Source organism: Geodermatophilus sp. URMC 65 (genome assembly GCF_053502545.1).
In genome coordinates, this window is the sequence record NZ_CP199954.1 from 1 (window position 1) to 460,187 (window position 460,187).

General features: G+C 74.5%; 419 protein-coding genes, 5 tRNA genes, 3 rRNA genes, 3 pseudogenes and 2 riboswitches (1 of these 432 running past the window's edge). Of the genes and pseudogenes, 151 read left to right on the forward strand and 279 right to left on the reverse strand.

All coding sequences use genetic code 11. From position 1 onward, the window contains the following. Positions 1-11: 11 nt before the first annotated feature. The 12 genes from rrf to argC form a co-directional block, all read right to left on the reverse strand. Positions 12-128, reverse strand: a 5S ribosomal RNA gene (gene rrf, locus ACWIX7_RS00005). A gap of 134 nt (positions 129-262) precedes the next feature. After that, positions 263-3,394: ribosomal RNA gene (locus tag ACWIX7_RS00010) — 23S ribosomal RNA — on the reverse strand. A 505-nt stretch (positions 3,395-3,899) separates the two neighbouring features. After that, a 16S ribosomal RNA gene (locus tag ACWIX7_RS00015) occupies positions 3,900-5,424 on the reverse strand. The 16S, 23S and 5S rRNA genes sit together here, the layout of an rRNA operon. A 470-nt stretch (positions 5,425-5,894) precedes the next feature. Then, positions 5,895-7,169 (reverse strand): tyrosine--tRNA ligase, encoded by a 1,275-nt coding sequence (gene tyrS / locus ACWIX7_RS00020; RefSeq protein ID WP_448619580.1) that lies wholly within the window; start codon positions 7,167-7,169, stop codon positions 5,895-5,897. A gap of 18 nt (positions 7,170-7,187) precedes the next feature. Beyond that, positions 7,188-7,865 carry a DNA-3-methyladenine glycosylase gene (locus ACWIX7_RS00025; RefSeq protein ID WP_448622116.1) on the reverse strand — a complete coding sequence of 226 codons (678 nt, stop codon included), beginning with the start codon at positions 7,863-7,865 and terminating at the stop codon, positions 7,188-7,190. Further along, on the reverse strand, positions 7,829-9,283 hold the full coding sequence (gene argH / locus ACWIX7_RS00030; RefSeq protein WP_448619581.1) for an argininosuccinate lyase: 1,455 nt from the start codon (positions 9,281-9,283) through the stop codon (positions 7,829-7,831). The genes ACWIX7_RS00025 and argH overlap by 37 nt, the downstream gene beginning before the upstream one ends. Next, positions 9,280-9,816, reverse strand: a complete 537-nt coding sequence (locus ACWIX7_RS00035) for an arginine repressor (RefSeq protein WP_448619582.1) — start codon at positions 9,814-9,816, stop codon at positions 9,280-9,282. Before ACWIX7_RS00035 ends, argH begins: the two co-directional genes overlap by 4 nt. Continuing rightward, complete coding sequence (argF, locus tag ACWIX7_RS00040; protein WP_448619583.1) at positions 9,813-10,760, reverse strand: ornithine carbamoyltransferase; 948 nt, start codon at positions 10,758-10,760, stop codon at positions 9,813-9,815. The genes ACWIX7_RS00035 and argF overlap by 4 nt, the downstream gene beginning before the upstream one ends. After that, positions 10,757-11,938 (reverse strand): acetylornithine transaminase, encoded by a 1,182-nt coding sequence (locus ACWIX7_RS00045; RefSeq protein ID WP_448619584.1) that lies wholly within the window; start codon positions 11,936-11,938, stop codon positions 10,757-10,759. The genes argF and ACWIX7_RS00045 overlap by 4 nt, the downstream gene beginning before the upstream one ends. After that, positions 11,935-12,996 carry an acetylglutamate kinase gene (gene argB, locus ACWIX7_RS00050; RefSeq protein ID WP_448619585.1) on the reverse strand — a complete coding sequence of 354 codons (1,062 nt, stop codon included), beginning with the start codon at positions 12,994-12,996 and terminating at the stop codon, positions 11,935-11,937. The genes ACWIX7_RS00045 and argB overlap by 4 nt, the downstream gene beginning before the upstream one ends. Next, positions 12,993-14,144, reverse strand: coding sequence for a bifunctional glutamate N-acetyltransferase/amino-acid acetyltransferase ArgJ (argJ, locus tag ACWIX7_RS00055; protein ID WP_448619586.1), 1,152 nt, complete (start codon positions 14,142-14,144; stop codon positions 12,993-12,995). The genes argB and argJ overlap by 4 nt, the downstream gene beginning before the upstream one ends. A 55-nt stretch (positions 14,145-14,199) precedes the next feature. After that, positions 14,200-15,240: an N-acetyl-gamma-glutamyl-phosphate reductase gene (gene argC / locus ACWIX7_RS00060; protein ID WP_448619587.1), complete on the reverse strand. Its 1,041-nt coding sequence runs from the start codon at positions 15,238-15,240 to the stop codon at positions 14,200-14,202. A 208-nt stretch (positions 15,241-15,448) separates the two neighbouring features. On the opposite strand from argC, the gene ACWIX7_RS00065 reads away from it, so the two are divergent. Beyond that, complete coding sequence (locus tag ACWIX7_RS00065; protein WP_448619588.1) at positions 15,449-16,330, forward strand: diacylglycerol/lipid kinase family protein; 882 nt, start codon at positions 15,449-15,451, stop codon at positions 16,328-16,330. A 13-nt stretch (positions 16,331-16,343) separates the two neighbouring features. Here ACWIX7_RS00065 and ACWIX7_RS00070 read toward each other — a convergent pair whose 3' ends face one another. The 3 genes from ACWIX7_RS00070 to ACWIX7_RS00080 are packed head-to-tail and all read right to left on the reverse strand — an operon-like array spanning position 16,344 to position 20,783. After that, complete coding sequence (locus ACWIX7_RS00070) at positions 16,344-17,267, reverse strand: SDR family NAD(P)-dependent oxidoreductase (protein ID WP_448619589.1); 924 nt, start codon at positions 17,265-17,267, stop codon at positions 16,344-16,346. Further along, positions 17,260-19,719 carry a phenylalanine--tRNA ligase subunit beta gene (gene pheT / locus ACWIX7_RS00075; RefSeq protein ID WP_448619590.1) on the reverse strand — a complete coding sequence of 820 codons (2,460 nt, stop codon included), beginning with the start codon at positions 19,717-19,719 and terminating at the stop codon, positions 17,260-17,262. Before pheT ends, ACWIX7_RS00070 begins: the two co-directional genes overlap by 8 nt. Continuing rightward, positions 19,716-20,783 carry a phenylalanine--tRNA ligase subunit alpha gene (locus ACWIX7_RS00080; RefSeq protein WP_448619591.1) on the reverse strand — a complete coding sequence of 356 codons (1,068 nt, stop codon included), beginning with the start codon at positions 20,781-20,783 and terminating at the stop codon, positions 19,716-19,718. The genes pheT and ACWIX7_RS00080 overlap by 4 nt, the downstream gene beginning before the upstream one ends. Positions 20,784-21,020: 237 nt before the next feature. Between ACWIX7_RS00080 and ACWIX7_RS00085 the strand changes: the two genes are divergently transcribed. Further along, positions 21,021-21,860, forward strand: a complete 840-nt coding sequence (locus ACWIX7_RS00085) for an EamA family transporter (protein WP_448619592.1) — start codon at positions 21,021-21,023, stop codon at positions 21,858-21,860. Between the two features lie 70 nt (positions 21,861-21,930). Continuing rightward, positions 21,931-24,195 (forward strand): diguanylate cyclase domain-containing protein, encoded by a 2,265-nt coding sequence (locus ACWIX7_RS00090; RefSeq protein WP_448619593.1) that lies wholly within the window; start codon positions 21,931-21,933, stop codon positions 24,193-24,195. Positions 24,196-24,283: 88 nt separating this feature from the next. Here ACWIX7_RS00090 and ACWIX7_RS00095 read toward each other — a convergent pair whose 3' ends face one another. From ACWIX7_RS00095 to ACWIX7_RS00115, 5 genes are all read right to left on the reverse strand, one after another. After that, positions 24,284-25,069 carry a TrmH family RNA methyltransferase gene (locus tag ACWIX7_RS00095; protein ID WP_448619594.1) on the reverse strand — a complete coding sequence of 262 codons (786 nt, stop codon included), beginning with the start codon at positions 25,067-25,069 and terminating at the stop codon, positions 24,284-24,286. A 176-nt stretch (positions 25,070-25,245) separates the two neighbouring features. After that, a complete protein-coding gene (gene rplT / locus ACWIX7_RS00100) occupies positions 25,246-25,629 on the reverse strand; it encodes a 50S ribosomal protein L20 (RefSeq protein WP_448619595.1) in 384 nt (127 codons plus the stop codon). Positions 25,630-25,658: 29 nt separating this feature from the next. Beyond that, positions 25,659-25,853, reverse strand: a complete 195-nt coding sequence (gene rpmI, locus ACWIX7_RS00105; RefSeq protein WP_012949078.1) for a 50S ribosomal protein L35 — start codon at positions 25,851-25,853, stop codon at positions 25,659-25,661. A gap of 175 nt (positions 25,854-26,028) precedes the next feature. Further along, positions 26,029-26,667 carry a translation initiation factor IF-3 gene (infC, locus tag ACWIX7_RS00110; RefSeq protein WP_448619596.1) on the reverse strand — a complete coding sequence of 213 codons (639 nt, stop codon included), beginning with the start codon at positions 26,665-26,667 and terminating at the stop codon, positions 26,029-26,031. Positions 26,668-27,004: 337 nt separating this feature from the next. Then, positions 27,005-27,487 (reverse strand): PH domain-containing protein, encoded by a 483-nt coding sequence (locus tag ACWIX7_RS00115; protein ID WP_448619597.1) that lies wholly within the window; start codon positions 27,485-27,487, stop codon positions 27,005-27,007. 113 nt (positions 27,488-27,600) lie between these two features. Here ACWIX7_RS00115 and ACWIX7_RS00120 point away from each other — a divergent pair, with 113 nt between their 5' ends. After that, positions 27,601-28,731, forward strand: a complete 1,131-nt coding sequence (locus ACWIX7_RS00120) for a uroporphyrinogen-III synthase (RefSeq protein ID WP_448619598.1) — start codon at positions 27,601-27,603, stop codon at positions 28,729-28,731. Positions 28,732-28,802: 71 nt separating this feature from the next. On the opposite strand, the gene ACWIX7_RS00125 is transcribed toward ACWIX7_RS00120, so the two are convergent. Next, positions 28,803-30,188 (reverse strand): nitrate/nitrite transporter, encoded by a 1,386-nt coding sequence (locus tag ACWIX7_RS00125; protein WP_448619599.1) that lies wholly within the window; start codon positions 30,186-30,188, stop codon positions 28,803-28,805. A 149-nt stretch (positions 30,189-30,337) separates the two neighbouring features. Between ACWIX7_RS00125 and ACWIX7_RS00130 the strand changes: the two genes are divergently transcribed. Next, positions 30,338-31,135, forward strand: coding sequence for a hypothetical protein (locus tag ACWIX7_RS00130; RefSeq protein WP_448619600.1), 798 nt, complete (start codon positions 30,338-30,340; stop codon positions 31,133-31,135). A gap of 7 nt (positions 31,136-31,142) precedes the next feature. Here the strand turns inward: ACWIX7_RS00130 and ACWIX7_RS00135 are convergent, their stop codons facing one another. Then, positions 31,143-31,808, reverse strand: a complete 666-nt coding sequence (locus ACWIX7_RS00135; RefSeq protein ID WP_448619601.1) for a cyclase family protein — start codon at positions 31,806-31,808, stop codon at positions 31,143-31,145. Positions 31,809-31,901: 93 nt separating this feature from the next. On the opposite strand from ACWIX7_RS00135, the gene ACWIX7_RS00140 reads away from it, so the two are divergent. Together ACWIX7_RS00140 and ACWIX7_RS00145 are read left to right on the forward strand one after the other, a co-directional pair. Further along, complete coding sequence (locus tag ACWIX7_RS00140) at positions 31,902-32,402, forward strand: SigE family RNA polymerase sigma factor (protein ID WP_448619602.1); 501 nt, start codon at positions 31,902-31,904, stop codon at positions 32,400-32,402. Beyond that, positions 32,399-33,208 carry a hypothetical protein gene (locus ACWIX7_RS00145; protein ID WP_448619603.1) on the forward strand — a complete coding sequence of 270 codons (810 nt, stop codon included), beginning with the start codon at positions 32,399-32,401 and terminating at the stop codon, positions 33,206-33,208. Before ACWIX7_RS00140 ends, ACWIX7_RS00145 begins: the two co-directional genes overlap by 4 nt. Before the next feature lie 115 nt (positions 33,209-33,323). On the opposite strand, the gene ACWIX7_RS00150 is transcribed toward ACWIX7_RS00145, so the two are convergent. Then, complete coding sequence (locus tag ACWIX7_RS00150; protein ID WP_448619604.1) at positions 33,324-33,956, reverse strand: class I SAM-dependent methyltransferase; 633 nt, start codon at positions 33,954-33,956, stop codon at positions 33,324-33,326. A gap of 67 nt (positions 33,957-34,023) precedes the next feature. On the opposite strand from ACWIX7_RS00150, the gene ACWIX7_RS00155 reads away from it, so the two are divergent. Further along, entirely contained in the window at positions 34,024-34,614 is a 591-nt protein-coding gene (locus tag ACWIX7_RS00155; protein WP_448619605.1) for a helix-turn-helix domain-containing protein, read from the forward strand. Between the two features lie 41 nt (positions 34,615-34,655). After that, positions 34,656-35,630 (forward strand): methyltransferase, encoded by a 975-nt coding sequence (locus tag ACWIX7_RS00160; protein ID WP_448619606.1) that lies wholly within the window; start codon positions 34,656-34,658, stop codon positions 35,628-35,630. Positions 35,631-35,841: 211 nt separating this feature from the next. On the opposite strand, the gene ACWIX7_RS00165 is transcribed toward ACWIX7_RS00160, so the two are convergent. Genes ACWIX7_RS00165 through ACWIX7_RS00175 form a run of 3 tightly spaced genes read right to left on the reverse strand, consistent with a single transcriptional unit; the run spans position 35,842 to position 41,365 of the window. Then, positions 35,842-36,249 carry a Rieske (2Fe-2S) protein gene (locus tag ACWIX7_RS00165; RefSeq protein WP_448619607.1) on the reverse strand — a complete coding sequence of 136 codons (408 nt, stop codon included), beginning with the start codon at positions 36,247-36,249 and terminating at the stop codon, positions 35,842-35,844. Further along, entirely contained in the window at positions 36,246-38,771 is a 2,526-nt protein-coding gene (nirB, locus tag ACWIX7_RS00170) for a nitrite reductase large subunit NirB (protein ID WP_448619608.1), read from the reverse strand. Before nirB ends, ACWIX7_RS00165 begins: the two co-directional genes overlap by 4 nt. Further along, the gene (locus ACWIX7_RS00175; RefSeq protein ID WP_448619609.1) at positions 38,771-41,365 is read right to left on the reverse strand and encodes a molybdopterin oxidoreductase family protein; all 2,595 of its coding nucleotides are present in this window, start codon (positions 41,363-41,365) and stop codon (positions 38,771-38,773) included. The genes nirB and ACWIX7_RS00175 overlap by 1 nt, the downstream gene beginning before the upstream one ends. Positions 41,366-41,480: 115 nt before the next feature. Between ACWIX7_RS00175 and ACWIX7_RS00180 the strand changes: the two genes are divergently transcribed. From ACWIX7_RS00180 to ACWIX7_RS00210, 7 genes are all read left to right on the forward strand, one after another. Then, the gene (locus tag ACWIX7_RS00180; RefSeq protein ID WP_448619610.1) at positions 41,481-42,119 is read left to right on the forward strand and encodes a GNAT family N-acetyltransferase; all 639 of its coding nucleotides are present in this window, start codon (positions 41,481-41,483) and stop codon (positions 42,117-42,119) included. A 134-nt stretch (positions 42,120-42,253) separates the two neighbouring features. Further along, positions 42,254-42,664 (forward strand): cupin domain-containing protein, encoded by a 411-nt coding sequence (locus tag ACWIX7_RS00185; RefSeq protein WP_448619611.1) that lies wholly within the window; start codon positions 42,254-42,256, stop codon positions 42,662-42,664. A gap of 70 nt (positions 42,665-42,734) precedes the next feature. Then, the gene (locus ACWIX7_RS00190; RefSeq protein ID WP_448619612.1) at positions 42,735-43,292 is read left to right on the forward strand and encodes a putative immunity protein; all 558 of its coding nucleotides are present in this window, start codon (positions 42,735-42,737) and stop codon (positions 43,290-43,292) included. A gap of 88 nt (positions 43,293-43,380) precedes the next feature. Further along, complete coding sequence (locus tag ACWIX7_RS00195) at positions 43,381-43,530, forward strand: mycothiol transferase (RefSeq protein ID WP_448619613.1); 150 nt, start codon at positions 43,381-43,383, stop codon at positions 43,528-43,530. A gap of 206 nt (positions 43,531-43,736) precedes the next feature. After that, positions 43,737-44,174, forward strand: coding sequence for a hypothetical protein (locus tag ACWIX7_RS00200; protein WP_448619614.1), 438 nt, complete (start codon positions 43,737-43,739; stop codon positions 44,172-44,174). A gap of 281 nt (positions 44,175-44,455) precedes the next feature. Next, positions 44,456-44,806 (forward strand): YciI family protein, encoded by a 351-nt coding sequence (locus ACWIX7_RS00205; RefSeq protein WP_448619615.1) that lies wholly within the window; start codon positions 44,456-44,458, stop codon positions 44,804-44,806. Positions 44,807-44,810: 4 nt separating this feature from the next. Beyond that, positions 44,811-46,037, forward strand: a complete 1,227-nt coding sequence (locus tag ACWIX7_RS00210) for an RNA polymerase sigma factor (protein WP_448619616.1) — start codon at positions 44,811-44,813, stop codon at positions 46,035-46,037. A 173-nt stretch (positions 46,038-46,210) separates the two neighbouring features. Here ACWIX7_RS00210 and arfB read toward each other — a convergent pair whose 3' ends face one another. Together arfB and yidD are read right to left on the reverse strand one after the other, a co-directional pair. After that, positions 46,211-46,651 carry an alternative ribosome rescue aminoacyl-tRNA hydrolase ArfB gene (gene arfB, locus ACWIX7_RS00215; protein ID WP_448619617.1) on the reverse strand — a complete coding sequence of 147 codons (441 nt, stop codon included), beginning with the start codon at positions 46,649-46,651 and terminating at the stop codon, positions 46,211-46,213. 23 nt (positions 46,652-46,674) lie between these two features. Continuing rightward, positions 46,675-47,166, reverse strand: a complete 492-nt coding sequence (yidD, locus tag ACWIX7_RS00220) for a membrane protein insertion efficiency factor YidD (RefSeq protein WP_448619618.1) — start codon at positions 47,164-47,166, stop codon at positions 46,675-46,677. 62 nt (positions 47,167-47,228) lie between these two features. Here yidD and mmuM point away from each other — a divergent pair, with 62 nt between their 5' ends. From mmuM to ACWIX7_RS00235, 3 genes are all read left to right on the forward strand, one after another. Then, positions 47,229-48,173 (forward strand): homocysteine S-methyltransferase, encoded by a 945-nt coding sequence (gene mmuM / locus ACWIX7_RS00225; protein WP_448619619.1) that lies wholly within the window; start codon positions 47,229-47,231, stop codon positions 48,171-48,173. A gap of 74 nt (positions 48,174-48,247) precedes the next feature. After that, positions 48,248-49,513: a hypothetical protein gene (locus ACWIX7_RS00230; RefSeq protein ID WP_448619620.1), complete on the forward strand. Its 1,266-nt coding sequence runs from the start codon at positions 48,248-48,250 to the stop codon at positions 49,511-49,513. Beyond that, on the forward strand, positions 49,510-50,004 hold the full coding sequence (locus tag ACWIX7_RS00235; protein WP_448619621.1) for a hypothetical protein: 495 nt from the start codon (positions 49,510-49,512) through the stop codon (positions 50,002-50,004). The genes ACWIX7_RS00230 and ACWIX7_RS00235 overlap by 4 nt, the downstream gene beginning before the upstream one ends. A 40-nt stretch (positions 50,005-50,044) precedes the next feature. Here ACWIX7_RS00235 and ACWIX7_RS00240 read toward each other — a convergent pair whose 3' ends face one another. After that, positions 50,045-50,902 (reverse strand): glucose 1-dehydrogenase, encoded by an 858-nt coding sequence (locus ACWIX7_RS00240; protein ID WP_448619622.1) that lies wholly within the window; start codon positions 50,900-50,902, stop codon positions 50,045-50,047. Positions 50,903-51,107: 205 nt separating this feature from the next. Here ACWIX7_RS00240 and ACWIX7_RS00245 point away from each other — a divergent pair, with 205 nt between their 5' ends. After that, on the forward strand, positions 51,108-53,654 hold the full coding sequence (locus ACWIX7_RS00245) for a DEAD/DEAH box helicase (RefSeq protein WP_448619623.1): 2,547 nt from the start codon (positions 51,108-51,110) through the stop codon (positions 53,652-53,654). Positions 53,655-53,853: 199 nt separating this feature from the next. Here the strand turns inward: ACWIX7_RS00245 and ACWIX7_RS00250 are convergent, their stop codons facing one another. Beyond that, entirely contained in the window at positions 53,854-54,333 is a 480-nt protein-coding gene (locus ACWIX7_RS00250) for a hypothetical protein (RefSeq protein ID WP_448619624.1), read from the reverse strand. Positions 54,334-54,538: 205 nt separating this feature from the next. Between ACWIX7_RS00250 and ACWIX7_RS00255 the strand changes: the two genes are divergently transcribed. Genes ACWIX7_RS00255 through ACWIX7_RS00265 form a run of 3 tightly spaced genes read left to right on the forward strand, consistent with a single transcriptional unit; the run spans position 54,539 to position 56,884 of the window. After that, positions 54,539-55,318 (forward strand): sulfite exporter TauE/SafE family protein, encoded by a 780-nt coding sequence (locus ACWIX7_RS00255; protein WP_448619625.1) that lies wholly within the window; start codon positions 54,539-54,541, stop codon positions 55,316-55,318. A gap of 55 nt (positions 55,319-55,373) precedes the next feature. Continuing rightward, positions 55,374-56,120, forward strand: a complete 747-nt coding sequence (locus tag ACWIX7_RS00260) for a hypothetical protein (RefSeq protein WP_448619626.1) — start codon at positions 55,374-55,376, stop codon at positions 56,118-56,120. Beyond that, the gene (locus ACWIX7_RS00265) at positions 56,117-56,884 is read left to right on the forward strand and encodes a sulfite exporter TauE/SafE family protein (protein WP_448619627.1); all 768 of its coding nucleotides are present in this window, start codon (positions 56,117-56,119) and stop codon (positions 56,882-56,884) included. The genes ACWIX7_RS00260 and ACWIX7_RS00265 overlap by 4 nt, the downstream gene beginning before the upstream one ends. 48 nt (positions 56,885-56,932) lie before the next feature. On the opposite strand, the gene ACWIX7_RS00270 is transcribed toward ACWIX7_RS00265, so the two are convergent. Continuing rightward, positions 56,933-58,288, reverse strand: coding sequence for a sensor histidine kinase (locus tag ACWIX7_RS00270; RefSeq protein WP_448619628.1), 1,356 nt, complete (start codon positions 58,286-58,288; stop codon positions 56,933-56,935). 313 nt (positions 58,289-58,601) lie between these two features. Further along, positions 58,602-59,102: a hypothetical protein gene (locus tag ACWIX7_RS00275; RefSeq protein WP_448619629.1), complete on the reverse strand. Its 501-nt coding sequence runs from the start codon at positions 59,100-59,102 to the stop codon at positions 58,602-58,604. Between the two features lie 303 nt (positions 59,103-59,405). On the opposite strand from ACWIX7_RS00275, the gene ACWIX7_RS00280 reads away from it, so the two are divergent. Then, on the forward strand, positions 59,406-59,588 hold the full coding sequence (locus ACWIX7_RS00280) for a helix-turn-helix domain-containing protein (protein ID WP_448619630.1): 183 nt from the start codon (positions 59,406-59,408) through the stop codon (positions 59,586-59,588). 127 nt (positions 59,589-59,715) lie between these two features. Here the strand turns inward: ACWIX7_RS00280 and ACWIX7_RS00285 are convergent, their stop codons facing one another. After that, positions 59,716-60,384, reverse strand: a complete 669-nt coding sequence (locus ACWIX7_RS00285) for a hypothetical protein (protein ID WP_448619631.1) — start codon at positions 60,382-60,384, stop codon at positions 59,716-59,718. Between the two features lie 444 nt (positions 60,385-60,828). Between ACWIX7_RS00285 and sbnA the strand changes: the two genes are divergently transcribed. Genes sbnA through ACWIX7_RS00315 form a run of 6 tightly spaced genes read left to right on the forward strand, consistent with a single transcriptional unit; the run spans position 60,829 to position 70,517 of the window. Beyond that, entirely contained in the window at positions 60,829-61,923 is a 1,095-nt protein-coding gene (gene sbnA, locus ACWIX7_RS00290; RefSeq protein WP_448619632.1) for a 2,3-diaminopropionate biosynthesis protein SbnA, read from the forward strand. A gap of 16 nt (positions 61,924-61,939) precedes the next feature. Further along, positions 61,940-65,101, forward strand: a complete 3,162-nt coding sequence (locus tag ACWIX7_RS00295) for a Pls/PosA family non-ribosomal peptide synthetase (protein ID WP_448619633.1) — start codon at positions 61,940-61,942, stop codon at positions 65,099-65,101. Beyond that, positions 65,098-67,632 (forward strand): non-ribosomal peptide synthetase, encoded by a 2,535-nt coding sequence (locus ACWIX7_RS00300; RefSeq protein WP_448619634.1) that lies wholly within the window; start codon positions 65,098-65,100, stop codon positions 67,630-67,632. The genes ACWIX7_RS00295 and ACWIX7_RS00300 overlap by 4 nt, the downstream gene beginning before the upstream one ends. Next, positions 67,629-68,633 carry a TauD/TfdA family dioxygenase gene (locus tag ACWIX7_RS00305; RefSeq protein ID WP_448619635.1) on the forward strand — a complete coding sequence of 335 codons (1,005 nt, stop codon included), beginning with the start codon at positions 67,629-67,631 and terminating at the stop codon, positions 68,631-68,633. Before ACWIX7_RS00300 ends, ACWIX7_RS00305 begins: the two co-directional genes overlap by 4 nt. After that, complete coding sequence (gene sbnB, locus ACWIX7_RS00310) at positions 68,630-69,664, forward strand: 2,3-diaminopropionate biosynthesis protein SbnB (protein ID WP_448619636.1); 1,035 nt, start codon at positions 68,630-68,632, stop codon at positions 69,662-69,664. The genes ACWIX7_RS00305 and sbnB overlap by 4 nt, the downstream gene beginning before the upstream one ends. 49 nt (positions 69,665-69,713) lie before the next feature. Then, positions 69,714-70,517: a 4'-phosphopantetheinyl transferase family protein gene (locus ACWIX7_RS00315; protein WP_448619637.1), complete on the forward strand. Its 804-nt coding sequence runs from the start codon at positions 69,714-69,716 to the stop codon at positions 70,515-70,517. Here ACWIX7_RS00315 and ACWIX7_RS00320 read toward each other — a convergent pair. The 13 genes from ACWIX7_RS00320 to ACWIX7_RS00380 all read right to left on the reverse strand — a co-directional run bounded on the left by ACWIX7_RS00320 (position 70,469) and on the right by ACWIX7_RS00380 (position 84,236). Then, positions 70,469-72,139, reverse strand: coding sequence for an alpha-amylase family protein (locus ACWIX7_RS00320; RefSeq protein WP_448619638.1), 1,671 nt, complete (start codon positions 72,137-72,139; stop codon positions 70,469-70,471). The genes ACWIX7_RS00315 and ACWIX7_RS00320 overlap by 49 nt on opposite strands. Positions 72,140-72,265: 126 nt before the next feature. Next, entirely contained in the window at positions 72,266-73,315 is a 1,050-nt protein-coding gene (locus tag ACWIX7_RS00325; RefSeq protein ID WP_448619639.1) for a TIGR03885 family FMN-dependent LLM class oxidoreductase, read from the reverse strand. Positions 73,316-73,810: 495 nt separating this feature from the next. Further along, a complete protein-coding gene (locus ACWIX7_RS00330; RefSeq protein WP_448619640.1) occupies positions 73,811-75,361 on the reverse strand; it encodes a putative bifunctional diguanylate cyclase/phosphodiesterase in 1,551 nt (516 codons plus the stop codon). Between the two features lie 99 nt (positions 75,362-75,460). After that, positions 75,461-75,694 carry a hypothetical protein gene (locus tag ACWIX7_RS00335; RefSeq protein WP_448619641.1) on the reverse strand — a complete coding sequence of 78 codons (234 nt, stop codon included), beginning with the start codon at positions 75,692-75,694 and terminating at the stop codon, positions 75,461-75,463. A 4-nt stretch (positions 75,695-75,698) separates the two neighbouring features. Next, positions 75,699-76,172, reverse strand: coding sequence for a hypothetical protein (locus tag ACWIX7_RS00340; protein WP_448619642.1), 474 nt, complete (start codon positions 76,170-76,172; stop codon positions 75,699-75,701). A 31-nt stretch (positions 76,173-76,203) separates the two neighbouring features. Next, positions 76,204-76,602, reverse strand: coding sequence for a helix-turn-helix domain-containing protein (locus ACWIX7_RS00345; protein WP_448619643.1), 399 nt, complete (start codon positions 76,600-76,602; stop codon positions 76,204-76,206). 386 nt (positions 76,603-76,988) lie between these two features. Next, positions 76,989-77,966: a tripartite tricarboxylate transporter substrate binding protein gene (locus ACWIX7_RS00350; RefSeq protein ID WP_448619644.1), complete on the reverse strand. Its 978-nt coding sequence runs from the start codon at positions 77,964-77,966 to the stop codon at positions 76,989-76,991. A 27-nt stretch (positions 77,967-77,993) separates the two neighbouring features. Further along, the gene (locus ACWIX7_RS00355) at positions 77,994-78,662 is read right to left on the reverse strand and encodes a 3-oxoacid CoA-transferase subunit B (protein WP_448619645.1); all 669 of its coding nucleotides are present in this window, start codon (positions 78,660-78,662) and stop codon (positions 77,994-77,996) included. A gap of 111 nt (positions 78,663-78,773) precedes the next feature. Beyond that, positions 78,774-79,439: a 3-oxoacid CoA-transferase subunit A gene (locus ACWIX7_RS00360; protein ID WP_448619646.1), complete on the reverse strand. Its 666-nt coding sequence runs from the start codon at positions 79,437-79,439 to the stop codon at positions 78,774-78,776. Next, complete coding sequence (locus ACWIX7_RS00365) at positions 79,436-81,130, reverse strand: thiamine pyrophosphate-binding protein (RefSeq protein WP_448619647.1); 1,695 nt, start codon at positions 81,128-81,130, stop codon at positions 79,436-79,438. The genes ACWIX7_RS00360 and ACWIX7_RS00365 overlap by 4 nt, the downstream gene beginning before the upstream one ends. Beyond that, entirely contained in the window at positions 81,114-82,082 is a 969-nt protein-coding gene (locus tag ACWIX7_RS00370; RefSeq protein ID WP_448619648.1) for a Bug family tripartite tricarboxylate transporter substrate binding protein, read from the reverse strand. Before ACWIX7_RS00370 ends, ACWIX7_RS00365 begins: the two co-directional genes overlap by 17 nt. Continuing rightward, positions 82,079-83,728, reverse strand: a complete 1,650-nt coding sequence (locus ACWIX7_RS00375) for a tripartite tricarboxylate transporter permease (RefSeq protein ID WP_448619649.1) — start codon at positions 83,726-83,728, stop codon at positions 82,079-82,081. The genes ACWIX7_RS00370 and ACWIX7_RS00375 overlap by 4 nt, the downstream gene beginning before the upstream one ends. Before the next feature lies 1 nt (position 83,729). Further along, positions 83,730-84,236 carry a tripartite tricarboxylate transporter TctB family protein gene (locus tag ACWIX7_RS00380; RefSeq protein WP_448619650.1) on the reverse strand — a complete coding sequence of 169 codons (507 nt, stop codon included), beginning with the start codon at positions 84,234-84,236 and terminating at the stop codon, positions 83,730-83,732. Between the two features lie 116 nt (positions 84,237-84,352). On the opposite strand from ACWIX7_RS00380, the gene ACWIX7_RS00385 reads away from it, so the two are divergent. After that, a complete protein-coding gene (locus tag ACWIX7_RS00385) occupies positions 84,353-85,267 on the forward strand; it encodes a LysR substrate-binding domain-containing protein (protein WP_448619651.1) in 915 nt (304 codons plus the stop codon). A 23-nt stretch (positions 85,268-85,290) separates the two neighbouring features. Here the strand turns inward: ACWIX7_RS00385 and ACWIX7_RS00390 are convergent, their stop codons facing one another. Continuing rightward, positions 85,291-86,280, reverse strand: a complete 990-nt coding sequence (locus ACWIX7_RS00390; RefSeq protein WP_448619652.1) for a Bug family tripartite tricarboxylate transporter substrate binding protein — start codon at positions 86,278-86,280, stop codon at positions 85,291-85,293. 208 nt (positions 86,281-86,488) lie between these two features. On the opposite strand from ACWIX7_RS00390, the gene malQ reads away from it, so the two are divergent. Next, on the forward strand, positions 86,489-88,321 hold the full coding sequence (gene malQ, locus ACWIX7_RS00395) for a 4-alpha-glucanotransferase (protein ID WP_448619653.1): 1,833 nt from the start codon (positions 86,489-86,491) through the stop codon (positions 88,319-88,321). Between the two features lie 82 nt (positions 88,322-88,403). Here the strand turns inward: malQ and ACWIX7_RS00400 are convergent, their stop codons facing one another. Beyond that, positions 88,404-90,359: an ExeM/NucH family extracellular endonuclease gene (locus ACWIX7_RS00400; RefSeq protein ID WP_448619654.1), complete on the reverse strand. Its 1,956-nt coding sequence runs from the start codon at positions 90,357-90,359 to the stop codon at positions 88,404-88,406. 234 nt (positions 90,360-90,593) lie between these two features. Between ACWIX7_RS00400 and ACWIX7_RS00405 the strand changes: the two genes are divergently transcribed. From ACWIX7_RS00405 to ACWIX7_RS00420, 4 genes are all read left to right on the forward strand, one after another. Further along, positions 90,594-90,908, forward strand: a complete 315-nt coding sequence (locus ACWIX7_RS00405) for a hypothetical protein (protein WP_448619655.1) — start codon at positions 90,594-90,596, stop codon at positions 90,906-90,908. Positions 90,909-90,981: 73 nt separating this feature from the next. Further along, positions 90,982-91,182, forward strand: coding sequence for a hypothetical protein (locus ACWIX7_RS00410; protein ID WP_448619656.1), 201 nt, complete (start codon positions 90,982-90,984; stop codon positions 91,180-91,182). Between the two features lie 44 nt (positions 91,183-91,226). Next, complete coding sequence (locus tag ACWIX7_RS00415) at positions 91,227-91,640, forward strand: hypothetical protein (RefSeq protein WP_448619657.1); 414 nt, start codon at positions 91,227-91,229, stop codon at positions 91,638-91,640. Then, positions 91,628-92,425, forward strand: coding sequence for a DUF998 domain-containing protein (locus tag ACWIX7_RS00420; RefSeq protein WP_448619658.1), 798 nt, complete (start codon positions 91,628-91,630; stop codon positions 92,423-92,425). Before ACWIX7_RS00415 ends, ACWIX7_RS00420 begins: the two co-directional genes overlap by 13 nt. Positions 92,426-92,537: 112 nt before the next feature. Here ACWIX7_RS00420 and ACWIX7_RS00425 read toward each other — a convergent pair whose 3' ends face one another. Continuing rightward, on the reverse strand, positions 92,538-93,545 hold the full coding sequence (locus ACWIX7_RS00425) for an Acg family FMN-binding oxidoreductase (protein ID WP_448619659.1): 1,008 nt from the start codon (positions 93,543-93,545) through the stop codon (positions 92,538-92,540). A gap of 123 nt (positions 93,546-93,668) precedes the next feature. Between ACWIX7_RS00425 and ACWIX7_RS00430 the strand changes: the two genes are divergently transcribed. Continuing rightward, the gene (locus ACWIX7_RS00430; protein ID WP_448619660.1) at positions 93,669-94,547 is read left to right on the forward strand and encodes a universal stress protein; all 879 of its coding nucleotides are present in this window, start codon (positions 93,669-93,671) and stop codon (positions 94,545-94,547) included. A gap of 170 nt (positions 94,548-94,717) precedes the next feature. On the opposite strand, the gene ACWIX7_RS00435 is transcribed toward ACWIX7_RS00430, so the two are convergent. After that, positions 94,718-95,467: an SDR family oxidoreductase gene (locus tag ACWIX7_RS00435; protein ID WP_448619661.1), complete on the reverse strand. Its 750-nt coding sequence runs from the start codon at positions 95,465-95,467 to the stop codon at positions 94,718-94,720. A gap of 78 nt (positions 95,468-95,545) precedes the next feature. Here ACWIX7_RS00435 and ACWIX7_RS00440 point away from each other — a divergent pair, with 78 nt between their 5' ends. Both ACWIX7_RS00440 and ACWIX7_RS00445 read left to right on the forward strand, forming a co-directional pair. Next, positions 95,546-97,171, forward strand: a complete 1,626-nt coding sequence (locus ACWIX7_RS00440; RefSeq protein ID WP_448619662.1) for a helix-turn-helix domain-containing protein — start codon at positions 95,546-95,548, stop codon at positions 97,169-97,171. Positions 97,172-97,180: 9 nt separating this feature from the next. Then, entirely contained in the window at positions 97,181-97,909 is a 729-nt protein-coding gene (locus ACWIX7_RS00445; RefSeq protein WP_448619663.1) for a GNAT family N-acetyltransferase, read from the forward strand. Positions 97,910-97,973: 64 nt separating this feature from the next. On the opposite strand, the gene ACWIX7_RS00450 is transcribed toward ACWIX7_RS00445, so the two are convergent. The 3 genes from ACWIX7_RS00450 to ACWIX7_RS00460 all read right to left on the reverse strand — a co-directional run bounded on the left by ACWIX7_RS00450 (position 97,974) and on the right by ACWIX7_RS00460 (position 101,565). Beyond that, complete coding sequence (locus tag ACWIX7_RS00450; RefSeq protein ID WP_448619664.1) at positions 97,974-98,732, reverse strand: SDR family NAD(P)-dependent oxidoreductase; 759 nt, start codon at positions 98,730-98,732, stop codon at positions 97,974-97,976. A gap of 231 nt (positions 98,733-98,963) precedes the next feature. Then, positions 98,964-99,701 carry a DUF5995 family protein gene (locus tag ACWIX7_RS00455; RefSeq protein WP_448619665.1) on the reverse strand — a complete coding sequence of 246 codons (738 nt, stop codon included), beginning with the start codon at positions 99,699-99,701 and terminating at the stop codon, positions 98,964-98,966. A gap of 7 nt (positions 99,702-99,708) precedes the next feature. Continuing rightward, entirely contained in the window at positions 99,709-101,565 is a 1,857-nt protein-coding gene (locus tag ACWIX7_RS00460) for a PucR family transcriptional regulator (RefSeq protein ID WP_448619666.1), read from the reverse strand. Between the two features lie 337 nt (positions 101,566-101,902). On the opposite strand from ACWIX7_RS00460, the gene ACWIX7_RS00465 reads away from it, so the two are divergent. Beyond that, positions 101,903-102,940 carry a DUF2877 domain-containing protein gene (locus ACWIX7_RS00465; RefSeq protein WP_448619667.1) on the forward strand — a complete coding sequence of 346 codons (1,038 nt, stop codon included), beginning with the start codon at positions 101,903-101,905 and terminating at the stop codon, positions 102,938-102,940. A gap of 205 nt (positions 102,941-103,145) precedes the next feature. Here the strand turns inward: ACWIX7_RS00465 and hisG are convergent, their stop codons facing one another. The 8 genes from hisG to ACWIX7_RS00505 form a co-directional block, all read right to left on the reverse strand. Next, entirely contained in the window at positions 103,146-104,012 is an 867-nt protein-coding gene (gene hisG, locus ACWIX7_RS00470; protein WP_448619668.1) for an ATP phosphoribosyltransferase, read from the reverse strand. An 86-nt stretch (positions 104,013-104,098) separates the two neighbouring features. Next, a complete protein-coding gene (locus ACWIX7_RS00475; RefSeq protein WP_091155911.1) occupies positions 104,099-104,362 on the reverse strand; it encodes a phosphoribosyl-ATP diphosphatase in 264 nt (87 codons plus the stop codon). Beyond that, positions 104,359-104,883 (reverse strand): 6,7-dimethyl-8-ribityllumazine synthase, encoded by a 525-nt coding sequence (gene ribH / locus ACWIX7_RS00480; RefSeq protein ID WP_448619669.1) that lies wholly within the window; start codon positions 104,881-104,883, stop codon positions 104,359-104,361. The genes ACWIX7_RS00475 and ribH overlap by 4 nt, the downstream gene beginning before the upstream one ends. 76 nt (positions 104,884-104,959) lie before the next feature. Next, positions 104,960-106,264 (reverse strand): bifunctional 3,4-dihydroxy-2-butanone-4-phosphate synthase/GTP cyclohydrolase II, encoded by a 1,305-nt coding sequence (locus ACWIX7_RS00485; RefSeq protein WP_448619670.1) that lies wholly within the window; start codon positions 106,262-106,264, stop codon positions 104,960-104,962. 73 nt (positions 106,265-106,337) lie between these two features. Continuing rightward, on the reverse strand, positions 106,338-106,991 hold the full coding sequence (locus ACWIX7_RS00490; RefSeq protein WP_448619671.1) for a riboflavin synthase: 654 nt from the start codon (positions 106,989-106,991) through the stop codon (positions 106,338-106,340). Positions 106,992-106,993: 2 nt separating this feature from the next. After that, entirely contained in the window at positions 106,994-108,082 is a 1,089-nt protein-coding gene (gene ribD / locus ACWIX7_RS00495; RefSeq protein WP_448619672.1) for a bifunctional diaminohydroxyphosphoribosylaminopyrimidine deaminase/5-amino-6-(5-phosphoribosylamino)uracil reductase RibD, read from the reverse strand. Beyond that, positions 108,079-108,753 carry a ribulose-phosphate 3-epimerase gene (gene rpe / locus ACWIX7_RS00500; RefSeq protein ID WP_448619673.1) on the reverse strand — a complete coding sequence of 225 codons (675 nt, stop codon included), beginning with the start codon at positions 108,751-108,753 and terminating at the stop codon, positions 108,079-108,081. The genes ribD and rpe overlap by 4 nt, the downstream gene beginning before the upstream one ends. Positions 108,754-108,778: 25 nt before the next feature. Next, positions 108,779-109,477 (reverse strand): DUF1775 domain-containing protein, encoded by a 699-nt coding sequence (locus ACWIX7_RS00505; protein WP_448619674.1) that lies wholly within the window; start codon positions 109,475-109,477, stop codon positions 108,779-108,781. A gap of 224 nt (positions 109,478-109,701) precedes the next feature. Between ACWIX7_RS00505 and ACWIX7_RS00510 the strand changes: the two genes are divergently transcribed. The 3 genes from ACWIX7_RS00510 to ACWIX7_RS00520 are packed head-to-tail and all read left to right on the forward strand — an operon-like array spanning position 109,702 to position 112,567. After that, positions 109,702-111,015, forward strand: a complete 1,314-nt coding sequence (locus ACWIX7_RS00510) for a sensor histidine kinase (RefSeq protein ID WP_448619675.1) — start codon at positions 109,702-109,704, stop codon at positions 111,013-111,015. After that, complete coding sequence (locus tag ACWIX7_RS00515) at positions 111,012-111,656, forward strand: response regulator (RefSeq protein WP_448619676.1); 645 nt, start codon at positions 111,012-111,014, stop codon at positions 111,654-111,656. Before ACWIX7_RS00510 ends, ACWIX7_RS00515 begins: the two co-directional genes overlap by 4 nt. Further along, positions 111,653-112,567, forward strand: coding sequence for a hypothetical protein (locus ACWIX7_RS00520; protein ID WP_448619677.1), 915 nt, complete (start codon positions 111,653-111,655; stop codon positions 112,565-112,567). Before ACWIX7_RS00515 ends, ACWIX7_RS00520 begins: the two co-directional genes overlap by 4 nt. 9 nt (positions 112,568-112,576) lie before the next feature. On the opposite strand, the gene ACWIX7_RS00525 is transcribed toward ACWIX7_RS00520, so the two are convergent. From ACWIX7_RS00525 to pyrR, 16 genes are all read right to left on the reverse strand, one after another. Then, a complete protein-coding gene (locus ACWIX7_RS00525) occupies positions 112,577-113,959 on the reverse strand; it encodes an RsmB/NOP family class I SAM-dependent RNA methyltransferase (RefSeq protein WP_448619678.1) in 1,383 nt (460 codons plus the stop codon). Next, positions 113,956-114,921, reverse strand: a complete 966-nt coding sequence (gene fmt, locus ACWIX7_RS00530; protein ID WP_448619679.1) for a methionyl-tRNA formyltransferase — start codon at positions 114,919-114,921, stop codon at positions 113,956-113,958. Before fmt ends, ACWIX7_RS00525 begins: the two co-directional genes overlap by 4 nt. Further along, positions 114,888-115,421, reverse strand: coding sequence for a peptide deformylase (gene def, locus ACWIX7_RS00535; protein ID WP_448619680.1), 534 nt, complete (start codon positions 115,419-115,421; stop codon positions 114,888-114,890). The genes fmt and def overlap by 34 nt, the downstream gene beginning before the upstream one ends. Positions 115,422-115,533: 112 nt before the next feature. Then, positions 115,534-117,489, reverse strand: coding sequence for a primosomal protein N' (locus ACWIX7_RS00540; RefSeq protein ID WP_448619681.1), 1,956 nt, complete (start codon positions 117,487-117,489; stop codon positions 115,534-115,536). 289 nt (positions 117,490-117,778) lie between these two features. After that, complete coding sequence (gene metK / locus ACWIX7_RS00545; protein WP_448619682.1) at positions 117,779-118,975, reverse strand: methionine adenosyltransferase; 1,197 nt, start codon at positions 118,973-118,975, stop codon at positions 117,779-117,781. A 98-nt stretch (positions 118,976-119,073) separates the two neighbouring features. Further along, positions 119,074-120,285 carry a bifunctional phosphopantothenoylcysteine decarboxylase/phosphopantothenate--cysteine ligase CoaBC gene (coaBC, locus tag ACWIX7_RS00550; RefSeq protein WP_448619683.1) on the reverse strand — a complete coding sequence of 404 codons (1,212 nt, stop codon included), beginning with the start codon at positions 120,283-120,285 and terminating at the stop codon, positions 119,074-119,076. Between the two features lie 131 nt (positions 120,286-120,416). Further along, positions 120,417-120,680, reverse strand: coding sequence for a DNA-directed RNA polymerase subunit omega (rpoZ, locus tag ACWIX7_RS00555; protein ID WP_012949163.1), 264 nt, complete (start codon positions 120,678-120,680; stop codon positions 120,417-120,419). A 59-nt stretch (positions 120,681-120,739) separates the two neighbouring features. Next, on the reverse strand, positions 120,740-121,351 hold the full coding sequence (gene gmk / locus ACWIX7_RS00560) for a guanylate kinase (RefSeq protein WP_448619684.1): 612 nt from the start codon (positions 121,349-121,351) through the stop codon (positions 120,740-120,742). A 39-nt stretch (positions 121,352-121,390) separates the two neighbouring features. Beyond that, on the reverse strand, positions 121,391-121,741 hold the full coding sequence (mihF, locus tag ACWIX7_RS00565) for an integration host factor, actinobacterial type (protein WP_091217915.1): 351 nt from the start codon (positions 121,739-121,741) through the stop codon (positions 121,391-121,393). Between the two features lie 381 nt (positions 121,742-122,122). Next, positions 122,123-122,935, reverse strand: coding sequence for an orotidine-5'-phosphate decarboxylase (gene pyrF, locus ACWIX7_RS00570; protein WP_448619685.1), 813 nt, complete (start codon positions 122,933-122,935; stop codon positions 122,123-122,125). 73 nt (positions 122,936-123,008) lie between these two features. Continuing rightward, on the reverse strand, positions 123,009-124,379 hold the full coding sequence (locus ACWIX7_RS00575) for a dihydroorotate oxidase (RefSeq protein WP_448619686.1): 1,371 nt from the start codon (positions 124,377-124,379) through the stop codon (positions 123,009-123,011). Then, the gene (gene carB, locus ACWIX7_RS00580) at positions 124,376-127,705 is read right to left on the reverse strand and encodes a carbamoyl-phosphate synthase large subunit (protein ID WP_448619687.1); all 3,330 of its coding nucleotides are present in this window, start codon (positions 127,703-127,705) and stop codon (positions 124,376-124,378) included. The genes ACWIX7_RS00575 and carB overlap by 4 nt, the downstream gene beginning before the upstream one ends. Then, the gene (gene carA, locus ACWIX7_RS00585; RefSeq protein ID WP_448619688.1) at positions 127,705-128,877 is read right to left on the reverse strand and encodes a glutamine-hydrolyzing carbamoyl-phosphate synthase small subunit; all 1,173 of its coding nucleotides are present in this window, start codon (positions 128,875-128,877) and stop codon (positions 127,705-127,707) included. The genes carB and carA overlap by 1 nt, the downstream gene beginning before the upstream one ends. Then, a complete protein-coding gene (locus ACWIX7_RS00590) occupies positions 128,874-130,160 on the reverse strand; it encodes a dihydroorotase (protein ID WP_448619689.1) in 1,287 nt (428 codons plus the stop codon). The genes carA and ACWIX7_RS00590 overlap by 4 nt, the downstream gene beginning before the upstream one ends. After that, the gene (locus ACWIX7_RS00595) at positions 130,157-131,077 is read right to left on the reverse strand and encodes an aspartate carbamoyltransferase catalytic subunit (protein WP_448619690.1); all 921 of its coding nucleotides are present in this window, start codon (positions 131,075-131,077) and stop codon (positions 130,157-130,159) included. The genes ACWIX7_RS00590 and ACWIX7_RS00595 overlap by 4 nt, the downstream gene beginning before the upstream one ends. Continuing rightward, complete coding sequence (pyrR, locus tag ACWIX7_RS00600) at positions 131,074-131,661, reverse strand: bifunctional pyr operon transcriptional regulator/uracil phosphoribosyltransferase PyrR (RefSeq protein WP_448619691.1); 588 nt, start codon at positions 131,659-131,661, stop codon at positions 131,074-131,076. The genes ACWIX7_RS00595 and pyrR overlap by 4 nt, the downstream gene beginning before the upstream one ends. A gap of 218 nt (positions 131,662-131,879) precedes the next feature. Here pyrR and bldD point away from each other — a divergent pair, with 218 nt between their 5' ends. Then, positions 131,880-132,431 (forward strand): transcriptional regulator BldD, encoded by a 552-nt coding sequence (gene bldD, locus ACWIX7_RS00605; RefSeq protein ID WP_091217936.1) that lies wholly within the window; start codon positions 131,880-131,882, stop codon positions 132,429-132,431. A gap of 231 nt (positions 132,432-132,662) precedes the next feature. Here bldD and ACWIX7_RS00610 read toward each other — a convergent pair whose 3' ends face one another. From ACWIX7_RS00610 to ACWIX7_RS00640, 7 genes and pseudogenes are all read right to left on the reverse strand, one after another. Continuing rightward, positions 132,663-135,338: a LuxR C-terminal-related transcriptional regulator gene (locus tag ACWIX7_RS00610; protein ID WP_448619692.1), complete on the reverse strand. Its 2,676-nt coding sequence runs from the start codon at positions 135,336-135,338 to the stop codon at positions 132,663-132,665. Positions 135,339-135,808: 470 nt separating this feature from the next. Further along, positions 135,809-136,466 (reverse strand): annotated as a pseudogene (locus ACWIX7_RS00615) (integrase core domain-containing protein); the annotation flags it as partial. Positions 136,467-137,121: 655 nt separating this feature from the next. Further along, a complete protein-coding gene (locus ACWIX7_RS00620) occupies positions 137,122-137,895 on the reverse strand; it encodes a hypothetical protein (protein ID WP_448619693.1) in 774 nt (257 codons plus the stop codon). 282 nt (positions 137,896-138,177) lie between these two features. Then, entirely contained in the window at positions 138,178-140,562 is a 2,385-nt protein-coding gene (locus ACWIX7_RS00625) for a hypothetical protein (RefSeq protein ID WP_448619694.1), read from the reverse strand. A gap of 111 nt (positions 140,563-140,673) precedes the next feature. Next, positions 140,674-140,904, reverse strand: a complete 231-nt coding sequence (locus tag ACWIX7_RS00630; RefSeq protein ID WP_448619695.1) for a hypothetical protein — start codon at positions 140,902-140,904, stop codon at positions 140,674-140,676. Positions 140,905-141,052: 148 nt separating this feature from the next. Then, positions 141,053-141,343: a hypothetical protein gene (locus tag ACWIX7_RS00635; RefSeq protein ID WP_448619696.1), complete on the reverse strand. Its 291-nt coding sequence runs from the start codon at positions 141,341-141,343 to the stop codon at positions 141,053-141,055. A gap of 45 nt (positions 141,344-141,388) precedes the next feature. Continuing rightward, positions 141,389-141,619 (reverse strand): hypothetical protein, encoded by a 231-nt coding sequence (locus ACWIX7_RS00640; RefSeq protein ID WP_448619697.1) that lies wholly within the window; start codon positions 141,617-141,619, stop codon positions 141,389-141,391. 641 nt (positions 141,620-142,260) lie between these two features. On the opposite strand from ACWIX7_RS00640, the gene ACWIX7_RS00645 reads away from it, so the two are divergent. Together ACWIX7_RS00645 and ACWIX7_RS00650 are read left to right on the forward strand one after the other, a co-directional pair. Beyond that, positions 142,261-142,446, forward strand: coding sequence for a hypothetical protein (locus tag ACWIX7_RS00645; RefSeq protein ID WP_448619698.1), 186 nt, complete (start codon positions 142,261-142,263; stop codon positions 142,444-142,446). A gap of 80 nt (positions 142,447-142,526) precedes the next feature. Next, positions 142,527-142,679 carry a hypothetical protein gene (locus ACWIX7_RS00650; protein ID WP_448619699.1) on the forward strand — a complete coding sequence of 51 codons (153 nt, stop codon included), beginning with the start codon at positions 142,527-142,529 and terminating at the stop codon, positions 142,677-142,679. A 57-nt stretch (positions 142,680-142,736) separates the two neighbouring features. Here ACWIX7_RS00650 and nusB read toward each other — a convergent pair whose 3' ends face one another. The 15 genes from nusB to ACWIX7_RS00725 form a co-directional block, all read right to left on the reverse strand. Beyond that, the gene (gene nusB / locus ACWIX7_RS00655; RefSeq protein ID WP_448619700.1) at positions 142,737-143,144 is read right to left on the reverse strand and encodes a transcription antitermination factor NusB; all 408 of its coding nucleotides are present in this window, start codon (positions 143,142-143,144) and stop codon (positions 142,737-142,739) included. A gap of 10 nt (positions 143,145-143,154) precedes the next feature. After that, positions 143,155-143,715, reverse strand: a complete 561-nt coding sequence (gene efp, locus ACWIX7_RS00660) for an elongation factor P (RefSeq protein WP_448619701.1) — start codon at positions 143,713-143,715, stop codon at positions 143,155-143,157. Beyond that, a complete protein-coding gene (locus ACWIX7_RS00665; protein WP_448619702.1) occupies positions 143,716-144,816 on the reverse strand; it encodes a M24 family metallopeptidase in 1,101 nt (366 codons plus the stop codon). A 112-nt stretch (positions 144,817-144,928) separates the two neighbouring features. Beyond that, on the reverse strand, positions 144,929-145,363 hold the full coding sequence (gene aroQ, locus ACWIX7_RS00670) for a type II 3-dehydroquinate dehydratase (protein WP_448619703.1): 435 nt from the start codon (positions 145,361-145,363) through the stop codon (positions 144,929-144,931). Between the two features lie 73 nt (positions 145,364-145,436). After that, complete coding sequence (gene aroB / locus ACWIX7_RS00675) at positions 145,437-146,489, reverse strand: 3-dehydroquinate synthase (protein WP_448619704.1); 1,053 nt, start codon at positions 146,487-146,489, stop codon at positions 145,437-145,439. Between the two features lie 11 nt (positions 146,490-146,500). After that, positions 146,501-147,043, reverse strand: coding sequence for a shikimate kinase (locus ACWIX7_RS00680; RefSeq protein ID WP_448619705.1), 543 nt, complete (start codon positions 147,041-147,043; stop codon positions 146,501-146,503). Then, positions 147,040-148,233 (reverse strand): chorismate synthase, encoded by a 1,194-nt coding sequence (gene aroC / locus ACWIX7_RS00685; protein WP_448619706.1) that lies wholly within the window; start codon positions 148,231-148,233, stop codon positions 147,040-147,042. Before aroC ends, ACWIX7_RS00680 begins: the two co-directional genes overlap by 4 nt. Positions 148,234-148,366: 133 nt before the next feature. Further along, entirely contained in the window at positions 148,367-149,038 is a 672-nt protein-coding gene (locus ACWIX7_RS00690) for a prepilin peptidase (protein ID WP_448619707.1), read from the reverse strand. A 5-nt stretch (positions 149,039-149,043) separates the two neighbouring features. Beyond that, entirely contained in the window at positions 149,044-149,874 is an 831-nt protein-coding gene (locus ACWIX7_RS00695; protein ID WP_448619708.1) for a shikimate dehydrogenase, read from the reverse strand. After that, positions 149,867-151,489, reverse strand: coding sequence for an endolytic transglycosylase MltG (mltG, locus tag ACWIX7_RS00700; protein WP_448619709.1), 1,623 nt, complete (start codon positions 151,487-151,489; stop codon positions 149,867-149,869). Before mltG ends, ACWIX7_RS00695 begins: the two co-directional genes overlap by 8 nt. Next, positions 151,486-152,154 (reverse strand): Holliday junction resolvase RuvX, encoded by a 669-nt coding sequence (gene ruvX / locus ACWIX7_RS00705; protein WP_448619710.1) that lies wholly within the window; start codon positions 152,152-152,154, stop codon positions 151,486-151,488. Before ruvX ends, mltG begins: the two co-directional genes overlap by 4 nt. A 5-nt stretch (positions 152,155-152,159) precedes the next feature. Continuing rightward, positions 152,160-154,856: an alanine--tRNA ligase gene (gene alaS / locus ACWIX7_RS00710; RefSeq protein WP_448619711.1), complete on the reverse strand. Its 2,697-nt coding sequence runs from the start codon at positions 154,854-154,856 to the stop codon at positions 152,160-152,162. Between the two features lie 59 nt (positions 154,857-154,915). Next, positions 154,916-155,194: a hypothetical protein gene (locus ACWIX7_RS00715; protein ID WP_448619712.1), complete on the reverse strand. Its 279-nt coding sequence runs from the start codon at positions 155,192-155,194 to the stop codon at positions 154,916-154,918. Next, positions 155,194-155,619 (reverse strand): DUF948 domain-containing protein, encoded by a 426-nt coding sequence (locus ACWIX7_RS00720; protein ID WP_448619713.1) that lies wholly within the window; start codon positions 155,617-155,619, stop codon positions 155,194-155,196. The genes ACWIX7_RS00715 and ACWIX7_RS00720 overlap by 1 nt, the downstream gene beginning before the upstream one ends. Positions 155,620-155,792: 173 nt before the next feature. Continuing rightward, positions 155,793-157,175 carry a replication-associated recombination protein A gene (locus tag ACWIX7_RS00725; RefSeq protein WP_448619714.1) on the reverse strand — a complete coding sequence of 461 codons (1,383 nt, stop codon included), beginning with the start codon at positions 157,173-157,175 and terminating at the stop codon, positions 155,793-155,795. Positions 157,176-157,211: 36 nt separating this feature from the next. Here ACWIX7_RS00725 and ACWIX7_RS00730 point away from each other — a divergent pair, with 36 nt between their 5' ends. The 3 genes from ACWIX7_RS00730 to ACWIX7_RS00740 all read left to right on the forward strand — a co-directional run bounded on the left by ACWIX7_RS00730 (position 157,212) and on the right by ACWIX7_RS00740 (position 159,121). Next, the gene (locus ACWIX7_RS00730; protein WP_448619715.1) at positions 157,212-158,072 is read left to right on the forward strand and encodes an aldo/keto reductase; all 861 of its coding nucleotides are present in this window, start codon (positions 157,212-157,214) and stop codon (positions 158,070-158,072) included. Between the two features lie 180 nt (positions 158,073-158,252). Then, positions 158,253-158,492, forward strand: a complete 240-nt coding sequence (locus ACWIX7_RS00735; protein WP_448619716.1) for a hypothetical protein — start codon at positions 158,253-158,255, stop codon at positions 158,490-158,492. A 374-nt stretch (positions 158,493-158,866) separates the two neighbouring features. Continuing rightward, positions 158,867-159,121: a hypothetical protein gene (locus ACWIX7_RS00740; RefSeq protein WP_448619717.1), complete on the forward strand. Its 255-nt coding sequence runs from the start codon at positions 158,867-158,869 to the stop codon at positions 159,119-159,121. Positions 159,122-159,209: 88 nt separating this feature from the next. Here the strand turns inward: ACWIX7_RS00740 and aspS are convergent, their stop codons facing one another. The 4 genes from aspS to ACWIX7_RS00760 all read right to left on the reverse strand — a co-directional run bounded on the left by aspS (position 159,210) and on the right by ACWIX7_RS00760 (position 164,153). Next, on the reverse strand, positions 159,210-160,985 hold the full coding sequence (gene aspS / locus ACWIX7_RS00745) for an aspartate--tRNA ligase (protein ID WP_448619718.1): 1,776 nt from the start codon (positions 160,983-160,985) through the stop codon (positions 159,210-159,212). Between the two features lie 52 nt (positions 160,986-161,037). After that, the gene (locus ACWIX7_RS00750) at positions 161,038-162,024 is read right to left on the reverse strand and encodes an aldo/keto reductase (protein WP_448619719.1); all 987 of its coding nucleotides are present in this window, start codon (positions 162,022-162,024) and stop codon (positions 161,038-161,040) included. Between the two features lie 103 nt (positions 162,025-162,127). Beyond that, positions 162,128-163,393, reverse strand: a complete 1,266-nt coding sequence (gene hisS / locus ACWIX7_RS00755) for a histidine--tRNA ligase (protein ID WP_448619720.1) — start codon at positions 163,391-163,393, stop codon at positions 162,128-162,130. A gap of 76 nt (positions 163,394-163,469) precedes the next feature. After that, positions 163,470-164,153, reverse strand: coding sequence for an MBL fold metallo-hydrolase (locus tag ACWIX7_RS00760; protein ID WP_448619721.1), 684 nt, complete (start codon positions 164,151-164,153; stop codon positions 163,470-163,472). Between the two features lie 153 nt (positions 164,154-164,306). Here ACWIX7_RS00760 and ACWIX7_RS00765 point away from each other — a divergent pair, with 153 nt between their 5' ends. The 3 genes from ACWIX7_RS00765 to ACWIX7_RS00775 are packed head-to-tail and all read left to right on the forward strand — an operon-like array spanning position 164,307 to position 166,503. After that, positions 164,307-165,134 (forward strand): peptidylprolyl isomerase, encoded by an 828-nt coding sequence (locus ACWIX7_RS00765; protein ID WP_448619722.1) that lies wholly within the window; start codon positions 164,307-164,309, stop codon positions 165,132-165,134. Continuing rightward, positions 165,131-165,844: a peptidylprolyl isomerase gene (locus ACWIX7_RS00770; protein ID WP_448619723.1), complete on the forward strand. Its 714-nt coding sequence runs from the start codon at positions 165,131-165,133 to the stop codon at positions 165,842-165,844. The genes ACWIX7_RS00765 and ACWIX7_RS00770 overlap by 4 nt, the downstream gene beginning before the upstream one ends. Next, positions 165,844-166,503, forward strand: coding sequence for a methyltransferase domain-containing protein (locus ACWIX7_RS00775; protein WP_448619724.1), 660 nt, complete (start codon positions 165,844-165,846; stop codon positions 166,501-166,503). The genes ACWIX7_RS00770 and ACWIX7_RS00775 overlap by 1 nt, the downstream gene beginning before the upstream one ends. A gap of 6 nt (positions 166,504-166,509) precedes the next feature. Here the strand turns inward: ACWIX7_RS00775 and ACWIX7_RS00780 are convergent, their stop codons facing one another. The 21 genes from ACWIX7_RS00780 to ACWIX7_RS00880 all read right to left on the reverse strand — a co-directional run bounded on the left by ACWIX7_RS00780 (position 166,510) and on the right by ACWIX7_RS00880 (position 187,742). Then, positions 166,510-167,493 carry an acyl-CoA dehydrogenase family protein gene (locus ACWIX7_RS00780; protein ID WP_448619725.1) on the reverse strand — a complete coding sequence of 328 codons (984 nt, stop codon included), beginning with the start codon at positions 167,491-167,493 and terminating at the stop codon, positions 166,510-166,512. Between the two features lie 89 nt (positions 167,494-167,582). Beyond that, positions 167,583-170,087, reverse strand: a complete 2,505-nt coding sequence (locus ACWIX7_RS00785) for a RelA/SpoT family protein (RefSeq protein ID WP_448619726.1) — start codon at positions 170,085-170,087, stop codon at positions 167,583-167,585. 92 nt (positions 170,088-170,179) lie between these two features. Then, the gene (locus ACWIX7_RS00790; RefSeq protein WP_448619727.1) at positions 170,180-170,773 is read right to left on the reverse strand and encodes an adenine phosphoribosyltransferase; all 594 of its coding nucleotides are present in this window, start codon (positions 170,771-170,773) and stop codon (positions 170,180-170,182) included. Further along, positions 170,770-172,179 (reverse strand): protein translocase subunit SecF, encoded by a 1,410-nt coding sequence (gene secF / locus ACWIX7_RS00795; protein WP_448619728.1) that lies wholly within the window; start codon positions 172,177-172,179, stop codon positions 170,770-170,772. The genes ACWIX7_RS00790 and secF overlap by 4 nt, the downstream gene beginning before the upstream one ends. Continuing rightward, entirely contained in the window at positions 172,176-173,903 is a 1,728-nt protein-coding gene (secD, locus tag ACWIX7_RS00800) for a protein translocase subunit SecD (protein WP_448619729.1), read from the reverse strand. Before secD ends, secF begins: the two co-directional genes overlap by 4 nt. Before the next feature lie 14 nt (positions 173,904-173,917). Next, positions 173,918-174,253, reverse strand: coding sequence for a preprotein translocase subunit YajC (yajC, locus tag ACWIX7_RS00805; RefSeq protein ID WP_448619730.1), 336 nt, complete (start codon positions 174,251-174,253; stop codon positions 173,918-173,920). Positions 174,254-174,408: 155 nt separating this feature from the next. Further along, positions 174,409-175,533 carry a Holliday junction branch migration DNA helicase RuvB gene (gene ruvB / locus ACWIX7_RS00810; RefSeq protein WP_448619731.1) on the reverse strand — a complete coding sequence of 375 codons (1,125 nt, stop codon included), beginning with the start codon at positions 175,531-175,533 and terminating at the stop codon, positions 174,409-174,411. Beyond that, on the reverse strand, positions 175,530-176,171 hold the full coding sequence (gene ruvA / locus ACWIX7_RS00815) for a Holliday junction branch migration protein RuvA (protein ID WP_448619732.1): 642 nt from the start codon (positions 176,169-176,171) through the stop codon (positions 175,530-175,532). The genes ruvB and ruvA overlap by 4 nt, the downstream gene beginning before the upstream one ends. Before the next feature lie 61 nt (positions 176,172-176,232). Beyond that, entirely contained in the window at positions 176,233-176,799 is a 567-nt protein-coding gene (gene ruvC, locus ACWIX7_RS00820; protein ID WP_448619733.1) for a crossover junction endodeoxyribonuclease RuvC, read from the reverse strand. Positions 176,800-176,988: 189 nt separating this feature from the next. Continuing rightward, the gene (locus ACWIX7_RS00825) at positions 176,989-177,738 is read right to left on the reverse strand and encodes a YebC/PmpR family DNA-binding transcriptional regulator (protein ID WP_448619734.1); all 750 of its coding nucleotides are present in this window, start codon (positions 177,736-177,738) and stop codon (positions 176,989-176,991) included. Continuing rightward, positions 177,735-178,385 carry a pyridoxal 5'-phosphate synthase glutaminase subunit PdxT gene (gene pdxT / locus ACWIX7_RS00830; protein WP_448619735.1) on the reverse strand — a complete coding sequence of 217 codons (651 nt, stop codon included), beginning with the start codon at positions 178,383-178,385 and terminating at the stop codon, positions 177,735-177,737. The genes ACWIX7_RS00825 and pdxT overlap by 4 nt, the downstream gene beginning before the upstream one ends. Positions 178,386-178,410: 25 nt before the next feature. Beyond that, on the reverse strand, positions 178,411-179,532 hold the full coding sequence (locus ACWIX7_RS00835; protein WP_448619736.1) for a heparan-alpha-glucosaminide N-acetyltransferase domain-containing protein: 1,122 nt from the start codon (positions 179,530-179,532) through the stop codon (positions 178,411-178,413). A gap of 81 nt (positions 179,533-179,613) precedes the next feature. Next, entirely contained in the window at positions 179,614-180,522 is a 909-nt protein-coding gene (gene pdxS / locus ACWIX7_RS00840) for a pyridoxal 5'-phosphate synthase lyase subunit PdxS (protein ID WP_448619737.1), read from the reverse strand. Between the two features lie 41 nt (positions 180,523-180,563). Next, the gene (locus tag ACWIX7_RS00845) at positions 180,564-181,112 is read right to left on the reverse strand and encodes a hypothetical protein (RefSeq protein ID WP_448619738.1); all 549 of its coding nucleotides are present in this window, start codon (positions 181,110-181,112) and stop codon (positions 180,564-180,566) included. Between the two features lie 11 nt (positions 181,113-181,123). Next, a complete protein-coding gene (locus tag ACWIX7_RS00850; protein WP_448619739.1) occupies positions 181,124-182,341 on the reverse strand; it encodes a glycosyltransferase family 4 protein in 1,218 nt (405 codons plus the stop codon). Beyond that, a complete protein-coding gene (locus tag ACWIX7_RS00855) occupies positions 182,341-183,369 on the reverse strand; it encodes a phosphatidylinositol mannoside acyltransferase (RefSeq protein ID WP_448619740.1) in 1,029 nt (342 codons plus the stop codon). Before ACWIX7_RS00855 ends, ACWIX7_RS00850 begins: the two co-directional genes overlap by 1 nt. Beyond that, positions 183,366-184,028: a phosphatidylinositol phosphate synthase gene (pgsA, locus tag ACWIX7_RS00860; RefSeq protein WP_448619741.1), complete on the reverse strand. Its 663-nt coding sequence runs from the start codon at positions 184,026-184,028 to the stop codon at positions 183,366-183,368. The genes ACWIX7_RS00855 and pgsA overlap by 4 nt, the downstream gene beginning before the upstream one ends. Position 184,029: 1 nt before the next feature. After that, the gene (locus tag ACWIX7_RS00865; protein WP_448619742.1) at positions 184,030-184,608 is read right to left on the reverse strand and encodes an HIT family protein; all 579 of its coding nucleotides are present in this window, start codon (positions 184,606-184,608) and stop codon (positions 184,030-184,032) included. Further along, positions 184,605-186,653 (reverse strand): threonine--tRNA ligase, encoded by a 2,049-nt coding sequence (gene thrS / locus ACWIX7_RS00870; RefSeq protein WP_448619743.1) that lies wholly within the window; start codon positions 186,651-186,653, stop codon positions 184,605-184,607. Before thrS ends, ACWIX7_RS00865 begins: the two co-directional genes overlap by 4 nt. An 82-nt stretch (positions 186,654-186,735) precedes the next feature. Then, entirely contained in the window at positions 186,736-187,290 is a 555-nt protein-coding gene (locus ACWIX7_RS00875) for an MOSC N-terminal beta barrel domain-containing protein (protein WP_448619744.1), read from the reverse strand. Further along, positions 187,287-187,742: an HNH endonuclease gene (locus ACWIX7_RS00880; RefSeq protein ID WP_448619745.1), complete on the reverse strand. Its 456-nt coding sequence runs from the start codon at positions 187,740-187,742 to the stop codon at positions 187,287-187,289. The genes ACWIX7_RS00875 and ACWIX7_RS00880 overlap by 4 nt, the downstream gene beginning before the upstream one ends. A gap of 370 nt (positions 187,743-188,112) precedes the next feature. Between ACWIX7_RS00880 and ACWIX7_RS00885 the strand changes: the two genes are divergently transcribed. Continuing rightward, entirely contained in the window at positions 188,113-188,667 is a 555-nt protein-coding gene (locus ACWIX7_RS00885; RefSeq protein WP_448619746.1) for a dihydrofolate reductase family protein, read from the forward strand. A 54-nt stretch (positions 188,668-188,721) separates the two neighbouring features. Here ACWIX7_RS00885 and ACWIX7_RS00890 read toward each other — a convergent pair. The 4 genes from ACWIX7_RS00890 to ACWIX7_RS00905 form a co-directional block, all read right to left on the reverse strand. Then, a tRNA-Val gene (locus tag ACWIX7_RS00890) sits at positions 188,722-188,793 on the reverse strand. A 25-nt stretch (positions 188,794-188,818) separates the two neighbouring features. Next, positions 188,819-189,292 (reverse strand): TIGR02611 family protein, encoded by a 474-nt coding sequence (locus ACWIX7_RS00895; protein ID WP_448619747.1) that lies wholly within the window; start codon positions 189,290-189,292, stop codon positions 188,819-188,821. A gap of 14 nt (positions 189,293-189,306) precedes the next feature. After that, complete coding sequence (locus tag ACWIX7_RS00900; RefSeq protein ID WP_448619748.1) at positions 189,307-190,191, reverse strand: anti-sigma factor; 885 nt, start codon at positions 190,189-190,191, stop codon at positions 189,307-189,309. Continuing rightward, entirely contained in the window at positions 190,188-190,835 is a 648-nt protein-coding gene (locus ACWIX7_RS00905; protein WP_448619749.1) for a sigma-70 family RNA polymerase sigma factor, read from the reverse strand. The genes ACWIX7_RS00900 and ACWIX7_RS00905 overlap by 4 nt, the downstream gene beginning before the upstream one ends. Positions 190,836-191,048: 213 nt before the next feature. Between ACWIX7_RS00905 and ACWIX7_RS00910 the strand changes: the two genes are divergently transcribed. From ACWIX7_RS00910 to ACWIX7_RS00925, 4 genes are all read left to right on the forward strand, one after another. Then, a complete protein-coding gene (locus tag ACWIX7_RS00910; RefSeq protein WP_448619750.1) occupies positions 191,049-191,408 on the forward strand; it encodes an SsgA family sporulation/cell division regulator in 360 nt (119 codons plus the stop codon). A gap of 69 nt (positions 191,409-191,477) precedes the next feature. Then, positions 191,478-191,550 (forward strand) — tRNA-Gly (locus tag ACWIX7_RS00915). A 41-nt stretch (positions 191,551-191,591) separates the two neighbouring features. Continuing rightward, positions 191,592-191,662 (forward strand) — tRNA-Cys (locus ACWIX7_RS00920). A 46-nt stretch (positions 191,663-191,708) separates the two neighbouring features. Then, positions 191,709-191,780 (forward strand) — tRNA-Val (locus ACWIX7_RS00925). A 161-nt stretch (positions 191,781-191,941) separates the two neighbouring features. Here the strand turns inward: ACWIX7_RS00925 and coaE are convergent. After that, positions 191,942-192,538, reverse strand: a complete 597-nt coding sequence (gene coaE, locus ACWIX7_RS00930; RefSeq protein ID WP_448619751.1) for a dephospho-CoA kinase — start codon at positions 192,536-192,538, stop codon at positions 191,942-191,944. A 145-nt stretch (positions 192,539-192,683) separates the two neighbouring features. Here coaE and ACWIX7_RS00935 point away from each other — a divergent pair, with 145 nt between their 5' ends. Beyond that, complete coding sequence (locus ACWIX7_RS00935; protein ID WP_448619752.1) at positions 192,684-192,956, forward strand: hypothetical protein; 273 nt, start codon at positions 192,684-192,686, stop codon at positions 192,954-192,956. A 251-nt stretch (positions 192,957-193,207) separates the two neighbouring features. On the opposite strand, the gene rpsA is transcribed toward ACWIX7_RS00935, so the two are convergent. Beyond that, on the reverse strand, positions 193,208-194,668 hold the full coding sequence (gene rpsA / locus ACWIX7_RS00940) for a 30S ribosomal protein S1 (protein ID WP_448619753.1): 1,461 nt from the start codon (positions 194,666-194,668) through the stop codon (positions 193,208-193,210). A gap of 217 nt (positions 194,669-194,885) precedes the next feature. Here rpsA and ACWIX7_RS00945 point away from each other — a divergent pair, with 217 nt between their 5' ends. Continuing rightward, positions 194,886-195,740, forward strand: a complete 855-nt coding sequence (locus tag ACWIX7_RS00945) for a class I SAM-dependent methyltransferase (protein WP_448619754.1) — start codon at positions 194,886-194,888, stop codon at positions 195,738-195,740. On the opposite strand, the gene ACWIX7_RS00950 is transcribed toward ACWIX7_RS00945, so the two are convergent. Genes ACWIX7_RS00950 through ACWIX7_RS00970 form a run of 5 tightly spaced genes read right to left on the reverse strand, consistent with a single transcriptional unit; the run spans position 195,741 to position 200,055 of the window. Further along, positions 195,741-196,775 (reverse strand): zinc-binding dehydrogenase, encoded by a 1,035-nt coding sequence (locus tag ACWIX7_RS00950; protein WP_448619755.1) that lies wholly within the window; start codon positions 196,773-196,775, stop codon positions 195,741-195,743. It abuts the gene before it with no gap. Then, positions 196,775-197,134 (reverse strand): hypothetical protein, encoded by a 360-nt coding sequence (locus ACWIX7_RS00955; RefSeq protein ID WP_448619756.1) that lies wholly within the window; start codon positions 197,132-197,134, stop codon positions 196,775-196,777. Before ACWIX7_RS00955 ends, ACWIX7_RS00950 begins: the two co-directional genes overlap by 1 nt. After that, entirely contained in the window at positions 197,131-198,024 is an 894-nt protein-coding gene (locus tag ACWIX7_RS00960; protein ID WP_448619757.1) for a DODA-type extradiol aromatic ring-opening family dioxygenase, read from the reverse strand. Before ACWIX7_RS00960 ends, ACWIX7_RS00955 begins: the two co-directional genes overlap by 4 nt. Continuing rightward, a complete protein-coding gene (locus ACWIX7_RS00965; RefSeq protein WP_448619758.1) occupies positions 198,017-198,865 on the reverse strand; it encodes a citryl-CoA lyase in 849 nt (282 codons plus the stop codon). Before ACWIX7_RS00965 ends, ACWIX7_RS00960 begins: the two co-directional genes overlap by 8 nt. Next, positions 198,862-200,055: a CaiB/BaiF CoA transferase family protein gene (locus ACWIX7_RS00970; RefSeq protein ID WP_448619759.1), complete on the reverse strand. Its 1,194-nt coding sequence runs from the start codon at positions 200,053-200,055 to the stop codon at positions 198,862-198,864. Before ACWIX7_RS00970 ends, ACWIX7_RS00965 begins: the two co-directional genes overlap by 4 nt. Before the next feature lie 222 nt (positions 200,056-200,277). Between ACWIX7_RS00970 and ACWIX7_RS00975 the strand changes: the two genes are divergently transcribed. Together ACWIX7_RS00975 and ACWIX7_RS00980 are read left to right on the forward strand one after the other, a co-directional pair. After that, entirely contained in the window at positions 200,278-201,771 is a 1,494-nt protein-coding gene (locus ACWIX7_RS00975; RefSeq protein WP_448619760.1) for an amidohydrolase family protein, read from the forward strand. 74 nt (positions 201,772-201,845) lie between these two features. After that, complete coding sequence (locus tag ACWIX7_RS00980) at positions 201,846-202,667, forward strand: IclR family transcriptional regulator domain-containing protein (RefSeq protein ID WP_448619761.1); 822 nt, start codon at positions 201,846-201,848, stop codon at positions 202,665-202,667. Between the two features lie 61 nt (positions 202,668-202,728). On the opposite strand, the gene polA is transcribed toward ACWIX7_RS00980, so the two are convergent. After that, positions 202,729-205,473, reverse strand: coding sequence for a DNA polymerase I (polA, locus tag ACWIX7_RS00985; RefSeq protein WP_448619762.1), 2,745 nt, complete (start codon positions 205,471-205,473; stop codon positions 202,729-202,731). A 159-nt stretch (positions 205,474-205,632) separates the two neighbouring features. Here polA and ACWIX7_RS00990 point away from each other — a divergent pair, with 159 nt between their 5' ends. The 6 genes from ACWIX7_RS00990 (at position 205,633) to ACWIX7_RS01015 (ending at position 211,263) form a co-directional block, all read left to right on the forward strand. Further along, positions 205,633-206,037 carry a PaaI family thioesterase gene (locus tag ACWIX7_RS00990; RefSeq protein ID WP_448619763.1) on the forward strand — a complete coding sequence of 135 codons (405 nt, stop codon included), beginning with the start codon at positions 205,633-205,635 and terminating at the stop codon, positions 206,035-206,037. Positions 206,038-206,497: 460 nt separating this feature from the next. Further along, the gene (locus tag ACWIX7_RS00995) at positions 206,498-207,769 is read left to right on the forward strand and encodes an ABC transporter permease subunit (RefSeq protein ID WP_448619764.1); all 1,272 of its coding nucleotides are present in this window, start codon (positions 206,498-206,500) and stop codon (positions 207,767-207,769) included. A gap of 3 nt (positions 207,770-207,772) precedes the next feature. Continuing rightward, a complete protein-coding gene (locus ACWIX7_RS01000) occupies positions 207,773-208,771 on the forward strand; it encodes a branched-chain amino acid ABC transporter permease (RefSeq protein ID WP_448619765.1) in 999 nt (332 codons plus the stop codon). Further along, positions 208,761-209,843, forward strand: coding sequence for an ABC transporter ATP-binding protein (locus ACWIX7_RS01005; RefSeq protein ID WP_448619766.1), 1,083 nt, complete (start codon positions 208,761-208,763; stop codon positions 209,841-209,843). Before ACWIX7_RS01000 ends, ACWIX7_RS01005 begins: the two co-directional genes overlap by 11 nt. Beyond that, the gene (locus ACWIX7_RS01010) at positions 209,840-210,712 is read left to right on the forward strand and encodes an ABC transporter ATP-binding protein (RefSeq protein ID WP_448619767.1); all 873 of its coding nucleotides are present in this window, start codon (positions 209,840-209,842) and stop codon (positions 210,710-210,712) included. The genes ACWIX7_RS01005 and ACWIX7_RS01010 overlap by 4 nt, the downstream gene beginning before the upstream one ends. Positions 210,713-210,843: 131 nt before the next feature. Continuing rightward, complete coding sequence (locus ACWIX7_RS01015; RefSeq protein WP_448619768.1) at positions 210,844-211,263, forward strand: DUF7712 family protein; 420 nt, start codon at positions 210,844-210,846, stop codon at positions 211,261-211,263. Positions 211,264-211,356: 93 nt separating this feature from the next. Here ACWIX7_RS01015 and ACWIX7_RS01020 read toward each other — a convergent pair whose 3' ends face one another. After that, positions 211,357-212,700 (reverse strand): ABC transporter substrate-binding protein, encoded by a 1,344-nt coding sequence (locus ACWIX7_RS01020; RefSeq protein WP_448619769.1) that lies wholly within the window; start codon positions 212,698-212,700, stop codon positions 211,357-211,359. Positions 212,701-212,891: 191 nt separating this feature from the next. Beyond that, positions 212,892-213,494 (reverse strand): ANTAR domain-containing response regulator, encoded by a 603-nt coding sequence (locus tag ACWIX7_RS01025; protein ID WP_448619770.1) that lies wholly within the window; start codon positions 213,492-213,494, stop codon positions 212,892-212,894. A 71-nt stretch (positions 213,495-213,565) separates the two neighbouring features. On the opposite strand from ACWIX7_RS01025, the gene ACWIX7_RS01030 reads away from it, so the two are divergent. Both ACWIX7_RS01030 and ACWIX7_RS01035 read left to right on the forward strand, forming a co-directional pair. Then, positions 213,566-213,639 (forward strand) — tRNA-Leu (locus tag ACWIX7_RS01030). Positions 213,640-213,750: 111 nt separating this feature from the next. Then, positions 213,751-215,448, forward strand: a complete 1,698-nt coding sequence (locus ACWIX7_RS01035) for a pyridoxal-dependent decarboxylase (RefSeq protein ID WP_448619771.1) — start codon at positions 213,751-213,753, stop codon at positions 215,446-215,448. A 93-nt stretch (positions 215,449-215,541) separates the two neighbouring features. On the opposite strand, the gene ACWIX7_RS01040 is transcribed toward ACWIX7_RS01035, so the two are convergent. The 15 genes from ACWIX7_RS01040 to ACWIX7_RS01110 all read right to left on the reverse strand — a co-directional run bounded on the left by ACWIX7_RS01040 (position 215,542) and on the right by ACWIX7_RS01110 (position 234,825). Further along, on the reverse strand, positions 215,542-216,423 hold the full coding sequence (locus ACWIX7_RS01040; RefSeq protein WP_448619772.1) for an acyl-CoA thioesterase: 882 nt from the start codon (positions 216,421-216,423) through the stop codon (positions 215,542-215,544). After that, positions 216,420-217,835: a pyruvate kinase gene (gene pyk / locus ACWIX7_RS01045; RefSeq protein ID WP_448619773.1), complete on the reverse strand. Its 1,416-nt coding sequence runs from the start codon at positions 217,833-217,835 to the stop codon at positions 216,420-216,422. The genes ACWIX7_RS01040 and pyk overlap by 4 nt, the downstream gene beginning before the upstream one ends. 167 nt (positions 217,836-218,002) lie before the next feature. Next, entirely contained in the window at positions 218,003-219,490 is a 1,488-nt protein-coding gene (locus ACWIX7_RS01050; protein WP_448619774.1) for a glutamate synthase subunit beta, read from the reverse strand. After that, the gene (gene gltB / locus ACWIX7_RS01055) at positions 219,483-224,174 is read right to left on the reverse strand and encodes a glutamate synthase large subunit (RefSeq protein WP_448619775.1); all 4,692 of its coding nucleotides are present in this window, start codon (positions 224,172-224,174) and stop codon (positions 219,483-219,485) included. Before gltB ends, ACWIX7_RS01050 begins: the two co-directional genes overlap by 8 nt. Before the next feature lie 322 nt (positions 224,175-224,496). After that, a complete protein-coding gene (gene lgt, locus ACWIX7_RS01060; RefSeq protein ID WP_448619776.1) occupies positions 224,497-225,480 on the reverse strand; it encodes a prolipoprotein diacylglyceryl transferase in 984 nt (327 codons plus the stop codon). Continuing rightward, positions 225,477-226,277, reverse strand: a complete 801-nt coding sequence (gene trpA, locus ACWIX7_RS01065) for a tryptophan synthase subunit alpha (RefSeq protein ID WP_448619777.1) — start codon at positions 226,275-226,277, stop codon at positions 225,477-225,479. Before trpA ends, lgt begins: the two co-directional genes overlap by 4 nt. Further along, a complete protein-coding gene (gene trpB / locus ACWIX7_RS01070; protein ID WP_448619778.1) occupies positions 226,274-227,650 on the reverse strand; it encodes a tryptophan synthase subunit beta in 1,377 nt (458 codons plus the stop codon). The genes trpA and trpB overlap by 4 nt, the downstream gene beginning before the upstream one ends. Before the next feature lie 175 nt (positions 227,651-227,825). Further along, positions 227,826-228,635 carry an indole-3-glycerol phosphate synthase TrpC gene (trpC, locus tag ACWIX7_RS01075; RefSeq protein ID WP_448619779.1) on the reverse strand — a complete coding sequence of 270 codons (810 nt, stop codon included), beginning with the start codon at positions 228,633-228,635 and terminating at the stop codon, positions 227,826-227,828. A 178-nt stretch (positions 228,636-228,813) separates the two neighbouring features. After that, entirely contained in the window at positions 228,814-229,458 is a 645-nt protein-coding gene (locus ACWIX7_RS01080; protein WP_448619780.1) for a Trp biosynthesis-associated membrane protein, read from the reverse strand. After that, the gene (locus ACWIX7_RS01085) at positions 229,455-230,981 is read right to left on the reverse strand and encodes an anthranilate synthase component I (RefSeq protein WP_448619781.1); all 1,527 of its coding nucleotides are present in this window, start codon (positions 230,979-230,981) and stop codon (positions 229,455-229,457) included. Before ACWIX7_RS01085 ends, ACWIX7_RS01080 begins: the two co-directional genes overlap by 4 nt. Next, the gene (gene hisI / locus ACWIX7_RS01090) at positions 230,968-231,342 is read right to left on the reverse strand and encodes a phosphoribosyl-AMP cyclohydrolase (protein ID WP_448619782.1); all 375 of its coding nucleotides are present in this window, start codon (positions 231,340-231,342) and stop codon (positions 230,968-230,970) included. The genes ACWIX7_RS01085 and hisI overlap by 14 nt, the downstream gene beginning before the upstream one ends. 36 nt (positions 231,343-231,378) lie before the next feature. Beyond that, positions 231,379-232,014: a hypothetical protein gene (locus ACWIX7_RS01095; protein WP_448619783.1), complete on the reverse strand. Its 636-nt coding sequence runs from the start codon at positions 232,012-232,014 to the stop codon at positions 231,379-231,381. 70 nt (positions 232,015-232,084) lie between these two features. Continuing rightward, a complete protein-coding gene (locus tag ACWIX7_RS01100; RefSeq protein ID WP_448619784.1) occupies positions 232,085-233,737 on the reverse strand; it encodes an FAD-binding dehydrogenase in 1,653 nt (550 codons plus the stop codon). 86 nt (positions 233,738-233,823) lie between these two features. Then, the gene (locus ACWIX7_RS01105) at positions 233,824-234,330 is read right to left on the reverse strand and encodes a hypothetical protein (protein ID WP_448619785.1); all 507 of its coding nucleotides are present in this window, start codon (positions 234,328-234,330) and stop codon (positions 233,824-233,826) included. Positions 234,331-234,375: 45 nt separating this feature from the next. Then, on the reverse strand, positions 234,376-234,825 hold the full coding sequence (locus tag ACWIX7_RS01110) for a hypothetical protein (protein ID WP_448619786.1): 450 nt from the start codon (positions 234,823-234,825) through the stop codon (positions 234,376-234,378). 499 nt (positions 234,826-235,324) lie between these two features. On the opposite strand from ACWIX7_RS01110, the gene ACWIX7_RS01115 reads away from it, so the two are divergent. From ACWIX7_RS01115 to ACWIX7_RS01125, 3 genes are all read left to right on the forward strand, one after another. Then, positions 235,325-236,857, forward strand: coding sequence for an aspartate aminotransferase family protein (locus ACWIX7_RS01115; RefSeq protein WP_448619787.1), 1,533 nt, complete (start codon positions 235,325-235,327; stop codon positions 236,855-236,857). A 92-nt stretch (positions 236,858-236,949) separates the two neighbouring features. Further along, on the forward strand, positions 236,950-241,152 hold the full coding sequence (locus ACWIX7_RS01120) for a Pls/PosA family non-ribosomal peptide synthetase (protein WP_448619788.1): 4,203 nt from the start codon (positions 236,950-236,952) through the stop codon (positions 241,150-241,152). 243 nt (positions 241,153-241,395) lie between these two features. Further along, complete coding sequence (locus ACWIX7_RS01125) at positions 241,396-242,385, forward strand: M28 family peptidase (protein ID WP_448619789.1); 990 nt, start codon at positions 241,396-241,398, stop codon at positions 242,383-242,385. 52 nt (positions 242,386-242,437) lie between these two features. On the opposite strand, the gene ACWIX7_RS01130 is transcribed toward ACWIX7_RS01125, so the two are convergent. Then, positions 242,438-244,264: an ABC transporter ATP-binding protein gene (locus ACWIX7_RS01130; protein ID WP_448619790.1), complete on the reverse strand. Its 1,827-nt coding sequence runs from the start codon at positions 244,262-244,264 to the stop codon at positions 242,438-242,440. Between the two features lie 73 nt (positions 244,265-244,337). Further along, positions 244,338-246,113, reverse strand: coding sequence for an ABC transporter ATP-binding protein (locus tag ACWIX7_RS01135; RefSeq protein WP_448619791.1), 1,776 nt, complete (start codon positions 246,111-246,113; stop codon positions 244,338-244,340). A 104-nt stretch (positions 246,114-246,217) separates the two neighbouring features. Here ACWIX7_RS01135 and ACWIX7_RS01140 point away from each other — a divergent pair, with 104 nt between their 5' ends. Next, on the forward strand, positions 246,218-246,841 hold the full coding sequence (locus ACWIX7_RS01140; RefSeq protein WP_448619792.1) for a TIGR03085 family metal-binding protein: 624 nt from the start codon (positions 246,218-246,220) through the stop codon (positions 246,839-246,841). A gap of 238 nt (positions 246,842-247,079) precedes the next feature. Here the strand turns inward: ACWIX7_RS01140 and hisF are convergent, their stop codons facing one another. The 3 genes from hisF to priA are packed head-to-tail and all read right to left on the reverse strand — an operon-like array spanning position 247,080 to position 248,991. After that, complete coding sequence (gene hisF / locus ACWIX7_RS01145; RefSeq protein WP_448619793.1) at positions 247,080-247,874, reverse strand: imidazole glycerol phosphate synthase subunit HisF; 795 nt, start codon at positions 247,872-247,874, stop codon at positions 247,080-247,082. Then, the gene (locus ACWIX7_RS01150) at positions 247,871-248,263 is read right to left on the reverse strand and encodes a RidA family protein (protein WP_448619794.1); all 393 of its coding nucleotides are present in this window, start codon (positions 248,261-248,263) and stop codon (positions 247,871-247,873) included. The genes hisF and ACWIX7_RS01150 overlap by 4 nt, the downstream gene beginning before the upstream one ends. Then, positions 248,260-248,991: a bifunctional 1-(5-phosphoribosyl)-5-((5-phosphoribosylamino)methylideneamino)imidazole-4-carboxamide isomerase/phosphoribosylanthranilate isomerase PriA gene (priA, locus tag ACWIX7_RS01155; RefSeq protein ID WP_448619795.1), complete on the reverse strand. Its 732-nt coding sequence runs from the start codon at positions 248,989-248,991 to the stop codon at positions 248,260-248,262. Before priA ends, ACWIX7_RS01150 begins: the two co-directional genes overlap by 4 nt. 135 nt (positions 248,992-249,126) lie before the next feature. Here priA and ACWIX7_RS01160 point away from each other — a divergent pair, with 135 nt between their 5' ends. Genes ACWIX7_RS01160 through ACWIX7_RS01170 form a run of 3 tightly spaced genes read left to right on the forward strand, consistent with a single transcriptional unit; the run spans position 249,127 to position 251,562 of the window. Continuing rightward, the gene (locus tag ACWIX7_RS01160) at positions 249,127-249,726 is read left to right on the forward strand and encodes a nitroreductase family protein (RefSeq protein ID WP_448619796.1); all 600 of its coding nucleotides are present in this window, start codon (positions 249,127-249,129) and stop codon (positions 249,724-249,726) included. A 25-nt stretch (positions 249,727-249,751) separates the two neighbouring features. Beyond that, complete coding sequence (locus ACWIX7_RS01165) at positions 249,752-250,507, forward strand: SDR family NAD(P)-dependent oxidoreductase (protein WP_448619797.1); 756 nt, start codon at positions 249,752-249,754, stop codon at positions 250,505-250,507. 14 nt (positions 250,508-250,521) lie between these two features. Then, on the forward strand, positions 250,522-251,562 hold the full coding sequence (locus ACWIX7_RS01170; protein ID WP_448619798.1) for a molybdopterin-dependent oxidoreductase: 1,041 nt from the start codon (positions 250,522-250,524) through the stop codon (positions 251,560-251,562). A 1-nt stretch (position 251,563) separates the two neighbouring features. On the opposite strand, the gene hisH is transcribed toward ACWIX7_RS01170, so the two are convergent. Continuing rightward, a complete protein-coding gene (gene hisH / locus ACWIX7_RS01175) occupies positions 251,564-252,202 on the reverse strand; it encodes an imidazole glycerol phosphate synthase subunit HisH (protein ID WP_448619799.1) in 639 nt (212 codons plus the stop codon). A gap of 296 nt (positions 252,203-252,498) precedes the next feature. On the opposite strand from hisH, the gene ACWIX7_RS01180 reads away from it, so the two are divergent. Continuing rightward, entirely contained in the window at positions 252,499-253,725 is a 1,227-nt protein-coding gene (locus tag ACWIX7_RS01180) for a DUF222 domain-containing protein (protein WP_448619800.1), read from the forward strand. Between the two features lie 300 nt (positions 253,726-254,025). Here ACWIX7_RS01180 and ACWIX7_RS01185 read toward each other — a convergent pair whose 3' ends face one another. From ACWIX7_RS01185 to hisD, 4 genes are all read right to left on the reverse strand, one after another. After that, complete coding sequence (locus ACWIX7_RS01185; RefSeq protein WP_448619801.1) at positions 254,026-254,202, reverse strand: hypothetical protein; 177 nt, start codon at positions 254,200-254,202, stop codon at positions 254,026-254,028. Between the two features lie 5 nt (positions 254,203-254,207). Next, a complete protein-coding gene (gene hisB, locus ACWIX7_RS01190) occupies positions 254,208-254,804 on the reverse strand; it encodes an imidazoleglycerol-phosphate dehydratase HisB (protein ID WP_448619802.1) in 597 nt (198 codons plus the stop codon). A 73-nt stretch (positions 254,805-254,877) separates the two neighbouring features. Beyond that, a complete protein-coding gene (locus ACWIX7_RS01195) occupies positions 254,878-256,011 on the reverse strand; it encodes a histidinol-phosphate transaminase (RefSeq protein ID WP_448619803.1) in 1,134 nt (377 codons plus the stop codon). Then, the gene (gene hisD / locus ACWIX7_RS01200; RefSeq protein ID WP_448619804.1) at positions 256,008-257,312 is read right to left on the reverse strand and encodes a histidinol dehydrogenase; all 1,305 of its coding nucleotides are present in this window, start codon (positions 257,310-257,312) and stop codon (positions 256,008-256,010) included. Before hisD ends, ACWIX7_RS01195 begins: the two co-directional genes overlap by 4 nt. A gap of 109 nt (positions 257,313-257,421) precedes the next feature. Between hisD and ACWIX7_RS01205 the strand changes: the two genes are divergently transcribed. Continuing rightward, positions 257,422-258,219, forward strand: coding sequence for an LON peptidase substrate-binding domain-containing protein (locus ACWIX7_RS01205; RefSeq protein WP_448619805.1), 798 nt, complete (start codon positions 257,422-257,424; stop codon positions 258,217-258,219). Positions 258,220-258,380: 161 nt separating this feature from the next. Here the strand turns inward: ACWIX7_RS01205 and ACWIX7_RS01210 are convergent, their stop codons facing one another. The 6 genes from ACWIX7_RS01210 to lspA all read right to left on the reverse strand — a co-directional run bounded on the left by ACWIX7_RS01210 (position 258,381) and on the right by lspA (position 266,261). Next, positions 258,381-259,040 (reverse strand): hypothetical protein, encoded by a 660-nt coding sequence (locus ACWIX7_RS01210; protein WP_448619806.1) that lies wholly within the window; start codon positions 259,038-259,040, stop codon positions 258,381-258,383. 217 nt (positions 259,041-259,257) lie between these two features. Next, positions 259,258-262,836 carry a DNA polymerase III subunit alpha gene (gene dnaE / locus ACWIX7_RS01215; RefSeq protein WP_448619807.1) on the reverse strand — a complete coding sequence of 1,193 codons (3,579 nt, stop codon included), beginning with the start codon at positions 262,834-262,836 and terminating at the stop codon, positions 259,258-259,260. A gap of 285 nt (positions 262,837-263,121) precedes the next feature. Further along, positions 263,122-263,556, reverse strand: coding sequence for a GNAT family N-acetyltransferase (locus ACWIX7_RS01220; RefSeq protein WP_448619808.1), 435 nt, complete (start codon positions 263,554-263,556; stop codon positions 263,122-263,124). Continuing rightward, a complete protein-coding gene (locus ACWIX7_RS01225; protein WP_448619809.1) occupies positions 263,553-264,347 on the reverse strand; it encodes a CPBP family intramembrane glutamic endopeptidase in 795 nt (264 codons plus the stop codon). Before ACWIX7_RS01225 ends, ACWIX7_RS01220 begins: the two co-directional genes overlap by 4 nt. An 18-nt stretch (positions 264,348-264,365) precedes the next feature. Then, on the reverse strand, positions 264,366-265,313 hold the full coding sequence (locus ACWIX7_RS01230; protein ID WP_448619810.1) for an RluA family pseudouridine synthase: 948 nt from the start codon (positions 265,311-265,313) through the stop codon (positions 264,366-264,368). Positions 265,314-265,598: 285 nt separating this feature from the next. Next, positions 265,599-266,261, reverse strand: a complete 663-nt coding sequence (lspA, locus tag ACWIX7_RS01235) for a signal peptidase II (protein WP_448619811.1) — start codon at positions 266,259-266,261, stop codon at positions 265,599-265,601. Between the two features lie 172 nt (positions 266,262-266,433). Here lspA and mqo point away from each other — a divergent pair, with 172 nt between their 5' ends. Further along, positions 266,434-267,927, forward strand: a complete 1,494-nt coding sequence (gene mqo / locus ACWIX7_RS01240) for a malate dehydrogenase (quinone) (protein WP_448619812.1) — start codon at positions 266,434-266,436, stop codon at positions 267,925-267,927. Positions 267,928-268,004: 77 nt separating this feature from the next. Here the strand turns inward: mqo and ACWIX7_RS01245 are convergent, their stop codons facing one another. Then, positions 268,005-269,516 carry a potassium/proton antiporter gene (locus tag ACWIX7_RS01245; RefSeq protein WP_448619813.1) on the reverse strand — a complete coding sequence of 504 codons (1,512 nt, stop codon included), beginning with the start codon at positions 269,514-269,516 and terminating at the stop codon, positions 268,005-268,007. Positions 269,517-269,633: 117 nt separating this feature from the next. Between ACWIX7_RS01245 and ileS the strand changes: the two genes are divergently transcribed. Beyond that, on the forward strand, positions 269,634-272,834 hold the full coding sequence (gene ileS / locus ACWIX7_RS01250) for an isoleucine--tRNA ligase (RefSeq protein ID WP_448619814.1): 3,201 nt from the start codon (positions 269,634-269,636) through the stop codon (positions 272,832-272,834). A gap of 126 nt (positions 272,835-272,960) precedes the next feature. Here the strand turns inward: ileS and ACWIX7_RS01255 are convergent, their stop codons facing one another. From ACWIX7_RS01255 to mraZ, 19 genes are all read right to left on the reverse strand, one after another. After that, positions 272,961-273,764 carry a hypothetical protein gene (locus ACWIX7_RS01255; protein ID WP_448619815.1) on the reverse strand — a complete coding sequence of 268 codons (804 nt, stop codon included), beginning with the start codon at positions 273,762-273,764 and terminating at the stop codon, positions 272,961-272,963. A gap of 161 nt (positions 273,765-273,925) precedes the next feature. Beyond that, entirely contained in the window at positions 273,926-274,654 is a 729-nt protein-coding gene (gene wag31 / locus ACWIX7_RS01260) for a DivIVA-like cell division protein Wag31 (RefSeq protein WP_448619816.1), read from the reverse strand. Positions 274,655-274,757: 103 nt separating this feature from the next. Then, positions 274,758-275,057: a YggT family protein gene (locus ACWIX7_RS01265; RefSeq protein ID WP_091382909.1), complete on the reverse strand. Its 300-nt coding sequence runs from the start codon at positions 275,055-275,057 to the stop codon at positions 274,758-274,760. A 55-nt stretch (positions 275,058-275,112) separates the two neighbouring features. Continuing rightward, positions 275,113-275,922, reverse strand: coding sequence for a cell division protein SepF (locus ACWIX7_RS01270; RefSeq protein ID WP_448619817.1), 810 nt, complete (start codon positions 275,920-275,922; stop codon positions 275,113-275,115). Positions 275,923-275,989: 67 nt separating this feature from the next. After that, positions 275,990-276,694 carry a YggS family pyridoxal phosphate-dependent enzyme gene (locus ACWIX7_RS01275; RefSeq protein ID WP_448619818.1) on the reverse strand — a complete coding sequence of 235 codons (705 nt, stop codon included), beginning with the start codon at positions 276,692-276,694 and terminating at the stop codon, positions 275,990-275,992. A gap of 76 nt (positions 276,695-276,770) precedes the next feature. Then, on the reverse strand, positions 276,771-277,502 hold the full coding sequence (pgeF, locus tag ACWIX7_RS01280; RefSeq protein WP_448619819.1) for a peptidoglycan editing factor PgeF: 732 nt from the start codon (positions 277,500-277,502) through the stop codon (positions 276,771-276,773). A 78-nt stretch (positions 277,503-277,580) separates the two neighbouring features. Then, complete coding sequence (gene ftsZ / locus ACWIX7_RS01285; protein ID WP_448619820.1) at positions 277,581-278,864, reverse strand: cell division protein FtsZ; 1,284 nt, start codon at positions 278,862-278,864, stop codon at positions 277,581-277,583. A gap of 357 nt (positions 278,865-279,221) precedes the next feature. After that, positions 279,222-279,806 carry a peroxidase-related enzyme gene (locus ACWIX7_RS01290; RefSeq protein ID WP_448619821.1) on the reverse strand — a complete coding sequence of 195 codons (585 nt, stop codon included), beginning with the start codon at positions 279,804-279,806 and terminating at the stop codon, positions 279,222-279,224. 131 nt (positions 279,807-279,937) lie between these two features. Continuing rightward, positions 279,938-280,759, reverse strand: a complete 822-nt coding sequence (locus ACWIX7_RS01295; protein WP_448619822.1) for a cell division protein FtsQ/DivIB — start codon at positions 280,757-280,759, stop codon at positions 279,938-279,940. Continuing rightward, a complete protein-coding gene (murC, locus tag ACWIX7_RS01300; RefSeq protein ID WP_448619823.1) occupies positions 280,756-282,213 on the reverse strand; it encodes a UDP-N-acetylmuramate--L-alanine ligase in 1,458 nt (485 codons plus the stop codon). The genes ACWIX7_RS01295 and murC overlap by 4 nt, the downstream gene beginning before the upstream one ends. Further along, positions 282,210-283,310 (reverse strand): undecaprenyldiphospho-muramoylpentapeptide beta-N-acetylglucosaminyltransferase, encoded by a 1,101-nt coding sequence (gene murG / locus ACWIX7_RS01305; RefSeq protein ID WP_448619824.1) that lies wholly within the window; start codon positions 283,308-283,310, stop codon positions 282,210-282,212. Before murG ends, murC begins: the two co-directional genes overlap by 4 nt. Before the next feature lie 77 nt (positions 283,311-283,387). Then, complete coding sequence (gene ftsW, locus ACWIX7_RS01310; RefSeq protein ID WP_448619825.1) at positions 283,388-284,920, reverse strand: putative lipid II flippase FtsW; 1,533 nt, start codon at positions 284,918-284,920, stop codon at positions 283,388-283,390. Between the two features lie 134 nt (positions 284,921-285,054). Then, the gene (mraY, locus tag ACWIX7_RS01315) at positions 285,055-286,134 is read right to left on the reverse strand and encodes a phospho-N-acetylmuramoyl-pentapeptide-transferase (RefSeq protein WP_448619826.1); all 1,080 of its coding nucleotides are present in this window, start codon (positions 286,132-286,134) and stop codon (positions 285,055-285,057) included. Then, entirely contained in the window at positions 286,131-287,546 is a 1,416-nt protein-coding gene (locus ACWIX7_RS01320; protein ID WP_448619827.1) for a UDP-N-acetylmuramoyl-tripeptide--D-alanyl-D-alanine ligase, read from the reverse strand. Before ACWIX7_RS01320 ends, mraY begins: the two co-directional genes overlap by 4 nt. 88 nt (positions 287,547-287,634) lie before the next feature. Further along, a complete protein-coding gene (locus tag ACWIX7_RS01325) occupies positions 287,635-289,203 on the reverse strand; it encodes a UDP-N-acetylmuramoyl-L-alanyl-D-glutamate--2,6-diaminopimelate ligase (RefSeq protein ID WP_448619828.1) in 1,569 nt (522 codons plus the stop codon). A 141-nt stretch (positions 289,204-289,344) separates the two neighbouring features. Further along, positions 289,345-291,177 carry a peptidoglycan D,D-transpeptidase FtsI family protein gene (locus tag ACWIX7_RS01330; RefSeq protein ID WP_448619829.1) on the reverse strand — a complete coding sequence of 611 codons (1,833 nt, stop codon included), beginning with the start codon at positions 291,175-291,177 and terminating at the stop codon, positions 289,345-289,347. A 2-nt stretch (positions 291,178-291,179) separates the two neighbouring features. Continuing rightward, positions 291,180-291,659, reverse strand: a complete 480-nt coding sequence (locus ACWIX7_RS01335) for a hypothetical protein (protein ID WP_448619830.1) — start codon at positions 291,657-291,659, stop codon at positions 291,180-291,182. Positions 291,660-292,065: 406 nt separating this feature from the next. Beyond that, positions 292,066-293,058, reverse strand: coding sequence for a 16S rRNA (cytosine(1402)-N(4))-methyltransferase RsmH (rsmH, locus tag ACWIX7_RS01340; RefSeq protein ID WP_448619831.1), 993 nt, complete (start codon positions 293,056-293,058; stop codon positions 292,066-292,068). Between the two features lie 446 nt (positions 293,059-293,504). Further along, the gene (gene mraZ / locus ACWIX7_RS01345) at positions 293,505-293,939 is read right to left on the reverse strand and encodes a division/cell wall cluster transcriptional repressor MraZ (protein ID WP_448619832.1); all 435 of its coding nucleotides are present in this window, start codon (positions 293,937-293,939) and stop codon (positions 293,505-293,507) included. Positions 293,940-294,442: 503 nt separating this feature from the next. Between mraZ and ACWIX7_RS01350 the strand changes: the two genes are divergently transcribed. Genes ACWIX7_RS01350 through ACWIX7_RS01360 form a run of 3 tightly spaced genes read left to right on the forward strand, consistent with a single transcriptional unit; the run spans position 294,443 to position 299,194 of the window. Further along, the gene (locus ACWIX7_RS01350; protein WP_448619833.1) at positions 294,443-295,423 is read left to right on the forward strand and encodes an AAA family ATPase; all 981 of its coding nucleotides are present in this window, start codon (positions 294,443-294,445) and stop codon (positions 295,421-295,423) included. Between the two features lies 1 nt (position 295,424). Continuing rightward, positions 295,425-296,786 (forward strand): DUF58 domain-containing protein, encoded by a 1,362-nt coding sequence (locus ACWIX7_RS01355; protein WP_448619834.1) that lies wholly within the window; start codon positions 295,425-295,427, stop codon positions 296,784-296,786. Continuing rightward, complete coding sequence (locus tag ACWIX7_RS01360) at positions 296,783-299,194, forward strand: transglutaminase-like domain-containing protein (protein ID WP_448619835.1); 2,412 nt, start codon at positions 296,783-296,785, stop codon at positions 299,192-299,194. The genes ACWIX7_RS01355 and ACWIX7_RS01360 overlap by 4 nt, the downstream gene beginning before the upstream one ends. A 169-nt stretch (positions 299,195-299,363) precedes the next feature. Here ACWIX7_RS01360 and ACWIX7_RS01365 read toward each other — a convergent pair whose 3' ends face one another. The 3 genes from ACWIX7_RS01365 to dinB all read right to left on the reverse strand — a co-directional run bounded on the left by ACWIX7_RS01365 (position 299,364) and on the right by dinB (position 301,598). Beyond that, on the reverse strand, positions 299,364-299,702 hold the full coding sequence (locus tag ACWIX7_RS01365; RefSeq protein ID WP_448619836.1) for a hypothetical protein: 339 nt from the start codon (positions 299,700-299,702) through the stop codon (positions 299,364-299,366). A gap of 83 nt (positions 299,703-299,785) precedes the next feature. Beyond that, positions 299,786-300,196, reverse strand: a complete 411-nt coding sequence (locus ACWIX7_RS01370; protein WP_448619837.1) for a DUF3040 domain-containing protein — start codon at positions 300,194-300,196, stop codon at positions 299,786-299,788. Between the two features lie 232 nt (positions 300,197-300,428). Then, the gene (gene dinB, locus ACWIX7_RS01375; RefSeq protein WP_448619838.1) at positions 300,429-301,598 is read right to left on the reverse strand and encodes a DNA polymerase IV; all 1,170 of its coding nucleotides are present in this window, start codon (positions 301,596-301,598) and stop codon (positions 300,429-300,431) included. A 255-nt stretch (positions 301,599-301,853) separates the two neighbouring features. On the opposite strand from dinB, the gene ACWIX7_RS01380 reads away from it, so the two are divergent. The 3 genes from ACWIX7_RS01380 to ACWIX7_RS01390 all read left to right on the forward strand — a co-directional run bounded on the left by ACWIX7_RS01380 (position 301,854) and on the right by ACWIX7_RS01390 (position 304,542). Beyond that, complete coding sequence (locus ACWIX7_RS01380) at positions 301,854-302,120, forward strand: BatC protein (protein WP_448619839.1); 267 nt, start codon at positions 301,854-301,856, stop codon at positions 302,118-302,120. A gap of 308 nt (positions 302,121-302,428) precedes the next feature. Then, positions 302,429-303,427 carry a cupin domain-containing protein gene (locus ACWIX7_RS01385; protein WP_448619840.1) on the forward strand — a complete coding sequence of 333 codons (999 nt, stop codon included), beginning with the start codon at positions 302,429-302,431 and terminating at the stop codon, positions 303,425-303,427. Between the two features lie 173 nt (positions 303,428-303,600). Then, complete coding sequence (locus tag ACWIX7_RS01390) at positions 303,601-304,542, forward strand: sucrase ferredoxin (protein WP_448619841.1); 942 nt, start codon at positions 303,601-303,603, stop codon at positions 304,540-304,542. A gap of 8 nt (positions 304,543-304,550) precedes the next feature. Here ACWIX7_RS01390 and ACWIX7_RS01395 read toward each other — a convergent pair whose 3' ends face one another. From ACWIX7_RS01395 to ACWIX7_RS01425, 7 genes are all read right to left on the reverse strand, one after another. Next, positions 304,551-305,792: a serine hydrolase domain-containing protein gene (locus ACWIX7_RS01395; protein ID WP_448619842.1), complete on the reverse strand. Its 1,242-nt coding sequence runs from the start codon at positions 305,790-305,792 to the stop codon at positions 304,551-304,553. Between the two features lie 102 nt (positions 305,793-305,894). Beyond that, a complete protein-coding gene (locus ACWIX7_RS01400) occupies positions 305,895-307,133 on the reverse strand; it encodes an alkaline phosphatase family protein (RefSeq protein WP_448619843.1) in 1,239 nt (412 codons plus the stop codon). Further along, entirely contained in the window at positions 307,133-307,885 is a 753-nt protein-coding gene (locus ACWIX7_RS01405) for a class I SAM-dependent methyltransferase (protein ID WP_448619844.1), read from the reverse strand. The genes ACWIX7_RS01400 and ACWIX7_RS01405 overlap by 1 nt, the downstream gene beginning before the upstream one ends. A 149-nt stretch (positions 307,886-308,034) precedes the next feature. After that, positions 308,035-308,514: a VOC family protein gene (locus ACWIX7_RS01410; protein ID WP_448619845.1), complete on the reverse strand. Its 480-nt coding sequence runs from the start codon at positions 308,512-308,514 to the stop codon at positions 308,035-308,037. A 200-nt stretch (positions 308,515-308,714) separates the two neighbouring features. Then, complete coding sequence (locus ACWIX7_RS01415) at positions 308,715-312,506, reverse strand: DNA polymerase III subunit alpha (RefSeq protein WP_448619846.1); 3,792 nt, start codon at positions 312,504-312,506, stop codon at positions 308,715-308,717. 70 nt (positions 312,507-312,576) lie between these two features. Continuing rightward, positions 312,577-313,062, reverse strand: a complete 486-nt coding sequence (locus ACWIX7_RS01420; protein ID WP_448619847.1) for an SAV_6107 family HEPN domain-containing protein — start codon at positions 313,060-313,062, stop codon at positions 312,577-312,579. After that, positions 313,062-313,388 (reverse strand): DUF6504 family protein, encoded by a 327-nt coding sequence (locus tag ACWIX7_RS01425; RefSeq protein WP_448619848.1) that lies wholly within the window; start codon positions 313,386-313,388, stop codon positions 313,062-313,064. Before ACWIX7_RS01425 ends, ACWIX7_RS01420 begins: the two co-directional genes overlap by 1 nt. 231 nt (positions 313,389-313,619) lie before the next feature. On the opposite strand from ACWIX7_RS01425, the gene ACWIX7_RS01430 reads away from it, so the two are divergent. The 7 genes from ACWIX7_RS01430 (at position 313,620) to ACWIX7_RS01460 (ending at position 319,355) form a co-directional block, all read left to right on the forward strand. Beyond that, on the forward strand, positions 313,620-314,138 hold the full coding sequence (locus ACWIX7_RS01430) for a YbaK/EbsC family protein (protein ID WP_448619849.1): 519 nt from the start codon (positions 313,620-313,622) through the stop codon (positions 314,136-314,138). Further along, positions 314,135-314,722, forward strand: a complete 588-nt coding sequence (locus ACWIX7_RS01435; protein ID WP_448619850.1) for a GNAT family N-acetyltransferase — start codon at positions 314,135-314,137, stop codon at positions 314,720-314,722. The genes ACWIX7_RS01430 and ACWIX7_RS01435 overlap by 4 nt, the downstream gene beginning before the upstream one ends. Then, positions 314,719-316,356 carry a phytoene desaturase family protein gene (locus tag ACWIX7_RS01440; protein ID WP_448619851.1) on the forward strand — a complete coding sequence of 546 codons (1,638 nt, stop codon included), beginning with the start codon at positions 314,719-314,721 and terminating at the stop codon, positions 316,354-316,356. Before ACWIX7_RS01435 ends, ACWIX7_RS01440 begins: the two co-directional genes overlap by 4 nt. After that, the gene (locus ACWIX7_RS01445; protein ID WP_448619852.1) at positions 316,353-317,165 is read left to right on the forward strand and encodes a carotenoid biosynthesis protein; all 813 of its coding nucleotides are present in this window, start codon (positions 316,353-316,355) and stop codon (positions 317,163-317,165) included. Before ACWIX7_RS01440 ends, ACWIX7_RS01445 begins: the two co-directional genes overlap by 4 nt. 65 nt (positions 317,166-317,230) lie before the next feature. Next, entirely contained in the window at positions 317,231-318,334 is a 1,104-nt protein-coding gene (locus tag ACWIX7_RS01450) for a glycosyltransferase (protein WP_448619853.1), read from the forward strand. Between the two features lie 131 nt (positions 318,335-318,465). Then, entirely contained in the window at positions 318,466-318,708 is a 243-nt protein-coding gene (locus tag ACWIX7_RS01455; protein WP_448619854.1) for a hypothetical protein, read from the forward strand. Next, positions 318,705-319,355, forward strand: a complete 651-nt coding sequence (locus tag ACWIX7_RS01460) for a flavin reductase family protein (RefSeq protein WP_448619855.1) — start codon at positions 318,705-318,707, stop codon at positions 319,353-319,355. Before ACWIX7_RS01455 ends, ACWIX7_RS01460 begins: the two co-directional genes overlap by 4 nt. A 191-nt stretch (positions 319,356-319,546) precedes the next feature. On the opposite strand, the gene ACWIX7_RS01465 is transcribed toward ACWIX7_RS01460, so the two are convergent. Both ACWIX7_RS01465 and ACWIX7_RS01470 read right to left on the reverse strand, forming a co-directional pair. Beyond that, complete coding sequence (locus ACWIX7_RS01465; protein WP_448619856.1) at positions 319,547-320,521, reverse strand: carbohydrate kinase family protein; 975 nt, start codon at positions 320,519-320,521, stop codon at positions 319,547-319,549. Positions 320,522-320,773: 252 nt separating this feature from the next. Continuing rightward, positions 320,774-321,430 carry a CDP-alcohol phosphatidyltransferase family protein gene (locus ACWIX7_RS01470; protein ID WP_448619857.1) on the reverse strand — a complete coding sequence of 219 codons (657 nt, stop codon included), beginning with the start codon at positions 321,428-321,430 and terminating at the stop codon, positions 320,774-320,776. Between the two features lie 57 nt (positions 321,431-321,487). On the opposite strand from ACWIX7_RS01470, the gene ACWIX7_RS01475 reads away from it, so the two are divergent. Genes ACWIX7_RS01475 through ACWIX7_RS01485 form a run of 3 tightly spaced genes read left to right on the forward strand, consistent with a single transcriptional unit; the run spans position 321,488 to position 323,747 of the window. Continuing rightward, entirely contained in the window at positions 321,488-322,297 is an 810-nt protein-coding gene (locus ACWIX7_RS01475) for a lipase family alpha/beta hydrolase (RefSeq protein ID WP_448619858.1), read from the forward strand. A gap of 59 nt (positions 322,298-322,356) precedes the next feature. Further along, entirely contained in the window at positions 322,357-323,172 is an 816-nt protein-coding gene (locus tag ACWIX7_RS01480) for an ArsR/SmtB family transcription factor (RefSeq protein ID WP_448622117.1), read from the forward strand. Next, entirely contained in the window at positions 323,169-323,747 is a 579-nt protein-coding gene (locus ACWIX7_RS01485; RefSeq protein WP_448619859.1) for a TIGR03086 family metal-binding protein, read from the forward strand. Before ACWIX7_RS01480 ends, ACWIX7_RS01485 begins: the two co-directional genes overlap by 4 nt. Here the strand turns inward: ACWIX7_RS01485 and ACWIX7_RS01490 are convergent. The 4 genes from ACWIX7_RS01490 to ACWIX7_RS01505 all read right to left on the reverse strand — a co-directional run bounded on the left by ACWIX7_RS01490 (position 323,737) and on the right by ACWIX7_RS01505 (position 327,696). Continuing rightward, the gene (locus ACWIX7_RS01490; protein ID WP_448619860.1) at positions 323,737-324,549 is read right to left on the reverse strand and encodes an ABC transporter permease; all 813 of its coding nucleotides are present in this window, start codon (positions 324,547-324,549) and stop codon (positions 323,737-323,739) included. The two genes, ACWIX7_RS01485 and ACWIX7_RS01490, sit on opposite strands and share 11 nt — an antisense overlap. Beyond that, the gene (locus ACWIX7_RS01495; RefSeq protein ID WP_448619861.1) at positions 324,546-325,466 is read right to left on the reverse strand and encodes an ABC transporter ATP-binding protein; all 921 of its coding nucleotides are present in this window, start codon (positions 325,464-325,466) and stop codon (positions 324,546-324,548) included. Before ACWIX7_RS01495 ends, ACWIX7_RS01490 begins: the two co-directional genes overlap by 4 nt. Continuing rightward, positions 325,463-326,569, reverse strand: coding sequence for a transcriptional regulator (locus tag ACWIX7_RS01500; RefSeq protein WP_448619862.1), 1,107 nt, complete (start codon positions 326,567-326,569; stop codon positions 325,463-325,465). Before ACWIX7_RS01500 ends, ACWIX7_RS01495 begins: the two co-directional genes overlap by 4 nt. 182 nt (positions 326,570-326,751) lie before the next feature. Beyond that, positions 326,752-327,696, reverse strand: coding sequence for a DUF808 domain-containing protein (locus ACWIX7_RS01505; protein WP_448619863.1), 945 nt, complete (start codon positions 327,694-327,696; stop codon positions 326,752-326,754). Between the two features lie 213 nt (positions 327,697-327,909). Between ACWIX7_RS01505 and ACWIX7_RS01510 the strand changes: the two genes are divergently transcribed. Next, on the forward strand, positions 327,910-328,650 hold the full coding sequence (locus ACWIX7_RS01510; protein WP_448619864.1) for a hypothetical protein: 741 nt from the start codon (positions 327,910-327,912) through the stop codon (positions 328,648-328,650). Between the two features lie 247 nt (positions 328,651-328,897). Next, a complete protein-coding gene (locus ACWIX7_RS01515) occupies positions 328,898-329,545 on the forward strand; it encodes a hypothetical protein (RefSeq protein ID WP_448619865.1) in 648 nt (215 codons plus the stop codon). On the opposite strand, the gene metF is transcribed toward ACWIX7_RS01515, so the two are convergent. Further along, complete coding sequence (metF, locus tag ACWIX7_RS01520; protein WP_448619866.1) at positions 329,539-330,441, reverse strand: methylenetetrahydrofolate reductase [NAD(P)H]; 903 nt, start codon at positions 330,439-330,441, stop codon at positions 329,539-329,541. The two genes, ACWIX7_RS01515 and metF, sit on opposite strands and share 7 nt — an antisense overlap. Positions 330,442-330,554: 113 nt before the next feature. Here metF and ACWIX7_RS01525 point away from each other — a divergent pair, with 113 nt between their 5' ends. Genes ACWIX7_RS01525 through ACWIX7_RS01535 form a run of 3 tightly spaced genes read left to right on the forward strand, consistent with a single transcriptional unit; the run spans position 330,555 to position 334,194 of the window. Beyond that, positions 330,555-331,748: a polyprenyl synthetase family protein gene (locus ACWIX7_RS01525; protein WP_448619867.1), complete on the forward strand. Its 1,194-nt coding sequence runs from the start codon at positions 330,555-330,557 to the stop codon at positions 331,746-331,748. Then, positions 331,748-333,244: a phytoene desaturase family protein gene (gene crtI / locus ACWIX7_RS01530; protein WP_448619868.1), complete on the forward strand. Its 1,497-nt coding sequence runs from the start codon at positions 331,748-331,750 to the stop codon at positions 333,242-333,244. Before ACWIX7_RS01525 ends, crtI begins: the two co-directional genes overlap by 1 nt. Beyond that, positions 333,241-334,194 carry a phytoene/squalene synthase family protein gene (locus tag ACWIX7_RS01535; protein ID WP_448619869.1) on the forward strand — a complete coding sequence of 318 codons (954 nt, stop codon included), beginning with the start codon at positions 333,241-333,243 and terminating at the stop codon, positions 334,192-334,194. Before crtI ends, ACWIX7_RS01535 begins: the two co-directional genes overlap by 4 nt. Here the strand turns inward: ACWIX7_RS01535 and ACWIX7_RS01540 are convergent. The 3 genes and pseudogenes from ACWIX7_RS01540 to ACWIX7_RS01550 all read right to left on the reverse strand — a co-directional run. Continuing rightward, a pseudogene (locus tag ACWIX7_RS01540) lies at positions 334,191-334,400 on the reverse strand (lycopene cyclase domain-containing protein); the annotation flags it as partial. The gene ACWIX7_RS01535 and the pseudogene ACWIX7_RS01540 overlap by 4 nt on opposite strands. Positions 334,401-334,428: 28 nt before the next feature. After that, a complete protein-coding gene (locus ACWIX7_RS01545) occupies positions 334,429-334,827 on the reverse strand; it encodes a lycopene cyclase domain-containing protein (protein ID WP_448619870.1) in 399 nt (132 codons plus the stop codon). Positions 334,828-334,837: 10 nt separating this feature from the next. Then, positions 334,838-335,161 carry an Rv2175c family DNA-binding protein gene (locus tag ACWIX7_RS01550; protein ID WP_448619871.1) on the reverse strand — a complete coding sequence of 108 codons (324 nt, stop codon included), beginning with the start codon at positions 335,159-335,161 and terminating at the stop codon, positions 334,838-334,840. Between the two features lie 78 nt (positions 335,162-335,239). Beyond that, positions 335,240-335,324: riboswitch (ZMP/ZTP riboswitch) on the forward strand. A gap of 27 nt (positions 335,325-335,351) precedes the next feature. Between ACWIX7_RS01550 and ACWIX7_RS01555 the strand changes: the two genes are divergently transcribed. The 3 genes from ACWIX7_RS01555 to ACWIX7_RS01565 all read left to right on the forward strand — a co-directional run bounded on the left by ACWIX7_RS01555 (position 335,352) and on the right by ACWIX7_RS01565 (position 339,942). Further along, positions 335,352-336,830, forward strand: coding sequence for a glycine hydroxymethyltransferase (locus ACWIX7_RS01555; protein ID WP_448619872.1), 1,479 nt, complete (start codon positions 335,352-335,354; stop codon positions 336,828-336,830). A 191-nt stretch (positions 336,831-337,021) separates the two neighbouring features. Next, positions 337,022-339,016, forward strand: a complete 1,995-nt coding sequence (gene pknB / locus ACWIX7_RS01560) for a Stk1 family PASTA domain-containing Ser/Thr kinase (RefSeq protein ID WP_448619873.1) — start codon at positions 337,022-337,024, stop codon at positions 339,014-339,016. 23 nt (positions 339,017-339,039) lie between these two features. Then, positions 339,040-339,942: a deoxyribonuclease IV gene (locus ACWIX7_RS01565; protein ID WP_448619874.1), complete on the forward strand. Its 903-nt coding sequence runs from the start codon at positions 339,040-339,042 to the stop codon at positions 339,940-339,942. A gap of 136 nt (positions 339,943-340,078) precedes the next feature. Here the strand turns inward: ACWIX7_RS01565 and ACWIX7_RS01570 are convergent, their stop codons facing one another. The 3 genes from ACWIX7_RS01570 to ACWIX7_RS01580 form a co-directional block, all read right to left on the reverse strand. Further along, positions 340,079-341,089, reverse strand: a complete 1,011-nt coding sequence (locus tag ACWIX7_RS01570) for a threonine aldolase family protein (protein ID WP_448619875.1) — start codon at positions 341,087-341,089, stop codon at positions 340,079-340,081. Next, on the reverse strand, positions 341,082-342,419 hold the full coding sequence (locus ACWIX7_RS01575) for a class II 3-deoxy-7-phosphoheptulonate synthase (protein ID WP_448619876.1): 1,338 nt from the start codon (positions 342,417-342,419) through the stop codon (positions 341,082-341,084). The genes ACWIX7_RS01570 and ACWIX7_RS01575 overlap by 8 nt, the downstream gene beginning before the upstream one ends. Positions 342,420-342,546: 127 nt before the next feature. Beyond that, a complete protein-coding gene (locus ACWIX7_RS01580; RefSeq protein ID WP_448619877.1) occupies positions 342,547-343,569 on the reverse strand; it encodes a 6-phosphofructokinase in 1,023 nt (340 codons plus the stop codon). A 74-nt stretch (positions 343,570-343,643) separates the two neighbouring features. Here ACWIX7_RS01580 and ACWIX7_RS01585 point away from each other — a divergent pair, with 74 nt between their 5' ends. The 3 genes from ACWIX7_RS01585 to ACWIX7_RS01595 all read left to right on the forward strand — a co-directional run bounded on the left by ACWIX7_RS01585 (position 343,644) and on the right by ACWIX7_RS01595 (position 348,274). Next, the gene (locus ACWIX7_RS01585) at positions 343,644-344,531 is read left to right on the forward strand and encodes an SDR family oxidoreductase (RefSeq protein WP_448619878.1); all 888 of its coding nucleotides are present in this window, start codon (positions 343,644-343,646) and stop codon (positions 344,529-344,531) included. A gap of 165 nt (positions 344,532-344,696) precedes the next feature. Continuing rightward, entirely contained in the window at positions 344,697-346,778 is a 2,082-nt protein-coding gene (locus ACWIX7_RS01590; protein ID WP_448619879.1) for a methyl-accepting chemotaxis protein, read from the forward strand. Positions 346,779-347,056: 278 nt separating this feature from the next. Further along, on the forward strand, positions 347,057-348,274 hold the full coding sequence (locus ACWIX7_RS01595) for a cytochrome P450 family protein (RefSeq protein WP_448619880.1): 1,218 nt from the start codon (positions 347,057-347,059) through the stop codon (positions 348,272-348,274). 18 nt (positions 348,275-348,292) lie between these two features. Here the strand turns inward: ACWIX7_RS01595 and ACWIX7_RS01600 are convergent, their stop codons facing one another. Together ACWIX7_RS01600 and ACWIX7_RS01605 are read right to left on the reverse strand one after the other, a co-directional pair. Further along, positions 348,293-348,778: a polyadenylate-specific 3'-exoribonuclease AS gene (locus ACWIX7_RS01600; protein ID WP_448619881.1), complete on the reverse strand. Its 486-nt coding sequence runs from the start codon at positions 348,776-348,778 to the stop codon at positions 348,293-348,295. Positions 348,779-348,888: 110 nt separating this feature from the next. Then, positions 348,889-349,653: a lysophospholipid acyltransferase family protein gene (locus ACWIX7_RS01605; RefSeq protein WP_448619882.1), complete on the reverse strand. Its 765-nt coding sequence runs from the start codon at positions 349,651-349,653 to the stop codon at positions 348,889-348,891. A 169-nt stretch (positions 349,654-349,822) separates the two neighbouring features. Between ACWIX7_RS01605 and ACWIX7_RS01610 the strand changes: the two genes are divergently transcribed. Beyond that, positions 349,823-350,503, forward strand: a complete 681-nt coding sequence (locus ACWIX7_RS01610; RefSeq protein WP_448619883.1) for a hypothetical protein — start codon at positions 349,823-349,825, stop codon at positions 350,501-350,503. Between the two features lie 127 nt (positions 350,504-350,630). Here ACWIX7_RS01610 and ACWIX7_RS01615 read toward each other — a convergent pair whose 3' ends face one another. The 4 genes from ACWIX7_RS01615 to ACWIX7_RS01630 are packed head-to-tail and all read right to left on the reverse strand — an operon-like array spanning position 350,631 to position 353,576. After that, positions 350,631-351,638, reverse strand: a complete 1,008-nt coding sequence (locus ACWIX7_RS01615) for an ROK family glucokinase (RefSeq protein ID WP_448619884.1) — start codon at positions 351,636-351,638, stop codon at positions 350,631-350,633. A gap of 6 nt (positions 351,639-351,644) precedes the next feature. Further along, a complete protein-coding gene (locus tag ACWIX7_RS01620) occupies positions 351,645-351,980 on the reverse strand; it encodes a hypothetical protein (protein ID WP_448619885.1) in 336 nt (111 codons plus the stop codon). Then, the gene (locus tag ACWIX7_RS01625) at positions 351,977-353,134 is read right to left on the reverse strand and encodes an ArsA-related P-loop ATPase (protein WP_448619886.1); all 1,158 of its coding nucleotides are present in this window, start codon (positions 353,132-353,134) and stop codon (positions 351,977-351,979) included. The genes ACWIX7_RS01620 and ACWIX7_RS01625 overlap by 4 nt, the downstream gene beginning before the upstream one ends. Before the next feature lie 7 nt (positions 353,135-353,141). Beyond that, positions 353,142-353,576 (reverse strand): SRPBCC family protein, encoded by a 435-nt coding sequence (locus ACWIX7_RS01630; protein WP_448619887.1) that lies wholly within the window; start codon positions 353,574-353,576, stop codon positions 353,142-353,144. 156 nt (positions 353,577-353,732) lie between these two features. Between ACWIX7_RS01630 and ACWIX7_RS01635 the strand changes: the two genes are divergently transcribed. Further along, complete coding sequence (locus ACWIX7_RS01635) at positions 353,733-355,553, forward strand: AMP-dependent synthetase/ligase (protein ID WP_448619888.1); 1,821 nt, start codon at positions 353,733-353,735, stop codon at positions 355,551-355,553. A gap of 10 nt (positions 355,554-355,563) precedes the next feature. On the opposite strand, the gene ACWIX7_RS01640 is transcribed toward ACWIX7_RS01635, so the two are convergent. The 6 genes and pseudogenes from ACWIX7_RS01640 to ACWIX7_RS01665 all read right to left on the reverse strand — a co-directional run bounded on the left by ACWIX7_RS01640 (position 355,564) and on the right by ACWIX7_RS01665 (position 361,746). Next, positions 355,564-356,691, reverse strand: a complete 1,128-nt coding sequence (locus ACWIX7_RS01640) for a glycosyltransferase family 4 protein (protein WP_448619889.1) — start codon at positions 356,689-356,691, stop codon at positions 355,564-355,566. Then, on the reverse strand, positions 356,688-357,971 hold the full coding sequence (locus tag ACWIX7_RS01645; RefSeq protein WP_448619890.1) for a M48 family metallopeptidase: 1,284 nt from the start codon (positions 357,969-357,971) through the stop codon (positions 356,688-356,690). Before ACWIX7_RS01645 ends, ACWIX7_RS01640 begins: the two co-directional genes overlap by 4 nt. Positions 357,972-358,118: 147 nt before the next feature. Continuing rightward, positions 358,119-358,372, reverse strand: a pseudogene (locus ACWIX7_RS01650) (C40 family peptidase). After that, the gene (locus ACWIX7_RS01655; RefSeq protein ID WP_448619891.1) at positions 358,369-358,806 is read right to left on the reverse strand and encodes a hypothetical protein; all 438 of its coding nucleotides are present in this window, start codon (positions 358,804-358,806) and stop codon (positions 358,369-358,371) included. The pseudogene ACWIX7_RS01650 and the gene ACWIX7_RS01655 overlap by 4 nt, the downstream one beginning before the upstream one ends. A gap of 409 nt (positions 358,807-359,215) precedes the next feature. After that, positions 359,216-359,375, reverse strand: a riboswitch (cyclic di-AMP (ydaO/yuaA leader). 186 nt (positions 359,376-359,561) lie between these two features. Next, complete coding sequence (locus ACWIX7_RS01660; protein WP_448619892.1) at positions 359,562-359,906, reverse strand: hypothetical protein; 345 nt, start codon at positions 359,904-359,906, stop codon at positions 359,562-359,564. A gap of 97 nt (positions 359,907-360,003) precedes the next feature. Further along, on the reverse strand, positions 360,004-361,746 hold the full coding sequence (locus tag ACWIX7_RS01665) for a D-alanyl-D-alanine carboxypeptidase family protein (protein ID WP_448619893.1): 1,743 nt from the start codon (positions 361,744-361,746) through the stop codon (positions 360,004-360,006). Positions 361,747-361,925: 179 nt separating this feature from the next. Between ACWIX7_RS01665 and ACWIX7_RS01670 the strand changes: the two genes are divergently transcribed. Next, positions 361,926-363,779 (forward strand): DEDD exonuclease domain-containing protein, encoded by a 1,854-nt coding sequence (locus ACWIX7_RS01670; protein WP_448619894.1) that lies wholly within the window; start codon positions 361,926-361,928, stop codon positions 363,777-363,779. A gap of 129 nt (positions 363,780-363,908) precedes the next feature. Next, positions 363,909-364,196, forward strand: coding sequence for an Lrp/AsnC family transcriptional regulator (locus ACWIX7_RS01675; RefSeq protein ID WP_448619895.1), 288 nt, complete (start codon positions 363,909-363,911; stop codon positions 364,194-364,196). Between the two features lie 63 nt (positions 364,197-364,259). Here ACWIX7_RS01675 and trpD read toward each other — a convergent pair whose 3' ends face one another. After that, positions 364,260-365,303 carry an anthranilate phosphoribosyltransferase gene (trpD, locus tag ACWIX7_RS01680; RefSeq protein WP_448619896.1) on the reverse strand — a complete coding sequence of 348 codons (1,044 nt, stop codon included), beginning with the start codon at positions 365,301-365,303 and terminating at the stop codon, positions 364,260-364,262. Beyond that, positions 365,300-365,716 (reverse strand): hypothetical protein, encoded by a 417-nt coding sequence (locus tag ACWIX7_RS01685; protein ID WP_448619897.1) that lies wholly within the window; start codon positions 365,714-365,716, stop codon positions 365,300-365,302. The genes trpD and ACWIX7_RS01685 overlap by 4 nt, the downstream gene beginning before the upstream one ends. A gap of 123 nt (positions 365,717-365,839) precedes the next feature. Between ACWIX7_RS01685 and ctaE the strand changes: the two genes are divergently transcribed. The 4 genes from ctaE (at position 365,840) to qcrB (ending at position 370,223) form a co-directional block, all read left to right on the forward strand. Next, entirely contained in the window at positions 365,840-366,463 is a 624-nt protein-coding gene (gene ctaE / locus ACWIX7_RS01690) for an aa3-type cytochrome oxidase subunit III (RefSeq protein ID WP_448622118.1), read from the forward strand. A gap of 7 nt (positions 366,464-366,470) precedes the next feature. Beyond that, positions 366,471-367,358 (forward strand): cytochrome bc1 complex diheme cytochrome c subunit, encoded by an 888-nt coding sequence (gene qcrC / locus ACWIX7_RS01695; protein WP_448619898.1) that lies wholly within the window; start codon positions 366,471-366,473, stop codon positions 367,356-367,358. 88 nt (positions 367,359-367,446) lie between these two features. Next, complete coding sequence (qcrA, locus tag ACWIX7_RS01700; protein WP_448619899.1) at positions 367,447-368,559, forward strand: cytochrome bc1 complex Rieske iron-sulfur subunit; 1,113 nt, start codon at positions 367,447-367,449, stop codon at positions 368,557-368,559. Beyond that, positions 368,559-370,223 carry a cytochrome bc1 complex cytochrome b subunit gene (qcrB, locus tag ACWIX7_RS01705; protein WP_448619900.1) on the forward strand — a complete coding sequence of 555 codons (1,665 nt, stop codon included), beginning with the start codon at positions 368,559-368,561 and terminating at the stop codon, positions 370,221-370,223. The genes qcrA and qcrB overlap by 1 nt, the downstream gene beginning before the upstream one ends. A gap of 677 nt (positions 370,224-370,900) precedes the next feature. Here qcrB and ACWIX7_RS01710 read toward each other — a convergent pair. Together ACWIX7_RS01710 and ctaC are read right to left on the reverse strand one after the other, a co-directional pair. Further along, entirely contained in the window at positions 370,901-371,302 is a 402-nt protein-coding gene (locus ACWIX7_RS01710) for a cytochrome c oxidase subunit 4 (RefSeq protein ID WP_448619901.1), read from the reverse strand. Positions 371,303-371,347: 45 nt separating this feature from the next. Then, entirely contained in the window at positions 371,348-372,217 is an 870-nt protein-coding gene (gene ctaC, locus ACWIX7_RS01715; protein ID WP_448619902.1) for an aa3-type cytochrome oxidase subunit II, read from the reverse strand. Positions 372,218-372,504: 287 nt separating this feature from the next. Between ctaC and ACWIX7_RS01720 the strand changes: the two genes are divergently transcribed. The 3 genes from ACWIX7_RS01720 to asnB are packed head-to-tail and all read left to right on the forward strand — an operon-like array spanning position 372,505 to position 375,215. Then, positions 372,505-372,870: a metalloprotease gene (locus ACWIX7_RS01720; RefSeq protein WP_448619903.1), complete on the forward strand. Its 366-nt coding sequence runs from the start codon at positions 372,505-372,507 to the stop codon at positions 372,868-372,870. After that, complete coding sequence (locus tag ACWIX7_RS01725; protein ID WP_448619904.1) at positions 372,860-373,231, forward strand: DUF3817 domain-containing protein; 372 nt, start codon at positions 372,860-372,862, stop codon at positions 373,229-373,231. Before ACWIX7_RS01720 ends, ACWIX7_RS01725 begins: the two co-directional genes overlap by 11 nt. A 52-nt stretch (positions 373,232-373,283) precedes the next feature. After that, positions 373,284-375,215 carry an asparagine synthase (glutamine-hydrolyzing) gene (gene asnB, locus ACWIX7_RS01730; RefSeq protein ID WP_448619905.1) on the forward strand — a complete coding sequence of 644 codons (1,932 nt, stop codon included), beginning with the start codon at positions 373,284-373,286 and terminating at the stop codon, positions 375,213-375,215. A 92-nt stretch (positions 375,216-375,307) separates the two neighbouring features. Here the strand turns inward: asnB and ACWIX7_RS01735 are convergent, their stop codons facing one another. After that, positions 375,308-375,655 carry a HesB/IscA family protein gene (locus ACWIX7_RS01735; protein ID WP_072915689.1) on the reverse strand — a complete coding sequence of 116 codons (348 nt, stop codon included), beginning with the start codon at positions 375,653-375,655 and terminating at the stop codon, positions 375,308-375,310. 146 nt (positions 375,656-375,801) lie between these two features. On the opposite strand from ACWIX7_RS01735, the gene ACWIX7_RS01740 reads away from it, so the two are divergent. Together ACWIX7_RS01740 and ACWIX7_RS01745 are read left to right on the forward strand one after the other, a co-directional pair. Continuing rightward, a complete protein-coding gene (locus ACWIX7_RS01740; protein ID WP_448619906.1) occupies positions 375,802-376,410 on the forward strand; it encodes a DUF3043 domain-containing protein in 609 nt (202 codons plus the stop codon). Between the two features lie 120 nt (positions 376,411-376,530). Then, positions 376,531-377,514 (forward strand): aldo/keto reductase family protein, encoded by a 984-nt coding sequence (locus ACWIX7_RS01745; protein WP_448619907.1) that lies wholly within the window; start codon positions 376,531-376,533, stop codon positions 377,512-377,514. 152 nt (positions 377,515-377,666) lie between these two features. On the opposite strand, the gene ACWIX7_RS01750 is transcribed toward ACWIX7_RS01745, so the two are convergent. Next, on the reverse strand, positions 377,667-377,879 hold the full coding sequence (locus ACWIX7_RS01750; protein ID WP_448619908.1) for a hypothetical protein: 213 nt from the start codon (positions 377,877-377,879) through the stop codon (positions 377,667-377,669). Between the two features lie 119 nt (positions 377,880-377,998). On the opposite strand from ACWIX7_RS01750, the gene ACWIX7_RS01755 reads away from it, so the two are divergent. The 4 genes from ACWIX7_RS01755 to ACWIX7_RS01770 are packed head-to-tail and all read left to right on the forward strand — an operon-like array spanning position 377,999 to position 380,283. Then, complete coding sequence (locus ACWIX7_RS01755; RefSeq protein ID WP_448619909.1) at positions 377,999-378,436, forward strand: phage holin family protein; 438 nt, start codon at positions 377,999-378,001, stop codon at positions 378,434-378,436. Beyond that, the gene (locus ACWIX7_RS01760; RefSeq protein WP_448619910.1) at positions 378,433-378,882 is read left to right on the forward strand and encodes a DUF3618 domain-containing protein; all 450 of its coding nucleotides are present in this window, start codon (positions 378,433-378,435) and stop codon (positions 378,880-378,882) included. Before ACWIX7_RS01755 ends, ACWIX7_RS01760 begins: the two co-directional genes overlap by 4 nt. Beyond that, on the forward strand, positions 378,879-379,157 hold the full coding sequence (locus ACWIX7_RS01765; protein WP_448619911.1) for a DUF4235 domain-containing protein: 279 nt from the start codon (positions 378,879-378,881) through the stop codon (positions 379,155-379,157). The genes ACWIX7_RS01760 and ACWIX7_RS01765 overlap by 4 nt, the downstream gene beginning before the upstream one ends. A 1-nt stretch (position 379,158) precedes the next feature. After that, positions 379,159-380,283 (forward strand): YihY/virulence factor BrkB family protein, encoded by a 1,125-nt coding sequence (locus tag ACWIX7_RS01770; RefSeq protein WP_448619912.1) that lies wholly within the window; start codon positions 379,159-379,161, stop codon positions 380,281-380,283. 95 nt (positions 380,284-380,378) lie between these two features. On the opposite strand, the gene gcvT is transcribed toward ACWIX7_RS01770, so the two are convergent. Further along, positions 380,379-381,497: a glycine cleavage system aminomethyltransferase GcvT gene (gene gcvT / locus ACWIX7_RS01775; RefSeq protein ID WP_448619913.1), complete on the reverse strand. Its 1,119-nt coding sequence runs from the start codon at positions 381,495-381,497 to the stop codon at positions 380,379-380,381. A 202-nt stretch (positions 381,498-381,699) separates the two neighbouring features. On the opposite strand from gcvT, the gene ACWIX7_RS01780 reads away from it, so the two are divergent. Beyond that, positions 381,700-383,211, forward strand: a complete 1,512-nt coding sequence (locus ACWIX7_RS01780) for a leucyl aminopeptidase (RefSeq protein ID WP_448619914.1) — start codon at positions 381,700-381,702, stop codon at positions 383,209-383,211. 66 nt (positions 383,212-383,277) lie between these two features. Here the strand turns inward: ACWIX7_RS01780 and ACWIX7_RS01785 are convergent, their stop codons facing one another. Further along, the gene (locus tag ACWIX7_RS01785) at positions 383,278-383,595 is read right to left on the reverse strand and encodes an oxidoreductase (RefSeq protein ID WP_448619915.1); all 318 of its coding nucleotides are present in this window, start codon (positions 383,593-383,595) and stop codon (positions 383,278-383,280) included. Between the two features lie 153 nt (positions 383,596-383,748). Here ACWIX7_RS01785 and lpdA point away from each other — a divergent pair, with 153 nt between their 5' ends. The 3 genes from lpdA (at position 383,749) to ACWIX7_RS01800 (ending at position 388,063) form a co-directional block, all read left to right on the forward strand. Next, the gene (gene lpdA, locus ACWIX7_RS01790) at positions 383,749-385,128 is read left to right on the forward strand and encodes a dihydrolipoyl dehydrogenase (protein ID WP_448619916.1); all 1,380 of its coding nucleotides are present in this window, start codon (positions 383,749-383,751) and stop codon (positions 385,126-385,128) included. A gap of 49 nt (positions 385,129-385,177) precedes the next feature. After that, positions 385,178-387,082 (forward strand): 2-oxoglutarate dehydrogenase, E2 component, dihydrolipoamide succinyltransferase, encoded by a 1,905-nt coding sequence (gene sucB / locus ACWIX7_RS01795; RefSeq protein WP_448619917.1) that lies wholly within the window; start codon positions 385,178-385,180, stop codon positions 387,080-387,082. Positions 387,083-387,154: 72 nt separating this feature from the next. Next, positions 387,155-388,063 (forward strand): TIGR01777 family oxidoreductase, encoded by a 909-nt coding sequence (locus ACWIX7_RS01800; protein ID WP_448619918.1) that lies wholly within the window; start codon positions 387,155-387,157, stop codon positions 388,061-388,063. Between the two features lie 6 nt (positions 388,064-388,069). On the opposite strand, the gene ACWIX7_RS01805 is transcribed toward ACWIX7_RS01800, so the two are convergent. After that, positions 388,070-389,734, reverse strand: a complete 1,665-nt coding sequence (locus tag ACWIX7_RS01805; RefSeq protein ID WP_448619919.1) for a protein kinase domain-containing protein — start codon at positions 389,732-389,734, stop codon at positions 388,070-388,072. Between the two features lie 118 nt (positions 389,735-389,852). Here ACWIX7_RS01805 and ACWIX7_RS01810 point away from each other — a divergent pair, with 118 nt between their 5' ends. The 3 genes from ACWIX7_RS01810 to lipB all read left to right on the forward strand — a co-directional run bounded on the left by ACWIX7_RS01810 (position 389,853) and on the right by lipB (position 392,587). Beyond that, positions 389,853-391,097: a protoporphyrinogen/coproporphyrinogen oxidase gene (locus tag ACWIX7_RS01810; RefSeq protein ID WP_448619920.1), complete on the forward strand. Its 1,245-nt coding sequence runs from the start codon at positions 389,853-389,855 to the stop codon at positions 391,095-391,097. Positions 391,098-391,099: 2 nt separating this feature from the next. Next, positions 391,100-391,834 carry a Type 1 glutamine amidotransferase-like domain-containing protein gene (locus ACWIX7_RS01815; protein ID WP_448619921.1) on the forward strand — a complete coding sequence of 245 codons (735 nt, stop codon included), beginning with the start codon at positions 391,100-391,102 and terminating at the stop codon, positions 391,832-391,834. Positions 391,835-391,930: 96 nt separating this feature from the next. Further along, a complete protein-coding gene (gene lipB / locus ACWIX7_RS01820) occupies positions 391,931-392,587 on the forward strand; it encodes a lipoyl(octanoyl) transferase LipB (RefSeq protein ID WP_448619922.1) in 657 nt (218 codons plus the stop codon). Between the two features lie 109 nt (positions 392,588-392,696). Here the strand turns inward: lipB and leuS are convergent, their stop codons facing one another. After that, positions 392,697-395,585, reverse strand: coding sequence for a leucine--tRNA ligase (gene leuS, locus ACWIX7_RS01825; RefSeq protein ID WP_448619923.1), 2,889 nt, complete (start codon positions 395,583-395,585; stop codon positions 392,697-392,699). Positions 395,586-395,906: 321 nt separating this feature from the next. Between leuS and ACWIX7_RS01830 the strand changes: the two genes are divergently transcribed. Together ACWIX7_RS01830 and ACWIX7_RS01835 are read left to right on the forward strand one after the other, a co-directional pair. Next, entirely contained in the window at positions 395,907-396,158 is a 252-nt protein-coding gene (locus ACWIX7_RS01830) for a hypothetical protein (protein ID WP_448619924.1), read from the forward strand. Then, complete coding sequence (locus ACWIX7_RS01835) at positions 396,131-396,406, forward strand: EAL domain-containing protein (RefSeq protein ID WP_448619925.1); 276 nt, start codon at positions 396,131-396,133, stop codon at positions 396,404-396,406. Before ACWIX7_RS01830 ends, ACWIX7_RS01835 begins: the two co-directional genes overlap by 28 nt. Here ACWIX7_RS01835 and ACWIX7_RS01840 read toward each other — a convergent pair. Beyond that, entirely contained in the window at positions 396,328-397,257 is a 930-nt protein-coding gene (locus tag ACWIX7_RS01840; protein ID WP_448619926.1) for an LLM class F420-dependent oxidoreductase, read from the reverse strand. The genes ACWIX7_RS01835 and ACWIX7_RS01840 overlap by 79 nt on opposite strands. 117 nt (positions 397,258-397,374) lie before the next feature. On the opposite strand from ACWIX7_RS01840, the gene ACWIX7_RS01845 reads away from it, so the two are divergent. The 3 genes from ACWIX7_RS01845 to ACWIX7_RS01855 all read left to right on the forward strand — a co-directional run bounded on the left by ACWIX7_RS01845 (position 397,375) and on the right by ACWIX7_RS01855 (position 400,437). After that, positions 397,375-398,520 carry a hypothetical protein gene (locus ACWIX7_RS01845; RefSeq protein ID WP_448619927.1) on the forward strand — a complete coding sequence of 382 codons (1,146 nt, stop codon included), beginning with the start codon at positions 397,375-397,377 and terminating at the stop codon, positions 398,518-398,520. 78 nt (positions 398,521-398,598) lie between these two features. Further along, a complete protein-coding gene (gene lipA, locus ACWIX7_RS01850; RefSeq protein ID WP_448619928.1) occupies positions 398,599-399,573 on the forward strand; it encodes a lipoyl synthase in 975 nt (324 codons plus the stop codon). A 54-nt stretch (positions 399,574-399,627) separates the two neighbouring features. After that, positions 399,628-400,437, forward strand: coding sequence for a DUF4191 domain-containing protein (locus ACWIX7_RS01855; protein WP_448619929.1), 810 nt, complete (start codon positions 399,628-399,630; stop codon positions 400,435-400,437). Between the two features lie 106 nt (positions 400,438-400,543). Here the strand turns inward: ACWIX7_RS01855 and ACWIX7_RS01860 are convergent, their stop codons facing one another. Together ACWIX7_RS01860 and ACWIX7_RS01865 are read right to left on the reverse strand one after the other, a co-directional pair. Further along, positions 400,544-401,065, reverse strand: coding sequence for a GNAT family N-acetyltransferase (locus tag ACWIX7_RS01860; protein ID WP_448619930.1), 522 nt, complete (start codon positions 401,063-401,065; stop codon positions 400,544-400,546). Next, positions 401,062-401,484 carry an RDD family protein gene (locus ACWIX7_RS01865; RefSeq protein ID WP_448619931.1) on the reverse strand — a complete coding sequence of 141 codons (423 nt, stop codon included), beginning with the start codon at positions 401,482-401,484 and terminating at the stop codon, positions 401,062-401,064. Before ACWIX7_RS01865 ends, ACWIX7_RS01860 begins: the two co-directional genes overlap by 4 nt. A gap of 166 nt (positions 401,485-401,650) precedes the next feature. On the opposite strand from ACWIX7_RS01865, the gene glnA (ACWIX7_RS01870) reads away from it, so the two are divergent. The 3 genes from glnA (ACWIX7_RS01870) to ACWIX7_RS01880 all read left to right on the forward strand — a co-directional run bounded on the left by glnA (ACWIX7_RS01870) (position 401,651) and on the right by ACWIX7_RS01880 (position 406,352). Then, on the forward strand, positions 401,651-403,084 hold the full coding sequence (gene glnA / locus ACWIX7_RS01870) for a type I glutamate--ammonia ligase (protein ID WP_448619932.1): 1,434 nt from the start codon (positions 401,651-401,653) through the stop codon (positions 403,082-403,084). Between the two features lie 209 nt (positions 403,085-403,293). Beyond that, positions 403,294-404,832: an NAD(P)/FAD-dependent oxidoreductase gene (locus ACWIX7_RS01875; protein ID WP_448619933.1), complete on the forward strand. Its 1,539-nt coding sequence runs from the start codon at positions 403,294-403,296 to the stop codon at positions 404,830-404,832. Further along, entirely contained in the window at positions 404,829-406,352 is a 1,524-nt protein-coding gene (locus tag ACWIX7_RS01880; RefSeq protein ID WP_448619934.1) for a phospholipid carrier-dependent glycosyltransferase, read from the forward strand. The genes ACWIX7_RS01875 and ACWIX7_RS01880 overlap by 4 nt, the downstream gene beginning before the upstream one ends. 192 nt (positions 406,353-406,544) lie before the next feature. Here ACWIX7_RS01880 and ACWIX7_RS01885 read toward each other — a convergent pair whose 3' ends face one another. The 4 genes from ACWIX7_RS01885 to ACWIX7_RS01900 all read right to left on the reverse strand — a co-directional run bounded on the left by ACWIX7_RS01885 (position 406,545) and on the right by ACWIX7_RS01900 (position 410,874). After that, positions 406,545-406,886 (reverse strand): hypothetical protein, encoded by a 342-nt coding sequence (locus ACWIX7_RS01885; RefSeq protein WP_448619935.1) that lies wholly within the window; start codon positions 406,884-406,886, stop codon positions 406,545-406,547. A gap of 196 nt (positions 406,887-407,082) precedes the next feature. Beyond that, entirely contained in the window at positions 407,083-407,295 is a 213-nt protein-coding gene (locus tag ACWIX7_RS01890) for a CstA-like transporter-associated (seleno)protein (protein WP_448619936.1), read from the reverse strand. Continuing rightward, entirely contained in the window at positions 407,292-409,529 is a 2,238-nt protein-coding gene (locus ACWIX7_RS01895) for a carbon starvation CstA family protein (protein WP_448619937.1), read from the reverse strand. The genes ACWIX7_RS01890 and ACWIX7_RS01895 overlap by 4 nt, the downstream gene beginning before the upstream one ends. 220 nt (positions 409,530-409,749) lie before the next feature. Continuing rightward, positions 409,750-410,874, reverse strand: a complete 1,125-nt coding sequence (locus tag ACWIX7_RS01900; protein WP_448619938.1) for a 5-methyltetrahydropteroyltriglutamate--homocysteine S-methyltransferase — start codon at positions 410,872-410,874, stop codon at positions 409,750-409,752. Positions 410,875-410,959: 85 nt separating this feature from the next. Between ACWIX7_RS01900 and ACWIX7_RS01905 the strand changes: the two genes are divergently transcribed. Both ACWIX7_RS01905 and ACWIX7_RS01910 read left to right on the forward strand, forming a co-directional pair. After that, a complete protein-coding gene (locus ACWIX7_RS01905; RefSeq protein WP_448619939.1) occupies positions 410,960-411,226 on the forward strand; it encodes a hypothetical protein in 267 nt (88 codons plus the stop codon). A 19-nt stretch (positions 411,227-411,245) separates the two neighbouring features. Further along, complete coding sequence (locus ACWIX7_RS01910) at positions 411,246-411,599, forward strand: DUF488 domain-containing protein (protein ID WP_448619940.1); 354 nt, start codon at positions 411,246-411,248, stop codon at positions 411,597-411,599. Here the strand turns inward: ACWIX7_RS01910 and ACWIX7_RS01915 are convergent. Further along, positions 411,589-412,674, reverse strand: coding sequence for a class II aldolase/adducin family protein (locus tag ACWIX7_RS01915; RefSeq protein ID WP_448619941.1), 1,086 nt, complete (start codon positions 412,672-412,674; stop codon positions 411,589-411,591). The two genes, ACWIX7_RS01910 and ACWIX7_RS01915, sit on opposite strands and share 11 nt — an antisense overlap. Further along, positions 412,671-413,741 (reverse strand): methylthioribose-1-phosphate isomerase, encoded by a 1,071-nt coding sequence (locus ACWIX7_RS01920; RefSeq protein WP_448619942.1) that lies wholly within the window; start codon positions 413,739-413,741, stop codon positions 412,671-412,673. Before ACWIX7_RS01920 ends, ACWIX7_RS01915 begins: the two co-directional genes overlap by 4 nt. Positions 413,742-413,874: 133 nt before the next feature. Between ACWIX7_RS01920 and ACWIX7_RS01925 the strand changes: the two genes are divergently transcribed. Next, complete coding sequence (locus tag ACWIX7_RS01925; protein ID WP_448619943.1) at positions 413,875-414,318, forward strand: Hsp20/alpha crystallin family protein; 444 nt, start codon at positions 413,875-413,877, stop codon at positions 414,316-414,318. A 113-nt stretch (positions 414,319-414,431) separates the two neighbouring features. Here the strand turns inward: ACWIX7_RS01925 and ACWIX7_RS01930 are convergent, their stop codons facing one another. The 3 genes from ACWIX7_RS01930 to ACWIX7_RS01940 form a co-directional block, all read right to left on the reverse strand. Beyond that, positions 414,432-415,097, reverse strand: coding sequence for a hypothetical protein (locus tag ACWIX7_RS01930; protein ID WP_448619944.1), 666 nt, complete (start codon positions 415,095-415,097; stop codon positions 414,432-414,434). 69 nt (positions 415,098-415,166) lie between these two features. Then, positions 415,167-416,891 (reverse strand): bifunctional metallophosphatase/5'-nucleotidase, encoded by a 1,725-nt coding sequence (locus ACWIX7_RS01935; protein WP_448619945.1) that lies wholly within the window; start codon positions 416,889-416,891, stop codon positions 415,167-415,169. Positions 416,892-417,035: 144 nt separating this feature from the next. Continuing rightward, complete coding sequence (locus ACWIX7_RS01940) at positions 417,036-417,884, reverse strand: SDR family oxidoreductase (RefSeq protein ID WP_448619946.1); 849 nt, start codon at positions 417,882-417,884, stop codon at positions 417,036-417,038. Between the two features lie 77 nt (positions 417,885-417,961). Between ACWIX7_RS01940 and ACWIX7_RS01945 the strand changes: the two genes are divergently transcribed. Continuing rightward, positions 417,962-418,972: an iron-containing redox enzyme family protein gene (locus ACWIX7_RS01945; protein WP_448619947.1), complete on the forward strand. Its 1,011-nt coding sequence runs from the start codon at positions 417,962-417,964 to the stop codon at positions 418,970-418,972. Between the two features lie 69 nt (positions 418,973-419,041). Further along, entirely contained in the window at positions 419,042-420,592 is a 1,551-nt protein-coding gene (locus ACWIX7_RS01950) for a methyl-accepting chemotaxis protein (RefSeq protein ID WP_448619948.1), read from the forward strand. 4 nt (positions 420,593-420,596) lie between these two features. Here ACWIX7_RS01950 and ACWIX7_RS01955 read toward each other — a convergent pair whose 3' ends face one another. The 9 genes from ACWIX7_RS01955 to ACWIX7_RS01995 form a co-directional block, all read right to left on the reverse strand. After that, a complete protein-coding gene (locus ACWIX7_RS01955) occupies positions 420,597-420,917 on the reverse strand; it encodes a CDGSH iron-sulfur domain-containing protein (protein WP_448619949.1) in 321 nt (106 codons plus the stop codon). A 62-nt stretch (positions 420,918-420,979) separates the two neighbouring features. After that, positions 420,980-421,279 carry a hypothetical protein gene (locus ACWIX7_RS01960; protein ID WP_448619950.1) on the reverse strand — a complete coding sequence of 100 codons (300 nt, stop codon included), beginning with the start codon at positions 421,277-421,279 and terminating at the stop codon, positions 420,980-420,982. Positions 421,280-421,383: 104 nt separating this feature from the next. Beyond that, positions 421,384-424,518, reverse strand: coding sequence for a bifunctional [glutamine synthetase] adenylyltransferase/[glutamine synthetase]-adenylyl-L-tyrosine phosphorylase (locus tag ACWIX7_RS01965; RefSeq protein WP_448619951.1), 3,135 nt, complete (start codon positions 424,516-424,518; stop codon positions 421,384-421,386). Then, positions 424,515-425,255 carry a type 1 glutamine amidotransferase gene (locus ACWIX7_RS01970; RefSeq protein ID WP_448619952.1) on the reverse strand — a complete coding sequence of 247 codons (741 nt, stop codon included), beginning with the start codon at positions 425,253-425,255 and terminating at the stop codon, positions 424,515-424,517. Before ACWIX7_RS01970 ends, ACWIX7_RS01965 begins: the two co-directional genes overlap by 4 nt. Before the next feature lie 138 nt (positions 425,256-425,393). After that, a complete protein-coding gene (gene glnA / locus ACWIX7_RS01975) occupies positions 425,394-426,734 on the reverse strand; it encodes a type I glutamate--ammonia ligase (RefSeq protein ID WP_448619953.1) in 1,341 nt (446 codons plus the stop codon). Between the two features lie 104 nt (positions 426,735-426,838). Next, positions 426,839-428,068: an NAD(P)/FAD-dependent oxidoreductase gene (locus tag ACWIX7_RS01980; protein WP_448619954.1), complete on the reverse strand. Its 1,230-nt coding sequence runs from the start codon at positions 428,066-428,068 to the stop codon at positions 426,839-426,841. A 24-nt stretch (positions 428,069-428,092) separates the two neighbouring features. Beyond that, positions 428,093-428,722, reverse strand: coding sequence for a GTP cyclohydrolase I FolE (gene folE, locus ACWIX7_RS01985; protein ID WP_448619955.1), 630 nt, complete (start codon positions 428,720-428,722; stop codon positions 428,093-428,095). Then, the gene (locus ACWIX7_RS01990; RefSeq protein WP_448619956.1) at positions 428,719-429,150 is read right to left on the reverse strand and encodes a hypothetical protein; all 432 of its coding nucleotides are present in this window, start codon (positions 429,148-429,150) and stop codon (positions 428,719-428,721) included. The genes folE and ACWIX7_RS01990 overlap by 4 nt, the downstream gene beginning before the upstream one ends. Before the next feature lie 57 nt (positions 429,151-429,207). Continuing rightward, positions 429,208-429,915 (reverse strand): helix-turn-helix transcriptional regulator, encoded by a 708-nt coding sequence (locus ACWIX7_RS01995; RefSeq protein WP_448619957.1) that lies wholly within the window; start codon positions 429,913-429,915, stop codon positions 429,208-429,210. A gap of 164 nt (positions 429,916-430,079) precedes the next feature. On the opposite strand from ACWIX7_RS01995, the gene ACWIX7_RS02000 reads away from it, so the two are divergent. The 3 genes from ACWIX7_RS02000 to panB are packed head-to-tail and all read left to right on the forward strand — an operon-like array spanning position 430,080 to position 433,637. Further along, entirely contained in the window at positions 430,080-430,922 is an 843-nt protein-coding gene (locus ACWIX7_RS02000; protein WP_448619958.1) for a slipin family protein, read from the forward strand. A gap of 52 nt (positions 430,923-430,974) precedes the next feature. Further along, positions 430,975-432,810 carry an NAD+ synthase gene (locus tag ACWIX7_RS02005; protein WP_448619959.1) on the forward strand — a complete coding sequence of 612 codons (1,836 nt, stop codon included), beginning with the start codon at positions 430,975-430,977 and terminating at the stop codon, positions 432,808-432,810. Next, a complete protein-coding gene (gene panB / locus ACWIX7_RS02010) occupies positions 432,807-433,637 on the forward strand; it encodes a 3-methyl-2-oxobutanoate hydroxymethyltransferase (RefSeq protein WP_448619960.1) in 831 nt (276 codons plus the stop codon). Before ACWIX7_RS02005 ends, panB begins: the two co-directional genes overlap by 4 nt. Before the next feature lie 154 nt (positions 433,638-433,791). On the opposite strand, the gene npdG is transcribed toward panB, so the two are convergent. From npdG to ACWIX7_RS02030, 4 genes are all read right to left on the reverse strand, one after another. Next, a complete protein-coding gene (gene npdG / locus ACWIX7_RS02015) occupies positions 433,792-434,487 on the reverse strand; it encodes an NADPH-dependent F420 reductase (protein WP_448619961.1) in 696 nt (231 codons plus the stop codon). 121 nt (positions 434,488-434,608) lie between these two features. Continuing rightward, positions 434,609-434,794: a hypothetical protein gene (locus ACWIX7_RS02020; protein ID WP_448619962.1), complete on the reverse strand. Its 186-nt coding sequence runs from the start codon at positions 434,792-434,794 to the stop codon at positions 434,609-434,611. Positions 434,795-434,873: 79 nt separating this feature from the next. Next, on the reverse strand, positions 434,874-435,083 hold the full coding sequence (locus ACWIX7_RS02025) for a hypothetical protein (protein WP_448619963.1): 210 nt from the start codon (positions 435,081-435,083) through the stop codon (positions 434,874-434,876). A 132-nt stretch (positions 435,084-435,215) separates the two neighbouring features. Beyond that, positions 435,216-435,689, reverse strand: coding sequence for a cupin domain-containing protein (locus tag ACWIX7_RS02030; protein WP_448619964.1), 474 nt, complete (start codon positions 435,687-435,689; stop codon positions 435,216-435,218). A 119-nt stretch (positions 435,690-435,808) separates the two neighbouring features. Between ACWIX7_RS02030 and ACWIX7_RS02035 the strand changes: the two genes are divergently transcribed. After that, a complete protein-coding gene (locus ACWIX7_RS02035) occupies positions 435,809-436,945 on the forward strand; it encodes a diguanylate cyclase domain-containing protein (RefSeq protein WP_448619965.1) in 1,137 nt (378 codons plus the stop codon). A 307-nt stretch (positions 436,946-437,252) separates the two neighbouring features. Beyond that, entirely contained in the window at positions 437,253-438,614 is a 1,362-nt protein-coding gene (locus ACWIX7_RS02040; protein WP_448619966.1) for a M24 family metallopeptidase, read from the forward strand. On the opposite strand, the gene ACWIX7_RS02045 is transcribed toward ACWIX7_RS02040, so the two are convergent. The 7 genes from ACWIX7_RS02045 to ACWIX7_RS02075 form a co-directional block, all read right to left on the reverse strand. After that, positions 438,544-439,530: an SDR family oxidoreductase gene (locus ACWIX7_RS02045; RefSeq protein WP_448619967.1), complete on the reverse strand. Its 987-nt coding sequence runs from the start codon at positions 439,528-439,530 to the stop codon at positions 438,544-438,546. The genes ACWIX7_RS02040 and ACWIX7_RS02045 overlap by 71 nt on opposite strands. 9 nt (positions 439,531-439,539) lie before the next feature. Further along, positions 439,540-439,947 carry a hypothetical protein gene (locus ACWIX7_RS02050; protein ID WP_448619968.1) on the reverse strand — a complete coding sequence of 136 codons (408 nt, stop codon included), beginning with the start codon at positions 439,945-439,947 and terminating at the stop codon, positions 439,540-439,542. Continuing rightward, positions 439,944-440,249, reverse strand: a complete 306-nt coding sequence (locus ACWIX7_RS02055) for a hypothetical protein (RefSeq protein ID WP_448619969.1) — start codon at positions 440,247-440,249, stop codon at positions 439,944-439,946. The genes ACWIX7_RS02050 and ACWIX7_RS02055 overlap by 4 nt, the downstream gene beginning before the upstream one ends. 57 nt (positions 440,250-440,306) lie before the next feature. Continuing rightward, entirely contained in the window at positions 440,307-441,764 is a 1,458-nt protein-coding gene (locus ACWIX7_RS02060; protein ID WP_448619970.1) for an esterase/lipase family protein, read from the reverse strand. A gap of 1 nt (position 441,765) precedes the next feature. Beyond that, a complete protein-coding gene (locus ACWIX7_RS02065; RefSeq protein ID WP_448619971.1) occupies positions 441,766-443,721 on the reverse strand; it encodes a CHAT domain-containing protein in 1,956 nt (651 codons plus the stop codon). 623 nt (positions 443,722-444,344) lie between these two features. Then, the gene (locus ACWIX7_RS02070; RefSeq protein ID WP_448619972.1) at positions 444,345-447,941 is read right to left on the reverse strand and encodes a WD40 domain-containing protein; all 3,597 of its coding nucleotides are present in this window, start codon (positions 447,939-447,941) and stop codon (positions 444,345-444,347) included. Continuing rightward, positions 447,938-448,885, reverse strand: coding sequence for an SIR2 family NAD-dependent protein deacylase (locus tag ACWIX7_RS02075; protein ID WP_448619973.1), 948 nt, complete (start codon positions 448,883-448,885; stop codon positions 447,938-447,940). Before ACWIX7_RS02075 ends, ACWIX7_RS02070 begins: the two co-directional genes overlap by 4 nt. A 605-nt stretch (positions 448,886-449,490) precedes the next feature. Between ACWIX7_RS02075 and ACWIX7_RS02080 the strand changes: the two genes are divergently transcribed. Next, positions 449,491-449,913 carry a hypothetical protein gene (locus ACWIX7_RS02080; RefSeq protein ID WP_448619974.1) on the forward strand — a complete coding sequence of 141 codons (423 nt, stop codon included), beginning with the start codon at positions 449,491-449,493 and terminating at the stop codon, positions 449,911-449,913. 6 nt (positions 449,914-449,919) lie between these two features. On the opposite strand, the gene ACWIX7_RS02085 is transcribed toward ACWIX7_RS02080, so the two are convergent. The 7 genes from ACWIX7_RS02085 to ACWIX7_RS02115 are packed head-to-tail and all read right to left on the reverse strand — an operon-like array spanning position 449,920 to position 453,772. Next, entirely contained in the window at positions 449,920-450,345 is a 426-nt protein-coding gene (locus ACWIX7_RS02085; protein ID WP_448619975.1) for a ChaB family protein, read from the reverse strand. A gap of 29 nt (positions 450,346-450,374) precedes the next feature. Beyond that, positions 450,375-450,824, reverse strand: a complete 450-nt coding sequence (locus ACWIX7_RS02090; RefSeq protein WP_448619976.1) for a cupin domain-containing protein — start codon at positions 450,822-450,824, stop codon at positions 450,375-450,377. A 32-nt stretch (positions 450,825-450,856) separates the two neighbouring features. Next, entirely contained in the window at positions 450,857-451,756 is a 900-nt protein-coding gene (locus ACWIX7_RS02095) for an alpha/beta fold hydrolase (RefSeq protein WP_448619977.1), read from the reverse strand. Next, on the reverse strand, positions 451,753-452,142 hold the full coding sequence (locus tag ACWIX7_RS02100; protein WP_448622119.1) for an acyl-CoA thioesterase: 390 nt from the start codon (positions 452,140-452,142) through the stop codon (positions 451,753-451,755). Before ACWIX7_RS02100 ends, ACWIX7_RS02095 begins: the two co-directional genes overlap by 4 nt. Then, on the reverse strand, positions 452,139-452,369 hold the full coding sequence (locus tag ACWIX7_RS02105) for a hypothetical protein (protein ID WP_448619978.1): 231 nt from the start codon (positions 452,367-452,369) through the stop codon (positions 452,139-452,141). The genes ACWIX7_RS02100 and ACWIX7_RS02105 overlap by 4 nt, the downstream gene beginning before the upstream one ends. A 1-nt stretch (position 452,370) precedes the next feature. After that, positions 452,371-452,628 carry a DUF2795 domain-containing protein gene (locus ACWIX7_RS02110; protein ID WP_448619979.1) on the reverse strand — a complete coding sequence of 86 codons (258 nt, stop codon included), beginning with the start codon at positions 452,626-452,628 and terminating at the stop codon, positions 452,371-452,373. 10 nt (positions 452,629-452,638) lie between these two features. After that, complete coding sequence (locus ACWIX7_RS02115; RefSeq protein ID WP_448619980.1) at positions 452,639-453,772, reverse strand: baeRF2 domain-containing protein; 1,134 nt, start codon at positions 453,770-453,772, stop codon at positions 452,639-452,641. A 150-nt stretch (positions 453,773-453,922) separates the two neighbouring features. Here ACWIX7_RS02115 and ACWIX7_RS02120 point away from each other — a divergent pair, with 150 nt between their 5' ends. Then, complete coding sequence (locus tag ACWIX7_RS02120) at positions 453,923-454,267, forward strand: hypothetical protein (protein WP_448619981.1); 345 nt, start codon at positions 453,923-453,925, stop codon at positions 454,265-454,267. Between the two features lie 83 nt (positions 454,268-454,350). Here ACWIX7_RS02120 and ACWIX7_RS02125 read toward each other — a convergent pair whose 3' ends face one another. The 6 genes in view from ACWIX7_RS02125 to ACWIX7_RS02150 are tightly spaced (at most 28 nt apart) and all read right to left on the reverse strand, a layout consistent with a single transcriptional unit that may run on beyond the window. Further along, on the reverse strand, positions 454,351-455,241 hold the full coding sequence (locus ACWIX7_RS02125) for a type II secretion system F family protein (RefSeq protein WP_448619982.1): 891 nt from the start codon (positions 455,239-455,241) through the stop codon (positions 454,351-454,353). Continuing rightward, on the reverse strand, positions 455,241-456,173 hold the full coding sequence (locus tag ACWIX7_RS02130) for a type II secretion system F family protein (RefSeq protein ID WP_448619983.1): 933 nt from the start codon (positions 456,171-456,173) through the stop codon (positions 455,241-455,243). Before ACWIX7_RS02130 ends, ACWIX7_RS02125 begins: the two co-directional genes overlap by 1 nt. Continuing rightward, positions 456,173-457,579, reverse strand: coding sequence for a CpaF family protein (locus ACWIX7_RS02135; protein ID WP_448619984.1), 1,407 nt, complete (start codon positions 457,577-457,579; stop codon positions 456,173-456,175). The genes ACWIX7_RS02130 and ACWIX7_RS02135 overlap by 1 nt, the downstream gene beginning before the upstream one ends. Before the next feature lie 28 nt (positions 457,580-457,607). Next, entirely contained in the window at positions 457,608-458,798 is a 1,191-nt protein-coding gene (locus ACWIX7_RS02140) for an AAA family ATPase (protein WP_448619985.1), read from the reverse strand. Next, positions 458,795-459,529: a Flp pilus assembly protein CpaB gene (gene cpaB / locus ACWIX7_RS02145; RefSeq protein WP_448619986.1), complete on the reverse strand. Its 735-nt coding sequence runs from the start codon at positions 459,527-459,529 to the stop codon at positions 458,795-458,797. Before cpaB ends, ACWIX7_RS02140 begins: the two co-directional genes overlap by 4 nt. A gap of 9 nt (positions 459,530-459,538) precedes the next feature. Next, positions 459,539-460,187: the 3' portion of a pilus assembly protein TadG-related protein gene (locus ACWIX7_RS02150; protein ID WP_448619987.1), read on the reverse strand. Its footprint extends 317 nt past the window's final position; the window shows 649 of its 966 coding nt (coding positions 318-966); its start codon lies beyond the right edge, outside the window; it ends in the stop codon at positions 459,539-459,541.

Genomic DNA, 460,187 nt, shown 5'->3' on the forward strand with positions numbered 1-460,187 from the left:
CTGGGATGGTTGTCCGGCGGCGTCCTACTCTCCCACCCCGTCTCCGGGGCAGTACCATCGGCGCTGAGAGGCTTAGCTTCCGGGTTCGGAATGGTACCGGGCGTTTCCCTCTCGCCATGGCCGCCGTAACACGGTGAACCTGACCAACCCGGGGCAATTCCCCGGTTGGTGCGTTCAGAACCGCACAGTGGACGCGTGGGTGGTGCAGCAGTCTTCGATCCGGTGCCCGCACGGGATGTGCGTGGGATCGGGTGTAGGTCGTGTGGTCAAGCCCTCGGCCTGTTAGTACCGGTCAGCTCACACACCTCGCGGTGCTTCCACCTCCGGCCTATCAACCCGCTGGTCTGGGCGGGGGCCTTACCCCATTGACTGGGTGAGAGACCTCATCTTGAAGCGAGCTTCCCGCTTAGATGCTTTCAGCGGTTATCCCTGCCGAACGTAGCCAACCAGCAGTGCACCTGGCGGTACAACTGGCACACCAGAGGTTCGTCCGTCCCGGTCCTCTCGTACTAGGGACAGCTCTTCGCAAGTCTCTTACGCGCACGGCGGATAGGGACCGAACTGTCTCACGACGTTCTAAACCCAGCTCGCGTACCGCTTTAATGGGCGAACAGCCCAACCCTTGGGACCTACTCCAGCCCCAGGATGCGACGAGCCGACATCGAGGTGCCAAACCATCCCGTCGATATGGACTCTTGGGGAAGATCAGCCTGTTATCCCCGGGGTACCTTTTATCCGTTGAGCGACACCGCTTCCACCTGCCGGTGCCGGGTCACTAGTCCCAGCTTTCGCTCCTGCTCGACCCGTCGGTCTCACAGTCAAGCTCCCTTGTGCACTTGCACTCGACACCTGATTGCCAACCAGGCTGAGGGAACCTTTGGGCGCCTCCGTTACATTTTGGGAGGCAACCGCCCCAGTTAAACTACCCACCTGACACTGTTCCTGATCCGGATCACGGACCGAGGTTAGACATCCAATTCGACCAGAGTGGTATTTCAACGGCGACTCCACGAACACTGGCGTGTCCGCTTCCCAGTCTCCCACCTATCCTACACAAGCCGAACCGAACACCAATATCAAGCTGTAGTGAAGGTCCCGGGGTCTTTCCGTCCTGCCGCGCGTAACGAGCATCTTTACTCGTAGTGCAATTTCGCCGAGCCTGTGGTTGAGACAGCTGAGAAGTCGTTACGCCATTCGTGCAGGTCGGAACTTACCCGACAAGGAATTTCGCTACCTTAGGATGGTTATAGTTACCACCGCCGTTTACTGGCGCTTGAGTTCTGAGCTTCGCCTTGCGGCTAACCCGTCCCCTTAACGTTCCAGCACCGGGCAGGCGTCAGTCCGTATACCTCGTCTTACGACTTCGCACGGACCTGTGTTTTTAGTAAACAGTCGCTTCTCACTGGTCTCTGCGGCCCCCACCCGCTGCCCCGCGCACGGCGGTTCACGGACGAGGGCCCCCCTTCTCCCGAAGTTACGGGGGCATTTTGCCGAGTTCCTTAACCACAGTTCGCTCGATCGCCTCGGTATTCTCTACCTGACCACCTGAGTTGGTTTGGGGTACGGGCCGCTCGGAACTCGCTAGAGGCTTTTCTCGGCAGCATAGGATCATCCCATTCACCGCAATCGGCTATGCGTCAGGCCTCACCCTCGTGCGCCACGGATTTGCCTATGGCACGGGCCACACCCTTGCACCGGTACTACCACTCACCGGTAGGACTACCTTCCTGCGTCACCCCATCGCTTGCCTACTACCAGCTCGGGTCCCGCGCTCGACCGACCTCTCCACAAGTGGATCGGCCGGCGTCGGGCGGTCAGCATCACTGGGTTCAGCATGGGCGTTCCTTCGCGGGTACGGGAATATCAACCCGTTGTCCATCGACTACGCCTGTCGGCCTCGCCTTAGGTCCCGACTCACCCTGGGCGGATTAGCCTGGCCCAGGAACCCTTGGTCTTCCGGCGGGGGAGGTTCTCACTCCCCTCTCGCTACTCATGCCTGCATTCTCACTCGCGTGGCGTCCACGGCTGGATTCCTCCGCCGCTTCACCCGCCACACGACGCTCCCCTACCCACCCACACACCTGGCCGGCAGACCGAAATCTGACGGCGGGCTGTCGTGTGAGTGCCACGGCTTCGGCGGTGTGCTTGAGCCCCGCTACATTGTCGGCGCGGAACCACTTGACCAGTGAGCTATTACGCACTCTTTCAAGGATGGCTGCTTCTAAGCCAACCTCCTGGTTGTCTCTGCGATCCCACATCCTTTTCCACTTAGCACACGCTTAGGGGCCTTAGCCGATGATCTGGGCTGTTTCCCTCTCGACTACGAACCTTATCGCCCGCAGTCTCACTGCCGCGCTCTCACTTACCGGCATTCGGAGTTTGGTTGACGTCAGTAACCTTGTGGGGCCCATCGGCCATCCAGTGCTCTACCTCCGGCAAGAAACACGCGACGCTGCACCTAAATGCATTTCGGGGAGAACCAGCTATCACCGAGTTTGATTGGCCTTTCACCCCTACCCACAGCTCATCCCCCAGGTTTTCAACCCTGGTGGGTTCGGTCCTCCACGCGGTCTTACCCGCGCTTCAACCTGGCCATGGGTAGATCACTCGGCTTCGGGTCTAGAGCACGCGACTAGAATCGCCCTGTTCGGACTCGCTTTCGCTACGGCTACCCCCCACGGGTTAACCTCGCCACGTACCACTAACTCGCAGGCTCATTCTTCAAAAGGCACGCAATCACCGCCCGCACACGAGGTGCGGCAGCACGGCTCTCACGGCTTGTAGGCACACGGTTTCAGGTACTATTTCACTCCCCTCCCGGGGTACTTTTCACCTTTCCCTCACGGTACTCGTCCGCTATCGGTCACCAGGGAGTATTCAGGCTTAGCGGGTGGTCCCGCCGGATTCACACCGAATTCCACGGGCTCGGTGCTACTTGGGAAACACGTTCGGGAGGTGCGGCGTTTTCGTGTACGGGGCTCTCACCCTCTGCGGCGACCCCTTCCAGAGGCCTTCCACTAACGACCACACTTTCTCACTCCCCGCACGCGCGGCAGCACGTGCAGAACGGTCCCACGACCCCGTCCCCACAACCCCTGCCGGGTATCACATGGAAACGGTTTAGCCTCCTCCGCTTTCGCTCGCCACTACTCACGGAATCACGGTTGTTTTCTCTTCCTGTGGGTACTGAGATGTTTCACTTCCCCACGTTCCCTCCACACGCCCTATGTGTTCAGGCGCGGGTCACACCACATGACTGGTGCGGGGTTCCCCCATTCGGACATCCTCGGATCAACGCTCGGTTGGCAGCTCCCCGAGGCTTATCGCAGCCTCCTACGTCCTTCATCGGCTCCTGGTGCCCAGGCATCCACCGTGTGCCCTTAACAACTTGGCCACACAACTACAACAAACCCCACCCACCACCGCCCTCCGACGAGGGCAGCGCTGCGCGGGCCTGCAATCAAAGAAGATGCTCGCGTCCACTGTGCAGTTCTCAACGACCAACCGGCCACCATCCGGACCCGCCCCGCCGAACCCCACCCCACCCCTCCCCCGACGGGAAAGGACACGGCGGGTGGTACGAGGACCCGGACGGCCCCGACCGAAGAAACCGACCCCCGCCGGGCAGACGGTCCTCCGTCCACCCCGCAGGGTCCGCTCCCTCAGGACCCAACAGCGTGCCTACCACCACCACCCACCACCGACTCCGTTCCCCGCACCCCGCCCCCGAGGGGACGCGGCGCCGTACTGAGAGCCGGCAGCGGCCGGCGGCCGAACTGGTCAGCGTTCCACCCTCGAGCACCACCCCAACAACCCGCGGCACCCCACAACCGGGGCGCCATCACGTGCTGGGCGCGGCTCTGGACCACCACACGCATGTGGCGGCCAGTGCTCCTTAGAAAGGAGGTGATCCAGCCGCACCTTCCGGTACGGCTACCTTGTTACGACTTCGTCCCAATCGCCGATCCCGCCTTCGACGGCTCCCTCCCACCAGGGGTTGGGCCACCGGCTTCGGGCGTTACCGACTTTCGTGACGTGACGGGCGGTGTGTACAAGGCCCGGGAACGTATTCACCGCAGCGTTGCTGATCTGCGATTACTAGCGACTCCAACTTCATGGGGTCGAGTTGCAGACCCCAATCCGAACTGAGACCGGCTTTTTGGGATTCGCTCCACCTCGCGGTATCGCAGCCCTTTGTACCGGCCATTGTAGCATGTTTGCAGCCCTAGACATAAGGGGCATGATGATTTGACGTCATCCCCACCTTCCTCCGAGTTGACCCCGGCAGTCTCCCATGAGTCCCCGGCATTATCCGCTGGCAACATGGAACGAGGGTTGCGCTCGTTGCGGGACTTAACCCAACATCTCACGACACGAGCTGACGACAACCATGCACCACCTGTGCACGGCCCTTACGGACCCCACATCTCTGCGGGATTTCCGTGCATGTCAAGCCTAGGTAAGGTTCTTCGCGTTGCATCGAATTAAGCAACATGCTCCGCCGCTTGTGCGGGCCCCCGTCAATTCCTTTGAGTTTTAGCCTTGCGGCCGTACTCCCCAGGCGGGGCGCTTAATGCGTTAGCTGCGGCACGGAGACCGTGGAATGGCCCCCACACCTAGCGCCCAACGTTTACGGCGTGGACTACCAGGGTATCTAATCCTGTTCGCTCCCCACGCTTTCGCTCCTCAGCGTCAGTTGTTGCCCAGAGACCCGCCTTCGCCACCGGTGTTCCTCCTGATATCTGCGCATTTCACCGCTACACCAGGAATTCCAGTCTCCCCTGCAACACTCAAGTCGGCCCGTATCGACTGCAGGCCCGGAGTTGAGCTCCGGGTTTTCACAGCCGACGCGACCAACCGCCTACGAGCTCTTTACGCCCAATAATTCCGGACAACGCTTGCACCCTACGTATTACCGCGGCTGCTGGCACGTAGTTGGCCGGTGCTTCTTCTGCAGGTACCGTCACCTCACGGCTTCGTCCCTGCTGAAAGAGGTTTACAACCCGAAGGCCGTCATCCCCCACGCGGCGTCGCTGCGTCAGGCTTCCGCCCATTGCGCAATATTCCCCACTGCTGCCTCCCGTAGGAGTCTGGGCCGTGTCTCAGTCCCAGTGTGGCCGGTCACCCTCTCAGGCCGGCTACCCGTCGTCGCCTTGGTAGGCCACTACCCCACCAACAAGCTGATAGGCCGCGGGCCCATCCCCAGCCGGAAACCCTTTCCACCACCAGACCATGCGGCCAGCGGTCACATCCGGTATTAGCCCCAATTTCTTGGAGTTATCCCAGAGCCGGGGGCAGGTTGCCCACGTGTTACTCACCCGTTCGCCACTGAACCCACCACCGAAGCGATGAGCCCCGTTCGACTTGCATGTGTTAAGCACGCCGCCAGCGTTCGTCCTGAGCCAGGATCAAACTCTCCGTAGATGAACTTGATACCAGGCCGAGAACCAAGAACTGGACGCTCTTGATGTCAATCAACCCAAAGAAACCCACAAAGGGGTCACATACATGGCACTGACTTTCGGCACGCTGTTGAGTTCTCAAGGAGCGGACGCTCGCGACACCCGGCCAGCTGGGCCTTCGATCGCGGCGGCTGTTCCACGTTACGCCGCTCTCCGTCCGCGTCAAGCGGCGGGTCAAGGACCTGCACTCGACGCTCGGAGCGGCGATACCCAGTGCAACCAGCGTACCCCGAGCTGTGTTCCGGGGCCCGCTCAGTTGCTGGGTTGGCGGCGCCTGGTCCGACCCGCGGGCGGTGACTCGGTCCCCGTCCCGCTCCGGTCTCGCCGGGCGCAGAGAGGAAGTTACGTGGGTGTCGTCCGGGCTGTCAAACCGCAGCGTGGTGACCCGCGACACCTGTCCGGAATGGGGTCGTCACACGCCGTTCACACGTCTCAGGCGCGCTGGACCCCGGCCACCGAGCGCTTGCCGCGGCGCAGCACCAGCCAGCCCCCGGGCAGCCAGTCGGACTCCCCCGGCACGGCGTCGGCGTCGGTGACGCGCTCGTTGTTCAGGTACGCGCCGCCCTCCTTCACCGTGCGCCGGGCCTCGGAGAGACTGCTGACGAGCCCGGTCCGCTGGAGCAGGGCGGCGACGGTCGGCGTCCCCTCGTCGACGGTGATGCTGCCGGCCTCCCGCAGGGCGGCGCCCAGGGTCTCCGAACCCAGGGCGGTGAGGTCGTCGCGGCCGAACAGCGCCCGGCCGGCGGCCTCGGCCTGGCGCAGCTCGTCCTCGCCGTGCACCAGGCGGGTGAGCTCCTCGGCCAGGGCCCGCTGGGGCGCCCGGGAGGAGGGGCGTTGCTCGGACTCGACGATCAGCGCGGCCACCTCCTCGGCGGGCCGCTCGGAGAACAACGGCAGCCAGGCGCGGGCGTCGACGTCGTCGATGTTGAGCCAGTACTGGAAGAACGCGTACGGGCTCGTCAGCTCGGGGTCCAGCCAGATGGTGGCGCCCTCGGTCTTCCCGATCTTCCGGCCGTCGGCGGTGGTGATCAGCGGGGTCGACAGGGCGTGTGCCGCCGCGCCCTCGGTCCGGCGGACCAGGTCGACGCCGGCGGTGATGTTCCCCCACTGGTCGGAGCCACCGGTCTGCAACGTGCAACCATGCCGGAGAAACAGCTCGCGGAAGTCGTTGGCCTGCAGGATCTGGTAGCTGAACTCCGTGTAGCTGATCCCGGCATCGCTGTTGAGGCGGGCCGATACCGCCTCCTTGGCCAGCATCCGGTTGACCCGGAAGTGCTTCCCCAGCTCGCGGAGGAAGTCGATCGCCGACAGCGGGGCGGTCCAGTCCAGGTTGTCGACGTAGACCGGCGCCCGCAGCCCCTGCTCGGCGGCCGGCCGGTCGAGGAAGGGCGCGACCCGGCGTCGGATCCGGTCCACCCAGCCGGCGACCGTCGCGGGGTCGTTGAGCACGCGCTCGGACGTCGGTCGCGGGTCCCCGATCAGCCCGGTGGCCCCGCCCACCAGCACGATCGGCTGGTGCCCGGCCCGCTGCAGGGCCCGCAGGACCATGAACTGGATCAGGTGCCCGACGTGCAGGCTCTCCGCCGTCGGGTCGAAGCCGCAGTAGTAGGTGACCGGGCCGTCGGCGAGGTGCTTGCGCAGCGCCTCCTCGTCGGTGCCCTGGGCGATCAGCCCGCGGCGGTGCAGCTCGTCGATCACGTCGGTCACGGTCCCAATCCTGCCTGATCAGCTCGTCCGGCCGGCGCGGCGGCGGGGCTTGCCGCCCGGGCGGAAGGTGCTGACCGACGCCGCCCCGCTCTCCCAGTACCGCCACGGCAGCTCGGTGGCCACGCTGATCCCGACGCGCGGCCCGGCCGAGACGTCGGCCGGCGGTTCGGCCCGGTGCAGCCGCACGGAGGACGACGGGTCGAGCAGATCGGCGTCCTTGTCGTCGGGGCCGATGGCGAGGGCCTGGGTCAGCCGGGCGGGACCGCGGGCGAGGTCGCGGGGCCTGCGCGCGGAGGGACGGCGGGAGGCGGCGAGCTCCTCCCCCACCACGACGTCCCCGGCACGCAGCAGCACCGCCGAACCCTGGCCCTCGGCACCCACGACGACGTTGGCGCACCAGTGCACGCCGTAGCTGAAGTAGACGTAGAGCCGCCCGGGCGGGCCGAACATGACCGCCGCCCGCGGCGTGGGCCCGCGGTGGGAGTGCGCGGCCGGGTCGGTGCCGTCGCCGGCGTAGGCCTCGACCTCGGTCAGCCGGAGTGCGACCCGGCCGGCGGGGCGGTCGGTGACCACCCAGCAGCCGAGCAGGGTCGGCGCCACGACGTCCGGCGGGCCGAGCAGTTCGGTGGGCGTCAGCAGCGGCCCGGGCTCGAGGTCGCTCAGAGCGCCGCCGCCACGGGTGAGGCCGACGCCCAGTGCGCGTGCTCGGCCGCAAGCCCCGTGAGCGCGGCGACCTGGCCGGCGACCCGCTCCGGCGCCGTCCCCCCGCGGGCACTGCGGGCCGCCAGCGCGCCCGGCACGGAGAGCACCGACCGCACCTCGGGGGTGAGCCGCTCGTCGATGCCGGCGAGCTGGTCGTCGTCGAGCTGGTCGAGCTCGAGACCGGCCTGCTCGCAGAACGCGACCATCTCCCCGGAGATCTCGTGCGCCGAGCGGAACGGCACCCCCTGGCGGACCAGCCACTCGGCGACGTCGGTGGCCAGCGCGAAGCCCTGCGGCGCGGCGGCCTCCAGCACCTCGGGGCGCAGCGTGAGGGTCGCGACCATCCCGGTGACCGCGGGCAGCAGCAGGAGCAGCTGTTCCATGGAGTCGAAGACCGGCTCCTTGTCCTCCTGCAGGTCCCGGTCGTAGGCCAGCGGCAGGCCCTTGAGCATGGTGAGCAGGCCGGTCAGGTTGCCGACGAACCGGCCGGACTTGCCGCGGGCCAGCTCGGCGATGTCGGGGTTCTTCTTCTGCGGCATGATCGACGACCCGGTGGCCCAGGCGTCGTGGAGCCGGGCCCAGCCGAACTCTGTCGACGTCCAGAGGACGACCTCCTCGCCCAGCCGGGAGAGGTGGACGCCGACCATCGCCGCGCAGAAGCAGAACTCGGCGGCGAAGTCGCGGTCGCTGACGCCGTCGATCGAGTTGTCCGAGGCGCGGTCGAAGCCGAGCTCGGCGGCGACGGCGTCGGGGTCCAGCGGCAGCGACGAGCCGGCCAGCGCGCCGGAGCCGTAAGGGCTGACGGCGGTGCGGCGGTCCCAGTCCCGCAGCCGGTCGACGTCCCGGGCGATGGCGTGGGCGTGGGCGAGCAGCTGGTGGGCGATGAGCACCGGCTGGGCGTGCTGCAGGTGCGTCATGCCGGGAGCCGGCACGTCCTGGTAGCGCTCGGCCAGGCCGACCAGCGCGTACTCGAGGGAGGAGAGCTCGCCCACCAGCGCCCGGACGGAGTGGCGCAGGTACAGCCGCAGGTCCGTGGCGATCTGGTCGTTGCGGCTGCGGCCGGCGCGCAGCTTGCCGCCGAGCGTGCCGAGCTTCTCGGTGAGACCGCGCTCCAGGGCCTCGTGCACGTCCTCGTCGGACTCGACGGCGGTGAACGTGCCGGCCGCCACCTCGGCGGAGAGCTCGTGCAGCGCGCCGAGCATCTGCTCGAGCTCGCCGTCGGTGAGCAGCCCGGCCCGGTGCAGCACGCGGGCGTGCGCCCGGGAGCCGGCCAGGTCGAAGGGCGCCAGCCTCCAGTCGAAGTGGGTCGACCTGGACAACGCAGTCAGGGCGTCCGATGGTCCTCCGCCGCCGAAGCGACCGCCCCAGAGCCGGGTGGTACCAGGTGCGGCGGCGGGGTCGGCCGGGCTCACGGTGCGGGGTCCTCCAGGTCGGTCTCGGGTGCGGTCGTCGGGGCCGGGGCGCGCTCGGCCATCGCCCGCAGCCGGTCGGCGAGGGCGGCCCCGCCGTCGGGACGGCGGGAGACGACCAGCAGAGTGTCGTCCCCCGCAATCGTGCCCAGGACGTCGGGGAGACCGACCTTGTCCAGCGCCGAGGCGAGGAACTGCGCCGCCCCCGGCGGTGTGCGCACGACGGCCAGGTTGGCGCTGCCCTCGGCGGAGGTCAGCAGGTCGCCCAGCAGCCGGGTGAGCCGGGCGGGCGCGGCCTGCGCGGGGCGCAGCGGGGCGTTCTCCGGCGGCAGGACGTAGGACGCCGGGGCGCCGTCGGACCCGCGCAGCTTGACCGCGCCCAGCTCCTCCAGGTCGCGGGAGAGCGTGGCCTGGGTGACCTCGATGCCCGAGCCGGCGAGCAGCGCGGCCAGCTGGGTCTGCGAGGTGACCGGCTGGGCCTCGATGAGCTCGCGGATGCGCGCCTGCCGGGCCGAGCGGGTCAGGGCGGTCGTCATCGACTCCTCTCCAGGAGCCAGATGAGGATCGCCTTCTGCGCGTGCAGCCGGTTCTCCGCCTCGTCCCACACCGCGCTCTGCGGGCCGTCGATCACCGACGCGGCGATCTCCTTGCCGCGGTAGGCCGGTAGGCAGTGCAGGACGACGGCGTCGTCGGCGGCCCGGGCCAGCGCGGCGTCGTCCACCGCGTAGGGCAGGAACGGCGCGACCCGGGCGTCGTACTCGTCCTCCCGGCCCATCGACACCCAGGTGTCGGTGACGAGGACGTCGGCGCCGTCGGCGGCGGCCGCGGCGTCGTCGGTCCAGTGCACCGAGCCGCCGGTCTCCGCGGCGATCTCCTCGGCGCGCTTCACGACCGAGGGGTCGGGCTGGAAGGACGCCGGCGAGCCGATCCGCACGTGCAGGCCGGCCGTGGCGCCGCCGAGCAGGTACGAGTGCGCCATGTTGTTGGCGCCGTCGCCCAGGTAGCCCAGGGTCAGCCCGGCGAGGGTGCCCTTGCGCTCGGCGACGGTCTGCAGGTCGGCGAGGACCTGGCAGGGGTGGAACTCGTCGGTGAGCGCGTTGACCACCGGCACCCCGCTGACCGCGGCCATCGCCTCGATGCGGTCCTGGCCGGAGGTGCGCCAGACGATCGCGGCGACCTGCCGGTCGAACACGCGGGTGGTGTCCTCGACCGGCTCGCCGCGGCCGAGCTGGCTGGTAGCCGCGTCGACGACCAGCGGGTACCCGCCGAGCTCGGCGACGCCGACGGCGAAGCTCACCCGGGTGCGGGTGGAGGGCTTGTCGAACAGCACCGCCACCGCGCGCGGCACCCCGTTGGGGGCCCGCAGCGGGGTGGGCGCGGCCTCGGTGTGCCGGGTGCGCTTGAGCTCCGCGGCCAGGGCCAGCACCTCGGCCTGCTCGGCGGGTGAGAGGTCATCGTCCCGGAGGAGGTGGCGGGTCACTGCTGCACCGACACGTCGAGGGCGGCCGGGAGGGCGGCGACGAAGGCGTCGACCTGCGCGTCGCTGAGCACCAGGGACGGCGCCAGCCGCAGCACGTCGGGGGCGACGGCGTTGGCGAGGAAGCCGGCCTCGCGCAGGTGCGTCTCCAGCGCGGCGGCGACCGGCGCGGTGAGGACGACGCCGAGCAGCGCGCCCCGCCCGCGCACCCCGGCCACGGCGGTGTGGGCCAGGCCTTCGATGCCGGCGGTGAACCGCTGCTCCAGCGCCTTGGCCCGCTCCAGCAGCCCCTCCTCGCGGATGGTGTCCAGCACGGCGAGCGCGGCGGCCGCGGCGATCGGGTTGCCGCCGAAGGTGGACCCGTGCGAGCCAGCGGTCATGAGCTCCGCGGCGTCGCCGAAGGCGAGCGTGGCGCCGAGCGGCAGCCCGCCGCCGATCGCCTTGGCCAGGGTGATCACGTCGGGGGCCACGCCGTCGGCCTGGGAGGCGAACCAGTGGCCGGTGCGGCCGGTGCCGGTCTGCACCTCGTCGACGGCGAACAGCGCGCCGGCGTCGCCGGCCGTGCGCGCCGCGGCGGCGAGGTAGCCCGGCGGGGCCGGCAGCACGCCGCCCTCCCCCAGCATCGGCTCCAGCAGCACCATCGCCGTCTGCCCGGTCACGGTGGCGGCCAGCGCGTCGGGGTCGCCGTAGGGGACGTACCGGACGCCGCCGGGCAGCGGGGCGAAGGCGTCGGCCTTGCTCGGCTGGCCGGTCAGCGCGAGTGCGCCCATGGTGCGGCCGTGGAAGGCGCCCTCGGCGGTGACCACCTCGGGCCGGCCGGTCAGCCGGCTGATCTTGAAGGCGGCCTCGTTGGCCTCGGCGCCGGAGTTGCAGAAGAACACCCGCCCGGGCCGGCCGGCCAGCTCGATCAGCCGCTCGGCGAGCAGGACACCGGGCTCGTGCATGGCCAGGTTCGACACGTGGCCGAGGGTCTGCGCCTGGCGGGTGATCGCCTCGACGACCCGCGGGTGGGCGTGGCCGAGGATGGTGGTGGCGATGCCGCCGAGCAGGTCGGTGTAGGCGCGGCCGTCGACGTCCCACACCGTGGCCCCGGCGCCGCGGACCAGCGCCACCGGCGGGGTGCGGTAGTTGTGCATCATCACCGCCGACCAACGGACGGCCAGCTCCTCCGTGCGGGTCATGCCGGCTCCTCCCCGGGAACGGTGCGGGCCGGGACCACCATGGTCCCGGTGCCCTCGGTCGTGAACATCTCCAGCAGCAGGGCGTGCGGGGTGCGCCCGTCGACGACGGTCGCCCGCTTCACCCCGCCCTCGACCGCCCGCAGGCACGCGGCCATCTTCGGCACCATGCCCGAGTCCAGCGTGGGCAGGATCTCGGCGAGCTCGCCGGCGTCGATCTGCTGCACCAGCGAGTCGCGGTCGGGCCAGTCCGCGTAGAGCCCCTCCACGTCGGTCAGGACGACGAGCTTCACCGCACCGAGCGCAACCGCGACCGCCGCGGCGGCGGTGTCGGCGTTGACGTTGTGCACCACGCCGTGCTCGTCGGGCGCGACGGTGGCGATGACCGGGATGTGCCCGGACTCCAGCAGCGCCCGGACGGGGCCTGGGTCGACCGCGACGACGTCGCCGACCAGGCCGACGTCCACCGGTTCGCCGTCCACCACCGCGGCGGTGCGCTCGGCGGTGAACAGCCCGCCGTCCTCACCGGACAGGCCCACGGCCAGCGGGCCGTGCTCGTTGATCAACCCCACCACCTCGGGGGTCACCTGGCCGGTGAGGACCATGCGGACGACCTCGATCGTCTCCTCGGTGGTCACCCGCAGCCCACCGCGGAACTCGCTCTGGATGCCCAGCCGGCCGAGCATCTCGGTGATCTGCGGGCCGCCGCCGTGCACCACCACGGGCAGGATGCCGCAGGTCCGCAGGAAGACCATGTCCTCGGCGAAGGCCCGGCGGCACTCCTCGTCGACCATCGCGTGGCCGCCGTACTTGATGACCACGACGTTGCCGTGGAACTCCTTGAGCCACGGCAGCGCCCCGGTCAGCACGGCGACCTTGCGGGCGTCACCCTCGGGGTCGTAGGTGCGCATGACCCGGCTGGTGCCGATGCGCTTGCGGACGGCGGGCACCGTGGGCGGCGCCTCGTCGATCCGGACGTCGGGCGGGGTGGGGTCCTGGGCGGCCGGGTCGTGCGTGGTGGTCACGTGCGGCTCGGGCTCGGGTGCTGCCAGGTCGGTCATGTGGAGTACGCCGAGTTCTCGTGGACGTAGGCGATGGACAGGTCGTTGGTCCAGATGGTGGCCTGCTCGCCACCGGCGTTCAGGTCGACGTCGATGGCGATCGCCCGGCCGGTGAGGTCCACGCCCTCCCGCGGGTCGCCGATCGCCCCGCCCCGGCAGACGGTGACGCCGTTGATCGTCACGTCCACCCGGTCGGGCTCGAAAGCGGCATCGGTGGTGCCGATCGCGGCCAGCACCCGCCCCCAGTTGGGGTCGTTGCCGAACAGCGCGGTCTTGAGCAGGTTGTTGCGCGCACACGCCCGGCCCGCGGTCAGCGCGTCGGTGACGCTGGCCGCGCCCCGCACGGTGATCGCGATGTCCTTGGTGGAGCCCTCGGCGTCGGCCAGCAGCTGCATCGCCAGGTCGGTCGCCGCGGCGGTCAGCGCCTCGGTGAACTCTGCGCCGCTGGGCGTGATGCCGCTGGCGCCGTTGGCCAGCACGATCACCGTGTCGTTGGTGGACAGGCAGCCATCGGAGTCCACCCGCTCCACGCTCACGCTGGTCGCCCGCTTCAGCGCCGTCTGCAGGACGCCGGCGTCGACCACCGCGTCGGTGGTCAGCACGACCAGCATCGTGGCCAGGCTGGGCGCCAGCATGCCGGCGCCCTTGGCCATCCCGCCGACGGTCCAGCCGTCGCGGGCCTGCACGGTCGTCTTGGGGACGCTGTCGGTGGTCATGATCGCCCGGGCGGCGTCCGGCCCGCCGTCCTCCGACAGCGCCTTGACCGCGGCGGTGACCCCGGCGGTGAGCCGGTCCATCGGCAGCCGGACGCCGATCAGCCCGGTGCTGCAGACCGCCACGTCGATCGCCCCGAGGCCCAGCTCGGCGGCGGCGTGCTCGGCGGTGGCGTGGGTGTCACCGAAACCCTCGGGCCCGGTGCAGGCGTTGGCCCCGCCGGAGTTGAGCACCACCGCGCGCGCCCGCTCGCCGGCCAGCACCTGCCGGCTCCACAGCACCGGCGCCGCCGGGAAGCGGTTGGTGGTGAACACCGCCGCGGCCGCGTCGTCCGGACCGTGGTTGAGGACGACGGCGACGTCGAGGTCGCCACTGGACTTCAGCCCGGCCGCGACACCCGCCGCGGAGAAGCCCTTCGGGGCTGTCGTGCTCACGGCGCGACCCCCGCGGGGACGTGGAGCGCCAGCGGAGCGTCCTCGTGGAGTGGGTTCACGGGGCCACCCCCACCACGGGCAGGCCGGTGGTCTCGGGCAGACCCAGGGCCAGGTTGGCGCACTGGATCGCCGCACCCCCGGTGCCCTTGGTCAGGTTGTCCACCGCCGCCACCACCACCAGCCGCCCGGCGTCGGGGTCCACCGCCAGCTGCAGCGCCACGGTGTTCGCCCCCAGCACCTGCGCCGTGGTCGGCCACTGCCCCTCGGGCAGCAGGTGCACGAACGGCTCGTCGCCGTAGGCCTTCTCATACCCCGCCCGCACCGCCGCCTCGTCCACCCCGGCGGCCAGCGGCGCCGAGCAGGTCGCCAGGATGCCCCGGCTCATCGGCACCAGCGTCGGCGTGAAACTCACCCGCACCGGCGCGCCGGCGACCTGGGTGAGGTTCTGCACCATCTCCGGCGTGTGCCGGTGCACCCCACCCACCCCGTAGGCGCTCACCGAGCCCAGCACCTCGCTGCCCAGCAGGTGCGGCTTCACCGACTTCCCCGCCCCCGAGGTCCCCGACGCCGCGACGACCACGACCTCGGGCTGCACCAGCCCGGCGGCCAGCGCCGGCGCCAGCGCCAGGGTGACCGAGGTCGGATAGCAGCCGGGCACCGCGATCCGCCGCGCGCCGGCCAGCCGCGCGCGCTGACCGGGCAGCTCGGGCAGCCCGTAGGGCCAGGTACCGGCGTGCTCGCTGCCGTACCACCGCGCCCACGCGGCCGGGTCGTTCAGCCGGTGGTCGGCGCCGCAGTCGATGACCAGGGTGCCCTCGGGCAGCCGCGCGGCGATCGTCGCGGACTCCCCGTGCGGCAGGGCGAGGACCACCACGTCGTAGCCGGTGAGGTCCTCCGCGCCGCTGGGCCGCACCTCCAGCTCGGCGAAGGGCAGCAGGTGCGGCTGCAGCTCACCCAGACGCCGCCCGGCGCTCGAGTTGGCGTGCACCCCGGCCAGCCGCAGGGACGGGTGCCCGGCCAGCAGCCGGCACACCTCACCCCCGGCATACCCGGTGGCGCCGGTGACCCCGACCGTCCACGTCCGCGTCTCGCTCATGATGCATGACCATACACGGCCATGCATGACTGTTCACGAGGGGTGGGGGCGGGCACGTTCCCAGGGAGTCAGCCCCTGCCCACAGTGCGGGGCAAGGGCCGAGCGTGCGCTGACGACCTCCAGGTCGGCGTCGGGCCACGCGTACTGGGAGCGCGTTCGGGGCATGGCCCCTCGTCGAACGGGCGCCGCCCGACCGAGGAGCCTCGACGTGAGTTCGTTCGACCGGATCGTGATCATCTTCAACCCGAACAGCACCGGCGACGCTCCCCGGTCCGCGGGGGAGCTGCGCGCCGAGCTGGCCCGGCGGCTGCCGACCGTGCCGGTGGAGCTGTGCCCCACCCGGTACGCGGGACACGCCCGTGACCTGGCGAGGGAGGCGGCCGGTTCCGGGCGTCCGCTGCTGGTCTCGGTGAGCGGCGACGGCGGGTACAACGAGGTCGTCGACGGCGTCATGCAGGCCGGGGACAGCGAGGCCGTGTGCGCGGTGCGGGCCGCCGGCAACGCCAACGACCACCGTCGGGTGACGCGGGAGCGACCGCTGGCCGACGCGATCGTGGCCGGTGAGGTCCGGCGGATCGACCTGCTCCGGCTGACCATCGGCAGCGGAACCGCCGCGCAGGTCCGGTACGCGCACTCCTACATCGGCGTCGGCCTGACCCCCGTCGTCGCCGTCGACCTGGAGGAGGGCGGGAAGGGGTCGTGGCGGGAGATCGTGACCGTGGTGCGCTCCTTCTCCCGTTTTCGGCCGTTCCCGATCGAGCTCGAGGACGGCAGACGGCGCACGATCGACAGCCTGGTCTTCGCCAACATCGACGAGATGGCCAAGTACGCGACCCTCAGTGAGGGCGGCCGCCCCGACGACGGCCGGTTCGAGGTCATCACGCAGCGGCGCACCGGCAAGCTCCGGGTCCTGGGGACGCTCATCAGGGCGGCGACCCGCGGGCTCGGCCCGCAACCGAGTGCCACCCACTACGCGTTCACGGCGCTCGCCCCCATGCCGCTGCAGCTGGACGGCGAGCTGGTGGAGCTGGACGCCGACACCCCGGTCGCCGTCGACATCGCACCGCGGGCGCTGGCCACGGTCGTCTGACCGGCGCGAGAGGTCAGCCGAGCGGGTCGCCGTCCCCGTAGGGCCGCAGCCGCAGCTGCCGGGCGGCGTCCTCCGGCGTGGTGGCTCGCAGGACGGCGAGGTCGTCGGCGCCCGCCCGCAGGAACCGGCCGGACCACTGGTCGAGGTCCCCGGCGGCGACAGCGGCGACCAGCTCGACGACGCGCTCCGGTGGCGTCCAGTCGGTGAAGCCACGCCACATCGGCATCGCGCGGGTCATCGGGGTGTCGACGACCCCGGGCGCCACGTCGAACACGCGCACGTCCAGGCCCTCGAGCGCGCCGGCCAGCGCCTCGGTCATCCGCATCAAGCCGGTCTTGGCCACCGAGTACGCCGAGTACTCCGGGCGGGCGCGCACGCTCATCCCGCTGGCGAGGTCGACGACGCGGCCGCGGTTGCGCAGCACCATCCACGGGACGACGGAGCGGGCGAGCAGGAACGCGCCGCGGACGTGGCTCTCCACGACCGACCACCACTGGTCGGGGTCGGCCTCCCACAGCGGCTCCTCGGCCACGTCGATGACCCCGGCGTTGTTGACCAGCAGGTCGACCGGGCCGAGCTCCTCCCGCACCCGTGTGACCGCTTGGTCGACCGCCGCTCGGTCGGTGACGTCGGCGGGCACGGCCAGCGTGCGGGCGCCGGTCGACTCCGCGACCTCGGCCATCGCCGCCGCCAGCCGCTCGCCGTTGCGCGCCAACCCGGCCACGGCCATGCCCCGGGCGGCCAGCCCCTCGACGAGGTGCCGGCCGATGCCGCTCGACGCGCCGGTGACCAGCGCGACCTGGCCGGTGAGTGCTGCGGCCCCGTCCCGGGTCCCGCCCCGAGCCTCGATCGGCCCCCCTGCAGGGTCCCGCCGCGAGTCTGCGAGTGGTGGGGGGTAGCGGGGCCCTTCACGGGGAGGACGGGGTCCTTCAGCCACGGAGCTCTGCCTGCAGCGCCTGCTCGACGGAGGCCACCACGCGCTGCCGCACCTCGGCGGCCTCCTCGCCGGACAGCGTCCGGTCCGGCGCCCGCAGGGTCAGCGACCAGGCCAGCGACCTGCGCCCCTCACTCAGCTGCGGCCCGGTGTAGACGTCGAACAGCCGCACCGCCTCGAGCAGGTCGCCGGCCGCCTCGCGGATCGACTCCTCGACCGCCGCGGCCGGCACCGCCTCGTCCAGCACGAAGGCCAGGTCGACGAAGACGGGCGGGAAGCTCGACAGGTGCGGTCCCACCGGCACCGACGCCGGCGGCAGCGCGTCGACGTCCAGCTCCATCACCGCGGTCCGGGCCGGGAGGTCGAGGGCCGCGCACACCCGCGGGTGCAGCTCGCCGGCGTGCCCCACCACGCGCCCGGCGACCAGCAGCTCCGCGCAGCGGCCCGGGTGCCACGGCGCCCGCTCCCCCGCGCGCACGGTCAGCTCGACGCCCGCGGCCTCGGCGACCCGGCACGCGGCCTGGACGGCGTCGGCCCAGACGGCCGGCCGGCCGGAACCCCACCAGCCGCGCGGCTCTCGGTCGCCGGCCAGCGCGACGGCGACGTGCCACGGTTGCTCCGGCACCGCGCCCAGCAGCGCGGCCAGCGTCTCGTCGTCCGGACGCCGGTCGACGCCGGGCAGCGGAGCCGCCGACCGCTCCCCGCCGGGGAAGACCGCGCCGTGCTCGAAGAGCGCCACGTCCCGGATGCCGCGGGACAGGTTGCGCGCCAGCGCGGCGAGCAGCCCCGGCAGCAGCGTCGTCCGCAGCGCCGGCTCCTCCTCCGACAGCGGGTTGCGCACCAGCACGACCTGCCGCCGCGGGTCGTCCTCGGCCAGGCCCAGCGCGTCGAGGGCCGCGGTCCCGACGAAGGGGAACGACGGCGCCTCGACGTAGCCGAACTCCGCCAGGGCGCGCCCGACGGCCCGCCGCCGGCGCTGCCGCTCGGTCAGCCCGCGCCCGGGCGGGGCCGTGGGCAGCACCGAGGGGACGTCGTCGTAGCCGGCCAGCCGCACGACCTCCTCGACCAGGTCGGCGGGGTCGGTGAGGTCGGGGCGCCAGGTCGGCGGGGTGACCGTGAGCTGGCCGTCCCCGTCGACCGTGCAGCCGACCGCGGTCAGCAGCTCGGTGACCTGCGCCGGAGGGTAGGGCACGCCGGCGACCCGGCCGGGCCGCGCGGGGTCCAGCGCGATCGTCGGGCGGGGACCGCGGGTGTCGACGTCCACCAGGCAGCCGACGACGCGCGCGCCGCCGTACTCGGCCAGCAGCGCGGCGGCGCGGGCCAGCGCGGCCACGGTCATCTCCGGGTCCACGCCGCGCTCGAACCGCTTGGCCGCCTCGCTGGGCAGCCGGTGCCGGCGGGCGGTGCGCGCCACCCCGGTCGGCTCCCAGTGCGCCGCCTCCAGCAGCACGGTCGAGGTGCCGTCGCCGATCTCGGTCGACGCGCCCCCCATGACCGCGGCCAGCCCGATCGGGCCGGAGTCGTCGGTGATGAGCAGGTCGTCGGAGGAGAGCGCGCGGTCGGCGCCGTCCAGCGTGGTCAGCCGCTCGCCCTCCCGCGCCCGGCGGACGACGATCGGCCCGCGCACCCGGTCGCGGTCGAAGGCGTGCATCGGCTGGCCGAGCTCGAGCATCACGTAGTTGGTCACGTCGACGGCCAGCGAGATGCTGCGGACGCCGGTCTGCGCCAGCCGCCGGCGCATCCACCAGGGGCTCGGCGCGGTCGGGTCCAGGCCCTCCAGCGCGATCATCGAGAAGCGGTCGCAGCGGTCGGCGTCCTCGACCGCGACCTGCCACGCGGGCTCACCCGACCAGGCCGGCGGGGTCAGCGCGCCGGGGTCACGCCACGCGACGCCCAGGCCGGTCCCCATCTCGCGGGCGATGCCGCGCATCGACAGGCAGTAGCCGCGGTCGGGGGTGATGGCCAGCTCGATGACCACGTCGTCCAGGCCGACCACCGGGCCGGCCGGGGTGCCCGGGGCGGGGGCGTCGTCCCCCAGCACCAGGATGCCGGCGTGGTCCTCGCCGATGCCCAGCTCGCGGACCGAGCAGATCATCCCGTCGGAGACGCGGTCGTAGGTCGTCCGCGCGGCGATCGCGAAGCCGCCGGGCAGCACGGCGCCGGGCAGCGCGACGACCACGGCGTCCCCGACGGCGAAGTTGCGGGCGCCGCACACGATGCCCCGGGGCTCGGCCTCCCCGACGTCCACCCGGCAGTAGCGGATCGGCTTCTTGAAGCCGGTCAGCTCCTCGATCTCCAGCACCCGGCCGACGACCAGCGGGCCGGTGACCTCGGCGGGCCGGTGGACGTCCTCGACCTCCAGGCCCAGCCGCACGAAGGCGGCGTCGAGGTCCTCGACGGGAGTACCGGCGGGGACGTCGACGTGCTCGGCCAGCCAGCCGGTGGGGACCCTCACTGCTCAACTCCGAACGCCGTGGTGAACCGGGTGTCGCCCTCGGCGAAGTGCCGCATGTCGCCGACGGCGGAGCGGAACTGCAGGGCCCGCTCGATGCCCATGCCGAACGCGAAGCCGGAGTACTCCTCCGGGTCGATGCCACAGGCGACCAGCACCCGCGGGTTGACCATCCCGCAGCCGCCCCACTCGACCCACCGCGGGCCGTCGCGGTGCTCGGGGAACCACACGTCGAACTCCGCCGACGGCTCGGTGAACGGGAAGTACGACGGCCGCCAGCGGGTGACCGCGTCGGCGCCGAAGAGTGAACGGGCGAGGTGGTCGAGCGTGCCGCGCAGGTGCGCCATGGTCAGCCCGCGGTCGACCGCCAGGCCCTCCACCTGGTGGAACACCGGCAGGTGGGTCGCGTCGAGCTCGTCGGTCCGGTACACCCGGCCCGGCGCCACGATGTAGATCGGTGGGGTGCGGGAGAGCATCGTGCGCGCCTGCACCGGGCTGGTGTGCGTGCGCAGCACCAGGCCGGAGTCCTCGGGGGCGACGAAGAAGGTGTCCATCATCGTGCGCGCCGGGTGGTCGCGGCCGATGTTGAGCGCGTCGAAGTTCAGCCACTCGGCCTCGAGCTCGGGGCCCTCGGCGACCTCGTAGCCCATCCCGACGAAGATGTCGGCGATCCGGTCGGTCAGCGTGGTCAGCGGGTGCCGGGCGCCGCGGGGCAGCCGGTCCCACGGCAGCGTGACGTCGACCCGCTCCTCGGCCAGCACCCGGGCGTCGCGCTCGGCCTCCAGCTCGGCCTTGCGCGCCTCGTAGGCCTCGGTGACCGCCACCCGGGCGGCGTTGACCCGCTTGCCGGCGTCGGCGCGGGCGGCCGGCGGCAGGGCGCCGAGCTCGCGGCGGGCCAGCAGCACCGGCGCGCGGTCCCCGAGGTGGGCCGGGCGGACGGCGGCCAGTTGCTCGAGGTCACCGGCGCCGGCGAACGCCCGCTGGGCCTCGGCGACCGCGGCGTCGAGGGCCTCGGGTGAGAGGGCGGCGACCTGCTTGGGGTCGTAGGGGTCGTTGGCGCCAGACACGGGAGGCCATTCTGCCCGGGGCCGCGCGGGCGCTGCTGCCGGGCTTCACCCCCTCGGCGAGATCGCGCGATGTCGCACGGTCGAGCGGCGCACGACGTGCGAGATCACTCGATCTCGCCAGAAGAGGGACAGACAGCGCAACGGGAGCGCCAACCCGCCCCGGCCGTGGAAGCCGGTCCCGTGTTGGGTGTTGCACGAGCTGGTGGCGCGTCCGAGCGGCCGGATGAGGAGGGCGAGATGGCGGGGCTGCTCGCGTTGGCCAGCGCGGTGGTCTACGGCGCGGCCGACTTCTGCGGCGGGCTGGCCGTCCGCCGGGCCACCGCGTTCGCCGTCGTGGCCCTCGCCCAGCTCGCCGGGCTCCTCGCGGTGAGCGCCCTGCTGCCGTGGCTGGGCGGCGACCCCACCGGCACCGACCTGGCCTGGGGCGCCGCGGCCGGACTGGCGGGCGCCGCCGGGCTGGTCCTGTTCTACCGGGCGCTGGCCGAGGGCGTCATGAGCGTCGTCGCCCCGGTGACCGCGGTGTCGGCGGCCGCGCTGCCGGTGCTCGGCGGCCTCCTGCTCGGCGAGCGGATCGGGTCGTTGGCGGTCGTGGGCATCGCGCTGGCCCTGGTCGCCGTCGTCCTCGTGGCGGCCGAGGACGGGCTGGGCTCGCTGCGCACCGCCCGGCCGGCCGATCTGCTGCCCGCGCTGGCCTCCGGCGTGGCCTTCGGCCTGTTCTTCGTGCTGCTCGACCGCACCCGGGAGGCCGCCGAGCTCAGCCCCTTGGTGGCCGCGCGCGTGGTCGCGCTGCTGGCCGTGGTCCTGGTCGCGCGGCTGGCCTCCCGGCCGCTGTCGGTCCCCCGCGGGGTGCTGCCCGTGGTGGTGCTGGGCGGCATCGGGGACATGACGGCCAACGCACTGTTCCTGCTGGCCGCCCAGCAGGGCCAGCTGGCCATCACCGGCATCCTGGCCTCGCTGTACCCGGTGAGCACCGTCGTCCTGGCGCAGGTCGTGCTGCGCGAGCGGCTGGTCGCGACGCAGGCGGCTGGACTGGCGGCGGCCGGCGCGGCCGTCGTCCTCATCGCGCTGCCGGCCTGAGCCTCCCCCGATCGGGCGAGTCCACCGTCGTCCCCGCTCAACGCGGGGTCCCGACGTCCGATGGGAGGAGGTGACCAGCACTCCTGCCGCTCCCGCGAGGAGCATCGACGACGTCCTGCGCGACGGGACGGTGCGCAGCGTCTTCCAGCCCATCGTCGAGCTCGACACCGGCCGCGTGGTCGCCTACGAGGCCCTGGCCCGGGGGCCGCAGGGCCCGCTCGAGCGCCCGGACGCCCTCTTCGCGGCCGCTCGCGAGGCCGGCCGGCTCGCGGAGCTGGACGCCGCCTGCCGCACTGCGGCGCTCACCGGCGCGCTGGACGCCGGCCTGCAGGCACCGCTCACGCTGTTCGTGAACGTCGAGCCGGAGGTGCTCGACCGCGCGCCCCTGGAGGACCTGCTCGCCATCGGGCAGTCCGCCCCGGGCGGGCTGCGGGTGGTCCTGGAGATCACCGAGCGGGCGCTGGCCACCCGCCCGGCCGAGCTGCTGCGCACGGTCGAGCGGGTCCGCTCGGTCGGCTGGGGCGTCGCGGTGGACGACGTCGGCGCCGAGGCGATGTCTCTGGCGTTCATGCCGCTGCTGCGCCCCGACGTGGTCAAGCTGGACCTGCGGCTGGTGCAGGAGCGCCCCGGCCCCGCGATCGCCGAGATCATGAACGCGGTCAACGCGCACGCCGAGCGCACCGGCTCGGTGGTGCTGGCCGAGGGCATCGAGGACGAGGCCCACCTGGCCATGGCCCGCGCGCTGGGCGCGACGCTCGGCCAGGGCTGGTCGTTCGGCCGCCCCGGCCCCGGCCCGGTCGAAGGTGCGGTGCACGGCTCGCTGGTGCTGCCCTCGCAGCTGCCCGACACCGTGAGCGAGGACGCCGACGTCTCGCCGTTCGCCTGCCTGCCGATCGACGTCCCGCTGCGCGAGGCGCCCAAGGCCCTGCTCATCGAGCTGTCCAAGCAGCTCGAGCGCGAGGCGCTGCGGCTGGGCGCCGCCTCGGTCGTGGCGGCCACCTTCCAGGAGGCCCGGCACTTCACGCCGGCGACGACGCTGCGCTACCGCGACCTGGTCGAGCGCACCGGCTTCGTGTGCGCGCTCGGCGAGGACCTGCCGGTCGAGCCGCTCCCCGGCCTGCGCGGCGCCGCGCTCGACCCGGCGGACCCGGTCCGCGGCGAGTGGGACGTCACCGTGCTCGGCCCGCACTTCTCCGCCGCGCTGCTCGCCCGCGACCTGGGGGACGACGGCCCCGACGCCCAGCGCCGGTTCGCCTACGCCCTCACCTACGACCGCGACACCGTCGTCCGGGCGACCGCGGCGCTGCTGGCGCGGGTCGCCCCGCGTCAGGAGCCGCTGCCCTCGGGCCCCGCGACCGTCCCTGCCCCGCCGGCCGTCCCGACCCTGCCCGCGGCCGACCGGTTCGACGTGGGGGTGCTGGTCAGCGCGACCGGCGACACCCTGGTGCACGGCGCGCTGGCGGCCACCCCCAGCGGTGTGTCGATCGTCGACGTCCGGTTGCCCGACCAGCCCCTCGTCTACGTCAACCCGGCCTTCGAGCGGCTCGCCGGGCTGCCGAAGAGCGAGCTGCTGGGCCGCAACTGCCGGTTCCTGCAGACCCCGGACACCGACCCCGCGGCCGTCGCCGCCGTCCGCCGCGCGGTCGACGCCGGCGAGGAGTGCCGGGTGACGATGCTCAACCAGCGCGGCCCGGCGGGCACGACCTGGTGGAACGAGCTGCACCTGGCGCCGGTGACCGGTCCCGACGGCACGGTCACGCACTACATCGGCGTCCAGGTCGACGTCACCGCCCGCGTGGAGGCCGAGCGGGCGCTGGTGCAGGAGCGCGACCGCACCCGCAGCTACCTGGCCCGCATCGAGGAGCTGGCCTACACCGACCCGCTGACCGGCCTGCCCAACCGGCGGCGCCTGGCCGAACAGGTCGACACCGCGCTCTGGAACGCCAGGGCCCGGGACGAGGCGGTGGCGCTGCTGTTCGTCGACCTGGCGGGATTCAAGGGCGTCAACGACCGGTTCGGCCACGCGGCCGGTGACGAGCTGCTGGTCGCGGTCGCCGACCGGCTGCGCGGCCGGCTGCGCCGCCACGACCTGCTGGCCCGGCTGGGCGGCGACGAGTTCCTCGTGGCGCTCACCGGCCTGCCCCAGGCCACGGCGGCGACCGAGGCGCGGCGCATCGCCGACGAGCTCGCCGCGGCGGTGGCCCGCCCGGTGGCGCTGGGCGACCAGCGGGTCGTCGTCCGGGCGAGCGTGGGGGTCAGCATCTGGCCCGAGGACGGCGCCGACTTCCCGGCGCTGCTGCACTCGGCCGACATGCGGATGTACGCGACGCGGTGAAGGCCCCTGCCCTCGACGCCGGCCCTGCTGCAGGGCCCCGGCCCGGGGCCGCTCTGAGCGTGCGAGGGGTGGGGAGGACGGGGTCCTCCTACTGGGCGAGCTGGGTGGTGTAGAGGCAGATCGCCGCGGCGGCGGCCAGGTTGAGGCTCTCGGCGCGCCCGCGCATCGGGATGCGCACCCGGGTGTCGGCCAGCGCGGCCAGGTCGGCGGGCACGCCGCGGGCCTCGTTGCCGAACAGCCACAGCACCGGGCCGGCGAGCTCGGGACCCAGCTCCTCGAGGGCTGCCTCTCCCCCACCGTCGGCGGCGAGCACGGTGACACCGGCGGCCTGCAGCCGCGGCAGCAGCTCGGGCAGCGGCGCCCCCCGGACGACGTCGACGTGGAAGAGGCTGCCGGCGCTCGAGCGCACCGCCTTGCCGCCGTACGGGTCGGCCGACCCCGCGCCGAAGACCACGGCCCCGGCGCCGCACGCGTCCGCGGTGCGCAGCACGGTGCCGGCGTTGCCCGGGTCGGCCAGCTCGGCGAGCGCCACGATGAGGGACGGCGGCGCGTCCACCAGGACGTCGGCCGGCACGTCGCGCAGCGCGCAGACCGCGACCAGGCCCTGCGGGGTGACCGTCTCCGACAGCGACGCGGCCGCCCTCTCGGTCATGAGCCGCACCGGCACCGGCGCGGCCGCGAGCAGGTCGCGGTGCGCCGCGGCGGCGGTCTCGGTGGCGAACACCTCGCGGACTCCGGCCGGGTCGGCCAGCGCCTCGGCGACGGCCTGCCGGCCCTCGGCGAGGAACAGCCCCGCGGCGTCGCGGCTGGCCCGCCGGGTCAGCTTGCGTGCGGCCGCCACCCGCGCGGAGCGCTCGGTCAGCGGTTCGGTCACCGTTCGTCGTCCTCCTGCTGGGGCGAGATCACGCGATGTCGACGCCACCGGGGTCCCTGCGCGCCGAGATCACGCGAACTCGGCAGGAGGCAGGGACCCGTGCACACGACGACGCCGCCGGCGCCGGCCCGTCGTGGGCCGGACGCCGGCGGCGTCGCGGGTGCTGCTGGCCGGGCTCAGGCGGCCTGGCCGCCGGCCGGGACGGCGGCGACGGCGGCGCGCGAGGTCTCCACCAGCGCGGCGAAAGCGGCCGGCTCGTTGACGGCCAGCTCCGCGAGCACGCGGCGGTCGAGCTCGATGCCGGCGAGCTTGAGGCCCTGCATGAAGCGGTTGTAGGTCATGTCGTTCTGCCGGGCCGCGGCGTTGATGCGGGTGATCCACAGCTTGCGGAAGTCACCCTTGCGGACCTTGCGGTCGCGGTACTGGTAGGTGGCCGAGTGGAGCAGCTGCTCCTTGGCCTTGCTGTACAGCCGGGACCGCTGGCCCCGGTAGCCGCTGGCGGCCTCGAGGACCGTCCGACGCTTCTTCTGGGCGTTGACCGCCCGCTTCACGCGTGCCACGGAAGGGCTCCTTCTCGTCTAGGGGGCGCTCAGAGCCCGAGCAGCTTCTTGAGGCTCTTGGTGTCGGCCGGGGAGATGACCTGGTCCTGGTCGAGCCGACGCTTGCGACGCGAGGACTTGTGCTCGAACTTGTGCTGGTTGTTGGCCTGCTCGCGCATGAGCTTCCCGCTCCCCGTCACGCGCACGCGCTTCGCGGTGCCCTTGTGCGTCTTCTGCTTCGGCATGTCCTCGGTCCTCGATCGTGTGTGGCGGCGTCGTGGCACGTCGACGTCGCGGCAGCTCGGTAGCTGCCGCGACGTCCCCCGGTCACGGCGCCGGTGCGTCTGGTGGTGCGGTCCTCGGCCCTCCTGCAGGGCCCCGCCGCGAGCTCGCGAGTGGCGGGGGCAGGAGGGTCCTTCTTCAGGCCTGCGGGGCCTGCCCTTCGGCGGCCCTGTCGGCCTTGGCCTGCCGGCGGGCGCCGTCGGTCGCGGCCTGGTTCCGGTGCGGGGCGATCACCATGACCATGTTGCGGCCGTCCTGCTTGGGGTTGCTCTCCACGACGCCGAGCTCGGAGACGTCCTGGGCCAGCCGCTGCAGCAGCCGGTAGCCCATCTCCGGCCGGGACTGCTCGCGGCCGCGGAACATCACGGTGATCTTGACCTTGTCGCCGCTCCGCAGGAAGCGCTCGACGTGGCCCTTCTTGGTCTCGTAGTCGTGCGGGTCGATCTTCAGGCGCAGCCGCATCTCCTTGATGACGGTGAGCGCCTGGTTCCGCCGGGCCTCGCGGGCCTTCTGGGCGGACTCGTACTTGAACTTCCCGTAGTCCATGAGCTTGGCGACCGGCGGTCGGGCCATGGGCGCGACCTCGACGAGGTCCAGCTCGGAGTCCTGGGCCAGGCGCAGCGCCTCGCCGATCGGCACGATGCCGACCTGCTCGCCCTCGGGTCCGACCAGGCGGACCTCGGGGACGCGGATACGGTCGTTGATACGGGGCTCGGTGATGGCCTCTCCTCTGCTGCTGCATGGGGAGGGGCTCGCTCCGGCACCGGACGCCGACATGAGAGAGGCCCCACGAGCAACTGCTCGTGGGGCCCACTCGCCGGGGTGCGCCGAGCCCGGGGGCTCGTGCACGCCGCGGGCCCGGCCGGTGGCCGGGCTCCGCGATCCGGGACCTGGACGCCTCGACGGCGCCAGGTGGGAGCGGGCTCCTCTTGGTCGAGCGGCCCGGGGCGGGGCCGCTCAGTGGTTCGCGCGCCTCGTGTAGCGGGGAGGCACGCAGATACTACAGCGTCGCGGCAGGCGACGTCATTCCCCGTCGCGGCCCCTGGTGAGGTCCTGGAACGACCACCCTCCAGGGGCCCGCGCCGAGCTTGGTAGGAAGGAGGGTGGTCCTTCTTCAGTCCTCGTAGAGCAGCGGCGGGGAGGGCGGGGGCGGCGGCTGCTGCGCGCGGTGGGCGGCCAGCAGCGCCCGCAGCCCCTCGACGGCCTCGACCGCGCGGTCACCGTCGGCGCCCTGGACGGCCAGCACGGCGAACTCGTCGTCGTTGGTGAGCAGCAGCGTCGCCCAGCGGAACCGGCGGTCGAAGCGGACGGCGCGCACCGCCGTCCACGACAGCGTGCGCTCGCCGAACAGGTTGCGCACCCGGATGCCCCGCTCGTCGGCGTCCACCCGCGGGCGGCCCAGCGCCAGCAGGCCGGCGCCGAGCACCAGGCCGAGCCCGACGACGGCGACCTGGTCGGCCACGGTGAACCGCGCCACGCCGGTCGCGTTCTGCGGCAGCGTCACCCCCACGTAGGTGAGGACGGCGGCGACGACGACGGCAGCCGCGGCGCACAGCAGCCGCCACCGACGGGGGACGGCGGAGACGGCAGGGGGCACGGCTCCATGGTCCCAGGCCGGTGTGCACTGTGAGCCGGCCGACCCCGGCAGGACACACCCCCGCAACGGGGACGACGCACCATGGTCGCGAGCGCCGTCGACGAGGGGGAACCGTGACCGATGTCCTACCCGAGGCCCCGCCCGGGACCGAGGCGCCGCTGCCCCTGGCCGGGTACACCGTCGCGGTGACCGCGGCCCGGCGGCGCGAGGAGCTCGGTGCGCTGCTGGCCCGCCGCGGCGCACGTGTCGTCTACGCGCCGGCGATCCGCATCGTGCCGCTGGCCGATGACGCCGAGCTGGTCGCCGCGACGCGGGAGGTGCTGGCGCAGCCGGTGGACCTGGTCGTGGCGACCACCGGCGTGGGCTTCCGCGGGTGGCTGGAGGCCGCAGATGCCTGGGACCTCCCCCTGGTCGAGCACCTGCGCGACGCCCGCGTGCTCGCCCGCGGCCCCAAGGCGCGCGGCGCCATCCGCGGCGGCGGGCTGGTCGACGCCTGGTCTCCGCCGTCGGAGTCGTCGGCCGAGGTGCTCGAGCACCTGCTGTCGGGGGCCGAGGGATCGCTGCAGGGCCGCCGCATCGCCGTCCAGCTGCACGGCGACCCCCTGCCGGACTTCGTCTCGGCGCTGCGGGCAACCGGCGCCGAGGTGCTCACCGTGCCGGTCTACCGCTGGGTGCTGCCCGAGGACGTCGAGCCGGTGCGCCGTCTGGTCCGCTCCGTGGTGGCCGGCACGGTCGACGCGGTGACCTTCACCAGCGCCCCGGCCGCGGCGAGCCTGCTCACCGTCGCCGACGAGCTGGGTCTGCGGGCCGAGCTGGTCGCCGCGCTCACCTCCGGCGTCCTCTCGGTGGCCGTGGGCCCGGTGACCGCCGCCCCCCTCGACGCCGCGGGCGTCCCGTCGGTGCAGCCCGAGCGAGCCCGGCTCGGCGCTCTGGCCCGCGAGGTGGTGGCCCGGCTGCCCGAGCGCACCCCGGTGCTGCGCGTGGGCGGACGGGAGCTGCAGGTTCGCGGGCACGCCGCGCTGCTCGACGGCCGCGTGGTGGAGCTGGCGCCGGGCCCGATGGCGGTGCTGCGGGCGCTGGCCGCGCGGCCGGGCGGCGTCGTCCCCAAGACCGACCTCGTGGCGGGGCTGCCGGGCGGCGGGGACGCGCACGCCGTCGAGATGGCCGTGACCCGGCTGCGGGCCGCCCTGGGCCCCGGCGTCGTGGAGACCGTGGTCAAGCGCGGCTACCGACTCGCGGTCTGACGCGGCGAGATCGCGCGATCTCGCACGGGTCCGGGGTCCGGAGCGTGCGAGACCGCGCGATCTCGACCGGGCTACACGCCCGACATGCGGGCCTGCGGGCGGAGGTAGACCGTCCAGGTGACCGCCAGGCAGACCACGTAGAAGGCGATGAACACCAGGTAGGCCGAGTCGCCGGTGCCGGTGGTCAGGAACGACTGCCGGAACGCCAGGTTGACCAGCACGCCGCCGAAGGCCCCGACCGCGCCGGCGATGCCGATGAGCGCGCCGGACATGCGCAGCGCGTGCCGGTCGGCGGCTGCCGAGTCCTTGCCGGCCGCCACCCGCTGCTGGGCCTGGGTGCGGAAGATCGCCGGGATCATCTTGTAGGTGGAGCCGTTGCCGATGCCGCTGAGCACGAACAGCGACACGAAGCCGACGACGAACAGCGCCAGCGACCCCACCTGGCTGGCGGACCACACGATCGCGGCGCCGACCGCCATGGCCGCGAAGTTCCAGAAGGTGATGCGCGCACCGCCGAAGCGGTCGGCCAGCGAGCCGCCGAGCGGGCGGATCAGCGAGCCCAGCAGCGGGCCGAGCCAGGTCAGCGAGGCCGCGGCGAGGGGCGTGGCGAAGTCGGACGTGAACTGGTTCTGCAGCACCTGGCCGAAGGCGAACCCGAAGCCGATGAACGAGCCGAAGGTGCCGATGTACAGGAACGACATGATCCAGGTGTGCGGCTCGCGGGTGGCCTCGCGCATGGCCCGCGGCTGGTTGCGCGCCGTCGACAGGTTGTCCATGAGCAGCGCCGCGCCGACGGCGGCCACGACGATCAGCGGGATGTACACGACCAGCACCAGCCGCGGGTGCTGCACGCCCGCGGTGGCCAGCACGAGCAGGCCCACCAGCTGGACGACGGGCACGCCGAGGTTGCCGCCGCCGGCGTTGAGGCCCAGCGCCCAGCCCTTGAGCCGGTTCGGGTAGAACGCGTTGATGTTGGCCATGGAGCTGGCGAAGTTGCCGCCGCCGACGCCGGCCAGGCAGCTGACGACCAGCAGGGTCGTGTAGTCCACGCCGGGTTCCAGGACGACGGCCGTGGCGATCGTGGGGAGCAGCAGCAGCGCGGCGCTGACGATGGTCCAGTTGCGCCCGCCGAACTTCGCGACGGCGAAGGTGTAGGGCAGCCGGACGAACGCCCCGAGCGCCGTCGGCAGCGTGGTGAGCAGGAACTTCCCGGCCGGGTCGATGCCGTACACGGCCTCGGGCAGGAAGAGCACGAGCACCGACCACAGGCTCCAGATCGAGAAGCCGATGTGCTCGGAGAACACCGAGAAGAAGAGGTTGCGGCGGGCGACCGGCTTGCCTGCGGACTCCCAGAAGGCGGGGTCCTCCGGGCGCCAGTCGTCGATCCAGCGACCGGGGCGCGTCGGAACGGCGACCGGCGCGGTCCGCTGGCTGGTGGTGGGTGTGGGGGCGGCCATGGGCCAGAACGGTGGCGGCCCGTCGTTCCCCCACCGTTGCTGCCGGGCAGATCTCGTGTTCCGTTGTGCTCACCGGCGCACCCCCGCTGTGGTGAGGCCGTGGTCGACCAGCGTGCGCACCGGCCCGGCCAGCGACGAGGATCGGCGGCGTGACCGTGACCGAGGACCCTGCTGCTGCCGGCCGCACCCTCATCGAGGACGGCGCGGCGGTCGCGGGCACCATGAGCCGGAACGCCGCCACCCTCGTCTACCCCGACCCGGCCGGCCGGGCTGCGGTGCGCCTCGAGGACCGGCTGGCCCGGTGCCTGCGGACGGCGGCCGACGAGGCGGCGGGGATCGCCGTCCCCCGGGAGCGGGCCCGCGCCGGCGCCGTCCTCGCCTTCGCCGTCGAGCACGCGGTGACCCTCGCCCACGGCGGGCGCCCGGTGCGCACCGACGGCGTCTTCACCCCGCGGTCCGGCGGGCGCTCGGCCGCCGACGCCGTCACCGAGGCCGTGGTGGCCGCCGCCCGCGGCTCGCACGACGAGCGGCGGGTGCGGCACCTGGGCTACCTGCTGGCCGAGGTGGCCTCCTCCCCCGACCTGGACGCCGCGCTGGTCGAGCGGGCGCTGGCGCTGGCCGCCGGGCTGACCTGGCGGCAGCTGGTGCTGCTGGCCGGCGTCGGCCGCCGCGACCGCGTGCCGCTGCCGATGACCCCGCTGGCCGACGACCCGCGCGGGTGGACGGCGTGGGGCGCACGCGAGGACGTCGCCGACCTGCAGCGCGCCGGCCTGCTCGACCCGCCGCCGGCCCAGCCTCGTCCCGGCGGCGCGGCACTGCCCCGGCTGCGCCCGGCCGACCTGCGGCTGACCCGCCGGGGCGTGCTCGTGCACCGGTTGCTGGCGCTGGGATTCGTGCGCGACGACGACGTCGCCTCCGCGCTGGCCGAGCTCGCGCCGCCCGCCTGAGCCGGGGTCAGTCCGGCAGCTGCGCGTAGGCGCGCACCGCGAAGGTGCCGACCCCGGCGAAGCGGGGCGGGGCCGCGGTGAACCGGGCGCCGGTGCCGGGCACCTGGTCCAGGCCCGTGAGGTGCTCGACGATCGGGATCCCGGCACCCAGCAGCACGGTGTGCGCCGGCCGCTCCCCGCGCTCGGTGACCTCGTCGATGTTCACCGCGTCGATCCCGACCAGCGCCGCACCGCGGTCGGCCAGCCACCGCGCCGCGTCCCCGGCGAGGAACGGCGCGTCCACGGCGTACTCCGGTGTCCCGAAGGCGGCGTCCCCACCGGTGTGCAGCAGCACCGCGCAGCCGGCGACGTCCAGCCCGCCCAGGTCGTCCACGGTCACCGCCCGACGGCCGGAGCCGGCGGTGCGGACGACGAGCGCCGGCAGGTCGGCCAGCTTCTCCAGCGGCAGCCCGGCGAGGTCGACGCCGTCGGCGTGACGGTGGTACGGGCTGTCGAGGTAGGTGCCGGTGTTGCCGACCATGCGCACCGCGTGGATGACGAACTCGGTGCCCGGCGCGTACACCTCCCGCGAGGCCTCGCGGGTCAGGTGCGGGGTCACCTCCGGCGCGGGCAGGCCGGGATAGGTCACCATCCCGGCGGAGATCTCGTGACTCAGCTCCACGAACCTGGACATGCTGAGCACCCTCCCGCACGCGGACCCGGCGTTGTGGGTCTGCGGCAGGCCTCGCCGCGTGGAGAGGTCAGGAGGCCGGCAGAGGAGGCGCGGGTGGGCGACGGGGACCGGGGCTTCGCGGACTTCGTGTCCGCGGAGCAGGGCGCCCTGCTGCGCCTCGCCGTCCTCCTCTCCGGCGACCGCGGACACGCGGAGGACCTCGTGCAGACCGCCCTGCTCAAGACCTACCGGCACTGGGACCGGATCAGCCGGTCCGGCCCGCCCTCGGCGTACGTGCGCCGGGTGCTGGTCACCACCCATGCGAGCTGGCGGCGCCGGCTGTCCACCACCGAGCAGGTGGTGGAGTCGGTGCCCGACCGGCCGGCGGCACCGCACCAGGACGGCGACGAGGAGCTGCGCGCCGCCCTGCGCGAGCTGCCGCTCCGGATGCGGACGGCGGTGGTGCTGCGCTACTTCGAGGACCTCTCCGAGCAGCAGACCGCCGACCTGATGGGCTGCTCGCCCAGCACGGTGAACACCCAGACCGCCCGTGGCCTGGCCCGGCTGCGCGCCGCGCTCGCCGCGCTGCAGCCGGCCGGCGGGGAGGAGCGGTGAGGGACGACGAGCTGCGGGCGCGCCTGACCGCCCTCGCCGACGCCACCGCACCGCCGCCGCGCGCCGACCTGGCTGCGGTGGTCGAGCACCGGCACCGGGCCCGCCGCCGGACGCAACTGCGACTGGGCGCGGTCGGCGCGGTGGTCGTGGCCGCGGTGGCGGTGGGCCAGGTGCTGGTGCGGGACGCACCGTCGTCAGAGCCGGCGACCGCGGTGGCCGAGGCGCCGGACGTGCACGACCTGCCCGCCTCGGGCGACGGACCGACCCGTGGCTCGCTCGCCGACGACCCGGAGTTCGTCGAGGCGGTGCGGCAGCTGTCCTGGAGCGATCCGGGTGCCCGCGCGGCCGCCCCTCCGCCGGCGGGGTCGCAGGTGCTCTTCGCCGGCGACGTGCCCGGCGGGCGCTGGGCGCTGGTGACCCGCCCGCTGACCGTGCCGCCGCCGCTGGTGGACGACGACGAGCTCGAGCGGGAGCTCGGCATGGGCTCGGTCGCCCTCGCCTGGTTCGCCGGCCCACCGGGCGCCGCGCCGGACGAGCTGCGGCTGTGGAGCGCGCCGGCTGTCACCGAGCCCGGGCTGCCCGCCGCGCTGTGGGACCCCGCCACCGGGACGCTGGCCCTCGTCGCGCCGTCCCCGGCCGTCACCGCCCGGGTGGTCGACGGGAACGGCACGCCCCTGGCCGAGCTGCCGCTCGACGACGGGCTCGCGGTGCAGGCCGTCCCCGAGGGGACCGCGACGGTCGAGGTCCTGGCTGCGGACGGCACGGTGCTGGCCTCGGTCGAGCCGCTGCCCCGCCGTGGTGGGTGAGCGGCGCGCGGGCCCTGCCGGCCGTCGGCGTCGTCCTGGCGTGGGTGCGCGTCGGCGGCAGCGCGGACTGCGGCGGGCCGCACGAGGCCAGGGTCACCGTCCCGGTGCCCTGACCTCAGGCGCGGCGGCGGGCCAGCAGCACGGTGTCGGTGACGGGCAGCTCGTGCCCGGCCGGGCCGGCCGCCGTCCGCGGGCGGTCCTCGCAGACCACGACGTCCCAGGCCTCCGGGTCGAGCGGCGCCGCGACCTGCTCGGCCGTGAAGAACATCTCCGGCGTGCCGGTGTGCAGCTCGCTGGGCCGGTGCCCGACGACGAGCAGGCTGCCGCCCGGCGCGACGGCGGCGGCCAGCCGGGCGAACGCGGAGTCGCGGTCGGGCGGCGGCAGGTGGAAGTACTGCGCCGAGACCAGGTCGAAGGCGCTCGTCCGCGGCGCCCAGCGGGTGAGGTCGGCGTGCACCCACTCCACGTCGACGCCCAGCCGGTCGGCCTGCGCGGCGGCGCGGGCCAGCGCGACGGTGGAGAAGTCGACCGCGGTCACCTGCCAGCCACGGCCGGCCAGCCACAGCGCGTCACCGCCCTCGCCGCTGCCGGCGTCCAGCGCCCGGCCCGGCGTCAGGCCCGCGGCCTCGGCCACCAGCTGCGGGTTGGCCCGGCCGCTCCAGAGCGCCGGCGCCGCGCCGTAGCGCTCCTCCCAGGAGGCCTCGTCGAACCGCATCTCGCCGTGGCCGTGGTGTGCTGCGTGCTCCATGCCCGACAGCGTCCCCAGGGTGACGCCGACTTGACGAACCGCGTTGCCGGCCCGGCAAATGGCGGGCATGGCGGACGACGAGGCGACCGACGCGGTGCTCACCTCCGTCGGCCCGCGGCTGCGCGCGCTGCGCCAGCGGCGCGGGCTCACCCTGGTGCAGCTGTCGGAGGAGACCGGCACCTCGGTGAGCACGCTGTCCCGGCTGGAGTCCGGGCAGCGCCGGCCGACGCTGGAGCTGCTGCTGCCGCTGGCCCGCGCCCACCAGGTGCCGCTGGACGAGCTGGTCGGCGCGCCGGAGACCGGGGACCCGCGGGTGCACCTGCGGCCGCGCACCGCGACGCACGGCCTGACCGTCGTCCCGCTGACCCGGCGTCCGGGCGGGATCCAGGCGTTCAAGATGGTCTACGCGCCGCACACCCCGGGCGGCGAGCCCGAGCTGCAGACGCACGAGGGCTACGACTGGGTGTACGTGCTCTCCGGCCGGCTGCGGCTGCTGCTCGGCGAGCACGACGTCGTCCTCGGCCCCGGGGAGGTCGCCGAGTTCGACACCCGCACCCCGCACTGGATCGGCAACCCGGGCGACGAGCCCGCCGAGGTGCTGGGCCTGTTCGGTCCGCAGGGCGAGCGGATGCACGTGCGCGCCCGCCCCCGCCGCTGAGTGCGTTGTCCGCCCGCTGGGGGCGGTGCCACCATGCCGTCGTGCCCGGCTCCGCAGCCGACCGGCTGGCCCGGCTCGCCGACGGTTATCTGATCACCCAGCTGCTGCACGTCGCCGTCGCGCTGGGGGTCCCCGCCGCGCTGGCCGCCGGTCCGCGCAGCGCCGCCGACCTCGCGCGGGAGCTCGGCGCCGTGCCCGGCCCCCTGCACCGGGTGCTGCGCGGGCTGGCCGCCGAGGAGGTGCTGGACGAGCTGCCCGACGGTCGCTTCGGGCTGAGCCCGGTCGGCGAGCTGCTGCGGCCCGGGGTGCCGGACTCGCTCCAGGGCACGGTGGCCGCCCGCGGCGGGCTCTACTACCGGCCGGCCGCCGGGCTCCTCGCCGCCGTGCGGGACGGCGGGACGCCGTTCGAGCTCGCGGAGGGACAGCCCTTCTTCGACGCGCTCGCGGCCGAGCCGACACGGCTGGCGGCGTTCCGCGCGTCGATGGCCGACCGGTCGACTCGGGAGGCCGGAGCGGTGGTGGCTGCCTACGACGTCTCCGGCTTCGCCTCGGTGGTCGACGTGGGCGGCGGGCCCGGCCTGCTGCTGCGGGCGGTCCGGGGACGCGCGCCGTCCGCCGACGTGCTGCTGTTCGACCGGCCGGAGGTCGTCGCCGGCTCGGACCTGCCCGCGGTCGGTGGCGACTTCTTCGAGCAGGTGCCGGCCGGCTCCGACGCCTACCTGCTGTCCCGGGTCCTGCACGACTGGGACGACGACGCCGCCCGCCGGGTGCTCACCGTGTGCCGGACGGCCATGCGGCCGGACTCGGTGCTGCTGGTGGTGGAGGCGGTGCTGCCGGAGCGCGCCGCCGACGACCCGGCCGCCGTCCGGATGGACCTGCACGTGCTGGTGCTGCTGCCCGGCCGCGAGCGCACCGCCGCGGAGTACGCCGCCCTGTGCGAGGCGGCCGGGCTGCGGCTCACCCGCGACGTCCCGACCGACGCCGGGGTGCACGTGCTCGAGGTGCGCCCGGCGTAGGCCGCCGTGCCCGTCGGCGGCGCACCTCCACGGACGGGCACGGCGACGTCCTGCCCCTCGCCGAGTCGATCATGGGGTTGTTGCCGCCGACAGGTGTGGACACGCCGACAGGAGCGGCGACAAGCCCATGATCACCGTCGGGTGAGGTGCTGGAACGGCCACTCTGCAGGGCCCCGCCGCGAGTGTGCGAGCGGCGGGGGCAGACGGGTCCTCAGACCTCGACGACGATCTCGCCGGCGGACTCGTGCACCGGGTAGACCCGGACCGGCGCGGCCCCGGACGTCGAGGCCCCGTCGGTCCACCGGTAGGCGTAGAGGTGCAGCGGGCAGACGAGCACGTCGACGTCGGTCTGCCCGTCGGCGAGCGGGCCCCCGGCGTGCGGGCAGGCGGCCTGGGTGGCGTGCAGCGAGCCGTCCCGCAGCCGGAAGACGGCGACCTGCACGCCCCCGGCCACGAACGCCCGCCCCTCCCCCGGCGGCACCTCGTCGACCCGGCCGACGGCGTACACCTCGCCCCGCAGGACCGGTGCCGGACCCGGGGTGCGGACCTCGCTGGCCGGGCTCCCGGGATCGGTCCCCGGCGTCGTGGGCCGGGTGGCCTCGATCTGCGGCGCGCTCATCGGACCGGCACCTTCGGCAGCGCGACCAGCGGCAGGGAGGTGCGGAACTGGCCGGGGGTGGCCGGCTCCTTCCCGTCCTGCCCCCAGGGGTCGGTGTAGGCGTCGACCGACTTCTGCATGTTCGCGTCCAGCTGCGCCACGATCCCCTCGCTGTCCTCGAGCAGCACCGACCGGATCCGCTCCAGGCCGACCCGCGGCACGAAGTCGTAGGTGCGCTCCAGCCAGTTGGCGTTCTCCCGGTAGTACTGCAGGAACCGGCCGGTGAGCCGGAGCACCTCCTGCGGCGAGTCGACGGTGGCCAGCAGGTCGCCCTTGCGGACGGTGGCCCCTGCGGCGCCGCCGACGTAGACCTCCCACTTGCCGTTGCCGACGGCCACGACGCCGACGTCCTTGACGTAGGCCTCGGCGCAGTTGCGGGGGCAGCCGACGACGGCGAGCTTCATCTTCGCCGGGCTCTCGATGCCCTGGAACCGCGTCTCCAGGTCGATGCCGAGCTGGGTGGAGTCGCCCAGGCCGAAGCGGCAGAAGTCGCTGCCCACGCAGGTCTTCACGGTGCGGAAGCTCTTGCCGTAGGCGTACCCCGAGGGCATGCCCAGGTCGTCCCACACCGCCGGCAGGTCCTCCTTGCGGACCCCCAGCAGGTCGATGCGCTGCCCGCCGGTGACCTTGACCATCGGGACCTCGTACTTCTCGGCGACCTCGGCGATGCGGCGCAGCTGGGCCGGGGTGGTGACGCCGCCCTTCATCTGCGGGACGACGGAGAAGGTGCCGTCGCGCTGGATGTTGGCGTGCACCCGGTCGTTGATGAACTCGCCGTCCTTCTCGGGGACGAAGTCCACGCCCCACACCATCTTCAGCAGCGAGGTCAGGCCCATCTTGGACTTCGCGTCCTCCTGCCCGCCCGGGGCGAGCGCGGCGAAGACCGCCGAGACGCTGCGCAGGTCCTGCTCGCGGATGGCGGCCATCAGCTCCGGCTTGGCCAGCGGGATGCCGGGCACGTAGTAGGAGGCGGCCGGGTCCTCGGCGAGGTCCCCGTCGGCGGCCCACTCGACGATCTGCTTGACGAGCGACTTGCAGGAGCCGCAGCCCTTGCCGGCGCGGGTGGCGTCCATGACCGCGCCGACGCTGCCGCACCCGCCGGCGACGGCACCGCAGATGTCGCCCTTCGAGACGCCGTTGCAGTTGCAGACCTGCGAGTCGGCCGGCATCTCGGCGACGCCGACCTCCTCGGCGCCGTCGGACAGGTCGACCAGCAGCCGGATCCGCTCCTCCGGCAGCGGTGCGCCGCGGTCGAAGGCCTGGGTCAGGTAGGCGACCTTGCGGGTGTCACCGAGCAGCGTGGCGCCGATCAGCACGTCGTCGCGGATCACCACCGACAGGTGCACCCCGCGCTTGGGCTCGGAGATGACGAGGAACTCGTCGTCGTCCCGCTCGGGGGTGTTGACCCCCATGGTGGCGACGTCGACGCCGGCGACCTTGAGCTTGGTCGCCGTCCGGCTGCCGTGGTACTCGGCGTCCGGGTCGGCGCCGGTGAGGACGTCGGCGAGCACGCGGGCGTGCTCCCACGCCGGCTGCACCAGGCCGTACACCGAGCCGCGGTGCTGGGCGCACTCGCCGATGGCGTAGACGTCGGGGTCGTCGGTGCGCAGCTGGTCGTCGACGACGACGCCGCGCTCGACCTCCAGCCCGGAGCGCAGCGCGACGTCGGTGTGCGGCCGGACGCCGGCGGCGACGACGAGCAGGTCGCAGTCCAGCCGCCGACCGTCCTTGAGGACGACGCCCTCGACGTGCTCGGTGCCGAGCACCTCGGTGGCCAGGACGTCGAGGTGGACGCCGATCCCCAGCGACTCGACGCTCTTCTTGAGGATGGCGCCGGCCTCCGCGTCGAGCTGGGCGTTCATCAGGTACGGCATGGCGTGCACCAGCTCCACCTGCAGCCCGTGGCCCTGCAGCGCGCGGGCGGCCTCGAGCCCGAGCAACCCGCCGCCCATGACGACGGCCCTCCGGCAGCGGCCGGTGGCCTCCAGCAGAGCGCGGGTCTCGTCGATGGTGCGGAACCCGAAGACGCCGGGCAGCAGGCTGCCGTCCTCGCGGCGGACGCCGGTCATCGGCGGGATGAACGAGTAGCTGCCGGTGGCCAGGACCATGTGGTCGTAGGGGGTGACCGAGCCGTCGGAGCCGAGGACGGTCTTGGCGGCGGTGTCGATGCGCTCCACCCGGATCCCGGCGCGCAGGTGCACGCCGTTGTCGGCGTACCAGTCGTGGCTGTTGAGGACGATGTCGTCCTCGTGCGACTCCCCCGCCAGCACCGGCGAGAGCATGATCCGGTTGTAGTTGCCGTGCGGCTCGTCGCCGATGACGGTGATGCGGAACTGCTCGGCGCCGCCGCGCTCGAGCACCTCCTCGACCAGGCGGGCGCCGGCCATGCCGTTGCCCACGACGACCAGCCGGGCGCGGGGGTCGAGCTCGTCGTCGAGGTGGAAGGACGTCAGGCCGGTCGGCCGGCCACCCAGGACGGTCATCAGACCTCCACCAGCCCGAGGTCGACGACCAGCTCGCCGGTGACGCCGATGGGCGCGGCCGCCTGCAGCTCGACGACCGTGCCGCCGGGCAGGTCCTCGACGACCCGCAGCGGGACGTGCACGTCGCCCTTGGCGCCGATCGGGAACCAGCGCACCGGCACCCCGTCGCGGACCAGCAGCACGTACACCAGGTGGTCGGTGGAGTTGCCGCCGCGGAAGTACAGCGCCTGCGCGGTGGCGCCCGACGGCACCGTGTAGCGCAGCGCGGGGTCGACCGGGCCGGGCTTGTCCAGGCCCTCCCCCGTGATCGGGTACACGCCTTGCAGGAAACGGGGTGTGCTCTTCACGCGGGGGGTCCTCCTCGGGACGGGGCGGGACGGCGGGAGCGGGGTGCGCGCCGCAGGCTGCTCGTGGGGACGGGTCTCGGGCTGGGTGGTGGCGTCGGGGGCGGGCAGCCGCTCGACCGGGCCGGCGACGCGGGTGACGGCGACCGCGCAGACCTTGAAGGCCGGCATCCCCGACGTGGGGTCCAGCGCCGGGTCGGTCAGCGCGTTGGCCGACGAGCCGCCGCCCCAGTGGAAGGGGGCGAAGACGACGTCGGGGCGGACGTCGTCGGTCAGGTGCGCCGAGAAGCGGGCCCGGCCGCGGCGGGTGGCCAGCTCCACGACGTCGTCCGGGCCGATGCCCAGGCGGCGGGCGAGGTCGCGGTGCAGCTCGGCGCGCGGCAGCGGGGCGACCAGCTGCAGGCTGCGCGATCGGCGGGTCTGGGTGCCCGACTGGTACTGCGCCAGCACCCGGCCGGTGGTGAGCACGTAGGGGTACTCGGCGTCGGGCCGCTCGTGCGCCTCGACGTGCTCGACGCGCAGGAAGCGGGCCCGCCCGTCGGGGGTGGCGAAGCGGTCGAGGAACAGCCGCGGCGTGCCGGGGTGCTCCGGCGCGGGGCAGGGCCAGAAGACCCCCTGCTCCTCGTCGATGCGCCGGTAGGTGATGCCGGAGTAGTCGGCCGCTCCCCCGGCGCTGGCCCGGCCGAGCTCGGTGAAGACCGTCTCCGGGTCTGCGGAGAACTTCTCGCCCACGCCCAGCCGGTCGGCCAGCTCGGCGAGCAGCTGCAGGTCGTCGCGGACGCCGTCGGGCGGGTCCAGCGCACGCCGGCGGCGGATGACCCGCCCCTCGACGTTGGTCATCGTGCCGTCCTCCTCGGCCCACATGGCGCTGGGCAGGACGACGTCGGCGAGCTCGGCGGTCTCGGAGAGGAAGAAGTCGCTGACCGCGAGGAAGTCCAGGTCGGCCAGGCGGCTGATCACCCGGCGGGCGTCCGGGGCGGAGACCGCGACGTTGGAGGCGAGCACCAGGAGGGTGCGCGCGCCGCCGTCGGTGCCGAGCGCGTCGAGCAGCTCGAAGGCCGACGGCCCCGGCTGCGGCAGGTCGTCGGGGTCGACGCCCCAGACCGCGGCGACGTGGGCACGGGCAGCCGGGTCGGCCAGCTTGCGGTAGCCGGGCAGCTGGTCGGCCTTCTGCCCGTGCTCGCGGCCGCCCTGCCCGTTGCCCTGGCCGGTGACCGTGGCCCAGCCGCTGCCCTCGCGGCCGGGCAGACCGAGGGCCAGCGCCAGGTTGATCCACGCCTGGGCGGTGTCGGTGCCGCTGCGGTGCTGCTCGGCGCCGCGGGCGGTCAGCACCATCGCCCGCTCCGCGCGGGAGAGGGCGAAGACGGTGCGGCGCTGGTCGGCGACGGGGACGCCGGTGAGCCGCTCCACGCGGTCGGGCCAGTAGGCCCCGACCCCCTCCCGGACCTGCTCGAAGCCGGTGGTGCGCGCCGCGACGTACGCCTCGTCGACGAGCCCCTCGGCGATCGCGATGTGCAGCAGCCCGTTGGCCAGCGCCAGGTCGGTACCCGGCAGCGGCTGCAGGTGCAGTGCGGCGTTGCGGGCGGTCGCCGTCCGGCGGGGGTCCACCACGACGTGCTGCGCGCCACGGGCCCGGCCCTCGTCGAACCACTGCATCGCCGGGGGCATGGTGTCGGCCGGGTTGGACCCCACCAGGACGACGACGTCGGCCGCGGCGACGTCGGCCAGCGGGAAGGGCATGCCGCGGTCGAGGCCGAAGGCGCGGTTGGCCGCACCCGCGGCCGAGGACATGCAGAAGCGGCCGTTGTAGTCGATGGCGCTGGTCCGCAGCGCGACCCGGGCGAACTTGCCGAACTGGTAGGCCTGCTCGTTGGTCAGCCCGCCGCCCCCGAAGCAGCCGACGGCGTCGCGGCCGTGCGCGGCCCGGGTCCGCTCGATCGCGGCGACGACCCGGTCCAGCGCCTCGTCCCACGTGGTCTCGACCAGCGGGCTGCTGCGGTCGCCCGGGACGGCGCGCACCAGCGGGCGGGTCAGCCGCTCGGGGTGGTCGAGCAGCTCCGGCGCCGACCAGCCCTTGGAGCACAGGCCGCCGCGGTTGGTGGGGAAGTCGGCCGGCTGCAGCGTCGCCGGGCGGTCGCCGGCGGTCATCGTGACCCCGCACTGCAGGGAGCAGTAGGGGCAGTGGGTCTGCGTCGTCCGGGTGCGCGGGCCGGTCCCGGCGAGCACTCCGGGCAGGGCGGTCGCGGTCACGTCGACGAGGTTCGACGGCGCCGGTTTCCCGGCGACGGCATCGGCGTCAAGCCTGCGTTCCGTCGACCTCACGCCGTCCCGATGACCGTTGTTAGGGCGCGCCTACGCTGGCCGGGTGGCCGACCGCGTGATCACCGTGCACCTCGGCGTCCCGTCGGTCCGCCCCGCCGAGCAGCGCGACGTGCCCCGGATCGCCGCCACCCTCACGCTCGTGCAGGCCACGTCGCGCTGGGCCCGCTGGGCGCTGCCCGACGACGGCCGGGTGCAGCGGCTGACCCGGCTCGCCGAGCTCGACGCCGGCCACCGCGCCGTCTCCACCGGCACCGGCTGGGTCACCGAGGACGTCACCGCCGTCGCCGCGTGGCAGGCTCCGGAGGGGGCGCGGGGCACCCGCCCGCTGCCCGACGACGTCCGTGCCGCGCTGGCCACCGAGCTGCCGCACGTGCACGGCTCCCGCTGGGACACCGTCCGCCGGACCCACGAGCTGGTCGACGCCGCCCGCCCGGCCGGGCCGCACTGGTGGCTGGACCACCTGGGCACCCGGCCCAGCAGCCGACGGCACGGCTACGGGACGGCGCTGCTGCAGCCGGCACTCGAGCGCTGCGACGCGGACGCCCTGCCCGCCGCCGCCGTCGTCTCGACCTGGGCCGCCGTCCGGTTCCTGCGGCGGCTCGGCTTCGACGTCGACCAGTCGATGGAGAGCTCCGACGGCACGCTGCCGCTCTGGCTGCTGGTGCGCCCGCCCCAGGACTGATCCCTCCCCGCCCGGGTGGGGTCTCCGTTCCCGCCACGCGGTCGCGGTGTGCTCCTGACGTCGGTCGCGTCCCCGCAGCGGGTCCTCGTGGTCGGGGGTGCGCACCAGGGCGGTGCCTGTGCCAGCCTGGCTCCATGGTCAACGAACCGGTCGACCTCGCCGAGAGGCTGTCCCAGTTCTCCGAGCACTGGTCCCCGAAGGTGGTCGCCCGCCTCAACGACTACGAGGTCAAGGTCGTCAAGGTCGAGGGCGAGTTCGTCTGGCACACCCACGAGGACACCGACGAGCTGTTCCTGGTCATCGACGGGGAGTTGACCATCCAGCTGCGCGACGGCGACGTGGTCCTGCGTCCCGGCCAGCTGTACGTCGTTCCCCGAGGGGTGGAGCACTGTCCCAGCGCCGACGGTGAGGTGCACGCGGTGCTCGTCGAGCCGACCGGCGTCGTGAACACCGGTGACGCGGGCGGCCCGATGACGGCCCGGTACGACGACTCGCTGGCACAGCCAGCACAGGCCCGCTCACCGATCCCTCGGAGAGGTGAGTGATCCGCTCCGGAGAGGATCGGCTGACGGGCGTCTCGTCGGGACGCCGGCTCCTGCACCGGAGGTTGACGCCATGGCGGACGGCTCCGAGGCGATCGCGCTCAGCCGATCCGAACTGCGAGCGGTCGCCGGCTACGCGGTGGCGTGCGCGCGACCAGCACTGGCGGTCTTCGAACGTGAACGCCCTGGTGATCGGCGCCCACGAACGGCGATCGAGGCTGCCCAGGCGTTCGCGGATGGAGGCGAGCGGACCAAAGCCCTGCGTGACAGCGCCTGGGCGGCTCAGCGGGCGGCTCACGAGGCGCGCGATGCGGGACAGGCAGCGGCGAGCGACGCTGCGCGCGCGGCCCTCGCCGCGGCTGGTGCGGCCTTCCTCCACCCCCTGCCAACAGCTGCTCAGGTCAAGCACATCCTCGGATCGGCCGCTCATGCCGCACGGGCGTTCGAACTCTCCGCCGGAGACGATCCCGCTGTCGGACTCGACCAGATCGCACGGTCCGGGGTCCTTGCGCCTCCCCTCGTCGTGGACGTCCTGAGGCGCTACCCGAGCGCACCGTCGGGTGGTCGACGTGTCGGGGAGCTGATCCGGGTGTTGGACGCATCGCTGCGACGACCGGCGCGCGACGGATGACCGACACGGCGCGGGAGATCGGGCGCCCGCTGGCGGCGGTGCTGCGTGCGGGATGCATCGCGGGTCTGCCGGCGGCCGGCCGCCGGTGATGAACTCGTCACGGCGACGTCGAGTGCGCCGGTACGGCGAGGTCTCACTGCGCTGGATCTACGTCCACGTGATCGAGGGAACCGCCCGGCATGCCGGCCACGCGGACATCCTCCGAGAGCTCACCGACGGCGCCGCTGGCGTCGTGTAGGCAGCGCCGAAGAGTCGGTTCCGCAGGTCGATCCCCCTCGAGGTGCTCCAGGTCGACGCTCGGGGCGGCGAGCATCCCGCTACGCACCATCCTCGAGCCCGTCTCCGACAGCCGATCGACTGTCCGACGGCGTCGTCGATCCCATCTGACACCCTGCGCGGCATGCGCGGACCACGGATCAGCGGCATCCCCGCTCGGGGTGGGCGATGGCTGCGCGTCTCGGCCAGACGGCGTGGCTGGTCGGCAACCTCTACGAGGGGCTCGTCGGGATGCCGCAGTTGCTCGCCGATGCCCGACCCCGCCGCTCACCGGGACTCCTCACCTCGGGCAGCCCGGTGCGGTACTACGTGCCGGTGGCTCCCCTCGCCGTCGGCGCGACAGGGGTCACCCTGCTGCAGAACTGGCGATCCGGGGGCGACCGCCTCCTCATCGCCGCAGCGGGCACGGCCGTTGCCTCCGCGCTCGCGCTGAGCGGCTACCTCATCCAGACGGTGAACCGACCCCTCCTCGCGGGTGCCGGGCCGCTGACCGACGTCGACAGGCACCGGCTCGTGTCCACCTGGCATCGCGTGAACGCCGTACGGCTCGTGGCGCTCGCCCTCGCATCTGCGACGTCGACCCGCCTCGCGCCACCCGGTCCTTGAGGCCTGCACCTCGCGCCCGACGGCCAGCAGGCTCTCGCGGGTCCGCATCCCTGCAGCAGCGGATCGTCCGCGGAACGGCCTGCGGACCCTCGAGCGGCTCGTCGCGCACCCCCCGGCGATGCCGTAGGACGATCGGCCGGCTGCGGCCACTCACCGCACCCGTGACCAGGTGGCTCAGCAATGGCGAAGAGATCCCGTCCGGCTGTCGATCTGCGGTCGGGTCGTTCGTACAGGGGGTGAGCGGCCGGTACCGTGCCGGCCGCCGAACCCGAGGAGATCCCATGCCGCAGTACCTGCTCAGCCTGATCCAGCCCGACGGCCCGATGCCCGCGCCGGAGGTCCTCGGCCCGATCATGCGCGACGTCGCCGCGGTGACCGAGCGGATGCGTGCCGCCGGCGCCTGGGTCTTCTCCGCCGGCCTGCACCCGGCCGAGACCGCGACCGTGGTGCGGCCCGCGGGCGAGGACCTCCTGGTCACCGACGGCCCCTACGTGGAGGCCAAGGAGCACGTCGGCGGCTTCACCATCGTGGAGGCCGAGGACCTCGACGCCGCGCTGGCCTGGGGCCGCGAGGTCGCCCGGGCGACCACCCTGCCGGTGGAGGTCCGCCCGATCGCCAACGGGGGCGTCTGACGCGGTGCCCAACGTCCGCACGCATGACATCGAGGCGGTCTTCCGCGAGTCCTACGGGCGCGCGGTCGCCGTCCTCACCCGCCTCCTCGGCGACATCGACGCCGCCGAGGAGGCGGTACAGGACGCCTTCCTGACCGCCCTGCAGCGCTGGCCGGTCGACGGCGTGCCGCCCAGCCCCGCCGGGTGGATCGTCACCACCGCCCGCAACCGGGCCATCGACCGGCTGCGGCGCGAGTCCACCCGCACCGACCGGTACCGCGCGGCGGCGCTGCTCGCCGACCCCGGCCCACCGCCCGAGGAGGGCGCCGTGCGCGACGACCGGCTGCGCATGCTGTTCACCTGCTGCCACCCCGCCCTGGCCCCCGCTGCCCGCGTCGCGCTGACGCTGCGGCTGGTGGGTGGGCTGTCCACCGCGGAGATCGCGCACGCGTTCCTCGTCCCGGAGGCGACGATGGCCCAACGGCTGGTGCGGGCGAAGAACAAGATCCGCGATGCCCGCATCCCCTACCGGGTGCCGGCCGAGGTGGACCTGCCCGACCGGCTGTCCGGCGTCCTGGCGGTCGTCTACCTCGTGTACTCGGAGGGGCACACCGCGTCGGCGGGCGAGGGACTGGTGCGCACCGACCTCTGTGCGGAGGCGGTCCGGTTGGCCCGTGGGCTGGTCGAGCTCATGCCCGACGAGCCGGAGGTGCTCGGCCTGCTGGCGCTGGTGCTGCTGAGCGAGTCGCGCCGGTCGGCCCGGGTCGCGCCCGACGGGTCGCTCGTTCCGTTGGCGGAGCAGGACCGTTCCCGGTGGGACGCCGCGCTCATCGCGGAGGGCCAGGAGCTGGTGCGCCGCTGCCTGCGGCGCGGCGCCCCCGGGCCGTACCAGGTGCAGGCGGCGATCCAGGCGGTGCACAGCGACGCCGCGTCCGCGGAGGAGACCGACTGGGCGCAGGTCCTCGCGCTCTACGACCACCTGATGGCGCTCACGCCGAGCCCGGTGGTGGCGCTCAACCGCGCGGTCGCGGTGGCCGAGGTGCACGGCCCGGAGGCGGCCCTGGCGCTGCTCGACGGTCTCGACCTGCCGCGTTCGCACCTGCTGCCCGCCGTCCGGGCCGACCTGCTGCGCCGGCTGGGTCGCGCGGCCGAGGCCGCCGCGGCCTACGACGCGGCCCTCGCGCTGGCCGGCAACGCGACCGAGCGGGCCTTCCTGGAGCGGCGGCGGGCCGAGGTCGCCAGCGCCGGCTGAGCCGCGGCCGCCGGCTGCCTCCCCGGACCTCCACCCCTGCTCACAGGAGGAAGCAGGGGTGGAGATCCGGCAGGGGTACTGCGTCCCGACCGCGGCCACCGGGTGCCTCCTCGACAGTCAGCCCCTGCCCACAGGTGTGGGCAGGGGCTGAGCGTCCCCGGGTGTGTTCCCGGTCAGTCCCAGCGGCGACGCGAGCGCTTCAGCTCGCCGCGCTGCTTCTTGGCCTGGATGCGGCGCTCCTGCGACCCGCGCGTGGGCTTCGTGCGCCGGCGCGCAGGAGGCGGCGGGGCCAGCGCCGCACGCAGGACGGCGGCCAGCCGCTCCCGGGCGGCCTGCCGGTTGCGCAGCTGCTGACGGTGCTCGCTGGCGGCCACGGTCAGGACGCCATCCACCAGCCGGCCGGCCAGGCGCGCAGCCAGCCGCTCGCGCTGGACGTCGGTCAGCCCGGGCAGCTCCAGCGGCGCGACCGACAGCTCCACCCGCGAGTCGGCGGTGTTCACGCCCTGCCCGCCCGGACCCGACGAGCGGGAGAACCGCCAGTGCAGCGCGGCCGCGGGCACGACGAGGGAGCCGGTGACCGGGAGGTCCCCGGAGGCGTCGTCGGTGGTCGGCATGCGGCCAGTGTCGCCGAGGGACCTCAGGCCGCGGTGGGCACCGGGTCGGGGCCACCGGCCGCGCCGGGGCGGCAGCGCAGCAGCCGGCGCAGCGTCAGCCAGCTGCCCCGCGCGGCGCCGTGCTGCTCCAGCGCCCCGACGGCGTAGGACGAACAGGTCGGCTCGAAGCGGCAGCACGGCGGTCGCCGTGGGCTGACCTCGCGCTGGTAGACCCGGACGGCGGCCACCAGCCGGTCCCGCGCCCGGGTCCCGCGCCGTCCGGTGCCGGCGGCGTGCACGTGCCGCACCGTCGTCGGCACGAGGAACAGCCCGTCGATGCCGCAGCCGATCGCGTTGGCCAGGCAGCAGCCGGTGTTGAGGAACAGCAGGTCGCGCAGGCACGACCCGTCCCGGTCGTAGCCGCGGCGCGGGCCGCGGCCGTACCCGTACCCGTACCCCGGTCCGTACCTGCGGCCGTACCCCGGTCCGTGCCGGCGCCGCCGCGGGCGCCAGCCGCTGCTCCAGACGAAGACCATGACCCCGATCCTCGGGCCGCCCGGCTGCCCGCGCCCGGCGAACCGGGAGGACCATCGGCCGCATGCCCGACTTCCCCCTCGCCACCGCGCTGGCCACCGGCCCGGTCGTCCTCGACGGCGGCCTGGCCACGGAGCTGGAGACGCAGGGGCACGACCTGTCCTCGGCGCTGTGGTCGGCGCGGCTGCTGCACGACGACCCCGGGGCGGTCGTCGCCGCGCACGCCGCCTTCGCCGCCGCCGGCGCCCAGGTGGCCACGACGGCCAGCTACCAGGTGTCGGTGGAGGGGCTGGCCGCTGTCGGGCTGGACGTGACGGAGGCCCGGCGGCTCGTCGTCCGCTCGGTCCACCTGGCCGAGCGCGGGGCCCCGGAGGCGTGGATCGCCGGGTCGGTCGGGCCCTACGGCGCGGCCCTCGCGGACGGGTCGGAGTACACGGGGAACTACGCCGACGAGGTCGGCGTCGAGCGGCTCCGGCAGTGGCACCGGCCGCGCATGCAGTGGCTGGCCGAGGCCGGGGCCGACGTCCTGGCCTGCGAGACGGTGCCCGCTGCCGCCGAGGCGGAGGCGCTGCTGGAGGAGGCCGACATGCTCGGGATGCCGGTCTGGCTGTCACTCACCACGGTGCTGGACGGCGACGGCGTCGTCCGCACCCGCCGTGGCGAACCGGCCGAGGAGGTGTACGCGATGGCACGCGAGGTCGACGCGGTGGTGGCGGTCGGCGTCAACTGCACCGCCCCGGACGGCGTCCTGCCCGCGGTGACCGCCGCTTCGGCCGCGGACAAGCCCGTCGTCGTCTACCCGAACAGCGGGGAACGGTGGGACGCCGCCGCCCGCCACTGGACCGGGCCCGCCGGCCTCTCCCCCACCGACGCACTCACCTGGGTGGACTCCGGCGCCCGGCTCGTCGGCGGGTGCTGCCGTGTGGGGCCCGAAGCCATCGCCGCCCTCGCCCGTGCCCTCCGCCGCGTCCGGTCCGACGAGGCGGTCGGCACGGACGACGGCCGTTGACCTCCGTAGCACCGAGTGGACGGTGCGCCACAGACCCCACCCGGCCGGGTGGGCGCCCCGACGGACGGAACCTCATGCGACGAGCACTGCTCACCGGCTCCGCGGCCACCGCCGTGGTGGTCGGGACCCTCACCCCCGCACTGGCCGAGACCGACGAACGACGCTGCTCCCCGACCCGCGGCGACGTGCCGGTGTGCTCGACGGACGGCTCCGCTGCGACCGCCACATTCCTCGACCCGACCGCCACCGTCACCGGGGCCCGGCACGTCAGCCTCGGCGAGCAGACCTACGTCGGCCCCTTCGCCGAGCTGCGTGCGACGCAACGGGGGCCGATCAGCGTCGGCGCGTCGTCCAACGTCCAGGACAACGTGCTGCTCGACGCCCGCGGCGGCAGCGGCATCCAGGTCGGCGACCGCGTCATCCTGGCCCACGGGTCCTCGGTGCGCGGCTCGACGAGCATCGGCATCGAGTCCAGCCCGCCGCCCCCGCAGGTCGAGGGCACGGTGGACACCCTCGAGGGCTCGGTGTTCCTGAGCTTCGGCAGCGAGGTCGACGGCGCCACCGTCGAACTCAACGCCGGGGTCTCCGCGCTGGCCCGGGTCGCCCCCGGCGTCACGCTGCCCAGCGGCTTCCTCGTGCTGCCCGGCAAGAACGTGACAACCGACGCCGAGGCCAGCGACCCGGCCCTGGGCAAGGTCCGCTACCTCAACCAGGCCGACGTCGCGTTCAACGAGGCCGTCGTCCACGTCAACGAGTCGCTGGCCCGCGAGTACACCGAGCTGTACCGCGAGGACCCGAGCGCCGTGCGTGGGGCCAACGTCGACCCGGGTGGCAGCGACTTCAACCCCGACCGCGACCTGCCGAGCTTCGCCGGCGAGGAGCAGGCGCAGCCGGACTCCCCCAACCGGGTCATCGGCGACGTCCGCCTGGCCGACACCTACGACCGTTTCACGCAGCGCACCGGCGAGCGGATCGCCATCCGCGCCGACGAGGGTGAGCCCTTCGTGATCGGCCACGTCGACCGGATGGACGACGACGTGGTTTTCCACGCCCTCGAGCACAGCGACGTCCACGTCGGCGACGACGTCCGCTACGGCGAGGGCGCGATCGTGCACGGCGGTGGCCGCGTCGTCGTCGAGGGCCAGCCCGAGGAGCAGACCGTGGTGGGCGACCGTGTCCGCCTCGGCGACGGGTCGGTCGTCTTCCGCAGCACCATCGGCGACGGCGCCCGGATCGGCGACCGCAGCGCCGTCGTCGGCACCGACCTGCCCGCCGGCGCCGTCGTCCCGCCGGACACCATCGTCCTGAACGGCGAGGTGTTCGGCGCGGTCGAGTGGTGATCTCGCCCGCGCTCTCCCGCGGCCCGGCGGCCGTCCTGCTCACCCTCGCCGCCGGGCTCACCGGCTGCTCGTCCGCGATCGGGGACGAGCAGCGGGCGACCGTGCCGACCGCACCTTCCCCGGCGACCGTCGCGGGACCGGCCCCGGTCCTGGCGTCGGCGACCCTCACCGACGACGTCGACCCGGCCGCCGGCACCTGGTCGACCACGTGGCTGGCGTGCTTCGAGCCGCTGCCCGGCGAGGAGGACCCCGAGCGCTGGGAGGTCCAGGCGGTGACCGCCGAGGGCGTCTCCCCACGCATCGAGGAGCTGCCGGGGAGCTGCGTCGGGCTGCAGCTGGCGCAGGGCCCGGGAGCGGCACCGGCGGACGACCCCGGGCGGACCGCCGCCCTGGCCGACGCCGCGTCGCTGGCCTACCGGGCCCGCGGGGTGCGCGCCGACGCGTCGGTGACGCCGTGGAGCGAGCCCGTCGTCGCCGGCAGCGCCGGCTGAGCGGGCCCCGGGCGCGCAGCACGCGCCCGGGGCGGGGTGCTCAGAGGATCGGCTTGCCGCCGGTGACCGCGACCCGTGCGCCCGAGACGTAGGACGCCTCGTCGCTGGCCAGCATCACGTAGACCGGCGCCAGCTCGGCCGGTTGCCCGGCGCGGCCCAGCGGCACCTGCTGGCCGAAGCTCTCCACCTTCTCCTCCGGCATGGTCGCCGGGATCAGCGGTGTCCAGATCGGGCCCGGGGCCACGCTGTTGGCCCGGATGCCCTTCTCGGCCAGCATCTGCGCGAGGCTGGCGGTGAAGTTGGCGATCCCGGCCTTGGTCATCGCGTAGGCGATGAGGTTGGGGCTCGGGTTGTCGGAGTTCACCGACGACGAGTTGATGATCGACGCCCCCGGCTGCATGTGCGGGACCGCGTCCTTGGTCAGCGTGAACATCGCCGTCAGGTTCAGCGCCACCGTGTGGTCCCACTCCTCGTCCGAGATCTCCTCGAGCGAGTCGTGGCTCATCTGGAAGGCCGCGTTGTTGACCAGGATGTCGACCTTGCCGAACTCCTCGACCGCCTTCGGGATGATCGTCTTCTGGTGGGCGCGGTCGGCGAGGTCACCAGGCACCAGCACGCACTTCCGGCCGGCCTCCTCGACGTACTTCGCGGTGTCCTTGGCGTCCTCGTGCTCGTTGAGGTACGAGATCAGGACGTCGGCGCCCTCCCGGGCGAAGGCGATCGCGACGGCGCGGCCGATGCCGCTGTCGCCGCCGGTGATCACCGCCGCCTTGCCGGTCAGCCGGCCGGAGCCGCGGTAGCTCTCCTCGCCGTGGTCGGGCTTGGGGTCCATCTGCCCGAGGGTGCCGGGGACGTCCTGCTGCTGGGCGGGCTGGGACTCGGGGCGGGGTTCGGACATGGCACTACCTCCGTGGACGTGCGGGACGGCGGTGCGCCGGCGCTCTTCTCACGCCGCCCGGGAGCCGGGCCACCGCCGCGTCCTCCGCCCGCTACCCCCGCACGGACTCCTCCGAACCGGCCCGGTCACGAACCGGTGGACCCCGCGACCGCCTGCCACGCCCTGCGCGGGAAGTTCCGCCGCGTCCGGCACGCTGTCCCCCACGATGACCGCCACCGCACCTCCCCTCCTCGACGACCCGTCCGACCTCTCGGCCCTCCGGGCGCGCGGCGCCGACCCCGACGAGCTGTTCACCTCGTTCGCCGCCTGGGCGCAGGCGCAGGGCACCGTGCTGTACCCGCACCAGGAGGAGGCGCTGATCGAGCTGGTCAGCGGCGCCAACGTCGTCCTCGCGACGCCGACCGGATCGGGCAAGTCGCTGGTGGCCACCGGTGCGCAGTACGCGGCGCTGGCAGCAGGCAGGCGCAGCTGGTACACCGCGCCGATCAAGGCGCTGGTCAGCGAGAAGTTCTTCGCCCTGTGCGGCGTCTTCGGCGCCGAGAACGTCGGCATGCTGACCGGCGACGCCGCGGTCAACCGGGACGCCCCGATCATCGCCTGCACCGCGGAGGTCCTGGCGAACATCGCGCTGCGCGAGGGCGCCGACGCCGACGTCGGCCTGGTCGTCATGGACGAGTTCCACTTCTACGGCGACCCCGACCGCGGCTGGGCCTGGCAGGTGCCGTTGCTGGAGCTGCCGAGGGCGCAGTTCCTGCTGATGAGCGCCACCCTGGGCGACACCGGCTGGCTGCGCGAGGACCTCACCCGCCGCACCGGCCGGCCCACCGCGCTGGTGGCGAGCGCGGAGCGCCCGGTGCCGCTGCACCACTACTACGCGACGACGCCGATGCACGAGACGATCCAGGAGCTGCTGGACACCCGGCAGGCGCCGGTCTACGTCGTCCACTTCACGCAGGCCTCGGCGCTGGAGCGGGCGCAGGCGCTGATGAGCGTCAACGTGTGCACCAAGGAGGAGAAGGCCGCGATCGCCGACATGATCGGCGGGTTCCGCTTCACCACCTCCTTCGGGACGACACTGTCGCGGCTGGTCCGGCACGGCATCGGGGTGCACCACGCCGGGATGCTGCCCAAGTACCGGCGGTTGGTCGAGCAGCTGGCCCAGGCCGGCCTGCTCAAGGTCATCTGCGGCACCGACACCCTCGGCGTCGGCATCAACGTGCCGATCCGCACCGTGGTCTTCTCCGCGCTGTCGAAGTACGACGGCACCCGCACGCGGCTGCTCAACGCCCGCGAGTTCCACCAGATCGCCGGGCGGGCCGGCCGCGCCGGCTACGACACCGCCGGCACCGTCGTCGTCCAGGCCCCCGAGCACGAGGTGGAGAACCTCCGGCAGTTCGCCAAGGTCGCCGACGACCCGAAGAAGCGCCGCAAGCTGGTGCGCAAGAAGGCGCCCGAGGGCATGGTGCCGTGGTCGGAGGGCACCATGCGCCGGCTGGTGGAGGCCGAGCCGGAGCCGCTGACCAGCAACATGCGGGTGTCGACGGCGATGGTGCTCGACGTCGTCGACCGGCCCGGGGACCCGTTCGCCGCGATGCGCCGGCTGCTGACCGAGAACCACGAGCCGCGCAAGCGGCAGCTGCGGCACATCCGCGAGGCGATCGGCATCGCCCGCTCGCTGCTGCAGGCGGGGGTGCTGGTGCGGCTCGACGAGCCGGAGCCGGACGGACGGCGCTACGACCTGACGGTGGACCTGCCGCCGGACTTCGCGCTCAACCAGCCGCTGTCGACCTTCGCGCTCGCCGCCATCGACCTGCTGGACCCCGAGTCGGAGACCTACGCCCTCGACGTGGTCAGCGTCATCGAGGCCACCCTCGACGACCCGCGGCAGGTCCTGGCCGCGCAGCTGAACAAGGCCAAGGGCGAGGCGGTGGCCCAGATGAAGGCCGAGGGGATCGAGTACGAGGAGCGCATGGAGCTGCTCGAGGAGATCAGTTACCCGCAGCCGCTGGCCGAGCTGCTCGAGCACGCGCTGGAGGTCTACACCCGCTCGAACCCGTGGGCGGCCGATGCGCACCTGTCGCCGAAGTCCGTCGTCCGGGACGTGTGGGAGAACGCCTACACCTTCCGCGAGCTGGTCAACACCTACGGGCTGACCCGCGCGGAGGGCGCGGTGCTGCGGTACCTCTCCGACGCCTACAAGGCGCTGCGCTCCGGCGTCCCCGCGGCCGCCCGCACCGACGAGGTGACCGACCTCGTCGAGTGGCTCGGCGAGCTGGTCCGCCAGGTCGACTCCTCGCTGCTCGACGAGTGGGAGCAGCTGACCAGCCCGGACCAGCCGCTGGACGCGCCGGTCGCCGTCCCGGTCCGCCCGCGGCCGCTGACCGGCAACGAGCGGGCGTTCACGGCGATGGTGCGCAACCAGCTGTTCCGGCGGGTGGAGCTGTTCGCGCGCCGCCGCTGGTACGACCTCGGCGAGCTCGACCGCGGCTCCGGGTGGGACGCCGAGCGGTGGGGCGAGGTGGTGCAGGCCTACTTCGCCGAGCACGCCGAGCTGGGCACCGGCGCCGACGCCCGCGGCCCGGCCCTGCTCATCTGGGACAAGAGCGAGCCCGGGGTCTGGCGGGTGCGGCAGATCCTGGACGACCCGGCCGGCCACCACGACTGGGGCGTCGACGTCGAGATCGACCTCGAGGCCTCGGACGAGGAGGGCGCGGTGGTGCTGCGCCTGGTCGACGCCGGCCGCAAGGACTGAGGCGTTCCCCGCCCCGCCGGAGTTGATCATGGAGTTCTCGCTCGCGACACGGGCGGACACGCCGTGGGTGCCGGCACGAACGCCATGATCACCAGCCGAGTGCGGCCGAGGGAGAACGGCGGGGTCGACCGTCCGGCTCCTCTACGCCGACCGTCGGCTCGCTCCCACCCTGCTGGAGCAGGTCACGGCGCTCGCGTGATCAGGTGAGGTGCAGGTACCAGGCGCACAGGAAACAAGCCAGCGCGAGCCAGGTCAGCCCGGCGCGGACCCAGTTGGCGCGCAACCAGCGGGCCCGGGCGACTCGCCAGTCGTCGGGCACCGCCTCGGGCTCCCAGGACAGCATCACGTCGTAGTTCGGTTCCGACCACCGCCGCGAGACCACGAACGGGCCGGTGACCGCAGCCGCCAGCCCGACCGCCGTCAGGACGAACGCTGCGCTGGTGACCTGGTCCCGCAGACCCACCAGCGCCACGGCCGGGGCGAGCACCAGCAGGGCCACGAGCACGGTGTTGGTGGGCGACGTGCGGGCCACCGGCAGGAACGCGCGCATCGCCTCCGCGAAGCCGCGCGGTCCCTGGGTCGCGTACACCGGGTGCAGGATCGTCGTGAGCATCAACAGGAGCCCCGACCAGAGGCCGGCGGCTACGACGCTTACCCCGAGCGCGATGTCTGCCAGCACGTCCGCTCCCCCTCCCGGGACGAAGAGGTCGCGACGAGCCTGGCACCGCCCGGGGTGCGGCGGCGTCCTCGCGCACGCCCGTCGGCGGCCTCCCCCGCGCGTTGGCACCCGACGTGGCCGCTGCCGACGCCCGGTCACGACCGGTCCCGCCGACCCGTCGGTCCACCTCCCCGCCCCACCTGGCACCCTCGCGGCTGATGTCCGCATGAGCCTGCTGGAGATGCTCGCGGTCGCCGCGGCGGGGCTGGCCGCGGGGGCCATCAACGCCGTCGTCGGCTCGGGCACGCTGGTGACCTTCCCGGTGCTGCTGGCCGTCGGGCTGCCGCCGGTGACCGCGACGATCAGCAACTCCCTCGGCCTGGTGCCGGGCAACCTCGCCGGCTCGCTCGGCTACCGGCGCGAGCTGGCCGGGCAGCGCTGGCTGCTGCTGCGACTGCTGCCCGCCTCGGTGCTCGGCGCGCTGACCGGCGCGTTCCTGCTGCTGCACCTCCCGGCGAGCAGCTTCGAGGCGATCGTGCCGGTGCTGGTCGGGCTGGCCGTCGTCCTCGTCGCCGTGCAGCCGCTGGTGTCGCGGGCCCTGGCGCGCCGGCGGTCCGTGGACGAGCCGCCGTCGGGGATCGGCCCCGGCCGGCTGGCCGCACTCTTCGCCGGCGCCTACGCGACCGGCAGCTACGGCGGCTACTTCGCGGCCAGCCAGGGCGTCCTGCAGATCGGCGTCTTCGGGCTGCTGCTGCGCGAGTCCCTGCAGCGGCTCAACGCGATCAAGAACGTGCTCACCCTCGCGGTCAACGGGGTGGCCGCCGGCGCCTACGTCGTCGTGGCCACCGACCGCGTCGACTGGCGCGCGGCCGGGCTGGTCGCGGCCGGCTCGCTGCTGGGTGGGTACGTCGGCGCCCGGTTCGGTCGCCGGCTGCCCTCGGCCGTGCTGCGCGGCGCGATCATCGCGCTCGGGTGCGTCGCGATCGCCGTCCTGCTCACCCGCTGACACTCCGGGACCGGCCGGTGTCGGGACCTGCAGGTCCACGCGGCAAGCTGGAGCCATGACCAGGAGTGCAGCCGACCGCTTCGACCAGGCCCTGGGCACCACACCGGCCGACCTCCACGGACCCGAACTGCTGCCCTGCCGGCTGGCGCGCGCCTGCGCCGCCGCGCTCGGGGTCGACGGCGCCGGGCTGAGCCTGCACGTGGGCCTGCTCCGGACGCCGATCGGCGCCAGCGACGCGCAGACCGCGCACGCCGAACGCCTGCAGTTCACCGTCGGCGACGGCCCCTGCCTGCGCGCGCAGGACAACGGCACGGTGATCGCCTTCTCCCTCGAGGACATCGCCCGCAACTGGCCGGAGCTGTGGGCCTCGATGCTCAACGAGACGACCTACGGAGGCGTGCTCTCGGTGCCGCTGCCCCCGCCGATGGGGCCGCTCGTGGTCCTGGACCTGTACGTGCGCGACCCCGCGCGGCTGACCTCCCTCGACCGCGACGAGCTGCAGGCAGTCACCCGGATGACCACGCAGGAGCTGGCGGTCACGGTGTCCGGGCCGGAGTTCCCCGAGGACGGCAGCAACTGGCTGGAGGGGCCGGACGCGCAGCGGCGCGCCCTCGTCTGGCAGGCCATGGGCCTGGTCGGCATCGCCTTCGGGCTCGACGCCACCGACGCGATCGCCACGATGCGCGCCTCGGCGATCGCCGCGGGCCGGGTGGTGGACGACATCGCCGAGGACATCGTCGCCGGCCGCCTGGTGCCGGCCGACCTGCGGGCGGCCCCGGACCGCGACGGCGACGGCGGGTGACCCCTGCGGAGTTCGCCCTGCTCGTGCTGGCCGGCGTCGGCGGCGGGCTGACCGGGAGCATCGCGGGCCTGGCCTCGCTGGTGAGCTACCCGGCGCTGCTCGCGGCCGGTCTGCCGCCGGTGGCGGCCAACGTGACCAACACCGTCGCCCTGGTGCTCAACGGCGTGGGCTCGGTGAGTGCCTCCCGGCCGGAGCTGCGCGGGCAGGGACGGCGGCTGCTGCGCCTGGCGGGCGGCGCGGTGCTCGGCGGCGCGGCCGGTGCGGCGCTGCTCCTGCTCACGCCGTCGGACGCCTTCGAGCGGATCGTGCCGTGGTTGATCGGCGGGGCCGCGGTGGCGCTGCTGGTGCAGCGGCCGCCGCGGGAGCTGGCCGCACGAGGGGTCGCCGCGCACCCGACGCACCGCGACCCGTGGTGGCTGCCGCTGGCCGTCGCCGCGATCGCCGTCTACGGCGGCTACTTCGGGGCGGCAGCCGGCGTGATGCTGCTCGCGCTGTTCCTGCTCTCGACCGGCGAGGGCCTGGCGGTCGGCAACGCGCTGCGCAACGTGGTGCTCGGCCTGGCCAACCTGACGGCCACGGTCGGCTTCGCCGTGTTCGCCCCCGTCGCCTGGTCGGCGGCGTTTCCGCTGGCGATCGGCCTGTTCGTGGGTGGGCGCCTCGGCCCGCGGGTGGTGCGCCGCGCGCCGCAGGCGCTGCTGCGCCGGCTCATCGCCCTCGCCGGACTCGGCCTGGCGGTGCACCTCGCCGTCCAGGCCTACGGCTGAGCAGCCGGACGCCGCCGGGGACGGCACGGACGAGGTCGGCGGCGACCGTCACGCGGGTGCGTGTGAGCCTGCCGCTGCAGCCTCCTCCTCGCCCGGTTCCGCAGCTGAGGCCGGCGGTAGGAGGAGGGTGAACACGGGCGGTGCCGCCCGCGTCAGGCCCAGACGGCCCTGCTCGCCCTCGGCGAGGCGGCGGGCTAGGCCCAGGCCGATGCCGTGCCCGTCGTGCCGGTCGGCCCGCTCCGTGAAGAGGAGCCCGGGGGGTTCCTGCACCCCGGGACCCTCGTCGGAGACGTCGACGGCCACTGCACCGCTGGCCTCCCGTACGGCGACGGTGACGGTGCCCCCACCGTGCTCGGTGGCGTTGTCCACGAGAACGGCGAGGACCTGCCGGACCGCGGCCGCCGAGGCGTGCGGATCCGGTGTCTGAGGGTCGACCCGGACCTCGAGGTCGCGGCCCGTGAGGGCCAGCCTGGCCTCCCACTCCGGGGCCAGCTCACCGAGCAGCGCCTGCAGGTCGATCTGGTCGGCCTGTCCGGCCTGCCCGGCGCGCGCCAGGGTCAACAGCTCGTCGATGATCGCCTCCAGGCGGTCGGCGTCGACCAGGCTGGCGGCGATCGCAGGTCGAGGGTCCTCGTCGGTGCACTCGAGGGCGGCCTCCAGGCGCAGGCGCAGGCCGGCCAGGGGCGTCCGCAGCTGGTGGGAGACATCGGCGGAGAACGCGCGTTCGCGGGCGAGCAGGTCGTCCAGGCGGATGGCGGTGGCGTCGAGCGCAGCCCCGACCGCATCGATCTCCGCGATCCCGCCCCGGCGGGTGCGGACGCTGAAGTCCCCATCGCCGAGTCTGCGGGCGCGCCGCTCCAGGTCCTCCAGGGGCTCCGCCAGGCGGCGAGCCTGCCGACGTCCCACCAACCAGGCCACGGACACCGCGGCGGCGGCCAGCCCGGCCATCCCGGCCCAGATGAGGGCGACCTCCCCGACCACGTCGCTGCGGACCTCGGTGACCAGCACGGCGCCGATCACCTCGTCGCCATGGGTGACCGGCACAGCCGCGACGAGGAGATCACCGTCCGTCCCTGAGCGCACCGCGCCGTCCAGCGCTGAGTCCAGGACGTCGAACTCACGATCGGGTGCCGGTCCGGCCATCCGGCGACCATCCTCGTCGAACACGGCCGCGGTCACGTGTTCGCCGTCGTCCCCGACGTCGGTGAGCTCCTCGGGGTCGATCGACGAGCCCTCTTCCACCTCGCCGGCGATGTCGATGGCGACCTCGCTGGCCACCCGCACGAGATGGCTGCGTTCCTTCCCCAGCAGGCGGTCCAGCACTGCGGCGCCGAGCGGCACCGCGAACAGGCACGTGGCGAGCACGGAGACCAGGACGGCGAGGGTGATGATCCGAGTGCGCACGAGCGTCACCTCCGTTCCGCCGCCTGCTCCTCGCAGGTCCCCGCGGGGGCGCCACGGTGCAGCGCCACGAGGCGCTGCCACCACGTCCGCGAACCGTTCACCGTGCGGCGCGCACCAGATGCTCCCGCACCAGCGGGTCCGGCAGTGGGCGTGGATGGCAAGAAGTCGCTAGGGCGTCGCAAGAAGTCGGTAAAGCGCCGGTGCCGACTCCTCCTCGTCGCGGGAGCGGCCGTCACGAGTCCGCTGCCGGCGCGCACCGACGGGACGTCGCCCACTCCTGCGACGCAGCGTCCTGCGGGCCGGGTCGGGACGGTCAGTTCATGCTGAGGACGCCGACCCCCGGGACGAGGAGACCCGGTGCGTCGGGCCCGCCCCACACCCGCCACGGCCCGAGGTCGATCGGGTGCGGACGCTCCGGCTCCGCCGGCACGGGGTCGATCGCCCAGGTGCTGGTCGTGGTCAGCGTCCCGAAGCGGCTGTCCGCGCCAGCGCCCGACGTGGTCAGGCACCGTGCGGTGATGCACGGGTTCGGTCCGGTGCGGGTCAGAGCAGCGCGGAGCCGCTGCAGGACCGCGTCGAGCTGCGCGGGGGAACACGGGTCGTCACGGGACACGTGCACGTCGACGATCAGCAACTCCGACCCGGCACGCGTGCGAGCACGGTCGTCGACTGCCCAGCTCAGGGAGATGAACTGGGGCTCTGCCCGGTACTCCGGTGCGCCCTCCCCCTCCAGGCGCCGCGCGTAGTTGGCGAGCAAGGTCCTCAGTGTGGCGTCCCGGACGATGAGGTTGACCGCCACGGATCGAAGTTCCACGAGACCTCCCTCGGCGCGGACGACGGCGACGCGAGCGCGAGGCCCGTCGTCCGCGATGTCTCTCCCGGCTCGACGCTAGGCCGGCGATGGCGAACACCAGCCCAGCGGGGAGCAAGGCTCTGGTTAATCGTCCGGTCCGCCGTGCGTGCGGGTCCTCCTGGCCGGCGCAGCGACCGACGGTCACCCTGGGACGGCTCCGGGGCCACGGTTCCGGCGCACTGTCTACGTGCGCGCGCGGACACGCAGCGATGCCGCCGGGCCCTCCCGTCCGGCCAGGTCGACCTGGCCGTCGAGGTGTTCCACATGCTCGTCGACGCGACCCGGATGCGGATCCTGTGGGCGCTGATCGGCCGGGAGCTGTCGGTCAACGAGCCGGCCGCCGAGGTGGGCACGCTGCCAGCGTCGGTGTCGCAGCACCTGGCCGAGCTGCGCAGCGCGGTGATCCACGCCCACCCGGCCGCCCGGCACGAGGTCGCCACCCCCTGACGCGCTCGGCCGCCCGCCGCCGTGCCCCGCCGTCGCCTGCCCGGAGAGCTCGCTGACGGCGGTCGGCTGGCTCGTGGTGCGCGGGGTCCGGCGGGGTGGTCGACCAGGTCCGGGACGCGCGCGGGCCTCAGGTGCTGACGTAGGCGGCCAGGAAGAGGACGAACGCGCTCGCCAGCAGCAGCAGCCGGGCCGGTGTGAGGCCGTTGATCAGGTTGGCCGTCGCCTCCACCCAGGCCGGACGGATGCCGGCCTCCCGCGCACCGCGGCGCACCAGCCGGACCTCGTCGGCCAGCAGGGCCCCGGCCGCGCCGAGCATGCCGAGCCCGACGGTGAGGAAGACCAGGGCCAGGCGCTCGCGGAATGCCTCGGCGACCCCGGCGAGCAGCAGCACGACGACCAGTCCGGCGAGCAGGCCGATCACCGCACCGGCGACGGGTGCCCACGGGCCCATCCGGGTCAGCGGAAACGGGACCCGGGCGCCGATCCGGGGACGGCGGGCGACCGGGACGGTCGGCTGGGCGGCCTCCGTCGTCGCCGGGCCGGGACCAGCGGCCGGCTGCGGCGGCGCCGGCGGCGTCCCGACCGGGATCGGGCCGGTCGCCGTCGGGCCGGCCGGGACCGGCTCGGACGGGACCGGGCCGGACGGGACCGGGCCCGAGGGCACGGGCCCGGACGACTCGGCGCCCGCGGGGCTGGCACCGGACGGCGTGGCGCCGGACGGGGTCGCCCCGACGGGCTCGGCCGCGGGCAGCTCGGTGGTCACGGGGGACGACGGGGTGCGGGGTGCCTCGGACATCGCCGTCCACGCTAGGCGGAGGCACCGACGGGGGCGCGGAGGCCGGTGCGGGTGTCGACACGTCGACACGCGTCCTGAGCAGGGTCCCTGGTCCCGGGCCGTCCGGACTACACCGGATGGCCGATGGAGACGAAACCTCTCCGTAACACAGACTTCGTGCACCACACCGGCTCGACGGCGCCCGGCGGTGCCGTCGGTCCTGCCGGTTCTGCGAGCGCGCAGGGGAGCCCATGGTCCTGACCCAGCCCGAGCAAACGCCCCTCGGACGTCGCTGTCCCGCCAGCCGCGCCGGTCCTGCCTGTCTCCTCCTCTGACCGCACGGTCCGCCCCTCGGTGTATCACCCGCCGGCCGCCGCCCTCTGTGTGAGTGCGAGCGCCACCCCCCTCCCCGTTCACCTGGTGCCCATGAGCAGCCGCGTGCGCTGCCACTTTGAGGAGACCGTAGTGACCGTCATCTCCGTCCCGCAGGCCTTCAACGAAGACGACCTGTACGTGGACCTGCGGTCGATCGTCGACGCCCCGCTGTATCTCAAGTGCGAGGGTTTCAACTTCGCCGGCTCGATCAAGCTCAAGGCCGCCACCGAGATGGTGGAGGCCGCGGAGCGGGACGGCGTCCTGACGCCGGACTCCGTGCTGATCGAGTCCTCGTCGGGCAACCTCGGCGTCGCGCTGGCCATGATCGCGGCCAGCCGCGGCTACCGGTTCCTGTGCGTGACCGACCCGCGCTGCAACCTGTCGACCCGGCGGCTGATGGAGGCCCTGGGCACCCAGGTGCACACCGTCACCGAGGAGGACCCGGGGGGCGGCGGCCTGCTGGCGGCGCGGAAGAACTACGTGCGTGCGATGTGCGCGTCCGACAGCCGCTACGTGTGGCTCAACCAGTACCGCAACCCGAACAACTGGGGAGCGCACTACCGCCGGACGGCGCCGGCCATCGCCCGGTCCTTCCCCGAGCTGGACGTGCTGTTCCTGGGGGCGGGTACCACCGGCACCCTGATGGGCTGCGCGCGCTGGTTCAAGCAGTGGCACCGGCCGGTGCGGGTCGTCGCCGTCGACAGCGTCGGTTCGGTGTCGTTCGGCGGACCGCCCAGCCGGCGGGTGATCCCCGGCCTGGGCAGCGGTGAGCGGCCGGAGATGCTCGACGAGTCCTACGTGGACGAGGTGGTCATGGTCGAGGAGGCGGACACGATCCGCGCCTGCCACCGGCTGGCCCACCGCGGCTTCCTGTTCGGCGGCTCCACGGGCACGGTGGTCAGCGGCGCGGCGAGCTGGCTGGCCCGCAACGGGAGCGCCGACGTCACCGCCGTCGCCATCGCCCCCGACCTGGGCGAGCGGTACCTCGACACCGTCTACCAGACCAACTGGCTCGAGGACCTCTTCGGCAAGAACGTGCTGGCCCCGGTCCAGGCCGCCCATCCGTTCCCGGAGAGCCTGTCGCGGCCGGCCGAGGCGGGCGCCGACCCGGGTGGTACCACCCTGGTCACCTCCCGGCCGGACGCCGAGGTCGTCCAGCTGCCCGCGCCGCGGACGGGGAACTGACGTGCTGGGACACCCCGTGGACCTGGTCTCCGCCGGCGCGGGCTCCCCCGCGCCGGCGGCCGACCCCGTGGTCACCGGCTACACCGCGGTGCTGGCCGAGGTGCTCTCCGTGGAAGCCGTCGACCCGGACGCGCACGTGTTCGAGGACCTCGGCGCGGACTCCATGGTCATGGCCCGCTTCTGCGCCCGCGTCCGCAAGGACCCGGGCCTGCCGGCGGCCTCGATCAAGGACGTCTACCAGCACCCGACGCTGCGCGGCCTGGCCGGCGCGCTGGCACCCGCTCCCGTGGCCGACCCGGTGCTGACCGGGTTCGCCGCGGTGCTCGCCGACGTGCTGCAGGTGGACTCCGTGGAGCCGGATGCGCACGTGTTCGAGGACCTCGGCGCGGACTCCATGGTCATGGCCCGCTTCTGCGCCCGCGTCCGCAAGGACCCGGGCCTGCCGACGGTCTCGATCAAGGACGTCTACGCACACCCGACGCTGCGCGCCCTGGCCGGCGCGCTGGCTCCCGCACCGGCGGCCGCGAGTCCCGTCCAGGACGGACTGGCCGCCGTCCTGGCCGACGTGCTGCAGGTCGACTCAGTCGACCCGGACGCGCACGTGTTCGAGGACCTCGGCGCGGACTCCATGGTCATGGCCCGCTTCTGCGCCCGCGTCCGCAAGGACCCGGGCCTGCCGGCGATCTCGATCAAGGACGTCTACGCACACCCGACGCTGCGCGGCCTGGCCGCGGCCGTGGCGGAGCCGGTCCCGGCGGTCGCCGAGCCGGCCGAGGCCGCTCCAGCCCCGGCGCCAGAGGCACCGGCCCGCACGGTCCGGCGGGCCACCAGCGTCGAGTACGTGCTGTGCGGGATCCTGCAGGCCCTCTTCTTCCTCGGCTACTGCATGCTCGTCGCTTCCGTCGGCGTCGCCGGCTACGGGTGGATCTCCGAGGGCGAGGGCGTCGTCGACCTCTACGCCCGGTCAGTGCTCTTCGGCGGTGCCACCTTCGTCGGCCTGAGTCTCCTGCCGATCGTGGCCAAGTGGGTGCTGATCGGCCGCTGGAAGCCGCAGCAGTTCCCGGTCTGGAGCCCGGCGTACGTCCGCTTCTGGATCGTGAAGACCCTGGTCCAGCGGAACCCGATGCTGCTGCTCTTCACCGGCACGCCGCTGTACCCCTGGTACCTGCGGGCGCTGGGCGCGAAGGTCGGCCGCGATGTCGCGATCTTCACGAAGGTGCCGGTGTGCACGGACCTGCTGACCATCGGCGACGGCACGGTGATCCGCAAGGACGCCCAGCTGAGCGGTTACCGGGCCCACGACGGGCTGATCCAGACCGGTCGCGTCACCTTCGGCAGGGACGTGGTCGTGGGCGAGGCCTCGGTCATCGACATCGAGACGTCGATGGGTGACGGCGCCCAACTCGGCCACCGCTCCTCCCTGCACGCCGGTCAGGCGGTGCCGGCCGGTGAGAGCTGGCACGGGGCGCCGGCCCGGCGGGCCGACGTCGACTACCGGCTGGTCCGGCCGATGCGCGTCAGCAGCCGGCGGAAGGTGGTCTACTCCGCTCTCAAGCTGTGCACGGTGCTGCTGCTCGACGTGCCCCTGGCCATCGGTGGCGTCGCCCTCCTGTTCCTGCTGTTCCCCGGCCTGGCCGCGCTGCTGGAGACCGGACCACTCGGCTTGACGAGTGCGACGTTCTACCTCGACGCCCTGGTCGGCTCGCTGGTCCTGTACTTCGGCAGCTACCTCGTGGGCTTCCTGTTCGTGACCACGGTGCCGCGGGTGCTGAGCCCGTTCATCACGCCGGGCAAGGTGTATCCCCTGTACGGCTTCCACTACTCGGTGCAGCGGACGATCACGAAGACGACCAACGGCAAGCCGCTGCTGCGGCTCACCGGCAACAGCTCCTACGTCGTCCACTACCTCAAGGCCGTGGGCTACCACCTCGGGCGGGTGGTGCAGACCGGGTCGAACTTCGGCGAGGCGGTGAAGCACGACAACCCGTACCTGACCTCGGTCGGCAGCGGCACGATGGTCGCCGACGGGCTGTCGGTCACGAACGCCGAGTTCTCCAACACGTCCTTCCAGGTGTCCCGGGCCTCGATCGGCGCGCACAGCTTCCTCGGCAACGCGGTCGCCTACCCCGCGGAGGCCAGGGTCGGGGACGACGTCCTGCTCGCGACGAAGGTGATGGTCCCGATCGACGGGGAGGTCCGGCAGGGCGTCGGGCTGCTGGGCTCGCCCGCCTTCGAGATCCCGCGCACCGTCTCCCGGGACGCCACGATCGACGCCCACCTGCAGGCCCCCGGTGAGCTGGCCCGCCGGCTGGCGGCCAAGAACCGGCACAACCTGCGCGCCATGGGCCTGTTCCTGCTGCTGCACTGGGTGAACTTCTTCGCCGTGACCCTGATCACCTTGGTCGGCTTCGACCTGCACAACAGCTACGGCTACGTGTCGATCGCGGCGGCCATGGTGCTCGACCTCCTGCTCATCACGTTCTTTGGTGTGCTGGTCGAGCGCGCCTCCACGGGGTTCCGGCCGCTGGCCCCCCAGCAGTGCTCGATCTACGACCCGTACTTCTGGTGGCACGAGCGCTACTGGAAGCTGGTCGCCGATTCGCAGCCGAAGATTTACAACGGCACGCCGTTCAAGAACGTCCTGTGGCGCGTGCTGGGTGTGCGGATCGGCCGCCGGGTGTTCGACGACGGTGCCAGCATCCCGGAGCGGACCCTGGTCACCATCGGGGACGGCTGCACCCTCAACGCCGGGACCACGATCCAGGCCCACTCGCAGGAGGACGGCGGCTTCAAGTCCGACCGGATCACCATCGGCGCCGGCGTCACCCTCGGGGTCGGCTCCTGGGTGCACTACGGCGTCACCATGGGCGACGGTGCGGAACTCGGCCCCGACGCCTTCCTCATGAAGGGCTCGGACGTCCTGCCGGGCGAGCACTGGGGCGGCAACCCGGCCGAGGAGATGCCGCAGGCACCGGCGGCCCCGCCACCCCGCGAGCCGTCGACCCCCACCGCTGCCGTACCGACGCCCCGACCCAACGACACCTCCCACTCCCTGGAGGAGCTCATGGACCTGTTCCAGGAGGACGACGGCGCGCCCGGCCCGTCCTCGACCCCCCCGCTGCCTCGCAGGAGCGGCCGGCACCGCACCGCCCAGCGTCATCGGGCGGGGTCCCGGTGACCGCCCTCGGCACGCGCCCGACCACGGACGCCCACCGGACGTTCTGGCGGGAGCAGCTGCTCGCCGGCGGGTCGACGGCCCTCCCCCGCTGGGCCCCCGACCCGGTGCCGGGCACCGCGGAGGTCGAGGTGCCGCTGTCCGACGCCACCGTCGTCGCGCTGCGCCGGCTGGCCGACCGGCTCGCCGTCCCGCTGGGGTCGGTGCTGCTGGCCGCGCACGCCCGGGTGCTGGCCGCGCTGACCGGCGAGGCCGACGTCGTCACCGGCTACGTCGCCGGGGACGGCGGGACGCCGCTGCCCTGCCGGGTGCGGGTGGACGTCGGCTCGTGGCGGACCCTGGTCCGGGCGGCCGCGAGCACCGAGGCCGGGCTGCTGGCGCACCGGCACGCGGATCTCTCCGCCCTCCGCGGCGAGCTCGGCACCTCCGGGCCGTCGTCCGAGGCGGTGTTCGACCCCACCGGCGTGGGCGGCGAGCTGCCCGGCGGCGCGGTGCTGGCGGTCGTGCCGGTGCACCGTGGCGAGCGGCTGGCCCTGCGGCTGTCGTACCGCACCGACGTGCTCGACGCGGGGGCGGCCGCGCGGATCGGCGGCTACCACCGGGCCGCGCTGGACGAGCTGGCCACCGACCCGGACGCCGGCCCGATGACGGCCGTGCTGCTCTCGGCGGACGAGCTGGTGTCCCAGCTCGACGGGCTGGCCGGGCCGTACCGCGAGCTGCCCGACCGCCGGGTGCACGAGCTCGTCGAGGAACAGGCCCGCCGGCACCCGGACGACGTCGCCGCCGTCCACGGCGAGGCGCGGATCACCTACGGCGAGCTCGACGGCCGCGCCAACCAGGTCGCCCGGGCCCTGCTGGCCCGCGGGCTGCAGCGCGAGGACGTCGTCGCGGTGGTCACCGAGCGCGACCTGGACTGGCTGACCGCCGTCCTGGCCGTGTTCAAGGCCGGCGGTGCGTACCTGCCGGTCGAGCCGCACTTCCCGGCCGACCGGATCGCCCGGGTGTTGACCCGCGCGGAGTGCCGGCTGGTGCTCACCGAGCCGGGCAGCACCGCCTCTCTCGACGCCGCGCTGACCGGGCTGCCCGGGGTGCAGGCGCTGACCGTCGGCGGCGCCGCGGCCGAGGGGCACCCGACCACCAGCCCCGGCGTGGAGGTGGGCCCCGACCAGCTGGCGTACCTCTACTTCACCTCCGGCTCGACGGGTGAGCCCAAGGGTGCGATGTGCGAGCACGCCGGGATGCTCAACCACGTCCTGGCCAAGATCGACGACCTCGGCGTCGTCGAGGGCGGGGTGGTCGCGCAGGTCGCGCCGCAGTGCTTCGACATCTCGCTGTGGCAGCTGGTGTCGGCGCTGCTGGTCGGCGGGCGGACGGTCATCGTGCCGCAGGACGTCGTCCTCGACGCCGAGCGCTTCGTCGACCGGCTGGTCGACGAGCACGTCAGCGTGGTGCAGGTGGTGCCCTCCTACCTCGAGGTCGTGCTGACCTACCTGGAGGCGCAGCCCCGGGAGCTGCCGGACCTGCGCTGCGTGTCGGTCACCGGCGAGGCGCTGAAGAGGGAGCTGGTGCAGCGCTGGTTCACCGCGCAGCCGGGGATCGCGCTGGTCAACGCCTACGGGCTGACCGAGACCTGCGACGACACCAACCACGCGGTGCTGCACCAGGTGCCCGCCAACGACCGGGTGCCGCTCGGCCGCCCGATCGCCAACGTCGAGGTGCGGGTCGTCGACGACCACCTGGTGCCTGTGCCGCTGGGCGCGCCCGGGGAGATCGTCTTCTCCGGCGTCTGCGTCGGCCGCGGCTACGTCAACGACCCCGAGCGGACCCGGGCGGCCTTCGTGCCCGACCCCTACCGGCCGGGCCGGCGGCTCTACCGCAGCGGCGACTCCGGCCGGTGGCTGCCCGGCGGCGAGCTGGAGTTCCTGGGCCGCCGCGACAGCCAGGTGAAGATCTCCGGCTTCCGCATCGAGATCGGCGAGATCGAGAACACCCTGCTGCGCGTGCCCGGAGTGCGCGACGGCGCGGTGGTCGTCGCCGAGGGCCCCGACCGCAGCCGGCACCTGGTCGCCTTCTGGACCGGCGCCGACCCGATCCCCGACGACGTCTTGCGGAGCCGCCTCGCCGGATCCCTGCCCGCCTACATGGTGCCGCGGGCCTTCCACCGGCGGGACGCCCTGCCGCTGACCCCCAACGGCAAGATCGACACCAAGGCGCTCACCGCGCTGGCCGGCGAACTGCCCACCGGCAGCCAGGAGCACGACGCACCGACCACGCCGACCGAGCGGCGGCTGGCGGACGTCTGGTCGACCGTGCTCGGCGTCCCCGCCGACCAGATCGGCCGGCGGGACTCCTTCGCCGCCCTCGGCGGGACCTCCCTGTCGGCGGTGAAGCTCCTGGTCGCCCTGGGCCGCGCGGTGTCGCTGAAGGAGCTCCAGGCCGCACCCGACCTCGCCGCCCTCGCCGCGCTGCTCGACGAGCGCGCCGGCGCCTCCCCTGTCCCCTCCCCCCGAGCCCCGGAAGGCAGTACCCCATGACGTCCCCGTCCCCGACGTCCCTCCTCGACGTGGAGCTGCGCCACGGCAGCCCCCCGGTGCTGCGCGCCGGCTCCCCCGCCGACCCCGCGGCCTGGGCCGCCGAGTACCGCGCCGCGCTGCGCGCCGCCGTCCTCGAGCACGGGTCGCTGCTGGTCCGCGGCCTGGGCCTCGCCGGCGCGGACACGGTCGCCGCCGTCGCCGGCCGGCTGACCGACCGGCTGGTCGGCGAGCGGGAGGCCTTCGCGCCCCGGCAGCCGCAGCCCGGCGGGCTCTACTCGGCCACGCCGTGGCCGGCCAACCAGCCGATGTGCATGCACCACGAGCTCAGCTACGCGCTGGAGTTCCCCGGCCTGCTGCTGTTCGCCTGCCTCACCGCGCCGGACACGGGCGGGGCGACGGCGGTCGCCGACGCCCCGACCGTGCTGGAGGCGCTCCCGGCGGACCTGGTGGCGCGCTTCGAGCAGGAGGGCTGGCTGCTGCTGCGCAGCTACAACGACGAGATCGGCGCCCCCTGGCCCGAGGCGTTCGGCACCGACGACCGCGGCGAGGTGGAGGCGTACTGCCGGGCCAACGGCATCGAGGTGGAGTGGCAGCCCGACGGCGGGCTGCGCACCCGGCAACGGCGCAGTGCCGTCGTCCGGCACCCGGTCACCGGCCGGCGCTGCTGGTTCAACCAGGTGGCCTTCCTCAACGAGTGGACGCTGGCCGAGGAGGTGCGCGAGTACCTGGTCGACGTCTACGGCCCCGAGGGGCTGCCGTTCACCACCGCCTACGGCGACGGCTCGCCGATCGGCGAGGACGTCGTCGAGCTGCTCAACTCGGTCTACGCGCAGCACACCGCCCGCGAGCCCTGGCAGGACGGCGACATGCTGCTGGTCGACAACGTGCGCTGCGCGCACAGCCGCGAGGCCTACACCGGCCCGCGGGAGGTGTTGGTGGCCCTCGCCGATCCGGTGCGGCTCGGCGACTGCTCGCCGACGGTCCCGGTGGGTGCCCCGTGAGCGCCGCCGTCCCGTCGTTCTCGGTGGTGCCCGGCGCTCAGGTGCAGTCCGCGCTGCAGGGCCGGGAGAAGCAGGTCGTGGAGCTGGTCGAGGCCACCTACCTGCTGCACGCGGCCGGGGACTCGGTCAACCCGCCGTCCTACTTCCTGCGCTTCCCCGACCGGCCGTCGGCGCGGATCATCGCGCTGCCCGCCTCCGTCGGCGGTGACGTGCGTGTCGACGGGATCAAGTGGATCTCCAGCTTCCCGGACAACGTCGCAGTTGGGATCCCCCGCGCGTCGGCCGTGCTGATCCTCAACGACCACGACACCGGCTACCCGATCGCGTGCATGGAGGCGTCGGTCATCAGCGCCACGCGGACCGCCGCCTCGGCCGCCGCGGCCGCCGACTGGCTGAGCCGGGGCCGCAGCGGGGGCCGCCCGACCCGCGTGGGGTTCATCGGGACCGGGCTCATCGCCCGGTACGTGCACACCTACCTCGCCGCCACCGGCTGGTCGTTCGAGGAGATCGGCGTGCACGACCTCTCCGCCGAGAGCGCGACGGGCTTCCGCGGCTACCTGGAGCACTCGGGGACGACGGCCCGGCTCACCGTGCACAGCACCCCCGAGGAGCTGATCCGCGGCAGCGACCTGGTCGTGTTCGCCACGGTCTCCGCGGAGCCGTACGTAGGCGACGTGTCGTGCTTCGACCACGCCCCGCTGGTGCTGCACGTGTCGCTGCGCGACCTCGCGCCCGAGGTGCTGCTGGCCTCGACCAACCTCGTGGACGACGTCGAGCACTGCCTCAAGGCGAACACGTCCCCGCACCTGGTCGAGCAGATGACCGGCAGCCGCGACTTCCTGCTCGGCACGCTCGCCGACGTGATGACCGGCCGGGTGACGGTGCCCCAGGGCCGACCGGTGGTCTTCTCGCCGTTCGGCCTCGGCGTCCTCGACCTCGCGGTCGGCAAGGCGGTCTACGACGAGATCGCCGCGGCCGGGCAGCTGCACGTCGTCGAGGACTTCTTCAGCGAACTGCGGCGCCACGGGTGAGCGGGCCCGGCGGTCGCCGCGTGGGCGCCGTGGACCGGGAGTGATCCCCGTGGCGCTCGGGTACGGCCGGCCGCCCTGGCCGCGGTCCGGCCCCGACCTCGCACCGCTGCCCGGGGTGTGCCAGGTGTGGTGGGCCCGGCCGGGTGACGTCCGCCCGGAGCACGACGAGCTGCTCGGCGAGGCCGACCTGGCCCGGCGGGCGCGGTTGGCCCGCCCGGCCGATCGGCAGCGGATGACGGCGGGCGCGGCGGTCGCCCGGCTGGTACTGGGGACCGCGCTCGGGACGCCGCCGGCCGACCTGCGGATCGACCGGACCTGCACCACCTGCGGCTCGCCGCACGGCCGGCCCCGGCTGGCCGACGTCGACGACCTGGACTTCTCGGTCTCCCACTCGGGCCACTGCGTCGTCGTCGCCGTCCTCCCCGGTGGCCGGGTGGGCGTGGACGTCGAGCAGGTCGGCCGGTTCGCGCCTGGTGAGCTCGAGGAGCTGGACTCGTGCGCGCTGCCCGACGCGGAGCGGGAGCACGTGGTCCGCCTGCCGGCCGCAACGCAGCCGCGGGTCTTCACCGTGTGCTGGGTGCGCCGGGAGGCGGTGCTCAAGGCCACCGGTCAGGGGCTCGACCTCCCGCCGGCCGGGCTGGCCCTCACCTCGCCGTCCCATCCGGCGCGGGTGCTGCACTCGGCCGGGCGGGAGCCGGTGTGGCTGCGCGACGTGTCCGCCCCGCCCGGCTTCGTCGCCGCGCTGGCGGGCCTGGGCACCCCGCCGGACGACGTCGTGCACCGCGACGCCGGAGCGTTGCTGCGTCAGAGGAGCCGGCGGTCGTCGGGCCCGACCACGCGCAGCCACCGGTAGCCGTAGCCGTCGAGGGTCAGCTCGGCCCTGCCGTCCCCGTCGACCGGCTGCTCGCCGTCGGCCAGCAGGTCGACCAGCCGGTGCCCGGCTCCGCAGCCCTCGAGGGTGACCGGGACGGTGCGCGGCTCCGCGCCGAGGTTGTGGACGGCGATCAGCGCGCCGTCGTCCCAGCTGCACAGGTGGGCCAGCACCTCGGGGTGCGGCTGCTCGAGGACGGTGAACGCGCCCCAGCCCAGCTCGGGTGACTCCCGGTACCGGCGGACGAGCAGCTTCACGAACGACAGCAGCGAGTCGGGGTCGCGGCGCTGGTCGGCGACGTTGACGAAGCGCGGGGCGAACCCCCCGTCGACGACCGGGCCGGGCAGCCGGCCGGGGTCGGCGGTGGAGAAGCCGCCGTTGGAGCCCGACGTCCACTGCATCGGCGTCCGAACGGCGAGCCGGCCCTCGGCGTCGAGGTCCTCCCCCATGCCGATCTCCTCGCCGTAGAAGAGCACCGGGGTGCCGGGCAGGGAGAACAGCAGGCTGTACACCATCCGCACCCGGCGCGGGTCGCCGTCCAGCATCGGCGGCAGCCGGCGGCGCAGCCCGCGGCCGTAGACCTGCATGCGCTCCTCGGGGCCGAAGGCGGCGAAGACCTCCTGGCGCTCGTCGTCGGTGAGCTTGTCGAGGGTGAGCTCGTCGTGGTTGCGCACGAAGGTGGCCCACTGGCTGTCCGGGCTGACCGCCGGGCGCTGGGCCAGCGCGGTGGTGAGCGGACCGGCGTCCCCGCGGGCCAGCGAGAGGTAGAGCGCCTGCATGCCGATGAAGTCGAAGAGCATCGTCAGCTCGTCGCCGTCGGCGCCCCCGAAGAAGTCGACCTGCTGCTCGTGCGGCAGGTTCACCTCGCCGAGCAGGATCCCGTCGCCGGTGCGGCGGCCGAGCAGCTGGCGCAGCGCGCGCAGGTACTGGTGCGGGTCGGGGAGGTCCTCGGTGTCGTCCGGCTCCACCTCCAGGAGGAAGGGGACGGCGTCGACGCGGAAGCCGGACAGCCCGAGCTGCAGCCAGAAGCCCATGACCTTGGCGACCTCGTCACGCACGCGGGGGTCGGCCACGTTCAGGTCGGGCTGCTCCTTGTAGAAGCGGTGCTGGTACCACTCGCCCGTGGGCTCGTTGAAGGTCCACAGGCCGGTCTCCTGATCGGGGAAGACGACCTGGTCGGAGGTGTCCGGCGGCTCGTCGTCCCGCCAGACGTAGAAGTCGTGGAACGGGTCGTCGCGGCTCTGCCGGGCTCGCTGGAACCACGGGTGCTGGACCGAGGTGTGGTTGACGACGAGGTCGGCGATCACCCGCATACCGCGGTCGTTGGCGGTGCGGATGACCTCGACCAGGTCGCCGTGGGTGCCCAGACGCGGGTCGACGCCGTAGAAGTCGGTGATGTCGTAGCCGTCGTCGCGCTCGGCGGTCGGGTAGAAGGGCATCAGCCACAGGCAGGTCACCCCGAGGTCGGCGAGGTGGTCGATGCGCTGCGCGAGGCCCGGGAGGTCGCCGCAGCCGTCGCCGTCCCAGTCCATGTAGGTCTCGACGTCGAGGCAGTAGACGACGGCGTTCTTCCACCACAGGTCCGCGGTGTCGGTGATGCGCATACCGGCGTCCCTACCGCACCACGTACCGCGGGGCGACACCGATCGGCGTGGACCCGCTCGTGCGCAGCACCCGCTCGGAGGCGGGGACGTCGTCCTGGCTGACGAGGCGGACGGCGACGTGCCCGCTCACGGGAGCGTGGCCGGCTGCGGTTCCTGGTGGGGACGTTGCGGTTCCGGCGGGCCCTCCGGGTCGAGCGCCACCGCCGGGGCCGGGCGGGTCACGGCGAGCTGCGGGAGGACGTGCTCGCCGAAGGCGTCGAGGAAGGGCAGCTGCTCCTTGCCCACGTGGTGGAGGTAGACCTCGTCGAAGCCGAGCTCGACGTACTCGGCGATCCACTCGGCGTGCTGCCCGAGGTCGGAGCTGACCCGGACGGCGCCCTCGACCGCCTCCTGCGGCACGTGCTGGCTGGCCTGCTCGAAGGCCTCGGGGCCGTCGATGTCCCAGCACAGCGGCGGCGGGAACGTGTTGGTGCGCCACTGCTCGTAGGCGATGGCCTTCGCCCGGTCCGGGTCGGGATCCCAGCAGAGGTGCACCTGGAGCACGAGCCGGCCACGGCCGCCAGCGTCCCGGTAGGCGCCGGCCAGCTCGCGCAGGGTCTCGTGCGGCTGGTTGATGGTGATGAAGCCGTCGGCCCAGTCGGCGTGCCGCCGCGCCGTCGGCACGCTCATCACCGGGCCGATGAGGGCGGGCTGCTGCTCGGGCAGCGACCAGATCCTGGCCCGCTCGACGTCCACCAGCCCGCGGTGGGTGACCTCCTCGCCGGCAAGCAGGGCACGGATGACGTCGACGCACTCGCGCAGCCGGGCGTCCCGGACCCGCTTCGGTGGCCACGCCTCGCCGGTGATGCGCTCGTTCATCACCTGGCCGCTGCCCAGCGCCATCCAGAAGCGCCCGGGGAACATGGCCGCCAGCGTCGCGGCGCCCTGGGCGATGATCGCCGGGTGGTAGCGCTGCCCCGGCGCGTTGACCACCCCGCACGGCAGGCCGGTGGTGGCGAGCGCGGCGCCCAGCCACGACCAGGCGAAGCCCGAGTGCCCCTGTGCCTTGTTCCAGGGCGCGAAGTGGTCGGAGCACATCGCGGCGGTGAAACCGACCTCCTCCGCGTGCTGGACCGCCCGCAGCAGCTCAGCGGGATGGACCTGCTCGTGCGAGTTGTGGAACCCGATCACCGTCATGGCAGGCCCCTACCCCGCCGCCGCGGCCGCTACCTGCGGAATCGGCCGAGCAGCGGCTGAGGCGCTCAGTGGTGGGCGCCCCGGTTCGGCCGGGGCACCCTCGACGCTCGTCCGGAGCCGGGCGCCCCTCTGCAGCCCTCGGCGGCGCCACCCGGGCCCGCGACGGCGTGCGTGGTCGTCGCGGGGCCCGAGCGGTGAGGTCAGGAGGGTGGTCGGTCGGCGTCCGGGGTCGGGTGCCGGTGTCGGTTGGTCGGGTCCTGGTCCGGTCGGCCGGGCCCCCACGCTGGGCCGGGGGTACGACAGTTCCGGGGCCTTGAACAGCGAAGACGCCGAGTCGATCACCGACGGAGGTGGCCGAGGGTGCGATGACGAGAGTCGCCGGGCCCTCGTCTCGATCATGGGCTTGTTGTCGGCGACACGCACGGACACGCCGCCCGCGGCGGCAACAACCCCATGATCGACGACCGGGGGGTAGGGGAAGCGCGCGCCGGACGGTCAGGCGGGGGTGGCGGTGTCGGTCCCCTCGGTGGGCGTGCTGGCGCCGCCGAGCAGCAGCAGCTCGGCGTCCGTGTGCTCCAGCGGCGCGGCGAACAGGTAGCCCTGCGCCAGTGCCACCTGACCGTCGCGCAGGTGGGTGCGCTGGCGCTCCTGCTCGATGCCCTCGGCGACGATCTCCAGGTCGAGGGTGTGCCCGAGGTTGATCAGCCCGCGCAGGATGGCCGGCATCGACTCGGCGTCGTCGATGGTGCTGACGAACGACCGGTCGATCTTGAGGATGTCGACGGCGAACTGCCGCAGGTGCGACAGCGACGAGTAGCCGGTGCCGAAGTCGTCGAGCGCCACCCGCACGCCGAGGCCGCGCAGTTCGTGCAGCCGCTCGGCGGCCAGCACCGGGTCCTGTACCAGCACCGACTCGGTCAGCTCGAGCACCAGGGCCGACGGCGGAAGCCCGCTGGCCGCCAGCGCCGTCCGCACGTCGGCGAGCAGGCCCGGCGACCCGAGCTGGGACGGCGAGACGTTGACCGCCATCGACAGGTCGGCCGCGGCCGGGTGGTCGCGGCGCCAGGCGGCCGCGGCGGCGCACGCCTCGGTGAGGACCCAGCGGCCGATGTCGGGGACCAGCCCGATCTCCTCGGCCACCGGCAGGAACCGCTCGGGCAGCACGACGCCCAGGGTCGGGTGGTCCCAGCGGATCAGCGCCTCGAAGCCGGTGACCCGCTCGCTGCCCAGGTCGACGACGGGCTGGTAGACCAGCCGGAACTGCCGGTCGGCGACCGCGGCCCACAGGTCGACCTCGAGCTGGCGGCGCTCCGCGGCGGCCGAGCGCATCTGCGGGTTGAAGACGACGTAGCGGCCCGGCCCCGAGCCCTTGGCCCAGTACATGGCATTGTCGGCGTCCCGCAGCAGGGACGACGCCGTCGCCGCGACGTCCCCGGTGGCGATGCCGATGCTCGCCGAGACGGTGACCCGCTGCCCGCCCAGGTCGACCGGGCCGGTCAGCGCGGCGAGCACCCGCTCGGCGATCCGGGTGGCCTCCTCCACGCCGGGCGAGCGCTCGACGAGGATGGCGAACTCGTCGCCACCCAGCCGCGCCAGCGTGTCCTCGGTGCGGACGGCGGCCTGCAGCAGCCGGCCGACCTCACGGAGGAGCTGGTCCCCGGCGCCGTGGCCGAGGCTGTCGTTGACGGACTTGAAGCCGTCGAGGTCGAGGAAGACGACGGCCACCTCGCCGCCGCTGCGCGCGGTGCGGCGCAGCGCGAGCTCGAGCCGGTCGGTGAACAGCGCCCGGTTGGCCAGGCCGGTGAGGACGTCGGAGAAGGCCAGCCGGGCCAGGTCGGCCTCGGTGCGCCGCACCCGCCCGGCGCCGAGGGCGGCCGCGCCTGCGGCCGCGGCACCGCTGACCAGCAGGTGCAGCAGGACCTGCTGGGGGCCGGTCGACAGCTCCGCGGCGGCGAGGTGCGCGACGGTCAGCGCGGTCGCCAGCGCCCCGGAGAGGAGCGCGACCTGGAGGCCGCGGGCCGATGGCCGTGCCGGTGCGTCGTCCACTGCTGGCCTTCCGTCGGGGGTGTTCCCGCCGGTCTTCGGCCACGGGGGGTGCCGGCTCCAGCGGTCCGCACCGGCCGTCACCCGCAGGGGTGAGCGCGGTCAGCCGAGCAGGTCCGCGATCCGGCCCGGGTCGTCGGCGACGTCCAGGTGCACGCCGGTGCCGTCGCCGCCCACCGTCCAGCCGCGGGCCCGCGCGCCGACGGCCGCCGCCACGTCGGGCAGCACGACCCCCGCCCCGGAGAAGCCGACGACCTCCGCCGGCCCGGCCACCGCGGCGAGCGGCTGCAGCACCGCCGGGCCGAGCAGCGGCGGGTGCACCAGCCAGGAGGGCACGGCCTCAGTCTGCTGCGCGGAGCGCGGCGATCCACCACTCGACGGCCGGCACCGACAGCTCGAACGGCGGCCAGCCGTTGAGGACCCCGAGCAGCTGCCAGTAGCGCTCGACCCGGGCGTCGGTGAACGTGGCGAGCCGGTCGGCGAGCTGTTGCCGCCGGCCGGCGTCCTCGCCGAGCCACTCGGCCACCAGCGCCTCCGCCGCCGGGCTCCCGGGCACGACGGAGGACGCCAGCGCCCGCCGTCCCAGCGACACCATGCGGCCGGCGTCGGCGCCCATCGGGTCTGGCTCCTCCGGCGTCGAGCCCGGGCCCGCGAGCACCATCTCGCGGACGCGGTCGGCGAATCCCGGGTCGATCACCAGGCGCGCCAGCTCCAGCCAGGCGCCTACCTGCTCGGGTGTCGGCTCGTCGGGCAGCTCGGCCGGCATCGTCCGCATACCGGCGGCGATGCCGGCGCCGGGCCCGTCCTCGGGCACCCGCCGAACGCACGCGCCACGAAGTCGTCGATCAGCTGCTGCCGCTCGCGGGCGGACAGCGTGGCCAGCTCGTGCACGATCCCCATCTCCTCCGTCGTCGTCCCTGCCGCGGCCACGAACCGCAGCAGGGTGCGGTGCAGCCGCAGCAGCCGGATCTCGGCGTCCAGGCGCGCAGGTGCTCGGCGGCCACCTCGGCCACCGTGCGCCGCCGGGCCAGCAGCTCCCGGATGGCCGGCAGCCCCAGACCGAGCTCGCGCAGCGTGCGCACCAGGTCCAGCCGGGCCACGGCCGCGGCGTCGTACAGCCGGTAGCCGCCGACCGAGCGCGCCGGCGGGTCCACCAGGCCCTCGTCGGACCAGAACCGGACCGTGCGCACGGGGACGCCGAGCCGCGCGGCCAGCTGGCCGATGGTGGGCGCCGTACCGGTCATGCCGACGACGCTGCACCCTCCAGCCGCTGGAGGGTCAACGGCCTCACAGCGCTTCTCAGGCGGGTTGGCGCGGTCGGGTGTCGTCCGAAGGTGCCGGCTCGCCAGGTACACGTCGTGCGGGCTGGACCCCACCGGACGGCCGGCCCACGCCCCCGGTCGGGCCCCGCCGTGACCGCCGACGCGGCCGCCGAGTGCAGTACCTCCGTGGGAGCTCCACCCCTGCTTCCACCTGTGAGCAGGGCTGGAGCTCCCACGGAGGGTGTACGACAGCGTGTCTCGGCACGCACTCGGGCCTGCTCGGCGGGCGCGGGCCAGGCCTGACCGGGTGTCGCCGGCCGACTCGCCCTGGCGGTCCCCCGACGCGTCAACCGATGCGAACACCGCTGTCAGCCGCCGAGGAGGGGCTCGTACACCGCCTGCGTGCGGTCCAGGACCGCCCGGAGGTCCTCGGCGCCGCGGAACTCCTCGTCGATGTACTCCTCGCCCACCTGCTCGACGACCGCGGGGTCGTCGTGGGCGGTGCGCAGCGCGTCCTCGAGGACGGTGACGACCTCCTCGGGCATCCCGGCCGGGCCGGCGAGGCCGAACGTCGACCCGGACAGGGTCAGCTCCGGGAAGCCCGACTCGACCAGGGTGGGCGTGTCGGGCAGCCAGGACAGCCGCTCCTCCGAGGAGACCGCCAGCGGCCGGAACTGCCCGCTGTCGATGTTCGCGGTGACGTCGGAAGAGGCGTTGATGAGGACGGCGTCGACGTTCCCGCCGAGCAGCGCCGTCGTCATCTCCGCGTTGCCGTTGAACGGCACCGCGGTCACCTCGACGCCGTACTCCTCGCGCAGCCGCTGCAGCTCGATGCCCTGCGGCGTCGAGGCCCCCGGGACGCCGACGGTGACGACACCCGGCTGCTGCCGGGCCGCGGTGAAGAAGTCCGCGGCGGTCCGGTACGGGGAGTCGGCGCCGACCGCCAGGACGGAGGGCACCTCGGCCATGACCCCGATCGGCGTGATGTCGTCCTTGGTGTACCCCACCTCGTTGGCCAGGGGCGTGAGGACCAGCGTCCCCGCCGTCACCAGCGACAGCGTGTACCCGTCGGGCGGGGCGCCGATCAGCTCCTGGGTGGCTAGTGCACCGGAGCCGCCGGGCAGGTTCTCGACCACCACGGTCTGCCCCAGCTGCTCCTCCAGCGAGGTGCCGTACGCGCGGGCGGTGAGGTCGGTGGGGCCGCCGGCCGCGTACGGGACGAGGAACCGGATCTCCTCGCTCGGGTACGCGGCCGGGTCGCCGGCCGCGCTCCCCCTGTCCTCCGCGCAGGCAGCGAGCAGACCGAGCACAGCCAGTGCCGCGATGGTCCGGACGGGACGGGGCATCGTTGCCTCCAGGGACGTCGGGTGGGATCAGTCGGGGTGGACGACGGCGAGGTCGGGAGCGAACCGCAGCCCGGCGTCGGTCACCGCCTGCAGCGCGTCGGGCGTGACACCGGGGGCGACCTCACGGACGACGAAGCCCTCGGAGCAGACGTCGAGGACGGCCAGGTCGGTGTAGACCCGGTCCACGACGGCCGCGGCGGTCAGCGGGTAGGTGCAGCGCGCCAGCAGCTTCGGGCGGCCGTCGCGCGTGGTGTGCGTGGTCATGACGAGGACCCGCTTCGCGCCCACGGCCAGGTCCATGGCCCCGCCGACGGCCGGCGGCAACGCGGCCTCGTCGGTGGCCCAGTTGGCCAGGTCACCGGTCTCGGACACCTGGAAGGCGCCGAGCACGCTCACGTCGAGGTGCCCGCCGCGCATCATCACGAACGCGTCGGTGTGGTGGAAGAACGAGCCGCCGGGCAGCAGGGTCACCGGCTGCTTGCCGGCGTTGATCAGCTCCGGGTCCTCCTGGCCGGGCGACGGCGCCGGTCCCATCCCGAGGATGCCGTTCTCGCTGTGGTAGACGATCTCCTTGTCCGGCCCCACCACGTCGGCGACCAGGGTGGGCAGGCCGATCCCGAGGTTGACGTAGGAGCCGTCGGGGATGTCGCGAGCGACCCGGCGGGCGACGTCCGTCGGTGACAGCGGGCGGATCACGATCCCTCCTCGCCGGCGCTCGTCGGTCTCGTGCGCAGGGATGCCGTGCCCCCGCGTGACCTCGCGAGCTCGGTCACGTGCCCTCCTCGCCGGCGGTCCTCGCGGGCTCGGTCACGCAGCCACCTCCACCACGCGGTCGACGAAGATGCCGGGCGTTACGACGGCCTCGGGGTCGAGCTCCCCCAGCTCGACGAACTCGCGCACCTGGACGACGGTCAGCGCGGCCGCCGTGGCCATCGTCGGACCGAAGTTGCGGGCCGCGGTGCGGTAGACGAGGTTGCCCCAGCGGTCGGCGCGGTGGGCCTTGATGAGCGCGACGTCCGCCGGCAGGGGCCGCTCGAAGACCTGGCGGCGGCCGTCGAGGACCCGGACCTCCTTGCCCTCCGCGAGCAGCGAGTCCGCGCCGGTCGGCGTGAAGAAGCCGCCGAGTCCGGCACCGGCCGCGCGCATGCGCTCGCTGAGGGTGCCCTGCGGGACGAGCTCCAGCTCGATCTCGCCGGCCCGCCAGAACTGCTCGAACCACACCGACCCGGCCGAGCGCGGGTAGGAGCAGATGATCCGGCGGACGCGGCGCTCGCGGATCAGCGCCGCGATGTCGGTCTCCCCGCTGCCGGCGTTGTTGGTCACCACGGTGAGGTCCCGGGCCCCCTGCTCCAGCAGGGCGTGCACCAGCTCGACCGGGACGCCGGAGTTGCCGAAGCCGCCGACGAGCACGGTCGCGCCGTCGGCGACGTCCGCCACGGCCTCGGCGAGCGTGGCCACCCGCTTGTCGATCACGGCACCACCTGCCGACGCCGGTACCAGCGCGGCGAGGTGGACGGCGGCGGGGTGAGCGCCGCCCGGACCACCAGGACGTCGGGGCCGTCGGTGCCCATGCTCTCGTCCAACGCGGCCGCGAACTCCTCGCCGAAGCCGTCGACCGCCAGAGCCGGGACTCCGAAGGACCCCGCGAGCGCGACGAAGTCGGGGGTGGCCAGGTCCACGCCCCGCGCCGGGACGCCGGCCTGCACCTGGTCGAACCGCAGCATCCCGTAGCCGCCGTCGTCGACGAGGACGGTCGTGACCGGCAGCCGTTCCTGGGCGAGGGTGGCCAGCTCCCCGCAGGCGAACAGGAAGCCGCCGTCCCCCACCAGCGCCAGGGCGCGGCCCCGGCCCGCGGCGGCCGCGCCGATCGCGGCGGGGAAGGCGTAGCCCAGCGTCCCCCAGCCCAGTGCGTAGGCCAGCCGCCGCGGACCGGGCACGCGAGCGAAGGCGGCCGCCCAGTAGCCGGCGATGCACATGTCCGCGAGCAGCACCCCGGTCCGGTCGGACACCCGGTCGAGGGCGTCGAGCAGCCCCACGGCCTGGGGCTCGTCCGCGCGCACCAGCGCCCGCACCTCGTCGGCCACCGCGTCCAGGGTGCTGCGGAGGGCGGGCAGACCGTCCCGCTGCGGCAGGCCGTCGAGCAGGGCGGCCAGCACGGTGGACACGTCACCGGCCACGGTGACGTCGGCCGGGTAGTTCTTCGTGGCGTCGGCGGGGTCGACGTTGACCGCGAGCAGCGTCGGCGGGCGGGGCATCGCCCAGTTCTGGGTGTTCGTCCCGTCGAGGTCGCTGCCCAGGGAGACCACCAGGTCCGCCTCGTCCCACAGCCGGCCGATCGCGGGGACGTGCGGCGGGCCGGGCACCAGGCAGGGGTGGTCGGGCGGCAGCAGACCGCGCCCGCCGAAGGTGGTGACCACCGGCGCGGCCAGGCGCCCGGCGAGCTCGCCGACCAGGTCGCCCGCTCCGGAGCGCAGCGCCCCGCCGCCGGCCCACACCAGCGGGCGGCGGGCGCGGGCGAGCAGCTCGCGGGCGCGGGCCAGCTGGTCGCCGTCCACCGGCTGCTCGGGGTCGGCCGGCGCCGGCGCCCGTCCGGGGCTGCCGGCCGGTGCGCCGAGGAGGTCGGTGGGGACCCCGAGGTAGACCGGCCCGGTGGCCGGTCGCAGGGCGACCGAGCCGGCGCGCACGGTGTCCGCGTACAGGTCCCGCACCGCCGAGGCGACCACGGTGGCCTTGGTGACCGGGGCGAACATGGCGGCCTGGTCACGGGTCTCGTGCAGCGCGCCGCGGTACACGCCGGGACGCCGCAGTGTCGACGGGATGTCCGTGGCGACCACGAGCACCGGTGCCCCCGAGGCCATCGCCTCGCCCGTGGCGCCGAGCGTGTTGGCGGCACCGGGCCCCGTGGTCACCACGGCCACGCCCAGCCGGCCCGTGGCGCGGGCGTACCCGTCGGCGGCGTACACGGCGGCCTGCTCGTGCCGGACCCCCACCACCCGGAGGCCGGCCGCGGCGGCGGCCTCCCAGACGGCGAGGTTGTGCACGCCGGGCAACCCGAACACCGTCTCCACGCCGAGGTCCCGCAGGCCCGCGACCAGGGAGTCCGCGCCCGTCCCCTGCGCCGGGTCGCCGGCCTCGGCCCGGGTCGCCTCAGCCGCCGACGACATCGCGGAAGGTCTCCTCCGTGTCGGTGAACAGCTCGGCCAGGTCCGCGCTGCCCAGGAACTCCTCCGGCACGTACCGGGGGTCCAGGGCCTCGACGACGGCCTCGTCCTCGCTCGCGCTGCGCAGGGCGCCCTCGAGCGTCGAGACGACCTCGTCCGGCGTCTCCGCCGGCGCGATGACGCCGAACGTCGTCGTGCTCTGGGTGAGCTCCGGGTAGCCGAGCTCGACGAAGGTCGGCGCGTCGGCGTACGGCAGCCGCTCCTCGGTGCCGACGGCGAGCAGCCGCAGTTCGCCGGACTCGATCGCCGGCAGCATGTCCTGCGAGAGGTTCACGAAGCCGGCGGCGACGTTGCCGCCGAGCAGCGCGGTCTGCACCTCGGCGTTGCCCTCGAAGGGGACGACGGTCAGCGGGACGTCGTAGAGCGCGGTGATCCGCCGGGTCTCCGCGGCGTGGGTGTTGGTGGCTCCGGGGGTCCCGACGGTGACGGCCTGGGGGTCCTGCCGTGCCGCCTGGAACAACGACTCCAGGTCCTGGTGCGGGGAGTCGGCCGGGACGACGATGCCCGACGGCACCTGGGTGACCACGCCGACCGGGGCGAAGTCCTCGCGGGTGTAGCCGACGTCGTTGGTCAGGTAGTTGAGCACGGCGGTCGGCAGAGCCGTCATCGACAGCGTGTGGCCGTCGGGCTGCGACGAGACGAGCTCGGTGTACGCGGTCGCGCCGGAGGCCCCGGGCAGGTTCTCCACGACGACCGGCTGGCCGAGCTCCTCCTCCAGGTGTGCGCCCAGCGCCCGCGCCGCGATGTCGGTCGGGCCGCCGGCGGTGTAGGGCACCAGCAGGCGGACGTCCTCCGAGGGGTAGTCGGCGGCGGCGACGGCCCCGGAGTCCTCGGCGCACCCGGAGAGGGCGGCGGCGGTGACCAGCAGGACGGCGAGGGGGCGCAGGGGTCTCATCGTTCTCCAGGGGCGGACGGGACGTCGGTGTCGGAGGTGCGGGTGTCGCGGCCGGGGGTGGACCCGGTGCTGCGGGCCGGCTCGGCGCCGAGGCCGGGCTCGCCCTCGACGGGGCCGGGGCCGTCCTCGTCGCCGGACTCGTCGTCGGGTTCGACGTGCCGGAAGGCGGCACGCCGCCGCCGGGCCAGGACGAGGCTGAGGACCACCACCGCGGCCATGACGGCCAGCAGGCCGCCGGACAGGGGGCGGGTCACGAAGATGTCGAGGCTGCCACCGGACAGCAGCATCGACCGCCGGAACGCGGTCTCCATGATCGCGCCGAGCACGAAGGCGAGGACCAGCGGACCGGGCTCGAAGCCGGTCTTCTTCATCAGCCAGCCGATGACGCCGAAGACCAGCACGACCCACATGTCGAAGGAGTCGTTGTTGACCGAGAAGACGCCGGCCATGGTCACCAGCAGCGCGAAGGCGGCGAGGACGCCGGCCCGCACCCGGAGCAGCTGCACGAAGACCCCGACCAGCGGGATGTTCAGGACCAGCAGCATCACGTTCCCGACGACCATCGAGGCGATGACGCCCCAGAAGATCTCCGGCTCCTCGCTGATCAGCTGCGGTCCCGGGGTCACCCCCTGCACCAGCAGGGCGCCGAAGATGAGCGCCAGCACCACGTTGGCGGGGATGCCGAGGGTCAGCAGCGGGATGAAGGCCGAGGTCGACGACGCGTTGTTCGCCGTCTCGGGGCCGGCCACACCCTCGATGGCGCCCCTGCCGAAGCGGCTGGGGTCCTTGGCGCGGCGCTTCTCCAGCGCGTAGGAGGCCAGCGAGGAGATCACCCCACCGCCGCCGGGCAGCACCCCGATGACGAAGCCGAGCACCGAGCCGCGGGCGATGGCCCCGGAGGAGTCCCGGAGGTCCTGCCGCGTGGGCCAGATGTGCTTGATCCTGCGGGTGACCGCCTGCACCTTGTCCGTGCGCTCCAGGCTGTGCAGGATCTCGCCCACCCCGAACAGCCCCATGGCGACCGCGACGAAGTCCAGCCCGTCGAAGAGGGCGACCGAGCCGAACGTGAACCGGGTGGTGCCGGTGATGGGGTCCTGCCCCACGGTGGCCAGCAGCAGGCCCAGGGCCGCCATCGACAGGCTCTTCAGCGGTGTCCCGCTGCCGAGGTAGGTGACCAGCAGGATGCCCAGGGCGGTCAGCGCGACGTACTCCGGCGGGCCGAAGGAGACCGCCAGGTCGGCCAGCGGCGGCGCGAGCAGCATCAGGCCGAGGACCGACAGGATGCCGCCGACGAACGAGCCGATGGCGGCGATGCCCAGCGCCGGCCCGGCCCGGCCCTGCCGAGCCATCTGGTAGCCGTCGAAGGTGGTGACGACCGAGGCCGCCTCGCCCGGCAGGCGCAGCAGCACCGAGGTGATCGTCCCGCCGTACATCGAGCCGTAGTAGATGCCGGCCAGCAGGATCACCGCGGTCGCCGGCTCGATGGTGTAGGTCAGCGGCAGCAGCAGCGCGATCGTGGCGGTCGGGCCCAGCCCGGGCAGCACGCCGATGACGGTGCCGATGAGCACGCCGGCGAAGACGTAGAGCAGGTTGACCGGGTCGAGGGCGACCGCGAAGCCCTGGACGATGCCGTCGGAGATCCCCACCTCATCCCCCCAGCAGCTGGTCGACCGGGCCCGCGGGGAACGGCACGCCGAGGGCGACCACGAAGACGAGGTGCAGGGTGACCGCCCCGGCGACGGCCAGGACCAGGGCCAACCGCCAGGACTCGCCGGCCAGGAAGCGGAGCCAGGCGAACAGCAGCAGGAACGCCGGGACGACGAAGCCGATCGTGTCGAACAGGACGACGAAGAGGGCCAGGCCGGCCAGGCCCGCGGCGATCCGCGCCGTCCCGGCCGTCCAGGGCTCGTAGTCCTCCGCCGGGTCGAGGAACAGCAGCGCGACGGAGGTGGCGGTCAGGAGCGCGGCCACGAGGACCGGCCACAGACCCGGGCCGGGCGCGGTGAGCTCGCCGAGCCCCATGTCCCTGCCCATGAGCAGGGCACCCACCCCCAGCGCCAGGAGCAGCAGCGGGGCGAGCCGACGCAGCTGGGACCAGGCCGATCGGGGGTGTCGTGCGGGTGCGGGTGCCGGTGCTGGGGGAGACGCGGACATCGGGTCCTCCGGGTCACGGCTGGGTGTGACGCCCGACACTACGAGCGGGGATTGTGCGTGGTCCAATAACGAATCGATGCGTCGTCCATAGCGATCGCGCATGGATCGGAGGCCCCGTGGAGCTGCGTCACCTCCGGGCCTTCACCGCCGTCGCGGAGGAGCTGCACTTCGGCCGGGCGGCCCGCCGGCTGCACCTCGCCCAGCCGGCGCTGAGCCAGCAGGTCAAGCAGCTCGAGCAGGACGTCGGCGCGGTGCTGCTCGAGCGGACGACCCGGCAGGTGCGGCTGACCAGCGCGGGAGCGGTGTTCCTCGAGCACGCCCGCCGCGTCCTGCGGGAGGCCGAGCGGGCCCGCGAGTCGGTGCTGGTCACCGAGCGGGGCGAGCGCGGTGAGCTGCGCGTGGGGGTCACCGGTGTGATCACCTGGCGGCTGCTCCCGCGCATGGCCCGCGCCTACCGCCGGCGCTATCCGCACGTCCGGCTGGAGCTGCGGCCGTCGGTGTTCAGCGCCGCCCAGGTGAGCGCGTTGATCGACGGGGAGATCGACGTGGGGTTCCTGCGCGCGCCGGTGCCCGCGGGGCCGCTGGCCAGCCGGGTCATCCTCAACGAGTCCCTCATGGCCGTGCTGCCGCAGGACCACCCGCTGGCCGGCCGGCCCGAGGTGGACCTGGCCGACCTGTCCGACGACGCCTTCGTCAGCTACGTCTCGATGCAGGGCTCGGCGTTGCGGGACGCCGCGGTGCACGCCTGCTTCTCCGCGGGCTTCACGCCGCGCGTGGTCCAGGAGGCGCCCGACACGCACACCGTCGTCGCGCTGGTCGGCGCCGCGGTCGGCGTGGCCCTGATGCCCGCGTCGGCCGAGACGCTGCAGATCGAGGGGGTCGTCTTCACGCCGATCGCCGGTGGGGTGGACGTCCGGGTGCCGATCGCCCTCGCCTGGCGGGAGGGCGACACCTCCCCGGTGCTGGCGAACTTCCTGTCCACCGCCGAGGAGGTGCTGCCCAGCCCGGGGCCGGGGAGGGGCGGGCCCTGACCGGCACCGGGACGCCATCCGCGCTATTCCTGGAGGAGCGGGCCGTAGACCTCCACGATCTCGTCGATCCGCGCCCGGAACTCGTCCCGGCCGATGAACTGGTCGGGCACGTACTGGTCCCCCAGGGCCTCGACCACCTCCGGCTGCTCCAGGCACGCGGCGACGCCGTCCTCCAGGGTCTGCAGGACCTGGTCGGGCGTGCCGGCCGGAGCGGCGAGCCCGAACACCGACACGCTGTTGGTGAGCTCGGGGTAGCCGAGCTGGGCGAGCGTGGGCACGTCGGGCAGGTAGTCGACCCGCTCCTCGGGGCTGATCGCCAGCGGCACGAAGCTGCCAGCCTCGATGTTCTCCAGCACGTCCTGGGAGGCGTTGATGAAGATGGCGTCGACGTTCCCGCCGAGCAGCGCGGTGGTCATCTCGGCGTTGCCGGTGAACGGCACGAGGGACAGCTCGACGCCGTACTCCTCGGCCAGCCGCCGCAGCTCCATCGCCTGGGACGTCGTCGCGCCGGGCACCCCGACGGTCACCCGGCCCGGGTTCTGCTCGGCCTCGGCGAACAGCGCCCGGGCGTCGGCGAACCGCGACCCCTCCCCCACGGCCAGCACCGAGGGGATCTCGGTGACCGCGGCGATCGGGACGTAGTCGTCGTTGGTGTAGCCGACGTCCTCCTGCAGCGGGTTGGTCGCCGAGGCCGGCACGGCGATCAGCGACAGGCTGTAGCCGTCGGCGCCGCCCTGGATCATCGCCTGCATCCCCAGCGACCCGGAGGCGCCCTCCCGGTTCTCGACGACCACGTTCCGGCCGAAGTCCGCGGCCAGGCAGTCGCCGACGGTGCGCGCCGCCAGGTCGGTGGGGCCGCCCGGCGCGTACGGCACGTAGAGGGTGATGTCGTCGGCCGGGTAGTCCTGGGCGGCGGCGGCTCCCCCCTCCTCGTCGCGTTCGGCCACGCAGGCGGTGAGCAGGACGGTGGACGCCGCCACGAGGACGGGCAGGGACGACCGGGGTGATCTCATGCATGCCTCCACGGGATGCGCTCGGGCGGGCAGCGGCTGGCGCCGTCGTCCCGGAGCCTGGTGCGCGGTCGCACGGCTGTCATCCGGAGCGGCGAACCGTCATGAACCTGTGACCGTCGCCACTCTCCGCCGTGGGGGGAGGACGGGGTGGGCGGCACCACGCGTGGTGTGCCGTGTGGGCCGCGGGTGCGCTGGGGAGTATCGGGGCGTGACGCGCACTCCCACCACCGACGAGTGGGGCATCGACGCCAGCTGGCTCGACGCCCTCGACGAGGAACACCAGGTCGCCGAGGCCACCATCGAGCGGCTGCGCGAGGTCATCGGCACCCCGCCGGCCGACCTCGAGGACCGCGCCCCCATCGTCGCCCGCCCCGGCGACGTGCTGGAGGTGGACGAGGCCGAGGTGACCCTCGAGGACGGCTCCACCCGGCACGTCGACGGCGAGCTGCCCGACGACTTCCCGCTCGGCTACCACTGGCTGCAGGCCCCCGGGGGGCCGCGCCGCCGGCTCGTGGTCTCCCCCGGCCGCTGCTGGCTGCCCGACGAGCGCGCCTGGGGCTGGGCGGTGCAGCTGTACGCCACCCGCAGCCGCGGCAGCTGGGGCATCGGCGACCTCGCCGACCTGCGCGCGGTCCGCGAGATGGCCGCGGACCAGGGCGCCGGGTTCGTCCTCATCAACCCGCTGCACGCCGTCGCGCCGACGCCGCAGCAGGAGGCCAGCCCCTACCTGCCGGCCACCCGCCGGTTCCGCAACCCGGTCTACCTGCGGGTCGAGGAGGTGCCGGGCGCGGACGCCGTCGACCTCGACGGCGAGGCCGGCCGGGCACTGGGCGACGGCGAGCTCATAGACCGCGACGCGATCTGGGCGCGCAAGCGCGAGGTGCTGCGCCGGGTCTTCGACGCCGCCGGCCGCGACATCCCCGCCTTCCCGGACTGGTGGTGGCACCAGGGCCAGAAGCTGCAGGACTGGGCGACCTGGTGCGCGCTGGCCGACGTCCACGGCCCGGACTGGCACACCTGGCCCGAGCAGCTGCGCGACCCGCGCAGCGCCGCCGTCGGGGACTTCGTCGCCGAGCACGAGCGCGACGTCGCCTTCCACGCCTGGCTGCAGTGGTGCCTGCACCTGCAGCTGGAGCGGGCGACCGAGGGCATGACCGTCATCCAGGACCTGCCGATCGGTGTCGCCGGGGGCGGCGCGGACGCCTGGACCTGGCAGGACGTGCTCGCCCAGGGGGCGTCCGTCGGCGCCCCGCCGGACGCCTTCAACTCGCAGGGCCAGGACTGGGGCTCCCCGCCACTGGTCCCCTGGCAGCTGCGCGCCGCGGACTACGAGCCGTTCGTCGAGTCGATCCGGGCCACGATGGCCGGCGCCGGGGGCCTGCGCATCGACCACGTGATGGGCCTGTTCCGGCTGTGGTGGGTGCCCTCCGGCGAGAGCGCCGCGGACGGCGCCTACGTGCGCTACCCGGCCGAGGACCTGCTCGACATCGTCGCGCTGGAGAGCCACCGGGCGCAGGCCGTCGTCGTCGGTGAGGACCTGGGCACCGTCGAGGAGGGCGTCCGCGAGGCCCTGGCCGAGCACGGCATCCTCAGCTACCGGCTGCTGTGGTTCGAGGACGACGACCCCGCCGAGTGGCCCGACGAGGCGATGGCCGCCATCACCACCCACGACCTGCCCACCGTGGCCGGCCTGTGGACCGGGGCTGACCTAGAGGAGCAGCGCGAGTACGGCACCGGGACCGACGAGGAGCTCGAGCGGGGCCGGACGTCGCTGCTGGAGAAGCTGCCGGGCCTGCGGAGGAACGCCCGGCCGGAGACGGCGGTGAAGCGGGCGCACGAGCTGCTGTCCCGGGCGCCGTCGTTGCTGCTCTCGGCGACCCTGGACGACGCCGTCGGCGAGCGGCGCCGGCCGAACATGCCCGGCACCACCGACCGGCCCAACTGGTCGCTGCCGCTGCCGGTGCTGGTGGAGGACCTGCCCGCGCACCGGCTGCTGCAGGACGTGGCCCGGACCCTGGCCGACGGCATCAAGGGCTCCTGAGCCGCCCGCCCCGGCGGGATCGGCGATCTGGCGCGCTCCGGGACCCGGAACCGTGCGGGACCGCCGATCTCGTCGAGGCGGCTCAGGACGCCGGGCCCTCCTGCTCGCAGGTGCCGCTGCCGCGCCCCTCCTCGACGACGTCCCGGCCGTCCGTGCCCTGCAGGACGTCGTCGCCCTCGGCGCCGGTGACGGTCGGGGCCAGGCCCTGGCTGCGCTCGTCGAGGTCGATCCCGACGACGAGCGGGTCGTGGTCGCTGGAGCGGTACGGGTCGGCGGCGTAGAGCGCCGGGTCGCCGTCGTACTGGTAGGCCGCGGACTCGACCGAGTTGACGTTCCAGTGCACGACGTCGGTGACCTTGGCGGTCAGGGCGGCGGTGGCCAGCGCGTGGTCCAACGAGCCGGACAGCCCGTCGAAGACGTAGCTGTAGCGGCCGGGGTCGAACCGCTCGCCCAGGTCGGTCCAGCCGGCGGCCCGCAGTTCCTCGACCGGGTCCTCCTGGCTGTAGGCGTTGAGGTCGCCCATCAGGACGACGTCCTGGTCGCCGGTGCGCTGCACCAGCCCGGCGGCGAAGGCCGCGACCGACCGGGCCTGCCGGACGCGGTCGCCGTTCCACTGCCCCTGCCCGTCGCCGTCGTCGGCATTGTCGCCGGTGGCGTCGCCGGGGCTCTTGGACTTGAAGTGGTTGGCCACCACGGTGAAGGCGTCGCCGTCCGCGGCGAACGTCTGCGCCTGCGGCTCGCGGGCGTTGGCCCACACGGCCTCGTCGACCAGGCCGACCGGGTCGCCGACCGGCTGGACCCGATCGGTGCGGTAGACGATCCCGTTGCGGATGGCGTCGCGCGGGACCCCGTACAGCTCCTGCGGCAGCGGCACGTACGCCCACACCCCGGCGCCCGCGGCCTCGTCCAGCCGCCGGACGAGGTCGGCCAGCGCGGTGTCGGCGTTCCCGCGGGTCAGCCCCGTGGTGTCGGTGTCCTCGATCTCCAGCAGCGTGACGACGTCGGCGCCCAGCGCCCGGATCGCCGGGACGATCTTGCCGGCCTGCTCCTCGAACTCCTCGGGGCTGTCCGCGCCGCGGCCCGCGCCGCCGAGGGTGAGGAAGTAGTTGAGCACGTTGAACGTCGCCAGCCGGACGTCGCCGCCGACCGGCCCCGGGGCCACGGTGCGGGTGTCGTCCGGCTCGAACACGCCGTCCGCCGTGCCGTCGGCCGGCTGCAACCGCCACTCGCCGAAGGCGTGGCCGAGGACGAGCGGCTCGGCGAACTCCAGGACGTCGCCGACGCGCACCGGGCTGTCCGGAGACAGGTACGGCCGGTCCGTGAGGGACCTCGAGTCGTCCCGGCCGTCGTCGAGCAGCACCCTGCGCGCGGCGTTGCCGGCGACGACCGCGGCGGCCTCCGGGGTGCCCGGCCGGGCGACCTCGGTGGGCTGCACGAGCACGCCGCCCTCGGAGAGGGTCAGCTCGCCGTAGCGGGTGAGCGCGAAGACCTCGCTGACGGTCAGCGCGTCGGCCGGCCGCACGAGCATGCCCTCGAGCCGCTCGCGGGCGGCGTCGTCGGCGGGCAGGTCGAGGGACGCCGGCGCCGGCTCGGGCAGCAGGTCGTCGGTGCAGATGGCGACCTGGGTGGTCGCGGTGACCTGGGTCTGGCCGGAGGACTCGCTGGGCACGCCGGTGACCGCGGCCTCGTCGCCGAGCGCGACCGGGACGGTGCTGAGCGCGAAGACGCCGTCGGACGTGGCCGGGTCGCCGTCCCCGGCGTCCTGCAGGTGGAAGCCCTCGAGGCCGTCGGGCCCCTGCAGGTCGCCCACGACCGTGCCGCGGACGGTGACCGTCTGCCCGGCCAGCGGCGTCGCCGCGCCGCTGCCCTGCACTGCACCGATGGGGTGCGTCACCGGGGCCGCGCAGACGTCGGCCGGCTCCTGCTGGGCCGGCGCGGCCGACACGAGGGTCGGCAGGCCGGCGACCGCGAGGACGACGACGGGGATGCCGACGGCGGCACGGACGGTGCCGCGGCCGGGACAGGTCGGTGGTTGCACAGGGACCTCCGGTGACGACGATGACGACCGGACGCTGGCAGCGCCACGTGGACGCTGTCGTCACGGTAGGTGTCCGGCCGATGACACGCCCACCCCGGGACGCGGTGTCACCACCAGTGACCTCGGCGGTGACCCGCGGTACGGACGGTGGGGACGCCGCCTCCCCGGGACACCGTCCGCCACCACCCGGCGCTCGTGTCGAACAGGCGTTCGACCTCGTGCGACACTCTCCGCGTGGCTGGCGGCATGCACCCCGGGCGGTCCGGTCGCTCCCTCGGCGAGCGCGCGGCGCGCTCGGGCTTCGGCCCACCCGAGCCCCCGGCGCCTCCCCCGCCGCCGGCCTCGACGAGCCGGCCCGACCGGGCGCGCGGCCGGCACTGCTGGGTGCACGACCCGCCCGGCGCCCCCGGCGTGTGGCCGGGGCTGCTCGTGGAGTGGCGGCAGGGCGAGGGCGGCTGGTCCGGCCGGGTCACCTACGCCGTCGCCGGGCCGCAGGGCACCGTGCTCGTCGAGGCGTGGGTGCCCGCCGACCTCCTCGAGCAACGCTGATCACGGGTTACCGCCGTCCCCGGGTGGCTATGGCCCCTCCCGACGCACCGTCCCCGACGAAGTGGAGAGACCCGTGAGCGAGCCCGACCGACCGAACCTCGACGACGTCATGGAGACGACGGAGTCGGCCCCGCGCGACCGCCAGGAGCACGCCGGGGGTTACGCGCGGCCCAACGACGAGGAGCTGCAGCACCGCACCGAGCACGAGCGGCAGTTGGTGGACGCCGACGACGCCGACCCCGCGGGCGCCGACGTCCACTCCGCAACCGACTGAGGGACGCCGTCGCCCGCCTGGGGCCGGGGGACGTCGCCTGCTGGGTGCTGAAGTCCACCCGCCCGCCGGAGCTGATCGAACCCCGCTGGCGGGTGGGCGCGGCGCACGAGCTGACTCGTTGCGTCCGGCGCTCCTACCGGCTGGACCTCGTGCACCCGGGCCAGCCGTGCCTGCTGTGGGTCAGCGGCCGGGCCGACCCCGGCGTGCACGCGCTCGGCGAGGTGACCGGCGAGACCGAGGAGCGCGACGGCGGACCGGTCGTCCCCGTCCGGCTGACCCGGCTGCCCTCCCCCGTCGCCCGCGCCGACCTGCTGGCCGACCCGGCCGCCCGCGATGCCGAGGTGCTGCGGATGCCGGCCGGCAGCAACCCGTCCTGGCTGTCCCCGGAGCAGTACGCCGCCGTCCTCGCCCACCTGCCCCCGCACCCGGGCACCGCGCTGGGACCATGGCCGGTGTGACACCCACCCGGTATCGCTGGGGCGCCATCGCCTGGCTGCTGACCCTGCAGTTCTTCGTCGTCGAGACCGTCGTCCAGCTGCGGACCGGCGGCTCGTACAGCCGCGCCGACGACGTCATCAGCGCCCTGGGGACGTCGGGGTCCGCGGCGCCGCTGCTGATGAACGCCTCGTTCGTCCTGCAGGGCGTGCTCATCGCCGCCGGCACGGTGCTGCTGCGCCCCGCGCTGGGCGGCCTCGGCGGCCGGATGGTGCCCGCCTTCCTGACCGCGGCCGCCGTCGGCGTCGTCCTCGTCGGGCTCTTCCCGCTCGGCAGCCAGGACGACCTGCACCAGGCCGGTGCCGGGCTGCACTTCGTCGGCGGCGGTCTGGGGCTGCTGGCGCTGGCCTACGGCGTGCGGCCGCTCTCGGAGGTCCTGGGGACGGCGCTGGCGCTGCTGGGCCTGCTGAGCAGCGCGATGACGGTCTTCTTCGCCCTCGGCATCACCACGTTCCTCGGCGAGGGCGGCACCGAGCGGGCCTCTGCGTACCCGATCCCGATCGGGCTCGCGCTGGCCGGCGTCGCGCTGTGGGCGCTCAGCCGGCGTCCGCAGGCCGGACCGCGCCCCTCCCGCCGCGAGCTGCGCGCCCAGGAGCGGGCCGAGCGCGCCGAGCGGGCCCGCGAGCGCGACGCCGCCCTGGAGGCCGCGGCCGCCCGCCCCGAGCCGGCCCGGACGCAGACCGACGCCGAGGCCGACGACGACTTCGACCCCGAGGACCCCTGGGCCGCCTCCCGGCGCCGCGGCTGAAGGAGGACCACCCTCCCCCACGCCTCGTAGGAGGACCCCGTCCTCCCCATCCCTCGCAGGCTCGGGATGGGACCCTGCAGGGGGCCAGCGGGACCCGGGACGTGGCCGCCCGTCACCTCGCCGGCTCGAAGCGGAGCACCTCGCTGACCGGACGCCGTCCCGACACGGATCCGCTGGTGGTCGACGGGTAGCCCATCCGCAGCAGCATCTGCGGGTAGCCGACCAGTGAGAGCCGGGCGCGCATCCGGGTGCGGGTGGCCGGCCAGTCCAGCGCCTGGGTCAGCGGCGAGGTGGCCAGTCCCTCCACCGTGGCTGCGAGCAGCAGCCGGCCCAGCGCCCGGCCGGCCAGCAGCCACGCCGTCCGGTCGTCGCCGTCGGTCCCCAGCAGGACGACGGTCGGCCGCTCCACCTCCGGCGGGGGCGCCGCCGGGTCACCGGCCGGCAGGAAGCTGTGCGGCGCGCGGCTGCCGGCCACGAAGTCGCGGACCAGCCAGTTCGACGGCCGCGTCGCCGGGTCCTCCTCCGGGACCGCGCCCACCGGGATGCCGTCCACCGCCGACGGGTCCGTGCGCAGCCACCGCTCGAGCTCGGCGAGGTACTCGGGGTCGCTGCGCTCGAGCTCCTCGGCGCGGGAGACCAGGAAGGCGGTGGCGACCTCCTCGTCGGAGCCGGTGACCGTCTTGACCCAGACACCGAGCGGCCGGGCGTCGGTCTGCATCCGCTCCAGCACCCCCTCGGGCACGGCGCGCGGCAGGAACGGCGCCCGCTCGGTGTGCCGCCGGCCGATCGCCTCGGCAAGGGCGGCGTCCGCGGGCGCGACCTCGCGCGGCGCCCCGGCGCGCACGGTGGCGAGGTGGTCGGGGTCCTCCGCCGTCGGCAGCAGGTCGACCTCCGCCTCGACGCCGGCCGCGCGCAGCGCGACGGCGGCGAACTCGGCTGCCACACCGCAGCTGATCACCTGCTGCCGGCCGGTCCGGTCCAGCACCGGCAGCGCCCGCTCGGTGTCCCGGTGCAGCTCGAGCCGGTCGCCGGAGGCGGTGAACCGCCACGGCTGGGTGTTGTGGATCGACGGCGCCCGGGTGGCGGCGGCCACCACCGCCGTCCACTGCTGCTGGTCCACGCCCGCGCCTCCTCACCCGGGACGACTGCGCCCCGGGACCTCCCTGCCTAGTCCATGAACGGCTGCGGGTCGACGGTCCCGGGGCCCTCCCGGGATCGGCCCGCTCGGGGGACGATGCCCGCCATGACCGCACCTGACACCGGGGTCCGCAGCCTGCGCGTCCTGGTCGGCTACGACGGTTCGCCGAGCGCGGTGAACGCGATCGAGGCGGCCGCGGCGCTGCTGCCCTCGGCCACCGCCTCGATCCTGAACCTGTGGGAACCGCCGTTCACCTCCCCCGAGCTGCGGCACCGGGTCATGGAGCGCGCCGCCAACGCCGAGGCGCTGGGCCGGTTGGTGGAGAACGAGGGCCGGGCCGAGGCCGAACGGCTGGCCGGAACCGGCGTGAAGCTCGCGCGAGCCGCGGGGTGGGACGCCCAGCCGCTGGTCAAGCGCACCTTCGGCGGTGACGGCTACCAGTTCGCCCGCACCGCCGAGGAACTCGACGCCGACCTCATGGTCGTCGGCTCGCGGGGGGCGAGCGGCATGCGCGCCTCGATGGGCAGCGTCTCGGAGCTGGTGGTGCACGTCAGCCCGGTGCCGGTGCTCGTCGTCCCCCACCCGATGACCACCGTCGAGTGGACGGCGGTGGAGTCCGGGCCGGTCGTCGTCGGCAACGACGGCTCGGAGCACGCGCAGCGGGCGCTCACCGCGGCGACCACGCTGTTCCCGCACCGGAAGCGGCTGATGGTCACCGTCGAGGAGTCCCCGGGCTCCCCCGCCCCGTCCCCCGTCGAGGGCACCGAGCTGGTCACGGTCCGCTGCTCCGGGCGGGCCGGCCGGCCGCGGGCCACCGCGGCGACCTTGGCCGACGAGGCCGCCCGTCGCCGCGCGGCGGTGGTGGTCGTGGGCAGCCGGGGCCGCGGGGGCGCCCGCGACACCCTGGTCGGCCACGTCACCCGCGCGCTGCTGCCCAGCGCGCACCGGCCGGTGCTCGTCGTCCCGTCGCGCCCGGCCGGCTGAGCTCAGGCGCTCGCGGCGGCCCGCTGCACCTTCGCCCGCGGCGCCGGGGAGTGGCGAGTTCACGGCTCAGTTCACTGACGGTCACGAGGTCCTGGTGGCGACACACCGACCTTCCCGGCGTGTCGCCCACCGCAGGTCCATGATCGTCGAGCGGATACGCGTGCTCCCCCTCAGCCGCGCAGGTGCTCGGCGTAGGTGCGGCGCCCGCGCGCCCCGCGGGAGGGCAGCGCGCCGCCGTCGCGGACCGCCGCCGACAGCCGGCCCGGCACCGGGGTGGCCACGACGTGGGCGTTCGGCTCACGCGTCGCCGCCCACGCCCGCGCGACCTCCGCCGCGGTCAGCTCCTCGGGTCCGCCGTACTCGACGACGTCCCCGGCCGGCGCCCCGAGTGCCACCTCCGCGGTGTGCGCGGCGGCCTCCGCGACGTCCACCGGCTGCAGCCGCCAGCCCATCGGCACCGGCAGGACCGGCCCGCGACGGGCCGTGCTCAGCAGCTGGTCGACGAAGTGGTGGAACTGGGTGATCCGCAGCAGCGTCACCGGCAGCCCCGACGCCAGCAGCACCTGCTCGGCGGCGTACTTGGCGTGGTAGTAGCCGAAGGGGATGCGGTCGACGCCGACGATGGAGACGTAGACCAGGTGCCGCAGCCGCTCACGGTCGACCGCCTGCACCAGCCGCCGGGTGCCCGCCACGTCGACCTCCCACTGGGCGCGGTCGCGGACGCCCGTGGCCGCGTGCACGACGATCTCCGAACCGGCCAGCGCCGTCGGCAGATCGCGGCCGGTGACCAGGTCGCCGCGCACCCCGCCCGGACCGGTCCCCCGCCGCGACATCTGCCGCACGCGGTGGCCGCCGCCCTGCAGGCGCTCGACGACCAGCCGACCGAGCGGCCCCGTCCCTCCCGTCACGAGAACGTCCATGCCTGGAGTCTGGCCGGACCGTTCCGTCCCGGCGTGGCAGACCCGCCGCATCTCACATGCGAGATATCGTGACCACTCGTGACGGCCACCCACCCCACCACAGACGCCGCCGGCATCCCGGCGCACGAGGCCACCACCAGCACCCCGGCGCACGAGGTCGGCGCCAGCACCCCGGCGCACGAGGTCAGCGCCATGCAGCGCATCGGCACGCTCGTCCGCGACGCCCGCCGGCACCGTGGGCTGACCCAGCAGCAGCTCGCCGAGCGGCTGGGCACCAGCCAGAGCGCCGTCGCCCGCATCGAGCAGGGCGGCCAGAACCTCACCCTCGAGCTGCTCGGCCGGCTCTCCGAGGCCCTGGAGCGGGAGCTGTTCAGCGTCGGCCCGTCCGGCCCCACCCACCTGCGGGTCACCGGCGGCGTGCCGCTGCGCGGCAGCGTCGTCGTCAAGTCCTCGAAGAACGCCGCCGTCGCACTGCTGTGCGCGGCGCTGCTGAACCGCGGCCGGACGACGCTGCGCAACGTGGCCCGCATCGTCGAGGTGGACCGGATCCTCGACGTGCTGCGCTCGATCGGCGTCTCGGCGACCTGGGACGGGGCCGGCCGCGACCTCACACTCGTCGTCCCCGACGAGCTCGACCTGGCCGGCATCGACGCCGACGCCGCCCGCCGCACCCGCAGCATCATCATGTTCCTCGGCCCGCTGCTGCACCGGGCGCCGTCGTTCGACCTGCCCTACGCGGGCGGCTGCGACCTGGGCACCCGCACCGTCGAGCCGCACATGATCGCGCTGCGCCCCTTCGGGCTGGAGGTCGAGGCCCGCGCCGGCCGGTACCACGCCGAGGTCTCCGCGCCCGGCACGGCCGACCGCACCATCGTGCTGACCGAACGGGGCGACACCGTCACCGAGAACGCGCTGCTGGCGGCGGCCCGTACCGACGGGACGACGACCATCCGCAACGCCAGCTCCAACTACATGGTCCAGGACCTCTGCCTGTACCTGCAGCTGCTCGGGGTCGAGGTCCAGGGGCTGGGCACCACCACCCTGGTCGTCCGCGGGCGGCCGGTGCTCGACACCGACGTCGACTACACGATCAGCGAGGACCCGGTGGAGGCGATGAGCCTGCTGACCGCGGGGATCGTCACCGAGTCCGAGCTGACCGTGTGCCGGGCGCCGATCGAGTTCCTCGAGGTGGAGCTGGCCACCCTCGCCGAGATGGGGCTGCGCTACAGCCTCTCCCCGGAGTACCTGGCCGACAACGGGCACACCCGGCTGGTCGACGTCACCATCTCGCCGTCGCAGCTCAAGGCGCCGATCGACAAGGTCCACCCGATGCCGTTCCCGGGCCTCAACATCGACAACCTGCCGTTCTTCGCCGTCATCGCGGCCGCGGCCACCGGCTCGACGCTGATCCACGACTGGGTCTACGACAACCGCGCGATCCACCTCTCCGACCTCACCCGGCTCGGCGCGGACGTCCGGCTGCTCGACCCGCACCGCGTGCTGGTGACCGGACCGACGCGCTGGTCGAGCGCGGAGGTGGTCTGCCCGCCGGCACTGCGCCCGGCGGTGTGCATCCTGCTGGCGATGCTCGCGGCCAGGGGGACGTCGGTGCTGCGCAACGTCGACATCATCGCCCGCGGCTACGAGCAGCTCTACGAGCGGCTGGTCGAGATGGGCGCCCGCATCGAGGTCTTCCACGACTAGGCCGCCGCCGTGCTCGAGGTCGCCGCAGCCGACGTGGCGGGCTTCTTCGCGCCCGAGCGGCCCGGCCCGCTGGTCCAGCAGCACATCGCGCACACCGGCGTGGGGGTCTGCCGGGTCGACCGGTGGCCCGCGCCGCGGACCGTCATGGCCGAGTCGGGCGGCAACGTCGCGCTGCGTGGGGTGCCGCGCGAGGTCGACGGGCTGGCCGGGTTCGTCGAGGCGCCACCCGAGTGGCTGCCGACGCTGCGCGCCATCGACCCGGGCACCGCGATCTGGCCCCGCGTGATCGCCGTCCTGCCACCCACGGCAGAGCCACCGCCCTCGGTCGCCGCGGTCCGGCGGCTGGGAGCGGGCGACGCGCCGGCACTGGCCGGGCTCTCCCCCTCGATCGCCTGGATCGGCGCCACCTGGGGCGGCGCGGCCGGACTCGCGGCGTCCGGGTGGGCGTGGGCCGCGTTCGACGGCGACCGGCCGGTCTCCGTCGCGTGCCCGTTCCTGGTCGGCCGGCGGTTCGAGGACCTCGGCGTCGCCACCGAACCGGGAGCCCGAGGCCGCGGCCTGTCGACGGCGTGCGCCGCCGCGGTGGTGGCCGACGTCCGTTCCCGGGGTCGCACACCGACCTGGACGACGAGCCCCGACAACCGGGCGAGCCTGGCGGTCGCGGCCCGTGTCGGCTTCGTGCACGAGCGCGACGACGTCCTCTACGCCGTCCGCACGCCTATCCCGCCGGTCGGCTGAAGAAGGACCCCCTGCTCCCCGCCACTCGCGAGCCCGCGGCGGGACGGTGCAGGGAGCTGGGCCTTCAGCGCTCCTGGTCCGTCGGGCGCACCAGCACCTCGTTGACCGCCACGTGCGGCGGCTGGGTGACCACGTAGACGATCGCGCGGGCGACGTCCTCGGGCTGCAGCGGGCGCATGCCCTCGGTGTGCGCCAGTGCGGCCGCCCTCGCGTCGGGCTGGGTGATGTGCGAGCGCAGCTCGGTCACCACCGCGCCGGGTTCGACGAGGGAGATCCGCACCCCCCGGGCGGTCACCTCCTGGCGCAGCGACTCGCTGAAGGCGTTCACCGCCCACTTGCTCGCGTTGTAGACCCCGGCGCCGGCGCGGGCGGTGCGGCCGGCGGTGCTGGAGATGTTCACGACGTCGCCCGAGCCCTGCTCGAGCATCCCGTCGATCGCCGCGTGGGTCATGTACATCAGCCCGAGCACGTTGGTGTCGAGCATGCGCCGCCAGTCCTCGGGATCGGCGCCGACGATCGTGCCGAGCAGCATCACCCCGGCGTTGTTGACCAGGACGTCGAGCCGGCCGAGCTCGCTGCGGGTGCGGGCGACGGCGTCGCGGCAGGACGCCTCGTCGGTGACGTCGAGGTCGAGGGTGACCACCTCCGCGCCGGCCTCGCCGAGCCGCGCGGCCAGGCCGTCGAGCCGGTCGCGACGACGGGCGCCGATCGCCACGGACGCGCCCGCCTCGGCCAGGGCCACGGCCGTGGCCTCGCCGATCCCCGACGACGCACCGGTGACCAGCGCGACCCTCCCGGACAGCGGACGGGCGACCTGGCTCACTGCTCGACTCCCGCCTCGCTCGACGCCGTCAGTCGCCTGCGCGCTCGCTCCGCTCCTCGCTTGCTGGCGCTCGCTGCGATGCTCGCTCGCGCTCGGCTCCGGGCATCTCGCTGCGATGCGCGCTCGCCCGTCGTACTCGCGGCGGTCATGCGGACTCCTCCTCGCGGCCACCCGGCGCGGCCGTCGCCCCAGCCTCACCGATGCGCCCCGTCCCGGCAGCGCGGAGCGGGGTCAGTCCAGCGTGACGCCGAAGCCGCGGACGGCCAGCCGCACCAGCACCGGGCCGGGGCGCAGCAGGTCGTCGACCCGCGCCGCGGCAGCGGTCTCGAGGTCGGCCAGCCGGGCCGCGGCGGCGTCCGGACCCACACGGCGGGCGCGGTCGAGAGCGGCCGTGTTGGCCCACACCTTGCGCCGGGACTCGCGCAGGAACACCCGGCTGGCGGTGCGGTTGACCGGGGCCAGCAGCCGGTCCAGCCGCGTCCGCCGTCCCCCGGCGCGGTGCAGCTCGCCGTCCTCGGCGGCGACCCGGGAGGCGAGCACCCGGTCGATCCGCTCGTGGTCGCGCCCGCGCATCGCCCGCACCGCGGGGGTGTCGAACTCGGCAGGCGGGATGACCCGCACCAGCGACTGGGGCAGGTCGTAGTTGATGTGCGCGTTCATGCCCAGCAGCACGTACGCCTCCGGCGGCAGGTCCGGCCGCGCGCCGAAGGCCGACTGCCACGGCCGGGGAGCCGACGCCGGGTCGCGGCGGTGCGCGGCGAGCGCGTCGAGGTAGAGGCCGGCGAAGTCGACGTCCCACTCCTCGACCCAGGCCGGGTCCTCGAAGGCCCCCGCGTCGATCGCCGCGCCGACGGCGACGGTCGTCCGCAGGTACACGCCCAGGAAGAAGCGGGCCGGGTCGCGGTCGGCCTCCAGCGGTGCCAGCAGCTCCCCCATGCGGTCGACCAGCGCCGCGATGCTCCTCCCCACGGCGCGCTCAGATCAGCGCGTCGAGGCCGTCGTCCGGGGGCAGCGTCATCGCGGCGTCCACCGGCGGGCGGTGCGGCTGGTCCAGGCCCCGCATGCGCGCCGCGTGCAGCGCGAGCAGCAGGTTCAGCCGCAGGGTCGGGTCGGTGGTGAAGGGTCCGAGCAGCCGCTCGAGCTTGCCGATCCGGTACCGCATCGTGTTGTAGTGGAAGTGCAGCCGGCGCGCGGACTCCGCGACGTTCAGGTTCGTCTCCAGCAGCACGCGCAGCGTCTCCCGCAGGTCGGCGGAGTCGGGGTCGGCGGCGTCGGCCAGCGTCCCCAGCACCTCGTCGACGTAGTTGCGCAGCTCGGTGCTGTCCGGGATCAGCGACAGCAGCCGGAAGACGCCGAGCTGGTCGAAGTGGGTCACCGCCTGGGTCCCGTGGATCTCCTGGCCCACGCCGAGGGCGCGGGACGCCTGCTGGTGGGCCTCGCCGAGCGCCGACAGGGAGCCGGCCGGGCGGCCGATGCCGGTGCCGAGCACCCGCCCGACGCGGCGCACCCGCGCGTTGACCCGGCCGGTCACCGCGGACACCAGGGAGGTGATCTCCTCCGGCGTCCGCCCGTCGAGCGGCAGCACGGTGACGATCTCGGTCGACAGCCCGGCCACCGCCGCGCCGGACACCTCGGTCTCCAGTGCGGCGCGCCAGCCGTCGGCCAGCCGGTCGAGGACGTCGAGGGCGCGGGTGGGGTCGGCCTGCGGGTCGGCGGCGGTCTCGGTCGCGGTCACCAGGACGACGACCGGGCCGTCGAGCCGCCAGCCGAAGGATCGGGTCTGGGCCAGCGCCCGCTCGGTGTGCCGCAACGACCCGGCGACCAGCCGGCGCACCAGGTCGCCCTGGAAGCGCAGCTCGACCGAGTGCACGGCCTGCTGGCGGATCACCGAGAGCGCCGCGACCACCGCGGCCCGCTCGAGCAGGGCGCCGGCGCCGACGAGCAGCGGCCCGGTCCGGTGGACGGCGACCAGCCAGCCGTGCCGCTGGTCGCCGGCCATGATCGGCGCGACCGCGTACTCCCCCACCCCGCCGGGCAGCTCGTGGTGCCCGGGCACGAGCAGGATGCCGTCGGCCGGGGAGAGGTCGGCGTCGGCCAGCACGTCGGCCGGGGTGACGACGGTCTGGTCGGCGCGCAGGCCCGAGAGCCGACGGGACGGCGCCATCATCGCCATCTCGTCCTCGGCCTCGGCGTCCAGCAGCCACAGCCAGTCGCTGATCTCGGCGACGTCCTCGGGCGGGCCGGCACTGGTGGCGATCTCGCGGTCCGGTCCCAGGCCCAGCACCGCGGCGCCCTGGAGGGAGTCGGCGAGCTGCTCGGTGACCTCGGCCAGCCCACCGCCGCTGAGCGCGACGTCGATGAACTGGTCGTGCATGCGGCTGGAGAGCACCAGCGCCTCGCTCTGCTTGCCGACGACGGCGCCGAGCACCTCGGAGACGACCTCGCCCATCCGCACCGTCGCGGGCAGGGCGAGCACCGGCAGTGCCCGGCGGTCGGCCTCGGCCAGCACGTCGGCCGGCACCGGCGGCGGCCCCTCGGTCTGGCGGTAGGCCAGCGCCGTGGTGCCCATGGAGTCCAGCCGCTCCACCAGGGCGCGGCAGTTGGCGGCGTCGGCCGGCGGCAGGCGCGCCCCGAGGACGACGAGGACGTCGGGACCGGCCACGGCCAGGGGGTCGGCGGGGTCGTCGACCACCATGTAGCGGACGACGCGGTCGAGGCCGCCGTGCCCGGCGACGACCTCCGTCCCCGCGAGGCCGGGCAGTCGCAGCGCCTCGGCCAGGCTCAGGCCCATGCGCTCCTGCCAACTGGGCCGCTCGCCGCGGCTCTCGGTCACCGGCGCCTCCGCTGCCGACAGGTGACGCCGGGATGAGACCAAGCCCTCACCCAGCGTGGGGACGACGAGGGATGCTTCACCCTGGGTCACGACACCAACCTTCTCAGTTGCCGATGCACACGGCCACACAGCAGCACCCTGTCAGGAGTGCCCGGACCTGATCATCCATTCTTGGCGACATCCGCCATACTTGGGCGTGCGACGCGCCGCATAGGTTCGAGACCCGGTTCCACTCCGCCCGGTGGATGGTAGGCCGGTTCCCGCCCCAGGGTGCCGCCCAGCCTCCTCCAGGGGTGGACGGGCCCGGGCGGGGGGTCCCGAGCCGACGGTGCTCCCCGTGGTCTTCCAGCGTGAAGAGGTCGCCATGCGCACCATCGACGAGACCGCAGGCCCGGGCGGGAACCGCCCCGGGACTCCGACCTCCCCGCGTGGCCGCGCCGCGCGGGCCGGACTACCGACCATCCCGCTGCCGCGCGAGTCCGCCCAGGCCACCGCGCGCACCGCTCCCCCTGCCCGTGCCGCCACCGCCGTGCCCGCCTCGGCGAGCACCGGTGTCGCCGACCTCCTGCGCGGTCCGGTACGCCCGGCGCGCGTCCTGCTCAGCGTCCCCGCCGCCGTCTACCTGCAGGTGCCCACCGAGCGCGGCGGCGACGTCGTCGGCGTGCTCACCAGCGACGCCGCCCGGCTGCCGCTGGCCTGCGTGCTCTTCCGTCCCAGCAACGGCCGCCCGCTGGTGGCGCTGCCGCCCGACGCCCCGGCCGAGGTCGGCGGCGGGCGCATCGTCGTGGGCGACCTCGCCGTCAGTGCCGCCGCCTGGTGGGACCCGCGGCCCCGGCTGCCGCGCCCCCGCCCCGCACTGCTCCCCGAGGGCGTCCGCCAGCTCCGCAACGCCCTCTACGGCGAGGGCGTCCCGCACAGCGCGTTCACCCTGCCCGGCCTGCCGGCCGGTCCCGGTGGCCCGCTCGCCGCGCTGCGCGGCGCCGTCCGCCGGGCCGACCTGGACGCCGCCCTGCGCACCGCCACTCGGCTGATCGGCCTGGGCCCGGGGCTGACCCCGGCCGGGGACGACGTCATGGCCGGGACCATGGCCGGGCTCGTGCTGCTGGGCCATCCCGCCGCCGAGCGGTTCGCCGCCGCGGTCTCCGCGCTGGCCGCCGGCCGGACGACGGAGCTGTCCCGGTCGCTGCTGCGGCACGCGGCCGCCGGCCGGGTCAGCGCCGAGTACGCCGCGGTGCTGCACGGGCTGGTCGGCGAGCGGCCGCTGGGCCCGGCGATCGACGGCCTGCTGGCCACCGGCGCCACCAGCGGCCGGGCGATGGCCCTGGGGCTGTGCACCGCGATCGACCTCGTCGACCGGACCATGCGCGTCCGCTGACGAAGGACCCCGAGAGCCCCCGTCCTGACCGGACGGGGGCTCTCGCACGTGTGGGTGGGCCGCACCGCGAGCCACGCCGGCGCGCAGCCCGGTCCGGAGGCTCGCCGCGACCCCGTCCCGGGCCGGCCCCGTCCGGAGGCTCGCCGCGGCCCCGTACCGGGCACCGCCCTGAGCTCGCGGAGGGTGGGGAGGACGGGGTCCTTGCTCAGATCCGGCAGGCGTGGATGCTGGTGACGAGGATCGCGCGGGCGCCGAGCTCCCAGAGCTCGTCCATCACCCGATTGGTCTCGTGCTGGGCGACCATCGCGCGCACCGCGGACCAGCCCTCCGTCTGCAGCGGGCTGACCGTCGGCCCCTCGAGGCCGGGGGTCAGGGCAGTGGCCTTCTCCAGCAGCTCGTTGGGGCAGTCGTAGTCGAGCATCACGTACTGCCGGGCCACCAGGACACCGCGCAGCCGCCGGCGCAGCTGCGCGACCGCAGGCACCTCCTCGGCGCCGGCCCGCCGCACCAGGATGGCCTCGCTGGTGAGCACCGGCTCGCCGATGATGTGCAGCCCGGCCGCGCGCAGCGTCGTCCCGGTCTCGACCACGTCGCAGACGGCGTCGGCGACGCCGAGCCGGCAGGCGGTCTCCACCGCGCCGTCGAGCTTGACCACCGAGGCCGCGATGCCCTGCTCGTCGAGGAAGCGCTGCAGCAGCACCGGATAGGCCGTGGCGATCCGCTTGCCGGCCAACTGCTCGACGGTCTCGATGCCGGACTCCAGCGGCGTGGCGAACCGGAAGGAGGAGCGGCCGAAGCCCAGCGGCATGACCTCCACCGCGGCGGCGCCCTCGCCGACCGCCGGCGCGGTCTCCAGCAGCATGTCGCGGCCGGTGATCCCGACGTCCAGCGTGCCCGCGGCGACGTAGACGGCGATGTCGCGGGGCCGCAGGTAGAAGAACTCGGTGTCGCTGTCGGGGTCGTAGACGGCGAGGTCCTTGGTGCTGCGGCGCTGGCGGTAGCCGCTCTCGGCGAGCATCTCGGCGGCCGGTTCGCTCAGGACACCCTTGTTGGGCACGGCGATGCGCAGCACGGGTCGGTCTCCTTCCATGGGTTGCCGGCCCTCCTGAAGGGTCCCGCCGCGAGCCTGCGAACGGTGGAGAGCAGGAGGGTCCTCCTTCAGAGGTGGGCGTAGACGTCGTCCAGGGTCAGCCCGCGGGCCAGCATCAGGACCTGCACGCGGTACAGGAGCTGGCTGACCTCCTCGGCGGTGCGCTCGGCCCCCTCGTGCTCGGCCGCCATCCAGGACTCGGCGGCCTCCTCGACGACCTTCTTGCCCGCGGCGTGCACGCCGTCGCGGACCGCCGTGACCGTCCCCGACGCGGGGTCGCCCGCGGCCACCTTGGCCGAGAGCTCGGCGAACAGCTGGTCGAAGGTCTTCACGCGCGGCTCCCGTCGGCCGGTCGGATCGAGAAGCCGGTGGGCCGCGCGGTACCGCGCAGGCTGCGGAGGGTCAGCGCTGTGGCCAGGGCGGCCACGGCTGCCTCCCAGCCCTTGTCCTCGGCCGAGCCGGGCAGCCCGGCCCGGTCGCGTGCCTGCTCCTCGGTGTCGCAGGTGAGGACGCCGTTGCCGACGGGTCTGCCCGCATCGAGGGCGACCCGCGTCAGGCCGGCGGTGACCGCGTCGCAGACGTACTCGAAGTGCGGCGTCCCACCGCGGATGACGACGCCGAGCGCGACGACGGCGTCGTGCCGCTCGGTGAGCGCCTGGGCGACGACCGGCAGCTCCACCGCCCCCGGCACCCGGACGACGGTCGGCTCGGGGACGCCGCTGGCGACCGCGGCGGCGACCGCTCGCTCCAGCAGCGCCCCGGTGAGCTCGGCGTGCCAGGTGGTGGCGACGATGCCGAGCGTCAGCCCGGTCGCGTCGACCGCCGCCGCCTCGGGCGCACCCTTGCCGCTCACGTGTCCTCCTCGCTGGCGCTCGTCGGCCGCGTTCGCGGGACCGCTGCTGCGCCCGTCGGTGGACTCCCGAGCTCGTTCACAGCTGCTCCGTCTGGCGCAGCGGGACGTCGGTGCCGGGCACCGTCGCGGCGTCGGCCGGGCCGGACTCGGTCTCCGGCTCGATGATGTCGAGCAGGTGGCCCATCCGGTCGCGCTTGGTGCGCAGGTAGGCCAGGTTCTCCGCGGTCACGTGGCTGGGCAGCGGCACCCGGCCGGTCACCTTGAGCCCGTAGCCCTCCAGCCCGGCGCGCTTGGCGGGGTTGTTGGTGAGCAGCCGCATGGTGTGCACGCCGAGGTCGACGAGGATCTGCGCGCCGGTGCCGTAGTCGCGGGCGTCGGCGGGCAGGCCGAGGTCGAGGTTGGCGTCGACGGTGTCGATCCCCATGTCCTGCAGCTGGTAGGCCTGCAGCTTGTGCAGCAGGCCGATGCCCCGGCCCTCGTGCCCGCGGATGTAGAGCACGATGCCGCGTCCCTCCTGGGCCACCGCGGCCAGCGCCGCCTGCAGCTGGGGCCCGCAGTCACAGCGCAGCGAGCCGAACACGTCGCCGGTGAGGCACTCGGAGTGCACCCGCACGAGCACGTCCTCGCCGTCGCCGACGTCGCCGTAGACGAAGGCGACGTGCTCGCGCTCGTCGTAGGAGCTGCGGTAGCCGACCGCGGTGAAGGTGCCCGGCGCCAGGGGCACGGTGGCCTCGGCGACGCGCTCGACCAGCTTGTCGAAGCGCTTGCGGTAGGCGATGAGGTCGGCGATGGAGATCAGGCACAGGTCGTGCTCGTCGGCGAACACCCGCAGCTCGTCGCCGCGTGCCATGCCGGTCGGGTCCTTCTCGCTGACCAGCTCGCAGAGGGCGCCCGAGGGGCGCAGTCCGGCGAGCACCGCGAGGTCCACGGCGGCCTCGGTGTGGCCCGGCCGCCGCAGCACGCCGCCGTCCCGAGCCCGCAGCGGCACGATGTGCCCGGGCCGGGCCAGGTCGGTCGAGTTCGTCTCCGCCGAGGCGAGCAGCCGGATGGTGTGCGCACGGTCGGCGGCGGAGATGCCGGTGGTCACGCCCTCGCGGGCGTCCACGGTCACGGTGTAGGCGGTGCCGCGGCGGTCCTGGTTGACCCGGAACATCGGCGGCAGGTCGAGCCGGTCGGCGTCGGCCTCGGTGACGGCCACGCAGATGTAGCCCGAGGTGTAGCGGACCATGAACGCGACCAGCTCCGGGGTGGCCAGCTCGGAGGCGAAGATCAGGTCGCCCTCGTTCTCTCGGTCCTCGTCGTCCATCACGACGACCGGGCGGCCGCTCTTGACCGCGGCGATGGCGTCCTCGACGGTGTCGAGGCGGAGGCTGGCGCTCACGAACCCTCCTCGCTGGCGCTCGTCGGTTCCGTGCGCGTGGCTGCTGTGCTGCTGCGTGAGCTCGCCAGCTCGCTCACGAGCGTGCTCCCAACAGGCGTTCCACGTACTTGGCGATCACGTCGACCTCCAGGTTGACCGGGCTCCCGGGAGGGACGGCACCCAGCGTGGTCTCGCGCAGGGTGGTGGGGATCAGGCTGATCTCGAACCACGGCTCGGGGTCGTCCGCGGCGCTGACGGCGCTCACGGTCAGCGAGACGCCGTCCACGGTGATCGAGCCCTTCTCGACCACGTAGCGCGCCAGCTCCGGCGGCAGCCCGACCCGCACGACCTCCCAGTGCTCGCCGGGGGTGCGGGTGAGGACGGTGCCGACACCGTCGACGTGGCCCTGCACCAGGTGCCCGCCGAGCCGGGTGTGCGGGGTCACCGCGCGCTCCAGGTTGACCGGGTCGCCGGCACCCAGGGCGCCCAGACTGCTGCGGCGGAGCGTCTCGGCCATCACGTCGGTGGTCCACTCCTCGGCTGTGCCGTCGCCCCCCGGACCCGCCCCAGCGAACCCGGTGACGGTGAGGCAGACCCCGTTGACGGCGATCGAGTCGCCCAACGCCACGCCCTCGAGCGCCTTGCGCGCCCGGATGCGCAGCCGGGCGGCGTCCGCCTCCCGACCCACCCCGCCGGCCTCCTCGCGAGCGAGCAGGACGCCGACCTCCTCGACGATGCCGGTGAACACGATCAACTCCCTCCGGTCGCGCCGTGGTGGTCCGCGACGCGCCGGTCCCCAGTGTGCCGGTTGGGCCGCAGCCGGATCTCCACGTCCCCGCCCAGGCGGGTGAGCCCGGTGACCGAGAGGGTCAGCGCATCGCCGATCCCGGTGATTCCCAGGTCCCCGACCAGCGGTGCGCCGGCGCCCAGGAGCTTGGGCGCCAGGTGCACGACCGCCTCGTCGACCAGCCCCTCGCGCAGGAAGGCGGCGGCCAGCGTCGGGCCGCCCTCCAGCAGCACCCGCCGCACGTCGCGGGCGAAGAGCTCCTCGAGCAGCTCCCGCGGGCCGGCCGCAGCGCTGACCAGGGTGGGCGCGGCGTCGTCGAGCACCCGGGCGGTCCTCGGCAACCGGCCGCGGCGGTCGAGGACCACGCGCAGCGGCTGTCGCGCGGCGGCCGGGTGGGTGGGTGGCAACTCGGCGTCGCGGACGGTCAGCTGCGGGTCGTCGGTCAGCGCCGTCCCCGACCCGACGACGACCGCGTCGCAGGTGGCCCGCAGCCGGTGGACGGCGGCCCGCGCCTCCGGGCCGGTGACCCAGCGGCTGCTGCCGTCGGCGGCCGCCACCCGGCCGTCGAGCGTGCCGGCGACCTTCCAGACCACGAAAGGGCGGTGCTCGCGCACGCCGGTCAGCCATGCGCCCAGCGCGCCCTCCTCGGCGGCCTGCTGCTCCACGCCGAGCTCGACCTCGATGCCGGCGGCGCGCAGCCGGGCCGCGCCTCCCCCGGCCAGCTGCGTCGGCTCGGGGACGGCGGCCACCACGCGGGCCACGCCGGCGGCGACCAGCGCCTCGGTGCACGGCCCGGTGCGGCCGGTGTGCGCGCACGGCTCGAGGGTGACGACGGCGGTGCCCCCGCGGGCCCGCTCCCCGGCCTGGGCGAGCGCCCGGACCTCGGCGTGCGGGCCGCCGGGCGGTGCGGTCGCGCCCTCCCCCACCGGCGTCCCGTCGGCGGCCAGCACCACCGCGCCCACCGCCGGGTTCGGGCTGGTGGTGCCGAGGACGCCCGTGCCCAGCTCGCGCGCCCGGGCCATGGCCGAGAGCTCGGCCGCGGAGACGCTCACCCCTGCCGCGCCGCGGCGACCTGCGCGCGCAGACCGGCGATGGCGCGCGCCGGGTCGTCGGCGCCGTAGACCGCGGAGCCCGCCACGAAGACGTCGGCGCCGGCGGCGGCGGCCTGCTCGATGGTGTCGGCGTTGATCCCGCCGTCGACCTCGACCAGCAGCGTGAGGTGCCCGGTGTCGACCAGCTCCCGGGCGCGGCGGACCTTGGGCAGCGTCTCGGCGATGAAGCGCTGTCCGCCGAAGCCGGGCTCGACGGTCATGACCAGCAGGGTGTCGAACTCGGGCAGCACGTCGAGGTACTCCTCCAGCGGCGTGCTGGGCTTGAGCGCCAGGCCGGCCAGCGACCCGGCGGCCCGCAGGTCACGGGCGACGGCGCGAGGGTCGCCGGTGCACGCCTCGGCGTGCACGGTGACGTTGCGCGCACCCGCCTCGGCGTAGCCCGGCGCCCAGCGCTCCGGGTCCTCGATCATCAGGTGGCAGTCCAGCGGCACCGGGCTGACCGCCTGCACCGCCTGCATGACCGGGAGCCCGAAGGTCAGGTTCGGCACGAAGTGCGCGTCCATGACGTCGAAGTGCAGCCAGTCGGCGTCGGCGACCCGCTGCGCCTCCTCGGCCAGCCGGGCGAAGTCCGCCGACAGGAGGCTGGGCGCGATGAGGGGGCTGCGGGGCACGTCCGCCGAGTCTAGGCGGCGGTGATCACCGCCTCGCGCGCGAGCGGCGGTGGAGCAGGCCGCCGGCCACGGCCGCGAGCGCGGCCACCACGGCTGCCGCGACCAGCCAGCCGCTCCCGCTCTCCTCGTCGGCCTCGGCGGCGGCGTCGTCAGCGGGGGCCGGCACCGATGCGGTGGGCGCGGCAGGGGTGGACGCCACCGGAGGAGCAGGCGCGGCCGTCGTGGGCGCCGGTGCGCCCGGGGTGACGGCGAGGACCGGGGCCGGCAGCTCCGGCTCCGGCCCGCCGGGCACCTCCTCCTCGATCCAGGCGTCCTCGGTGCCGTCGGCGTAGACCTGCACCGTGGGGAAGGCCAGCTCGGTCACACCGGCGGGCAGGGTCGCCACGGTGACCGCGTACTCGGCGTCCGCGCCGACCGGCAGCGCGGCCCCGCCGACCTCGAAGCCCTCCGCGGTCGGGGTGAGCACCCACCCGGGCGGCCCGGCGGCCAGCGTGACGTCGGCGGGTTCGATGCCGTCGGGGAGCTGGGTGCGCATCGCGGTGATGCCCGAGGCGGCCTCCGAGGCGGCGGAGAAGGCGAGCGTCACCGGCCCGGTGCCGGCCACGGCGCCCTCCGCGCTGACCTCGACGTGGGCGGCCGCCGTCCCGGTGCCGGCGGCGAGCAGGACGGCGCCCATCAGGACGGTGGCGGTGGTCCGGCGCACGGCCGGCGATCGAGTGGTCACGGTGCAGTGGTCGTCGGCAGGACGCGCCCGGTTCCCGCCGTCCCGCTCCGTGGCCGGGGGGTCGCCGTCCGTACGGGTCCCCGGGCGCGGCGGGGTGTGACGTCCGCTCTGAGCTGCACTCGCGTCCCAAGACCCCCGATACGGAACTGGGCTTCCCTATCGTTCGAGCCGTGGTCCGAGGGAGACGGCGGACGGCGGGGCACCGAACGGGGCGTCGCTCCTCGGTGGCCGTCCCCATCACGTGGTTCACCTGCGCCGGACTCGCCGTGACCCTCGCGCTGGCCCTGCTCACCGGGGTGCTCGCCCGCTGGGCCGGTCTCGAGCAGGGCACCCGGGCCTTCGAGAGCCTCGCCCGCGTCACGGCCGCCACGCTCACCCCCGCCCTGGACGGTGACCCCACCCGGCCACCGGCCGCCCCCGGCGACCTGCGCACCCACGTCAGCGCACTGGTCGCGGCCGGCCCGGTGGTCGCGGTCCGGGTTCGCGCCGGTGACGGTCGGGTGCTCTGGGCCGATGACCGCAGCGTCGTCGGCCGACAGGCCCCGCTGCCGCCCGAGGCACGGCGGGCCCTCGACTCGGGGTCGGTCGCCTCGCTGGTGGCCGAGCCCGGCGACCCGGGCGTGCTCCCCGGCCGCAGCAGCGGCCGGGTGCTGGTGGCCTGGGTGGCGGTGGAGGACGTGGGCGGCACCCCCCTGCTGGTCGAGTTCCACGAGAGCTACTCCGAGGTCAACGAGATCGCCCGGCGTGCCTGGATGCGCTTCGCCCCCGCCGCGCTGGGCGCCCTGGCGCTGCTGCAGGTGATCCAGGTGCCGCTGGCCTGGCGGCTGGCGTCCCGGCTGCGCCGCTCGCAGCAGGCCGAGGAGGCGCTGCTGCAGGCCGCCGTGGACGCCTCGGACGCCGAGCGGCGCCGGATCGCCAGCGAGGTGCACGACCACGTCGTCCAGGACCTCACCGGGCTGGCCTACGACCTCGACGCAGCACGGATGCGCGGCCGGCCGCGCAGCGCCGAGGACGCCGAGCTGCTGGAACGAACCGCGGCCGCGGTGCGCCAGACCGTCGAAGACCTGCGCAACCTGCTCGTCGCACTGATCCCCGCCCGCGGCGCCTTCCGCGGCGGCCTGCTGCCGGCCCTGCAGGTGCTGGCGCAGGAGGTCGGCCGCTCCGGCATCCGCGTCTCCGTGTACGCCGACGCCGCCCGGGACCTGCCCGGGCCGACGGCCGCACTGCTCTACCGCTGCGCTCAGGAGGCGCTGCGCAACGTGACCACGCACAGCCAGGCGACCTCGGTCGAGGTCGTCGTCACCCGAGACCAGGGAGTCGCCACCATGCGGGTCGAGGACGACGGGCAGGGCTTCGACGAGAGCCTGCTGGGTGAACGGTTCGCGGCCGGCCACGTCGGGTTGCGGGCACTGGGTGAGCTGCTGGTGGACGCGGGAGGCTCGCTGACGCTGACCAGCGCCCCGGGGCAGGGCACCCGGTTGGTCGCGACCGTGCCGCTGTCCACCACCGCGCCCCTGTCCGCCGGAGCGGCACGGTGATCCGGGTACTGGTCGTCGACGACCACGCCGTCGTCCGGCGCGGCATCTCGAGCCTGCTGGACGCCGCCGACGGGCTGGAGTGCGTGGGCGCGGTCGGGGACGGCGACACCGCCCTCGAACTGGTCGAGCGGCTGGACCCCGACGTCCTGCTGCTGGACCTCTCGATGCCGGGCGCGGACGGGGTGACGGTGATCCGCACGCTGCGCGAGCGCGGCCGCACCACCCCGGTGCTGGTGCTCACCTCTTTCGGCGAGCCCGACCTGGTGCTGCCCGCGCTGATCGCCGGCGCCGACGGCTACCTGCTCAAGTACCAGGACGGCGAGTCGATCCTCGATGCGGTGCGCTGCATCGCCGCCGGCGGGGCGCCGATCGACCCGATGGTGACCTCCGCGCTCCTCGCCGACCTGCGCGACCGCGGCCAGGGCGACCTGCTCACCGACCGCGAGAAGGAGGTGCTCGAGCTGGTCCGGCAGGGCCTGCCGAACAAAGTGATCGCCCGGCGGCTGCGGATCAGCGAGGCCACCGTCAAGACCCACGTCACACGCATCCTGCAGCGCATCGGCGCCACCGACCGCACGCAGGCGGCGCTGTGGGCCGAGCGCCGCCTGCGGCCGGCCGGGCCGCACCGGACGACGGGATGAGCGGCCACGGCCGGCACCGCCCGAGCCGGCGCGGAGCGGTCCCGGCGCCGGACCCGCTGCACCGCCCGGTCCTGCTGCACTACGCGGCCAGCGGGTGGCCGGCCCGGCGGTGGTGGTCCGGGCGGCTGGCGCTGGCGGCCGGCGCGATCGCCGTGCTGGCCGCGATCGGCACGGTGACGCTCACCGGCGCCTGGGCCGGCTTCTCGCTCCTCGGCGATCCGACCCAGCCCGCGCGGCCGGCGGCCGAGGAACCCGCGGCCGGCGCCGCGGCCCCCAGCGGCCCGCCGTCGGCGCCACCCGCCGCACCGTCGGAGGACGCCGGCGCGGCACCGCGGGGTGGCACCACGCCGGGAGCGGACCGGTGGGCAGGGTCCTCCCTCGCCGCTCAGACGGCCGCCGCGCCGCCCGAGGCCGCGCCGCAGGACGCCGCCCCGCCGACGACGGCGCCGCCGCAGCGCCGTCCGGCCCCCTCGACCTCACCGCCGGCCGCGAGAGTGACGCCCCCGGCGGACGTGGCCGGGGCGCCGCAGGCGGCAGCACCCGCGCCGGAGGCGGAGGACGCGGGGACGACGAGCGCGCCGGCCGGGACGCCGTCGGCGGACGCACCGGCACCCGAGCCCGCTCCCGCGCCGAGGACGCCCGCGGCGCCCACCTCCTCGCCCCCGCCGCGGTCGGACGCCGACCGGCACGACCACGACCACGACCACGAGCGGCACGAGGGGAAGCACGAGGACAAGAAGGACACGGACAAGGACGAGGACAAGGAGACGGAGGAGGAGCACGAGAGGGGCGGGTCCGGCGAGCACGAGGAGCGGCAGGGACGACCGAAGCAGTCCTCCGCCGTCCCGATGACGGAGCCGGCCCCGGTGACGTCGGCCCCGGCTCCGGCATCGACCTCGCCGGCCGGGTGACCGCCGGGCTCAGCGGGTGCGGCGGAGCAGCGCCATGAACATCGCGTCAGTGCCGTGCCGGTGCGGCCACAGCTGGCCGTACGCCCCGCGGGCGAGACCGGGCACCTCCGGGAACAGCGGCGCGACCGGCAGCACCTCGACGTCGTCCCGGCCGGCCGCGGCGTCGACCACGGCGACGGTCTCGTCGGTGTGCGGCGAGCAGGTCACGTAGGCGACCACCCCGCCGGGGCGCACCGAGGCCAGCGCGCCGTCGAGCAGCGCCGTCTGCAGGTCCACCAGCGGCGGGACGTCGTCCGCGGTGCGCCGCCAGCGCACCTCGGGGCGGCGGCGCAGCGCCCCGAGGCCGGTGCACGGCGCGTCGAGCAGCACGCGGTCGAAGGAGCCCGGCGACCACGGCGGCGTCCGCCCGTCGGCGACCACCACCTCGACGTCGTCCTCGTCGCGCAGGGCGCGGCGGACCAGCTCGGCGCGGTGCGGCGCGCGGTCGGTGGCGGTGAGCCGCACGCCCTCGGGCCGGACGGCGGCGAGCAGCGCGGCCTTGCCGCCGGGACCGGCGCACACGTCGAGCCAGGCGGCGTCCGGGCCCTCCAGCGGCGCGCGGGCGAGCAGCAGGGCGGCCAGCTGACTGCCCTCGTCCTGCACCGCGGCCCGGCCCTCGCGCACCGACGGGACGCGCGCCGGGTCCCCACCACCCAGCCGGACGGCGTACGGCGACCACGGACCGGGCTGCCCGCCGCTCTCGGCCACCAGCCGGTCGCGGGGCACCCGCCGGGCGACCAGGTGCACCTCGGGCGCGGCGTCGTCGGCCAGCAGCGCGGGCTCCAGCTCGGCCTCGTCGCCGAGCGCGTCCCGCCAGGCCTCGACGATCCAGCGCGGGTGGTCGGTGGCCAGCGCCAGCCGCTGGTCACCGTCCCCGTCGAGGCGCTCGACCCAGGCCGCGCGGTCCCCGCCCGCGGCGACCTTGCGCAGCACCGCGTTGACCAGCCCGGAGGCGCCGGTGCCGACGATCGCCCGGGTGAGCGCCACGGTGGTGTCCACGGCGGCGTGGGCGGGCACCCGCAGGTCGAGCAGCTGGTGGGCGCCCAGGCGCAGCAGGTCGAGCACCCGCGGGTCGAGCTCGGCCAGCGGCCGGGAGACCAGCGGGGCCAGGACCGCGTCGAGGGTGCCGGTGGCGCGCAGGGTGCCGTAGGCCAGCTGGGTGGCGAAGGCGGCGTCGCGCTCGCCGAGGTCGGCGGCGCGCTCGCGCAGCAGCTGGGGCAGGAGCAGGTTGGCGTAGGCGTCGCGGCTGCTGACGCCGTCGAGGACGTCGAAGGCGGTCAGCCGCGCGCCGTCGAGCACCGGGCGGGACCGGCGGGACGGCGGCCGCCGGTGGGCGCGCCGGGGAGCACTCACGAGGCCTCCACCAGCCGCTCGCCCGGCGCCGGCCGCGCCCCGCGCGCCCAGTCCGGCGCCGGCAGCATCCGCTTGCCGGCCGGCTGCACCTCGCCGAGCCGGACCGCGCCGCGGCCGGTGCCGACCAGCACGCCGGTCGGCCCCACCGACAGCTCGCCGGGCGCCAGCCCGGGGGACGCCGGCAGCGGCTCGACCGGGCCCAGCCGCAGCCGGTCGCCGCGCCACGTCGTCCAGGCCCCGGGCGCAGGGGTGACCCCCCGGACCCGACGGTCGACGACGGAGGCCGGCAGCGACCAGTCGACGCGGGCGTCGGCCGGCTCGATGCGCGGCGCGAGGCTGATCCCCTCGGTCGGCTGCGGCCGGGGCTCGAGCGTGCCGGCCGCGATGCCGTCGAGGGTGGCCCGCAGCAGCCGGGCGCCGCTGATCGACAGGCGGCCCAGCAGGTCGCCGGCGGTGTCCCGCGGGTCGATCGGCTCGGTGACCACGCCGTAGACCGGCCCGGTGTCCAGGCCCGCCTCCAGCCGGAAGGTCGAGGCGCCGGTGACCTCGTCGCCGGCCATGATCGCGTGCTGCACCGGCGCGGCGCCCCGCCAGGCCGGCAGCAGCGAGAAGTGCAGGTTGACCCAGCCGTGCCGCGGCAGGCCGAGCGCCGCCTGCGGCACGAGGGCGCCGTAGGCGACGACCGGCGCGCTGTCGACGGCGAGCTCGGTGAGCCGCTCGAGGAACTCCGGCTCGCGCGGGGAGCGGGGTTGCAGCACGGGGACGCCGGCGGCGTCGGCCCGCTCGGCGACCGGCGAGCGACTCACCTTGCGGCCGCGGCCGGAGCGGGCGTCGGGGCGGGTGAGGACGGCGACGACCTCGTGGTCGGAGGCCAGCAGCAGTTCCAGCGAGGGGACGGCGACGTCCGGCGTCCCGGCGAAGAGGAGCCTCAGTGGGGGCTCACCTCCACGCGCGGCATCCACGCCCCGGCGCCGGCCCACTCGGCCTCGCCGATGGCCGCCAGCGCGGCGGCGCGGGCCTCGGCGTCCAGCCGGTCGACGAACAGCACGCCGTCGAGGTGGTCCACCTCGTGCTGCACGGCGCGGGCCAGCAGGTGCGAGCCCTCGACGCGGACCGGCTCGCCGTGGAGGTCGAACCCGGTGGCCGCCACGTGGAGGTGCCGGCGGCAGTCGAAGGTGAAACCGGGGATGGACAGGCAGCCCTCCGGGCCCTCCTCGGTCTCCTCACCCACCGGCGCCACCTCCGGGTTCACCAGGTGGCCGACCTCGCCGTCGACGAACCAGGTGAACACCCGCAGGCCGACGCCGATCTGCGGAGCGGCCAGCCCGGCGCCACCGGCGGCGAACATGGTCTCGGTGAGGTCGGCGACCAGCCGGCGCAGCTCCTGGTCGAAGTCGACGACCGGGGCGGCGGGGGTGCGCAGCACCGGGTCGCCCAGCAGCCGGATCGGGGTCACGCTCACCGGTCGATCGTAGAAGAAGGACCCCTCGGCCCCCGCTGCTCGCAGGCAGGCCTCGCCCTTCGCGAGCTCAGGCGGTGCCCGGGACGGGCCCGCGACGCCATGACGGCCCGCGCTAGACGAGGTCGAGCGGATCGAGTTGGACGCGGACGTGCTCGGGGGCCTTCTTGGCGCTGCGGACGCCCTGCACTTCGGCCAGCGCGGAGGCCAGCGCCGCGCCCTCCGACCGCGGCACCCGGACCAGGTAGCGCTCCCGCTCGCCCTCCTGGCCGGGCCGCGGTGGTTCGGGCACCGGGCCGAGCAGGTCGGCGTGGGCGGGCAGCCGGGCGGCCGCGAGGAACTCCGCCAGCGCCGGCGCCGTCCCGGACAGCGCCGCCATCCGCGTCACCGGGGGGAAGCCGAGCTCGCGGCGGTCGGCGAGCTCCCGGGCGGCCAGCCAGCCCGGGTCCCAGCGCACCAGCGCCTGGACGACGGGGTGCGCGGCATCGGCGGCGACGACCACCTGACCGCCTGCCGACGCCGGGCGGACGAGGGCGGCGGCGTTCATCCACCGGCGCAGCGTCTCCTCACCCGCCCGCAGGTCGGCCCGGCCCAGGAGCGCCCAGGAGTCCAGCAGCAGCGCGGCGCCGTACCCGCCCTCGGCGACCGGCTCGGCACCCGGGGTGGCGACGACCAGCGCCGGCCCCCCGGGCACGCTCGGCAGCACCCCGGACCCGCGGCCGGACACCCGCACCGCGGCGCCCGGGAAGGCGCGGCCCAGCTCCTCGGCGGTGCGGGCGGCGCCGACGACCGAGGCGCGCAGCTTCGTGCCGTGGCAGTACGGGCAGTCGAAGGTCGCGGCGGGGCGGGCGCACCAGCGGCAGGCCGGCACCCGCGACCCACCCGGGCCGGAGGCGGGGGCGACGCCCAGCGGCCCGGAGCAGACCGCACAGCGGGCCGGCGCCCGGCACCGGTCGCAGGCCAGGCCGGGCGCGTAGCCGGCCCGGGGCACCTGCACGAGCACCGGCGCGCCGTCGGCGAGGGCCTGGCGCGCGACGCGGTGGGCGAGGCTTGGCAGCCGGGCGGTGCGGGCGGCCGGGTCGCGGGCCAGCTCGGCGTCGGCGCCCAGGGCCTGCACCCGCGGTGCGGCGGTGCGCAGGGTGGCGCGGTCGGCGGCGAGCTCGTGCGCCCAGCCGCTCTCCACCAGCAGCTGCGCCTCCGCGGTGCGCGCGGTCCCGGCGAGGACGGCCGCGCACGAGGCGAGGTGGGCGCGGTGCACCAGCACGTCGCGGGCGTGCGCGTAGGGCGCGCGGGGCTCGGCGTGCAGGTCGTCACCGTCGTCCCAGACGGCGACCAGCCCGAGGTCGGCGACCGGCGCGTAGACCGCGGCGCGGGTGCCCAGCACCACCTTCGCGGTGCCGCGGACGACGTCGAGGAAGCGGCGGTAGCGGGCGTCGGGGGCGGCGTCGGCGCGCAGGACGACGACCGAGCCCTCCGGCAGCCGGGCCTCCGCGGCGGCGGCCAGCCGGTCGAGGTCGCGACCGTCGGGCGCCACGACCAGGGCGCCGCGGCCGCCGGAGAGCGCGGCCTGGCACAGCTCGACCAGCCGGGCCGGCCAGTCCTCCCCGGGCAGCGCCGTCCACACCGCACGGGCCGGCCGGCCCTCGGCGACGGCGGTGAGCAGCGCCGGGCCGGTCGGGTACCGGGCGAGGCCGGCCGGGTCCGGGGGCGCCGGCGGCGGGGGTGGCTCGGCGGGCGGGCGCTTCTCGGCCGCCGCCCGGCGGGGCGGGACGGCGAGGCGGAGCACGTCGGTCACCGTCCCGCCCCAGCGCTCGGCCACCGCGCGGGCCAGCGTGAGGACCTCCGGGGTGAGCACCGGCTCGGCGGAGACGACCTTGGCCAGCGGTGCGAGCTTGCGCCCCGACTCGCTGACGTCGGTCAGCTCGACGACGAAGCCGTCGACCAGCTGCCCGGCGAAGCGCACCCGCACCCGGCACCCGGCCCGCACCTCGTCGGCCATCGCGTCGGGGACGGCGTAGTCGAAGGGCCGGTCCAGGTGCGCCAGGGGCACGTCGACGACGACCCGGGCCACCCGCTTCGGCCCCGCCCGGAGGCTCGCCTCGAGCTCGCGAGGGGTGAGGGGGGCGGGGTCCTTCGACAGCTCGGTCTCCGTTCGGCGGGGTCGTCTCCGGGCAGTGTCCCCGCGGGGTACGACGGCTCCGCGCAGCCGCGGCCGGCGTCCCGAGGCTCATCCCGAGCCCGGTGACGTGCTGGATCGGCCCCCTGCAGGGCCCCGCCGCGAGCCCGGTGACGTACTGGAACGGCCCCCTGCAGGGTTCCGCGCCGAGTGTGCGAGGCGTGGGGGGAGGGGTGGTCCTCTCTCAGACCCCCGCGGCCGAGCGCAGCGCCTCGACGCGGTCCAGCCGCTCCCAGGGCAGCTCGACGTCGGTGCGGCCGAAGTGACCGTAGGCGGCGGTCGGGGCGTAGATGGGGCGCAGCAGGTCCAGGTCGCGCACGATTGCGCCGGGCCGCAGGTCGAAGACCGCGCCGATCGCCTTCTCCAGGACGTCGTCGGCGACGGTGCCGGTGCCGAAGGTCTCGACGAACAGGCCGACCGGGTGCGCGGCGCCGATGGCGTAGGCGACCTGCACCTCGCAGCGGCGGGCCAGCCCGGCGGCGACGACGTTCTTGGCCACCCAGCGCATGGCGTAGGCACCCGAGCGGTCGACCTTCGAGGGGTCCTTGCCGGAGAAGGCGCCGCCGCCGTGGCGGGCCATGCCGCCGTAGGTGTCGACGATGATCTTGCGGCCGGTCAACCCGGCGTCACCCATCGGGCCGCCGATGACGAACTTGCCGGTCGGGTTGACCAGCAGCCGGTAGCCGTCGGTGGGCAGGCCGAGGGCGGCGAGCTCGGGCTCGACCACCAGCTCCTGCACGTCCGGGGTGAGCAGCTGCTCGATCGAGATGTCCTCGGCGTGCTGCGAGGAGACCACCACGGTGTCGACGCCGACCGGGCGGTCGTCCTCGTAGACGACGGTGACCTGGGTCTTGCCGTCGGGCCGCAGGTAGGGCACGGAGCCGTCCTTGCGGACCGCCGAGAGCCGGCGGGAGAGCCGGTGCGCCAAGGCGATCGGCAACGGCATGAGCTCGGGGGTCTCGTCGCTGGCGTAGCCGAACATCAGGCCCTGGTCGCCGGCGCCCTGACGCTCGATCTCGTCGTCGGCGACACCGGCGGTGCGCGCCTCGTAGGCGGTGTCCACGCCCTGGGCGATGTCCGGCGACTGCGCACCGATCGAGACGCTGACCCCGCAGGAGGCGCCGTCGAAGCCCTTGCGGGAGGAGTCGTAGCCGATGCCGAGCACGGTCTTCCGGACGATGTCGGCGATGTCGACGTAGCCGGCGGTGGTGACCTCACCGGCGATGTGGACCTGACCGGTGGTGATCAGGGTCTCGACGGCGACGCGGCTGCGCGGGTCCTGCGCGAGCATCGCGTCGAGGATGGAGTCGCTGATCTGGTCGGCGATCTTGTCCGGGTGGCCCTCGGTCACCGACTCGGACGTGAAGAGGCGGCGTGACACGCGGTACTCCCTGGGGTCGGTGACGGTCGGGTGGACGCCCGGGGGTGAGCGTCTCGTCGGGTGCACGTTACCGGCGTGTGCCGGAGGCGGTGTCGCGCTCAGGCCAGCCGGGGGGCGACGGCGTCCCAGACGCCGGCGGCCACGGCGTCCTTGCTGCCCTCGGGCAGCTCGGTGGCGGTGCCGTCGGAGGCCAGGACGACGGCGGCGTTGTCGGCCCGGCCGAACACCCGGCCCTCGGAGACGTCGTTGACCACGAGCAGGTCACAGCCCTTGCGGGCGAGCTTGGCGCGGGCGTGGGTGAGGACGTCGGCCTCGTCGTCCCCCGTCTCGGCGGCGAAGCCGACGACCAGCTGACCGGCGGGGCGCTTGGTGACCAGCTCGGCGAGGACGTCGGGGTTGCGCACCAGCGGCACGGCCTCGGGCTCGGCGCTGCTGCCCTTCTTCAGCTTGGTGGTCGCGACCGTGGCCGGCCGGAAGTCGGCGACCGCGGCGGCCATGACCACCACGTCGGCTCCCTCGGACTCGGCGAGCACCGCCGTGCGCAGCTCCTCGGCCGTGCCGACGTCGACGACGCGGACGCCGAAGGGCGCCGGCAGCTCCACGTTGGCGGCGACGAGCGCCACCTCAGCGCCGCGGGCGGCGGCGACCCGGGCCAGCGCCCAGCCCTGCTTGCCGGACGAGCGGTTGCCCAGGTAGCGGACCGGGTCCAGCGGCTCCCGGGTGCCCCCGGCGCTGACGACGACGCGGCGGCCGGCGAGGTCGGGGGCGAGGGCGGCGGGGCCGGCGGCGAGCACCACCGAGGCGAGCGCGGCGATGTCGGTGGGCTCGGGCAGCCGGCCGGGGCCGGAGTCCGGGCCGGTGAGCCGGCCGACGGCGGGCGGCAGCACGATCGCGCCGCGGCGGCGCAACGTGGCGACGTTGTCCTGGGTGGCCGGGTGCAGCCACATCTCGGTGTGCATGGCCGGGGCGAACACCACCGGGCAGCGCGCGGTGAGCAGGCTCGCGGTGAGCAGGTCGTCGGCCCGGCCGGCGGCCGCGCGGGCCAGCAGGTCGGCGGTGGCCGGCGCGACGACGACGAGGTCGGCCGTCTGGCCGATGCGGACGTGGGCCACCTCGTCCACGTCGGACCACACGTCGGTGGTGACCGGGTTGCCCGACAGCGCCTCGAAGGTGGCCGCGCCCACGAAGTGCAGGGCGGACGGCGTCGGGACGACGCGGACGTCGTGCCCGGACTCGGTGAACGCGCGCACCAGCAGGGCGGTCTTGTAGGCGGCCACGCCCCCGGCGACGCCCAGCACGATGCGGCTCATGCCGTCCATCCTCCACACACGACGACGCCCCCGGCGCGAACCGGGGGCGTCATCCCCATGGACCGTAGAACGGCCCCTCTGCAGGGGCCCGCGCCGAGCGTGCGAGGCGTGAGGGGCAGAGGGGTCCTCTTTCAGTTCTCGCCGGCGGTGTGGGTCAGCAGGCCCTCGTTGATCTCGCGCAGCGCGATGGAGAGCGGCTTCTCCTGCGGAGCGGTGTCGACCAGCGGGCCGACGTACTCCAGCAGGCCCTCGGAGAGCTGGCTGTAGTAGGCGTTGATCTGGCGCGCGCGCTTGGCGGCGAAGATCACCAGGCCGTACTTGCTGCTGGTGCGCTCGAGCAGCTCGTCGATCGGCGGGTTGGTGATGCCCTCGGGGGCGGGTGCGACTCCGGACACGGGCGGGCGTGCTCCTCAGCTCGTCAGTCGGGAGTGGCGGGCGGCGGCGCCGGGCCCCGTCACTCGGACGCGCCGCTGCTCCGGAGGGTCCCGGGCGACGGCGCAGTCAGCAATCCTACCAACTCGTCAGCAGCGCGGACCACGTCGTCGTTGACGACCACCACGTCGAACTCCCCGGCGGCGTCGAGCTCGGCCTGCGCGATGCGCAGCCGCTCCTCCTGGACCGCGGGCGGCTCGGAGCCCCGCCCGGCCAGCCGGCTGACCAGCTCGCCCCAGGACGGCGGGGCCAGGAACACCAGCTGGGCGTCGGCGTCGCGGGCCCGGACCTGCCGGGCGCCCTGGAGCTCGATCTCCAGCAGCGCCGGCCGCCCGGTGGCCAGCTGCTCGCGGACCGGACCGGCCGGCGTGCCGTAGCGGTTGCCGGCGTACTCGGCCCACTCGAGCAGGCCGTCCTCGGCGATCAGCCGGTCGAACTCGGCGTCGCTGACGAAGTGGTAGTGCATCCCGTCGACCTCACCGGGCCGGCGCCGGCGGGTGGTGGCCGACACCGACACCCAGACCTCGGGGTGCCGGCGCCGGACCTCCGCCACGACCGTGCCCTTGCCGACCCCTGACGGGCCGGAGAGCACGGTCAGCCGTGCCGGGGCGTGCTCCGGGACAGCAGCTGCCACGCGTCGTCGTCCTCGACCTCCGGTACCTGGTCCTGCGGGTCAGCCCTCGACGGGGACCTGCTCGGCGGCGACCTTCTCGCCGCCGAACTCCGTCTCGAGGGCCCGGCGCTGGTTGGCACCCAGACCGCGCACCCGGCGGGTCGGGGAGATCTCGAGCCGCTCCATGATCTTCGCAGCCCGGGCCTTGCCCACGCCGGGCAGGGACTCCAGGACGGCGGAGACGCGCATCTTGCCGATCACCTCGTCGGTCTCGCCCTGGCGCAGGACGTCACCGACCGTGGCGCCCTTGCTCTTGAGCCGCTCGCGCAACTCGGCTCGGGCCTTGCGGGCGGCCGCGGCCTTCTCGAGGGCCGCGGCACGTTGCTCGGGGGACAGGTCAGGGAGGGGCATGGTGCGACCCAATCTGTCGTCGCCGGTCACCGGTTCGGCCGGCGGGCTCGGGCTGTGTCGGGGGCAGGACTCACTGCTGAGCCTGTCGGCCAACCTAGCTCCACCTATATGTGCAGGTCACGCGGGTCTGAACCCCGGGTTTCCGGCAATCCGTGAGCCTCTGCTGACAGCGGGTGAGCGATTCCGGTCACAAGGTGTCATACTCGCTGCTCAGGCGGGGTGTTGGTACCGGACGGTTCCGACCGCATGGGATCCGACACGCCGAGCTCGACACGCCGGTCGACATCGTGAACGTGCTGGTGAACGGCCGGACCGGCGGGTCCGGGGAGGTGCCGCCCCTCTACCAGCGGCGAGAACGGACGGATCAGGGCACGGCCCGTCTCACCCGGCCAGCTCCGCGGCCCAGCGCTCGGCGGCGGCGCGCAGCCCGGCCGGGTCGGGCCCAGCGGCCAGCACGTCCCGCGACACGGCCGGGACGACGGCGGCGTCGCGGCCGAACAGCCGGCGCAGGTCGGCCGGCGACCCGCCCTGCGCGCCCAGGCCCGGCGCGAGCACCGGACCGCCGAGGCCGGTGAGGTCGACGTCCAGCTCACGCAGGGTGGCCCCCACGACGACGCCGAACGAGCCGGACCCGTCGGCGGCGTTCCAGTCCCGCACGGTGTCGACGACGACCTGCGCGACCGACCGCCCGTCCACGACCGCGTGCTGCAGCGTGCCGGCGTCCGGGTTGGAGGTGCGGGCCAGCACGAACAGGCCCCCGCCGTGCTCGCGGGCGGTGTCGACGGCCGGCTGCAGCGAGCCGGGGCCGAGGTAGGGGCTGACGGTCAGGGCGTCGGCGGCCATCGGGTGGTCCGGCCGCAGGTAGCCGGCGTAGCCGTCCATCGTCGAGCCGATGTCCCCGCGCTTGGCGTCGAGCAGCACCAGCGCGCCGGCGGCGCGGGCGCGGGCGACGCCGTCCTCCAGCACGGCCAGGCCGCGCGAGCCGTGCCGCTCGTAGAAGGCCAGCTGCGGCTTGAGGACGGCGACGGTGCCGGCGAGGGCGTCGACGACGGCGTCGGTGAACCGCGCCAGGCCCTCGGGGCTGTCGGGCAGCCCCCAGCGCTCCAGCAGCGGCGCGTGCGGGTCGATGCCGACGCACAGCGGCCCGCGGGCAGCGACGGCGTCGGCGAGGCGCCGTCCGAACGGGGCCGTCACGTGCCCTCCTCGCTGGGGCTCGTCGGGCCCGTGCCGGACCGTGCCGAGTCCATCGGTGACCGCGCGAGCTCGGTCACCTCGCCACCGCCCGGGGCAGGGTGTCGCCCAGCGCGTCGACGCAGTCCCGGGCGAGGAACGGGTCGGCGAAGGCGCCCGACGCCGACTGCACCGCGTCGGCACCGAGGGCGAACAGCGCCTCGAACGAGGCCGGGTCGGTGACCCCGCCCATGGCCAGGACGTCGAAGTGCCGGCTCCCGGCTCCGCGCAGGGCGACCAGCCGGCGGGTGAAGTCCAGCGCGGAGTCGCGCACCGCCGCCCCCGACAGCCCGGCCAGCTCGCGGCCGGGGAAGGTCGGCTCGCCGTCGCTGCGCCGCACCCGGCTCTGCAGCGTGTTGATGCCCGCGACACCGTCGACCAGCGGCGCGAGCCGCGGCACCAGCGCGGCCAGCCGCGGCTCGTCGAGCCAGGAGAGCTTGGCGACCAGGCCGGTGCGGTCGTCCAGCGCGCGCCGCACGCCCTCGACCACGGCGACGGTCGCATCGGCGTCCAGGCACAGCGGCGGCTTCACGCCCGGCGCCGAGGGGTTGAGCGTGTTCGGGCAGGACAGGTTGAGCTCGACGACGGTCGCGCCGGCCTCCTCCGCCAGCCGGGCCGTGCGGGCGAAGTCGTCGACCAGGGCGGTCCCGTCGCCCTCCCCCATGACGCTGACGACCAGCAGCTGGTCGTCGTCGACGGCGGCCAGCGACCGCTCGAGGTCGGCCGCCCACTCCTCGGGCGCCGGCGACGGGACGCCGAAGGAGTTGACCGTGCTGACCTCCGGCGAGCCCGGTGGCACCCAGTCCCACGGGTCGGCGGTGACCTCGGCGGCCGCGCCCGGGGGCAGGCTGCGCGTCTCCCGCTGCGCGAAGACCCAGTTGGGCTGCTCGTTGGGCTCGTGCGCGCGGCTGCGGACGGTCTTGTAGGTCAGCACGCTGTAGCCGTTGCGCGCGAAGTGGCGGACCCACTCCGCACCGCCGCCCAGCACGCAGGCGGGCACGCCGATGGGGAAGCCGACGTCCCGGCCCAGCACCCGCCAGCGCCGTCCGCCGGCGACCGGGCGCTGCGCCAGCCGCGGCCCGACCGGGGTGGTCAGGTTGTCGCGGTAGGAGCCGAGGACGTCGTAGGCCGGGGCCGGCACGCCGGCGCCGGCGAGCACCGCCGCGTGGCCCGCGAAGAACAGCACCCGGGTCAGCAGCGGCAGGTCCTCGTCGCCGGCGTCCCCGGTGGCGAGCCGCGCCGCCACCCCGCGGGCCGCCGCCGCCAGGGCGTCCAGCTCCGGCTGCGGCGGCCGCGCGAAGCGGGTCACCCCGGCGAGGAACGCCGCGGGCAGGCCGTCGACCAGCCCGCGGGCGACCAGGTCGTCCCGCACCCGCCCGACGGCGTCGCTCCGCGACGCCGTCGTCACGCGCCGGTCCCGGCGGAGGTGCTCGGCCCGCCCGACGTGCCGCCGGCGAGCGCGGCGTGGACCTCCTGCAGGCTGTGCACCCCGACGTCCCCGCGGCGCAGCGCCTCGACCCCCTGCACCGCAGCGGCCAGGCCCTGCACCGTGGTGATGCACGGGATGCCCGCGGTGACGGCGGCGGTGCGGATCTCGTAGCCGTCCAGCCGCGGCCCGCTGTTGCCCGGCGAGCCGAACGGCGTGTTGACGACGATGCCGACGTCCCCGGCCAGGATCCGCTCCACGCAGTTGCCCGGGCCGTCGCTGACCTTGCCGACGACCTCGCAGGCCACGCCGTTGCGGCGCAGCACCTGCGCCGTGCCGGCGGTGGCCATCACCTGGAAGCCGAGGTCGGCCAGCCGCTTGACCGGGAAGACGGCCGAGCGCTTGTCCCGGTTGGCCAGCGAGACGAAGACCGTGCCCTCGGTGGGCAGCGACCCGTAGGCGGCCTCCTGCGACTTGGCGAAGGAGGTGCCGAAGCCGGTGTCCAGCCCCATGACCTCGCCGGTGGACTTCATCTCCGGGCCCAGCACGGTGTCGACGCCGTGCCCCTCGACGGTGCGGAACCGGTGGAAGGGCAGCACGGCCTCCTTGACCGCGATCGGCATGTCCGCGGGGAGGTCCGATGCGTCCCCGGTCCGGGGGAGCACGCCGACGGCACGCAGGTCGGCGATCGTCTCCCCCACCGCGATCCGTGCCGCGGCCTTGGCCAGCTGCACCGCGGTCGCCTTGGAGACGAAGGGCACCGTGCGCGACGCCCGGGGGTTGGCCTCGAGGACGTGGAGGACGTCGTCCTTGAGCGCGTACTGGACGTTGAGCAGCCCCCGGACGCCGATGCGCGCGGCCAGCTGCTCGGTCGCCCGCCGGATGCGCACCACGTCGTCGGTGCCCAGGGTGATCGGCGGCAGGGCGCACGCCGAGTCGCCGGAGTGGATGCCGGCCTCCTCGATGTGCTCCATGACCCCGCCGAGGAAGAGCTCGGAGCCGTCGAACAGCGCGTCGACGTCGATCTCGACGGCGTCCTCGAGGAACCGGTCGACCAGCACCGGGTGCTCAGGGCTGACGTCGGTGGCCTTGGCGATGTACGCCTCGAGCGTGGCGTCGTCGTAGACGATCTCCATGCCGCGCCCGCCGAGCACGTACGACGGCCGGACCAGCACCGGGTAGCCGATGCTCGCGGCGATCTCCCGCGCCTCGGCGAAGGCGGTCGCCGTGCCGTGCTTGGGCGCCTGCAGGCCGGTGTCGGACAGCACCCGCGAGAAGGCCCCGCGGTCCTCGGCGGCGTCGATGGACTCCGGCGAGGTGCCCAGCACCGGGACCCCGGCGTCCTTCAGCCGCTGCGCCAGGCCCAGGGGGGTCTGCCCGCCGAGGGTGCAGATCACCCCGGCCACGGGGCCGGCGGCGCGCTCGGCCTCGACCACCTCGAGGACGTCCTCGAAGGTCAGCGGCTCGAAGTACAGCCGGTCGGCCGTGTCGTAGTCGGTGGAGACGGTCTCGGGGTTGCAGTTGACCATCACGGCCTCGTAGCCGGCGTCCTGGAGCGCCATCACGGCGTGCACGCAGGAGTAGTCGAACTCGATGCCCTGCCCGATCCGGTTGGGGCCGGAACCCAGGATCAGCACCGCCGGCTTCTCCCGCGGCTCGACCTCGGTCTCCTCGTCGTAGGACGAGTAGTGGTACGGGGTGCGGGCGGCGAACTCGGCGGCACAGGTGTCGACGGTCTTGTAGACCGGCCGGATGCCGAGCCGGTGCCGCAGCAGCCGGACGCCGTCCTCACCGGCCAGCTCGGGACGCAGCGCGGCGATCTGCCGGTCGGACAGGCCGTGCCGCTTGCCCCGGCGCAGCAGCTCCGCCGTGAGGGACGGCGCGTCGCGGACCTCGGCGCCGATCTCGCCGACCAGCGCGATCTGGTCGACGAACCACGGGTCGAAGCCGCTGGCCTCCGCGACCTGCTCGACGGTGGCACCGGCGCGCAGCGCGGCCTCGGCGACGTAGAGCCGCCCGTCGACCGGCGTGCGCAGCGCCTCCAGGAGCTCCGCTGCCGAGCGGGTGTCCTCCGCGCCGGTCCAGAAGCCGGCGACCTTCGTCTCCGTGGACCGCATGGCCTTGCCCAGCGCCTCGGGGAAGTTTCGGCCCAGCGCCATGACCTCGCCGACGCTCTTCATCGTCGTGGTCAGCCGCGGGTCGGCGCCGGGGAACTTCTCGAACGCGAACCGCGGGATCTTGACGACGACGTAGTCCAGCGCCGGCTCGAACGACGCCGGGGTGACGCCGGTGATGTCGTTGGTGATCTCGTCGAGCGTGTAGCCGATGGCCAGCTTCGCGGCGATCTTGGCGATCGGGAAGCCCGTGGCCTTGGACGCCAGCGCGCTGGACCGCGACACCCGGGGGTTCATCTCGATGACGACCAGCCGGCCGTCGGCTGGGTTGACCGCGAACTGGATGTTGCAGCCGCCGGTGTCGACGCCGACCTCGCGCAGCACCGCGATGCCCACGTCGCGCATCCGCTGGTACTCGCGGTCGGTCAGGGTCATCGCCGGGGCGACGGTCACCGAGTCGCCGGTGTGCACGCCCATCGCGTCGACGTTCTCGATCGAGCAGATGACGACCACGTTGTCGCTGCGGTCGCGCATCAGCTCGAGCTCGTACTCCTTCCAGCCCAGCACCGACTCCTCGATGAGGACGGTGTGCACCGGGGAGTCGGCCAGGCCGTGGGAGGCCATGCGGCGAAGGCTGGCCTCGTCGGTGGCGAAGCCCGAGCCCAGCCCGCCCATGGTGAAGCTCGGCCGGATGACGACGGGGTAGCCGACCTCGGCGGCGGTCTCCAGCGCCTCCTCGACCGACGCGCAGACCCGCGAGCGCGGGGCGTCGGCGCCGATGGACCGCACGATGTCCTTGAACTGCTGCCGGTCCTCGCCGCGGTTGATCGCGTCGACGTCGGCGCCGATCAACCGGACGCCGTACTCCTCGAGCACGCCGTTCTCGTACAGGCCGATGGCGATGTTGAGCGCGGTCTGCCCGCCGAGGGTGGCCAGCAGCGCGTCGGGGCGCTCCTTGGCGATCACCTTCTCGACGAACCCGGGGGTCAGCGGCTCGACGTACGTCGCGTCGGCGATCTCCGGGTCGGTCATGATCGTCGCCGGGTTGCTGTTGACCAGGCTGACCCGCAGCCCCTCGGCCTTGAGCACCCGGCAGGCCTGGGTGCCGGAGTAGTCGAACTCGGCGGCCTGGCCGATGAGGATCGGCCCGGAGCCGATCACCATCACGTGGTGGATGTCGTCCCGTCTGGGCATCAGGCGCTCTTCTCCGCGGTGCTGTGCTCGACCTGCGGCGGCGGCCCACCGGCCTGCCCTTCCCCGGTGCGGGCGGTCTCCATGAGGTCGACGAACCGCTGGAACAGCGGCGCGGCGTCGTGCGGGCCGGCAGCGGCCTCGGGGTGGAACTGCACGCTGAACGCCGGCAGGTCCAGGCAGCGCAGCCCCTCCACCACGTCGTCGTTCAGGCCCACGTGGCTGACCTCGACCCGCCCGTAGGGGGTGTCGGTCGGCCGGTCCAGCGGGGCGTCGACGGCGAAGCCGTGGTTGTGGCTGGTCACCCGCACCGTGCCGCTGACCCGGTCGAGCACCGGCTGGTTGAGGCCGCGGTGGCCGAAGCGCAGCTTGTAGGTGCCCAGGCCCAGCGCCCGGCCGAGGATCTGGTTGCCGAAGCAGATGCCGAACAGCGGCCGGCGGGCGTCGAGCACCCCGCGCACCGCGTCGACCGCGTAGTCGGCGGCGGCCGGGTCGCCCGGTCCGTTGGAGAGGAAGACGCCGTCCGGGCCCGCGTCGAGGAGGTCCTCGGCGGTCGCGGTGGCCGGCAGGACGTGCGTCTCCACGCCGAGCTCGGCCAGGTGCCGCGGGGTGGCGGTCTTGATGCCGAGGTCCAGCGCGGCGATGGTGAAGCGCCTCTCCCCCACCGCCGGGACGACGTACGGGTCGTTCGCGGTGACCGCCGGCGCGAGGTCGGCGCCGCTCATGCTCTCCGAGCCGCGCACCCGGGTCAGCAGCGCCTCGGCCGGGAGGCCCTCGCTGCTGATGCCGGCGCGCATCGCGCCCCGCTCGCGCAGGTGGCGGGTCAGCGCGCGGGTGTCGATGCCGCTGATGCCGACGACGCCCTGCTCGGCCAGCTCGTCGTCCAGGCTGCCTGTGGCCCGCCAGTTCGCCGGGCGGCGGGCGGGGTCGCGCACGACGAAGCCGGCCACCCACATCCGCCGGCTCTCGTCGTCCTCCTGGTTGACCCCGGTGTTGCCGATGTGCGGCGCGGTCATCACCACGATCTGGCGGGCGTAGCTGGGGTCGGTCAGCGTCTCCTGGTAGCCGGTCATCCCGGTGGCGAACACCGCCTCGCCCAGCGTCGTCCCGACCGCGCCGTAGGCCTCACCGCGGAACGTGCGCCCGTCCTCGAGGACCAGGAGCGCTTCTCTCACTTCACTGCCTTTCCGTCGAGCACGGTCGCCATCCCGCGCAGGAACGTGGCGACCACCCGGCCGGGGAGCTCCCGGCCGGCATAGGGGCTGTTGCGGCTGCGGCTGGCCAGCGCGGAGGGGTCGACGACCGCGCGCGTGCCCGGGTCCAGCAGCAGCAGGTTGGCCGGCTCGCCCGGGGCCAGCGCGCGGCCGTGGCCGTCGAGCCGGCCGATGGCGGCCGGTCGGGCCGACATCCGGTCGGCGACGCCGCGCCAGTCGAGCAGGCCGGTCTCCACCATCGTCGCGACGACCACCGACAACGCCTGCTGGAGACCCAGCATCCCGGGCCGGGCGTGCGCCCACTCGGTCTCCTTGTCCTCGACCGCGTGCGGCGCGTGGTCGGTGGCCACCGCGTCGATCACGCCCTCGGCCAGCCCGGCGCGCAGCGCCTCGACGTCGGCGTCGGTGCGCAGCGGCGGGTTGACCTTGAACACCGGGTCGTAGCCCTCGGCGCACTCGTCGGTGAGCAGCAGGTGGTGCGGGGTGACCTCGGCGGTGACCTGCACCCCGCGGGACTTCGCCCAGCGGATGATCTCCACCGAGCCCGCGGTCGAGACGTGGCAGACGTGCAGCCGGGCGCCGACGTGGTCGGCGAGCAGCACGTCGCGGGCGATGATCGCCTCCTCGGCGGCGGCCGGCCAGCCGGTCAGGCCGAGGCGGGCCGAGCGGTCGCCCTCGTGCATCTGCGCGCCGACGGTGAGCCGCGGCTCCTCGGCGTGCTGGGCGACCACGCCGTCCAGCGCCTTGACGTACTCCAGCGCCCGGCGCATCAGGGCGGGGTCGGCGACGCAGTGGCCGTCGTCGGAGAAGACGCGCACCCGGGCGGCGGAGTCGGTCATCGCACCGAGCTCGGCCAGCCGCTCCCCCCTCAGCCCCACGGTCACCGCGCCGACCGGGACGACGTCCACCAGGCCGGCCTCCTGGCCCAGCCGCCACACCTGCTCGACGACGCCGGCGGTGTCGGCGACCGGGTCGGTGTTGGCCATGGCGTGCACCGCCGTGTAGCCGCCCAGCGCGGCGGCGCGGCTGCCGCTCTCGACGGTCTCGGCGTCCTCACGGCCGGGCTCACGCAGGTGGGTGTGCAGGTCGACCAGGCCGGGCAGCGCGACCAGCCCGGCGGCGTCGACGACATCGGCGCCGGGGACCGACAGCGACTCGCCGATCGCGGCGATCCGGCCGTCCCTGACGAGGATGTCCGCGGCGTCCTCGCCGTAGGGCTTCGCGCCCTTGATGAGCAGCGTCACGAGGGCGCGCCTCCCAGCAGCAGGTAGAGCACGGCCATGCGCACGGAGACCCCGTTGCCGACCTGCTCGACGATCGTGGAGCGGACGGAGTCGGCCACCTCGGCGGCGATCTCCATCCCGCGGTTCATCGGGCCCGGGTGCATGACGATCGCGTCGTCGCCCAGGGCGCCCATCCGGCGCATGTCCAGCCCGTAGCGGCGGCTGTACTCGCGGGCGCTGGGGAAGTACGAGGCGTTCATCCGCTCGGCCTGGACCCGCAGCATCATCACCACGTCGGCCTTGGGCAGGACGGCGTCCAGGTCGTAGGAGACCTCTGCCGGCCAGCTGCCCACCCCGACCGGGAGCAGCGTCGGCGGCGCGACCAGGGTGACCTCGGCGCCGAGGGTGTGCAGCAGCCGCACGTTGGAGCGGGCCACCCGGCTGTGCAGCACGTCACCGACCACCGCCACGCGCACGCCCTCCAGCCGGCCCAGCCGGTGCCGGATCGTGTAGGCGTCCAGCAGCGCCTGGGTGGGGTGCTCGTGGGTGCCGTCGCCGGCGTTGACCACGCTGCCGCGCACCCAGTTCGCCAGGCGGTGCGGGGCGCCCGACGCCGAGTGCCGGACGACGATGGCGTCGGAGCCCATCGCCTCCAGGGTCAGCGCGGTGTCCTTGAGGCTCTCGCCCTTGGAGACGCTGCTGCCCTTGGCGGAGAAGTTGATGACGTCGGCCGACAGCCGCTTGGCGGCCAGCTCGAAGGAGATCCGGGTGCGGGTGGAGTCCTCGTAGAAGAGGTTGACCACCGTCCGTCCGCGCAGCGTGGGCAGCTTCTTGACCTCGCGGCCGGCCAGCGCGGCGTCGATCTGCGCGGCGGTGTCGAGCACCAGCGTCGCGTCGGCCCGGTCCAGGTCGGCGGCCTCCAGCAGGTGACGCTTCACCGGTCCTCCCCCTCCGTCACGAGCACCTCGTCCACGCCGTCGACCTCGGCCAGCCGGACCTTCACCGACTGGCTGCGCGAGGTCGGCAGGTTCTTGCCCACGTAGTCGGCGCGGATGGGCAGCTCGCGGTGGCCGCGGTCGACCAGCACCGCGAGCTGCACCGCGCGCGGGCGGCCGACGTCGCGCAGCGCGTCCAGCGCCGCCCGCACCGACCGGCCCGAGTACAGGACGTCGTCCACCAGGACGACGAGGCGGCCGTCGATGCCGCCCTCGGGCAGCACGGTCTCCTCCAGCGCGCGGACGCCGCGCATGCGCAGGTCGTCGCGGTAGAGCGTGATGTCGACGGTGCCGACGTCGACCGGGAAGCCGGAGAACGCCTCCACGCGGGCGGCCAGCCGGCGGGCCAGCGGGGCCCCGCGGGTGGGGATGCCGACGAGGACGACGTCGGCGCGGCCGTCGTCCCCCGCGCACTTCTCGATGAGCTGGTGGGCCATCCGGTCGACCACGCGGGTCACGTCGGCGGCGGAGAGCACTGCGGACGGCGACGGTGCACCGCCGTGGGCATGCTCGGTCGTGCGGGCCATCAGGCCTCCTTCCCCGCCTCACGGGACGGGTCGTTAAAGGAGTGGTCGGACCGGGCTCGACCGTACTGCACGCTGCGATGTGACCCGCGACGCGCCGGCTACGGGCACGATCGGGCCCCTTCTGACCCGGAGGAGTGTCCCGGTGTCCTTGTACCCGCTCGACCAGTACGCTCCGTGACGACAACCCGCCCCCGACGACGGACAGTGAGCAGGAAGCGATGAGCACCGACTACTCACGGGCCCTCGGTGCCCGGCTCCGCGCCATCCGCAACCAGCAAGGCCTCTCGCTCCAGGGAGTCGAGGACAAGTCACACGGCCGCTGGAAGGCGGTGGTCGTGGGCTCCTACGAGCGCGGCGACCGTGCAGTGACCGTGCAACGGCTCTCCGAGCTCGCGGTCTTCTACGGGGTCCCGGTCTCCGAGCTGTTGCCCGACCCGCGGCCCAGCTCGGCGGTCACCTCGACGACGAAGATCGTGCTCAACCTGGAGTCGCTGGGCTCGTTGCCCGCGGACGAGGCCGGCCCGCTGGCCCGGTACGCCTCGACCATCCAGGCGCAGCGCCACGACTACAACGGCAAGGTCCTCTCCATCCGTGCCGAGGACCTCAAGTCGCTGGCCATCATCTACGACATGAGCCCCGACGAGCTGACCAGCCGGCTCATCGAGTGGGGCGTCCTCTCCCCCGGCATGGAGAGCGTCGTCGGCTTCGGCGGCGACGAGGACGAGGACGAGGTCAACCCGAACTGGGAGCGCCGCCGGACCCCCCGCTGAGGAAACCCACACCTGCGCCTGCGGGCGCCGGCCGCCCGGTCGGTCTCCTGCACGAGGCGTTCGTGTCCGGCGACCTCCGCCCGGCTCGCCGGTGCCGGATAGGTTCCTCTCCCACGTCGTCCCGGTCGGGTCCTGATCCGCCGCCGTACCAGAGCGCTGGCCAGGGACGCCGGGTGCGGCCCGCTCCTCCCCCGGATCACCTGACGGGCCGACGCCCCCCACGGGCGGCGGCTACGTCCTGCCCGTCCCGGCGCGGCGAGGCCTGCGTGGATCGGGCTCCGGACCCGGCAGGAGAGCGGCCAGCTCAGCACGACTGGTGATGCCGAGCTTGGCGTAGACGTGCGAGAGGTGGGTCTCGACGGTGCGCACCGACAGCACCAGCATGCCGGCAATCTCCTGATTGCTCAGGCCGCGGCTGGCCAGACCGGCCACCTCCTCCTCCCGCGACGTGAGCGTGGGCAGCGATGGGGCGCCCAGGGTCGGCGGCTGGGTCATCCCGCATTCCCGGGCCAGGGCCGCCGCCCTCGTTGCCCACTCGACTGCCGCCCCCCGATCCCCGCGACGCTCGTGCACCGCGGCCGCCGCAGCGGCGGAGTCGGCCGCATACATCAACGCCCCTGCATCCTGCAATCGCCAGCTGGCCTTCTCGAGGCCGTCCCCGTCCCCGGCCGCCATCGCCTGGGCGTGCGCGGCGAGATCCTCCACCAGAGGTGAGTCGAGGCGAACGGCCAGGTCCTGCAGGAGTTCGGCCACCTCGGCGGCCCGGCCGAACTGCACGGCGCGGTGCAACACGAGCGCCTGCACCATCGGCAGTCCCAGCGCAGCGGCGTGGGCCGCGGTGTCGAGGAAGAGTTCGCCGGCGTCCGCGGTCCGGCCCTCCACGCCGGCGAGGCAGGCCTCGGCGAGCCCGGAGAACGGCTCGAAGGCCGGCAGCAGGCCGCGCGTGCTGCTCTCCCGTTCGGCGATGAGTTCACGGGCCCGTCCGAGGTCGCCGACCAGCGCCCTGGCCATGGCCAGGACCGAGCAGCACAGGCCGCGCATGCCCATCGGGTCCTGTCGCTGCAGACCCGAGTGCGCCTCCTCGAGCCGACGGACGGCCTGGCGCCACTGACCGCTCGCCAAGGCTGCGAGCCCGCAGTGCAGGGTGGCGACGGCGTCGCCCGCCCACTCCGGGACGGCCAGGGTCCTGCGGAGCAGTTCCTCCGTCCGCCGGTTCATCTCCTGCATCTGCGCCGCCATCTGCAGCGCCCCGACCTCGGCATGGGCGAGCACGAACCGGGCAAGGAGCGACTCGCTCACGTCGGGCCCGGACTCCAGCGCCCGCCACCCTTCCTGCGCGACCGACAGTGCCTGCCTCGTCCGTCCCGCGTGGGCCAGGCTCAGGGATGCCGCCGCAGCCGCGAGCGATCGGGCCGGGCTCCTAGCCGGGACCGCCGACAACGTCTCCGTGGTGCGGTCCACCGCCCGCGGATCCCCGCTGAGGACGCTGAGCATGCTCTCCGTCGCAGCCAGGATGCCGCGGGCTCCGTCCCCGCGGACGGTCTCGACGGCGCCGCGCAGCGCGGCCGCGGCGTCGTCGGCCCGGCCCAGCGCGCAGAAGAGCGTCAGCACCCGGGCGCTGGTGAGCCGTGCACGGTCCATCTCAGTGGCGGCCAGCCCTGCTCCGTCGACCGCCAGGGCGAGACTGTGCTCAGGCTCGCCGAGCCATCGAGCGACCTCGACGAGGAGCAGATGAGCCTCGATGCCGTCCCCTGCGTCGAGCGCTGCCCGCGCCAGCCGTTCGGCGGCGGCGACGTCCAGGTCGGCCATGGCACGCCGCGCGGCATCGATGAGCAAACCGGGCTTGCGCACCGGCTGGCCGCTGTTCAGCAGAGCGACACACCGCTTCACGAGGTGCTCTGGACGGCTGCCGGGATCGTCGTCCTCGTAGAACAGCTGGCGGCGGACCATCCGCAACGTCGCCTCGGACGCCCGGGCACGGACCACCGCGGTGTACATGGGGTGGGCGGCGTGCAGCTCGTCGGGTCCGCCCGCGGCGTGGTCCGTGATCACCCCTCGGCGTTCCAGCGAGGTGATGGCCTGCGGGCTGCTCAGCTCGGCCAGCTGGTGGACGCTGAGCGGCTCGCTGGTCGCCAGGACCTCCAGGGCGTGCCACTCCGAAGCGTCGAGGTCCCCGATGTGGCTCAGGACGATGTCACTCAGCCGTTGCGACGGTTGCATGGGACCTTCCCACCGCCAGAAGCCGTGGATCTGCTGCAGCCGGCCGGATGTGTGTCCGTCCTCCAGTACCTCGCGCAGGAAGAGCGGGTTCCCTTGGGTCAGTTGCCAGAGGCGTTCCGCGGTCCGGGACTGCACCTCCCCGCCGAGCGCCTGGGTGACGAGCAGCTCCATGTCGGCCCGCCCGAGCGGCGGGACGTCGATCCGAACCGCCAACCCGTCCTTCCACAGCGGCGCCACGGGATCCGGTGTGGGACAGTTCGAACGCACGGTCAGGACCAAGGACACCGCGCCACTGGCGGCGAGCTGGTAGAGGAGGGTCATCGACAGCTTGTCGAGCAGGTGGACGTCGTCGACGACGAGCACCGGCGGTCGCCTCGACTCGCCGCCGACGATGGCGGAAGCGGCGCGCTGGAGCAGGGCGAACGGATCGGATGCCCCGTCGACCGCCGGGATCAGATGAGCGAGGGCACCGAGCGGCACCACGGCACCGGGCCCCGCCGCGGCCGCCCACCGGGTCGGCCGCCGCTCGCGCTCCGCCACGGCCAGTGCCTCCCGAGCCAGCCTGGTTCGCCCGACCCCCGTCGGCCCCGCGATGACGACGCTCCGCACGCGGCTCCCGGCCAGCGCGGTCGTGATCGCTGCGCACGCCGCTTCGCGGCCGACGAGCGGCCAATGGGCCGCGTCCATCAGTTCACCCGGACGGAGCGCTTACACGAACGAGGCTGGGGATGCCGGCGCTGACATGCCGGCGACTTCCCCGTCCCGGTCGCGGTGCGAGCGGACAGCGGGCCCTCGTACTCGGACCCCAGGTGATTAGTGGACACAGCCGCTTCCCCCCCGGGCCCGGTCGTGCAGGGCCCTTGCCGGACCTTAGGTCCAGCCACCAGTGACCGACGGTCTATACACATGGTTACGGACTGATATGGGCAGCAATGGCCGACTTCGCGGCCTGTCATGACATAGAGTGGCCTTGGCTCGTCCACCCGTCACGGGTTCTGGGGCTGGGCAGGTGCCAACGAGAACGGGAAGGACCCCCTCCCGTCACCGGTCCCAGTGCCCGGCCCGGCGCTGAGGCGCCGGGCGACCGACCTCCACCGGTCCGCAGTCCCGGCGCGGGCGCCTCATCAACCTCCTGGCCGGCCGGGAGCCGTCGGCGCCTAGGTGTACTGCTTGGAGACGTTGGTGCAGCGACTGATGGGCGGGAGGTTGCCCAGGGCGGTGTGGGGCCGGTGGTGGTTGTAGTGGTGCAGCCAGCCTGACAGGGCCGCCCGACGGGCCTTCTCGGAGGTGTGGAGCCGCTTGTAGGCCCACTGCTCAAGGAGGGTGCGGTTGAGCCGCTCGACCTTGCCGTTGGTCTGCGGACGACGGACGCGGGTGCGCGAGTGCTTGATGCCCAACCGCTGGTGTTCCGCGCGCCAGGCGGCGGAGCGATAGGCGCTGCCGTTGTCGGTGAGCACCCGTTCAATGGCGATGCCGTGGGCGGCGAAGAACGCCCGTGCCCGGGTCCAGAACGCCAACGCGGTGGCGGTGGTCTCGTCGTCGAGGGCTTGGGAATAGGCCAGCCTGCTGTCGCCGTCGATGGCCGAGTGGACGTAGCAGTAGCCGAGGTTGGGCCGGCCGCCGATCGTGCGCGGGCGGGCCGGGTCGCGGTGCGCCTGGCTGTTGCGCCTGCCCTGTGCGCGGCCGTGGAGCCGCCAGCCTCCGCCATCGGCGGATGTTGCCCAGCTTCTTGACGTCGACATGGACCCACTCGCCGGGGCGGGTCGACTCGATGCGGCGGATCGGTTCCCCGGTGGCCCGGTCGACGTGCCAAAGCCGGTCGATCCGGCAGGCGACGAGGACGCGGTACACCGTCGAGGGCGCCCGACCGACGCGGGCCGCGATCGCTACCGGTCCGAGCCGCTGCTTCCAGCGCAGGTGCACGATCTTGCGCACGATCGGCTGGGGAGTGCGCCGGGGCGCTCGGGCACGACCCCCACCCGATAGCGCAGCGCCAGCAGCGGATCGGACCGGCGCGGCCGGCGCGCCCGCGCCCGGGTCGGCGGCATCGCCGACCACGATGCCCACCGGGCGCAGCTTCTCCTCCACCAGGAGGCAGAACTGCTCCGCGGTCAGCTCCCGGCCCAGCTCGGCGGCCAGGTCCGCGGCCAGCGCGGCGTCATCGCGGCGGCCGTCCAGCGCGCCGGCCACCCGGTAGAGCAGATCGGGCAGCTGCAGCACCTGCCCGTCGGAGCGGCGGATCAGGAACTTCGGCTCCCGGAAGCCGCCGCCCTGGTACTCGCCGAGGAACTCGGTGCCCTGCACCAGCCGGTGCACCCGGCGCGCGCCGGCCAGCGGCGGCGCCTCCACCGGGTCCTGCAGCAACAATGCGACCTCCAGGATGGGCGGCGGCGTGCGTGGAGGGGCGGCCGCGACCGGCCGCCCCTCCACCGACGGTCACCCGCGGGCTACACCCGCAACGGCGGGGTCGCTAGACGTTGCCGCCGTCGGTGTCGTCGCCGGGGCCGTTGGCGTTGCCGCCGGGGCCGGCGATGTCGTCGCCGGGGCCGTTGGCGTTGCCGCCGGGGCCGGCGATGTCGTTGCCGGGGCCGTTGGCGTTACCGCCCTTACCGCCCGTGGCGTCGCCGCCGTCGCCGCCGTCGCCGCCACGACCACCGTTGGCGTCGCCGACCACGGTGCTGCCGCCGTCGCCGCCGGCACCACCGCTGCCGCCGTCGCCACCGGTGGCGTTGCCGCCGTTGCCGGCGATGTCGTTGCCGGGGCCGTTGGCGTTACCGCCCTTACCGCCCGTGGCGTCGCCGCCGTCGCCGCCGTCGCCGCCACGACCACCGTTGGCGTCGCCGACCACGGTGCTGCCGCCGTCGCCGCCGGCGCCACCGCTGCCGCCGTCGCCACCGGTGGCGTTGCCGCCGTTGCCGGCGATGTCGTTGCCGGGGCCGTTGGCGTTACCGCCCTTACCGCCCGTGGCGTCGCCGCCGTCGCCGCCGTCGCCGCCACGACCACCGTTGGCGTCGCCGACCACGGTGCTGCCGCCGTCGCCGCCGGCGCCACCGCTGCCGCCGTCGCCACCGGTGGCGTTGCCGCCGTTGCCGGCGATGTCGTTGCCGGGGCCGTTGGCGTTACCGCTGCCGCCGCCGCTGTGGCTGTTCTCCCCCTTGGGCTTCTTGGGCTTGAGGGAGATGGTGCTCATCACGGTGCGGGCCGGCAGCAGCTCGACGTCCTGGCCCTCGAACTCCTCGAACATGGGTCTCTCCTGTCGGTTGAGGTGGGGTGCTCGTCGTGACAGGGAGCGACCCGTCAGTCCCTGACACGGAGCCACGTCGGGCTGCGTCCGAGCGGCACCCGTCCGGCGAGAACCGCGGACGGTACCTTGGTCGCTCGTCGGATGGGGCGCGGTGGTCCGCGGGCGTGCCACGGGGGGACGAGGTGGCCGCACGATCGTGTGTCGGCACGGCCGGCAGGACGCGGCGGCCCTCGACGGAGAGGTGGTGGGCAGGGCGAGCGCGGCAGGCGCGAGACGGGGCGCTCAGGGGGTGAACAGTGCGCCGACGATGACCAGGATGCCGATCGGCACGGCGAGGGCAGCCCTGACCATCGGGTGCGGGCGGTCGGCGACCGGCCTCCCGATCAGCGCGTCGGTCATCAGCATCGCGAGCGGCACGGCCGTCACCACCACGAGCGGCAGCGCCGCGCCGGCGCCGGGCCAGGGCAGTGCCCCCATGAGGAGCGCGAGGGCCGCCGCGGCCGCCCAGGGGCGGAGCCGGCGGAACGCGCATCCGGCGACGGTGACCAGCCCGGCGGCCAGCAGGAGCACGGTGCGGTCGGGCCCCGTGACCAGCTGGCCACCCAGCGGGTCCGCCTGGAGCGCGGCCAGCACCGCCGCGGCGGTGAGGAGGACCGCGGCGGCCCAGCGCGGACCTGCCCGCCGGTCGGCCCCCAGCGTGCCGCGGGCGAGCACGACGGCCAGACCGGCGGCCAGCGGCACGGCGACGAGGGGGCAGAGCAGGATCCCGACGGCGACCGCGGCCGCGCCCGGAGCCGTCCCCGCTGGTCGTCTGCGGCGGCGGTGCTTGGCTCCTCTGGGGGGCCGGTGCTTGGCGCGGCGCGGGGTCGGGGTCAGGGCGAGCAGGCCCGCGGCGGCCCAGGCCGCACCCACCACGGCACCGTTCACGCCGGCGAGCGCGCCGACCGCCGGCCCCATGACCAGCGCGGCCAGCAGCGGCAACGTCACCACCGCGAGCCGGACCCGCCGTCTCGCGGCGAAGAGCAGAAGGCAGGTGACCAGCACGGCCGTGCAGACCACGGCCAGCAGCCGGCTCCCGTCCAGGGTGCCGGGGTCGCCCCCATCGGCGCCGGTCAACCAGCCGAGCACGGCCACATGGGCTCGGAGCAGATCCGCGGCCCCTGGGGCGCCGGCCACCCCGGATAAGGACTCGTCGGTCAGCCCGAGCTCTCCGGGGGACGCGGGCAGCGACGTCCCGACCTGCCAGACCCGCGCCACCACCAGGGCGGCCAGGGCTCCGACACCGGCCAGCGCTGCGCCGCGACGAACCCGGCCCCACGTGCCGGAGGGCACCCGGCCGGGTCCCCACCGGCGTTCCCGGCGGCGGGGGCTCCAGCTCGCGATCCACTGGAGCAGCATCCAGGTGGCCATCGCCGAGCCGATCCACGGCACGAGCAGGAAGAACCCCTGCAGCACGCCGACGGTGGTCTCCACGACGTGGCCGGCCCGGACGTGCTGTTCCAGCAGCTGCAGGTAGGTGCGCAGCTCGCGGACCACCACCGGCACCGCGTGCGGCAGGATGATCAGGAACGCGGCCAGGTAGCCCAGGATCAGGGGAACGGTGACGGCGACCCAGCCGATGATCAGCCGGCGCGGCCCGGGGCGCAGGTCCCGGATCCGGGGATGGACCGGCCGCCCGGGCAGAAGGCTCTTGAGGGCCGGGAGGATGTAGCCGAACAGATCCGGCACGCCGACCAGGTCGCCGAGGATGTAGTAGCCGTCGAGCCGGATCGAGGGCAGAAACTGCCAGGCGGTCTCGGTGTGCAGCCCGATGAGGGCCAGCAGCAGCCAGGGCTGGCCGGTCTGCAGGTAGAGCAGCCCGGTGGCGACCAGGAACACCGCGTTGAAGTACACCCCGCCCAGGTCCGTCCGCAGCCGGCCGACCCGGTCCAGCCGGTAGGCGTCGGTGACCGTGCTGTAGAAGGCCGGCCAGACCAGGTACACCCCCACGCCCATGTCGCCGGGGCGGGCCCCGCCGAAGCGGCAGCCGGTCACGTGCCCGATCTCGTGGAACACCACCGACAGCAGGGTCAAGACGAACAGCACGAGGAACAGCTCGGGATGGCGGACCAGCTGCTCCACCCCGCGCAGGGAGGTGTCCAGCAGGTCCCCGGCGGCCACGATCGCCACATCCACGGCCAGCAGCGCGGCCAGCGCCGCCAGCCACGCCGGCCGGCGGAACAGGAAGCGGAACGGCCCGGCCAGCCGCCACACCATCCGCTCGGGCACGACCCCCACCCGATAGCGCAGCGCCAGCAGCGGATCGGACCGGACCGGCGCGGCCGGCACGCCCGCGCCCGGGTCGGCGGCATCGCCGACCACGATGCCCACCGGGCGCAGCTTCTCCTCCACCAGGAAGCAGAACTGCTCCGCGGTCAGCTCCCGGCCCAGCTCGGCGGCCAGGTCCGCGGCCAGCGCGGCGTCATCGCGGCGGCCGTCCAGCGCGCCGGCCACCCGGTAGAGCAGATCGGGCAGCTGCAGCACCTGCCCGTCGGAGCGGCGGATCAGGAACTTCGGCTCCCGGAAGCCGCCGCCCTGGTACTCACCGAGGAACTCGGTGCCCTGCACCAGCCGGTGCACCCGGCGCGCGCCGGCCAGCGGCGGCGCCTCCACCGGGTCCTCCAGCAACAATGCGACCTCCAGGCCGAGGGGCGGCGTGCGTGGAGGGGCGGCCGCGACCGACCGCCCCTCCACCGGACATTCACCCGCGGGCGACACCGCCCGCAGCGGCGGGCCTGATCAGCCTGCCGTGGCGCTGCCGCCGTTGCCGCCGTTACCGCCGTCGCCGCCGTTGCCGGCGCCGCCGGCACCGATGTTGAAGTTGTTGTCACCGCCGGCACCGCCGGCACCGCCGTTACCGCCGTCACCGCCGACGGCCACGTTGACGTTGCCGCGGCGCCGCCGCCTGAAGGAGACGGTGCTCATCACGGTACGGGCCGGCAGCAGCTCGACTTCCTGGTCCTCGAACATGGCTCTCTCCTGTGGGTTGAGATGTCGGTTGAGGGAGGTGCTCGTCGAGCCGGCCGAAGACCCGAACCCGACGGCGCATATAGTTCGGGATGAGCGGCCCCGGTCACAATCGTGGCTTCCACGTATCTCTGCCAGTGCGGGCCACGGATCACGGGCCCACCGTGTACGGAGGCAACCGCCTCCGTACACGCAAGGCGCCAGAGCACCACGTAGCCCACGTCGAGGAACGGCAGCCCTCGGAGCGACGGATCAGGAACTTCGGCTCCCGGAAGCCGCCGCCCTGGTACTCACCGAGGAACTCGGTGCCCTGCACCAGCCGGTGCACCCGGCGCGCGCCGGCCAGCGGCGGCGCCTCCACCGGGTCCTCCAGCAACAATGCGACCTCCAGGCCGAGGGGCGGCGTGCGTGGAGGGGCGGCCGCGACCGACCGCCCCTCCACCGGACATTCACCCGCGGGCGACACCGCCCGCAGCGGCGGGCCTGATCAGCCTGCCGTGGCGTTGCCGCCGTTGCCGCCGTTACCGCCGTCGCCGCCGTTGCCGGCGCCGCCGCCACCGATGTTGACGTTGTTGTTGCCGCCGTCACCGCCGGCACCGCCGTTACCGCCGTCACCGCCGACGGCCACGTTGACGTTGCCGCGGCGCCGCCGCCTGAAGGAGACGGTGCTCATCACGGTACGGGCCGGCAGCAGCTCGACTTCCTGGTCCTCGAACATGGCTCTCTCCTGTGGGTTGAGATGTCGGTTGAGGGAGGTGCTCGTCGAGCCGGCCGAAGACCCGAACCCGACGGCGCATATAGTTCGGGATGAGCGGCCCCGGTCACAATCGTGGTTTCCACGTATCTCTGCCAGTGCGGGCCACGGATCACGGGCCCACCGTGTACGGAGGCAACCGCCTCCGTACACGCAAGGCGCCAGAGCACCACGTAACCCGCGTCGAGGAACGGTAGCCTGGGGACGACAGACGGTCACCGACAGGTCCTCGGCGTCCTGCCCTCTGACCAATTGAGACACCCCTCGACGCGGCGAGAACCGAGGGTCGCGTTTCACGGTGTCAGCTCCGGCGGCACTCCGGACCCACGGAGTCCGGCCTGCCGCCGTGCCGCGCACCCGTTCGGCTCCATGGACGGCCATGGCGGGCGCCCCTTGCCCATGGCTGTCGACTGTGCTCCCCTCGAGTGCCATGACACGCATTACAGGGTCTGTCGTCGGCGTCCTGGCGCTGGGGTTGCTACTCGTGACCGCGGCGGCGTACTGGCAGCTCGCCAATCCCCCCGACGCCGCCGCTGTGAGCGGTTCTGGGGACGTGGCCGCCGCGTCCGGCGCTCCGGGAGCCTCCAGCCCCTCCGGTCAACCGGATGACTGCCAACCCGGGCAACCCGGGCAACCCGGCCAACCCGGGCAACCCGGCCAACCCGGCCAACCCGGCCAACCCGGCCAACCCGGCCAACCCGGCCAACCCGGCCAACCCGGCCAACCCGGCCAACCCGGCCAACCCGGCCAACCGGGTGGCTGCAGTGAGCTCGGCGAGGTCAGCACGGTGACCTGCACGAACGGCTCGTGCTGGGTTGCGCTTGCGGGCCACGACTCCGAGGCAGAGGTGTTCGACACGACGATCGTCCTCGTGAGCATCGAGGACGATCGGGCAACGCTCCGGGTGGCCGACGCGGAGGTCTCCTGCGTCCAGGGACAGACCGTCTCCGCTGACGACCTCGAGCTCGACTGCATCAGCGTCACGGACGACACCGTCGTCGTGCTCACTGTCACCCGCCGCTGAGGCGACGGGGGCGACCGCACGGCGGCCGGGTGGGCCGGGTGGTCGTGCCCCGGCGGCTCAGCTGGTAGGGACCTCGGCGTCGAGGATCGCGCCCAGGACGCCGTTGACGTAGGAAGGCGAGTCGTCGGTCGACAGCGACCGGGCCAGCTCGACGGCCTCGTCGATGACGACCGGGTCGGGGACGTCGTCGACCCACAGCAGCTCGAAGACCGCCATGCGCAGGATCGCGCGGTCGACGTCGGGCAGCCGGTCGATCGACCAGCCGTGCGTGTGCCGGTCGATCAGCTCGTCGATGCGGTCTGCGTGCTCGGCCACCCCTTCGACCAGCCGGACGGCGTGGTCGGGGATGGGCGGCGAGGCGAGCGCCACCCGCTCGCGGAGCAGCTCCAGCGGGTCGCTGCCTCGGACGTCGGCCTCGTAGAGGACGTCGACGGCGCGCTTGCGCGCCTTGCTGCGGGCAGCCATGAGAACAGCGTCAGTTGGCGCGGCCGAGGTACCGGCCGTCGCGGGTGTCGACCTTGAGCCTGTCGCCGGTGTTGACGAACAGCGGGACCTGGATCTGCGCGCCGGTCTCCAGCGTGGCCGGCTTGGTGCCGCCGGTGGAGCGGTCGCCCTGCAGGCCCGGATCGGTGTGCTGCACGACCAGCTCCAGGGTCACCGGCAGCTCGACGTAGAGCGGGGTGTCCTCGTGGACGGCGACGACGACCTCGGTGTTCTCCAGCAGGTAGTCCGCGCCACCGCCGACGGTCTCGGCAGGGACGTGGATCTGGTCGTAGGTCTCGCCGTCCATGAAGACGAAGTCGGTGCCGTCCTTGTACAGGTACGTCATGTTCCGCTTGTCGACGGTGGCGGTGTCGACCTTGGTGCCGGCGTTGAAGGTCCGGTCGACGACCTTGCCCGAGAGCACGTTCTTCAGCGTGGTGCGGACGAACGCCCCGCCCTTGCCCGGCTTGACGTGCTGGAACTCGGTGACGGCCCAGAGCTGGCCGTCGAGGTTGAGGACCATGCCGTTCTTGAGGTCGTTGGTGGTAGCCATCTAGAGGACCAGCAGTTCCTTGCTCGTGAGGGTCAACAACTCGGGCTCGTCGTCCGTGACGATCAGCGTGTCCTCGATCCGGACACCGCCGTGGCCGGGCAGGTAGACCCCCGGCTCCACGGTGACGGCCATGCCGGCGGCCAGCCTACCCGCGCCGAGCTGCCCGATGCCCGGCGCCTCGTGGATCTCCAGCCCCACCCCGTGGCCCAGGCCGTGGGTGAAGTGCTCGGCGTGGCCGGCGGCGGCGATGACGTCGCGGGCGGCGGAGTCGACGGCGACCACGTCGGCGCCCACGGCCAGCGCGGCCCGGCCCGCCGCCTGGGCGGCCGCGACGAGCTCATAGACCTCGCGCTGCCAGTCGGCCGCCTCCCCGAGCACCAGCGTGCGGGTCATGTCGGAGTGGTACCCGTCGACGGTCGCGCCGAAGTCCAGCTTGAGGAAGTCGCCCGGCCGCAGCTCGGTGCTGTCGGGCCGGTGGTGCGGGATGGCGGAGTTCGCGCCGGTGGCCACGATCGTCTCGAAGGACGGGGCCTCGGCGCCCATCGACAGCATGCGGGCGTCGAGCTCGCGGCCGACCTGCCGCTCGGTGCGCCCGGGCCGCAGGGCGCCCTCGGCGGCCAGCTCGGCCAGCGCCGCGTCGGCGACCGCGCAGGCCCGGCGCAGCACGTCCACCTCGTCGTCGTCCTTGACCGCGCGCAGCGCCTCCACGGCGCGCCGCACGCTGGTCAGCTCCGGCACCGTGCCGCCGGCGGCGGCGTCGGCGAGCACCGACTCGAGGGTGCGCCGCCCGTCGACCGTGACGTGGTGGCTCTCGAAACCGACGGTGCCGGCGCCCCGGCGCACCGCCTCACGTGCCAGGGCGGGGACGGTGGCGCGGTCGACCAGCAGCTCGAGGTCGGGCACCTGGGTGCCCGCCTGGGTGGTGTAGCGGCCGTCGGTGCCGAAGACGTCGGCGCCGTCGGCGCGCAGCAGCAGCGCGCCGTTGGAGCCGGTGAAGCCGGTCAGGTACCGCACGTTGAGCAGCTCGGTCACCAGGACGGCGTCCAGCCCGCGGTCGGCCGCCGTCGCCCGCAGCCGTTCCCGGCGCTCCGCGTACCTCACCACGTCCCCCGTTCGGCTCTGCGGTCGCTCCGCTCCTCGCTCGCAGAGCTCGCTGCGATGCTCACTCCCTGTCGGCTCCGCGAGCTCGCTGCGATGCCCACTCCCTGTCGCCTCACGCGACCCCCTGCGCGGCCAGCCACCGCAGCGCCAGCGCGTAGCCCTGCACGCCCAGTCCGGCGATCACCCCGTCGGCCACGCCCGAGACGTAGGAGTGGTGCCGGAACTCCTCGCGCTTGTGGATGTTGCTGATGTGCACCTCGACCAGCGGGGCGGTCAGCATCGCCAGCGCGTCCCGCAGCACCACCGAGGTGTGCGACCAGCCGCCCGGGTTGAGCACCACCGGGTCGCCGGCGTCGGCCGCGGCGTGCACCCAGCGCAGCAGCTCGCCCTCGTCCTCGGTCTGCCGGACCTGCACCTCCAGGCCCAGCTCGTCGCCCGTGGCCGTGATCAGCTCGACCAGCTCCGCGTAGGTCGTCGTCCCGTACTTCTCCGGCTCGCGCGTGCCGAGACGGCCGATGTTGGCGCCGTTGAGCACCTGGATCGTCACGTCGTCTCCTCGCTGGCGCTCGTCGCCGCCGTGCCGAAACGTGCTCCGTCCCTGCGTGACCTCGCGAGCTCGGTCACGTGAGCACTCCTCCACTGACGGCCGCCCACGCGGCGTCGAGCCAGGCCTGGTCGGGGTCGGCGAGAATGCGCGGGTTGCCGATGCCCTCCAGGACGACGAACCGCAGCGAGGCGCCGCGGGCCTTCTTGTCCACCCGCATCACCGCCTGGATGCGCTCCCAGTCCCCGGTGTAGCGGATGGGCAGCCCCATCGCGGCGACCAGCCGGGCGTGCCGGTCGACCTCGGCGCGGGTCAGCAGCCCCGCCTGGCCGGCCAGCTCGGCGGCGAAGACCAGCCCGACGGCGACCGCCTCGCCGTGCCGCCAGCCGAAGTCCTCCACCCGCTCGATGGCGTGGGCCAGCGTGTGCCCGTAGTTGAGGAACTCGCGCACGCCGGTGTCGTAGAGGTCCTCCCCCACCGCGTCGGCCTTGACCCGCACCGCGCGCTCGATGAGCTCCTCGGTGTCGCGGCGGCCGGTCGGGTCGGCCTCGAGCAGGTCGAGGACGGCGGGGTCGGCGATGAAGCCGCACTTGACCACCTCGGCCATCCCCGCGCGGAACTCCGCCTCGGGCAGTTCCGCGAGGACGTCGGTGTCGGCGAGCACCGCCACCGGCGGGTGGAACGCGCCGACCAGGTTCTTGCCCGCGCCGGTGTTGATGCCGGTCTTGCCGCCGAGCGCGGCGTCCACCATGCCGAGCACGCTGGTGGGCACCTGGACGACGCGCACGCCGCGGGTCCAGGTCGCGGCCACGAACCCGGCGAGGTCGGTGACCGCACCCCCGCCCACGCCGACGACGGCGTCGGACCGGGTCAGCCCCAGCCGGCCGAGCTCCTCCCACACCCCCGCGGCGACCGCGGCGGTCTTGGCCGCCTCCCCGTCGGGGACGACGACGGCCTCCGCGGCCACCCCGGCGGTCTGCAGCGTCTCCACCAGCCCGCCGGCCAGCCCGGCCAGCGGCGGCGCGTGGACGACGACGGCGCGGGGGGTGCCGTCGAGCACCAGGCCCAGCTCGTGCTGGGCGCCGGGCCCGATGACCACGTCGTAGGGCCGCTCGCCCGGGACCGTCACCCGCCTCAGAGTCATCGGTTCGCTCTCGCGGGGAGGGCCGCGGCCACCTCGTCGACGACCTCACCGGGCGCGCGGCCGCCGGTGGTCACGGTGACGGTGGCCACCTCGGCGTACAGCGGCGCCCGCGCGGCGAGCAGGGTGCGCAGCGTGGCCCGCGGGTTGAGGCCGAGCACCGGGCGGCTGCGGCCCAGCCCCACCCGCTGGGCGGCCGAGGCCAGGTCGACGTCGAGCCAGACGACGGTGCCGCCGGCGCGGGTGTAGCCGGTCAGCCGCTCGCGCGTGACCGCGCTCAGCACCGCGCCGCCACCGAGGGCCAGGATCCCGTCGTGCTCCTCGAGCGCGACCGCGACGGCCTGCTCCTCCAGCGCGCGGAAGTGCGGCTCGCCGAGGTCGACGAACAGGTCGGCGACCCGCTGGCCGGTGCCGGCCTCGACGTCGGCGTCGGTGTCGCGGAAAGAGATCCCGAACCGACCGGCCAGCGCGGTGCCGACGGTGGTCTTGCCCGAGGACGGCGGCCCGACCAGGACCAGCAGCGGACGGCGCGCGGAGCTCATCGGATCGTCAGCGCGTCGAGGTAGGCGCGCGCGTTCCGGCGGGTCTCGGTCAGCGAGTCACCGCCGAACTTCTCCAGCGCGGCGTCGGCCAGCACCAGCGCCACCATCGCCTCCATCACGACGGCGCCGCGGGGCACCGCACAGGCGTCGCTGCGCTGGTTGATGGCCACGGCCGGCTCCCCGGTGGCGACGTCGACGGTGGCCAGTGCCCGCGGCACCGTCGAGATCGGCTTCATCGCGGCGCGCACCCGCAGCACCTCGCCGTTGGTCATGCCGCCCTCGATGCCGCCGGCGCGGTCCGACAGCCGCTGGATGTGGGCCCCGCCGTCCGCACCGGGGGCCAGCACGATCTCGTCGTGGGCCACCGAGCCGCGGCGGCGGGCGGTCTCCAGCCCGTCGCCGACCTCGACGGCCTTGACCGACTGCACGCCCATGAGCGCGGCGGCCAGCCGGGAGTCCAGCCGGCGGTCCCAATGCACGTGGCTGCCCAGGCCCGGCGGCAGGCCGTGCACGACCACCTCGACGACCCCGCCGAGGGTGTCGCCGTTCTTCCGGGCGTCGTCGACCTCGGCGACCATCAGCGCGCTGGTCCCCGGGTCGGCGCAGCGCACCGGGTCCTCGTCGACGCGGGGGTTCTCGTGGGGACCGGGCACCACGCCGTCGGGGACGACGACCGGGCCGATGCCGACCACGTGACTGACCACCTCGACGTCGAGGGCCTGGCGCAGGAAGGCCCGCGCGATCGCGCCCAGGGCGACCCGGGCCGCGGTCTCGCGCGCGCTGGCCCGCTCGAGCACCGGCCGGGCGTCGTCGAAGCCGTACTTCTGCATGCCGGCCAGGTCGGCGTGACCCGGCCGCGGACGGGTGAGCGGCGCGTTGCGGGCCTGGCCGGCGAGCACCTCGGGGTCGACCGGGTCGGCGGACATGACCGTCTGCCACTTGGGCCACTCGGTGTTGCCCACCTGGACGGCGATCGGCCCGCCCTGAGTCAGCCCGTGCCGGATCCCGCCGGTCAGCGAGACGACGTCCTGCTCGAAGGACATCCGGGCGCCGCGGCCGTGGCCGAGGCGGCGGCGGGCGAGGTCGAGGTCCAGGTCCGGCGTCGTGACCTGGACGCCGGCGGGCAGGCCCTCGAGGATGGCGGTGAGCTGCTGGCCGTGCGACTCACCGGCGGTCAGCCAGCGCAACATGACCGCGATTGTGCCAGTAGGAGGACCCCCTTCCTCCCCACCCTCCGCGAGCTCGGGGTGGGGGCCCTGGAAGGGGGCCGTTCCAGCACGTCACCAGGCTCGGGGCGGGCCCCGAGGAGGGGTCCTTCCTCCCTCAAGGCAGGGTCTGACCCTGCAGGGCCAGAGCCAGCACGGCGCCCACCAGCAGCGGCGGGCCGAACGGCAGCGCGGTGCGCCAGCCGGCTCGCCCGGTGGCGACCAGGGTCACCGACGCCGCGGCGCCGGCGACCAGGCCGAGGAACACCCCGGCCAGCAGCGCCCCCCAGCCCACCCAACCCAGCACCAGGCCGAGCAGGCCGAGCAGCTTGACGTCGCCGAAGCCGAGCCCCCGGGGGGAGAGGACGGTGGCGCAGGCGGCCAGCCCGAACGCGGCTGCACCGGCCAGTCCGGCGCGCAGCAGCGCCGCCCAGGTGCCGAGCGCGACGGCGTCGACCAGCAGCGCCGTGGCCACCGCCGCGTACGCCGGGACGGTCACCCGGTCCGGCAGCCGGTGGACGGCGAGGTCGACCTGCGCGAGCACCACCCCGGCCACCCCGGCCCAGGCCAGCGCCACGGTCCCCGGCCGCACCCCGGCGGCCAGCAACGCGCCGGCCAGCGCCAGTGCGACGAGGACGACGGTCAGCGCGGTGCGCAGCGGCCCGGCCGGCACCGCGTCGTCCCGCCGGCCCAGCCGGACCGACACCCGGGCCAGCCACGGCCCCAGGGCCAGCCCGCCGGCGAGGGCCAGGGCGGCGATCGCGCCGAGCGGGAGGTCCGCGGCGGGCACGCCGGTCAGCGGGAGCCGACGGCGGCGTCGAGCGCGCCGCGCATCGCCACCAGCGGTGCCGGCTGCCCCGTCATCAGCTCCACCTGGGCGGTGGCCTGCCAGAACAGCACCTCGAGGCCGCCGACGACGGTGCCGCCGACCTCGGTGACCGCGGTCGCCAGCGGCGTCGGCCAGGGATCGTAGAGGACGTCGAGGACGGTCTGCTCCGCCGTCCAGGGCAGCCGCGCGACCGCCGGCTGGCCGCCGACCGGCACGGTGCTGACCACGACCTCGGCGTCGACGACGGCCGTGGCCAGCGAGACCACCGTCGTCGGGACGTCGAGGGTGTCGAGCACCCGCAGCAGGTCCCCGGCGCGGCCGGGCTCGCGGACGACGACGTCGACGTGCGTGGCGCCCAGCGAGGCCAGCGCCACCGCCGCGGCCGCCGCGGTCCCCCCGGCACCGACGATCGCGGCGCGGTCGACCGAGGTGACCCCGGCCTGCTGCAGCGTGGTACCGACGCCGAGGACGTCGGTGTTCTCCGCCCGCCAGCCCGCCTCGGTGCGCACCAGCGTGTTGGCCGCGTGCAGCAGGCGCGGCAGCGGCTCCACCACGTCGGCGACGTCGGCCGCAGCCTGCTTGCACGGCATCGTCACCGAGAAGCCGCGCCACTCCTCGCCGAGCCCGGCCAGCAGCACCGGCAGGTCCTCCGCGCCGACGTCCAGGGCGTCGTAGGTCCAGTCGTCGAGGCCCAGCGCCGCGTAGGCGGCCCGGTGCAGCAGCGGGGACAGCGAGTGCCCCACCGGGCGGCCGAGGACGGCCGCCCTCCTGGACCCCGGAGCGGCCCCGTCAGCCACCGCACCCGAGGCCCGCGGCGGCGCACCGTGCCCGCGCCGCCTGGAACTCCGCGTAGTCGGCGGTGAAGAAGTGGCCGCCGTCGGCGTTCTCCAGCACGTAGTACAGGAAGTCCCCGGTGCTCGGCGCGAGCGCCGCCTCGAGGCTGGCCTCACCAGGGGAGCTGATCGGCGTCGGCGGCAGCCCGGCCCGGGTGCGGGTGTTGTACGGGCTGTCGGTCTGCAGATCAGTGACGGTCAGGTCGTTGCCGTTCTTGCCGAGCCCATAGGCCAGGGCGGCGTCGATGCCCAGCGGGATGCCCTGGCCGAGCCGGTTGTAGACGACCTGGGCGACGTCGGCCCGCTCCTCGTCCAGCCGGGTCTCCGACTGCACCATCGAGGCCACGGTGACGATCTCGGCGGGCGTCCGCCCGGCCACCGCGGCGCGCTGCTCGAGCTGCAGCCGCTCGGCGGTCGCGGTGAACTCGCCGACCATCTGGCGCAGCATGTCGGCCGGGGTGTCGTCGGGCTCGAACTCGTAGGTGGCCGGGAAGAGGTAGCCCTCCAGCCGGCCGCCGGCGTACGCCGGGAGGCCCAGTGCGGCCGGGTCGGCGACCGCGGCCTCGAGCTCGGCGATCGGCCTCCCGGTGGTCTCGGCCATCCGGTCGAGGATCGCCTGCACGGTGAAGCCCTCGGGGATCGTGACCCGGGAGACCATCCGGGAGGCCGGGTCCAGGAGCAGGTCCAGTGCGGCCGCGCCGCTCATCTGCGAGCGCAGCGCGTAGACGCCGGGCTGGATGCCCGTGGCGGCGGGCTCGGTCTCGGCGGCGTCGACGAAGGGGCCGGGCGAGGCGATGACGCCCTCGGCCACCAAGGTGCGGGCGATGTCGCTGAGGGTGTCGCCGGAGGAGACGCGCACGTCGACGGTGCCGCTGCCCTGCCCGGTGTAGTCCTCACCGCCCGGGTTGACCAGGCCGATCAGCGCCTTGCCGCCGTAGAAGATGCCGCCCACGAGGCCGACGAGGACCAGCAGGGACAGGACGACGGCCAGCGGGCTGCGTCGGCGACGCGAGCGGCCGGAGCCACGCCCGCCGCCGGGCGGCTCGTCGGCGTGGTACTCGTCGGCGTGGTGCTCGCGCTCCGCGCGCCGGCCGCGGCGCCGGCGGCCAACGTCGTAGGTACCGGAGGCGCCGAGCACCTCCAGCCCGCCGGTGGAGTCCGCGTCGTCCCACTCGGAGGGGTCGGCGGGGTGCACCGCGGTGTCGTCGGCGTCCGCGCCGGGGACGGCGGGGACGGCACCGAGCCCGACCGTGGCGTCGTCGGCGGCGCCGTCGGGACGGCGGGAGAGCCGGGACCAGGCGCCCACGGGCATCGGCGGCAGGTCGGGCAGCGGCTCGGAGGGGTGCGGAGGCCGCGGGCGCTGCTGGTCGCCGGCGTGCGCGACCGGGCCGGGCAGCGGGCCGGTGCTGCGGTCGTCGTCGGCCCGGCGGCGGCGCGGAGCGGGGCCGGGGTGGCGGAGCTCGTCCCCGACCGGCGGCCGGCTGGGCATCGACGCCAGCCAGGCCGACGCGGGCACGCCGCTCGGCGGTTCGGGAGAGGCGTGCCGACCCCGCCGCCCCGGCGGGGTCGGGCCGCTCACGAGCGCTCCCGCTGCGCGTCCAGATAGGCCTGGAGGATGACCACGGCCGCGGCCTGGTCGATCACCGGACGCTGGCGACGGCTGTCGAGACCGTTCGCCCGGAGGGAGCTGGCTGCGGTCACGGTGGAGAGCCTTTCGTCGACGAGGTGCACGGGCACGGAGCCGATGCGCCCGGCGAGTGCCCGAGAGTAGGCACGCGCCTCCTTCGCCGACGCGCCCGACGCACCCGAGAGGTGCCTCGGCTCCCCCACGATCACCTCTGTCACCTCGTGTTCCGCGACGAGCGCGGCGATGCGGTCGAGGTCGGACTCGTCCCGCGCCCGCTGCACCGTCTCCAGCGGGCTGGCCAGCGTGCCGGTGGGGTCGGAGATCGCCACGCCGACGCGCACGCTGCCGACGTCGATGCCCAGCCGGCGGCCCTGCCGCCGTGGCCGCGGCGGGATGGGCAGGCCGCCGGGCAGCCCGCCGGAGAGGTCGATCTGCGCGGTCTCGTGCCGCACCGGCGGGAAGCCGGCGCGCAGGTCGATCTGCTCGGTCGCGTGGTGCACCGGCTCCTGCGGCCGGGCGGGCGGGGTGGCGCGCGGCCGCGACGGGGGGACGGCGGGCCGCCCGTGCATCGGGCGCTCGCCCGCCGGACCGGTCTGGTCGGGGTGCTGACTGGGCACTCCGCTCACCTCCCTGCGGCGGTCGCGACCGCCTGTTCGCCGGCCTGCAGGGCCGCTGGGATGCCCGCGGGGTCGGTACCGCCCCCCTGGGCGATGTCCGGCTTGTTGCCGCCACCGCGGCCACCCACCGAAGCGGCTGCCGCGCCCAGCACGTCTCCCGCCGACAGCCCGCGCTCGACGGCGGCGGGATTGACGGCCGCTACGAGCCCCACCTTGCCCCCCGACTCGGAGGCGAGCAAGACGACACCCGGGCGGTCGGCGGGCAGCCGACCCCGGACGTCGAGGGCCAGTGTGCGCAGGTCCCCGCCGCCCAGTCCGCCCGGCGCGCCGGTGACCAGCGACACCCCGTGGACGTCGCGCGCGCCGGCCGCCAGCTCCCCGGCCGCGGCCAGGGTCTGCTGGGCGCGCAGCTCGGCGAGCTCCTTGTCCACGTCGCGCAGCCGGGCGAGCATGCCGCTGACCCGCTCCAGGACGGCGTCGCCCGGCGTCTTGAGCAGCTCGCCGAGCTGGCGCACCAGGTCCCGCTCGCGAGCCAGGTAGCGGAACCCCTCCAGTCCCACGACGGCCTCCACCCGGCGGGAACCGGAACCGACCGACGACTCGCCGGTCAGGGCCAGCGTGCCGATCTGGGCGCTGCCCTGCACGTGGGTGCCACCGCACAGCTCCCGCGACCACGGGCCGCCGATCTCCACGACGCGGACCTGCTCACCGTAGGTCTCGCCGAACAGCGCCAGCGCACCGATGGCCTGGGCCTCGGGCAGCGTCATGTAGCTGGCCCTCACCCGGTGGTCGGCCCGGACGGCGGCGTTGGCGACGTCCTCGATGTCGTGGCGCTGCTGCTGCGTGAGCGCGCCCTGCCAGGCGAAGTCCAGCCGCAGGTAACCCGGGCGGTTGTAGGAGCCCGACTGCAGCGCCTGCGGGCCGAGCACCTGGCGCAGCGCGGCGTGCACCACGTGGGTGCCCGAGTGCGCCTGGCAGGCCGACAGCCGCCACTCGCGGTCGACCTCGGCGGTCAGCTCGGTACCCTCACGGAGCTCGCCCTCGAGCACCCTCACCTGGTGGGCGACCAGGCCCTTGACCGGGCGCTGCACGTCGAGCACCTCGGCGCGCCCGCCGTCCCAGGTCAGGACGCCGGCGTCGGCGACCTGGCCGCCGGACTCGGCGTAGAACGGCGTGCGGTCGAGCACCACGCGGGTGATCTCGCCCGGCCCGGCGGGGGTCCTCGACGCCTCCTCCTCGACGGCGAGCTCGGGAACCAGGCCCAGCACGCGGGAGTCGGTGCGCAGTGTGTCGTAGGCCCGCCACTCCGTGGGGCCGTGCTCGGCCAGCAGCCGGCGGTAGGCCAGGACGTCGACCGAGCCGGTCTTCTTGGCGCGGGCGTCGGCGCGGGCCCGGTCGCGCTGCTGCTGCATGAGCGCGCGGAAGCCGGCCTCGTCGACGGTCACGCCCTGCTCGGCGGCCATCTCGAGGGTGACGTCGATCGGGAACCCGTAGGTGTCGTGCAGGGAGAACGCCTGCTCGCCGGTCAGGCGCGGTGTGCCGGACTCCTTCGCCTGCCGGACGGCGGTGTCGAACAGCGTCGTCCCCTGGGTGAGGGTGCGCCGGAACGCCTCCTCCTCGGCGTAGGCGACGCTCGAGATGCGGGCGAAGTCGGCCTCGAGCTCGGGGTAGCTGGCGTTCATGGCGTCCTTCGACACCGGCAGCAGCTCGGGCAGGCTGGCCTCGTCGACGCCGAGCCGCTTCATCGAGCTGATCGCCCGGCGCAGCAGCCGACGCAGGATGTAGCCCCGGCCCTCGTTGCCCGGCGTGACGCCGTCGCCGATGAGCATCAGGCCGCTGCGCACGTGGTCGGCCACGACCCGCAGCTGCACGTCGTCGTCGTGATCGCGGCCGTACGTCACGCCGGCCAGCTCGGCGGCGCGGTGCAGCACCGGGGCGACCTCGTCGATCTCGTAGAGGTTGTCGACGCCCTGCAGCAGGTAGGCCACCCGCTCCAGGCCCATGCCGGTGTCGATGTTCTTCCTGGGCAGCTCGCCGACGATCCGGAAGTCCTCCTTGCTCCGGACGTCGGTGAGCTCGTACTGCATGAAGACGAGGTTCCAGATCTCCAGGAACCGGTCACCGGCCGTGTCGACCAGCGGGCCGCCGTCGGGGCCGAACTGCGGGCCCCGGTCGAAGTAGATCTCGCTGCACGGGCCGCCCGGGCCGGGCTGGCCGGTGTGCCAGTAGTTGTCCTTCTTGCCCAGCCGCTGGATCCGCTCGACCGGCAGACCCGCGATCCGGTGCCACGCCTCGGCAGCCTCGTCGTCGTCCAGGTAGACGGTGACCCAGATCCGCTCCGGGTCGAACCCGAGCCCGCCGTCGTCCACCGAGCCGGTGACGAGGTCCCAGGCGTGCTGGATCGCCCCCTCCTTGAAGTAGTCACCGAAGGAGAAGTTGCCGTTCATCTGGAAGAACGTGCCGTGGCGGGTGGTCTTGCCCACCTCCTCGATGTCGAGGGTGCGCACGCACTTCTGCACGCTGGTCGCCCGCGGGTAGGGCGCCGGCTCCCGGCCGGTCAGGTACGGGATGAACGGCACCATTCCGGCCACGGTGAACAACAGGGACGGGTCCGGGGAGACCAGCGAGGCACTGGGCACGACGGTGTGCCCGCGGCTGGCGAAGTGCTCCAGGAAACGGCGGCGGATCTCGGCGGTCTGCATGTCCTACTCGGTGTGGGAGGCGCGGTCGGCCGGGGTGCGGCGTCCCGCGGGGAGGTGGCTCAGCGGTCGGTGGCGTGCCGGCCGGGCAGCTGGGCCTGACCGGCCTCGGGCAGCGGCGCGTCCAGGCCGGTGCCGGCCCGCAGCTCCTGCTCCCGCTCGGCCATCGCCGCGCGCACGTCGGCACCGAAGTCGCCGATGGCGTCGGCCAGGTCGCGCAGGCCCTCGGCCACCGAGGCGCCGATGCCGGCCGGCGTCATCCGCTCGGCCGCGCGGGAGACCTTGCGGACGACCAGGGCGCCGATGGTGATGCCCATGGCGAGCCAGAACAGCCGGCGCATCAGGCGGCCCGCCGGGCGACGCGGCGCGCGCGGCGCTCGGCCTTGTCACGAGCGGCCGCGTCGGCGATCGCCTGGCCCTCGCGCTTCTTGCGGGCGGCGCTGCGCACGCCGTAGCTGAACGCCGCCACCTTGATCAGCGGGCTGCCCAGGGTGGCGGCCACGACGCTGCTGAGGGCGGCGACGTTGCTCGAGACGTTGGCCGCGTTGCCGGTGATGTCGTCGACCCGCTCGAGGTTGCTGTTGACGTGGGCGACCGTCGTCGACGCCTGGCTCAGGATCGGGCCGCTCTGCTCCCGCGCCTGCCGGATGGTCAACGTCGCCTCGTCCAGCGTGCGACCCAGCTTGAGGATCGGGACGGCGAGCAGCACCACCAGCAGCACCAGCGCCAGCGCTGCGATCAGTCCGGCCCACTCTCCTGCGGACACCCGGTCCTCCTGGTTCTTCGGCGCTTCTCGGCGGTGTGGTTGCTCGGCGTCCGGGCTGGCTCCACCGGCGCCGCCGGCGGGCGTCGGCCCGGCGTGGTCACAGTAGTCGGGGGTCCTCGTGCCCGTCCGTGCCCCGCCGGTCGCTCAGCGGCCGCGCCTGACGATGCCCTCGGTCAGGCTCCGCGCCCCGGTCCGCTCCTCGCTCGTTCCTCGCTGCGATGCTCCCGGGGCTGTCGCCTGACGATGGCGCGCAGCTTGGCCAGCCGCGCGCCGATCGTCGCCTCGGCACCGCGGTTCGTGGGCCGGTAGTAGTCCTTCCCCACCAGGGCGTCCGGCGGGTACTGCTGCGGCACCACGCCGTCGGGGTGGGCGTGGGGGTAGACGTAGGTCCCCCCGTGGCCGAGCTTCTTCGCGCCCGCGTAGTGCGCGTCGCGCAGCCCCGGCGGCACCGGCCCCGCCAGCCCCGCGCGCACGTCGGCGACGGACTCGCCCATCGCCACGGTCACCGCGTTCGACTTGGGCGCCGTGGCCAGGTGGACGACGGCCTGCGCCAGCGGGAAGTGGCCCTCCGGCATGCCGATGAAGGCCACGGCGTCGGCGGCGGCGACGGCGATCTGCAGCGCCGTCGGGTCGGCCATGCCGATGTCCTCGCTGGCGGAGATGACCAGCCGGCGGGCGATGAAGCGCGGGTCCTCCCCCGCCTCGACCATGCGCGCCAGGTAGTGCAGCGCCGCGTCGACGTCGCTGCCGCGGATGGACTTGATCAGCGCGCTGGCGACGTCGTAGTGCTGGTCGCCCTGCCGGTCGTAGCGCACCGCGGCCTGCGCCACCGCCGTCTCCAGGGTGGCGAGGTCGATCTCGGCGAGCCCGGCCGCCTGGGCCGCGCCGGCGCCGGACTCCAGCGCGGTGAGCGCCTTGCGCCCGTCGCCGCCGGCGATGCGGACCAGGTGCTCCTCGGCCTCCACGCTCAACGTCACCGCGCCGTCGAGCCCGCGGTCGCTGGTGAGGGCGCGGTGCAGCAGCCTGCGGACGTCGTCGTCCGACAGCGGCTGCAGGGCCAGCACCAGGCTGCGCGACAGCAGCGGGCTGACCACCGAGAAGAACGGGTTCTCGGTGGTGGCGGCGATGAGGCTGACGATCCGGTCCTCGACCGCCGACAGCAGGCTGTCCTGCTGGGTCTTGGAGAACCGGTGCACCTCGTCGATGAACAGCACGGTGCGCCGGCCGGCGTAGGTCAGCTCGCGCTTGGCGCTCGCGATGACCGCGCGGACCTCCTTGACCCCGGCGTCGAGGGCCGACAACTGCACGAACTGCCGCTTGGTGGCCAGCGAGATGACGTGCGCGAGCGTCGTCTTGCCGGTGCCCGGCGGGCCGTAGAGGACCAGCGACATCGGCTCGTCGGCCTCGACCAGCCGGCGCAGCGGCGCGCGCGGGCCGAGCAGGTGGGACTGGCCGACGACCTCGTCCAGCGACCGCGGCCGCATGCGGACGGCGAGCGGGGCGCCCGGGTCGACGCCGGAGACCTCCGGCGCCGGCTCGTCGAACAGCGAACTCACGGGTGAGAACGCTACCCGCGGGGCACGACAGCCCCCGTGCAGCAGCGACGCATCGGAGACCAGACCGTCAGTGCCATCGGGCTCGGGGCGATGCCCCTGTCCACCAGGACCGACCGGCCCTCCCGCGACGACGCGGTCGCCACGGTGCACGCCGCGCTGGACGCCGGCGTGACGCTGATCGACACCGCCGACGCCTACGCCGCGGACGAGTCGGAGTTCGGCCACAACGAGTCCCTCGTGGCCGAGGCGCTGGCCTCCTACGGCGGCGACACCTCGTCGGTGCTCGTCGCCACCAAGGGCGGGCACACCCGGCGCGGCACCGACTGGGAGCTCGACGGGTCGCCGGCGTACCTGCGCCGCGCCTGCGAGGACTCGCTGCGCCGGCTGGGCGTCGACGCCATCGGCCTCTACCAGTTCCACCGGCCGGACCCGGACACGCCGTGGGAGGAGTCGATGGGCGGGCTCCGGCAGCTGGTCGACGACGGGCTGGTGCGCATGGCCGGCGTCTCCAACGCCGACATCGCGCAGATCGACGTAGCCCGCTCGATAGTGGGTCCGGCGCTGGCCAGCGTGCAGAACCAGTTCTCCCCCGGCTGGCGGTTCTCCGCCGACGAGCTGGCCCACTGCGAGGCGCACGGGCTGGCCTTCATCCCGTGGAGCCCCTTCGGCGGGGTGTCCGCGGCCGGCTCGCTGCAGTCCACCGCGCCGGCGTTCGCGGAGGTCGCCGAGGAGCTGGGCGTGTCGGTGTACCGGGTGACGCTGGCCTGGCACCTGGCCCAGTCCGAGGTCGTCGTCCCGATCCCCGGGGCGTCGCGACCGGCCTCCATCCAGGACTCCGCCGCGGCCGCGGACCTGCAGCTGACCCCCGAGCAGCTCGCCCGCCTCGACGGGGCCTGAGCCGTCCCGACACGTCGTCGCACGCCCTCTCGAGTGAGCAGTTGCGGTCGTCGACACGCGCGGACACGCCGCCGTCAGCGACCTCGACTGCTCATTCGGGCGCCGTCCACAGCCGGCTCGGCCGTCCACCGATCCGGTGCAGGCGTCGTCATCGACTGCTGCCACCGCGACGGTCCCGGCGTGGCCGACTCCGAACTGGGACCCACCTACACCTGGCAGGACGCCCGGGACGCCGGGCTGACCCGCGCACAGCGACGGGACGACGTCGTGCGGGTCAGCCGTGGCGCCTACGTCTCCCGGGCCGTCCCGCTGTCCCTGCACGCCGCGTGCGCGGCCGTCCTGCCGCTCCTGCCCGCCGGCGCCCTCGTGTCACACCGGACGGCTGCGGCGCTGCTCGGCGCGCCCCTACCGCACGGCTGACCGCACGAGGTCAGCGTGCCGCCGGACACCCACCGACCACGCCGCCGCCGACCCCGGGTGCACGTGCGCGACCTGCTGGCCGAGGACGCAACCGGTCACCGCGGTCTCCCGGTCACCAGCGGCCCACAGACGTGGCTCGACCTCGCGGCCGTCCTGCCACCACCCGAGCTGGTCGCGGTCGGCGATGCCCTGTACCGGGCCGGGCACCCCGACGAGAGTTCGCCGGCCGGGCGCCTCACCCGGGCGGACGGCGTGCGCGGCGTCGTCCGGACGCGGGAGTGGGCGCCGCTGCTAGCCCGCTGGCGATGTCGCGGCCCGAGAGCGTGGTCCGCTGCGTGCTCATCCAGGCCGGCCTCCCTCACCCTCGACCTCAGGTGGAGGTCGAGAACCAGTCCGGCCAGGTGGTCGCGCACAGCGACCTCGGCTGGCCGGAGTGGCGGGTAGCTGTCGAGTACGAGGGACGGCAGCGCGCGGACCACTGGCAGTTCGGTAGGGACCTCGACCGCTACTCGCTGATGGCGGCCGACGGGTGGCTCACGATCAGATACGGCGCCGACCACCTCCGCCGGCCGGAGGTCATCGTCGACCGGGCGACCCGCGCGCTGCGCAGTCGCGGGGCGGTCTGGTGAGTCGAGTGAGCAGTTGCGGTCGCCGACACGCGACGACACTCCGCGTGGGGGACTGCAACTGCTCACTCGCGCGCGAGGTGGCGAGACCTCACTTCGTCGGGTCGGAGGGCCCCGGGGCACCCGGCTCGCCGGGGAGGGCGGGCTCCTCGGGCTGGGCGTCGATGCCGGCCTCCTTGCGCTGCGCCTCGGTGATCGGCGTCGGCGCACCGGTCAGCGGGTCGTACCCGGCGCCGGTCTTGGGGAAGGCGATGACCTCGCGGATGGAGTCCACCCCGGCGAGCAGGGCGCAGGTGCGGTCCCAGCCGATGGCCGCACCCGCGTGCGGCGGCGGGCCGTAGGAGAACGCCTCCAGGAAGAAACCGAACCGCTCGCGCGCCTCCCCCTGGGACATCCCGAGGGTCTCGAACACCCGCTCCTGCAGTGCGGCGTCGTGGATGCGGACCGAGCCGCTGGCCAGCTCGTTGCCGTTGCAGACCAGGTCGTAGGCATCCGACAGGGCAGCGCCCTTGTCGTCGGCGAACCGGTCCCGCCAGTCGGGTGTCGGCGAGGTGAAGGGGTGGTGCGTGAACGTCCAGGAGCCGTCCTCGGTCTCCTCGAACATCGGGAAGTCGACGACGAACAGGAACGACCACGAGCCCGGTTCGATCAGCTCCAGCCGTCGGGCGATCTCGTTGCGCGCGGCGCCGAGCAGTTCCTGGGCCTGCCGGCGTGGGCCGGCGGCGAAGAACACGCAGTCCCCGGCCTGCGCGCCGACGACGGCGATAAGGCCCTCGCGCTCGGTGTCGGAGATGTTCTTCGCGACCGGGCCGCCGAGGGTGCCGTCCTCCCCGACCGTCACGTACGCCAGGCCGCGGTGCCCGCGCGACTTCGCCCAGTCCTGCCACGCGTCGAAGGCCCGGCGTGGCTGCGAGCCGCCGCCCGGCATCACGATCGCGCCGACGTAGGGGGCCTGGAACACCCGGAACGGCGTCTGCGCGAAGTACTCCGTCAGCTCGGTGAGCTCGATGCCGAACCGCAGGTCGGGCTTGTCCGAGCCGAAGCGGTCCATCGCCTCGCGGTAGGTCATCCGCGGGATCTCCGGCACGTCGTACGACGCCAGCTCCCGCCACAGCGCCCGGACGACGTCCTCGACGACGGCCAGGACGTCGTCCCGCTCGACGAAGCTCATCTCGAAGTCGAGCTGGGTGAACTCCGGCTGCCGGTCGGCGCGGAAGTCCTCGTCCCGGAAGCAGCGGGCGATCTGGTAGTAGCGCTCCAGCCCGCCGATCATGAGCAGCTGCTTGAACAGCTGCGGGGACTGCGGCAGCGCGTACCACTTGCCCGGCTGCAGCCGGACCGGCACGAGGAAGTCCCGCGCGCCCTCGGGCGTGGACCGGGTGAGCGTCGGCGTCTCCACCTCGACGAACCCGTGCCGGGTCATCACCTCGCGGGCGACGCGGCTGACCTCGGACCGCAGCCGGATGGCCTGCGCCGGGCTCTGCCGGCGCAGGTCGAGGTAGCGGTACCTGTAGCGGACGTCGTCCGAGGCGGCCTGGTCGGTCTCGATCGGGAACGGCAGCGGCGCCGACGACGAGAGCACCCGCAGCTCGGCCGCGGCCACCTCGATCTCGCCGGTCGGCAGCTCCGGGTTCTCGTTGCCCTCCGGGCGGCGGCGCACCTCGCCGGTGGCCAGCACGCAGAACTCGTTGCGGAGGGCGTGTGCCTCCTCCTCGCGGACGACGACCTGGACGTAGCCCGAGGCGTCGCGCAGGTCGACGAAGACGACACCGCCGTGGTCGCGGCGGCGGGCGACCCAGCCGGCGAGGGTGACGGTGGAACCGGCGTCGGACGCGCGCAGCGTTCCGGCGTCGTGGGTGCGCAGCACGGGGGTTGCCTCTCGGGGTGGTGGGCGGGAGATGGCGCAGCGGGGTGTGGGCTCACCAGCGGTCGTGGACGTGCGCGCGGATGCGCTCGTCGTAGACGCGCTCGAGGTCGGAGAGCTGGGCATCGGTGAGCGACGGCAGCGCGGCCGCCGCGACGTTGCCGCGGACCTGCTCGACGGTCCGCGCGCCGGGGATGACGGTGGTGACGCCGGGCTGGTCGATGACCCAGCGCAGCGCGAAGGCCCCCGTCGGGGCGTCGCCGGCGATGGCGGCCACCTCGCGAGCGGCCGCCACGCCCACCTCGAACGGCACGCCGGCGAAGGTCTCGCCGACGTCGAAGGCCTCACCGTGGCGGTTGAAGTTCCGGTGGTCGTCGGACGCGAACGTCGTCGACTCGTCGTACTTGCCGGTCAGCAGCCCGCTGGCCAGCGGCACCCGGGCCAGGATCCCGACGCCGGCCTGGGCAGCCGCCGGCAGCAGCTCCTCGAGCGGCTTGCGCCGGAAGACGTTGAGGATCACCTGGATGGAGGCCACGCCCGGGTGCTCGAGCGCGGTCAGCCCCTCGGCGACGGTCTCCACCGAGACGCCGTAGGCGGCGATCGCGCCGTCCTCGACGAAGGAGTCGAGCGCGTCGTAGACCCGCTGGTCGGAGTAGACCGCCGTCGGCGGGCAGTGCAGCTGCACCAGGTCCAGGGTGTCCACGCCGAGGTTGCGCCGGGACCGGTCGATCCAGGCCCGCAGGTTCTCCGGTGTGTACTGCGCGGCCTCGAACGGATCGGCGCGGCGGCCGGCCTTGGTCGCCACGAACGGCCGCTCCGAACGGGCCACCAGCGCGCGGCGGATGCGCTCCTCGGAGCGGCCGTCGCCGTACACGTCGGCGGTGTCGAGCAGGGTGACCCCGGCGTCGAGCGCGGCGTCGAGGACGTCGGCCGCGCTGTCGTCGTCGACGTCCCCCCAGTCACCGCCGAGCTGCCACGTGCCCAGGCCGACGACGCTGACGTCGGCTCCCGTCCGGCCCAGCGGCCGCTGCTCCATGCTCATCGGTCGACTCCGCCCTCGTTCCGCTCCTCGGTCGCTGTCCCCCGCAAGCGGGCGGTGCCCCCAGCACGCAGCGATGCCCGCTCGGGCGTCCTCTCCAGCACGCTCATGCCTCCACGCTCGCACGCACCCGCTCGAACAGCTCGCCCACCGGGACGGGGTGCTGCTCGCCGGTGCGCATGTCCTTCAGCTGACCGACGCCCTCGGCCAGGTCGCGCTCGCCGATGACGACGACGTGCGAGGCGCCCGACCGGTCCGCGGCCTTCATCGCCCCCTTGAGCCCGCGCCCGCCGTAGACGGTGTCGGCCGAGACGCCGGCCTGGCGCAGCTGCCCGACCAGGCGCACGGCCAGTCGCTTGGCCTCCTCGCCCAGCGGGACGACGAAGGCCTGCACGCCGGTCGCCACGCCGACGTCGAGCCCCTCCGCCTGCACCGCCAGCAGCGTCCGGTCGACGCCGACGGCGTAGCCGATGCCCGAGACGTCGGGGCCGCCGAGGGCCGCCGAGAGCCCGTCGTAGCGCCCGCCCCCGCCGATGGCCGACTGCGCGCCCAGGCCGTGGTGCACGAACTCGAACGTCGTCTTCGTGTAGTAGTCCAGCCCGCGCACCAGCCGCGGTGCCTCGGTCCAGGTCACACCGAGGTCGGTCAGGTGCTGGCGGACGGCGTCGTAGTGCGCCCTGGTCGAGTCCGAGAGGTGGTCGACCATCAGCGGCGCGTCGTCCAGCTGGGCCTGCACCTCGGGCCGCTTGTCGTCGAGCACCCGCAGCGGGTTGATCGCCGCGCGCCGCCGGGTCTCCTCGTCGAGGTCGAGCTTCTCCAGGTAGGCGACGAGCTGCTCGCGGTACTGCGGCCGGCAGGTCGAGTCGCCCAGCGAGGTCAGCAGCAGCTCGAAGTCGGTGAGCCCGAGGTCGCGGAAGCCCTGCACCCCCAGCGCCACCACCTCGGCGTCCAGGGCCGGGTCGTCGACGCCGAGCGCCTCCATGTCGACCTGGGTGAAGTGCCGGTAGCGGCCGGCCTGCGGGCGCTCGTAGCGGAACGCCGAGCCGACCGTCCACAGCTTCACCGGCAGGGCGCCGGTGTGCAGCCGGTGCTCGATGAAGGCCCGCATCAGCCCGGCGGTGAGCTCCGGGCGCAGGGTCAGGGAGCGGCCGCCGCGGTCGTCGAAGGTGTACATCTCCTTCGTCACGACGTCGGTGGACTCGCCCACCCCGCGGGAGAAGACGGCGGTCTCCTCGAACACCGGCGTCTCGACGTAGCCGTACCCGGCGCGGCGCAGCGGCGCGGTCAGCGTCTCGCGGACGGCGAGGAAGCGCTCGGACTCCGGCGGGAGGACGTCGAAGGTGCCCTTCGGCGCGGTCAGCCCACTCACCATGCCCCCCGTTCGGCTCCGGACTCGATCCGCTCCTCGGTCGCCGGCGCTCCCTGCGATGCTCCCTCGCCCGTCGCTCTCACAGCCCGCGCCCCTTCGGAGCGCTCGCGGCCTGGGCCAGGTAGGGGTTCGTCGCCCGCTCCCGGCCGATCGTGGTGGCCGGGCCGTGCCCGGGCAGCACCACCGTCTCGTCGTCCAGCGGCAGGACGACGTCCTGCAGCGAGCGCAGCATGTCCTCCCACGACCCGCCGGGCAGGTCGACCCGGCCGACGGAGCCGGCGAAGAGCACGTCACCGGCCAGCATCCCGGGGGCCTCGCCGAGGTCGAGGGAGAGGACGACCGACCCCCGCGTGTGCCCGGGGGCGTGCCGCACCGTCAGCTCGACGCCGGCCAGCGACAGCACCGCACCGTCGTCCAGGGGCTTCACGTCGGCGGGGTCGGGCAGGCGGACGCCGGTGATCAGCGGGGCCAGCTGCGGGCCGTGCCAGCGGGCGGGGTCGGAGAGCATGCCGTTGTCGGCCGGGTGCAGGTAGGCGGGGATGTCGTAGCCGTCGCAGACCGGGAGCACCGAGAAGGTGTGGTCGAGGTGGCCGTGGGTCAGCACGACGGCGACCGGCTTGAGGCCGTCGTCGGCCAGCATCCGGGCGAGGGGCTCGACGGCGTCCATGCCGGGGTCGACCACCACGCACTCCTGCCGGGGCCCGGGGGCGACGGCGTAGCAGTTGGTGCCGAACGCGCCGGCCGGGAACGAGCGGATGAGCACCCGTGCAGGTTACGCGGGGCCTCCGCGGCGCTCCGGGCCTCTCCGCCGCCAGGGAACGGCCGGGCTCGACACCTAGACTCGGGGCTTCGACCAGCGGGGTGCGGGCGCACCCGGACGTCCCCCCGCAGCCGTCCGTCTCGAGGAGTACCACCCGTGCCGAGCAACAAGCAGCGACGCCAAGCCGCCCAGCGGCGGCTGCAGCGCCAACTCGAGCGCCGCGCCGAGCTGGCCAGGAAGCGTCGCCGCAACGTGCTGATCGGGGTCACCACCGCCGCCGTGGTGCTCGTCGTCGGCGTCGTCCTGCTGCTCACCGGCACCGGCGGGGACGACACCGACACCGCGGCCGCGGAGCCCACCGCCACCAGCCCGGCCGCCCCGACCCCCGGCGTGGTCGACGGCAGCGACGGCACCTGCGACTGGACGCCGGCCGATCCCACGGCCAACCCGAACCTGCAGGCCGACACCGGTACCCCGCCGGTCGAGGTCACGCCGACCGGCACCACCGAGGTGGACATCACCACGAACGTCGGCCCGATCGGCCTGACGCTGGACAACGCCAACGCCCCCTGCGCGGTGGCGAGCATGGTGTACCTGGCCGGCCAGGGCTACTTCGACGACACGGTCTGCCACCGCGAGACCGACTCCGAGGGCCTGAAGGTCCTGCAGTGCGGTGACCCGAGCGGCACCGGCGCCGGTGGCCCGGCCTACGAGTTCCCGACCCAGGTCGCCGGCGACGAGACCTACCCGCGTGGCACGGTGGCGATGGCCAACAGCGGCCAGGGCTTCGACGGCAGCCAGTTCTTCCTCGTCCACGGGGACAGCCAGCTGCCGCCGGACTACACGGTGCTCGGCACCATCGACGAGGCCGGGCTGGCCACCCTCGACGCCATCGCCGCCAACGGCAACGACGGCAGCAACGGGCCCGGCGACGGTGCGCCGACCCAGGAGGTCCGGATCCAGTCGCTGACGGTCGCCGCGTGAGCCGGCGGCTGCGCGCGGCGGCCGGCCTCGCCGGCGCGCTGCTGACCCTGTCCGCCTGCGGCGGTCCCACCGCCGAGGGCGAGCAGGGCGAGGGCGCCCCCGGCGCGGGGGACGGTGGCACGGCGGCGTCGGGCACCGTGAGCTGCGAGTGGGGCGAGGGCTCCTCGGCCAACCCCTACCTGACCGAGGTGGCCCCGCCCGACGAGGTCGTCCCCGCGTCCGGCACCACCGACCTGCTGGTGCGGACCAACCTGGGCGAGCTGACCCTCACCCTCGACCGGACGGCGACGCCGTGCGCGGCCGCCAGCCTGGTGCACCTGACCGAGCAGGGCTTCTTCGACGACACCCCGTGCCACCGCGAGGTCGACAGCGAGGGCCTGCGGGTGCTGCAGTGCGGCGACCCGACCGGCACCGGCGCCGGTGGGCCGACCTACACCTCGCCGACCGAGGTGACCGGTGCGGAGACCTATCCGCGCGGCACGGTCGCGATGGCCAACAGCGGCCAGGGCGTCGACGGCAGCCAGTTCTTCCTCGTGTGGGACGACAGCCAGCTGCCGCCGGCCTACACCGTCGTGGGCACCGTCGACGAGGCCGGCCTGGCGGTGCTCGACGAGGTGGCGGCCAACGGCAACGACGGCTCGCTGGACCCCAGCCCCGGGGGCGGAGCGCCCACCGTGCCGGTGACCATCGAGTCGGTCACCGTCGCCTGATGGGCCCGGCCGCGCCCGACCCCTACGCGGGCTTCCCGCCGGGCTTCTTCCAGCGCGCCGACGGTCGGGACGACGCCGTGTTCTACGGCCCGCCGCGGCTGGTCACGCACATCGACGACGCTGCGATCGCCGCGGTGGGCGAGCTCTACGCCGAGCTCGGCATCGACGGCTCCGCGCCCGCCCCGCGGCGGGTGCTGGACCTCATGTCCTCGTGGGTGTCGCACTTCCGCACGCCGCCGGCGGACCTGGTGGTGCTCGGCATGAACGCCGAGGAGCTGGCGGCCAACCCGGCGGCCACGCAGCGGCTGGTGCACGACCTCAACGCCGACCCCCGGGTGCCGCTGCCCGACGCCGACGTCGACGCCGCCGTGTGCTGCGTGTCGATCGACTACCTGACCCGGCCGATCGAGGTCCTCATCGACGTCGGGCGCGTGCTGCGCCCGGGCGGGCCGCTGGCGGTCACCTTCTCCAACCGCTGCTTCCCCACCAAGGCCGTCCGCGGCTGGCTGGCCACCGACGACGACCAGCACGGCCGGGTGGTCGCCGAGCTGGTCCGCCGGACGGGCCTGTTCGACGAGCCGCGCGTCGAGCTCCGCACGCCTCCGGGCGTCGGCGACCCGCTGTACGCGGTGACCGCCACCCGGCTGGCGGCCGGCTGACGGGCGTCAGTCCCGCGCCGCGCCCAGCCGGGCCAGCAGCTCCGACCTGATCGCCGGCCGCGAACCGAACACCAGCAGGAACGCCGCCTCCCGCGCCGTCCGCTCGGCGACCGAGCCGGTGCGGACGGCGGAGCTGCCGGTGGCGGCCACCAGCGCCCCGGCCGCCCGGTGCGCGAACGCCGCCGCGGCGGCCCGCGCAGCCGGCAGCCCGGCCGGCCCGGCGGTGTCCAGCCCGGTGCGGACGGCGGCCAGCTCGTCGTCCAGCGGTGACGGGCCGATCAGCCGGGTGCAGCGCAGCGCCAGACCGAGGGCCAGCGATCCGTTGATCCGCAGCCCCGCGGCGTCCCCGGCGAGCAGGTCGGCCAGCGGCGCGGTGTGCACGAGCCGCCCGGCGGGGACGCGGTGCCCGGTGAGCCGCAGCTCGACGGTGCGGCTGGCGGCCACGGCGACCATCGGCTGCGGGGTGGCGGTCAGCGTCGGGCCGTCCCGCGCGTCGGCCAGCACGAACAGGACGTCGTCGCCGTCCCGCGCGGCCACGAGCACCAGGTCGACCAGCCCCCAGCCGGTGACCCACGGGACGGCGCCGTCGAGCACCAGCTCCGCGCCGTCCCGCCGGGCGCGGATCGCCGGTGGGCCCGGCCTCAGCGCCGCCTGCAGCGCGATGCCGGCGCGCCGCCGCCCGGCGCAGAGGTCGCCGAGGAAGGCGGCGCGCAGCTCCGCCGGCCCGGCGGCCGCCAGCCGGGCGACCACACCCAGGTGCTGCAACCACACGAACGTCGTCGCCAGGTCGCCGGCGGCGAGCTCCTCGACGACCGCCGCCACCGTGGCCGGGTCGGCGTCCGCTCCCCCGGCGTCCACCGGCCCCGTCAGGCCGTGGAGACCGGCGTCGGCGAGCCGGTCGAGGTGCGTGCGGGGCACGGAACCGGCGGCCTCGACCGCGGCGGCCTCCGGTGCGAGCAGGTCGGCGGCGAGGCCGCGGGCCGCGGCCACGAGACGAACCCCGTCCTCCCCACCCATCGCAGGCCCCCTGCAGGGTCCCGCCGCGAGCTCGCGAGTGGCGGGGGGCAGGGGGTCCTCCTTCAAGCGGTGATGCGCTCCACGTCGAAGACGCCTTCCACGTTGCGCACGGTCTGCAGCACCGCGCCCAGGTGCGCCGGGTCGGCCAGCTCGAAGGTGAACCGGCTGACGGCGACGCGGTCGCGGCTGGTCTGCACCGACGCCGACAGGATGTTCACCCGCTCGTCGGCCAGCGCCTTGGTGACGTCGGAGAGCAGCCGGTGCCGGTCGAGCGCCTCGACCTGGATGGCCACCAGGAACACCGACCCGGGCTGCGAGGCCCACTCGACCTCGACCAGACGTTCGGGTTTGCGCTGGAGGTCGGCGGCGTTGGTGCAGTCGGTGCGGTGCACGCTCACCCCGCCGCCGCGGGTCACGAAGCCGAGGATGTCGTCACCGGGCACCGGGGTGCAGCACTTGGCGAGCTTGGCCCACACGTCGGTCATGCCGTGGACGACGATGCCCGGGTCGCCGCCGGAGGCCCGGCGGTGCACCGGGCGGCGCATCGGGATGGTCGTCTCGGCGATGTCCTCGACCGCGCCCTCGGTGCCGCCCAGCGCGGCGATCAGCTTCTCCACGATCGACGACGCGGAGATCTGGTGCTCGCCCACCGCGGCGTAGAGCGCGGTGACGTCGGCGTAGCGGAGGTCCTTGGCCAGGGTGCCCAGCGCGTCGCCGCCGAGCAGCCGCTGCAGCGGCAGACCCGCCTTGCGCATCGCCCGGGTCAGGGCCTCCTTGCCCGCCTCGACGGCGTCCTCGCGGCGCTCCTTGGTGAACCACTGCCGGATCTTGGTGCGGGCGCGGGACGAGCCGACGAAGGCCAGCCAGTCCTGCGAGGGACCGGCGGTGGGCGACTTGGAGGTGAAGATCTCGACGACGTCGCCGTTGTTGAGCTTGCTGTCGAGGGAGACCAGCGCGCCGTTGACCCGGGCGCCGATGCAGCGGTGGCCCACCTCGGTGTGCACCGCGTAGGCGAAGTCCACCGGGGTGGCGTTGCCCGGCAGGCTGACCACGTCGCCCTTGGGCGTGAAGACGAAGACCTCCTGGGGGCCGAGGTCGTAGCGCAGCGTCTCCAGGAACTCGCCGGGCTCCTGCGCCTCCCGCTGCCAGTCGAGCAGCTGGCGCAGCCACAGCATGTCGTCGGGCGACCCGGTCTTACCGCCCCGGCCCTCGCCCGGCCCCGAGCGGCCGCCGGACTTCGCCTTCTCCTTGTACTTCCAGTGCGCGGCGATGCCGTACTCGGCGGTGCGGTGCATGTCGTGCGTGCGGATCTGCAGCTCGACCGGCTTGCCCTGCGGCCCGATGACCGTCGTGTGCAGCGACTGGTACATGTTGAACTTCGGCATCGCGACGAAGTCCTTGAACCGGCCGGGCACAGGCTGCCAGTGCGCGTGCATGATGCCCAGCGCCGCGTAGCAGTCGCGCACCGAGTCGACCAGGATCCGGATGCCCACCAGGTCCCAGATGTCGGTGAAGTCGCGGCCGCGGACGATCATCTTCTGGTAGATCGAGTAGTAGTGCTTGGGCCGGCCGGTGACGACGGCCTCGATGCCCGCGGCCTTGAGCTGGTCGGTGACGGCGGCGGTGACCTCGGCCAGGTAGGTGTCGCGGGACGGCGCGCGCTCGGCGACCAGCCGCACGATCTCGTCGTAGCGCTTCGGGTAGAGGGTCGCGAAGGCGAGGTCCTCGAGCTCCCACTTGATGGTGTTCATGCCCAGCCGGTGGGCCAGCGGGGCGAGGATCTCCAGCGTCTCCCGCGCCTTCTTCTCCTGCTTCTCCGGCGGGAGGAAGCGCAGCGTGCGCATGTTGTGCAGCCGGTCGGCGAGCTTTATGACCAGCACCCGGGGGTCGCGGGCCATCGCCACGATCATCTTGCGAATCGTCTCGGCCTGCGCGGCGTCGCCGAGCTTGACCCGGTCGATCTTGGTGACGCCGTCGACCAGGTGCGCGACCTCCGGGCCGAACGCCTCGGTGATCGACTCCACGGTCTGCCCGGTGTCCTCGACGGTGTCGTGCAGCAGCGCGGCCACCAGCGTCGTGGTGTCCATGCCCAGCCCGGCCAGGATCGTGGCCACGGCCAACGGGTGGGTGATGTAGGGGTCGCCGCTCTTGCGCTTCTGCGTGGCGTGCGCGGCCTCGGCGACGTCGTAGGCCCGCTGCAGCAGCGCCAGGTCGGCCTTGGGGTGGCTCTGCCGGTGCAGCGCGGCCAGTGGCTCCAGCACCGGGCGGACCAGCCCGCTGCGCTGGCCGGCGACGATGCGGCGGGCCAGCCGGTCGCGGACCCGGCGCCGCGGTACGCCACCGTGGGTGTCGTGCTCGCCGGGGGGCTCGGTGCCCACGTCGTCCGGACGACGGACCGCCGGGCGGCTCGGCAGCGGCGGCCGGTCACCGTTGTCGGTCGTCCCGCTCCCGGCCGGAGGGGCCGGCGCCGCGTCGCCTGCCGGCAGGGCCGGCGCCGGATCCCCTGCCGGCCGGGCCGGCGCGTCGGGCCGCGCGGCAGCCACGTTGGTGGCGGCGTCGGGGCCCATGGCGACTCCTGCTCAGAGGTCAGTCGGGTGACCTTCCCCATGCTAGACGGGGAGGGGCCGCTCGCGACCCCACCTGGGGAGTCGTCTGGGTCTCAGGTCGTCCAGAGCGCGTGCACGGCGTGCGGGGCCAGCCGCTGCCGGCCGCCCAGCTCGGCCAGCTCGATGACCACCGAGACCGCCACGACGACCCCGCCGAGCGCCTCGATCAGCTGGACGCTGGCGCCCAGGGTGCCGCCGGTGGCCAGGACGTCGTCGACCAGGAGGACCCGCTGCCCCGGCGTGATCGAGTCCGTGTGCACCTCGAGGGTCGCGGTGCCGTACTCCAGGGTGTAGTCCGCCGAGAGCCGCTCGCGCGGAAGCTTGCCGGCCTTGCGGACCGGCACGACGCCGACGCCGGCCTCCAGCGCCACCGCGGCGGCGAGCAGGAAGCCGCGCGCCTCGACGCCGACGACGACGTCGTAGCCGGGGTCGCCGGTGCCCGGCGTGGCCAGGGCGGCGGCACGCGGGTCCACGAGGGACGGCGCGGCCAACCCCTCGACCATCCGGCGGAAGGCCGGCCCGTCGGCGAAGACCGGCGTCAGGTCGCGGAAGACGACCCCCGGCTGGGGGAAGTCCGCGATATCGACGGCGTGCGAGGCGATCAGCTCATCCAGCGGGGTGCTGTCCGCCGGGGCGCCGGCGCTCACCGGCGCTTCCGCCCGCCGGAGCGGCGGCCGGGCTGCTGGGGACGGGCACCGGGTCGCGGCGCGGCGGTCGCCCCGCTGCGGGCGGGCTGCCCCGTCCGCCCCGTGTCCGGGCGCACCGACTCCGGCGACTCGACCACCACGTCGGCCTGGACCGGTCCCAGGTCGTCCTCGCGCTCGGCGAGGGCGACCCCGGCCGCCCGGCGGGCCGTGCCGCCCGCGCGGCGGGCGCTGGCCACCGGGCCGGCCGCGGTCGGACGGCCGCCGCCCTGACGGGCCTGGGAGGCGCGACGGGCCAGCACCCGGCGGCGCAGCGCCTGCACCTCCGGCTCGCGCTCCTTGAGGTCGGCGACGATCGGCGTGGCCAGGAAGATCGACGAGTAGGCGCCCGCGGCCAGGCCGACGAACAGCACCAGCGCGAGGTCCTTGAGCGTCCCGACGCCGAGCAGCCCGGCGCCCACGAACAGCAGGCCGGCCACCGGGAGCAGCGCGATCACCGAGGTGTTGATCGAGCGCATCAGGGTCTGGTTGACCGCCAGGTTGGCCGCCTCGCCCCAGGTCATCCGCGCCGACCTGTCCAGGTCGCGCACGTTCTCGTCGACCTTGTCGAAGACCACGACGGTGTCGTAGAGCGAGAAGCCCAGGATGGTGAGGAAGCCGATCACCGTCGAGGGGGTGACCTCGAAGCCGATCAGCGCGTAGACGCCGGCGGTGACCACGATGTCGTGCAGCAGGGCCGCGATCGCGCCGACCGCCATCTTCGGCTGGAACCGCAGCGCCAGGAAGGCGATGACGGCCACCAGGAACACGGCCAGCGCGACGAGCGCCTGGTTGGTGATGTCCTGCCCCCACTCGGCGCTGACCGCCTCGGGGCTGACCTGGTTCGGCTGCACGCCGGCCGCCGCGGCGACGGCGTCCACGACCGCGCGCTCGGTGTCGTTGTCCAGCGCGCCGGTGCGCAGCAGCAGCGTGTTGCCGCCGACCACCTGCGCGGAGGCCACCTCGGCACCGGCGTCCTCGGCGGCGTCCTGCACCTCGGCGAGCTGCTCGGTGGAGCCCGGCAGCCGGAAGCTGTTGCCGCCGGCGAAGTCGATGCCGAAGTTGAAGCCCCGGACGACCATGGCGGCGATGCACAGCAGCACCACCACCGCGGTGATCCGGTAGATCAGCCGGCTGCGGCCCACGACGTCCAGACCGGCCTCGCCGTTGTAGAGCCGGTGCGACAGGGAGTCGCGGCGCCGCGGACGCCGGCCGGTCCCGCCCTCGCGGGGCAGGCCGGCCTCGTCCAGCGCGGTCTCGTCCGCGGCCGCGGCGGCGTCGGCGGTCGCGCTGCCGGCGGCCGCCGCCTCGTCGGCGTCGGTGCCCACCGGCAGCTCGTCGGCGTCCGGTCGGGGGTCGCGGCCGGTCATGCGTCGCTCCTGTCCTGCGCGGTGCGGCCGGTGCCGACGGCGACGAGCTCGCGCTCGGCGGCGGGACGACGTCCCGGAGCCGCGCGCGGGCGGTCGAGGCTGCCGCCCAGGCCGGAGAACCGGCTGCTCCCGAACGCGCGGTAGCGGGCCAGCACCGCCATCAGCGGGTGGGTGAAGAGGAAGACGACGACCAGGTCGAGCACCGTCGACATGCCCAGGGTGAACGCGAAGCCCTTCACGTCGCCGATCGCCAGCACGTAGAGGATCGCCGCGGCGAGGAAGCTGACCGCGTCGGCCGAGAGGATCGTGCGCCGGGCGCGGACCCAGGCCCGCGGGACCGCCGAGCGCAGCGTGCGGCCCTCGCGGATCTCGTCCTTGAGCCGTTCGAAGTAGACGACGAACGAGTCCGCGGTGATGCCCAGCGACACGATGAACCCGGCGATGCCGGCCAGGCTGAGCGTGAAGCCGATCTGCCGGCCCAGGACCACCAGGACGGCGTAGACGACCACCGCCGACAGCACGAGGCTGGCGATCATCACCAGGCCGAGCAGCCGGTAGTAGAGCAGCGCGTAGACGAAGACCAGGGCGATGCCGATGGCGCCCGCGATCAGGCCGGCCTCCAGCTGCTCGGCGCCCAGCTCGGTGGAGATCGACTGGGCGGTCGCCTGGGTGAAGGTCAGCGGCAGCGCGCCGTAGCGCAGCTGGTTGGCCAGCTCCTCGGCGCTCTCCTGGTCGAACGACCCGGTGATCGTGGTCGGGTTGCTGGTGATCGCCCCCTGGATGGTCGGGGCGGAGATCACCCGGCCGTCGAGGGTGAAGGCGACGTTGGAGCCGACGTTGGCCGCGGTGTAGGCCGCCCACGTGGCCTCGGCGTCGCGGTCGAAGTCCAGCAGCACGACCCACTCGCCGGTGGCCTGCTGGGTGCCGGCGCTGGCGTCGGAGACCTGGGTGCCCTCGATGATCGCCGGGCCGAGCAGGTACTTGGCCGACCCGTCCTCGGTGCACGCGGCGACGAAGCTCTCCGGCAGGTCCACCTCGGGGGTGGTGTCCTCAGGGTCGCAGGTCAGCGTGGCGTACTCGGCGGCGGCCTGCTCCTGCGTCACCGGCGGGGCGCCGGGCTCGGGCAGCGAGGGGTCGGCGACGGCGTCGTCGGAGGGCGCGGCGGGGGTGGTCGGGGTGGCCGGCTCGCTCGGTGCGGCGGAGTCGGCGGGCGCGGCCGGGTCCGTGGGCGCGGCGGAGTCGGTGGGCGCGGCGGGGTCGGTGGGTGCGGCGGGGTCGCTGGGTGTCGCAGAGTCGCTGGGTGCCGCGGACTCTCCGGCGGCCGGGGTCTCCTCGGCGGGCGGGGCGGCCGGCTCCGGGCCCTGGATGACCGGGCGGAAGCGCAACTGCGCGGTCTGGCCCAGCTCGCGCGCCTGCTCGCCGTCGTCCCCCGGGACGGAGATGACGATGTTCGAGTCGCCCTCGGTCACCACCTCGGCCTCCGCGACGCCGAGGCCGTTCACCCGCTGCTCGATGATCTGGCGGGCCAGCTCGAGCTCCGTGGGGTCCGGGGCCCGACCGTCGGGCGTGGCCGCGGCGAGGGTCACCGTCGTCCCGCCCCGCAGGTCGAGGCCGAGCTGCGGCGTGCGGGTGTCGCCCGTGAGGAAGACGAGGCCGTAGAGGACGGCGACGACGAGCAGGAAGGCGCCGAAGTACCGGCGCGCGGGCAGGGTGCGTTGGGCCACGGGGCGGCTCCGGGTCAGCGGGTGCGGTCGGCCGGGCCGCCGTCCGCGTCGTCCCCGGGGAACACCGTGCCGTCGGCAGCCGGACCGGCCACGGCGGGCTTGCGCACCTCGAGGACCGCCTGCCGGGCGAAGGTGACGACCACGCCGGGGGCGATCTCCAGGTCGACGGTGCCCTCACCGAGGGCTGCGACGGTGCCGTGCAGGCCGGCCGTCGTCATGACCGGCGTGCCCGGGGTCAGCGACTCCTGCAGCACCCGCTGCTGCTCCTGGACCTTCTTGCGCTGCCGCGCCGGGACGACGATGAGCAGCACGAAGGCCAGCACGAGGATGACGAGCGGGAACAACTCCACGACAGATGTGCCTCTCTACCGCGGCGTACCGGCCGCGGTGGGTGCGGCCCGGGACGGGACCGCTCGGGTGCGTCGGCTGCGGCGCGGGGCATCCGGGCGACCGTGCGGGACGCGCGCGGCGGCGCCGGACGAGTTGCGCGCCAGCGCTCCGCAGTCTAGGCGTCGAAGAGGGTCTCTGACGACGACCCCGGGGCCTGTGGGTCGGCTGTGACCCGACCGAGGGGGACGCCGCCGCGCGGCACGGGCTGGCCGAGGTGCTGCCAGGCCGCCTCGGTGGCCACCCGGCCGCGGGGCGTGCGGGCGAGCAGCCCGGCGCGGACCAGGAACGGCTCGCAGACCTCCTCCACGGTGTGCGGCTCCTCACCCACGGCCACCGCCAGCGTGGCGACGCCCACAGGCCCGCCGCCGAAGCGCATGACCAGCGCCTCCAGGACCGCACGGTCGAGCCGGTCCAGGCCCAGGTGGTCGACGTCGTAGAGGGCCAGCGCCGCCTCGGCGACCGCGCGGGTGACCCGGCCGTCGGCGCGCACCTCGGCGTAGTCGCGCACCCGGCGCAGCAGCCGGTTGGCGATGCGGGGCGTGCCCCGGGACCGGCCGGCGATCTCGGCCGAGCCGTCCGCGGTGAGCTCGACACCCAGCAGCGCGGCGCTGCGGGCCAGCACCCGCTCGAGCTCGGCCGGCTCGTAGAACTCCATCTGGCCGACGAAGCCGAAGCGGTCGCGCAGCGGCCCGGTGAGCAGGCCGGCGCGCGTGGTCGCACCGACCAGCGTGAACGGGTTGATCTCCAGCGGGATGGCGGTCGCCCCCGGCCCCTTGCCGACGACGACGTCGACCCGGAAGTCCTCCATCGCCATGTAGAGGAGCTCCTCGGCCGGACGGGCGATCCGGTGGATCTCGTCGATGAAGAGCACGTCGCCCGGCGCGAGGTTGGACAGCATCGCGGCCAGGTCGCCGGAGCGCTCGATGGCCGGGCCGCTGGTGATCTTCACCGACGTCCCCAGCTCGGAACCGATGATCAGCGCCAGGCTGGTCTTGCCCAGCCCGGGCGGGCCGGAGAGCAGCACGTGGTCCGGCGGACGGCCGCGCCGCTTGGCGCCCTCGAGGACCAGCTCCAGCTGGCGGGCCACCTTGGGCTGGCCGATAAAGTCGGCCAGCGAGTGCGGGCGCAGCGCCGACTCGACGACCCGCTCCTCGTCGCCGGCTCCCCCCGACACCGAGAAGTCGCGGGCCAGGCCCTCCGCCGGTTCCGCGGACAGCCCGCGGTCGAACGGGCCGCTCATGTCCGGCCCAGCAGCCGCAGCGCCTGGCGCAGCAGGACGGCGACCTCCACCGAGCCGGTCGCGGTGACCTGCTCGTCGGCCAGCGGGGCGAGCTGGACGATCGCCGCGTCGGCCTCCTTGCTGCTCCAGCCCAGCCCGACCAGGGCCGCGGTCAGCTGGTCACGCCACGGGGCGACCGGGGTGACGGCGGGCAGGCCCGCGGGCGCGGCCGCGCCGTCCAGCTGGGTGTCGACCGAGGTCGTCCCCAGCCGGTCGCGCAGCTCGAGGATCAGCCGCTCGGCGCCCTTCTTGCCGATGCCCGGCACCTGCATGAGCGCCTTGACGTCGGCCATCGACACCGCCCGGCGCACCTCGCGCGGCGGGTGGATGGCGAGCACGGCCTGGGCCAGCCGCGGGCCCACGCCGTTGGCCGTCTGCAGCAGCTCGAACAGCTGGCGCTCGTCGTCGTCAGCGAAGCCGTAGAGGGTGAGCGAGTCCTCCCGGACCACCAGGCTGGTCGCCAGCCGGGCGCTCTCGCCCACCTGCAGCCGGGCGATGGTGCCCGGGGTGCACTGCACCGCCAGGCCGATGCCGCCCACCTCGACCACCGCACCGTCCGGCGACACGGCGGCCACCCGGCCGTTCACACTCGCGATCACCGTCGCGCTCCCGTCGGCATCGGCACGCGGCCACGGTGGGGCACGCCGGGCAGCGGTGTGATCACCGGGACACCCCCTGCCAGCGCGGCAGCGTCCGCTGCACCACCGGCGCGCCGATCCCGCCGGCCAGGGCGGCGACCTCCAGCCGCTGCTGCGCCGGGCCGCGCCAGGCGTGGCAGACGGCCAGGGCCAGCGCGTCGGCGGCGTCGGCCGGCTTGGGCGGGGACGCCAGCCCCAGCACCCGGGTGACCATCAGCGTGACCTGCTCCTTGTCCGCGCGGCCGCTGCCGGAGATGGCGGCCTTGACCTCGCTGGGCGTGTGCCAGGCGACCGGCCGGTCGGCCTGCGCGGCGGCCAGCGCGGCCACGCCCGCGGCCTGCGCCGTCCCCGTGGCGGTGCCCTTGTTGTTCTGGGTGAAGACCCGCTCGATCGCCACGACGTCGGGCCGGTGCTCCCGCAGCAGCGCGGTGACGGCGGTGTGCAGCTCCAGCAGCCGCAGTTCCAGGTCGAGCTCCGCGGCGGTGCGCACGACCCCCACGCCGACGGCCGTCGGCCGCGCGCCGGGACGCCCGTCGACCACCCCCCACCCGCACCGGGTGAGGCCCGGGTCGATGCCGAGCACCCGCATGGAGCCGCCTCCTGACGTCAGCCGAACTGGTGTTCGACCCACGCTAACCCGTCCCACCGACGGGGACGGCCCCCGACACGCCCGGTCGGCCCCCGGCAGGGCCCCACCGCCGGCCCCGTCCAGGCACCACCCTGACCTCGCGGAGGGTGCGGAGGACGGGGTCCTCCCATGGTGGGGGGGCAGGGGCGCCTAGATCCTCTCGAGCACCTCGTCGGAGACGTCGTAGTTGGCGAAGACGTTCTGCACGTCGTCGCAGTCCTCCAGCGCGTCGATGAGCCGGAAGACCTTGCCCGCGGCCTCCTCGTCGAGCTCGACCGAGACGCTGGGCACGAAGCCGACGTCGGCGGAGTCGTAGTCGATGCCGGCGTCCTGCAGGGCGGTGCGCACCGCCACCAGGTCGGTCGGCTCGCACACGACCTCGAAGGTGTCGCCCTGGTCGCGCACCTCCTCGGCCCCGGCGTCCAGCACGGCCATGAGCACGGTGTCCTCGTCGACGGCGTCCGACCTCGGCACCACCACGACGCCCTTGCGGGAGAACAGGTAGGAGACCGAGCCGGGGTCGGCCATCGACCCGCCGTTGCGGGTCATCGCCGTGCGGACCTCCATGGCCGACCGGTTCTTGTTGTCGGTCAGGCACTCGACGAGGACGGCGACACCGCCGGCGGCGTAGCCCTCGTAGGTGATCGTCTGGTAGTCGACGCCACCGGCCTCGAGACCGGCACCGCGCTTCACCGCGCGGTCGATGTTGTCGTTCGGCACCGAGCTCTTCTTCGCCTTCTGGATGGCGTCGAACAGCGTCGGGTTGCCCGCCGGGTCACCGCCGCCGGTGCGCGCCGCGACCTCGATGTTCTTGATCAGCTTGGCGAAGAGCTTGCCACGCTTGGCGTCGATGCCGGCCTTCTTGTGCTTCGTCGTCGCCCACTTGGAGTGGCCGCTCATGAGTCCTCCTCGTTCCCGGCGCCGACGCCGGCCCTCTCGGCCAGGTGGCGGCGGACGATGTCGACGAACAGCGCGTGCACCCGGCGGTCCCCGGTGAGTTCGGGGTGGAAGCTGGTGGCCACCAGGTTCCCCTGGCGGACCGCGACGATCCTACCGTCGGCGGCTCCCCCGACGATCCGGCCGAGGACCTGCACGCCCTCCCCCGCCTCCTCGACCCACGGCGCCCGGATGAAGACCGCGTGCACCGGTCCGCCGGGCACGCCCTCGACCTCCACCTGCGACTCGAAGGAGTCGACCTGCCGGCCGAAGGCGTTGCGCCGCACCGTGACGTCCAGCCCGCCGACGGTGACCTGGTCGGGCGGGGCGTCCACCAGCCGGTCGGCCAGCATGATCATCCCGGCGCAGGAACCGTAGACCGGCAGCCCGCCGGCCACCGCTGCGCGCAGCGGTTCGAGCAGGCCGGACCGCGCGGCCAGCGTGGCCATCGTCGTCGACTCCCCGCCGGGGACGACGAGCGCGTCGACCGCGGCCAGCTCCTCGGGACGGCGGACGGCCACCGCCTCGGCACCCAGCTCCGGCAGCGTCGCGAGGTGCTCCCGGACGTCTCCCTGCAGGGCCAGCACACCGACGACGGGCTTCCTCGACACGAGGCACCAGGCTACGTACCCCGGCTCAGGGCCCGGCCGCCCGCCGAGAGCTCCAGGTCAGCAGCCGCTCCAACGGGCCGCGGCCCAGGCGCCACCGCCACACCGACGCCAGCGCCAGGGCGGTGAGGGTGAACCGCGCCCACAGGCCCCAGTCGTCGGAGGAGTCGGCCGCCAGCAGCCGGATGGCCACGATCTGCGCGGTGTAGACCGACAGCGCCAGCGCACCCACCGAGGCCATCGGGTACGTGACCCGCGGCAGCAGGTCGGCGACCACCAGGCACACCCCGATGACGGCGACCGCGACCCCGCCGGAGCCGACCACCTCGAACGGCGTCGACGTGTGCGGCTGGGCGCCGGCGAACCAGGCCGGGTCCCACGAGCCGGAGGCGCCGAACCCGGCCTCGATCCCGTCCAGGTCCTGCCCCGGTGCGAGCTGCCGGGTGCTCATCCAGCCGCCGAGGTAGCCCAGCACCGCGGCGCCGGTCCCGCCGGCGACCAGGCCCGCGCGCACCCGGGCCGCCCCCAGGTCCGACCGGCCGACCGCGAGCCCGACCAGCACGAAGGCCAGCCAGACCGCCGCCGGGTAGTAGCCGGTGAACAGCAGGAACGTGAAGGCGTCGCCCTCCCCGTCCAGCTCGGTGGCGTACTGCCCGACCTCGAGGGTGAGCGGCGGCGCGACCAGGGCGACGACCCCGGCGGCGAGCAGCAGGCGCGCGGGCGGCCAGCGCAGGAAGGGCAGCGCGAGGACGAAGAGCACCGCGTAGACGCCCAGGATGATCGCCACGAAGGTGTCGAGCAGCTCCAGGACGCCGCCGATCGCGAACACCCAGGCGGCGCGGACCAGGACGCGCGTGCGGGCCCGGGCGAGCTCCTGCCCGGTGGCCGGCGTCCGGCCGCCGGAGAGCAGCGCCACGGAGACGCCGGCCAGCGTGGCGAACAGGATCGACGACCGGCCGTCGACCACCGCACGCCAGGTGCCCGGGTCCCAGCCCAGCTCGCCCGTGGCGCCCAGGTGGGCGCCGAACATGCCGAGGACGGCGAGCCCGCGGGCGACGTCGACGCCGCCGATCCGCCGTCCCGACGCGGTCTCCCACGCCGGGACGGCGGGGGCGCGGGCGCCCTCGACGTCGTCCCGCTGCGCCGTCATGCGACCTCCTCCCTGGCGCTCGTCGGTCACATGCCGGGCCGTGCTGCGCCCCTGCGTGACCTCGCGAGCTCGGTCACGTGCTCACCAGCCGCGGGTGGCGTACCGCTCGCTCTCCGGCAGCGTGGCGACGTCGATCCCCACCATCGGCTCGCCGAGCCCGCGGGAGACCTTGGCGATCACGTCGGGGTCGTCGTGGAAGGTGGTCGCCTGCACGATGGCCGCGGCCCGCTGCGCCGGGTCGCCGGACTTGAAGATGCCCGAGCCGACGAAGACGCCCTCGGCGCCCAGCTGCATCATCATCGCTGCGTCGGCCGGGGTGGCGATGCCACCCGCGGTGAACAGCACGACCGGCAGCTTGCCCAGCCGGGCGACCTCGGCGACCAGGTCGTACGGGGCGCGCAGCTCCTTGGCGGCGACGAACAGCTCGGTCGCGTCGAGGGCGCCCAGCCGCCGGATGCCCGCACGGATGGCCCGCACGTGCCGCACGGCCTCGACCACGTTGCCGGTGCCGGCCTCGCCCTTGGAGCGGATCATCGCCGCGCCCTCGGCGACCCGCCGCAGCGCCTCACCCAGGTCGGTGGCGCCGCAGACGAACGGCACGGTGAACTCGCCCTTGGCGATGTGGTGCGCCTCGTCGGCCGGGGTGAGCACCTCGGACTCGTCGATGTAGTCGACCCCGAGGCTCTGCAGCACCTGCGCCTCGACGAAGTGGCCGATGCGGGCCTTGGCCATGACCGGGATGGAGACCGCGCCGATGATGCTCTGGACCATGTCCGGGTCGCTCATCCGCGCGATGCCGCCCTGGGCACGGATGTCGGCGGGTACCCGCTCGAGGGCCATGACGGCGACCGCGCCGGCGTCCTCGGCGATCCGGGCCTGCTCGGGGGTGACGACGTCCATGATGACGCCGCCCTTCAGCTGCTCGGCCATGCCGCGCTTGACGGCCTCGGTGCCGGTCGTGCCGGGGACGGTCGAGCTGTGCTCTGCCACGGGACTGCCTCGGTCTCGGACGTCGGGAGGGGCCCCCGATGCTACGGGCGCGCGCGGCCGCCCCCGGCGGCGCTGCCGGTGACCTCGCGCAGGTCGTCCTCGATGTCGAAGAACCGCGGCAGCGGCCGGGAGGCGTGCAGCCGCAGCAGGCTGGGCAGCCGGCGGGTGCGCAGCGCGGCGGTGTCGCGGACGGCGTCGTTGTAGAAGCGCCGGGCCAGCCCGAGCCGGGTCGCCGTCCCGTCGAGGTCCGCCCGCAGCGCGGTCGGCACGCCGGGGAGGTCGGCGGGCAGCTCGCGCAGCTCGCGGCCCAGGGCGTTCTCCGCCAGCTCGCGGTCGCCGGCCCGGGGCGCGCGGACCTCGCGGACGCAGGCCGCCAGCCGGGCGGCCCGCTCCTCCCCCACCGCGCCCGCGTGGTCGCGGGCGAGCTCGGCGGCCAGGGCGGCGCGCCGCGTCAGCTGGGTGTCCAGGGCCGTCCAGGCCCGATCGACCCGGGCCTCCAGCCGGCGCAGCCGGGTGAGCGTCCACGCCACCCAGGCGGCCAGCAGCAGGACGACGACGGCGGCGAGCAGCAGCCAGACGTCGGGGGTCACGACGGGTCAGGCTAGCGCTGCACCCACCGACGCAGGGCCGACCGAGCCGGTGCGTTGCCCGAGAGGGTGGCGAGGTCGGCCAGCCGGTCGTCGTCGGTCGCGGTGACCGCGCCGCTGCCGGGCAGCACGACGGTCTCGTAGACGGCGAGCACCCGGCGGGCCACCACCGACCAGTCGTACCCGGCGGCCACCCGGCGGCCGGTCCCGGACAGCCGCGCGCGGCGCCCGGGGTCGGCCAGCAGGTCGGAGAGGGCGCGGGCGAGGTCGCGGGCGTCGCCGCGGCGGACCAGGACACCGGCGGCGCCGTCCTCGAGCACCGCGGCGAAGGCGTCGAGGTCGCTGGCGACGACCGGCGCCCCGGCGGCGAGGGCCTCGATGAGCACGATGCCGAAGGACTCCCCCAGCAGGTTCGGCGCGCAGTACACGTCGACCGACCGCAGGAACGCCCCCTTCTCCGCCTCGGTGAGCTCGCCGAGCAGCGAGACGTGCGGTGCGAGGTCCTCGCCGAGTGTGTCTCGGACGGCGTCGGGGTCGCCGCGGCCGGCGATGAGCAGCTGCGCGCCGGGGTGCCGGCGGACGACGGTGCGCATCGCCTCCAGCAGCACCGGCAGGCCCTTGCGCGGCTCGTCGTAGCGGCCGAGGAAGCCGATGGTCGGCCCGTCGACGCCGCGGGTGTGGCCGGGCAGCGAGGGACCCTCCGCGAACGCCGCGACGTGCACGCCGTTGGGGATGATCACCGCGTCACCGCCGAGGTGCTCGACCTGCACCCGGCGGGCGAAGTCCGACACCGCGATGCGCCCGGCGATCTTCTCCAGCCAGGGCCGGACGAGCGGACCGAGGGCGGCCAGGGTCTTGGACCGGGTCGTGGCGGCGTGGAAGGTGGCCACGATCGGCCCCTCGGCCATCATGCACACCGACAGGCCCAGCGACGGCGACGCGGGGTCGTGCACGTGGACGACGTCGAAGTGCCCCTCGCGCAGCCAGCGGCGCACCCGGGTGGCGCTGACCGGGCCGAACTGGACGCTGGCCATCGAGCCGTTGTACGGGACGGGCACGGCGCGCCCGGCCCACGTCGCGTACTCGTCGGGCAGCGACTCCTCGCGCTCGGCCGGGGCGAGCACCTCGACGTGGTGTCCCATCCCGCGCAGCGTCTCGGCGAGGTCGCGCACGTGGTACTGCACCCCGCCGGGGACGTCCCACTGGTAGGGGCAGACCAGCCCGATGCGCATCAGGCGCGCTCCGTCCGAGGCGGGTCGGGCGGGACGTCGTCCCAGATCCGGCCGAGCACGTGCCAGTCCTCGGGGCGCTCGGCGAGGCCGGCGGTGAACGCGTCGGCCACGCCCTGCATCGCGGCGGGCACCCGGTCGCGGAGCCGTCCGGGCCCGCCGACCGGCACCTCGGGCCGGACGTCGAAGGCCCAGCCGCGGAGGGTGAACCGGCAGATCGCGGGGTGCAGCGCGGCGCCGGTCTGGGCCGCCAGCAGCGCCGGCCCCCCGGGCATGGTCGCCCGGCGGCCGAAGAACTCCACCGGCACGCCGCCGGCGCCCAGGTCGCGGTCGACCAGCAGGCAGACCCAGCCGCCACCGTCCAGCCACTCGCGCAGCACCGCCGAGCTCGGCCGCGGCCCCCCGGTGAGCGGCACCACCCGCATGCCCAGCGTCTCGCGGAACTCCAGGAACCGCCGGTAGAGCGACTCCGGCCGCAGCCGCTCGGCCACCGTCATGAAGGGCCCGCCCAGGAAGTCCACCAGCCACACGCCGGCGGCGTCCCAGTTGCCGCTGTGCGGCAGCGCGAACACCACGCCGCGGCCGTCGGCCCGGGCCCGCTCCATGTGCTCGACGCCGGAGCTCACGGTGTCGGCCACGATCCGCTCCCGGGACAGCCGCGGCAGCCGGAACGCCTCCTGCCAGTAGCGGGCGTAGGAGCGCACCCCCCGCGCGGTCAGCTCGTCCAGCGCGTCCTCGTCGAGCCGGCCGCCGGTCGCGACGCGCAGGTTGGCGCGCAGCTGGCGCACCCCGCGACCCTCTCGCGCGGCGGTCCAGCGGCCGGCGGCGTCGAAGGCGCCGCGGGCCACCGGCTCGGGCAGGGCCCGGACCGCGCCCCAGCCGGCGGCGTAGCCGAGGTCGGTCAGCTGCGCCGCGACCCGGGCGCGCAGCCCCGGCCGGCCGGGGACCAGCCGCAGCCCGGCCGCCGTCCCCCTCGGTCCCGTCCCCGCCGACCCGGCCGTCGCGGCGTCCGTCCCGGGCGCGTCGGTCACGGCACCAGGCCCGAGGGCGGCGGGGTCGAGGGGGACGGCGGCGGGGTCGGCAGCGCCCGGCCGCGGGCCTGGCGGTGGACCTCGGCGAACCGCTGCCCCACGGTCACGGCGCTGCCCACGGTCAGCACCCACAGGGCCACGTGCAGCGCGTACGGGATGCCCAGGCCCAGGAAGCCGGTGCCGACCAGCACGAGGATCAGCCGCTCGGTGCGCTCCACGACGCCGACGTCGCAGCGGAGCCCCATGCCCTCGGCGCGGGCCTTGACGTAGGAGGTGAGCACGCCGAGCACCAGGCACAGCAGCGCCAGCAGCACGATGAGCCGGTTGTCGCCGGCCCCGGAGAACCACCAGACCAGCGCGCCGAAGATCGCGGCGTCGGCCGCGCGGTCGCCGGTGGAGTCCAGCACCGCGCCGAACACCGAGCCGCCGCCACGGGCCCGCGCGAGTGCGCCGTCGAGCATGTCGAGCAGGACGAAGACGGTGACGGTGAACGCGCCCCAGAACAGGTGCCCGGTCGCGATCAGCCCGGCCGCGCCGGCGATCGCCCCGAGCGTGCCGACGAGCGTGACCGTGTCCGGGGTGACCCCGGCCCGGGCCAGCCGCGCCACGACCGGTGCCCAGAAGCGGCCCACCGCCGCGCGGGCGTTGACGCCGAGCACCTCAGGTCCCCGGGGTGGGCCGGCCGTCCGGCCAGTGCCGTGCGAGCAGTGCCCGGGTCTCGCGCAGCACCTGCGGCAGCACGCGGGTCAGGCCGATGACCGGCATGAAGTTGGTGTCCCCGCCCCAGCGCGGCACGGCGTGCTGGTGCAGGTGGTCGGCGATCCCGGCGCCGGCGACCGAGCCCTGGTTCATCCCGATGTTGAACCCGTGCGCCCCGGTCACCGCGCGCACCACCCGCATGGCCGTCTGGGTGAACTCGCCCAGCTCGGCGACCTCGGTGGGCGTGAGGTCGGTGTAGTCGGGCACGTGCCGGTACGGCACCAGCATCAGGTGGCCGGCGTTGTACGGGTACAGGTTGAGGACGGCGAAGACGGTCTCGCCGCGCGCGACGACCAGCCCCTCCTCGTCGTCCATCTGCGGGATGAGGCAGAACGGGCAGTCGTGGGCGCCCGTGGGCTTGCCCTCCCCGCGGATGTAGGCCATCCGGTACGGCGTCCACAGGTGTTCGAAGACCGCCGTCGGACCGTCGTCGTCGCTGGGGACGGCGACCGGGGAGGTCTCCTGCGAGTCGGTGCTCATCCGGCCACCAGCGCCTCGGCGGTGGGGTCGGTGTTGGCCCGGCCGTCGACCCACTCGGCGATCGCGGCGACCGCCTTCTCGACGGGGACGCCGTTGTGCTGGCTGCCGTCGCGGAAGCGGAAGGAGACCGCGCCGGCCTCGGCGTCGGTCGCCCCGGCGATGAGCACGAAGGGCACCTTCTGCTTGCTGGCGGTGCGGATCTTCTTCTGCATCCGGTCGTCGGAGTCGTCGATCTCCACCCGGATGCCGCGGGCGCGCAGCTGCAGCGCGACGTCGCGCAGGTAGGGCACCTGCTCGTCGGTGACCGGGATGCCGGTCACCTGCACCGGCGCGAGCCACGCGGGGAAGGCGCCGGCGTAGTGCTCGGTGAGGACGCCGAAGAAGCGCTCGATCGAGCCGAACTTCGCCGAGTGGATCATCACCGGCTGCTGCCGGGAGCCGTCGGCGGTCGTGTACTCCAGGCCGAAGCGGGCCGGCTGGTTGAAGTCGTACTGGATGGTCGACATCTGCCAGGTCCGGCCGATGGCGTCGCGCGCCTGCACGGAGATCTTCGGGCCGTAGAACGCCGCGCCGCCGGGGTCGGGCACCAGCTCCAGGCCGGTCTCGCGCGCCGCCTCCTCGAGCACCGCGGTGGCCACCGCCCACTCCTCGTCCGACCCGATGAACTTCTCGGAGTCCCCGCGGGTGGACAGCTCCAGGTGGTAGTCGGTCAGCCCGAAGTCGCTCAGCAGGCCCAGCACGAAGGTCAGCAGGTGCCGGATCTCGCCGGGCGCCTGCTCCGGGGTCACGTAGCTGTGCGAGTCGTCCTGGGTCAGCCCGCGCACCCGGGTCAGGCCGTGGACGACGCCGGACTTCTCGTAGCGGTAGACCGAGCCGAACTCGAAGAAGCGCAGCGGCAGCTCGCGGTAGGACCGCCCGCGCGACCTGAAGATCAGGTTGTGCATCGGGCAGTTCATGGCCTTGAGGTAGTACTCGCTGTTCTCCAGCTCCATCGGCGGGAACATGGTGTCGGCGTAGTACGGCAGGTGCCCGGAGGTCTCGAACAGCCCGCGCTTGGTGATGTGCGGGGTGCCGACGTAGTCGAAGCCCTCCTCGATGTGCCGCCGGCGGACGTAGTCCTCCATCTCCCGCTTGACCACGCCGCCCTTGGGGTGGAAGACGGCCAGGCCGGAGCCGATCTCGTCGGGGAAGCTGAACAGGTCCAGCTCCACGCCCAGGCGCCGGTGGTCGCGGCGCTCGGCCTCGGCGAGCTGCTCCAGGTAGGCCTTGTGCGCCTCCCTGCTCTCCCACGCGGTGCCGTAGACCCGCTGCAGCTGCGGGTTCTTCTCGCTGCCCCGCCAGTAGGCGGCCGCCGACCGGGTGAGGGAGAAGGCCGGGATGTTGGAGGTGCGCGGCAGGTGCGGACCGCGGCACAGGTCGGTCCACACCAGGTCGCCGGTGCGGGCGTCCCGGTTGTCGTACATGGTCAGCTGCGCGCCGCCGACCTCCACCGATGCACCGTCGTCGGCACCCTCCGCGGCCTCGCCGGCGGGGTCGGAGACACCGCCCTTGAGGCCGATCAGCTCCAGCTTGAACGGCTCGTGCGCGAGCTCGGCCTGCGCGTCGGCGTCGCTGATCTCGCGGCGGGAGAAGTACTGGCCGGCCTTGACGATCTCCTGCATCCGCTTCTCGAGGGCCTTGAGGTCTTCGGGCGTGAAGGGCCGCTCGGGGGCGAAGTCGTAGTAGAAGCCGTTCTCCACCGGCGGGCCGATGCCCAGCCGGGTGCCCGGGAACAGGTCCTGCACGGCCTGGGCCAGCACGTGCGCGGTCGAGTGCCGGATCACCGCCCGCCCTTCGGGGCTGGCGGCGGGCACCGGCTCGACCTCGGCGTCGGCCTCGGGGGTCCAGGCGAGGTCCCTGAGGTCACCGGTCGCCAGGTCCCGGACGACGACCGCGCCGTCGGGGCCCTTGAGCGGGATCCCGGCCGCCCTCAGCGCGTCCTGGGCCGTCGTCCCGGCCGGCACCCGGATCGGGGCGGTGGCGGCGAGGGTGGGCGCGGCTGGCACGGGAGCTCCTGCGGGGGTCGTCGGACGGGCACTCCCGAGCCTAGTGCGCGGTGCCCGTCCCCCCGGGCGACGCCCGCCGGGCTCAGCCGGGCAGCACCTCGACGCGGTCGCCGACCCGCACCCTCCCCGGCCGCCGGACCTCGGCGTACACGCCCAGGCAGTGCCTGGGGGTGCGGGTGATGGCGACCTCGACCTCGCCGATGCGCACGGTGCGCCCGACCCACGACCGCTCGTCCTCGCCCTCGGGCAGGTCGAGGAGCAGGTTGGCACGCGGGTCGTCGGTCGAGCAGCCCTCCGGGACGTCGCCGGCGTCGGCGCGCGCGATCGCCCCGCGGCTGACCAGGTGCACCGCGGCGGCGTCCACCTGCGGCTGCCCGGACCGCTGCAGGCGCACCGGCCGGCCCAGCACCTCGGTCAGCGTGATCGTGTCGGCCTCGTCGTCCCCGGTGGCGACGACCTCGGCCATCTGCGGGGTGCTCTTGACCGTCACCCGCTCCCCCGTCGTGGCGTCGACGACGGACCACGCGCGGTCGCCGACCAGGCCCGCCGGCCCCACCTCGGCCTCCCGGACGGTCCGCCCGCCGAGGCTCTTCACCGGGTAGACGCTCACCTGCACCACGCTGCCAGCACCGGTCACGAGGCGACCGTACGTCCTCCCCCCAGGGAGGGCGGTCGCCGGCGCAGGCGGCGCCGCTGCGCGTCGAGGTAGGGCCGCGCCCGGCGCTGGCCGCCCTCGCGGTCGATGGCCGCCTGCAGCGCGTCCAGCGCCCGGGCCAGCCGGTCGGCGTCGGGCTGCCAGCCGCGGCGCTCGCACTCCTCCAGCCAGTCGACCGGCGCCCGGTGGCCGCGCTCGGCGTTGCAGCGGCGGCACGCGGCGACCTCGTTGGCCAGCCACGACGGGCCGCCCTTGAGCCGGGGGACGACGTGCTCGGTGGTCGGCGGGACGAGCCCGCCGAGGACCCGGCCGCACCAGATGCAGGTGTCGCCGTCCCGCTCGAGGACCTCGGTCAGCCGTTCGGCGCGCCCCGGCTGGCGCGGTCGGACCGGCACGGGCGGGGCGGGCGGCCGGCGGCGGGACACCGCACCCATGGTCCCCCTCGGTGCGCCCGCGTGCCGTTCCGTCGACGCCCTCGGCGGTCAGAGCCTCGCCGTAGCAGCGCTGCCACCCGCGCCCGCAGGCCCGGTCGGCCATCTCGGAGACCACCGCGTGCGCCGCGTCGACGGTCACGTCGGTGCCGAGCGCCAGGTCGAGCTCGACCACGGCGCGCAGGGGGTACGGGTCCGGGCCCGGCCGGGCCGTCGGGCACTTGCTCGTCGTCGGGCACCGTCGGATCGTGCCGAGACGGCGCGCTGCCCACCGATGAGGAACCGGGTCGGCCAGGGTCTCCTCGACGACGCGGACCACCGGCCCCCGCGGCGACCGCCACAGCCGGGCCGCAGGACACACGGAGGAGCAGACATGGGCGCGATCAGGGTGCACGAGTTCACCACCGTCGACGGGGTCGTCGACGCACCGATGTGGACCGTGGACTACGGGTTCCCCGACGACCTGGCCGCCTCGATCGGGGCGATCACCGCCCCGGCGGAGGGCATCCTGCTGGGCCGCACCACCTTCGAGATGTTCGCGCCGGCCTGGTCGACGCGGACCGCCGAGGACGACGAGGGTGCGCCGTTCTTCAACGACACCCCCAAGTACGTCGTCTCCTCGACCCTCACCGACGCGGAGTCGGTGTGGCGCAACTCCACCGCGATCGGCGGCTACGACGCCGGCCGGATCCGCGAGCTCAAGGAGCAGGGGGACCTCTACGCCAGCGGCAGCGCGACGCTCGTGCGGGCCCTGCTGGCCGACGGCCTGATCGACGAGCTGCACCTGTACGTCTACCCGCTGGCCGTCGGCAGCGGCACCCGGCTCTTCCCCGAGGGCAGCGCGCAGAGGATGTCACTGCTCGACGTGGAGCGCCTGAGCAACGGGGTGGCCCACCTGACCTACGGCCCGGCCGTGGGGACCGCCTGACCCCCCCGGGACGAGAGAGGCCCGGGTCCGACGGACCCGGGCCTCTCCTGCCGGTGGGCGATACTGGGTTCGAACCAGTGACCTCTTCGGTGTGAACGAAGCGCTCTACCACTGAGCCAATCGCCCCTGCGGCAGCCATTCTGCCAGACGCTCAGCGCCAGAGTGGCACCCACCCCGGCATCCAGGCCGGAACGCCCATGACGTGCAGCACGACGACCAGGACGCCGTAGACGAAGGCCGCGGTCGCCAGCGCGACGGCGACCCGCACCCACGCCCGTTGCCGCCCCAGCCACTCGGTCCACGCCCGGACGTGCCGGCGGGTGAAGTCCAGCAGCCGCTCGGCCCACATGAACTCGGTGGCGAGCAGGAAGAGCCCGGCGATGACGGTGAGCCAGCCCGGCCCGGGCAGCGGGATGGTGACCAGGCCGAACGCCACGACGACGCTGCCGACCGCGCCCACGACCAGGCGGTAGCCGTGGTCGAGGGGACGGCGAGCCGCCAGACGCCGCCGCCAGTGCGTGGCCGCGACGCGCTCCCGCAGGCTGCGGTGGGCCTCCCCGGCCGCGTGGGCCCGCCGCGCACCGGACGCCGGGGTTCCCGGCTGTCCGGCGCCGGAGGGGGCCACCGTCTCCGGACCGCTCAGCTGGGCACCTCCCCCGAAGCCACGATGTCGCTGGGCTCCGGCGGAGCCGAGCGCCCGGGCTCGAGGCTCACCGCGTAGCCGGTGTAGGCGTCCAGCCCGGACGGCCCTGAGACTACGGTCCGCAGAGCCGGTTGCGGGGACGTGACGTCGAAGGTGCCCAGCGGCGCGGCCCCGCCGGCACCGGTCCCCCACACCACGTACGTCTGGTCCTGGACGTCGTTGGGCCTCAGTCCCTGGGTGACCACCTGCACCTGCCCCTCGCGCGCCACGACCGTGGCGACCGTCGCGCCGTCGGCGGTCAGCGGCGCGATCGTGGCCTGGCCCGGGGTCAGCAGGGCGTCGACCAGCTCGGCCTGCTCGGCGACGGCGGCCTGGGCCTCCTCGCGGGCCGAGCTGAGCACCACGTTCCAGGTGCCGAGCGCGAGGATCGCCGCGACCGCGGCCGCCACGAAGGCGTTGGGCATCACCCGACGCCAGCTGGACCGCGGGTCCCCCGCGTCGACGGGGAACGACGCCCGGTGCGCACCACTCGCCGGGGGCTCGAACCGGTACACGGGAGCCGGGCGGTCGGGAACCGCGGACGGGGCCAGCCGCGTCCGCTCGTCCCCCCGCGCCGGGCGGGGCAGCTGCTCGGTGTCCTCCACCGCGGCGTGCAGCCGCTCGCGCAGCCGCTCCGGGGGGTCGACCGGGGGCAGGTCGCCGGCCAGGGCGCCCATGACGTCGGCGGTCTCGCGCACCGTCTGCCGGCACCGCGGGCAGGTCGGCAGGTGGGCCGCGAAGCGCTCCTCGTCCTCCGGCTCGAGGGCGTGCAGCGCCCAGCCGACGGCGAGCTCGTCGAGGGTCTCGTGCTCCCCGCGGCGGGGGTCCCGGGGGCCGGTCACCGGCTCGTCCCGTCGGCCGGCGCGGACTCGCCGAGGGCGCCGCCCGGGGTGACGCCCTCGCCGCCGAGCTCCTCGCGGAGCCGGCGCATGCCGGCGAGCATCCGGGTCTTGACCGTGCCCAGCGGCGTGCTCGTCAACGCGGCGACCTCCCGCTGTGTGTAACCGCCGTAGTAGGCCAGGGTCAGCGCCTCCCGCTGAGGGGCCGGCAGAGCGCCCAGCGCGTCCCGCACCTGCTCGGACACCACCCGGCTCCACGCCTCGTCCTCGACGTCCCGGGACGACGTCGGCGTCGACAGCGCCAGGTCGTCCTCGGCCCGGGTCTGTCGGCGGCGGTGCGACTCCTCCCGGCGGACGGCGTCGACGGCCTTGTGGTGGACCATCGCCAACAGCCAGGAGGGGAAGGAGCCCCGCGCGGTGTCGAAGGCCGCCGGGTCGCGCCAGACGGTGAGGAACACGTCCTGCACCACCTCCTCGGCCAGGACGTCGTCGGCGAGGATGCGCCGCGCGAGCGCGAAGGCCGGCCGGCTGTACCTGTCGTAGAGCTCGTCCACGGCACTCCGGTCGCCCGCGCGCATGCGCACGAGGAGGTCGGCGCCTGCCGGGCCGTCCCCGACACGCCGTCCCGGACTGCTCACGAGCTCCATCGTCACACGCGGTCTTCGCGACAGGCGGGCGACGCGGTTCAGGCGTGCCCGGAGGGGGCACACAGAGGAGCGACACGCGCGGAGATCGTCCGGGCGTCACGTCCGTCAGGGAAGGTCGTTGTTCCAGACATGATCAACCGCGCCACGCCTGGGTACACGTGCCCGACGACGCTCCACCTTGTCGGTCCGCAGTCGTGGACCGAGGTCCCGGCGTTGTTCAGCTACGAGATCAGCGACCCGTTCGCCGTGCGGATCACCTTCGGCGACGGCGCGGAGGAGGACGGCATCTCCTGGCTCGTGGGCCGCGACCTGCTGCAGACCGGCCTCGACCGGCCCGCGGGCGAGGGCGACGTGCGGCTGTGGCCGTCCCGGACGTCGGGCGACGTCCTCTTCCTCCACCTGCGCGCCCCCTCGGGCGAGGCGCTGTTCGAGGTGTCCCGCGGCACGGTCGCCGGCTTCCTCCAGCTGACCGCGAGCGTCGTGCCGTTCGGCGAGGAGTCCTCGGTGCTCGAGGTGGACAGCGAACTGGCCGCCCTGCTGTCCAACGGCGGCGCCGACCCGACGGGTCGGTGACCCCGCGGGGGGACCCCCTGCGAGACCCCCTCCGCGGGTCGGGTATGGTTCTCCCTGCAAGACAGCAACGCGGACGTGGCTCAGTTGGTAGAGCATCACCTTGCCAAGGTGAGGGTCGCGGGTTCGAATCCCGTCGTCCGCTCGGAACCTCGGGCTCCGGTCGTCAGATCGGTGCCTGCGTGCGGTGGAGTGGCCGAGAGGCGAGGCAACGGCCTGCAAAGCCGTCTACACGGGTTCAAATCCCGTCTCCACCTCGGCCTCCGCCGAGATCGGTGGAGCGGACCGGCCGCAGGCCGGATCGGGCGATTGGCTCAGTGGTAGAGCGCTACCTTGACACGGTAGAGGTCACTGGTTCGAACCCAGTATCGCCCACAGCACCGAGAGGCCCGGGTCCGGTGGACTCGGGCCTCTCGCCGTCTCGCGAGGTCGGTGACCGGCCGGCCGCGACGTCCACCACGGACCCGTGCTCACGCCGGCTCGGCATCGTGGTCCAGTGGGTCGGGCGGGTCGGCGGGCACGCCGCGAGTGTGCTGTCAGCCGAGTGCGGGGGCCACCCGCTCGGACCAGAAGCGCTCGACCTGCGCCTCCAGGTCCTCGACGGTGCGGCTGTTGTCCAGCACGACGTCGGCCACCGCACGCCGCTGCTCGTCGGTGGCCTGGGCCGCGATCCGGGCGCGGGCGTCCTCCTCGGACAGTCCCCGGCCGACCAGTCGACGCACCCGGGTGTCCAGGTCGGCCTCGACGACGAGCACCAGGTCGTAGGAGGCGGCCTGGCCGGTCTCCACGAGCAGTGGCACGTCCTGCACCACCACGGCGTCCGGGGGCGCCGCGGCGACCACCTCGGCGGCGCGGGCCCGCACCAGCGGGTGCACGATGCCGTCGAGCCGACGGCGGGCGTCGGGGTCGGCGAACACCACGGCGGCGAGGGCCGGCCGGTCGAGCGCGCCCTCGGGGGTCAGCACACCACGCCCGAACGCCGCGACGACGGCCTCCAGGCCCGGCGTCCCCGGCTCGACGACCTCGCGGGCGATGCGGTCGGCGTCCACGATGCGCGCCCCGCGGGCGGCGAGCAGGCCGGCCACCGTGCTCTTGCCCGATCCGATCCCGCCGGTCAGCCCGATCCGCAGCACGCACGGACAGTAGCCGCCGGCGGGGAGACGGTCACGGACGGGTAACACCCGCCCGCCCTGCCCGGCGCGTCGCTCCAGTCACAGGTGTCCCGTGGGCAACTCTCTCCCCGGCGATCTCCCCACGCCCAGAGAGGCAGAACCGACCATGTCCCGTCCCGCGCACGCCGCCCCCTCGTCGACCCCCGCCGCCGCCCGGCGCGGCCCCGGTCGGCACCGGCTCGACCGCCCCACGGGCGTGCGCTGCACGGACCTGCCGATGGTGCGCGAGCGGCTGGAACGCAACGGTGCCGTCCGTCCGCGCAACGCCTTCCTGCGCTGGCTGTCGGCGGCCGCACCGGCGGGCCGGCACACCTGGCAGTTCCTCGCGAACTCCGGCGGCCGCCCCCGCACCGCGTTCGCGATCATCCTCAGCCTCTGAAGGCGGGCCACCCTCCCCCCACGCCTGGCAGGCTCGGCGCGGGACCCTGGAGGGTAACCGTTCCAGCACGTCGCCCGGCTCGCGGCCCTGTGCGTGAGAGCCGCCGTCCTCCCGCCCTCCCTAGCCGAGGGCGGGGCCCGGGACGGAACAGCGTCCCTCTTCGGGGATGGGAGGGACGACCGAGGCCCGGGACCCCGCGGGGTCCCGGGCCTCGGCCTCAGGTGGAGCTGCTCAGCCTCGCTGAGCGGGGGTCACTCGCCGCCGGCGAGCTTGGCCCGCAGCGCCGCGAGCGCCTCGTCGCTGGCGAGGGTGCCGCCCGAGGTGTCCGTGGCCTCGGTGTCACCGCTGGAGTAGTTGCCACCGGCCGCAGCCTCGGCGTCGGCCTCGCGGGCCGCGGCGATCTGCTTGCGGTGCGCCTCGAAGCGGGCCTGGGCCTCGGCGTACTGCCGCTCCCAGGTCTCGCGGGCCTCCTCGTAGCCCTCGAGCCACTCGCCCGTCTCCGGGTCGAAGCCCTCGGGGTAGATGTAGTTGCCCTGCTCGTCGTACGACGCGGCCATGCCGTAGGCGGCCGGGTCGAACTGCTCCTCGTCGCCGATGACGCCCTCGTTGGCCTGCTTGAGCGACAGCGAGATGCGGCGCCGGTCGAGGTCGATGTCGATGACCTTGACCAGGATCTCATCGCCGACCTGCACGACCTGCTCGGGGATCTCGACGTGCCGCTCGGCCAGCTCGGAGATGTGCACCAGACCCTCGATGCCCTCGTCGACGCGGACGAACGCACCGAAGGGCACCAGCTTGGTGACCTTGCCGGGCACGACCTGGCCGATCTGGTGGGTCCGGGCGAACTGACGCCACGGGTCCTCCTGCGTCGCCTTCAGCGACAGCGAGACCCGCTCGCGGTCCAGGTCGACGTCGAGGACCTCGACGGTGACCTCCTGGCCGACCTCGACGACCTCGGACGGGTGGTCGATGTGCTTCCAGGACAGCTCGGAGACGTGCACCAGACCGTCGACGCCACCCAGGTCCACGAACGCGCCGAAGTTGACGATCGAGGACACGACGCCGGTGCGGACCTGGCCCTTGGCGAGCTTGTTGAGGAACTCGCTGCGGACCTCGGACTGGGTCTGCTCCAGCCACTGCCGGCGGGAGAGGACGACGTTGTTGCGGTTCTTGTCGAGCTCGATGATCTTGGCCTCGAGCTCGCGGCCCACGTAGGGCTGCAGGTCGCGGACGCGGCGCATCTCGACCAGCGAGGCGGGGAGGAACCCGCGCAGGCCGATGTCGAGGATGAGACCGCCCTTGACGACCTCGATGACGGTGCCGGTGACGACCTCGTCGGCTTCCTTCTTCGCCTCGATCGTGCCCCAGGCGCGCTCGTACTGGGCGCGCTTCTTGGACAGGATCAGGCGGCCTTCCTTGTCCTCCTTCTGGAGGACGAGGGCTTCCACCTCGTCGCCGACGCTGACGACCTCGTTGGGGTCGACGTCGTGCTTGATGGACAGCTCACGCGAGGGGATGACGCCCTCGGTCTTGTAGCCGATGTCCAGCAGCACCTCGTCCCGGTCGACCTTGACGATGACGCCTTCGACGATGTCGCCGTCGTTGAAGTACTTGATCGTCTGGTCGATGGCCGCGAGGAAGTCCTCGGCGGTGCCGATGTCGTTGACGGCGACCTGGGGGGTGCTGTTAGGACGGACCTGGGTGGAGGTCATGTGGTCGAGTGCTCCGGACGGGGGGTGCGTAGGGACAGAACGACCCGCGGCCGGGTGACCGCGGGGAGCGGGGAGAGCCGGCGCGCGCCGATCCCCTGGTGGGTTCAGCACCGACAGACCTCTGGCGCATTCCCCATGGTACGGAGCCGGGGAGCACCCGGTCCACCTGGGTGCAGCGCCTCCCCGGGGGCCTCCGGCGTGTCACGATCGGCGTGTCATGGACAGCCCGGCCGCGCCCCCGCCCGACCTCCCCCTCGCCGACGACGGCTACCCGGCGCCCGGCGGCGTCGCCCGGCGTCCGGCGGGGACGGCGGAGTCGGTCCGGGCCAACCGGCGCTGGTGGGACGCCGCGGCGCCGGCCTACCTCGCCGAGCACGGCAGCGACCTCGGCGACGTCGACTTCCTGTGGTGTCCCGAGGGGCTGCGCGAGTCCGAGGCGCACCTGCTCGGCGACGTCGCCGGCCGCCGGGTGGTCGAGGTCGGCTGCGGGTCCGCGCCGTGCGCGCGCTGGCTGCGCCGAGAGGGGGCGGACGCCGTCGCGCTCGACCTCTCCGGCGGGATGTTGGCCCGGGCCGCCGAGCTGAACCGGGCCACCGGCATCGACGTCCCGCTGCTGCAGGCCGACGTCGGGGCGCTGCCGCTGGCGACCGGGAGCGTGGACCTGGCCTGCTCGGCGTTCGGTGGGCTGCCGTTCGTGGCGGACGTCGAGGGGGCGCTCGCCGAGGTGGGGCGGGTGCTGCGGCCCGGCGGGCGGTTCGTCGCGTCGGTGAACCACCCGTTCCGCTGGCCGCTGCCGGACTCCCCCGACCCCGGGGACCTGCGGGTCGTCTCCTCCTACTTCGACCGGACGCCGTACGTGGAGACCGACGAGGACGGCCGCACCGTGTACGTCGAGCACCACCGCACGGTCGGCGACTGGGTGCGCGCCGTCGTGGGCGCGGGGCTCGTCCTCGAGGACCTGGTCGAGCCGGAGTGGACGCCGGGCCGCACGCAGCAGTGGGGCCAGTGGTCCCCGGCCCGCGGGGCGCTGGTCCCCGGCACCCTCGTCCTGGTCTGCCGTAGACCCGGCTGATCAGCTGCCGGGCACGAGCACGACGCGGCGTCCGCCGCTCGCGGTGCGGTCCCAGCCCTCGGCCGCCCGGGACAGCGGCAGGACGTCGTGGTCGACCGCCAGCTGCCCGGCGGCGGCGCAGGCGAGCACGGCGGCGAGCGCGGTGGACCGCTGCTCCCCGGTGAGCGCGTTGTTGGTGTAGCCGAGCACCGAGGCGCTGCGGCTGCGCAGGGTGGCAGAGGAGAACTCCGCGGTGTCGCCCGACGCCCCGCCGAGGTTGACCAGCCGGCCGCCCGCCGCCAGCACCCGCGACGCGGCCGTCGCCGCGGCGCCGAACACGGGGTCGACCACGACGTCGGCGCGCCCGCCGGTGGCCTCCGCCAGCCGCGCCGCCAGCTCGTCGACGCCCCCGGTGAGGAGGACGACCTCGTCGGCGCCGGCCCGCGCGGCCCGCTCGGCGGACGCCCCCGGCCGGCACACGGCGACCACCCGTGCCGCGCCGAGCGCCCGGGCCGCGCCGACGGCGGCCTGCCCGACGGCTCCCCCGGCGCCGAGCACCACGACCCGCTCCCCCGGCCGCAGCTGTCCCCGCCAGGTCAGCGCCATCCACGCCGCCACCCCCGACAGGCCGATCGCGGCCACCGCCGGGTCGGGGAGGTCGGCGTCGAGCGGGACGACATCGCCGTCGGGGACGGCGCAGCGCTCGGCCTGGCTGCCGTCGCCGGGTGCCATGCCGGCGGAGGTGGCGAACCAGACGCGGCTGCCGGCCGGGTGGACGGCGGACGCCTCCACCACGCCGACGCCCTGCACCCCGGGCACGTAGGGCACGGCCGGGCGCCCGAAGTACGACGTCCCGGAGGCGCAGAGCAGGTCCAGGGGCACCACCGGCGCGGCCGTCACCCGGACCAGCGTCTGCCCGGCGGCGGGGACGGGGTCGGGGTGCGGGCCGTACGTCGGCGGCTCGCCCGGGGTGTGCAGGACGGCGGCGTACGAGTGGCCCCGCTGCAGGGACCCACCGCGAGCGTGCGAGGGGTGCGGGGCAGTGGGGTCCTCCATCAGGTGGCGATGTCGGGATAGGGCAGGGAGATGTGGTGCATCGCCCTGCCGTAGGCCTTCTGGTACTCCAGCGGGCCGTGGTCGCGCTCGAACATCGCGATGAACAGCGTGAGCGTCAGGAACGGGTGCGCGCCCATCTGGAACAGCGCCACGTGGTCGTGCTCGCGCAGGGCACGCCGCTCGTCCTCGGTGAACGACAGCCAGGTGGACCGCTCGACGTCGACGCAGTTGAGGATCCGGTTGGCCATCTCGGCCTCCCACCACGCCACCGTGCCCGTCGGGTCCTCGCGGTAGCGCTCGACCAGCTCGGGGTCGCGGTCGACGGTGTAGAGGAACTTGTCCAGCAGGTACCTGCTCACCGGGCCACCCCCGTCGCGACGCCGGGCGCCTGGGGCGCGCCGTTCGGGTACCAGGTGAAGTAGGCCTCCATGGTGTGGAACAGGTCGAGGGTGTCGACGTGGTCGGCCTTCTGCCCCTCGCCGGCCACGCCCATCATCAGCATGAAGTCCATGAAGCCGTGGGTGGCGTTCCCCGGGGCGTGCAGGCTGTCCAGGCTGACCTCCGCCAGGCAGCCCTCGAGGTCACCGCTGGCGATCCACTCCACGGCCTTGCGGTCGAACTCCGGGTCGGGGCCGTGCTCGCCGAACTGGCGGGGCCCGCCGAGCTCCAGCGACAGGTGCCCGGTGCCGATCACCGCGACGCGCTTGTCGCTGTCCCAGGACTCGACCATGTCCCGGATCGCCTGCCCGAGCTGGACGAACCGCCTCGGCTGCGGCAGCGGCGGGGCGAAGATGTTCGTGTAGACCGGCACGATCGGCAGGTCGGCCCGCGGGCGCAGCGTGATGATCGGGCACGTGATGCTGTGGTCGATCCGCAGCTCGTTGCTGAAGGCCAGGTCGAACCCGCGGTCCAGGCCGTCGCGCAGCAGGTGGGCGGCGAGCTCCTCCTCGCCCCGCAGCAGCATGCGGGGCAGTCCGAACTCGCGCTCCTCGTTGTAGAAGTTGGCGTCGAAGAACGGCGCCTTGCCCACCAGGAACTGCGGCATGTTGTCCAGCCACAGTTGGTGGAAGTGGTCGCTGCCGACCATCACCAGGACGTCGGGCTCGGCGACGGTGAGCGTCTCGCGGAACCGCTCGATCTTGGCCACCCACTCGTCGGCGAACGGCGGCCGGTCGGCACCGGTCGACGTGCTCGCCCGGTAGTAGAACGGGTGGTGCGTGGACGCGATGACCGCGGCCAGTTCAGCCATGACGACCTCCGTTGGCGTCAGTGCCCGGGAGCGGGTCCGGGACGTAGGGGTCCGGGGGGACGGACCGGTTGTTGAGGTCGACGGAGAGGAAGACCTCGTTGGCGACCGGGTGCCGCAGCTCCTCGGCCAGCTGCCCGATCAGCCCGGCGGTGCGCGCGAGCAGCGCGAAGCCGCGCAGCAGCTCCAGCGGCAGCCCGAGGTCGGCCAGCGCCGCGCCGCAGACCCCGGCACCGTTGAGCGGCAGGGTCCTGCCCAGCACCTGGGAGTGGACCCGGCCGATGGCGGCGAACAGCGACAGGTGGGGTCCGTGGAGCCCCTCCTCGGCGGCGATCTGGAACAGCCGCGGGGTCCGCGGGTCGCCGTCCTTGTGCACGTGGTGACCGAGGCCCGGGACGAAGCGGCGCGCCGCGCGCTGCGCGCTCACCGTCTCCAGCGCCAGGGCGTCCCAGCCGGCGTCGTCGGTGGGCAGGATGCCGTCCACCCCGGTCAGGACGTCGTGCAGGAAGCGACCGCAGTCCTCGGTGACGCCCAGGAAGCGGGAGCCGCCGCCGAGCAGGCCGGCGGCGAGCGCCCCCTGCACCGAGTCCGGGGCCGACAGGTGGGTCAGCCGGGCGACGATCGCCGTCGGGGTGAAGCCGTGGTCGGCCAGCGCCGCGAGCACGGCCTCGAACACCCGGGTCTCCCTGCGCGTGGGGCGGCGCTGGGTGGCCAGCCAGAAGGCGAGCTCGCCGAAGCCGACCTCCCCCATCACGTCGCGGGCGAGGTCGGTGCCGAGCAGGGTGATGCTGTCGCGGCTGGAGGCGCCCAGCGCCGTCGGGTACTCGGGGCGCTCGGCGCTCATCGGCCGTCCTCCTCGGGGGTCGTCAGCCAGCGGCGGATCTCCTCGCCGTGCTCGTCCAGGCCGGGTGGGGGCAGGCGGTAATCGGCCGGGGTCTCGGAGAACCGGATCGGGTTGCGCACCGACGGGACGGCGGCAGCGCCCTCCCCCACGGTCACCACCGGGTCGAGCCCCACCTCCTCGGCGAAGGCGACGCCCTGGTCCACGGTGTTGATCGGTCCGCAGGGCACGCCGGCGGCGATGATGTCGCGGAACCACTCGAGCTTGGTGCGGGTGCGCAGCCGCTCGACCAGCAGCGGCCGGAGCTCGTCGCGGTTGGCCGTCCGGTCCTCGTTGCGGCTGAAGCGCGGGTCGTCGGCCAGCTCCGGTACGCCGAGCACCTCGACGAGCCTGCGGAACTGCCCGTTGTTGCCCGCCGTGACGATGAGGTCCCCGTCGGCGCAGGGCAGTGGCTCGTAGGGGAACAGGCTCGGGTGGCTGTTGCCCATCCGGAACGGGACGACGCCGCCGGCGACCCAGGCACTGGCGTGGTTGACCAGCCCGGACAGCGCCGAGGCCAGCAGGTTGACCTCGACGTGCTGACCACGGCCGGTCTCGTGCCGGAGGTTCAGGGCCGAGAGGACGCCGATGGTGGCGTGCAGGCCGGCCATCACGTCGAACACCGAGATGCCGGCGCGGAACGGCTCGCCGTCCGGGTCGCCGGTGAGGCTCATCAGGCCCGAGATCGCCTGCACGATGAGGTCGTAGCCGGGCAGCGACGCGCCGCCCGGCTGGCTGCCGAAGCCGCTGATCGAGGCGTACACGATGCCGGGGTTGGTGTCCGACACGGTGGCGTGGTCGAGGCCGAAGCGGGCCAGGCCGCCGGGTTTGAAGTTCTCGACGAGCACGTCGGCACGACGGGCCAGCTCGCGGGCGGCCGCGAGGTCGTCGGGGTCCGTGAGGTCCAGCGTGACCGACCGCTTGTTGCGGTTGACGCCGAGGTAGTACGTGGCGATGCCCTTGCGCACCGGCGGCTGCCACGACCGGGTGTCGTCACCGGCCGGCCCCTCGACCTTGACGACCTCGGCGCCCAAGTCGGCCAGCAGCATGGTCGCGTAGGGCCCGGCGAGGACGCGGGAGAAGTCGGCGACGAGCAGACCGGCCAGCGGGCCGCTGCCCCGGCCGGCTCCGGGGACCTTGCTGAGGTCGGTCATGGGGTCCCGAACTCCTCGACGTCGAGAGCGGACACGTGTCCGCATCGGTGCCCGCAGTCTCGGCAGCGCCGTTCCGCCCTGTCAAGGTCGCCAACGACGCTGAGCTCCCCCGCTGACGACCCTTGACAGTGCGGTCCAGGCCACTCCAAGGTGACCGCGGTGCCGCGCGCGACCGTCATACGGACAGGCGTCCGTTGAGCCCGGCGACTTCTGGAGGCCACTGTGTCCCACCCCGACAGCGAGGTCGTGGTGCCGTTCGGCGACCAGCCGGTCGTCCTGCGCGGCGGCACGGTCCTGACCATGGACGACGCCCACACCGTCCTGACCGACGCCGACGTCCTGGTCACGGGCGACCGGATCGCCGCGGTCGGACCCGCGCTGGAGGTCCCGCCAGGCACGTACGAGATCGACGCACGCGGCGGCATCGTGATGCCGGGGATGATCGACACCCACCGGCACATGTGGCAGACCGCGATGCGGGGCTACGGCGCCGACTGGACGCTCACCCAGTACTTCGTCTGGTACTACCTCGAGCACGGCAAGAAGTTCCGTCCGCAGGACATCGCCGCGGGCAACCGGCTGGCGGCCATCGAGTCCCTCGACGCCGGCGTCACCACCACCGTCGACTGGTCGCACAACCTGCAGTCGGTCGACCACGCCGAGGCCGCGCTCGACGCGCTGCGCTCGGTGCCCGGCCGGTTCGTGCTGGCCTACGGCAACATCCAGGCGGGTCCGTGGGAGTGGACCGCCGACCCCGCCGTCCGCGGCTTCCTGGAGCGGCTGCGGGACGCCCGCGACGACAGGATGGGCGTACAGCTGGCCTTCGACGTCACGGGCGACCCCGCGTTCCCGGAGAAGGCGGCCTTCGAGGCGGCCCGCGAGCTCGGCCTCCCGGTGACCACCCACGCCGGCGTCTGGGGTGCCACCAACGACACCGGCATCCAGCAGATGTACGACAACGGGTTCATGACGCCGGAGACGACCTACGTCCACGCCTCCACGCTCACCCGCGACAGCTACCAGCGGATCGCCGCCACCGGCGGCTCCATCTCGGTCGCCACCGAGTCGGAGTGCAGCGCCGGGCAGGGGCACGCCCCCACCGAGCAGGTGCTGCAGTACGGCATCCCGGTGTCCTTGTCGATGGACACCAGCGTGTGGTGGAGCGGCGACATGTTCTCCGCCATGCGTGCCACGCTCAACGCCGATCGCATGGCCGAGCACATGGACGCCCACCTCAAGGGCGAGACCATCACGCACCTGCGGCTGCGCGCCCAGCAGGTCGTCGAGTGGACCACTCGGGGTGGCGCGCACACGATCGGCCGGGACGCGGACCTGGGCAGCCTCGAGGCGGGCAAGAAGGCCGACGTCGTCCTCATCAAGAACGACTCCTCCCCGGTGTCCTTCCCGTTGCTCAACCCGTTCGGGCACGTCGTCTTCCAGGCCCAGCGCTCGGACGTGCACACCGTCCTGGTCGACGGGCGCATGGTGAAGCACGACGGCGAGCTCGTCGGGGTCGACCTGGCCCCGGTGCGCCGGGAGATCGAGGACACGATCGAGTACCTGCGCGCGGAGATCGGCGAGGAGGCGTGGCAGGCGGGGATGTTCCCCGAGGCGCCGGCCGCGGAGGCGGAGATCCTGGACAACCCGTACCAGTACACCGATTTCAAGGACGAGTCGAAGCGGGCCGGCGGCGCGGCCCGGGTGCTCGGCCGCTGAAGGAGGACCCCGTCCGGCCCCACCCTCGCACGCTCAGGGTGGGGCCCGGGACGGGGCCGGGAGAGGGGGACGACATGGCGGGACGCGGCGCGGGACCGGACTTCGTGGAGGCACTGGCACGCGGCCTCGACGTCCTGGCCTGCTTCGACGCCGACCGGCCGGCGATGTCGCTCAGCGACGTGGCCGCCGCGGCCGGGCTGGCCCGGCCGACCGCCCGCCGGCTGCTGCTGACCCTCGAGGAGCTGGGGTTCGTCCGCAGTTCCAGGGGGCTGTTCCAGCTGACCCCGAGGGTGCTCACCCTGGGCACCGCCTACGTCAGCTCACTCGGACTGTGGGACATCGCCCGGCCGCACCTCGAGGCGCTGGTCACCCGCACCGGCGAGTCGTCGTCGATGGCCCAGCTGGACGGCTCGGACATCGTCTACGTGGCCCGGGTGTCGGTGCCCAAGCTCATCGCCCTCCGGGTGGAGATCGGCACGCGGTTCCCCGCGGCGCAGACCTCGCAGGGCAAGGTCCTGCTCGCAGCCCTCTCCCCTGCCGAGCTGGAGGCGACCCTGGCGGTGCCCAGCCGCGCCGGGCTGCCGGCCTACATCGGCCGGTCCGTCGAGCAGCTCCGCGACGAGCTGACCGGGGTGCGGGCCCGGGGCTGGGCGCTGGCCGACGAGGAGCTGGCCCCCGGGGTCCGGTCCGTGGCGGTGCCGGTCCGGGACGCCACGGGCGCGGTGCGCGCGGCGATGAACGTGACGGTGCACGCAGCCGAGACCTCGGTCGACCGGCTGCTCGACGAGCACCTGCCGCTGCTGCTGCGGACGGCCGGCGACGTCAGCGCCGAGTGGGCCCTGTGGCAGAGCCGACCGCACGTCGAGGTGCCACGCGGCGGCACGCAGACCGCCTGACGGCCCCGGTGCGGGGGTCCCGCGCCGAGCCTGCGAGGCGTGGGGACACCGGGGCCCTTGCTCAGTGGGCGGCCTCGTTCCAGGTCCGGCCGAAGCCGACCGAGACCTCCAGCGGCACCGACAGCTGCGCGGCGCCGGCCATCTCGCGGCGCACCAGCGTCTCCAGCGCCTCCCTCTCCCCCTGCGCCACCTCGAGCACGAGCTCGTCGTGCACCTGCAGCAGCATCCGGGAGCGCAGCCCCTCGTCGGCGATCGCCTCCTCCACGCGGAGCATGGCCACCTTGATGATGTCGGCCGCCGAGCCCTGGATGGGGGCGTTGAGCGCCATCCGCTCGGCCATCTGCCGGCGCTGCCCGTTGTCGCTGGTCAGGTCGGGCAGGTAGCGACGGCGACCCAGCGTGGTCTCGGTGTAACCGGTCTGGCGGGCGTCCTCCACGACGCCGTCCAGGTACTCGCGGATGCCGCCGAAGCGCTCGAAGTAGGCGTGCATCTGCTCGCGCGCCTCCTCGGTGGAGATGCGCAGCTGGGAGGCGAGCCCGTACGCCGACAGCCCGTAGGCCAGGCCGTAGCTCATGGCCTTGATCCGGCGGCGCATCTCCGGGTCGACCTCGTCGATCGGGATGTCGAACGCCCGCGACGCGACGAAGGAGTGCAGGTCCTCACCCGACGTGAAGGCCTCGATGAGCCCCTCGTCGCCGGAGAGGTGCGCCATGATCCGCATCTCGATCTGGCTGTAGTCCGCCGTCATCAGCGACTCGTAGCCGGAGCCCACGATGAAGGCCTGCCTGATCCGGCGGCCCTCCGCCGTGCGGATCGGGATGTTCTGCAGGTTCGGGTCGATCGAGGACAACCGGCCGGTGGCGGCGATCGTCTGCTGGAACGTCGTGTGGATCCGCCCGCCGTCGTCGACCATGGGGATCAGGCCGTCGATGACGGTGCGCAGCCGGGTCACGTCGCGGTGCCGCAGCAGGTGCTCGAGGAACGGGTGGCCGGTCTGCGCCAGCAGGTTGGTCAGCGCCTCGGCGTCGGTCGTGTAGCCCGACTTGATCTTCTTGGTCTTGGGCAGGCCCAGCTCGTCGAAGAGCACGGCCTGCAGCTGCTTGGGCGAGCCGAGGTTGACCTCGCGGCCGATCACCGCATAGGCCTCGGCGGCCGCGGCGGCCACCCCGTCGGCGAACTCCCGCTGCAGCTCGCGCAGGAAGTCCAGGTCCGCGGCGATGCCGCGCTGTTCCATGCGGGCCAGCACGAAGGTCAGCGGCAGCTCGAGCTCCTCGAGCAGCGAGTCGCCGCCGCGCTGACCGAGCACGGAGTCCAGCGCGTCCGAGAGGTCGTTGACGGCGACGGCCTTGAGGACGTCGGCGTGCGCGGCCTCGCGGGCGAGGTCCTCCTCCGACGGCCCCATCCCGTCGAGGGTCAGCTGGGACTCCTCGGCGGCGGAGTCCTTCAGCTCGCGGCGCAGGTACCGGACGGCGAGGTCGCCCAGGTCGAACGAACGCTGCCCGGGCAGCGCCAGGTAGGCGGCCAGCGCGGTGTCGCTGACCACGCCGGCGAGGTCCCAGCCGCGTGCCCAGACCGCCAGCAGCGGGCCCTTGACCTCGTGCACGACCTTCTGCGCATCCGGGTCGGCCAGCCAGTCGGCCAGCGCTTGCTCGTCGGCGGCGTCGAGGTCGGGGCCCAGGTCGACGAAGGTGGCGTGGTCGTCGCCGCCGGCGAGCGCGATGCCCTCCAACTCACCGGTGCCCCGGCCCCAGGTCCCCCGGAAGATCATGCCGGTGCGGCTGGTGTGCGCGTGCTGGTCCAGCCAGGCGCCCAGCCCGCCGGCGGGCAGCTCGTCCTCGGTGACGTCGAAGCCGCCCTCGGCCTCCGGCTCGGCGCTGGTGAGCGTGGCGAACAGCCGGTCGCGCAGCACCCGGAACTGCAGGTTGTCGAAGAGGGTGTGCACCTCGTTGCGGTCCCAGGCGCGGACGGCGAGGTCGACGGGGCCCACCTCCAGCGGGACGGCGCGGTCGAGCTCGGTCAGCCGCCGGTTCTGCAGCACCGAGGACAGGTGCTCGCGCAGCTTGTCGCCGACCTTGCCCTTCACGGTGTCGACCTGGTCGACCAGCGCGTCGAGCGAGCCGTACTCGCGGACCCACTTGGCCGCGGTCTTCTCCCCCACGCTCGGGATGCTCGGCAGGTTGTCGCTGGGGTCGCCCCGCAGCGCGGCGAAGTCGGGGTACTGCGTGGGCGACAGCCCGTACTTGGTCTCGACCTCCTCCGGGGTGAACCGGGTGAGGTCCGAGACGCCCTTGCGCGGGTACAGCACGGTGACGTGCTCGTTGACCAGCTGCAGGGCGTCGCGGTCGCCGGTGCAGATGAGCACGTCCATGCCCTGCTCGACGGCCTGCACGGTGAGGGTGGCGATCACGTCGTCGGCCTCGTAGCCCTCCGCGGTGATGACCGGGATGTGCAGCGCGGCCAGCACCTCCTGGATGAGGCTGACCTGGCCACGGAAGTCGGTCGGGCTCTCGCTGCGGTTGGCCTTGTACTCCGCGTAGATCTCGCTGCGGAAGGTCTTGCGGCCCACGTCGAAGGCGACCGCCACGTGCGTCGGCTGCTCGTCGCGCAGCACGTTGATCAGCATCGAGGTGAAGCCGTACACCGCGTTGGTCGGCTGCCCGGTCGTGGTCGAGAAGTTCTCGACCGGCAGGGCGAAGAAGGCGCGGTAGGCCAGCGAGTGCCCGTCGAGCAGCAGCAGCCGCGGGCGCGCCTCCTCAGCGGAGGGGACGGCGGGGCTGGACGCGGGGGCGGAGACCGGAGCGGACATCGCCGCCGATCCTAAGAGGACCCCGGTGCCCCCCATCACTCGCGAGCTCGCGACGGGGCCCTGCACCGGGGCCGCCACTGCCCCCGACCCCTCGCGAGCTCGGGTCGGGACCCTGCACCGGGGCGGCCGCGAGAGCGATGTCATGTCTACGGTGCTGGGGTGACCGTGGACCGCCCCGCCTGGCTCGACGCCGGGCAGATGAGCCCGCTGGACGACAAGCTGGGCATCCGGATCACCGACTTCGACCCCGACCACGTGGTCGCGACGATGCCGGTCGAGGGCAACCAGCAGCCGTTCGGACTGCTGCACGGCGGCGCCACCTGCTCGCTGGTGGAGACGGTCGGCTCCTGGGCCGCGGCGCTGGGCGCGGGCCCGGACCGGCAGGCGGTCGGGGTGGAGCTCAACGTCAGCTACCTGCGGGCGGCCAACCAGGGGGTCGTCACCGCCGTCGCCACGCCGGTCCGCCGCGGCCGGACGCTGGCCACCTTCACCATCGAGGTCACCGACGAGCAGGGCCGCGTGACCGCCAGCGCCCGGCTCACCTGCATGCTGCTGGCCGCCTGAGAGAGGACCCCCGGCCACTCGCGTGCTCGCGGCGGGACCCTCAGGGGGCCGCCGCCCCGGGGGTCTGACCGGTCAGCCCCTCGGCCGGGTGCTGGGCGCACCGGGGTGGGGACGGCGGGCAGGTCGGCGGGAGGCGCGGCGAGCGTCGTGACGCGGGACCGGGACCGACACCTGACCCGGCGCCTGCCTGGCCAGAGAGGGGCACCCGACGAGCCCGGTGATCACGATGGCGCACCCCCGTGGCACGGGCTGGCGAGTGCGGCGTGTCGCGGACAGGTAACAGCTGGGTCGCGAGGAGGTCGAACCGCAACACCGCTGGGTTACCGTCCCCCGTCATGCACAGAGCCAGGGAGGTCGAGTGACGCACGCACCAGGCCGTGTACCGGGACGCGGTGCACCCAGGGGACCCGCCCCTGCCCGGCACCGGTCCGCACGGGGATCCCGTGCACGCGGTGGCCGGATGCTGCTCCGCCTGCTCCTGCTGACCGTCCTCGGCGGCCTCGCCCTGACGCTGGCGCCCGGAGCCGCCTCGGCGCAGACCGAGGAGAGCACGGCCTCCGAGCAGGTGTCGGGCACCCTGCGGACCAACCTCAGCGGGCCGGTCGAGGGCGTCGAGGTGGTCGTCACGGCCGCCGACGGCACCGAGGTCGACACCGTGGAGACCGACGAGAACGGCCAGTGGGCGGTGCCGGTGCCCGGTCCGGGTCAGTACACGGTCACCATCAACGCCGACGACCTGCCCGAGGGCGTGGTGCTCACCGGGGAGAACAGCCGCACGGTCACCGTCGACGCGGGTCGCAACCAGGGCGTGATCATCGCGCTCAGCGACGGCAGCCGGGAAGCCGGCGGCGGCACGGTCCGCTGGGTCCAGCTGCTGGTCGAGGGCCTGCGCTTCGGTCTGCTCATCGCCATGGCGGCGGTCGGCCTCTCCCTGATCTTCGGCACCACCGGGCTGACCAACTTCGCGCACGGCGAGCTGGTGACCATCGGCGCGATGGCCGCGTGGTTCATCAACGTGCAGGGCGGCGTGCCGCTGATCCCGGCCGCGCTGATCGCCATGGTGATCGGTGCAGGTGTCGGGGCGCTCAACGAGCTGGCGATCTGGCGGCCGCTGCGCCGGCGTGGCACCGGACTGGTCGCCGCGCTGGTCATCTCGATCGGCCTGTCGCTGCTGCTGCGCTACCTGTACCAGATCATCTTCGGCGGGGGCTCGGAGGCCTACGCCGACTACCGGGGCCAGCGGGCGGTGAACTACGGCGCGTTCACCATGACCAACGCCGACCTGGCGTCGATCGTGATCGCGCTGGTCGTCCTGCTGCTCGTCGCGGTCATGCTGCAGCGCACCAAGATCGGCAAGGCGATGCGGGCGGTCGCCGACAACCGCGACCTCGCGGCGTCCTCGGGCATCAACGTCAACCGGGTGATCCTGGTCGTCTGGATGATGGGCGGCGCGCTCGCGGCCCTCGGCGGCGTCCTGCTCGGCCTCTCCGACGAGGTGCAGTGGGACATGGGCTTCCGGCTGCTGCTGCTCATGTTCGCCGGGGTCACCCTCGGCGGTCTCGGCACCGCCTACGGCGCCCTCGTGGGCAGCATCGTGGTGGGCGTCTTCGTGCAGATGTCGACGCTGGTCGTCCCGAACGACGTCAAGTACGTCGGCGGGCTGCTCCTGCTGATCGTCATCCTGATCGTGCGGCCGCAGGGCATCCTCGGCAGCCGGGTGAGGGTGGGCTGAACGATGGGTGAGCTGATCGACGCCCTGGCCATCGCGCTCAAGGCAGGCCTGGGCTTCCAGGCCGTCTTCCTCGCGCTGCTCGCCATCGGCATCAACGTGCAGTTCGGCTACACCGGCCTGCTGAACTTCGGGCAGATCGCCTTCGCGATGCTCGGCGGCTACGGCATCGCCATCTCGGTGAGCAAGTGGGGCCTCCCCTTCTGGGTCGGCGTCCTGGTCGGCCTGCTCGCCGCCGTCGTCCTGGCCCTCCTGCTGGGTCTGCCGACCCTGCGGCTGCGCGCGGACTACCTGGCCATCGCGACCATCGCGGCGGCCGAGGGGCTGCGGCTGCTGTTCCGCTCGGTGTCGGCCACCCCGGTCACCAACGGCACCCGCGGGCTGTCCGGCTTCAACGCTGAGTTCGTGGCCCTGGCGCCGTGGGACACCTCCCGTCGCTACCCGATCCTCGGCACCCAGTGGAGCGGCGCGGAGCTGTGGGTGACCGCGGTCGGGTGGGTCCTCGTCGCGCTGTCCTGCCTGCTGATCTGGCTGCTGGTGCGCAGCCCCTGGGGCCGGGTGGTCAAGTCCATCCGCGAGGACGAGGACGCCGTGCGCGCGCTCGGCAAGAACGTCTACGTCTACAAGATGCAGGCGCTGGTCCTCGGCGGTGTGCTCGGCGCCCTGGGCGGGATGGTCTACGCCCTCGGCACCGCGTCGGCCAACCCCGACCAGTACCAGAACGCCAACACCTTCCTGGCCTACGCCGCCCTCATCCTCGGCGGGGCGGCCCGCGTCCTCGGTCCGGTCGTCGGCTCGATGCTGATGTACTTCATCATCCAGTTCGCCGACACCGGCCTGCGTACGCTGATCGGCAACGGTGTCATCCCCGAGGACCTGCTCTCGGCGACCGACGTGGCTCAGATCCGGTTCGTGCTGATCGGGCTCGGACTCATGCTGCTGCTGGTCTTCCGGCCACAGGGCATCTTCGGTGACCGACGAGAGGTGATGCTCGATGCCCGCTGACCCCACCCCCGGCCAGCCGGCCTCGCACGGCGCGACTGCCTCCGGCGCGACGGCCTCCCCCGGCGCGGCCCCGGGCGCGGCCCCGGGCGCCTCCACCCCGGAGCACGCCTGGCGGACGGGTGACGCGCCCCGCCGGGCAGCCCAGGCGGCGCTCAAGGACCTCCCGTGGGAGGTCGGGGTCGCCAAGCCCGACCCGGCCATCGTCGTCGACGGCGTGACCCGCACGTTCGGCGGCCTCACCGCGGTGTCGGTGGACCACCTGGAGGTGCAGCGCGGCGGCATCACCGGCCTGATCGGGCCCAACGGCGCCGGGAAGACCACGCTGTTCAACCTGCTGACCGGCTTCGACCAGCCCAACACCGGCACGTGGTCCTTCGACGGCCGCTCGCTGGGCAAGCTGGCGCCGCACCAGGTGGCCCGGCTGGGCGTCGTCCGCACCTTCCAGCTGACCAAGGCGCTGTCCCGGCTCACCGTGCTGCAGAACATGCTGCTCGGCGCGCAGGGGCAGAAGGGCGAGAGCTTCCTGCGCGCGCTCGTGCCCGGCATCTGGCGCAGCCAGGAACAGGCCAACACCGAGAAGGCGATGGACCTGCTCACCCGGTTCAAGCTGGACCGGAAGAAGGACGACTTCGCCGGCACGCTCTCGGGCGGCCAGCGCAAGCTGCTGGAGATGGCCCGCGCGCTCATGAGCGACCCGAAGGTCGTCATGCTCGACGAGCCGATGGCCGGTGTGAACCCGGCCCTCACCCAGAGCCTGCTCGGGCACGTCAAGGACCTGCGCGAGCAGGGCATGACGGTCGTCTTCGTCGAGCACGACATGGACGTCGTCCGGGACATCAGCGACTGGGTCGTGGTCATGGCCGCCGGGAAGGTCATCGCCGAGGGGCCGCCGGAGTCGATCAGCCAGAACCAGGCGGTCGTCGACGCCTACCTCGGTGCGCACCACGACGCGCCGCTCACCGTCGAGGAGGAGGACCGCGTCCTCGCCGAGGCCGAGGCGGCCATCGCCCGTGAGGAGAACGCCGAGGGCGACGTCATCGGCTCCGAGACCCGACGCGAGGAGGACCGATGAGCACCATGGACGACCCGGCGATGCAGGACCCGATGTTCCAGGTCGGGCACGCCGACGGTGGTACCCCGGACGAGCGGGCGATCGCCGGGGAGATGTCCCGGGCAGAGCTCGCCGCCACTCGTGAGGAGCACGAGCGGCTCGCCGAGGGTGCGCTGGTGCGCGCCGACGCCCTGGTCGCCGGGTACGTGCCCGGCGTCAACATCCTCAACGGCTGTGACTTCTACCTGCAGGACGGCGAGCTGGTCGGCATCATCGGCCCGAACGGCGCCGGCAAGTCCACGCTGCTCAAGACGCTGTTCGGGCTCATCCCGGTGCGGTCGGGCGCGGTGTCGCTGCGCGGGGAGGACATCACGTCCGCCCCCGCCCACCGGCTGGTCTCCCTCGGTGTCGGCTACGTGCCGCAGAACAACAACGTGTTCCCCTCGCTGACCATCGAGGAGAACATGCAGATGGGCGCCTACCTGCGGCCGAAGGTCGTCCGCGAGCGCTTCGACTACGTGGCCGACCTGTTCCCGCTGCTCGGGGAGCGCCGCAAGGTCAAGGCCGGGTCGCTGTCGGGCGGTGAGCGGCAGATGGTGGCCATGGGCCGGGCGCTCATGATGGAGCCGTCCGTCCTGCTGCTCGACGAGCCGTCGGCCGGCCTCTCCCCCGCCTACCAGGACGAGGTGTTCATCCGCTGCCGGCGGATCAACGCCACCGGCGTCTCGATCATCATGGTCGAGCAGAACGCCCGCCGGTGCCTGCAGATCTGCGACCGCGGCTACGTCCTCGACCAGGGCCGCAACGCCTACACCGACACCGGCGAGTCGCTGATGCACGACCCCAAGGTCATCGAGCTCTACCTGGGGACGCTGGCCAAGGCGCACTGAAGGAGGACCCCTCTGCCCCCACCGCTCGCGAGCTCGCAGCGGGCCCCCGCAGAGGGGCCGTTCCAGCACCTCACCACGACGGCGCCGGTCCCCCATGGGGCCGGCGCCGTCGTGCTGGGTAGCCCCGGGGCATGAACTGGACCTGGGAGCTGCGGTCCCGCGACGGCGGGATGAACGGCCTGGAGTTCGCCCGCTGCACGACGGCGGGGGACTTCTCCCGCGTGCTGGTGCACGCGGCGCCCGCCCACCTGCACCTGGAGGTGCGGGCGGACGACGGCACGCTGGTGCTGCGCGACGACGCCGACCGGGACGGCGACTACTCCCCCGTCACGCTGCTCGAGCTCGACGACGGGCAGGTCCACCGCCGCGAGATCTGGCCAGGGCCGGAGCTGTACGGCCTGCCGGTCCTGCTGCCCGGCGGCGAGGTCGGCATCCTGACCTCCTGGGAGCACGCCGGGGACCACAGCTGGTGGCGCTGGTCGGTCGAGTTCTCCAACCGGACCGGCCGGCCGGCCGACTGGCGCCCGCCGGGTCAGCACGTGCAGCACTGAGCCGGGCCCGGACACACCGGTGGCCCGGCACCCACGCGGGGTGCCGGGCCACCGGGCCGGCCGGTCAGGCGCCGTGGTGGACGCCTGCGGGGGTCAACGCTGCGGGCCGATGCCCTGCGAGTTGAGACCCTCGATGATGCGTGCGGACTCCTCGAAACCGATCACGACGACGGCGTCGGGGGCGAAGTCCACCATCTGCTGGATCTCGGCGTCGTAGTTCGCCGCCTGGGGGTCGTAGGTCAGCGTCTGGATGCTGTCCTCGGCCAGGCCGGCGGCGATCAGGTTCTGCCGGGTGTTCTCCATCAGACCGGTGCCGTACGGGTCGTTGAGCGCCATGATCCCGACGGTGTTGTTGCCGTCGTTGATGATGAGGTCGGACAGCGCCCGGGCCTGCAGCGTGTCCGGGGGCGCGGTGCGGAAGTACAGCCCGTTGTCGTTGTAGTCGGTGAACTGGTCGGAGGTGTTCGCCGGCGAGAACTGGACGACGCCGGAACCGGTGATCCGGTCGATGACGGTGAGGCTGACGCCCGAGGACGCCGCGCCGATGATGGCGTTGACGCCGCCCTGCAGCAGGCGGTCGACCGTCTGGGTGGCGGTGTCGGTCGAGGCGTCACCGGAGTCACCCTCGATCAGCTGGACCTGCTGGCCCAGCACGCCACCGGCGGCGTTGATGTCGTTGACCGCCAGGCGGGCGCCGGCGACCTCGGGCGGGCCGAGGAAGGCGAGGTTCCCGGTCAGCGGCAGCAGGGTGCCGATCACCAGCGGCTCTCCAGTGGCCCCGGCCGGGGCGTAGGCCGGGCCCTCATCGGTGCTGGCGTTGGCCTCGTCGCCGGCGATGACGTACTCGGTGGCGTCCTGGTCGAGCGCGTTGTCCTCGCCGAACTGCAGGATGCCGAAGCTGGCCTGCGCCGGCTCACCGGCGTCGGTGAAGCTCAGCGGACCGGAGATGCCGTCGTAGTCGACGTTCCCGCCGTTGTTGATGATCTCCAGGCAGGCCGCGAAGTCGGTGCACTTCTCGCCGCCGAAGGTTATGCCGTTGACGAACTCCTTGAAGACGTTGGCGTCGTTGGTGCCGGCCGCCTGCGCGGCGAGCGCCGTGACGACGACCGCGTCGTAGGTCTCACCGGCGTAGTTGAAGTCCTGCAGGTTCGGGTCGATCTCACGCAGCCGGTCCTGGAAGTCGGCGCCCAGGTCGGTCAGCGGCGTGGTGCCCTTCATGCCGGCCAGGGAGCCCTGCTGGCTGAAAGACTCGCCCAGCGCGTTGCCCATGTTGCCGTCGGTGCCGTAGACGTTGACGTTGCGCTCGCCGCCGCCGCCTCCGCCGGCTGCGGAGTCACCACCGCCGCCGGTGTCGTCGCCCCCGCCGCCACACGCGGTCAGGACGAGGAGGGCCGCGGCCGCGACGGCGGCGTTGCGCGCGAGGATCCCTGTGCGCATCAAACAACTCCCACTGTGGTGTCGGTCGTGCAGCCGTCCGCCCAGGCGGGCGACCGGTCAGTGGGGGGAAGGTAGCTGCCGGATCCGGGGGTGGAGCAGGGGTCGCCCGGACCGTGACCAGGTCGTGACCTCCAGGCTCCCGTCTCGTCACACAACGTGTCGGGCGCGCGACCGGGGTCACACCGCAGGCGTCAGCTGCCCGCCGTCGGGTCCGCAGCGGCCTGCGGCTGCAGGATGCGCTGGGCGAGCGCCTTCATCGACGTGCGCTCGTTCATGGCCGTCCGCTGGATCCACCGGAACGCCTCGGCCTCGGTCATCCCCTGGTCAGCCATCAGCTTGCCCTTGGCCTGCTCGACCACCTTGCGGGTCTCCAGGCGCTCCTCGAGCGTGCGCACCTCGCCGTCCAGGGCGGTCATCTCGGCGAAGCGGCCGCGGGCCACCTCGATGGCCGGTACCAGGTCGTTCTTGGAGAACGGCTTGACCAGGTAGGCCATCGCGCCGGCGTCGCGGGCCCGCTCGACCAGCTCCCGCTGGCTGAAGGCGGTCAGCACGATGACCGGGGCGATGCGCGCCGAGGCGATCTGCTCGGCCGCCGAGAGCCCGTCGAGCACCGGCATCTGGATGTCGAGGACCACGAGGTCCGGCCGCAGCTCCGTGGCCTGGTCGACGGCCTGCTGCCCGTCGCCGACCTCGGCGACGACGGTGTACCCCTCCTCCTCGAGCATCTCCTTGAGGTCGAGGCGGATGAGCGCCTCGTCTTCTGCGATGAGGACCCGGATCGGCTCGCTGCTCACGCGCCGGAGCCTAGCGATGCGGGACGGAACACGACGGGCCGTTAGGCTGCTCCTCGGTCGCCGTCCGGTACGCCCCCGTACCCCAATCGGCAGAGGGAGCGGATTCAAAACCCGCACAGTGTGCGTTCGAGTCGCACCGGGGGCACCTCGACATCGTCGTCCTCCGGAGGACACCGCTCCCGACGGCTGTCCCCCGGCCGCGCTGTACCCCGGTCGGCAGGACAGGGGTACGGGACCGTCCGATTACGGTGGGGCCGTGAGCGAGCCCGAGCCGACGCCGTCCGCCCCGCACATGACCCCGGAGCAGTTCCGTCGGCACGGCCACGAGGTCGTCGACTGGATCGCCGACTACTGGACGCGAGTGGGTTCGCTGCCCGTGCGCTCCCCCGCCACCCCCGGCGACGTGCGCGCCGCGCTGCCCGACGTCCCGCCCGAACAGGGTGAACCGTTCGACGCCGTCCTGGCCGACCTCGACCGCGTCGTCGTCCCCGGGCTCACCCACTGGCAGCACCCCGGCTTCTTCGGCTACTTCCCGGCCAACACGTCCGGGCCCTCGGTGCTCGGCGACCTGGTGTCGGCGGGCCTGGGCGTGCAGGGCATGTCGTGGGTGACCAGCCCGGCGGCCACCGAGCTCGAGCAGCACGTCCTCGACTGGTTTGCCGGTCTGCTGGGCCTGCCGGAGACCTTCCTGTCGACCGGTCCCGGCGGCGGCGTCGTCCAGGACTCCAGCTCCGGCGCCAACCTCGTCGCCCTGCTCGCGGCGCTGCACCGGGCCAGTGGGGGCGGGACGGTGCGCTCCGGCGTCCGGCCCGACGAGTACACCGTCTACGTCTCCGCGGAGACGCACTCCTCGATGGAGAAGGCCGTTCGGATCGCCGGCCTCGGCAGCGACGCCGTCCGCATCGTCGAGGTGGACGGCGACCTGGCGATGCGCCCGCAGTCGCTGAAGGTGCGCCTGGAGCGGGACGTCGCCCGCGGCTACCGGCCGGTGCTGGTCTGCGCCACCGTGGGGACGACGTCGACGACGGCGGTCGACCCCCTGGCCGAGCTGGGCCCGATCTGCCGCGACGCCGGCGTCTGGCTGCACGTGGACGCCGCCTACGCGGGCGTGAGCGCCGTCGTCCCGGAGCTGCGGGCGCTGCAGGCCGGCGTCGAGTGGGCCGACAGCTACACCACCGACGCGCACAAGTGGCTGCTCACCGGCTTCGACGCGACGCTGTTCTGGGTGGCCGACCAGGCCGCGCTCACGGGCGCGCTGGCGATCCTGCCGGAGTACCTGCGCAACGCCGCCACCGACGCCGGCGCGGTCGTCGACTACCGCGACTGGCAGATCGAGCTCGGCCGCCGCTTCCGCGCGCTCAAGCTGTGGTTCGTGCTGCGCTGGTACGGCGCCGAGGGCCTGCGGGCGCACATCCGGTCCGGTGTCGCCCTGGCGCAGGAGCTGGCCGGCTGGGCCGAGGCCGACGACCGGTTCGACGTGGTCGCCCCGCACCCGCTGTCGCTGGTGTGCCTGCGCCCGCGCTGGGCCGAGGGGGTGGACGCCGACGTCGCCACCATGACGCTGCTGGAGCGGCTCAACGACGGCGGCGAGGTCTTCCTGACCCACACCACCGTCGGCGGCCAGGTGGTGCTGCGGGCGGCGATCGGCGCGCCGGCGACGACGCGGGCGCACGTCGAGCGGGCCTGGACGCTGCTGTGCGAGGGCCATGACTGGCTGGCCGCCGACTTCGCCGAGTCCGCGGCGGAGCGGGCCCGCGAGGAGACCGAGCGCCGCGCCGCCGCGGAGCGGGCGCAGGAGGAGGCCGCCCGCGCCACGGCCCTCCAGCCGGTCGAGACGCCGGCCACCCAGGACGAGACGGCGGCCCAGGCGCCCGCCCAGGAGGACCTGACGCCGCCGGAGACCGCCCCGCAGGCCGAGGCCGATCGCCCGGGGGCCGACGCGGCCCCTCTCTAGGGCCCCGCCGCCGGCCTGGTGACGTGCTGGAGCGGCCACTCCTCAGGGGCCCGCGCCGAGCGTGCGAGGCGTGGGGGAAGGGTAGTCCTCCAGTCAGCCGCGCAGTGACCGGATGAGGCCCTGCTGCGTGACCGTGGCCACGTGGGTGCCGTCGACCGCCCAGATCTGGCCGAAGCACAGCGCCCGCCCGCCGGAGGCCGCGGGGCTGTCGGTCTCGTAGAGGAACCACTCGTCGGCTCGCACCGGCGCGTGGAACCACACCGCGTGGTCGAGGCTGGCACCGACGTACTCCCCGCCCCAGCCGCCGCCGGTGCGGGCCAGCCCGGCCGAGAGCAGGGTCAGGTCGCTGACGAAGGTCAGCGCCGAGCGGTGCACGCTGCCGTCCTCGGGCAGCCGGCCGGCGACCCGCATCCACGCGCAGGTGCGGGTGTCCGGCGGCGACTTCGGCGTCCGGTCGAAGGGGTCCTCGAGCAGCCGCTGCTCCACGGCCTGGCTGATGGCGAGCGCGGCGGCGGCGCGCTCCCCGTGTGGTGCGACCACCTCGGGGAGGCTGGGCAGGGTCTCCGGGGCCGGCACCTCGGGCATCGGCAGCGCGTGCTCGACGACGGGGGTCTCCGGCACCGAGGCGTCGGCGGTCAGCGCGAAGATCGCGACGTCCTCACCCCGCCGCCGCTGCCAGGCGATGACCCGCCGGGTGCTGAACGTGCGCCCGTCCCGGATCCGCTCGACGGCGTAGCGGATCTCCTCGTGCGGGTCACCGGGCCGCAGGAAGTAGGAGTGCAGCGAGTGCACGGCGCGCTCCCCCGGCAGCGTCCGTGACGCGGCCATGAGGGCCTGCCCGGCCACCTGCCCGCCGAAGATGCGCTGCAGCGGCGTACGCGGCGTCTGGCCGACGTACAGGTCGGTGTCGCGCTCCTCGAGGTCGAGGACGGCCATCAGGGAGGCGGCCTGGCTGCCGCCGTCCACCTGCGTCACGAGTCGGTACCCACCTCGTGCACCCGGATGAGGTTGGTCGACCCCGGGGTGTTCGGCGGGCTGCCAGCCACGACGACGACCCGGTCGCCCTCCTTGAGCCGGCCGATGGACAGCAGCGAGAAGTCCACCTGCCGGACCATGTCGTCGGTGTGCTGCACCTCGGGGACCAGGAAGGTCTCCACGCCCCAGGACAGCGCCAGCTGGCTGCGCACCCGCGCGTCGACGGTGAAGGCCAGCAGCGGCATCCGGGGGTGCAGCGCGGCCAGCCGCCGGGCGCTGCCGCCGGTCTGGGTGAAGGTGGCCAGGGCCTTGACGTCGAGGGACTCGGCGATGTCCCGGGCGGCCCGGACGATGGCGCCGGACCGGGACCGCGACCGCCGGACCAGCTCGGGGACGCGCACGGCGTCGCTCTCGATGGTGTCGATGATCCGCTCCATCGTGCGCACCGCGGCGATCGGGTAGCGCCCCACCGAGGTCTCCCCCGACAGCATCACCGCGTCCGCGCCGTCCAGGACGGCGTTGGCGACGTCGGAGGCCTCCGCGCGCGTGGGCCGGGAGTTGGTGATCATCGACTCGAGCATCTGCGTGGCCACGATGACCGGCTTGTTGCGCTCACGCGCGGCCTGGACGGCCCGCTTCTGCACCAGCGGGACCTGCTCCAGCGCCAGCTCCACGCCCAGGTCGCCGCGGGCGACCATGATGCCGTCGAACGCCTCGACGATCGCCTCGAGGTTCTCCACCGCCTCGGGCTTCTCCAGCTTGGCGATCACGGGGACCGAGATGTCCTCCTGCCGCATGACGTCGCGCACCAGCTCCACGTCGCGCGGCGAGCGCACGAAGGACAGCGCGACGAAGTCCACGCCCATGTGCAGGGCGAAGCGGAGGTCCTCCTCGTCCTTGTCCGACATCGCCGGCACGCTCACGGCGACGCCCGGCAGCGACAGGCCCTTGTTGTTGGACACCTCGCCGCCCTCGACGACCAGGCACCACACGTCCGGCCCGTCGATCTCGACGACCGACAGCGCCAGCTTGCCGTCGTCGACCAGCAGCCGGTCGCCGACCCTGGCGTCGGCCGCGAGGCCCTTGTAGGTGGTGGAGACCCGCTCGGCGGTGCCCTCGACGTCGTCGACGGTGATGCAGACCCGGCTGCCGGTCTCCCAGTGCACCGGGCTGTCGGCGAAGGTGCCGAGGCGGATCTTCGGCCCCTGCAGGTCGGCGAGGACGGCGACGGCGTGACCGGTGCGGTCGGAGGCCTCGCGCACCATCCGGTAGTTCTTCTCGTGGTCGGTGTGCGCCCCGTGGCTGAAGTTGAGCCGGGCGACGTCCATCCCCGACTCGACGAGGGCGGTGACCTGTTCCGGGGAACCGGTCGCCGGCCCGAGGGTGCAGACGATCTTGGCGCGACGCGACATGGGTCAGACGCTAGTGGGGTCGCCCGCCCCGCGCGGGGAGGGCTCCCTGTGAGGCTCGTCCACACACGCCGAGGGCCGGTGGGAGGACCCCGTCCCCCTCACCCCTCGCAGGCTAGGGGCGAGCCTCCGGACGGGGCCGGACGCTCGGGAGGGACGGGGTACTCCTGTCAGCGGAGCGCCACTGCGGTGGGGGTCACCGGGCGCGGCAGCGTCGTCGAGCCGGTCAGCCAGGCGTCGACGCCGCCGGCGGCGGCCCGGCCCTCGGCGATCGCCCACACGATGAGCGACTGGCCGCGGCCCATGTCGCCAGCGACGAAGACGCCGGGGACGGTCGACATGAACTCGGCGTCGCGGGCGACGTTGCCGCGCTGGTCGAGCTCCACGCCGAGCGTCTCCACCAGGCCGGTGCGCTGGGCACCGGTGAACCCCATGGCGAGGAACACCAGGTCGGCGGGCAGCTCGCGCTCGGTGCCCTCGACCTTCTGGAACCGGCCGTCGACCCGCTCCACGTCGTGGATGAGCAGCGCGCGCAGGTTGCCGTCGTCGTCACCGAGGAAGCGCTCGGTGTTGACGCTGTAGAGCCGCTCCCCGCCCTCCTCGTGGGCGCTGGAGACGCGCATGACCATCGGGTAGGTCGGCCACGGGTTGGTCTCGGCCCGGCGGTCCGGCGGTGCCGGCATGATCTCCAGCTGGGTGACCGAGAGCGCCCCCTGCCGGTGGGCGGTGCCCAGGCAGTCGGCGCCGGTGTCACCGCCGCCGATGATCACGACGTGCTTGCCGTGGGCGTCGATCGGCGGCTCGTCGAGCTCACCGAGCGCCTGCAGGTTGCCGAAGGGCAGGTACTCCATCGCCAGGTGGATGCCGCGCAGCTCGCGGCCCGGCGCGGGCAGGTCGCGGCCCACGGTGGCGCCGCCGGCCAGGACGACGGCGTCGAAGTCCGCGCGCAGCTGCTCGACGGTCGGGTCGCCGTCCCGGCCGCTGCCGACCTCGACCCCGGTGACGAACCGCGTGCCCTCGGCCCGCATCTGGTCCAGCCGCCGGTCGAGCACGGCCTTCTCCATCTTGAACTCGGGGATGCCGTAGCGCAGCAGCCCCCCGACGCGGTCGGCCCGCTCGAAGACGGTGACGTCGTGGCCCGCGCGGGTCAGCTGCTGGGCGGCGGCCAGCCCGGCGGGCCCGGAGCCGATGACGGCGACCTTCTTGCCGGTGTGCTCGTGCGGGGTGACCGGCTTGACCAGGTCGCGCTGGAACGCCTGGTCGATGATCTCCCACTCGATCTGCTTGATCGTGACCGGCGACTCCTGCAGGTTCAGCACGCAGGAGCCCTCGCACGGCGCCGGGCACAGCTTCCCGGTGAACTCCGGGAAGTTGTTGGTGGCGTGCAGCCGCTCGATCGCCTCGGTCCAGTCGTCGCGGCGGGCGAGGTCGTTCCACTCCGGGATCAGGTTGCCCAGCGGGCAGCCGTGGTGGCAGAACGGGATGCCGCAGTCCATGCACCGGGCGGCCTGCTGGCGCACCGCGGTGACCGGGAAGACGGCGTCCTCCCCGTTCTGCCGGGAGAGGTAGACGTCCTTCCAGTCCAGGATCCGCACGTCGACGGGGCGCCGCGGCGGCAGCGCCCGCTCGTGCTTGAGGAAACCGGTCGAGTCAGCCACGTGCGGCCTCCATCACAGCTCGATCCACATCCGTTCCTGCGGCCTCGGCAGCTCGCCGGGCCTCGAGGGCGCGCCGGTAGTCGCGCGGCATGATCACGCTGAACCGCTCGGACCAGCGGCCCCAGTCGGCCAGCAGCGAAGCGGCCACCGGCGAGGCGGTGTCCGCGGCGTAGCGCACCAGCACGTCGCGCAGCCACTGCGCGGACTCCCCGTCCAGCGGCTCGACGTCCACCATCTCGGTGTTGACCCGGTGCCGGGCCAGGTCGAGGACGTAGCCGATGCCGCCGGACATGCCGGCCGCGATGTTGCGGCCGGTCGGGCCGAGGATCACCGCGGCGCCGCCGGTCATGTACTCCAGCGCGTGGTCGCCCACGCCCTCGACGATGGCCAGCGCGCCGGAGTTGCGCACGCAGAACCGCTCGCCGACCCGGCCGCGGAGGAAGACCTCGCCCGCGGTCGCGCCGTAGGCGATGACGTTGCCGGCGATGACGTTGTCCTCGGCGGCGAAGGTCGCCTCGCGCGCCGGGCGGACGACGATGCGCCCACCGGACAGGCCCTTGCCGACGTAGTCGTTGGCGTCGCCGAGCAGCGTCATGGTGATGCCGCGCGGCAGGAAGGCGCCGAAGGACTGGCCGGCCGAGCCGGTGAAGGTCAGGTCGATCGTGCCGTCGGGCAGCCCCTCGCCGCCGAACCGGCGAGTGACCATCGAGCCGAGCATGGTGCCCACGGTGCGGTTGACGTTGCGCACCGGCAGCTCGAGGCTGACCGGCCGCGCGTCGAGCAGCGCGCCCTCGCACAACTGGATCAGCGTCTGGTCCAGCGCGACGTCCAGGGCGTGGTCCTGCTCGCGCACCCGGTGCCGGGCGGCGCCCTCGGGCAGCGCCGGCACGGCCAGCATGCGGGACAGGTCCAGCCCGGCGGCCTTCCAGTGGTCGACCGCCCTGCGGGTGTCGAGCAGCTCGGCGTGGCCGATCGCCTCGTCCAGCGAGCGGAAGCCCAGCTCGGCGAGGTACTGGCGCACCTGCTCGGCGAGGAACTCGAAGAACGTGACGACGAACTCCGGCCGCCCGGTGAACCGCTTGCGCAGCTCGGGGTTCTGCGTCGCGACGCCGACCGGGCAGGTGTCCAGGTGGCAGACGCGCATCATCACGCACCCGGAGACGACCAGCGGAGCGGTGGCGAAGCCGTACTCCTCGGCGCCCAGCAGTGCGGCGATGAGCACGTCGCGGCCGGTCTTCATCTGCCCGTCGGCCTGGACGACGATGCGGTCGCGCAGGCCGTTGGCCAGCAGCGTCTGCTGCGTCTCGGCCAGGCCCAGCTCCCACGGCGACCCGGCGTGCTTGAGCGAGGTCAGCGGCGCCGCGCCCGTCCCGCCGTCGTGCCCGGAGATGAGGACGACGTCGGCGTGCGCTTTGCTCACGCCGGCCGCGACCGTCCCGACCCCGACCTCGCTGACCAGCTTGACGTGGACCCGCGCCTCGTTGTTGGCGTTCTTCAGGTCGTGGATCAGCTGCTTGAGGTCCTCGATGGAGTAGATGTCGTGGTGCGGCGGCGGGCTGATCAGGCCGACGCCCGGCGTGGAGTGCCGGGTGCGGGCCACCCACGGGTACACCTTGGCGCCAGGCAGCTGGCCGCCCTCGCCGGGCTTGGCGCCCTGCGCCATCTTGATCTGGATGTCGTCGGCGTTGACCAGGTACTCGCTGGTGACGCCGAACCGGCCGCTGGCCACCTGCTTGATCGCCGAGCGGCGCAGGTCGCCGTTCGGGTCGGGCTGGAAGCGGTCGGGGTCCTCGCCGCCCTCACCGGTGTTCGACTTGCCGCCGATCCGGTTCATGGCGATCGCCAGGGTCTCGTGCGCCTCCTGCGAGATGGAGCCGTAGCTCATCGCGCCGGTCTGGAAGCGCTTGACGATCTCGCTGGCCGGCTCGACCTCCTCCAGCGGCACGGGCGGGCGCACGCCGGTCCTGATCGTGAACAGGCCGCGGAGGGTGGCGGCCTCCTCCGACAGCTGGTCGACGGTCTTCGTGTACCGCTCGAACACCTCGTACTGCCGCGAGCGGGTGGCGTGCTGCAGCAGGAACACCGTCTCGGGGTTGAACAGGTGCACCTCGCCCTCGCGGCGCCACTGGTACTCGCCACCGGTCTCCAGCCGCCGGTGCGCGCGCTCGGTCGGGTTCTCCGGGTAGGCGCGGCGGTGGCGCATGGCCACCTCCTCGGCGAGGACGTCGATGCCGACGCCGCCGAGCGGGCAGGAGGTGCCGGTGAAGTACTCGTCGACGACCTCGTCGGAGAGACCGACCGCCTCGAAGATCTGGGCCATCGTGTACGAGCCGACGGTGCTGATGCCCATCTTGCTCATGACCTTCAGGACGCCCTTGCCCAGCGCCTTGACCACGTTGCGGACCGCCTGCGCCGACTGGATGCCGGTCAGGACGCCGTCGCGGATGAGGTCCTCGATGGACTCGAAGGCCAGGTACGGGTTGACCGCGGCGGCGCCGTAGCCGAGCAGCAGCGCGACGTGGTGCACCTCGCGGCAGTCGCCGGACTCCACGACCAGACCGACCTCCATGCGGGTCTTCTGCCGCACGAGGTGGTGGTGGACCGCGGCCGTCATCAGCAGCGACGGGATGGGGGCGCGGTTCTCGTCGCAGTCCCGGTCGGAGAGCACGATGATCCGGGCGCCGGCGGCGATCGCCTTGCTGACCTTGGTGCGCAGCTGCTCGACGGCCTCGGCCAGCGCCGTTCCGCCGCCGTTGACGTCGAAGTGGCCGGTGATGCGGACGGCGGCGTAACCGGGCAGGTCGCCGTCGTCGTCGATGTGCAGGATCTTGGCCAGTTCGTCGTTGTCGATGACCGGGTAGGGCAGGAACAGCTGCCGGCAGGACGCCGGGGTGGCGCGCAGCAGGTTCTGCTCGGGGCCGAAGGTGCGGCCCAGGCTGGTCACCAGCTCCTCGCGGATGGCGTCCAGCGGCGGGTTGGTCACCTGGGCGAACAGCTGCCCGAAGTAGTCGTAGAGCAGCCGCGAGCGGTCCGACAGCGCCGCGACCGGGGTGTCGGTGCCCATCGAGCCGATCGGCTCGGCGCCGGAGGACGCCATCGGGGTGAGCAGGACGCGCAGGTCCTCCTCGGTGTAGCCGAACAGCTGCTGCCGGCGGACGACTGACTCGTGGCTGGGCCGGGCGCGGCGGCGCTCGGGCAGCTGCGGCAGGTGCACCAGGCCGGCGTGCAGCCAGTCCTCGTACGGGTGCTCGCCCGCCAGGGCGCCCTTGACCTCCTCATCGGAGACGATCTTCCCGGCCGCGGTGTCGACGAGGAACATCCGGCCCGGCTGCAGGCGGCCCTTGGCGACCACCTCGGAGTCGGGGATCTCCAGGACGCCGACCTCGCTGGCCAGCACGACCAGGTCGTCCTTGGTGTGCCACCAGCGGCCCGGGCGCAGCCCGTTGCGGTCGAGGACGGCGCCGATGAGCGTGCCGTCGGTGAAGGCGACCGCGGCGGGGCCGTCCCAGGGCTCCATGATCGAGGCGTGGAACCGGTAGAAGGCCCGGCGGGCCGGGTCCATCTCGTCGTGGTTCTCCCACGCCTCCGGGATCATCATGAGCACCGCGTGCGGCAGCGAGCGGCCGGACAGGTGCAGCAGCTCCAGCACCTCGTCGAAGGTGGCCGAGTCGCTGAAGTCGCTGGCGGTGACGGGGAATATCCGCTCGAGACCCAGCTCGGACGCGGGGCCGGCCGGGCCGTCGAACAGCTCGGTCTCGAGCTTCGCCTCGCGGGCGCGCATGCGGTTCCGGTTGCCCTTGATGGTGTTGATCTCGCCGTTGTGCGCGATCAGCCGGAACGGGTGGGCCAGCGGCCAGCTCGGGAAGGTGTTGGTCGAGAACCGGCTGTGCACCAGCGCGATCGCCGACGCGTAGCGCTCGTCGCGCAGGTCGGGGAAGAACGCGGGCAGCTGGTCGGTGGTCAGCATGCCCTTGTAGGTGATGGTGCGCGAGGACAGCGAGGCGATGTAGAGCGAGCTGCCGGCCTCGGAGGCGGCCCGCTCGGCCCGCTTGCGCAGCACGAAGGCGCGCCGCTCCAGCCGGGTGACGCCGTTGACGGCCACGCCGCCACCGAACGCGGCGGCGTCGGCGCGGGCACCGATGGTCTCGGCGACGAACAGCTGGGCGAAGTGCGGCATGACCGCGCGGGCGGTCGGGCCGACGTCGGCGCCGTCCGGGTCGACCGGCAGCTCGCGCCAGCCGAGGACGGTCAGGCCCTCCTCGGCGGCCAGGCGGTCGACGTCCTCGAGGCGCGCGGCGCGCTCGGCCTCGTCGACCGGCAGGAAGGCGACGCCGACGGCGTACTCGCCCACCGGGGGGAGGTCGAAGTCCACCTCGGCGCGCAGCAGCGCGTCGGGGACCTGCGTGAGGATGCCGGCGCCGTCGCCGGAGTTCGGCTCGGAGCCGGCCGCACCCCGGTGGTCGAGGTTGTGCAGGGCGGTGAGCCCGGCGGCCACGATCCGCCGGGAGGCACGACCCTGCACGTCGGCGACGAAGGCGACGCCGCAGGCGTCCTTGTCGTTGGCCGGGTCGTACAGGCCGCTCGCGGCCGGGACGGCCGAGAACGGCACGGCGGGGGCCGCGGTGGACGGCACGGCGGTACCGCCGGAGGCGGAGCGCGCGGCGGGGGCGGTGGACTCGGACATGTCACTCCCGTCGTCGGCACGCCGCCCGTTCGCCGTCGGCGGTGACGGGAGCGGGGCGGGGGGCGGGGGCCCGGCCGGTGGTCAGTGGTCAGAGGAGCGGGGCACTGCGGCTGATACCGGTGGCGGGATGGTCCGTGGACCCCCGGGCCGACCCGGCTGGCGAGCTCCGGGGGTGGTGCCCCGGTGCTGTCGTCCGCGGGGCGGCGCTGGCCCGGTTCCGACTCGTGCGACCCCGCCAGGATCACTGTGGGGTCTTGGCAGAAGGGTACACAGCCGTAACCCGGATCTCGTACGGATGAACCCCAGGTACGGCGCGTCGTCCTCAGGTACCGGTATGTCGCCGGTCGCCGTCGCCACCTGGGTCTTCGCCGTCGCGGGGCTCCGCGGCGGACGGAGCGGCGGACGGAGCGGCGGCCGGGGCGGACCCCGCGCGGGGGCGACGGGCCGGCGCGGTGTCGCCAGCGTCACGTCCGCGGGTGATCACCTCGCGGGGCCGGCCGCGCTGCCAGACCAGGTAGGCCACCGCGAGCAGACCCACGATGGTCGCGGTGAAGACGTTGAGCCGGATGCCGGAGAAGGTCTCCGCGGGGTCGGTGCGCAGCAGCTCGATCCACAGCCGGCCGGCGCAGTAGAGGGCCACGTAGAGCGCGAACGCCCGCCCGTGGCTGAGCCGGAAGCGCCGGTCGGCCCACACCACGACCGCCGCCGCGGCCAGGTTCCACAGCAGCTCGTAGAGGAAGGTCGGGTGGAAGGTGCCGAGCACCACCGGCTGACCGTCGGGACCGACGACGGCCTGCGTGCCGGTCCAGTCGTAGACCGTCAACGCCCAGGGCAGGTCGGTGGCGCGGCCGTAGAGCTCGTTGTTGAACCAGTTGCCCAGCCGGCCGATGGCCTGGGCGACGAGCAGCCCGGGGGCCAGGGCGTCGGCGAAGGCCGGCAGCGGGATGCCGCGGCGGCGGCAGGCGATCCAGGCGCCGACGCCGCCCAGGGCGATGGCGCCCCAGATGCCGAGGCCGCCCTCCCAGATGGCGAAGGCCCGCAGCGGGTCGCCGCCCTCCCCGAAGTAGGGCCGGGGGCTGCTGATGACGTGGTAGATCCGGCCGCCGACGATGCCGAACGGCACCGCCCAGACGGCGATGTCCAGGACGTCGCCCTTCGCCCCGCCCCGGGCGACCCAGCGGCGCTCGGTGATCACGACCGCCGCGACGATGCCGGCGATGATGCACAGCGCGTAGGCCCGGATGGGCAGCGGACCCAGCTCCCAGACGCCCTGCGTGGGGCTGGGGATGGCGGCCAGGACGCTCACGGCACGGACACCGGACGGCGCACGCCCGCGGCGAGGTCCTCGGAGAGCCGACGCACGCCCTCGGTGCCCCGGCCCTCGAGCAGCTCGCGCACGTAGGCCGACCCGACGATGACGCCGTCGGCGAAGCCGGCGACCTCGGCGGCCTGGTCGCCGTTCGAGACGCCCAGGCCCACGCACACCGGCAGGTCGGTGACCTCCCGGGTGCGGGCGACCAGCCGCTCAGCGGCGTCGCCGACGGTGGCCCGGGTGCCGGTGACGCCCATGGTGGAGGCGGCGTAGACGAAGCCCCGGCAGGCCGCGGTGGTGGCGGCCAGACGCGCGTCGGTGGACGACGGCGCGACCAGGAACACCCGGTCGAGGTCGTGCGCCTCCGACGCGGTCAGCCACTCCCCGGCCTCGTCGGGGATGAGGTCGGGGGTGATGGCCCCCGCTCCCCCGGCGGCGGCCAGGTCGGCGGCGAACCGCTCGACCCCGTAGCGCTCGATCGGGTTCCAGTAGCTCATCACCACCGGGGCCGCACCGGTCGCGGCGACCGCCTCGACGGCGCGCAGCACGTCGCGCATGCCGACGCCGGCGCGCACGGCCGGGTCGACGGCCTGCTGGATCACCGGGCCGTCCATGCCGGGGTCGCTGTAGGGGACGCCGACCTCGACGACGTCGGCTCCGCCCTCGACCGCCGCGACCATGGCCGCGATCGAGGCGTCGACGGCCGGGTACCCGACCGGGAGGTAGGCGACCAGCGCCGAGCGCCCCTCCGCCCTGGCCTCGGCGATGGTGTCCTCCAGCCGGCTGGTCACGCCGACTCCCCCGCGTCCTGCCCCGCGACCGCGTCGCCGGAGGTGACCGCGCCCTCGGTGGGCCGCTGGTCGGTGTCCATGCCGGCGCCGGGCTCGACGTGCTCGCGGTCGCCGAGGCCGAACCAGCGCGACGCCGTCTCGACGTCCTTGTCCCCGCGGCCGGAGAGGTTGACCAGCAGCAGCGGGGGCTCGTCGCCCCGCCCACCGGCCCTCCGCGATGCCAGCTCCGCGCCCAGCTTCATGGCCCCGGCCAGCGCGTGCGCCGACTCGATCGCCGGGATGATGCCCTCGGTGCGGCACAGCAGCGCGAAGGCCTCCATGGCCTCGGCGTCGGTGACCGCCCAGTACTCCGCGCGGCCGATGTCGTGCAGGTGGGAGTGCTCCGGGCCCACGCCCGGGTAGTCCAGGCCGGCGCTGATCGAGTGCGACTCGACCGTCTGGCCGTTCTCGTCCTGCAGCAGGTAGGAGCGGGCGCCGTGCAGCACCCCCGGCGTCCCGCCGGTGATGGTGGCCGCGTGCCGGCCGGTGTCCACGCCGTCCCCGCCGGCCTCGAGGCCGATCAGCCGGACACCCTCGTCCGGGACGAAGGCGGTGAAGATCCCGATGGCGTTGGAGCCGCCGCCCACGCAGGCCAGGACGGCGTCGGGCAGCCGGCCGAGCCGCTCGAGCAGCTGGACGCGCGCCTCGTCGCCGATGACCCGCTGGAAGTCGCGGACCATCTCCGGGAACGGGTGCGGGCCGGCGACGGTGCCGAACACGTAGTTCGTCGTCTCGACGTTGGTGACCCAGTCGCGGAACGCCTCGTTGATGGCGTCCTTGAGGGTGCGCGAGCCGGTGCTCACCGGGACGACCTCGGCGCCGAGCAGTCGCATCCGGGCGACGTTGAGCGCCTGGCGGCGGGTGTCCTCCTCGCCCATGTAGATCGTGCAGGACAGCCCCATGAGCGCCGCCGCGGTGGCGGTCGCGACGCCGTGCTGGCCGGCCCCGGTCTCGGCGATGACCCGCTGCTTGCCGATCCGCCTGGTCAGCAGCGCCTGGCCCAGCACGTTGTTGATCTTGTGCGAGCCGGTGTGGTTGAGGTCCTCGCGCTTGAGCCAGATGCGCGCCCCGCCGGCGTGCTCGGCGAACCGCGGCACCTCGGTGATCGGGCTCGGCCGGCCGGTGTAGTCGCGCTGCAGCGCGGCGAACTCCTCGATGAAGGCCGGATCGACGCGCATCGCGCGGTAGGCCTCGGTCAGCTCGTCGAGAGCGGCGATCAGCGCCTCCGGCACGAACCGGCCACCGAAGACCCCGAAGTGGCCGGTGGCGTCGGGCCAGCTGGGGTGCGCCGGCTCGAGTCGCTCCTCGGGCGGGTGGACGGCGCTCGTGGTCATGACCCCAGTGTCCCGCGTCCGGGAGCCGGGGTGGTGGGGTGGGTCGGCAACACGCTGGTGGAGGGGGCAGCGCACGGGGTCGGCTCCCGCGACCATCGCCTGCGCACACGCGCCGGTGCAGCAGCGTCGACGCGGGGGCGACCGCGCGCCGGTCGGCCCTCCTGCAGGGGCCCGATCAGCGGGGGGTGTGCGGGGTGGCCGGGTGCGCGCCGGCCGTGACCAGGTCGGCGACCGCCTGGCGGGCGTCGCCGGCGGTCACCAGGCCCTCGCCCACGAGGACGGCGTCGGCGCCGGCCGCCGCGTAGGAGATGAGGTCGTGCGGCCCGCGGACGCCGGACTCGGCGACCTTCACGACTTCCGACGGCAGCCCCGGCGCGATCCGCTCGAAGGTGGAGCGGTCGACCTGCAGCGTGGTCAGGTCGCGGGCGTTGACGCCGATCACCGCGGCGCCGGCGGACAGCGCCCGGTCGGCCTCGGCCTCGGTGTGCACCTCGACCAGCGCGGTCATGCCGAGCGACTCGACCCGCTCCAGCAGGCCGAGGAGCGCGTTCTGCTCCAGTGCGGCGACGATCAGCAGGACGACGTCGGCCCCGTGGGCGCGCGCCTCGTGCACCTGGTAGCTGGTGACCACGAAGTCCTTGCACAGCACCGGGACGTCGACGGCGGCGCGGACGGCGGCGAGGTCGGCCTGGCCGCCCCCGAAGCGGCGCCGCTCGGTGAGCACGCTGATCACCCGGGCGCCGCCGTCGGCGTACTGCCGGGCCAGCACCGCGGGGTCGGGGATGTCGGCGAGAGCGCCCTTGGAGGGGCTCTGCCGCTTCACCTCGGCGATGACGCCGACACCCGGCGCGCGCAGCGCCGCGAGGGCGTCGAGCGGCGGGCGGGCGTCCAGCGCGGCGGCCTTCACCTCCGCCAGCGGGGTGGTCGCCTCGCGTGCCGCCAGGTCCTCACGGACGCCGGCGACGATCTCGTCGAGCACGGACACGAGTGCCTCCCCACTGCTGCTCGTCACACCGCCCACCGGGCCACCAGGACCACCCACCGGGCGCGGCCCCGGCCGGGCCTCGATCCGTGGACCCACTCTAGAGGCGGCGAGTCGCCGGCCCGCCCGCGGGGGCGCACGCACTCCCCGGACGGGGTGTGGAGCAGGCGGCCCCGGGTACTCAGCGGTGTTCCGCCATCCCCTCGGTGGGGTCCTCGCCGCGGTCGAGCGCCCGCCAGACGTCGAGCGCGCGGTCCTCGTCGGTCCGCCGACGGGCGGGGGCGGGGGCCGTCGTGGCCGTGGCGGCCGCACGCTCGTACCGGCGTCCCATGCCCGGCCAGGTGCGGCCGCGGAGCACGGTGAGCAGGCCCGCCGCCGCGGCGAGCAGCCCCGCGACGAGGGCCAGCACCAGCCAGGCGGCGGACACCGCGGTCGTGACCGTGCTGCCCGGCGTCCCGCTGCCGAGCACGCCCGCCGCCGCGCCGTCCCCCCCGGTCGCCAGGGTCCGCAGGCCCGACCAGCCGAGCACTCCCCCGGCGACGGCGGCCAGCAGCCCCACCAGCACCCGTGCAGCACCGCGGACGGCGACCAGCGCGACGGCGGCCGCAAGGAGCAGCAGCCCGCCGGCCGGGACCAGGGGCGCCAGTTCCGAGCCGGTCAGCCGCTCGGTGACCGGTGGCAGGGGCTCGGGTCGCGCCACGGTGGCGGTGAGCCAGGTCTGACCGCCGGTGGACAGCGCCAGTCCCCCGGCCGCGGCCAGCCCGACGACGGCCGCGGCCATCTCGCGGCGGACGGTCCCGGTTCGCCCACGCCCCTGCCCGCTCACGCGAGCTCCCGCATCCCCTCCGCCGTCGCGATCGCCGAGAGCACCGCGCGCGCCTTGTGCCGGGTCTCGGCCTCCTCGGTGGCCGGGTCGCTGTCGGCGACGACGCCCGCGCCGGCCTGCACGTAGGCGCGACCCTGGTGCAGCACCGCCGTCCGGATGGCGATGGCCATGTCCAGGTCGCCGCCGGCATCGACGTAGCCGACGGTGCCGGCGTAGAGGGCCCGCCGGGTGGGCTCAAGCGACTCGATGATCGCCATCGCGCTCGGCTTGGGCGCCCCGGAGACGGTGCCGGCCGGGAAGGTCGCGTCGAAGACGTCGAGGGCGTCCCACCGCGGGGCGACCTCGCCGGCCACGGTCGACACGAGGTGCATGACGTGGCTGTAGTGCTCGATGCGCATGAAGTCGGGCACCTCGACCGTGCCGGGCACGCAGACCCGGCCCAGGTCGTTGCGGGCCAGGTCGACCAGCATCACGTGCTCGGCGCGCTCCTTGGGGTCGGCGAGCAGGCCCTCGGCCAGCCGCGCGTCCTCCTCGGGGGTCGCGCCCCGCGGGCGGGTGCCGGCCGGCGGGTGGACGACCGCCGAGCTTCCGGTCACGGTGACCAGCGCCTCCGGCGAGGAGCCGACGACGTCGAACGGCGACTCCCGCCCGGCGAAGCGCAGCAGGTACATGTACGGCGAGGGGTTGGTCGCCCGCAGCACCCGGTAGAGGTCCAGGGCCTCGACCTCGGTGGGCACCTCGAAGCGCTGCGAGAGCACCACCTGGAAGGCATCCCCGGCCCGGATGTGCTCCCGCACGCGCTCCACGCCGTCCTCGAAGACGCCGGGCGCCATGTTGCTCTGCACCGGCGGCGGCGCGACCGTGGCGAAGGTGGCCACGCCGGGCGGCGCGGCCTTGGCCAGGTCGGCGGCCATCGCGTCGAGCCGGGTCACCGCGTCGTCGTAGCCCTCCGAGCCCTGCCCGTCTTCCCCGCCCCGAGCCGCCCCCGCGAACGCGTTGGCGATCAGCAGCACCGTGCCGTCGTGGTGGTCGAGCACCGCCAGGTCGGTGACCAGCATGAGCGCGAGCTCGGGCATGCCGAGGTCGTCGACGGCGGTGACCGGCAGCCGCTCCAGCCGCCGGACGACGTCGTAGCCGAGGTAGCCGACCAGACCGCCGGTCAGCCGGGGCAGGTCGGGACGGCGCGGCGAGCGCAGCCGGCGGGCCAGCGTGCGGACGGCGGCCAGCGGGTCGGCGGGCAGGTCGTCGGTGAGGCCGGGCAGCTCCTCCCCCAACCACAGCGCGGCGCCGTCCCGCTCGGTGAGCACTCCGGCGCTGCGGACGCCGACGAAGCTGTACCGGCTCCACTGCTTGCCCTGCTCGGCGGACTCCAGCAGCACCGTGCCCGGCCGGTTCCCGGCGAGCTTGCGGTAGATGCCGACCGCGGTCTCGCCGTCGGCCAGCAGCCGCCGGGTGACCGGGACCATCGGCTGGTCCAGCGCCGCGAACTCCTCCCGCGACGGGGTGGTCTCACCGAGCCGCACGGGTCACCTCCAGCTCACGGTGGAAGCAGGACCGCTCGCCGGTGTGGCAGGCCGGGCCCTCCTGGTCGACGAGGAGCAGCAGCGCGTCGCCGTCGCAGTCCAGGCGGACGTCGCGGACCCACTGGCGGTGCCCCGAGGTCTCCCCCTTCACCCAGTACTCGCGCCGGCTGCGCGACCAGTAGGTGGCCCGGCCGCTGGTCAGGGTGCGGCGCAGCGCCTCGTCGTCCATCCAGGCGACCATGAGCACCTCACCGGTGTCGTGCTGCTGGACGACGGCGGCGACCAGCCCGGCGGGGTCGCGGCGCAGCAGCGCGGCGACCGCGGGGTCCAGGGCGGACTCGGCGGCGGGGACGGCGGACATGCGACCGATCGTCCCACCCGCCGCCGAGCGGCCGGGTCACCGGTGCGGCGTCGTCCCCCCACCAGGGCTGCTCCCGAACCAGGCGCGCGCGGGCCGCCCCGAGCTCAGCCCCAGGGCGACCGCTGGCCCGGCGGCGAAGCAGACGACCAGGAGCAGCAGCACGCCCGTCGCCGAGTCGAACGCTGTGAGCAGGCGCACCGACCAGTAGGCGGCCAGCGCCAGCTGCAGGACCAGCGCCGCGACCAGCGTCCACCGGGCGAGGGCGCTGCGGCGGGTGAGCGCCAGGATGCCGCCGGTCACCAGCACGACGACCGAGGTCAGCTGCACGACGGCGAGCACGCCGGCCTCGGCGGCCAGGGCCGCCCCGTCGGCCGGGAAGCCGGGCTGGTCCGCGGCCATCGAGAAGACCGTGCCGAGCAGCTGGAGGTAGGCGGTCGCGAGGGCCACGCCCGCGGCCTGGACGAAGGCGAGCACCGCGGCCGCGATCACCTGTCCGGGCCGCTGCGGCCGGGCGGGAGCCGGCGGCCACGGCTGCGGCCACGGGGCCGGGTGGGGAACGGCCGGGGTCCAGTACGGCATCGCCGTCGGCGGCGGCCCGGCGTAGGGGGCGCCCGGCTCGGTCTCCGTCGCCGGGTCCGACCACGGGCTCGGGTGCGACGTCACAGGGTCCATGGTTCGACTCCGCACTCGATCCGCTCCTCGGTCGCCAGCGCTCCCTGCGATGCTCCCTCGCGCGTCGTTCTCACAGCGCGGCCGCGAGCGCCCGGCCGGCGACCCGGCCGCTGAACAGGCAGCCGCCGAGGAAGGTGCCCTCCAGCGAGCGGTAGCCGTGCATGCCGCCCCCGCCGAAGCCGGCCACCTCGCCCGCGGCGTAGAGGCCCGGGAAGACCGCGCCGCCGGGCTGCAGCACGCGGCCGGAGAGGTCCGTCTCCAGCCCGCCGAGGGTCTTGCGGGTGATCAGGTTGAGCCGGACGGCGATCAGCGGGCCCGCCTCGGGGTCGAGCAGCCGGTGCGGCGGGGCCACGCGGATGAGCTTGTCGCCGAGGTAGCTGCGCGCGCCGCGGATCGCGGTCAGCTGCAGGTCCTTGGTGAAGGGGTGGGCGACCTCGCGGTCGCGGGCGACGACCTCGCGCTCGACGTCGGCCAGCCGCAGCTCGGGCGTACCGCCGGTGACCCGGTTCATCCCGGCGACCAGCTCGGGCAGGGTGCGGGCGACGACGAAGTCCTCCCCCTTGTCGAGGAAGGCCTGGACCGGGGCGGCGACGCCGGCGCGGGCCCGGTTGAGCAGCAGCCTGACGTCCTTGCCCGTGAGGTCGGGGTTCTGCTCGGAGCCCGACAGCGCGAACTCCTTCTCCACGATCTTGTGCGTGGCGACGAACCAGGTGTGCTCGTGGCCGGTCTGCCCGATGTGGGCCAGCGTGCCCAGGGTGTCGAACCCGGGGAACAGCGGCACCGGCAGCCGCTTGCCGGTCGCGTCAAGCCACAGCGACGAGGGCCCCGGCAGGATCCGGATGCCGTGCCGCGCCCAGACCGGCGAGTGGTTGGCGATGCCCTCGGTGTAGTGCCACATCCGGTCGCGGTTGATCAGGTTCGCGCCGGCGGCCTCGGTGGCCTGCAGCATCCGCCCGTCGACGTGCGCCGGGACGCCGGAGAGCAGTCGCTGCGGCGCGGGGCCGAGGCGGGCGGGCCAGTTCTGCCTGACCAGGTCGTGGTTGCCGACGATCCCGCCGGAGGTGACGACGACGGCCTGCGCCGAGACCTCGAACTCCCCGGCCGCGTTCCGGGTGCTCGCCTCACCGCGGGCGACGTCGCTGGGCTCGAGCACGGTGCCGCGGACACCGGTGACCGCGCCGCCGCTGACGACGAGCTCGTCGACGCGGTGCCGGAAGAGCAGCTGCAGCACCCCGCGGTCGGCGGCGGCCCGCACGCGGCGGGCGAAGGGCTCGACGATGCCCGGGCCGGTGCCCCAGACGATGTGGAAGCGCGGCACGGAGTTGCCGTGGCCGGTGGCGGTGTACCCGCCGCGCTCGGCCCAGCCGACCACCGGGAAGAACCCGATGCCCTGCTCGCGCAGCCACGCGCGCTTCTCCCCCGCGGCGAACTGCAGGTAGGCCTCGGCCCACCGGCGCGGCCAGTGGTCCTCCTCGCGGTCGAAGGAGGCGCTGCCGAACCAGTCCTGCCGGGCCAGCTCGAGCGAGTCGTGCACCCGCAGCCGCCGCTGCTCGGGCGAGTCGACGAGGAACAGCCCGCCGAAGGACCACCAGGCCTGCCCGCCCAGGGACTGCTCGGGCTCCTGGTCGAGCAGCACCACCCGCGTGCCCGCATCGGCCAGCTCCGCGGCGGCGACCAACCCGGCCAGGCCCGCCCCCACCACGACGACGTCGGTGTCGATCACGTCACTCCTCGCTGGCGCTCGTCGCCGACGTGATCGGCGATGCCGCATCTCTGCGTGACCTCGCAAGCTCGGTCACGTTCTGCACGCTAGCCGGTGCGCTGCGTCCGGCGGCCTCGTTCGGGGGCCCGCGTCGCCCCGGCGGGGCCCGTCCACTCCCGCACCGGGCGACGGACGGCGAGCACCAGGCAGCCGAGCGGCCCGACGAGCAGCAGCAGCGTCTGACCGACCACCGCGCCCAGGCCCAGGGCGCCGAACAGGACGGCGGTGCCCAGCAGGCAGAGCACCAGGACGACGCTGACGGCGGCCAGCAGCAGCCACGCCCGCGCCCGCCCGAGGACGACGAGCGCCGCGCCGGCCAGGGCGAGCACGGCCAGCACCGCGGGGACGGCGACGAACCACGGCGTCCCCACCTCCGGGTCGCGGAGCAGCCAGGCCAGCCACAGGTACTCGGCGGCGACCAGGACGCCGAAGACGGCGGCGAACGGGGCGAGGACCGGCCGCCCGGCGGGTCTCGGCGGGGGGTCCTGCCGGTAGGGCGCCGCCCGCGGCGAGCGACGCGCCGCCGCCCGGCTGCGGGAGGAGGACGACGCCATGGTCGGCAGCGTAGGTCGGCCGCCTGTGCGCCGGCCGGACGAGAGTCAGCGGGTGCGGCGCGGCCGTCCGGCCACCCAGCGGCGCACCCGCGGGGTGGCCGCCAGGACCGCGGCGAGCACGGGGGCCACCAGGAGCAGCAGCGGCAGGGCCGGGTTCCCGGCGTCCGCGGTGCCGGCGGCCGCCCACACGACCGCACCGGCCAGCACCGCGACCGGGACGACGGCCAGGACCAGGAGCAGCCAGCTGCGGCGGGCCAGCAGCCAGGCCGCGCCGAGGACCTGGACCACCGGGGCGGCGAGCAGCAGGTAGGTCCAAGGGTCGGGCCCGGCGTCCGCGGAGAGCCCGCCGAGCGCCACGGCGACGACGGCGAGGAAGAGCGTGGGCAGCGCGCCGACGAGGCCGAGGACGCCGGCGGTCAGCGCGAGCGGCGGCATGCGCGCGTCCGGCGGCGGGAGGTCGGCTGCCGGACGGCCGCGGTCGCGGGGAGTGGCCACACCCGCAGGCTAGGCCCCCCGCTCACTCACCGTCCGCATCCCGTCGCCGTCCTGCCCGTGCACCGCCGGGGGCACGACCGCACCGTGCGACACGCCGTGGGCACACGCGGTCCCGACACGCAACAGTGCGGTTCCGGAACCGGGTGGGGCGCACCGGGGCGTTGACACGTGCTGGGCGTGCCTTAAACGGTTGCCGCCTCCATTAACCATCCGCTGACAAATCCGCCGGACTCATCGCGGCGAGCGTGATGAGGACGCTGTCAGGCAAGGCCGGGCGGCCACGTCGACCACCCCTCACGAGGTCCGTCCGCCGGCATCGGCCGGCTCCTCACCCGGAGCGCACGGCCTGCTGACGGCGCCCTCACGCGTGGGACGACTCCTCTGCCGGACCCCCACGACCCACGCCTCGGACCCACCCCCGCCCTGCAGCCGTGGACCCACGGACACACGAAGGACGAATCGAGCTACACCCGCATCCCGAGACAGAGGATCCACGCCGATGACCGACACCGCGACGCCCCCGATCCGCCCCGACGCTGGCTCCGTGGGCTCCGCCCAGCTGACGGACCGACCCACCACTCCCGCCGCCGTTCCCCCCGGCCTCGCCGACGAGCAACCGCACGTCCGCGGCGGGCTGCCCGGACCCCGGTCGGCCGAACTGCTCGCCCGCCAGGAGCAGCGCGAGTCCCGCGCTCGCACCTACCCCCGGCACCTCCCGATCGCGATCGCCGAGGCGGCCGGCAGCCGCGTCCGCGACCTCGACGGCAACGTGTACATCGACTTCCTCGCGGGAGCAGGCGTGCTCTCCCTGGGCCACAACCACCCGGACCTGGTCCAGGCCGTCGTCGAGCAGCTCGGCCGGCACGTCCACGGACTGGACCTCCCCACGCCCGCGAAGGACGCCTTCACCGACGCCCAGCTGTCGATGCTCCCCGACTCCATGCGTGACCGCATGCGTATCCACTTCTGCGGCCCCACCGGGGCCAACGCCGTGGACGCGGCCCTCAAGCTGTGCAAGACCGCGACCGGACGAGGCGACGTCATCTCCTTCCAGGGCGGGTTCCACGGCAGCAGTCACGCGGCCATGGCGGTCACCGGCCTGGTCGAGCAGAAGAGCCCCGTCCCCAACGGTGTCCCGGGGATCCACTTCTTCCCGTTCTCCTACTGCGGCCGCTGCCCCGTGGAGCTCACCCCCGACAGGTGCACCACCAACTGCGTGGCGTACCTCGAGCGCGCGCTGACGGACAGCAACGGGGGGATCCCCCTGCCGGCCGCCGTCATCCTCGAGCTGGTCCAGGGCGAGGGCGGCGTCATCCCGGCGACCGTGGACTACGCCCGGCGGGTCCGGGAACTCACCCGCGCCCTGGACATCCCCCTCGTCGTGGACGAGGTCCAGACGGGGTGTGGCCGGACAGGGACCTGGTACGCCTTCGAGCAGTACGGGATCGAGCCCGACGTGATCGTGACGTCCAAGGGACTCAGCGGCATCGGGCAGCCGGTCGCGCTCATCATCTACGACCGGCGGCTCGACACGTGGGCCCCCGGTGCGCACACCGGCACGTTCCGCGGCAACCAGCTGGCCTTCGCCGCGGGTGCCGAGATGGTCCGGGTCGTGCGCCGCGACGGCGTCCTGCACAACGTGCGCGAGCGCGGTCTGCAGATCGACCATCTGCTGGCCCCGCTCCAGGACTTCCCTCACGTCCGGCAGATCCGGGGCGTCGGCCTGATGTGGGGCGTCGAGCTCGCCGATCCCGTGACCGGCCACCCCGCGGGGCAGCTCGCCCGGGACGTCCAGCACCGCGCGCTGCGGCGTGGGCTGATCCTCGAGTGCGGCGGACGGGACGACTGCGTGGTGCGCATGCTGCCCCCGCTGAACGTCACGGCCGAGACCGTCGACCTGGCGTGCGAGATCCTCGCGACCAGCCTGCGCGAGGCGATCGACGGCCTGCCGACCGCGTCTCGCGGAGCCGGTACTGCCCTCGGCGATGGCGCGCGGATCCCGTCGCCCCGCACCCAGCCACCCCATCGGTGATGGAAAGGTCGTCGACCGGGGTCGGGCGTCACCAGGCCCCGGGGGGCGGGCGACGCCGTGCTCCCGAGCCGGGTGACGCCCCGCGGACGGCGGTGGCGCAGCTGATCGGCGGACACGGGCCAGCGCGGGACCAGGCAGTCCTGGTCGGCGAGCTCGGCCCGGCCGGGCACCGCTGGCGGCCCGGAGAACGGCTGGAGCAGGTCTTCGAACGGCAGGTCGACGCGCTCGCCGCCGCGGGGCGCTCCGACCAGCTGGCTGTCGACGCCGGTGACCAGCGGCTCAGCTACGTCGAGCTCGACGTCCGGGCCAACCGTCTGGCCCACCTCCTGCGCCGGCGAGGGGTGGCACCGGGTTCCCGCGTCGCCCTCCTCTGCGACGAACCCGTGGCCACCTACACCGCCCTGCTCGCCGTGCTGAAGGCGGGCGCGGCGTACGTCCCCCTGGACCTGACCTTCCCCGCTGATCGGATCTCCTACATCCTCGAGGACGCCGGTGTGGGGCTCGTCGTGACGACGGCCGGCGCCCGTGGCCGACTCGACGGCCTGCCCGTGCCGGTCCTCTGTGTCGACGACGACGCCGGCGATCCCGCCGCCGAGGACGACCGACGCCCGGCGCCGACCGCAGCCGGGCCGGACATCCCGCAGCAGGACGACGGCCTGTGCTACGTCGTGTACACGTCGGGGACGACCGGGCGGCCCAAGGGCGTGATGATCGACCACTCCGCGATCTGCCACTTCGTGGGCGTGGCCGCGGAGGTCTACGGGGTCCGTCGGGACGACCGGGTGTACCAGGGCCTGACCATCGCCTTCGACTTCTCCGTCGAGGAGATCTGGGTGGCCTGGGCGGTCGGCGCGACCCTGGTGCCCCGTCCGCCGGGGGGCAGCCTCCTGGGGGCCGACCTGCACGAGTTCCTCACCGATCGCAGGGTCACCGCCCTGTGCTGCGTGCCCACGTTGCTCGCGACCCTCGACGACGACCTCCCGGGGGTGCGCTTCCTGCTCGTCTCCGGTGAGGCCTGCCCGCAGGACCTGGTCGCGCGCTGGCACCGCCCCGGCCGCCGCTTCCTCAACACCTACGGGCCCACCGAGACGACGGTCACGGCCACCCTCTCGGTCGTCGACCCCGACCGGCCGGTCACCCTAGGCAGCCCTCTGCCCGGGTACTCCGTGACAGTCCTCGATCCCGACGGGGAGGCAGCGCTGCCGCCGGGTCGGCTAGGCGAGATCGCCATCGCCGGCATCGGCCTGGCGACGGGCTACCTCAACCGGCCCGACCTCACCGACCGGGCGTTCGTCCCCGACCGCGTGGGGCTGCCGGACAACCCGTCCGGTCGGCTGTACCGGACCGGCGACCTGGGCTGCATCGTCGAGGGCGAGGTGGAGTACCACGGCCGGATCGACACCCAAGTCAAGATCCGCGGCTACCGCATCGAGCTGACCGAGATCGAGTCGGTCCTGCTGCAGCTGCCCGGCGTGGCGCAGGCCGTGGTGTCCACCCACGAGCCGGCTCCGGGAGCGGTGGAGCTCGTCGGCTACTACACGCTGCGCGGCGGGGCGGCGGCGCTGGACGTCGGCGCTGCCTACGCCCACCTGCGCGGGCGGTTGCCGATGTACATGGTCCCCGCGTACCTGGAGGAGCTGCCGGTCATCCCGATGACCACGAGCGACAAGGCCGACCGGAAGGCGCTGCCGCCACCCCGCGGGCCCCGTCAGCTGTCCGACCACGGGCCGTACACGGCACCGGAGAACCCCCTCGAGGAGACCCTCGCCGACGTGGTGGGCACGGTCCTCGGAGTGTCCGGCATCTCGGTGACCAGCAACCTGTTCGACGACCTCGGTGCCGACTCGCTCCTCCTCGCGAGGATCTGCGCGCGGATCCGGGAACGCGGCGACCTGCCGACGCTGTCCAACAGGGACGTGTACCAAAACCCGACCGTCCGGGCGCTGGCCGCTGTCCTGGCCGGCCGCGAGGTCGTCACGGCACCGGTCGACACGGTGCCGCCGGGAGTCCCAGCAGCGCCCAGGCGGTACCGGCACGTGGTGTGTGGCGCGCTGCAGCTGCTGACCGTGCTCGCCTGGTCGTGGCTGGTCGGGCTGGTGCTGGTCGAAGGCACCCAATGGATCTCCGCGGCCAGTGGGTTCCTGCCCACCTACCAGCGGGCGGTGGTGTGGGGAGGCGCCACGTTCCTGGCCATCTGCGCCCTGCCCATCGCCGCCAAGTGGCTGCTGGTCGGGCGCTGGCGGGTCGAACGGTTCCCGGTGTGGAGCTTGCGGTACTTCCGCTTCTGGGTCGTCAAGACACTGGTCCGGAGCTGCCCGCTGGCCCTCTACCGCGGTTCGCCGCTGCTCGTGCTGTACCTGCGGACCCTCGGCGCTCACGTGGGCCGCGGCGCCCTGGTGCTGACCAGCCACCTGCCCGTCTGCACCGACCTGCTGACCCTCGGACCGGGAGCGGTCATCCGCAAGGACTCCTTCCTGAGCGGCTACCGCGTGGCCGGCGGCTACCTCGAGACCGGGCCGACGTCCATCGGACGAGATGCGGTGGTCGGCGAGGAGACCGTCGTGGACGTGGACACAATCATCGGGGACGGCGCAGAGCTGGGCCACGCCTCGTCGCTGCACGCCGGCCAGGTGATCCCTGCCGGGCAGCGCTGGATCGGGTCCCCTGCGGAGCCCGCCGGCCGGCCGCTGGATCGTCCCCGGGCGATGGCGGTCGGACGGGGTCGCCGGTTCTGCTATGGCGCCTTGCAGCTGCTGATCCCCGTACTCGTGTGGATCCCGGCGGGTTTTCTGCTCTCCCTGCTGTTTCTGCCGCAGGCCGACGACCCCACTCCTCTGTCATTGACCGACCCACGCCACTACCTCCGGGAGGCCCTGCTCACCAGCGCCTTCTTCTGGGGCGCCGTCGTGCTGGGGGTCATCACCACGGTCGCCCTCCCTCGGCTGCTGTGTTGGGCTCTGCCCGCGGACCGGGTCTTCCCGCTGTACGGCTGGCGGTGGGCGGTTCAGCACTCGGTGGCCGGTCTCACCAGCCGGCGCTTCTTCATGTACCTGTTCGGCGACAGCTCGGCCATCGTGCACTGGCTGCGCGCCATGGGGTGGGACCTCTCCCGGGTCGTGCAGACCGGCTCGAACTTCGGGATGGCCGTCAAGCAGGAGGTGCCGGGGCTCAGCGCCGTCGGTTCGGGGACGATGGTCTCCGACGGGCTGTCGATGATGAACGCCGACTTCTCGGCCACGTCGTTCCGGGTGCGGCGGGTGGCGCTGGGTGCCGACAACTTCGTGGGCAACCACGTCGTCTACCCGCCAGGGGGGCGGACGGGCGACGACTGCCTGCTGGCGACCAAGGTGCACGTCCCGGTCGACGGACCGATCCGAACCGGCGTCGGGCTGCTGGGTTCCCCGCCCTTCGAGATCCCGCGTTCGGTCGAACGGGACCGCGCCGTAGAGGAGTACTACCGGGACCCCGCTCGGCGCCGGGCAGCCCTCCGCCTCAAGAACCGGCACAACGCGGTGACGGCGGCCCTGTTCCTGTTCGTCCGCTGGCTGCACGCGGTGGGCCTCGTCCTCATCCTCACCGCCACGGTCCGTGAACCGGGGCTGGTCGGCGCGACCCTTGCCGGAGCCGGTGTCGCCGGGATGCTCGTCTTCTCGATCGTCTATCCGGCGCTCGTCGATCGGTGCCTTCCGCGGCCCAGGCCCATGCAGTGCTCGATCTACGATCCCCGGTTCTGGCGCCACGAGCGGTACTGGAAGGTACCGGAGCAGTTTTACACCCTGACGCTCAACGGCACCCCGTTCAAGGGGCTCCTGTGGCGGGCCCTCGGCGTCCGGATCGGCCGGCGCGTCTTCGACGACGGGTGCTGGATGACCGAGCGCAGCCTGGTGAGCATCGGTGACGACTGCTGCCTCGGTGAGCACAGCGTCATCCAGAGCCACTCGTTGGAAGAGGGCGCCTTCAAGTCCGACCACATCCGGATCGCGGCGCGCAGCACCATCGGCATCGGGGGCTTCGTCCACTACGGCGTGTCGATGGGGGAAGGCGCCGTCCTGGAGACCGACGCCTTCCTGATGAAGGGCGAGCAGGTCGGACCCGGTGAACGCTGGGTGGGGAACCCCGCTCGTCTGATCACGCTTGCAGAGGCACCGGTCGCGGCTCCGCCGGTGGGTGCGTCCTCGTCCCCTGCGGCCGAGGTCGGCGCCGTCCCGGACCCCGAGATCCCGTCCCCGCGCGGACGTCTTCCCGGCGCCGACGTCCCCCCGGCACCGCACCGACCGACGACGCGGACGGGGTGATCGCCTGCACGTGCAGCCGACGCCGACGGCCGGTGGAACGTGCCTGCTCGCGCCACCGCGGAGCAGGTTCCGTCGTCGTGCACCTTCCCGCTGCGGAAGTACCCCATGGGTGTAGAGGACACAGCAGCGGAGCTCACCGCCGGGCACCGCCGGGATCGGTCGACGCGGCGGCGGTCCGCCGGCGAGTCCGGGAGCCGCACCGCCCCACGAGGGGACGCGGAAGCGCGACGAGTTCCTCTGGCGGTGCTTGATCAGCTGCCCGAGATCTCGGCGGAGCCGTGCCCGCCTCTGGCGGACGTCGTCCTGGAACGGAGGCTCCGGGCCACGGCCACGGCCACCGGCGCGGGCGCCGGCGCGCACCTCCTGGCGTTGCAGCGGATCGCCGACGACAACGGGGGCAACCGTGCCAGCCCCGGCCCCGGGTACGAGGCGAGCGTCCACTACGTGGCCGAGATCCTCTCCGCCGCAGGCCACGACGTCAGCACCCCCGCGTACCCGCTGCCGAAGCGGCGGCGTCGGGACGGGGAGACCTCCTGCCGCAACGTCATCGCCCAGACCCGGACGGGGGACGCGCGACGGGTCGTCCTGGTCGGGGCCCACCTGGACTCGGTCCGGAAGGGCCCCGGGATCAACGACAACGGCTCCGGGGTCGCCGCGCTGCTGGAGATCGCCACTCGCCTGGGCGGGTCACCGCCCGTCCGCAACGCCGTCCGCTTCGCCTTCTGGGGGTCGGAGGAGGACGACATGGCGGGGTCGGCCCACTACGTCGACACGCTGTCCCGCGCGGATCGCGACGACATCCTGCTCTACCTCAACCTCGACATGCTGGCGTCACCGAACCCCGGGTACTTCGTGCTGGGAGGCGAGGGGAGGTCCCGCGCGAAGCAGGGTCCGCCCGGCTCGGCCCAGGTGGTGTGCCTGGTGGTGGAGCAGCTCGCCGCGACGGGAGTCGTCGCCAGGACCGTCCCGCTGGACGACGAATCGGATTACGTCCCGTTCATCGACGCCGGCATCCCGTCGGCCGGCGTCTGGACCGGGGACCGGAAGTCCAAGACGAAGAAGCAGGCCCAGCGCTGGGGTGGGCGTGCCGGCCAACCGTTCGACCCGCACTACCACACCGAGCGGGACCGGCTCGACACGCTCGATCGGACTGCCCTGGACCACTGCACTCGCGCCGTGGCGGGCGCGGTCGGCCACGCCGCCGTCTCGATGCACACCCGTCCGGGCGCGTAGGCCCTCATCCCGGGACCTGCCCGCGGGCGGGCGGCCGGTGGGTCCCCGGACCTCAGCCGGCCGGCTGGGGCTCCCCCGCCGAGGACCGGCGCCAGGAGGCGTGCAGCCGCGCGTAGGGACCCTCGGCGTCCACCAGCTCGGCGTGCGAGCCGCGCTGGACCACGCGGCCGGCGTCCACGACGAGCACCTCGTCGGCCCGCTCGGCGGTGGAGAGCCGGTGGGCGATGGTGAGCGTCGTCCGGCCGTCGGTGAGCCGGTCGAGCGCGTGCGTCAGCCGGCGCTCGGTGGCCGGGTCGACGGCGCTGGTGGCCTCGTCGAGCACCAGCAGGTCGGGGTCGGCGACGTAGGCGCGGGCCACGGCGACCAGCTGCCGCTCCCCCGCCGACAGCGACTCCCCGCGCTGGCCGACCCGCGTGGCCACACCGTCGGCCAGCCCGGCCAGCCAGTCGCCCAGCCCGAGCTCCTCGAAGGCGGCGCGCACGTCGTCGTCGGCGAGCCCCGGCCGGCCGTAGCGCACGTTGTCGGCGACGGTCGCATCGAACAGGAACCCGTCCTGCGGCACCATCACCACCCGCTGGCGGAGCGAGGCGAACGCGACCCGGTCCAGCGGAACCCACCCGGCGTCGTCGTCGCCGAGCAGCACGCGGCCCTCGGTGGGGTCCATCAGCCGGGTGACCAGCTTGGCGAACGTCGTCTTGCCCGAGCCGGTCTCGCCGACGATGGCGGCGCGGCGGCGCGGCGCGATCTCGAGGTCGACGTCCTGGAGCGCCGGGCGCGCGCCCGGCGAGTAGCGGAAGGTCACGTGCTCGAAGCGCACCCCCAGCGGCGTGTGCGGCAGCTCCCGCGCGGTGGCCGGGTCGGCGACCGCCGGGTCGCGGACGTCGGGTTCGGTCTCCAGCACGTCGAGCACCCGGCGGAACCCGGCGACGGCGTTCTGCGCCTCGTTGAGCACCTCGCTGGCGGTCTGCACCGGGGAGACGAAGAGCGTGACGAGGAAGAGGAACGCGATCAGGGTGCCGGGCGTGAGGTCGCCGTCCAGGCCGAGCAGGACGCCGACGACGACGACCGCGACGTTGGCGACGGCGGCCACGAACTCGCCGCTGACGAAGACCGCCGCGGTGGTCTTCTGCGCCTGGACCTGCGCGCGGTAGTGCCGCCCGATGGCGCGGTCGAGGCGGGCGGCGGTGCGCTCGCGGATGCCGTAGGCCCGCACCGTCGAGGCGCCGACGACGGACTCCGACACCGCGGCCAGCACGTCGCCGACCCGCTCGCGCACCACGCCGTGAACGACGGCCAGCCGCGCGGCGAAGAAGCGCACGGCGATCGCCAGCGGCACGAAGCACAGCAGCACGACGAGGGTCAGCTGCCAGGAGTAGACCGCCATGACGACGGTGGCCACGAGCAGCTGCCCGAGGCTGACCACGCCCAGCACGCCGCCCCACTGCATGAACGTGGACAGCTGGTCGACGTCGCTGGTGACCCGGGAGACCAGCGAGCCGCGGCGCTGCCCCTGCTGGTGCAGCACCGAGAGGTCGTGCACGTGGCGGAACGCCCGCACCCGCAGCCCGGCCAGCGCGGTCTCCGTCGTCCGGAACAGCCGGACGTTCATCCGGTAGACCGCGACGACGGTCAGCAGCACGACGGCGGCGCAGAGGAGCACGACGTTCCGCACCAGGTCGAGGTCCGGGCCGCCGGGGCCGGCCAGGCCGCGGTCGATGACCTGCTGGACGGCGATCGGCACGACCACCCGGCCGGCGGTGGCGACCAGGGCGAGGGCGAAGGTGGCCGGCAGGCCGCGGCGGAACTCCGGCATCATCCGCAGGCCGCGGCGCAGGGTGGCGAGGGCGCCCTCCTCGCGGTGCTCGGCGATCGCGCTCACGAGCCCTCCTCGCTGGCGCTCGTCGGCCTCGTTCGCGTCGCTGCTCTGCACATCGGTGAGCTCGCAAGCTCGCTCACGCAGCCACCTCCGTCTGCGCGTAGGCCCGCACCAGCGCGGCGTACCCGAGCACCTCGGCCAGCAGCTGCTCGTGGCTGCCGCGGGCGAGCACCCGGCCGCCCTCGAGCCAGACGACCTCGTCGGCCAGCGCGATGGTGGCCTGCCGGTAGGCAACCACGACCACGGTCGAGGGCCGATCCGCATCGCGCAGGGCGTCGAGGATGCGCGCCTCGACCGCGGGGTCGACGGCGCTGGTCGCGTCGTCGAGCACCAGCAACCGAGGATGGCGGACCACCGCGCGGGCCAGCGCGATCCGCTGCCGCTGGCCGCCCGACAGGGTGGCGCCCCGCTCGCCGACCCGGGTGTCGAGCCCCTCGGGCAGCCGGCGGACGACGTCGTCGACGGCGGCGACCCGCAGCGCCGCCCACACCTCGTCGTCGGGGACGTCGGCGCCGAGGGTGACGTTGCCGCGCACCGTGTCGTCGAACAGGAACGTGCCCTGCGGGACGAACGCCGCCTGGGCGCTGACCTCTCCCTCGCGCAGCGCGCGCAGGTCGACCCCGTCGAGCAGCACCTCGCCGGTGCCGGGGTCGACCAGCCGGACCAGCAGGCCGGCCAGCGTGGACTTGCCCGACCCGGTCGGCCCGACGACCGCGACCGTGCTGCCCGGCGCCACGTCGAAGGTGACGCCCGACAGCGTGGGGCGGCTCGCCCCCTCGAAGCCGTAGTCGACCCCGCGCACGCCCAGCCCCGCGCCGCCGGTGCCGGCCACGGCGGCCTCGGTGCCGTGCGGCGTCTCACCGGTCGCGTCGAGGACCGGCGTCACCCGGTCGAAGCCGGCCAGGGCGCGCGGCAGGTCGGCCAGCACCCAGCCGATGGCGCGGATCGGCAGCGCCAGCAGCGTGAACAGGTAGGCGATGGAGACCAGGGCGCCGGCGTCGGTGGCACCGTCGACGACGCGACCGGCGCCGATGAGGAGCACGGCCAGGGTGCCGAGGTTGGGCAGCGCCTCCATCAGCGGGTCGAACAGCCCGCGCACCCGGCCGACGGCGACCAGCCCGTCGCGCAGCTCCTCGGCGCGCTCGGTGAACCGGCGGGTCTCGACGTCCTCCCGGCCGAGGGTCTTCACGACCAGGGCGGCGTCGAAGCTCTCGTGGGCGATCTCGCTGACCTCGGCGCGCAGCTGCTGGGCGCGCCGCATCCGCGGGCTCATCTCCTGCGAGTAGACGGCGTTGACCACGAACACCAGCGGGAACACCACCAGGCCGACCAGCGCCAGCCACGGGTCGGTGGCGACCAGCGCGGTCACGGTGATGCCGATCATCACGACCGCGCCGCAGGCGAAGGGCAGCGGCGCGACGAAGAACCAGGACGCCTCGACGTCGGAGTTGGCGTTGGACAGCAGCTGCCCCGTCGGGTGGCGCTGGTGCCAGGACAGCGGCAGCCGCAGGTACTGGCCGGTCACCCGGCGGCGGTACTCGGCCTGCAGCCGGTAGCCCATGACGCCGGCGAACAGCCGCCGGCCGAGGATGCCGAGGATCTTCAGGACGGCGACGCCGAGGATGGCGGCCGCGGCCAGGGCGAGCGCGCCGGCCGAGGTGACGCCGTCGTCCAGGGCCGGGAGGACGACGCGGTCGATGACCTCGCCGAGCACGTAGGCGCTGGCGACGGTCATCCCGCCGTAGAGGCTGCTGGCGAGGAAGGCCAGCGTGAACATGCCCGGCTGCTCGACGATCGCGCGCCGGACGTGGCGCATCCCTCGCCGCACGACGGCGTCTCGGCGGCGGGGCACAGGTCTCCTCGGTGGTCGTGCGGGGCGGCGTCCGCGACTGTACGTAGCCGCGCTGAGTGATCGCGCGCTGTTTCCGGGGGCCGCCTCGTCGGTAACCCCGCCCGGTGACCTCCTCTTCCCGGCCGCTGGCCGCGCGCGAGCGTGCGGCGCTCGCCGACCTCCTCGAGGAGCTGGGACCCGACGCGCCCACCTGCTGCGAGGGCTGGACGACCGCCCACCTGGCCGCGCACCTGGTCACCCGGGACCGCCGGCCGGACACCATGCCCGGCTTCGCCCTGGAGACGACGCCGGTCGGCCGGCCGTTCGCCGCCTGGTCCCGCCGCGCGGAGGACCGCCTGCGCGCCGGCACGCCCTACGCCGACCTGGTCGCCCGCGTGCGCTCCGGGCCGCCGCGGTGGCTGCCGACCGCCTGGCCACCGGTGGCCGCGGTGGTCGACACCGCGGAGTACGCCATCCACCACGAGGACGTCCGCCGGGCCCAGCCGGGCTGGGCGCCCCGCGAGCTCCCGCGGGAGGCGCAGGACCTGCTGTGGGGCAACGTCGTCTTCTTCGGCCGGGCTGCCGTCGGCCGGGTGCCCGGGGCGCTGGTGCTGCGCCGCAGCGACGCCCCCGGGGTGCAGCGGCGCTACGGCAGCGGCACGCCGGAGACGGTCGTGGAGGGCGAGCCGCTGGAGCTGCTGCTGTGGGCCAGCGGGCGCGAGGACGCCGCCCGCGTCGACGTCACCTGAGGAACGCCCTCCTGCCCCCGCCGCACGGCGGGCTCGCGGGGTCCCCCAGGGCGGCCGTGGGTTCGCCGGCCGGTGCCGAGGATCGGGGCTCGACCGCCACCCCGTCGCCGCTGCCGGCCCCGCCCGTCGATGATCATGGACCTGGGGTGAGCGACACGCCGCACGTGTCCGGCGTGCCGCCGCCGGGAGTCCATGATCATCGCTGGAGCGAGGCTGTGCCCTGGGCCGTGCCGGACGGTCACCGCAGCGGGTGGTCGCTCTCCCGGCGGACGGGGACGCCGGCGTCCCCGAGGGCGGCCTTGACGTCGCGGATGCGCAGCTTGCCGAAGTGGAAGACGGTCGCGGCGAGCACCGCGTCGGCGCCGGCCTCGACCGCGGGCGGGAAGTGCGCGGTCTCCCCGGCGCCGCCGCTGGCGATGACCGGCACGGTGACCTCGCGGCGCACCGCCCGGATCAGCTCCAGGTCGAAGCCGGCCTCGGTGCCGTCGGCGTCCATGGAGTTGAGCAGCACCTCGCCGACGCCGAGCTCGGCGGCCTGCACCACCCACTGCACGGCGTCCCGGCCGGTGCCGCGCCGTCCGCCGTGCGTGGTGATCTCGAAGCCGGAGTCGGTGACCGCGCCGTCGCGGGTGCGGCGGGCGTCCAGGGACAGCACCAGTACCTGGTTGCCGAAGCGGTCGCTGATCTCGCTGATCAGCTCGGGCCGGGCGACGGCGGCGGTGTTGACGGCGACCTTGTCCGCGCCGGCCCGCAGCAGCCGGTCGACGTCGGTCACCGAGCGCACCCCGCCGCCGACGGTGAGCGGGATGAACACGCTCTCCGCGGTCCGGCGGACGACGTCGTAGGTGGTCTCGCGGTCGCCTGAGCTGGCGGTGATGTCGAGGAAGGTGAGCTCGTCGGCGCCCTCGGCGTCGTAGACGCGGGCCATCTCCACCGGGTCGCCGGCGTCGCGCAGGTCGACGAAGTTGACGCCCTTGACGACCCGGCCGGCGTCGACGTCCAGGCACGGGATGACCCGCACGGCCAGGCTCACGCAACCCCCTCCCGCACCGCGTCGGCCTCCACCTCGACCAGCATCGCCGGGTGCAGCAGCGCCGAGACGCCGATCATCGCGGTGGCCGGCCGGACGTCGCCGAAGACGTCGCCGTGCGCCCGGCCGAGCTCCTCCCAGCGGCTCATGTCGGTGAGGTACATCCGGGTGCGGACGACGTCGGTCAGCGCGAACCCGGCCCGCTCGAGCGCGGTGGCGAGGTTGTCGAACGCCTGGCGGGCCTGCGCGGCGACGTCGCCCGGGTGCGTCACCTCGCCGTCCACCGTGGAGGTGCACCCGCTGACCCACGCGCTGTCGCCGCGGACGACGACCCGGCTGTACCCGATCAGCGCCTCCCACGGCCCCCCGGACCCGAACCGCAGGACGCTCACGCCGCCTCCTCGGTCAGCGCCAGGGCCTCGGGCAGGGTGAAGGCGCCGGCGTAGAGGGCCTTGCCGACGATCGCGCCCTCGACGCCGATCGGGGTCAGACCGGCCAGCGCGCGGATGTCGTCGAGCGAGCTGACCCCGCCCGAGGCGACCACCGGGCGCGGCGTCGCGGCGCAGACCTCGCGCAGCAGGTCGAGGTTCGGCCCGCGCAGCGTGCCGTCCTTGGTGATGTCGGTGACCACGTAGCGCGCGCAGCCCTCGGCGTCGAGGCGGGCGAGGGTCTCGTAGAGCTCGCCGCCCTCGCGGGTCCAGCCGCGGGCGGCCAGCCGGGTGCCGCGGACGTCGAGGCCCACGGCGATGCGGTCGCCGTGCTCGGCGATGGCGCGGGCGCACCACTCGGGCGACTCCAGCGCGGCGGTGCCGAGGTTGACCCGGCGGCAGCCAGTAGCCAGGGCCGCGGTCAGCGACTCGTCGTCCCGGATCCCCCCGGAGAGCTCCACGTCGACGTCCAGCTCGCCGACCACGCGGGCCAGCAGCTCACGGTTGCTGCCCCGGCCGAAGGCGGCGTCGAGGTCGACCAGGTGCACCCACTCCGCGCCGTCCCGCTGCCACTGCAGCGCGGCCTCCAGCGGGTCGCCGTAGGAGGTCTCGCTGCCGGCCTCCCCCTGCACGAGGCGGACGGCCTGGCCGTCGGCGACGTCGACGGCGGGGAGCAGCTGCAGCTTCGGCACGCTCTCCAGCCTAGGGACCCCGTGCCGGTGGCCCGCGTCACCGGGTGGACGGGTGCACGGCGGCGTCACCGGCCGGACGCCGGCGCCGTCCCGTGGCCGCGGCAGCCGTGTCCGGCGGGGTGGCAGGGTGGCGCGGTGGAGTTCGCTGACGTCGTCCGCCGGCGGCGCATGGTGCGCGACTACGACCCCGACCGGCCGGTGCCGCCCGAGGTGCGCGAGCGGCTGCTCGAGCACGCGCTGCGGGCGCCGTCGGCCGGTTTCACCCAGGGCTGGGCGTTCCTGGTGCTGGAGGACGCCGCCGACCGGGAGCTGTTCTGGTCGGTGACCACCACCTCCGGCGCCCCGGACGGGTGGCTGACCCGGATGCGGCGCGCGCCGCTGCTGGTGGTGCCGCTGTCGTCGAAGGCCGCCTACCTCGAGCGCTACGCCGAGCCGGACAAGGGCTGGACCGACCGGGACGAGGCCCGCTGGCCGGTCCCCTACTGGGACGTCGACGCCGGCATGGCCGCGCTGCTGGTGCTGCTGACCGCCGTCGACGAGGGGCTCGGCGCGTGCTTCTTCGGCGTCCCGGCCGAGCGAATGGACGCCCTGCGGACGGCGTTCGGCGTCCCGGACACCCACCGGCCGGTCGGCGTGGTGTCGGTCGGCTACCCGGGCACGGAGGACCGCCGGTCGCCGTCCCTGCGCCGCGGGCGGCGCGGCGTCGAGGAGGTCGTGCACCGCGGGCGGTGGTGACGGCGGCCCTGGTTGACTGCCCGGCGTGAGCGACTCCCGCGCCGTCCTGGTCACCGGTGGGTCGCGCGGCATCGGCCGCGCGATCGCGCACGCCTTCGCCGCCGCGGGCGACCGCGTCGCGGTGCACTGGGGTGCCTCGCGGGAGCGCGCCGAGGCGGTGCTGGCCCAGCTGCCCGGCGACGGGCACGTGCTGGTGCAGGCCGACCTGGCCGACGCCGACGCGGTGGGCCGCATGGTGGACGAGGCCGCTGCGGCGCTGGGCCGGCTCGACGTGCTGGTCAACAACGCCGGCGTCTTCACCGCCCACCCGCCGCTGTCGGTGTCCTACGAGGAGTGGCAGGCGGCCTGGTCCCGGACGCTGGCGGTCAATCTGCTCGGCGCGGCCAACGCGACCTTCCGCGCGGTGCCGCACCTGGTCGCCGCCGGTGGGGGCGCGGTCGTGAACGTCTCCAGCCGCGGCGCGTTCCGCGGGGAGCCCGACACCCCCGCCTACGGGGCGTCGAAGGCCGGGCTCAACGCCTTCGGCCAGTCGATGGCGATCGCGCTGGCCCCGCACGGCATCTCGGTGGGCACCGTGGCCCCGGGCTTCGTGCAGACCGAGATGGCTCGCGAGGTGCTCGACGGACCGGGTGGGGACGCCGTCCGCGCGCAGTCCCCCTACGGCCGGGTGGCCCGCCCGGAGGAGGTCGCCTCGGCGGTGCTGTGGCTGGCGTCGCCGGGGGCGCGGTTCAGCACCGGGACGATCATCGACGTCAACGGGGCCTCCTACCTGCGCAGCTGACGCACACTCGGCGTGTGGCCCTGACGCTGCCCCGCCGTGCCGGCCGGCGCACCAACGTGGGCCTGCTCGCGCTGCTCCTGCTGGCCGGGGGCACCGGCGTGCTCGCCTTCGCCGTCGGGTCGCCGGTGCCGGCGCGGCTGGTCGTCGCGGCGCACGGGGCGGCCGGACTCGGCCTGCTGCTGCTCGTCCCCTGGAAGGCCGTCGTGGTGCGGCGGGCGTGGCAGCGCCGCCCCACCGGCAGCGGTGGCGTCTCGCTCGGGGTGGCGACCCTCCTGACGCTGCTCACCGGGGTCCTGCACGCCGTGGGGGTGACCGGGCCGTGGTCCTGGTCGGCCGGGATCCCGGTGCTGCACGTCCACGTGGCCGCGGGCGTGGGCACCGGCGCGCTGGTCGTCGTCCACGCCTGGGGACGACGGCAGCGGCCGCGGGCCACCGACCTCGGCCGGCGCGGCCTGCTGCGAGCCGGTGCGCTGGGCGCCGGCGCCGTGGCCTTGTGGGGCGCCGGCGAGGGACTGCTGCGACTGACCGGCGCACCGGGCGCCCAGCGCCGGGCCACGGGCTCGTTCGAGCGCGGCACCGACGAGCCGGCGGCCATGCCGGTCACCCAGTGGATCTCCGACGCGGTGCCGGGCTCCCCCGCTGCCGTGCTCGTGCTGGCCGCTCCGGGTCGGCGGGTGCGGGTGCCGGTCGCCGACCTCGACCGGGGGGACGTCGTCCGTGCGGCGCTCGACTGCACCGGCGGCTGGTTCGGCGTCCAGGACTGGCGCGGCGTGCGGCTGGACCGGCTGCTCGCCTCCCTGGACCGGGAGCTGCCGGACGGCGGCAGCGTCGACGTCGTCTCGGTCACCGGGTTCCGGCGCCGGCTGCCGCTGTCCGAGGCGGGCGGGCTCCTGCTGGCCACCCACGCCGCAGGCCGGCCGCTGTCGCCGGGACACGGCGCCCCGGTACGGCTGGTGGCCCCGGGACGGCGGGGCTTCTGGTGGGTGAAGTGGGTGGCGCGGGTCGAGGTCGTCGACGCGCCGTGGTGGCTGCAGTCGCCGTTCCCGCTGCAGTGAGTCAGCTCAGGGTCTGCAGCCAGTTGGTGAGCAGCTGGGCGCCGGCGTCCCCGGACTTCTCCGGGTGGAACTGGGTGGCCGACAGCGCGCCGTTCTCCACCCCGGCGACGAACCGGTCGCCGTGCTCGGCCCAGGTGACCAGCGGAGCGGCCAGCGGGGACGGCACCCCCTCGGAGCCCAGCGGGAAGTTGCGCACGCCGTAGGAGTGCACGAAGTAGAAGCGCTGGTCCTCGAGCCCGTCGAAGAGCACCGTCTTCTCCGGTGCCTGCACGGTGTTCCAGCCCATGTGCGGCAGCACCGGCGCCTGCAACTGCTCGACCACCCCGGGCCACTCGCCGCAGCCCTCGGCGTCCTGACCGTGCTCGACCCCCCGCTCGAAGAGCACCTGCATGCCCACGCACACACCCAGCACCGGCCGCCCGCCGGCCAGGCGGCGGCCGATCACCCGGGGCCCGTCGACGGCCTTGAGGCCCGCCATGCACGCCGCGAAGGCGCCGACCCCGGGGACGACGAGGCCGTCGGCCTCCAGCGCCGCGTGCGGGTCCGCGGTCACCGTGACGTCGGCACCGACCCGGGTCAGCGCGCGTTCGGCCGAGCGGAGGTTGCCCGAGCCGTAGTCGAGGACGACGACCTTCTTCACGGATGCCACGGTACGTAGGAGCGGTGCCGCGCCCGACGGGATTCCCGCAGGTGGGGTGGCGGACGTCGCACAGGCGCGGGCCCTCCGCATGCTGCTCGCCCTCGCCGTCGTCACGCTCGTCGCGACCGGTCTGGTCGTCCTGCTCACATGAGGGGCCGCCCGCGTGAGCCGACGTCGAAGCCAGCGTCAAGGCCTGTCGCGAATCTGTGGACACGCTCCTAGCTGCGGTTTCACGTTGATCGAGGGCTGGCGCTCGGTTGGACTTCGAACACCTGATCGAGTCGGTGGGAGGTGTCGTGGACGAGCTGCTCGCCGCACTCGACGCCCTGGGCGCGGAGGACCTCGCGCCGTTGTGCGGCCCGGCCCTGCTGGACCGGTTGGGTCCGCTGCTGGTGGCGCAGAACCGGCTGGCCGCCGAGGTGGCGCGCACCGTGCGGGAGTGCGAGGTGTCCGGGGCCGCGGAGGTCGACGGGCTGAAGTCCATGGCCTCCTGGCTGCGCGGGCACGGGCACCTGTCGACCGCCGAGGCGGCGCGGGTGGTCCGCGCCGCCCGCGCCCTGGCGCACCTGCCGGTCATGGCGGAAGCGTTCGCGGCGGGTGACGTGACCGGTGAGCGGGCCGGGCTGATCGGGCAGGTGGCCGAGCCGAAGGCCCTGGCCTTGGCCGCCGAGCACGGCGTGGACCTGGGCGCGGTGGACACCGTGCTCAATGGCGTGGCCAGGGCGGCTCCGTGTGCCGACGTGGCCAAGGCGGTGCACCACTACCTGGACCGGCTGGATGCCCACGGCCCGGAGCCCGATCCGACCGAGGGCCGCCGGCTGGTGCTCGCCACGCACGCCGACGGGTCGGTCTCCGGCCGGTTCGACCTGGATGCCGTGGGCGGGGAGAAGCTGCAGACCGCGCTGGAGTCGCTGGTGCAGGCCGGCCGCGGCGCCGCCGACGAGCGCACCCGGGCCCAGCAGCAGGCCGACGCGCTGGTGCAGCTGTGCGACAACGCCCTGACCGCCGGCGGCCTGCCCATCCTGCGCGGGCACAAGCCTCAGGTCATCGTCAAGATCGACCTGGAAGACCTGGCCGACCCGCGGTCGGCCGCGGGACCGCCGACATGGGCTTCGGCGCCCAGATCTCCGCCGCCCGCGCCCGCTGGCTGGCCTGCGACGGACAGGTCACCCGCATCGTCATGGGCCCCGACGGGGTGCCGCTGGACCACGGCCGCACCGTGCGGCTGTTCCCGCCGCACGTCCGGCGCGCCGCGGAGGTCCGCGACGGCGGCTGCGTGTTCGCCGGGTGTAGCGCGCCGACGTGGTGGTGCGACGTGCACCACCTGCTGGCCTGGATCCACGGCGGCGCCACCGATCTGGACAACGCCGCGCTGCTGTGCGAGCGGCACTCTCACCTTGTGTGCACCACGGCTTCCGGGTCGAACGACAACCGAGTGGCCGGTGGCGCACCTGGCGGCCCGACGGCACCGAGATCTGATCGGGCCCCAGCACACCGGACCACCGCTGGCCACCGCCGCCTGACACCCGGCCGACGCCACCCGCCGCAGCCGGTGGCCGACCGACGCCACCTCCGGGCAATCGGTCGACTGCCGGCCGCTCGTGTGCACGGATCGTCATCGGCGCGGGGATCCGTGGGTGAGGACGCACGACGAGCGCAAACAGGTCGTCGTAGCCGTACGGCGCGTACACGCGGGGCCCGAGCATGTGAGGGATGGGGCGAGGGTCCTTCGTCAGTCCCCACGGCCAGCGCCGCAGCCCGCTCGAGGACCTCGACCACGGTCGGGTCGGCCAGGACGACGTCGAGGAGCCGCCCGCCGGCGCTCACACCAGCCGGAGGACGCCCGATGCCGTGGCGAGCACCGCGGCCACCAACAGCACGACGGCGAAGGCGACCTGCGGGCCGGTGCGCCCCTTGGTGTCGTGGTCGGCCTTCCAGATGCTCCACGCACCGCCGAGCAGGAAGCCGCCGAGGACGATCAGCAGGACCGCGAAGGTCATCCCTGCTACAGAGCGCCCTTGGTGGAGGGGACGTCGTGGACCCGCGGGTCGATGGCGACCGCGGCCCGCAGCGCCCGAGCCAGCGCCTTGAACTGGCCCTCGACGATGTGGTGGGCGTCGCGGCCGGCGTACAGCACCCGCACGTGCAGGCTGATCCGCGCGTTGAAGGCGAAGGACTCGAGCACGTGCTTGGTGAGCGACGTCGGGTAGTCCGGCCCGATCATCGGCGTCATGTTGTCCGGCTCGGAGTGCACGAAGTACGGCCGGCCGGAGAGGTCGACGGCCGCCTGGGCGAGCACCTCGTCCATCGGGATCGTGGCGTCGCCGTAGCGGGTGATGCCCTTCTTGTCCCCCAAGGCCTCCGCGAACGCCTGACCGAGGGCGATGGCGACGTCCTCCACGGTGTGGTGGGCGTCGATGTGCAGGTCGCCGTCGGCCCGCACCGTGAGGTCGATGCCGCTGTGCTTGGACAGCGAGGTCAGCATGTGGTCGTAGAACCCGACCCCGGTGCTGATCGAGCTGGTGCCGGTGCCGTCGAGGTCCAGCTCGACGACGAGCTTGGTCTCGCTGGTCTCGCGCTCGACGCGTGCGGTGCGGCTCACTTCTCCTCCTCGCTGGCGCTCGTCGGCGGCGTTCGCCGGCTCGCGGTGTCCACGCGTGAGCTCGCAAGCTCGCTCACGGAGACGAGTCTCCCAGGTGCTGTTCGGCGACCACCTCACCCAGCGCGGTGAGGAAGGCGTCGGTCTCCTCGGTGGTCCCGGCCGTCACCCGCAGCCAGCCGGGCAGGCCGACGTCGCGCACGAGGACGTCGTGCTCCAGCAGCGCGCGCCACACGGCGGGCGCGTCGGCGAACTGCCCGAAGAGGACGAAGTTGGCGTCGCTCGGGACGCTCGTCAGCCCCAGGCCCGGCAGCGCGGCGACGATCCGGTCCCGCTCGGCCCGGACCGCGTCGACGGTCGCCAGCAGCGCGTCGGTGTGCGCCAGCGCGGTCCGCGCGGCCGCCTGGGTCAGCGACGACAGGTGGTAGGGCAGCCGGACCAGCTGCAGCGCGTCGACGACGGCGGGGTCGGCGGCCAGGTAACCCAGGCGCAGGCCCGCCATGCCGAACGCCTTGCTCATCGTGCGGCTCACCAGGAGCCTCGGCCGGCCGGGGAGCAGGGTGAGCGCCGACCGGGTGCCGGTGCGGGCGAACTCGGTGTAGGCCTCGTCGACCACGACCACGCCGGCCCGCCCGTGGCCGTAGGACGTGGCGTCGTAGATCGCCGCGATCGTCTCGAGCGCGACCGCGGTGCCGGTCGGGTTGTTCGGGCTGGTCACGAAGACGACGTCGGGGCGGACCTCGCGCACCTGCGCGGCGGCCTGCGCGGCGTCGATGCTGAAGTCCTCCCGGCGGTGCCCGTCGACCCAGGCGGTGCCGGTGCCGGCCGCGATTATCGGGTGCATCGAGTAGGACGGCGTGAAGCCCAGCGCCGTCCGCCCTGCCCCACCGAAGGCCTGCAGCACCTGCTGCAGCACCTCGTTGGAGCCGTTGGCCGCCCAGACCTGGGCCGGCTCGACCGTCTCCCCGCTGGTGCGGCTCAGGTAGGCGGCCAGGTCACGGCGCAACTCGAGCGCGTCGCGGTCGGGGTAGCGGTTGAGCTCCAGCGCCGCGTGCCCCAGCGCCTCGCCCAGGTCGGCCAGCAGCTCCGGCGGCAGCGGGTGCGGGTTCTCGTTGGTGTTGAGCCGGTGCTTGACCTGCAGCTGCGGGGCGCCGTAGGGCGTGCGGCCACGCAGCTCCGGCCGCAGCGGGAGCTCGTCGAGGTCGCTCACGAGCGCTGCCGGGCCCGCACGGCGGCGGCGTGCGCGGGCAGGTCCTCGGCGCCGGCCAGGGCGTCGATGTGTCCGGCGACGTCGGTGAGGGCCCGCTCGTCGTACTCGACCACGTGGATGCCGCGCAGGAACGACTGCACCGACAGGCCGCTGGAGTGCCGCGCGCACCCGCCGGTGGGCAGCACGTGGTTGGAGCCGGCGATGTAGTCGCCCAGCGAGACCGGCGACCAGGCGCCGATGAACACCGCCCCGGCGTTGCGCACCCGCATCGCCACCTCGCGCGCGTCCCGGGTCTGGATCTCCAGGTGCTCGGCGGCGTAGGCGTCGACCACGCGCACACCGGCGTCGACGTCGTCCACCAGCACGATGCCGGACTGGCTGCCCTGCAGCGCGGTGGTGATCCGGTCGGAGTGCTTGGTCGAGGCGACCTGCCCGGGCACCAGGTCGAGGACGGCCTCGGCGAGCGCCTCGCTGTCGGTGACCAGCACCGCGCCGGCCAGCGGGTCGTGCTCCGCCTGGCTGATCAGGTCGGCCGCGACGTGCACCGGGTCGGCTGTGTCGTCGGCGAGGATCGCCACCTCGGTCGGGCCGGCCTCGGAGTCGATGCCGATGAGCCCGCGCAGCAGCCGCTTGGCCGCCGTCACGTAGACGTTGCCGGGCCCGGTGACCATGTCGACCGGCTCGCAGGAGCCGGCGCCGTAGCCGAAGACGGCGATCGCCTGCGCCCCGCCGACGGCGTAGACCTCGGTGACGCCCAGCAGCGCGCACGCGGCCAGCACGCCGGGGTCGGGCAGGCCGCCGTGGTCGCGCTGCGGCGGGGAGGCGACCGCGATCGACTCCACGCCGGCGATCTGCGCGGGGACGACGTTCATCACGACGCTGGACAGCAGCGGCGCCAGCCCGCCGGGCACGTAGAGGCCGACGCGGCGCACCGGCACCCAGCGCTCGGTGACCGTGCCGCCGGGGACGACGTCCGTGGTCACGTCGGTACGGCGCTGGTCGGCGTGCACCGTCCGGACGCGGGCGATGGCCTCCTCGAGGGCGGCCCGGACGGCCGGGTCGATGCCGGCGAGCGCGGCGTCGATCGCCTCCCGCGGGACGGCGAAGTCCTCGAGGTCGACGCCGTCGAGCCGGGCGGTGATCTCGCGGACGGCCTGGGCGCCGCGCACCCGCACGTCCTCGCACAGCGGCCGGACCGTGGCCAGCACCGAGTCGATGTCGGTGGCGGCGCGGGGCAGCAGGCCGGCGAGCTCACGCACCCCCGGCAGGGCGGATCCACGCAGGTCGATGCGGGCGAGCACGGGCGGACCTCCGGGGCGGGGACGGAACACCCCAGGGTAGCCGCCGGCGGTGGGCGCCCCGGCGTGCTGTCCGGTCCGGGGAGCGCGGCCACCCGTAGGCTCGCCTGCCGTGGACGTCATCCCGCTCTTCCCGCTGGGGACGCCGCTGTTCCCCGGGGTGGTCCTGCCGCTGCAGGTCTTCGAGCCGCGTTACCGGCGGCTGGTGCGCGACCTGCTGGAGCGTCCGGAGGGCAGCACCCGCTGCTTCGGCGTGGTGGCCATCCGGCAGGGCTGGGAGGTCGAGGACGTCGCCCCGGCCGAGGCCCTCTACGACGTCGGCTGCACCGCGCGGCTGCAGACCGTGCGGCCCCAGCCGGACGGCGGCTTCCGCATCATCACGGTCGGCGGCGACCGCTTCCGGCTGCTGGACCTCGTCATCGGCGAGGAGCCGCCCTACCTGCAGGCCGAGGTCGAGTGGCTGGCCGAGGAGGAGGCCGCTGAGGAGGCCGCCGGGGACCACGAGGGCCTGACCTCGCCCCGCGGGTGGCCGACCGACCCGCAGCACGAGGAGCTGGTGTCGGAGGTGGCGCGCGGCTCGATGGAGGTGCTGGTGCGCGGGGTGGGCGACCTGTTCGGCCGTTACGTGACCGCCGTGGCCACCCTGACCGGGGACGTCGACGGTGAGGAGGCCGACACCTCCGAACTGCTCGAGGCCGTCTCCGGCGAACCGCGGGCGCTGTCCTACCTGGTGGCCTCGGCGGCGCTGCTGACCACCGAGGACCGGCAGGAGCTGCTGGCCGAGTCCGCAACCCGCCGGCGGTTGCAGACCGAGTCGCGGCTGCTGCGCCGCGAGCTGACCCTGCTGGAGACGATCGGCGCGGTGCCCGCGCCGCTGCAGCGCTTCACCGGCCCGAGCAGCGTCAACTGAAGGAGAGGGACCCTCGAAACAGCCCCGTCCTCCCCGCCCTTCGCGGGCTCAGGACGGTGCCCTGGGCGAGGCCGTCCGACCACTCGCGGGCTCGCGGCGAGCCTCTGGACGGGCCCGGTCAGGAGCGGGGCCGGAGGGGCCAGAGGCGTGGCGTCCGGGTGTCACCAGGACCGGAGGGCGTCCTCGGCGGCCGTGGCCTCGGGCAGCGGGCGGCCGGCGTGCGGGGCGACCGGGACCGGATCGAGCCGGTCCAGGTCCTCGGACGCGGTGAGCAGCGTGGAGACCACGTAGCCCAGGACGGCGAGGAACGGCGCCACCGCCAGCGCCGCGGGCGAGCCGAGCCGCAGCGGCGTGATCACGCGGGTGCCCACGGCGGCGAGCTCGGCCGGCGAGGGGCCGGCGCCGAGCAGCTCGCCGAGCTGCCAGGCGGCGAGCGACGCCAGCACCGTGCCGACGGCGAGGGCGAGCACGGTGGCGACCCCGCGCCGGCGGCGCAGGCGCCAGGCGACCAGCCCGGCCACCAGCCCGATGCCGGCCAGCACGAGGGTGAGGACGCCGTCGTCGGCGAAGGGCAGCTCGGCCGACGGGTGCCCGACGGGGACCAGGCCGTCTGCGGTGACCTCGAAGGTCGCCCGCGGCGCCAGCGCCCACCACAGCAGCCCGGCAGCCACCCCCGCCAACACCAGCACGCCGACCAGTACCACTGAACCGCGCAGGTCGGCGCGCAGCTCGGCCCGGCCGGGCCACCGGGCACCGGCTCCCCAGCGGGCAGGGGGGACCGGCGGCGGCCCGGCGGGAGCGGCTGGGGAGGTGCTGTCCACGACCCCAGTCAACCCCGCCGGGCCGGCCGTCTCATCCCGGCGGCCGGGCGCCCGCTCAGCGCGCCGCCCTCCGTCCCGGGCCGGCCCCGTCCAGAGCCTCGCCGCGTCCCCGTCCTGGGAGGCCCGTCCGGAGGCTCGCCGCGGCTCCGTCCGGGGTCCCGCCCCCCGAGCTCGCGAGGCATGGGGACGACGGGGTCCTGCCAGGGATCCCGTCCGTTCAGAGCAGGGCGACGCTGGTGGGGCCCAGCAGCGCCTTGATGTCGCCCATCAGCGCCGTGCTGGGCCGCACCCGCAGGCCCTGGTCGAGCCGCAGCACGGTCTCCCGGCCGCCGTTGAGCAGCTTGAGGTGGACCTCGGTCGTGCCCGGGTGGCTGCCCAGCACCTCACGCAGCCGCTCGACGACCGGCGGGGTGCAGCGGGCCGCGGCCATCGAGACCAGCACCGGGCCGCGCGCGCCCTCGGTGAGCTCGGGGATGGTCACCTCGGAGCCGAACAGCGAGGGCTGGTCGTCGCGGCGGCTGATCCGGCCCTTGACCACGACGATCTGGTCGCGGACGACCTTCTCCGAGACCTCCGCCCACGTCTTCGGGAAGAACAGCACCTCGATGCCGGACTCGAGGTCCTCCAGGGTCGCGATGGCCCACGGCGCGCCTTGCTTGTTGGTGCGCGGGGCGACCGAGGTGAGGATGCCGGCGATGGTGACGTTGGCGCCGTCCTCGACGCCGCCGGCGTTGATCTCGGCGATCGGCGTGTCCGCGTTGGCCGCGAGCACGTGCTCCACGCCGTGCAGCGGGTGGTCGGAGACGTAGAGGCCGAGCATGTCGCGCTCGAAGACCAGCCGCTCGGACTTCGACCAGTCCGCCGTGGGGATCGTGATGTCCAGCGCCCCGCTGAACGGGTCGTCCTCCCCTGAGTCCCCGCCGAAGCTGCCGAACAGGTCGAACTGCCCCTCGGCCTCTTTGCGCTTGAGCGCCATCGCGGAGTCGACGGCCTGGGCGTGGACGGCGACGATGCCCTGCCGGGAGTGGCCCAGGGAGTCGAACGCCCCGGCCTTGGCCAGTGACTCGATGACCTTCTTGTTGCAGGCGACCGTGTCGATCTTGCGCATGAAGTCCGCGAAGTCCTTGAAGGCGCCCTTCTCCTCGCGGGCACGACGGATCGAGTCGACGACGTTGTGCCCGACGTTGCGCACCGAGGCCAGACCGAAGCGGATGTCGGTGCCGACGGCGGTGAAGTCCCAGGACGACTCGTTGACGTCCGGCGGGAGCACCTTGATGCCCATCCGCCGGCACTCGGCCAGGTAGATCGGCCGGCGGTCCTTGTCGTCGCCGACGCTGGTCAGCAACCCGGCCATGTACTCGGCCGGGTAGTTGGCCTTCAGGTAGGCGGTCCAGTAGGACACCAGGCCGTAGGCGGCCGAGTGGGCCTTGTTGAACGCGTAGTCGGCGAACGGGACCAGGATGTCCCACAGCGTCTTGATCGCCGCGTCGGAGTAGCCGCGCTCCTTCATGCCGGCCTCGAAGCCGACGAACTCCGCGTCGAGGACCGACTTCTTCTTCTTGCCCATCGCGCGGCGCAGCAGGTCGGCCTTGCCGAGGGAGTACCCGGCGACCTTCTGCGCGATCGCCATGACCTGCTCCTGGTAGACGATCAGGCCGTAGGTCGTGCCGAGGATGTCCTCCAGCGGCTCGGCCAGCTCGGGGTGGATCGGCGTGATCTCCTGCTGGCCGTTCTTGCGCAGCGCGTAGTTGGTGTGCGAGTTCGCACCCATCGGGCCGGGCCGGTAGAGGGCGCCGACGGCGGAGATGTCCTCGAAGTTGTCCGGCCGCATGAGGCGCAGCAGCGAGCGCATCGGCCCGCCGTCGAACTGGAAGACGCCGAGCGTGTCACCGCGGGCCAGCAGCGCGTAGGTGGCCGGGTCGGTGAGGTCCTTGCTGATCTCGTCGAGGTCGATCGGCTCCTTGCCGTTGGCGACGATGTTGCGCAGCGCGTCGTCGATGACCGTGAGGTTGCGCAGGCCCAGGAAGTCCATCTTCAGCAGGCCGAGCGTCTCGCAGGTCGGGTAGTCGAACTGCGTGATGACCGCCCCGTCGGCCTCGCGCCGCATGATCGGGATGCTGTCGATCAGCGGGTACCGGCCGATGATGACGCCGGCGGCGTGCACGCCCCACTGGCGCTTCAGCCCCTCGAGCTTGCGCGCCTGGTCGACGACCTCGGCCGCACCGGGGTCGGACTCGTAGCGGGCGCGGAACTCCGCGGCCTCCTTGTAGCGCGGGTGGGCCGGGTCGAAGATCCCCGACAGCGGGATGTCCTTGCCCATGACGGCCGGCGGCATCAGCTTGGTCAGCTCGTCGCCGACCGAGTAGGGCCGGTCGAGCACGCGGGCGGCGTCCTTGATCGCGGCCTTGGCCTTGATGGTGCCGTAGGTGACGATCTGGCTGACCCGCTCCTCGCCGTACTTCTGCGAGACGTACTGGATGACCTCGCCGCGCCGGCGGTCGTCGAAGTCGATGTCGACGTCGGGCATGGAGACGCGCTCGGGGTTGAGGAACCGCTCGAAGATCAGCCCGTGCGCCAGCGGGTCGAGGTCGGTGATGCCCATGGCGTAGGCGGCCAGCGAGCCGGCGGCCGAGCCGCGGCCCGGGCCGACGCGGATGCCGTTGTCCTTGGCCCAGTTGATGAAGTCGGCGACCACGAGGAAGTACCCCGGAAAGCCCATCTGGGTGATGATCCCGACCTCGTAGTCGGCCTGCTTGCGCACGTGGTCGGGGACGCCGTTCGGCCAGCGCTTGTGCAGCCCGCGCTCGACCTCCTTGACGAACCAGGAGGTCTCGTCCTCCCCCGGGGGCAGCGGGAACCGGGGCATCAGGTCCGCGCCCTCGGTGAAGCTGACCTCGCACTGCTCGGCGACCAGCAGCGTGTTGTCGCAGGCGGAGGCGAGCTCTCCGGTGAACAGCGCACGCATCTCCGCGGCGCTCTTCAGGTAGTAGCCGTCGCCGTTGAACTTGAAGCGGTTGGTCTCGTTGAGCCGCGACCCGGTCTGGATGCACAGCAGGGCGTCGTGGGCCTCGGCGTCCTCCTTGTGCGTGTAGTGCAGGTCGTTGGTCGCCAGCAGCGGGATGCCCAGCTCTCCGGCGATCTGCATCAGCTGCGGGCGGGTCTTCTTCTCGATGGCCAGCCCGTGGTCCATCAGCTCGGCGTAGAAGTTCTCCCTGCCGAAGATGTCCTGGAAGTCGGCGGCGGCCTGGCGGGCGCGGTCGTACTTGCCGGCGCGCAGCCACATGTTCACCTCGCCCGACGGGCAGCCGGTGGTGGCGATGAGGCCCTTGCCGTACCGCTCGAGCAGGTCGCGGTCGAAGCGCGGCTTGCGGTACTGCCCCTCGAGGCTGGCCATCGAGGAGATGCGGAAGAGGTTGTGCATCCCCTCGGTGGTGCGCGCCAGCAGCGTCATGTGCGTGTAGGCGGCCTTGCCGCGCGAGGAGCCGCCCTCGCCGTCCTCGTCGATGAGGTTGTCGCCGAAGTCGAACGGCGCGCGGTCGAAGCGCGAGCCGGGCGTGTAGTAGCCCTCCATGCCGATGATCGGCTTCACGCCGGCGGCCTTGGCCTGCTTGTAGAAGTCGTACGCGCCGAAGACGTTGCCGTGGTCGGTCATCGCCAGCGCGGGCATCCCCTGCTCGGCCGCGGCCCTGGTGACCTCCGGGAGCTTCGCCGCGCCGTCGAGCATCGAGTACTCGGTGTGTACGTGGAGGTGCACGAACGAGGAGGACTCCGCGGTCCGGGGGTGATCTGTGCTCACGGGCGTTGGTGCTCCTCACGGGTCGTGCGTGCCCGGCCGTCGGGGATCCGGCGGGCGACCGGCGGGGAAGACCGGCGGTGCTGTGGTCCGGGTGCGGGCCGGGGGGTGACCCGATCCTCGCACCACGGAGGTCTACTCCGGGGGACCGACAGGAAGGTGTCTCGCCACAGGCGGACCGCGGGAGGACCCCTGCCCCCATCGTTGGAGGACCCCGTCCTCCTCACCGCTCGCAGGCTCGCGGCGAGCCTCGGGACGGGGCCGCGGCGGGCCCCTGCAGGGGGCCGCTCACAGCGGCCGGCGCATGGTGACGTGGGCGATGCCCGCCTCCTCGTAGACGCCCCCGACGGGGGTGTAGCCGGCCCGCTCGTAGAAGCGCCGGGCCGGCAGCTGGGCGTGCAGCTCCACCTCCGTCAGGCCCAGCGCGACGGCCTGCCGGTGCAGCTTGGCGAGGACGGCGGCGCCGTACCCGCGCCCGCGGGCCGCGGCGTCGACCGCCATCCGGCCGATCACCGCGCGCCCGTCGCGGACCAGCAGCCGCCCGGTGGCCACCACGCGCCCCTCGTCGTCCTCGGCGAGGGCGTGCACCGCGGTGGCGTCGTGCGCGTCCTGCTCGATCTCGGCGGGCACGCCCTGCTCCTCGACGAAGACGCGGGTGCGCAGGGCGGCCACCTGCGGCCAGTCCGCGGCCGTGGCCCGCCGGACGCTCGCACGGCGGCTCACGTCGGCCGCCGGACGACGTCGGGCAGCGCGGACGTGGGCACCAGCAGGAAGCGCAGGTCGATCAGCGCGTGCAGGACGACGGGCAGCAGCAGCGACCCGGTGCCCAGGTAGAGGCCGGCCATGACCCCGCCCAGGACGCCGGTGGTCACGATGCCCGCCACCCCCTGGTAGGCGTGCGCCAGTCCGAAGGCCAGCGCGCCGATCGCGACCAGCGTCGGCGTCGGCAGACCGCCGCCGACCGCGGCCACCACGGCCAGCAGGAACCCGCGGTAGAGCCACTCCTCGCAGACGCCGGCGGTGACCCCGACCAGCGTGAACAGCCGCCGCTCCGCCGTCGTCCGGGGCAGCAGCGCCAGGGTGGCGTGGACGGCGGGCTCGGCGTGCCGGCCCTGCCCCGGCCGGCGGGGCTCCGCCGCCGCCCGCGCCAGCCCGCCGGAGCGCAGCGCCCGCGTGGAGACGACGACGAAGCCGAGGACCAGCACGGTGGCGGCGACGGCGACGGGCCCCGGCCACGACCGCGGCCAGCGCAGGCCCACGGCCGCGGCGTCCACCCCGGGCGCGGACAGCCACACGACGAGGACGAGCGCCGCCAGCCCCCACTCGAGCACCAGCAGCCGGCCGTAGAAGGACCGCCGGGCGCCGTCGTCGGTGCGCAGCCGGCCCTCGAAGCGGCGGTGCAGCACGTGGCCGACGAACGGCTCCCCGACCACCAGGTAGCCGGCGACGGCGACCGCGGACAGCGCGGCCGGGCCCCAGTCGGCCAGCGAGCCGGGCAGCCCGACCGTGCTCATGGTCGAGCTCGCACGGGGTCAGGACTCGGCGCGCAGGACCTCGAGCGCGCCGGCCAGGTCGGGCGGGAAGGGGCTGGTGAACTCCATCCAGTGGCCGTCGGCCGGGTGCGGGATGCCCAGCCGGGCGGCGTGCAGCCACTGCCGGGAGACGCCCAGCCGGGCGGCCAGCGTCGGGTCGGCGCCGTACATCGTGTCGCCGACGCAGGGGTGGCGCAGCGCCGCGAAGTGCACCCGGATCTGGTGGGTGCGGCCGGTCTCCAGCCGGATGTCGACCAGGCTGGCGGCCGGGAAGGCCTCGACCACCTCGTAGTGGGTCACCGACGGGCGACCCCCCTGGACGACGGCGAACCTCCAGTCGTGCCGGGGGTGCCGGTCGATCGGGGCGTCGATGGTGCCGCGCGAGGGGTCCGGGTGGCCCTGGACGAGGGCGGCGTAGCCCTTCTCGACGGTGCGCTGCTTGAACGCGGCCTTGAGCGCGGTGTAGGCCCGCTCGCTCTTGGCCACGACCATCAGCCCCGTCGTCCCGGCGTCGAGCCGGTGGACGACGCCCTGCCGCTCCGCCGCACCCGAGGTGGAGATGCGGTACCCGGCAGCGGCCAGCCCGCCGACGACGGTGGGTCCCTCCCAGCCGGGACTGGGGTGCGCGGCGACGCCGACGGGCTTGTCGACCACCACGATGTCGTCGTCGTCGTGGACGACGGTCAGCCCGGCGACCGGCTCCGGCGGGGCCGGCTCGCCCGGCGGCGGGGGCAGCTCGACCTCCAGCCAGCTGCCGCCGCTGACCCGGTCGCCCTTGTCGCGGACCCGCCCGTCGAGGACGACCGCGCCCGCGTCGGCGAGGTCGGCGGCCGCACCGCGGGAGAGGCCGAACAGCCGGGACAGCGCCTGGTCGACGCGCTGGCCCTCGAGCCCGTCGGGCACCGGGAGCGCTCGGTGCTGGCCCGCGGGGTTCGTCACGGGGTCCATTCTGACCGTCGCAGCGACAGGACCGGCGCCGCACCGCCAACACCCGGGGCACTAGAGGCATGTGGATCCGCGTGCTGACCCTCCCGGGGCGGACCCGTCCCCGGTCCCGCCCTGAGCCTGGTGACGTGCTGGACCGGCCACCCTCCAGGGACCCGCGCTGAGCCTGGTGACGTACTGGAACGGCCCCCTGCAGGGTCCCGCCGCGGCCCCGTCCAGAGGCTCGCCGCGAGCCTGCGAGCGGTGAGGAGGACGGGGTCCTCCAACGGTGGGGGGCAGGGTCCTCTGTCAGTCGCGCGCCGCGGCGTCGTCGCCGGCGCCGGCACCCCGGCCGCTGCTGCGGGTGCCGTCGAACTCGATGCCGCGCAGCGCGAGGACCACTCCCAGCACACCCCCGCAGACGATCGCGGAGTCGGCGACGTTGAACACCGGGTAGACCTCGCCGTCGGGCGCGAACACCGAGATGAAGTCGACGACCCCGCCGCGCAGGAAGCCCGGCTCGCGGAAGACGCGGTCGACGAGGTTGCCGACCGCCCCGCCCAGCACCAGGCCCAGCGCCACGGCCCAGCCGGTGGAGAACAGCCGGCGCGCCGTGCGCACGATGACCACCGCGACGGCGACCGCGATGAGCGTGAAGACGATGGTGAAGCCCTCGGCGAAGGAGAACGCAGCGCCGGTGTTGCGGGTGTGCGTCAGGTACAGCGCCCCGCCCAGCAGCCGGATGTCGGCCCCGCGCTCGATCGTGGCGACGACGAGCAGCTTGGTGACCAGGTCCAGGGCCAGCACCGCCAGCGCGAGCAGGAGCAGCAGCCGGGTGCGGGGACGCCGACCGGGGGTGCCGGTCGCCGCGACGGCGCCGTCCCGGGGGTCGCTCGGATCGGACAGGAGGGCTCCTCGGTCGATGGCCTGGTGGGGCCGGCGCGGCCGGTGGGCGCCGTCCCGACCGACCATAGCCGCGGGGGTCGCGCCGCCCTGCCGCGCACCGCGCCGGGCCGCAACCCGGAGGCGGTGTGATGCATCTCATGACGCTGTGCGACACATCTCACCACGCGGAGTGACACGTTGGGCAGCGAGCTGGCCGATGTTGGGAGAGCACCAGTTCCCCCGAGCAGGGAAGGTCCCCGTGTCCACCGATCTCGCCCCGGCCACCGACCCCGACGTAGTGCTCGTGGGCGGCGGCGTCATGAGCGCGACCCTCGCGTCGCTGCTCGGCATCGTCGCCCCGGACTGGAGCATCACCGTCTTCGAGTCCGGACCGGCGGTCGCCGGCGAGAGCTCCGGCCCCTGGAACAACGCGGGCACCGGACACGCGGCGCTGTGCGAGCTCAACTACACGCCCGCCGGCAGGGACGGCTCGGTCGACGTCACCAAGGCCGTGACGATCAACGAGCAGTTCCAGGTCTCGCGGCAGTTCTGGTCGCACCTGGTCCGCTCGGGGCTGACCGGCTCGCCCAAGGAGTTCATCACCCCCGTCCCGCACGTCAGCTTCGTGACCGGCGAGGCCGGCCGCGCCTACATGCGCACGCGCCACGGGGCGATGTCCGCGCAGCCGGTGTTCGAGGGCCTCGAGTACACCGACGACCCCGGCGTCATGGCCGAGTGGCTGCCGCTGATGATGGCCGGGCGCCCCGCCGACCAGGTGGTCGCCGCGACCCGCTCGGCCGCGGGCACCGACGTCGACTTCGGGTCGCTGACCCAGCTGCTGTTCGGCGCCGCCGAGGAGCGCGGCGTGCACGTGCACGTCGACCAGCGGGTCACCGACGTCGAGCGGCGCGACGACGGCCGGTGGACCGTGACCGTGCGCGACACCGTCAGCGGTGAGGAGCGCACCGTCCGCACCCGGTTCCTGTTCGTCGGGGCCGGTGGCGGCGCGCTGCCGCTGCTGCAGAAGGCCGCCATCCCCGAGATCCGCGGCTTCGGCGGGTTCCCGGTCAGCGGCATGTTCCTGCGCACCCGCTCCCCCGAGCTGGTCGCGGCGCACCAGGCGAAGGCCTACGGCCAGGCCGCCGTCGGCGCCCCGCCCATGTCGGTGCCGCACCTGGACCTGCGCCTCATCGACGGCGACCACTCGCTGCTGTTCGGGCCCTACGCCGGCTTCTCCCCGAAGTTCCTCAAGGCCGGTTCGATGTTCGACCTGCCGCTGAGCGTCAAGCCGAACAACCTGAGCTCGATGCTGGGCGTCGCCCGCACCGAGCTGGCACTGACCCGCTACCTGATCGGGGAGCTGCTCCAGTCCCGCAGCGCCCGGCACGAGACGCTCACCGCGTTCGTGCCGCTGGCCCAGCAGGAGGACTGGGAGATGATCACCGCCGGCCAGCGGGTGCAGGTCATCAAGCGCGACCCGGCGACCGGCCGCGGCGTCCTGCAGTTCGGCACCGAGCTCGTCGTCGGCGGCGGGGGGACGATCGCCGGTCTGCTCGGCGCCTCCCCCGGTGCCTCGACCGCCGTCTCGGCGATGCTCACCGTGCTGGAGCGCTGCTTCCCCGACCGGATCGCCGCCTGGCGCCCGAAACTGCAGGAGGCGATCCCCTCCTACGGCCGCCGGCTCAACGAGGACCCGGCGCTGCTGGCCGAGGTCCGCGCCGAGACGATGCAGACCCTGGAGCTCAACGGCTGAAGGAGGGCCCTCCTGCCCCCACCCCTCGCAGGCTCGGGGCGGGACCCTGCAGGGAGGCCAGTGGGACGGGGTCCTCCTCAATCAGCTCCGGAGGCGGCGCCGCTCTCGCCGCGCCAGGTGGCCAGCCGGCCGGCCCGGCTGACCGCGCGCAGCCGCCGCTCGGCCTCCGCCCGCGAGCGCCGCGTGGACACCAGCAGGGCCTGGTCGCCGCGCATGAGCCGGGTCGTCGGGCCGGGCACGAACGACCGGCCGTCGCGCACGATGAGCACCACCGCCGCGTCCTCCGGCAGTCGCAGCTCCGGCAGGTAGACGCCGTGCAGCCGCGAGCCCTCCGGCACGGTCAGCTGCATCAGTTCCGCGTCCAGCTCCTCCAGCGGTGCCGCCTCGACCTGCACGTCGCGGGGCGTGACGGGGGTGGCGATCCGCAGGCGCCGCGCGAGCCACGGCAGCGACCAGCCCTGGACGATCGTGAAGACGACGACCAGCACGAAGACCGTGTCGAAGACGGTCCTCGCCCCGGGGACCTGCGCGGTCAGCGGGATGATGGCCGCGACGATCGGTACCGCCCCACGCAGGCCGGCCCAGGAGATGAACACCTGCTGCGCCCACGGGAACCGGAACCACACCAGGCTGGCCACCACCGACAGCGGCCGGGCCAGCAGCAGCAGCGCGCCACCCACCACGAGCGCCGGCCCCACGGCGTCGGACAGCCGGCCCGGGGACACGAGGAGACCCAGCAGGACGAACAGGCCGATCTGCGCCAGCGAGGCCATGCCCTCGGCGAACCCGATGCTCGCCGCCCGGTGTGGCAGCGCGGCGTTGCCCAGTACCAGTCCGCAGAGGTAGACCGCGACGAAGCCGGACGTGTGCGCGAGCGACGCCGACGAGTACGCGAGCACGCAGAGCGCCAACGTCGCCAGGGGGTAGAAGCCGGCCACGGGGAGCGCCACCCGGCGCAGCAGCGCGGCGCCCCCGAAGCCGATCCCGATCCCGATGACGGCGCCTCCGGCGAGCTCGGCAGCCACCTCCAGGCCGATGACCCACCACGGCTGCGTGGTCCTCCCGGTGAGCGACTCGGCCAGCACGGTCACGAGCAGGATGACCGGAGCGTCGTTGAGGCCGCTCTCGGCCTCCAGGGAGGCGGCCAGCCGCCGCGGGAGGGGCAGCCGCCGCAGGGTCGCGAAGACGGCGGCGGCGTCGGTGGAGCTGATGACCGCGGCCAGCAGGAGGGCGAAGCCCCAGTCGTAGCCGAGGACCAGGACGCCGACGGCCGCGGTCACCACCACGCTGACCGCGACGCCGACCGTGGACAGCGCGACCCCGGGTCCGATCGCCCGACGGACGTCGCCCCACCTCGTCGTGAGACCGCCCTCCGCCAGGATGATGACGAGGGCGGCGTACGCCAGCGTGTGGGTGAGGCGGTAGTCCTCGAACTGGACGCCGAGGCCGCTCTCACCGATGGCCACTCCGAGGGCCAGGTAGAGCAGCAGGCTGGGCAGCCCCAGCCGGTCCGCCAGGCGGAGCGCCACGGCAGCCACGAGGACGACGACCGCGCCCGCGGCGAGCGCGACGGTGACCGTCGAGTTCACCGCGTGCCCCTGTCCACCTCCGCAGTCTCCCGTACCCCGAGGCCAGTGCCGCCCTGCGACCCGGCGCCCGGACGGCGGCCGCGGGAACCGGGTCGCGCGGGGTGGGAGAATCGCGGCGTGAGCTCACCCGGCCCCTTCCGCGCGCTGCCCCCTCAGGTCGACCTGCCCGCCCTGGAGCAGGAGATCCTGGGTCGCTGGGAGGCCGACAAGGTCTTCGCCCGCTCGCTGGATGCCTCGGCCGGCCGGCCGCAGTGGAACTTCTACGAGGGTCCGCCCACCGCGAACGGCCGCCCGGGCACGCACCACATCGAGGCGCGGGCGTTCAAGGACGTGTTCCCCCGCTTCAAGACGATGCAGGGCTGGCACGTGCCCCGCCGCGCCGGCTGGGACTGCCACGGCCTGCCGGTGGAGATCGCCGTCGAGCAGGAGCTCGGCTTCGCCGGGAAGCCCGACATCGAGCGGTACGGCATCGCCGAGTTCAACGCCCGCTGCCGCGAGTCGGTGGAGCGGCACGTCAGCGACTTCTCCGACCTGACCCGCCGGATGGGCTACTGGGTCGACCTGTCCACGGCCTACTGGACGATGGACCCCGCCTACATCGAGAGCGTCTGGTGGTCGCTCAAGCAGGTCTTCGACAAGGGCCTGCTGGTCGAGGACCACCGGGTCGCGCCCTACTGCCCGCGCTGCGGCACCGGCCTGTCCGACCACGAGGTGGCTCAGGGCTACGAGTCGATCACCGACCCGTCGGTCTACGTCCGGCTGCCGGTCACCAGCGGCGAGTGGGCGGGGAGAGCCGATCTGCTGATCTGGACGACGACGCCGTGGACCCTGCCGTCCAACACCGCGGTCGCCGTCCACCCGGACGTCACCTACGTCGTCGCGCGAAGCACCAAGGACCCCCACCCCGACACCCTCGTCGTCGCCGAGCCGCTGTTGGGCGCCGTCTTCGGTGACCTCGACGACGTGGAGGTGCTGGCCCGCACGACCGGCCGGGACTGGGAGCGGGTGCACTACCGGCGGCCGTTCGAGCTGGTCGACTTCCCCGAGGGGGAGGACACCCACTTCGTCGTCCTGGCCGACTACGTGACCACCGACGACGGCACGGGGCTGGTCCACCAGTCCCCCGCGTTCGGCGCCGACGACCTCGCGGTCTGCCGGGCGTACGGACTGCCGGTCGTGAACCCGATCGACTCCGCCGGGCACTTCCTGCGCGACGTCCCGCTGGTGGGCGGCCGGTTCTTCAAGGCGGCCGACGACACGCTGGTGGCCGACCTGGCCGCGCGCGGCGTGCTGTGGCGCGAGCAGCGCTACGAGCACAGCTACCCGCACTGCTGGCGGTGCCACACGCCGCTCATGTACTACGCGCAGCCGTCCTGGTACATCCGCACCTCCGCGATCAAGGACCAGCTGCTCGCCCAGAACGAGAAGACGCACTGGCACCCCGAGCACATCCAGTGGGGCCGCTACGGCGACTGGCTGCGCAACAACGTCGACTGGGCGCTGTCGCGCGACCGGTTCTGGGGCACGCCGCTGCCGATCTGGCGCAACGACGCCGACCCGGGCCGCATGGTGGTCGTCGGGTCGCTGGCCGAGCTCTCCGAGCTCACCGGCCGCGACCTGTCCGACCTCGACCCGCACCGGCCGTTCATCGACGAGGTGACCTTCACGCTGCCCGGTGAGGAGGGCACCTACCGGCGGGTGCCGCAGGTCATCGATGCCTGGTACGACTCCGGCTCGATGCCCTTCGCCCAGTGGGGTGCGCCGTACCGCAACCGGGCGGAGTTCGAGGCCGCCTACCCCGCGCAGTTCATCTGCGAGGCGATCGACCAGACCCGCGGCTGGTTCTACTCGTTGATGGCCGTCGGCACGCTGGTGTTCGGCGACAACTCGTACGAGAACGTGCTGTGCCTGGGCCACATCCTGGCCGAGGACGGCAGGAAGATGAGCAAGCACCTGGGCAACATCCTCGAGCCCATCCCGCTGATGGATCGGCACGGCGCCGACGCCGTCCGCTGGTTCATGCTGGCCGGCGGCTCGCCGTGGTCGGCGCGCCGGGTCGGGCACGAGACGCTGGCCGAGGTGGTCCGCAAGGTGCTGCTCACCTACTGGAACACCGCCAGCTTCTTCACGCTCTACGCGGAGACCAACGGCTGGGACCCGGTGGGTGGGCGGGGCGACGGCACGGCCTCGGGCCCCGCCCCGGCGCGGGCCGAGCGGCCGCTGCTGGACCGCTGGGCGCTGGCCACCCTGGCGCAGGTCACCGGGGGCGTCACCGCCGCGCTCGAGGACTTCGACACCCAGGGCGCCGGCCGGCTGATCGCGCAGTTCGTCGACGACCTGTCCAACTGGTACGTGCGCCGCTCGCGGCGGCGGTTCTGGGACGGCGACCCCGCGGCGCTGGCCACGCTGCACGAGGTGCTCGACGTGCTGACCCGCCTGATGGCGCCGTTCACGCCGTTCGTCACCGAGGAGGTGTGGTCCCGGGCGGTGGCTCCGGGGCTGACGGACCCGGTCGACAGCGTGCACCTGGCCTCCTGGCCGCAGGTGGACGAGGACGCCCGGGACGCCGCGCTTGTCGAGCAGGTCGCGCTGGTGCGCCGGCTGGTCGAGCTGGGCCGCTCGGCGCGCACCTCGGCCAAGGTGCGCACCCGCCAGCCGCTGGCCCGCGCCGTCGTCGCGGCGCCGGGCTGGGCGGAGCTGCCGCGGGACCTGGTGGCCGAGGTCGCCGACGAGCTGAACGTGACCGAGCTGATGGACCTGTCCGCGGTCGGCGGCGACCTGGTCGACGTGAGCGTCAAGGTCGACTTCCGCGCGGTCGGCCGTCGGCTGGGCAAGCAGGTTCAGGCGGTGGCCAAGGCGGTCGCCGCCGCCGACGCACCGGCCCTGGTGGCCGCCTACCGCGCCGGGACGGCGTCGGTCGAGGTCGACGGGGCGGCCGTGCCGCTGCAGGACGGCGACCTGGTCGTCACCGAGACGCCGCGCGAGGGCTGGACCGTGGCCAGCGGCGGCGGGCTGACCGTCGCGCTGGACCTGGAGCTGACGCCGGAGCTGGAGCGGGCCGGTCTGGTCCGCGAGGCCGTGCGGCTGGTGCAGGAGGCCCGCAAGAGCGGCGGGCTGGCCGTCAGCGACCGCATCGAGCTGTGGTGGACGGCTGGGGACTCCCCCGCCCACCCCATGGCGCAGGCGCTCACCGAGCACGGTGCGCAGGTGGCCGACGAGGTGCTCGCCGTCCGCGTGCACGCGCAGCAGCCCGGGGACGGCGAGGGCGTCGAGGGACCGGCCGGCTCGCGGTTCTGGGTGGCCCGGGCGGGCGCCTGAGCGCAGCGACGGACCCCTCCGGATCGGCCCCGTCCGCAGGCTCGCCGCGACCCTGGTGACCTACTGGAACGGCCCCCTGCAGGGTCCCGCCGCGAGCGGAGGGGGTGGGTAGCAGCGGGTCCTTCCTCAGTTGTCGCGGGCGGCCCGCCGGCGGGAGCGCTCGGTGTCGGCCAGGTGCCGCACCGGGCGGCAGGTGGCGCAGGGTGTGAAGCCGTCGGTGCGCGCCTCGACCATGGGCAGGCCGATCCCCTCGCGGCCCTCGAGGAAGGGGCAGCCGGGCAGGTGGTAGCGCGGGTGCTCGTCGACCACCAGGACCTCGTCGGCGATGTCCACCACGAGCAGCAGGTCGGTGACCTGGACGTCCTCCTCCCCCGGCTCCCCCGTCGCCGGGTCCGGAGGAGCCTCACGCGGCTCGTGGGCGCCGCGACGCGCCGGCGCGTCGTCCGCGGGGCGGCCGTTGCCGGCGGGTGCCGCCGGGAGCGCGGACGCCGGCTGCACCGGCAGTTCCTCGGCAGGTGGCTCGTCGCCGAGCGGCCCCGACTCGGGCGCGGGCTCCGGCTCGGGTGCACGATCGGGCTCCGGCACCCGGACCGCCGTCGCGCCGGCCGGCCGGCGCGGGGGCTCCGGCGTCCGCTCCACCGGCTCGACGGTCGGGGCGCGCTCCTCGGCCGGCACCGCCGGCTGCCGCGCCGTGTGGCGCGCCTCGGGTGCCCGGGAACCGGCCGCGCCCGCGCGCCCAGGGGCCTGCGACACGCGGCGGTCGAACTCGGCGGCCTCGCGTGCCATGCGCACCCGCGCCACGACCAGCAGGACGGCGGCGAGCCCGCACGCCGCCACGCAGGCCCAGTAGAGCGCCGTCGTACCGGTGAGGATGCCGCCGACGAACAGGCCCAGGCCCAGGAGGACCAGCAGACCCGCAGCCAAGATCACGCGCCGACTGTAGCCGGGATCACAGCCGCGGGCCCGCCACGGCCCGGGATGAGACAGGGCCCCCGGACGGCGTCCGGGGGCCCGTCGTGAGCTGTTGGAACGGCCGCCCTCCAGGGGCCTGCGCCGAGCCTGCGAGGCGCGGGGAGGAGGGTGGTCCTTTCTCAGGCGCTGGCGTGCTGGTTCTGCCGGCTGCTGGACGCCGGCTCCGCGGAAGCGCGGCTGTCGAGGTCGCGCAGGTGCGACTCGAGGTAGGAGCGCAGCCGGGTGCGGTACTCGCGCTCGAAGGTGCGCAGCTCCTCGATCTTGCGCTCCAGGGTGCTGCGCTTCTCCTCCAGCGACCCCATGACCTCGTTGTGCCGGCGCTCGGCGTCCGCATCGAGCGCGGCGGCCTTGGCACGGGCCTCGCGCTCCATCGTGTCGGCGCGGGTGCGGGCGTCGTTGACCATCGAGTCGGCGCGCATCTTGGCCTCGCTGACCATCTGCTCGCTCTTGGCCCGCGCGTCGCTGACCATGCGCTCGCTGTTGGTCCTGGCCGAGACCACCATCTGGTCGGCCTGGGCCTTGGCCTCGTTGACGTACTTGTCGGCGGTCTCGGTGGCGAGGGCCAGCATGCGGGACGCGCGGGCGCTGTCGTCCTCGCGGACCGGCGCCGGCGGGGGCGGCGGCGCGGCGGCGGGCGCCGGGGCCGGCGGCTCGGGCGCCTCGACGGCGCGCGGGGTGCGCCCGGTCGCGGAGCCCGAGCGCAGCTCGTTGTTCTCCTCGATCAGCCGCGCCAGCTCGGCCTCCACGACGTCGAGGAAGGCGTCCACCTCGTCCTCGTCGTAGCCCCGCTTGCCGATGGGGGGCTTCTTGAAGACGACGTTGTGCACGTCGGCAGGCGTGAGTGGCATCGACTTCACCTCGGGTCGGACAACGGGGACAGGGACGACGTCGGACGAGCGGCGGACGGCTCCCACCGGCCTCCGGGGCCACCGCCCCGATCAGGGGCAGCGGTCACGCGGCGGCGAGCGCGAGGCTGTCCACGATGCCACGCAGGATGTACACGGCGATCAGGAGCACCATAAACGCGAGGTCCAGGCGGATCGAGCCCAGGTTGAGGGGCGGGATCACCTTCCTGATCGCCTTGAGCGGTGGGTCGGTGGTCGCGTAGACGACCTCGAGACCCGCCGCCACCAGCCCGGACGGACGCCAGCTGCGCGCGAGCACCATCACCCAGTCGACGACGAACCGTGCGAAGAGCAGCACGAGGAAGACGAGCAGGACCGACGAGAGGATGTTCCAGAAGAGAGCCACGGTCCTCGCTCGTCCAAGGGCACCCAGGGGTGCCGGTCCGGTCCTGCCGCCAGTCTCAGGACTCGGCGGCGAAACCGCCCTCGCGGATCCGCGCCTTGTCCTCGGCCGTCACGTCGACGTCCCGCGGGCTGAGCAGGAACACCTTGTTCGTGACGCGCTCGATGCTACCGCGCAGCCCGAACGACAGACCCGCAGCGAAGTCGACGAGCCGCTTGGCGTCGGCGTCGTCCATCTCGGTGAGGTTCATGATCACCGGCTTGCCGTCACGGAAGCTCTCGCCGATCTGGCGGGCCTCGTTGTACGTACGCGGGTGCAGCGTGGTGATCCGGTAGGGCTGCGGCGCCGGAGCGGGCGCGGGGGCCGGCTCGGGCGCGGCGGCGACCGGCTCACGGACGGCGAGGCCCGCGGCACCCACCGGGCCGGACACGGCGGTCGCCGGGCCGGGGATCGACGCGGATCCGGCACCGGCGGGGGCCAACCCGCCGACGCGGGAGGCGGTGGCGCCGCCTGGGTCGGGCGCGAGACCCAGGTTGCGGTTGGCCGCGGGACGCCGCGGCAGCGCGAGCGGCTCGGGGTCCGGCGCCGGCGGGAGGTCGGCGTCGAGGTCGGCGTAGCGGCGGTCGTCGGCCCGGAAGTCCCCGTCGCGGTAGTCGGGCTCGTAGCGGTCCCCGGCGTCGTAGCGGTCGTCGTAACCGTTGTCGGCGGCGTAGCCGTCCTCGGAGGCGTACCGGGAGTACCGGCGCTCCTCGAGGCGGTCGTAGTGGTCGGCGTCCGCCGGGCGGACGTCGTAACGGCCGTAGGCCCGGGCGTCGTCGTCCTCCACGAGCCCGAGGTAGATGCCCATCTTCCGCATGGCTCCGGCCATCAGCCCTGCCCTTCTCCGTACGCGCGCGTGGCCACCCGGGCTGCTGGGACCCGTGTGACCGGTGTGACTAGTCCTCCGGGGAGGGTAGGGGCCGCGTCCCGAACAGCGCGGTTCCGACACGCACGAGGGTGCTGCCGGCCGCGACCGCCTCCTCGAGGTCCGCGCTCATCCCGGCGGAGAGGTGGCGCGCCTCCGGGTGGTCGGCACGGACCCGCTCGGCGAGCGCGGCCAGTCGCGCGAAGGCCGGGCCCGGCTCGACACCACGCGGGGCGACCGCCATGAGGCCGCGCAGGACGACGCCCTCCTCGGCGGCGACGGCGTCGGCCAGCGCGGGGACGTCGGCCGGGTCGGCTCCGCCGCGGGCGGCCAGCTCCCCCTCGGGCCCACCGAGGTCGACCTGCAGGAGGACCTCGACCGGTCGGCCGGTCTCCACGCCGACCCGGGCCAGCGTGCGGGCCAGCGAGACACGGTCGACGGAGTGCACGACGGCGCCCAGCCGGGCGACCGCCGCGGCCTTGTTGCGCTGCAGCTGGCCGACGAAGTGCCAGCGCAGCGGCAGGTCGGTGAGCTCGGCGGCCTTGCCGGTGAGCTCCTGGGCGCGGTTCTCCCCGAAGTCGGCCTGGCCGAGGGCGGCGAGCTCGCGGACGGCGGCCGCGGGCCAGGTCTTGCTCACCGCCACCAGCCCCACCTCGGCGGGGTCCCGGCCCGCGGCCCGCGCCGCGGCGGCGATGCGGTCGCGGACGGCCTGCAGGCGCTCGGCCGGAGTGGTCACACCCGCGATCATGGCGCTGCGACCACCCCGCAGGGGCCTCGGGTGGTCACGGCGCCGTGATCGCGGAGGGTGGCGCTCAGCTGAGCCAGACGACGCCGGCCTGGCGACCGGTGACGCCGTCGCGGCGGTGGGAGAAGAGGAAGCGGTCCTCGACGGTGCACCGGGGGTCGTGCACGACCTGCCCGACGCCCGCGCTCCGCAGCACCTCGGCCAGCCCGGCCCGCAGGTCCAGCCCCGGCGTCCCCCTGCGGGTGCGCACCGCCGCGGCCGGCGCCACCCGGGCCACCTCGACCTGCATCGCCCGCGGCACCTCGTAGCAGGCACCGCAGACGGCCGGGCCGAGCAGCGCGGTGACGTCGCCGGAGCGGCTGCCCAGTTCCGCCATGGCGGCCAGCGTGGCGGGGACGACGCCGGCACGCACGCCCGCGCGGCCGGCGTGCACCGCGGCCACGACGCCCGCGGTGCCGTCGGCGAGCAGGACCGGCACGCAGTCGGCGACCAGCGCACACAGCACCAGCCCCGGCGTCCGGGTGACGACGGCGTCGGTGCCCTCCAGCGGCCCCTCGACCGGACCGTCGACGACGGCGACTCGCGTGCCGTGCACCTGGTCCATCCACACCAGCCGGTCGCCGGGGACGCCGAGCTCGCGGGCGAGCCGCTCGCGGTTGGCGGCCACGGCGACGGGGTCGTCGCCGACGTGCGAGCCGAGGTTGAAGGAGTCGTACGGAGACGCGGAGCGGCCGCCTCGCCGGTCGGTGACGACCCGTCGGGGTCGCACCGCCGACGAGGCGGCCGGTTCAGGACTCACGAGGACGAAGCTACCGGGCTCGGCTCCGCTGCAGGGACCCGCGCCGAGCTCGCGAGGTGCGGGGGCGGCGGGGTCCTCTTACTGGCGGAGGAACTCCGGGATGTCGAGCTCCTCCTCGAAGTCCTCGTTGGACAGCGGACGCCGGCCCGCGGCGGCGTTGGTGTTCGCGCCCGGGACGGGCGGCAGCGGCGGCACGGTGATCCCGCCCCCGGTGGCCGGCCGGCCGGGCATCTGGGACGTCGACGGCGGGTTGGACTGCGCCTGCTGCGGCTGCGCCGAGCCGACCAGCCGCTCCCCCGTCGGGACGCCGGCGACCGGCTGCGGCTGCACCACCGGCATCCGCGGGGTGGTCGGCGGGGCCACCGGGGAAGCGGCCGGCACCGAGCCCATCCCGGAGTCCTTGCGGCCCTGCGGCTTGCCGCCGTCGAAGCCGGCGGCGATGACGGTGACCCGCACCTCGTCGCCGAGGGCGTCGTCGATCACCGCACCGAAGATGATGTTGGCGTCGGCGTGCGCGGCATCGGAGACGAGCGAGGCGGCCTCGTTGATCTCGAACAGGCCGAGGTCCGAGCCGCCGGAGATGGACAGCAGCACGCCGTGGGCGCCCTCCATCGAGGCCTCCAGCAGCGGGCTGGCGATGGCCTGCTCGGCGGCCAGCAGCGCCCGGTTGTCCCCGCGCGCGCTGCCGATGCCCATGAGGGCCGACCCCGCGCCGGACATGACCGACTTGACGTCGGCGAAGTCCAGGTTGATCAGACCAGGCGTGGTGATCAGGTCGGTGATGCCCTGGACACCGGAGAGCAGCACCTGGTCGGCGGTCCGGAAGGCGTCCATGACGCTGACGTTCCGGTCACCGAGCTGCAGCAGCCGGTCGTTGGGGATGACGATGAGCGTGTCGCACTCGTTGCGCAGCTCCTCGATGCCCGACTCGGCCTGCACGGCCCGCCGCTTGCCCTCGAAGGAGAACGGGCGGGTGACCACGCCGATGGTCAGCGCGCCGAGCTTGCGGGCGATCGAGGCGACGACCGGCGCGCCACCGGTGCCGGTGCCGCCGCCCTCGCCGGCGGTCACGAAGACCATGTCGGCGCCCTTGAGCACCTCCTCGATCTCCTCGCGGTGGTCCTCGGCGGCCTGGCGGCCGACGTCGGGCTGCGCGCCCGCGCCGAGCCCGCGGGTGAGCTCACGGCCGACGTCGAGCTTGACGTCGGCGTCGCTCATCAACAGCGCCTGGGCGTCGGTGTTGATGGCGATGAACTCGACCCCCTTGAGGCCGACCTCGATCATGCGGTTGACCGCGTTCACCCCGCCGCCGCCGATGCCGACGACCTTGATGACCGCGAGGTAGTTGTGCGGAGGTGTCATGTGGGGCTCCCGACCTCGACCCTCATCCTCAAGTAAAGCCTTATAGTTATGTCAACTGGGTCGACGCGCACGAAGTTAGGTGGGCGTTCACGGGCGCTACAAGCACCCTCCAGGGCGCGGCGTGTCGAGCGGGCGCCTCCCCACCGGTCTCGGACGACGCACTGATCACAGCTGCACCACCGTGGGTGACGACCCGCCTCGTGGACGTCTCACGCCCGGGTCGAGGGCCGTGACATGCCCGGCACCGGGAACTCCCGAAGTGTTCTGCCGTGTCGGGCGTGTCGTGTCGCCGCGCGTGTCGTGGTCGGCTCCCACCGGACACGCCGAGACACCGGACGGCGACCCAGCGCAGTCCCGTTACTGCCGCGGGACGCGTCCCATCAGGAAGAACTCCTCGTTCGGCGGGATCGCCGCCCAGTGCGCCAGCCGGTTGGACAGCGCGAACAACGACACGATCGCCCCGACGTCCCACACGTCGTCCTCGGTCAGGCCGTGACCGCGCAGCCGGTCCAGGTCGGCGGCGGTGACCGCCGCCGGGTCCACCGCCAGGCGGACGGCGACCTCGAGCACCGCGCGCAGGCGCTCCGACACCGGCGCCTTGCGCCAGTCGACGGCGACCTGGTCGGCCAGGTACGGGTCGCGGGCGCGGACCCGGGCGATCGCCCCGTGGGCGACCACGCAGTACAGGCAGTCGTTGGCTGCGCTGGTGGCGACCACGATCAGCTCCCGGTCGGCGGTGGACAGCCCCGGCGTGTCCTTGTCCATGAGCGCGTCGTGCAGCGCGAAGAAGGCGGCTGCCTCGGCCGGGCGCCAGGCCAGGGCGGCGAAGACGTTGGGCAGGAAGCCCGCGCGCTCCTCGACGTCGGCGTAGCGCTCGCGCAGCTGCTCGGGCAGCTCCTCGCGCGGGGGGACGGGGAAGCGGCTGACCGGCCCGGTGCTCACCGGGCCACCCTCCCCCGCCGCACGCGCCGCGGCCACCCGTCCGGGGCCGGCCCCGTCCCGGGCACCGCCCCGAGCCTGCGAGGCGCGGGGGCAAGGGGGTCCTTATGCGAGGCGCGGGGGCAAGGGGGTCCTCACCGGAGGACGACCGCCGCAGGCGTGCTGACGTCGATGGTCCCGGCCGGCTCGAGCCTCCCTGTCTGCAGCTGCCCCAGCAGCGCGACCAGCGCGTCGGCCTTGTCGCGGGCCCGCTCGTCGCTCCCCCAGAGCACGGTGGTGCCGTCCTCGAGGGTCAGCGTGACGTCCTCGGGGGTCGTCGCCTCGGCGCCGGAGACCTCGCCGCGGACGTCGTCGGGCAGCGCGACCAGCGCCGACAGCGCCGCGCGGGTGGCGCGGTCCTCGGGGCCGGGGTCGCCCACGTCGAGGGGCACCACGCCGGCCGGCGGGCGGCCGGTCACGGTGTCGAACAGCACGCCGTCGGCGTCGACCAGCGAGCGGGTGCCGTCCTCCTCCTCCACCACCGCGACCGGCACCCGCTCGACGACGGTGACGACGACGCTGCGGGGCCAGCCGCGGGTGACCTCGACGTCGGCCACCTGCGGCAACCGGGCCACCCGCGCCTCGGCGGCGTCGACGTCGACGCGCAGCAGCGGCGTCCCCTCGTCGATGCCGGCGACGTCGACGACCTCGGCGGCGGTCAGCGTGCCGGCGCCGTCCACCCGCACGGCGGAGACGGCCAGCAGGGGACTCCCCCACAGCAGCCAGGCCAGCAGGCCCAGCACCGCGACGAGCACGCCGCCGCGGACGAGCAGCCGTCGCCGGCGAGCGGCCGGGTGGGTGGGGTGCCGACTCGACCGGCGGCGGACCGGACGGCGGCGGGGACGCGCCTCGGTGCCGGCCCGGGAGGACCCCTCGCCGCGCGCGCGGTCGCTGGTGGTCGTCCCCGAGCGGCTCACCGCGCGGGACCCCCCGGGCCGTCGCCCTCCGGCGCGAACCGGGCCCGCAGCGCCTCGAGCACCTCCGGGCCGACCATCGAGACGTTGCCCGCACCCATGGTGATCACCAGGTCGCCGGGCTGCGCCCGCTCGGCCAGGGCCGGGGCGGCCGCCGACCAGGACGGCTCGAAGGACACCTGCCCGGCCGGCAGCGCCACGGCGTCGGCCACCATCGCGCCGGTGACGCCGGGGACCGGGTCCTCGCGGGCGCCGTAGACGTCCATGACCACGACCTCGTCGGCCAGGCCGAGCGCCGCGCCGAAGGCGGCGGCGAACTCCCGGGTGCGGCTGTACAGGTGCGGCTGGAAGGCCACGACCACCCGGCCGGTGCCGGCGACCGCTCGCGCGGCGCGCAGCTGGGCCGCCACCTCGGTCGGGTGGTGGGCGTAGTCGTCGTAGACCCGCACCCCGCCGACGCTGCCCTTGAGCTCGAAGCGCCGGTGCACGCCGCCGAAGCGGCCGAGCCCGGCGATCAGGCTCTCGGCGGGCAGGCCCAGCTCGAGCCCGGCCAGCAGCGCGGCGGCGCTGTTGCGGGCCATGTGCTCGCCGGGCACCTGGATCGACACCCGGCCGAGCACTCTGCCGTCGAGGACGGCGGTCCAGTCGGTGGTCTCCGGGCCCACCTCGACGTCGACCAGCCGCAGGTCGCTGTCCTGGTCCGTGCCGTAGGTGCGCACCCGCGCCGGGGTGGACACGGTGCGCAGCCGCGCCGCGCCGGGGTCGTCGGCGCACAGCACGAGGAAGCCGGCCGGGTCGATGGTCTGCAGGAACCGGTCGAAGGCGGCCTCCACCGCGGCGAGGTCGCCGTAGTTGTCCAGGTGGTCGGCCTCGACGTTGGTGACGATGGCACCGTGCGGGGCCAGCAGCAGGAACGAGCGGTCGCTCTCGTCGGCCTCGGCGACGAAGACGTCCCCCTTGCCGGCGTGGGCGTTGCTGCCCGACTCGTTGAGGTCCCCGCCGATCGCGAAGGAGGGGTCCACGCCGCAGGCCTGCACCGCGACGGTGAGCATCGAGGTCGTCGAGGTCTTCCCGTGCGTGCCGGCCACCGCGACGCTGCGCTTGCCGGCCATCACCGCGGCCAGCGCCACCGCGCGGGGCAGCACCCGCAGGCCCCGCTCGCGGGCCGCGGCCAGCTCGGGGTTGTCGTCGCGGATGGCGGTGGAGACGACGACGGTGTCGGCGTCCCCGAGGTTGGCCGGGTCGTGGCCGAGCTCCACCCGGGCGCCCAGGGCCCGCAGCGCCAGCAGCGTCGCGGTGTCGCGGCGGTCGCTGCCGGAGACCGGGACGCCGCGGGCCAGCAGGATGCGGGCGATGCCGCTCATCCCGGCCCCGCCGATGCCGACGAAGTGCACCGCGCCGAGCTCCTCGAGGCTCGGCACCGGGTCCACCCAGGCCGCGACGGCTGCCGCGCTCATCGGTTCGCCACCTCCAGCACTATGTCGGCCAACCGCTCGTCGGCGTCCCGGGCGCCGGCGGCCGCGGCGTGCTCGGCGTACCGGGCCAGCGTGGCCGGGTCGGTGACCATCGGGATGACGTGCTCCTCGATCCAGGACGGTGACAGGTCGGCGTCGTCCACCAGCAGTCCTCCCCCCGCCTCGACGACGGGCAGCGCGTTGAGCCGCTGCTCGCCGTTGCCGATCGGCAGCGGCACGAACACGGCCGGGAGCCCGACCGCGGACAGTTCGGCCACGGTGACCGCGCCGGACCGGCACAGGGCCAGGTCCGCGGCGGCGTAGGCGAGGTCCATGCGCTCGAGGTAGTCGACGACGACGTAGGGGGCCTGCCCGGGCGCGCGGGGCGGCACGGTCACATCGGTGTTCTTGGGCCCGCGGGCGTGCAGCACCTGCACCCCGCCGGCGGTGAGCACGTCCGCGGCGCCCACGGCCACCCGGTTGAGCGAGGCCGCACCCTGCGACCCGCCGAAGACCAGCAGCGTGGGCCGGTCGGGGTCCAGGCCGAAGGCGGCGCGGGCCTCGGCGCGGCGGGCCGGGCGGTCCAGCGTGCTGATCGCCGTCCGCAGCGGCATGCCGACGTGCTCGGCACCGCGCAGCGGCGTCCCGGGCACGGTGACCGCGACCCGCGCGGCGACCCGCGCGCCGATCCGGTTGGCCAGGCCCGGCAGCGCGTTCTGCTCGTGCACGACGACCGGCACCCGCTGCCGGCGGGCGGCCAGGTAGGCCGGCAGCGCCACGTAGCCGCCGAAGCCGACGACGACGTCCGCGGACAGCTCGCCCAGCAGGGCCCGCGTCTCCGACACCGAGCGGACCACCCGGCCGGGCACCCGCAGCAGGTCGACGGTGGGCTTGCGCGGCAGCGGCACCGGCGGGATCAGCCGCAGGTCGTAGCCGCGGGCGGGGACCAGCCGGGTCTCCAGGCCGCGGGCGGTGCCCAGGCAGGTGATCCGCAGCCCGCCCTCCACGGCGCCGCGGCGCAGCAGCGCGTCGGCGAGGGCGAGCATCGGCTCGATGTGGCCGCCGGTGCCGCCGCCGGCGAGGACCACGCTGACGCTCACTCTGCTCCCTGGTTCGCTCCCGCGGGCCGCTCCGCTCCTCGCTCGTCCCTCGCTGCGATGCTCACGACCCGGTCCGCTCACCGGGGCCGCCGCGGGGACTCGGGGGCGGTGGCGCGGGCCCGGGGCGGCGGCTGCCGGCGCGCCTCGGGCAGCCGGCCGCGGCCCTCCGTCGTCCGCCGCTCGCGGGCGGGCACCCGCTCGCGCGGGGCGCGCTCCCCCGGCGGGACGGGGACGACGCGGGCGACGGTGCGTGCACCGGGGACGGCGGCGCGGCGGGCGGGCCGCTCGGGCGCGCGGTCCCCGGCCGGCCGCTCGGGACGGCGGCCGCGGCGCGGGCGCGCCGCCTCGACGGCCGGCTCGGGCACCGGCAGCAGCCAGCGGGACAGCCGGCCGCGGTCGGCCCGCCGCAGGTGCTCGACCGCCTCGGGCTCGGAGCGGGCGAAGCGGATGAGCAGACCCACGATGAACAGGGTGAGCACCAGCGAGGTGCCGCCGGCGGAGACCAGCGGCAGCGTCAGGCCGGTGACCGGCAGCAGACCCACCACGTAACCCATGTTCAGCGCCGCCTGGCCGACCAACCACACGGTGATCGCCACGCACGCCAGCTGCACGAAGCGGTCGGCCGTGCGCCGGGCGATCCGGAAGCCGGCCCAGGCCAGGACGCCGTAGAGGGTGACCACGACCAGGCAGCCGAGGAAGCCGAGCTCCTCGCCGATGATCGCGAAGATGTAGTCGGACTCGGCCTCGGGCAGCAGGTTCCACTTCATCGCGCTGTTGCCCAGCCCCACGCCCCACAGCCCGCCGGTCGCCAGCGCGTAGAAGCCGCGGATGGCCTGGAAACCGGAGTCGGACGGGTCGGCGAACGGGTCGAGGAACGAGGTGACCCGCTCCATGCGGTACGGGGCGACGGCGACCATGAGGGCGACGGCCGCGACCCCGGCGGCGAAGAACCCGGCGAACCAGCGGCGCGGCAGGCCGCCGGCCCACAGCAGGCCGACCAGCACCAGGCCGAGGCTCACGACCCCGCCGAAGTCCGGCTCGAGGATGAGCAGGAGCGACAGGACGACGAACACCGGCAGCAGCGGGACCAGCAGCGTCCTGACGGTGAGGAAGCGGTCGCGCACCGCCAGGATGTGCGCCCCCCACAGCGCGAACACCAGCTTGGCCAGCTCGGAGGGCTGGAAGTTGGTGAAGCCCAGGTCGATCCAGGCGCGCGAGCCGTTGAGCTGCATGCCGATGCCGGGGACGAGCACCGCGACCAGCAGCACCGCTGCGACCAGCAGCACGATCGGCGCCCAGCGGCGCACCAGCCCGACCGGCAGCCGCACCGCCACCAGCAGCGCGCCCAGGCCGATGAGGGCGAAGACGACCTGGTCGACGCCGGGCCGCCAGGCGGGCTGGTCGTTGAGCGCGGCCTCGATCGCCGAGGCGGAGAAGACCATGACCAGGCCGATGGCCAGGAGCATGCCGGCCGCGCCGACGACCAGCTGGAAGCTGGTCATGGGGCCGTCGAGCCAGGGCGGGGGCGCGAACCGGCGGACCGGCGTCCTGCGCCCGGTCGCCCCGGTCCGGCGCCGCCCGGGAGCGGTCGGGACGCCGGAGGACTCCATCCGGTCATCGTGACCGGTGGTGCGGGTCTCCCGGCGCACCGCGGGGGCGTGTCGCAGCGGTGAGGTGCTGGAACGGCCACCCTCCAGGGGCCCGCGCCGAGCCTGCGAGGTGTGGGGGGGAGGGTGGTCCTTCTTCACAGGCCCGCGATGGCCAGCCAGTCGGCGTAGAACAGGCCCAGCCCGAAGGCGACCGACATCCCGGTCACCAGCCAGAAGCGGACGATCACCGTGTTCTCGGTCCAGCCGGCGAGCTCGAAGTGGTGGTGCAGCGGGGCCATCCGGAACACCCGGCGGCGGGTGGCGCGGAAGAAGGCCACCTGGATGACCACCGAGAGCGTGACCGCGACGAACAGCCCGCCGAGCACGACGAGCAGCAGCTCGGTGCGGGTCACCACGGCCAGGCCGGCCAGCAGCCCGCCGAGCGCGAGCGAGCCGGTGTCGCCCATGAAGATCCGGGCCGGGCTGGTGTTCCACCACAGGAAGCCCAGGCAGGCGCCGAGCCCGGCGGCGGCGACCAGGGTGACGTCGAGCGGGTCGCGGACGGTGTAGCAGCCGTCGATCAACTGGCTGGTGCAGTCGTGGGTGAACTGCCAGAACGAGATGATCGTGTAGGCGCCGCAGACCATCGCCGAGCAGCCGGCGGCGAGCCCGTCGAGACCGTCGGTCAGGTTCACCGCGTTGGAGAACCCGGCGATGAACAGGTAGGCCAGGACCACGAAGCCGATCGACCCGAGGAACAGCGGGCCGATGTCGCGGACGTAGGAGACGAACTCCGAGGCCGGGGTGATGCCGGCCTCGTCGGGGAAGTTCAGCGCCAGGACGGCGAAGGCCACCCCGACCACCAGCTGGCCGACCAGCTTGGCGGTCTTGTTCAGCCCGAGGCTGCGCCGGAAGCGGATCTTCAGGTAGTCGTCGAGGAAGCCGACGGTGCCCAGGCCCACCATGAGGAGGAGCACCAGCAGGCCGCTGGCGGTCACCCCGCGGCCGGGCTGGTTGATCAGGAACAGGTGCGCGATCAGGTAGCCGCCGACCGTGGCCCCGACGATGACGGTGCCGCCCATGGTGGGCGTGCCCTTCTTCGCCAGGTGGCTCTCGGGGCCGTCGTCGCGGATCTCCTGGCCGAAGCCCTTGCGGCGGAACAGGTGGACGGCGACCGGCGTGGCCAGGATCGAGATGATCAGCCCGAACGCGGCCGCGACGAGGATGGACCTCACGCGCCTGCCCCGGCGGCGAGCAGGTCGGCCGCGAGCACCTCGAGCCCGTAGGACCGGCTGGCCTTCACCAGCACGACGTCACCGGGCACCAGCACCTCCGTCAGCAGATCCCGGGCGGCCGCCCGGTCGGGCACGCGCACGGCACCCCTGTCCGTGTCGCGGTCCTCGCGAGCACCCGCGGCGAGCGCCCCGTCGGCTATCCCTACCGCATCCGGGCCGACGGCCACGACCAGGTCCACCCCGGCGGCCACGGCGTCCCGGCCCAGCCGCTCGTGCTCCTCGGCGGCGCCCGGGCCGAGCTCGGCCATCGCCCCCAGCACGGCGACCCGTCGCCGCGCGGGCAGCCCGGCCAGCGCGGCCAGGGCGGCGCGCATCGACTCGGGGTTGGCGTTGTAGGCGTCGTTGACCACGGTCACGCCGTCGTCCCGGCGGGTGACCTCCATCCGCCAGCGGCTGCGCGGCACCGCGGCCGACAGCGCGGCGGCGACGTCCTCCGGCGTCATGCCGGCGGCCAGCGCGGCGCCGGCGGCCGACAGGGCGTTGGCGACCTGGTGGGCGCCGACGACCTGCAGCCGCACCGCCGCGCGGACACCGCCGGTGACCAGAGTGAAGCCGGCGCGGCCAGCCTCGTCGAGGACGACGTCCTCCGCGCGGACGTCGGCCGTGCTGCCGCCCCGCCCACCCACGCCGGTGGTGACCACCCGGGCCCGGGTGCGCGGCGCCATGCCGATCACCCGCGGGTCGTCGGCGTTGAGGACGGCGGTGCCCTCGGTCGGCAGCGCCTCGACCAGCTCGCCCTTGGCGACGGCGATCCCGTCGGCCGAGCCGAACTCGCCCAGGTGCGCCGAGCCGACGTTGAGGACGACGCCGACGTCGGGGCGAGCCACCCGGCACAGGCGGGCGATGTGACCGCGCCCGCGCGAGCCCATCTCGAGCACGAGGAAGCGGGTGTCCTCGTCGGCGTCGAGCACGGTGAGCGGCAGGCCGATGTCGTTGTTGTACGAGCCGGGTGGGCTGACCGTGGGGCCCGCGGTGGCCAGCACCTGGCCGAGCAGGTCCTTGGTGCTGGTCTTGCCCGAGGAGCCGGTGATCCCCAGGGTGGTCAACCCCCCGGCGGCCAGCCGGGTGTGCACCGCAGCGGCCAGCCGGCCGAGCGCGGCGACCGGCTCGTCGACGACCACGCAGGGCAGCGCGTCGTCGGGGCGGGTGCTCAGCGCGGCGACCGCGCCGGTGGCCGCGGCGGCACCGAGGAAGTCGTGCCCGTCGACCCGCTCCCCCGGCACGGCGACGAACAGGTCGCCGGGTGCCACGGCGCGGGAGTCGACGGTGACCTTGCCCGTGACGGTGCCGTCGCCGCGGGTCAGCCGGCCGCCGACCGCCTCGGCCACCTCCGCCAGGGTCAGGGGGATCACGGGGTCCCCCCGCCGGCGCCCGCCGACCCCGTGCTCCGGGATGCTGTGCTCCAGGATGCTGTGCTCTCGCACGACCTCGCGAGCTCGGTCATGGTCTCGGCTCCACTCCGGCCGGCGCGCACCGCGCCAGGGCCTCGCGCAGCACGGCGCGGTCGTCGAAGGGGTGCAGGGTGCCGGCCACCTCCTGGCCCGTCTCGTGGCCCTTGCCGGCCACGAGGACGGCGTCGCCGGGCCGGGCGCGGGCGACGGCGGCGGCGACGGCGGCGCGGCGGTCGCCGATCTCCAGCACGTCGCCGCGCCGGTCGGCGGGGACGCCGGCGAGCATCGCCGCGCGGATGGCGGCGGGGTCCTCGGAGCGGGGGTTGTCGTCGGTGACGACCAGCAGGTCGCTGCCGCGGGCCGCGGCCTCCCCCATCGCCGCCCGCTTGCCCGGGTCGCGGTCGCCGCCGCAGCCCAGCACGGTGATCACCCGGCCCGGGGTCGAGGCGCGCAGCGCGGCCAGCGCCGTGGCGACGGCGTCCGGGGTGTGCGCGTAGTCGACGACGGCCACGAACGGCTGGCCGGCGTCCACCGGCTCCATCCGGCCCGGCACCACCGTCCCGGCCAGCCCGGTCAGCGCCGTCTCCACCGGGACGCCGACCGCGTCGAGCAGCGCCACGGCGAGCACGGCGTTGGCGACGTTGAACCGGCCGGGCAGCCGCACGCGGGCCGGCCGGGAGCGCCCGTCCGGTCCGGTCAGCGTGAACGCCGTCCCGCCGGTGGGGGCTGGGACGAGGCCGGTCGCCGTCCAGTCGGCGTCGGGACCCTCGATGGAGACGGTGACCGCGCGCCCGCCGAGCATGTCGGCCAGCCGCCGCCCGTGCGCGTCGTCGACGTCGACCACCTCGACGGCGGCGCGGCCGTCGAAGAGGCGGGCCTTGGCCTGGAAGTAGTCCTCGAGGTCGGCGTGGAAGTCCAGGTGGTCGCGGCCGAGGTTGGTGAACCCGGCCGCGGCGAACGGGATGCCGCCGACCCGGCCGAGCACCAGCGCGTGGCTGGAGACCTCCATGACCACCGTCTGCACGCCGGAGTCGACCATCCGGGCCAGCAGCCCGTGCAGGGCGGGGGCCTCCGGCGTCGTCCGCACGCTGGGCAGGGTGGTGACCGTCGGCGTCCCGTCGGGGGCCCAGCCGCGGGTGCGGGTCTCCACGGTGCCCACCAGGCCGGTGCCGCGGCCGGCGGCGACCAGCCCCGCCTCGACCAGGTAGCTGGTCGTGGTCTTGCCGTTGGTGCCGGTGATCCCGATGACCTGCAGTCGCCGGGCCGGCTCCCCGTAGACGCGCGCCGCGACCGCGCCGAGCAGCCCGCGGGGGTCGTCGACGACGCACACCGGCAGGCCGGTGGCGGCGGCCTCGTCGCGGCCGGTGGGGTCGGTGAGGACGGCGACCGCGCCGCGCGCCGCGGCGTCGGCGGCGTACCGCGCCCCGTGGGTGCGGGTGCCGGGCAGCGCGGCGTAGAGGTACCCGGGGCCGACCTCCGCCGACGCCAGAGTCACGCCGGTGACCGAGGTGGCGGGGTCGCCCTGGACGGGCGCGCCGAGCAGGTCGGCGAGGTCGGCGAGGGTCAGCGGGCCGGTCCCCGTCGGCCGGGCCGCCGTCTCCCTCCCGCTCTCGCTCACGGGACTCCAATCTACCGGCGGGCCGGGGGCGGCCCGCTGCCCACACGCGGAGGGCCCGCTGCCGAGCCCGGTGAGGGCCCCATCCCCGGCCCCGTCCAGAGGCTCGCCGCGAGCTCGCGAGCGGTGAGGAGGAGGGGGTCCTTATCTCTCCGGGCCGGTCAGCACGAAGTCGGGGCGGGGCGTCCCCGACGGCACGATGCCGTCGGCGGTCAGCGCCTGGCGCATGACGTCGGCGAAGACCGGGGCGGCCACCTGGCCGCCCTCCTCGTTGCTGGTGGGCCGCTCGAGGTCGACCGCGACGACGTACTGCGGGTCGTCGGCCGGGGCGAACCCGACGAACGTCGTCACGTAGCCGCCGCCCTCGTAGCAGTTGCACTCGGGGTTGGCCCGCTGCGCGGTGCCGGTCTTGCCGGCCACCCGGAAGCCCTCGACCTGCGCCAGCGGGGCGGTGCCGCCGGGCCCGACGACGGCCTCGAGCATGTGGGCGACGCCGTCGGCGGTGCCCTCGCTGAGCACCCGCGTGCTCTTCGGCGCCGGGGTCGGCTCGCCACCCACCGAGGAGACGATGCGCGGCGGGATGCGCACCCCGCCGTTGGCGATCGCCTGGTAGACCGAGGCCATCTGCAGCGTGGTCACCGAGACGCCCTGGCCGATCGGCACGTTGGCCGCGCGGCTCTCGGTCCAGTCCGCGGAGTCCTGGAGGATGCCGGCGCTCTCGCCGGGCAGCTCGATGCCGGTGGTGCTGCCCAGGCCGAAGGCCCTCAGGTACTCCTCGAGCTTCTCGTCGCCCACCTCGCGGGCCAGCATGATCGTGCCGACGTTGCTGGACTTGGCCAGGATGCCGGTGACCGTCCAGTCGATCGGCTCGTGGTCGTGGGCGTCGCGCACGACCCTGTCCCCGGCCCGAATGTGCCCGTCGACGCTGAGCACCGTGTCCGGCGTGGCCTTCCCCTCCTCCACGGCCGCCGCGAGCGTGACCGCCTTGAGCACCGAGCCGGGCTCGAAGACGCTGGAGACGATCGGGTTGCCCAGCAGCTCCGGATCAGTCCGGGAGTAGTTGCCGGGGTCGTAGCCCGGGCAGGAGCCCATCGCGACGACCTGACCGGTGTGCACGTCGAGGACGACGGCCGAGGCGCGGGTGGTGGCGCCGTCCTGGCAGGCCTCCTGCAGCCGCTGCTCGGTGACGAACTGCAGGTCGGAGTCGATGGTCAGCTCGACGGTCCGGCCGTCGACGGCGGGCGTGGACTCGTCGATGCCCGAGGGGATCGGGTGCCCGCCGCTGCCGACCTCGACCCGCCGCTCCCCCGGCGTGCCGGCGAGCTGCTCGTCGAGGGTCTGCTCGACGCCGGCCAGCCCCTGGCCGTCGCGGCCGGTGAAGCCGACGACCTGCCCGGCGACCGACCCGGCGGGGTAGTGCCGCACCGGGTCGTCCTCGGAGAAGATCCCGGCCAGCTCTAGCTCGTCGACGGCGTCGACGGTCTCCGGCGGGACCTGCGAGGCCAGGACGACGTAGCGGCCGTCCTCGGAGAGCAGGTCGGTGAGCTCGGAGACGGGGACGTCGAGCAGCGTGGTCAAGGCCAGGGCCGTGCGCGCCGGGTCGGCGACCAGGGTCGGGTCGGCCGTGACGCGGAACGCCTCGGCGGTGTAGGCCAGCGGGTTGCCGTCGCGGTCGACGACCGAGCCGCGCAGGGGGGCGATGTCCTGGACGCGGATGCGGTCCTGGGTGGCCGCGAGTGCGTACTGGCCGCTGTCGACGCCCTGCAGCAGCCACAGCTTGCCGGTGATGACCAGCAGCGGGACGACGACGAGGACGAACCCGACGCTGTAGCGACGGCGGCTGGTCCGCAGCACGCCGGGCACCCGACGGCTGCCGGGAGCACGGCGGGAGGTGAACGCGCCGGTCGCACCGCCGCGCAGCGGGGCACGGTCGGCGGGACGCCGGCGGGGGGCGGGCGGGCGCGGTGGGGTCGGCACGGTCAGTCCCCACCCCCGGTCACCGGCGGTGCGGGCAGCGCCGGGACCTCGCTGGGCTCCGGGTCCTCGGCCGGCACCGCCTTGCCGCGCAGGGTGACGCTGCCGTCCTCCCCGACGACCAGGTAGGCGGCCGGGCCGGCGGGCACCATGCCGGCCTCGCGCGCCTCGCGCGCCAGCTCGGCGGGCGTGCCCCCCGCGATCACCTGCTGCTCCAGCCGCTGCACCTCCTGGGCGCGGTCCTCGTTGGCGGCCGCGAGCTGGGTGGCCTTGAGCGAGTTGACCGCGATGGCGGTGTTGAGGAACAGCAGTCCCAGCGTGGTGGCCACCAGCAGGGTGACGACGAACAGCACGAAGGGCGCGCGGTGGGCGCCGACCGCGCTGCGCAGGCGGGACGCCGGCGAGCTCGAGGCGGTCCGGGGCGCCGGGCCGGGAGCCTGGGTCGGGCGGGCGGCGGTGCGGCTCCGCAGCGAGCCGGTGCGCACGGGGGCGGTGTGGGCGCCGGCGGGGCGCGCGGGCGCCGGGGTGGCGGTCCGCGCGGTGCGCGACTCGGCACCGGGCCGCTCGGTGGTCGCCGGCCGTCCGGGGGTGGTGCCCGTCGCGGGCGCGGGCGGTCCCGTCCGGAGGCTCGTCGCGGCCCCGTCCAGGGCACCGCCACGAGCTCGCGAGTGGTGGGGGGGATGGGGTCCTTCTCGGGGGCCGCGACGAGTCTCCGGGAGGGGGTCCTTCCTCAGCGGGGGCGGGGTCCGGCTGCCGGGGCGGTCCCCGGACGGGTTCCCCGCCGCGCGGGCGGTGGCGCTCATGCGGCCTCCTCACCGTCGCCGGTCGGCCGCTTCCGCGGCCGGTGGGTCGTCCTCCTCGTCGGGTGCGGCGTCCGTGCCGCCGTGGCGGTCACGCGGCCCGCCGGATCCGCTCGGCGGCCCGCACGCGGGCCGAGGCGGCCCGCGGGTTGGCCGCGACCTCCGCCTCCGAGGGCGCCTCGCCGCCGCGGGTCAGCAGGCGCAGCGTCGGGCTCATCTCGGGCAGGGGCACCGGCAGGCCGGGTGGCGTGCGGTCCACCGCACCGGCGGCGAGGGTCTGCTTGACGATGCGGTCCTCGAGCGAGTGGAAGGTGATCACGGCGATGCGGCCGCCGACGGCGAGCGCGTCGAGTGCGGCCGGCAGCGCCCGCTCGAGCACGCCGAGCTCGTCGTTGACCTCGATGCGCAGCGCCTGGAAGGTGCGTTTGGCCGGGTGGCCGCCGGTGCGGCGGGTGGCGGCCGGTATCGAGTCGCGCACGAGGTGCGCCAGCCGCTCGGTGTGCGTGAACGGCGCGCGCTCGCGCTCGCGGGCGATGGCCTGGGCGATGCGGGTGGCGAAGCGCTCCTCGCCGTAGACGCGCAGCACCCGCGCGAGGTCGGCGGCGGGGTAGGTGTTGACGACGTCGGCGGCGGTGCGCGGCGCCGACGGGTCCATCCGCATGTCCAGCGGGGCGTCGGCGGCGTAGCTGAAGCCGCGGTCGGGGCGGTCGAGCTGCAGCGAGGAGACCCCGAGGTCGAACAGGACCGCCTGGACCTCGGTCAGGCCGAGCCGGTCGAGGACCTCGGGCAGCTCGTCGAAGACTGCGGGGACGACGGTGGCCCGGTCGGCGACGCCGGCGTCGGTGAGCCGGCGGGCGGCCTCGGCGCGGGCGTCGGGGTCGCGATCGAGGCCCACCAGCCGCAGCCCGGGGTGGGCGCGCAGCAGGGCCAGCGAGTGCCCGGCCAGGCCGAGGGTGGCGTCGACGAGGACGGCGCCGTCAGCGACGCAGGCCGGGGCGAGCAGCCCGGTGACGCGGTCGAGCAGCACGGGCACGTGCACCGGGGACGTGCCCCGCCCTCCCGGCGCCGGCTCGGTGCTGCTCATCGTCGGCGGCTCCTGAACGGGGTCGGGGCGCCCTCGGGGGCGCGGGGCCCGTCCATGGTGGGGCTGGGCGGCGGTCGGCGGGCGGAGCGCCGCGGCGTTTCGCCGGGACTGGGAGCGCTCTCAGGGCGGGTGGGGCGCGGTGGGGACCGTGTGGCCGCCCGGCCGTCCCGTGGGGTCCCGTGGGGTCCCGGCCCGGGGGACGCGCCCGGCCCGCCCCCCGCGGGGTCCGCCTGGCGCCGGGGAAGTACGTCAGGTGGAGCCCCGCGGGGACGGGCGGGCTCGCGCCGGTGGGGACCGGCGGCGCGCCCGGTGGGCGGTGCGTCTCCTCCGGTGCCGTGGGGGTCCGAGCCGCGGGGAAGGTGGCTCGGGCCGGACCGGTCGAGCCGCGGGGAAGTCGGCTCGGTCGGGGGTGGGGCCCGGAGGGGTCGGAGGGGCGGGACGTCGGCTCAGGAGAGGGTGGGCATCCCCTCGCTCTCCATGTCGGCGTAGATGGCCTCCTGCTCGGCCACGTAGGCGTCCCAGGTGGCGGCGTCCCAGATCTCGAAGCGGGTGTCGACGCCGACGACGACCACGTCGCGGTCGAGGCCGGCGTACTCGCGCAGGTTGGCGGGGATGGTGATGCGGCCGGTCTTGTCCGGCTCGACCTCGACCATCGACCCGAAGCTCATGCGCGCGCGCATGCGGGCGGCGGCGGTGTCGGAGGGCGCCATCGCGGCGGCCGCGGCGCTCTGCTCGGCGACCCGGCTCATGGTGAGGCCGTAGATGCAGCGCTCCTGGCCCTTCTTGATCACCATGCCGCCGGCCACCTGCTCGCGGAAGCGGACGGGGAGTGCGAGCCGGCCCTTCTCGTCGAGGCGCAACGGGTAGCTGCCGACGAACACCGGATCACCTCCCCCATCGGTCCTCCTCGCACTCCGGGGCGCCCCCGGGACGGGCCGTACCTCCCCACCGAGCCACACAGTAACCCACTACGCCCCACCGGACACCACTCGACACCATGTCGTGATCGACCCTCCCCACTGCCGCTCTCGCAGGTCAGCGGCCCGGACGCGGGCTCCGGCCGCGAGGTGGGGTGCGGTGGGGTGCCGTCCCGCTCCGCCCCACCGGCGCAGCCTCCCGGTGGAGCCCGTCGCGGGGTCCGGAGGCGAGCCGGTGGGGAACCGGAACGGGGCCGGGTGCGCGTGTGCGACGCCACGCCCAGGAGGCGTCCGGGCACGTAACGTTGATGACGTGACCGGGCTCGCGAGGTCACGCCTGGGCAGAGCACCGTCGGACACGCGGCCGACGAGCGCCGGCGAGGCGGCCCCGTGACCGAGCTCGCGAGGTCACGCATGGACACAGCACCGTCGGGCACGCGGCCGACGAGCGCCAGCGAGGAGGTTGCGTGACCGAGGTGACCCCGACGACCGCGAACACAGAGGTCCCGGTCGACGTCGCGGCGGAGGGCGCCCGCATCGCGGCGAACATGGCGCGGGTCGTCCACGGCAAGCCCGACGTCGTCCACCTGGCCCTGGTCGTGCTGCTGGCCGAGGGGCACCTGCTGGTCGAGGACGTGCCCGGCGTCGGGAAGACCACGCTGGCCAAGGCGCTGGCCGCCTCGGTCGACGCGAGCGTGCGGCGCATCCAGTTCACGCCCGACCTGCTGCCCAGCGACGTCACCGGGGTGTCGGTCTACGACCAGGAGACGCGCGAGTTCGAGTTCAAGCCGGGCGCGGTGTTCGCCAACATCGTGGTGGCCGACGAGATCAACCGGGCCTCCCCCAAGACCCAGTCGGCGCTGCTGGAGTGCATGGCCGAGCGGCAGGTCACGGTGGACGGCGTCAGCTACGAGCTGGCCCGGCCCTTCCTCGTCATGGCCACCCAGAACCCGATCGAGATGGAGGGCACCTATCCCCTGCCGGAGGCCCAGCGCGACCGGTTCACCGCCCGGGTCTCCATGGGCTACCCCGACCGGGAGGCCGAGCTGGCGATGCTCGACGACCTGGTGACCACCGACCCGCTGACCACGCTGACCCCGGCCACCGACGCGGCGGGGGTGCGCGCGCTGGTCGCCGCCGTCGGCCGGCTGCACGTCTCCGAGGCGGTGCGCCGCTACGTCGTGGCGCTGGTCGAGGCCACCCGCCGCTCCCCCGACCTGCGGCTGGGCGCCTCGCCGCGCGCGGGCCTGCAGCTGCTGCGCACCGCCCGCGCCGCCGCGGCGCTGGCCGGCCGCGACCACGTGCTGCCCGACGACGTGCAGACGGTCGCCGTGCCGGTGCTGGCGCACCGGCTGCTGCTCACCCCCGACGCCGCCGCCTCGCGCCGGACCGCCGAGCAGGTGGTGACCGACCTGCTGAGGACCGTGCCCGTCCCCCGCGGGCGCTGAGGTGGCCGGCCCGGTCGCCACCGCGCTGGCGAGCCTCACGCTGCGCGGCCGCTGCCTGGTCGCCGCCGGGCTCACCCTGCTGCTGCTCGGCGTGCTGCTGGGTGAGCAGCCGCTGGTGCAGGTGGCGGTCTTCGTGCTGGCGCTGCCGCTGCTGTCGGCCGGAGCCGTCGCCCGGCACCGCTTCCGGGTCGCCTCCCGCCGCACCGTCACCCCCGCCCGGCTGCCCCGCGGGCGGGACGCCGAGGTGCAGCTGGAGCTCAGCAACGCCGGCCGCGGCACCGGCGGGCTGTGGCTGCTCGCCGAGACCCTGCCGAAGGAGCTGGGACCGACCCCGCAGTTCGTCGTGGACCGGCTGCCCGGCGGCCGCTCCACGACGCTGCACTACCGGGTGCACGGCGGACGACGCGGCCGCTACCGGCTCGGACCTCTGAAGCTGCGGCTCGTGGACCCCTTCGGCCTGGTGCTGCGCAGCGTCGTGGGCGCCGACAGCGCCGCGCTCGTCGTGGTGCCGCGGGTGGTGCCGCTGGGCCCCGGCGGCCCGGGGGGCGGGCACGGCGCCGGCGGCTCGGGCGTGCGCCGCTCGCTCGCCGTCCACGGGGAGGACGACGTGAGCACCCGGCCCTACCGGCAGGGTGACGACCTGCGGAAGGTGCACTGGCGGGCGACCGCGCGCACCGGGGAGCTGATGGTGCGGCTGGAGGAGCGGCCGTGGCGCGCGCAGGCGACCCTGCTGCTCGACACCCGGGCCCGCGCCCACCTGGTCTCCCGTCCCCAGCCCGCCGACCGCCGGGCTGCCCCTCCCGGCCCGGACACGCCACCGCCGGACAGCTTCGAGTGGCTCGTCGAGGCGGCGGCCAGCATCGGCACCGAGCTGCTCGCGCGCGGCGCCACGCTGCGGGTCGTCACCGAGGGCGCCGAGCTGACCGGCGCGGGGCCGGGTGGTGGGGGGCTGAGCGGCGAGGAGCTGCTGGACCGGCTCGCCGGGGTGGCGCCGTCCCGGCTGGCCGGCCTGGGCCCCGGCCTGGGACTGCTGACCCGTGCGGCCGGCGAGGGCCCGGTCGTCGCGCTGCTCGGGGCGGTCGGCCCGGACGAGGCCGCCGAGCTGGTGCGGGTGCGCTCGGGCCCGGCCACCGACCTCGCCGTCCTCACCGACATCGGCAGCTGGGCCGAGGTCGAGGCCGCCCGCCGCCGGCGGCCGGTCGGCGCGGGGGCGCGCGCGGAGCTGACCCGTCAGCAGGAGGCGGCAGCGGACCTGCTGCGCGCCGGCGGCTGGCAGGTGGCGGTCGCCGGCGCCGGCGACACGGTGGCCGACGTGTGGGCCCAGGTGGCGCGGCCCGGCGTCCTGCAGGTCGGCGTCCGGTGAGCGGCGACACCGCGCGCGACCTGCTGCGCGACGCCGGGACGACGCTGGCCGCCGCGGCCGCCACGGCCCTGGGCACCTCCGCGCTGGTGCCGGTCTTCACCGACGGCGACTGGCGGCCGCCCGTGCTCGCGGCGGTCGCCGCGGTCGCCGCGGGAGGCCTGCTGCTGCGGGTGGCCGGCGCCGCGCTGGCCGACCGGCTGACCCCCGACGGCGCGGCCCCCGGCTGGTGGACCGCGCTGGTCACCCTCGCCGTCCCGGCCGGCCAGCTGGTCGTGCTGGCCTGCGTCCTCACCGCGCTGTTCGCCCCGGACCAGGGGTGGGGCGGCTGGCTGCCCACCGGCGGCAGCCTCGGCGACCTCGGCACGGTGATGGCCGAGGGCACGGTGGAGATGGCCGAGCAGGCCACGCCCGCACTGCCGCTGACCGGGCTGGTCGCCCTCACCACGCTGCTGGCCGGCCTGGTGGCCGTCGCCGTGGACCTGGTCGCCGTCGGCGCGCGCCAGCCGGCGCTGGCCGGGCTGGGGCTGCTGGTCCTGTTCTGCGTGCCGGTGAGCACGGTGACCGGGTCGATCGGCGTGCTGCCGGTGGCAGCGCCGGCCGCGGGGCTGGCACTGCTGCTCTTCGCCGACCAGCACCGGCGGCTGGGCCGGCGCTCGCCGGAGGGCCGGCGCTCGCCGGAGGGACGGCGTCCCCTGCTGGGGGCCGGGACGCTGACCGCCGTCCGGACCGGGGCTGCGGCCGTGGTGCTCGGCCTGGTGGTCGGCGCCGTCGTCCCCACGCTGACCGAGGGCAGCTTCTCAGGCGGCTTCGGCCCCGGTGGAGGCGGCGGCTCGACGGGGACCGCCCTCGACCCGGCCGCAGCCCTGCAGGGCCAGCTGACCCGCGACGAGCCGGTCGACCTGCTGCAGCTCAACGCCTCGGTGCCCGACCCCGGGTACCTGCGGGTCGTCGCGCTGGAGGTCTACGACGCCGCGGAGGGCTGGACGATCGGCAACCTCGACGGCGAGAGCGACGTCGCCGACGAGGCCGAGCTGGCCGCCCTCCCGGGGCGGCGCGGGGGCCGGCCGGTCGACGCGCTGGTCACCGCCCTGGGCCACGAGGACCGCTTCCTCCCGGTGCTGTACGCGCCGGAGGCGGTCGACGTGGCCGAACCCGACCGCTGGCGCTTCGACCCGGGCACCGGCACGGTGTTCGGCCGCGACGTGTCGACGGCCGGGCAGACCTGGTCGGTCGCGGCGATCGAGCCGCGCCCCACCGCCGAGGAACTCGCCGAGGCCGGTCCGTTGCCGCCGGAGCTGCCGCTGGTGCAGCGCTACACCGCCCTGCCCGACCTCGACCCGAGCGTCGACGAGCTGGTCGCCACGCTGACCGCCGGGACGCAGACCCCCTACGAGCGGGTGCAGGCCGTCTACGAGCACTTCACCGACCCGGCCAACGGCTACGAGTACTCGCTGTCCACCGCGCCGGGCACCAGCGGCGACGACCTGGCGGACTTCCTGCGGCTGCGGCAGGGCTACTGCGAGCAGTACGCCGGGGCGATGGCAGCGCTGGTCCGGGCGGCCGGCGTCCCGGCGAGGGTGGTGCTCGGCTACACCCCCGGGACGGTGCAGCCCGACGGCAGCCGGCTGATCACCAACAACGACGCGCACGCCTGGGTCGAGGTCTACTTCGACGACCTGGGCTGGGTCCCCTACGACCCGACCCCGATCGACACCGACCGCGCCGTCGAGCTGCCGTGGGCGCCGCGGCCGCAGGACCTGGAGGTCGACCCGCGCACCGACCCGACTCCCGCGCCTGCGCCCGCCCCGACGGTCCCGACGCCGCAGGCCCAGCCGACGCCCCAGGGCGCGCCGGTGCCGCAGGCCACGCCGCAGCAGGCCGACTCGTGGGTGCCGGCCACCCTGCGCACCGCGGGCGTCGTCCTCGCCGTCCTGGCGCTGGTGGCGGTGCCGGCCGGGCTGCGGGTGCTGCAGCGCCGCCGCCGGCTGGCCGCCGGCAGTGCGGCGGCGCTGTGGGACGAGCTCACCGCCACCGCGCTGGACCTCGGCCGGACCGCCGACCCCACCCGGACGCCGCGGCAGGTGGCCGAGGCCCTGGCCGAGGCGGCCGAGCCCGGCGGCGGCGCGCACCGGCCGGGCCGGCGCGCGGAGGCCGGTTCCGGGGTGGCCGCCGCGGTCACCCGGCTGGCCCGGGCCGAGGAGGCGGCCAGCTACGCCCGCCCCGGCAGCGTCCCCGTCGCCGGCCCGGAGCTGCGCGCCGCCCTGGCCACCGCCCGCCGCGGGCTGCTGGCCGCGGCGCCGCGGGGTGCCCGGCTGCGCGCGCTGCTCTGGCCGCCGTCCCTGGTGGCGGGGCTGCGCGCGGCCCTGCCCCGGCTCCGGTGGGGCGGTCGGACGGCGCTGCGCGGCTGAAGGAGGACCCGGTCGACCGGCCCGCCTGATCTGGCCCCTGCGCAGGGCGGCCCCGTCCAGGGCACCGCCCCGAGCCTGCGAGGGCGTGTGGCCCCGTCCATAGGCTCGCCGCGAGCCTGCGAGCGGTGAGGAGGACGGGGTCCTTCTGGGGGTCCTTCTGGGGGCCCTTCTACTGCAGGCGCAGCAGCCGCTCGGTCAGCTCGGTCAGCGGCACGGTGAGGGTGAACCGGCCACCCTCGGACTGCAGCCCCGCCTCGCGGACGCCGGCGGCCACCCACTCGGGGATCGCGTCGAGCAGCGCCTCGACGTCGAGGAACACCGGTCCCTCCCCGGGCTCGGCGTCGGACATCGCCTCCTCCTCGGCCCGGTCCGCCGTGGTCCACAGGGGGACGACGTCGTGCCCGTCGCCGTCGGTCCACGGGGCCACGCCGTCCTCGTCGCCCCAGGCCCACAGGCCGCCGCCGGCGGCGAGGTCGTCCCAGACGGCGGTCGTGTCGGGGTCGGTCACGGTGCCTCCTGCGGGGAGTCGGGGCCAGGAACGACGACAGCCGCCGTCCGGGAGGGACGGCGGCTGTCGTGCGGAGCTGCGGGCTACTGGTCGTAGCGGCGGCGGAAGCGCTCCTCGAGCCGGTTCTTCAGCGGCTGCCGGCGGACCTTGCCGGCGCGACCGCGACCGCCCCGGCCGGAGGCCGTGCTGCCGGCCGGGGCGCCGGGGCCGGCCTCGACGGCGCCGGTGGCCGAGCGGTAGTTCAGGACGGCGAGGGCGAGCCCGCCGAAGGCGACCAAGAAGCCGAGGGCACCCAGCGGCACCGACGGGATCACCGCGCCGCCGATGAGCGCGGCCATGCCCAGCACGAACAGCAGGGCGCCCAGCTGCAGCTTGCGACGGGCCTTGCCGCGACGGTCACCGGAGCGGACCGACGAGGCGAACTTCGGATCGTCATCGACGAGGGCGCGCTCGATCTGCTCCAGCAGTCGCTGCTCGTGCTCGGAGAGCGGCACGTCGACCTCCACGTGGGCCAAAGCCAAGACCCGACGGCGGTGCCCGCCGTCGGTGACACCGAGGATACGAGCCCTGCGCGGGGTGCGAAAGGCGGGCCGCGCCGGGCTCGCCGTGATCACCCCGGCGGGTGGCCCGCGGTGTCTGCGGGGAGACGAACGGGGCGCCGCCGGAGTTCCCGCCACCCGGTGGGGAGCGACCTCGTCGGGCGTGTCCCCCGGCGCCGCGTCCGGCTCACCGGGTGCGCTGTCCGTCTCGGTGCAGCAGCGTCGCCGGGCGCACCGCGCCGGCGCCGAACCGGCGGGCGGCGCGGTCGGCGGCCAGCTCGGCCTCCCGGCGGCCGTGCTCCCGGGCGCCCAGCTCGAGCTGGCGCGGCGTCTCCCCGGCCGGCACCAGGCGCTCGGCGCGCACACCGACCAGCCGGATGCGGGCCCGGTCCAGGCCGAGGGCGTCGAAGAGGGCACGGGCGGTGTCGTAGAGCTCCTGCCCGACGTCGGTGGGGACGTCGAGGGTGCGGCTGCGGGTGATCGTGGCGAAGTCGGCGAAGCGGACCTTGATCGTCACCGTGCGGGCCAGCCAGCCGGCCGAGCGCAGCCGGCCCGCCGTCCGCTCGGCCAGCCGCAGCAGCTCCCGGTGGATGACGGCGGGGTCGTCGACGTCCGTGCCGAAGGTCTCCTCGTGCCCGGTCGACCGCTCCGGCTCGTCGGGCACCACCCGGCGCGGGTCGCGCCCCCAGGACAGCTCGTGCAGGTGCGCGCCGGCCGCCGGGCCCACCGCCCGCTGCAGCGTGCGCACCGGCACGTGCGCGAGGTCGCCGACGGTGCGCAGCCCCAGCCGCAGCAGCACCTCCTCGGTCTTGGCGCCCACCCCCCACAGGGCCCCGACCGGCAGCGGGTGCAGGAACCCCATGACCTCGGCCGGCCGGACGACCAGCAGCCAGTCGGGCTTGGCGGCGGTGGAGGCGAGCTTGGCGACGAACTTGGTGCCGGCCACGCCGACCGAGCAGGTGATGCCCTGCTCGTCGAAGACGCGGGCGCGCAGGTACTCGCCGATCTCGGCGGCGTCGCCCAGCCGCCGCCCGGCGCCGGACACGTCGAGGAAGGCCTCGTCCAGGCTCAGCGGCTCCACCAGCGGGGTGATCGAGCGGAACAGCGCCATGACCGAGCGGGACACCTCGGTGTAGAGCGCCATGTCCCCCGGCAGCACCGTCGCCGTCGGGCACAGCCGCAGTGCGCGGGACGTCGGCATCGCCGCGTGCACCCCGTAGCGGCGCGCCTCGTAGGTCGCCGAGGTGACCACCCCGCGGTTGCCCGCCCCGCCGACGATCACCGGCGTCCCGGCCAGCTCCGGCCGGCGGCGCACCTCGACGCTGGCGAAGAACGCGTCCATGTCGACGTGCAGCACGGTGCAGCCAGCAGCACGGGACGACGACCCCGACGACACCCGACCCCTCCCCGTTGCTCGAACGCGTGTTCGACTCGCGGAGGACGCTAACGCCCGCGGACCCCCGGCGGCACCTCGACGCGGCGCCGTGACCCAGACGTTGCCGACAGCCCGTCACCGCTGGTCCGGGCGGGTGTGTGAGAGCAGGATGCGAGAGGTACAGCACCCCTCGGAGGTCGCCGGCCGGCGACCCGGACCCCACGTGATGGGAGACCCATGGCTCTCGACGACGACGACATGACCAGCACCGAGGGCCACGGCCCGGCCGACGGCGGCGCGGCGGGTGGCGGTTCCGACGGCGGCGCGGACGGCGGTGCCGACAGCGGCGCCGGCCACGGCCCCGCCGACGGCGGCGCCGTCGGTGGCGGTTCGGACGGCGGGGCCGACGGCGGCGCGGACGGCGGCGCGGACGGCGGTGCCGATGGCGGTGCCGATGGTGGCGCGGACGGCGGGGCCGACGGCGGCGCGGACGGTTCCGCCTGACCGAGGACCACACCGCGCAGGGCCGGCCGGACGACCGGCCGGCCCTGCGGCGGTGCACCGCTCTGGACCCACGGGTCTTCGCCGAGGAGCACTGGGCCCGCCGGCCGCTGCTGACCCGCGCCGAGGAGACCGGCGGCTCCTTCGACGACCTGCTCGACCTCGCCGCGGTCGACGAGCTGCTGTCCCGCCGCGGGCTGCGCACCCCGTTCCTGCGGATCGCCAAGGACGGCGCGGTCGTCGACGCCAAGCGCTTCACGACCTCAGGAGGCGCCGGTGCCGAGGTCGCCGACCAGGTCTCCTCCGACGCGGTGCTGCGGCTGTTCGCCGACGGCAGCACCGTCGTCCTGCAGGGGCTGCACCGGCTCTGGCCGCCGCTGATCGAGTTCGCCGACCAGCTGGCCGCTGACCTCGGCCACCCGACGCAGGTCAACGCCTACGTCACCCCGCCGTCCTCGCGCGGGTTCTCCCCGCACTACGACGTCCACGACGTGTTCGTCCTGCAGGTGGCCGGCGAGAAGCACTGGCGCATCCACGAACCGGTGCTGACCGACCCGCTGCGCACCCAGCCGTGGAACGACCGGGCCGCCGCGGTGGCCGCCGCCGCCGAGCGCGAGCCGGTGATCGACGCGGTGCTGCGCCCCGGTGACGCCCTCTACCTGCCCCGCGGCTACCTGCACTCGGCGACCGCGCTGGGCTCGATCAGCGCGCACCTGACCGTCGGGATCCACTCGGTGACCCGCTGGGCGGCCGCGGAGAGCGCGCTGGACCTGGTCCGCGTGCTCGCCGCCGACGACCCCGAGCTGCGCCGCTCGCTGCCGCTGGGCGTGGACCTCGCCGACCCGGCCGCGGTGGCCGACGACGTCGCGACGGTCGTGACCGCGCTGAAGGGCTGGCTCGACCGCGTCGATCCCGCCGAGGTCGCCGACCGGCTCCGGGCACGCACCTGGTCGCAGGTCCGCCCCGAGCCGGTGGCGCCGCTGGCCCAGGCGACCGCGGCCGCCGCCCTCTCCCCCGACACCGTGCTGCGGCTGCGCCGCCGGCTGCGCTGCCGGCTGCGCGAGGCCGCCGGCGGCCGGGTGACGCTGCTCGCCGGACGGCGCTCCCTCGAGCTGCCCGCCGAGACCCGGCCGGCCGTGGCCGAGCTGCTGGCCGCCGGCGAGCTGAAGGTCGCCGACCTGCCGGGGCTCGACACCCCCGACCAGCTCACCCTGGCCCGCCGGTTGGTGACCGAGTCCATCGCCACCGTGCCCGGTGCGACCACGGAGCACCATGGGGGGCGTGAGCACGCGCCCGGGAACGGATCGTGAGCCGGGCGGACCCCGGCACGTGACCGAGCTCGCGAGGTCACGCAGGAGCACAGCACCGCCGGTCACGACCCATCCGAGCGCCAGCGAGGAGGGACCGTGACCGAGCTCGCGAGGTCACACATGTGCACAGCACCGCCGGTCACGACCCATCCAAGCGCCAGCGGGGTGACGCCGTGACCGCTCCGGCCGACTTCTGCCAGGTCGCGGCAGCGCCCGGACTACCCGCGGGACGGCTCGACCCCGACCGCTGCTCGGTGCAGGCGCTGGTCCGCGGCGACTCCAGCATCGGCACCGCCTCGCCGGCGCAGCGCTGGCTGCTGGTCGAGCAGCCGGGGCCGTGGGGCGCCGACGCGCTCACCCAGTCCCGGTTCGACCCCGCCGTCGCGCCGCAGTTGACGCACCGGGCGCGGGTCGAGGGGGTGCGGGTGCTGCTGGTCCGCCGTCCCGGCGACCGGCTCGCCGACTCGCAGCGCCGCTGGGCCTACGTCGACGGCCGGCCGGGCGTCGAGGGCGTGTGGTGGTCAGTGCGCGACAGCGACGCCGAGCTGGTCGACGTGCCGTGGGACGGGTCGGTCGGCGAGCGGGCCGACCGGCCGCTCTACCTGGTCTGCGCGCACGGCGGGCACGACGCCTGCTGCGCGCTGCGCGGGCGGCCGCTGGCCCGGACGATGCCCGCCGACGACGTCTGGGAGTGCAGCCACCTCGGCGGCTGCCGGTTCGCCAGCAACGTGCTCGTGCTGCCGCACGGCTTCTACTACGGCCAGGTGCCGGGGGACGGCACCGAGCTGGTCGAGGCGCACGCCGGTGGCCGGGTCGCGCTGCCCTGGCTGCGCGGCCGCTCCGGGCTGCCCGCGCCGGTGCAGGCGGCTCAGCACACCGTCCGGGCGGAGCTGTCGCTGCTCGGGGTCGACGACCTGTTGCCGAGCGACGTGCGCCGGCTGACCCCGGCCGGGGCCGAGGTCGAGCGGTGGGTGGTCACCCTCGCCGGCCCGGACGGTGACGTCGTGACCGAGGTGGAGAGCCGGCCGTCGGAGGAGTCCGCGCCGCTCACCTGCCGGGCGCTGCACCCCGCGCACGGCCGCACCTGGCACGTGCGGCTGCTCTCCGGCGTCTGAGCCCGGGCTCAGGCCGCGGCACCGACCGGGGCCGCCTCGACCAGCCCGTGGGCGACCAGCGTGTCGTACACCGCCGTCGCCAGGGCCCCGATCCGGTCGTCGTCGGGTCGGCTGTTCAGCCCCATGGCGAGGATGAGCCCGGACTCAGGGTAGTAGGCGTGGAGGAAGCGGAAGCCCAGCGTCTCGCCCTCGTAGAACCAGAAGGTGCCCAGGTCGTCGGTCATCTGGGCGACCCCCAGGCCGAACCCCCTCGGGTCGTCGGCGGTCGTCCCCTCGATGGGCTCCCCCGTCGCCGTCGAGACCAGGCTCAGCAGCTCGGCCTGCTGTTGCGGCGGCAGCAGCCACCCATCGTACAGCAGGCGTGTCCACAGGGTCATGTCGGCCGGCGTGCTCACGACCGCGCCGGCGCCGCGCGCCCAGGACAGGGAGTCCCGGCTGACGTCCCGTCCGACCAGCGGGGACCACTCGGGATCGCTGGTCCGGAAGTAGTAGCCGGCCGGCATGCGGTCGGCGACCCCCGGGGGGTAGAGGTGCGAGCGGTAGTACGTGTCCCGCAGGCCCAGCGGTACGAGGAGCCGGGCGGAGAGCTGGTTGGCGTAGCCGGTCCCGGTCACCTCCTCGACGATCATCTCGGCGAGGACGTAGTTGGTGTTGGAGTAGCTGTACCCAGAGGTGGCCGGGGCCCCGACCGCGTAGTCGACCAGCTCCTCCGCGGAGAAGTCCCGGAGCGGGTCGGCGGCGTAGTCGGTCAGGAAGGCCGACTGGTCGTCGTAGGTCGGGATGCCGCTGGTCATGTCCAGCAGTCGGCGGATGGGGACGTCGGCCCACTGCGGGTACTGCGGCAGCCACCGGCCGACGGGGTCGTCGATCGAGAGGCGGCCCTCCGCCTCCAGCTGCAGCAGGAGCACCGACGTGAACGCCTTGGTGTTGCTGCCGACCTGCCAGAGCGTCTCGGGCGACACCGGCACGGACCCGCCGAACTCCGTCGTCCCGGCGCTGACGTCCACCGTCTCCAGCTGGTCCGGGAGGCTGACGCTCAGCGCGGCGGCCGAGACGTGCTCCGCCGCGCCACGCTCTTGGAGGTACTGCTCCAGGTCCGCCCGCAGGTCGGCTGCCAGGTCGGGGGTGGCGGCGACCGGACCCGCCGCGGCGGCGGGGGCCACGAGACCGGCCGTCGCGACCAGCACCGCGAGGACCGCGAGGACCAGTCCGGCTCGGGTGGGGCGGGGGCGTGCGTGTCGAGCGGTCATCGGGGGCTCCGCCCTGCGAGGGGACGTCCAGCGCCGACCGCGGGACGCCGGGCACTGTCGTCCGGCCCACCCGTGCCGTCAACGGCCGCCGGCGCGCTGCGCTCAGGCCAGGGCGCGGCCCCGCGCGGCGAGCATCGGGATGGCCAGCTCCGTCGCGGTGAGTGAGCCGTGGTAGCCGATCAGCCGGCTCGGGCCGGGCTCCCGTTCCGTGGCGGTCAGCGCCCAGGTGCCGCGGGCGAGCGCCACGACGTCGCCGATCCGCCCGGCCAGGTCGTCGTCCACCGGGCCGAAGACGCCGCTGGCGATGGCCTCGTCGCGGCCCGCGACCCAGGCGCGGTCCCCGAGGACCTCCCGCCACCGCGCCAGCAGGTCGGCCTCGGCGCCGGGGACGGCGTGCAGGTACCGGGCCCGCGGCTCGCCGGCGAGCAGCCGCACGCCCTCGGTGAGCTCGGGGGTGGCGTCGAGGTCGAGCCGGGTGCCCGGCGGGACGTCGAGCATCCCGTGGTCGGCGGTGACCAGCAGCGCGGCGTCGTCCGGCAGGCCGTCGACGACCTGCTCGACGAGCCGGTCGACGAGGGCCAGCTGGGCGCGCCAGCTGGCCGAGTCGACGCCGCGGACGTGACCGGTGAGGTCCAGTTCGGCGGTGTAGCCGTAGACGAGGGTGCGCGGCGCGGCGGCCAGCGACTCCAGCAGGACGGCGGCCAGGTCGCCGGCGCCCACGGTGCCGGTGTAGCGGGCGCCGCGGTAGGCGACGTTCGACAGCCCCGATCCGCGGAACGCGTAGGGCGCCACGGCGCTGACCTCGACCCCCGCGTCGGCGGCCTGCTCGAAGACGCTGCGCCGAGTCATCCAGACGGCGGGATCGGGGTCGTCGGTCCACTGGACGTGGTTGAGCGTGCGCTCCTCCCCCGGCACCGCCGTGACGAAGCCGAGGACGCCGTGGCTGCCCGGTGGCAGGCCGGTGCCCAGGGTGGTGAGGCTGACGGGGGTGGTGCTGGGGCAGGGCGCGGAGAGGTCGCCGGCGGGGGTGGCGAGCCCGGCCAGGATGGGTGCGATGTCCGCGTGGGCGCGGACCAGGTCGGCGCCGAGCCCGTCGACCAGCAGGACGGCGACCCTGAGGGCTCCGGCCAGCGCGGTGGTGAGGTCGAGCGGGTCGGGCGGCAGGTCCCCGCGTACCACGGGGACGCCGAGCGCGGTGGCGACGCCGGGGAGGACGTCGGCGAGGGTGGCCGTGCCGTAGTCGGGCCGGGCGAGGTCGACGGGGAGTTGGAGGACCCCGTCCTCCCCACCCTTCGCAGGCTCGGGGTGGGACCCGGGACGGGGCCGAGCGGGCAGAGCCATCAGGGACGGGTCGCGAGCAGGTGCAGCCCGGCGGCGACGTCGCGGTAGGGCGAGCTGCCGGCCAGTGCCAGTTCCAGCCGGCGGACCGCCTCGGGGTCGGCGCCGGAGGCGACGTCGAGCAGGTCGGCGACGACCGAGACGCCGCGCCAGGTGCCCGGCTGCAGCCCGGCGGCCTCGACCAGGGCGAGCAGGTCGTCGGGGGTGAAGCGGCGGCGGGCAGGGCGGCGGGCGCGCCGCGGGGCGGGGTCGCGGTCCTCGAGCAGGGCCAGCGCCTCGACCGGGTGGCCGGCGACCGCCCGGGCCAGCACGGCGCCGGCCCGGTTGGCCGAGGCGACGCTGGCGGTACCGCCGGGGCGCAGGGCGCGGGCGAGCTCGCGCAGCGTGGTGGCGGGGTCGTCGACCACCTCGAGCACCGAGTGGCACAGCGCCAGGTCGTAGCCGCCGTCCGGCTCGGTGGACACGGCCTCGTGCAGCCGGTCGCCGTCGCCCTGGACGCCGTGCACCCGGGGCCCGACGCCAGCGGTCTCGGCCCGCCGGTTCAGCGTGGCGAGGGCGTCGGCGCTGGGGTCGACCACGGTGACGTCGTGGCCCATCTGGGCCAGCCGGACGGCGGAGTTGCCGCTGCCGCCGCCGACGTCGAGGACCCGCAACGGGTGGCCTGCCGCGACGAGCGGGTCGAGGGCGGCCCAGACGGCGGCCGCGCGGGCGGGCAGCTGGTCCGCGGCGGAGGAGGCGGGGGCAGACGGCGGCACCCGTCGGAGCCTAGCGGCGGTCGGTCCCGGCCACCGGTGCCCTCGCGGGGGTGCGTCGAGCGGCGGCGACAGCGGTGTGCGCTCGCGGCGCATCCCGAGCCGGGAACGCGCCGTCCGCGCACATCACCACCGCGCGACCGCGTCCTCCCTCACGCGGAGACCCCGTCGGCCGCCCGCCTGATCTCCTCGACGTCGATGCGGCGCATCTGCAGCATCGCCTCGGTGGCCCGCCGGGCGCGGCCGGGGTCGGGGTCGTTGAGCAGGGTGGTGAGCTCGGTCGGCACGACCTGCCAGGAGACGCCGAAGCGGTCCTTGAGCCAGCCGCACATGCTCTCCTCGCCGCCGTCGGTCAGGCGGTTCCAGTAGTGGTCGACCTCCTCCTGGTCGGAGCACATGATCTGGAAGGAGATGGCCTCGGTGAACGGGAACTGGGGGCCGCCGTTGAGGCCGACGTACTCCTGGCCGTCGAGGGTGAAGGAGACGGTCATCGCGGTGCCCTCGGGCATCGGCATGTCGGGGCCGTAGCGGGTGACCTCGCCGATCGAGGAGTTCGGGAAGATCGAGGTGTAGTGGGCGGCGGCCTCCTCGGCCGCGCCGTCGAACCACAGGCACGGGATCTGCTTGGGCATCGGGGTGTCCTCTCGGGTGGTCGGGCGGGACGGTCGACTGCGGCGTCGAGGAGTAGACCGCCGTCCCACCCGCAGGTCATCGGTCGCCGGCGCGCGAGTGCACCGGCAGCTCCTTGGGAGGTCCCGCTGGCCCCGCTGCGGCCCGGCCCCGTCCTCCTCACCGCGAGCCTGCCAGCGGTGAGGAGGACGGAGTCGTCCCTTCAGTGGCCGGAGCTGCCCGGGCTGGAGTGCCACAGCTTGCGCGGCGGCGAGGACGTCCCCCGGCGGGTGGCGTCGCGGCGGGCCACGGTCATGGCGTCCTCCCCCGCCGGCTTGATGTCGGCGTAGGGCGACATCCGGAAGCCCGTGGGGTGCACCAGCACCGGCTTGACCACCACCGGCCGCGACCCGCGCGAGGCCGCCGCGCCGGCGATGGACTGCTCGGTGTACTCCCCGGGGGCGGCCATCTGCTCGGCCACCGCCTCCGGCCCGCCGGTCTCCCAGGCCTCGTGCAGCGCCGGCAGCTCCCACGCGCCGGTGGCCCGCAGCGAGACCCCCCGGGGGCCGGTACGGCGCAGCACCCCGCGGACCACCAGCAGCCACGAGTGGAAGACCGTCGAGGCGTAGGGACCCTGGGCGTCCTCGAAGAAGGTGGAGTCGGTGCAGCCGGTGCCGTCGTCGAGGGTCACGAAGACCACCCGGCGGCCGGAGCGGATCGGCGGCGTCTGGGTGGCCACCTTGACCCCGGCGACCAGCACCTCGGCGCCGCTGCGGCTGGAGAGCAGCTCACCGGCCGGCACCGCACCGATCGCGGCGAGGAACGGCCGGTAGAAGTCGACGACGTGCCGGCTGGCGTCCAGGCCGAGCACCTCCAGCTCGGCGCGCACCAGCTCGGCGTCGGTGAACTCCGGCAGCCCGCTGCCCTCGGCCCAGCTGAGCCCGGGCTCCTCCACCTCCTCGCCGGGCAACTCGAGCCCCATGAGGTCGAGGCTGAGCTGCCCGGTCGTGGCGGCCTTCGCGCCGCTGCGGCTCCACCGGTCCAGCTCGCCGACCTGCAGCAGCAGGTCGCGGCGGGTGACCTGCCGGCGGCTGCGGGTGGGCCGGCCGGCCTCGCGGTCGCGGACCCCGAATCCGTAGAGGGAGTCGAAGCCGCCGGCCAGCACCAGCCGCTCCACCACCGGCCGGGACACCGACGCGCGGTGCCAGAAGTCGGTGAGCGAGCGGTAGGGCTGCCCGGCGACGACCCGCTCCACCTCGTCGGCGGAGATGCCCTTCACGTCGGCCAGGGACAGCCGGATGCCGTAGCGGGACGGGTCGGGCATCGCCGCAGGCATCCACTCCGGCCGCGTCCAGCCCCAACCCTCGACCTCAGGTCCACCCTCAAGGTCAGGCGCGGACCCGAGCCGCTCGACCCGGTAGGTGCCGGCCGAGGCGTTGACGTCCAGGCCCAGCACCCGGACGCCGAAGTTGCGGGCGTCGTCGAGGATCAGCCGCTTCGGGTACATGCCCGGGTCGTGGGTGAGCACCCCGGCGAGGAAGGCCGCCGGGTGGTGGGTCTTCAGCCACGCCGACTGGTAGGTGGGCAGCGCGAACGCCGCGGCGTGGGCCTTGCAGAAGCCGAAGGAGCCGAAGGCGACCAGCACCTCCCACACCTGCTCGACCACCTCCACCGGATAGCGCTGCACCGCCTCCGGCATGAACCAGGCGCGCACCTCCGGGTGCAGCTCCCGGTCCCCCAGCGCCCGGCGGGCCTCGTCGGCCTGGGCCAGGTCGCAGCCGGTCATCTGCGCCACGATCTGCAGCACCTGCTCGTGGAAGACCACGACACCGGCGGTCTGCTCGAGGAACGGCGCGAGGTCGGGGTGCAGGTAGACCGGGTCCTGCCAGCCGTTCCGGGCCAGCAGGAACGGCGTGACCATGTCGCTCTTGACCGGACCGGGCCGGAACAGCGAGATGTCGATGACGATGTCCTCGAACGTCTCCGGCCCGAACTTGCCGACCAGCTCCCGCTGCCCCGGCGACTCGATCTGGAACATGCCGAGGGTCCGGGTGCTGCGGATCAGCTCGAACGTCGTCGGGTCGTCGCGCGGGATCGCGTCGATGTCGACGGTCTCGCCGTCGACCCGGGCCACCTCGTCGAGGGCGTGCGCGATCGCCGACTGCATCCGGATGCCGAGCAGGTCGAGCTTGAGCAGCCCGAGCTCCTCGACGTCGTCCTTGTCGAACTGGCTCATCGGGTAGCCCAGGTAGCTGTTCTCCACCGGGGTGCGGTCGAGCAGCGTGGCGTCGGAGAGCAGCACGCCGCACGGGTGCAGCGCGATGTGCCGGGGCAACCCGTCGAGCCGGGCGACCAGGTCGAAGAGCAGGTCGAAGTCGCCGGTTCCGCCACCGCGCCGCGAGCCCAGCCGGCTGGCCCGCAGCTCCGGGAGGTCCTTGAGCGCGGCGTGCACCTGGTTGGCCCGGATGTGCGGGAAGGCCTTGGCGACCGCGTCCACCTCGGCCGGCGGCAGGCCGAGCGCGGCGCCGACGTCGCGGACGGCGTGCCGCACCCGGTAGGTGTCCATCATCGAGATGCAGCTGACCCGGTGGGCACCGAAGCGGTCGATGACCGCGTCGTACACCTCCATCCGGCGGGCGGACTCCACGTCGATGTCGACGTCGGGCAGCTGGTGGCGCAGCGGGGAGAGGAAGCGCTCCATCAGCAGGCCGTACCGGATCGGGTCGACGTCGGAGATGCCCAGCAGGTAGGTGACCAGGCTGCCGGCGCCCGACCCCCGCGCCGCCGCCCGGACCCTCAGGCTCCTGATGAGGTCGACCACGTCGGCGACGGTGAGGAAGTAGGACGGGTAGCCGAGGGCGTCGATGACCGCCAGCTCGTCGTCCAGCCGCCGGGCCACCTCCGCGTTCCGGGGCATCCCCCGCCGGCCCAGCCCGGCCTCGCAGCGGGCGCGCAGCACCGCCGAGGGGCCCATCCCCTGCTCGGCCGGGGTGGTGACCACGTCGAGCTCGGGATAGCGCACGGTGCCGACGCCGAGGTCGGCCCGGACGTCGACCGTGCACTGCTCGGCCAGCCGGGCGGTGCGCTCCAGCAACCGGAGCGCCGCGTCGCGGTCGGGGCCGACGAGGTCCTCGGCGACCTCGGCCATCTCCTTGCCCGACTTCAGGTAGCCCTCGGCGGTGCGCCGGTCGACGTGCCGGGTGTCCAGCGGGACCAGCCGGCGCGCCGCGTCCAGGACGTCGGCGGTGGGCGCGTCGAGGGCGTCGACGTAGCGGACCGCGTTGGTCAGCACCGCCGGGACCCCCTCCGCGGCGGCGAAGCGCAGCAGCGCCTGCGCCCGGGAGCGGTCGCCCCGGCCGCGGTGGTGCACGACCTCGAGCACCAGCGAGCCGGGGCCGAACACCGCGCGCCAGGCGGCCAGCCGGGCGGAGGCCACGTCGGCCCGCCCGGCGGCCAGCGCCCGGCCCACCGGGGAGTCCGGGCCCAGCAGGGCCACCAGCCCGGGCGCGTGCTCGGCGGCCAGCGCCAGCGAGCTCACCGGCTCCCCGCGCGCGCCACGCAGGTGGGTGGCACTGGTCAGCCGGCACAGCGACCGCCACCCCGCGCCGTCCCGGGCCAGGAAGGTGACCCGCGGCAGCCGCGGGTCGACGCTCGCCCCGCCGCGGGCCGGCGAGCGGCGTCCGGTGCGGCCGGGTGCGTCGTCCGGCGGGCCCGGCCGACGAGCCCGTGCCCGCTGCGCCGAGTGCGCACCGCCGACCACGGGGGCCAGGGCCGGCGGGACCGTCGAGTCCACCGAGGGCGTCACCGCCAGGTCCACCCCGAACAGCGGCCGCACGTCGGCCGCCCGGCAGGCCAGCGCGAACTTCACCGCGCCGTAGAGCCCGTCGCGGTCGGTGAGCGCCAGGGCCCGCATGCCGTGCTCGGCCGCCCGCTCGACCAGGTCGGCCGGGTGGTTGGCCCCGTACTGCATGGAGTAGCCCGAGGCGACGTGGAGGTGGACGAAGGGGTCGCTCACCTGCACGGCTCGCTGGCGCTCGCCGAGCGCGTTCGCGGTGCTGTGTCTACCGGTGAGCTCGCAAGCTCGCTCACTTCCCGTTCCGGTGCTCGGACCCGCCGACCACCCGGGGACGCGCGCGCCGGGGCGACTCCGGCGCCGGCGCGCTGCCCACGGCGTTCTCCACGACGGCGAGGAAGGCGCGCACGTCGCGGACCAGGTCGTCGGCCTCGCGGTCGGTGACGGCGTGGGACAGCCCGGCCTCGGCGGCGGCCCGCTTGGCCGCGCCGGCGGCGAAGAAGGTGGCCCACTCCCCCAGCTCGGGCGCCACCTGGCCGAGCAGCACCCAGGCGCTGCGCGGGCGGCGCCGCCCGGACTCCGGCCGGGTGCGGGCGGCCAGCACCGCGGCCGCAGCGCGCAGCGCACCCAGGTGGGCGGTGGCGTAGCGCTGCCGGGCGTCGGCGCACGCCGCCGCCTCGGCCAGCGCCCGGGAAGCCTGGTCGAGCAGCTGGCGGGCGGCCGGGGGCAGCGGCGGCGGCAGGGGCAGCTGGTCGGCCATGACGCGGACGGCTCCCATCAGTCGTGCACCCGCACGAGCGACCAGCGGTTGTCCGCCGACTCCCAGCTGAGGTCGAAGACGCCGGCGAAGCTCATCCGCGACCGGCCGGCCCGGACCGCCTCGACCCGCCACACCTCGCGGCTGGCGACCAGCTCGGCGGAGGCGCCACCGGCTCCCGCGGCACCGCGCTGCCACCACGGGGCGGTCTCCACCCACGAGTCGAGCAGCTCGCCGATGACGTAGCGCGACTGCCCGCGCCAGAACTGCGCCGGCCCGAGCGGGCCGCGCTCGACCTGCACCTCCTCGCCGACCCGATCGCCGACCCCGCTCAGCACCCGGCTCATGACAGACTCCCCACCGCTCCGCCGCCCCACCACCGGCCCCGGCCCACCGCACCGGGTGGGGAAGGACCCGGGTGCGGTGGGAGACCGACGTCGATCGAACGCGTGTTCGAACGACGTCGAGTACACCCTGCCGCACCGGCGACGTCAAGCGGGACGCGCGGCCGGGTGCGCCGGCTGCACGGGGAGCCCGGGCCCGCAGCGGACCGCCCCGGCCGATGGCAGGATCGACGCATGAGCCGACCCGAGCACCCCCGGGTGGCCGCCATCTCCTCCCTGCTGGCCGAGTCCGGGGCGACCGGCCGGGTGCTCGAGCTGACCGGCAGCGCCCGCACCGCCGCCGAGGCGGCCGGAGAGCTCGGCGTCCCGCTCGGGGCCATCGCCAACAGCCTGCTGTTCGACGTCGACGGCGAGCCGCTGCTGGTCCTCACCAGCGGCGCCCACCGGGTCGACGTCGCGAAGGTCGCCGCGCTGCTCGGCGTCCGCGACGTGCGTCCGGCGTCGGCCGACTTCGTGCGCCAGCACACCGGCCAGCCGATCGGCGGCGTCGCCCCGATCGGCCACCCCGAGCCGATCGGCACGCTGGTCGACGTCGAGCTGGCCCGGCACGGCCGGGTCTGGGCCGCCGCCGGACACCCGCACGCGGTCTTCCCGACCAGCTACGAGGAGCTGCTGCGGCTGACCGGCGGGACCGCCGCCGAGGTCGGGGACGGTCCGCTGGCCCTGCCCGAGACGGCGGAGGTGCGCTCGTGACCGGGACGACGCCCGCCGCGCGGGTCACCGAGCTGCCCACCGGCTGGCTGCGCGACCACATGAACGAGGCGCTGGCCATCTACGGCGAGGCGATGGGCTACAGCCCCTCGGTGGTCGCCGGCCGGTACGGATACGCCATCCAGCACACCGAGCGCCCCGGGTTCCGCGCGGTCGGCGCCTTCGTGGAGACCCCCGACGGGGAGGTCCTCGTCGGGTTCGGCTACGGCTACCTGATCGCGCCCGGCCAGTGGTGGCACGACCAGGTGCGCGCCGCGCTCGACCGGCGGACGGCGAAGCGCTGGCTGCCCGGCGCCTTCGAGGTCTGCGAGCTGCACGTGCACCCCGCCCACCAGAGCCGCGGGCTGGGCCGCCAGCTGCTGCACGCCCTGGTGGCCGGCCTGCCCTATCCGGCGGCGCTGCTGTCGACCCCGGACAACGACACCAAGGCCTTCCGGCTGTACCACGCCGACGGCTTCGTCGACCTGGCCCGCAACCACCGCTTCCCCGGCGACTCGCGCCCCTTCGCCATCCTCGGCGCCCGCCTGCCGCTGCCTGCCCCCGCACCGCGGTCCGACCGCGCGTGACGGACGCCGACACCACCGTCGACGCCGTCGTCGTCGGCGCCGGGCACAACGGGCTGGTCGCCGCCTGCTACCTGGCCCGCGCCGGGCTGCGGGTGGAGGTCCTCGAGCGCGACGCGGTGCTCGGCGGCGCGGTCTCGACCGTCGAGCGCTGGCCGGGCGTGCGGGTCGACCGCGGCTCCAGCGCGCACGTGATCGTCCGGCAGAGCGGCATCGTCGAGGAACTCGACCTCGCCGCACACGGCCTGCGCTACCTCGACTGCGACCCGTGGGGCTTCGCGCCCGCCCCCTCCCCCGGCGACCCCGGCCCCGACGGCCGGCCGCTGGTGTTCTCCGTCGACCTAGACGCCACCTGCGCCTCGATCGCCGACGCCTGCGGGCCCGAGGACGCCGCCGCCTACCGCCGCTTCGTCGAGGTGTGGGCCCCGCGCAGCCGCGCCGTCGTCGGCTCCTTCGCGCGGCGACCGACGGTGGGCGGGCTGGCCCGCTCCTTCTGGCCGCTCGGCGCCCCGGCCGACGGCCGGCCGCGGACCCCAGGCGGCGACCTCGCCGTCGACTTCCTCGGCTCCGGCGACGCGCTGCTCGACCGCTGGTTCACCAGCGAGCGGCTCAAGGCGGCCCTGGCCTGGTTCGGCGCGCAGTCCGGCCCCCCGATGTCCGAGCCCGGCACCGCGGCGATGGTCGCCTGGGCGACGCTGCTGCACGACGTGCCGCCCGGCCACCCGGTGGGTGGCTCGGGCGGGCTCACCCAGGCGCTGCGCCGCCGGCTCGAGGCCGACGGCGGGCACGTCGCCCTGGGGGACGCCGCGACCCGGCTGCTGGTCGAGGACGGCCGGGTGACCGGCGTCGAGACGGCGTCGGGACGGCGGATCGCGGCCCCGGTCGTCGTCGCCGCCTGCCACGTGCTGGCCACCCGCGACCTGGCCGCTGGGCACGCCCCGCCGGCGCTGGCCGACGCCGCCCCGCCGGTGGGCAACGGCTTCGGCCTGGTGGTGCGGGCGCTGACCGACGCCCCGCCGTCCTACCCGGGGGCCGACCCCGCGGCGGCGCTGGGCGGGCTGCAGCTGCTGTGCACCGACCGCGCGCAGCTGGCCGCCGCCCACGGCGACTGGCTGGCCGGCCGGCTGCCCCGCGAGCCGGTGCCGCTGGCGATGTGCTTCTCCGCCACCGACGACACCCTCGCCCCGCCCGGGCAGCACGTGGTCACCGTGTGGGGCCAGTGGTACCCCTACGCGCTGGCCGACGGCGGGGACTGGGACGCCCTCGCCGAGGCCGAGGCCGACCGGCTGGTCGCCGCCGTCGACCGCTTCGCGCCCGGCTTCGCCGCCTCGGTGCAGCGGACGTACGTGCAGACCCCGCTGCTGCTCGAGCGGGAACTGTCGCTGCTGCGTGGCAACGTCATGCACGTGGAGATGGGGCTGGCCAGCATGTTCGCCTTCCGGCCGACGCCGGCCCTGTCGGGCTACCGGGTGCCCGGCCTGGCCGGCCTCTACCTCGCCGGCGCCTCGACCCACCCCGGCGGCGGGGTGTCGGGCAACTCCGGGCGGACGGCGGCCCGCGTCGTCCTCGGCGACCGCGGCGTGCCCGCCCGCGCGCGCGAGGCCCTGCGGCGCGGGCTGACCCTGGTGCGCCGGTGAGCGGTCTGCTCGCCGCGCGGCCGGGCAGCCGGCCGGCCGCGCTCCCCTGGGCGCCGGCGGTGCTGCTGGTGCTCACGGCGATCGCCTATCCGCTGACCGACGACGGCGGCGCGGTCCGCGACGCGGTCACCTGGATGATCGTGCTGCTCGGCTCGACGGTGTCCGTGGTGCACGCGACGGTCAGCCGGGGAGCCCGCACCGGGGCCGGCGTCCTGCTGGTCACCGCGGCCACCGCCGTGGTGTTCGAGGCGATCGGCCTGGCCACCGGGTTCCCGTACGGCGAGTACACCTACAGCGACGACCTCGGGCCCACGCTGCTCGGCGTCCCGTTCCTCGTGCCGCTGGCCTGGCTGATGATGGCGTGGCCGAGCTGGCTGCTGGCCGGCCGGCTCACCCGCGACGTGCGGTCCGGCCGCCGGCGCCCGGCCCGTGTGGGAGCGGCCGCGGCCGTGTTCGCCGCGTGGGACGTCGTCCTCGACCCGCAGATGGTGCAGGCCGGCTACTGGACCTGGGCGCACCCGCGGCCGGGACTGCCGGGCATCGACACGGTCCCGCTGACCAACCTGGCCGGCTGGCTGCTGGCCGGGCTGGTCCTCATGGCGCTGCTCGACCTGCTGGTCACCCGCACCGCGGTGGAGCCGCCGCGCACCGGCGACGGCGCCCCGCTGCTGGTGCTGGGCTGGATGACCCTCGGTGGCGCGCTGGCGCACGCCGGCTGGCTGGGGCTGCCCGGGTCCGCGGTGTGGGGCGTGCTGCTCGCCGTCCCGGCGCTGGTCGCCCTGGCGGTGCAGGCCCGCCGTTCGCGGTGAGCGAGCTCACCCATGGGCAGAGCAGCCTCCGCGAACGCGGCCGACGAGCGCAGCGAGGAGGACTCGTGAGCTCCCGGCTGCTGCGGGTCCTCTCCGGCGCGGCGGTCGCCGGGGCGGTGCACGCGGCGGTCAACGTGGCGCTGCTGCGCCGTCCCCCGACGGGGCCGCCGCCGGTGCGCCGGCCGGTCACCGTCGTCCTGCCTGTGCGCGACGAGGAGGAGCAGGTCGGCGGCTGCCTGGCCGCGGTGCTCGCCCAGCAGGGGGTGCCGGACCTGCGGGTGGTCGTGGTGGACGACGGCTCGACCGACGGCACCGCCGACGTCGTGCGCGCGGTCGCCGACCCGCGGGTGCGACTGGTGGCCGCGGCCGACCCGCCGCCGGGCTGGCTGGGCAAGCCGCACGCCTGCGCCACCGGGGCCGGCCTCGCCGCCGACGCGGGCGACGGCGTGCTGGTCTTCCTCGACGCCGACGTCCGGCTGTTCCCCGACGCGGTGGCCGGCGCGGTCGCCGTCCTCGACGCGCACGGCCTGGACCTGGTCTCTCCCTGGCCGCGGCCGGTGACCGCGAGCGTGGCCGAGCGCCTCGTGCAGCCGCTGGGCCCGTGGCTGTGGGTCACCACGCTGCCGGTGCGGCTGGCCGAACGCTCGCGGCGGCCGTCGCTGACCGCGGCCAACGGGCAGTTCCTCGTCGTCCGGCGGTCGGCGTACGCGCGGGCCGGCGGGCACGGCGCGGTGCGCGGCGAGGTGATCGAGGACGTCGCCCTGGCCCGGGCGGTGAAGCGGGCCGGCGGCCGGGCGGTGCCGGTCGACGGGTCACGGCTGGCCGCCTGCCGGATGTACGACGGCTGGCCGGCGCTGCGGGCCGGCTACGCCAAGTCGCTGTGGGCCTCGGTGGGCGGGTCGCCGGGGGCCAGCGTGGCCGTGGCGGCCGGGCTGAGCGCCGTGTGGGTGCTGCCCGCCCTGGCCGCGTTGCGCGGGTCGCGGGCCGGGCTGGTGGGCTACGCGGCGGGGGTGGCCGGGCGGGCGGTGTCGGCCGCGGCGACGGGCAGCCGCGTCTGGCCGGACTCCCTGGCGCACCCGCTGTCGATGCTGCTGTTCGACGTCCTGCTGGCCGGGTCGGTGAGCGGGCGGCGGCGGGGCACGCTGTCGTGGCGGAGGCGCGCCCTGTAGGAACGCCCGGTGCCGTCGTCGATACCTCCCGGCGCCTCCAGCACCGCGTCCCTGCTGCTCCTGCCCGTGCTCGCGGTGGCGCTCTCCTCCGGGGTGCCGTCGGCCGGGCGGTCGACGACACCGTCGCCCAGGTGGTGTCCACGACCGCCTTCGGCGCCGGGTTCGCCGCGCTGCGCCTGCACACCGGGGTGCTGTGGCCGCTGGCGCTCCTGCACCGGCTACGCGACTGGGTGCAGGTGAACTCGCCGGGGGCGGCGCCCTGGCCGTGGCAGCTCGCGGTCGCGGTCGGCTGCGCGACGGCCGCCTGGTGGCTGACCCGCCCGGCCGCCCTCGCCGCGCTGCCCGACCGGGGGTGGCCGAGGATGACCGGGTGACCAGCCCGATCGCGCGCGTGCACTTCGACCCGGCAGCCATGGACGGCGGCGCCTTCTACCGGGTGCTGAACTCCGTCGTGGTGCCCCGGCCGATCGCCTGGGTGGCCAGCCGCTCGGCCGAGGGCGTGGTGAACCTGGCGCCGCACTCCTTCTACACCGTGGCGTGCGTCGTCCCGCCGGTCGTGCAGTTCACCTCCGTGGGCCGCAAGGACACGCTGGACAACGTCGAGGCCACCGGCGAGTTCACCGTCAGCCTCACCCCGGAGTGGCTGTTCGAGCAGGTCAACGCCACGGGCACCGACTTCCCGCACGGCGTCAGCGAGGCCGAGGAGGTCGGCGTCGCGCTGGAGCCGAGCGAGCGGGTCGGCGTCCCCCGGGTCGCGGAGTCGCCGGTCGCGGTGGAGTGCACGCTGCACTCGACGGTGCGGCTGGGCGACAGCACGGTGGTGTTCGGCCGGGTCGAGGTGATCAGCGTGTGGGAGAGCGCGGTCGAGGGCGGGCGGCCGCGCATCGAGCGCCTGAAGCCGCTGGCCCGCCTGGGCGGCAACGAGTGGACGGCGCTCGGCGAGATCCGCGAGATCAGGCGGATCCCCTACCGCCGCTGGACCGAGGACCCGACCATCGGCGAGAACCTGCGCGACCAGTAGCGCCCGGGGACGGCACGCGGCCGCGCTGGTGAGGCGGGGCGCCCTGCGAGGCGTGCGCGAGGAGCGGGGGGCCGGAGGCTCCCCGAGGGGTGCACGGAACACGCTCAGCGCAGCAGGGGGACGGCACCCGGCCGCGGTGCGGTCCGGTAGGACCGCGGTGTCATCGCGGTGCGGTCCGGAGGACCGCGGTGTCACGGCAGGTGCGCGGCGATGTCCTCGGCGGGGTCGGCGCCGAAGGCGTCGGCGAAGCGCTCGAGGAACGGCTCGCGCCGCAGCTCGTACTCCTGGGTGCCGATGACCTCGACGGCCTCCGTGGCGACCGCCGACCCCAGCTGGGTGGCCCGCTCGAGTCCCAGCCCCCACATCCGGCCGGCGATGAACCCGGCGCGCAGCGCGTCGCCGCCGCCGGTGGGCTCGACCGGCTTGGTCTCCGGGACGGCGATGACCGCGATCGGCTCGGTGCCGGCCTGCCGCACGAGCACGCCGTCAGCCGCCCGCGTGGTGATCCAGGTGCCGACCCGGTCGAGCACCTCGGCGTCGCTCCACCCGGTCTTCTGCAGCAGCAGCGCGGCCTCGTACTCGTTGGTGAACAGCAGGTCCGCGCCGTCGACGAGGTCGCGGATCATCTCGCCGTCGGCCCAGGCCAGCTGCTGGCTGGGGTCGGCGGCGAAGGCGTAGCCGCGGTCCCTGCACTCCCGGGTGTGCCGCACCATCGCCGTCGGGTCGTTGGGGCCGACGACGACCAGGTCCAGCGCGCCCACGCGGTCGGCGACCGGGGCCAGCTCGATGGACGAGGCCTCCGACATCGCGCCCGAGTAGAACGACGCGATCTGGTTGTTCACCGCGTCGGTGGTGCAGACGAAGCGGGCGGTGTGCTTGAACTCCGACCAGTGCACGCTCGCGGTGTCCACGCCGTGCCGGGTGAGCCAGGCGTCGTAGTCGGCGAAGTCGTTGCCCACGGCGCCGACCAGCACCGGCGCGAGGCCGAGCAGCCCGAGCCCGTAGGCCATGTTGGCGCCGGCGCCGCCGCGGTGCTGCACCAGGTCGTCGACCAGGAACGACAGCGACACGTTCTCCATCTGGCCCTCGACGAACTGCTCGGTGAACTTCCCCGGGAAGGTCATCAGGTGGTCGGTGGCGATGGAGCCGGTGACGGCGACGGGCACGGGGGCGCTCCCTCGGGGTGGCGTGCAGCGGGACGCCCGGTGGACGTCGGACGACGACCCCAACACCTTAGGAGCCGGGTTCCGCGCCCGCCGGACGGCGGCGACCGGCCGGGACCCGGTGCCCGCCGGGTCCTCGCGGCGGCACGGCCGGGGCGGCGTGGGTCTCCGGCTCCTCGGGCGTCCCGCGCTCCCACCATCCGCGGGCCGGCGTCCTCGGGCGGGACGGGGACCGGGCCGAGGAGCGGTCCTCCTTCAGTCGGCCAGCGCCCGCCGCAGCGCCGTCCCCAGCTGGGCGACGCCGACGACGCCGAGCAGGCAGCCGACCGCCGTCCCGCAGGTGACCACCGCCGCGGACCAGCCGAGGCCGGCCACCACCCCGGCCCCGCCGAGGGTGAAACCGGTCATGACGACCCGGGTGGGGCGCTCCCAGACCGACAGCTCCCCGGTCTCGGTGACGCCGGCCTGCCCGGCCCGGGCGCGCAGGTAGTCCGGCAGCCAGCACAGCCCGCCGAACGCCGCGGCCAGCCAGCCGGGGGCGCCGGCGACCCAGAGCGCGGCGGCGAACGCCCCCTCGCTGAGCCGGTCGACGGCCGAGTCGAGGACGAAGCCGCGGCGCGAGGCCCGCCCGGTCGCGATGGCCAGCGCCCCGTCGAGCCCGTCCAGGACGGCGGAGAGCCCGACCAGCACCCCGGCGAGCACGAGCCACGGGCCACCGGCCGCAGCCGGGACGACGGCGGCCGCCGCGACGAGCAGCCCCGCGGCGGTCACCGCGACCGGCGGCAGCCCGGCGACCCGTCGGGCCAGCGCGTAGACGCCGGACAGCCAGCCGTGCACCAGCCGGCTGGCCGCCGGGTCGGCCCCGCCGTGCCACGTCGACCAGGCGGCGAGGTACTCCTCGCGGCTCAGCACGGCACCCGCTCCACCAGCGCAGTCCACCAGGCGCGGCGGACCGGGGACAGTGGAGGGGTGCTCGCCGGTCTGTCCCCCGCCCGACGCCGCCTGGTCGTCACCGTCCTGGCCCTCGTGGTCGTCGCCGTCCTGGTCACCGGCGCGGCGCTGCTGCTGGGTCGGCCGTCGGGCGCCGCGGGCCGCGAGCCGGTGTCCCAGGGGACCCCGGGCCCGGTGCTGCTCGTGCCCGGCTACGGCGGCTCGACCGCGTCGCTGCAGCCGCTGGCCGACCGGCTGACCGCCGAGGGGCGCGACGCCACGGTGGTCGACGTGCCCGGCGACGGCACCGGTGACCTCGGCGAGTCCGCCGACGCGCTGGACGAGGCGGCCGACGCGGCGCTGGAGCGCACCGGTGCCGAGAGCGTGGACGTCGTCGGCTACTCCGCCGGGGGTGTGATCGCCCGGCTGTGGGCGGCCGACGGCGGCGCGGCCGTCGCCCGCCGCATCGTGACCCTCGGTTCCCCGCACCACGGCACGACGCTGGCCGACGTGGCCGGACAGGTGGCCCCCGAGGAGTGCCCCGAGGCCTGTCGCCAGCTGGCCACCGCCAGCCCGTTGCTCACCAGGCTCAACGCGGACGACGAGACGCCCGAGGGGCCGGCCTGGGTCTCGATCTGGACGGCGCAGGACCAGACGGTGACCCCGCCGGACTCCGCCCGGCTGGAGGGGGCGCTGGAGTTGCCGGTGCAGTTGGTCTGCGCCGGTGCCCGCGTCGGACACCGCGACCTGCCGCGCGACCCGCTGGTGCAGGCCATGGTGCTCGAGCAGCTGGGCGCCGCGCCGCCGGCCGCGCTGGGCCCCGACGACTGCGCCCGCCTCGGCGGCTGAGACGGGGCCTCGTCCTGCCGCAGCCGGGTCGTTGACACATGCAGGTAGATACCTGCATGATGCTGGTCGTGGGCAGGGACATCCGCGATGTCGACCAGGTCTTCAAGGCCCTGGCCGACGGCACGCGGCGGCTGTTCCTCGACCGGCTGCGCGAGCAGGACGGGCAGACGCTGGGCGAGCTCTGCGCCCGGCTCGGCATGGCCCGCCAGTCGGCCACCCAGCACCTCGACGTCCTCGTCCGCGCGGGCCTCGTCACCGTCGTCCGTCGCGGCCGGGAGCGGCTGCACTTCCTCAACCCGGCGCCCCTGCACGACATCGGGGAGCGCTGGATCTCGTCGTTCGACCGACCCCGCCTGGCGGCGCTCTCCGCCATCCGGTCCCGAGCAGAGGAGCTCGCCGTGTCCGAGTCCGTCCCGACCTACGTGTACGTCACCTACATCCGCGCGAGCGCCGGGCAGGTGTGGCACGCGCTCACCGACGCAGACCTCACCGCCCGCTACTGGGGGCACGCGAACGTCTCCGACTGGCAGCCCGGCTCCAGCTGGGAGCACCGGCGCACCGACGACTCCGGCACCGTCGACGTGGCCGGCCGCGTGCTCGAGGCCGACGCACCACGGCGCCTGGTCATCACCTTCGGCTCGCCCGACGGCGAGCAGCCGCCGGGCGGGAACTCGGTCGTGACCTTCCTCCTCGAGGAGCAGGGCGGGGTCGTCCGGCTCACCGTGACCCACGACAACCTGGCCGACCAGACCGCGCTCGGGGAGATCTCGCACGGCTGGCCCGCGGTGCTGGCCAACCTCAAGTCGCTGCTCGAGACCGGCGAGGTGCTGCCCGAGGCCCCGTGGGAGATGGCGCCGGCGGGGAGGACGTCGTGACCGGGACGGCCGCACCCGCGCTGACGGAGGAGGTCACGCTCTCCGTCCGCGCCGCGGGCTACGCCCTCGAGGGCCTCGCGGAGGTCAGCGCCGCGGATCTCGGCCGGCCGACGCCATGCGGCGACTGGGACCTGCGGACCCTCCTCCTGCACCTCGCCGACGCTGCCGACGCCCTCTCCGGCCTCGTCACCACCGGCGAGCTGGTCCTCCCGGCGCCGCGGTCGGACCGCCCCGACGCCGCCACCCTCGACCCCGTGGCCGTGGCCCAGGACCGGATCCACCGCCTGCTCGCCGTCCTGACGGGGGCGACGCACCCCGGCACCGCCGCGGCCGCCCGCGGGAGCGCGATCGAACTGGGCCTCCACGGCTGGGACGTCGCGACGGCCTGCGGGTCGGGACGCCGGATGCCCCCGGAACTGGCCGCCGCCCTCCTCCGGACGGCGACCTCGCTGATCGACGACCGCACCCGCCGGCCCGCCTTCGGCCCGCCCGTGCCGGTCCCCGCGGCGGCGGATCCGGAGGACCGCCTCGTGGCCTTCCTCGGCCGACGCCCTCGTCCTCCCCTCAGCTCGTGACGTCCTTGGTGGTGAAGTTCGCCCAGGCCGCCGCCAGCAGCACGCCGACGTAGACGCCCTGCAGCGCCAGCCCGCGGACGACGTCCCGCCACAGGATCGGGTCGCGGAACAGGTCGACGAAGGCCAACCAGTACCGGGTGGGCAGGTAGGGCGCGATCGGCGAGGCGGCGTCCAGGGTGAACAGCAGCGAGGAGGTGACCAGCACCGCCAGCGCGCCGAGCGCGGCGGCCAGCGGGGAGTCGGTCAGCGTGGAGAAGAACAGCCCGAAGGCGGCGACGCCGAGCATGGAGACCGTCACGTAACCGATCGCCATGAGGCTGCGGCCGGCCAGCTCCTGCTGCGACAGCGAGGTGCCCGACACCGACGTCCCGCCGCCGACGGGCTGGGCGTCGAACAGCGTCGTCCCGACGACGTAGCCCACGCCCGCCACCACCAGCACGGTGACCAGCACGAACGCGATGACCGCGAGCAGCTTGGCCACGAGCAGCCGGGTGCGCCCGGCGGGGCGGACCAGCAGGTAGCGCAGCGTGCCGGCCTGCGCCTCGCCGGCGACGGCGTCCCCGGCGACGACGGCGACCGCGATGGGCAGGAACAGCGGCAGCACGATGGCCAGGGCCGCCAGCGGGAACAGCGCACCGTTGGTGAGGACGGCGGACAGGAACGGCGGGCCCTCGCCCGGCCGCGGGGCCAGGTCGGTCAGCTGCACGAGGACGGCGACCAGCACCGGCAGCGCGTTGAGGACGGCGATCGTCACCCAGGTCCGCGGACGGCGGAACAGCTTGCGCAGCTCGACGCCGATCACCGGGCCGCCTCCACCCGGTCGGCGCTGGTGCCGGCCGCGGCGAGCACGACCTCCTCCAGGGTGGGCCGCTGCAGCGCCAGCCCGGTCACCGGCACCCCCGCGCCCACGAGCAGCGCGTTGACCTCGGCCGGGTCGGCGCCGCGCACCACCACCCGTGAGCCCTCCACCCCGAGCACCCGGCCGTCGAGCACGGCCCGCACCCGGTCGGCGGCCGGGGTGTCCACCACCGTGGCGCCGGTGGGCGCGGTCAGCCGGACCAGCTCGTCCTGCAGCACCAGCCGGCCGCGGTCCAGCACGCCGACCCGGGTGCACAGCTGCTCGACCTCGGCCAGCAGGTGGCTGGAGAGGAAGACCGTCGTCCCGCCGCGGTGCAGCTCCAGCAACAGGTCCCGGATCTCGTGGATGCCCTGCGGGTCCAGGCCGTTGGTGGGCTCGTCGAGCACCAGCAGCTCCGGGCGGCGCAGCAGTGCGGCGGCCAGCCCGAGCCGCTGCCGCATGCCGAGGGAGTAGGCGCGCACCGGCCGGCGGTCGATGCCGCCCAGGCCCACCTGCTCGAGCACCTCCTCGATGCGGGCGCGGCGGGTGCGCCGGGAGCCGCCCGGCCCGGCCGCGTCGATCAGCGCGAGGTTGGTCCGGCCGGACAGGTGCCCGTGGTGCGCCGGCCCCTCGACCAGTGCGCCCACCCGGGGCAGCACCCGGCGGCCGGCACGCGGCATCCGCTCGCCCAGCAGCTCCACCTCACCGGCGGTCGGCAGCACCAGGCCCAGCAGCATCCGCACCGTCGTCGTCTTGCCCGAGCCGTTGGCGCCGAGGAAGCCGTAGACGTCACCGGCGCAGACGTCGAGGTCGATGCCGTCGACCGCGCGCAGCCGGCCGTAGCGCTTGACCAGCCCCCGGGTGCGGATCACCGAGCTCATGACGCGGCCCCGGGCAGCCGGCGGGCGGCGTCGGCCAGCGCGTCGAGGGTGACCGTGCCGGTGAGCACGTAGGCCGGGCCGTCGGGCGGGGTCACCAGCATCAACCCCAGCGGGCCCGCGGCGACCCGGGTGCCGAGGTCGTCGGTGACGGCGTCCGGGCTGGCGGTCAGCGCCTCGCGCAGCCCCCCGGCCAGCCGGCCGGGCACCGGCGCGGCCGCCAGCAGGGTCACGCCGCGGCCGTACACGCCGACCGCGTCGGGCACCCCCTCGAAGCTCCGCCGCGGCAGGCCGGCCAGCTCACCGGGCAGCCGCACGTCCGGCGCCCGCTCCTCGGCCTGCGCGATCAGCCCCTCGGTGTCGGGCGCGGTCAGCAGGGTGGCCTCCGGCGGCGGGGTGAAGGCGACGACGTCCGCCGGGGGGACGGCGAGGTCCAGGTCGAGGAAGCGGGTGTCCAGCGCCGCCAGGTCGGCGTCCCGGGCGAACACCTCCACCTGCAGCGGCAGCCCGCTGGCGGCGTCGACCCACACGTCGACCCGCCCCACGGACGCGGCCGGCTCGGCGGGCACCAGCCGCAGGCCGAGCGCGTCGCGGCCGGCCACCCGGCGGGCGCCGGCGCGGGAGAGCTCGTCGTCGGTGGCCTCGGACAGCAGCCGCCGGCCGAGCGCGGCGGGCAGCAGGTCCGGCGGGGTGGGCAGCGCGAGGGACGCCGGGGCGCCGCGGGTGGCGGTGGCGGCCTCGAAGTCCCACGTCCAGCTGCCGCCGGGGTCGCGGTGCACGCCGGTCTCCCCCGCCGCGGTGACCACGTCGACCCGGTGGTCCTCCGGCCCCCGCCACCACACCCGCATCAGCGTCCGGTCGCTGAACAGGTCGGCGACGTCGGTGAGCCGCTCGGACACCGGCAGCGCCAGGCCGCCGGCGGAGACCGCGTAGCCGGAGAACCCGACGTCCGCGCTGGCCAGCACCGCGGACCGCAGCTGCGCCGCCGGGACCTCGGTGTCGTCGCCGGGCAGCGCGGCCACGACCGACGGCAGCGCCACCAGCGCCGCCACGAGCAGGCCGACCGCCGCCCAGCGGGCGAGCGCGCCCCGCCCCCGTGCCGCCATGCGTCCCACGGTACGAGCGGGCGGCGACCCGGCCCCCTGCAGGGCCCCGCCGCGAGCTTGCGAGTGGTGGGGAGCAGGGGGTCCTTTTCAGTGCGACGCGCGCGGCCCCCTGCAGGAGGAGGACCTCGTCCTCCCACTCCTCGCAGACCCGGGGTGGGACCCGCGGGACGGGGCCGCTCCGGTCAGTGCGAGTCGGTGTGCGCCTTGCGGCGGTGCACCGTGAGGTTCATGACGAGCACGATCAGCGCCCCGACGACCAGCCCGACGAGCGCGCTGGCGAGGGTGTTGACGAGCCACCCCACGACCCCACCGAGGGCCCCGGTGGCCTCGTGCGCGAGTTCCTCCAGGTGGTGCACGGCGCCGTAGACGGCGTGCAGCCCCAGCTCGTCCGAGCCCACCAGCAGGATGTGACCGCCGACCCACAGCATCGCCGCGGTCCCGACCACGGTCAGGGCGGTGAGCAGCCGCGGCATCGCCTTCACCAGCCCGTGGCCGAACCGGGAGATCCCCTTCCCCGGGCGCTGGGACAGGGACAGGCCGACGTCGTCCATCTTCACGATGAGGCCGACGACGCCGTACACGAGGATCGTGATGCCGAGCGCGACGACCGCGAGGATCACCGCCCGGGAGAGGAACGCCTCGTCGGCCACCTCGTTCAGCGAGATGACCATGATCTCCGCCGAGAGGATGAAGTCGGTGCGCACGGCCCCGGACACGATCGTCTTCTCGTCCGGAAGCGCCTGCTCCGCCGATGAGTGGGCCTCGGAGTGGCCGCTGAGCTTGTGCCAGACCTTCTCCGCGCCCTCGTAGCACAGGTAGGCCCCTCCGATCATCAGGATCGGGGTGAGGAGGAATGGCAGGAACTGACTGAGCAGCAGGATGGCGGGCAGGATGATCAGCAGTTTGTTGCGCAGCGAGCCGACGGCGATGCGCCGGATGATCGGCAGCTCCCGCTCGGCGGCCAGGCCGTGCACGTACTGCGGCGTGACGGCGGTGTCGTCGACGACGACACCCGCGGCCTTCACGCTGGCCCGTCCTGCAGCCGCCCCGATGTCGTCGACGGAGGCGGCGGCGGCGCGCGCCAGCACCGCCACGTCGTCGAACAGGGCTACCAGTCCACCGGCCACGGAACGTCCTCCCAGTTGGTCTGCACTCGTGTGCAGTCTCGGCGATCATGGCCCGTCCGGCCGCACCGGGCGACTCACCGCTCGGCATCCCGGGCAGGACTACCCGGCTGGGGACACGCCGAACGCCCGGTCCGGAGGGGCCGTCGTCCGGCGGCCGGGACCGGCACCCTGGGGTGACGGGCTGCTCACCGGGTGCAGCAGGGAGGCAGGACCATGCGGACGGCGGACGACGAGGGCGCGGCGCTGTGGCCCGACCGGTACCTCACCGAGGGCCGGCTGGTCGTCGTCCGCTCGCCCCGACGAGAACCGTCGTCGCGGTGGGCGCGGCTGCGCGCGGCCGCCGTCCGGCTGGACCGGGCCACCCGCGCCCGGCTGGGACTGCCGTCCTCCGCCCCCGAGCCGCCGTCCCCGGCACCCGAGGCGGCCTTCGCGGCGTGGGACACCACCGAGGCGCGCGTCGCCGCGGCCGCCGGGCGGGCGTGGGCGGAGACGGTGCGCGAGCCGTCCTGGTCCTCCCCGCTGCTGGCGGCGAGCCGCTTCGACGGCCGGGCCGAGGTCGACCGCATCGTCGACCTCGCGCTGCGCATCCGGTCGGCCCGCGTCTCCCTCGGGGTGCGCCCGCCCGGGACGGCGGCGGAGTACTGGGACCGCCAGTCCGCCGCGCTGGAGGCCGCCGCGCTCCGGCTCGGGCACCGCGCCGACGCGCTGATCCGCTACCGCGACCAGGCCGCGCTGCTCTCGGCCGAGCTGCGCCACCTCGCCGACCTGGAGCGGCTGGAGCGCAGTGCCGCGGAGGTCGACGGGATCACGGCCGCGACGTCGGCGCTGCCCGGCCGGGGGGACGGCGACCTGCGCGCGGTGGCCGACGAGATCGGCGCGGTGCGCAGTGCGGTGGCCGAGCTGGTCGAGCTGATGACCCGCACCCGCGCGCCGCTGGCCGAGCCGCCGGACTGAGCGGAGAGGGCGTCCATGGGGCGGTGTGGCGGTTGCGTGTGGACGACGGACGCGCAGCCCCGTTCGGTCCACCGGCCGCCCGGGAGGTGCCTCTCCGCGACCTCCACCGCTGCTTCCAGGAGGAAGCAGCGGTGGAGCATGCGCCGACCACGTCTCCACGCCTCCCGCGCAGGCGAACGGGCCGTGGGCCACGACGGTCGGGAGTCCGCGTGCATGGCCCGGGAACGACCGTGGGTAGAGCGGCTCCATGGCGCCTCCCCTCAGTGACGCGGTCGTCGTCGACGTCCTCCGCCGGGTCGACCGGCTGACGACGCCGCTGGTCCGCCGGCTCGGCCGCCCACCGGAGCTGCCGCAGGCCGAGCGGGAGCAGTGGTGGGCCGCCCGGGTCTCCCGGGTCGCCGCCGGCGTCAGCGCCGTCCCCCGCCTCGCCGGCAAGCTGGCCGACCTGCTGCCGCTGCAGAACACGATCGGCTCCGCGGTCCAGGCCGTGGTGGTCGGCGGGGTGGCCTCCGAGCACGGCGTCGAGGACGAGGCCGAACGGGTGTCGCTGCTGGCCCACGTGCTGCTCGACCGCGACCTGCCCGCCGAGCGGGTGCGGCCGCTGCTGGCACGGGCCCCCGGCGCCTACGCCGACGACGTCCTCGGGGACAAGGAGGACCGCAGCGCGGTCCGCACCCTGTGGCGGGTGGCCCGGCTGCTCGGCCGCATCGACGACACCCTCGACGCCCGACCCAAGGGCAAGCTGCGGCACCGGGCCCTGTCGAACCTGCCGGTGGTCGGCACGCTCGGCGGGTACGCGGCCGAGCGGGAGGGCCTGCGCCGGGCGGCGGCCGAGACGGCGGCCCTGCTGGCCGGCCGCGCCACCCGCACACCCGCGGCGGACCCCGCTCAGTGAGGAGCGGGGACCGCCACCAGGTTGGCGTGGACCTCGCGGGTCGCCGTCGACCGGTTCATGGTGATGAAGTGGATGCCGGGGACGCCCTCGTCGAGCAGCGTCCGGCACAGCTCGGTGGCGACCTCGACGCCGTAGGCCCGCACCGCGGCCCTCGCCTCGGCGGTGTTCCCGTCCAGCTCGGCGAAGCGGGCGGCCAGGTGCTCGGGGAACGCCTGCCCGGACAGCTGCACGATGCGGGTGATCTGCCGGGCGTTGGTCACCGGCATGACCCCGGCGATGATCGGCACCTCGCAGCCGGTGGCGGCCACCCGGTCGCGCATGCGCAGGTAGTCCTCCGTGCGGAAGAACATCTGGGTGATCGCGAAGTCGGCGCCGGCCCGGCACTTGCGCACGAACATCTCGACGTCGGTCTCGAAGTCCGGCGAGCGCGGGTGCCGCTCCGGGAAGGCGGCCACGCCGACGGAGAAGTCACCCATGGAGCGGATCAGCTCGACCAGCTCGGCGGCGTAGGTCAGCCCCTCCGGATGGGCGATCCACTCCGCCTGCGGGTCGGCACCCGGCGGGTCCCCGCGCAGCGCCAGCAGGTTCCGCACGCCCGCCGCGGCCAGCCGGCTGACCACGTGCCGGAGCTCGGCGACGCTGTGGTCGACGGCGGTGAGGTGCGCCAGCGGGGTCATCGTCGTCTCGGTGGCGATGCGCTCGGTGACCGAGACGGTGCCCTCGCGCGTGGACCCACCGGCGCCGTAGGTGACCGACACGAACGACGGCTGCAGCCGCTCGAGCTCGCGCAGCGCCGTCCACAGCTGGGTGGCGCCCTCGGGGCTCTTGGGCGGGAAGAACTCGAAGGACCACGTCGGCCGGCCCTCGGCGAGCAGCTCCCGCACGGTCCGCGTCATGGACAGCGAGGATACGGACCCGCCGGCGTCCGGCCCGCGCTGCATCCGCTCGGCACGCCCCCGGAGAAGGTCCTCCGGCACCGCCGCCCCACCGGCCCCAGGAGGCAGACCCCGTGGCCCTGACCGACTCCGCCCGGATCCCGGCCGCGCCTCATCGAGTCGCGCGCGATACTCATCCGGTGACCGCCGGGGCGCAGCAGCGCGAGACACCCGTCTTCCCCCCGGCTCCCCCGCCGGCCGCTGCCGAGACAGACCGCGTGCGCGCGGCCGTCTGGGCCGCCCTCTCGGACTTCCTCGAGGTGCAGCGGGAGACCCTCGCGGCGATGGACCAGTCGCTGCTCCCGGTGGTCGACGAGGTCTGCGCCCTGGCCGACGGCGGCAAGCGGCTGCGTCCGCTGTTCGCCTACTGGGGCTGGCGCGGCTTCAGCGGCGAGGGGCCCCGGGAGTCCGACGCCGCGGTGCTGCGGGCGGTCGCCGCGCTGGAGTTCGTGCACGCCAGCGCGCTGGTGCACGACGACGTGATGGACGGCGCGCTGACCCGCCGCGGCCGCCCGGCCACCCACGTCGGCTTCGCCTCCCGGCACGGGGACGGCGCGCTGGCCGGGGACGGCGACGCCTTCGGCGTGGGCGCGGCGATCCTCGTCGGCGACCTCGCGCTGGTGTGGTCCGACGAGCTGCTGCGCTGCTCGGGCATCTCCCCCGCCGCGCTCTCCCGGGCCCGCCAGGTCTGGGACACCATGCGCACCGAGGTGACCGCCGGGCAGTACCTGGACCTGCTGCGCGCCGCCGGCGGCCTGCCCGGTGCGCAGGGCGCGCTGACCGTGGCCCGCTACAAGAGCGCCGGCTACACCGTGCAGCGGCCGCTGCAGCTGGGCGCCGCCATCGCCGGCGCCGGTGAGCGGGCCGCCGAGACCTACACCGCGATCGGCCTGCCGCTGGGTGAGGCGTTCCAGCTGCGCGACGACGTCCTCGGGGTGTTCGGCGACCCGTCGGTCACCGGCAAGTCCGCCGACGACGACCTGCGGGAGGGCAAGCAGACGCTGCTGGTGGCGCTGGCCGAGGAGGCCGCGGACGACGACGGACGGCGACTGCTCACCGAGGCGCTGGGGAACCCCGACGCCGGCCCGGCCGAGTTCGACGCGCTGCGGACGCTCTTCGAGTCCACCGGCGCCCGCGCGCAGGTCGAGCAGCGGATCGCCGAGCGCACGGCGCTCGCCCGCACCGCCATCGCCGAGGCCCCGCTGGCCGACGACGCCCGGGTCGCTCTCGACGCGCTCGCCGTCGCCGCGACCAGCCGCACCGCCTGATGGTCCGCACCGTCCCCGGGCGCACCGACCGCGTCGTCGTCGTGGGCGCCGGCCTCGCCGGGCTGTCGGCCGCCCTGCGGCTGCGCGGCGCCGGCCGGGAGGTCACCGTCGTCGAGCGCGCCTCCGGTCCCGGCGGGCGCGCCGGCCGGATCGAGGAGCGCGGCTACGCCCTCGACACCGGCCCGTCGGTGTTCACCGCCCCGGAGCTGGTCGCCGACACCCTCGCCGCGGTCGGCGAGAAGCTCGAGGACCGGCTCACCCTCGTCCCCCTGGAGACCACCTACCGCGCGCAGTTCGCCGACGGCTCGCACCTCGACGTGCACGCCGACGTCGACGCCTTCGCCGCCGAGGTGGAGGCGCTCTGCGGGCCCGGCGAGGCGGCGGCGCTGCGCCGCTACCTGGCCGACCTGGCCGAGCTCTACCGGCTGCAGCTGACCACCTTCATCGACCGCAACCTCGACACCCCGCTGGACCTGCTCGGCCCCGAGCTGGTCCAGCTGGCCCGGCGCGGCGGCTTCGGCCGGCTGTCCCGCCACGTCGAGCGGCACTTCACCGACGACCGGCTGCGCCGGCTGTTCAGCTTCCAGGCCCTCTACGCCGGGGTCTCGCCGTACCGCGCGATCGCCGCCTACGCGGTCATCGCCCAGCTCGACATCGGCGCCGGCGTCTGGCACCCGGTGGGCGGGATCGCCGCCGTCCCCCGCGCGATGGCCGCCGCGGCCGCCGACGCCGGGGTCGCGCTCCGCTACGACGCCGGCGTCGGTGAGTTCGAGCTCCGCGGCTCCCGGGTCACCGGCGTGCTGCTCGACGACGGCGAGCGGCTGCCCGCCGACGCCGTCGTCGTCACCGTCGACCGGCCGGAGGCGCTGGTGCCCGGGTTCCGGCGGGTGCGGCGGCCGGTGTACTCGCCGTCCTGCGTGGCGGTGCACGTCGGCGTCCGCAGCGAGCTGCCCGGCCAGGCGCACCACACCATCAGCTTCGGCACCGCCTGGCGGGAGGTGTTCGACGAGCTCATCCGGGACGGCCGCCCGATGACCGACCCGAGCCTGCTGGTGAGCATGCCCTCGCACACCGACCGCAGCCTCGCCCCCGAGGGCGGCCAGGTGCTGAGCATCGTCGCGCCCACCCCGAACCTGGACCCGCACAGCGGCGGCAACCCCGACCTGGACTGGACGACGCTGGGCCCCCGCTACCGCGACGAGGTGCTGGGCGTGCTGGAGGAGCGCGGCTGGGCCGGGCTGACCGGCGCGATCGAGGTCGAGCACGTCGACACCCCGCTGACCTGGGCGGCGCAGGGCATGGCCGCCGGGACGCCGTTCGCGCTGGCGCACACCTTCGGCCAGACCGGCCCGTTCCGGACGCCGACGCTCCCCCGGCGCGGCCCGGAGAACGTCGTCCTCGCCGGCTCGTCGGTGCAGCCCGGCGTCGGCGTGCCCATGGTCGTCATCAGCGGCCGGCTCGCCGCCGAACGGATCACCGGACGGGACCCCCGATGACGCTCGTCGACCCGCCGCGCACGCAGGCCGAACGGCAGGCGCTGCTCGACGCCGCCTATCGGCACTGCGCGGCGATCAACGCCGAGCACGGCAAGAGCTACCACCTGGCGACCCGGCTGCTCACCCCGGACCGGCGCCCGGCGATCCACGCCCTCTACGCCGCCGCCCGCACCGCGGACGACCTCGTCGACCACCCGGGCGCCGACCCGGCCGGCGACCTCGCCGAGTGGTCCCGAGCGCTGCTGGCCGAGCTGGAGGCCGGCTGGTCCCACGACCCGGTGCGGCTGGCCACCGTGCACACCTACCGCCGGTACGCGATCCCGGTCGAGCACCTGGTCGACTTCCTCGCCGCGATGACCAGCGACCTCGACGTCACCGGGTACGCCGACATGGACGCCCTGGACCGCTACATGTGGGGCTCGGCGTCGGTCATCGGCCTGCAGGTGCTCCCCGTGCTCGGCACCGCGGAGGGCGTGGCCCTCGAGGAGGCCGCCCCGCACGCCATCGCGCTGGGCGAGGCCTTCCAGCTGACCAACTTCCTGCGCGACGTCGCGGAGGACGTCGACCGCGGCCGGGTCTACCTGCCCGCCGACCTGATGGCCGCGCACGGCGTCACCCGTGAGCAGCTGGCCGCGAAGCGGTACGACGCGGCCTTCCGCGAGCTGATGCGGGAGATGGTCGCCATCGTGCGCCGCCGCTACGACGACGCAGCCCCGGGGACGACGATGCTCGCGCCGGAGTCCCGCGACTGCGTGCGCGCGGCCACCGAACTCTACGGCGGCATCCTCACCGAGATCGAGCGGGCCGACTACCGGGTGCTCGACCGCCGGGTGCGGGTGTCCAAGCCGCGGCGCCTGGCGGTGTTCGCCCGCCGGTTGACCGCCGCCCAGCTGGCCAGGGTCAGGGTGACCATGGCGAAGCCGAACAGCAGGTCCTCGACCGGCGCGTAGGCGATCCGCGGGCCCCAGATCGCGTCCGGGTCGTAGGTGACGACCGCCAGCCCGGTCAGCACGCCGTTCATCAGCAGCTGGAACGTGATGATGATCGCGTAGGCCACCCAGAACACCGGCCGGGTGACCATCCGCGTGCGGTAGACGGCCAGGTCCAGCACGAGGACGGCGACCACCGCCAGCACGGCCAGCGTCGAGTAGCTCACCGGCCGATCTCGGCTTCCTCGGCGATGTTCATCTGCCCGACTCCGCGCCTCGGCCCGCTCCTCGCTCGTTCCTCGCTGCGATGCCCCCGAGGCTGTCGTCGGGCGGGTAGCCGGCGTCCCAGCCGGTGACCTTGCGCACCGCCTCCAGCGCCAGCACCGAGCACAGCGGGACGACGAGGAAGAACAGCACCTCCTCGACCGGGATGCCCCCGGGCAGCCGGACGCCGAGGGTCAGCTCGTCGGAGTAGTCCCAGTGGCCCTGCGCGATCGCGTACAGCACCCAGACCACGAAGACGGCGAACTCCGGCGCGACCGCGAGCAGCAGCCGCCGCCAGCGGGGGTACACCCGCACCCGCAGCAGGAGCTCGAGCGGCGCGGTGACGACCAGGCAGCCGGCCAGCAGCGCGAGGTAGGTCAGCTGCCCCATGCGTCGACGCTCAGAACGCCAGGGCCTGGGCGCGCCGGGTGACCTCGGTGTGCCGGTCGCTGCGCAGCGCGTGCACGGGCGTGCCCGGCAGCGTGTCGTCGGCGCGGAACAGCCACTCGAAGACCTCCTCGTCGCTGAACCCGCCGTCCTTGAGCACGGTGATCAGGCCGGGCAGGTGCTTGAGGACGGCGCCGTCCTGGAGGAAGTCGGCCGGGATCCGGCTGTTGCCGCTGCCGGGGACCGCCATGAGCTTGTGCTCGCGCAACAACTGGCGGACCCGGTTCGGCGAGACCCCCAGCACGCCGGCGACCTCAGCGGGGGTGAGCGTCTCCATGACGTCCGAGCCTATGACCCCGCCGCAGTCCGCCGTGCCCGGGACGTCGACCCGCCGGCCGGCTGCCCCGATAGCATGGGACGGGGCCGTGACTGGCGCTGCTGAGGTGGACCACCACCGGGGAGCGGCCCGCACCACCCCGCCGGGCGCCTGGGCACCCACTCGTCGTCCCCTCGCGCTGGAGCCCGCCATGACCGATGCCACCACCTCCTCCGACGCCGCCGCCTCCATGCCCCACGCCGATGTCGCCTCCGCCGCCTACCGCAACGCGCTGCAGGTCATCGGGGCGGTCGAGCCCCGGGTGGCCGACGCGATCGGCGCGGAGCTCGCCGACCAGCGGGCCTCGCTGAAGCTGATCGCCAGCGAGAACTACGCCAGCCCCGCCGTGCTGCTGACCATGGGCAACTGGCTGTCGGACAAGTACGCCGAGGGCACCGTCGGCCACCGCTTCTACGCCGGCTGCCAGAACGTCGACACCGTCGAGGCGCTGGCCGCCGAGCACGCCCGCGAGCTGTTCGGCGCGCCGCACGCCTACGTCCAGCCGCACTCGGGCATCGACGCCAACCTGGTCGCCTTCTGGGCGGTGCTGGCCTCCCGCGTCGAGTCCCCGGCGCTGGAGAAGGCCGGCGTCCGGCACGTCAACGAGCTGACCGACTCCGACTGGTCGGCGCTGCGCCGCCAGCTCGGCGACCAGCGGATGCTCGGCATGTCCCTCGACGCCGGTGGCCACCTCACCCACGGCTTCCGCCCGAACATCAGCGGCAAGATGTTCGAGCAGTCCTCCTACGGCACCGACCCCGAGACCGGGCTGCTGGACTACGCCGCCGTCCGCGAGCGGGCCCGCGAGTTCCGCCCGCTGATCCTCATGGCCGGCTACTCCGCCTACCCGCGCCGGGTGGACTTCGCCCGGATGCGCGAGATCGCCGACGAGGTGGGCGCCACGCTCGTCGTCGACATGGCCCACTTCGCCGGCCTGGTCGCCGGGAAGGTGTTCACCGGCGACTTCGACCCGGTGCCGCACGCCCACGTCGTCACGACGACGACCCACAAGTCCCTGCGCGGCCCGCGCGGCGGCATGGTGCTGGCCCAGCCCGAGTACGCCGAGGCCGTCGACCGCGGCTGCCCGATGGTGCTCGGCGGCCCGCTGCCGCACGTCATGGCCGCCAAGGCCGTCGCCTTCGCCGAGGCCCGCCAGCCCGCCTTCGCCGGGTACGCGCAGCGCATCGTCGACAACGCCGTCTCCCTCGCCGAGGGGCTGACCCGCCGTGGCGCGCGGCTGGTCACCGGCGGCACCGACAACCACCTCGTGCTCGTCGACGTCTCGGGCTTCGGCCTCACCGGTCGCCAGGCGGAGTCCGCGCTGCTGGACGCCGGCATCGTGACCAACCGCAACGCCGTCCCGGCCGACCCGAACGGCGCCTGGTACACCTCCGGCATCCGGCTGGGCACCCCGGCGCTGACCACCCGCGGCTTCGGGGCGGACGAGTTCGACCGCACCGCCGAGCTGATCGTCGACGTCCTGTCGAACACGACGCCGACCGCCACCCGCGACGGGTCGCCGTCCAAGGCGAGGTACGCGACCACCGACGGCCTGGCCGACCGGGCCCGCGCCGCGGCGGCCGAGCTGCTGGACCGCCACCCGCTCTACCCCGGCCTCGAGCTGGCCTGAACCGCCCCACCGGCGATCTCCCGTCGAGATCGCGCGGTCTCGCACGCTCGCGACGCTGCAGCGGTGCGAGATCGCGTGATCTCGACAGGGGTGAGTGCGCCGGTGTGGTTGTGACGGGTGAACCCGTCACAACGGCCGGCGCTCCGCGTGTACGGGCGGCGCAGCACCGACCCGCTCCTACACTCGGCCGGGTGGACACCGCCGTGACCGACCCCGTGGTCGGCCTCGTCCTCGAGGGCAGGTACCTGCTCGAGGAGCGCCTCGCCCGAGGCGGCATGTCCACCGTCTACGCCGCCACCGACCTGCGGCTGCACCGCACGGTCGCGGTCAAGGTGATGGCCGAGCACCTGGCACACGACCCGACGTTCGTCGACCGGTTCACCCGCGAGGCGCGGGCCGCGGCGATGCTCAGCCACCCCAACGTCGTCTCGGTCAGCGACCAGGGCAGCGACCAGGGCCTGGTGTTCCTGGTGATGGAGCTGGTACGCGGCCGCACGCTGCGCGACCTGCTGCAGGCCCGCGGCCGGCTCACCGTCGCCGAGGCCTTCGCCGTCCTGGAGCCGGTGCTCTCCGGGCTCACCGCCGCCCACCGCGCCGGGATCGTGCACCGCGACATCAAGCCCGAGAACGTGCTCATCGGCGCCGACGGGGTGGTGAAGGTCGCCGACTTCGGCCTGGCCCGCGCGCTCACCGGCACCGGGCAGACCAGCCACACCGGCGGCGTGCTCATCGGCACCGTCGCCTACCTCTCCCCCGAGCAGCTCGAGCGCGGCAAGGCCGACGCCCGCAGCGACGTCTACGCCGCCGGTGTCGTGCTCTACGAGATGCTCACCGGCCACCCGCCCTACGGCGGCGACACCCCGCTGGCCGTGGCCTACCAGCACGTGCACCACGACATGCCCCGCCCGTCGGAGGAGGTGCCGGGGCTGCCGTTGGAGGTCGACGAGCTGGTCGCGCGCACCACCCGCCGCGAGCCCGCCGTCCGCCCGCTGGACGCCGGCGCGTTCCTCGCCGACCTCGAGGACGTGCGCACCGACCTGGCCATCGAGCGCGTCCCCGTGCCGACCGGGCGCAGCACCGCCACCGCCGAGACGCTGCGGCCGACCAACCGGCCCAGCCGCCCGACGCGACACCCGAGCGACCCGGCCGCCCCGCGCACCGAGGTGCTCGGCCCCGGCGGCACCCGGCCCGGCCGGGGCAGCAGCCGCACCTCGATGCTGCCCGGCACCGGCCCAAGCGCCGACCCGGGTGCACGGCGGCCCGCGCCCGAGCGCGCCCGCCCCGGCGTGCCGGCGCACATCCGCCGCCGTCGCGCCCGGCTCGCCGTCGCCCTCGTGCTGCTCACCGCGATCACCATCGGTGCAGTCGGCTGGTGGCTGGGGTCCGGCCGGTGGACGACGGTGCCGCAGCTGGCCGGCAAGGAGCAGGCGGCGGCGATCGACCTGCTCCAGGAGGCGGGGCTGGACCCCGACTGCTGCGGCGAGCAGTTCAGCGAGGACGTCCCCGACGGCGTGGTCATCTCCGCCGAGCCCTCCGGCGGCGAGGCCATCCGCGGCACCGACGTCCGGCTGGTCGTCTCCAAGGGCCCGGAGCGGTTCGAGGCCGGTCCGGAGCTGGTCGGCCTCCCCGTGGAGGAGGTCCGCACCAAGCTGGACGGCGTCCCGGTGGCCATCCGCGAGATGCAGGACTACGACAACGAGGTGCCGGTCGGCCACGTGACCGGCTTCGACCCGGAGGCCGGCACCGAGCTCAAGCGCGGCGAGGAGCTGGTGGTCTACGTCAGCCGCGGCCACGAGCCGGTGACGGTGCCCGCCGTGGTCGGGCTCTCACCGGAGGAGGCGACGGCCAACCTGGAGGCGCTCGGGTTCGCCGTGGAGCGCACCGAGGGCCGCAGCGCCGACGTCGACCCCGGCGAGGTCATGGCGGTCACCCCGGCCAGCGGCCAGCAGGCGCCCTACGAGAGCACGGTCACGCTGCAGGTCTCGATGGGGCTGCCGCAGGTGCAGGTGCCCGACGTGGTCGGCCGCAGCCAGCCGGAGGCGACCGCGCTGCTCCGGCAGGCAGGCTTGCAGGTGCAGGTGAGCCAGTTCTACGGCGACCGGGTGTTCCGGCAGAGCCCGGCCGCCGGGCAGACGGTCGACATCGGCACCCCGGTGACGATCCTGGTGACGTTCGGACAGGACTGAGGACACTGCGCACCGCGGCAGGTGTGCCGCCCATCGGGGCGCACATCCAGATCAAGGGCGGGCTGGCCAGGGGCGGCCTGACCTACACCGACGCCGTCGGCGCGCGGGCCGTGCAGGTCTTCGTCGGCAACCCGCGCGGCTGGAAGCTGACCGCGGGCGACCCGCGTCAGGACGCGCTGTTCACCGCGGGCTGCGCCGAGCGTGGAGTGCCCGCCTTCATCCACACGCCGTTCCTGGTCAACGTCGGCTCGCCCACCGAGGCGACCGTCGAGCAGTCGATCGCGACCATCGCGCACAACCTCGCCCGCGGCGTCCAGCTCGGCTGCCAGGGCGTCGTCGTCCACGCCGGGTCCGCCGTCGGTGAGGACCGCTACGAGGACGCGCTGCGCCAGCTGCACGAGCGGCTGCTGCCCGTGCTCGAGGCCGCGCCGGACGACGGCCCGCGGCTGCTGGTCGAGCCGACGGCCGGTGGCGGCAGGTCGCTGGCCGCCACCGTCGAGGACCTCGGCCCGTACTTCGCCGCGCTGGAGCACCACCCGCTGCTCGGCGTCTGCTTCGACACCTGCCACGCCTGGGCGGCCGGTCACGAGCTGACCACGCCCGGCGGCACGGCCTCGACCCTCGACGCGCTCGAGGCCACCGTCGGCCCCGGGCGACTGGGCCTGGTGCACGCCAACGACTCGCTCGACGAGTGCGGCTCCAAGCGGGACCGGCACACCACCATCGGCGCCGGCTCGATCGGGACGGCGCCGTTCGCGGAGCTGCTGGCCCACCCGTCGATGGCCGGCGTCCCGGTCGTCGTGGAGACGCCCAGCGAGAAGGACGGCGTCCCGTGGGCCGGCCATGCCACCGACATCGCGCTGCTCAACGACCTCGCGGTCCTCCGGAGCACACCGCGGCCGGGTGCCGTCCCCCTGGCGAGCTGAGCCACCCGACCGGCTGCTGTTCGGCAGCCACTGACGGAGCGGGGCGACGGTGTGCGCGGATGCGCGGTTCCCTCCCGGAGAGCTGCGCGTCAGCGCACACCGTCGACGGCGCCCGTCGCGGCGCCCGCCGTCGTCGTCAGCGGTCGAGGATCCCGGCGAGCACGTCACCGGCGCGCTCCACGCCGGCGCGGTCGACGCCCAGGTTGGTCACCAGCCGCAGCCGCCGGTCGCTCACCTGGGACACCAGCACCCCCTGCGCCTTGGCGGCCTCGGCCACGACCGGGGCGGGGACGTCGTCCAGCCGCACGATGTTGGTCTGCACCGTGGCCGGGTCGACCCCGAGGCGCTTGGCCAGCAGCCGGGCGTGCTCGTGGTCCTCGGCCAGCCGGTCGAGGTGGGAGTCCAGCGCGTACAGTCCGGCCGCGGCGAGCACCCCGGCCTGCCGCATCCCGCCACCGAGCCGCTTGCGCCACAGCCGGGCGGCGGCGATCCGCTCGGCCGAGGCGACGAGCACCGACCCGACCGGGGCACCCAGCCCCTTGGACAGGCAGACCGAGGCGGTGTCGGCCAGCCCGCCGTAGGTGGCCAGGTCGACGCCGGAGGCCACGGAGGCGTTCCAGATCCGGGCGCCGTCGAGGTGCACGTCGACACCGGCCTGCCGCGACCAGTCCCACAGCGCCCGCAACTGCTCCAGCGGCTGCACCAGCCCACCGCCGCGGTTGTGCGTGTTCTCCACGGCGATCGCCGCGGTCGCGGTGAGGTGCCAGTTGTCCCGCGGCCGCACCTGCTCGACGAGCCGGGCGGTGTCGAGCCGGCCGCCGTCCGACACGACCGTGCGGGTGGAGATGCCGAAGAGCACCGCCGCCGCACCCATCTCGTAGGTGACGATGTGGGCGTCGGCGTCGCAGAGCACCTCCTGGCCCGGCTCGCAGACCAGCCGCAGGCCGATCTGGTTGCCCATCGTCCCCGACGGCACGAACAGCCCGGCCTCGTGGCCGAACAGACCCGCGACCCGCTCCTCGAGCGCGTTGATGGTCGGGTCCTCGCCGTAGACGTCGTCCCCCACCTCGGCCTCGGCCATCGCCCGGCGCATGCCGGGCGTCGGCTTCGTGACGGTGTCCGAGCGCAGGTCGACCAGGTCAGCCACGCAGCATCTCCGCGACCAGGAAGGCGAGCTCCAGCGACTGCCCGGTGTTCAGCCGCGGGTCGCAGGCGGTCTCGTAGCGGCTGTTGAGGTCCTCGTCGCTGATCTCCATGGCCCCGCCGAGGCACTCGGTGACGTCCTCACCGGTGAGCTCGACGTGGATGCCACCGGGCCAGGTGCCCAGGGCCCGGTGGACGTCGAAGAAGCCGAGCACCTCGTCGACGACCCGGTCGAAGTGCCGGGTCTTGTAGCCCGAGGGCGACTCGTGCGTGTTGCCGTGCATCGGGTCGCACTGCCACACGACCTGGTGGCCGCTCGCGGTCACCTTCTCCACGATCGCGGGCAGGACGTCCCGGATCTTGCCGTTGCCCATCCGGCTGATCAGGGTCAGCCGGCCCGGGATGCCCTCGGGGTCGAGCCGCTCGACCAGCTCGGTCGCCTGCTCGGGAGTCGTCGTCGGGCCGATCTTGACGCCGATCGGGTTGGCGATCCGCGACATGAACTCCACGTGCGCGCCGTCGAGCTGGCGGGTGCGCTCGCCGATCCAGACGAAGTGCGCGGAGGCGGCGTAGGGCCGGCCCTCGTGCACCCGCAGCAGCGCCCGCTCGTAGTCGAGGATCAGCGCCTCGTGGCTGTTGTAGAGCTCCACGCCGCGCAGCGCGGTGTCGTCGACGCCGCAGGCCTTCATGAACGCCAGCGCCCGGTCGATCTCGCGGGCGATCACCTCGTAGCGCACCCCTGCCGGCGAGCTGGCCACGAAGTCCTTGTTCCAGTCGTGCACCGCGTGCAGGTCGGCCAGGCCGCCGCGGGCGTAGGCGCGGATCATGTTCATCGCGGCCGCGGAGTTGGCGTAGGCGCGCACCAGCCGGTTCGGGTCCGGGATGCGCTTCTCGAGCACCGGCTCCAGCGAGTTGACCATGTCGCCGCGGTAGGAGGGCAGGCCGAGGGCGTCGGTGTTCGACGAGCGGGGCTTGGCGTACTGCCCGGCCACCCGGCCCACCTTGACCACCGGCACGCTCGCGCCGTAGGTCAGGACGACGGCCATCTGCAGCAGCGTGCGCGTGGTGCTCTGCAGGTGCGCGTCGGTGTTCAGGTCGAAGGTCTCCGCGCAGTCACCGCCCTGCAGCAGGAACGCCCGGCCCTGCGCCACCTCGGCCAGCCGCGTGCGCAGCTCGTCGACCTCGGTGGGCGCCACGATGGGCGGCACGGAGGACAGGGTGGCCAGGACGGTGTCCAGCGCGGCGCGGTCGGGCCACTCCGGCTGCTGAGCGGCGGGCAGCTCCCGCCACCGGTCCAGGTCGAGCAGCAGGGCAGCCGGGTCGGAGAGGGTCACGCCATCAGAGGGTACCGGCGGCTCTGCCGCAGCCCTCTGGAACGGCTCCCCTGCAGCAGTCCCGCCGCCGGCCCCGTCCCGGGTCCCGCCCTGAGCTCGCGAAGGGTGGGGAGGACGCGGTCCTTTCTCAGCCGAAGAAGACCTCGACCTCCGCGTAGCGGTCGACCGGGACCAGCTTCAGCTGCGCGGTCGCCTCGGCCAGGGGCACCCGCACGATGTCGGTGCCCCGCAGCGCCACCATGATGCCGCTCTCCCCGGCGTGCACCGCGTCGAGCGCGGCCAGCCCGAAGCGGGTGGCCAGCACCCGGTCGAACGGCGAGGGGGTGCCGCCGCGCTGGATGTGCCCGAGGACGACGGCTCGGGACTCCCGGCCGGTGCGCTGCTCGATCAGCGAGGCCAGCGCGGTGCCGATGCCGCCGAGCCGGACGTGGCCGAACGCGTCCTTCTCCCCCGTGGACGTCACCAGGTCGCCGTTCTTGGGCTTGGCGCCCTCGGAGACCACCACGATCGGCGAGTAGCCGGAGTCGAACCGGCGCTGGCAGTGCTCCACGACGGCGTCGACGTCGAAGGGCTGCTCGGGGATGAGGACGACGGTGGCGCCGCCGGCCATCCCGGCGTGCAGCGCGATCCACCCCGCGTGCCGGCCCATGACCTCGACCACGAGCGTCCGGTGGTGGCTGTCCCCGGTGGTGTGCAGCCGGTCGATGGCCTCGGTGGCCACGCCGAGGGCGGTGTCGAAGCCGAAGGTGTAGTCGGTGGCGTCGAGGTCGTTGTCGATGGTCTTGGGGACGCCGACCACCCGGACGCCGGCCTCGGCGAGCTTGGTGGCCACCCCGAGGGTGTCCTCGCCGCCGATCGGGATCAGCGCGTCGACGCCGAGCCGCTCGAGCGTGGCGAGCACCCGGTCGGCGCCGCCCTCCAGGGCGTAGGGGTTGGTGCGCGAGGTGCCCAGGACGGTGCCGCCGCGGGGCAGGATGCCGCGGACGGCGGCGAGGTCCATCGGCACGGTGTCGCCCTCGAGGACTCCGCGCCAGCCGTCGCGGAAGCCGACCACCTCGTCGCCGCACCGGACGCCCTTGCGGACGATGGCGCGGATCACCGCGTTGAGGCCCGGGCAGTCGCCGCCGCCGGTCAGGATGCCGATGCGCATGGGGCCGTCCTCCGGGAGGGTTCGGGGCGCTGAGGGTCGTCGGCGGGTCGTGTGCTGATCAGGGAGATGATCGTATGCCGAGGGTGATCGCCGTCACAGGGGCCACGGGCACGCTCGGACGACGTGTCGTCCCACGGCTCGCCGGCCGGGAGGACGTCGCCCTGCGGCTCGTCGTGCGCGAGGCCGCCCGCGCCCCGCGGGTCCCCCGGGCCGGGGTGGCCGCCGTCCCGGGCGGCTACGCCGACGGGCCCGGCCTGACCGCCGCCCTCGCGGGGGTGCACACCCTCTACCTGGTGTCGGCCGCCGAGGCCGAGGACCGGCTGCAGCAGCACCGCACCGCCGTCGCCGCGGCGGCCGCGGCCGGCGTGCAGCGCGTCGTCTACACCTCCTTCCTCGGCGCCGCTCCGGACGCCGTCTTCACCCTCGCCCGACAGCACGCCGCCACCGAGGAGGCCCTCACGGCGACCGGCGTGCGCACCACGGTGCTGCGGCACGCCATGTACGCCGACTTCGTGCCGTTCTTCGCCGTCCTCGAGGACGGGCGGGCGGTGATCGCGGCGCCGGCCGACGACGGGCGGGCGTCCTTCGTGTCCCGCGACGACCTGGCCGACGTCGCGGCCGCCGTCCTGCTCGACGACTCCCTCGCCCTCGACGGCGCCGTGCTCGACGTGACCGGGCCGGAGGCGCTGTCGCTGGACGACGCGGCCGCCGTCCTGGCCGAGGTGACCGGCCGTCCCGCCACCTACCGCCGCCAGACGGTCGAGGAGGCGTGGGCCACCCGGCGCCCGTCCGGGCACCCGGACTGGGAGGTCGAGGGCTGGGTCACCAGCTACCGGGCGATCGCCGCGGGCGAGCTGTCCCGGGTCACCGACGTCGTCCCCACGCTGACCGGGCACCCGGCGCGGACGGTGGCCGAGCACCTGCGCGCCCACCCGGAGGACTGGGCCCACCTGCGCTCCTGAACGCGCCTGACCTGCGAGAACGGAGACCGTGGGGTCCGTGACCCCAGTTGCGCCGTTCCGGTTCACAACCGGCCGTTTCGTGCCGATGTGCGACCCGGGGGCCGACACCGGGCCGCCAGGACGAACGGGAGCAGACCCTTGCGCTGGGACATCAGGACCAAGGTGGTGGCACTCGCGACCGCGTGCGTCGCGGCCACCGGGATCACGGTGGGCGGGGTGAGCGCCTGGCAGAGCAGCGCCTTCGCCGACGAGGCCCGCGCCGACGTCGAGCGGCTCGTCGCCGACGACCTCACGCAGACCGCCGGCGGCGTCTACGACGTGGTGGCCACCCAGGGCGCCTCGACCGCAGCCAAGGTCGACTCCGACCTCGCCGTCGCCCAGCACGTGCTGGCGCAGGCCGGCGGCTTCCGGCTCGACCGCGGCACGGTGACATGGCAGGCGAAGAACCAGTACAGCGGCGAGGTGACGCCGGTCGTGCTGACCCGCGCCTCGGTGGGCGGCGCGTGGCTGGGCCAGAACACCGACCCGGGGGTGCCGACGCCGGTGGTCGACCAGGTGCAGGCGCTGGTCGGCGGCACCGCGACGCTCTTCCAGCGCACCGGGCCGGCCGGCGACATGCTGCGCGTGGCCACCAACGTCGTGGGGACGACGGGCAAGCGCGCGATCGGCACCTACATCCCGGCGACCAACCCCGACGGTGCGCCCAACCCGGTGCTCGCCGCCGTCCTCGCCGGGCAGACCTACCGCGGCAACGCCTTCGTCGTCGACTCCTGGTACGTCTCGGCCTACGCACCGCTGTTCGACGGTGCCGGCCAGGTCATCGGCATGGTGTACGTCGGCCAGAAGCAGCAGAACCTGCCCGCGCTGCGGGAGAGCCTCGAGCAGACCAGCATCGGCGAGCACGGCCGGGTGGAGGTCTTCGGCGGCACCGGCGACCTGCGCGGCCAGGTCGTGGTGAGCCAGGGCGGCGCCCGGGACGGCGAGTCGCTGCTGGACGCCACGGACGCCGAGGGCACCCGCTGGGTGGAACAGGTCGTCGACGCCGCCGTCGCCCTGCAGCCGGGCGAGCAGGCCACCGTGCGCTACGTCGACGCCGAGACCGGCCCGCACACCGTGCGCGCCACCTACTACCAGCCGTGGAACTGGGTGATCGCGACCATCGCTCGTGACAGCGACTTCGCCGGCCCGGTCGAGCACCTGGAGTCCGGCCGCGCCTCGATGCTCACCGGCGTCGTCGTAGCCGTCCTGCTGATCGCCGCGGCCGGCGGCGCGCTGGCCTGGCTGGTCAGCCGCCGGCTGACCGCCCCGCTGGAGCGGCTGCGGGCGCGGATGGCCGAGATCGCCGACGGCGAGGGCGACCTGACCCAGCGGATGGACGAGTCCGGCCGGGACGAGGTCGGCGACCTGTCGCGGGCGTTCAACCGCTTCGTCGGGAAGGTCTCCGCGACCATCCGCGACGTCGGCGCCTGCGCACGCACGCTGGCCGCCTCGGCCGGCACGGTCGCCACGGTGGCCGAGGGCCTCGGCGACCGCGCCGCCCGCAGCCGGGACCAGGCCCGCACCGCCCAGCAGGCCGCCGGCGACATCAGCGCGGGCGTGACCTCCGCGGCGGCCGGAGCCGAGCAGATGGGCGCCTCGATCGCCGAGATCGCCCGCAGTGCCAGCGAGGCCGCGCGGGTGGGCCGCAGCGCCACCGACCTCGCCCGGCAGACCGAGACCACGGTGGCCGCCCTGGGTGCCAGCTCGGCCGAGATCGGCGACGTCGTCAAGGTGATCGCCGCGGTGGCCGAGCAGACCAACCTGCTCGCCCTCAACGCGACCATCGAGGCCGCGCGGGCCGGCGAGGCGGGCAAGGGTTTCGCCGTCGTCGCGAACGAGGTCAAGGAGCTGGCGCAGGAGGCGTCCCGGGCCAGCGAGGAGATCGCCCAGCGGGTGCAGGGCATCCAGGCCGACACGTCGGCGGCGGTGGGGTCCATCGGGCGAATCGCCGAGGTCGTGCGCGACATGAACGACCACCAGACCACGATCGCCAGCGCGGTCGAGGAGCAGACGGCGGTCACCAACGAGCTCACCCGCAGCGTCGGCGCCGCCGCCGACGGGGCGAGCGCGTTCACCAGCACGCTCACCGCCGTCAGCGAGGACGCCGAGCGCAGCGCCGAGGACGTGGACTCCGCCCGCACCGCGGCCCGTGAGCTCGACCGGCTCTCGCAGGAGCTGACCCGCCTGCTGGGGGCCTTCACCGTCTGATGAAGGCCCCCCCTGCAGGGTCCCGCCACTCGCAGGCTCGCGGCGGGACCCTGCAGGGGGGCCGCCGTCCTCCCCACCCTTCGTGAGAGGACCCCCTCCCCCCCGCCACTCGCAGGCTCAGGGTGGGGCCCGGGACGGGGCCATCGACGCCCCCTCCGGCCCACGCCGGAGGGGGTGTCGTCGTCGCGGCGCCGGGCGGGCGCCGGGCTTCTGCCCGGGCCCGTCCGGTGCGACGCTCGGGACGTCGCACGGGGGCCGCGTCCGGAGGGGAGACGCCCATGACCGTCCCGGCCACGCCGTTCACCGACCCTGCGTTCCTCGCCGATCCGTACCCGGCGCTCGCCGCCCTCCGGGAGAGCGGCCCGGTCCACCGGCTGGACGGGCGACTGGGCGTGCCCGTGTGGGTGGTCACTCGCTACGCGGACGTCCTCGCGGCGCTGTCGGAGCCGCGGCTGAGCAACGACCCGCAGCAGGCCGCCGACCTGGACGAGATGCTGCGCGGTGACTTCCTCAGCCGCAGCATGATCGGCGCGGACCCGCCGGAGCACACCCGCCTGCGCCGGCTGGTGTCCAAGGCGTTCACCGCCCGCCGGGTCGAGGGGCTGCGGCCGCGGGTGCAAGCGATCACCGACACGCTGCTCGACCGGATGAGCTCACGCGGCCGCGCCGAGCTGGTCGGTGAGTTCGCCCTCCCGCTGCCCATCACCGTGATCGGGGAGCTGCTCGGCGTCCCCGAGGCCGACCGGGACCGCTTCCGGACCTGGACCGACGACATGCTCGACCGGCCGTTCGACGCCCGCACCGACCTGGCCGTCGTCGTCGCCGCCCGCGAGCAGATGCACGGCTACCTGAGCGAGCTGGTGGCCGCCAAGCGGCGGGACCCGGCCGACGACCTGCTGACCGACCTCATCGCGGCGACCGACGAGGGCGAGCGCCTCGACGAGCAGGAACTGCTCGCGATGACCTTCCTGCTGCTCGTCGCCGGGTACGTGACCACGGTCAGCCTCATCGGCAACGGCACGCTGGCGCTGCTGCGCACCCCCGACCAGCTCGACCGGCTGCGCGCCGACCCGTCCCTGGTGCCCCGGGCGGTCGAGGAGCTGCTCCGCTTCGACGGACCGGTCAACCCCGGGCTCAGCCGCTTCGCCCTCGAGGACCTGGAGCTCGGCGGGGCGCGGATCCGCCGGGGGGACGTGGTGCTGCTCGCCATCGCGGCGGCCGACCGGGACCCCGACCGCTTCCCCGACCCCGACCGGCTGGACGTCGGATCCGCCGACCCCGGCCACCTGGCCTTCGGGCACGGGATCCACTACTGCCTGGGCGCGCCCCTGGCCCGCCTCGAGGGGCAGGTGGCCTTCGCCGCGCTGCTGGAGCGGCTGCCGGACCTGGCCCTGGCCACGGCCGAGGACGAGCTCCGGTGGACCGGTGGCGGGGTGCTGCGCGGGCTGCGCGAGCTCCCGGTCACCTTCACCCCCACGCCGGCGCGGACCGGCTGAGCCCGACGGCGCCCGGGCTCAGTGGCGGGTGCCCTGCATCGCCTGCCAGCGGGCGAGGTTGTAGCGGGCGTCGACCAGGGCGTCGTGGGTTCCGGTCGGCCGGGGCGGCAGCGGCGGCTGCCCGAGGTCGTCCCAGCGCTGGCGCAGCTCGCGGGTGAACCGCGGGATCGGCCGCGGCAGGGCCGGCATCGCCCCCCACAACTGGCACAGCGCGACGTGGTCGTAGGCGGCGAACCAGGCCCACAGCTCGATCTCCTCGCCCGGTCCGGTGAGGAAGGCCAGCAGGTCGTCGCGGATGCGCTGCCGGCTGCGCCACGCCCGGTCCGACGGCGGCGGCAGCTGGTCGAGCACGTTGCGCCGCACCCAGGGGATCGCCCGGCGCTCGTCGAACTCGGTGCTGACCGCGTAGAACTCCCGACCCGTCTCGTCCACGACGCCGATGGAGACGAGGTCGATGGTGGTGCCGTCCTCGATGAACTCGGTGTCGTAGAAGAAGCGCCGCACGCCCTCACGGTAGTGAGGGCACCCTCCTGCCCGCGGTGACGTGCTGGGACGGCCACCTTCCAGGGGCCCACGCCGAGCCTGCGAGGCGTGGGGAGGAAGGTGGTCCTCCTTCAGCCGGCCAGGGACTCCGGCGCCCGGTCGGCGGCCTCGTCGGCGGGCGGCTGCAGCCGGCTGACGACCTCGGACGCGCTGGCCCCGGTGGCGTCCATCGACTTCTTCACCCGCGCGCCGTAGACGTCGACGTACTCCTGCTCCGACAGCGTCATGATCTCGTACATGATCTCGTCGGTGACCGAGCGCTCGACGAAGCGGTCGCCGGCCAGGCCCTCGTAGCGGGAGAAGTCCAGCGGCACCCCGAAGCGCACGCGCACCTTCGGGAGGTTCCAGCCGACCAGCGGCAGCCGGCGCTCGCCGTAGACCATCGCCACCGGCACCACCGGCACCCCGGTCTCCAGCGTCATCCTGGCCACGCCGGTCTTGCCGCGGAAGAGCCGGCCGTCGGGCGAACGGGTGCCCTCGGGGTAGATGCCCAGCAGCTTGCCCTGCCGCAGGATCCGCAGCCCGGCCTGGATCGCGTCCTCAGCCGCCGAGGCGCTGGTCCGGTCGATCGGCACCTGGCCGGCGCCGGTGAAGAAGGACCGCTGCAGGAAGCCCTTCACGCCGCTGCCGGTGAAGTACTCGGCCTTGGCGAGGAAGGTGACCCGGCGGCGCAGCGACAGCGGCATGAAGATCCAGTCGGCCGCCGACAGGTGGTTGCTCGCGAGGACCGCCGCCCCGCTGCGGGGCACGTTGTGGGCGCCCTCCACCTGTGGCCGGAACACCAGCTTCACGACCGGGCCGATCGCCACGTACTTGAGGAACCAGTAGAACAACACGCCTCCCTCGGGGGCTGCCAGACTATTGATCCCGGAGGCGGAAGGACAGTGCCAGCCCCACAGCCCCCGTTCCCACCGGCTCGTTCGCCGGCTGACGAGGAGGACCCGTGCCCCAGCCCGCCCCGATGACCGCCGCCCCTGGGTCCGCCCTCCCCGGCCGGGGACGCGCGTGAGCGCCCGGGGGCGCGGCCGCCGGGACAACGGCCTGGACGCCGCCCTGTGGACCCCGCTGCGCGACGTCGACCCGCGGGTCGGCGAGCACCTGCTCGACGTCCTCCGCGAGGCCGGGGTGGCCGCCTACCTGGAGCCCTCGGCCGACGTCGAGCCCTACACCCGTACCGTCTCGCTGCCCAGCCCGCCCAGCGATCGGCTCTTCGTCGACCGGTCCCGCAGCCGCGAGGCCCGCGCGCTGGTCGACGAGCACGCCGACGACCACGTGGCCGAGCGCACCCGGGCCCGGCAGTCCACGCGGCGCGACGTCGACGAGGACGCCGAGTGGGCGCGCATCGTCGCCGCCTTCGAGGCCGAGCACGGCCCCACCGTCGTCGACGAGGACCCCTCCGACGCCCCGCCGCCGGCCCCGGCCGAGCCGTCGGTGCTCGACCGGCCGGATGAGCACTACGAGCCGCCGCCGCCCCCACCGGTGCCCGCCCCCGCGCCGGCCTCGCTGTACGCCGTGCTGCTCATCGCCGCCGGCGCCGTCCTCGTCGTGGCCCCGCGGGTGATCGGCCTGTCCGCCGACCTCGGCCTGGTGCTCGGCGTGGCCGCCGTCGCCGGTGGGGTCGGGGTGCTGCTGTCGCGGATGCGCGAGCGGAGCACCGACGACGGCGACGACGGCGCGGTCGTCTAGGACCGAGCCGCTGTCGTGACGAGTGGGGGCCCGGAGGGGCCCCGCGAGGAACGACGCAGCGGCTCGACGCCGCAGGGCCACGGCACCTGGCCGCGGTGTCGTCCGCAGGACGACGGTGTCATCGCCCCTACCCCTCGCCGTCGGTGACGGCGAGGCGGACGAGGTCCGCGGCACCGACGATCCCGGCCTGGGCGCCCAGCCGGGCGCCCACCACCCGGGGGCCGGGGCGGAACCCGCGGCCGGGCAGCGCCCGCTCCAGCCGCTCGCGCGCCGGGCCGAGCACCATCTCGCCGAGCACGCTGACCCCGCCGCCGATGACCACGACCTCGGGGTCGAGGACGGCGGAGAGGTCGGCGATCCCCTGCCCCAGCCAGGACCCGACCTCGGCCAGCAGTTCACGGGCCAGCGGGTCGCCGTCGGCGGCGGCGGTGGCGACGTGCTCCCCGGTCAGCTTGTCGGGGTCGCCGTCCACCCGCTCGAGCAGCAGCGCCGCCGCGGCCGGTGAGCTGCGGGCCACCTCGCGCGCGGTCTGGCCCAGCGCCGTGCCGCTGGCGTACTGCTCCCAGCAGCCGCGGTTGCCGCACGCGCACAACCGCCCGTCGGGGACGACGCGCATGTGGCCCCACTCCCCCGCGACGCCGTGCGAGCCGCGCTGCAGCCGGCCGTCCATGACGATGCCGCCGCCGATGCCCGTGCCCAGGGTGATCATCAGCGCGAGGTCCGCCCCTCGGGCGGCGCCGTAGCGGTACTCGGCCCAGGCCGCAGCATCGGCGTCGTTGCCCACCCACATCGGCCGCTGCAGCCGGGCGGCGAGGTCCTTGCGCAGCGTCGAGTTCCGCCAGGCCAGGTGCGGGCTGAACAGCACGGTGTCGCCCGTGCGGTCGAACCAGCCCGCGGCCCCCACCCCCACGCCGACCAGCGGGCCGTCGTGCCCGCGGGCGAGCACCTCCACCACGGCGGCGATGGCGTCCTCGGTCTCCCGCACCGACGCGCCGGGGGTCGCCCGCCGCGCGGTCGCCAGCACCGTGCCGTCCGGGGCGACGACGCCACCGGCCACCTTCGTGCCGCCGATGTCGATGCCCAGGGCGGGCAGGTCGGCGGCGTCACTCGCGGCGGGGTGGGTGGGGGGGTGCACGGCCGCTCAGGCGATCTCGATGTGCTGGACCGGCGGAGCGGGTGGCGCGGGCTCCTCCGCCTCCGCCTCGGCGTCCGGCGCGGGGGCCGGCGCAGGGGCGGGCGCCCGCTCGGAGACGGTGCGCAGGGCCGCCGCGGCGGCGGTGAGGACGTCGGCCAGCGCGTCGGTCACCTCGGGGCGCTCGCCGCGCACCACGGCGGCGACCTGGCACACCGGGCACCAGCGGCAGTCGGACGGGTGGGCACCGGCGCCGTCCTCCTCGCGGAGGGCGGCCCCCAGGGTCTGGCCCAGCCCGGTCACCAGCCGGCGGGCCTGCTCGACCCAGTCGGGTGCGTCGTTCACGGCGTGCTCCCCTCGGCGGCCAGCAGGTCGGCCGGCCACAGCTGCGGATCGGGTGTGAAGGTGACCTCGAGTCGCGCGCGGGCGGTCCCGGCGTCGGCGAGGGTGCCGCCGGTGACCACGCACCGGCGCAGCAGCGAGTCCAGCCGGACCGAGCGGCGCGCCCCCGCCGCGGTCACGACCAGGTCGTCCTGCCAGCGGGTGAGGTCCAGGCCGGTGCGCTCGGCCCAGGGCAGCGGCAGCACCAGGCGGCGGACGCCGTCGGCCCGGGCGACCGACGGCGTCAGGGCGGCGGTCGGCGCGGCGCCGTCCCCCGGGGGCAGGAGGGCGGCCAGCGCCGCGACGTCCGCCGGCTCCTGCGCCGACTCCGCCACCCGCCGCAGCGGGGCGAGCTCGGCGAGGGCGGTGAGCGCGGCGTCCTGCTCGGCGGCGCGCCGCGTCCACCACTCCCCCGGCCCGCCGTCGGGCAGCACCCGAGCGAGGACGGCGGACGGCTGCTGGCCGTGCAGCGCCAGCGCGGTCACCGCTCGGCGCAGCGCCGGGACGGCGCCGGCCCGGGGCACGGCCACCAGCCGCACCTCGGTGGACGCCGGGTCGTCCAGTAGCAGCCGGCCCAGCGCCGCCTCCAGGGGCGGCACCGCGTCGAGGACCGCGTCGACCGCCCCACGGGGCGCCGCGCCGGAGCGCACCGCGGCGGTCCGGACCGCGCCGAGCATGCGCAGCCGGGTCGGCAGCGCCTGGTCCAGCCACCAGCGCAGCGCACCGGGCAGGCCGACCAGCGCGGTGCCCGACTCCAGCGGGCCGGCGTCGACGACCACCGTGTCGGCCTCGTCGTCGGCGGCGGCGCGGGCCAGCCGGGCGAGCAGGGCCAGCTCCGCTGCCCCCGGCAGGGGCACCACCGAGGTGGGCGGTGGCGGCGTCAGGCCCGGGACGGCGTCCAGCGCGTCCCCGGCCGACGTCCACAGCGACTCGGCCGCCGCCAGCGGCGAGACCGCCGTGACAGCCAGGCCGCGGACGTCGTCGAGCCCGGCCGGCCGCGGGCCGGGCCGAGTGAGCAGCAGGGTGCGGGTGCCGTCGGCGGCGGCGCGGACGGCGGTGGCCGCCGCGAGGGTCGAGGTACCGGCCCCACCGGGGCCGGTGAGGAGGAGCGTGCGCACCGGCGGCCTAGCCCTCCACGCGCTTCTTCAGCTCCTTGAGGGCCGTGTCGAGGATGACCTTCTCGGCCTTGCGCTTGATCATCCCCAGCATCGGGATGGAGAGGTCGATCGCGATCGCGTACGTGACGTCGGTGGTGCCCGGCGCGGTCTCGCTGAGGGTGTACGAGCCCTCCTGCCGCTTCTGCATCTGGCCCTGCACCAGGTGCCAGGACACCCGCCGGTCGTCGTCCCAGGTGTACTCGAGGACGTAGTCGTCCTTCACCGCTCCGGCGTCGAGGACGAAGTGCACGCGGCGGCCCCGGCCGTCCGGCCCGGTCTCCAGGACGTCGACCTGCTTGGCCGCGGCGACCCACTCCGGGTACGACGGGAAGTCGGCGATGACCGCCATGACGTCGGCCGGCGGGGCCGCGACCGTGATCGACTGGGTGGACTGGTCGGCCATGCGGAGCAGGCTAACCGCTCGACCCCACCCGGGCGGGGTGCAACGGCAACTCTCCCTACTCACGGGTAGGGAGCACCGACTAGATTCGCCCGGGACGGCCCGCGACCTGGGTCCGGGCGACGGTGCCCGGACCGGGCGGGCAGGAGAGGACGAGGCGTGCGCGAGTTCAGCGTCCCCGCGACCACCGAGGTCGGCTCGGACGAGGCCCTGACCGACATGCTGGTCGAGAACGTCACCCGGCACGGCGACGAGGTCGGCCTGCGGCGCCGGGTCGACGGCCGGTGGGTCGACGTGACGTGGCGGCAGTTCGGCGAGGAGGTCCGCGGCGTCGCCAAGGGCCTGGTCGCCGCGGGGGTCGCTGCCGGGGACCGGGTCGCCCTCCAGGCCAAGACGCGCTACGAGTGGACGGTCCTCGACTACGCCATCTGGACCGCCGGCGGCGTCGTCGTCCCGGTGTACGAGACCTCCAGCGCCGACCAGGTCGCCTGGATCCTGTCCGACTCCGGCGCCACCGCGGCCGTCGTGGAGCGCGACGAGCACGCGTCGGCCGTCGAGTCGGTCCGCGACCAGGCACCCGCCCTCAAGGCCGTGTACGTCATCGACGACGACGCGATCGGCACGCTCACCGTCGCCGGCCAGGACGTGCCCGACAGCGAGCTCGACGCCCGCCGGGCGACGCTGCACGCCGACAGCCTGGCCACGCTCATCTACACCAGCGGCACCACCGGTCGGCCCAAGGGCTGCGAGCTGACGCACCGCAACTTCCTCTTCGAGATCGGCAACGGCATCACGCTGCTCGACCGGTACATCAACGCGCAGAGCTCGCTGCTGCTGTTCATCCCGCTGGCCCACGTGCTCGCCCGGGTGCTGCAGATCGGTGCGATCAGGAACCGCACGGTCATCGGCCACACCCCGGACGTGAAGAACCTGGTCGAGGACCTCGGCCAGTTCAAGCCGACCTTCGTGCTCGCCGTCCCCCGGGTGTTCGAGAAGGTCTACAACTCCGCCAAGGCCAAGGCGGAGGGCGACGGCAAGGGCAAGGTCTTCGACCGGGCCGCGCAGGTGGCCATCGACTGGTCCCGCGCGCAGGACACCGGCGGCCCCGGCCTCGCGCTGCGCGCCCAGCACGCGCTGTTCGACCGGCTCGTCTACGGCAAGCTGCGCGCGGCGCTCGGCGGCCGCTGCCTGGGCGCCATCTCCGGCGGCGCCCCGCTGGGCGAGCGGCTCGGCCACTTCTTCCGCGGCATCGGCGTTCCCGTCTTCGAGGGCTACGGCCTGACCGAGACCACCGCCGCCGCCTCGGTCAACCACGACGACGCGCTGCGCATCGGCACCGTCGGCCGGCCGCTGCCCGGCGTCGCGTTCGCCATCGCCGACGACGGCGAGATCCTCGTCCGCGGCGGCATCGTGATGCGCGGCTACTGGCAGAACGACAGGGCCACCGAGGAGGCCATCGACGCCGACGGCTGGTTCCACACCGGTGACCTCGGCGAGATCGACGCCGACGGCTTCGTCAGGATCACCGGGCGCAAGAAGGAGATCCTGGTGACCGCGGGCGGCAAGAACGTCGCCCCCGCCGTCCTGGAGGACCGGCTGCGCGCCCACCGCCTGGTCAGCCAGTGCATCGTCGTCGGCGACCAGCGGCCCTTCATCGCCGCACTCGTCACCCTCGACGAGGAGGCGCTGCCGCTGTGGCTGGCGGCCAAGGGCAAGGACCCCGGCCTCACCGCCGCCCAGCTCACCGAGGACCCCGACGTGCTCGCCGAGCTCGCCGCAGCGGTCGAGGACGCCAACAGGGCGGTGTCCCACGCCGAGGCGATCAAGAAGTTCCGCGTGCTCGGCACCGACTTCACCGAGGACAACGGGATGCTCACGCCGAGCCTGAAGCTCAAGCGCTCGGTGGTGCTCAAGGAGTTCGACGACGAGGTCGAGGGCCTCTACCGGAAGGACCCCGCCCCCCGTCCCTCGCACGCGTAGAGCGGGGCCGTCAGCCGTCGGGGTCGAGCAGGGCGGCGAAGGTGCCGGCGATCGTCGTCCACGACCACCGCTGCTCGACCCACGCCCGGCCGGCCGCGCCCATCCGGCGGGCGCGCTGCGGGTCGTCGAGCAGGCCGGTGAGGACGGCGGCCACGGACTCCGGGGAACGCGGGTCGCCCACCACGTGCCCGGTGACGCCCTCCCGCACCGTCTCCGGCGCGCCGCCGGAGGTGCCGGCCACCACGGGCCGGCCGCAGGCGGCTGCCTCCAGGTAGACCATGCCCAGGCCCTCGACGTCCAGCCCACCGCGGCGGGTGCGGCAGGGCATGGCGAACACGTCGCCTGCCGCGTAGTGCTCGGGCAGCTGCTCCGGTGGCACCGGCCCGGTGAGGACGACGGAGCGCTCCAGCCCGCGTGCGGCGACCTCCCGGCGCAGGCGGTCCTCCAGCGGGCCGCCGCCGACGAGCAGCAGCCGCGCGTCGGGGTGCCGCGCGAGCACCCGTGGCCACGCCGCGACCAGCACGTCCTGGCCCTTGCGCGGCACCAGACGTGAGACGCAGGCGACGACGGGTGCGCTGCCCAGCTGGTGGCGCGCCCGCACCGCCGCCCCGTCGGCGTCCGGGGTGAAGCGGTCGACGTCCACGCCGGGCGAGAGCTGCGCCATCCGGGTGACCCCGCCCAGCGCCGGCGCCAGCCGGGCACGCGTGTAGTCGCTGATGTAGGTCAGCACGTCGAGCCCGGCGGCGATCCGCCGCATCAACTGCCGCGCGCCGGGCAGCGCGACCCAGCCGGTCTCGTGACCGTGCGTGGCGCCGACCAGGCGGCGCACCCCGGCGTCCCGCAGGGCCGGGGCGAGCAACCCCAGCGGGGCCGCGGCGCCGAAGAAGGCGGTGTCGCAGCCGTGCCGGCGGGCCAACCCGGCCGCCGCGCGGGCCACTCCGGGTGTGGGCAGCAGCATGCCGGTCGGGTGGCGGACCACCTCGTAGGGCAGCGCGGCGTCGTGGGCCTCCCACCCGGGGAACCGGGAGGCGAGCACGACCAGCGACCCCGGCGGGCGGCGGGCCAGCAGTGCGGCGACGAAGGTCTGGATGCCGCCCTGGCGTGGCGGGAAGTCGTTGGTGACGACCAGCGTCCTCACCCGGCGTCCTCCAGCCGCTGCCAGTCCTCCGCGAAGGCGATCCGCTGCGCGCCGGTCGGGTGCGAACCGAAGAACCACTGCCAGGCCGCGGGCGGGTCCGGGTCGCTGAGGTTGGTGGCGGCCAGCGCGCGCTGCATCGCGATGAACGCCCCGGCGTCCCCGGTGAGGTCGAGCGCGCGCAGGTCGGCGCGCGCCTCGACCTGCCGCGACACCAGGTTCTGCACCGGCGTGCTCACCAGCCCGCCCACCGACAGCAGGAGCAGGACCAGGGGGACGACGGCCGGGTCCGCAGGCGACTGCGCGCCCCCGCGGCGCAGCAGCGGCGTCCAGGACAGCAGCCAGCCCGACAGCGCCACCGCGGCCGCTGTCCCCAGCGCCCCGACCAGGGTGCCGGTGAGCACGTCGCCGTGGACGACGTGGCCGAGTTCGTGCGCCACGATCGACTCGACCTCCTCGTCGGACAGCTGCTCGAGCGTCGTGTCGTAGAGGACGATGCGGCGGGTCGACCCGAAGCCGGAGACGTAGGCGTTGAGCGCCGTGGTCCGCCGGGAGGCGTCGGAGACGAGCACGTCCTGCACCGGGGTGCCGTTCGCCTCTGCCAGGTCGAGCAGCTCGGTGCGCAGCTCACCGGGGGGCAGCGGCTCGAAGCGGTTGAACGCCGGCTCGATGACCAGCGGGTAGAGGAACGACCCGACGACGACGAAGCCGGCCGCCACCGCCGCGGCCCACGCCCACCAGGTGCGCGGCGCCCGCCGCACCAGCCAGAGGAAGGCCGCCAGCGCGAGGGCGGTGAGGACCGCGCTGATGGCGGTCGAAACCGCGACGTCACGCAGCCACAGCCCCCAGCTGCGGATCGAGATGCCGTACCGGTGGCGGACCACCTCGGCATACGCCGACACCGGCAGCGTGGCCAGCCGGCCGAGGAGCACCACGGCCGCCGTGCCCAGCAGCGCCTGGGCGACCCACCCGCCGCCGACCGGTCGCGCCACGGCCCGCACCAGCCGCGCCCCCAGCGGGGTCAGCCCCAGGACGGCGGAGACGGCCAGGCCGAGCAGCAACGAGGTCAGCGAGGCCGGGCGCAGCGCCCCGGCGAAGGCCTCGGTCCGGGTGAGGAGTTCCGGGGGCAGGACCGACGCCGGGTCGACGGGCGTACGCCCACCCGACGGCTCGGGCAGCAGCGTCCACGGCGGGACCACGACGAGGACGACGACGAGCGCGGCGCCGAGCACGCCCGCGACCAGGAGCGCGACGCGAGCACCTGCCCGGCCTGCCCCGCTCACCAGGCCGATCCTAGGCGAGCCACCGGTACCGGCCCCGGACCCGCACTCGTCCGGCCCCTGCTCGGGCTGGCGAGGTCGAGGGGGTCCCGCTGGCCCCGTCCAGGGGCCCGCCCCCAGCCTGCGAGGGGGTGGGGAGGACGGGGTCCTTCAGGCGATGCGGCGCATCGCGGTGATGCCGCCCATCGAGTCGACGCTCACGACCTCCACCGGCTGGCCCGACGTCGAGGCGTGCACCATCTGGCCGTTGCCGATGTACATCGCCACGTGGCTGACGGGGCTGTAGTAGGAGATCAGGTCGCCCGGCCGCAGCTCGGACCGGGACACCGCGAGCCCATCGTCGCCTGCATCCGCGACGAGTGCGGCAGGCTGGTGCCGGCCGCGGCGTACGCGTACTGGGTCAGCCCCGAGCAGTCGAAGGCGTCCGGCCCGCCGGCGCCCCCCGCACGTACGGGTCCCCGACCTGCGCCAGGGCGGTGTCGACGGCGGCCTGCGTGGCGCCGGTGGCCGCGGCGGCCGGCGCGGCGGCGACCGGCTGGCCGGCGTGCGCGGCCACGACCTCCTGCTGCTGCGGCGCCGACAGGGCGTCGTACTGCGCCTGGTGGTCGGCGATGTCCGCCTCGAGCCGGGCCTGGCGGGCGGTGACGTCGTCGAGCGTGCGCTGGGCGGCGGTCTGCGCGGCGCCCGCGTCGGCGTGGGCCTGCTCGGCCGCGGCGGCGGACGCGGCGACCTCGCCGAGCACGTCGCTGGTGTGGCCGGCGACGACGTCGAGGGTCGCCAGCTGCGAGACGAACTCCTCTGCCGACCCGCTGGTCATCAGCAGGTCCAGCTCGGACATGCCGTCGCCGAGGTGAAGGCGGCGCGGGCGACCTGGCGGATCCGATCGTCGAGCGCGTCGAGCTGCGACTGGGCCTCGGCGACCGCCTGGTCGGCGCTCCGGACGGCGGCCTGCTGGTGCGTCAGCGTCTCGCCCGCCTCGTTGACCTGCTCGGTGACGACGTCGAGCTCGTGCGCGGCCTGGGCGACCAGCTGCGCGGCCTGCGCGGCGCTCGTGGCGTCCCCGGGTCCGCGACGGCGGTGCCCGGCAGCAGCGTCAGGGCGAGTGTGGCGGTGGCGCCCAGGACCAGTCCGCGGGCGATCCCGCGCGAGACGGTGGGCCGGCGGAACGCGACCGGGAGGTCGGGGTGGAACTGATCGACGGCATGCCCCAGGGCAGGGCGGGGGTCGCCACGGGCGGCGGCTCTCCGTTCTTCCTCAGCGACCGCCTACCGAGTTAGCTGACGGGTTCGGGCTGGGAAGAAGGCGCCCCATCTCTGCGCCCCGGCGGACCAGCGCGCGGGAGAACTCACCCCGGTGCTGCGGTGGGTCCCCGGTCCCCCCTCGGCGCCGGTGCGGCGCGTCGGGCGATTCGGCGGTGACCGGCCGAGGTCACCCTCGTGGGGGGTGACGACCACCCGGCCGGACCGGCCCACGGTCCGGGGGTTGTCGAAGAAGTGACGAACGGGGGTGCCGGGGACTGTGGGATCGTGTTCCTCCTGGTCGGCGACGTGCCGTCCGTCGCGCCCGGCTCGCGCGGACACCGGAGCACCCCGCTCACCCGGTGCGCCGCTGCGACCCCTGACCGCCGCCCCGCCGCTGCGGCGCGGCCCGCCGTGCCGGGGCCGGGCGGACCGAGTGCTGGTGGCGCAGCGGCGGTACCAGACCGGCGTCGGCCAGCACCTGGACGGCGCGCCGCTCGACCTCGTCGAACTCCACGACCACCCCCGGCGGCAGCACGACGACGTCCTCGGCGGACAGCCGGTCGTCCCGCCGCCCGGCCATCGGCACGACCGTGGGGTCGGCGCCCTGCCAGCCCGGTGGCGCCCCCAGCAGCACGGTGACGACGCAGTTGCCGCAGCCGGTACCGCGGGCGGTGCAGGTGTCGCAGTCGATGTACACGGTCCACTCCTCTGCTCTCCGACCCTCGTCGCGGGAGCCGTCCGTGGCCCCGGTCGATCCGGGCAGGACGCTAGGAGCGGGCACCGACAGTTCCGGCTCAGGCGCCGGCGTACTCCCAGTGCCAGGGTTCCTCGCGGCCGTTGCCCGGGTCGGCCCAGCGCGGGTGGAGGAAGCCGAAGCGGCCCGCGTTGGCCAGCATCCAGGCGTACTCCGGCGTCCCGAACCGCTCGACGCCACCGCAGAGGTCGACGGCCAGCCCCCAGCCGTGGTCGCTGGTGCCCGGCACCGCGGCCAGCGCCGGTTTCTCGCCGTACAGCTGCACCTGGCCGGCGTAGCTCCGGTAGGAGTCGGTGAGGCACAGCGGCGTCCCGAAGGCACCGGCGAAGGCGCTGCTCATCGCCTGGTAGGCCGCTGCCGCGTCGCAGCGCAGCACGTGGCCGGCGACCCCCAGCGGGCACATCGCGCTGAGCGGGATCAGCCCGTTCGGGAAGCCGCCCCACGCCCGCCCTCCGGACGTCTCGGGCGGGTACCGCACGTCGCCGCACTCGACCGGCAGCGCCCCGCCGGACGGTCCGGTCGCGGGGACGGCCGCGCGTCGCCCGAGGCTGGGCCGCCCGGCACCCAGCACCCGGTCGGCCGCCGGACGGCCGACCACCACGGCGCCGGCGCGGGCGTCGGCCGCCAGCACCGTCCGCCCGTCGAGGGCGATGCCCACGTTGGCCGGACCGGACCGCCCGGCACCGAGGAAGACCAGGTCTCCCGGGAGGACGTCGGCCGGGTCGACCGGCGTGGTCCCCGCGAAGAGCCCCGCCTGGTCGTCCGGGAGGTCGATGCCCACCGAGGCGTAGACGGCGTGCACCAGCGATCCGCAGGACCACGCGTCCGGCCCCGCCGCCCCGGGGACGTAGGGCAACCCCAGAGCGTCCACCGCTGCGCTGACCGCGGCGACCGCCTCGGCGGAGGGGACGACCAGGGCATCCGACGCGCCGGGCAGCCGGGCCACCCCGGCCTGCACTCCACCGCCGGACGCCGGCACCGGCACCAGCCCGTCGGGCAGGCCCGCCGCCGGGTCGCGCAGCGCCGCGGCCGACGGCGGCGCGACGCCGGCCGCGGCCAGCTCGCCGAGGTACCCGTGCCAGTCGGCCGCCGCCTGCCGGCCGGCTGCCCGCTGCTCCTCCCGCTGCCGACCCAGCTGCCGGTCGACGGCGGCGACGGCGGCCTCCAGGTCCCGGCTCGCCGCGGCCGCGGCCGCCTCCAGCTCGGCGGTCTCGGTCGTGAGCTCCGCAGCCCGCGCACGGGCGGTCTCCCGCGTCCGCTCCGCCTCCGTCCGCCGCGCCGCCGCCTCCTGCCGTCGACGCTCCGCCGCGGCTACCACCGCGGCCGCGTGCCGCTCGACCGCGTCGAGCAGGCCCCCCGCGGCGACGACGTCCCCCGGACCACCACCGGACAGCAGCACCGACAGCGGCGTGACCTCGCCTGCGTCCCGGTACACCGCCGAGGCGTGCCGGGCCACCTCGGCCCGGGCCCGAGCCAGCTCGGCGTCCGCCGCGACGATGTCGGCCTCCGCCTGCGCCGCGGCCGCCTCGGCAGCGGCGAGCGCCTCCCGGGCCGCGACGACCCGGGACTGCCGCTCCTGGAGGTCGGCCTGCACGTCGGCAGCGCGCCGCTGCAGCTCGTCGAGCTCGGGGCTGTCCAGGAGGCTGGCGGTCGCGACGGCCGGGCCCGTCGGGTCGGCTCCCGCGGGCGCGGCCGGCAGCAGCACGACGGCCAGCGCGACGACGCCCACGGACAGGGACGCCGCCGCGCGGCGGCTGGGGCGCCACCGGGAGAGCGGGTGCATGGACCACCTCTGCGAGTCGGGACCGCAGCGGTCCGGTGACGAGATGGTCTCGGGGGCCACGCGGGCGCGCCAGGGGACGGCGCACCGCTCCCCCCGGACGGGCGAGGTCCTCCCCCGCCCTCCCCGTTCCCCGGCGCGCGTCCCCGGGACTGTCAGAGCCCCGACCTACCGTCCGCCCCGTGCGCCCTTCCCCCGCCCGGCCGGTGCCGCTCTCCCCCGCCCGCCTCGCCGGGACGGCGGCCCGCGCCGCCGCCGGGCTGCCGCGCTACGAGCAGGCCACGATCGACGAGCTCGGCACCCCGCTGGCGGAGGTCACCTTCGTCGTGGTCGACCTGGAGACCACGGGCGGCTCACCGAAGGACAGCGCGATCACCGAGATCGGAGCGGTCAAGGTGCGCGGCGGGGAGGTGCTCGGTGAGTTCCAGACCCTCGTCGACCCCGGCTGCGAGATCCCGCCCTACATCAGCGTGCTCACCGGGATCACCTCGACGATGGTCGCCGCGGCCCCGCGCATCGGCGCCGTCCTGCCGCACTTCCTCGAGTTCGCCCGCGGCGCGGTGCTGGTCGCCCACAACGCGCCCTTCGACCTCGGCTTCCTCCGGGCCGCCTGCGCCGAGAACGGCATCCCGTGGCCGGCCGCGGCCTCGGTCGACACGGCCGTCCTCGCCCGCCGGCTGCTCAGCCGCGACGAGGTCCCCAACTGCAAGCTGGCCACCCTCGCGCCCTACTTCCGCACCAGCACCGAGCCCTGCCACCGGGCGCTGGCCGACGCCCGCGCCACCGTCGACGTCCTGCACGGGCTGTTCGAGCGGCTGGGCCCCCTGGGCATCACCAGCCTGGAGGAGCTGACCGGCCTCACCCGGCAGGTCGACCCGGAGCGGCTGCGCAAGCGGCACCTGGCCGACGACGTGCCGCACGGCCCGGGCGTCTACCTGTTCCGCGGTCCCCGCGACGAGCCGCTCTACGTCGGGACGTCGACCGACCTGCGCAGCCGGGTGCGCAGCTACTTCACCGCCGGCGAGCAGCGCAGCCGGATGACCGAGATGGTGGCGCTGGCCAAGCGGGTCGACGCGATCCCCTGCGCGCACGACCTCGAGGCCGCCGTCCGCGAGCTGCGGCTGATCGCCGAGCACAAACCGCGCTACAACCGGCGCTCGCGGTTCCCCGAGCGGGCACTGTGGGTGCGGCTGACCGAGGAGCCCTTCCCGCGGCTGTCGGTGGTCCGCCGCGTGCGCCCGGGCGCCGGGGTCTTCCTCGGACCCTTCCCCGACCGGCGCGCGGCCGACGCCGCGGTGGCCGCCGTCCACGAGTCGCTGCCGCTGCGCCAGTGCACCGGCCGGCTCTCGGTGCGGGTGCTCGGCACCGCCTGCGCGCTGGCCGGCATGGGCCGCTGCGGCGCACCGTGCACCGGCGCCCAGTCGGTCGAGGAGTACGGGGAGGTCGCCGCAGTCCTCCGCACCGCGGTGGCCGCCGACCCGCACGCCCTGCTCCAGCCGCTGATGGCGCGGGTCGAACGGTTGTCCGCCGAGGAGCGCTACGAGGACGCCGCCGTCCTGCGCGACCGCGCCGCCACCCTCGTGCGCGCGGTGCGACGGCGGCAGCGGCTGGAGTCCCTGGCCGCGGTGCCCGAGCTGGTGCTGGCCCGCCCGGACGGCGAGGGCGGCTGGCAGCTGTCCGTCGTCCGCCGGGGTCGGCTGGTGGCTGCCGGGTGCGCCGCCCGCGGCAGCTCTGTGCGGGCGGCCCTCGAGGGGCTGCTGGCGACGGCGGAGACGCCCCTGGGCCCCGACGGCGAGCTGGCCGCCTCGGTCGACGAGACCGAGCTGGTGCTGCGCTGGATGGAGAAGCCCGGCACCCGGCTGGTGCAGGTCGACGGCACGCTGGCCTGCCCGGTCCCGGGAACGGGCGGCTACACCGAGTTCCTCGACCGGGTGGAGGCCGGCCGGGCCGGGCGCGATCCGTTCGCCGACGGCCGCTCGCTGGGCACCCGGGCCCGGCCCGAGCGGGTCTCCCGCGGAGCCGCCATGAGCCGGTGACCTGCTGGAACGGCCCTCCTGCGGGGGCCCGCGCCGAGCCGGTGACGTGCTGGAGCGGCCCCGCTGCAGGGACCCGCCGCGAGCGGAGCGAGTGGTGGGGGGCAGCGGGGTCCTTCTAGCATCCCCGGCGTGATCACCGCCATCGTCATGATCGACGCGGCCACCGACGCGATCCCCGAGGTGGCCGAGGCCGTCGCCGACCTCGAGGGGGTCAGCGAGGTCTACTCGACCGCCGGCGAGGTCGACCTCATCGCGGTCGTCCGGGTCCGCGAGTTCGACCAGGTGGCCGAGGTGATCGCCGGGCGCATCAACAAGGTGCCCGGCGTGTTGGAGACCGAGACCCACATCGCGTTCCGCGCCTACTCGCGGCACGACCTCGAGGCGGCGTTCTCCATCGGCCTGGAATCCACCGACTAGAACGAGGACCCCGTCCTCCTCACCCCTCGCTCCGCTCGGTGCGAGCCTCGGGACGGGGCCGCCTCAGCCGCGCAGCGTCCGGGTGGTCTCCACCCAGCGCGCCAACCGGGCCTCCGCCCGCCCGTCGTCCACAGCGGCCGCCGCCTGCTCCAGGCCGACGGCCAGCGCGTCGTGCAGCCGCGCGGGTCGCTCGGCGAAGGCGGCCAGTGCGGCGGCGGCGTTGAGGAGCACCGCGTCGCGCACCGGACCGGGCTCGCCGGCCAGCACCCGCCGGAACACGTCGGCGTTGAACGCCGGGTCGCCACCCCGCAGCGCGTCGACGGGCGGCTGCGCGATGCCCAGCGCCGAGGGGTCGACCCGGTCGGGCTCCACCTCGCCGCCGCGCACCACCCACACCGAGGACGTCGTCGCCGTCGTCAGCTCGTCGAGGCCGTCGTCCCCCCGGAAGACCAGCGCCCGCATGCCGCGCGCGGCGAGCACCTCGGCCACCACCGGCGCCATGCGTGCGTCGGCGACCCCGATGGCGGCCGCGGCCGGCCGGGCGGGGTTGGTGAGCGGCCCGAGGAAGTTGAAGACCGTCGCGATGCCCATCTCCCGCCGCGGGACGGCGGCGTGCCGCATGCCCGGGTGGAACACCGGCGCGAAGAAGAAACCGATGCCGGCCTCCTCGACGCAGCGCGCCACCGCCGGCGCAGGCAGGTCGATGACCACACCCAGCGCCTCAAGCACGTCGGCGGCCCCGGAGGACGACGACGCCGCTCGCCCCCCGTGCTTGGCGACCGGCACCCCGGCCGCGGCCGTGACGACCGCGGCCATCGTGGAGATGTTGACCGTGTGCGCGACGTCGCCCCCGGTTCCGACGATGTCGACCGCGGCCAGCGGCAGCTCGACCGGCGTCGCCTGCGCCAGCATCTCCGCGGCCAGGCCGCCGAGCTCCTGCGGCGCCACGCCCTTGGCGCGCAGCGCGACGGCGAAGGCGGCGATCTGCGCGGGGGTGGCCTCGCCGGTCATCACCTCGCGCATGGCCCAGCTCGTGTCGTCCGCGGAGAGGTCCTCGCGGGCCAGCAGGCGGTTGAGCAGGGCCCCCCAGGTCGGTCGGGCGCTCACCGGGCGACCGGACGCCGTCCCACCCGGTCGCGCAGCAGGCCGGCGACGACGGCGGGGGCGGTCAGCGGGTCGACCGGGAGGGGCAGGGTGGCGTCGGCCCGCGACCAGTGCGCCAGCCACCGGTCGGGCTGCCGGGCGATGAGCACGCACAGCGCCGGGCGGTCGGCGACCTCCACGGTCAGCTGGCGGGCCAGCGCCAGGCCACCGGTGGGCTGGGACTCACCGTCGAGGATGCAGAGGTCCACGCCACCGGCGTCCACGGTGCCGACGACGTCCTCGCCCGTGGCGCACTCGACCCAGGTCAGCGGCCCCACGTCGGCGGCCGGGCGGCGGCCCACCGCGGTGCGCACGGCGGCCCGCACGTCGGGCCGGGAGCTGTAGACCAGGACGGTGGCCGGGGCGGCGTTGCTCACGGCGCCGAGCCTAGTGGCAGCGGGCGCGCTGACCAGGCGGCGCGGTGGCTCGGTATCGGGGAGGTCACGGTGCCGCTCCGACATCGCACCCGCGGTCGTGACCTTGCCGGGAGCGATGCCATGATGGGCCCCGTGACAACGGCTCCCCTGGCGAGCAGCACCTTCGACACCTCCCGGGTGCACTCCCTGACCCGACCGAACCTGGTGAGCGTCGGCACGATCATCTGGCTCTCCAGCGAGCTGATGTTCTTCGCCGGGCTGTTCGCCATGTACTTCACGGCGCGCGCCCGGGCCCTCGAAGGGTGGCCCCCGGAGCCGACCGAGCTGAACCTGCCCTACGCGCTGGTCTTCACGATCATCCTGGTCGCGTCCTCGGTCACCTGCCAGCTGGGCGTGTTCGCGGCGGAGAACGGCAACGTCTACGGCCTGCGGCGCTGGTTCACCATCACCTTCGTGATGGGTCTGGTCTTCGTGCTGGGCCAGGCCAACGAGTACCGGGTGCTCGTCACCGAGCACGCCACCACGATCTCCAGCTCCACCTACGGATCGGTCTTCTACCTGACGACCGGGTTCCACGCGCTGCACGTCATCGGGGGCCTCGTCGCCTTCGTGTACCTGCTCATCCGGTCCACCATGGGCCGCTTCACGCCGGCACAGGCGACCTCGGCCATCGTGGTCTCCTACTACTGGCACTTCGTCGACGTCGTGTGGGTCGGGCTCTTCGCCACGATCTACCTGATCCGCTAGGGAACCGGTGTCCACCACGAACCCGCAGTCCGACGCCCCGTCCGACGAGGGCGGGCGCCGCGGCCTCCGCCGCTGGTCCCGCCGTCCCGCCGACGGGTCCCCCGCCGCCGCGGCCCGCGCCCGGCGCCGCTCCAAGCAGCGCCGCCGCGTCGCGAACGTGGCCGGTCTGATGGCAGCCCTGGTGCTCACCGGCACCCTCTACTCGGCGCTCTCCCCCGCGCAGGCGACCGACGAGAGCAACACCAGCGAGTCCTCCGCCGAGGCCGCCGGTCGCGAGCTCTACGAGCGCAGTTGCATCACCTGCCACGGCGAGAACCTCGAGGGCGTGCCCACCCGCGGTCCCTCCCTGATCGGCGTCGGCGAGGCCGCCGTCTACTTCCAGGTGCACACCGGCCGCATGCCGCTGGTCCGCCAGGAGGCCCAGGGCCCCGACAAGCCGGCGGTCTTCTCCGACGAGGAGATCGACCAGCTCATGGCCTACGTCCAGGCCAACGGTGGCGGGCCCACGCTGCCGTCCGGTGACCTGCGCGAGGGCGACCTCGCCGAGGGCGGTGAGCTGTTCCGCCTCAACTGCTCGTCCTGCCACAACTTCGTCGGCGAGGGCGGCGCCCTCTCCTCCGGCAAGCGGGCCCCGAGCCTCGAGGACGCCAACGACCTCGAGATCTACACCGCGATGCTGACCGGCCCCGAGAACATGCCGGTCTTCGGGGACAACCAGCTCACCCCCGAGGAGAAGCGCGCCATCATCAACTACGTCCAGACCGTCAAGGAGCAGGCCGACCCGGGCGGCTTCGGCGTCGGCCGCATCGGCCCGGTCGCCGAGGGCGTCGTCATCTGGGTCGTCGGCGTGGCCGCGCTGCTGTTCGGCATCTTCTGGATGGGCAGCAAGGCGTGAACGCGCGCACCCTCTCCACCACGGCACCACGACCGCTGACCCCCTGCCGGGGGCACCACCCGCTCGCGGGGGACAGCGAGGAGGCAGCGTGACCACGCGCGAGAGCGCCCCGGGCAGCACCGGCGGCGCGGACGTCCCCGGCCCCCTGCACGGCGGTCCGGACGACGACTACACCCCCGAACAGCTCGCGAGCATGTCGCGCGAGGAGCTCGACCTGCTGGGTGCCCGGTACGACAGCGTGCAGGTCCTGCACGTCGACCCGGGCCCCGAGCCGGGTTCCCCGTCGGAGAAGCGGGCCGTCCGCCAGGTCGGCCTGACCTTCGGCCTCGCCGGGCTGGCCGCGTTCGCGTCGTTCGTCATCTACGTCGGCTCGGGCTGGTTCCTCCCCGACTGGCAGTGGACCATCACCGAGGGCGGCTGGAGCGCCGTCTTCACCCCGATGATCGGGGCGCTCGGCGGGCTGGCCCTGATCCTGGTCGGCGTCGGGATGGTGCTCTACACCAAGAAGCTGCTGCCGCACGAGACCGCGGTGCAGGACAAGCACGACGGATCGCACTTCGACCGGGTCACCACCGGGGCCACCCTCGTCGGCGGCCTGCACAACAGCGGCCTGGCCCGCCGGAAGCTCATCACCCGCTCGCTGGTCTTCATGGGCAGCGGGATCGGGCTCATGCTGCTCATGCCGCTGGGCGGCCTGATCCGCAACCCCAACACCGGCAACCCGCTGGGCACCACCAGCTGGGCGGAGGGTGTCCGCCTCGTCCGCGACGACGGCAGCCCCATCCGTCCCGGTGACCAGCAGCCCGGCTCGCTGGAGACGGTCTTCCCGGCCGTCTCCGGTGGCAACCGGGAGTCCGACGCGGCGACCATGCTGATCCGGCTGCGCCCGGAGCAGGTGTCGGTCGAGCGTCCCCGCACCGGCCAGGAGGACTTCGGCTACGGCGACTACGTCGCCTACTCGAAGATCTGCACCCACGCCGGCTGCCCCGTCTCGCTGTACGAGCAGGAGACCAGCCGCATCCTGTGCCCGTGCCACCAGTCGCAGTTCGACGTGACGCAGGGCGCCAAGCCGGTCTTCGGCCCGGCCACCCGCCCGCTGCCGCAGCTGCCGATCACTGTCGACGACGAAGGCTACTTCGTTGCCCGTAGTGACTACATTGAGGCTGTTGGCCCCACCTACTGGAACCGGGAGCGCATCTGATGGCTCGCACCGCCACAGCGCCGGGTGTCCCGACCACGCGACTGGGCAAGGCGGCGCTGGAGGTCGACGACCGTCTGATCGTCGCCGGCCCGCTGCGCCGCACCCTGAACAAGGTCTTCCCCGACCACTGGTCCTTCCTGCTCGGCGAGATCGCGCTCTACTCCTTCGTCGTCCTGCTGTTGTCCGGCACGTATCTGACCTTCTTCTTCGACGCCTCCATGCGCGAGGTCGTCTACGAGGGCACGTACGCGCCGCTGCGCGGCACGGAGATGTCGGCCGCGTACGAGTCGACGCTGTACCTGTCGTTCGACGTCCGCGGCGGCCTCTTCGTGCGGCAGCTGCACCACTGGGCGGCGCTGCTGTTCGTCGCCGCGATCGTCATCCACCTGCTGCGCATCTTCTTCACCGGGGCCTTCCGGCGTCCGCGGGAGACGAACTGGTTCATCGGCGTCGCCCTGCTCGTCCTGTCGTTCGCCATGGGCTTCACCGGCTACTCGATGCCGGACGACCTGCTCTCCGGCACCGGGCTGCGGATCGTCTCGGCGATCATCCTGGCGATCCCGGTGGTCGGCACCTGGATGCACTGGGCGGTCTTCAACGGCGACTACGTCGGTGAGTTCATCGTCGGCCGGATGTACATCGTGCACGTGCTGATCGTCCCGGCGATCATCCTCGCGCTGATCGCGCTGCACCTGCTGATCCTGGTCAAGCAGAAGCACACCCAGTTCCCCGGCCCGGGGCGGACCGAGCACAACGTGGTCGGCAACCGGCTGTTCCCGGCCTTCGCCGGCAAGGCCGGTGGGCTGTTCTTCATCGTGTTCGGCGTCTGCGCCGCGCTCGGTGGCCTGGTGCAGATCAACCCGGTGTGGCTCTGGGGCCCGTACAACCCGGCGCAGGTCTCGGCGGCGTCGCAGCCCGACTGGTACGTCATGTTCCTCGACGGCTCCACGCGTCTGTTCCCGGCGTGGGACATCAACCTGCCCGGTGACTACCAGATCCCGGCGCTGTTCTGGCCGACGCTGGTGCTCCCGGGCATCCTGTTCACCCTCCTGGCGCTGTACCCCGTCATCGAGCGGAAGCTGACCCGGGACACGGCCTCGCACCACCTGCTGCAGCGTCCGCGCGACGTCCCCGTGCGGACGTCGCTGGGGACGATGGCCCTCACCTTCTACGTGGTCCTGCTGATCTCGGGTGGGAACGACGTCATCTCCGAGAAGTTCGACATCAGCCTCAACGCGATGACCTGGGTCGGCCGCATCGGGCTGATCATCCTGCCCCCGATCGTCTACGTGTTCACCTACCGGATCTGCCTCGGCCTGCAGAAGCACGACCGGGAGGTCCTCGAGCACGGCATCGAGACCGGTGTCATCAGGCGGCTGCCGCACGGTGAGTTCATCGAGGTGCACCAGCCCCTCGGCCCGGTCGACGCGCACGGCCACGGCCAGCTGGCCTACGGCGGCGCTCCGGTGCCCAAGAAGATGAACCAGGTCGGCGGTGCCCGCCGCGCGATCCGCGGGTTCTTCAAGCCGATCGAGGAGCCGGTTCAGGTCGAGCTCGAGCAGCGTCAGGACGAGCACGGCCTGGCGGCCGCTGAGGCCGACCGCGAGCTGACCACCTCCGGCCGTCCCTCCGACGGTGGTCGGCCGCAGGAGCCGCGCGACTGAGCACCCGCACCACGCAGCAGGGCCCCGACGCCGATCCCGTCGGGGCCCTGCTGCGTTCCGGGGACGGCCGCGACCACGTCCCCGCCGCCGAGGTGACCGTCGCCCCCGTCCCCTGAGGCGAGGACACCCAGCGCCCCTCATGCCCCGCGACGGCTCGCGTCCCTGGAGCGCCCTGCGGTCAAGGCGGCAGGCAGGGTCCTGGGGACCGGAGGGCCGCTCGAGCCGCCCAGGGACCCGTTCCGGCGCCGACGCCCCGAGGCGCACCTCGCCGACCGTCGTGCACTCGCCGCACGCCCGGTGCACCCGGTGGCTCACCGCCCCACGCCCGCGCAACCGCGGACGGCGGCGGCGAGGACGGCGACCCGCAGGCTCCAGGGACGCGGTCCCGGCTGCCTCGTGCTCCGGGGCTGACGAGACCCGCCACCACCACCGGTGCGGACACCCGCACACTGCCACCGACAGGACGACCGGCAGGCGCCGGGCGCGGCCGCCAGCGCCCTCCTACGGCCCCCAGGGGTCGACCCCGTCCCTCAGTCGCCCCCGGACGACGTCCATGGCCAGCAGCGCCGTACAGCGGGTCGGAGTCGCCGCACACGACCGCCGCTGGAACCGACGTCCCACGACGACGAGGGCCCCTCCCCGCCGCAGCGGGAAGGGGCCCTCGAGGTCGGGCGAGATCAGCCCTGGGCGTTCTGCCCCACGTAGTACTCGAACAGCAGGCCGCCGATGGTGATCAGCAGGGCCGCGCCGGCCAGGATGATCATCCACGGGTAGTAGAACGCCAGCGCCAGTCCCATGAGACCGGCCGACAGGGCGATGGCGAACGGCCAGTAGCTGCCCGGGCTGAAGAAGCCGAGCTCGCCGGCGCCGTCGGCGATGTCGGCGTCCTTGCGGTCCTCCGGGCGAGCGTCGATGCGCCGCGAGATGAACCAGAAGAAGCCGCCGACGAGGAACGTCAGCCCACCGGAGAGGACCAGGGCCGTCGTCCCGATCGGCTCACGGGACCAGATCCCGTAGACGGCGGCCATGACCAGACAGAAGACGCCGATGACGTTGAAGATGAGCGCTTCGACCTTCACGGCCGTCCCTCCTGCGTGGTGTGCGGTGCGCGGTCGGCGGACACGTCAGCCGTCGGCCCGCTGCGTGTCGTCGACCAGGTCGAACGGCGAGGTGCTCGTCGCGTTGCCCGGCTGGCCGATGCTCTCCAGAGCGTCGAAGGTGCTCAGGCCCGACTCCCGCGCGGCCAGATAGGCGTCGTAGTCCGCCGCCGACACCGCCCGCACCTCGAAGTTCATGTAGGCGTGGTAGGTGCCGCAGAGCTCGGCGCAGCGCCCCACGAAGGCACCCTCCTCGCGGATGGTCACCTCGAAGACGTTGTCCCGGCCGTTCTCGTTGCCCGGGATGACGTCGAGCTTGAAGAGGAACTCCGGCACCCAGAACGAGTGGATGACGTCGGCCGAGGCCACCTCGAAGCGGATGTCCTGGTCGGTGGGCAGGACGAGGATCGGGATCTCGTCGCTGTTGCCGACCGTGTTGATCGGCTCGCCGTCGGCCCCGGTGGTCTCCGGGTACACGAACTGCCAGTTCCACTTGAAGGCGTTGACCGCGATCGTGACATCGGGATCGGTGCTGCGTTCCTGCACCCGGTTCTGCACGACCACCGTGAAGAAGAAGAGCCCGGCGATGATGAGGAACGGGATGATCGTGTAGACGATCTCCAGCGGCAGGTTGTACGCCGTCTGCTTGGGCAGCTCGTCACCGCGCTTGCGGTGCATGACGACCGACCAGCCGATGAGCCCCCACACCGCGAAGCCGACGATCAGGGCCGCGATGACCGACCAGATCCACAGGTCCCGGGTGGCTGCCGACTCGTCGGTGACCCCGTCGGGCCAGCCCCAGCGCCAGAACTCGTTGTTCGGGGTGCACCCGCTCAGGGCCGGCACCCCCAGGAGACCGAGCGCGGCGACCCGCGCGAGCCTGCTGCCTCGAGCCACTGCTCGCTGCCTCCTCGTCCTCGTCCGGTACGCCGGACGGTCTCCCCCGGCGGGCCGCCAGCCGGTCCCCGGCGAACGGCGCCTGTGCCGACCACAGTCTGCGGCGAGACTAGCCGACCCCGCACGGCGGCCGACCACCGGAGACGCCCCACCGGCGGGTCGACCCCCCGGGTCGGCGGCCGAGGGCCCGGCGCCCCGCGCCGGGCGGCGTCCGGGCCCGACGGCGGCAGGGTGAGCCCCCTCACCGAGCTCCCCTGCCGGGAGGCACCGCCGGTTACAGTCGGGCCGTGTTCTCCCGGCTGCTGACCCCCAAGTGGGTGCTCCTGCACCTGGTGGTGGCCGCCCTGTTCGTGGCCACCTTCTTCCTGGGGTACTGGCAGCTGTCCAAGGCCGAGGCCGGCGGCGGCGCGGTGAACTGGAGCTACGCGCTGCAGTGGCCGCTGTACGGGTTCATGGGCCTGTGGTTCTACGTGCGCATGTGCCGCGAGGAGATCAACCGCGATCCCGACGAGGACGAGCCGGGCGCCGACCTGGTCCTCTACCAGCGACCGCGCATCGACACGACCGGTGACCCGGAGCTGGCCGCCTACAACGCCTACCTCGCCGAGCTCAACGAGCGGGCGTTGCAGCAGCGGACCGAGCATGGCCGCTGAACCGACGACGGCGTCCCGGCTGCCCCGCGCTCTCGCCCGCCGGGTGGGCCGCGACGTCCCCGCGGCACTGACCCGCTACCGCGTGATGGCCTGGATCGTCGGCATCCTGCTCATCGCGCTGATCCTGGTCGCCGTGCCGCTGAAGTACCTGGCCGGCATGGACGAGCTGGTCGCCCTCATCGGCACGCTGCACGGCTGGCTCTACTTCATCTTCTTCCTGACCGCCTGCGACCTCGCCCTGCGCGCCTCCTGGACGTTGCGCGGCACGGTTCTCACCCTGGTGGCAGGCACCGTTCCGATCCTGTCCTTCGTGGCCGAGCGCAACGCCACGCGCAAGACCCGCGCCGGCGCTCGCGTCTGACCCTGCCGCGGCCACTCCGCCGGCACACCACGACCTCCGGAGAACCACGCCCATGTGCGGCCTGCTCGCCTACCTGTCCACCGACGCCGACCGCGTCGACGACACCCGCGTGAAGGAGGTGCACGAGGCGCTGCACTGCCTGCGCCACCGCGGCCCCGACGAGACCCAGGTCTGGAACGACGCGCGGGTCGCCTTCGGCTTCAACCGGCTGGCCTTCATCGACATCGAGCACAGCCACCAGCCGATGCCCTACGCCGACGGCCGCTACCGGATCGTCTTCAACGGCGAGATCTACAACTACGTCGAGCTGCGCGAGGAGCTCGCGGCGCTGGGCGCGCAGTTCGCCACCGAGGGCGACACCGAGGCGATCGTCGCCGGCTACCACTACTGGGGTCAGGACGTCGTCCGGCGGCTGCGCGGCATGTTCGCGTTCGTCATCTGGGACACGCAGACCGGGACGGCGTTCGGCGCGCGCGACCCCTTCGGCATCAAGCCGCTGTTCACCGCCCGCCTCGCCGACGGCGCACTGGTCTTCAGCTCCGAGAAGAAGGCGCTGCTGGAGATGCTCGGCGGCAGCGACGCCGCCGGCGGCGTGGACTCCGCCTCGCTGCAGCACTACCTGACGCTGCAGTACGTGCCCGAGCCGACGACGCTGCACCGCGGCATCCGGCGGATCGAGAGCGGCACGACCTTCACCGTGGTGGACGGCGAGCTGCACACCAGCCGCTACTTCCACCCGACCTTCCCCGTCCGGCCGGTCGCCGCGGACGAGCAGCAGGGCCTCCACGACCGCATCGCCGCGGTGCTCGACGACTCGGTGCGGGTGCACATGCGCGCCGACGTCACCGTCGGCTCGTTCCTCTCCGGCGGCATCGACTCGACCGCGATCGCCGCGCTGGCCAAGCGGTACAACCCCGACCTCATGACGTTCACGGTCGGCTTCGAGCGTGAGGGCTACTCGGAGATCGACGTCGCCGCCGAGTCCGCGGCCGCGATCGGGGTCGAGCACGTGACCAAGGTGGTCACGCCCGAGGAGTTCGCCGAGTCGATCCCGCTGGTCGTGTGGTACCTCGACGACCCGGTCGCCGACCCCGCGCTCGTGCCGCTGTACTTCGTCGCCCGCGAGGCCCGCAAGCACGTGAAGGTGGTGCTCTCCGGCGAGGGCGCCGACGAGCTGTTCGGCGGCTACAACATCTACCGCGAGCCGCTGTCGCTGGCGGCGTTCGACCGGCTGCCGGGGGGCATCCGCCGGGCGCTGGGCGCGCTGTCGGCGAGGCTGCCCGACGGCATGCGCGGCAAGGACCTGCTGCGCCGCGGCTCCATCCCGCTGGAGCAGCGGTACTACGGCAACGCCCGCATCTTCCGGGACGACGAGCTCGGCTTCCTCGAGCGCCGCGACCCCGACCTGTCGCACGTCGCCGTCACCCGGGAGCTCTACGAGCGCACCCGGGCGGCGGGCTACGACGACGTGACCGCCATGCAGTACGTGGACCTGTTCACCTGGCTGCGCGGCGACATCCTGGTCAAGGCCGACAAGATGACCATGGCCAACTCGCTCGAGCTGCGGGTGCCCTTCCTCGACCCGGAGGTCTTCGCGGTCGCCGGCACACTGCCGGTCGACCAGCGGGTGACGAAGGAGACGACGAAGTACGCGCTGCGCAGGGCCTTGGAGCAGATCGTGCCGCCGCACGTGCTCAACCGCCGCAAGCTCGGCTTCCCCGTCCCGACCCGGCACTGGCTGGCCGAGGACCTGCACGACTGGGCGCGGCAGATCGTCGAGGAGAGCCAGACCGACGAGTGGCTCGACCGGCGGCAGATCCTCTGGATGCTCGACGCCCACCGCGACAACCACCGGGCCGGCTCACCGGTCGACCTCTCCCGCAAGCTGTGGACCCTGCTGGTCTTCATGGTCTGGCACGGCGTCTTCGTCGAGCAGCGCATCAAGGTCGACGTCCCCGAGACGGTCTACCCGGTCCGGCTGTAGCCCGGGACGACGAAGGCCCGGTCCCTCCCGCGGGAGGGACCGGGCCTTCGTCGTGTCGGCGGTGCGGTCCGGAGGACCGCGGCGTCACCGGCTCAGCTGAAGGAGTCGCCGCAGGCGCAGGAGCCGGTGGCGTTCGGGTTGTCGATCGTGAAGCCCTGCTTCTCGATCGTGTCCACGAAGTCGATGACGGCGCCGCCGAGGTAGGGGCCGCTCATGCGGTCGACGATGACCTCGACCCCACCGAAGTCGTAGGTCTGGTCGCCGTCGAGGAACCGCTCGTCGAAGAAGAGCTGGTAACGCAGGCCCGAGCAGCCGCCGGGCTGGACGGCGATCCGCAGGCGGAGGTCGTCGCGACCCTCCTGGTCCAGCAGCGCCTTGACCTTGGCGGCAGCGGGGTCGCTGAGGATGACGCCGGTGGCCGTGGTGTCCTGCACCGTCATGTTGGAAGTCCTCCCACGTTCGAGGGTGCCTGCTGCGGCACGTCCTGCAGCAGGCGAACACCGCCGGAGCGGAGCCTCTTCCCACTGTACGGCGTGCGGTGCCGCGCGGGCCGGGATCGGCCGAGGTCACACGTAGACTCGCGGCCGTGAAGCTCCGCCTGCCCGGCCGCCGCGACCGCACCGAGGCCGCGCCCGATCCCGCCGCCGACCCGACCACGCAGCTGGTGAGGTCGGGCGGCAAGGGACGGCCGACGCCCAAGCGCCACGAGGCCCAGGGACGCCGCCCCGGTCCGCCCCCGCCGCCTCCGCAGACCCGGAAAGAGGCCTACAAGCGGATGCGCGAGCAGCAGGCGGCCAACCGCGGGGCCGCCCGCGCCGGCGCGGCGCGGGGCGACGAGAGCTACCTGCCGGCCCGCGACCGCGGCCCGGTCCGCAAGCTGGTCCGGAACGTCGTCGACGCCCGCCGCAACGCCGGCAGCTTCTTCCTCCTCGTCGCCGCTCTGGTGCTCATCGGCAACTTCGTTCCCAACGAGCAGGTGCGCAGCTACACCGTCTCGATCTGGCTGGTCTTCTTCCTGCTGATCATCGCCGACTCGATCGTCCTGGGCCGGCGGATCAAGAAGAAGGTGCTGGAGCGCTTCCCGAACCAGGACCACAAGATGAAGGGGCTGGTCTGGTACGGGATCAGCCGCGCCACCATGGTCCGCCGCTGGCGCTTCCCGAAACCCGAGGTGCCGCTGGGCGCCCAGCTCTGAGACAGGCCCCGCCCCTGCAGGCTCGCGTCGGGACCCTGCAGGGGCCGGCCTCCTCGGTGGCCTCGCACGCTCGGGGACGCCCGGGAGGGGGCCATCGGAGGCGCGGCTAGCGTCGGGACCGTGGAATCCCGACGACTGGGCCGCTCCGGCCTCACCATCTCCGCGATCGCCTACGGCAACTGGCTGACCCACGGCGGCCAGGTCGAGGAGGACGCGGCGAACGCCTGCGTCCGCGCCGCCCTCGACGCCGGCATCACCACCTTCGACACCGCCGACGTCTACGCCGGCACCCGGGCCGAGTCGGTGCTCGGCCGCGCCCTCGCCGGGCAGCGCCGGGAGGGGCTCGAGGTCTTCACCAAGGTCTACTGGCCGACCGGCCCGGGCCACAACGACCGCGGCCTGTCCCGCAAGCACATCACCGAGAGCTGCCACGCCTCGCTGCGGCGGCTGCAGACCGACTACGTCGACCTCTACCAGGCGCACCGCTACGACCCGACGGTGCCGCTCGAGGAGACGATGACGGCCTTCGCCGACCTCGTCCGGGCCGGCAAGGTGCTCTACATCGGCGTCTCGGAGTGGAACGCCGAGGAGATCGCCGCCGGCGCCGCGCTCGCCCGCGACCTCGGCGTCCAGCTGATCAGCAACCAGCCGCAGTACTCGATGCTGTGGCGGGTCATCGAGGACGAGGTCGTGCCCACCTCCGAGAAGGAGGGCCTCTCGCAGATCGTGTGGTCCCCGCTGGCGCAGGGCGTGCTCACCGGCAAGTACCTGCCCGGCCAGCAGCCGCCGGCCGACAGCCGGGGCGGGCACGCGGAGGCCGGCGGGTCGATGCGGCAGTTCCTGCCGGACGACGTCCTCACCGCGGTGCAGGGACTGCGGCCGGTCGCCGAGGACCTCGGCCTGTCCATGGCGCAGCTGGCCATCGCCTGGGTGCTGCAGAACCGCAACGTCGCCGCGGCGATCATCGGCGCGACCCGGCCCGAGCAGGTGCACGACAACGTGGCGGCGGCCGGGGTGGTCCTCGACGCCGACGTCCTGGCGCGCATCGACGAGGTCCTGGGGGACGTCGTCGAGCGCGACCCCGCCAGGACCGCCCGCGGTTGATCGGAGGCCGACTCGATCGCGAGCTCGCATCGGGACCCAGGACGACGGGGCCCTGCAGGGGCCCCGGCCCTCTGCAGGGCCCCGCCGCGAGCTCGCGAGCGGTGGGGGGCAGGGGGTCCTTCTCCGAGGGGTGGGGAGGACGGGGTCCTCTGTCAGGTGGCGGCGAGGCTCATCGGCCCGTAGACCTCCTGTCCGCCATCGAAGAGCGTCACCGTCGCGACCCCGCGCTCGAGCAGGTCGCGCCAGTTCTCCCCCAGCCAGGACTCAGCGTCGCCCTGGTTGTCCGAACGCGGCACCTCCACCCCCACCTCGGCGGGGTCGAGTTCCGCCCCCGAGGGGTCCTCCAGCCGCCAGTACCAGCTCATGGGCGTTGAGGTTAGTGAGCGCGGCGACCGTGCCCGGAGTGTGACCCGCACCTGGTTACCCCGGCGATCATCGGGGGCATGTGAGTCCATCGACACTCTCCCCCCGGCTCGGAGGACCGATGACCGACCCGACCGCGGGCGCCACTCGCGCCACCGCCCCGCCCCCCGTCCCCGAGGACGCCTCGACCGGCCAGCTCATCGGCCAGCTGACCGAGCAGATCAGCCGGCTCGTGCGCGACGAGGCCCGGCTCGCCCAGGCGGAGGTGACCCAGAAGGCCAAGCGCCTGGGCATCGGCGCCGGGCTGTTCGGCGGCGCCGGCCTGTTCGCGTTCTTCGGCCTGGCCGTGCTCATCGCCGCCGCCGTCCTCGCCCTCGCGCTGGTGCTGCCCGGCTGGCTGGCCGCGCTGATCGTCGCCGTCGTGCTCTTCGCCGTCGCCGGCGTGCTGGCACTGGTCGGCAAGAAGGACGTCGAGAAGGGCACCCCGCCGGTGCCCACCGAGGCGATCGCCAGCACCAGGACCGACATCCAGACGGTGAAGGAGAGTGCGCGCCGGTGAGCACACCAGCCAGCCAGGGCCCCGACGGGACGACGAACGGCCAGCCGCCGGCGAACGACCCCGATGCCATCAAGGCCGAGATCGAGGCCACCCGGGAGCAGCTCGGCCGCACGGTCGACGAGCTCTCGCACCGCCTCGACGTCCCGGAGCGGGCCCGGGAGAGCGCCTACCGCGCCCGCGACACGGCGGTGGAGACCTACCGGGAGAGCCCGCCGGCGGTCATCGGCGCCGGTGCCGGCCTGGCCGCGCTGCTCGGCCTGCTGATCTGGCGCCGCAGCACGAGGGACCGCCGCAAGGCCGAGCGGCAGGCCAAGCGCGAGGCCAGGCGTCAGGCCAAGGTGGTCGCCGCACGACGCGCCGCCGCGGAGAAGGCCGCCCGCAAGACCGCGAAGAGGACGGCGAAGAGGAAGGCGAAGGCCCGCCGGGCCAGGAGGAGGACGAAGTGAGCAGCAGCAGGGGAGCCAAGCTGGTCTACCGGCCGATCGGCCTGCTCGGCGGCGTCCTGGCCGGTGTCATCTCCGGTGCCGTCTTCAAGCAGGTCTGGAAGCGGATCGCGCACGAGGACGACGCCCCCGACGCGCTGCAGAGCGAGTACCGGATGCGCGAGGTCGTGCTCGCCGCGGCGCTGCAGGGGGCCATCTTCGCCGCCACCAAGGCGGCCATCGACCGCGCCGGCGCCCGCGGCTTCACCAAGCTGACCGGCAACTGGCCGGGCGACTGACGTGGCCGGCACCCGACACCGCGACAGCGCCGTCGACCGCATCCGCGAGCGGGTCGAGGAGAAGGCGGCCCGGCGGGCGGCCGCGCGGGCCGCGGAGGCCCGGGGGCCGGACCCGCGGGCGAGCGAGCCGCCGCCGGGGGCGCCGAGCGAGCAGCAGCTGCCCGGCGTCAGCGCGGACAAGCCGACCGAGATCCCCTGGCGGGGCTGGAAGCAGATCGTCCGGCGGGCGTGGGCGGAGAACAACGCCGACAACATGCCGATCATCGGCGGCGGCGTGGCCTTCTTCGGGTTCCTGGCGATCTTCCCCGCGCTGATCGCGATGCTGAACATCTACGGGCTGGTGGCCTCCCCGGAGACCGTCGCGCGGCAGGTCGAGGACCTCTCGGCACAGCTCCCGGAGAGTGCCGCCCGCCTGATCGGGGACCAGCTCAACAGCATCGTCACCAACAGCGGCGGGGCGCTCAGCTTCGGGCTGATCGCCTCCGTGCTCGGTGCGCTGTGGAGCGCCTCCGGTGGCGTCGGCAACCTGGTGACGGCGGTGAACCTCGCCTACGACGAGGTGGAGACGCGCGGCTTCGTCAAGCGCAAGGCGATCTCGCTGGGCCTCACGCTGGGCGCGATCGTCTTCGTGCTGATCACCTTCGCGCTCGTCGCGGTGGTCCCGAACCTCCTCGACGCGCTGCCGCTCGGCCCGTTCGCCACCGTGCTCGCGCAGGTGGTCCGGTGGGTCCTGCTGCTCGGCATCTTCGCCGGGTCGCTCGCGGTGCTGTACCGCGTCGCCCCGGACCGGGACGCCCCGCGGCTGCGCTGGGTGAGTCTCGGCGCCGTCGTCGTCACCCTGATCTGGGCGGTGGTGAGCCTCGGTTTCAGCATCTACGTCGACAACTTCGGGTCCTACGACAAGACCTACGGGGCCATCGCCGGCGTCATCGTGCTGATGCTGTGGCTGTACCTGACCTGCTACCTGATCCTGCTCGGCGCGGAGATCAACTCCGAGGCCGAGCACCAGACGGCGGAGGACACGACCCAGGGCCCGCCCCAGCCGATGGGCCAGCGCGACGCCACCATGGCCGACGAGCTGCCCGACCCGCCGGTGCCGACCAAGGAGTCACACCAGCGCAGCTGAGGGCGGCCCCGGCGTCCTCACCTTCGCAGCTCGCGGCGCGGCCCCCCGCAGGGCCCCGCCGCGAGCTGCGAGCGAGGGGGGCAGGGGGTCCTTCCTCAGCGCACGTGCGAGGGGACGAAGGGCGGCCGCACGGCCTGCACGGGCTGCGGCCGCCCGCGCACGTCCACGGCCAGCTCGCTGCCCTCCCCCACGCCGGAGGCGGTGTCCAGCAGGGCGAGGGCGATGCCGGTGCGCAGGGACGGCGAGAACGTGCCGCTGGTGACCTCGCCGACCCGGGCGCCGTCGGCGTCGAGCACCGCCATGCCCGGCCGCGGGATGCCCCGCCCGGTCGCCCGCAGCCCCCACAGCAGCCGGGCCGGACCGGCCTCCTTCTCCGCAAGCAGCGCCTGGCGACCCCAGAACGCCGGCTTGCGCCAGCCCACCGCCCAGCCGGCGCGGGCCTGCACCGGCGTGACCTCCGTCGAGAGCTCGTGGCCGTGCAACGGGTAGCCCATCTCGGTGCGGAGCGTGTCGCGGGCGCCCAGCCCGCACAGCCGCAGCCCCTCGTCCTGACCGGTCTCCACCAGCACGTCCCACAGCTCGCCGGCGCGGTCGGCGGCCACCAGCAGCTCGTAGCCGTGCTCGCCGGTGTAGCCGGTGCGGCAGACGGTGACCTCGGCCGAGCCGCCGCCCACGCCGGTCACGAAGGACATGTACGGCAGCTCGCCGGGCAGGCCGAGGAACGCCAGCAGCTGCGGTGACCGGGGCCCCTGCACGGCCAGGACGGCGACCTCGGTGTGCCGGTCGGTGACCGTCACGCCGGCCGGTGCGGCGTCGGTCAGCCGGGCCACCACCTCGGCGGCGTTGGCGGCGTTGGGCACGAGCAGGACGTCGTCCGGGCCGTGCAGGTAGACGATCAGGTCGTCGACCACTCCCCCGGCACGCGGGTCGCCGTCGGGCAGGCAGCACATCGTGTACTGCGCCTGGCCCGGTCCGATGCGCGACAGGTCGTTGGTCAGGCAGCTGTCGACGAAGGCCGCCGCCCCCGGGCCGCGCACCGTGGCGGTGCCCAGGTGCGAGACGTCGAACAGGCCGACGCGGGTGCGGACGGCCTCGTGCTCGGCCAGCACCCCGCCGCCGGCGTACTCGATCGGCATCGACCAGCCGCCGAAGTCGGCCAGTTTGGCCCCGGCCGCGACGTGCCGGTCGTGCAGGGGGGAGGTCCGCGGGGTCACGGACGGCACGCTAGCGCTCGCCGCGGGCACCGGACGGCCCTCCTGCAGGCGGAAGGACCTCGCCCCTCTCAGCCCTCGCACGCTCGGGCTGAGCCTCCGGGGGAGGCCAGCGTGCGAACGGTGGGGGCAGGGTGGCCCTCCTGCAGGGGCCCGCCGTGAGCTGGCGAACGGTGGGGGCAGGGGGTCCTTCTAGGATCGAGCGGTGCCGCCGACGATCTCCGCCACCGACCGCCCGCTCGAGAAGCTCTCCGCCGACGCCGTCGTCGTCGGCATCGGGAAGGGCCCCGACGGCCCGCTCCCCACCCCCGGCGCGGAGGCCGTCGACCGGCTGCTGGGCGGCCGCCTGCTGCCCGCCCTCACCGACCTGGGCGCCCGCGGTGCGGAGGACGAGGTCACCCGGGTCGCCGCGCTCGGCCAGGGCCCGTTCCCGGTCGTCGCCGCCGTCGGCCTCGGCGCGCCCCAGGCCGGGGGCGGGTACGCCGGCGAGGCGGCCCGCCGGGCCGCCGGTGCCGCCAGCCGGGCGCTGTCGGGACGCGGCTCGGTCGTCACCCTGCTGGCCGCGATCGGCGGGACGCCCGACGAGCTGCGCCTGCACGCCGTCGGCGAGGGCAGCCTGCTCGGCGCCTACGAGTTCACCACCTACAAGTCCGACTCCGCCGGCCGGCTCGTCCCGCCGCGGGAGTTCGCCGTCGTCGTCCCCGACGCCGGGGCCGCGAAGGGACCGCTGGAGCGCGCCCGCGCCGTCGCCGATGCCGTCGCGCTGGTGCGCGACCTGGTCAACACCCCGCCCAACGACCTCTTCCCCGCCGAGCTCGCGGCGCGCGGCGCCGCTGCGGGCAAGCGCGCCGGGCTGGACGTCGAGCTGCTCGACGAGGAGGCCCTGGCCGCCGGCGGCTACGGCGGCGTCCTGGCCGTCGGCGGCGGCTCGACCCGCGGCCCCCGCCTGCTCCGGCTCACCTACCGCGGGAAGAAGGCGCGCAAGAAGGTGGCACTGGTCGGCAAGGGCATCACCTTCGACAGCGGCGGCCTGTCGATCAAGCCGGCCGCGAACATGCACCACATGACCAGCGACATGGCCGGCGCGGCCGCCGTGATCGCCACCGTCTGCCTGGTCGCCGAGCTCGGCCTGCCGGTCGAGGTCACCGCCACCGTGCCGATGGCCGAGAACCTGCCCAGCGGCTCGGCCTACCGCCCGGCCGACGTGGTGACCTTCCGCAACGGCAAGAAGGCCGAGATCACCAACACCGACGCCGAGGGGCGCGTGATCCTGGCCGACGCCCTGGCCCGGGCCGCCGAGGACTCCCCCGATGCGATCCTGGAGACCTCGACGCTCACCGGCGCACAGCTGGTCGCCCTCGGCTCGCGTACCGCCGGCGTGATGGGCAGCGACGGCATGCGGGACGCCGTCGTGGCCGCCTCGGCCCGCAGCGGCGAGGCGATGTGGGCGATGCCGATGCCGGCCGAACTGCGCCGCGGGCTGGACTCCCCGATCGCCGACTTCGTCAACGCCAACGCCGACCGGATGGGCGGCATGCTGGTGGGGGCGCACTTCCTCGCCGAATTCGTGCCGGGCGGGCTGCCGTGGGCGCACATCGACATCGCGGGCCCGAGCTACAACACCGGCTCGCCGTGGGGGTACACGCCCAAGGGCGGCACCGGCGTCCCGGTGCGCACCCTGCTCGCGACCATCGAGGACCTCATCGCCACCACGTGAGGGACTGGAACGGCCCCGTCCGGAGGCTCGCCCCGAGCTTGGGAGGGGTGAGAGGGACGGGGTCCTTCAGCGGCGGTCCTTGTTCCAGTCCCGCATCCGCTGCGGATAGCCGGTCACCTGCGCGTCGTAGACGGGGATGCCGAGCTCCCGGGAGAGCCGCCGGGCGGTGTCCGGGCCGTCGATCCGCCGCCGGGTCCACTCGCCGTCCGCGGCGACCAGGACGATCGTGGTCTCGGTGACCGCCGTCCGGGGCTCGACGTACCCCTCGACGCCGCGCCGGCTGGCGACGAACTGCTCGAGGTGGGTGACGTCGGCCCGGCCGGAGCCCCGGTCGAGCGTGCCGCGGCCGGGCGCCCGCCGTCGCAGTCGGCTCCACAAACCCATGCCCACCCCTGTCCCGACCGGGTCGCGTCCGCAGCGCGACGTCGCGCTGGCAACGGTGCGGTCCACCACCGCGTTCCCGGAGTGGCAGGATGGGCGCGGACCATCACCCGGCCGCCTGGATGCGGGCGGGACCCCGGCACCCGAGGAGAACTCGTGAGCGCACCCACCTCCCCCGCCGACCTGGTCATCCTCGGTGGTGGCTCGGGTGGCTACGCCGCCGCGCTGCGCGCCGCCGAACTGGGCATGTCCGTCGTCCTCGTCGAGAGGGACAAGGTCGGCGGCACCTGCCTGCACCGCGGCTGCATCCCGACCAAGGCACTGCTGCACGCCGGCGAGGTCGCGGACCTGGCCCGCGAGGGTGAGCAGTTCGGCGTCAAGACGTCACTGGCCGGCATCGACATGGACGGCGTCAACGGCTACAAGGACGGCGTCGTCTCCCGGCTCTACAAGGGTCTGCAGGGCCTGATCAAGAGCCGCAAGATCAACTACGTCGAGGGTGAGGGCCGGCTGGTCTCCCCGACCGCCGTCGAGGTCGACGGCCAGCGGTACGAGGGCAAGCACATCCTGCTGGCCACCGGTTCCTACGCGCGCTCGCTGCCCGGCCTCGAGGTCGATGGCACCCGGGTCATCACCAGCGACCACGCACTGACCCTGGACCGGGTGCCGGCCTCGGCGATCATCCTCGGTGGCGGCGTCATCGGCTGCGAGTTCGCCAGCGCCTGGAAGTCCTTCGGCGTCGACGTCACCATCATCGAGGCCCTGCCGCACCTCGTCCCGCTCGAGGACGAGGCCTCCTCCAAGCTCCTGGAGCGCGCCTTCCGCCGTCGCAAGATCGGCTTCGAGCTCGGCAGCCGCTTCTCGGGCGTGCAGAACACCGAGAACGGCGTCAAGGTGTCGCTCGAGAACGGCAAGGAGTTCGAGGCCGAGCTGCTGCTCGTGGCCGTGGGCCGCGGGCCGGTCAGCCAGGGCCTGGGCTACGAGGAGGCCGGGGTCGCCATGGAGCGCGGTTACGTCCTCGTCGACGAGTACCTGCGCACCAACGTGCCCACCATCTCCGCCGTCGGCGACCTGATCCCGACCCTGCAGCTGGCCCACGTCGGCTTCGCCGAGGGCATCTTCGTCGCCGAGCGGCTGGCCGGCCTCGACCCCGCCCCGATCGACTACGCCGGTGTCCCGCGGATCACCTACTCCGACCCCGAGGTCGCCTCGGTCGGTCTCACCGAGGCGCAGGCCAAGGAGCGCTTCGGCGAGGTCAAGACCCTCACCTACGACCTCGGCGGCAACGGCCGCAGCCAGATCCTCAAGACCGCCGGCGCGGTCAAGCTCGTGCAGGCCGTCGACGGCCCCGTGGTCGGCGTGCACATGGTCGGCAGCCGGGTCGGCGAGCTGATCGCCGAGGCGCAGCTGATCTACAACTGGGAGGCCGAGGCCGACGACGTCGCCGCCCTCATCCACCCGCACCCGACGCAGAGCGAGGCCCTGGGAGAGGCCCACCTCGCGCTCGCCGGCAAACCGCTGCACGTGCACGGCTGACCTCGCACCACCTCCCCCACCCACCCGCGCCAGAAGGAGCCCTGCCCCGATGCCGACCTCCGTCACCATGCCCGCCCTGGGCGAGAGCGTCACCGAGGGCACGGTCACCCGATGGCTCAAGCAGGAGGGTGAGCAGGTCGAGGTCGACGAGCCCCTCCTCGAGGTCTCGACCGACAAGGTCGACACCGAGATCCCGTCGCCGGCCGCCGGCGTGCTGAGCAAGATCCTCGTCGCCGAGGACGAGACGGTCGAGGTCGGTGCCGAGCTCGCGGTCATCGGCGGGGACGGCGGCGGCGCCGGCGCGGGCGCGGGCGGGCCCGCGTCGGCCGAGGACGCCGACACCACCCCGCAGACCCCCATCGAGCAGGTCGAGGACGCCGGTCCCGGTCCGTCGGAGGAGCCGCAGCCGGCTGCGGCCGCACCGGCCTCCGGCGACGGCGGCCAGGGCGGCGGTGGCCAGGGCGGCGGCGAGGGGACGTCGGTGACCATGCCGGCGCTCGGCGAGAGCGTCACCGAGGGCACCGTCACCCGCTGGCTGAAGTCCGTCGGCGACGAGGTGACCGCCGACGAGCCGCTGCTCGAGGTCTCCACCGACAAGGTCGACACGGAGATCCCGGCCCCGGTGTCGGGCACGCTCCTGTCGATCTCGGTGAACGAGGACGAGACGGTCGAGGTCGGTGCGGAGCTGGCCGTCATCGGTTCCGGGTCCGCCGGCGGAGGCGCCCCCGCGCAGGCGACGGCTCCCTCGGCCCCGGCCCAGCAGGAGCCGCAGTCGCAGGAGGAGCCGCGGGAGCCGGCGCCTCCCGCGCAGGCGACGCAGCCGACCCCGCAGGCCGACCCGACGCCGCAGCGGGCGCAGCCGTCCTCGGAGCAGCCCGGTGCCGACTACGGCTCCGGCGGCGTGCTGCCGAGCACGTCCCCCACCGACGCGCCCTCGCCGGCCCAGGCGGTCGCCCCCCAGGCGCCCGCGGCGCCGAAGACCCCGGCCCCGGAACCCGCCGGTGACGGGGGTGGGCAGTACGTCACCCCGCTGGTGCGCCGGCTGGCCGCCGAACGCGGCGTCGACCTGTCCTCGGTGACCGGCACCGGCGTCGGCGGGCGGATCCGCAAGCAGGACGTGCTCGCCGCCGCCGAGAAGGCGGCCGCCCCGGCGGAGGCCCCGGCCCCGGCCGCCGCCTCCGGTCGCCCGGCCCCGAGCCCGTCGCCTGCGGCCCAGCCCGACACCTCGCTGCGCGGGCGCACCGAGAAGCTCTCCCGGCTGCGCACCGTCATCGCCCGCCGGATGGTGGAGTCGCTGCAGGTCAGCGCTCAGCTCACGACGGTCGTGGAGGCCGACGTCACCGCCATCGCGCGGCTGCGGGACCGGGCCAAGCGCGACTTCGAGGCCCGCGAGGGCGTCAAGCTGTCGTTCCTGCCGTTCTTCGCCAAGGCGGCGGTCGAGGCGCTCAAGGCCCACCCGGCCGTGAACTCCTCGATCGACCTCGAGGCGGGGACGGTCACCTACCACGACGCCGAAAACCTGGGCGTCGCGGTCGACACCGAGCGCGGTCTGCTGGTCCCGGTCATCAGGGACGCCGGCGACCTGAGCATCGGCGGACTGGCCCGCAAGATCGCCGACCTGGCCGAGCGGACCCGCACCAACAAGGTCACCCCGGACGAGCTCGGCGGCGGCACCTTCACGCTGACCAACACCGGCAGCCGCGGGGCGTTGTTCGACACGCCGATCATCAACCAGCCGCAGGTGGCGATCCTCGGCGTGGGCACCGTGGTCAAGCGCCCGGTCGTCGTCCAGGACCCCGGCCTCGGCGAGGTGATCGCGGTCCGGTCGATGGTCTACCTGGCGCTGACCTACGACCACCGGATCGTCGACGGCGCCGATGCCGCCCGCTTCCTCGGCACGGTGAAGCAGCGGCTGGAGGCCGGTCAGTTCCACGGCGAGCTCGGCCTCTCCTGACCCACACCCGATCGGGGCCCCGGCAGCTGCCGGGGCCCCGATCCGTTCCCAGCACCGGTCCAGAGGAGGGTCATGAGGATCGCGGTCACCGGCGCGTCGGGGATGATCGGTCGCGCGCTGGTCACCCGCTTGGAGGCGGACGGCCACGAGATCTTGCGGTTGGTGCGCCGGACGCCGCGGACGGCCGACGAGCACCGTTGGGACCCCGAGCACCGGCGGATCGACCCGGCGCTGTTGCAGGGCGTCGACGCCGTTGTCCACCTGGCCGGCGAGCCCATCCGGCCACGCCCATGGACGAAGGCCTACAAGCAGCGGCTCCTGGATAGTCGTATCGACGGCACCGTGACGATCAGCGACGGGCTGGCCGCGGCGGTCGCCCAGGATCCCGGCCGTGCCCGCGTCCTGGTGTCCGCCTCGGGCATCGACTACTACGCCGACCACGGGGACCGCCCCGTGACCGAGAGCGAGCCGCCGGGCACCTCCTTCCTCGCTCAACTGTGCACCCGCTGGGAGGCTGCGACGGCCTCGGCCGAGGCTGCCGGCGTGCGCGTTGTCCACCTCCGGACCGGCTTGGTCCTCGGCCGGCAGGCACCGCTCGTGCGGATCCTGGGCCTGGTCTTCCGTCTGGGCTTGGGCGGCCGGATCGGTTCGGGACAGCAGTACTGGCCCTGGATCAGCCTCACCGACGAGGTCGAGGGCATCGTCCATCTGCTGGGCGGCGACGTGTCCGGGCCGGTCAACATGACCGCTCCGGCGCCCACCACGAACGCCGAGTTCACGCGCACCCTCGGCCGGGTCCTGGGACGCCCCACACCGCTGCCCGTGCCGGGCTTCGCCCTGTCCCTCGCCCTGGGTGAGTTCGCCCGAACCAGCATCCTCGGCGGACGTCGTGCCGTGCCCGAGAAGCTGATGGAGTCGGGCTACGCCTTCGTCCACCCCGACCTGGAGTCGGCCCTGCGCGCGGCGCTGCAGCGCGGCTGACCCGTCTCACCCCACCCGCTCGGCCGACGCGATCCGCCACCCCTCAGCGGTGACCTCGATCGTCATGCGCACCTCCACCTCCCCGCGCCCGCCGACCGTGCGCAACGCCGGGCCGCCGGGATCGGCCGCTCGCACCACCTCGTAGTCCGGCCAGCGATCCACCACCCGCAGGGTCACCGGGCCCGCACCGGGCGTGCCGCCGGCCAGGGTCGCGCTGACCACCTCCGGCGCGAAGCCGCGCAGCGCCTCGCCGGCGGCGGTCAGGGCGGCCACGCTGTCCCGGTCGGCCGCGAGGAGGGTGCTGCCGGGGACGTACACGTCGTCGAGCAGAGGCGCGGACCCGGTGGCCAGCGCCTCCGCCCGGCGCTGGTACAGCCTCATGAGGCGGCCCCGCCAGTCGTCCTCGGACGGGGTGGCGGCCTCCGGTGCGGCACCCGGTGTCGGGGCCGGTGCCGGCTCGACGGAGCCCCCGGGCGCCGGGACCGACGGTGGCGGGGCCGCGGTCTCCGGGGCAGCCGAGGGAGGCGCGGCTGCTGAGGGGTCGGGCGCCGGCCCCGGCGTGCGGGGTGCACTCGCTGCGCGGTCGGCCAGGGGGGCCGGCTCCGGCGCCGGCCCGCTGCTCCACCAGCCACCGAGCTGTACCCCGAGGACCACGACGGCGGCCGCGCCGGCCAGCACCGCCCCCCGGCGCAGCAGCGGGCCGGACGCCGCGAGCCGGGCCCGCAGGCCGGTGCGGTCGGACGGCACCTCGTCGGCGACCTGCCGGTGCCGCCCGGGGACCTGGTGGGTGAGCTCGGTGCGCGGACCACGGCCGGTACGGGCGAGGTCCTCGTCGGGCACTCCGGCCTGCGGCAGCCGCACCGGCTCGGGACGGCAGGCGTGCCGCAGGTCCAGGGCGAAGGCGGCGGCCGACCCGCGGTCGTGCGGGTCGGCCGAGAGCCCGCGGCCGATGACGGCGAGCAGGTCCGGCGGGGCACCGGGTGCGAGCTCCGCGAGGTCGGGCAGCACGCCTTCGGCGGCCACCCGGAGCGTGTCGGCGGGCGTGGCGGCGTTCCAGGGGGCGACCCCGGTGAGCGCGTGGAAGGCCGCGGCCGCGACGCCGAAGACGTCCGAGGCAGGGCCGGGCGCCCCACCGCGGGCCACGGTGGGGTCGACGTAGGCCGGCGTGACCTCACGGGCGGCCTCCTCGCCCAGCACCCGCGCCACCCCGAGGTCGGTGAGCACCGGGCGCCCCTCGGCGGTGAACACGACGTTGCCGGGCGAGAGGTCGCCGTGCACGACCCCGCGTTCGTGGGCGTGCGCCAGGGCGGCGGCCACGGGGGCGAGGGCGGTGACGACCTCCCCGGGCCGCAGCCGGCCGCGACGGGCCAGCAGGGCGGCCAGGCTGCCGCCGGCGAGCAGGTCGAGGACCAGGGCCACCCGCGGCTGGCCGCCGCGACGTGGCTCGTGCACCACCTCGTGCAGCCGGACCAGGTGCGGGTGGTCGAGCTCCCCGAGCAGCGCCGCCTCGCGGGCCTGCCGCTCGGCGTCCCCGGCCACCAGCAGCTTGACGGCGACCGCCGGACCGCCGGACCGGGGCACCGCACGCCACACCTCGCCGGAGCCGCCGCGGCCGAGCAGCTCCTCGAGCCGGTAGCCGGGGACGACGGGCGCTGGAGGGGACGCGGGCATGGCGGGCACCGTAGGCGGACGGGCGGCCATCCCGCTGACGCCGTCCACAGGCACCGGCCGCGTCCACAGACCCCGCCCCGGACGGGTGGGACGGCGCCGGGCGTCCTAGGTTCGGGCCATGCCGCTGCCCGCCCGCGTCCAGGTCGTCGTCGTGGGGGCCGGGCTGGCCGGCTTGTCGGTGGCGGTCCGGCTGCGCGCGGCGGGGGTGGACGTGCACGTCGCCGAGGCGGCCGCGCACACCGGCGGTCGGCTGGCCACCGAGCGGGTCGACGGGTTCGTCGTCGACCGCGGCTTCCAGGTGCTCAACACCGGCTACCCGCGCGCCGCCGACCTCGACCTGGCGGCGCTCGACCTCGGCTGGTTCTGGCCGGGCGCGGTCGTCCGGGTGGAGGGTCGGCGGTCCCGGGTGGTGGACCCGCGGCGACGGCCCACGGCGGCGCTGGACACGCTGCGCGCGCCGCTCGGCTCCCCGGTGCGCAAGGCCGCGATCGCCGCCTACTCGGTCCGGGCCGGCTACACGCCGGTCGAGCGCCTGCTGCGGGAGCGGGAGACGACCGCCGAGGAACGGTTGAGGCAGGCGGGTGTGGGCGACACGGCGTTGGAGCGCTTCTTCCGGCCCTTCCTCGCCGGGGTGCTCCTGGAGGACGGGCTGGAGACCTCGAGCCGCTACCTGGACCTGCTGTGGCGCAGCTTCGCCCGCGGGGCCATCGGGTTGCCGGCTCGCGGCATGCAGTCGGTCGGCGAGCAGCTGGCCGCCCGGGTCGGGGCCGGCCGCGTGCACCTCGGCGTCCCGGCGACCGCCGTGCGCGGCGACGCGGTCGTCACCCACGGCGGGCGCACCCGCGCCGACGCGGTCGTCGTCGCCACCGACCCCGGCACCGCCGCGGAGCTGGTCCCCGGGCTGACGGCGTCCGCGCCCCGCCGGGTCACCACCCACCTGCACGTGCTGCCCGCCTCCCCGACCGGGGAGCCGCTGCTGGTCCTCGGGACGCCGGGCGGGCGGCTGGTCAACAGCGTCGTGCTCACTGACGCCCAGCCCGCCTACAGCCCCGACGGCCGGGCGCTGGTGGCCAGTTCCAGCCTCGCCCCCACCCGCGAGACCGACGTGCGGGCCGAGGTCGCCGCGCTGCACGGCGTCGGACCGGGCGACCTCGAGCACCTCACCTCGGTCACCGTGCCGCAGGCCCAGCCGGCCGCCGTCCCGCCGCTGCGCCTGCGGCAGCCGGTCGACCTCGGCGGCGGGCTGTTCGTCGCCGGCGACCACCGCGACACCCCGTCCATCCAGGGCGCCATGGCCAGCGGGGCGCGGGCCGCCCGCGCCGTCCTGCGCGCCCTGGGCACCGACCAGCGAGGAGCTGCCTGACCGTGCCCGCCACCGCCCCGACCATCGTCGCCACGAGCATCGGCTTCGACTCCCGAGGTCGCGGCCCCTACGACTGGGCGCCGGGTCCGGTCTTCGACCTCGCCCTCCAGCTGGCGGGTGCGCCCGAGCGGCCGCGCCTGTGCTACCTCGGCACCGCCACCGGCGACGACCCGGTGCGGGTGGCCGGCGTGTACGGCGCCTTCGCCGGCAGCGGGGTGCAGGTCAGCCACCTGAGCCTCTTCCCGATGCCCACCGTCCCCGACGTCCGCGCACACCTGCTGGCCCAGGACGTGGTCTGGGTCGGCGGCGGCAGCGTGGCCAACCTGCTCGCGGTGTGGCGGGTGCACGGACTGGACGAGGTCTTCCGCGAGGTGTGGGAGGCCGGTGTCGTGCTGGGCGGGGTGTCGGCCGGGTCGCTGTGCTGGCACGTCGGTGGCACCACCGACTCCTACGGCCCCGACCTGCGCCCGGTGACCAACGGGCTGGGGCTCATCCCGACGTCTAACGGGGTGCACTACGACTCCGAGGAGCAGCGCCGTCCGCTGTACCACCGGCTCGTGGCCGACGGCACGCTGCCCGGCGGGCACGCCACCGACGACGGCGTGGGGCTGGTCTACCGCGGCGCCGAGCTGGTGGAGGCGGTCGCCGACCGGCCGGACAAGGCCGCCTTCCGGGTGGAGCCGGGTCCCGACGGCACCGCGGTCGAGACCCGCATCGAACCCCGGCGGCTGCGCTGACCGGCCGCGTCCCGGGTCCCGCCGGCCCTCTGCAGGGGCCCGCCGCGAGCCTGCGAGCGGTGAGGGGCAGAGGGGTCCTTTCACTAGGCTGGTCCCGTGAGTGAGCTGCGGGTCGTCCGGGCGGGCACGGTTCCCTACGAGGAGGCATGGGCGATGCAGCGCGAGCTGCACGCGGCCCGGGTCGCCGGCGAGGGTCCCGACACGCTGCTGCTGCTGGAGCACCCGCCGGTCTACACCGCGGGCAAGCGCACCGAGCCGCACGAGCGCCCCTTCGACGGCACTCCGGTCATCGACGTGGACCGCGGCGGCAAGATCACCTGGCACGGCCCCGGCCAGCTCGTCGGCTACCCGATCGTCCGGTTGGCCGACCCGGTCGACGTCGTCGCCCACGTGCGGCGGCTGGAGGCGGCGCTCATCGACGTCTGCGACGGCCTCGGCCTGGCCACCGAGCGGGTCGAGGGCCGCAGCGGCGTGTGGGTGTGCGCCGACCGGGCGGGCGGGCAGGGACACCGCCCGGACCGCAAGGTCGCCGCCATCGGGGTCCGGGTGGCCAGGGGCGTGACCATGCACGGGTTCGCGCTCAACTGCGACCCCGACATGTCGGCGTTCGGCAACATGATCCCCTGCGGGATCGTGGACGCCGGCGCCACCTCGCTCTCCACCGAGCTGGGGCGCGACGTGACCGTCGCCGAGGTGATCGACCCGGTCGAGGCCGCGATGCGCGAGGTGCTCACCGCCGCCGTCCCCGCCTGAAGGCCTCCCTGCAGGGGCCCCGCCGGCCCCGTCCAGGGCCCCGCCCTGAGCTCGCGAAGGGTGGGGAGGACGGGGTCCTTCTACGAGCGGTGGGGGCAGGGGGTCCTGCTCAGCCGACGACGAAGTTGACCAGCCGGCCGGGGACGGCGACGACGCGGCGCACCGTCCTGCCGTCCAGGTGCGCGGCCACCTTCTCGTCGGCCCGGGCGGCGGCCTCGAGCGCGGCGGCGTCGGCGTCGGCCGGCACCGTCACCTGGGCCCGCACCTTGCCGTTGACCTGGACGGCGACCTGCACGGTGTCCTCGACCAGCCAGCGCTCGTCGGCCTCCGGGAACGGGTGCCAGGCCAGCGACTGCTCGTGGCCCAGCCGCGCCCACAGCTCCTCGGCGATGTGCGGGGCCAGCGGCGCCACCAGCAGCACCAGCGGCTCGGCCACCGAGCGCGGCACCGCGGAGTCGGCGCCGTACGCCTGCGTCAGGTGGTTGGTCAGCTCGGTGATCCGGGCGATCGCGATGTTGAAGCGCAGCGTCGCCATGCCGTCGCGGACCCCGGCGATCGCCCGGTGCAGCGCCCGCAGCGTCTCCTCGGCCGGCTCGACGTCGTCCGCCGTCCGGACCGCCCCGGTCTCCTCGTCGACGACGACCCGCCAGATCCGCTGCAGCAGCCGCTGCGAGCCGACGACGGCCTTGGTCTCCCACGGCCGGGACTGCTCCAGCGGGCCGGTCGACATCTCGTAGACCCGGAGCGTGTCGGCGCCGTACGCGGCGATCATCTCGTCCGGCGTCACCATGTTCTTCAGGCTCTTGCCCATCTTCCCGTACTCACGGTTGACGGGCCTGCCCTCGTGGGTGAACCGGCCGTCCTCCTCGACCACCTCGGCGGCGGGCACGTAGAAGCCGCGCTCGTCGGTGTAGGCGTACGCGGAGATGTAGCCCTGGTTGACCAGCCGGCGGAACGGCTCCTCGCTGGAGACGTACCCGAGGTCGTGCAGCACCTTGTGCCAGAACCGGGCGTACAGCAGGTGCAGCACGGCGTGCTCCATGCCGCCGACGTACAGGTCGACGCCGCCGACGTCGCCCGGCTCGCGCGGGCCCAGCCAGTAGCGCTCCAGCTCCGGGTCGACCATCCGGGTGTCGTCGGAGGGGTCCAGGTAGCGCAGGTAGTACCAGCACGAGCCGGCCCAGTTGGGCATCGTGTTGGTCTCGCGCCGGTACTTCTTCGGCCCGTCGCCGAGGTCGAGCTCGACCGTCGTCCAGTCCGTGACACGCGACAGCGGCGGCTCCGGCAGGGAGTCGGCGTCGTCGTCGTCGAAGGTCTTGGGCGAGTAGTCGTCGACCTCGGGCAGCAGCACCGGCAGCATCGAGTCCGGGACGGCGATCGGCAGGCCGTCCTCGTCGTAGACGATCGGGAACGGCTCGCCCCAGTAGCGCTGCCGGCTGAACAGCCAGTCGCGCAGCTTGTAGGTGGTGGTCGCCTGGCCGTGGCCGTGCCGCACCAGCCACTCGGTGATGGTCGCGATCGCGGTGGCCTTGTCCAGGCCGTCCAGCGAGACGTCCTCGTTGGACGAGTTGATCATCGGGCCGGCGCCGGTCCAGGCGCCGCCCTCGAAGTCCTCCGGCGGCTGCACCGTGCGCACGACGGGCAGCCCGAACACCTGCGCGAACTCGAAGTCGCGGGTGTCCTCCCCGGGGACGGCCATGATGGCGCCGGTGCCGTACCCGGTCAGCACGTAGTCGGCGATGAAGACCGGCAGCTCACGGCCGTTGACCGGGTTGACCGCGGTGACGCCCAGCCAGACACCGGTCTTCTCCCGCGCCTCGTTCTGCCGGTCCAGCTCGGAGCGGCGGGAGGCCTGCCGCTGGTACTCGCGCACCGCCTCGGCCGGGGTCGCCGCGCCGCTGGTCCACCGCGGGTCGGTGCCGTCCGGCCACCGGGCGGCGGTCAGCGTCTCGACCAAGGGGTGCTCGGGGGCCAGCACCATGTAGGTGGCGCCGAACAGGGTGTCGGGGCGGGTGGTGAAGACCTCGATGGTCTCGTCGCCGCAGCTGAAGCCGATCCGCGCGCCGGTGGAGCGGCCGATCCAGTTGCGCTGCACCTGCTTCACCGAGTCCGACCAGTCCAGCCGGTCCAGGTCGGCCAGCAGCCGCTCGGCGTAGGCGGTGATCCGCATCATCCACTGGATCAGCGGACGCCGGAACACCGGGAAGTTGCCGCGCTCGGAGCGCCCGTCGGGCGTGACCTCCTCGTTGGACAGCACCGTGCCCAGGCCCGGGCACCAGTTGACCGGAGCCTCGTGCAGGTAGGCCAGCCGGTGCGCGTCGACGACCCGGCGCCGCTCGACGGCGTCCAGCTCCGCCCACGGCCGGCCGGTGTCGTTCGTCCCCGCGGCGGGCTCCCGTGTGCCGGCGTCCAGCTCGGCGACCAGCTCGTCGATCCGGCGCGCCTTCCCGGCCTCCTCGTCGAACCAGGACCCGAAGACCTGCAGGAAGATCCACTGGGTCCACCGGTAGTAGCCCGGGTCGATCGTGGCGAAGGTGCGGCGCTCGTCGTGGTCGACGCCCAGCCGGCGCAGCTGCGCCTTGATGGCCGCGATGTTGGCCTCGGTGGTGATCCTCGGGTGCTGCCCGGTCTGGACGGCGTACTGCTCGGCCGGCAGACCGAAGGCGTCGTAGCCCATCGGGTGCAGCACGTTGGCGCCGTCCATGCGGCGGAACCGGCTGATGGCGTCGGTGCCCAGGTACCCCAGCGGGTGACCGACGTGCAGACCGGCGCCCGAGGGGTACGGGAACATGTCCATCACGAAGTACTTGGGCCGGTCCGCGACCCGCTCGAAGCCCTCGGACAGCCGGCCCGTCGGGCTCGGGGTGTGGAACGTCCCCTCGACGGCCCACCGCGCCTGCCAGGAGTCCTCGATCGAATGAGCGAGAGCCGGGGTGTACCGGAACGGCGGGACGTCCCCCGCGTGCTCGACACTCGGCTGGTCGGCCGTCTGGCTCATCGTCGTGCTCCTGGTCCTCGAGTGCTCGTACCGGCGGCAGACAGCAAAAGACCCCTCACGCAGGAGGGGTCGCCGTGCTGACTGGGGATCTCAGGTCAGCACGGCCGCGCGAGGAGGAGCCGCCTGGTCACACCGTCGATGCTACCGCGCACCGGCGCCCGACCCGGTCTCACCCGCGGTGGGGAGGCCGGCCGGGTGTCGGGTGGAGCCCGGCACAGCACCGGCTGATGTCCGTCGTGTGCGATCCACCGGCACGCCACCGCCCTGTCCCGCCGCGCCCTCGGCGCGACGTCGACGACTCTGGCCCTGTTCGCCACCGGCGTGTGGGGTCGGCCGGACGGCGAGACGTGGGCGGTCGCCTACGACCTCGTCCTCTACAACGCCGTCTACGTCGGGGCGGCGTTCGTGTGCGCCGCCGCGGCCCGCCGGGCCGCCGACGACCGGCTGGCCTGGTGGAGCATGACGGCCGCGCTGGTCCTGGGCGTCGTCGGCAACCTGGTGTACTCGACTGCAACTCCCGGGCCGCGGCGATCGTCCGCCACACCGTGGCCCTCGCCCACGACCTGGGCCTGACGCTGGTGGCCGAGGGCGTGGAGGACACCGGCACCCAGGCAGCCCTGGCCGCGCTGGGCTGTGACGCGGCGCAGGGCTACGGCATCGCCCGCCCATGCCCGTCGAGGCGTTCCTCCGCTGGCTCGAGACCACGGTCGAGATCCCGGTGCAGTCGCTGTAACGGATCTCCTCAGCCCAGCTGGGGCGCCACCTCGGCGGCCACCAGGTCCAGGTGGTCGAGGTCGGCGAGGTCGAGGACCTGCAGGTAGACCCGGCTCGCGCCCACCTCGCGGTAGCGCCCGAGGACGTCGACGACCTCGGCCGGCGTGCCCGCGGCGCCGTGCGCCCGCAGCTCGTCGACGTCCCGGCCGATCGCCTCGGCCCGCCGCGCCAGCTCGGCCTCGTCCCGGCCCGCGCAGAGCACCAGCGCGGTGCTGAGCACCACGGATGCCGGATCGCGCCCCGCGTCCGCGCAGGCCTGCCGCACCCGGTCGAAGAGCTCGGCGTTCTCCGCCACGGAGGCGAAGGGCACGTTGAACTCGGCCGCGTACCGGGCCGCCAGCGCCGGCGTGCGCCGCTTGCCGCGCCCACCCACGATGACCGGCACGCCGCCGGGCTGCACCGGCTTGGGCAGCGCCGGGGAGTCGCTGAGCCGGTGGTGCCGCCCGGCGAAGTCGTAGGTCCGCCCGACCGGCGTCGACCACAGGCCGGTGACGATCTCCAACTGCTCCTCGTAGCGGTCGAACCGCTCCCCCAGCGACGGGAACGGGATGCCGTAGGCGGTGTGCTCGGCCTCGTACCAGCCCGAGCCGAGACCGAGCTCGACCCGCCCGCCGCTCATCTGGTCGACCTGGGCCACCGAGATCGCCAGCGGTCCGGGCAGCCGGAAGGTCGCCGCAGACATCAGCGTGCCCAGCCGGATGCGCCTGGTCTCCCGAGCCAGACCGCCCAGGGTCACCCACGCGTCGGTCGGCCCGGGCAGGCCGTCCCCGCCCATCGCGAAGTAGTGGTCGGAGCGGAAGAAGGCGTCGAAGCCGGTCTCCTCGGTCCGCCGTGCAACGGCCAGCAGGTCGTCGTAGGTGGCGCCCTGCTGCGGTTCGGTGAAGACGCGTAGCTGCACCCGGCGACGCTATCGGGGCCTCGTCACGCCCGCCGTCCCGGAGATCGCCCTCGGGGTGTGCCGTCCCCGGCGACCGGGCAGGATGACCGCCGACACGATCAACCGGAGGTGCATCCCGTGTTCCGCAAGAAGACGCACGGCCAGATCATCGGCGAGGAACTGCAGGAAGGCCTCGCCCACATCGGCACGGCGGTGGCGGAGGCCCGGCGGGCAGCGACGGAACAGCTGGCGCCGCGCGTCGAGGCCGCCCGTGAGGCGAGCGGTCCGGCGCTGGTCGCCGCCAGGGGCGCGGTCGCGCCGCGGGTCGCCGCCGCGGTGGCCGTCGCCGCGCCCGCCGCCGAGGCCGCCCGTGACGCCCTCGGCCCCCGCGTCGAGGCCGCCCGCGACGCCCTCGGCCCCCGCGTCGAGGCCGCCCGCGATGCCGCCGTCCCCCACCTGACCGCCGCGGTGACCGCCGCCCAGGCCGCGGCCACCAAGGCCGCCGCCGACCTCACCCCCCGCGTCGAGGCCGCCCGCGGCGCGGCTCAGAAGACGCTGGCGGAGGACGTCGTCCCCCGGCTGACCGCCGCCCAGGCCGCCACGCTGGCGTACGCCGCACCCAGGGTGCTGGCCGCCCGTGAGGCGGTCACCCCGGTGCTGGAGAACACCCGCGTGTCGCTCAGCTCGGGACTGGGCAGCGCCCGCGACGAGCTCGAGCTGCGCCGCCTGGAGCTCGCCGCCGCCACCGCCAAGGCCGCGAAGAAGCGTGGTCAGCTGGAGAAGGCGGCGGGGAAGAAGCGCCGGGAACTGGAGAGGAAGGCCGCGAAGGCGGGTAAGGGAGTGAGGCGGAAGGTCGGGATCGAGTCCCGGCCACGGCGCTGGCCGTGGCTGCTCGCCGTCCTCGGCATCGCCGCCGCCGTGGCGGTGGTGCTGCGCCGCCGCAGCGGCTCCGACGACCTGTGGACCCCCGCCCCCACCGGCGACGGGCCCGTTCCGAGCTACCGAGAGGACCCCGTGCCCAGCTCCCCGAGCAACTCCGGCAAGACCGTCTCCACCGCCCAGACCACCGCGGGCGACGCCACACCGCCCGACACCGACGCGGGCTCGTGGGCGCAGCAGTCCAAGCCCACGGAGACCCCTGGCTCCGCCACCCCGGGCACCGCCACGACCAGTCCGGACGACCCGGCGCTGGACACCGCCACCGCCTCGCCGAACGACCAGCCGCAGACCGCCTCCGGCGGGATCGGCTCCGACTCCGAGGACCCGCGCAACCCGGCGACCTGACCTCGTCCCGCCCCTGAGCAGCAACGCCCGCCTCCGTCGAGGCGGGCGTTGCCGTCTCCGGGAGTACCGTGGTCGATCATGAGCGAGACGGTGGCCCCGACCCCCTCCACCGACACCCCCCTGGCGCCCTCCGGCCGCAAGCTGCTGCGCCTCGAGGTCCGCAACAGCCAGGTCCCGATCGAGCGCAAGCCGGAGTGGATCAAGACCCGGCTGAAGACCGGCCCGGAGTACACCGAGCTGAAGTCGCTGGTCCGCCGTGAGGGTCTGCACACCGTCTGCGAAGAGGCCGGCTGCCCCAACATCTACGAGTGCTGGGAGGACCGGGAGGCCACCTTCCTCATCGGTGGGGACCAGTGCACCCGGCGGTGCGACTTCTGCCAGATCGACACGGGCAAGCCCGCCGAGTACGACGCCGACGAGCCGCGCCGGGTCGCCGAGAGCGTCGCCACGATGCAGCTGCGCTACGCCACGGTCACCGGCGTCGCCCGTGACGACCTGCCCGACGGCGGCGCCTGGCTCTACGCCGAGACGGTGCGGCAGATCCACGCCGCCGTCCCGGGATGCGGTGTCGAGCTGCTCATCCCCGACTTCAACGCCGACCCCGGCCAGCTCGCCGAGGTCTTCTCCTCCCGCCCCGAGGTCCTGGCGCACAACGTCGAGACCGTGCCGCGGATCTTCAAGCGCATCCGCCCCGGCTTCCGGTTCGAGCGCTCGCTGGCCGTCATCACCGCCGCCCGTGAGGCCGGGCTGGTCACCAAGTCCAACCTCATCCTGGGCATGGGCGAGGAGCCCGACGAGGTCGTCGAGACGATGCGGGCGCTGCACGAGGCCGGCTGCGACCTGCTGACCATCACCCAGTACCTGCGGCCCTCGCCACGGCACCACCCCGTCGTCCGCTGGGTCAAGCCCGACGAGTTCGTCGGTTTCCAGCAGACGGCAGAGGAGATCGGCTTCCCCGGCGTGCTCGCCGGGCCGCTGGTGCGCAGTTCCTACCGGGCGGGCCGGCTGTACCAGCAGGCCGTCGAGGCGCGCGGGCTCACCCGCTCGATCTGAGGACGTCGCGGCCGGTCCACCGGGGCCGGCCGCGCGCGCCCCTATCCTGGGGACATGGCACGCAGCAGGCCCACCGACCCCCCCGCGCCGTCCGGCACCGGCAAGGCCGCCACCAGGCCCGGCTCCCGAGGCCGCGGCAAGGGGGCGACGAAGGTCGGCAAGGACGGCCAGCCCAAGGTCGGCCGCCTCAAGAAGGTCGGCAACCAGGCCCGCATGATGAAGCAGGCCTACTCGCTGACCCGCAAGAACGACCCCAAGCTGCCCTGGCTGATGCTGATCGCCTTCGTGGCGGTGGCCGCGGTCATCGAGCTGATCGCCATCCTGCTCGGCTCGCCGTTCCTCTTCCTGCCCATCGCCATCCTCTTCGGCGCGCTGGCCGCGTTGATCCTCTTCGGTCGCCGCGCGCAGGGCTCGGCCTACCGCCAGGTCGAGGGCCAGCCCGGCGCGGCCGCGTGGGTCCTCGAGGGCATGCGCGGCGACTGGCAGGTCTCCTCGGGCGTCGCCGGCACCACCCAGCTCGACGCGGTCCACCGGGTGCTGGGCCGTCCCGGCGTGATCCTGGTCGGCGAGGGCGCGCCGTCACGGGTCCGCCCGCTGCTGGCCCAGGAGAAGAAGCGCCTCGCCCGAATCGCCGGGGACGCCCCGATCTACGACGTCCTCGTCGGCGACGAGGAGGGTCAGGTGCCGCTGCGCAAGCTCAGCGCCCACGTGATGAAGCTGCCGCGCAACCTCGACGGCGGGCAGCTCAACGCCCTGCGCAAGCGGGTCGCCGCGCTCGGCGGCTCGCGGATGCCGGTGCCCGGCGGCCCGCTGCCCGGCGGTCGCCAGATGACCGTCAGCCAGCGCCAGGTCCGCCGGCGGTAACCCCGGACGGGCTCCCTCCAGGTGGAAGGACCCGCTCCTCCCCATCACTAGCCGGCTCGCGCCGGGGCCCCGGGGGGCGTGCGGTGCGGGGCAGGGTGGTTGTGCATCAGAGCCGGCGGAAGGGCTCCGCGTACCGGAACGTGCCCTCTGTGCGCCGATCGCCGAGCCATCGGGCCTGGAAGTGGTCGCCCCACGCCGGGTCGGGCGCGGCCACCCCCACGGTGGCGGCCGCGACGAAGCCGAACCGCCGGTAGTAGCCCGGCGCCCCGAGCAGCGCGACCAGCTGCTCGTCGGCCGCCTCGGCCACGGCGAGCAGCGCGTGCACCAGCACGGTGCCCACGCCCCTGCCCTGCGCTGAGGGGAGGACACCGAGCGGACCCAGCCCGAGCGCCGGGACGCCGAGAGGTTCCAGCCAGCCACGGGTGGCGATCACGTGCCCGACCACCGCGCCGCCGTCCGTGGCGACGAGGGACAGGTGCGGCAGGAAGCCGGCGTCCTCACGCAGCTCGTCGGTCAGCCGGGCCTCGACGACGTCGGCGTCGGGCCGCGCGCCGGGCGGCCGGAAGGCGGCGGCGTGCAGCGCGTGGACGGCGGCGGAGTCGGCCGGCCGCTCCCGACGGATGATCACGCGTCGCGGACGACGGCGGTGTCGGTCAGCCGGTCGTGCAGCCCGCGGCCGTCGGCGTCCACCACGAGCGCGGGTACCAGCAGCATGAGCAGCGCCGTCCGGACGACGGCCCGCCACAGCGCCAGCCGCTCCCCCGCCCGCGGGTGCGCGAGCCGCAGGCCGAGCAGTCGCATCCCGGGCGTCTGCCCGAAGGCGACGAGCGTGACGACGGTGATCAGCCCGAACGGCAGCAGGCTCCAGTTGCCGGGCAGCGAGGGTGCGGTGAACAGGCCCGCGATCAGCGCCGCGGCCACGGCGTCGACGAGGAAGGCGCCGATCCGGCTGCTGAACGTGGCCAGCGAGCCGGCTCCCTCGGCGGGCAGTCCCAGTGCGGCGCCCCGCGGACGCTCTTGAGAGGGTGGCTGCGCGTCCCGGACCATGGACCTCAGCGTAGGACGCGCTCGCAGACTGCCCGCCTGACCGGCGGCCACGCCGACGGCGACACGCCGTGGGGCGTTGTTACCGGCTCGAAACACCCGAGACACCCGAGGGCAACCGCCCGCTCGTACGTTCGGCACCGGCTGTCCGCCACAACCCGGAGGATCGATGTTCACCAGTCCCGACGAGGTCGCCGCCTACATCCGCGACAACGACGTCGAGTTCGTCGACGTCCGCTTCTGCGACCTGCCCGGCGTCATGCAGCACTTCACGATCCCCGCGTCGACCTTCGGGGAGGACACGTTCTCCGATGGTCTGGGGTTCGACGGCTCCTCGATCCGCGGCTTCCAGGCGATCAACGAGTCCGACATGCTGCTGCTGCCGGACGCCAACAGCGCCTTCCTCGACCCGTTCCGCCGGCACAAGACGCTGAACGTCAACTTCTTCATCCACGACCCGATCACGCGCGAGGCCTACAGCCGCGATCCGCGGAACGTGGCGAAGAAGGCCGAGGCGTACCTCGCCTCCAGCGGGATCGCCGACACCGCCTACTTCGGCGCCGAGGCGGAGTTCTACGTCTTCGACTCGATCCGGCACGGTACCGGCATCAACGAGGGCTACTACCACATCGACGCGGTCGAGGGCTCGTGGAACTCGGGTTCCCTGACCGGCGAGAACGGCGGCCCGAACCTGGGCTACAAGACCCGGCCCAAGGGCGGCTACTTCCCGGTCGAGCCCTACGACCACCAGAGCGACCTGCGCTCGACGATGATGACCAACCTCATCGCGGCGGGCCTCGAGCTCGAGCGCGGGCACCACGAGGTCGGCACCGGCGGTCAGGCCGAGATCAACTACAAGTTCGACACGCTGCTCCGCTCGGCCGACAGCCTGATGCTGTTCAAGTACATCATCAAGAACACCGCCTGGGCCGAGGGCAAGAGCGTCACGTTCATGCCCAAGCCGCTGTTCGGTGACAACGGTTCCGGCATGCACTGCCACCAGAGCCTCTGGAAGGACGGCGAGCCGCTGTTCCACGCCGAGACCGGCTATGCGGGGCTGTCCGACATGGCACGGCACTACATCGGTGGACTGCTCGCCCATGCGCCGTCCCTGCTGGCCTTCACCAACCCGACGGTGAACAGCTACCACCGGCTGGTGCCGGGCTACGAGGCACCGATCAACCTGGTGTACTCGGCCCGCAACCGCTCGGCGTGCACCCGCATCCCGATCTCCGGTGACAGCCCCAAGGCCAAGCGCATCGAGTTCCGGGTGCCCGACCCGTCGGCCAACCCCTACCTCGCCTTCTCGGCGATGCTGATGGCCGGTCTCGACGGCGTGAAGAACAAGATCGAGCCGCCGGCCCCGGTCGACAAGGACCTCTACGAACTGCCGCCCGAGGAGGCCCTGGGCATCGAGAAGGTCCCGGCCTCGCTGGACGCCGTCCTCGACCGGCTCGAGGTCGACCACGAGTACCTCATCGACGGCGGGGTGTTCACCCCCGACCTGATCGAGACGTGGATCGAGTACAAGCGGGAGAACGAGATCGACCCGATCCGCCTGCGCCCGCACCCGCACGAGTTCGCGATGTACTACGACATTTGACCTCGGCGGACGCTCCGCGGCCCCCGTCCTCGACCCGAGGACGGGGGCCGCGGTGCGTCCAGCGGTCGGAAGGCGGCTCGGCCGGCGTGGGCACCACCCCGGTACCGTGCAAGGCGAATGTGCCATTCCCATGGGACGGGGACGTCCGGAACGGTCGGGGCCGTCCAGACCGCGTCGTCGTGGGTCCAACAGCGAGAAGGCGAGAGTTCATGACCACCGACGGCAACCGCACCAGTGTGGCGGTGATCGGCGCCGGACCCGCGGGGCTGACCGCCGCCTACGAGTTGGTCCGTCGCCAGGTTCCGGTCACCGTGCTGGAGGGTGACTCGATGGTGGGCGGCATCAGCCGCACCGCCGAGCGGGAGGGCTGGCGCTTCGACATCGGCGGCCACCGCTTCTTCACCAAGGTGCCCGAGGTCGAGGCCCTCTGGCACGAGATCCTCCCCGACGAGGACTTCCTGCTCCGGCCGCGGATGAGCCGGATCTTCTACGACGGCAAGCTCTACGACTACCCGCTCAAGGCCAGCAACGCCCTGGGCAACCTCGGCCCGGTCGAGGCCGTGCGGTGCGTGGCGTCCTACCTGTGGGCGCGGATCCGCCCGCCGAAGAACCAGGACACCCTGGAGGGCTGGATCGTCGCCCGCTTCGGCAAGCGCCTCTACCAGCACTTCTTCAAGACCTACAACGAGAAGCTCTGGGGCGTCCCGGTCGACCAGCTGCCGGCCGACTTCGCTGCCCAGCGGATCAAGAACCTGTCCCTGGTCGGTGCGGTGGTCAACGCGCTGACCCCCAAGCGCAACCAGAAGGAGATCACCTCCCTCATCGAGGAGTTCCAGTACCCGAAGTACGGGCCCGGGATGATGTGGGAGACCGCCGCGCGCAAGGTGCAGGAGCGCGGCGGCACGGTGGTCATGGAGGAGAAGGTCCGCACCGTGCACTGGGAGCCCGGCCGCGGGGTCACCGGTCTGACCACGGTGGTCACCGGCGGCTACGGCGCCGGCGCGGGCGCGCCCGAGCCCAGCCGGAGCGACATCGGCGCCGAGAAGCGCTACGAGGCCGACCACTTCATCAGCTCGATGCCGTTCTCCTCGCTGGTGAACGCCCTCGACCCGAAGCCCCCGGCGGAGGTGCTGGCGGCGGCCGACGCCCTGAAGTACCGCGACTTCCTCACCGTCGCGCTCGTGCTCCCGGTCGAGGCCGGCTTCCCCGACAACTGGATCTACATCCACTCCCCCGACGTCCAGGTCGGCCGGATCCAGAACTTCGGCTCCTGGTCGCCGTACCTGGTCAAGGACGGGCGCACCTGCCTGGGCCTGGAGTTCTTCGTCAACGTCGGCGACGACACCTGGAACCGGTCCGACGAGGACCTCATCGCCCAGGGTGCCCGCGAGCTGGAGCAGCTCGGGCTGGCCAAGGCCTCCGACGTCGAGCGCGGCTTCGTCGTCCGGATGCCGAAGGCCTACCCGTTCTACGACGCCGGGTACAAGGAGAACGTCGAGGTCATCCGGCGCTGGATGGAGGAGAACACGCCGAACCTGCACCCGGTCGGGCGCAACGGCATGTTCCGCTACAACAACCAGGACCACTCGATGCTCACGGCCATGCTCACCGTGCAGAACATCGCCGACGGCACGCACCACGACATCTGGGACGTCAACGTGGAAGAGGACTACCACGAGGAGGTCTCGTCGCAGCGCACGGACGCCACGGCGGACGACCACGGGAGTCCCCGCCCCACCGCGGCGTGACGCAGGCACCAGGCGCCCGTCGCCGGCCGGAGTCCCTCGAGGACCCCGCGCCGGCGGCGGGCGCGTCCGCATCCGCGTCAGCCGACGCCGCCCGCCCGGGCCTGGCGGCCCGCGCGCTCCGGTCGGCCCGCCGGCACGCCGTCTTCCTCGTCGTGCTGGTCCTCGCCGCCATCGCACGCGGCTACGTGACCGCGGCGTACTCGACGGCGCTGTGGTTCCCCGACTCGGGCACCTACGTGGACCGGGCCGAGTGGGTCGAGCCCGCCGTCGACCGGCCGTGGGGCTACTCGGCCTTCCTGGCCCTGCTCAACCCGGTCACCACGTTCCGCGAGGTGGCGATCGTCCAGCACGTGCTCGGCCTGGCCGTCATCGTGCTGGGCTACGCGCTGCTGCAGCGCCGCGGCGTCGCCCGCTGGATGAGCGTGCTCGCCGTCCTGCCACTGGCCTTCGACGCCTACCTGCTGAACATCGAGCACTTCATCCTGGCCGAGACGCTCTTCGTGTTCCTCATGGCCGTCGCGCTGGTGCTCCTGCTGGTCCGCGAGCGGCCGGGACCCCTGCTGGTCGCGGCGGTCGGTGTCGTCCTGGGCCTGCTGACGCTCACCCGCACGGTGGGGCTCTTCCTCGTGGGCGTCGTGTTCGTCTACCTGGTCGTGCGGTTGCTGGTCCGGACGCTGCGCTGGCCGGCGGTCGTCGCCTTCCTCGGCGGTGTCGCGGCGGTGCTCCTGCCCTACGCGGCCTGGTTCGGCAGCGTGCACGGCTCGTTCGGGCTGACCGACTACACCGGCCACTTCCTCTACGGGCGGGTCGCCACCTTCGTCCAGTGCGCGGAGCTGGACGTGCCCGAGCGGTTGCAGCCCCTGTGCCCGACGCTGCCGCCGGAAGAGCGCCGCCCCGGCGACCAGTTCGTCTGGTTCGCCGACAGCCCGGCCAACGCCGTGGTGGACGGCGAGCGGGTGTGGTCGGAGGAGGACCTCGCGGAGTTCGCCACCATCGCCATCACGGGGCAGCCGTGGGACTACCTGCGCCAGCTGCTCTCCGAGACCGTGCACTACGTCGAGCCGGGCCGGGTCTCCGGCCCGCAGGACACCTGCCCGACCTGGTGGGCGTTCCCGTACCCGGAACCGGTGGAGCAGTACGACTGCAGACCGGTGCTCGCCCCCGGGCCGTACGGCTACGACGAGGAGATGGTCGGCGACCTGCGCTCCTACCAGCGGTACTTCTACACCCCCGGTCCGGTGCTCGGCGTGTGCATGCTGGTGGGCCTGGGTGCGCTGTTCCTGCGCCGGCGCGACTGGCGGGACCGGCTGGACCCGGCGCTGCTGGCGCTGGTCGGGCTCACCCTCATGGCCGGTCCGGCGGCGACCGCCTCGTTCGACTTCCGCTACGTGCTGCCGACGCTCGCCGTCCTGCCGCCGGCCGCTGCGCTGGCGCTGCGCGGGGTCTCGCTGCGGCGCCGGCCGGCGGAGCAGGGTCCCGCCGAGGAACCCCGGCCCGAGCCCGCACCGGCGGCCGGCTGAGCCACGCCGGGCCCCGTCCAGAGGCTCGCACCGACCCCCTGCAGGGTCCCTCCAGGCCCCGTCCAGGGCGCCGCCCGAGCTCGCGCGGGGTGGGGAGGACGGGGTCCCTCTACGAGGCGTGGGGGGAAGGGGCGGCCTCCCTGCAGGGTCCGTCGCGAGCCTGCGAGTGGCGGGGGGCAGGGAGGTCCTCTTTCAGGCTGCGTCGTCCTCCAGGTCGAGGTCCTCGAGACCGACCATGACCTCGTTGCTCTGCAGGGTCACCAGCCAGGCGAGCGCGTGGTCCTCCACCGGCCGGCCCGAGACGTCGGCGATGGCGTCGAGCTGGGCGGCGACCAGACCGCGGGCGGCCTGGTAGACGTCGGCCGCGGTCACCGCGGTCCCGAGCTCGTCGAGCCAGAGCCGGCCGTCCCCCAGCACGCGGACCTCGGGTTCGGTACCGACTCCGAGGTCGGCGGCCGCACTGGCGAGCAGGGACATGCCGGTGCGCAGCCCGGTGCGGCGATCACGACGGGGGGACGACGAGGGCACGGACACGGGTGCCACCTCTCGGACGGGCCCGCGGGGCCACGGCAACGTGCCCTCGATCTCGGCAGCCCGGGTCCCCGGGTGGACGGCCCCCGCACACGGGTGTGACGCCGCGGGTCTCCCGTGACGGGCGAGCCGGGTCCTCGCACACGGACCGCGGCCCCGGTCCCCTGGGAGGGGGCCGGGGCCGCGTCCGTGCCCGGACTCAGCAGCAGCGGCTGACCGGGTTGCGCTCCCGCTCGTCGGCGCGGCGCCGCTCGAACTCGCGCCGGGTCATCGGCTGGTGCCCGTGTTCGGCGCAGTGCCGCAGATAGTCGTCCCAGCGGGCCTCGCCGCTCCACTCCCGCAGGTACCAGCGCACCCCGTGCCAGGCACGGCCGGTGGCCGACCGGACGGCGGTGGCCATCCCCCCGCTCACCGGGACGGACCCTCCTCCGTGAAGGTGCCGTGGCCCCGCGCGCCCGCGCCGACCAGGCGCTCCTGCTCGGCCATGGCGCGCTTCTCCTCCGCGGTCGCGAACAGCCCGGAGGGCTCGACGATCGACGACGGCACCGCCGGCTCCTCGGTGGTGGGCACCGGCCCGCCGGTCCGCAGGGCCCGGGCGATCACGATCACCGCGTTGACGATCACGACGAGGACGAGCACCGCGAAGACCGCCTGCAACACACCGTTCAGGGTCGAGTTGTAGATGATCCGGTCCATCTGGTCGGCGTTCTGCGCCGGCGCCAGGAGCTCCCCTGCCGCCTCGGCGTCGGCGTACCGCTGACGCTGCGCGAAGTAGCCCACCGCCGGGTCGGACGAGAACACCTTCTGGAAGCTCGCCGTCATGGTGACCACGAGGTCCCACGCCAGCGGGACGCCGGTCACCCAGGCGTACTTCGCCTTACCGTGCTTGATCAGCAGCACCGTGACCAGGGTCAGGGCGATGGCGGCCAGCAGCTGGTTGGCGATGCCGAACAGCGGGAAGAGCTGGTTCACGCCGCCCAGCGGGTCGGTGACCCCGACGTACAGGATGTAGCCCCACAGCGCGACCACCGCGGCGCTGGCCATGATGTTGCCGGGCCGCCACGACAGGTCCCCGAAGCGCTTCCAGACGTTGCCGATCGTGTCCTGCAGCATGAACCGGCCCACCCGGGTGCCGGCGTCGACGGCGGTGAGGATGAACAGCGCCTCGAACATGATCGCGAAGTGGTACCAGAACGCGGCCATGCCCGCGCCGAACGCGTCGGACAGGATGTTCGCGATGCCGACGGCGAGGGTGGGCGCGCCACCCGTGCGGGAGACCAGGCTCGGTTCCTGGACCGCCGCGGAGGCCGCGGCCAGGTCCTGCGCTGTGGTGTCGAAGCCGAGGCCGTTCACGTAGGCGGCCGCGCTCTCCACGGTGCCGCCGGTGGCCCCGGCCGGGCTGTTCATCGCGAAGTAGAGCCCCTGGTCGATCACGACGGCGGCGATGAGCGCGCTGATGGCGACGAAGGACTCCATCAGCATGCCGCCGTAGCCGATGAGGCGGACCTGGCTCTCCTTGGCCACCATCTTCGGCGTCGTCCCTGAGGAGATCAGGGCGTGGAAGCCCGACAGCGCGCCGCAGGCGATGGTGATGAACACGAACGGGAACAGCGACCCGGCGAAGACCGGACCGGTGCCCTCCCGGGCGAAGTCGGTGACCGCGTCGGCCTGCAGCACCGGCCGGGCCAGCAGCAGGCCGATGGCGAGCAGGACGATGACGCCGACCTTCATGAAGGTCGACAGGTAGTCGCGCGGAGTGAGCAGCAGCCACACCGGCAGCACCGAGGCCACGAACCCGTAGACGACGAGCGCGAGGACCAGCCACTCCTTCGACAGCGTCAGCGCCTCGCCGAGCCCGGTGTCGTCGATCAGGCCGCCGCCGATGACCGCGGCCAGCAGCAGGACGACGCCGATGGCGGTGGCCTCCAGGACGCGGCCCGGGCGGATGGTGCGCAGGTAGACGCCCATGAACAGGGCGATCGGGATGGTCAGCGCGATGGAGAACACGCCCCAGGGCGACTCGGCGAGCGCGTTCACCACGATCAGCGCGAGCACGGCCAGGATGATGATCATGATGGCGAAGACGGCGATGAGCGCCGCGATGCCGCCGACGATCCCGATCTCCTCGCGGACCATCTGGCCGAGGCTCTTGCCGTTGCGGCGCATCGAGAAGAACAGGACGGTCATGTCCTGCACCGCACCGGCGAAGATGACACCGACGATGATCCAGATGGTGCCGGGCAGGTAGCCCATCTGCGCGGCGAGCACCGGCCCGACCAGCGGGCCGGCACCGGCGATCGCGGCGAAGTGGTGCCCGAACAGCACCCGCCGGTCGGTGACGTCGAAGTCGATGCCGTTGTGCAGCCGCTCGGCCGGGGTGGCCCGCCGGTCGTCGACCCCCAGCACGCGGCGCGCGATGAACTTCGCGTAGAAGCGGTACGCGATGGCGTACGAGCAGAGCGCGGCGAACAGGATCCAGAGGGCCGAGACGGTCTCCCCGCGGGCCAGCGCGAGCACCGTCCAGGCGACGGCGCCGACGACGGCCACCGCCGTCCAGACGAGGACGGTCTTCAGTGACGGACGGCGGCGGCCGCCGCCTCCCGGGGGTCCTCCGTCGGTGTCGGGCCTGCTGACGGTGGTGGACACGGTCGCCCCTCCCTGCGTGCGCAGACAGCGTCCGGACGACGCCGTCCTGTGGACGCAGGGAGCATGTCAAGCCCTCCGCCGCCCCACCAGCAGGAGGCCGGGTCGTGACCCGCCCGTGATCGAGGACCCCCTCGCCCCCACCGCGAGCCGGGCGACGTACTGGAACGGCCCCCTGCAGGGGCCCGTCGCGAGCCTGCGAGCGGTGGGGGCAGGGGGTCCTTCATCCCCAGACCTCCTGGGCGGTCTCGACGACGAGCGCCAGCTTGGCGATCTGCTCGTCCCGGGTCAGGGCGTTGCCCTCCACGGTCGAGGAGAAGCCGCACTGCGGGGACAGCGCCAGCTGCTCCAGCGGCACGTACCGCGCGGCCTCGTCGATGCGCCGCTTGAGGTCGTCCTTGCTCTCCAGGTCCGGGCGCTTGGTGGTGATCAGGCCCAGGACGACGCGCTTGCCCGGCGGCACGAAGCGCAGCGGCTCGAAGCCACCGGAGCGGGCGTCGTCGTACTCGAGGAAGAAGCCGTCGACCTCCAGGCCGCCGAACAGCGCCTCGGCGACGAAGTCGTACCCGCCCTCGGCCACCCACGAGGAGCGGAAGTTGCCCCGGCACATGTGGGTGGTCACCGTCAGCCCCTCCGGGCGGCCGGCCAGCGCGGCGTTGATCTGCCGGATGTAGCGCTCGTGCTGGTGCTCGGCGTCGCGCCCCTGCGCGGCCAGCTCGGCGCGCTGCGCGGGGTCGTTGAGATAGGCCAGGCTGGTGTCGTCCAGCTGCAGGTAGGTGCAGCTCTGCGCGGCGATGCCCCGCACCTGCTGGGCGTAGGCCGCCGACAGCGCGTCCCAGAAGGCGTCCTCGTCGGGGTAGACGGCCGGGTCGATCGCCGCGGCGCCGCCGCGGTAGTGCACCATCGAGGGCGAGGGGATCGTGAGCTTCGCCGTCTGCGTGCCCGCGACCTGCCCCTGCAGGTACGCGAAGTCCGCGGCGAAGATGGGCTCGTCGATCGACAGCGGCCCGTCGACGTGCAGGCCCGCTGGCGTGAAGTCGATGGTCCCGTCGGCGTTCTTGAAGTGGACGACGATGTCCTCGCCGGTCACCTTGCTGATGCCGCCGATGGCGTAGATGAAGTCCATGTGCCACGAGGCGCGGCGGAACTCGCCGTCGGTGGCGGTGCGCAGGCCGACGTCCCCCTGCATGCGGACGACGTCGGCGATTGCCTCGTCCTCGACGCCACGCAGCTCGGCCGCGTCGATCTCCCCGGCGGCGAAGCGGGCCCGGGCCTCGAGCAGGCCCTGCGGGCGCAGGAGGCTGCCGACGTGGTCGGCGCGGAACGGCGGTCCGGAGGTGTCGGTCATGTCCCGAGCTTGCCCTCTGGCGCGGCGTGTCGCAGCGCCCGCGCCGGCGCGGTGATCCGGCCTCGCCACGGGGTAGGCGACGCACATGACCGACCCCTTCGAGATCGAGGCACAGGGCGAGTCCGAGTTCGTCGTGCGGCTGCGCGGCGACGGTGAGGAGATCGAGTCCTGGTTCCGGCTCAGCCCCGGGCTCCGCGAGGAGCTCGGCCTGGAGGTGGACGACGAGGAGCTGGTCCGGCGGACCGTCCGCTATCTCCTCGGCCACCAGGACGCGGCCGACTTCCCCGACATCGTCGAGATCGAGGACGTCGTCGCCGGTTACCCCGACTACCTCGACGCCGTCCGCGGCTGACCGGCCCGGGCGCACCACGGTGATCCGGATCGTGCGGGTGCACGAGCTCGACCCCGGCGTCCCGGGAGCCCGGTTCCTCGTCGACCGGTTGTGGCCGCGCGGGGTCGCCCGGGACGCTCTGGCCCTGGACGGCTGGCTCCGCGACGCCGCTCCCAGCGACGAGCTGCGCCGGTGGTTCGGCCACGACCCGGCCCGGTGGGAGGAGTTCCGCCGCCGGTACGTCGCCGAGCTCGACGCCTCCCCCGAGACCTGGGCGCCGCTGCGGGCCGCCGCCGCCGAGGGCGACATCGTCCTGCTCTACGCCGCCCGGGACCGCGAGCACAACAACGCCGTCGTCCTGCGCGACCACCTCGAGCAGGCGCTCAGCCGGTAGCCCGCCGGCCCTGCTGGACCGACCAGGTGTTGCCGTCGGGGTCGTCGAAGAAGACGAAGGACGCGAAGTCCGTGTCCTGCGGGTCCGGGCCCGGCGCCATCCGGCCGTCCTCGAAGTGCACGACGCCGCTGCTGTCGACACCTGCCCGCTCGAGGTGCTCGGCCGCCGCGTGGATGTCCGCGACGACGAACTGGCTGCCCTTCATCGATCCCGGTGCGCCCTGCGGCAGGCCCTGGCCGAAGACGATCGAGCAGGCCGACCCCGGCGGGGTCACCTGGACGACCCGGAAGGAGTCGCCCGCCCGGTGGTCGGTGTCCACCGGGAAACCGAGCCGGTCCGCGTAGAACGCCTTGGCGCGGTCGACGTCGGTCACGGGGACGACGACGACCTCCAGCTTCCAGTCCACGGGGGCTCCTCGCGGTCGGTTACGGGGTTGCGGCGGGTCGTGGCGGAGGCCGCCGAGGGCCTCCGGCGGGAAGGTGCAGCTCGTGTCGCCGAGCAGCAGGGCGCGGTAGGTGGCCGTGGCCGCCTCCTCCAGGTTCAGCGCCCGCCGGAAGGCCATGCCGACGTCCGGCCCCAGCGCCGAGCAACCGTGGTGGGACAGCACGATGCAGTCGTGCTGCCGCGCCTGCGCGGCGGCACCGTCGGCGAGCTCGTCGGAGCCGTTCGGGGAGTACGGGACGGTGCCGACCGACCGCACGTAGACGGCGTGGTCGAGGGTGATCAGCCGGATCCGGTGGCCGAGGGCGTCGACCAGGACGGCGTGCTGGGGGTGCAGGTGGACGACGGCGTGCACGTCCGGGCGGGCGCGGTAGGTGCGCTGGTGGAGCTTCCACTCGCTCGACGGCCGCTCGGCCCCGGCGGTGACCTCGCCGTCCAGGGTCACCACGCTGAAGTCCGCGGGGGTCAGCCGGTCCAGCCACGTGCCGGCCGCGGTCACCACGAACTCGGTTCCCCCCGGCAGCCGGGCGGAGAGGTTGCCGCCGCTGGCCAGCACCAGCCCGCGCTCCACCGCCAGGCGGCCCACCTCGACGAGCTGGTCGACCACCTCCGCACGTGTCGCGGCTGCCCTCATGCGGCGAAGTAGGAGGCCAGGTCGGACGGGGCGAACCGCCCGCGGTCGGTGACCACGACGCTGACGAACCGCGGCGGGGTGACGTCGAAGGCGGGGTAGACGCCGGTGACGAGCTCGGACGCCGTGCGGGAGCCGAGGCACTGCAGCACCTCGCGCCCGTCCCGGTCCTCGAGCTCGACGGCGGACGCGTCCGGCGCCTGCCGGTCCGGGGCCTGGACGAGCGCCAGGTACGGCACCCCGAAGGTGTGCGCGGCGACCGCGATCTGCAGGGTGCCGATCTTGTTCACGACGGAGCCGTCCATGGTGACGCGGTCGGCGCCGGTCACGAAGGTGGTGACGTCGCCCCGGCTCATGAGGTGCGCGGGCATGCCGTCGGTGACCAGCCGCGTGGGGACGCCCATCTCCGCCAGGCTCTCCGCCGTCAGGCGGGCGCCCTGCAGGTAGGGCCGCGTCTCGGTGCACACGGCGTCGATGCGCTTGCCCGAGCGCAGCACCGCCGCGACGGTCTCGGTGAGGTAGGACTCCGCCCAGCAGTGGGTGAGGACCGTGGCGCCGTCCGGGATCAGCGCGGCGGCGTGCTCCCCGAGGCGCCGGTGGCCGGCCCGGTGCCGCTCCGAGACCGCCCGGGCGGCCCGCTCGACGGCGGGCCCCGGCAGCTCCCCGGCGTCCACCGCAGCCGTACCGACCGCCAGCAGCTCGGCGACGACGCCCCGGATGCCGTTGTTCGTCGGTCGGGTGGACACCAGCCGGTGGCCGGCCGCCGTCACGAGGTCGCGACGGGCCCGTGCCGTGGGGAGCCGGTCGGCCTCCCGGGCAGCGAGCGTCATCCCGCCGGCCGCCGCGAACAGCGGACCCAGGCTCTGGGTGACCATGTCCTCGATCACCCGGGCCACGTCCTCGTGGCTGCGGCAGGTCACCCAGGTCCGTGCGAAGGGGAAGACGCGGCGGTCCAGGATCCGGACGGCGTCCGGCTCCACCACCACGCTCTGCCCGACCAGGGTCGGGCAGGGGACGTCCGTCGTGGTCGTCGTCGAGTGGTCGGCGGACACGCCGGCGGGGGCAGCCACCCGACGATGATCGCGGCCGGAGCGCGCGTCGGCTAGATGTCGGTGACGCGCTCCGCCCGGGAATCTCCAGCGGCCACTGTAAGTTCACCAGGGTGTCGGACACGACGACGAGACCTCGAGAGGAGGACGCACCATGACGCTCCCCGTCCGTTCCCCGTCCCGCTCCGCCGTGCGGTGGGATCCCCTCCGCGAGCTGGACGAGCTCTACGAGCGGGTGAACACGCTGTGGCAGTCCGGGCTGAGCGGCGCCCTGGAGCAGTGGTCCCCGCTGGCCGACGTGGAGGAGACCGACGACGCCTACACCGTCGAGATCGACCTCCCCGGCGTGGCGCGCGAGGACGTCGACATCCAGCTCGACGACCGCCGGCTGACGGTCTCCGGCGACATCGAGGAGAAGGAGCGCAAGGGCATCCTGCACCGGCGCACCCGCCGGGTCGGGCGCTTCCACTACTCGGTGACCCTGCCGGGCGACGTCGACGCCGACAACGTCAGCGCGCAGCTGCACGACGGCGTGCTGACGGTGCACGTCCCGAAGTCCGCGCAGGCCAAGCCGCGGCGGATCGCCATCAGCAGCTGACCCCCGACGCGGGTGCGCGCTGGTGGACACTTCCCGGACCGGACGCGTCCACCAGCGCGCGACCGCGGGACGTCGCACGGTGGGAATCGCCTCGCACCGCTGGCGAGGAGAGGTCAGCCGGCGGTCGGCTCCAGGGTCTGCACCATCCCGTAGAGGACGGCGACCGCGCGCTCGTGGTCCCCGCCGGGCAGCTCGACGGTGTCGGCGACCAGAGTGCGGCCGTCGAGGTCCAGCGCCCACGTCGTGATGCGGGTGCCCTCGGGGTACAGGCCCACGGTCGTCACCTGCTCGGTGCGCACCGCCGGCCGGCCGCCCACCTCGGGCTCGGTGCGCGCCACCTCGTCCGGCATCGGCACGGCGACCTGCGCGAGGGGCGCGTCGACGACCTGCAGGGTCACGGGTGCGGTCCGCGCGTCGGAGGCCTCGGGGACGACGACGTCCTCACCGGGTCCGAACCAGCTGCAGGCCGGCAGCACGCCGTCGGCGTTGGTCGCCCAGTCGGCCGGGAAGGCGACCCGGTAGCCGGCGACGCTGGTGCAGGAGTCCGCGTCGTCCTCCGGTGGGGGCGCGGCGACGGCCTGCCCGGCGAGCGAGACGCCGACCGCCTGGGGGGTCGGGCCGGTCGCCGGGGACGCGCAGGCGGTGAGGGCGAGCAGAGGGACAGCGGCAGCGGTGGCGCGGAGGTGGCGCACGGTCTCGGCGTCCTCCCGGTCGGGGTCGGTGGGCTCCCCTGCCCTGCCCAGCCCGCCCGCGTCCTGAACACGCCGGTCCCGGATCACGGGCCGCGGACACCACGGCGGCGGCTCCCGCGGGGGAGCCGCCGCCGTGGCGTGCAGGTGCTGCCGGCGTCAGCCGGCGAGCGTGATCCGGTCGGTGGCCGGCGGTGCGACGGGCGAGTTCGCGCCCAGGTAGGCGACGAAGGCGTCGAGGTCGATCGAGGTGGTCACCCGGTTCGTGCCCTCCCGGAGCACCGTGAAGCCGTCGCCACCGTCGGCGAGGAAGCCGTTCACCGTGACGCGGTAGACCGCGGTCGGCTCCACGGGGGTGCCCTCGACGGCGAGGTCGCCGACCCGCTGGCCCGAGCAGGGGTCGGCGGCCGTGCCTGCAGGGGCGTCGGGGCTCACGGTGTAGCGGACCGTCGCCGAGGGCTGCAGCACCCGGTCGACGACGTACTGCTGCTCGAGCAGGCAGTCGAGCTGGGCCCCGGTCAGGTCCAGCGTCACCAGCGTGTTGGCGAACGGCTGGACGGTGAAGGCCTCCTCGTAGGTGACGTCCCCCGCGCCGAGATCGGCCCGGACCCCGCCCGGGTTCATGAAGGCCGCGACGGCCTGCTCGTCCCGGGTGTCGGCCAGCTGGGCGTCGGCGATGAGGTCGCCCAGCGGCGTCTCCCCGGTGTCGTCGGCGGTGCGGGTGATGTCGGCCGCAGCCTGGCCGACGACCTCGTTGGCGATCGGGCCGAGCGCGGTGCGGTAGCGGGCGATCAGCTCGGTCTGCGCCGGGTCCGCGGCCAGGTCCCGGGTGACGACGGTGTTGTCGGCGGTCGCCCCGATGACGTCCCCGGTCTGCCGGTCGACCCGCAGGTCGATGTCGGTGACCAGGCGGCCGTTGGAGCTCGCGCTGGTGACGAGCTTGTGGTCGATGCGGCAGTTGTAGGCCTGGTGGGTGTGCCCGCTGACGACGACGTCGATGGCGTCGGACATCCCGGTGGCGATGTCGACGATCGGCCCGGTCAGCCCGTTGCAGCCGTCGACGTCCCAGGCGTTCTCACCGGTCTGGGCCCCACCCTCGTGCAGCAGGACGACGATGGCCTCGACGCCCTGGGCCTGCAGCTCGGAGGCGTACCGGTCGGCCGTCTCGACCTCGTCGGCGAAGTCGAGCCCCGCGATGCCCTGCTGGGTGACGATGTCGGCCGTGCCCTCGAGGGTCATGCCGATGAACCCGATCCGGACCCCGTCCACCTCGTGGACGGCGTACGGGTCGAGCAGCGGCTCCCCGGTCTGGGTCCAGAAGGCGTTGGCAGACAGGTACTGGAAGTCCGCACCCTCGTAGGGGGTGCCGTCGGTGCAGCCGTCGACCGGGTGGCAGCCGCCGTCCTGGATGCGCAGCAGCTCGTCGGCGCCCTCGTCGAACTCGTGGTTGCCGACGCTGGCGTAGTCCAGCCCGGCCAGGCCGAGCGCCTCGATGGTGGGCTCGTCGTGGAACGCGGCCGACAGCAGCGGCGAGGCACCGATCAGGTCGCCGGCGGCGACGGTGATCGTGTTGTCCTCCTCCTGCTGCTCGGCGAGCTGGGCCAGCTGGGTGGCCAGGTACGCGGAGCCACCGGCCGGCACGGTGACCGGCGTGCCGTCCGGGTCGGTACCGGTGCGGATCTGGCCGCCGGACCCGCTCGGCGGCTCGAGGGCGCCGTGGAGGTCGTTGAGGGCGAGCAGCTGCACGTCGACCGGCTCGCCTCCGTGCGGGGCGTCGCCGGACCGGCCCGGCTCAGCGGCGGCGGAGGTCGCGGCGGCCACGAGGCCGGCGATCGTGGTGGACACGGTGGCCGCGACGGTGGCGCGGCGGACGATGGGTCGCATCGGTTCCCCCAGGCGGACGGGCCGGACCGTTCCGGCACGACCCGACGGTATGTAGTCGGAGATGAACAGCACGTGACGGCCTCGAGGCCGGGCGAGCAACTCACCGTCGCCGGGCCGGAGCCCCGCGTCAAGGTCGCGGCCGGGTCAGCCGGTGCGCCGTTCCACCGTCCGCGCGGTCACCCGGCGGATCCGGTCGGCCTGGCGGGAGAGCACCAGGTCCAGCACCCGATCGACCGGCGGCACCTCGCCCAGCCGGGCCAGCCCCATCCACCGCGGGACGGCGACCGTGCGCGACCACGGCGAGGTCAGGCAGCCGGCGATCTGGCCGGCGACCCGGTCGGGGCTGATCCCGCGGGAGAGCCGGCCCCGGGCGTCGTCGTCCGACACCGGCGGGGAGCCGTGCCCGCGGGCCAGCCACTCGGTCTGCACCGGCCCGGGGTTGACCGTGTGCACCCGCACGCCCCGGGCGGTCACCTCCCGCCGCAGCCCCTTCACGAAGCCCTGCACCCCGGCCTTGGTCGCCGAGTAGACGGTCAGCGGCGGCACCTGCGACCACGCCGCCACCGAGGCGACCGTGACGACGTCGGCACGGCCGCGCTGCGCCGCGGCGCTCAGCAGGTGCGGCAGCGCGATCCGGGTGAGCTCCACGACGCCGGTCAGGTTCAGCCCGATCAGCCGCTCCACGGCGTCCCCGGGCATGTCCTCGACCAGCCCCGCCCAGCCCAACCCGGCGTTGAGGACGACGGCGTCGATCCGCCCGTGCTCGTCGAGGACGCGGTCGAGCAGCCGGTCGCGGTCCGCGGCGGCGGCGACATCGGCGACGACCGTGCTCACCCCGGGCAGCGCGCCGACGGCCTGCTCCAGCCGCTCGCCGCCGCGGGCGCAGGTCACCACGTGCGCTCCGTCGCGGGCCAGCCTGGTGACGGTGCTGCGGCCGATGCCGGCGCTGCCGCCGGTGACGAGGACGACGCGGCCCCTGGCGGTGGACTCCATGGAGCCCCTCTACCCGTGGACGGACACCACACCCCTGCCGTGCTTCGGATGCCCCGACCGTGGGCATGATCGCTCGCATGCGCCTGCCCGAGCCACGGGGCCCCCTGACCTCCGCCCTCTGCACCGACCTGACCCGCGGCACGCTCGCTGCCGCGACCATCGAGCTCGCCGAGCGGACCGCGGCCACCGCGACCGACCCGCTCACCGACGAGGACCTCCAGCTGGCCCTCGCGATCTGCTACGAGCTTCACTACCGCGGCTTCGACGGCGTCGCCGAGACCTGGGAGTGGGACCCGGAGCTGCTGCGGCTGCGTGCCCACCTGGAACAGGCGCACACCGCGGCGCTGCGCGCGCTGGTCGGCGAGCTCGAGGTCACCGACGAGCCGGTCGACCGGCAGCTCACCGCCCTCATCGCGGCCGACGACGGCCCCTCGCTGTCGTCGTACATGTCACGCAGCGGCTCGCTGGAGCAGTGGCGCGAGTACCTCACGCTGCGCTCGGTGTACCACCTCAAGGAGGCCGACCCGCACACCTTCGCCGTCCCCCGGCTGTCGGGGCGGGCCAAGGCGGCGATGGTGGAGATCCAGGCCGACGAGTACGGCGGCGGGTCGGCCGAGCGCATGCACAGCCAGCTGTTCGCCGGCATGATGCGCGACCTCGGTCTCGACGCCGGCTACGGCGCGCTGTGGGACGACGCCCCGGCCGCCGCGTTCGCCTCGGTCAACACCATGTCGCTGTTCGGCCTGCACCGGCGCTGGCGGGGCGCGGCGCTCGGGCACCTGGCCTGCGTGGAGATGACCTCCTCCGAGCCCTCGCGCCGCTACTCGGCGGGGCTGCGCCGGCTGGGCTACGACGGGACGACGACGGTCTTCTACGACGAGCACGTCGAGGCCGACGCCGTGCACGAGCAGATCGCCTCGGTCGACATGTGCGGCTCCCTGGTGGCCGAGGAGCCCGCGCTCGCCGCCGATGTCCTGTTCGGGGCGGCGTGCTCGCTGGCGATGGACGGCCTGGCGGCCCGCCACCTGCTCGGTGCCTGGGAGGCCGGCCGCTCGGCCCTGCGCCGGGAGCGCCCACTGGCTGCGTGAACGGTCACTCCGGCTGCACTCTCCGGTCCGGCTGCCGATGACAGAGCCGGAGCCCAGGAGAGGACGCCGATGAGGATCCGCAGCACCCGCACGCCGCAGGCCGCCGCGCCGACGGGGCCGCCACCCCGGGACAGCGAGGCCCTCGAGCACGTGCTCGAGGCGCTCGACGCCGGCGTGACCGGCGAGGCCGACGCCCATCGGCGCGTCGTGCGGGCCCTCGGCGAGGCGCTGGAGCTGCCCTACGCCGGGGTCTGGCTGGCCGAGCCCTCCGGCGGGTTCCGCCTCGACGGCGAGTTCGGCCGGCTGGCCGGGAAGCTGCCCCGAGACCCGCGGAACGCGGAGACACTGCCTGCGACGTCGGTCCTGGTGAGGCGGGCGACCGCCACCCGGGTGGCCGTCGCCAGCAGCGACGGCGGGCCGGACGCCGCCCGGCGCCGGGAGGCCGCCGCCGCCCTCGGCACCCCGGAGGGGGCGTGGCTGCCGGTGCTCTCCGGCGACCGGCTCGTCGCGCTGCAGGAGTTCTACGCCGACTTCCCGCTGCCGTTCCTGGGCGCCCGCGGCCAGAAGTGGACGTCGCTGAGCCGGGTCGCCGCCCACGCCCGGCAGGGGGCCGTGGCCACGGTCGCCCTGCGCGAGGCCGTCGACGACCGCGTGGCCGTGGCCGAGGTGGCCAAGAGCCTCGGGCAGGCGAAGGACCCGCGCGCGGCGGTGCGGACGGCCCTGGACACGGTCCGCGCCGCGTTCGGGTGGGCCTACGGCTCCTACTGGGAGCTCGACGAGGAGGAGCGCGTGCTGCGCTTCGGCGTCGAGTCCGGCTCGGCCGGCGAGGAGTTCCGGCGGGTCACCCTCGCCGCGAGCTTCGCCGAGGGCGTCGGGCTCTCCGGGCGCGCCTGGCGGGCCCGTGACCTGGTCTTCGTCCGTGACCTCGCCGACGTCCCCGACTGCGTCCGCGCACCGGCCGCCCAGCGGGCCGGCGTCCGCTCCGGCGTGTGCTTCCCCATCGAGGTCGACGGGCGCGTCGTGGGGACGATGGACTTCTTCGTCACCGAGACCGTGGACCTGTCCGAGTCCCGCGCCTCGGCTCTGCGCAACGTCCAGCAGCTGGTCTCCCAGCGCATCGAGGTGCTGCGGCGCACCGAGTTGGACGCCGAGAACGCGCGGGCCCTGCTCGACACCGTCGCCCAGCTCCGGGAGGCCGCCGCGGACGCCGGCCGGGTCGCGGAGGACGCCGTCGCCCGGGCCTCGGCGATGACCACCGAGGTGGAGGCGCTGAGCCAGGCGTCGGCCTCCGTCAGCGATGTCATCCGGATCATCTCCTCGATCGCCGACCAGACCAACCTGCTGGCGCTCAACGCCACGATCGAGGCCGCCCGTGCCGGTGAGCTGGGCCGTGGCTTCGCCGTCGTCGCCGGGGAGGTCAAGGACCTCGCGCGGGAGACGGCCGCGGCCACGCAGCGGGTCTCCTCACAGATCACCGGCATCCAGACCAGCACCGGGTCTGTATCGGCGGGCATCCACGCGACCAGCGAGGTGATCGGTCAACTCGACGCCGTCCAGGCCCGGATCGGCGCGGCGCTCGAGGCGCAGGAGCGGATGGCCCGGACGTTCGAGGGACGCTGAGCCGCTAGGCCGTGTCGGCGCGCGGGGCGTCGTCCTCCCGGGCCTCGCGCAGGATGCGGGCAGCCGGCCGCGGGCGGCTGGGCGCGCTCGGGGCGGAGAACCCGGCGCGCTTGTGCGAGCCGTCGCAGAACGGCTTGATGCCGGACTTCCCGCACCGGCACAGCGCGATCGTCTCGCGGCCCGGGTCGATCTCGTTGCCGTCCTGGTCGAGCAGGCGGAAGTCCCCGCGGACGATCAGCGGACCGTCCCGGTAGGGCGTGATGGTGGCGCCGCGCTCCGACGTCGGGGCGGGCTCGTCGGGGCTGACGGGGCGGGGCTGCGACACGCCCCTCCCCTGCCCCGGCCGGACCCCGCGCACACGCGCGTCCCCCGGCAGCGGCTGCCCGGTCAGCGCCGGTCCTCGCCCCAGCGCACCCAGGACGCCAGGAGCGGGTGCTCCGCCGCGAACTGCTCGGCCGCGCTCCGCTCCCGGGCCGTGCGCCGCGCGTGCGGGTGGTCGCGGTGGTGCAGCTCCTCCTCGCACTTGCTGTGGCTCAGGTAGCGCTGGAGCGCCGCGGCGGGGTCGACCCGCCGGCCACGGGCGGCCACGTCGTGGCGGGCCTCCCACTCAGCAGCCAGCTTCTCGGCGACCGACATGGTGTCCGCGCTCGACGAGCGCTCCGGCGAGCGGTGGACGGGGTCCGACATCGCGCTCTCCTCCCGGACGGTGGGTCCTGCCCCGATCGTCCCCCTCTCCGGGCCGTGCATCCAGACCCTCGACCACCGCAGGGACGCTCGCGCCGCAGCCCGCCTCAGGACCCGGAGGCGGGTTGCCCGTAGAAGACCTGCTCGACGACGCTGCGGGCATGCCGGGTGGCCCGCCGGTAGTCGTCGAGGAACTGGCCCGGGTCGGCGTCGGGGCCGTACCCGCTCGCCCGGGCGACGCCGGCCAGCTCCACCCCCGGCCGGGGCAGCTGGTCGCTGGGCCGGCCGCGCACGAGGAAGACCGCGTTGCGGGCCCGGGTGGCCAGCTCCCACGCGCGCTGCAGCGCCTCGGCGTGCTCGCTGCCGAGCAGGCCGTCCTCGCGCAGCGCGGTCAGCGCCCCCACCGTCGAGGTCACCCGGAGCCCGGGGTGGTCGCCGGCGTGCTGCAGCTGCAGCAGCTGGACGGTCCACTCCACGTCGGCGAGCCCGCCGCGGCCCAGCTTGGTGTGCGTGGTCGGGTCCGCGCCGCGCGGCAGCCGCTCCCGCTCGACCCGGGCCTTGATCCGGCGGATCTCGGCGACCTGCTCGGCCGAGATCCCGTCGACCGGGTAGCGGATCGGGTCGACGAGCTCGACGAACGCTGCACCGAGGGCCTCGTCGCCGGCCAGGGGCTCGGCCCTCAGCAGCGCCTGCACCTCCCACACCGACATCCAGCGGTCGTAGTACTCGCGGTAGGAGTCCAGGCTGCGCACCAGCGCGCCCTGCCGGCCCTCGGGGCGCAGGTCGGCGTCGACCTCGAAGGCCGGGTCGGGCGCCGGCTCACCCAGCAGCCGGCGCAGCGTGTGCGCGACGGCGTTGGCCGCGGCCGTGGCCCTGCCCTCCTCCGCGCCCGCCCGCGGCCGGTGGACGAACAGCACGTCGGCGTCCGAGCCGTAGCCCATCTCCCCGCCGCCGAGCCGGCCCATGCCGATGACGGCGATGTCGGTCGGGAGGTCGCCGGGTGCGGTGCCGGTCTCGGCGGCGTGCGCCCGCACCGCGACGTCCAGGCCGACCTGCAGCGTGGCGACGGCGATGTCGGTCAGCGCCCGGCCGACCTGCTCGACGTCGAGCATGCCCAGCAGGTCCGCGGCGGCGACCCGCAGCAGCTCGGAACGGCGCAGTCCACGAACCACCCGGATGCCGTCGGTCGGGTCCGCGGCCCGCCCGGCCGCCTGCCGCCAGGCCGCGGCGAGCGCGGCGGCGGTGCGCGGGCGCAGCTCGTCGTCGTCGGCGAGGATCCGCAGCGCCTCGGGGGTGCGGGTGAGCAGCGAGGCGACGTACTGGCTCGAGCCCAGCAGCGCGGCCAGCCGCTCGGCGACCTGTCCCTCGTCGCGCAGCAGCCGCAGGTACCACTGGTTGCCGCCGAGCGCCTCGCTGACCTTGCGGTAGGCCAGCAGCCCGGCGTCGGGGTCGGCGCAGTCGGCGAGGGTCTGCAGCACCACGGGCAGCAGGTACTTCTGCATCGACGCCGACCGCGACACCCCGCCGGTGAGGGCGGCCATGTGGCGCAGCGCGCCGTCGGGGTCGGCGAAGCCCAGCGCGCGCAGCCAGTCGCCGGCCGCCTTCGACCCCAGCTGCGCGGCCTCCGGCGGCACCTTGGCCACGGCCGAGAGCAGCGGCCGGTAGAAGAGCTTCTCGTGCAGCCGGCGCACCTCGCGGGTGTGCAGCGACAGCTCGGCGTCGAGGACGGCGACGGCGTCCCCGCGGTGGTCGGGCTTGTACCCCAGCGACCGGGCCAGCCAGCGCAGCTGCTGCTCGTCGGTGGGCAGCAGGTGCGTGCGGCGCAGCCGCAGCAGCTGCAGCCGGTGCTCGACGGTGCGCAGGAACCGGTAGGAGGCGATGAGGGTGTCGGCGTCGTCGCGGCCGACGTAGCCGCCGGCCCGCAGTGCGTGCAGTGCCGGCAGCGTGCCGCCGACCCGCAGCCGCACGTCGGCCCGCCCGTGCACCAGCTGCAGCAGCTGGACGGCGAACTCGACGTCGCGCAGCCCGCCGCGGCCCAGCTTGAGCTCGCGCTCGATCTGCGCCGGCGGGATGTTCTCCAGCACCCGACGGCGCATCGCCTGCACCTCGGCGACGAAGCCGGGGCGCTCCCCCGCCTGCCAGACCATCGGGAACAGCTCCTCGACGTAGGCCCGGCCGAGGTCGGGGTCGCCTGCGACCGGGCGCATCTTCAGCAGCGCCTGGAACTCCCACGTGCTGGCCCAGCTGCGGTAGTAGGCCGCGTGGTTGGCCAGCGTGCGCACCAGCGCACCGGCCTTGCCCTCGGGCCTCAGCGCGGCGTCGACCTCCCAGGCCGCCTCGCGGCAGACCCGCATGAGGGCCGCGGCGACGCGGGTCGCGCTCCTCACCGCCGGCCCGGCGTCGACCTCCTCGCCCGCCTGCCCCGAGGGGCCGACCGGCTCGGCCACGAAGACCACGTCGACGTCGCTGACGTAGTTGAGCTCCCGGCCACCGGTCTTGCCCAGCGCGACGACCGCCAGCCGGCAGGCGGCGGCGTCGGCGGGCTGCTCGGCGACGGCGACGGCCAGCCCGGCGGTCAGCACCGCGGCGGCGATGTCGGCGAGCTCGGCCGCGACGTCCTCGGCGGCCAGGCCCTCGCCGAGGTCGCGGCCGGCGACGGAGAGCACCGCCCGCCGGTAGGCCAGCCGCAGGTCGGCGACCCGCTGGGGGCTCGCGTCCGGCGCGGCCTTCCCCAGCCGCACGCCCCACGGCGGGTCGTCGGGGTCGGCGCCGACCGCGACGAGCATCTGCCGCTCCAGCGCCTGGGGCGTGGGCCGGGTCGGGCCCCGGGACATGCCGTCGCCGTCCCCGTCGAGGACGGTCCAGTCACCGGGGTGGGCGGCCAGGTGGTCGGCCAGGCCGGAGCTGGCACCCAGCACGCTCAGCAACCGGGAGCGCAGCAGCGCCGAGCCGCGCAACCGGGCCAGCAGCGCGGCGGCCGAGCCGCCCGTGGGGTCGGCCCGGTCCAGCGACTCGATCAGCCGGCGCAGCGAGCGGACGGCGAGGTCGGGGTCGCCGGTGCGGGCCAGCGCGGAGACGACCGGGCCGGCCTCGGGGTCCGCGGGCTCGTTGCGCCCGAGGTCCCACAGCCCCATCTCCGGCTCGGACAGCAGGCGGGCAGCGCGCTCGCCGTCGAGGAAGCCGAAGCGCACCAGCCGGACGACGGCCCGGCGCGGGATCTCCGGTGCGCTGCTGGCGGTCACGCCGTCCCCGCCCCGGCCGTGGCGCGGCTGCGGACGAGGTCGGCGAAGCGGCCGGCGAACGGCGCCCACGCCTCCTCGAGGTCCGGGTGCACCGCCGCGGCGCGGGCGCAGACGGTCTCGCGGTCCAGCCCGCTGGCGGCCACGCCGACGGTGTCCCGCTCGGCCCACTCCGCGACCATCTCGGGGGTCGTCTCGATGTGGAACTGCAGGCCGTAGACGCGCCGGCCCACCCGGAAGGCCTGGTGCGCGTACACCGGGCTGCTGGCCAGCAGGGTGGCCCCGCGCGGCAGCTCGGCGATCTCGTCGTGGTGGAACTGGATCACGTCGGGGCTGAGCGGTAGGGGCCGGAACAGGGGGTCGGCGTCGGCGGCGTCCCGCTTGGCGACGAGGGTGGCGCCGACCTCGGGGCCGTCGACCCCCTCCCGCACGCGGCCGCCGCCGACCTCGGCGAGCAGCTGCGCGCCCAGGCACACGGCCAGGGTCGGGACGTCGCCGGCCAGCGCCTCGGCCAGCAGGCGGCGGACGCCGACCAGCTCGGGGCTGGTCTGCTCGTCGTCCATCGCCGACTGCGGGCCGCCGAGGACGAGCAGCCCGTCGAACCCGTCGAGGGTCTCCGGGAGGTCGTCGCCGGCGCCGAGCCGGCGCTCGTCGAGCTCCAGTCCGGCCTGCGCCAGCCAGGCGCCGAGCCGGGCCGGCGGATCGGTCTCGGAGGGGACGACGACGAGCAGGTGGGCCACGCCGCCGAGGGTAGTCAGCGGCCCCCGGCAGGGCCCCGAACGAGGCCCCTGCAGGAGCGGCCCTCCTGCGGGCTCACCGCGGCCCCGTCCCGGGCCCGCCCCGGGCGGAGCGAGGGGTGGGGAGGACGGGGTCCTTCTTCAGAGGCCGGGCAGGTAGCGCTTGAGCTCCCACGGGGTCACGTTCTGCCGGTAGGCGTTGAACTCGGCCCACTTGTTGCGCAGGAAGAACTCGAACACGTGCTCGCCGAGGGTCTCGGCGACCAGCTCGCTGCCCTGCATCGCGGTGAGGGCCTCCCCCAGGGACACCGGGAGGTCCTCGTAGCCGGCGGCGCGGCGCTCGGTGTCGGTGAGCGACCAGACGTCGTCCTCGGCCTCGGGCGGCAGCTCGTAGCCCTTCTCGATGCCGCGCAGCCCGGCGGCCAGCAGGACCGCGAAGGTCAGGTACGGGTTGCACGCGGAGTCCGGCGAGCGGACCTCCACCCGCGCCGACTGGCCCTTGTTCGGCTTGTACGAGGGCAGCCGCACCAGCGCCGAGCGGTTGGCCCGGCCCCAGGTGGCCGCGGTCGGCGCCTCGGTGCCGGCCAGCAGCCGCCGGTAGGAGTTCACCGTCTGGTTGGTGACGGCGGTGTACTCCTTGGCATGGGTGAGCAGCCCGGCGATGAACTGCTTGCCGGTGGTGGACAGCCGCATCGGGTCGGCCGGGTCGTGGAAGGCGTTGCGGTCGCCCTCGAACAGCGACAGGTGGGTGTGCATCGCCGAGCCGGCCAGCTCGGTGAACGGCTTGGGCATGAAGGTGGCGTGCACGCCCTGGGCCAGCGCGACCTCCCGGACGACGTGCCGCAGCGTCATGATGTTGTCGGCCATCGACAGCGCGTCGGCGTAGCGCAGGTCGATCTCCTGCTGGCCGGGCGCGACCTCGTGGTGGCTGAACTCCACCGAGATGCCCATCGCCTCCAGCGCGAAGACCGCCTCCCGGCGGAAGTCGTGCGCGACGTTGTGCGTGGACAGGTCGAAGTAGCCGCCCGTGTCGGCCGGCTGCGGCGCGCTGCCGTCGGTCGGGAGGTCCCTCAGCAGGAAGAACTCGACCTCGGGGTGGGTGTAGAAGGTGAAGCCCATGTCCGCGGCCTTCGACAGCGCCCGGCGCAGCACGTGCCGGGGGTCGGCCCAGGACGGCGAGCCGTCGGGCAGCGTGAGGTCGCAGAACATCCGCGCGGTGTCGCTGGGCTGCCCCTTGGCCGCCGGCATCACCTGGAAGGTGCCGGGGTCGGGCTTGGCGAGCATGTCGGACTCGTACACGCGCGCGAAGCCCTCGATCGCCGAGCCGTCGAAGCCGATGCCCTCCGCGAAGGCCGCCTCGATCTCGGCCGGCGCCACGGCCACGGCCTTGAGGTAACCCGAGACGTCGGTGAACCACAGCCGCACGAAGCGGATGTCGCGTTCCTCGAGGGTGCGCAGGACGAACTCCTGCTGTCGGTCCATGCTCGCCATGATCGCGTCCAGTCGTTTCCAGGGTGTGACGTCGTCCCCAGCCTGCCTCCTGCGCGGGAGTGACGGCACCCCGGCGCGCCCGCCCCGCCGGAGACCTACCCCGCCAGCAGCTCCAGCGGTGTGTCGGGGTCGGCCAGCCTGGCCGACTGCACCTGCCGCCGCGACCGGATCAGCTGCTGGATGGGGGCGGTGACGTCCCAGACGTCGACGTTCATGGCGGCGGTCATCCGGCCGTCGGCGGTCCAGAAGGCGATGAACGCACCGTCGTCGGGGTCGCCGCGGCAGACGACCGTGTCGCTGGGGCCGGCGAGCCCCGAGTACTCCATGCCCAGCTCGTACTGGTCGGTGAAGAAGTAGGGCACCCGGTCGAACACGACGTCCCGCCCGAGCATCGACCGCGCCGCCGCCGGGCCCTGGTGCAGTGCGTTGGCCCAGTGCTCCAGGCGGACGTGGCGACCGTGGTGGGGGGAGAACGCCGAGGCGACGTCCCCGGCGGCGTAGACGTCCACCGCCGAGGCGCGCAGCGCGTGGTCGGTCACGACGCCGTTGTCGACCTCCAGCCCTGCCGACGCCGCCAGTGCGGTGTGCGGGACCACGCCCACCCCCACGACCACCAGGTCGGCGGGCAGCCCCGCGTGGCCGTCGGTGACCACCGTGGTCACCCGCCCGCCGGACCCACGGATCTCCCGGACGACGGTGTCGGTGAGCAGCTCGACGCCGTGGTCCCGGTGCAGTCGCGCGAACACGCGTCCCATCTGCGCACCCAGCACCGCGTGCAGCGGCGTGGGCTGCGGTTCGACGACCGTGACGGCGTTCCCGTGGGACCGCGCGGCGGCGGCCACCTCGAGGCCGATCCAGCCGGCGCCGACGACCACGACCCGGCGTCCACCGCCGGCCAGGTCGGTCCCCAGCCGGTCGGCATCGGCGAGGGTGCGCAGGTACCGGACGCCGTCGAGGTCGGCCCCGGGCACCGGGAACCGCCGGGGCGAGGCCCCGGTGGCCAGCAGCAGCCGCGCGTAGGCGAGCTCCTCGCCCGTGTCCAGGGCCAGCCGGTGCGCGGCCGGGTCCAGCCGGGTGGCCCGGACGCCGGTGCGCAGCTCGACGTCGTGCTCGGCGTACCACCCCGCGTCGTGGACGAAGACGCTGTCGCGGTCGGCGCGGCCGAGCAGGTACTGCTTGGACAGCGGCGGCCGCTCGTAGGGCCGTTCGGGTTCGGCGCCGACGAGCACGACCGGCCCGTCGAACCCCTCCTCCCGCAGCGTCTCGGCGGCCTTGGCACCGGCGAGTCCGGCACCGACGACCACGAACGGGGCCTGTGTGGGCACGGGGTCCTCCTCCCGGGGGGCGGGTCAGGTGGTTCCGGTGAGCGCGAAGAACTCGGCACGGGAGCGCGCGTCGGAGCGCAGCACCCCGTGCAGCGCGGAGGTCACGGTGCGCGCCCCCGTGGCCCGGACGCCGCGCAGCGACATGCACGGGTGCTCGGCCTCGACGACCACCCCGACCCCCCGCGGGGCCAGGTGCTCCTGCAGCCAGTCGGCCACCTGCTGGGTCAGCCGCTCCTGCACCTGCAGGTCGCGGGCGAAGAGCTCGAGCACCCGGGCGAGCTTGGACAGGCCGAGGATCCGCGCGCCCGGCAGGTACCCGATGTGCGCGACCCCCGAGAAGGGCAGCAGGTGGTGCTCGCACAGGGACTGCAGCGGGATGTCCCGGGCGATGACCAGCTCGTCGTAGCCCTCGTCGTTGGGGAAGGTGGTGAGGTCGAACTGCCGGCCGGTCAGCAGCTCGGCGTAGGAGCGGGCCACCCGTCGCGGCGTCTGGGCCAGGTGCGGCGACGCCGGGTCCCTGCCCAGCGCCCGGAGCAGGGCGGTCACCGCCGCCTCGGCGGCGAGGGGGTCCACCGTCCCGGTCTCCCGCACGACGGGGAGTGCGCGGGGCCGGCTCTCGTGCGTGGCCTCCGTCGCGGGCCCGGTCGCGGTCACGGCCGGTTCCCGGCGGTGCGGCCCGGCGCGTGGCGCACCGCGAGCCGGGCCAGGGCGACGGCGGCGACGAGGAGGCCAGCGTCGCGCAGCGCCACGTCGTAGAAGCCGGGGACGGTCAGCAGGTCGACGATGATCCCGCCGAGCCAGGCGGCCACCAGCCAGCCGCCGAACCGTGGCGCGACGGCGACCACGACGCCGGCCACGATCTCGACGATGCCGACGGCGTACATCGCCTGCTGGGCGGTGCCGGGGACGAGATCGTCGATCCAGGGCGCGAGGTAGCCGGGCCAGTCGGTGAGCAGGTTGGCGAACTTGTCCAGACCGAAGGCGATCGGCGCGACGGTGAAGACGGTGCGGAGCAGGAGGAACGCCTGCCGCCCCGGGTCGGCGGCGAGGACGGTGTGCGGCCGGGTGCGGGGGGTGGTCATGAGGGTCTCTTCTAAAACCAGTGATGGTTGTCAGTAGAGACCTGGTTCACATCCCTGTCAACCGTCCGGCGCGCCACCGTCCGCGGGCGCACCGGCGCCGTCCACGCGCACGCAGCAGGCGCCGGGGGCGGGCCGCAGGTGGGCGGTCAGCCCCCCGACGGCGGCGCCGTCGAGCACGCCCTCGAGGAGCCGCAGGTTCATGCCGCAGATCAGCTCGGTGTGTTCACGCGCCAGGGCGTGGAACGGACAGTTCACGAGGGCGATGCCACCGTCCTCGACCCGCGGCTCGTACCCGGAGGCCTCCAGCACGCGCAGCAGGGCCTTCGCCCCGGCTGCCCCGTCGACGGCGGACCCCATCTCGCGCCCCCGCGCGTGGGCACGCCGAGCGAGCACGGCCGCCGGCCGCTCCCCCGAGCCCTCGGCCTCGACCACGGCCTCGGCGAGGAGCTCACCGGCCAGGGAGTAGTGGCGCTCCGGCAGCGAGACGGCCACCGAGCCCCCCGACCGGCGGTAGAGCTTCGCGGGGCGGCCGGCGCCCGGACCGCTCCGTCCGGTCCGGCGCTCGTAGTGCACGTCGAGCAGCCCGTCGGCCACCAGCCGGTCGAGGTGGAAGGCCGCCGTCGCGCGGGGCACCCCGAGCGCCCCGGCCACCTCGTCCCGGCCCACCGGCTGCGGCTGGCGGACGACGTGGTCGTACAGCCGGCGGCGGGTCGGCTCGGCCAGCGCGGCGACCGCGGCCACCTGTGCGTCCCGGTCGGCGTCCACGGCCGGATCCTATGACCAATGGACGTTGTCGAAAGACGTCCGGGCACGCTCGACCGTCCCCCGTGTCGGGGACCCGCGATCTACGCTGGGAGCGCCATCACGAGGGCGGCGCGGCCACGGGCACGACCCCGCGCCCGGCCGCGACGCCGTTGGCGGAGGGCGAGATGGACGTCGTTCTCGCACTGGTCATCGTCGTCGTGCTCGGGCTGTCGGTGCTCCTGGGCGCGAGCGTGCGGGTCGTCACCCAGTACCAGCGCGGGGTGGTCCTCCGGTTCGGCCGGCTGCTCGGCGACGCGCGGCCGCCCGGCCTGACGCTGATCGCCCCAGGGATCGACCGGATGCACAAGGTCAACATGCAGATCGTCACCATGCCGGTGCCGGCACAGGAGGGGATCACCCGCGACAACGTCACCGTGAAGGTCGACGCCGTCGTGTACTGGCGGGTCTACGACCCGGTCCGCGTCGTCGTGGACGTGCAGAACTACCAGGCCGCCATCGCTCAGGTGGCCCAGGCGTCGCTGCGGTCGATCATCGGCAAGAGCGACCTCGACGACCTGCTGTCCAACCGGGAGCGGCTCAACCAGGGGCTGGAGTTGATGATGGACAGCCCCGCCGTCGACTGGGGCATCCACATCGACCGCGTCGACATCAAGGACGTCGCCCTGCCCGAGTCGATGAAGCGGTCGATCGCCCGGCAGGCCGAGGCCGAGCGGGAACGCCGCTCGCGCGTGATCACCGCCGAGGGCGAGTTGCAGGCCTCGGAGAAGCTCGCCCAGGCCGCGCAGGTGATGAGCACCCAGCCGACCGCGCTGCAGCTGCGCCTGCTGCAGACGATGGTCGAGGTGGCCGCGGAGAAGAACGCGACGGTCGTCCTGCCGTTCCCGGTCGAGCTGCTGCGCTTCGTGGAGCACGCCACTGCCCCGGCGCCGGCCGGCCCCGATCCCGCCCCGACGGCGAACGGGCTGCCCGTCCCGCGGCCGACGACCCCACCGGTGCCTTCCGGCTGACCCCCCGTCCCCCGCGTGGCCGCGTGTCGGGGGCGCGGACCAGGATGGACGCGTGAGCGAACCCGTGCAGCTCCGCGTGGCCCTGGCCCAGGTCGACACCCGGGTCGGCGACATCGACGGCAACGCCGAGCTGGTGACCCGCTGGACGGCGGACGCGGCGCAGGCCGGCGCCCACGTCGTCGTCTTCCCCGAGATGACCCTGACCGGGTACCCGGCCGAGGACCTCGTGCTCCGCGAGTCCTTCGCGCGCGCCAGCGAGACCGCGCTGGTCGACCTCGCCGGCGACCTCGCCGAGAGAGGCCTGGGCGACACCGCCGTCGTCGTCGGCTACCTCGCGCACACCGAGGGCAGCGGCCCGGCGCCGGCGGAGTCGATGCCGGGCGAGGACGACCGTCCGGCCGACGCCAACCCGCGCCACGGCGCACCCCGGAACGCGGCGGCGCTGCTGTACGGCGGCGAGGTCGTCGTCCGCTACCACAAGCGGCACCTGCCCAACTACGGCGTCTTCGACGAGGCCCGCTACTTCGTGCCCGGCACCGAGCTGCCGGTCGTGCGGCTGCACGGCGTGGACGTCGCGCTGACCGTGTGCGAGGACCTCTGGGTCGAGGGCGGGCCGTGCGGCGTCGCCGGGCAGGCCGGGGTCGACCTGGTGCTCTCCCCCAACGCCTCCCCCTACGAGCGGGCCAAGGACGACCTGCGGTTGCCGCTGGTCCGCCGCCGGGCGGCCGAGGCACGGGCCACCGTCGTCTACTGCAACCAGGTCGGCGGCCAGGACGAGCTGGTCTTCGACGGCGACTCGATGACCGTGTCCGCCGACGGCGAGCTGCTCGGCCGCGCGCCCCAGTTCGTCGAGCACCTGATGTGCGTCGACCTGCGCATCGACCCGTCCGCCGTCCCCGAGCGGCGCGAGGGCCGGATCGGGCCGATGACCGTCACCCGGCACGTGCTCTCCGAGGAGCCGGTACCGGCGTTCGAGCCGCGGCCCGCGTCGGTCGCCGAGCCGCTGTCGGACCACGAGGAGGTCTGGCGGGCGCTGGTGCTGGGCCTGCGGGACTTCATCGACAAGAACGGCTTCCCCTCGGTGGTGCTCGGCCTCTCCGGCGGCATCGACTCCGCGGTGTGTGCCGCCCTCGCCGTCGACGCGCTCGGCGCCGACCGGGTGTACGGCGTCGGCCTGCCCTCGAAGTACTCCAGCGAGCACTCCCTGGCCGACGCCGAGGACCTCGCGCGGCGCACCGGGCTGCACTACTCCGTCGTCCCGATCGCGCCGATGGTCGACGCCTACCACGCGTCGGTGCACCTCGACGGCGTCGCCGGGGAGAACCTGCAGGCCCGGGTGCGCGGCACGCTGCTGATGGGGCTGTCCAACCAGCACGGGCACCTGCTGCTGACCACCGGCAACAAGAGCGAGGTCGCCGTCGGCTACTCGACCCTCTACGGCGACTCGGCCGGTGGGTTCGCACCGATCAAGGACGTGCCGAAGACGCTGGTCTGGGCCCTCGCCCGGTGGCGCGACGAGTACGCACGGGGCCGCGGCGAGACCGAGCCGATCCCGCAGAGCTCGATCGACAAGCCGCCGTCGGCCGAGCTCGCACCGGGCCAGGTCGACACCGACTCGCTGCCCTCCTACGAGGAGCTCGACGCGGTGGTCGCCGACTACGTCGACCGCGACCTCGGCATGGCCGAGCTGCTCGAGCGCGGCCATGACCCCGAGGTGGTGGCGCGGGTCCTGCGGCTGGTGGACGCCGCGGAGTTCAAGCGCCGGCAGTCCGCGCCCGGAACGAAGATCAGCCTGAAGGCGTTCGGACGCGACAGGCGGCTGCCCATCACCAACCGGTGGCGGGAGACGCTGCCCACCGTCCGCGAAGGAGCGGCATCACACTCATGAACGAATCGGTGCTCTACGGGGGGAAGTCCACCGCCCGCGTGCGGGTGCACCACCTGCAGCAGGCCAAGGAGCGCGGCGAGAAGTGGGCGATGCTCACCGCGTACGACACGTTCAGTGCGGCGGTCTTCGAGGAGGCCGGCATCCCGGTGCTCCTGGTCGGCGACTCCGCCGGCAACGTCGTCCTCGGGCACACCTCGACCGTGCCGGTCACCGTCGAGGACATCCTGGTGATGACCAAGGCGGTCACCCGCTCGACGAAGCGGTCGCTGATCGTGGCCGACCTGCCCTTCGGCAGCTACGAGACCTCGCCGCAGCAGGCGTTCGCCACCGCCGTCCGGATGATGAAGGAGGGCGGCGCGCAGGCGGTGAAGCTCGAGGGTGGGACACGGGTGGCCCCGCAGACCCGGATGCTCACCGAGAACGGCATCCCGGTCATGGCGCACGTCGGGTTCACGCCGCAGAGCGAGCACGCCCTCGGCGGGTTCCGGGTGCAGGGTCGCGGGGCGGGGGCCGAGCAGCTGCTGGCCGACGCGCACGCCGCGCAGGAGGCCGGGGCGTTCGCCGTCGTCCTGGAGATGGTGCCGGCCGACGTCGCGGCGCAGGTGACCAAGGAGCTGTCGATCCCGACCATCGGCATCGGCGCCGGGGTCGACTGCGACGCCCAGGTCCTCGTCTGGCCGGACATGGCCGGGCTGACCAGCGGGCGGGTTCCGCGCTTCGTCAAGAAGTACGCCGACCTGCGCGGTGAGCTGCTGCGCGCGGCACGCGAGTACGCCGACGAGGTGCGCGGCGGCGCCTTCCCCGGTCCCGAGCACTCCTTCGAGTAGCCGCCGGCCTCACGTCCGCGCGCTCGGCCCACCGATGCGCCGAGTGAGCAGTTGCGGTCGCCGACACGGGCGGACACGCCGGCGTGGGCGACCGCAACTGCTCGCTCGCGCCGGTGACGGGGCTCGTGGGGAGCGGGCGGAGAGGACGGGCCCCTCAGACGTCGGTGACGCGGATGCCGGCGTGCGCCTTGTACCGGCGGTTGACCGACACCAGGTTGATGGTGAGCGCCTCGACCTGGCGGGCGTTGCGCAGCCGACCGGCGTAGATGCCGCGCATGCCCGGCAGCCGGCCGGCCAGCGCCTGCACGGTGTCGGTGGCCTCGCGGACGTCGCCGACCACCATCACGTCGCCGTCCAGGGTGGGCCGGGAGAGGTCCTCGAGCAGCCGCGCCGACAGGTGGTGGAACGCGCCCACCACGTGCGAGTCGGGCAGCAGCGCGGCCGCCTGCTGGGCCACCGAGCCCTCGGGGACGTCGAGCACGTGGGCACCGAGCTCGTCGAAGGCCATGGGGACGACGCAGTCGACGACGACCTTCCCGGCCAGCGGGGTGGCGAGCTCGGCGAGGGTGTCGGCGTGCCCGGCGTACGGGACGGCGACGATGACGAGGTCGGCCGCACCGGCGACGTCGACGTTGGAGCCGCCGGTCACCGAGACCTCGCAGCCGCCGGCCGCGGCGGTGGCCCGCTCGGCGACCTGCGCGGCGACCTCACCGGCCCGCTCGACGTCCCGCGAGCCGAGCAGCACGCGCTGCCCGGCCGCCGCCAGCCGGACGGCCAGCCCGCGACCCTGCGGACCGGTGCCGCCCAGCACGCCGACGACCAGGTCCTCCACCGAGCGTCCGTCCGACACGTCCCACCTCCTGCGCCGCCGGACCGCCCGGCGTCCCGGAGGGATCATGCCCGGGCGACGCGCGGCCCTCCTGCAGGGTCCCGCCGCGAGCCCGCGAGTAGCGGGGGCAGGAGGGTCTCTCTCAGTCGCCTTCCCGCCAGGCGCGGTCCTCGGCGGTCAGCCGCTCCTCGCGCTCGGCCACCGACTGCAGCGCGTGCTCGGCCTCCTCGCGGGTGGCGTACGGGCCCAGGCGGTGCCGCTCGGCGCAGCCGTCCCGGTCCTCCACGGTGTGGTGCTTGAGGCAGTAGAACCACGGCCCCTGCGCCATGTCGTCCTCCCGGTGCGTGGCCTTCCGACGTCACGCTCGACCGTAGGCGCAGCCGGGCAGGACGGGACAGTGCCGGCCCCTACCCGAGCCGGGCACCGGTTCGGCCGGTACCACGCCCGCCGAACCAGTGGACGACCTGCAGGTCGGTCATCGTGCAGCCGCTGGTGCAGTCGAACGTCGTCGGTGCCCTCCGGAGGCCGCCGACCGGCCCCCGGTCGATCTGCCAGCCGACCGCCGCGCGGTCGCCGCAGGTCGGGCAGTCGATCCAGGTGATGCGTTCGTCGGGCACGCCACTCCTCGTTCCGTCCGCCCCGGTCGGGCTGCCGGGACCGCGATCGGTCCCGTCCGGCTCAACGAGGGAGGCCGTGGGAAGGTGTGCGCTCGCGGCGTGTCGGATCCCGGAGCGTCCGGTGGCGCCGGGTCAGACGTCGACCATCACCTGGTCGTGCCTGGCGTAGAAGGCGGTCATCTCCTCCGGCGAGAGGGTCCGGCCGCTGCGGCGCAGCTCGGCCATCTCGGCGAAGAAGTGCTCCCGCGCGATGCCCGGCGCGAAGAGGATGAGGAAGTCGGCCGGCTCGTCCCCGTCGTTGCGGAAGCCGTGCACGCCGCGCTCGTGCACCAGCGCGAAGTCACCGGCCGAGTACGGCCGCCAGGCACCGTCGGCGTAGACCGTCAGCCGGCCGGAGAGCACGTAGAACGACTCGGAGAACGTCTGGTGGTAGTGCGGCGCGGCCCCGGGGCTGTGCGGCGCGAGGCGGTACTCGACCAGCCCGAAACGGCCTGCGGTGTGGGAGCCGGGCGCGACCATCCGCAGCGCGCTGGGACCCCCCGCCTCCACCATCGGGTGCTCGGCGAGGGTGCGGACGACCACCGTGCCGGGTTCGGGGTGGGACACGGCCGTCACCCTGGCACCGACGTGCGGCGACGTCGACCCGTCCCGATCAACTGGGGCGCCTGGTGACGGAAGTGCAACAGGAGTTCCGGCGGAACTGCCGAGTACGGCATGCTACGTCCGTGAGCGGGCCGCGACGCAAGGACACCGACACACTCTTGGAGAGGTACGACACATCCATCAGCCGGGGGCCGGAACACCGGATCGCGGCGCTCACCCTCGCCGCGCTCACCTCCGTCGCCGGCCTCATCGGCACGGTGAACCTCTTCGTCGACGGGACGCTGCACCAGGGCGCGACGCGCATCACCTACACGGTCGCGATGGCCGCGTGCCTGGTGGCCGCCGCCGCTCTGGCGGTCCGCCAGCGGGCCGGCCGGTGGCAGACCCTCGGGCTGGTGGTGCTGACCGAGGTGGTCTACGTGATCGTCGTCCTCAGCGTCTCCGTGCCGGCGCAGGCCACCCCGTTGATGCTGCTGTTCCCCTCCTTCATCGCGGCCTGGTTCCTCGGCCCCTGGATGCTGGGCGCCACCATGCTGGCGACGGTGGCGGCCTGCACGGTCGCCCTGGGCCACACCTACGACGGCGCCCTGTCGATCGCCGTGCAGGTGGTGATCAGTGCCGGCGTCCTGAACACCGCCGCGTTCGGCGTCTACGTGCTGCGCCGCCGGGTGCAGCGGCTGCTGGAGACCACCCAGGCGCTCTCCCACCAGGACCCGCTCACCGGGTTGGCCAACCGCCGCTTCCTCGTCGAGCAGGCCCCGCGGGTGTGGCGGCAGGCCCGCCGCGAGGGGTCGCGGGTGGCCGCGATGGTCCTCGACCTCGACCACTTCAAGCAGCTCAACGACGCCCACGGGCACGCCGCCGGTGACGCGGTGCTGCGCACGGTGGCGTCGTCGCTGGCGGCCACGGTGCGGCCCACCGACGTGCTGGCGCGCACCGGCGGCGAGGAGATGATCGTGCTCGGCCTGGTCAGCGACCCGGCCGAGGCCCACCGGCTGGCCGAGCGGCTGCGCGCGGCGGTGCGGACCAGCCGCACGGACGACGGCCACTCGGTGACCGCCTCGATCGGCATCGCGCTGGCCCGGCCGGTGGACGGCGAGGACGCCGCCGACGCCATGTGGCGGCTGGTGGACCGCGCCGACGGGGCCATGTACGAGGCCAAGCAGGCCGGCCGCGACCGGGTGGCCGCAGTGGTGCCGCGGCAGCGCTCCGGGCGGTTCGCCGACAGCATCCCGCCCGCCGGCCGCGCGGCCGGTTGAGGGGGGACCACCCGGCTCCCCACGCTCCGTGGAAGGACCCCGCCGTCCCCACCCGTCGCAGAAGGACCCCCTGCTCCCCACCGCTCGCAGGCTCGCGGCGGGACCCTGCGGGGGGCCAGCGGGGCCCTGGACGGGGCCGGCGGGACCCTGGAGGTAGGAGGACCTCGCTGCCCCTCACCACTCGCAGGCTCGCGGTGGGACCCTGCAGCGGGGCCACCCGGGTGCGTCACCAGGCTCGCAGGGGAACCCGGAACGGGGACGCACCGCTCGACCGGTGGGGACGCCGGTTCTCTGCTCCACTCTTCCCATGACGCTCGTCGCGCCGGACCCGACCCGGACGGTACCCCTGCCGCTCCGCGAGCAGGCCGACGTCCGCGACCGGTGGCTGACCCAGCGGCTGCTGGACCTCCTGCCCGGACTGATGGACCGCGCCGGCATCGACCTGTGGCTGGTGGTGGGCCGCGAGTACAACGAGGACCCGGTGCTGGCCACGCTGCTGCCGGCCACCTGGCTCTCGGCCCGCCGGCGCACGATCCTCGCGCTGCACCGCAGCGACGACGGCGTCACCGCGGCCGCGGTCTCGCGCTACCCGGTGGGCCAGTTCCTGCCGGCCTGGTCGCCCGAGGACGGCGAGCGCCTCCCGGCCGAGGACACCCAGTGGGCCGAGGTGCGCCGCATCGTCGAGCAGGCCGCGCCGAGGCGGATCGGCATCGACGTCTCGGCCGACTTCGCGCTCGCCGACGGGCTGGCCCACACCGAGCACCGGCTGCTCACCGAGGCGCTGGGGCCGTGGGCCGACCGGCTGGTGCCGGCCGAGGAGCTGGCGGTCGGCTGGCTGGAGACGCGGCTGCCCGAGGAGATCGCCGTGCTCGACCGGCTCAACCACCGGGCGCGCGAGGTGATCGAGGAGGCCTTCTCCCCCGCCGTCCTCACCGCGGGCGTCTGCACCGCCACCGACCTCGCGTGGTGGATCCGCCAGCGGCTGACCGACCTGGGCGTCGAACCGTGGTTCCACCCGGTGGTCGACGTGCAGCGCGCGGGGGTGGCGCCGCTGCGCGGGGAGGCGCTGCTGCCCGCCGTCCCCTACGACGTGCCGGTGGAGCCCGGCGACCTGGTGCACTGCGACGTCGGCCTGTCGAGCCTGGGCCTGAGGACCGACAGCCAGCGCAACGGCTACCTGCTGCGTCGAGGGGAGACCGAGGCGCCGGCCGGGCTGCGGCGGGCGCTGGCCGTGGGCAACCGGCTGCAGGACCTCACGACCGCGCAGCTGGTGCCCGGCCGCACCGGCAACGAGGTGCTGGCCGCGGCCCGGTGCGCCGCCGCGGCCGAGGGCATCGACGGCGTCATCTACTCGCACCCGATCGGCGTGCACGGCCACGGGGCGGGCCCGGCGATCGGCCGCTGGGACGACCAGGACGGCGTCCCCGGCGCCGGTGACCGGGTGCTGCACCCCGACACCGTCTACGCCCTCGAGCTGTGCGTGCGGGTGCCGGTGCCCGAGTGGGGCGGCCAGCCGGTGCGCATGGCCCTGGAGGAGGGCGTGGCCCTGACCGCCGACGGCGTGACCTACCTCGGCGACCGGCAGACCGAGCTGCTGCTCATCCCCGGCGCCGGATGGCCCGCAGGAGGAGCTCGCCCGGCCGCGCCACGGCGCCGGCGACCCGGGTGACCGGGCTCGAGGTGAGCACCTGGTCGGCGAAGGCGCCGCGCACCCGGCCGGGGCCCGGGGTCGGGGTGTCGAGGATGTCGGTGCCGTCGTCGGGCCGGTCGGTGGTCTGCAGCTGCCGGCCGGTGACCGACAGCAGCGCGTCGGTGAGCGCGGGGCTGAACCGCTGCCCGGCGATGAAGCCCAGCGCGGCGTCGCCCACCGGGACCTCCCGCCGCGGGTGCACCGAGGCCCGTACGACGGCCTCGGCGACCAGCTCGGGCGCGTACACGGGCGGGGGCGGCTTGGGCATCGAGCCGAGCTTGGTGCGGGCGTGCTCGAAGAACGGCGTCGCGATGCCGGCGGGCAGGATCTGGCTCACCTCGACCGGTGACCCCTCCTCGGCCAGCTCCATCCGCAGCGCGTCGTAGAAGGCGCGCAGCGCGAACTTGCTCGCCGAGTACGGGGCGTGCAGCGGGATGGAGCGGTAGCCCTCCACCGAGCCGATGCCGATCAGCACGCCGCCGCCGGCCCGCTCCAGCGCCGGGACGGCGGCCTGCGCGGCGGCCACGTGGCCGAGGTAGTTCACCTCGGTGACCCGGCGGAACTCGTCGAGGTCGATCTGCTTCACCGACCCCCAGATGCCGACGCCGGGCACGGTGACGAAGGTGTCGATCCGGCCGAAGCGGGCCTCGGCGGCGTCGACCAGCGCCCGCACGGCGGCCTGGTCGGTGATGTCGGTGGGGACGGCGACCGCCTCCGCGCCCTCCCGCGTGAGCTCCTCGACCAGCGTGCCGAGGGCCTCCTCCCCGCGGGAGGCGACGACGATCCGGGTGCAGCCCTGTCGCACGAACTCCAGCGCCGTCGCCCGGCCGATGCCGCTGGAGGCACCGAGGACGACGACCACCTGGTCGCTGACGGGACGTCGGGAGTCGGCCATGGCGCCGGGCTACCCGCCGGCCCGGGATCCGGAACGCCGCGCGGCGCATCCACCCGGTGGCCGGGCGGACCCGCGGCATCGGCTCACCAGGTCACCGGCTTGTCCGGCGTGTCGATCCAGGCGGTGAAGAAAGGCGTCGAGGTCCTGGCCGCTGACCTCCTCGGCCAGGGCGACCGCCGTCCTGCCCTCGGGCACCGTGATGCGGAAGTCGTAGGTCGCCTCGTCGGTGGGGACGTCGTCGACCGGGTACCAGGTCGACGCACCCTCGGGCTCGTCGGCGACGAGGGCACCGTCCGGGATGCTCACGAACCCGTAGAGCGCGCCCGCCGAGTCCACCGGCTGGCCCGGGACCCCGCCGTAGACCACGGTCACCCGGTGCGTGGTGCCCGCCTCCAGCTCGGGCCGGGGTCGGATCACCACTCGCCCGGCGGCTGCTGCTCGACGGTCGCGTGCGTGCCGTCGACGGTCACCGAGGTCGCGGTGAGCCCGCGCAGGTCCAGGCTGAACAGGTCGAGGTCGGCCGTCCCGGTGAGGGTGACGACCGCCGTGCCGTCCGGCCGCCCGGTCGCGGGGTCGTAGGACAGCGTCAGGTCGTAGTGGCCGACGTCGTAGCCGCCGTTGCCCGCGGCCGGGAAGGCGGAGGGGCAGGGCCGGTGCCCGGTCCTGACCGGGTGGTGATCGACCGACTGCCGGCTCCGGGCTGCAGCCCTCCAACTCACCAGCACGGAGTGGCGTGTCGCCCCCACAGCTGGTGCGGAGGGTGTACCGAAACCCGGTCAGCCGGCTGCGGTGGTCACCGTGCTGAGCTCACCCTCGACGTCCTGGGGGGACGCCACGGCCAGCACGTCGGAGACGGGAGCCGCGTTGGTCGCGGTGAGCTGCACCACGTACGTGCCAGGAGCCGCCTCGCCCAGCTCCACGTCGTTGACGGCGTCCCGGGTGAGTGTCACCTGGCGCCGGAGGACGGTGCCGCCGCCCTCGCGGCGGAGGGTGACCTCTGCCTCGACCTCGGGCCGGAGCAGGTGCGAGGGCAGGCTGCTGATCGGCTTGACGCCGACCCTCACGGGTTCACCAGGCAGGACGACGTCATCCAGGACCAGGCTGAACCGGGTCTCGATGGCGCGGAGGTCGGCGACCTCGGGGGCGTGGAGGGAACCGAGGAGTCCTCCGAGGTGACCGAGGAGTCCGTCGTTGCCCTGCAGGCGGGAGTGCCGCTCCGGTCCGAAGGTCCGCATCGGCTCCGTGCCCGACAGTGCCGCGGAGATGAGCGGTACCGTCCCGTCCCCGCCCTCGTCCGTGCCCTCCCGGTCGAAGAGCACGGCCAGGCTGCCGTCCCGCAGCGTGGCCGACTGCCGGGTCGGCTGATCACAGCCCGTGATGGGGTGGTAGGCGACGGGGTTGGCCTCGAAGCGGGGATCTCCGCGGTTGCTGCGCGCCGCGTCGTCCATCTCCCGCTGGAAGCTGTCGAGGTGCTCGGTCCACTCCGGGCGCCAGTGCGGTAGCCCGGCCTCACCCGGCACCACCGCTGTCGCGCCTCCGGCGTCGATGCACCGGTACCACGGCACGAGCTGGTGCACCGATGACATCGATCGCAGCATCGGCGTCAGGTCCGATCGGAAGGGACCGATCCCCTTGTGGAAGCCGTTGACGAGGAAGTCCACGGCGTTGAGTGAGCCGTAGAAGGGGGTGCCGAACGTGACGACCGCCCTCGTCGTCTCCCATCCACCCAGGGTCTCGACGAAGTAGCGGGAGACGAGGCCGCCCATGCTGTGGGCCACGAGCACGAGTTGGGCGTCGGCGTTGCCGGACCGGCCGCGCCAGGAGCGCAGCCAGGCGTCGGCCTGCTGCTGCAGCCGACGTGCGCTGGCGCGGTTGTCCCGGCGCCAGTCGTAGGGGAAGGGGAAGTAGTTCTGCCCTCGGGTGAGCCCCAGCCCCTGGACCAGGGCGGTCTCCACCCCGGAGTAGACATCGATCTTCCAGAGCCCGGGGACGATGTGGGCGGCGTCGACGAGCGCGGTGGCATGCACGCCGTCCCCCAGGTCGTCCACCCGCCAGTCGTCGTTCTCGACCGTGAGGGCCTGCAGCGAGCGACCGAGGCTGAGCAGTCCGCGGAGTACGGCCCCGGGTTTCGGGGCCCAGATCTCCTTCGCGCGCCGGCCCTCCCCCTGCACCAGGACGCTCCCGGTGATGCCGGGCAGGAGGACGACGACGTCGCCGAACGTCGACCGGGACATCTCAACCCCTCGTGACGTCGCTGCTGGAGAGCACTCGCGTCCGCAGGCCGTCACCGGGGTCGCCGTAGTGCTGGTAAGCCGCCCAGGCGTTCCGCTGTTCCGGCGTCGCCTGGGGCCGTCTGCGGGAGGAGGTCCACTGTTCCCGCCGGGCCTCGAGGAGGGCTTGTCCGACGTTCTCCCGCGCGGCCTCTCCCTCTCCGAGCAGTCGTTCGTAGAAGCGGACGGCGAACTCCCGGGCGCTCCCGTCGGGCACGCGCCAGGATGCTCCGATGAAGTGACCGACGCCGACTCGCAGGAACTCGTCGGCCAGCACGGGCGCCAGTTCACCCTCGCGGCCCCGGGCCGGCTGCGTGGCAGGCGCATCGAGGCTGCCGGTGTCCGGCCTGGCGGCCGACCAGCACGCGTTGGCCATCACGAGCCAAGGCGCTCGGGACATCTGGGTCAGCTCGCGCGCGGTGAGCAGGCCGTCGGCGAACAGCCATCCCGACAGCTCCGGCTTGCCGGGGTCGAAGACGCCGTGTCCCGCATAGTGGATCAGGTCGTATCGACCGGTGAGCACCTTCACCAGCACGTCGAGCCTGGTGGCGGGCCGCGCTTCCTCCGTCGGCGGGGAGTCGGCGTTGCCGATGTAGGCCTCGACCCGGATGCCGTGCCTCTTCAACACGGCCGCGACGGCAACGGCCTCCTCACGTGCTCCGTTCAGGCTCAGGTTCCCGCCCCCAGGGTCACCGATGACCAGCGCACGCATCTCCTGGGGCGCGGGGGCGTCGATGTCGGTGCGCGCGTAGGTCGTTCGCATCTGACGGGCCAGCGGTTGTCGAACAGCCAGCGGCTCGAGGTTCTCCCCGGCGTCGGTGGCCGGCATGAGGAACTCCCACGGCACCCGCGCTGTCCGCGGATCGACCTCGACGATCAGGGGGGCATCACCGCTCAGGTAGGCCCGGAGGTCCAGCGGCACCAGGAAGCGGGTCAGGAAGTGCGGCAGCTCTTCGGCGTCCCGCTCCTCCGGGGCGGTCAGGCGTCGGATCAGCTGTCCCAGCAGGTTGCGGTCCAGGCGCACCTCGCGCTCCGGCACCGTTGCCCGGGCGGTCAGTGCCGACCAGCTCACCCCACCTGCGTCTCTCGGTTGGAGCGCCGTGATCCTGGTGGGCACGGCGCCGTCCGAGGGGGAGCCGTTGACCAGCGGATCGATGTCCTCGGGCGCGCGCAGTCGCACGTCGACGACCCGCGCGGGCTCGGAGGCCAGTTCCTCCAGCTTCGCCGTCATCTGGTCCCTGATCTCTCCAGGGAGGTCAGCGCGGACGTCATCGAGGAGCCGCCCGGTCGACTCGTCCCCATGGTGTCGGGTGAGTCGGGTCAGCAGCGACCTCGCCAGGTAGAGGACGATGGCGTCCTGCCCCACCTCACCACCAGGTGCTGTGGCCATCTCAGGGAGGACCTGGACTCGTTCGCGTCCGTGCGCTGCCTCTGCTCGTGCCGCCTCGATGCGTGCAGCCTCGGTCAGGGCGGCGTGCAGCTTCTCGGCCCGGAGTCGGTTCATCTCCACGACCGACACCTGCCGCAGGCGCCGGTCCTCCGGCGGCAGGCCGGCCAGTCCTTCACCGCACCCCACGACGAGCGCGTGGGCGACCTGGTCGATGGAGAGATTGCCCGCCCCCGATCCGATGGGGACGGTGACCGCGTGCTCGACGCAGGCCAAGCCCGCGAGCTCACGGACCAGCGACGCGTACAGCCGCACGGCGTTGCTCTCGCTGAAGGTGCCGACGCGGCCCATGCCTGCCACCGCGGCTCGGACCACGAGCGAGTCGCCGGTCCCTCCGGGGGTGTGCCCGGGGAAGTACGAGACCTCCCCGAGAGCACCGACCAACCAGCGACGGCGAGTGTGCTCAGCGATGAGCTGTCGGCCACCGGGCACCGAGATGGCCTCGTCGAGGGCCCGCTCTGCGGCAGTGGGCATGACGCCGAGGTAGTGACCCGTGACGTGTATGTCCCCAGGTGTGCGCGCGAGATGACCCCAGACGACGTCGATGAGGAGCGGAGGAGCCACCGGGAGCGGCGCACTGCCCTGCGGCTGCTCCACGGCCGGTGCCGCCGACGACACCGGTGGGGTGGCAAGCAGGCCGCTGACGGTCGTCTCGGTCATCAGCGCTCCATCCGCGGAGGTCGACGGCCCCGGGGGGCCGCGGCATCTCCGTCGCATCCGCCTCAGCTGATCATCGATCACGGTGGCAGCACGACCATCACTCGTGCGTCACGTCCACGTCACCTGCTGGGTCACCACCGTGCCGCGCCGCGGTGGCACCCCAGTCGCGCAGCGTCTCGTGGCTGATGTCGAGTTCTGTGTCGTGCACCGATTCTGATCGAGGCTTCCATCCGCCGGGGGGATGAGAGTCATGGCGGCACCGCGGAAGCACCCCGACGAGGCAGGCGCTGGTGCGACATCGGCCTCTGCACGACCGAGCTGATCGACCGGTAGCGGTCCTGACCCGGCCGGCCCGCCGTCGAGCGGAAACCGCAGTCTGGGTGCGCTGGCCCAACACCGAACGCCTGCGCTCGGCCACCGGACGAGGGCAGCTCAGATCAGTATCGGGTGGCGCCGGCATCGTCCGGGGCACCTTGCCCTGGAGGGAGTGCTGAACAGGTCCGCTGGTACGGCTGGTCCCCGGCGAACTGGCTCCACTCGGCTTGGGTCAGGTTGCGGTTGACCAGCCGGCAGCCGTCCTCGGCCCAGTCCGCCGGCGACCGTTCCCACCAGTTCAGGTCCCACACCTGGACCGTCCCGGCGGTACCGGCGCTGGCCAGCGAGGTCCCGTCGGGGCTGACCGCCACGCCCACCACCCGGCCGCGGGTGCCGGCCAGCTCGCCGCGCAGTCTCCCGGTGGCGGGGTCCCACACCTGCACCATCCCGTCGGTACTGGCGCTGACCAGCCGGGCGCCGTCGGGGCTGAACGCCACGCCCACCACCGGGCCACGGGTGCCGGCCAGCTCGCGGCCCGGTTCCCCTGTGGTGGTGCTCCACAGCCGCACCGTCGCGTCCGTACTCGCGCTGACCAGCGAGGTCCCCTCGGGGTCGAATGCCATGGCGGTCACCGGGCCGGTGTGGCCTTCCAGCGGCGCGCCGTGCGGCCGGCCGGTGGGGGTGTCCCACAGCCGCACCGTCCGGTCGACGCCGGCGGTGGCCAGCCGGACGCCGTCGGGGCTGAACGTCACGGCGGTCACCACGCCGGTGTGGCCGGTCAGCGGCGCGCCGCGCGGTTGGCCGGTGGTCACGTCCCACAGCCGCACCGTGCCGTCGCCGCCGGCGGTGGCCAGCAGGGCGCCGTCGGGGTCGAATGCCATGGCGGTCACCGCGCCGGTGGAGCCGGTCAGCGGCGCACCGTGCGCCTGGCCGGTGGCGGTCTCCCGCAACCGCACCGTTCCATCGGTGCTGGCGGTGGCCACCAGGGCGCCGTCGGGGCTGACCGCCACGCTCCACACCGCGCCGGTGGAGCCGGTCAGCGGCGCACCGCGCGGCCGGCCGGTGGCGGTCTCCCACAGCCGCACCGTCCCGTCGCCGTCGGCGGTGGCCAGCACCTCGCCGTCCGGGCTGACCGCCACCTTGCTGACGGTGCCGGAGGGACCGGCCAGCTGCCGCCGGACGGTGTAGGTCTCGACGACCTCCCAGATGCGCACCGACCGGTCGATACCGGCGGTGGCCAGCCAGGTCCCGTCAGGGCCGAATGCCACGCTCCACACAGCACCGCTGTGGCCCTTCAGCGGCTCACCGTGCGGCCGGCCGGTGGCGGTCTCCCACAGCCACACCGCTCCGTCCTCACCGGCGCTGGCCAGCAGGGCGCCGTCCGGGCTGAACGCCACGCTCCGCACCGCGCCGCTGTGGCCTTCCAGCGGCTCACCGCGCGGCCGGCCGGTTGCGGAATCCCACAACTGCACCGTGCCGTCGGCACCGGCGCTGGCCAGCAGGGCGCCGTCGGAGCTGACTGCCACGCTCCACACCGCGCCGGTGTGGCCGGTCAGCGGCGCGCCGTGCGGCTCGCCGGTGGCGGTCTCCCACAGCCGCACCGTCCGGTCGCCGCCGGCGGTAGCCAGCAGCGCGCCGTCGGAGCTGACCGCCATGGCGGTCACCCCGCCGGTGTGGCCGGTCAGCAGTGCGCCGCGCGGCCGGCCGGTGGCGGTCTCCCACAGCCGCACTGATCCGTCGTCGCCGGCAGTGGCCAGGTCGCCGGCGGTGGCCAGCAGGGCGCCGTCCGGGCTGAACGCCACGCTCCGCACCGCGCCGGTGTGGCCGGTCAGCGGCGCACCGTGCGGCCGGCCGGTGGCGGTCTCCCACACCCGCACCGTCCGGTCCGAGCCGGCGGTGGCCAGCAGGGCGCCGTCCGGGCTGAACGCCACGCCCCACACCGCGCCGTCGTGGCCGGTCAGCGGCGCACCGTGCGGCCGGCCGGTGGCGGTCTCCCACACCCGCACCGTCGCGTCCTCGTCGGCGGAGGCCAGCAGCGCCCCGTCCGGGCTGACCGCCACGGCGGTCACGGCCCCGGCGTGGCCGCGGAGCACCGACGTGGTGCGGTGGGTGAGCTGGGCCAGCCCGGTGATCAGTCCGGGCGGAGGGTCCTCGTCCTGGCCGCGCGCCAGGCTCAGGCTCTGCAGGCCGAGCAGGACGGCCAGATCCGGCCGGGTGCTCACCATGCGGTCGGCATGGGCCCCCAGCTCCCGTGCCGCAGCCAGAGCGGACGCCTTGTTGGCGTTCACGGCGTACCTCCAGGCGGCAACGCCGAGCACCGAGGCAGCGACCAGCAGCAGGGTCATGGCCGCCGCGAGCACGCGCGCCCGGTGCAGGCGGCGGCGGGCGCTCCTCTCCGCTGCCCGTGCCTGCTCGATCTGGCGTTCCGCAGCCGCCTGCTGCTCCTGGGCGACGTGTCTGCGACGCCAGTCGAGGACCGCGGCGCCCATGACGTCATGGAAGACCTCGTAGCGCGGCGGCCCTTCGGCACCGGTGGCCGGGGGGACCGGGCGGAGGATGCGCCGGGGCCCCGACGACAGGGCCTCGAGCAGATCCCGGACGCGGTCGGGCGGCGAATTGGCCCAGGCGGCGAGGTCCTCGGCCGTGAGCGCGATCTTGCTCCCCGACGCCGTGACCAGGTGGTGGAACACAGCGGCGGCCACCTGCACCTGCTGCGGGGACAGGCCGGCCATCACGGCGTCCAGGTGGGACTGGACGATGGTCTGCGCACCGCCGAGTCCGGTCAGCGTGTCCCGCCGCAGCGCCGTCGAGCCCCGCGCTCGCTCCTCCTCCCAGAGCCGAGTGAGCACGAGCTGCAGATAGGGCGCCTCGATGTCGGTGCGGTCCGCGGGTCCGAGCCGATCGGGGAGGTTTCCCTCTTCGCCGACCTGCACGCGGCCGGCGCGCACCTCCTCGAGCAGGGCCTCGACGAGCTCCGGCTCGACGGACATCTGCGTGCCGGGTGCGGCGAGTTCGTTGTAGCGCTCCAGGGGGCCCTCGATGGCCGCTCGGGCCGACTCGAGGTCGAGGTGGGCGAGCCGGAAGTAGTTCTGGAACAGGCGCGGCACGTGGCCCTCGAACCGGTCGAGAGCGGCGACGGCGTCCTCGCGGATCGACAGGAGGACGTGCACGTTGAGGTCCCGAGCGGTGAGGACCTCGCCGAGCTCGACGGGCAGTCCTTCGTCGCACGGGTGGTAGAGGAAGTACTCCTCGAACTGGTCGAGGATCAGGTACGCCACGGGGATGCTGGCCCGTTCCGGGAGGCCGCGCAACCACGTCACCAGCGGTTCTGCGGTTGCCGGCCCGTCCACGCTCGCGCCTGTCGCCCGCAGCGCCCGGCAGAGCTCTGCTGCCACCGTCTCGCGCGGCTGCCCGCTCCAGTCGCTGACGTAGGCCACGGCCGCGCGGCGCAGGCCGAGGTCGTCGTCCTCCTCACCGATCAGGTGCAATCGCGGTACGACCCCTGCTCGCAGGACGGACGTCTTGCCCACCCCGCTCGGCGCGTACAGCAGCGTCAGCCGTGTCGCCACCAGGTTGGCCGCGATGAGGTCGATCTCGTTCTCGCGCCCGAAGAAGAACGGTGCATCGCCTTCGTCGAAGGGCGGCAGCCCGACGTACGGACAGTCCGGGACGGCGTCCTCGGCGGCCGACTGCCGAGGAGGTCGGGTCGCGCTGGTCACGCCGCCTCCGCTCCGTCACCCCGGAGCAGCTTCTCGATCTCGACCTCGAGTGCGGCGATGAACTGCTCGCAGTTGACGGACAGGATGTCGACACCACGCTCGTCCCATGCGTACTTGTCGATGGGATCCGGATCAGCCTGGACGGCCCAGGAGTTGTACGTCATGCCCTCCTGTTCCGCCCACAGCCGATAGAGCATCACCCGGAGGTTCCAGTCCCGCAGGCTGTAGCCGAGGAAGAGGAAATGGCTGGCCTTCAGCTTCATGCCGAGGTGGACGGGGAAGAGCCCACCGACATCTGCGCGCGTGAGGTAGTCGATGTAGTGGTCCTCGGTGATGACGAAGCTGTCCAGATTGCTGCGGCGGTCCACGGCGCCGTGGATCTTGGCGATGACGGGGGAACGGTCGAGCCGGAGGTCGTTGTACTTGTTGGGCCGGTCGATCACCGTGACCTTTCCGTCGGCGCGGAAATGGCGAAAGCGACCCCGATCTCTTCCTTCGGCGATGTACGTGACCAGCTCGTACGGCTCGCCTTCTTCGGCGAAGGCCCGCTCGAGCGAGTCGTCGTAGTTCGTCGTGACGAGGAGCATGCCGCCGCGGCCCGCCGCCCGGGTGTGCCGGGACACCCGGGCGAGGAACTGGTGCAGACGGGTGGGGGGATAGTCGGCGTCGAAGACGTCGTGGAGCTCCTCGTAGAGCGGCCCCTGACCGGCCAGAGCGGCGATGTACTGGGCCACCTGGGCGAGGTCCCGCGTCTTGATCAGCGGGTAGTCCCTCGCCAGCACCGAGGCCAGCTCCCGCCCGCTGGGCAGATAGCGGCCTTGCTCGAAGACGGCATCCGGAGGCCGCTCGCAGAGGTTCACCCCCGCGCCGAGCACCGGGACGACCTTGCCCTTCAGCAGTCGCTTGGCGATGAGCCTGTAGACGTCGGCCGGGTCGTCAGGCATGCAGCGCCGTCCCGTTGTCGTCACCCGTTCGCGTTCGCACCCGCGTCGGGGCGCCCGCGTGACCCTGGCACTCCCGGGCGTTCGACAGCTCGGCGTCACGCCAACGATCCACACGAACCGCGATCGGATTCGGGATGCGGGCGCGGTCCACTGAGACACCTCCGTCCGAGCACGGGTCATCCGACCTCATGCTGAACACAGAGTGACGCAGCCCGCTACTAATGCGATGGTGACTGCAGCGCCTTCTTAGGACGGCGTTTCTTGACGGCGCAGAGCTCTCCCGGTACTCCCAGCCATCACCTTGGTGCAGCAGGCGACGAGTCACCGTGTCGATTCCCGCGTGGACCCGCCAGGACCCACTCACCCAGAACTCTCACGTCGATGGGGGCTGACCAGCAGGATGTTGTCCGACCGTGGGCGAACGCCCAGGCACCGGGCTGGTGTCCGACGAGCTGTGGAGAACCGTCGCGCCGCTGATCCCGGCGCAGCGGAAGCGGCGTGGGCGTGTGGCGGGGTCGCTAGAGTCCGTTCGTGGGCACCTCCCCCATGGCGCGATCTGCCGGTGGCGGCCACACCAGCCGGCGCCCGTCCGTCGAGCACCCGTAGTGGACCCGGACGACTGGTCCAAGGTCGTGCTGGCGGCCATCCCGCTGGTGGGCGCCGTGGCCAAACTCCTCCGGGGCGCGGTCAAGGGTCGCCGCGGTCGGTTGGTCAGCGACGCAGACCTGCTCGCGAAACTGCCGCCGGACAGCGCCGCGTACGAGCGCATGCTGGCGCACCTGGACGCCGAAGTCGCACGCATCGTCGAGGACGAGGACAGGAAGCGACCGGACGTCGTCGGGATCGTGCTCGGCGTGGCGCTCCTGGTCGGAGCAGCGGCCCTCGCCGTCTCGGCATGGCACAGCGACAGGGACCTCTACCCGTTCCTGTGGGCCGCAGCGGCGGTGGTCGCCCTCCTCGGCACCGTCGGCCTGGTGCAGGACGCGATCCCGCGGGCACGGGACGACTCGGGTCGACCGATCAAGTAGGCCGGTCTAGCTCTTCTCCCGCGCTGCGGCCGTCGCCTTGTCGTTGGCCTTCTGGATGGCGTCGACCAGCTCGTCCTTGCTCATCTTCGACCGGCCGCTGATGTCGAGCCGCTTGGCGACGTCCATCAGGTGTTCCTTGGTGGCGTTGGCGTCGACGCCGCCCTTGGTCTCGCGGTTCGTGTCCCGCCCGCCCTCGGCCTGCGCGTCGCTCGGGCCCTTGTGGTCCTTCGGCTCCCAGTGGTCGCCGACCTTCTCGTGGGTGTGCTTGACCGCGGCCCAGGCGACCTGGTTGGCCCGCTGCTCGTCGTCGTAGGAGTCCATCGCCGAGTCGTGGGCCTTGGCGAAGGTGCGCTGCGCCTTCCCGTCCGAGCGCTGCAGGGTGCTGGGGATCTCGTCGGTCCTGGCGTCCCCGCTCTTCGTCGTCTTCGGCATGACCTGGCGGTACCCGCCGCCCGTGGGCGTCAGTCGCCGTTCCCCAGCCAGGTGACGCCGTGCTCCTCCGACGCCCGCTCGTAGGCCTCGCCGGCCGACGCAGTGGTGCGGCTGGCCTCGGCGAGGACCCGGAAGAAGCCCTCGAAACCGGCGGGCGAGGTCGAGCACAGCAGCCGGCCGGTCAGCGGGACCACGCGCCGGTGGGAGTGCGGCACGCCGTGCGGGAGGAACACCGTCCCGCCCGGACCCACCGTGAACTCCTGGTCCCCGCACACGAAGACGTGCTCGCCCTCGATGACGTAGTAGAGCTCGTCGGTCTCCCGGTGGACGTGGCGCGAGGTGTCCAGCACCGGCGTCTCCTCCTCGAAGAGGGTGAACGCCCCACCGGTGGTGTCCGCGGACGCGCGGACGACGATCGTCGTCCCCCAGAACTCCAGGCGCTCCCCGCTGTCGTGGTCCACGGCGAAGGGAGCGGCCATGCGGGGACGCTACGCCGGGTTGCCTCCTCCCGTCACCGACCCCTCCCTCCGCACGCCAGGAACGGGACCAGCGCCGCGACCAGCTCCTCGGGGGCCTCCTCCGCCACGTGGTGGCCGCTGTCGATGCGGCCGCCGCCGCGCAGGTCGCTGGTCCAGTGCGCCCAGATGGCGAGCGGGTCGCCGTGCAGGTCCTCGAGGTCGTCGCGGGCGGACCAGAGCACCAGCGTGGGGCAGGCGACCCGCCGTCCGGCGGCCCGGTCGGCCTCCTCCGCGGCGCGGTCGACGGTCAGGCCGGCGCGGTAGTCCTCGAGCATGGCGTGCACCGTGGCGGGGTCGGCGATCGCCCGGCGGAAGTCCGCGTGGTTCTCCTCCCCCATCTGCGCCGCCTTCCCGGAGGCCAGCGCGCCGTACCAGGCGTCGGGGTCGGCGCCGATGGCCCGCTCGGGCTTGTCGGGCTGGGCGAAGAAGAACCAGTGCCACCAGGCGGTGGCGAAGCGGGCGTCGGCGCGGTCGAGGTGCTCGACGATCGGGATGCAGTCGAGGACGGCGAGGTGGGTGACGGCACCGGGGTGGTCGAGGGCCGTGCGCAGCGCGACGTAGCTGCCGCGGTCGTGCCCGACGACGGCGAACCGCTCGTGCCCGAGGCCCCGCATCAGCGTGACCACGTCGCGCGCCATGGCGCGCTTGGAGTAGGGCGCGTGGTCGTCCGTCGTCGGCGGCGTCGACGACCGCCCGTAGCCGCGCAGGTCCGGGCAGACGACGCTGTGCCCGGCCGCGGCCAGCAGCGGGGCGACCTGGTGCCAGGTGGTGTGCGTACGCGGGTGCCCGTGCAGCAGGACGACGGGTGGGCCCTCGCCGCCGGCCCGCACCCGCAGCCGGACGCCGTCCGCCCCGTCGACCCGGCGCTCCTCGAACCCGGCGAAGAAGGTCACGTCAGGAACCGGCTCCAGTGGGCGCGCTCGTCGCCGGTCATCGCCCGGCTCGTGTCGGTGGCGAAGTCGAACGCCACCATGACGACGTCGGCCCGGATGGCCACGGCGTCGTCCTGGACCAGCTCCTGCCGGACGGTGAGCGACTTCGTGCCCAGCCGGGTGACCCGGCTGCGCACGCACAGCCGCTCGCCCACCCGGTAGTACAGCTGGCGCAGGTAGTCGACCTCCAGCCGCGCCAGGATGAGCCCCCGGTCCCCCGGCGCTCCCTCGGCCATCGCCAGCCGCGCGTCCTCGATCAGGCTCAGCGCGCGGGCGTGGTTGACGTGGCCGAGGGAGTCCGGATCCGACCAGCGCAGCTGGACGGCGTGCTCGTGCGGGGCGCTCAGGGCAGGTCCGCGGTGTCCTCGGAGCGCCGGTGGGCGCCCTGGGCGTCGTCCGGGTCGGGGTGGACGGTCCGCTCCTCGGACTCGGCCAGGATCACCTCGGCGGCGACCTCCTCCATGCCGCTGCCGCGCAGCTCCTCCTCCTCGGGCAGCAGGTCCGCCCGCGTGTGGACGTTGTGCTCGGTGACGTTGGCCAGCGCCTCGGGGCTGGGCTCCTTGTTGGTGGTCACCTCAGAACCGCTGCTGCTCGGTGCCGATGCCCAGGGCGCGGGCGACGTCCTGCACGTTGTCGAACTGCTGGCCGGACGGCAGCCGGTGCAGGTCCGAGAGCACGCGGTCGGGGGCGTTGCCCTCCTGGGCCTTGGCCACGAGCGCGTCCTTGTCGGCCGGCCACACCTCCTTGCCGAGGGTCTCGGCGAGCGCGGCGCGGCGCTCGACGTCGCCGGTGGAGGTGCCGGGTGAGGTGGCGGGCTGGTGCGGGTCGGTCATCGGGGGCTCCTCACTGGGCCTGGGGGGTGGAGTTGTCGGTGTAGCGGAGGATCGCGGCCACCGGGATGTCGCCGGGCATCGCCGCCCGGGGGACGACGACCACGCCGGCGCTGCTGGCCACCGCAGCGGCGAGCAGGGCGCGGTCGGCGGGCACCGAGTGCACCTCCTGGACGCCGAGGGCGTCCATGTCGCCCTGCTCGGTGCCCAGCAGTAGCGGCGAGGACCCGACCAGCAGCTTCTCGTCGTCCGGCTGGTCGGCGAGCACGAGCGTCTCGACCTGGCCCTTGCGCAGGGCCTCCACGACCGACGCGGTGCCGGTGACCGCCAGGCCGTGCGCGGCCGCGGACTCGATCTTCTCCACCGCGTCGGCCTCCTCGCGGGCCTCGTGCTCGGCCACGAGCTCGGCGGTCCGCTGGTCGACCGGCTCACGGTCGGCACCGGCGGCCCGGCCGCCCTCGTCCATGGAGACGACGAGCTCCGACCACAGGTCGCTGGCCCGGTCGCTCAGGATCTGCCGGGCCCGCACGTCGCCGGCGAGGAGCACGAAGTGCGGGTGCAGCCGGCGCACCAGCGAGGCGATGCGCTCGGCAACGTTGTCGGCGTTGTGGACCCACTTGTTCTCGCTGTTGTGCTGGTACCGGTGGTGAGCCCAGCCGCCGCCCTGGAACTTGCGGATCTGGAAGCTGTCGCCCTCGACCTCGTCCTCGATCTCGGGCCGGCCGACGAGGGTGGCCACGGAGATGTCGGCCCCGACCCGGTCCGCGATCACGACGATGTGTGGCACCCGCCCGGGCAGCTGCCGCAGGATCGGCATGAGGTCGGGCGCGGGCGAGTACTCGGCCACCTCCCGCCGCGGTGCGTCGACGAGCGGCTGGTCGAGGACCACGGTGCCGTCGGCGGCGACGACGAGCGCGCGACCCCGCAGCGTGGCGACGTCCCCGCCCTCGTTGGCCTCGAGCAGCCGGCTGCGGACCGCCTCCACCACGGCCTCCGGCGCCCCCTGGTCGGTGAGCTGCTCGGCGAGGGCACGGACCCGCAGCTCCACCTCGGTGTCGGCGTTCTCGGTGGTGTGCGTGACGTCGGCGCACACCGTGGCGTAGGGCCCGGAGGCGGTGAAGACCGGTTCCAGGAAGGACACGTCCATGGGGGTGGGACCACTCCTCGATCGCTGTGGGTCGGGTCGGCGGTTCGGGTCGCGGGGCTGCGACCCGGGCTGACCGCCTCCGCCGCCTACCCACCGGCCGTGCCCTCACACCCGGTGTCGGATCCGCGGGGCAGGGGTAGGCGGTCGGCCATGACCGAACACGACCAGCTGCCGCTGCCCGACTACGACCACCTCCCGGTGGAGGGGCTGACCTCACGGATCCGCACCCTGGACGCCGCTGGGTTGGAGACGGTGCTCGAGTACGAGCGGGCGCACGCCAACCGGCTGCAGGTGGTGACGATCATGGAGAACCGGCTCAGCGCGCTGCGCCAGGGCGCCCAGCCCTCCGGCGGCGATCCGGCGGCCGCGGCCGCCGACGACCCGGTGCACGCCGCGGGTGGCTCGAAGGTCTCCGAGGCGACGACCGGCCCGGTGATGAACCCGCCGTCCCAGGGCGATCCGACCAACCCCGCGCAGCCCCGCAGCACTGGCTGAGCGTCCGACGACGCCCGTCGAGATCACGCGATCTCGCGCGCCCCAGGCCCTCCTGGCGTGCGAGATCGCGTGATCTCGACAGGTCACTCCCCGCCGAAGGCCTCCGCGATGTCCATGACGGCGGGACCCAGCAGCACGATGAACAGCGTCGGCAGGATGCAGAGGATCAGCGGGAAGATGACCTTCACCGGGATCTGCATCGCCTTCTCCTCGGCCCGCTGCCGGCGCTTGAGGCGCATCTCGGCCGCCTGGGTGCGCAGCACGTCGGCGATCGAGACGCCGTACGCGTCGGCCTGCACCACGGCGCGGATGAAGCGGCGCAGGTCGGGCACCGCCGTCCGCTCGGCCAGGGCCAGGTATGCCTCGCGGCGGGGCTGGCCGACGGCGATGTCCTGCAGCGTGCGCACCAGCTCCTCGGCGAGCGGGCCGCGGCCGTTGCGCCCGGCTCGCGCCATCGCCGCCTCGAAGCCGAGGCCGGCCTCCACCGCGATGGTCATCTGGTCGAGGGTGTCGGCGAGCTCCAGCGCGATCGCCTGCTGCCGCTCCTGCCCGCGGCTGTAGAGCAGCAGCTCCGGGACGACGTAGGCCACCCCGGTCACGACGACGGCCATCAGCACGGTCAGCGGACCCGGGCGGGCCGCCACCACCAGCACCCCGAGCGCCGCGGCGACCACGGCGAGCACCAGCTTGGCCGCCACCAGCCGGGGCACCGGCCAGTCCGCCGGACGCCCCGCCGCGCCGGCCAGCCGGTTGAGCCGGGCGACCGTGCCGGCCGGGGTGAGCGCGCGGGCCAGGCGCGGCAGCAGCCAGGCCCGCCGACGGGCGGCGGCCGCGCCGGGCAGGTCCAGGCCGCGGGTGAGGTTGGCCCGGGTGCGGGCGGCGGCGTCCTGCGGGCGGGCCAGCAGCGCCCAGCCCAGCAGCGGGACGGCGAGCGAGACGGCCAGCGCGGCCGCGAGCACGGGGGTGGGCAGCATCAGAACCGGATCGCCACGGTCTTCTTCAGCCACAGCCCGCCGACGACCAGCAGGACGACGACCGTCGCCGTCATGCACCAGCCGACCAGGGTGGTGGTGAAGGGGGCCAGGTAGGCCGGGTTGCTGACCATGAGGAACGCGACGATGCCGAAGGGCAGGGCCATCAGCACGACCGCGGACAGCTTGCCCTCGGCCGACAGCGCCTTGACCTGACGGCGGATGGCGTTGCGCTCCCGGATGGTGTGGCCGACGGTGTCGAGCACCTCGGCCAGGTTGCCGCCGACCTCGCGGTGGATCCCGATCGCCTGCGCGACCCAGCGGAAGTCGTCGCTGGCCATCCGCTCGGCCACCTCGTCGAGGGCGTCGCCGAGGTCGCGGCCCACCCGGGTCTCGTTGACGATGCGGGCGAACTCCTCCGCGGTCGGGGCCGCGGCCTCCTGCGACACCGAGTCGACCGCGCGCAGCAGGCTGTGCCCGGCGCGCAGGCTGGAGGCCATCAGCTGCAGCGAGTCGTCGAGCTGGTCGGCGAAGGCCGCCTGCCGCCGTCCCCGCCGCAGCCCGAGCAGCACCTTCGTGCCCAGCGGGGCCAGCGCCGCGAACAGCAGCGCGGGCAGCACCCCACCGAGCAGCAGGCCCAGTGCGCCGAGCACGACGGCGCCCAGGCCCACCAGCAGGACGACGTCCGGCAGCGCGGTCGCCACCCCGGCCCGCTCCAGCGCGGCGGTGCCGCGGGCCACCAGCCCGCGCCGTACGAGCACCCGCTCCACCGCGGCGCCGGCGGCGGCGGAGGCGCCGGCCAGCGCGGACGCCGGTGGGGTGACGGCCGGGTCGAGCCGGGACAGCGGCACCCGCCGCGGTCCTGCTGGGAGGACGACGAGGGCGAGCAGCAGCAGCGCGCCGGTGACCGCGAGCAGGCCGGCGCCGAGCAGCATCAGGACCACCCCCGCCGCGGCTCGACGGTGCCGAAGACGCGCGGCGAGACCCGGATGCCGAGCTCGTCGAAGCGGTCGGTGAACCGCGGCCGCACACCGGTGGGCACCGGCTTGCCGAGGAAGCGGCCGGCGGCGTCCACGCCTGCGGAGTAGTCGAAGAGGAAGGCGTCCTGCAGGGTGACCGTCTCCCCCTCCATGCCCTGCACCTCGGTCACGTGGGTGACCCGTCGGGTGCCGTCGCGCAGCCGGGTCAGCTGGACGACGACGTCGACCGCCGAGGCGATCTGCTCGCGGATGGCGCGCAGCGGCAGGTCCATGCCCGCCATCAGCACCAGGGTCTCCAGCCGGGCGATGGCGTCGCGCGGGGAGTTGGCGTGCACCGTCGACAGGGAGCCGTCGTGGCCGGTGTTCATCGCCTGCAGCATGTCCAGCGACTCACCACCGCGGCACTCCCCGACCACGATCCGGTCGGGGCGCATCCGCAGCGAGTTGCGCACCAGGTCGCGGATGGTGATCGCACCCCTGCCCTCGATGTTGGGCGGCCGGGACTCCAGCCGGACGACGTGGTCCTGCTGGAGCTGCAGCTCGACGGCGTCCTCGATGGTGACGATCCGCTCCCCCTCGGGGATGAAGGAGGAGAGCACGTTGAGCAGCGTCGTCTTCCCGGTGCCGGTGCCGCCAGAGACGATCACGTTGAGCCGGGCCTCGACGCAGGCGCGCAGCAGCTCGGCCATCTCCGGCGAGAGGGTGCCGAAGCCGATCAGGTCGTCGACGGTGAACGGGTCCTTGGCGAACTTGCGGATGGTCAGCGTCGACCCGCTGAACGCCAGCGGCGGGATGATCGCGTTGACCCGGGAGCCGTCGGCCAGCCGCGCGTCGACCAACGGCGAGGACTCGTCGATCCGCCGTCCCACCCGGGAGACGATCCGGTCGATGACCCGGCGCAGGTGCTCCTCGGAGGTGAACCGGGCGGCGGTGCGGACCAGCCGGCCCTCCTGCTCGACGTAGACCGCGTCCGGGCCGTTGCACATGATCTCGGTGACGGTCGGGTCGTCGAGCAGCCGCTGCAGCGGGCCGTAACCGAGGACGTCGTCGGCGAGCTCGGCGGTCAGCCGGGCGCGCTCCTCGGCCGACAGCGGGACCCGCTCCTCCTCGACCACCTCGTCGAGCTCGCCGAGGACGATGGTGCGCAGCGCCTCCTCGGACAGCGACGGGTCGTTCATCCGGTTGCCCATGCGCTCGAACAGCGCCTTGGCGACGCGGTCCTTGAGCCGGGTGAGCGCGTCGGTGGGCGGCGGCACGGCCACCGGCGTGGCGGCCCGGGGTGCCGGGAGCGGGGTGGGGGCGTCGGCCTCGGGTGCGGCGTGCCGGCCCTGGGCCGCCGCGAGTCGGGAGGCGAGGTTCACGACGCCGCCCGGTGCACGGAGGCGGCGGTCACGACGCGGCCCGGTGCTTGGCCCGGTAGCGGCCGGGCTTGACGATCGGGGTGGCGGCGAAGCGGGCGACCAGGCGGCGCAGCTCCTTCGCCGCCGGGTCCTTGCGGCCGCCGGCGACGATCGGCACGCCCTGGTTGGTCGACACCGGCACCGCGGCCGAGCGGGGGACGACGACGTCCACGCCGGTGCCGATCGCCGTCTCGACGTCGCGCACCGACAGCCCGCCCTTGGGGTCGGCGAGGTTCATGACCACGTGCCGGCCGGCCGGGATCATGCACAGCTCGCGGAGCACGTCGAGCTCCTTGCGCAGGCCGCGGACGCCGGGCACGTCCATGCTGCTGAGCATCACGACGTCGGTGGCCCGGTCGAGGGCGGCGAGCGTCTGCTCCGACAGCCCCGGCGCGGTGTCGACGACGACGTAGCGGAACTCGCGGGCCAGCGAGGTGAGCAGCCGGCTGACGTCGGCGGCGCTCACCGTGTCGCCGGCGGCCGGGGACTCCGCGCCGCACACCGCGTACAGGCCGCTGGGGTGCTGGGTGAGGAAGGTCTTGAGCACCATCGTGTCCTCGGCCGCCGGGCCGTGCGCGACGTCGGGCAGCGCGTACTCGGGCGTCAGGCCCAGTGCGGAGGCGACGTCGCCGAACTGGACGTCGAGGTCGACGAGCACCGTCGACTGGGGCGCGGCCGCGGTCAGGCCGATCGCGAGGTTGGCCGAGACGGTCGTCTTGCCGACGCCGCCCTTCGGGGAGGCCACGGTGATGACCCGCCCGGTGTAGCGGGCGGTCTCCTCGACCGGGCGCAGCACCCTCCGGCGTCCGGCCGCGGCCGAGCCGGCGCGCTCGACGGCCGCGCGGATCTCACCGGCGTCCGCGGTGGGCGGGAGCAGGTCGCGGACGCCGGCCCGCATCGCCTCCTGCCAGGTCTGCGGCGCCGGGTCGGCGATCAGGACGACGCTGATGCCGGGGCACTGCACGTCGAGCCGGGCGGCCAGGGAGAAGACCTCCGAGGGCGGCGCCAGCGGGCCGATCAGCAGGACCTCGGGCAGCTCGCCGTCGACCAGCTGCTCGAACAGCCGGGCCGGGTCGGCGGGCAGCCGGCCGGCGGGCAGCACGTGCACGTCGCCGTCGGTCGCCTGCTTGACGCGAAGGACGAGTTCCTCGTCGGCTGCGCCGAGAACCACGCGACTCATGAGTAGTCCTTGTCGTAGACGTTGGCCGGGGTGAGGACCTCGGTGCCGGACGTGTCGACGCCCTCGGGTTCGAGGGAGAGCCAGACGGTGCCGTGCTCCATGCCGAAGACGACTGCCTCGGCCGCCTCGGGGCGCAGCCCGAGGGTGACCATGAGGCTGGCGGAGGGCGCCGCACCGCCGGAGGAGGCGGTGTCGGTCCCCTCGCCGTCCGCGACGGCGACCGGCGCACCCTGCACCTGGGTGACCAGGACCCGGCTCAGGACGACGTCGGTCTGCCCGTCGAGCGAGACGTGCACGCCCACGGTGTTCCCCGCCGCCAGCCGACCGCCGACCGCGCGCTGCGGCTCGAGCAGGAGGCTGACCTCCGCGGCTCCCTCGGGCGGGGCGACGGTGCCGGGCACGGAGAGGTCCTCCGGCGCGGCGAACCGGGCGGCGAGCAGCTGCTCGCCCGGCTGCAGGTCGACGGTGGCGACCCGGCCGGCCAGCTCGTCGAGGTCGGTCACGGCGCCGGGGACCGCGGCCCTGGCCGGCAGCCGCTCGGTGCGGACCAGCTCGGCCAGCTCCTCCCCCGGCGTCCCCTCGGCGACCGGCCGGTGGACCACGAGGACGTCCACGGTCTGCACCCCTGCGAGAGCGCGGGCGTCGGCGCCGCGCACGTAGGCGAGCAGCACTCCGGTGCCGAGGGCGGCGAGGACCAGCGCCGCGAGGGCGGCGAGCAGTCGGCGTCTCAACGAGGGCCCCTATCGGACGAGTCGGAGGACCCAGGCACCCAGGGAGGGCGCACCGGGGCCGTAGGTGAAGGAGTCGCCGGCGTCGACGAAGCGGGTGAAGTAGCCGCGGATGCAGCGGTCCTCGCCCTTGCACGGCTTGCCGGCGTCGTACTGGCCGCCGAAGTGGTAGGCGGTGATCCTGAACGCGGCGTAGCCGTAGACGTGGTACCAGGCGGTGCTGCCGGTGCCGCCGGCCTCGTCGAAGATGGGCAGCAGGACGGTCCGGCCGACCAGCGCGGCGACGTCGTCGGTGTCGCAGCCCTGCGAGGGGTTGTTGCCCGGCTCGGAGGTGAACCGGTCGCCCACCCGGCTGGTGGCCCGGCAGGTGGTGCCGCCGTCCGTGGTGAGCCAGCCGAAGCCGCCGGGGACGAACATCTTCGACGGCCCGGTGCAACCGGTGTCGGACTTCTTGGGCAGCTCGATGGTGCGCTCGGTGGTGGTCGAGGGCAGGCCGCCGCCGGTCTGGGCCTGGAACTCGCACCAGGAGAAGATCAGCGGCAGCATCGCCGTCCCGCCGTCCGGCGCACCCCAGGCGACGGTCGCGCTGGCCGACACCTGCGTCGAGTCGTGGCCGATGACCGGCGCGAACCAGTGCTCGGTGGGCGTGCTGCCGGTGACC

Coding starts and splice junctions, on each gene's coding strand:
- ACWIX7_RS00085 (WP_448619592.1), top strand. CDS start 21,021: ATGGCGGGGCTGCTCGCGTTGGCCAGCGCGGTGGTCTACGGCGCGGCC.
- ACWIX7_RS02140 (WP_448619985.1), bottom strand. CDS start 458,798: ATGAGTCGCGTGGTTCTCGGCGCAGCCGACGAGGAACTCGTCCTTCGC.
- panB (WP_448619960.1), top strand. CDS start 432,807: ATGAACGAATCGGTGCTCTACGGGGGGAAGTCCACCGCCCGCGTGCGG.
- ACWIX7_RS01900 (WP_448619938.1), bottom strand. CDS start 410,874: ATGACCGACACCTCCGGACCGCCGTTCCGCGCCGACCACGTCGGCAGC.
- ACWIX7_RS01005 (WP_448619766.1), top strand. CDS start 208,761: ATGCCCGCTGACCCCACCCCCGGCCAGCCGGCCTCGCACGGCGCGACT.
- ACWIX7_RS00045 (WP_448619584.1), bottom strand. CDS start 11,938: ATGACCCGCACGGAGGAGCTGGCCGTCCGTTGGTCGGCGGTGATGATG.
- ACWIX7_RS00380 (WP_448619650.1), bottom strand. CDS start 84,236: ATGTCCGCGTCTCCCCCAGCACCGGCACCCGCACCCGCACGACACCCC.
- ftsZ (WP_448619820.1), bottom strand. CDS start 278,864: ATGACACCTCCGCACAACTACCTCGCGGTCATCAAGGTCGTCGGCATC.
- ACWIX7_RS00325 (WP_448619639.1), bottom strand. CDS start 73,315: ATGACGGTGATCGGGTTCCACAACTCGCACGAGCAGGTCCATCCCGCT.
- ACWIX7_RS01500 (WP_448619862.1), bottom strand. CDS start 326,569: ATGGCGGCACGGGGGCGGGGCGCGCTCGCCCGCTGGGCGGCGGTCGGC.
- ACWIX7_RS01545 (WP_448619870.1), bottom strand. CDS start 334,827: ATGGGGCAGCTGACCTACCTCGCGCTGCTGGCCGGCTGCCTGGTCGTC.
- ACWIX7_RS00305 (WP_448619635.1), top strand. CDS start 67,629: ATGACGTCCCCGTCCCCGACGTCCCTCCTCGACGTGGAGCTGCGCCAC.
- ACWIX7_RS00945 (WP_448619754.1), top strand. CDS start 194,886: ATGGACAGCCCGGCCGCGCCCCCGCCCGACCTCCCCCTCGCCGACGAC.
- ACWIX7_RS00365 (WP_448619647.1), bottom strand. CDS start 81,130: ATGTCGTCGGCGGCTGAGGCGACCCGGGCCGAGGCCGGCGACCCGGCG.
- ACWIX7_RS00195 (WP_448619613.1), top strand. CDS start 43,381: ATGAACTCGTCACGGCGACGTCGAGTGCGCCGGTACGGCGAGGTCTCA.
- secF (WP_448619728.1), bottom strand. CDS start 172,179: ATGACCGGCCGCGACCCCCGACCGGACGCCGACGAGCTGCCGGTGGGC.
- ACWIX7_RS00880 (WP_448619745.1), bottom strand. CDS start 187,742: ATGGGTGCGGTGTCCCGCCGCCGGCCGCCCGCCCCGCCCGTGCCGGTC.
- glnA (WP_448619953.1), bottom strand. CDS start 426,734: ATGGACCGACAGCAGGAGTTCGTCCTGCGCACCCTCGAGGAACGCGAC.
- ftsW (WP_448619825.1), bottom strand. CDS start 284,920: ATGGAGTCCTCCGGCGTCCCGACCGCTCCCGGGCGGCGCCGGACCGGG.
- ACWIX7_RS00935 (WP_448619752.1), top strand. CDS start 192,684: ATGTCCCGTCCCGCGCACGCCGCCCCCTCGTCGACCCCCGCCGCCGCC.
- ACWIX7_RS01015 (WP_448619768.1), top strand. CDS start 210,844: ATGAACTGGACCTGGGAGCTGCGGTCCCGCGACGGCGGGATGAACGGC.
- ACWIX7_RS01115 (WP_448619787.1), top strand. CDS start 235,325: ATGACCGACACCGCGACGCCCCCGATCCGCCCCGACGCTGGCTCCGTG.
- ACWIX7_RS01750 (WP_448619908.1), bottom strand. CDS start 377,879: ATGAGCTGGTACTGGCGGCTGGAGGACCCCTCGGGGGCGGAACTCGAC.
- ACWIX7_RS01950 (WP_448619948.1), top strand. CDS start 419,042: ATGAGGATCCGCAGCACCCGCACGCCGCAGGCCGCCGCGCCGACGGGG.
- asnB (WP_448619905.1), top strand. CDS start 373,284: ATGTGCGGCCTGCTCGCCTACCTGTCCACCGACGCCGACCGCGTCGAC.
- ACWIX7_RS01000 (WP_448619765.1), top strand. CDS start 207,773: ATGGGTGAGCTGATCGACGCCCTGGCCATCGCGCTCAAGGCAGGCCTG.
- ACWIX7_RS00260 (WP_448619626.1), top strand. CDS start 55,374: ATGACCAGGAGTGCAGCCGACCGCTTCGACCAGGCCCTGGGCACCACA.
- carB (WP_448619687.1), bottom strand. CDS start 127,705: ATGCCCAGACGGGACGACATCCACCACGTGATGGTGATCGGCTCCGGG.
- ACWIX7_RS01960 (WP_448619950.1), bottom strand. CDS start 421,279: ATGTCGGACCCCGTCCACCGCTCGCCGGAGCGCTCGTCGAGCGCGGAC.
- ACWIX7_RS00995 (WP_448619764.1), top strand. CDS start 206,498: ATGCTGCTCCGCCTGCTCCTGCTGACCGTCCTCGGCGGCCTCGCCCTG.
- infC (WP_448619596.1), bottom strand. CDS start 26,667: ATGTCGGCGTCCGGTGCCGGAGCGAGCCCCTCCCCATGCAGCAGCAGA.
- ACWIX7_RS01535 (WP_448619869.1), top strand. CDS start 333,241: ATGACGCTCGTCGACCCGCCGCGCACGCAGGCCGAACGGCAGGCGCTG.
- metF (WP_448619866.1), bottom strand. CDS start 330,441: ATGACGCGGACCGTGCGGGAGCTGCTCGCCGAGGGCCGGCCGACGTGG.
- ACWIX7_RS02045 (WP_448619967.1), bottom strand. CDS start 439,530: ATGGCCGACTCCCGACGTCCCGTCAGCGACCAGGTGGTCGTCGTCCTC.
- ACWIX7_RS00825 (WP_448619734.1), bottom strand. CDS start 177,738: ATGAGCGGCCACTCCAAGTGGGCGACGACGAAGCACAAGAAGGCCGGC.
- ACWIX7_RS01990 (WP_448619956.1), bottom strand. CDS start 429,150: ATGACCACCCCCCGCACCCGGCCGCACACCGTCCTCGCCGCCGACCCG.
- ACWIX7_RS01665 (WP_448619893.1), bottom strand. CDS start 361,746: ATGCACCCGCTCTCCCGGTGGCGCCCCAGCCGCCGCGCGGCGGCGTCC.
- ACWIX7_RS01410 (WP_448619845.1), bottom strand. CDS start 308,514: ATGCCCAAGCAGATCCCGTGCCTGTGGTTCGACGGCGCGGCCGAGGAG.
- ACWIX7_RS01915 (WP_448619941.1), bottom strand. CDS start 412,674: ATGAGGGCAGCCGCGACACGTGCGGAGGTGGTCGACCAGCTCGTCGAG.
- pyk (WP_448619773.1), bottom strand. CDS start 217,835: ATGTCGCGTCGCGCCAAGATCGTCTGCACCCTCGGGCCGGCGACCGGT.
- ACWIX7_RS02065 (WP_448619971.1), bottom strand. CDS start 443,721: ATGCCCACTGCCGCAGAGCGGGCCCTCGACGAGGCCATCTCGGTGCCC.
- ACWIX7_RS00965 (WP_448619758.1), bottom strand. CDS start 198,865: ATGAGCGCCGAGCGCCCCGAGTACCCGACGGCGCTGGGCGCCTCCAGC.
- efp (WP_448619701.1), bottom strand. CDS start 143,715: ATGGCTACCACCAACGACCTCAAGAACGGCATGGTCCTCAACCTCGAC.
- ACWIX7_RS00165 (WP_448619607.1), bottom strand. CDS start 36,249: ATGAGCGCGCCGCAGATCGAGGCCACCCGGCCCACGACGCCGGGGACC.
- nusB (WP_448619700.1), bottom strand. CDS start 143,144: ATGGCTGCCCGCAGCAAGGCGCGCAAGCGCGCCGTCGACGTCCTCTAC.
- ACWIX7_RS01095 (WP_448619783.1), bottom strand. CDS start 232,014: ATGGACCCTGTGACGTCGCACCCGAGCCCGTGGTCGGACCCGGCGACG.
- ACWIX7_RS00420 (WP_448619658.1), top strand. CDS start 91,628: ATGGCCGGTGTGACACCCACCCGGTATCGCTGGGGCGCCATCGCCTGG.
- ACWIX7_RS02115 (WP_448619980.1), bottom strand. CDS start 453,772: ATGGACGTGTCCTTCCTGGAACCGGTCTTCACCGCCTCCGGGCCCTAC.
- ACWIX7_RS01935 (WP_448619945.1), bottom strand. CDS start 416,891: ATGCGACCCATCGTCCGCCGCGCCACCGTCGCGGCCACCGTGTCCACC.
- argC (WP_448619587.1), bottom strand. CDS start 15,240: ATGAGCGAGACGCGGACGTGGACGGTCGGGGTCACCGGCGCCACCGGG.
- ACWIX7_RS00350 (WP_448619644.1), bottom strand. CDS start 77,966: ATGCCCCGTCCCGTCCGGACCATCGCGGCACTGGCTGTGCTCGGTCTG.
- ACWIX7_RS01105 (WP_448619785.1), bottom strand. CDS start 234,330: ATGGCGTCGTCCTCCTCCCGCAGCCGGGCGGCGGCGCGTCGCTCGCCG.
- ctaE (WP_448622118.1), top strand. CDS start 365,840: ATGGGCCCCGTGACAACGGCTCCCCTGGCGAGCAGCACCTTCGACACC.
- ACWIX7_RS02110 (WP_448619979.1), bottom strand. CDS start 452,628: ATGACCGACCCGCACCAGCCCGCCACCTCACCCGGCACCTCCACCGGC.
- rsmH (WP_448619831.1), bottom strand. CDS start 293,058: ATGAGCAGCACCGAGCCGGCGCCGGGAGGGCGGGGCACGTCCCCGGTG.
- glnA (WP_448619932.1), top strand. CDS start 401,651: ATGTTCACCAGTCCCGACGAGGTCGCCGCCTACATCCGCGACAACGAC.
- trpB (WP_448619778.1), bottom strand. CDS start 227,650: ATGACCACGAGCGCCGTCCACCCGCCCGAGGAGCGACTCGAGCCGGCG.
- ACWIX7_RS00255 (WP_448619625.1), top strand. CDS start 54,539: ATGAGCCTGCTGGAGATGCTCGCGGTCGCCGCGGCGGGGCTGGCCGCG.
- ACWIX7_RS01595 (WP_448619880.1), top strand. CDS start 347,057: ATGACCGTCCCGGCCACGCCGTTCACCGACCCTGCGTTCCTCGCCGAT.
- ACWIX7_RS01495 (WP_448619861.1), bottom strand. CDS start 325,466: ATGAGCTCGGTGATCCGCACCCGGGGGCTGGTCAAGCGCTACGGCCGG.
- ACWIX7_RS00280 (WP_448619630.1), top strand. CDS start 59,406: ATGCTCGTCGACGCGACCCGGATGCGGATCCTGTGGGCGCTGATCGGC.
- argB (WP_448619585.1), bottom strand. CDS start 12,996: ATGACCGACCTGGCAGCACCCGAGCCCGAGCCGCACGTGACCACCACG.
- ACWIX7_RS00150 (WP_448619604.1), bottom strand. CDS start 33,956: ATGGAGCACGCAGCACACCACGGCCACGGCGAGATGCGGTTCGACGAG.
- ACWIX7_RS01270 (WP_448619817.1), bottom strand. CDS start 275,922: ATGGCCGGAGCCATGCGGAAGATGGGCATCTACCTCGGGCTCGTGGAG.
- ruvC (WP_448619733.1), bottom strand. CDS start 176,799: ATGCGGGTGCTCGGCATCGACCCGGGCCTCACCCGGTGCGGGTGGGGG.
- ACWIX7_RS01630 (WP_448619887.1), bottom strand. CDS start 353,576: ATGGCCGACCAGTCCACCCAGTCGATCACGGTCGCGGCCCCGCCGGCC.
- murC (WP_448619823.1), bottom strand. CDS start 282,213: ATGAGCGCGGCAGCCGTCGCGGCCTGGGTGGACCCGGTGCCGAGCCTC.
- mmuM (WP_448619619.1), top strand. CDS start 47,229: ATGCCCGACTTCCCCCTCGCCACCGCGCTGGCCACCGGCCCGGTCGTC.
- gltB (WP_448619775.1), bottom strand. CDS start 224,174: ATGTCCGAGTCCACCGCCCCCGCCGCGCGCTCCGCCTCCGGCGGTACC.
- polA (WP_448619762.1), bottom strand. CDS start 205,473: ATGTCCGCTCCGGTCTCCGCCCCCGCGTCCAGCCCCGCCGTCCCCTCC.
- ACWIX7_RS00640 (WP_448619697.1), bottom strand. CDS start 141,619: ATGTTCGAGGACCAGGAAGTCGAGCTGCTGCCGGCCCGTACCGTGATG.
- ACWIX7_RS00905 (WP_448619749.1), bottom strand. CDS start 190,835: ATGGAGCTCGTGAGCAGTCCGGGACGGCGTGTCGGGGACGGCCCGGCA.
- mihF (WP_091217915.1), bottom strand. CDS start 121,741: ATGCCCCTCCCTGACCTGTCCCCCGAGCAACGTGCCGCGGCCCTCGAG.
- ACWIX7_RS00390 (WP_448619652.1), bottom strand. CDS start 86,280: ATGAGATCACCCCGGTCGTCCCTGCCCGTCCTCGTGGCGGCGTCCACC.
- wag31 (WP_448619816.1), bottom strand. CDS start 274,654: ATGCCACTCACGCCTGCCGACGTGCACAACGTCGTCTTCAAGAAGCCC.
- ACWIX7_RS01940 (WP_448619946.1), bottom strand. CDS start 417,884: ATGGAGTCCACCGCCAGGGGCCGCGTCGTCCTCGTCACCGGCGGCAGC.
- qcrB (WP_448619900.1), top strand. CDS start 368,559: ATGGCTCGCACCGCCACAGCGCCGGGTGTCCCGACCACGCGACTGGGC.
- ACWIX7_RS01480 (WP_448622117.1), top strand. CDS start 322,357: ATGCTGGTCGTGGGCAGGGACATCCGCGATGTCGACCAGGTCTTCAAG.
- ACWIX7_RS00155 (WP_448619605.1), top strand. CDS start 34,024: ATGGCGGACGACGAGGCGACCGACGCGGTGCTCACCTCCGTCGGCCCG.
- ACWIX7_RS01020 (WP_448619769.1), bottom strand. CDS start 212,700: ATGCGCACAGGGATCCTCGCGCGCAACGCCGCCGTCGCGGCCGCGGCC.
- ACWIX7_RS01800 (WP_448619918.1), top strand. CDS start 387,155: ATGAGGATCGCGGTCACCGGCGCGTCGGGGATGATCGGTCGCGCGCTG.
- ACWIX7_RS01855 (WP_448619929.1), top strand. CDS start 399,628: ATGGCACGCAGCAGGCCCACCGACCCCCCCGCGCCGTCCGGCACCGGC.
- ACWIX7_RS01725 (WP_448619904.1), top strand. CDS start 372,860: ATGGCCGCTGAACCGACGACGGCGTCCCGGCTGCCCCGCGCTCTCGCC.
- ACWIX7_RS02020 (WP_448619962.1), bottom strand. CDS start 434,794: ATGGCGCAGGGGCCGTGGTTCTACTGCCTCAAGCACCACACCGTGGAG.
- ACWIX7_RS00035 (WP_448619582.1), bottom strand. CDS start 9,816: ATGACGACCGCCCTGACCCGCTCGGCCCGGCAGGCGCGCATCCGCGAG.
- ACWIX7_RS01785 (WP_448619915.1), bottom strand. CDS start 383,595: ATGGGTTTGTGGAGCCGACTGCGACGGCGGGCGCCCGGCCGCGGCACG.
- leuS (WP_448619923.1), bottom strand. CDS start 395,585: ATGAGCCAGACGGCCGACCAGCCGAGTGTCGAGCACGCGGGGGACGTC.
- ACWIX7_RS00980 (WP_448619761.1), top strand. CDS start 201,846: ATGGCGGGACGCGGCGCGGGACCGGACTTCGTGGAGGCACTGGCACGC.
- ACWIX7_RS02090 (WP_448619976.1), bottom strand. CDS start 450,824: ATGGCCGCTCCCTTCGCCGTGGACCACGACAGCGGGGAGCGCCTGGAG.
- ruvB (WP_448619731.1), bottom strand. CDS start 175,533: ATGAGCGGCCCGTTCGACCGCGGGCTGTCCGCGGAACCGGCGGAGGGC.
- ACWIX7_RS02075 (WP_448619973.1), bottom strand. CDS start 448,885: ATGCCTGACGACCCGGCCGACGTCTACAGGCTCATCGCCAAGCGACTG.
- ACWIX7_RS00245 (WP_448619623.1), top strand. CDS start 51,108: ATGACCGCCACCGCACCTCCCCTCCTCGACGACCCGTCCGACCTCTCG.
- ACWIX7_RS01580 (WP_448619877.1), bottom strand. CDS start 343,569: ATGCGCATCGGCATCCTGACCGGCGGCGGCGACTGCCCGGGCCTCAAC.
- ACWIX7_RS00645 (WP_448619698.1), top strand. CDS start 142,261: ATGACTGCCAACCCGGGCAACCCGGGCAACCCGGCCAACCCGGGCAAC.
- ACWIX7_RS00715 (WP_448619712.1), bottom strand. CDS start 155,194: ATGCGCCGGCTGTTCTGGCTCGCCATGGGCATCACCATCGGCGCCCTG.
- ACWIX7_RS02125 (WP_448619982.1), bottom strand. CDS start 455,241: ATGCTGCCCACCCCCGTGCTCGCGGCCGCGCTGGCCGTCTCGCTCGCC.
- ACWIX7_RS01185 (WP_448619801.1), bottom strand. CDS start 254,202: ATGACCTTCGCGGTCCTGCTGATCGTCCTCGGCGGCTTCCTGCTCGGC.
- ACWIX7_RS00125 (WP_448619599.1), bottom strand. CDS start 30,188: ATGGCCGCCCCCACACCCACCACCAGCCAGCGGACCGCGCCGGTCGCC.
- ACWIX7_RS01810 (WP_448619920.1), top strand. CDS start 389,853: ATGCCGCTGCCCGCCCGCGTCCAGGTCGTCGTCGTGGGGGCCGGGCTG.
- ACWIX7_RS00950 (WP_448619755.1), bottom strand. CDS start 196,775: ATGGAGGACCCCACTGCCCCGCACCCCTCGCACGCTCGCGGTGGGTCC.
- ACWIX7_RS01805 (WP_448619919.1), bottom strand. CDS start 389,734: ATGCCCGCGTCCCCTCCAGCGCCCGTCGTCCCCGGCTACCGGCTCGAG.
- ACWIX7_RS00240 (WP_448619622.1), bottom strand. CDS start 50,902: ATGTCCGAACCCCGCCCCGAGTCCCAGCCCGCCCAGCAGCAGGACGTC.
- ACWIX7_RS02085 (WP_448619975.1), bottom strand. CDS start 450,345: ATGCCGAAGACGACGAAGAGCGGGGACGCCAGGACCGACGAGATCCCC.
- pyrR (WP_448619691.1), bottom strand. CDS start 131,661: ATGGCCCGCACGACCGAGCATGCCCACGGCGGTGCACCGTCGCCGTCC.
- ACWIX7_RS00370 (WP_448619648.1), bottom strand. CDS start 82,082: ATGAGACCCCTGCGCCCCCTCGCCGTCCTGCTGGTCACCGCCGCCGCC.
- ACWIX7_RS00200 (WP_448619614.1), top strand. CDS start 43,737: ATGGCTGCGCGTCTCGGCCAGACGGCGTGGCTGGTCGGCAACCTCTAC.
- lipA (WP_448619928.1), top strand. CDS start 398,599: ATGAGCGAGACGGTGGCCCCGACCCCCTCCACCGACACCCCCCTGGCG.
- yidD (WP_448619618.1), bottom strand. CDS start 47,166: ATGGTCTTCGTCTGGAGCAGCGGCTGGCGCCCGCGGCGGCGCCGGCAC.
- ACWIX7_RS01380 (WP_448619839.1), top strand. CDS start 301,854: ATGGCTCTCGACGACGACGACATGACCAGCACCGAGGGCCACGGCCCG.
- ACWIX7_RS02060 (WP_448619970.1), bottom strand. CDS start 441,764: ATGTCCCGGTCGACGTTCGGCGACGTCGTCGTCCTCCTGCCCGGCATC.
- ACWIX7_RS00135 (WP_448619601.1), bottom strand. CDS start 31,808: ATGTCCAGGTTCGTGGAGCTGAGTCACGAGATCTCCGCCGGGATGGTG.
- ACWIX7_RS00750 (WP_448619719.1), bottom strand. CDS start 162,024: ATGAGCATGGAGCAGCGGCCGCTGGGCCGGACGGGAGCCGACGTCAGC.
- ACWIX7_RS01400 (WP_448619843.1), bottom strand. CDS start 307,133: ATGGCTCTGCCCGCTCGGCCCCGTCCCGGGTCCCACCCCGAGCCTGCG.
- ACWIX7_RS01420 (WP_448619847.1), bottom strand. CDS start 313,062: ATGGGAGCCGTCCGCGTCATGGCCGACCAGCTGCCCCTGCCGCCGCCG.
- ACWIX7_RS00285 (WP_448619631.1), bottom strand. CDS start 60,384: ATGTCCGAGGCACCCCGCACCCCGTCGTCCCCCGTGACCACCGAGCTG.
- ACWIX7_RS00865 (WP_448619742.1), bottom strand. CDS start 184,608: ATGAGCACCGACTCGCAGGAGACCTCCCCGGTCGCCGTCCCCAGCGAC.
- lspA (WP_448619811.1), bottom strand. CDS start 266,261: ATGGTCGGTCGGGACGGCGCCCACCGGCCGCGCCGGCCCCACCAGGCC.
- rpmI (WP_012949078.1), bottom strand. CDS start 25,853: ATGCCGAAGCAGAAGACGCACAAGGGCACCGCGAAGCGCGTGCGCGTG.
- ACWIX7_RS01515 (WP_448619865.1), top strand. CDS start 328,898: ATGGCGCCTCCCCTCAGTGACGCGGTCGTCGTCGACGTCCTCCGCCGG.
- ACWIX7_RS01225 (WP_448619809.1), bottom strand. CDS start 264,347: ATGAGCACGGTCGGGCTGCCCGGCTCGCTGGCCGACTGGGGCCCGGCC.
- ACWIX7_RS00835 (WP_448619736.1), bottom strand. CDS start 179,532: ATGACGGCGCAGCGGGACGACGTCGAGGGCGCCCGCGCCCCCGCCGTC.
- ACWIX7_RS01655 (WP_448619891.1), bottom strand. CDS start 358,806: ATGTCCGAGCTGGACCTGCTGATGACCAGCGGGTCGGCAGAGGAGTTC.
- ACWIX7_RS01430 (WP_448619849.1), top strand. CDS start 313,620: ATGAGCCGACCCGAGCACCCCCGGGTGGCCGCCATCTCCTCCCTGCTG.
- ACWIX7_RS00435 (WP_448619661.1), bottom strand. CDS start 95,467: ATGGACGTTCTCGTGACGGGAGGGACGGGGCCGCTCGGTCGGCTGGTC.
- ACWIX7_RS00185 (WP_448619611.1), top strand. CDS start 42,254: ATGGTCAACGAACCGGTCGACCTCGCCGAGAGGCTGTCCCAGTTCTCC.
- arfB (WP_448619617.1), bottom strand. CDS start 46,651: ATGCCGACCACCGACGACGCCTCCGGGGACCTCCCGGTCACCGGCTCC.
- ACWIX7_RS00775 (WP_448619724.1), top strand. CDS start 165,844: ATGGGCCCGGCCGCGCCCGACCCCTACGCGGGCTTCCCGCCGGGCTTC.
- ACWIX7_RS00885 (WP_448619746.1), top strand. CDS start 188,113: ATGGGCGCGATCAGGGTGCACGAGTTCACCACCGTCGACGGGGTCGTC.
- bldD (WP_091217936.1), top strand. CDS start 131,880: ATGAGCACCGACTACTCACGGGCCCTCGGTGCCCGGCTCCGCGCCATC.
- ACWIX7_RS00320 (WP_448619638.1), bottom strand. CDS start 72,139: ATGCGCATCACCGACACCGCGGACCTGTGGTGGAAGAACGCCGTCGTC.
- ACWIX7_RS01755 (WP_448619909.1), top strand. CDS start 377,999: ATGACCGACCCGACCGCGGGCGCCACTCGCGCCACCGCCCCGCCCCCC.
- ACWIX7_RS01010 (WP_448619767.1), top strand. CDS start 209,840: ATGAGCACCATGGACGACCCGGCGATGCAGGACCCGATGTTCCAGGTC.
- ACWIX7_RS01550 (WP_448619871.1), bottom strand. CDS start 335,161: ATGGAGACGCTCACCCCCGCTGAGGTCGCCGGCGTGCTGGGGGTCTCG.
- sucB (WP_448619917.1), top strand. CDS start 385,178: ATGCCGACCTCCGTCACCATGCCCGCCCTGGGCGAGAGCGTCACCGAG.
- nirB (WP_448619608.1), bottom strand. CDS start 38,771: ATGACCGTCCTGGGTGGCCGGCCGACCGGCCTGACGTCCTTCCACCTC.
- ACWIX7_RS00520 (WP_448619677.1), top strand. CDS start 111,653: ATGAGCGGCCACGGCCGGCACCGCCCGAGCCGGCGCGGAGCGGTCCCG.
- ACWIX7_RS02000 (WP_448619958.1), top strand. CDS start 430,080: ATGGACGTCGTTCTCGCACTGGTCATCGTCGTCGTGCTCGGGCTGTCG.
- ACWIX7_RS00205 (WP_448619615.1), top strand. CDS start 44,456: ATGCCGCAGTACCTGCTCAGCCTGATCCAGCCCGACGGCCCGATGCCC.
- ACWIX7_RS01555 (WP_448619872.1), top strand. CDS start 335,352: ATGACCGATGCCACCACCTCCTCCGACGCCGCCGCCTCCATGCCCCAC.
- ACWIX7_RS01875 (WP_448619933.1), top strand. CDS start 403,294: ATGACCACCGACGGCAACCGCACCAGTGTGGCGGTGATCGGCGCCGGA.
- alaS (WP_448619711.1), bottom strand. CDS start 154,856: ATGCAGACCGCCGAGATCCGCCGCCGTTTCCTGGAGCACTTCGCCAGC.
- ACWIX7_RS00620 (WP_448619693.1), bottom strand. CDS start 137,895: ATGTTCGAGGAGTTCGAGGGCCAGGACGTCGAGCTGCTGCCGGCCCGC.
- ACWIX7_RS02130 (WP_448619983.1), bottom strand. CDS start 456,173: ATGCTGCTCGGCGCCGGCCTGCTCGCGGTCACCGGCGCGCTGCTGCTG.
- ACWIX7_RS01425 (WP_448619848.1), bottom strand. CDS start 313,388: ATGAGCCGGGTGCTGAGCGGGGTCGGCGATCGGGTCGGCGAGGAGGTG.
- ACWIX7_RS02040 (WP_448619966.1), top strand. CDS start 437,253: ATGACGCTCGTCGCGCCGGACCCGACCCGGACGGTACCCCTGCCGCTC.
- ACWIX7_RS00610 (WP_448619692.1), bottom strand. CDS start 135,338: ATGGACGCGGCCCATTGGCCGCTCGTCGGCCGCGAAGCGGCGTGCGCA.
- ACWIX7_RS01905 (WP_448619939.1), top strand. CDS start 410,960: ATGACCGACCCCTTCGAGATCGAGGCACAGGGCGAGTCCGAGTTCGTC.
- ACWIX7_RS00850 (WP_448619739.1), bottom strand. CDS start 182,341: ATGCGCATCGGGCTGGTCTGCCCCTACCAGTGGGACGTCCCCGGCGGG.
- ACWIX7_RS01925 (WP_448619943.1), top strand. CDS start 413,875: ATGACGCTCCCCGTCCGTTCCCCGTCCCGCTCCGCCGTGCGGTGGGAT.
- ACWIX7_RS00680 (WP_448619705.1), bottom strand. CDS start 147,043: ATGAGCTCCGCGCGCCGTCCGCTGCTGGTCCTGGTCGGGCCGCCGTCC.
- ACWIX7_RS02120 (WP_448619981.1), top strand. CDS start 453,923: ATGACCGAACACGACCAGCTGCCGCTGCCCGACTACGACCACCTCCCG.
- rpsA (WP_448619753.1), bottom strand. CDS start 194,668: ATGACCTCCACCCAGGTCCGTCCTAACAGCACCCCCCAGGTCGCCGTC.
- ACWIX7_RS01395 (WP_448619842.1), bottom strand. CDS start 305,792: ATGACCGCTCGACACGCACGCCCCCGCCCCACCCGAGCCGGACTGGTC.
- ACWIX7_RS00190 (WP_448619612.1), top strand. CDS start 42,735: ATGGCGGACGGCTCCGAGGCGATCGCGCTCAGCCGATCCGAACTGCGA.
- ACWIX7_RS01585 (WP_448619878.1), top strand. CDS start 343,644: ATGCCGAGGGTGATCGCCGTCACAGGGGCCACGGGCACGCTCGGACGA.
- ACWIX7_RS01510 (WP_448619864.1), top strand. CDS start 327,910: ATGCGGACGGCGGACGACGAGGGCGCGGCGCTGTGGCCCGACCGGTAC.
- ACWIX7_RS00345 (WP_448619643.1), bottom strand. CDS start 76,602: ATGACCGGTACGGCGCCCACCATCGGCCAGCTGGCCGCGCGGCTCGGC.
- ACWIX7_RS00970 (WP_448619759.1), bottom strand. CDS start 200,055: ATGACCGACCTCAGCAAGGTCCCCGGAGCCGGCCGGGGCAGCGGCCCG.
- ACWIX7_RS00785 (WP_448619726.1), bottom strand. CDS start 170,087: ATGGGCCCCGACGCCGCCACCAACGTGGCTGCCGCGCGGCCCGACGCG.
- aroC (WP_448619706.1), bottom strand. CDS start 148,233: ATGTTGCGCTGGCTGACCGCCGGTGAGTCGCACGGCCAGCAGCTCACC.
- crtI (WP_448619868.1), top strand. CDS start 331,748: ATGGTCCGCACCGTCCCCGGGCGCACCGACCGCGTCGTCGTCGTGGGC.
- coaBC (WP_448619683.1), bottom strand. CDS start 120,285: ATGAGCCGCATCGTGCTGGGCGTCGCCGGGGGCGTGGCCGCCTACAAG.
- ACWIX7_RS01735 (WP_072915689.1), bottom strand. CDS start 375,655: ATGACGGTGCAGGACACCACGGCCACCGGCGTCATCCTCAGCGACCCC.
- ACWIX7_RS01865 (WP_448619931.1), bottom strand. CDS start 401,484: ATGGTCCGGGACGCGCAGCCACCCTCTCAAGAGCGTCCGCGGGGCGCC.
- hisI (WP_448619782.1), bottom strand. CDS start 231,342: ATGTCCGCCGTCCCCGCCGCCGAGTCCGCCCTGGACCCCGCGGTCGCC.
- ACWIX7_RS00230 (WP_448619620.1), top strand. CDS start 48,248: ATGCGACGAGCACTGCTCACCGGCTCCGCGGCCACCGCCGTGGTGGTC.
- ACWIX7_RS00960 (WP_448619757.1), bottom strand. CDS start 198,024: ATGGCTGAACTGGCCGCGGTCATCGCGTCCACGCACCACCCGTTCTAC.
- ACWIX7_RS00630 (WP_448619695.1), bottom strand. CDS start 140,904: ATGTTCGAGGACCAGGAAGTCGAGCTGCTGCCGGCCCGTACCGTGATG.
- ACWIX7_RS01945 (WP_448619947.1), top strand. CDS start 417,962: ATGCGCCTGCCCGAGCCACGGGGCCCCCTGACCTCCGCCCTCTGCACC.
- hisS (WP_448619720.1), bottom strand. CDS start 163,393: ATGGTGAGTGGGCTGACCGCGCCGAAGGGCACCTTCGACGTCCTCCCG.
- ACWIX7_RS00430 (WP_448619660.1), top strand. CDS start 93,669: ATGACCGCACCTGACACCGGGGTCCGCAGCCTGCGCGTCCTGGTCGGC.
- ACWIX7_RS01230 (WP_448619810.1), bottom strand. CDS start 265,313: ATGGACCCCGTGACGAACCCCGCGGGCCAGCACCGAGCGCTCCCGGTG.